This window comes from Streptomyces misionensis, from assembly GCF_900104815.1.
Classification (GTDB): Bacteria; Actinomycetota; Actinomycetes; order Streptomycetales; family Streptomycetaceae; genus Streptomyces; species Streptomyces misionensis.
In genome coordinates this window covers 1-453261 of sequence record NZ_FNTD01000004.1, presented here as the reverse complement: position 1 = coordinate 453261, position 453261 = coordinate 1, and the positions used below count along the sequence as shown (strand labels likewise).

Genomic DNA, 453261 nt, shown 5'->3' with positions numbered 1-453261 from the left:
GTCGTGGCCGCGCACCCGGACGACATCGAATTCTGCGTCAGCGGCACGGTGATGCGCTGGATCGCCGACGGCACCCGCGTGACCTACTGCATCGTCACCGACGGCGACGCCGGCGGCTACGACGAACGGCTGCCCCGCCAGGCGATGGCCGATCTGCGCCGAGCCGAACAGGTCCACTCGGCCAAGCTCAGCGGCGTGCACGACGTGCGCTTCCTCGGCTACCCGGACAGCTTCGTGGAGCCGACCGCCGAGCTGCGCCGCGACCTGTGCCGGGTCATCCGCCAGGTCCGGCCGCGCCGCGCGATCATCCCGAGCCCCGAGATCAACTGGAAGCGCGTCGCGGACCTGCACCCGGACCACCGGGCGGTCGGCGACGCGGCCCTGCGGGCGATCTACCCGGAGGCGCGCAACCCCTTCGCGCACCCGGAACTCCTCAAGAGCGAGGGGCTCGAACCCTGGATCGTCCCCGAGCTGTGGCTGATGACCGGGCCGACGCCCAACCAGTACGTCGACGTCACCACCGTCTTCGCCCGCAAGGTGGAGGCGCTGCGCATCCACACCTCGCAGACGGCCCACTTCGAGGACCTCGCCGGGCTGCTGCGCGACTGGCTCGCCGAGCACGCCCGGGCGGGCGGACTGCCCCCGGGCCGGCTCGCCGAGGCGTTCCAGATCGTCAGCACCGAGTGAGCCGCCCCGCTCACCGGTAGATGCACAGCTCCTTCTCCGTGGCGCCCGACAGGTGGTAGCGGGTGCCGACGAGCGGACGGCCGGTGTAGATCCGGATCAGCGTCGGCAGGTCCCCGCGGAACTGCGCGAGGGGACGCTCCGCGCAGGGGTTCCCCAGCGGCAACGGCGCGTCGGCGCCGGGGAGATGGGCGTGCAGGCCGGGGGTGCCGCGCTGCCGGCTGGTCGCCGTCAGCAGGGGGAGGGCGTGCTCCGCGCTCTCCCCGGCGTACGCCCCCCGCTCGCCGAACGCCTCGCGCACGTCACCGGCGTGCACCCACTCGCCCAGCGCCACCGCGTCCAGCCGGTCGTCGCAGCGCCGGGCGATGACCTCACCGGCCTCCGTGAGCCCCTGCTCCAGCTCGTCCAGCACGCGCTCCAGCGGCCAGTCCGCGCGCTCCGCCACATCCGCGGCGTTCGCCTCCGGCAGGAACGCGCCCTCCTCCAGCCGGCCCTCGACGATGCGGATCAGCGCCGCCCCACAGTGGGCGAGGACCTGGCGCACCGTCCATCCGGGACAGGCGGTGCGCAGTTCGAACAGCTCCCGGGGAGCGGCACGCAGCAACGGCATCAGCGCGTCTCGCTCGGTGCGGAGCAGGCGGCCGGGAAGGCCGGGGTCCCGGCCCGCCGCCGCGTACGGGTTGTGCTCGGACATCTCTGTCTGCTCCGCGCTCTCAGTAGCGGTAGTGGTCCGGCTTGTACGGGCCGTCGACCTCGACGCCGATGTACGCGGCCTGCTCCGGGCGCAGCCTGGTCAGCTTGACGCCGAGCGCGTCCAGGTGGAGCCGGGCGACCTTCTCGTCCAGGTGCTTGGGCAGCACGTACACACCGGTCGGGTACGCGTCCGGCTTGGTGAACAGCTCGATCTGCGCCAGCGTCTGGTCCGCGAACGAGTTCGACATCACGAACGACGGGTGACCGGTGGCGTTGCCCAGGTTCAGCAGCCGCCCCTCGGACAGCACGATGATCACCTTGCCGTCCGGGAAGGTCCACGTGTGGACCTGCGGCTTCACCTCGTCCTTGACGATGCCCGGGATCTTCGCCAGACCGGCCATGTCGATCTCGTTGTCGAAGTGACCGATGTTCCCGACGATCGCCTGGTGCTTCATCCGGGCCATGTCCGAGGCCATGATGATGTCCTTGTTGCCCGTCGTCGTCACGAAGATGTCGGCCTTGTCCACGACCTCGTCCAGCGTCGTGACCTGGTACCCGTCCATCGCCGCCTGCAGCGCGCAGATCGGGTCGATCTCCGTCACGATCACCCGCGCACCCTGACCGCGCAGCGACTCCGCACAGCCCTTGCCGACATCGCCGTAACCGCACACCACCGCGGTCTTCCCGCCGATCAGCACATCGGTGGCCCGGTTGATACCGTCCACCAGCGAGTGCCGGCAACCGTACTTGTTGTCGAACTTCGACTTCGTGACCGCGTCGTTCACATTGATCGCCGGGAACAGCAGCACACCGTCCCGCTGCATCTCGTACAACCGGTGCACACCCGTCGTGGTCTCCTCCGTCACACCACGGATGCCGGCGGCGACGGCCGTCCAGTCGAGGTCGCTGCGTTCCAAAAGCGCCCTGAGCACGGCGAGTTCCTCGTTGTCGGCGGGCGGGAGGTCGCCGGTCTTCTGGAAGGCCACGCCCTGGTGGACGAGGAGGGTGGCGTCACCGCCGTCGTCCAGGATCATGTTCGGGCCGCCGGTGGGGCTGTCCGGCCAGGTCAGCGCCCGCTCGGTACACCACCAGTACTCCTCCAGGGTCTCACCCTTCCAGGCGAACACCGGTATCCCGGCCGCGGCGACGGCGGCGGCCGCGTGGTCCTGGGTGGAGAAGATGTTGCAGGACGCCCAGCGGACCTCGGCGCCGAGGGCGACCAGGGTCTCGATCAGCACGGCGGTCTGCACGGTCATGTGCAGCGAGCCGGTGATGCGGGCGCCGGCCAGCGGCCGGGCCTCGGCGTACTCCTTGCGGATCGCCATCAGGCCGGGCATCTCGTGCTCGGCGAGGGTGATCTCCTTGCGGCCGAACTCGGCCAGCGAGAGGTCGGCGACCTTGAAGTCGGGGGTGTCAGCGGACACTGAGGCTCCTCGATGCTTGGATGGTGCGATGGATGTCCAGGGCCGCCGTCGAGCGGTTCAGGGTGATGTAGTGCAGACCGGGCGCCCCCTCGGCGAGGAGCCGGTCGGCCATGGCGACGGCGTGGTCGACGCCGATGCGGTGCGCGACGGCGGGATCGTGCCGGGCCGCCTCCAGCCGGTGCGCCAGGTCCTTCGGGAAGGTCGCCGCGCTGAGCTCGGCGAACCGGCGGATCTGGCGGACGTCGGTGGCGGGCATGATCTCCGGGATGATCGGGGTCTCGCAGCCGGCCGCGGCGACCCGGTCCCGCAGCCGCAGATAGTCCTCCGCGCGGAAGAACATCTGCGTGATGGCGTAGTCCGCGCCGGCCTTGCACTTGGCCACGAAGTGGCGCAGATCGGACCGGGCGTCGGGCGAGCGCGGATGCCCCTCCGGGAAGGCCGCCACGCCGATGGTGAAGTCGCCCAGCGAGCGCAGCAGTTCGACCAGCTGGTAGGCGTGCGTGAACCCGTCGGGATGCGGGACCCACGGGCCCCGCGGGTCGCCGGGCGGGTCGCCGCGCAGCGCGAGGACGTCGCGGATGCCCGCGTCCGCGTAGCTGCCGATGATGCGGCGCAGCTCGGCCACCGAGTGCCCGACGGCGGTCAGATGGGCGGCCGGACGCAGGGTCGTCTCGGCGGCGATGCGCCGGGTGAGCGCCACCGTACGGTCGCGGGAGGAACCCCCCGCCCCATAGGTGACCGACACGAAGTCGGGCCGCAGCGCCTCCACTTTGCGCACCGCGCTCCACAGGGCGCGCTCGCCCGCGGCGGTGGCGGGTGGGAAGAACTCGAACGAGAAGGTGGTCATGAGCGCCGCCCGGCGTTGAAGTATCCCGCCTCGGGGTGGTGGACGACGATCGCGTCCGTGGACTGCTCGGGGTGGAGCTGGAACTCCTCGGACAGCCGGACCCCGATCCGCTCGGGTTCCAGCAGGGTGGCGATCTTGGCGCGGTCCGCCAGATCGGGGCACGCCGGGTAGCCGAGGGAGTAGCGGCACCCCTGGTAGTCGGTGCGGAACATGCCGGCCAGCGAGTCCGGATCGGCGCCGGCGATACCGAGTTCGGCGCGGACGCGGGCGTGCCAGTACTCGGCGAGGGCTTCGGCCAACTGGACGGACAGGCCGTGCAGTTCGAGGTAGTCGCGGTAGGCGTTGGCCGCGAAGAGCCGCGCGGTCTCCTCGCCGATGCGGGAGCCGACGGTGACGACCTGGAAGCCGACGACGTCCCTCTCGCCGGACTCCTCCGGGCGGAAGAAGTCGGCCAGGCACAGCCGCCGGCCGCGGTCCTGCCGGGGGAAGGTGAACCGGGTGAGTTCCGTGCCGTGCTCGTCGAGGACGATCAGGTCGTCGTCCTTGGACACACAGGGGAAGTAGCCGTGGACGACGGACGCTTCCAGCAGGTTGCGGGTGCGCAGCAGATCGAGCCAGCCGCGCAGCCTGGGCCTTCCCTCGGTCTCGAACAGGTCCTTGGTCAGGCCCCATTGGCCCTTGAAGAGGGCGTCTTCGTCGAGCCAGGAGGCGTATTCCTTGAGCTGGATGCCCTTGCTGACGCGGGTGCCCCAGAACGGCGGGGTGGGCACGGGGTTGTCGGTGGCGACGTCGGAACGGCCTGCCTCCGCGGGCTCCTCCGGGACCGCCTTCCGCGCGGGTACCCGGCGTTGCTTCAGTTCGGGGAGTTTCGCGCCGGGCACGCCGCGTTTGACGCCGATGAGGGCGTCCATCAGGCGCAGGCCCTCGAAGGCGTCGCGGGCGTAGCGGACCTCGCCCTGGTAGATCTCGTGGAGGTCCTGTTCGACGTAGGCGCGGGTGAGAGCGGCGCCGCCGAGGATGACCGGGTATTTCGACGCCAGGGCGCGCTGGTTGAGCTCCTCCAGGTTCTCCTTCATGATCACGGTGGACTTCACCAGCAGCCCGGACATGCCGATCACGTCCGCGCGGTGCTCCTCGGCGGCCTCCAGGATCGCGGAGACGGGCTGCTTGATCCCCAGGTTGACCACGTTGTAGCCGTTGTTGGACAGGATGATGTCGACGAGGTTCTTGCCGATGTCGTGCACGTCACCGCGGACCGTGGCCAGCACGATGGTGCCCTTGCCCTCGGCGTCCGACTTCTCCATGTGCGGTTCGAGATAGGCGACCGCGGCCTTCATCACCTCGGCGGACTGCAGCACGAACGGCAGCTGCATCTGCCCCGAGCCGAACAGCTCACCGACGACCTTCATGCCGTCCAGCAGCGTCTCGTTGACGATGTCCAGCGCCGGCCGCTCGGCCAGCGCCGCATCCAGATCCGCTTCCAGACCGTTGCGTTCCCCGTCGATGATCCGCCGCTTGAGCCGCTCCTCCAGCGGCAGCGCGGCCAGCTCCTCGGCCTTGCCCGCCTTCAGCGACTTCGCCGTCGCCCCCTCGAACAGCCGCATCAGCTTCTGCAACGGGTCGTAGCCCGGCGCACGCCGGTCGTAGATCAGGTCCAGCGCCGTGGTGACCTCCTCCTCGCTGAACCGGGCGATCGGCAGGATCTTCGAGGCGTGCACGATCGCCGAGTCCAGCCCCGCCTTCACACACTCGTCCAGGAAGACGCTGTTGAGCAGGATCCGGGCGGCCGGGTTCAGCCCGAAGGAGATGTTCGACAGCCCCAGCGTGGTCTGCACCGCGGGATGACGCCGCTTCAGCTCCCGGATCGCCTCGATCGTCGCCACACCGTCCTTGCGGGACTCCTCCTGACCCGTGCAGATCGTGAACGTGAGGGTGTCGATGAGGACGTCCTCCTCACGGATCCCCCAGTTCCCCGTCAGATCCGCGATCAGCCGCTCGGCGATCTCCACCTTCTTCTGCGGCGTGCGGGCCTGGCCCTCCTCGTCGATCGTCAGCGCGATCAGCGCCGCACCGTGCTCACGCGCCAGCGCCGTCACCCGGGCGAACCGCGACTCGGGACCGTCCCCGTCCTCGTAGTTCACCGAGTTGATCACCGCACGCCCGCCCAGCTTCTCCAGACCGGCCCGGATCACCTCCACCTCGGTGGAGTCCAGCACGATCGGCAGCGTCGACGCCGTCGCCAGCCTGCCGGCCAGCTCCTCCATGTCCGCGACACCGTCCCGGCCGACATAGTCCACACACAGATCGAGCATGTGCGCGCCCTCGCGGATCTGCTCCCGGGCGATCTCCACACAGTCGTCCCAGCGGCCCTCCAGCATCGCCTCACGGAACTTCTTCGACCCGTTCGCGTTCGTCCGCTCACCGATCGCCAGATACGACGTGTCCTGCCGGAACGGCACCGACTGGTACAGCGACGCCGCACCCGGCTCCGGCCGCGGGTCACGCCCGGGCGGGGTCAGACCCCGCACCCGCTCCACCACCTGCCGCAGATGCTCCGGCGTCGTACCACAGCACCCGCCCACCAGCGACAGACCGTACTCACGCACGAACGTCTCCTGCGCGTCCGCCAGTTGATCCGGACCGAGCGGGAAGTACGCGCCGTCGTTGGTCAGCACCGGCAGGCCGGCGTTCGGCATGCACAGCAGGGGGATGCGGGCGTTGCGGGCGAGATGGCGCAGGTGTTCGCCCATCTCGGCCGGTCCGGTCGAGCAGTTGAGTCCGATGAGATCGATGCCCAGCGGCTCCAGGGCGGTGAGGGCAGCGCCGATCTCGGAGCCCAGCAGCATGGTGCCCGTGGTCTCGAAGGCCATCGACACCAGCAACGGCACGTCCAGGCCGAGGGCGTCCAGGGCGCGCCGGGCGCCGAGCACGGCGGCCTTCGTCTGGAGCAGGTCCTGGGTGGTCTCCACGAGCAGCGCGTCCGCGCCGCCCGCCAGCAGGCCCTCCGCGTTCGCCTGGAAGCCGTCGCGGATCGTGCCGTAGCCGATGTGCCCGAGGGTGGGCAGCTTGGTGCCGGGGCCCATGGAGCCCAGCACCCAGCGCTGCCGGCCCTCCCGGGCGGTGAACTCGTCCGCCACCTCGCGGGCGATCCGGGCGCCCGCCTCGGACAGCTCGTACACCCGGCCGGCGATGTCGTACTCCGCCATCGCCGCGTGGTTGGCCCCGAAGGTGTTGGTCTCCACGCAGTCCACGCCCACCGCGAAGTACGCCTCGTGGACCGAGCGGACGATGTCCGGGCGGGTCAGGTTGAGGATCTCGTTGCAGCCTTCGAGCTGCTGGAAGTCGTCCAGGGTGGGTTCCTGGGCCTGGAGCATGGTGCCCATCGCCCCGTCGGCCACCACCACCCGGGTGGCGAGCGCCGTCCGCAGGGCGCCGATCCGGGCGGCCGTCATGTCAGCCCCCTCAGGTTCGCCGCGAGATGCGTGGCCAGCTGGGCCGCGCAGCCCACGCCGTAGGTCGTGCGCAGCCGCCCGAGCACGATGTCCCGGTACAGCCGGTACTCCTGGGTGCCCACGTAGTCCAGCGCGGTGGCGGCCACGACACAGCCGAGCTGCGCCGCGCAGCGCTCCGGGACACCCCACGCCGTGCCGGCGAGGAAGCCCGCGCGGAACGCGTCGCCGACACCGGTCGGGTCCACCACACCGGAGACCTCGACCGCGGGCACGGCGAGGTCCGGCCGGCCGTCGCGGCGGATGCGGACGCCCGCGGCGCCCTCCGTGGTGACCCAGCGGCCGACGCGGCGCAGCACGTCCGGCACACCGAGCCCGGTACGCTCCTGGAGCAGCGCGGTCTCGTACTCGTTGGTGAACAACCAGCGTGACCCGTCGATGAGTTCGAGCACCTCCTTGCCGCTGAGCCGCGCCAGCTGCTGGGACGGATCGGCGGCGAACGGGATGCCGAGGTCCCGGCAGGCCCGGGTGTGCCGCAGCATGGCCTCCGGGTCGTCCGGCGAGATCATCACCAGCCCGAGCCGGCCCGTGCGCTCGGCGATCGCCCGCAGGTCGATCCGGCGGGCCTCCGTCATCGCGCCGGCGTAGAAGGTGGCGATCTGGTTCTGCGCGCGGTCCGTCGTACAGACGAAACGGGCGGTGTGGTGCTCCTCGCTGACCAGCACGGAGTCGGTGTCGACCCCGTGCTGCTTCAGCCAGACGCGGTAGGGCTCGAAATCGTCGCCGACCGCCCCGACCAGCACCGGCCGCAGGCCGAGCAGCCCGAGGCCGAACGAGATGTTCGCTGCCACGCCGCCACGGCGGATCTCCAGCCGGTCGGCGAGGAAGGACAGGGAGACGCGGTCCAGTCGGTCGGCCAGGAGCTGGTCGGTGAAGCTCCCCGGGAAGGACATCAGATGGTCGGTGGCGATGGAACCCGTGACAGCGATACGCATCTCAGCCCTCCACGTGGGCGCGCAGCGCGCCGGCCCGGTCGGTCGACTCCCAGGTGAACTCCGGCAGTTCGCGGCCGAAGTGGCCGTACGCGGAGGTCCGCGCGTAGACGGGCCGCAGCAGGTCCAGGTCGCGCACGATCGCCGCCGGACGCAGGTCGAAGACCTCCGTGATCGCGGCCTGGATGCGGTCCACCGGGACGGACTCGGTGCCGAACGTCTCCACGAACAGGCCGACCGGGTCCGCCTTGCCGATGGCGTAGGCGACCTGTACCTCGCAGCGGCGGGCGAGACCCGCGGCGACCACGTTCTTCGCGACCCAGCGCATCGCGTACGCCGCGCTGCGGTCCACCTTGGAGGGGTCCTTGCCGGAGAAGGCGCCGCCGCCGTGCCGGGCCATCCCGCCGTAGGTGTCGATGATGATCTTGCGGCCGGTCAGGCCCGCGTCGCCCATCGGGCCGCCGATCTCGAAGCGGCCCGTGGGGTTCACCAGCAGCCGGTAGCCGTCGCTCTCCAGGCTCACCCCCTGCTCGGCGAGCGCCTTGAGCGTCGGCTCCACCACCGACTCCCGGATGTCCGGGGCGAGCAGGCCCTCCAGGCTGATGTCCCCGGCGTGCTGGGAGGAGACGACGACGGTGTCCAGGCGCGCCGGGCGGTCGCCGTCGTACTCGATGGTGACCTGCGTCTTGCCGTCCGGCCGCAGATAGGGACAGCCGCCGTTCTTGCGGACCTCGGTCAGCCGCTCGGCCAGCCGGTGCGCGAGATGGATCGGCAGCGGCATCAGCTCGGGGGTGTCGTCGCAGGCGTAGCCGAACATCAGGCCCTGGTCGCCGGCGCCCTGCCGGGACAGCTCGTCGCTGTTGCCCTCGGCGCGCGCCTCCCAGGCGGCGTCCACGCCCTGCGCGATGTCCGGCGACTGGGCGCCGATCGACACGGAGACCCCGCAGGAGGCGCCGTCGAAGCCCTTGGCGGAGGAGTCGTAGCCGATGTCGAGGATCGTGTCGCGCACCAGCTGGGCGATGGGCGCGTACGCGTGGGTGGTGACCTCACCGGCGATGTGCACCTGACCGGTGGTGATCAGGGTCTCCACCGCCACCCGGGCGGCCGGGTCCTGGCCGAGCAGCGCGTCCAGGACGGTGTCGCTGATCCGGTCGGCGATCTTGTCGGGATGGCCTTCGGTGACGGACTCGGAGGTGAAGAGCCGCCGGCTCATCTCACTTCACCTCCGCGAGGAAGAAGGCGGCCTCGATGGCGTCGAGGGTGCGCAGGGAGTCGACCTCCAGGGTCTCCATCTCGATGGCGCGGCCGCTGTGCTGCTCCAGGAGGAAGACGAACTCCACGAAGGACAGCGAGTCGATGAGCCGGTTCTCGATCAGGTCGAGGTCGTTCGGGATGTCCTCGCGCTCCGGGTGGCGCTTGAGGATCCAGTCCTTCACCTGCTGCAGGCCGTCGGTCATGGCGGTACTCCTAACGGTGATCGAGGAAGAGTTGTGGGCGGAGCGGGCGTCTCACGGCCGGTGCCGGGGATCGCCGAGGACGGGAGCGGCCACGGCCACCGCGTAGTCCACGTCGTGGCTGATGCTCACCGTGATGTCCTGGATGCCGGACTCGGCCGCCATCTCGGCGGCGGTGCGGCGCAGTTCGACCAGTGGCCAGCCGCCGTCGGAGCGGCGCACCACGATGTCGCGCCAGGGCAGGAACCGGCCCCGGACCCGCAGGGTCTTGAACGCCGCTTCCTTGGCCGCGATCCGTCCGCACAGGCTGAGCAGATCGAGGCCGCTGGACGTACGGCAGTCGTCGAGTTCGCCGGGGTTCAGCATCCGCTGGAAGAAATCCTCGCCGTGGTCGTCGAGGAGCCGGCGGACGCGCTTGACGGACACGATGTCCATGCCGAGGTTCGCCCAGCCCGGGCCGCCGCCATGGGCGGTGGGGTGGGCAGGCACCTCACACCCCCGGGCCGACCGGCTGGAGTCGGTCGCCTGCCGCGAGCACGGCGTCGGTGGCGGCGGCCCAGGTGCCGTACCGCCGGGTGAGGGCCGACAGCCAGCGTTCGAGCCCGAAGGCGACACAGCTGGTGGAGGCCGGCTCGCCGGTGCCGGCGAGGGTGATGGAGCAGCGGTCGCCGAAGAAGTTGCGGTGGGTGTTGACGGAGGCGATCGCGAGGTCCTCGAAGAGGAACTCGTGCTTGACCGGGGACAGCCGCTGCAACAGCGCCTTGGAACCGCCCTTGTCGTAGAAGGGGTCGGTGGCGGCCTCCCTGCGCAACGGCAGGTCGAGCGCCCGGGCGAAGGCGGTGATGCGGTCGGTGAAGTCCAGCAGGTGGGCGTCCGCGTGTTCGCGGCTGCCGAGGGCGACGATCTCCCGCATGTGGAAACCGAGTTGGCGGCGCAGCCCCTCGTAGCGCTCCTCCTTGCGGAAGCACCAGCCGACCACGGTCACCAGGGTGTCCGCCTCGACCTCGCGGCCCTCGTGGTCGAGGTAGACGGCGTAACAGGAGGCGGAGGGCAGGCCGAGTTCGGCGGGCTGGAGCGAGCTGCACGGGAAGCAGCCCGTCTCGGAACAGTACTCGCCGCGGCGGTCGACGTCGATCGCGGTGGCGACGACGGCCTGGTGGGGGAAGTTCTCGTAGTAGTCCAGCCGCTTGAGGTCGGCGGCGGGCAGCAGCGGGGGCATGGTCATCGGACGGGCCCCGGCGCTCACGCCCCACTTCTCGAAGGTGTCGTCGAGGAGCCGGAGCAGCGCCGTCTCCTCCGCTCCGAGGGAGGGCAGGCCGCGGCTCACGGCCGGTGAGCGCGGGGGCGCGGTGGATATGGTGTCGGGCACGGTGGTGGACCACCTCTCGGTTCGCTGGACGGGCCGTCCCGCTCCTCGGCGGGCATGGCCGGAAGGACCGGCCGGTCCGGGTCAGAGGACCGGCAGAGTGTCGTCGGAGAAGATCCCGGTCTTGAGGAAGAAGGCGAGCGGCTTGCGGATGGCCTTGCGCTCGTGGGCGCGCCTGCGCTCGTCGGCGAGGAGGGCGTTGCGCAGCCCCAGCGGGTCGGCGATGCCGGCGTCGCGGTAGACGTGCGGGTTGTAGAGGGAGTTGACGCTGAAGACGACGTAGCGCTTCAGGTAGCTCTCCACCTCGCGCAGCCGTTCGGCGCTCACCGCCTCGCGCATGCGGGTGAAGAGCAGCGAGACCAGCTCCCGGCCGAAGGCGATGTGCCGGGACTCGTCCTGGTGGTGCAGGCGGTTGACCTGGCGGATGGTCTCGCACAGCGAATCGTCCTGCGCCATCCGGGTGTTGTAGTGGTCGACCAGCTCCTCGAAGAACAGGATGCGGGCGAAGACGAGGAAGTTCTCGACCTCGCTCTCCCAGGCGGAGTCGGCGCTCATGGTCATCGACGAGTAGATCTTGCCGCCGTAGCGCCGGCAGAACTCGGAGAAGAACCACATGTGTTCGTTCTCCTCGCCGATGAAGTGGTGGAAGAAGTCGGAGGGCACCTCGAAGCCCGGCGTGTGGATGCGTCCCACGACCTCGATGAGCAGTTCGCGGATGCCGTGCACGTTCAGGCTGTAGAAGTTGACGGACTCCCACTTGGACAGCCGCCTGAGGGTGTCCTCGTCCAGCCGGTCGTAGTGCTCGGTGCCGTAGACGGTGAGCAGGTCGGGGCTCGTCCACATGCGGTTCTCGTCCAGCGTCTGCGGCCAGGCGAACCGCTGGTACGGGTTGTAGTAGTCCTCGATGGACTTCTCACTGAGCCGTTCGAGGATCTCCAGGAAGCGGTCGTTGACGGGAAGGGCCGTGGCGGCCATGGTTTCTCCTGTCCGAGTGCGGGAGCCGGGTCAGGGACGGACCTCGTAGACGGCGTTCACCGGGGTCTGGGTCGCCCGCCGCCAGCGGGTGAAGCCCGCCTGCTCGGCGATGGCGCGGAACGCCTTCTCGCCGGAGTGGTTGCCGAGCGCGTGCGGGCCGCGCTGGGCGAGGGCGACCGGCAGGCACATCACGGCGGACAGCGCCATGAACATGCGCGCCGGCGGAGTGCGGGTGTCGATGTCGGAGGGGGAGACGTTGGACTCGACCAGCATCCATGTGCCGTCCGCGTCCAGCGACTTGTGGACGTGCTGGGCCGCGGCCACCGGGTCGCCCATGTCGTGCAGGCAGTTGAAGAAGGTGACCAGGTCGTAGCCGCCGCCGGGGTAGTCGTCGGCGGACGCGGTCTCGAAGACGACACGGTCGCTCAGGCCCTCGTCCTCGGCGAGCTGCCGGGCGATGGCGATCGCCTCCTCCGAGTAGTCGAAGCCGTACACCCGGGCCTCGGGGAAGGCACGGGCGATCAGCCGGGTGGTGTGGCCCACGCCGCAGCCGACGTCCGCCGCCGTGCCGCCGGCCGCCAGCTTGTCGCTCACCTCGTGCAGCGCCGGGATCCAGTCGGTCAGCAGCCGGTGCTGGTAGGTGGGCTGGAAGAAGCTGCCCATGCCGGTGTCGAGCGCCGGGTCGTGCTCGGCCCAGCCGACGCCCTCGCCGCTGCGGTAGGCGTCGAGGAGCAGGTCCTCGGTGGCGTACAGCGCCTTGAGCGCGGTGAAGAAGCCCGCCGCGTAGGTGGGCGACGCGGGCTGCGCGAGGACGGCGGCGTGCTCCGCGGGCAGGGTGTACTTGTCGGAGGACGGGTGGCGCTCCACATAGCCGGCGCTGAGCTGCGCGTGCAGCCACTCCTCGGCGTAGCGCGGGGCGATGCCGGCGCGCTCGGCCAGTTCGGCGGGGGTGAGCGGGCCCTGTTCGGCGAGCACGCGGTACAGACCGAGCCGCTGGCCGAGGGAGACGGTCAGACCGCGTACGGCGGCCGCCGCGTCGTCGATGACGCGCTGGTGGAAGGCGGCCGCGGGCTCGGTGGCCCCGGGGCCGGTCGGCTGGGTCATGACGTGATCTCGTCTCGGGTCGCCGTGAACAGGAAGGAACGGGGCACGCGGGGGGTCTCGCGGGGCGGCACCGGGTACGGCCAGCGGCCGAAGTCGGCGCCCTCTTCGCCCGGTTGGCGCACCTCCTGGACGGTCCAGCCGCAGGAGACGAGCAGTTGCTCCGGCTCCTCGGTGCCGAACAGCCAGGGGTTGCCGTCCTCTTCGAGGGCCTTCATGAAGGGCCGGGACAGCGGATTGCGCAGGGCGGCCTCGCTGATGACGTCGCCGAGCAGCACGGAGGACGGCGCGCTGTGCTGCCACAGGGTGGCGAGCAGGGTGCGTACGGCGGTCTCCGGCAGGAAGAACAGCAGTCCCTCGACCACCCACAGCGTGGGCCGCTCCGCCTGCCAGCCCGCCTCCTTGAGGGCGCCGGTCCAGTCCTCGCGCAGATCGACGGCGACGGTACGGCGCTCGCGGCCGGCCGGTTCGGGCTCGTCGGCGAGCAGCGCGGCCTTGGCCTCCAGCAGCGCGGGCCGGTCGAGTTCGTACAGGGTGATGCCGTCGGGCCAGTCGAGGCGGTAGTAGCGGGTGTCCATGCCGGCCGCGAGGAACACGACCTGGCGCAGCCCGCGTTCGCGCACCGCGCGCTCGATGGCGCGGTCCAGGTAGGTGGTGCGGATGGCGAGGAACGGTACGGTGCCCGCGCCCGCGTAGCGTTCCAGCAGCTCGAAGCCGGTGGTGCCGGCGACGGTTCGGGCGTGGGGATCGGCGAACAGCCGGTCCTCGCGGTCGGTCTCCAGGGCCCGCGCGGCGGCGGTCCACTGGGCGGTGCGGGATACGGCCTCCACGGGAGGTCTCCCTTCGGGGCGGCGCTTCGTCGGTTGAAGCGGTGGGTGTGCGGACGGCCGTGCTCAGCGCTGTCGGGCACAGCAGGCGACCGGGTCCTGCGCCGCGGACATCGACGACGGGGTCGCGGCGCGGGAGTCGGCGGGACGCCGCCGGAAGATGCTGTGCAGGATCATGCTGAACACGACCGTCCCGTCGGCGGCCACCAGCTCGCAGCGGGGCTGGACGATGCCGGTGGCGGGGTTGCCCAGCGAGGGGCGCGATCCGAGGATCTCGATCCGTGCGGTGAGGACGTCGCCCGGCCGGACCGGCCGGTGGTAGCGGACCTCGTCGATGCCGGGGGAGCCGGCGCAGGCGCTGTAGGCGAGCAGGCCGTCGACGTAGCGCCGCATGAAGAGCGCCGAGGTGTGGAATCCGCTGGCGATCAGCCCCCCGAACGGCGACTGCTTCGCCCGCTCGGGATCGATGTGGAAGGGCTGCGGGTCGTACCGCCGGGCGAACTCGAGCACCTCCTCCTCGGTGACGGTGACCGTACCGAGCTCGTGGATGTCACCGGTGCGGAAGTCCTCGAAGTAGCGCATGAAGCCCCCCTCTGGGCCGAAGAGCCGGTTCTCTGGGCTTCACTCAATCTACGAATCGGCCGTTTATTTTGTCAACCAAAATCTACGACTCGATCAAGGCGTTGGCGATGTCCGCCCACAGGTCCTCCGGGTGCTCGATGCCGACCGACATCCGCACGGTGCCCGCGCCGATGCCGGCGGCCGCCAGCGCCGCGTCGTCCAGCTCCCGGTGCGAGGTGGACGCCGGGTGCGTGACCAGCGTCTCCACGCCGCCCAGCGACAGCGCCAGCCGGGCGATCCGCACCCGTTCGATGAACGCCTGCCCCGCCTCCCGCCCGCCGGTGAGCTCGAACGAGACCATGCCGCCGCCCCCGTCCAGGAGCGCCCGCGCGCGGTCGTGGGAGGGGTGGTCCGGCAGGAACGGCCAGTGCACGGCGGCGACTCGGTCGTGCCCGGCGAGGCGGTGGGCCAGCAGCTCCGCGCCGGCGCAGTGCTGGCGCATGCGCAACGGCAGCGTCGGCAGGCCGCGCAGGGTCAGCCAGGCCGCGAACGGGTCGGCGCACGCGCCCAGTTCCACGGTCCTGGGCCACACCCGGTCCCGCAGCGCCTCGTCGGCGAAGACGGCCACCCCGCCCAGCACGTCGGAGTGCCCGGCCAGGTACTTGGTCGTGGAGTGCACCACCACGTCGGCGCCGTGCTCGATCGGGCGGCACAGCACCGGCGAGGCCAGCGAGTTGTCCACCATGCTGGGCACCCCGTGCCGCCGCGCCTCGGCGAGCAGACCTCCGAGGTCGGGCACCCGGCCCGTGGGGTTGGCGATGGTCTCCAGGTGCAGCAGCCGGGTGGTGGGGCGGACCAGGCCGGCGAAGTCGGCCGGGTCGTCGCCGCTGATGTGGTCCACCTCGACGCCGAAGCGCCGGGCGAGATCCGTGAGCACGGAGTAGGTGCCGCCGTACAGGCACTGCCCGGCGATCACATGGTCACCGGGTCGCAGCAGCGCCAGCAGGACGCCGCTGATCGCGCCCATCCCGGAGGCGAACGCGATCGCGGCGGCCCCGCCCTCCAGTGCGGCGAGCGTCCGCTCCAGGGCCCGCACGGTGGGGTTGCCCCGCCGGGAGTAGACGTACGCCCCGTCCGGCCCGCCCATGGCCTGCGCCAGCTCGGCGGCGGACTCGAAGGCGAAGGCCGAGGACTGCACGATCGGCACGCTGAGCGGCCGGCCGCCGGTCGCCGGGGAATCCTGGTGCACCTGTACGGCGCGGGTCTGTATGTCCATCGCGGTGCTCCTCCGTACACGGGACAGGGCCGTCCGTTCCGGTTGCCCGAAACCGAACGGCCCGTCGAGGGGTTCGTTGTCCAGATGGCTCGTCGTCCAGGTGGACGGCGGTGCCGGCGGCCTGTGCCGTGCCGGTTCGCCGGGTGAATGCCCGTCAGACACCGGCCCGTTCGCCGGTCGCCTCCTGTGCGGCGCCGGCCTGTGCCGCGGCCGCCTTCTCGCTGCGCATGGACAGCAGGGTGATCAGTCCGCCCACGGCGGCGATCGCCGCGGCCCACACGAAGGCCGCGCTGAAACCGTCGGTGAGGGCCGGGAGGTCGCCCAGCTTGCCGGCGCCCGCGGAGGTGGCCACGGCGGTCAGCGCCGCGAGCCCGAGCGCGGAGCCCACCTGGTAGGTGGTGTTGACGATGCCGGAGGCCAGACCCGCCTGCTCCTGCGGAGCCCCGGACATCGCTGCCATCATCGCCGGGATGTAGGCGAGCGACATGCCGAGGGCCGCGACCAGCGACGCGGGCAGGACGTCGACCACGAAGGTGCCCGTCGGCTGGACCTGGGACAGCCACACCAGACCCGCCGCGAGGACCAGCAGACCGCCGCCGATCAACGGCTTGGCCCCGAACTTGGCCATCAGCCGCGCGGTGATGGCTGTCATGAAGATCATCAGCAGCACGGTCATCGGCAGCAGCGCGGCACCGGAGGCGAACGCCCCGTAGCCCAGGACCTGCTGGAGGTACAGGTTGAGGAAGTACCACATCGGGATCCACGCGGCGCCGAGCAGCGCCATCGCCAGGTTCGCCGAACCCAGGCGCGGCACCCGCCAGATGCCGAGCGGCATCAGCGGCTCGTTCACCGTCTTCTGGATCACGAAGAACAGGGCGAGCAGGGCGACGGCGCCGACCAGCTCCAGCACCGTGCCGGTCGAGGACCAGCCGACCTCCGGGGCGCGGACGACGGCGAACACGGCGAGCGCCAGACCGGCCGTGACGGACACGGCGCCGAGCACGTCCACCCCGCCGCGCCGGCCGCCGACGGCGGGCAGCAGCTTGGCGGCCGCGAGCGTGGCCAGGCCGATCGGGATGTAGATGATGAACACCCACGGCCAGCTCAGCCACTGGGTGAACACACCGCCCATGAAGACGCCGGCGGTGCCGCCCGCGGGGGCCGCGGCGCCGTAGAGCGCCATGGCCTTGCCCAGCTCCTTGGGGTCGTGGGCGAACAGCATCATCAGCAGGGTCATGGCCGAGGGCGCGATCAGCGCGCCGCCCACGCCCTGGACGGCGCGGCCGACGACCTCGACGGACGCGCTCTGCGCGGCGGCGGCCACGATCGAGCCCGCGACCAGCACCGTCCAGCCGGTGACGAACACCTTGCGGGCCCCGAGCAGGTCGGACAGGCGGCCGCCGAGCAGCAGCAGACCGCCGAAGGCGATGACGTAGGCGTTGAAGACCCACTGCAGCTCGCCCTGCGAGAAGCCGAGGTCCTTCTGCATCTCGGGAAGCGCCACCCCGATGATCGACGTGTCCATGATGACCATGAACTGCGCGGCGGCGAGCACGACCAGTGCCCACCAGCGCCTGGGATTGACGGCTGACATGACTCCACCCTTCTTACGTATACCCCTGGGGGGTACCTGTGCGGTGCACCGTAGCATACCCACCGGGGGTATGTAAGGGAGTGAACTCACGGATTCCGAAAGGCGGTTGGAGGGCCCAGGAAAGGCGAAAACCCCTCCGTCCCCGAGGGGGTGGAGGGGTTTTCGCCCGGAGCGCGGCGCCCGGCGCCGCGCGGACTCAGATGGTGCCGACCAGCTCGTAGCCGGCCTCGTCCACGGCGGCGCGGACGGCTTCCTCGTCGAGCGGGGCGGCGGAGGTGACCGTCACCTCGCCCTTGTCGGCGACGGCCGTGACCGCGGTGACGCCGTCCAGAACGGAGATCTCCTTGGAGATGGCGGACTCGCAGTGGCCGCAGGTCATGCCGGAGACCTTGTACACGGTGGTGACGCCGCTGCCGTGGACCTGGACGTCGGTCGCCGTCCCGGTACCGCAGGAGCCGCAGCAGGAGCCGGAGTTCTGTTCGGTCATGGCTACTTCCTCGGGTGAGAGCATGGTTCGGTCCGCGGGAGGGGCGGTGCACCGGCCCTCCCGACACCTGAACGATATACCCCCCAGGGGTACTTAGTCATCTGACCGTCCGCGCCTGGGGGCCGTGTGGGCGCCGTACCCCATGGGGGTATAGTGAGGGCCCTGGCGGACCCAGCGCAGCGGGAAGGAGACGACGGCCGTGACCTGTCGGCGGACCATCACCGGGGGCGGCGTACGGCGCCGTGCCTGGGCCGCCGTGCTGACGCTGCTCGCCGCGCTCGCCGTCCTGGTCCACCACGACATGAGCGGCGCGCCGGCCATGTCCGCCACGGCCGTCATGGGCACGATGCCCGGAATGACCCACACCGCGCCGCACGGCGGCACCGCGGAAGCGGCCGACGGGTCCGGACGCACCGCGACCGGGAAAGCCGCGGCCGGACACACCATGGCCGACCACGCCATGGCCGGGCACGGCGCGACCGCCCAGGCCGTGACCTCCGGTCTGGAGCACGACGCCGACGGTGCCTGTTCCGGCCCCGGAATGCAGCACTGCACCTCCGGCGCCGTCGGCTCGCCGCAGCTGCTCGCGCCCCCGGCCCTCGCGCCCCACGCCGTCCCGGGCGCCCCCGTGCGGGGCGTGCTCGCCGGACTCGGCCTGCCGGGCCATCCGCACCGCGCGCCGCCCGACCTCTCCGTCCTCTCCCGGTTGTTGATCTAGGCCTCTCCGGGCGGCCCGCTCCCGCCCGGGAGCGGATGCCGCACGCGCCAGACCAACGGCAGACCGAGACGAGGCATCCACATGAACAGCATCAACCGTCGCTCCGCCCTGCTGGCCGGGCTCGCCGTCGCGGGAGGCGGCGCGCTCGCCGCGTGCGGCAGCGGCTCCGGCGGCACCCCGGCCCTGGTGAGGCCCGACAGCAAGGTGGTCGCCGCCACCGAACGCGGGCGCAGGGCCAGCGGCACGGTCCGCAACGTCACCCTGACCGCCGCACCGGCCGTGCTCGACCTCGGCGGCAAGGTGACGGCGAAGAGCTGGGCCTACGGCGGCCGCGCCCCCGGCAAGGAGATCCGGCTCACGGCCGGCGACACCCTCGCCGCCGAACTGTCCAACCAGCTGCCGGGCGGCACCACCACCTCCGTCCACTGGCACGGACTCGCCCTGCGCGCCGACATGGACGGCGTGCCCCCGGTCACCCAGTCCGCCGTCCGGGCCGGCCGCAACTTCACCTACCGCTTCGTCGCCGACACCCCCGGCACCTACTTCTTCCACCCGCACGTCGGCGTCCAGCTCGACCGCGGACTGCACGCCCCGCTGATCGTGGAGGACCCGAGGGAACCGCTGTCGTACGACGACGAGTGGGTGGTCGTCCTGGACGACTGGGTCGACGGTGTCACCGGCACGCCCGACGAGGTCCTCGCCGAACTGAGCCGGGGCATGGGCGGCATGGGCGCGGGCTCCTCCGGCCACGGCGGCTCCTCCGGCCACGACATGGGCGACATGGGTGACATGGGCGGGATGGACATGGGCGACATGACCATGATCGGAGGCTCGGACGACGGGGGCGGCTCCGGCGGCATGTCGATGAAGTTCATGCTCATGGGCGCGCGCAGCGATCTGCTCGGCGGCGACGCCGGGGACGTCAAGTACCCGTACCACCTGGTCAACGGCCGGGTGCCGACCGACCCCGACGTCTACACCGGCAAGCCCGGCCAGCGGGTGCGGCTGCGCATCGTCAACGCGGGCGGCGACACGGCGTACCGCGTCGCGCTCGGCGGGCACAAGCTGACCATCACCCACACCGACGGTTACCCGGTCGCCCACCAGCAGGTGGACGCCCTGCTGGTGGGCATGGGGGAGCGCTACGACGTCCTGGTCACGCTCGCCGACGGAGTCTTCCCGCTGGTCGCCCTCGCCGAGGGCAAGAAGGCGAGCGGCATGGCGCTGGTGCGCACCGGTTCCGGGACCGCGCCGAAGCCCGCCGTCCGCCCGGCGGAGCTGACCGGCATGATCATGAACGCCGCCCGGCTGACGGCGGCCGACGAGGTCCGCCTGGACACGAAGAAGACCGACCGCGTCCACCGCGTCGAACTCACCGGCGGCATGGCCGCGTACGACTGGGGCATCAACGGCAGGCGGTACGACATGAAGCACCCGACCGCCCACCCGCTCACGGTCGAGCAGGGCCAGCGGGTCCGGCTGGACTTCGTCAACAAGACGGACATGTGGCACCCGATGCACCTGCACGGCCACACCTACCAGCTCGGCACCGGCGGCCCCCGCAAGGACACCACCATCGTGCTGCCCGGGCGCACGGTGTCGGTGTACTTCGACGCGGACAACCCCGGCCGCTGGATGCTGCACTGCCACAACGCCTACCACGGCGAGGCGGGCATGATGACGCTGCTGGCCTACGAGGCCTGACAGCGCGAAGGGGGGAGCGGGCCGGCCCGCTCCCCCCTTCACCGTCCGGCGTCAGACGTTGCGCCGGTACTGGCCGCCCACCTCGAAGAACGCCTCGGTGATCTGCTGGAGCGTGCAGACGCGCGCCGCGTCCATCAGCACGGCGAAGACGTTGTCGCCGTCGACCGCCGCCGCCTTGAGCGCGGCCAGGGCGGCGTGCGCCTCCTGCCGGTGGTGGCCCTGGAAGTCGCGCACCCGGGTCAGCTGGGAGCGCTTCTCCTCCTCGGTGGCGCGGGCCAGCTCGATGGCGCCGGGCTCGGCCTCGTCCGCGTGCGGGTTGCGGAAGGTGTTGACGCCGATGATGGGCAGCGTGCCGTCGTGCTTGCGCTGCTCGTAGAGCATCGACTCGTCCTGGATGCGGCCGCGCTGGTAGCCGGTCTCCATGGCGCCGAGCACGCCCCCGCGCTCGCTGATCCGCTCGAACTCCCGCAGCACCGCCTCCTCGACCAGGTCGGTCAGCTCGTCGATGATGAACGACCCCTGGAGCGGGTTCTCGTTCATCGCCAGGCCCCACTCCCGGTTGATGATCAGCTGGATGGCCAGCGCCCGGCGCACGGACTCCTCGGTGGGGGTGGTGACCGCCTCGTCGTAGGCGTTGGTGTGCAGGCTGTTGCAGTTGTCGTAGATGGCGATGAGCGCCTGCAGCGTGGTGCGGATGTCGTTGAAGTCCATCTCCTGGGCGTGCAGCGAGCGGCCCGAGGTCTGGACGTGGTACTTCAGCTTCTGGGAACGCTCGTTGGCGCCGTACTTCTCCTTCATCGCGACCGCCCAGATGCGGCGGGCGACCCGGCCGAGCACCGAGTACTCGGGGTCCATGCCGTTGGAGAAGAAGAACGACAGGTTCGGCGCGAAGTCGTCCACGTCCATGCCGCGCGCCAGATACGCCTCGACGTAGGTGAAGCCGTTGGCCAGGGTGAAGGCCAGCTGGCTGATCGGGTTCGCGCCCGCTTCGGCGATGTGGTAGCCGGAGATGGACACCGAGTAGAAGTTGCGGACCTTGTTGGCGATGAACCACTCCTGGATGTCGGCCATCATCCGCAGCGAGAACTCGGTGGAGAACAGGCAGGTGTTCTGGCCCTGGTCCTCCTTGAGGATGTCGGCCTGCACCGTGCCGCGCACGTTCGCCAGCGCGTGCGCGCGCAGCTCGGCCGCCTCCTGCGCCGACGGCTCGCGGCCCTCGGCCGCGCGGAACCGCTCGATCTGCTGGTCGATCGCGGTGTTCAGGAAGAACGCCAGCACGGTGGGGGCCGGGCCGTTGATCGTCATGGAGACGGAGGTCGTCGGGGCGATCAGGTCGAAGCCGTCGTACAGCGCCTTCATGTCGTCCAGGTGGGCGACCGAGACGCCCGAGGTGCCGACCTTGCCGTAGATGTCGGGGCGCTCGTCGGGGTCGCGGCCGTAGAGGGTGACCGAGTCGAAGGCGGTGGACAGCCGGGTGGCCGGCTGGCCCTCCGAGAGCAGCTTGAAGCGCCGGTTGGTGCGGAACGGGTCGCCCTCGCCGGCGAACATCCGTGCCGGGTCCTCGCCGTCCCGCTTGAAGGGGAACACCCCGGCGGTGAACGGGAAGTGGCCGGGCAGGTTCTCCCGCCGCCAGAACCGCACCAGCTCGCCGTGGTCGGTGAAGCGGGGCAGCGCCACCCGGGGGATCTTGTTGCCCGAGAGGGACTCGCGGGTCAGCTTGGTGTGGATCTCCCGGTCGCGGATCTTCACGACCTGCTCGTCGCCGGAGTACGACGCCACGACGGCGGGCCAGTTCTCGATCTGCTCGGTGACCTCGTGCGGGAGCCGCTTCAGCGCGTCCTCCAGCAGCGCCTCCACATTGCCGGCGTCCGACCCGGCCGCGGCGAGTTCGCCCTTGACCGCGTCCAGCCGCTGCACCCGGCGGGCCGCCTCGGCGAGCTGTTCGGTCCGGGCGTGGTAGGCGCGGACCGTCTCGGTGATCTCGGCGAGGTAGCGCACCCGGTCGGCGGGCACCACCTGGCGGATGCCGGAGGAGTGCCGCACGGTGACGGGCGCGAGGGTGCCCTCGTCCAGGGACAGGCCCTTCTCGCCCAGGGACGTCTTCAGATGCTGGAAGAGCGCGGTGACCCCGTCGTCGTTGAAGGTCGCGGCCGAGGTGCCGTACACCGGCATGTCCTCGGGCTTCTTGTCGAACGCCTCGCGGTTGCGCACCAGTTGGCGGCTCACGTCGCGCAGCGCGTCCTTGGCGCCGCGCCGCTCGAACTTGTTGACCGCGACCACGTCGGCGAAGTCGAGCATGTCGATCTTCTCCAGCTGGGAGGCGGCTCCGAACTCCGGCGTCATCACGTACAGCGAGGTGTCGACGAACGGCACGATCGCCGCGTCGCCTTGGCCGATGCCCGGCGTCTCCACGATCACCAGGTCGAATCCGGCGGCCTTGACCACGTCGATCACCTCGGAGAGGTGCTCCGGCAGTTCATGGCTGCCGCGCGTGGCCAGGCTGCGGAAGAACACCCGGTTGCCGTCCAGGGAGTTCATCCGGATCCGGTCGCCCAGCAGCGCGCCGCCGCCGCGCCGGCGGGTCGGGTCGACCGCGATCACCGCGATGCGCAGCTTGTCCTGCTGGTCCACCCGGAAGCGGCGCACCAGCTCGTCGGTCAGCGAGGACTTGCCGGAGCCGCCGGTGCCGGTGATGCCGAGCACCGGCACTACCCGGGACGCCGCCGCGGCCCGCAGCCGCTCCAGGAACTCGGGGGGCAGCGCGCCGAGTTCCGCGCCCGTGATGGCACGGGCGATCGCGAACCGGTCACCGGCCAGCACGGCCGCGGCATCGGCCGGCTTGCCCTCCCACAGGTCGAAGTCGCAGTCCCGCACCACCGAGTTGATCATCCCGGCGAGGCCCATCCGCTGCCCGTCCTCGGGGGAGAAGATGGTCACCCCGCTGCCGCGCAGCCGGGCGATCTCCTCGGGCACGATCACGCCGCCCCCGCCGCCCACCACGCGGATGTGCTCCGCGCCCCGCTCGCGCAGCGACTCGACCAGGTACTCGAAGTACTCGACGTGGCCGCCCTGGTAGGAGGAGACCGCCACGCCGTGCGCGTCCTCCTCCAGCGCCGCGTTCACGACCTCCTGCACCGAGCGGTTGTGCCCGAGGTGGATCACTTCGGCGCCCTGGGCCTGGAAGATCCGCCGCATGATGTTGATCGACGCGTCGTGCCCGTCGAACAGAGCCGATGCGGTGACGAGGCGGACGGGGTGCACGGGCCGGTGCAGATCGCTCATCGGGGGCCTTCCCAGACAGGTCGACGGGACGCGTATCAGAGAAATACTAGGACGTCCTAGTAAAGCGCAGAAGGCGCGGGGGGTGTGACCAGGGGCACAGCGGGCGACGGCTTCTTGTGAATCGCGATCAGTGTGCGGCCGAGTGTACGGAGCCCGTCAATCACGCCTCACCCGCCGTCACTTCACCACTTCCCCGACAAGTGAATCCCGAGTAGTCTCCGCTGTCGCATTCAGCCGTACGGCGGCAGTGCCCCGGATCTCGACGACTCTGAGAAAGCCGATCATGAAGCGAACCCTTTTCGAAGCCGAGCACGAGGACTACCGGGAGAGCGTGCGGGCCTTCATTGCCAAGCACGTCGTGCCGCACTACGCGGACTGGGACAAGGCGGGCATCGTGCCCCGTGAGCTGTTCACCGGTCTCGGCGCCCTCGGCGCGCTGGGCATCGCCGTGCCCGAGGAGTTCGGTGGCGCGGGGATCCACGACTTCCGCTACAACACGATCCTGCACGAGGAGGGCGCCAGGGCGGCGGCCATCCCGGCGATCCTCGGACCCACCCTGCACGCGGACGTGTGCCTGCCCTACTTCCTCGACCAGACCGACGACGAGCAGAAGGCCCGCTGGCTGCCCGGCATCGCCTCCGGCGAGCTGATCACGGCGGTCGCCATGACCGAGCCCGGCACCGGCTCCGACCTGTCCGGCATCCGCACCAAGGCCGTCCGCGACGGCGACCACTACGTCCTCGACGGCGCGAAGACGTTCATCACCAACGGCATCAACGCCGACCTGGTGGTCGTCGCCGTCCGCACCGGCGAGCACCCGCACCGCGGGCTCAGCCTGATCGTGGTCGAGCGCGGCACCCCGGGGTTCGAGCGCGGCCGCAAGCTGGAGAAGGTCGGTCTGCACGCCCAGGACACCGCCGAACTCGTCTTCGACGGCGCCCGGGTGCCGGCGGCCAACCTGCTCGGCGCGGAGGGCGAGGGCTTCTTCGCGCTGACCCGGAACCTCGCGCAGGAGCGGATGTCGGTCGCCATCGCCGGTCTGGCGCAGGCGTCGGCGGCCTTCGACTGGACCGTGGAGTACGTCCGCGAGCGCAAGGCCTTCGGCAAGCCGATCGGCTCCCTCCAGGTGATCCGGCACCGGCTCGCCGAGCTGTCCACCGAGATCGAGGTGGCCCAGCACTACCTCGACCGCTGCGTACTGGCCCTCAACTCGGGCGAGTTGACGGTGGTCGACGCGGCCAAGGCCAAGTGGTGGTGCACCGAGCTCCAGGGCAGGGTCATGGACGCCTGCGTCCAGCTGCACGGAGGATACGGTTACATGCTGGAGTACCCGATCGCCCGTGCCTGGCAGGACAGCCGGGTGAGCCGGATCTACGCGGGCACGACCGAGATCATGAAGGAGATCATCGGGCGTTCGCTCGAACTCGGATGAGGGGACCGGCCGGGGCGGAGACGAGGCGCGGATTCGGGAGGACACGGTGAGGACCGGGACGGAGACGGCGGCGGCGCGGGTCGCACCGAGGACCGCGGCCGTCCCGCTCGCGCGCGGGACGCGTCCGCGCAACCGCCGCGAGCTGATCGTCACCGCGGCGCGCGAGCTGTTCTCCCGCCACGGCTACGCCCATGTGGCGATGAGCGACATCGCGGCGGCCGTGGGCATCGGCCCCTCCGCCCTGTACCGGCACTTCCGCGGCAAACAGGAGCTGCTGCACGCCGTCGTCGCCGAGGCGCTCGACTCCTGCCTGGCCGGTCTGTACACCGCGGAACCGGGCCGACTCGACGTACTGGCGAGGGAGTTCGCCGGCACCGCGCTGGCCCGGCGCGAGCTGGGCGTGCTGTGGCAGCGCGAGGCCCGGCACCTGCCCGCCGAGCAGTACGCCCAGCTCGCCCGCCGGCTGCACGCGGCCCGGCGCGCGCTCGACGACCGGCTGACCGCGGGCCGGCCGGGACTGGACCCGGGCCACGCGGAGCTGCTGTCGTGGAGCACCCTGGGCGTGGCGGCCAGCCTCGCCTACCAGCACGTGGAACTCCCGGCCCCTGAGGGCCCGGAACTCGTCGGGCACCTCATGCACCGCGTCGCCACGGCGCATCTGCCCGGCCTCGGGGAGCCCCGGCCGCGCTCGCCGCGCCCGCTGCTGACGCATCGTTCGCGTCGTGAGGCACTGCTCGCCGCGGCGACCGAACTGTTCGCCGAGCGCGGCTACGCCTCGGTCAGCCTGGAGGAGACCGGCGCGGCCGTCGGGATCGCCGGGCAGAGCATCTACCACCACTTCGCCAGCAAGCACGAGATCCTGGCCACGGCCGTGCACCGCTGCGTCGAACGCCTCTGGCTCGATCTCGCGGAGGTGCTCGCCGCGGCCGAGGACCACGCGCAGGCGCTGCGCCGGCTGGTGTGGCGCTACACGCGCAACGCGCTCGCCTCCCGGCACCTGGTGACGCTGATCGCCACCGAGACCGAGCACCTCCAGGAGGCGGACCGGCGGCGCACCCACCAGTTCCAGCGCGACTACATCGCGGAGTGGCTGGCGCTGCTGGGCGCGGTCCACCCGGCCATGGCGCCGGCCGAGGCCCGGGTGCGGGTGCAGGCGGTCCTGAGCGTCGTCAACGACGCGGCCCGCACCCCCCGGCTCGGCACCCGGCCGGGGATCGCGCGCGCCCTGCACCGACTCGGCTGCGAGCTGCTGGAACTCAGGCCGGAGTGACCTCCACCGGCAGCTTCTTGATGCCGTTGACGAAGTTGGAACGCACCCGCGGCACGTCCCCGGCCAGCTTGATGTCCGCGAGGCGCGGGATCAGCTCCTCGAACATGATGCGGATCTCGGTGCGGGCCAGCAGATTGCCCAGGCACAGGTGCGGGCTGCCCTTGCCGAAGGTGACGTGGTCGTTGTTCCGCCGGGCGACGTCGAAGTCGTAGGGGTTGCCGAAGACCTCCTCGTCGCGGTTGCCGGAGGCGAACCACATCACGACCTTGTCGCCCTCCTTGATCCGCTTGCCGCCGAGTTCGACGTCGCGGGTGGCGGTGCGGCGGAAGTGGTAGACGGGGGAGGCCCAGCGCAGGAACTCCTCCACGGCCACCGGGATCAGGGAAGGGTCCTCCTTCAGGCGCGCGAGCTGCTCGGGGTGCTGGAGCAGGGCCAGCATGGAGTGGCTGATGGTGTGCCGGGTGGTCTCGTTGCCGGCGACGACCAGCAGCAGGAAGTAGTTGTCGAAGTCCTGCGCGGACAGCGGTACTCCGTCCCGCGGCACCTCGTTGACCAGCCGGGAGATCAGATCGGTGCCGTTGCCGCCGCGCCGCTGCCGGGCCAGTTCGCGTCCGTAGGCGAAGACCTCGAGCGAGGCGGGGGAGCGGAAGGGCAGGTCGCGGTACTTCTCGCTCTCCTCGCTGTGCAGCAGCACGTCCGCGTAGTCGGGGTCGGTGTGCCCGATGATGCGGTTGCCCCACGCGATGAGCTGCTGGTTGTCCTCCGGCGGCACGTCGAGGAGGCGGGCGAGGACGTTGATGGGGAAGTCGGCGGAGACGTCCGCGACGAAGTCGAAGGTGCCCTTGGCCAGGGCCGCGTCGAGGGTGGTGGCGGTCAGACCGCGCAGGAAGTCGGCGTAGCCGTTGATGACGCTCGCGCCGAACTGCCGTTGCAGCAGGCTGCGCAGGGCGCGGTGGCGGACGCCGTCCAGTTCCAGGATGGAGGCGCGCTTCTTGATCTGGTCCTCGTCCACCTCTTCGAGGTTGACGAACTTCGTCGAGGTGAAGGTCTCCGCGTCCCGGTCGACGCGGGCGATGTCCGCGTGCCGGGTGAGGGCCCAGAAACCGGAGTTGGGCGCCTCCTCGGGCTGCCAGTGGACCGGGTCCTCGTGGCGCAGGGTGTGGAACATGCGCCAAGGGGTCACGCCGTCGGTGAAGTTGTCCAGGTTCGCGAGGTCGACGTCGGCCAGCGGCAGCGGTTCGCGCACGGCCTCGGTCACGGACGGGGCGGTGGTGGTCATGGGCGGTGGGCTCCTCGGCGTCAGAGGTGGTAGGCGTACTCGGTGAACTCCCAGTCGGTGACGTGCCGGTGGAAGCGCGCGACCTCGTCGCGCTTGTACGTGAGGTAGGAGGCGGTGAAGTCCTTGCCGAGCACCTCGGCCAGCGCCGCGTCCGCCTCCAGGGCGTCGAGGGCGGCGGGCAGGTTGGTGGGCAGCACGGGGGACTTGGTGACGTCGTAGCCGTAGCCCTCCAGCGGTGCGGGCGGCTCCTCGCCGGCCAGCACCCCGAGCAGGGCGGCGGCGAGGGTGCCCGCGATCAGCAGATAGGGGTTGGCGCTCGCGTCGCCCAGCCGCAGTTCGAGCCGGGCTCCGGGGCCCCGCTCGGGCGGGACGCGGACCATGGCGCTGCGGTTGTCCAGGCCCCAGTCGATCAGCCAGGGCGCGAGGGTGTCGGGGCCGAATCGCTTGTACGAGTTGATCGTCGGGTTGGCCAGGGCCGCGAGGGCGGGGGCGTGGGCGAGGACACCGGCCAGGGCGTGGCGCGCGGTGGCGGACAGGCCGTAGGGGCCGGCCGGGTCGTGGAAGGCGTTCTCGTCCCGCTCGTCCAGGCAGGACAGATGGAGGTGGAAGCCGGAGCCGCCCGCGTCGTTGAACGGTTTGGCCATGAAGGTGGCCAGGCGGCTCTCCTTGCGGGCCAGCTCCTTGACGGCCGCCTTGAAGCGGAAGGCGCGGTCGGCGGCGGTCACGGCGTCGCCGTGGGTCAGGTTGATCTCGAACTGCGAGCCGTCGAACTCGTGGTTGCCACTGCTGACGCCGATGTCCATGCCGCGCAGCAGCCGCAGCGTGCGCAGCAGGTGGTTGTCGCCGTCGGCGCGCAGGCCCGCCGTGTAGACGACGCCCCGGGCGTCGCTGTAGCGGCGCCAGCCGGCCGGGGTGTCCGGGGCGGCCTCGCACAGGAAGTACTCCAGTTCCGGCCCCACCACCGGCCGCAGCCCGTGTTCCCGGCAGCGGTCGACGACGGCGCGCAGCAGATCGCGGGGCGACTCGGGCGCGGGCCGGCCGGTGGCCGGGTCGGTGACGTCGCCGAGGCAGGCGGCGACCCCGGGCTCCCAGGGCAGGGCGGTCAGGGTGTCGAGGTCGGGGCGCACACAGATGTCGGGCAGGCCCGCGTCGAGCCCTCCGACGACCGGTACCACGTCGCCCTGGGGGCTGGTGTGGTAGACGGCGCGGCAGAAGGCGAGGCCGTGGTCGCAGACGGACGGCAGCTGGTCCAGCAGGACGTCCCGGGCCCGTTCGGTGCCGATGAGGTCGGGATAGGTCACCCGGACCACGTCGATGCCCTCGGCGGCCAGCCGCTCCACATGGCGGCGGACGGGTGGGGTGTCGGATGCGCTCACCGGTGTCTCCTCTAGGGGAAGGGGGCGCCTCCCAGGGCTCAGCGCGCTGGGGGAGAGGGGGAGTGAGCGGCGGCACCTCGCGGGAGGCGCGGGCGGCGCGTCGCTCGTTTGGTGCCAAACGGTAAGGACGGCCCGCACCTTCCCGCAAGGCTTGCGTCGCAAAAATTTATCCACCTGGATAGCTATTGACCACCGCCCTGCTCGTTCCTATGTTGTTTGACGCCAAACGAGTTGGGGGTGCGGTTCTCCGCACCGCGGCCGTCCGCACCCCTTTGGCCGGGGCCCGGACCCTCTCGTCCGGGCCCCTCTCTCCCCTTTCCCGACGCCCCCTCAGCACCAGGAGGACCGGCCATGAAGGTCGTCGTCGACATGAACCAGTGCCAGGACCACGGTCAGTGCGTCTTCGCCGCACCCGACGTCTTCCGCTTCGACGACGCCGGACACCTGGCCTACGTCCCCGACCCCGACGAGGCCCTGCGCGAGCAGGTCGAGGAGGCCGCCGACGTCTGCCCGCTCCAGGCCATCCGGATCGAGGACTGAGCCGATGAGCGCGACCGTCGTCGTGGCCGGCGCCGCCATGGCCGGCCTGCGCGCCGCCGAACAGCTGCGCGCCGCCGGCTGGACGGGGCCCATCACCCTGATCGGGGACGAGCCCCACATGCCCTACAACCGGCCGCCGCTGTCCAAGGAGGTGCTGGCCGGCAAGGCCCCGTTCGAGTCGCTCGCCTTCCGGCCCCGCGCCAGCGTCGCGGACGTGCGGTGGCGCCTGGGCAGCACCGTCGTCGCCGCCGACCTCGACCGGCGCACCGTACGGCTCGACGACGGCGAGACCCTCGCGTACGCCGGGCTCGTCGTGGCCACCGGCATGCGCCCCCGGCGGCTGCGCTGCCCCGGACCGCTCACCGGGCGGCACACCGTGCGCACCCTGGACGACGCCCAGGGGCTGCGCGCGGCGCTGACCAGGCCCGGCGCCAAGGTGGTCGTGGTGGGTGCCGGATTCATCGGCTGCGAGGTGGCGGCCACCGCCGCGGCCCTCGGCGCCGCCGAGGTCACCGTGGTCGATCCGCAGCCGCTGCCGATGGTCGGCCCCCTGGGCGACCTGCTGGCCGGCGCGCTGCTCGGACGCCATGAGCGGCGCGGTGTCCGGTTCGCCCTCGGCCGCGGGGTCGCCGCCTTCGAGGGCGAGGACCATGTCACCGGGGTCGTCCTCGACGACGGCACGGTGCTCCCCGCGGACGTCGTCGTGGAGTCGGTCGGCTCCGTCGCCAACACCGAGTGGCTCGACGGCAACGGCCTGGACCTGTCCGACGGCGTCCTGACCGACGAGCACCTGCGCGCCGGCGGACGCCCCGAGGTGGTCGCCGTCGGCGACGTCGCCCGCTTCCCCAACGCCCGCTACGACGGCGTACCCCGGCGCGTCGAACACTGGTCGATCCCCACGGACACCGCCAAGCACGCCGCCCGGGTGCTCGCCGCCCACCTTGCGGGCGACGACCCCGGCCTCGCGCCGTTCGCGCCGCTGCCCACCTTCTGGAGCGACCAGCACGACTTCCGGCTCCAGTCCTTCGGCGCCCCCGCCCTCGGCAAGGACGACGTGCGCGTCCTCGACGGCGACCCGGACGGCGACGTCCTGGCCGGCTACCACACGGGCGGCCGTCTGGTCGGCGTCGTCGCCCTCGGCGGACCGGCCGCCGCCGCGGCCGCGGCCCGCCACCGCGCCGCCCTTCTCCAGCAGCCCGCCCTCACCGCATAAGGAACGTCCGTGACCAGTGTCCGTGGATTCCTCCACCCCAAGACGGCGACCGGCGCCTCCTCGCTGATCCCCTCCCCGCCCTGGCGCTACTCCGGCGACCTGCTCACCGTCGAGTACCGCACCGACCCCGCCCGGGTGCGCGAACTGCTCCCGGAACCCCTGGAACCGGCCGACGAGGACCCCGGCGCGGTCGCCCTGATCTGGGCCGACTGGCAGTCCTGCGCGGCGTCCGGGGACGAACTGCTCGACCCGGTGCGCGCCCAGTACAAGGAGGCGTTCGCGGTCGTGCGCTGCCAGTACCGGGGCCGCACCTACACCCGCTGCGTGTACATCTGGGTGGACAAGGACTTCGCGATCGCCCGCGGACTGCACCAGGGCTACCCGAAGAAGTTCGGCTCCATCCACCAGACCCGCCCGCACCCCTACGGGCCCGCCCCGCGCATCGAGGCCGGGGCCCGCTTCGGCGCCACCCTCGCCGCCGCCGACCGGCGCCTCGCCCAGGCCGTCGTCACCCTGCGGGAGCCCTCGGAGACCAACGGCTTCGTCAACGCCCACCCCATGGCGCACCACCGCTGGCTGCCCTCGATCGAGAAGGGCAACGGGCTCGCCCTGGACGAGCTGATCGAGGCCGGTGCCGCCTCCTTCGAGGGCGGACAGCCCTGGGTGGGGGACGCGGACCTGGAACTCTTCGAGTCGCCCACCGAGGAACTGGCCCGCCTGGAGGTGCGGGAGCCGATCGCCGCGTACTACCGGCAGGTCGGAGTGGTCTGGGACGGCGGACGGCTGCTGGAGTCCGGCACGTCCGGGGCCTCGGCCGAGTAGCCCGGCGGGCGGCCGGCGCTTCGTCGCCGCGCGCGCCGTCTTCCGCGCCCCTGACGGGCGCCCACCGTCCCGTGTCCGCACCAGGCGCGAGCGTCCCGCCCCCCCCCGCGACAGCGCCCGACCGCCCGCGCCCCCGACGGCGCCCCGCCCCCGCCCCCAAGGGGCCCTCCCTTCTTCCTTTGGAGCCCTTCCCATGACCGACGCGATCACTGTCGCCGGAGTCACCGTCGACACCCGGCACTGGATCGGCGGCGAACGTGTCGCCTCCGCCGGGACCTTCACCGACCACTCGCCCATCGACGGCGCCGCCCTCGGCGAGATCGCCCGCGGCACCGCCACCGAGGCCGCCGCCGCCGTCGCCGCCGCCAAGGCCGCGTTTCCCGGCTGGGCCGCCACCCCGCGCGCCGAGCGCGCCCGCGTCCTGCACGCCATCGCCGACGGCGTCGAGAAGCGGCTGGAAGACCTGGCCATGGTGGAGACCACCGACAACGGCGCCCTGCTCCGCTCCCACCGGCGCGGTGTCATGCCCCGGGTCGCCCACAACTTCCGCTTCTTCGCCGACTGGCTGCTGACGCTCGACCACGAGGACTTCGACACCCGGGGCCACACCAACCACGTCAGCTGGGACCCGGCCGGGCCCTGCGTGCTGATCACGCCGTGGAACGCGCCCCTCATGCTGGCCACCTGGAAGGTCGCCCCGGCGCTCGCGGCCGGCAACACCGTCGTGCTCAAGCCCGCCGAGTGGTCCCCGCTGACCGCCTCCCTGCTCGCCGACATCGCCGCCGAGGCGGGGCTGCCGGCCGGTGTCCTCAACGTCGTGCAGGGCCTGGGCTCCGAGATCGGCGACGCCCTCACGGCCCACCCGGACGTGCGCCGCATCAGCTTCACCGGCTCGGTGCCGACCGCCCGCCGCATCGCCGCGTCGGCCGCCGCCCGGCTCACCCCGCTCAGCCTGGAGCTGGGCGGCAAGTCCCCGCTGCTGGTGTTCGCCGACGCCGACCTGGACCTCGCCGTGGACCTCGCGGTCGAGCAGTACGACAACGCCGGGCAGGTCTGCCTCGCGGGCACCCGGCTGCTGGTCGAGGAGACGGTGGCCGAGGAGTTCACCCGGCGCTTCGTCGAGCGGGCGGGCGCGCTGAAGCAGGGCGACCCGCGCGACGAGTCGACCGACATCGGGCCGAACATCCACCCGCGCCAGCTGGACAAGATCGACGGCTTCGTGCGGCGCGCGCTCGCCGACGGCGCCCGCGCGGTCATCGGCGGACACCGCGGGGAGGGCCAGTACTACGCGCCCACCCTGCTCACCGATGTCGCCCAGGACTCGGAGATCGTGCAGGAGGAGGTCTTCGGCCCGGTCCTGACCCTCCAGACCTTCGCTGCCGAGGACGAGGCGGTCCGGCTCGCCAACGACACCCGCTTCGGCCTCGCGGCCACCGTCGTCACCGGCGACCCGGCGCGCGCCGACCGCGTCACCGCGCGGCTGGTCGCGGGCACCGTCTGGGTCAACTGCTTCTTCGTCCGCGACCTCCAGGCGCCGTTCGGCGGCTCCCGCCAGTCCGGCGTCGGCCGCGAGGGCGGCACCTGGAGCTTCGACTTCTACTGCGACATCAAGAACACCGTCACCGCGCCGAAGGGATGGCGGGACCATGGGTGAGATCGTCGGCGCGGGCCTGCTGGCCCACGTCCCCACCATCGTGCTCCCCGAGCGGACCCGGCTGGAGCTGAACGAGGGCAAGGAGATCACCCTCGTCACCGGGCTGCGGCAGCTGCGCGCGGACGTCTTCGAGCGCGACGACTACGACACCGTCGTCGTCCTCGACTCGCACTGGGCCACCACCGTCGAGTTCGTGGTCACCGCGCAGGACCGCCGGGCCGGCCTGTTCACCTCCGAGGAACTGCCGCGCGGCATGAGCAGGATGCCGTTCGACTACCCCGGCGACCCCGAACTCGCCCACAACGTCGCCTCGTTCGCCGAGAAGCACGGCACCTGGATCACCGCGATCGACGACGCCTACCTGCCGGTCTACTACGCCACCATCAACCTCTGGAAGTTCCTCGGCGAGGGACTGCCCGACAAGCGGTGGGTGACCATCGGCGTCTGCCAGACCGGCGACATGGAGGACCATCTGCGCCTCGGCCGCGCGCTGGCCGACGGCATCGCCGCCACGCCCGGCCGCCGGGTGCTGCTGATCGCCTCCGGCGCCCTCTCGCACACCTTCTGGCCGCTGCGCGAACTGCGCGACCACGAGGCGAGCGACCCGGCGCACATCTTCACCCCCGAGGCCCGCGAGGCCGACTACGAGCGGATCGCCTGGTTCAAGGAGGGCCGTCACGACAAGGTCCTCGACACCATGGACGAGTTCTGGCGGTACAAGCCCGAGGCGCGCTTCTTCCACTACCTGATGATGGCCGGCGCCCTCGGCGAGGGGGCCTGCGTCGCCAAGGGCCGCCAGTACGGCGCGTACGAGAACTCGATCGGCACCGGCCAGGTGCACCTCTGGTTCGACCGCCCGCAGGGCGGCTGGACCGGCACCGCCCCCACCACCCCGCACAGCCCCTGAGGAGCCACCGACATGCCCGAGTACCGCCGCATCCTCCTGGACGGTGCCACCGTCCAGGTCACCGTCGACGGGGACGAGCTCGTCGCCGGTGACGGCCGCCGCGTCAAGACCGAGGAGGCGCGGCACCTGCCCCCGGTCGTCCCCTCGAAGATCATCGCCGTCCACCTCAACCACCGCAGCCGGGTCGAGGAGTTCCGGATCGACCTGCCCGACACCCCCACCTACTTCCACAAGCCGACCTCGGCCCTCAACGCCCACAAGGGCGCCGTCGTACGGCCCGAGGGCTGCAACTGGCTGAACTACGAGGGCGAGGTCGCCATCGTCATCGGCCGGACGGCACGCAACATCTCCCCGGCGCGGGCGGGGGAGTACATCGCCGGCTACACCGTCGCCAACGACTACGGTCTGCACGACTTCCGCGACACCGACGCCGGCTCCATGCTCCGGGTCAAGGGCTCCGACACCCTCTGCCCGCTCGGCCCCGGCCTGGTCACCGACTGGGACTTCCACGGCAAGAGCCTGCGCACGTACGTCAACGGCCAGGTGGTGCAGGACGGTTCGACCGACGAGATGAAGTGGGACATGCACTACCTCGTCGCCGACATCGCCCGCACCATCACGCTCCACCCGGGCGACGTCCTGCTCTCCGGCACCCCGGCGAACTCCCGCCCGGTACGGCCCGGCGACGTGGTCGAGGTCGAGGTCGAGGGCCTCGGCAGGCTCACCAACCACATCGTCACCGGCCCCACCCCGATCCGCACCGATGTCGGCGCGCAGCCCACCGAGTCCGAGGAGGTGCTGTCCACCGCGCTCGGCGGCGACTGGGAGTTCCGTGGCATCCGGGCGCCGAAGCGCTGAACGCGGCGCCGCCGGTAGGGTCGTGACCATGACCGACTCCGTCCCGTCCCTCGGCGAGCGCCGTACCCGCAAGCGCGTGAACCACTACGGAACGGGCCGGGTCGCCCTCCTGGACGCCGCCGTCCGCGTGGTCGCCCGCGGCGGGCTGCGCAGGCTCACCTACCGGGCCGTGGCGGAGGAGGCCGGGGTCACCCACGGGCTCGTCGTGCACCACTTCGGTTCGCGCGACGCGCTGATCGAGGAGGCCGTCACCCACGCCATCCGCGCCTCGCTGCGCGGCAGCGCGCTCGACAACGGCTCCGGCCGGGCCGCCGACTTCGCCGACGGCCTTCCCGGCATGGTGGAGTCCGGGCCCGAGCTCCAGGCCTTCCAGTACGAGCTGCTGCTGGAGGCCCGCCGCCGGCCGGAGCTGCTGCCGCACCTGCGCGCCCTGTACGAGGAGTACTTCGAGGCCACCGGCCGGCAGCTGGCCCGGATCCTGCCGGCTGAGCCGAGCCGGGGCCTGTCCCGGCTGGTGTTCGCCGCGCTGGAGGGACTGGTGCTGCACCAGCTCGTCTTCGGCGAGCGGGAGGTCACCGAGGAGGCCCTCGCGGAGCTGCGGGCGCTGCTGGAGCGGTCGGCGACCGAGGACTGACGGCCGCCTGCCGGGGGCCGTCGCCCTTCGGTCACGGCGCCACAAGGATTCGCCGCGCGGCGGGATTCCCTGCTCCCACCCCCTTGTCAAACGGATAGTTCGGCCCCACGATAAGGCAACTCGTTTGGCCTGAAACGATCCTCCCCCTTTTCTGGCAGGTGATCCGAGTGGACAGTCAGACGGCCTCCGCCCCGCGGACCGTGCAGGACGCCTCCACTGCAGCCACGCTCAAGCCCAACGCCCTGGGCGTCCTGGGCATCCTCTTCTTCGTCCTGTCCGGACAGGCCCCGCTGACGGGTATCGCCGGCGCGGCCCCCATCTCGGTCGCCATCGGCAACGGCTCCGGCACCCCGGCCGCCTATGTGCTGGCCGGCGCCGTGATCCTCCTCTTCTCGGTCGGCTTCGTCGCGATGGGCCGGCACGTCGTGGACGCGGGCGCCTTCTACACCTACATCGGCACCGGCCTCGGCCGGACGGCCGGCGCCGGCAGCGCGAGCGTCGCCCTCTTCGCGTACTGCGTGATCCAGGCGGCCATGTACGGCCTGTACGGCTCCATCGTCAGCGGGCTGGTCGCCGACCACACCGGGATCCATCTGTCCTGGTGGGTCTACACGCTGCTCACCATGGCCGTGGTGCAGGCCCTGGGCGCCGCCGGCATCGAGATGGGCGCCCGCGTCCTCGCCGTGTTCGTGCTCGCCGAGTTCGGCATCCTGCTGGTGTTCAGCCTCGTCACGCTGGCCAAGGGCGGCGGACCCGAGGGACTGGGCGTGGCGCACAGCTTCGCCCCGTCGGCGGCCCTGAAGGGCGCACCCGGGGTCGCCGTGATGTTCGCCGTGGCGTCGATGTTCGGCTTCGAGGCGACCGCCATCTACGGCGAGGAGGCCCGGGAGCCGAAGAAGACGGTGCCGCGGGCCACCTATCTGTCGGTCGTCGTCGTCACCGGCTTCTTCGCCCTGGTCTCCTGGATGCTGATCTCCGCCTACGGCGCCTCCCGCGCACCGGACGCCGCCGCCCGGGCGCTCGCCCACGGCGACTCCGCCGGTTTCGTCTTCGCGCCCATCGCCGCCCAGTTCGGCGGCTGGGTCGGCGCAGTCCTGCCCGTCCTCCTCGCCACCTCCCTGTTCGCCGGCATCCTGACCTTCCACAACTCCGCCAACCGCTATCTGTTCTCCCTGGGCCGGGACCGGCAGCTGCCCGCCGCCCTGTGCCGGCTCAACGACCGCCACGCCCCCTGGGCCGCGGGCTGCGTCCAGACCGTGATCGCGGTCCTGCTCGTCCTCCCGTTCGCCCTGGCCGGCAAGGACCCGGTGCTCACCCTCTTCTCCTGGTTCAGCGGGCTCGCCGTCCTCGCGATGATGCTGCTCTACCTGCTGACCTCGGTGTCGGTCGTCGTGTTCTTCCGCCGCCGGCGCGTGGACACCCGCCTGTGGCACACCCTGATCGCCCCCGTGCTGGGCGCGCTCGGCCTGGCCGGCGCGATCTGGCTCATCCTGGCCAACTTCACCACCCTCATCGGCGGCGCCATGAGCACCGCGGTATGGCTCGTGCTCGCCGTGCCCGCCGTGCTGGCCCTCGGCGTGGCCAACGAACGCCTGCGGAGCCGCCGTACGACGGCCGACCCGCGCTGAACCCACCACCCGCCCGCCCGCCGCGCGGCCCCCGCGACGCGCGGCGGGCGGCCCCTCCGCACACCGGAGGACCGTACGACCCATGGACCGGAGGACCGCATGACCGCACCCACCCACGACGACTGGCTCCGCCGGGCCAAGGAGTTCCGGCCGCCCCGGCTCCACCTCATCGACGGCGCCGAGGAGGCCGGGGGCGGCAGCGCGTTTCCCGTCGTCTCGCCCCGCGACGGCCAGGTGCTGACCGAGGTGGCCGACGCGGGTACGGCCGAGATCGACGCGGCTGTCGCGGCCGCGCGCCGGGCCTTCGACAACGGCCCCTGGCCGCGCCTGGCCCCCGCCGAGCGCGGCCGGGTCCTGGTGCGCCTCGCCGACCTCCTCGACGCCCACCGCGCGGAGCTGGCCCTCACCGTCAGCCTGGAGACGGGCAAGCCCATCGGCGAGGCCCACGACATCGAACTGCGCGCCGTCACCCAGACGTTCCGCTGGTACGGCCAGCTCGCCGACAAGCTCACCGACGAGTCCCCGCACACCGCGCCCGACGCGCTCGCCCTCGTCACCCGCGAGCCCGCCGGGGTCGTCGGCGCCGTCGTCCCCTGGAACTTCCCGCTGACCCTGGCCGGCTGGAAGGTCGCCCCGGCGCTGGCCGCCGGCTGCACGGTGGTCCTCAAGCCCTCGGAGAACTCGCCCCTGTCCGCACTGCTGCTCGGCCGGCTCGCGCTGGAGGCGGGGCTGCCGCCGGGCGTCCTCAACGTCGTCAACGGCGACGGGCCCGTGGCCGGCCGCGCCCTCGGCGTGCACCCGGACGTCGACGTCCTCGCCTTCACCGGCTCCACCGCCGTCGGCCGCCACTACCTGCGCTACGCCGCCGACTCCAACCTCAAGCGGGTCTGGCTGGAACTGGGCGGCAAGTCCCCCAACATCGTCCTGCCGGACGCCCCCGACCTGGACAAGGCCGCCGCGACCGCCGCCTGGGGCATCTTCTTCAACCAGGGCGAGATGTGCACCGCGCCCTCCCGGCTGCTCGTCCACTCCTCGATCGCCGAACAGGTCACCGAGGCGGTGGTGGCCCGGGCCCGCGCCCTGCGGGTCGGCGACCCGCTCGACCCCGAGACCGAGATGGGCGCCCTGGTCGGCGAGGACCATCTGACCCGGGTCCTCGGCCATGTGCGCACCGCCACCGAGGACGGCGCCCGCCTGCGCACCGGCGGCTCGCGCACCCTCACCGGGACCGGTGGCGTCTACCTCGAACCGACCGTCTTCGACCGGGTCGCCCCGGACAGCCGGCTGGCCCGCGAGGAGGTCTTCGGGCCCGTGCTGGCCGTCCTCGCCTTCGACGACCTGGACGAGGCCGTCGCCCTCGCCAACGCCACCGAGTACGGCCTCGCGGCCGGCCTGTGGACCTCCGACCTGTCCACCGCGCACCGCGTCTCCCGCGCCCTGAAGGCCGGGACGGTGTGGGTCAACTGCTACGAGGAGGGCGACCTGACCGTGCCGTTCGGCGGCGTCAAGCGGTCCGGCAACGGACGGGACAAGTCCGTGCACGCCCTGGAGAAGTACACCGAACTGAAGACCACCTGGATCCAGCTGTGACCCACCGCCCGCTGATCGCCGTACCCGCCCGCTTCTCCGCCACCGCCTCCGCGCTGCGGCACGCCGCCGAGGTCAACGCGCGCGCCCTCGTCGAGGCCGTGTGGCGGGCGGGCGGCGAGCCCGTCACCCTGCACCCGCACGCCCCCGGCGGCACGGCCGACCCCGCCGAGGTCGCCGTCCGCCTCGCCCGGTTCGACGGCCTGCTGCTGCCCGGCGGCGGCGACCTCGCCCCCCACCGCTACGGCGCCGCGCACACCCACGACACCGTCTACGACGTGGACGACGAGCAGGACGCCTTCGACCTGGAACTCGCCCGTCAGGCCCTCGCGACCGGGCTGCCGCTGCTGGCCGTGTGCCGGGGCCTCCAGGTGGTGAACACCGTCCTGGGCGGCACCCTGCACCAGGACATGGGCGGACCCGACCGCGACCACCGCCACCTCAGGCACCCCGTCGCCCTCGCCCCCGGTTCGGCGGTGGCCCGGATCACCGGCACCGACAAGGCCGAGGCGTCCTGCTACCACCACCAGCGCCTGGACCGGCTCGGCGAGGGGCTCACGGTCACCGCGCGGGCCGCCGACGGAACCGTGGAGGCGGTCGAACTCCCTTCGCACGACGGCCTGTTGCTCGCCGTGCAGTGGCATCCGGAGGACACCGCGCACGAGGACCCGGCGCAGCAGCGGCTCTTCGACGCGCTGGTGGAACGGGCCCGGTAACGGGACGGGGGGGGTCCCGGCAAGCAGCCACCGGGGCTGCTTGCGGGGGCCCGCCGTTGTGGCGTGGGGCTGCTTCCGGGCCCGCCGCCGTCGTGGCGCGGGAGCTACTTCCGGGCCCGCCGCCCGCTGCGGCGCGGAGTCGGTTCCTCGCCGTTCAGCAGCGACCTGCGCCGCTCCTCGCCCTCCTCCTCGACCTGGAGCACCACACGGCGCAGAACGCTGGCGAGGTCACGGCACTCCTCGTCGCTGAGGCGGGCGGTGACGAAGGCCTCCTCCTCGTTGAACGCGGGGAAGACCCGGCGCATGAAGTCCTCGCCCGCCTCGGTGAGGGCCAGCAGGACGAGCCGGCCGTCCGTGGGGTGGCCGGTGCGCCGCAGCAGGCCCCGCGACTCCAGCGTCCGGGACACCCCGGTCAGGGTGCCCTTGGAGATCCCCGCCTCCTCGGCCACGTGCCGGGTCTCCGACTCGCCCCACACCCACACGACCCACAGCACCACGAAGGCGGTCCAGGTCAGGTCGGAGCCGCGCAGCACCGAGTTCTCCAGGTGCTGGCGGACGGCCGACGCGGCACGGTAGATGTTGGCCACGGCGGCCATCTGCTCCCGGCGCAGGGAGATGCCGCCGAGCTTCGCCTCCGCGAGCTTCTCCGCCTCGCCGATGGACCGCTGGCTGGGCACGGGCGCCCCCTCACCTCGTCGTCTGGACCGCGGCCCGTACGGCCCGCGATCGTCCGGGATCGAATTGTACGGGCGGGTAGCCCGGGCGGCGGCGCGTCGGTCCGGCCGCCGGGTCAGTCCGGCCGGCCGCCCGCGCGGGCCGCCGGGGCGCCCGCCGGAGCCGACCGCGGACCGGCTTCGATGACGGTGTCCAGCATGCCGCGCGACGCCTGGAGGTCGTCGATGGCACGGGTGATCCGCTCACGCTCCCGGCGCAGCTCCGCGACCAGGTCGGCGCAGACCGGCACCAGCCGCTCGCCCTCGTCGCGGACGCACGGCAGCACCCGCGCGATGGTGTCCGTGGTGAGCCCGGCGGCGAGCAGCGTACGGATCCGGCGGACCGTCTCGACGTCCTGCTCGTCGTAGACGCGGTAACCGCTGGGCAGGCGCTCCGGTGCCAGCAGGCCCTGCTCCTCGTAGTAGCGCAGCAGCCGCTCGGCGACCCCGGTGCGCCGCACCATCTCACCGATGCGCATGACGGCCTCCACGGCTTGACTCTCACACCGGTGTCAGACTTTAGCGTGAACTCCGAGCCGTGGCCGAACGGTCACCGCGGCCGGTGATCCGGCCTGGAACACGAGGAGTTGTCGTCATGCGCGCGGTACAGATCGATGTCCACGGTGGTCCCGAGGTGCTCACCGTGCGGGAGGTGGCCGACCCGGCGCCGGACGCGGGCGAGGTGCTGGTGCGGACGGTCGCGAGCAGCCTGAACCCGGTGGACTGGAAGACCCGGGCCTGGGACGTGGGCCCCGCCCTGCCCGCGACCCTGGGCTGGGACCTGGCCGGCATCGTCGTCGCGAGCGACTCGGCGCGGTTCGCGGTCGGCGACCGGGTGATCGCCATGTCCGCGCAGCTGGCCACCGGCCTGGGCACCTGGGCCGAGCTGGTCCGGCTGCCGGAGCGGCTGCTGGCCCACGCCCCCGCGACGCTCACCCTGCCCGAGGCCGCGACGCTGCCGCTCGCCGGGACCACGGCGGTGCAGGCGCTCGCCGCGCTGCGCCTGGAAGACCGCGCCCGCCTGCTGGTGACCGGGGCCGCGGGCGCGGTGGGCGGCCTTTCGGTCCAGCTGGCCCGGCGGACCGGCGTGACGGTCGACGCACTGGTATCCCGCCCCGAACACATCGAAATCGTAAGGGAGTTCGGCGCCTCGGAGGTGACGTGCTCGGCCGCGGAACTGCCCCGGGGGGCGTACGACGCGGTGCTCGACACCGCGGGTGTCGACGTGTCCGCCGCGCTCGCGGACGGCGGCCGGTACGTCTCGATCGCCGACGAGCCGCTGCCGGACGTGCCCGGTGCCGCCAAGAGCTACGTCCAGGAGAGCGGGAAGGACCTGGCGGAACTGGCCGCTCTGGTCGACGCCGGGCGGCTGCGGGTACGGGTGGCCGCGCACTACCCGGTCACCGAGGTGCGCGCGGCCCACGAGCACTTCGAGGCGGGCGGCCTGGCGGGCAAGGTGGTCCTGCTGTTCTGAGCCGGGCGGGCGGCCGGATGGAACCACTGTGCCGCCCGAGGCGCGCGTGGCAGGATCTCGCGCCATGGAATTCTCCGAGGTGGTCCGCCGCAGGCGCATGGTCCGGCACTATTCCGACAAACCGCTGGCCCCCGAGGTGGTCGAGCGCGTCCTCGCCTCCGCCCTGCGCGCTCCCTCGGCCGGCTTCTCGCAGGGCTGGGCCTTCCTCGCCCTGACCGACCCCGCCGACCGGGCCCGCTTCTGGCCGTTCGTCCCCACCCGGGTCGAGAAGACGCCGACCATGCAGGACGCCCCGCTGGTCGTGGTCCCCCTGGCCCACAAGGCGGCCTACCTCGACCGCTACGCCGAACCCGGCAAGGGCTGGGTGGACCGCGACGAGGCCCGCTGGCCCGCGCCGTACTGGTACATCGACACCGGGATGGCCTCCCTGCTGATGCTGCTGACGGCCGTCGACGAGGGCCTGGGAGCCTGCTTCTTCGGCATCATGCCCGAGCATCTCCCACCGTTCCGCACCGAGTTCGGCATCCCCGACGAGTACGACCCCATCGGCGCCATCACGGTCGGCTACCGGGCCGACGAACTGCCCCCGCAGAGCCCCGGCATCGAAGAACGCCGACGCGACGCGGCGGAGGTCGTCCACCGGGGGCGGTGGGGACGGCATGCCTGAGTGACGTGGGGTCGCCCCGCCCTGCACGCGGACCATAAACACCGGAATCCGCCACCACGAATGTGAGCGAAGTCGAATTCCGGACGCTCGTAGGTGATCCAAAATGTGCCGGAATTGAACCGTCACATTCCCTCGGCATTTCCTGTGAAGATCCTTCGGGCCTGTTGTCGGTGACATGCGTGCGGGATGCGATAATACCTGGCATTTACCTTCACGAAACCTTCCTTTGGGGTGGCCGGAACGCGGCTTGCTGGCCCAACTCCCCATGCCTCAAGGTGGGTTCGTCTACGAGCATCAGGAGTCACAAGCGTTGCTTGCCCCGGCCGGCCGACCGCCGACCGGGAACTGGCGGGGGAATCTGATGCGGGTGCACGTCCAGCGTTGACCGGCCGGTTGCGTGGGGTCGTCCGCCGCGCCGAACCGGAACCTGTCTCTTTGCCGCCTGCCTCTTGGTGCCATTGTCCGGTGCCCGAGACAGGGACAGGAGGGGGAAAGCCGATGAGCTCGGTGAGCGCCGCCAAGCCGACGTATCCCGGCGTCTACGTCGAAGAGCTTCCCAGCAGCACCCGCACCATCTCGACCCTGACCACGTCGGTGACCGCTTTCGTCGGCCACACCCGGCGCGGTCCGCTCAACGAGCCGGTGCGCGTCACCAGCTTCGCGGAGTTCGAACGCCGATTCGGCGGCCTCGGCGCGCGCAGCGCGGTCGGCTACGCGGTCCACCAGTTCTTCGGCAACGGCGGCACCGTCGCCGTCGTCGTCCGGGTCACCAAGGCCGGCAGCGGCAAGGCCGCCCGCGTCACCCTGAAGTCCACCGAGGGGCACAGCGACAGCGACGTCCTGGAGGTGCGCGCCAAGGAGCCCGGCGTGTGGGGCAACGGCCTGCGCGTGGCCGTCGACCACGACACCCCCTGCCCCGACGACACCTTCAACCTGCGCGTCCACGACGCCCGGGGCGCGGCCCGCGAGAGCTTCACCGGCCTGTCCATGGACCCGGCCAGCGACCGCCACGCCCCCACCGTCGTCAACGCCGGCTCCCGGCTGATCCGCGTCGACGCGGTCGGCGAGGGCCGCCCCGACCCGTCCGGCACCGTCTCCAAACCGTTCGGCCACCGGCTGCCCGACCTCGCCGTCGACCTCACCGTCAAGATCGGCGACGTGGAGCGCGAGTGCACCCTCTACGACCCCGAGAGCGACGGCGAGGCACCGTGCTCGGTCGCCGAGCTGGCGCTGCTGCTCGAACGCAAGCTGCGCGCCCTGCCCGACGCACCCGGCAAGCACGCCTTCGCCGGCACCGAGGTCACCGCGTTCGGCCGCCGCCTCCAGGTCGTCGCAGGCTCCACCGACCCCGAGGACGTCGTCCGCTTCGTCGGCGAGTGCGCCAACGACCTCGGCCTGGAAGCCTCGGTCAACCCGCCCGTCTTCCCGCTGGCCGGCGGCGAGGACGGCGAGGCACCCGGACCCCGCGACCTGATCGGCTCCGAGGCCGCCAAGACCGGCATCCAGGCGCTGCGCCAGGCAGCCGACGTCAACCTCCTCGCGCTGCCCGAACTCGCCGCGTACGAGAAGACCGAGGACGCCGTCACGGTCGTCTCCGCCGCGCAGCGGCTGTGCGAGGAGCGGCGGATCTTCCTGCTCGTCGACGCCCCGTCCACCTGGGTCAGCGTCGACACGGCCCGCGCCGGCGTCGCCGCCTTCGACGCGGTGCGCGGCAACCACGCCGGCCTGTACTTCCCGCACCTCCAACTGACCGACCCGCTCACCGGACGGCTGCGCGCCTTCCCGGCCTGCGGCGCGGTCGCCGGCGTCATCGCGCGCACCGACGCCGAGCGCGGCGTGTGGAAGGCGCCCGCCGGCACCGAGGCCCGGCTCGCCGGCGTGCACTCCCTCACCGTTGACCTGACCGACCGGGAGACCGGACTGCTCAACCCGCTCGGCGTCAACTGCCTGCGCACGTTCCCGCTGACCGGTCCGACCGTCTGGGGCGCCCGCACCCTGGAGGGCACCGACGCGCTGGACGGCGAGTGGAAGTACGTGCCCGTACGACGGCTCGCCCTGCACGTCGAGGAGAGCCTCCAACGCGGCCTGCAATGGGTGGTGTTCGAACCCAACGACGAGAACCTGTGGCAGCAGATCAGGCTGGCCGCCTCCTCGTACCTGCACACCCTCTTCCGGCAGGGCGCCTTCAAGGGCGGCACCCCGCGCGAGGCCTACTTCGTCAAGTGCGACAGCGACACCACCACCGACGAGGACATCGCGAACGGCATCGTGAACGTCCTGGTCGGCATCGCACCGGTGCGGCCCGCCGAGTTCGTGATCGTGAAGATCCAGCAGACGTCCGGCCAGTTCGAGCTGTAGTCCCGCGGGAATCCTGGAGAGCCGAAGGAATCCGATGGCAGAGTTCACCGTCAACGCCCATCGTTTCGACCCCTACAAGAACTTCAAGTTCCTGGTCCTGTGGGACGGTCGTACGGTCGCCGGCATCAGCAAGATCAGCCCGCTCAAGCGCACCACCGAGGTCGTCAAGCACCGCCACGGCGGCGACCCCAGTTCCCCGCGCAAGTCGCCGGGGCGCTCCGAGTTCGACGGCATCACGCTGGAACGGGGCGTCACCCACGACCCCGAGTTCGACCGCTGGGCCAACAAGGTCTGGCAGGTCGGCGCGGGCCTCGGCGCCGAGGTCTCCCTCGCCGACTTCCGCAAGGACATCGTCATCCAGGTCCTCAACGAGGCCGGCCAGGTCGCCGTCTCGCACAAGCTGTACCGGACCTGGCCCAGCGAGTACCAGGTCCTCGGCGAACTCGACGCCAACGCCAACGCCGTGGCCATCCAGTCGCTGAAGCTCGAATGCGAGGGCTGGGAACGGGACTACGAAGTACCCGAGCCCGAGGAACCCTCCTTCCTCAACCCGGCCTGAGCGACGCGCGGTGAGGTGAGAGGAACCGGGGGGAACACATGGCGAACACCGGGGCGGCCGTGCTGCTGGCCACCTGGGAGGCGGGCCTCGCCGAGGCGCCCGCCGGGCGCGCCCTGCTGCTGCACGGCACGGCGCGCCCGGACCTCGACGCCACGGCGCTGCCCGCCGTACCGCTCGGTGAGCGCGAGGGCGACCTGCTCGCCCTGCGCCGCGCCCTGTTCGGGGAGCGGATGCAGGTGCGGCTGGACTGCCACGCGTGCGGCGCGGACATGGAGTTCGAACTGGACGCGGGGGAGTTCGCCCGGTCCCTCGACCGGCCCGCACGGCACGTCGTGCGGCTGACGGAGGGCGGCTGGGACATCGCCTTCCGGCTGCCCGCCGCGGCCGACCTCACGGCCGCGGCCCGTGCCGCCGACCCGCGCGCCGCGCTGCTCGCCCGCTGCCTGGTCTCGGCGACCCACGACGGGACGCCCCGCACCGCCGACGCCCTCCCCGCACCGGTACAGCGGCGGATCGCCGAGGCCGCGCAGGCCGCCGACCCCGGCGCCGACGTGACGCTCAACGTCGGCTGCCCCGAGTGCGGCACCGCCACCCGCGCCGAGCTGGACATCGCCTCCTACCTGTGGACCGAACTCGACGCCTGGGCCCGGGACATGCTCCTCGACGTCCATCTGCTCGCCACCGCCTACGGCTGGAGCGAGCCGGAGATCCTGGCGCTGAGCCCGCTGCGCCGCCGTTACTACCTGGAGCTGTGTGCGGATGTCTGACTCCTCCGTGACCGACCCCTCCCGGGCCCCCGACTTCCTCGACCGGCTGATCGCCCGGCACACCGCCACCGCACCGGACACGGTCCGGGTACGGCCGCGGCTGCCCGGCCCTTTCGAACGCGTCGAGGCGGTCAGGGCGCGCGGTGCGGTGCCGGAAACCGACGAGGCCGCGGCCCGGCCGCCCGCCGCCCGCGAGGCCGCCGCCGACCGGGACGACCCGCGGCGGCCCGTCACCGAGGTCCACCACCACACGTCGCGCGAGCGGACCGTCGTCCGCACCGCCCCGCCCTCCGCCGAGGCGGAACCGGCGAGGACCGCCCCGCCCGCCCTGCCCGAAGCACAACTGCTGCGCCCCGCCGCACCGTTGACGGCCGCACCGCCCCCGGCGCCCCGCGGCCCCGCACGCGGCACCGGGCGACCGGACCCGAGCACGGCCGCCGACCCGGCCGCGGCGTCCGCCCCCACCCCCCTGGGGACGGGCACCGCTCCCGCCGCCGTCGCGCCCGCGGCAGCGCGCCCCGGCGCCGCGGACACCACGGCGGCCCGGACCGCCGTGGCGCAGTCCGCCGGGCGCCGGGCCGGCCGGGCGCCCGAGCAGGTGGTGCAGGTGCGGATCGGCCGGCTCGAAGTGACGGCCGCCCAGCCGCCCGCACCGGGGACACGGCAGGGTGCCCGCCCCGCCGAGCGCGCGGGGACGACCCTCAGCCTGGCGGACTACCTGGCACGGGGGCGCGAGTGAGCCGCACGACGACGCAGGGGACGGGGAACTGAGGCCATGAGCAACGCACTCGCCATCGCCCACGTCAGCCAGGCCCTCGCCCTGCTGATCGAATCCCACCTCCAGCCGGAGATCGACATGGCGGTGAAGGTGGAGCCGCGCAAGCCGCCCGCCGAACCGCCCGCCGAACCCACCATCTCCGTCTTCCTCTACCAGGTGACCCCGAACTCCTCGCGGCGCAACGACGACCTGCCCACCCGCGCCCCCGACGGCACGCTGGTGCGCCGGGCGAGCGCGGCGCTCGACCTCAACTACGTGATCAGCGCGTACGGCGACGAGACCGAACTGGTCGGGCAGCGCCTCCTCGGCTCGGTCGTGCGCACCCTGCACGAGATCCCGGTCCTGCCCAAGGACGTCATCGAACTCGCGGGCGAGAAGCCCTACTTGGCGGGCAGCAACCTCGCGGAGTCGGCCCAGCGGGTGCGGTTCACACCGAACGTGATGGACATCGACGAGACGTCGAAGCTGTGGGGGATGCTCTACCAGACCCCCTACGCCCTCTCCGTCGTCTACCAGGCCTCCCTGGTCCTCATCGACGGCCGCCAGACGCCGACACCGGCCAGGCCGGTCGAGCGGCCGGAGGTACGTGTGCTGCCGTTCGGCGCGCCGGTCCCCCCGGGGCCGGGGACGGAAGGGGCCCCCAGGCGGGACGGGGCCGGAGCGGCGGACCCCGCGCCGGCGCAGCAGACCAAGGCGTCTGCCGAGTCCGCTGCCGAGCGCCCGGCGAAGGCCCCGGCCAAGGCCCCCGCGAAAGCCCTCGCCAAGGCACCGGCGCGCGCCCGCAAGAGCACGTCCCGAGCGGCCAAGGCGGCGCAGCCACCCGCGCGCAGGACGAACCGCGACGCGGACGGCACCGAGCACACCGACGACGACAACTGACACGCCGATGGGCGACACGACGGGGGCGGGTGAACACATGGAGAAGGACGAGCAGCCGGGGACCGGGGGCGACGACTCCGCACTGACCGCCGGAATCCGGCGCGTCCTCGCCCGCGTCGACGCGCACGCCGCCCGCACCGGCCAGGGCCGGCCCACCGCGGCGCGGAACGGCCCCGCCACCGCCCTCACCCCCGCACCGGCCCGCACCACCCCGCTCGACGCCCTCGTCGCCCTCTTCGGACTCACCCCCTTCGAACGCGACCTCGTCCTGCTCACCGCCGCCGACGAACTCGACCCCACCACGGCCGCCCGGTGCGCCGCGGCCGCGGGCGACCCCCGGCGCGCGTACCCCACCTTCTCCCTCGCCCTGGCCGCCCTCGGCGAACCGCACTGGAGCGCCCTCACCCCCGTGGCCCCGCTGCGCCGCTGGCGGATCGTGGAACTGGAGGACGAGACCCGGCTGACCGTCTCCCGGCTCCGGCTGGACGAACGCGTCCTGCACTTCCTGCTCGACTCGCCCTATCTCGACGCCCGGCTGCACGGCCGCCTGCGCCGCACCACCCCACCGGACACGCTCCCGCCCTCGTACGACCTGGCCGCGAACCGGCTCGCCGAAGGCTGGCGGGAGGACGGCCGGGGCCCCGGCGCGCCACCCGTGGTCGAGGTGACCGGCGGCGACCAGCGCAGCCGCGCCGAGCTCGCGGCCACCGCGGCCGCCCGCTGCGGACTGCGGCTGTACACCATGAGCGCCGAGGACCTGCCGACCGACCCCGCCGAGCGCGACCGCCTGGCCCGGCTGTGGCAGCGGGAGGCGATCCTGCTGCCCGCCGCGCTGCTGGTGGAGGCCGGCGACCTGGACCGCGACCAGCGCGCCGCCACCGAGGCGTTCCTCGCCGGGGCCGCCGTCCCCGTCGTCGTCTCCAGCGAGGACCCGCTGCCCACCGGGCGCCCGCACGGCACCCGGGTGGCCGTACCGCGCCTGGACGACGACGAACAACTGGCCGTCTGGGCCGACGCGTTCACGGACGTCGCCGATCTCGCCGACGGTGAACTGCGCTCCCTCGTCGCCCAGTTCCGGCTGCCGCCGCACGTCGTCCGCTCCGCCGCGGCCGCCGTGAGCCGCCGACTGCCCCACGAGGACGAGGCCGACGCCGCCGAACTCGCCTGGCGGGCCGGGCTGGAGGAGGCCCGTGTCGGCATGGACGAACTGGGCCGCCGGATAGAACCCCGGGCCGGCTGGCACGACCTCGTGCTGCACGACCGGCAGACCGCCGTGCTCCGCGAGATCGTCGCGCATGTGCGGCAGCGGCCGACTGTCCACCAGGAATGGGGATTCGCCGCGACCCTGCGCCGGGGGCTCGGCGTCACCGCGCTGTTCGCCGGCGGCTCCGGCACGGGCAAGACCCTCGCCGCCGAGGTGATGGCCGACGAACTCGGCCTGGACCTGTTCGTCGTGGACCTCTCCCAGGTGGTCAGCAAGTACATCGGCGAGACCGAGAAGAACCTGCGCCGCGTCTTCGACACCGCCGAACGCGGCGGCGCGCTCCTGCTGTTCGACGAGGCCGACGCCCTGTTCGGCAAGCGCAGCGAGGTCAAGGACAGCCACGACCGGTACGCCAACCTGGAGGTCAGCTACCTGCTGATGCGGATGGAGGCCTACCGGGGCCTCGCCATCCTCACCACCAACATGAAGCAGGCCCTCGACACGGCCTTCCTTCGCCGCATCCGCTTCGTGGTCGACTTCCCCTTCCCGGCCGAGCACGAACGCGCCGAGATCTGGCGCCGGGTGCTGCCACCGCAGGCCCCGCTCAAGGACATCGACCCGGACCTGCTGGCCCGGCTCACCGTCGCCGGCGGCTCCATCCGCAACATCGCCCTGTCCGGGGCGTTCCTCGCCGCCGAGGAGGGCGACCGGCTGCAGATGCGGCACATGCTCGCCGCCGCCCGCACCGAATACCTCAAGCTGGAGCGCTCACTGACCCCCGCGGAGGTGCGCGGATGGGTGTGAACAGGCGGCCCCCGGCGATCCGTGTGGAGATCGGCGAACTGGTCCTCGACGGCTTCCACGCCGACCCGGCCCGCGTCTCGGCCGCGTTCGAACACGAACTCGCCCGTCTGGTACGGCAGCACGGCGTGCCGCTGGCGGAGAACGGCGCCCTGACCCTGGAAGCGCTCACTGGCCTGCCGCCGCTGCGTGCCGGACTGTCGGCCCGCCGCCTCGGCCAGGAACTGGCCCGCGCGGTCCACGAAGGGCTCAGCGGACACGGGGAGGTGACCCCATGACCGCCAGGGCCCAGGACGCGGCCGACCGGCAGACGGCCGAACAGCGCCGCCGCAAGCGCAGGGAACGCGCCGCCGCATCCCGCACCCCCGAACCGAAGAACATCGTCAGCGGCGCCGGACAGCCCCTCGACCTGGCCGTCCGCCGCGAGTTGGAGGACCAGCTCGGTCACGACCTGAGCCGCGTCCGCCTGCACACCGACCGCGACGCCGACCGCCTCACCGAACTGCTCGGCGCCGACGCCGTGGCCGTCGGCCAGGACATCCTCTTCCGCTCGGGCGCCTTCCGGCCCGGCACCGACGAGGGCCGCCGCCTGCTCGCCCACGAACTGCTGCACACCGTCCAGAACCCGCACGGCCTCGGCACCCTGCGAGCGGGCCGCGAACCGGGCGCGGTCAGCCTCCCTCAGCAATCCATCGAACGCGAGGCCGAATCCGCCGCTCAGGATCTGGTCCGCCCCTCGACCGACGCACCGGCGCCCGAGGTGACGGAGAACCGGTCCACGCCGGGGTGGCTGCGGTATGCGACGGTGGACGCGGAGCGCAGCCGTGCGGAGGCGGTGGACCCGGCGACCCTGCTCGACCGGCTCGTCAACTCGGTCGTACGGTCCCTGCGGGGCGACCCGGAGGACCTTTCCGGCCGCACTCGCAAGCAACTCGCCCGGTTGCCGGAGGAGTTGCTCGACGGCGTTCTGGTCCGCCTGGAGAACCGGCTGCTCGCCCCGGAGCACGACCGGGTGCTCGACCTCGTCGAGGAGGCCGGGGCGTACGACGAGCACGCCCAGGACCTGGAAGTCAACGCGCATGACGCGCCCGAGATCGAGCCGGACGCGGCCGAACAGGTGCGCACCGAGCGCGAGCAGGCGCTGCGGTCACAGGAACAGCGGCGGGCCGAGGCGGCACGGCCGGGCATCGCGCCGGGACCCGAGAAGGAAGGGGCCGCCGACCAGGGCGCGGCCGGCAGCACCCCGCCGAACGGCGGCACGGCCGGGCACGGGAGCACCCCGCAGGGCGGAGGCGCGCCGCACGGGGCGCGGGAGAAGACGCCGGGGGCACCGGGACCCGCGCGGGGCCCGGCACCGACGGCGGGCACGGCGACGGCCCCCGCCGGCCAGGAACAGTCCGCGCCGTCCGCCCCCGCCGGGGCGGCGCCGGCCGGCGCACGGCGAAGCGACACGGAGACGACGGCGGCGGGGCAGGAACAGGGCGCGGACGCGGGCAAGGGCGGCCGGGCGCAGAGCGGGGAGGCGGGTGAGGGCGGCCGGGAGCGGACCGAGGAGACGCGGACCCCGGCACCGAGCGAGGAGGAGTCCGCGGCGCGGCACCGGCCGGGCGCGGCCGAGGCCGCCGTCGCCGGACAGCAGCTGCGGCAGCAGGACAAGGGCGGCCAGGAGAAGCCCTCCGGCTCGCCGACGGCCGCCGGCCCGGACACCCGGCTCCCGGGACCGTTCAGCACTCTGGAGGGCAGGCGCAACCAGGACGTCGACGGCCCCGAGGAGACGACGGACGAGGACCTCTTCGGCTCCGGCGGCGAGTCGGAGGTCGACGTCGGGGGCGGGGAGCAGAGCGCCTGGGACGTCAAACTCCGGCCCGAGGACTTCTTGCCGACGCAGGACCCCGACGTGTCCGCCGTACCGACCGCGGACACGTTCGACCCCGGGGCGTCGGCGTCGTCGGTCCCGTCCTTCCCCGCCCCACCGCCGACCAGGGCGGACCAAGTACAGGCCGAGCGGGACGCGGAGGACGCGGAGGACGCGGCGGCCGGCCCGGAGGAGGACACGGCCGGGGCCGACGCGGCGGAGGAGCCGGGCGCGTCCGTGCCGGAGACCGGGGGCGGCCCGGACGGCGGCGCGGGGCCGGTCGGACCCGAGCCGGAACAGGCGGCAACGGTCCCGCCCGCCCCCGGCACCCGTGACCCCAAGAGCGGGGACGACCCCAAGGCGGGCCCGGTCGCCGCGCAGACCACAGTGCAGCAGGCGCCGGGCCGGGCCGAGGGGACCGCCGAGGGCGGCGGCGCGGCGGGGGAGACGGCCGCGAAGGAGGAGAAGGGCACCGCCGCCGCGGGCGACAAGGGCCCTGGTGGCCAGGAGAAGGAGTCTCCGAAGGCGACCGGCGGTCAGTCGGCGCAGAGGGACACCGAAGCCCGGGATGCGGCCGCCGGCCCGTCGGTGACCGCCGGACCCCAGTCGGCGGGCGCGCAGGGCGCCGGAACCCCGGAGCCGGTGCCGGACGCGTCCGCCGCGGCCGGTCCCACGGCACCGGGCACGTCCGCCGTGCCGCATGAATCCGGGGCTGACGGGGCGCCGGCCCGCGAGACGCGTACGACACCGCAGCCCCGCACCGCGACGGCGGCGCGGGAGCCGCAGCCCGCGCCCGCCACCGCGAAGCCCGCACCGGCTCCCGCGAGGACGGCCGCGGAATCGCCCGCCGCGCCGGAGACCGCGCCGCGGTCCGCGCCGGCCACGAAGGCGGCTGTCGGGGGAGCCACCCCGGGCGGCGGAGGCGGCGGGGGAGCCACCCCGGCGCGGCCCAGGGGCAAGAAGGACAGCGCCCCGGCCCCCGACCTCTCCGGGGTGTCCCCGGAGGCGGGCCTGGCGACGGCCTCGAAGCTCAAGCCGCACAAGGCACTTCAGGCCATGGGTGGCGTCGGTGGCGCGGTGGACCGCTCCGTCGGTGACGAGCACAAGGCCCTCGCCGCCGCGCCGCCCTCGATGCAGCGCCCGGCAGGCGCCCCGCAGACGCTGCGGGGCAAGCCGAGGACGGACGCCCCGGCGGAGTACTCCCAGGACAAGCCCCAGGAAGCCCAGGCGCCCGAGCAGCAGGACGCCGAGGTGACCGGCGCCAAGAAGCCCGAGGGCCGGATCGAGGCGGAGAAGGCCGAGGAGCCCGGCGGCTGGGACACCTTCAAGATGGCCCTCGGCTTCATCGGCGGCAAGATCGTGAACGGCGTCGCGAGCCTCTTCGGCGCCGACAAGCCGGTGGTGGACCCTCAGGCGCTGGCCGCGAAGTTCGCGGGGCTGCCGACGAAGGACGACGCCCTCAAGCAGGCCCGGGCGGGCGACGCGCCGGGCGTCGACATGAAGGGCGCGGCGGAGCGGACGGCCGGCGAGCAGGACGGCCATGTCGACGCCAAGGGCCAGGAGACGATCGGCACCGCCCGGGACGACGCCGGACGGCGGATGGGCGAGGACCAGGTCTATCCGGACGCGCCCAAGGAGAAGATGACCGCCAAGGTGCCCGGCGCACAGGGCGGTCGAAGTACGGCGACCGACGGCGGCGGGGCGACCGGTGCCGTCCCCCCGGAGGCGGCCTCCGAGGTGGCGGAGCACGACCGGGGCCCGCAGTTCCAGACGGCGTTCACCGACGGCGCGAAGAGCATGTCCGAAGGCCGGCGGGCCAAGGACCGCGACACCCGCGACGCGCAGGACCGGCATCGGCGGCAGGTCGACGCCGAGATCGCTGCGAACACCAAGGCGCAGGCCGGGGAGCGCGAGAAGGCGATGGGCGAGGTCACCGCCCAGCGCGAGGGCTGGCGCAAGGACCAGGACGAGCAGCTCGACTCCCTGGGCGACAAGAAGAGCGAGCGGCACGACAAGGTACGCAAGGACGTCGAGGAGAAGGAGAAGAAGACCGACGACGACGTCGGCAAGGAGAAGGAGGGCAGCGACAAGAAGATCCAGGACGAGAGCGACAAGGCCGAACGCGACGCGGCCCGGAAGCGTGACGGCGCCGTCCAGGAATCGGGCAACTGGGTCAGCAAGGCCTTCGACTGGATCAAGCAGAAGGTCATCGAGATCAAGAACGCGATCGTCCGGGTCATCCGGGCGGCCCGCGACGCGGTCGTCGGCTTCATCAAGAACTTCAAGGACACGGTCGAGCGCTGGATCAACGAGGCCCGCAAGAACATCGTCGATGCGATCAAGAACCTCATCAAGGACCTGATCGAGTTCGCGGTGGCGATGGTGCGCGCGGTGATCGAACTCGCCGCGAAGATCCGCAGGTTCGTCACCAACCTGATCGCGGCGGCGATCGCCCTGGTCAACCGCCTCGCCCAGGCGCTGAAGCAGGCCGTCTCCGACCTCCTCGACGCCATCGGCAAGCTGCTCGGCGGCCTCCTCGACATCCTGAAGAAGGCACTCCAGGCGGCGGTCAAGGCGGTCGTCGAGGCGGTGAAGTCGGTCCTGGAGTTCGCCTCGAAGCTCCTGGGCGCGCTGGGCGCCTGGATGATGATCGCGGTCGACTTCCTCTCCGACCCGGGTGGCTGGCTCGGCGGTGCGAAGAACTCCGCGGTGGACGGCGCGAAGAACCACCTCTTCCGTGAGGTGTCCACGGCCGTCAAGGCATGGTTCCAGGAGAAGATCCAGGAGATCATCGGCGTCCCGAAGGCGATCATCGACAAGCTGATCAAGGGCGGTTTCTCCCTGGCTCAGATCGTCAAGGAGGCCTGGGACGCGGTCGTCCCTCAACTGCCGCTCATCATCGGCGAGTTGGTGATCACGAAGGTCGTCGCGAAACTCATCCCCGGCGCGGGCTGGGTGATGGCGGTCATCGACGCGATCCGCACGGCCTGGGGCGCCCTGAGCGCCATCCTCAGTTCCCTCGACGCGGTCCTCACCTGGCTCAGGGCCGTGCGCATGGGCGGCGCCGGCATCCTCTTCGCCAAGGCCGTCGCCGCGGGTGTCGTCGCCCTCCTGGAGGTCCTGTACCAGGCCCTCCTCAACCAGATCGGCAAGTACGTCGCCAAGGTCGGCCGCCGCCTGCGAGGCGTCGCGGCCAAACTCACCAAGGACAAGTTCGGCAAGCCGGGGGGACGTCGGCGTACGGGCGGCGAGGACACGGAGGGCCGGGGCCCGAAGAAGCCCAAGGACGAGGAGGCCACCGACCGGAAGCCCGACGCGGACCCGAAGACGCCCCGGACCGACGAGGGCAAGCCGAAGAAGCCCACCGGCGCCGAGTCGACGCCCAAGGACAGGAACGGCCGCCCGAAGGACCCGACCGAAAAACCGGACACCAAGCCCACCCCGCCCGCCAAACCGAAACCGAAGCCGGAACCGCGGCCGAAGCCGAAGACCGAGCCTGAGCAGGCGGGCAAGCCGAAGGCCGACAAGGATGCCGCCGCCCCGAAGGACGGGGACAGGGACTCCAGGCCCAAAGACGACGGCAGTGGTCCGAAGAAGCCCAAGGGCGAAGACACGGAGCCGAACAGGACCAAGGACGACGATCCGAAGAAGCCCAAGCACAAGGACGACGACAAGGACGCCCCGTCGAGGCCCAAGGAGGCCAAGGACGGTGACCGGGCCGGCCGCCCGACCGAGCGAGACGGTAGCGACAGGAAACCGAAGGACAAGCACAGCAAGGACCGCGACCGCGACACGGCGAAGCCCAGGCACGAGAAGAAGAACCCGCATGAGGGTTCCGGGAAGGACCGCCGCAGCCCGAAGGACAAGGACCCGCACAAGGAGAAGCAGGAGAAGAAGGACCGCCGCAAGAAGGACGAGGGTTCTTCGGAGTCTAAGGAGAAGCGGCTTTCTGAGATTGTCGCGCGTATGCGTCCTGCACTGTCGCGGCTGCTTTCGAGGGGTGTAGGCCGTGTCGTGCACCGGTCCACCTTGGCGGGAATGCGGATCTGGTATCGGCTGACAGAACTCGCGGTCGAGGGGGCTTCCTCCTTCGATGATCTCGCTGTCCTGAACCCACGCAAGATCGTCATCAGCGGCAGGGAGCTGAATTCGGAGCCCATCCTCCTTTACCTCCGAATTCTTGAGGAAGACATCCTGAGCCAGGCACAACAGTTGCAGGCGACTGGAATGGGCGGACAGCAGATCGGCACCAGGCGCGAACAACTTCCGGGTCGCAATCCTCGATTGCGCGCGAGCATCCCGCAACAAGTGGATATTGCGTCGGCTTATGTGCAGCTGAAGAACGCGGGTCTGGTCACGCAGATCATGGACTGGGGTGGGGCCGAGACCTGGCGGACTCGTCTGCCGAGCGGTCCTTACCTGCAAAAGTTCCGCAACGGGCAGACCTATCAGGAGAGAGATCGCAACCCGAATTCTTCGACCAAGTACAGTGAGATCCTTAAACGCCTGCAGCGCTCCCAGAACGTCGGCGGGATCGCTGATGCCCTTGCTCGATGGCATTCTGATCGACGAAACCAGCTGCCATACGAGGAAACGGAGGACATCTCACTTGTCGGCACCCTCGCCTACCTCGCCGAGAGGGACCGCAATCCGGGAAACATGGTCACCAGCGTCCTCCTGGCCGATCTGTACAACCAGGTTCCGCACCCCGACCGGCGACGCGAGATCCTCCGACTCCAGCGCACCTTCTCCTTGCAGCCCATGATTCCGGCGGGATCGCCGGCCGGAGCGAAGATACTTCCGGACTTCCTCGAAGGTGACCCGGGTTCCCTGGATCGGGCGATCGAGCAGATGCAGGACGAACTGCGCATGGCCGACAGTCATCCCGATGCGGCCCTCAATGATGCTCGCGGGTACCTTGAGAGATTCACCGAAGAAAAGGACGGACCGAAGAACCGGAGTCGGGTGCAGCGAAAGCGCCCAGGTTTGACAGAGCTGAGGAAACTGCAGGACGCGAACAATCTTGCGAATAGGGAAGTGCAGTTGATCGAGAAGTGGTTCGAGGCTGTGTACAGGAACACCGACTTCGGGTCGGGCCTGAGCGAGGAACAGCTGTACCAGGAGATTCGTGAGAAGATCAAGAGCAGGTTGCAAGGTGTCTTCCCGTGGTGGAAGCCGCAGGTTTGACAGGGAGTGATTATGAATTTTTCGGCGGCTGGCGTTTCGCGATCAAGAAGGTATGTATTGCGGCAGTTCCAGGCCGAGGAAACGGTCGCGGCACTGGCGGCGAGCAGGGGGTGGCCGACGGTAGCGGACTTGCCCGGTGACGAGAGCAGGGGTGTGCCACGGCGTGTTGCCTGGCAGATCTCTCCCGGTGCCACGCTCAACTTTTTCCGGGACGATTCCCTGGGCATCTCGTACGTATCGGTGATGAGTGGCCTGGGCAAGGATTTCGCGGAGCAGCTGACCTCCATGGTGCACACCGAGATCGACGTGTACGGCGATGCCGAACTCCTGTCGGGCATGAGCGGTGCCGACGATGATCAAGAGCGGGCGCTCGCTGTGCTGAAGGCTGGGCTTGGTGCGCCTCTTGAATTCAGCGAGAAATTTTATGCCGGTTTCGTCGCCGCGTCGGAGCACACTGCTTCGACGGTGCGGAACGCGGCGGTTCGCGCGATGTACTACACGAAGTGGCAAGAATTCACGAACGTGCTTGCAGAACTCGCCTCGTCCGACCCTGACAGTGCCGTTCGAGACTTCGCCGGTCGTGTGCTGACAGCCGTCGGCGGCACAGGGAGCTGATCGCCGTGACCCGCTACGCCGACATCCCCAAACCCATCCGCTCCGGCCTCGTCGTCGTCGACCCCGACCACGGCACCCCCCAGCGCGTCATCGTCCTCCAGTTCAACCCCGACACCCTGGAACGCAGCATCGCGCCCCAGTCCGCCGGGGACAGCGGGGACGCCGGGGGTGGGGGGACCGGCAGTGGGGATCGGAACGAGGCGTTGAGGCTCAAGGGGCCCGCGCAGGAGACGTGGAAGTTCACCGCCGAGATCGACGCGACCGATCAGCTGGAGATCGCCGCGCCCGACGGGATTCACCCCCAGCTCGCCGTTCTGGAGATGCTCGTGCAGCCGACCACCGCGCAACTGCGCGCCGCGACCCGGCTGACGCAGAAGGGCAGCATCGAGATCAGTCCGATCGAGATGCCGCTGACCCTGTTCACCTGGGGGAGCAAGCGGGTCATGCCGGTGCGGCTCACCGAACTGTCCGTCAACGAGTCGGCGTTCGACGTGAACCTCAACCCGATCCGGGCCTCGCTCGGCATCGGGATGAAGATCCTGACCGTCAGCGATCTGCCGGCGGGCCACCGGGGCGCGGATCTGTACATGGCGCACCTGGCGCAGAAGGAACGGCTCGCGGCCGCCGCGCGCGGTGGCGGCCTCGGCGCGCTGGGTCTCGGCGGCGCCGACCTCGTGACCGGAAGGGGCTGAGGAGCAGATGGCGGAGATCGAGCCGTACGAGAGCGCCCTGGACTCGATACCGGGCGCCCATCCCTACCCGCGCACCAGCCGGTACCACGACGCCGAGATCGGTGTGCACAAGTGCGCCGACGGAACCGAAGTGCGCTACACCAAGCGCCGGTTGCTGCCGCCGCTGGACGAGGAGACCGAGCCGCACGTGGTCGGGGCGGGGGAGCGTCCCGACCTGCTCGGCCAGCGCTTCCTCGGTGACCCCGGCCAGTGGTGGCGGATCGCCGACGCCAACCCGGTCCTGGACCCGAGGGAGCTGACGGACGAGCCCGGGCGGGTCATCGGCATCCCGCCGGCCGGCGGGTTCCCCCGCGGGGAGCGCCGTGTCTGAACAGCCCGTGGGGCAGGGCCCCGTACACATGCAGCTCCTCATGGGGCCCAGACTGGCCCGCCCGGTCCCGCTGGAGGTCGCCGAGGCGCTGCTGTCCGCGCAGATCACGGCCACGGCGGGGGAGCGCAGCGGCTTCCAGTTCGCCTTCGACCTCACGAAGAACGGGCTGCTCAACCAACGGCTGCTCCCCGAGGGCTTCTTCGACCCGAAGACCCGCGTCATCCTCACCGTCAGCGTCCGCGGCACCCCCGAGGTCCTCTTCGACGGGCTGATCGTGCGCCAGGAGGTCGGCGCCAGCAACCTCCCCGGCCACTCCACCCTCACCGTCACCGGCGAGGACCTGACACTCCTCATGGACCTGGAGGAACGCACCGCCCCCTACCCCAACCTGCCGCCCTCCCAGCGCGTCCTTTCGATCCTGCGCCGGTACTCCGACTACGGCATCCGCCCCGACGTCTACCAGGAGAAGATCCCCCAGCCCCCGCACCAGGACCTGCGTGTCCACTACCAGACCGGCACCGACCTCCAGTACGTCACCGAACTGGCCCGCGCCAACGGCTACACCTTCTATCTGGAGCCCGGGCCCGACCCTGGCCAGTCCTCGGCGCGTTGGGGCCCGGAGGTACGGCTCGGGCTGCGCCAGCACGCCCTCAACGTCAACATGGACGCCCTGTCCACCGTGGACCAGCTGACCTTCGCCTACGACGGCACCGCCCGCGAGGAGCCGCAGGCACGCTGGCAGGACCCCGGCACCCGCCAGTCCACCCTGCTGCCCCAGCCGCCGATCAGCCCCCTGCGCCCGCCGCTCGGCCGCCGGGCCACCCCCGCGCTGAAACGCAAGACCCTCTCCGGCACCGCCAAGCAGCAGCGCGAGCAGGCCGAGGCCGAACTCCTCGCTCGCGCCGCCGTCTCCGCCGACGTCATCTCCGGCTCCGGCTCGCTCGACGTCAACCGGCACGGCTACCTCCTCCAGCCACGCCGGCTCGTCGGCGTCCGCGGCGCCGGACGGGCCTACGACGGCGACTACTACGTCAAGTCCGTCACCCACAACCTCCGTCCGGGCTCCTTCCAGCAGAACTTCACCCTCTCCCGGGAGGGCCTCGAAGCACGCGGCGACACCGTCCGGCCGTGACACACCCCACCCAGCGACCAGGAGAGCACCCCGACCATGGCGGCACCCAGCAATCGCCACCTCGGCAAGTTCCGCGGCCGGGTGGTCAGCAACGACGACCCGTTGCGGCTCGGCCGGATCACGGCCGAGGTGCCGGACGTCCTCGGCGACGAGCCGTCCACCTGGGCGCTGCCCTGTCTGCCGTTCACCGGGCCCGAGTCCGGGCAGTTCGTGGTGCCGCCGCCCGGGGCCGGCGTCTGGGTGGAGTTCGAGCAGGGCGACCCCAGCTTCCCGGTGTGGACCGGGTGCTGGTACGGCGACGCGGGCGAACTGCCGCCCGACGCCCGCCGCGAACTCCAGGCCGGCGCGCCGAGCAAACCCGTGGTCGTACAGACTCCGGGCGCCCACAAGATCGTCCTCAACGACACCGCCGGTGCCGAGCAGGGGATCCTCCTGCAGGCCAAGGGCGGCGCCTACATCCGCATCACCCGGGAAGCGGTGGTCATCGCCACCGGCGCCGGTGCCGAGATCACCCTGCGCGGCAGCGAAGTGACCATCAACCAAGGCCAGTTGACCGTTAAGTCCAAGCGATAGACAAACGGGGGAAGAGAGTTGTCCGGGAGTCTGCTCCACGCGGGCGCCGTGATCGGCTGCCCGCACGGCGGCCGCGCCGCACCTGTCACCACACCCTCCGGCGGCGTCCGCGTCGACGGTGCCGCCGTGGCCACCGCCGACCACGCCTACGTCGTCGCCGGCTGCCAGCACACCGTCGACGACGTGCCCTCGCCGTGCGTGTCCGTCCGCTGGAGCGTCGCCGACACCGGCGTCACGGCCGACGGCGCGCCCGTGCTGCTCGACACCTGTGCCGCCCAGTGCTTCAGCGCGGCCCTGGTTCCGCAAGGGCCCCCCGTCGTCCAGGCCGCGCAGCGAAAGGTCACCGTCCGATGAGGCCGCCGAGTCACCGAGCCCGTCCGCGCAGCGACATCGCGTTCCCGTTCCACGCCGACCGCCGCGGCCGCACCGCGCACGCCCGCCCCGCCGAGCACGTCCACGACCTCGTCGAACAGCTGCTGTTCACCAGCCCCGGCGAACGCGTCATGCGCCCCGACTTCGGCTGCGGACTGCTCGACCTGGTCTTCGCGCCGGCCGCCCCCGAACTGGTCAGCACCCTCGAACTCTCCGTCCAGGCCGCCCTCCAGCGCTGGCTGGGCGACCTGATCGAGGTGGTGTCCCTGGACATCGCCTGCGACGACGACACCGTACGCGTCCGGCTGTCCTACCTGGTCCGTGCCACGGGCGCCGTCCGGGAGGACCTCTTCGAGGGGAGGGCGGCATGAGCGCGGGGGCCACCCGGCGGGCCAAGGTGCGCGCCGCCCACCTCAACGGGGTCGACGCCGTCGAGGTGAGCGACGACGGGCTGCTGCTCACCGTCACCTTCCTCGGCAAGGCACCCGGCGGCCTCGGCCCCGAGAACGTCCGCATCGACGGCGGCCGCCGCGTCACCGGCCTCACCGCCGTGGACGTCAGCGTGGAACGCGAGGAGGACCCCGAGCTGGACGACCGGCTCCACGTCACCCTCGACCGGGCCGGCGACACCTCCCGCTACCGGCTGTCCCTGGTGGAGGCCGACCCCTACGGCAGGCCGGGCACCGAGCCGTACCACGGCTTCGACCAGCGGTACGCCGGTGCGGAGTTCCGTTTCCGGCCCGACTGCCCCAGCCCCTTCGACTGCGTGGACGAGGACACGCGCGACGCCGTCCTCCCGGCCGCGCCCGTGATCGACTACACGGCCCGCGACTACGACACCATCCGCAAGCTCCTGCTCGACCGGCTCGCGCTGACCACCCCCGACTGGGCCGAGCGCAACCCCGCCGACCTGGGCACCACCCTGGTGGAACTGCTCGCCTACACCGGCGACCAGATCAGTTACCAGCAGGACGCCGTCGCCACCGAGGCGTACCTCGACACCGCGCGCCGGCGCGTCTCCGTGCGCCGGCACGTCCGGCTCATCGACTACGCGATGCACGACGGCTGCAACGCCCGCGCCTTCGTGACCGTCCAGACCGCCGCCGACCGCACGCTGGCGCCCGGCACCTACCGCTTCGCCTCGGTCGACGTACGCACCCTCGACCCGCACGACCGCCCGGAACCCGGCACGGTCATCGACGAGAGAGACCTCGGCGACCTCGACGAGCGCGGCTCCGTGGAGGTCTTCGAACCCGTCGTCGCCGAGCCGCTGGAACTGCGGGTCGCGCACAACACGATCCGGCTGTGGACCTGGGACGGCGAGGTGCGGGCGCTGCCCGTCGGCGCCACCGCCGCCACCCTGCGCGACGAGTGGGCGGACCCCGAGGCCCGCCGGGGCCGCAGGCTCGCCCTGAAACCGGGCGACGTGCTGATCCTGGAGGAGGTCAAGGGTCCGCGCACCGGCATCCCGGGCGACGCCGACCCCGCCCACCGGCAGGCCGTCCGCCTCACCTCCGTCACCCCCGGCCTCGACCGCGTCGAGGACCAGCCCGTGCTGGAGGTCACCTGGGCCGCCGAGGACGCCCTGCGCTTCCCGCTCCGCCTGACCACCCGGGGCGGACGCGACTGCCTGCCCGTCGAGGACGTCACCGTGGCCCGCGGCAACGCCGTCCTCGTGGACCACGGCCGCTCCGGCACCGTCGAGACGGTCACCGTGCCCCCGGTCCCGGCCGTCGTGGCGCCCTGCGGCCCGCCCGGCGCCGGCTGCGAGGAACCTACGCGGGGCAACGCCCCCGCACGGCTCGTCGCCGCGCTGACGGACCGTGCCGAAAGCGGCCGGGCACTGCGCCCCGACGACGTCCGCGAGCTGTTCGACGTCCTGGGGGAGCCGGCCGTCCTGCGCGCCGGGATCGGACTGGAGCGGGCCGGGCAACGCCACGAGCACGTGGTGCCCGGCACCGCGTACGCACAGGCCGCGGCCCTGCGGACGCTGCTCGCCCAGAGCGTCTACCCGGGGATCGCGCCGCGCCCGCGCCCCGTCCTCGGCCGGGCTCCCGTCACCCAGGCCGTGCCGTTCCCCGACCCGGCCGCGGTCGCGACCGCACAGGCCGAACGGATCGCCGCGATCCCGGACCGGGTCCGGCAGCGGCTGGTCGGGCTGTGGCGCAGCGCCCGCGACCGCGACGGGCTCGCCGAGGACGAGATCACCGAACTCGGCGTGCTCTTCGGCCTGAAACTGCTGGAACGGCTGGAACTGCGCCGCCACCCCGTCCGCGCCCTGCGCGAACTGCTGCACCGGAGCGACGAGTTGCTCGACGCCAAGCTGCGGCGCATCGCCGTCCTCACCGCCCGGGCCCGCGCCGGCACCGTCCTCGACGCCCACATCGCCTGGGAGATCGCGCACAGTTGGGGACCGGCCTACGCCGTCGGACTGCACCCCGCGGAGCCGGTGCTGCGCGGCCCGGCGAGCGCCGCGCTCGCCCAGGACCCGCGCCGTGCCCTGCCCGCCGTACGCCTCACGGACGGCGAGGCGGTGTGGGAGCCGCGCCGCGACCTGCTCGACAGCGCACCCCGCGACCGGCACTTCGTCGGCGAGCCGGCGGACGACGGGCGGCTCGCCCTGCGCTTCGGCGACGGACGGCACGGCGCCGTGCCGGCTCCCGGGGCACGCCTCGCGGCGCGCTACCGCCTCGGCGGCGGCAGCGCGGGCAACGTGGGCGCGGAGGCCATCAACCACCTCGTCGTGGCGGTGGGCGAGCCCGGCGAGCCGGTACCGGCCGCCACCGTGCGCAACCCGCTGCCGGCCACCGGCGGCACCGAACCCGAACCCATCGAGCAGGTACGTCAGTTGGCACCTCTCGACCTGCGCCGCACCCGGCTGCGCGCCGTCACCGCCGCCGACTACGCGGCGCTCGCCTCCGCCCTGCCCGGTGTGCAGCGGGCCGCCGCCGACCTCCGCTGGACCGGCAGCACGCAGGAAGCCCACATCGCCGTCGACGCGTACGGCGGCCCCCCGTCGCCGCGGCTGCTCGACGCGGTGGCCCAGGCCCTGGAGACGTACCGGCGCATCGGCCACGACCTGGCGGTCGGCCCCGCCCGGCCGGTGCCGCTGGACATCGCGCTGCGGGTGTGCGCCCGGCCCGGACACCAGCACGGGCAGATCCTGGCCGATCTGTACCGCGTCCTCGGCAGCGGCCGGCTGCCCGGCGGACGGCTCGGCTTCTTCCACCCGGACGCCCTGACCTTCGGCGAACCCGTACGGCTCAGCCGCCTGGTCGCCGTCGCCGCGGCCGTCCCCGGCGTGGAGAGTGTCGAAGTGACGCGGCTTCGGCGGCTGTTCGGACCGGACCGAGGAGAGAGGGAGGACGGCGTGCTGCGGATCGGCCCGTTGGAGATCGCCACCTGTGACAACGACCCCGACCGGCCCGAACAGGGGCGGCTGGAGATCACCCTGGGAGGCAGCCGATGAGCCGGTCCTGCTGCTGCGGCGGTGCGTGCGGCGGCCACGACGAGCGCCTCGCCCCCGCCCCCCTGCACAACCCGCCCGGCCGCACCGCCCTCGACTACCGCGTCGGCGAGTACGGCACCTTCCTCGCCGCCCTCCTCGACCGGCTCGCCTCACCCGCGTACCCGGCGCTCGCCGGGCTCACCGTACGCACCCCCGACGACCCGGCCGTGGGACTCCTCGACGCCGCCGCCGTCCTCGGCGACCTGCTCACCTTCCACTCCGAGCGGATCGCCGACGAGGCCTACCTGCGCACCGCCTCCGAGCACCGCTCCCTGGTCCTGCTGGGCCGGCTCGTCGGACACCGGCCGCGCCCCGGAGTCGCCGCCACCACCCATCTGGCGTACACCCTGGAACGCGACCCGCGCGCCGAGACCCTGGCGGTGCCGATCCCGCGCGGCGCCCGCAGCCACAGCGTGCCCGCCTCCGCCGACGAGCAGTCGCTGACCTTCGAGACCTCCCGGGACCTCACCGCCCGCTGGGACTGGAACGAACTGACGGTACGGCGCCGCCGGCCCTCCCTCGTCACCCCCGACGACCTCGCCCGCCGCCCCGAACTGTTCGTGGAGGGCACGGCCGACTCCCTGCGCACAGGTGACCGGCTCCTCTTCGTCTTCGGTGAACAGGCGGGCGGTGTGCGCACGTTGCTGTCGATCGCGGGCGTCCGCGTCGACCGCGCGGAAGGGGTCACCGCGCTCACCCTGCCCCAGTCGGCCCCGCCCACGCTCAAGGAGCTGGTGGACGAGGTACGACGCTGGACCGCCGAGCCCGCGGCCCCCGGCGAACCCGGCGACGAGCCGCCGACCCCGGAGGTCCCCAACCCGCGGCCGGTCAGCCGTCTGATCGAGGACTTCGACGACCAGGTCCTCGCCCCGCTGCGCACCGACCTCGACACCGTCGACACCCCGGAGAAGCTCGCCGGCCGGCTCGGCGAGCCGGTGGCCCGCCTGCGCGAGGCCGAGGTCCTGGCGGAGCCGTACGAGGACGTCGCGGCCTGGTTCGAGCAACTGGAGGCGGTACTGACGGAACTGGCCGGACGCGCCCTGGCACTGGCTCCCGCCCAGCCCGTCCCCGCCGCGGACGGCCCTGCCGCGCGGGACGGCGGCGCCCCGCGGGCGCGGGCGAGCGCCCCCGCCCAGCCCCGGCCCGGCGGCCATCCGGCCCGGCCCGACCCCCGCGAAGCCGCCCTCCGCGCCCTGGACACCGTCCTGCCCGCCCTGCGCACCGCGGCCCCCGCGCCCCGGCAGGGGCCCCGCACCCGCCGCCCCGGCACCGACCCCGCCCGGCTGCTGACCGCGCTCGATCCGGGCCTGGCCGGCCTCTACCCGGCCTGGCGCACCGCCACCGGCGCGGCCCCCGGCCCGCTGCTGCGCGCCCTGCTCGCGATGCGTGTCACCGCCGCCCCGTTCGGCGCGAACGCCCCCCTCAAGCCGGTCCAGGACGCCCGCGGCCGCGTCATCCGCACCGCCGACTGGCCGCTGGCCGGCGCCGCGCTGGCGAGCATGCGCGTGGTGTACGACCCCGCGGGCAGGACGCCCGTCCGCGCCGAGTTCCAGTACGTCGAGGGCAGCAGCTCCGACCAGCGCGCCGAGAACCTGCCCGCCACCCAGCCGGTCACCTTCACCCTGGGACCCGGCCAGGTGGACCTGTCCACCCGCGCCGCCCGCGACCACGAGCCGAGCTGGCTGACCCGCCGCCCGGCCGCCGCCGAGGAACCCGGCGTCACCGCCCGCCTGCACCCCGGCCTGCCCGAGGGCAGCCTGTTCGTCTCCCGGCCCGAGGACGACGGCACCGTGCACATCGCCCTGACCGACGGCACCGCCGAGCAGTTCTCCCTGAAGCCCGGTGGCAACCGGCAGTTCACCCACGGCGAGTACCAGGTGAGCGCCGCCTACACGGTCGGCAGCACCGAACCGAACGTCGAGATCGTCATCGCGAGCAAGCCCGCGCCCCTCAACCGCCGCATCCTGCAACTGGACAGCGTCCAGGACGGCATCACCGTCGGCGGCTGGGTGGCGATCGAGCGCCCGGCCAAGGGCACGGGCGTCCCCGGCGACGCCGCGCTCGCCCTCGTCACCACCCAGGTGACGGCGGTCCGGACGGCGGCGTACAGCAACTACGGCATCACCGGCCGCGGCACCGAACTCACCCTGGCCGACCCCTGGCTGGACGAGTTCGACGTGCTGCTCTCCCACATCCGCGACACCACCGTGCACGCGGCGGGCGAACCGCTGCGCCCGGCCGACGAGCCGCTCGGCGAGGACGTGCACGGCAACGAGATCGAACTCGCCGAGCTGTACGACGGACTGCGCCCCGGCCGCACCCTCGTCGTGAGCGGCGAACGCACCGACGTACCCGGCGCGAGCGGGGTCACCGCGAGCGAGGTGGTCACCATCGCCGCCGCCGACCCGGCCGTCGACCCCGCCCTCCCCGGCGACCACGTGCACACCCGCCTCACCCTCACCGCGAACCTGGTCCACCGCTACCGCCGGTCGAGCGTGCGCGTCCTCGGCAACGTCGTCGAGGCCACCCACGGCGAGAGCCGCGAAGAGGCCATCGGCAGCGGCGACTCCGACCGCGTCAACCAGACCTTCGCCCTGTGGCAGTCCCCGCTGACCTGGCTCGCCGCCGACAACCCCCTCGGCGCCAGCCCGGTCCTGGAGATCCGCGTGGACGGTGTGCTCTGGCACGAGGTCGACAGCCTCGCCGGACGCGGCCCCACCGAGCGCGTCTACATCACCGGCACGAACTCCGACGGCCGCACCACCGTGACCTTCGGCGACGGCGTGCACGGCGCCCGGCTGCCCGGCGGGCACGAGAACGTCCGCGCCCGCTACCGCTTCGGCACCGGCAAGGCCGCCGACGTCCCCGCCGAGCGGATCACCCAGCCGCTCACCCGCCCCCTCGGCGTCACCGCGGTCACCAACCCGCGCCCCGCGACCGGCGGTTCGGACGCGGACGGACCGGGCCTGACCCGCCGTACGATCCCGCTCGCCGTCTCCGCCCTGGACCGGCTGGTCTCCCCGGCCGACTACGAGGACTTCGCCCGCTCCCGCGCCGGCATCGGCCGGGCCGCCGCCCGGGAACTCTTCGACGGACGGCGGCGCGTGCTCCATGTGACGGTCGCCGGCACCGACGACGTGCCGCTCGCCGACGACAACCTCCGGCCGCTGCGCGGCGCACTGACCGCGTACGGCGATCCCGGCCTGCCGGTCCGGGTGGACGCGCGCGAACTCGTCCTGCTGCTGATCGCGGCCAGGGTGAAACTCGCCCCGGACCACGCCTGGGAGACCGTCGAACCCCGGCTGCGCAAGGCGCTGTTGCTCCGCCTCGGCTACGAGGGGCGGGAGCTGGGCCGGCCCGCCCGGCTCTCGGAGGTGCTCGCCACCGCCCACTCCGTGCCCGGTGTCGAGTACGTGGACGTCGACGTCTTCACGGGCGTGCCCGCCTCCGCCACCCCGGACCGGCTCGCCGCGCTGCTCGCCGGCCCCGGCACCCCGCGGACATCGGTCCCCGCGCACCCGGCGGCCTACGACGAGCAGACCTACACGGTCCGCGACGCGGGCGGCGAGACCCTGTCGTCGGTCTGCGCCCGCCACGGCATCCCGCTCGACCGGCTGCTGCGCCTCAACCCGGACATCACCGACACCCGGCGCCTGGCCAGGGGCCGGACGGTGGTCGTCTTCCGAGGCATCCGCCCGGCCCAGCTCGCCATGCTGTCGGCGCGGGCCGCGGACACCCTGACTCTCACGGAGGTCAAGTGATGTCCCCCGACGCCGAAGCGCGCACGCCGGCCGACCGGCACCCCGACGGGCTCGCCGAACTGCTGCCCCGCGTCCACCGGTTGCGCGACACCGAGGAGGGCGAACCGCTGCGCGCCCTGCTCGCGGTGGTCGGCGAGCAACTGGACCGGGTCCGCGACGGCGTGCACCAGGGTTACGAGGACCTGTTCGTGGAGACCGCCGCACCCTGGGTGCTGCCCTACCTCGGCGACCTCGTCGGCTACCGCACCCTCCCCGGCTACGAGCGCGTCCTCACCACCGGCCTGCACGACGGCGGCCGGGCGGCGCTGGCCGAGGCCGTCGCCCCCCGCCGGGACGTGGCCGCCACGGTCGCCCAGCGGCGCCGCAAGGGCACCCTGCACCTGCTGGAGGAACTCTCCGAGCGGGTCGCCGACTGGCCCGCCCGCGCCGTCGAACTGTCCCGGCACGTGGCCCACACCCAGCCGGTCAGGCTGGGCGTCTCCGGCCGGCGCGGCGAGCGCGGCCGACTGCTCGACCTGAGGGACGGCTCGGCGCTCGCCCTCGCGGGCGGCCCCTTCGACACCACCTCCCGCACCGCCGACGTACGCCGCGCCGACTCGGCGAGGAGGCAGGGCGGGCGCACGCCGGCCGGGGTCGGTCTCTTCGTCTGGCGGCTCAAGCCGTACGCGCTCACCGCGTCCCCGGCCTACTGCGTCGACCGCGCCCGCAACCTCTACACCTTCTCCATCCTCGGCAACGACACCCCGCTGCTGACCCGCCCGGTGCCCGAACCCTCGCCCGCCCATCTCGCCGCCGTGGACAACGTGCCCGCGTTCATCACCCGCCGGCTGCTGCACGACCGGCTCGCCGACTACTACGGACCCGGCAAGAGCCTGTGCATCCGGCGCGACGGCGAGGACCGGCCCGTACCGCCCGGCGACATCGTCGTCGCCGACCTGTCGGACTGGCGCTACCGGCCCGGGCGCGGGCAGATCGCCGTCGACCCGGAGCTGGGCCGGATCGCGTTCGGCGCGCGCCGCGCGCCGCGCCAGGGCGTCTGGGTCGACTACCACCACGCCTTCGCCGCCGACATGGGCGGCGGCGAGTACGAGCGTCCCGACCGCGGGCCCCGCCCCGACGCCGACCTCTACCGGGTCGGACCCGGCGGGCCGTACCGGCGGATCATGGACGCCTACCGGGCCTGGCAGGACGACCGCAGTCCCGGACGGACCGGCATCATCGAGATCACCCACAGCGGCGCCTACCAGGAGCAGCTGGACTTCGACCTCGACCCCGGCGACCGCCTCGAACTGCGTGCCGCCGAAGGCACCCGGCCGGTGATCCGGCTCCTCGACTGGTACAGCAACCGCCCCGACGCCCTCAACATCCGCGCCGTGCACGCCGATTGCGCCGCGCACGAACGGCCGCGCGTCGTCCTGGACGGCCTCCTCGTCGCCGGGCGCGGCATCAACGTCACCGGGCCCGTCGGGTCCGTCGTCGTCCGGCACTCCACGCTGGTGCCCGGCTGGTCGCTGGAGCCCGAGTGCGCGCCGCACTCGCCCGACGAACCCAGCATCGTCCTCGAACGCACCACCGCCTGCCTGCGGATCGAGCACAGCATCCTCGGCACCATCGAGGTCATCGGCGACGAGGTGAGCGAGGACCCCCTCGACATCCGTCTGCGCGACAGCATCCTGGACGCCACCGGCGACGACCGCGCGGCCCTGTCCGCCCCCGACTGCCGCCACGCGCACGCCGTACTCCACCTGCGCCGCACCACCGTCATCGGTGAAGTCCACACGCACGCCGTCGAATTCGCCGAGAACTCCGTGTTCACCGGCCGGCTGCGCGTGGCCCGGCGCGGCATCGGCTGCCTGCGCCACTGCCATGTGCCGCCCGGCTCGCGCACCCCGCGCCGCCACCGCTGCCAGCCCGACCTCGCCGGCCTCGAGAACGCGCAACGCGTACGGCCGTTGTTCGCAGCAAAACGCTACGGCACTCCCTGGTACGGCCAGTTGGCCGACCGGGGACCCGAGGAGATCCGGCGCGGCGCCGACGACGGCGGTGAACTCGGCGCGTTCCACGACCTGTACCGCCCCCAGCGGGAGGACGGACTCAGGGCGCGGCTCGCCGAGTACACACCCGCGATCGCGGACGCCGGGATCTTCTTCGTGACGTGAGCGGTGCCGCCGTACGACCCACCCGCAGACTTCCGAACCAGGGGGACCCCCTTCATGCACGCCGACCTCTCCCGCGCCACCTTCCGCCCGGAGCGGCACTACTCCGCGGTCCTCGCCCAGCAGGGCCGTGTCCAGATGGACGCCGACCTCAACGAACAGACCGCGATCCAGCTCCACCACGCCCGCACCCTCGCCGCCGACCTCGTCGGCCGGCACGGCGGACCCGCGAGCGACTGCGGCTTCCGCATCGAGTACGTGGGCGGCAAGCACGACACCGACACCCTGTACATCCACGGCGGCCGCTACTACGTGGACGGCATCCTGTGCGACGCGGACCGCCCCTCACCCGGCGTCCCCGTACCGGACGAGGACACCGAGGAGCAGCAGCCCGCCGGGGCGGACGCCTTCTGGGACTACTGGAACCAGCCGGACGGGTTCCGCGACCCCGAGCGGCCCGGCGACCGGCTGCCCTCGCCCGCCCGGTCGCCCTTCCTCGTCTACCTCCTGGTGTGGGAGCGGGCGGTCTCGGCGGCCGAGGACCCGGCGCTGCGCGAGGTCGCCCTCGGCGCGGCGCTGCCCGACACCGCGGCCCGCGCCAAGGTCGTCTGGCAGGTGCTGCCGCTGCCTCTGTCCGCGCTGGACATCGAGGACGCCGAACCGTCCCCGGGAGCCGTCCGCGACGCCTTCGAGAAGTGGGCCGAGGCCCAGGCGGCGCCCTCCGCCCGGCTCGCCGCCCGCAGCGAGCGGCCCGAGCACGCCGACGAGGACCCCTGCCTGGTCCGCCCCGACGCCCGCTACCGGGGCCCGGAGAACCAGCTGTACCGGGTGGAGATCCACGCGGGCGGCGAGGCGGCCGACGCCACCTTCAAGTGGTCCCGGGAGAACGGCTCGGTCGTCTTCCCGGTGGACGAACTCGAGGGCACCTGGGTCCGGTTGGCGACGCTGGGCCTGGACTCCAAGCTCGATCTGGAGGTCGGTGACCACGTCGAGTTCACCGACACCGCGTACGCCTCCCGGCTGGAGGCGCTGCCCCTGCTGCGGGTCGAGGAACTGGACCTGCCCGGCTGCCGCGTCCGGCTCTCCGCCGAGCCCGACCCGCGCGTCGGGCGCCTGCCGCACCTGCACCCGTTCCTGCGCCGCTGGGACCACCGCGAAGGGCCCCGGCGCAAGGGCCGTACGAACGCTCTGAAGGGCGGCGCCGTGCCGCTCGCCGAGGGGGAGTGGCTGCCGCTGGAGGACGGCGTCGAGGTCTACTTCGCCAAGAACGGCTCCTACCGCACCGGCGACCACTGGCTGATCCCCGCCCGCACCGCCACCGGAGGCGTCGAGTGGGACACGGACGCCGCCCGCCGCCCGCTGCTGAAGCCCCCGGCGGGCATCGTGCGGCACGTCGCCCCGCTGGCGCTGGTCACCGGCGAGGGCAGCACCGCCGACCTGCGCCGGGCCTTCGGCGCGCTCGCCGCGGACATCCCCCCGGCCGACCGGGCGGCCCTGGACGCCGAGGCCCGGGCCGCGCAGGAGGAGCGGGCCGCCGAGGCCGGCCCCGCCGAGAGTCGTTCCCAGACCACGGCGGCGGCGGAGGCCGCCGCGGAAGGAGACGAGTGATGGCGCAGCCGATGAGCGCGGCCAAGCTGCTGGAGGTCCTGCGCGCGGAAGGCCTGACGGTCCACGAGGTGCGCGACTGGCGCCACCACAACCGCAACACCAAGGGGCCCTGGGGCCCGGTGAACGGCGTGATGATCCACCACACCGTCACCTCGGGCACCGAGAACTCCGTGAACATCTGCTACGACGGCTACTCCGGCCTGCCGGGCCCGCTCTGCCACGGGGTCATCGACAAGGAGGGCCACGTCCACCTCGTCGGCAACGGCCGCGCCAACCACGCCGGGCTCGGTGACGGCGACGTGCTGCGGGCGGTCGTCAACGAGTCGAAGCTGCCGCAGGACAACCAGGCCGACGTCGACGGCAACCGGCACTTCTACGGCTTCGAGTGCGTCAACCTCGGGGACGGCAAGGACCCTTGGCCCGAGGCGCAGAAGGAGGCCATCGAGAAGGTGGCCGCCGCGATCTGCCGGCACCACGGGTGGTCGGAGCGCTCGGTCATCGGCCACAAGGAGTGGCAGCCCGGCAAGCAGGACCCGCGGGGCTTCACCATGGACGGCATGCGGGCGCGCATCGCCGGCCGGCTCGCGAGTAAGGGCGGCAAGGGGCCGGGCGACCCCAAGCCCGGGCCCAAGCCCAAGTACGCGCCCTTCCCGGGCTCCGGCTTCTTCCACATCGGGCAAAAGTCCCCCCTGATCACCGCCATGGGCCGCCGCCTGGTCGCCGAGGGCTGCGGCCGCTACGAGAAGGGCCCGAACCCCGAGTGGACCGAAGCCGACCGCAAGTCCTACGCGGCCTGGCAGCAGAAACTCGGCTACCGGGGCAAGGACGCGGACGGCATCCCGGGCCGGACCAGCTGGGACCGGCTGAAGGTACCGTCGGACTGACCGACCCACCGGCGGGGCGGGACCGCCGTCCCGCCCCGCCCCGGAGCGCGGCCCCGCGCGCCGACTACCCTGTGCCCATGGCCGGTCCGCGTGAGTTGCGTTCCCTCGATGACGTCCGGGCCGCGGCGAACGGTGACCCGCTCCTGCTGTGGGCGGCAGGCGACCTGCTCGGCGGCGCGCGGGCCTTCTTCCTCGGTGAGGCCGCGGCGGTGGCGGCCCCCGGCCTGTCCGGTCGTGACCGGCTCGCCGTCACCGGACCCGCCGACGCCGCCGCGGCCCTGATCCGCGCGCTCCTGCCCCGGCTCGGCCCCACCTTCCGGCCCCTCGGCGACGAGAGCCTCGTCCGCGACCTCGTGACCCGACTTCCGGGACTGGAGTTCGTCGACGCCTTCGGCTGGATGCAGACGGACACCGCCACCGGCCACGGGGACGCGGCCTCGTGGCTGACCCCGTCGGATGATCAGGACGTCGCCCGGCTGCTGGACGAGGCGTTCCCGAACTCCCATGCCCGGCCCGGCCGCCCCGGCGTGCGCCGCTGGGCCGGGGTGCGCGAGGCCTCCGGGGCGCTGTCGGCGTGCGCCGCCGACGCCTGGAGCGCGCCCGGCGTCGGGTTCCTCGCCGGAGTCGCCGCCGCCGAGCGGGCGCGCGGACGCGGCGCCGGCACGGCCGTGTGCGGCCTCGTCCTGGACCGCCTGGTCGCCGACCACGGCATGGCCGCCCTGATGGTCGACGGCTGGAACACCGCCGCCGTCCGTCTCTACCGCCGCCTCGGACTGTCCTGGCGGCCGCTCGCCGCCGCCCGGGTCGCGGACCCCGTCCACCACCCCTGAGGGACCGCCCCACCGCCGGGCGATTGGTCTGCTCTTCACCTGGATCGGTCCAAGAGATGTTCAACGAACGGCTGGATCCCGGTCAAGGTGGTACTGCCGGGGCCCTCGGCTCGGACACGCTGCCTGCGGTGATCCCACTGCGTGTCCGGATGATCACCGCACGATGTCGATCTTGATGGCCGGAAGCGGGCGTAGTGTTCAACAGACCGTTGAAGCGACCCCATCTTCGCCGTTCCTCAAGGGCGTTGATGGCTCCTTCAGGTTTTTCACACAGGGAGAACACCCATGCCTACGGCGTCTCAGGCGGTGCGGCCCACGAGCTGGAGCCCCGTCGCCGTCGGGCGGACACAGGCGCGCGGTATCGCGCAGGTCGCGCTGAGCGCCAGCCCGTGGACGGGACTGCTGTTCCTCGTCGCGCTGTTCGCCGACGACTGGCGGATCGGCGTCTTCGGACTGCTCGGCACGGTGGCGTCCACCGGGACCGCCGCGGTGCTGCGCAGCGACCGGGACGGCCGCCTCGGACAGGGCCTCGAAGGATACTGCGGCTGCCTCGTCGGCATCGCGCTCCTCGTCCAGCTCGGCGCCTCGTGGCGGACCGCGCTGCTCGCCGTCCTCGCGGCGGCGGTCTGCTCGGTGCTCGGCGCGGCGGCCGTCCGCTTCCTGGACCGCGCCGGACTGCCGGTGCTGACCGCCCCGTACTGCCTCGTCGCCGGTGTCATGGCGATCGCGCTGCCCGCGGCCTCGGCGGCCCACGCCGCTCCGGCCGCGCGGACCGCCGGCCCGTCCCCGGCGGACCTCGGCCACGCCTTCTGCGACAACATCGGTCAGGTCTTCTTCCTCGACAAGTGGTACGCGGGCCTGATCGTGCTGGCCGGACTGCTCGTCACCTCCTGGCGGGTGGCCGTCGCCGCCGCCTGCGGCAGCGCCGTGGCGATCGTGACCGCCTGGGTCATGGGCCTGCCGGCCGACCGGCTGGCCGAGGGCCTCTACGGCTACAACGGAGTGCTCGTCGCCATCGCGCTGGCGGCGACCTTCCTCACCCCGACGCCCTGGACCGCCGGCTACGCCGTACTCGCCGTCGTGGCCTCGGTTCCCTTCACCACCGCCTGGACCGCCTTTGCCCAGCCGTCCGGCGGATCACCTTTCACCTGGCCGTTCGTAGTGACGACCTGGCTCTTCCTGGGGGCCGCGCCGGCGATGGACCGGCCCGGCATGTCGTACGAGAAAGCGAAGTGACGCCATGAACCTCTCACCGCGCGAAATCGACAAGCTCCACGTCTACGTGGTGGCGGACCTGGCCCGGCGCCGCAGGGACCGGGGCACCAAGCTCAACTACAGCGAAGCGGCCGCGCTGATCACCGAGGCCGTGCTCGAAGCAGCCCGCGACGGACACACCGTGGCCGAGTGCATGGAACTGGGCCGCAAGGTCGTCTCCGCCGACGACGTGATGCCCGGGGTGCGCGAGATGCTCACCGTCCTCCAGGTCGAGACGGCGTTCGTGGACGGAACGAAGCTGGTCACCTGCCACGACCCGATCAGCGCCTGACCCACCGCCTGAACCACCGAGGAGACCAACGATGTCGGGTGGAGCCCACTACCTCTACGGGGACGACCCCGTGGAGATCAACTCCGGCCGGGCCAAGGTCAGTCTCACCGTCGCCAACACCGGCGACCGTGCTGTCCAGATCGGCTCGCACTACCACTTCTTCGAGGCCAACCGCGCGCTGCGGTTCGACCGCGAGGCCGCGTACGGCATGCACCTGGACATCCCGTCCGGCACCGCCGTGCGCTTCGAACCCGGCGACACCCGCGAGGTCGAGCTGTGCGCCTTCGGCGGCACCCGACGGCTCGTCGGCTTCGCCGGACTCGTCAACGGCGGCCTGAACGCCGACGACACCCGGCGGGCCGCGCTGCACCGCGCGACGCACCGGGGATTCGCCACCACGAGCGGCAGCACCGACACCGAGAACGAGGGAGCCGACCACTGATGGCGATCATCCCGCGCCGGCAGTACACCGACCTGTTCGGCCCCACCGTGGGCGACCGGTTCCACCTGGCCGACACCAATCTGGTCGTCGAGGTCGAGTACGACCACAACGCCGGCTCCTACGGCGACGAGGCCGTCTACGGCGGCGGCAAGGCCATCCGCGACGGCATGGCCCAGGACCCCGCCGCGCTCAACCGCGAGGGCGCCCTCGACCTGGTGATCACCAACGTCGTGGTCCTCGACCCGGTCCTGGGCGTCGTCAAGGGCGACATCGGCGTCCGCGACGGCCTGATCGTCGGGGTCGGCAAGGCCGGCAACCCCCATGTGCAGAACGGCGTGGACCCCAAGCTGGTGATCGGGCCCGGCACCGAGGTGATCTCCGGCGAGCACTTGATCGCCACCGCCGGCGGCATCGACAGCCACATCCACTTCATCTCGCCCCAGCAGGCCCAGGAGGGCCTGTCCAACGGCATCACCACCTTCTTCGGCGGCGGCACCGGACCCACCGACGGCAGCAACGGCACCACCTGTACCCCCGGCCCGTGGAACATCCACCGGATGCTGGAGGCCGCCGAGGACCTGCCGGTCAACGTCGGCCTGCTCGGCAAGGGCAACGGCAGCCTGCCCGGGGCGCTGCGCGAGCAGGTCGACGCGGGTGCGGCCGGCCTGAAGGTGCACGAGGACTGGGGCGCCACCCCCGCCACCATCGACAACGCGCTGCGGATCGCCGACGAGTACGACGTACAACTCGCCATCCACACCGACACCCTCAACGAGGGCGGCTTCTTCGAGGACACCCTGTCCGCGATCGATGGCCGGACCATCCACACCTTCCACACCGAGGGCGCGGGCGGCGGTCACGCCCCCGACATCATGCGGGTCTCCGGCGAGCCCAACGTGCTGCCGGCCTCGACCAACCCCACCCTGCCGTACACCATCAACTCGGTGGACGAACTGCTGGACATGGTGATGGTCTGCCACCACCTGTCCCGCAACATCCCCGAGGACGTGTCGTTCGCCGACAGCCGGGTGCGGGCCGAGACCATCGCGGCCGAGACGGTGCTGCACGACCTCGGCGTGATCAGCATCTTCTCCTCCGACTCCCAGGCCATGGGGCGGGTCGGCGAGTCCTTCGCCCGCGCCTTCCAGACCGCGCACCACTGCAAGGAGATGCGCGGCACGCTGGCCGAGGACAGCTCCCGCAACGACAACGCGCGCGTCCTGCGCTACCTCGCGAAGCTCACCATCAACCCCGCGATCGCGGTGGGCGCCTCCGATGTGATCGGCTCGCTGGAGCCCGGCAAGCTCGCCGACATCGTGCTCTGGCCGATCCACTCCTTCGCCGCCAAGCCCAAACTGATCATCAAGGGCGGCATGGTGAACTGGGCGCTGATGGGCGACCCCAACGCCTCCCTGCCGACGCCCCAACCGGTCTACTACCGGCCCATGTTCGGCTCCTACGGCCGGGCCCGGCAGCGCACCTCGGTCACCTTCATGTCCCAGGCGTCCATCGCCGCCGGCGTCCCCGGCGAGCTGGGCCTGCACCGCCGGATCGAGCCGGTGCGGCGCTGCCGGACCGTCGGCAAGCAGCACATGGTCCGCAACGACGCGCTGCCGCGGATCGAGGTCGACCCGGAGACCTACAAGGTCACCGTGGACGGCGAGCCCGCCACCATCGAGCCCGCCGAACGCCTCCCGCTCAACCAGCTCTTCTACATCGTCTGACCCGCCCGGCACCGGCCCCGGGGCGCCTTTCGCGCCCCGCGGCCGGACCGCGGCGGGCGCCCATCCGGCAGGAACGGAGACCCGGTGTGAACGACCCGATGCCGACCCAGGCGCTGCTGACCGGGCTCCAGCTCACGGACTCGGCCTTCCCCAGCGGCTACTACACCCTCTCGCACGGCCTGGAGGGCTTCCAGCAGGCCCGCGCGGTCACCCCGCGGAGCCTGCCCGCCCTCCTGCACGACCTGCTCCGGCACAGCGCGGGACCGGCCGACGCGACCGCCCTCGCCCTCGCCCACCGCGCGGTCGGCACCGAGGACTGGGACCAAGTGGTGGCCGTGGAACGGCGGTTGTACGCCACCAAGCTGGGCCGGGAGGCCCGCCAGGCCGTCGTCCGCACCGGCCGGCAACTGCTCGACCTGGCCGGCGAGGTCTACGGCACGCCACCGATCGAGCAGTACCGGACCCTGTACCGCGCGGGCACGGTGCGCGGCTGCCAGCCGGTCGTCGCGGGCGTCGTCCACGCGGCGGCCGGGCTCACCACCCGGCAGGCGGTCACCTGCGAGCTGTTCGCCTTCGCGGCCAGCTTCGTGGGGGCCGCCCTGCGCCTGCGGCTGACCGACCACCGCCGGGCCCAGGTCGTGCTGCACGGCGCCGCCCCGGTGATCGAGGAGACCGTCGAGGCGGCCCTGTGCCGGGAGTTGCCCGATCTGGGCGGCTGCGTGCCCGTCGCGGACGTGATGGCGGGCCGGCACGAACGCGCGGAAGCACGGCTCTTCGCGAGCTAGGCCTTCAGGGATTTCCACCGGAGCGGCAGCCGGAACCGCACCCGACAAGACACACCATCGAGGACAAGGAACCCTCCATGCACGACCCCACCCAGGTACGAGGCTCCGCACACCACCACGACCACGACGAGTTCGTGAAGCGCCCCGCGGACGGCGTGCTGCGCGTCGGCGTCGCCGGACCGGTCGGCTCGGGCAAGACCGCGCTGATCGAGGCGCTCGTCCCGGTGCTCATCCAGCGCGGCCGCACGCCCGCGGTGATCACCAACGACATCTACACCTCCGAGGACGCGGCCCACGTGCGGCGCACCCTCGCCGGGGTCCTCGACGCGGACCGCATCGTCGGCGTCGAGACCGGAGCCTGCCCGCACACGGCGGTCCGCGACGACCCGACCATGAACCAGGCCGCCGCCGACGAGATCCTGGAGCGCTTCCCCGAGGTGGACACACTGCTCTTCGAGAGCGGCGGCGACAACCTCACCCTCACCTTCAGCCCGGCGCTCGTCGACCTCTTCCTGTTCGTGCTGGACACCGCGGAGGGCGACAAGATGCCGCGCAAGCGGGGCCCCGGCATCACCGAGTGCGAGCTGCTCGTCATCAACAAGATCGACATCGCCCAGTACGTGCGCTGCGACCTGTCGCAGATGGAGTCGGACGCCCATCACGTCCGCCAGGGACGGCCGGTGGTGCTCACCAACTCCCTGACCGGCGAGGGACTGGAGACCATCGCCGACTTCCTGCTGTCCCACGAGGCCGCCCACCCGGCCGGCCGGGAGACGGCCACCGCATGACCACGGCGCCCGCGCGGCTGGACCCCGCACACTACGAACCCCGCCGGACACCGGCCCGGATGCTCGACCTCACCGGCCCGGCGGACACCCTGGCCGCCGGGCGCCCCGGCAAGGTCGGCCTGCTCGAACTGCGCTACGCGCGCGTCGGCGACCGCACCGAACTCGTGGACCGCTACCAGAAGTCGCCCCTGCAGATCATGCGCCCGCTGTACGTCGACCCCCTGCGGCCCGACATGCCGGTGACCTATCTGATGTCCACGGGCGGCGGCATCGTCCAGGCCGACCGCAACCGCCTCGACATCGACTGCGGGCCCGGCACGGCGGTGCACCTGACCACACAGGCCGCCACCAAACTGCACCGGATGGAGTTCGACCACGCCACCCAGGTCGTCAACCTCCATGTGCAGAAGGACAGTTACGTCGAGTACCTGCCGGACCCGCTGATCCCGTACCGGGACGCGCGCTTCTACCAGCACACCCAGGTGACCGTCGACCCCACCGCCACCGTGCTGCTGGGCGAGACCATCGCCGCCGGCCGGCTGGCCCGGGGCGAACGGCACGCCTACCGCATGCTCTTCAGCGACCTGGAGATCACCCGCGGGGACGGCGATCTCCTGGCCGTGGACACCGTACGCCTGGACCCGGGCGAGCCCGGCTCGGTGACCGGCCCGGCGGTGTTCGCCGGACACGACCTGATGGCCACGCTCTACGTCGTCTCCCCGCTCGCGCCCGCGGCGCGGATCGCCGACGCGCTGCACGAGGCGCTGGCGGACACCGGCGCGGTCTTCGGGGTGAGCGTGCTGCCCGACGACTGCGGGGCCTGGGTGCGCGTCCTGGGCAGCGACTCGCCCGCGATGACCCGCGCCCTGCACACCGCCTGGGACGCCGTACGCCGGCTGCTCATCGGCGTGTCCGCCCCGGACCTCCGCAAGACCTGACGGCGGGTCGCCCCGCGCATCCGTCCGGGGGCGACGCGAGGGCGACGGAGGGACGCCACAGTGGGACGCCACGACGGAGGGACGCCGCGACGACGCGCGGCGTCCCCGAGAGGTCAGCGCTTGGTGCAGACCTTGTGCGCCTTGACCCACACCCGCTTGCCGTTGTGGTTGGCGTAGTGCCCCTTGACCTTGTGGCAGTGGTGCGCCGTGGGATACGAACCCGGGGCGGCCTGCGGCGCCGCGGAGGCGGTTCCGACCGAGGCTACGGCCGCGCCGCTCGCCAGGATGCCCGCAGTGAGGCCGGCGGCCAGCGTGCGTGTGATGCGACCTCGCATAACTGCACTCTCCTTCTGCTTCGGCATGTTCTTGCCCTCAACCCATCGTCTGGGGCGCTTCTCCCGCACGCACGTCGATCAGGGGCCCGTGCGGTGCGCCGTCGTGGGCGTGGCCCGGCGGGGCCGCACGTCCACCGGGAGTCCGCTCATGGCCCGTCATCAGCGGGAGGTCCCCGCCCGTGACGAGCCGGTCACCCCGCGTCAGCCGGGTTCGCCCGAGCCCAGGCGGATGCGGCACAGCCACCACGCGTTCAGGGCGCCGAACGTGTCGAAGGGGTCGATGCCGGTGACGTCGGTGAAGCGCTGGACGCGGTTGCGCACCGTGTTGGGATGGACGAACAGGCGCTCGGCCGCCGAGGCCACGTCCCGGCCGGCCTCCAGCCAGGCGCGCACGGCGAGCGCCACCGGCTCGGCCTGGACTCCGAGCGCGGCCCACGCCGCGCGGTGACGGTCCGTCAGGACCGCCGCGAGATCGGCGCGTTCGGCCGCGGCCGCGAGGACGGCGACATCGGCGATGTGCACCACCCCGCGCCGCCCGGTCGACTCGGCGGCGGTCAGCGCGGCGAGCGCCAGCCGCCGCACGGTGCCCAGTTCCTCCGGCTCGGCCGGACCGGCCAGCCCCGCCACGGCACCGGCGCGGGCGGCGCGCGCCCCCGGTGCCTGGGCGCACACGCCGACCAGCAGGCCGTCGAAGTGCCCGGTGAGCGCCTGCGGCTGCTCGCGCAGCGAGCGCTCCAGACCGCCGTCCGGTCGGGCGACCAGCACCCACAGCCCGCCGGTGACGGGCAGTCCGGCCTCCGCGGCGGCCAGTGCGGCCGCCGAACCCCCTTCGAGCAGGCGCCGCAGGATCGTCGGGTCCCGGTCGCCCGCCCCCGCGGCCCGCCCGGTGCCGGCGGCGCGGTGAGCCAGGATCAGCCGGGCCCGCACCGCCTCGGCCCAGTCGTCGTACAGCTCGCGCACGTCGAGCAGCAGCCGGGCCTCGATCCCGGCCGCGGCCGCCGCCTCCCGGGCGCGGGACCAGATCGCGCGCTCGGCGACATGGATGGCGCCGAGCACCGCCTCGATGGGCACCCCCTGCCGGGCGCGGGTGTGCCCCAGCTCCGCCACGAAGGACAGCTCCGTCTCGGTCGGGCCCCGTCTGGCGGCCAGCGCCCGTGTCGCCGCGGCCAGCAGCGCGCGGGTGTGCCCGGCGATGTCGGCGGGTGCAAGCCCCGCGACCTCCCGCACCGCGGTGCGGACGCCGAAGACCACGGACGGCAGCAGATCGTCCTCACCGACGACCCGCTCCATCAGGTCCACCACGCTGTCCCAGTCCTCGTGCCGCATGCGCGGCATCCTCGCCCCCGGTTGTGGCACGGCACAAGGGAACGGCCGAATCGGGTGCCGCGTGACATGTTCCCGCACGGTGCGCGGACCCTACGGTTGGGCGCGGCCACAACCTGGATGGCCGGCCCCCTCTTGTCCCCGTCCCTCCCGAGGAGATGCGCATGCCCCCTGCCCACCGGGTCGCCGTGATCGGCGCCGGAGCGGCCGGTCTCGCCGCCGTCAAGGCCCTGCTCGACGCGGGCGTCGAGGCCGTCGCCTACGAGAAGGGCGACCGCCCCGGCGGGCTGTGGGCGCGCGACAACGCGAGCGGGCTGTCCCCGGCGTACCGCTCCCTGCACCTCAACACCAGCAAGCGCCGCACCGAGTTCGCCGACCACCCGATGCCCCGGCACTGGCCGGACTATCCGTCGGCCGACCTGGTGGCCGGCTATCTCGCCGACTACAGCACCCGGTTCGGGCTCACCGGACACATCCGCCTCGGCACCACGGTGACGTCCGTCGAACGCGCGGGGGAGGGCGGGTGGACGGTGACGACCGACTCCGGCGACACGGACCGCTACGCCGGGGTGGTGGTGGCCAACGGCCACAACTGGCTGCCCCGCCGGCCCGATCCCGCCTACCCGGGGCACTTCGCCGGCGTCGAGATGCACGCCCACGACTACCGCACCCCCGAGGTCTTCCGGGACCGGCGGGTCCTCGTCGTCGGCATGGGCAACTCCGCGATGGACATCGCCGTCGACGCCTCCCACGTCGCGCGCGGCCCCGTGCTGCTGTCCGCGCGCAGGGGCGTCCACATCGTCCCCAAGTACCTCTTCGGGCGGCCCTCCGACGCGACCGGCGGAGCGCTGGCGGTGCTGCCCTGGCGGGTGCGCCAACGCGTCGCCGGGACCCTGCTGCGGCTGGCCGTCGGCACCCCGCAGCGCTACGGCCTGCCCGCGCCCGAAGGCGGGCTGTTCCAGAACCACCCCACGATCAGCGACACCATCCTGCACCGCCTCACCCACGGCGAGGTGGCCGCCCGCCCCGGCATCGACCGCCTCGCCGGGGACACGGTCGTCTTCGCCGACGGCACCTCGGCACCGGTCGACGTGATCGTCTGGGCCACCGGATACCAGGTCCACATCCCTTTCCTGGCCGCCCGCTGGGTGGGCGACGACCCGGAGCAACTACCGCTCTACCAGAGGGTGTTCCACCTCGACGACCCCAGCCTGACCTTCGTCGGGCTGATGCAGTCCACCGGAGCCGCGCTGCCCGTGGTGGAGGTCCAGGCCAAGCTGGCCGCCGCCTGGTTCTCCGGCGGCTACGCCCTGCCCCCGGCCGCGGAACAGCGGCGCGCCGTCGACCGCGCCCTGCGCGCCGCGGTCGCCCGCTGGGGCGACCGGCGCCCGCGGATGCGCATCGACTTCGACCAGTACCTCGCCGCCGTACCGCGCGAGATCGCGGCCGGCCGTGCCCGGCTGCGGCGCGGCGCCCGCCCGTTCACCGCCACCACCCGTGAGGGGAGCCCCGCATGAAGGCCACACCCGCTCGCCGCCGGGGCCCGCGCGACGCCCGCGGACTGCGCGTGCTCGTCACCGGCGCGTCCGGCACCTTCGGCCGGGCGATCTGCGCCCGGCTCACCGGACTCGGCGCCCACGTGGTCGGGTTGGACCTCACACCGCGCCCGGACGACCCGGTCGAGGTGCTCGCCTGCGACATCACCGACGACGACGGCGCGGCCACCGCCGTGGCCACCGCGATCGACCGGCTCGGCGGGCTCGACCTGCTCGTCAACAACGCCGGTGTCGGCGGGCCCGCCCCGGCCGAACTGCCGCCCGGGGCCGAGGTGCGGCGCCAGCTCGACATCAATCTGCTCGGCGCCTGGCGGGTGACCGCCGCGAGCGTGCCCGCCCTGGTGGCGTCCCGGGGCCGGATCGTCATGGTCTCCTCGCGGATGGCCGCCATGCAGCTGCCCCTGGCCGCGGCGTACGGCGCCTCGAAGCGGGCCCTGGTGGCCTACGCGGACGCACTGCGCCTCGAACTCGGCACCCACGTCGGCGTGACCTGCGTGTACCCGTCGGCGGTGCGCAGCCCGATCCACGACTCGACCGCCGCCGCCGGGCTCTCCCTGGAGGGCATGAGCAGCTACGAGCCGCTGGAGGGCGTCGTCGACACGGTGCTGCGCGCCGCACTCGGCCGCCGGGTGCGGCGCGACCTGCCGACCACCCGGCGCGGCGCCGTCGAGTTCTTCCTGGCCCGCCATCTGCCCTCCGTCACCGACGGGATCATCGCCAGGACGCTCGCCGCCCGGGCCCGCTCCGGCGCGTTCGAAGGAGCCGAACTGGCCGCCGGCGTGGTCGGCCGCCACTCGGAGACCCGGTGAGCGCGGCCACCCCCACGACGGCGCGGGACGGCACCTGCGCCCGCCCCCGGGCCGCCGACCTCACCCGGTACGCCGCCGGATCGGTCGGGATGGGCGTGTGGGTCACCGTACCGGGCCTCCTCCTGCTCTACTTCCTCACCCGCACGCTCGGCGTCCCCGCCTTCTGGGCCGGCGTCACCCTGTTGCTGCCGAAGATCGTCGACGTCGTCGTCCATCCCCTCCTCGGTTCGCTGACGGACCGCCAGGCCCGCCGTACGGGTCACCGGCGGGGCATGCTCCGGACGGGTCTCGGGCTGACGGCCGCGTGGATCGCGCTGTTCTCCGTCCCCGCGGGTCTGTCCGGGGCGTCGGCCGCGCTGTGGGTCGGCTGCTGGTGCGTCGCCGGCAACCTGCTGTTCGCCTGCTTCCAGGTGCCGTATCTGACGACGCCGTCCGACCTGCGGATCGGCTACCACGAACGCACCCGCGTGTTCACGTTCCGGATGGTCGGCCTCACCCTGGGACTGCTCCTGTCCGGCGTCGCCGCACCGGCCCTGGTGGCCTCGGGCGGCCAGAGGGCCTACGCGTGGATGGCCCTGCTGCTGGCCGGACCGATCCTCGTGTCCCAGCTGGTCGCCCTGGCCGGCGTCCGGGGACTCACCGGCCGCTGCGGGTTCCGGCCCCCGGACGCCCGCGCCCACCCCGCCCGCGACGACATCCGGGCAGCCTGGCGGGACCGCGACTTCCGGGCGCTCGCGCTGTCCTACCTGTGCACCGGGACCACCACCCACCTGTTCCTCGCGGGCGTGCCCTTCTACACCGAGTACGTCCTCGGCGACCGGGCCCTGACCGCCCTGCTGATGGGCGCGTTCCTGGTCCCGGCGACCGTCGCGGGCCCCGGCTGGCTGCGGGTGTCGGGACGCATCGGCAAGCAGAACGGGCTGCTCCTCTCCCAGGGCGTCTTCGTCGCGGGCTGCCTCGCCCTGCCGGCCGGGGCACGGCTCGGCGCCGCCGGTGCCGCCGCCCTGGTCGCCGTCATGGGCGCCGCGTTCGCCGGACTCCAGCTGTTCGCCTTCTCCATGCTGCCGGACGCGGTGGCCGCGGCCGGGACCCGCGCAGGCGTCCGCGCGGGCGCCTACACCGGGGTGTGGACCGCGACCGAGGCGGCCGGCACCGCGCTCGGCCCCTACCTGTACTCCGCGGTCCTCGCCCTCGGCGGCTTCGTGTCCACCACCGAGGGCCGGTCCGTGCCGCAGTCACCCACCGCGCACACCGCGCTGCTGCTGGGCTTCACCGCGGTGCCGGCCGCGCTCATGGCGGTCGCGATGGTCTTCCAGCGCCGCTGCGGCCTCGACGGCGGCCCGCGTCAGCGGTGAACCAGCGGCATCCCCGCCGGTATCCGCTCCAGCACCCCGCCCGCGAACACGTCGTACAGCGGCAGCGTCTCCAGATGGACGTAGCCGATGTGGCAGTCGCACACCGCGAGCGGACAGGCGCGCGGACGCAGGGCCCGCCGGTAGGAGCCGTCGTAGAGGTTGCCCAGCTGCGCGCGGACGAAATGGCAGCGGCGCACCGTGCCCTCCCCGTCCACCGACACGACGGACTCCCCGGTGCGGCACGGCAGACCCGCGCTGCGATGCGGATGGCGGCTGTACGGGAACAGCGGGTCGAGCGCCGTCCACCGGTCCGCCTCGGCGTCGGTGTAGGTGTGCCCCTCGGCGGCGTTGACCCACAGGTACACCTGCTCGGGCAGGTCCGCGCGCAGGCGGCGGGCCTGCTCCAGGTGCTCGGGCAGGCCCACCACGCCCACGCTGTACCGCATTCCGCGGTCGGCCAGGTCGCGGCACTTGCCGAGGAAGCGGTCGTACGGTGTCTGCCCCGGGTGGTAGGTGCACCACAGCGCGAGCGTGTCCGCGTCGGCCGCGTCCAGCCAGTCGGTGCGGCAGCTCAGGTTGGTCTGGATCGCCACCCGGCGGATGTGCGGCAGCCGGCTCAGCTCCACGAGCGCACGCCGGTACCAGGAGCGCACCAGCCCCTCGCCCCACGGGGTGAACAGCAGCGAGAGCCGGTCGCCCTCCTGTGCGGCCGCCCAGCCGGCGAACCGCTCCAACGCGGCCCGGTCGGCCGCCAGTTGGGCATGGCTGTCCCGGCGCTTGGCGAACGGGCAGTACGGGCAGTCGTAGTCGCACGACGCCAGCGGGCCCCGGTAGAGAATCGTCAGATCCACGCTCGCCCGCTCACTTCGGCTCGTAGGCGGCCATCCGCGCGCGCACCGCGGCGGAGAACAGCTCGGGGCCCAGCGCGTCCGAATGGGCCAGGCCCTCCGGGGACAGACGCAGCAGCCCCGGCCCGGCGTCCTCGTCCAGCCACCCCCGGTCGCGGAACCGGTCCAGCTCGGCGGGGAAGTCGTCACCGGGCGCGGTGCCGAACCGGGCCCGGTAACCGGAGGTCTCCATCCCCTCGGCCTGGAGCAGCGACTGGAGCAGATGGCGGCGACGGGCCTCGTCCCCGTCCATCTCCCAGCCGAAGTCCGCGTGCCGGAAACCGTCGGTGGTGCGCGCGGTGTACACGTCGACGATCGAGCGTATGCGGTGCATGTCCACGGCGTAGTCGAAGGAGTAGTGCAGCCGGGAGGTGTACGAGCGGGCGCCGCAGCCGAGGCCGACCATGCCGTCGGTCTGGCACGCGTAGTCCTCCCCGCCGGTGACCGGGGCGTCCGCGTGGCGGAACATCCGCATCGAGACCTGCTCGTAGCCGTGCGCGAGCAGATGGTCCCGGCCGTGGCGGTACAGCCGCAGCCGCTGCTCGTCCCAGTCGGCGTCGCCGGACACCCGCTCGGGCCGCCTGCCCAGACCGGTGAGCGGGCGCACATAGAGGGGGTAGAGGTACAGCTCCTCGGGCCGCCAGGCGAGGGCGGCGTCCAGGGAAGAGGTGAACGACCTCTCGGTCTGGCCGTCGATGCCGTAGATCAGGTCGATGTTGAGCACCGGGATGGCGGCGTCACGGATCCGGCCGAGCGCCGCCTCCACGTCCGCCCGCCGCTGGGGGCGTACGGCCGTGCGCGCCTCGGCGTCGTCGAAGCTCTGCACGCCCAGGCTCAGCCGGGTGGTGCCGCGCGCGGCCAGCACGGCCAGCCGGTCGGCGGTCGCCGTGGCCGGTGACGCCTCCACCGACAGCGGGACGGCGGCCAGATCGGCGCCCAGTCCCTGTTCGGCCAGGTCGCACAGCCGCTCCAGCTCCGCCGCCTCCAGGAACGTCGGAGTGCCGCCGCCGAAGGCCGCGTTGGCGAACCGGGCCCCGTCGCCCAGGGCCTCGCGCACCGCCGACGCCTGGCGCTCCAGCGCGTCCAGGTAGGCGGTGGTCAGCCCGTCCGGCGCGCCGATCCGCGTGAAGAGGTTGCAGAATCCGCAGCGCACCTCGCAGAACGGGATGTGGAAGTAGAGCGAGAGGGCGTCCTTCGGCTCGTCCGCCCACAGGGCGCGCAGCGACGCGCGCTCCGGGGGCAGCGGACGGTACGCGGTCTTGTGCGGATAGGCGTAGACGTACTGCTGGTACGGGCGGACGGCAGCCGCCGTGGTGATGGTCATCGTGCCTCGTCGACGAAGAAGTGGGCATAGGGGACGGTCCAGACGACCTCGTGGCCGATGCGGTGACCGGTGTGGCCGTCCTCGCCGTACGCGGTGCCGTGGTCGGAACAGACGATCGCGAAGCACGGGCGGCGGCTGCCGGCCGCCGCCAGCAGCCGGCCGATGTGCCGGTCCACGTATTCGAGGGCCGCCGCGTGGGACTCCCGGGTGTCGCCCGCCTCGCGGGTGGCTCCGGGACGGTGGAACCAGTTGGGCTGGTGCAGGGCCGCCACATTGACGAAGAGGAACAGGCGCCGCTCCTCGGGAAGACCGGCGACGACCTTCTCGGCGCACGCCACCTGGGCCTCGAACGAGGTGGGGGAGGCCACCCCGAACTCCGGCTCCCAGTGGCTCTCCTGGAACATCCCCGGCAGCACCGAGCCCAGCGGCCCCTGCTTGTTGAAGAAGCCCACCCCGCCGATGCACACCGTGTGGTAGCCCACGGCGGCCAGACCCGAGACCAGGTCCGGTGTGTCGTACACGAAGGTGCCGTCCGCCGTGCTCTCACTGCCCGCGAAGCGCGCCGCGAACAGCCGCGGGTGCGGGCCCGGCGTGGCCGGTGTCGGCAGGAAACCGGCGAACATCGCCTGGTGGGAGGCGTAGGTGAAGCTGCCGGGCGCGTGCCGGCGCTCCCAGCCGCCGCCGGGCAGATGCCGGGCCAGGTTCGGGATGCGTCCGGCCGCCGCCAGCTCCTGTGCCACGTCGTAGCGGAGGGTGTCGAGCGTGACCAGCAGCAGATCGTGGCTGCCCACGATCTCGTTCATGTCAAGCGGGGGTGTCATGGTGGTGCTCCTCGCGTTCCGTCCGCCGCGCGGCGGACGGCGCCGCGGCGACCTGCGCGGCATAGGTGTCCAGGTTCTCGGCGCCGCTGCCGGGCAGTCCGGTCAGCCGGGGCAGCAGGTCCCCGAAGGCGTTCACCTCGCCGACGGCGAAGCGGCGCCATCCGACGGCCGGCAGGATGTCCACGCCGACGCACAGCGTGCCCGGGAAGCACGCGGCCGCCCGCTCGGCCACCTCCAGCACCGAGGCGAAGTCGCCGCCCGCGGCCCGGATCGCCTCGCGGGCCGCGTCCAGATCGCCCCGGGCGCCGCCGAGATGCAGATTGGTCATGGGGTGCCGGCTGGTCCGCACGACGGCGTGGGTGGCGCGGCCCGCGACCACCACGACCCGCAGATCGGCCGCCCGGCCGCCCTGCGCGGCCTTGGGCAGCCACCGCTCCACATGGATCCCGTCCGGGGCCAGGGCGTCGACGAGCGCGGCGACCTCGCCCTCCGCGGTGTAGTCGCGCACCCGCAGGGAGTTGTACAGCCGGCCGTCCGGGGTCCGTTCCACGGACGTCGTCGCCTTGATCCGGCCGGGGCCGGCCAGTGACAGGGCCACGACACCGGAGGCCGAGGAGCCGTGGGCGGGCTTCACGAACGCCCGCCGGATCCGGGCCTGCCCGAGTCCCCGCTTGAGCGCGTCCCAGCCGTCGATGCCGCCGGTCAGGGCCGGGGGGACCGGGACGTCCGCGGCGGCGAGCCGGGCATGGCAGCGCCGCTTGTCGAACAGCACGGCGATCTCCTCCGGGTCCGCGCTGGTCACCGCGCCCGCGCGGTGCGCCGCTCGCGTCAGCTCCCGCACGGCGGCGGTGAAACGGCGGTGCCACAGTGCCGTGCCCTCGACCCGGGTGGGCTCGTCGGTGCCCCGCAGCAGCCGGTCGACCTCCGCGTTCTCCCCGGGCGAGTCGATCCGCACCCACTCGCCCGGTGCGAAGGCGTACCGGCCGCGCAGCACGTCCCGCCAGGCGAGCACCCGCGGCGCGGCGTGTCCCGCCGCGCGGACGGCGTCGGCGAACATCGTCGACCGCCGGTTCTCGGGGTTGCCGACGACGGCGAACCGGGGGCCCGCACCGGGGGCCGGACTACTCGGAGACGGCCACATAGCGCCCCTCCTCGTTCCGCCACTGGTGCGGGACCTGCCGGTCGGACAGGTCCACCTCGGTCCCGGCGGAGCCGAGGGCCGCGCGGAGCCGGTCGGCCATGGCCTCGCCGACGAAGTGGTGGTGCAGGTCGAGCCGCCGCAGACGGGTCAGCGGCTGGCCGTTCAGCAGGGCCTCGGCACCGGTGTCGGTCAGGGTGCCCATCGACAGGCTCAGCGACTCCAGCTGGGCCACGACCGGCGCCGAGGCGACCGCCGTCGCGATCTCGTCCTGCAACTCGCTGTCCTGGAGGCCGAGATGACGCAGCGCCGGGAAGGCACCGCCGGCCAGGATCGGCGCGAGGTCGGCGACCGTCGCGTCACCGCCGTACGCCGCAACGCCCAGCCACAGCTCCAGCCGCTCCAGAGCGGGCAGTTCACAGGCGCCGACCGCCCGCACCACCTGCCCGGGCAGACCGCCCGACTCGAACCGGAGGGCGCGCAGGGCCGCATGGCGCACCGGACGCAGCGCGAGCGACTCCTCGCCGAGCCCGGTGCCGCCGCGCACGCCCAGCTCCTCCAGCAGCGGGAAGCGCTCCAGGACCGGGGTGACATCGGTGAGCTGGAGCCAGGAGATCTCGCACTCCTCGCCGACGACGTCGGCGAGGAACAGGGCACGCAGCGCGGGGAAGCGCTCGGCGTCGGCCAGGAGCAGCTCCAGCACCGGGCGCAGTTCGCCGTACTCGTCCTGCCACCAGGGCCCGATGACCAGGGCCCGTACGTCCGCGCTGGGCACGCGCTCCCTGAAGCTCTGCCAAACCTCCGGGAACGGCAGGTCCCCGGCCGCGAAGCAGTCCAGCCGCCAGGCCACGTCGCCGGTGGCCGGCAGCGGCTCCTCGCCCGGTTCGGGCAGGGTGAAGACGGGCAGTCCGTGGAAGGTGTCGAGGTGTTCGGCGAAGGTCATGGCAGCCCTCCTCACTCCGCGACGGCGGTGTAGCGGTGGACGACGCCGTCGTGTTCCCAGGTGTCACCGGGCTCGGACAGGTCGACCTCGACACCGGAGGGTTCCAGCGCCGCCCGGACCCGCTCCGCCACCGGCTCGGTCACGTAGTTGTGGCGCAGGTCGAGCCGGTTCAGGTGGGTGAGCGGCTGGCCGTCGAGCAGCGCCGTCACTCCCTCGTCGGTGAGCACGCCGAGGGAGAGGTCGAGCGAGGTGAGCTGGGCGACGACCGGGGCCCCCGCGACGGCGGCGGCGATCTCGTCCTGGATCTCGCTGTTGCGCAGGCCGAGGTGGCGCAGTGCCGGGAAGGCGCCCCCGGCCAGCAGCGGCGCGAGGTCGGCGACGGTGGCGTCCCCGCCGTACTCCTCCACACCGAGCCATATGTCCAGGCGCTCCAGCGCGGGAAGTTCACTGGCGGCGACGCCGCGCACGACGTCGCCGGGCAGGCCGCCGGCCTCGAAGCGGAGGGTGCGCAGGTGCCGGTGCCGGACCACGGGGAAGCGCAGCTCGCTGCCGCCGCGGCTCCCGAACTCGGCCAGCAGCGGATAGGCGTCGAGGACCGGGGTGACGTCGGACTGCTGGATCCAGGAGATCTCCGCCTCCTCCATCTCCAGGTCGCCGATGAACACGGCCCGCAGCCCGGTCAGCCGGTCCCGCGCCCGCACGAGAAGATCCACCACCTCGCCCGAGTCGCCGTCGTACACCTCGCCCCACGGGCCCACGACGATCGCGCGCACCCCGGCGGGGTCCACGGAGCCGAGGAAACGCTCCCACAGTTCCTCGAACGTCTCGTCCGAGTCCCCGTAGGGGTCGACGGCCAGCCGCCACGCCACCTCGCCCGCGCCCGGCAGCTCCCGCTTCTCCTCGGGGGCGGGGAAGTCGAAGGCCGGGAGGCCGTGCAGTTCCTTCAGGTGCTCGACGTACGACATGACGCGCTGGCCTCCTGGACCGTGATCGTGCGGTGGTTGCCAAGAGTTGTACCAACCCGCACTGACAACGCGGTTGACGGGCCGTGGGAAGGCCGGGGCGGGGGCCGTTGTCAGACCCTCCGCGTAGCGTCGTGGACATCGGTCGGCGCCAGGTGCCGACGGGGAAGGGAGACACGCATGTACCGGCAGGGAGACGTCCTGATCGTGCCCGTGGCCGAGGACGCGGTGCCCCCGGGCACCGAGCGGCTGCCGCGCAGGCCGCGGGACGCGCGGGGCCGGCTGGTGCTGGCGCTCGGGGAGGTCACCGGACACGCGCACGCGGTGGTCGGGCCGGGGACCCTGGTCCAGGAGGCCGGTCCGTTCGGTGCCGCCTACCTCCATCTCCCGGACGGCGGACGGGTGGTGCACGAGGAGCACGCGGCGATACCGCTGCCCAAGGGCTGGTACCGCGTGGTGCGGCAGCGGGAGTACGTGCCGGGCGCCGTCCGGGGCGTGGCGGACTGAGCCGGCGGGGCGCGACGGAGACTTCGGTGAGCGGGGAAGCGATGGAGACGGTGAGCGGGAAGACGATGACGACGGGGAACGCGACGGTGCCGACGCCGGTCGGTACCGAGCCGATGGGCACGCGGACGGCCGGCACGGCACCGAGCGGATCGGAGCCGCTGGACGCGGTGCGCGAATGGCGGGAGGTGGCGGCGGCGACCGGTGCCGCGGACCGCCCCGCCGCCGAGGAGGGCGTGCGCCTGGCCTACCGGCTGGCGGGCCTGCCCGAGCCGGAGACCATCCTCTGGGCGGACTCGCCCCGCGCGGGCGCGGCGCTGGCCGCCCGGCTCACGGCGCGGGGCACGTCCGGCCGCAGCGTCCGCGACGCGGTGCGCGACCGGCCGTGGGCCACGGCGCGGGGGCGCCTCCTCGACCGGCTCGGACCGGCCGGCTGGGCCGGGCACTGGGCCCTGACCGGCGCCCGGCTCTGGGACGGCATGGTCATGTTGACGGACCGCATACGGACCGGGGTGACGGACGAGTCCGGTGGCGCGCAGGGAGCGGAACAGGCCGTCCGGCTGGTGCTCCTGGACGCGGTGCTGGGCCAGCACGACGCGGCCTGGCTGGCGGCCTTCGCCGGCCAGGAGGGCGCGGACGCGCTCGACGGCATCGCCGCGGTGGCCCGCGCCGCGGGCTGGTGGTGGCCGTACGAGAAGACCGCGATCGTCTGCGAACGGCCCGTGGCGCTGCACCGGGACGAGGCGGGCCGGCTCGACCGAGGCGACGGCCCCGCGCTCGCCTTCCCCGACGGCTTCGCGCTGTACGCCTGGCGCGGGATGCCGGTGCCCGCCGCGTTCCTCGACGAACTCGACGGGCTGACACCCCGCCGGATACGCGAGGAGGAGAACGCCGAACTGCGCCGCGTGATGCTGGAGCACTACGGCTACGACCGCTATCTGAAGGAGTCCGGCGCCAAGCCGGTGCAGCGGGACGAGACGGGCGTGCTCTGGCGCGTGGAACTGCCGGGCGACGAGCCGCAGGTGATGGTCGAGGTGGTCAACTCCACCCCGGAGCCGGACGGCACGCACCGCACGTACTGGCTGCGCGTCCCGCCGCGCACCCGCACCGCTCGGGAGGGGGTCGCCTGGACGTTCGGCCTGGAGGAGGCGGAGTACGCGCCGCAGCGGCAGACCTGAACCACGGCCGCCCCGCCCCCTCAGCGGGGCAGGCGGGCCTGTGCCGCCTCACGGGCGTCGAGCACCTCGTCCAGGTGCGCCTCCGCCCAGTCCCGCGCTGCGTCCAGCAGCCCCAGCAGACTGCGGCCGAGCGGGGTGAGCCGGTACGCGACGTGCCGGGGAGCCCCGGCGGACTCGGTGCGGACGACGAAGCCGTCACGTTCCAGCGCGCGGAGCGACTTGGTGAGCACCTTCGGGGTGATGTTCCGCAGCGGCACCCGGAGTTCGGAGAACCGCCGGGGGCCCTCCGCGAGACATTGGATGATCATTCCGGCCCATTTGTCGCCCGCGCGGAACGGCATCAGGCCGGAGGGGCACACGGGGTCGAACATCTCCGGGTCCAGCGGTGTGGTCACCGGGCCACCGTAGTGCGGTATCCGGGCGGAAACCACGGGGTCGGCTACCTTTCCGGGCATCTCGGCGAACAGGCGAAGGCACGGAGAGGCGGGGTGGCTCATGGGCGCGATCATCGTGTTCGGCGCGGGCGGACGGGTGGGGCGGGCGGCCGTCGAGGAGGCCCGGCGTCGCGGCCACCACGTGACCGCGGTCGTCCGGACACCGGCCGGGCACCGTGGTCTCGAAGCGGCGGGGGTCCGTCTGCTGGCCGGCGACGTCACCGACGCGGATGCCGTCGCCGCCTTCGCGGCCGGCCGGGACGCCGCCGTCATGGCCGCCTACGATCCGGGCGCCCGGCCCGAGGTCTTCTTCCCGGCCGCCGCCCGCGCGCTCCTCGACGGGCTGGGGCGGGCGCGGGTGGGCCGGCTGGTGGCCGTCGGCCTGTCGGCCGCGCTGGAGACCTCCGACGGGACACCCCTGATGGACACCCCGGGCTTTCCCCGGGAGTACCGAGCCTTCGCCGCCGGGCACGCGGCCGGCACCGATGTGTGGCGTGCCTGCGCCGGCGGGCCGGACTGGGTGGTCGTCAGTCCGGCCGGCGACTTCGACCCCACCGGGGCGCGCACCGGCGGCTACGGCCTGTCCGGCGCCGACACGGCCGCCCGCGTCTCGCACGGCGACTTCGCGATCGCCCTGCTCGACGAGATCGACGCGCCGCGCCACCACCGCACGCACGTGGGCGTCGTCGGGGCGTGACCGCGGCGGACGGGCGGGGCGTGCTCAGGCGGCGGCGCCGAGGGCGCGTCCCCACGCCTCGACCGTGGTGACCTCGCCGCGCCGGGCGAGGACGCGGTCGACGAGCGTGTCGTGCAGGTCGGGGTCGGGATCGGCGCAGGCGTCGGACAGCACGGTGACCCGGTAGTCGAGATCGGCGGCCTGGAGGGCGGTGGACAGCACGATCCCGCCGGTCGCGATGCCGGCCAGGACGAGATGGCCGATGCCCTGGGCGGCCAGGATCTGCCGGAGGTTGTTCCCGGCGAAGGCGCTGACGCGGTTCTTGTGGACGACGATCTCACCGTCCGCGGGCGCGACATCGGGGTGGATGGCGGTGCCGGGGTCGTCGGGGGTGAACAGGTGCGGCGGCAGGGCACCGAAGGTCTTGTTGCGCGGGTGGGCGTCGATGTGTCCGGGCCGCAGCTGAAGCGCCACATGGATGACCGGGACACCGGCGGCGCGGGCGGTGTGCAGGGCGCGCACCGCGCGGGGCAGGTAGTCGTCGGGCACGTGCGAGAGGTGGCCGGCCTGGAGATCCATGAGCAGCAGGGCGGTGCGGGACATGGTGGTGCCTTTCGGGTGAAGTCGGGGGAGGGGCGGGCTACTTGTCCGCCGGTGTGGGTGCCGTGCGCCCGAGGGTGCGGTCGAGGACGGTCACGAGGAGGTAGAGCACACCGGCGCCGAGCATGATCCAGGCGAGCTGGTGCATGCCGCCGGTGTCGGCGCGCCGCCCGAAGGACGCTGCGGTCGCCGAGGAGGCGATCATCGAGCCGATGTAGGCGAAGGTGCGCAGCAGCCCCGCCGAGGAGGCGACCCGCTCGGGATCGGCCTGGAAGTAGACGGAGTTCTGCAGGGCCAGGCTGTTCAGCCCCTGCGGGACGCCGAACACCAGGGCGACCAGGAGGAGCGCCCACAGGGCGCTGCCCGCGCCGAGCGTCAGCATCACCAGGCAGGCGACGATCTGCCCGGCCGCGCCGACCAGCAGCTTCCCGCGCACGCCGGAGCGCCGCCCGGAGACGAGCGAGACGCCGATCGCCACCAGGAACATGGGGATCTGCACCAGACCGGCCCGGAACGGGCTCAGCCCGTAGCCCTCCTCGGTCCACTGGCTGAAGCCGTAGAGGAAGGAGTAGGAGACGACGTAGGCGACGACCGCGCGGCCGTAGGTGGCCAGCAGCGGAGTGTTGCCGCCGAACACCCTGAGGTCGATGAACGGGGTGGCGGCGCGCAGCTCGCGCAGCGCGAACCCGGCCGCGAAGGCGGCGGCGACCACCAGCAGGTACCAGGTGCGCGGGTGCGGGTTCATCAGGAACAGCAGCAGCGAGGTGAGCGTCGCCGCGAACAGCGCCATGCCGGGCAGGTCGAGCTGTGCGACCAGCCGGCCGTGCCCCGCGGGCCCGGCGGCGGCCGGCTTGGGCAGCCAGAGCAGGCCCAGCACCACGGACACGGCGGACAGCGGCACGTTCAGCGCGAAGGTGGTGCGCCAGCCGCCGGCCGCGATCAGCAGACCGCCCAGCAGCGGGCCGATGACGGCGATGGTCTGGTTGGCGACCGCCAGCGCGGTCAGCACCCCGCCGGGACTGTCCCGCCCGGTGCGCTTGGCCTCGCTGCGCAGCAGCGCCATCGCGGCGGGGTAGCCCGAACAGGTGCCGAAGCCGAGCAGGACGCGCGCGACGATCAGCACCGCCATGTTCGGTGCCAGGGTGCCGACGACGCCCGCGACGCCGACGAGGCTGGTGCTGAGCAGGAAGAGCCGGCGCGGCCCGAACAGGTCGATGAGCCGGCCCACGACCGGCTGCCCGAGCGAGGTGGCGAGGTAGAGGGCGGAGACCAGCCACGCGGTCTGCGACGCCGGCGCGCCCAGGGCCTTGCCGATGGGGACGAGCGCGACCGAGATGATCGTGGAGTTGATCGGGTTCAGGATCGAGCCCAGCATCATCGGCGGCAGCAGCCGCCGGTCGAAGGCGGCCCCGTCCGTCTTCGTCATGGCCCCGGGTCGCGTCTCAGTCATGGATCAGCCGTTCCAGCACGGCCATGGCGGCGATCACGGTCCTGCGTTCCTCCTCCGTGCACCGGTCCAGCCGCTCCGCGAGCCATTCGGTGCGGATCTGCCGCCCCTGCTCCACCCGGCGGCGGCCCTCCGGCGTCAGTGCGATCAGCAGACGCCGCCCGTCGTCCGGGTCCGGGGTCCGCTTCACCAGGCCCAGCGCGGCGAGCCCGGCGACCATCGAGGTCATCGACTGGTGCCGCATCCCCTCGGCGGCGGCCAGCTCGCTCGCCGTGACGTTCCCCTTGTCGGACAGCCGGGCCAGCACGGATGCCTGGCCCAGGGTGATGTCCTCCGCCTCGGAGGCCTTCAGGATGCGCCGCCGCAGCCGGCTGATCACCGCGCGCACATCACGCGACGCCTGCACCGCCGACGGCGACGGACTCGGGTTCTCACTCATGACCCGCAGCCTAATCTGTACAGCCTGGGCTGTACAGTTTGCCTGTGTGACCCGGCGGGCTCGTCGGATGCGCCGTCGCCTCCAAACCATCGAAGGGAGCGTGGAGTTCGACGATCGGTCCGCGTTCGCGAGGCCGCGCCCGAGCGCGGACGGTCCGGCGGCGGACCGGTCCACCCCTGGCCGGGGCCGGGCGGAGCCCGCCGTATCGTTGCCTCGCATGTGGCCAGAACAGCCACCGGGGGGCGGACGGGATCCGCAGTGGCCCCCGGTCGAACAGCCGAACCCGTACCAGCAGCCGGGGTACCACCAGCCGAACCCCCATCAACCGCCGCAGCCGCGGCAGGCACCCACGCCGCCCGCCGGGGCGCCCGCGGGGCCGCCGCCGGGCGGTGGCCGACCGGACCGCACCCGGCTGGTCGCCGTGGTCGCCGCCGCGGCCGTCGTCGCCGCCGCGGGGATCACCGGTTTCCTGCTCCTCGGCGGCAGACACGACGAGGCCGGCCCGGGTCCCACCCCGACCGGCCCGCCGCAGCCGAGCACGGCCGACCCCCGCGCGGCCGACGGCCGCACCGCCACGGTCAAGGGCTGGAAGGTCGTCACCAACCCGGCCCAGGGCATCGCCTTCGACGTCCCGCCGCAGTGGAAGCTCCAGACCCCCGACTGGGTCACCTACGTCTCCGAGAACGGCGACCCGGACGACAAGCCGCTCATCGCGATGCGGGCGCCCGCCGCCCTGCGGCCGGCGTGGTGCTCCGCGGACGGGAACAAGGACGGCACCCCGGAGGACACCCCGCTGGCCACCGCGGGCAGCAGGCGCAACAACGGCGCCCGCAGCACCGCTCAGATCGCCGGCGCCGACCCGAGGACCTGGGTGTACGGCATGTACACCCAGCCCGACAAGACCGAGGTGAAGTCCGGCACCGTCGAGCCGTTCACCACGGACTCCGGGATCAGGGGCGAACTGGGCAGCGCCTGGTCCGTGGGCGTGCGGAAGCCGGCCGAGTGCGCCACGAACGGCAAGGCGTGGACCTTCGCCTTCGAGAACGGCCAAGGGGACCTGGTCTCCTGGTCGTTCGTCGGTGTCAAAGGCGTGGACGGCGAGGTGGCGGACGCGACGGTACGGAAGATCGCCGCCACGGTGCGGATCTACAAGTCCCCGTCGGACTCCTGACGTTGCCGCGCACCGGCCCCCGGAGCCGCCGCTCACAGCAGGCGGTTCCGGGGGCCGGTGCGGCTCAGCCCAGCATCTCCTCGACCAGGTCCGCGGCCCGCCCGGTGCCGCCCTCGCCCCGCGCCTCGGCGCGCAGCCGTGCCGAGCGGCGGGCGACCTCCGCGTCCCGCGTCAGCTCCTCCAGGGCGGTCCGCAGGGCGTCGGCGGTGGCGTCCGCGGTGTCGATGCGCCGGGCCACGCCCAGTTCCACCAGCCGGTCGGCGTTCATGAACTGATCGGCGGCCTGCGGTACCGCGATCATCGGGACGCCCGCCGTCAGCCCCTCACCGCAGCCGCCCATCCCGGCATGGGTGACGAAGGCGTCCGCCTGCTGGAGGATCGCCCGCTGCGGCACCCACGAGTGCACCTCGACATTGGCCGGGATGTCCCCGAGCTCCTGCGGATCGACGTACTTGCCGATCTGCAGCACGACATGCCAGCCGGGCAGGTCGCCGTAGGCCGCCAGGCACCGGCGGTAGAACTCGGGCCGCCGGGTGAACGCCGAGCCGAGCGAGATCAGCAGCACCTTCTCCGCGTCCGCCGGGCGGGCCCAGTCCTGCGCGGCCTTCCCCTGGTCGAAGCAGGGTCCGACGAAGGTGACGACGCCGGTGTCGACCCGGTCGGCATGCGGCTGCATCGCCCGGGGGATGAGCGCCAGGGACCGCGCGGGCGGGCCGCAGAAGGCGTCCACGTCGGTGGTCGTCGCCCCGCAGCCGGCGAGCCACTCGGTGAACCTCGCCCGGTAGGCGTCGGCGCCCGGCAACCGCCGGATGTGGGCCGCGACTTCCTGGTCGTATCCGTCCCAGGCCACGAAGGTCGGGGACAACTGCATCAGGGGGCGGCGCTGCGACTCGGCGAGGGCGCGGGCGGCGTAGGCGCCGATGTCGTACAGGTACAGGTCCGCGGGATCGTCGTCGTAGGCGGCGCGCAGCACGGGGAGCGCCCGGACGGCGTCGTCGAAGAAGACGCTCATCACCTCGACGGGGTCCTCCGGCCAGGCGTTGTCGGCGACCGGTAACCCGGAGGGGACGGGGACGAGTTCGGCGCCCGCTCCCGTGACCAGGTCGGCGACCGACGGGTCGTTGGCGTACGTCACCCGGTGACCGCGGGCCACCAGCTCACGGATGACCGCCAGACTGGGCAGCACATGGCTGACGGCGGGAATGCCGACCATGGCGATATGGGCACGGCGGCGGGACGGGGAGGACGACGGGCTGGGCAGGGAAGCCATGGGGTCTCATTTCAGGTCTACGGCGGAAACGGGCACGCCGGACCGGCGCGGCCACGGCACCGAGGGGACTCGGGCGCCGAGGGCCGCGCGGCGGCGGGCGGAGGCGGAACCGGGGCGTCGCCCCGACGCGATCAGCCGTAGATCTGAAGGAAGTTCATGCCCCCGACCCTAGCGGCGCCCGCGCGCCGGGGCACCGTATTTTCGGCGCCCCGGGCCGCGCCCTCGCCGCGTCACCTGCCCCGGGCGTCCGAGGCCGCCGCTTCCAGGTCGGCGACGGAGCCGGACATGATGGCGCGGATGTGCTCGGTGATGCGCTCGGCCGGCCAGTCCCACCACGCGACCGCCAGCAGCCGGGCGACGTCCTCGGCGTCGTAGCGGGTGCGGATCAGGCGGGCCGGGTTGCCGCCGACGATGCCGTAGTCGGGCACGTCGCCGGTGACCACGGCGCCGGCGGCGATGATCGCGCCGTGGCCGATCCGCACGCCGGGCAGCACCGTCGCGCCGTACCCGAACCAGACGTCGTTGCCGACGACGGTGTCACCCCGGTTCGGCAGGCCGGTGAGCAGGTCGAAGTGCTCGGCCCAGGAGCCGCCCATGGTGGGGAAGGGGAAGGTGGACGGTCCGTCCATGCGGTGGTTGGCGCCGTTCATGATGAACCGCACGCCCGTGCCGAGCGCGCAGAACCTGCCGATGATCAGTTTCTCCGGCCCGTAGTGGTAGAGCACGTTGCGCGTCTCGAACGCGGTCGGGTCGTCCGGGTCGTCGTAGTACGAGTACTCCCCGACCTCGATCAGCGGGGACTTCACCAGCGGCTTGAGCAGGACGACCCGCGGCTGCTCGGGCATCGGGTGGAGGATCGTCGGGTCGGCCGGTACGGGCATGTCGGTCGTTTCCTCGGTGGTCGGGGATCGGTGGACGATTCATGATCGCGCCCACGAGCCGCACGGCACACTGGTTTTCGCCGTGCGGCACCGCGTCGCCCGGCGGCCGGCGCCGCCTCGCCGAAGTGCAGTGCAATGCACTTCGAGGTCATTTGGTTGACACCGGCTGGCCGGACTGCTGTACGGTCCCCGCATGCTCATCCACCCCTGGGACGCGAGTCTGGACGACGCCGAATGGCAGACCTGGATCGCCGACGGCCACGACTTCGGGCACCTCTGCGTCAACGGCCTGCCCGGTGAGGCGCCGGCCGTGGTCCCCACCCACTTCGCCGCCGACGGCAAGGACCTGCTCGTCCACCTGGCCCGGCCCAACCCGGTGTGGAAGGCGATCGAGCACGACCCGAACGTCACCTTCGCCGTCACCGGCGACTACGCCTTCATCCCGGGCACCTGGCGCGCCAATCCGGACGTCCCGCCCACCGACGGCGTGCCGACCAGCTACTACGCGGCCGTCCAGTTCACCTGCCGCGCCCACGTCCTGGACGACCCCGAGGACAAGGCCGACCTGCTGCGCCGCCAGCTGGCCCACTTCCAGCCCGACGGCGACCACGCCCCCGTGGAAGCCGACCGGCCGCCCTACGGCCGCATGCTCTCCGGCATCCGCGGCCTGAGGCTCCAAGTGCTCGAGGTGCGCGCCAAGTTCAAGTACGACAACCAGAAGCCCACCGAACTGCGCACCACCGTGGCCGGGCGCCTCACCGAGCGCGCCCGGGGCCTCGACGCCCCGACGGCCCGCCAGCAGCTGCGCCGCCTGGACCGCATGGGCACGTGGAAGGCGTGAACGGGGAGGCGAGGACGGGCTCCGGTCTCACCTGACGGCGGCGCCGGGCGGGGCCGCCGTCACGAGCACGGCCAGCCGGCGCAGGTGGCGGAAGTACCGCGGTCCGTCGGCCCCGGGGATCTCCGGGAGCACCCGGTCGAGGTCCGTGACGGCGTCCCGCAGGATGCGGCCGCGCTCCGCGTCGAGGCTGCCGCCGCCGTCCAGCCAGCCGGAGACACAGCCGGCGACGGTCGCGTCGAGCAGCACCAGGTCGACACCGGCCGGCTCCGCGCCCCGCACATCGGCCGGGAACGCCGCGCGGCGGTGTTCCTCCCACAGCCGGGACACGTCTCGCAGCCGCTCCGCTTCGTCCACCCGCTCATGATGCCGCACGCGACGGCGGCCGGGCGACGCCGCCTCGAGCCCGCGGCAGGGAAGGGTCCCTGCGGCGCCCCCTGCCGGGGGCGCCGACCGGCCCGGTCGAGTTCGCATGATCGCCCCGGGCTCCGCAGAATGGTGCTGTTATCCGACCCGCCCCGGGCCGCGCCGCGCACGGGCCCCAGTCCGGGGTCCCGCCGGGCGGGCGCCCGTATCCGGGAGGCGACATGCACCACCGTACGGTCGAAGAGCTCATGACCCGGGACGTCGTCCGGGCACGGCAGGACACATCGTTCAAGGAACTCGCGAGGCTGCTGGAGGAGAACGACATCACCGCCGTGCCCGTGGTGGACGAGCTGGACCGTCCGGTGGGCGTGGTGTCCGAGGCCGACCTGCTGCGCAAGAGCGCCGACCAGGCGGACCCCGCGGGGCTGACCCTCGCACCGCACCTGGAGGCCGAGGAGCGGGCCAGGGCCGAGGGCGCCCGGGCGGAGGAGGTGATGTCCGCTCCCGCGGTGTGCGCGCGGCCCGGGTGGACCGTCGTCGAGGCCGCCCGGCTCATGGAGCAGCGGCACGTCAAACGGCTGCCCGTGGTGGACGAGGCGGACCGGCTGGTGGGCGTCGTCAGCCGCGCCGATCTGCTGCGGGTGTTCCTGCGCCGCGACGAGGCCATCCGCGAGGAGATCAACCGGGACCTGCTGCGGGGCACCCTCCTGCTCGATCCACGGGACGTCACGGCGGAGGTGCGCGACGGGCGGGTCACCCTCACCGGCATCGTGGAGTTCCGGACCCAGATCCGCGTGATCGAGCAGTTGTGCCGGGGCGTCGACGGCGTGGTGTCGGTCTCCGGGAGCCTCACCTTCCGGACCGACGACACCCGGGACACGCCCTCGGGAACATGAGCGCCGCTGGATGAGCGAGCCGCCCCGGGCCTGGCTGGAGGGCCCCGGCCGTCCGTCGCCCCCGACCGAGACCGACGGCACCCGAGCACGCCCGTTCGGCACCGACGCGCACCCGCACCGGTCAGACGACCTCCAGCAGGTCGGACACCGGCCGTCGGGGGCTCGCGGGACCCTTCGGACCGTGACCGATGCGGAGGACCATGTGCACATGGGCCATGGCGGAGAGCGGATCGCGGACGGCCCAGCGGGTTTCCGGCTGCTCCAGGGGCTGGGAGGTGAGGGAGGCGACCAGGCCGTCCGTGGTGGCGCGCAGCAGGACCCGCTCCAGGGCCTGACCGGCGCGGAGCCAGTCCGCGGGCGCGTCGTGGGCCGTGCCGAGCAGGGCGAGGTTGGGGTTCTGTTCGAAGGCGGCCCACGCGCGCCCTGGCATCGGACGGCCGGCGGCGAAGTCACGGACGGTGGAGGAACCGCTCGGGAGGGGGCCGAACGCCTCGGCGGGGATGCCGTCGGCGGGGGCCGGGGACCCGGGCTGCTCCGTGTGCGCCCAGCGTGCCGTCTCCGCACGCCGCTGCGGGTCCTGCGCCTCCCGGCCCTCGGCGTCCCGCGCCAGCTCCAGAATCGACCGCACGTGCCATGCCCCCGGGAACAGCAGCTGGGCGCCCTCCGCGCGGGCCGCGTCGTACAGCCGCTCCTTGACGGCCGCGGGGATGTCCTCGTCACGGTAGGGAAAGCGGCTGGAGTGCCGCTCGCGGACCGCAGGGTGCAGCCGGGCCAGAGCACCGTCCGGTGCCCCGGTGCCGTGCGGCCGCACCTCGGCGAGGAGGTCCGGACGTCCCGGGTCGGGCAGCAGGCGGACGTCCGGCGCGAGCCCCGCCGCGGCGGCGGACACCCGCAGGTTCAGCAGCGCGGCCCCACAGCCCAGGTGCAGGCCCCGGTTCTCCGGGTCGGCGTGCGGGAGCGTGCGCTCCAGATCGGCGTACAGCTCCAGGACGCCCGTGTCCCGCAGGTACCGGAACCTCCAGGGCTGCGCGTTGTCCAGCGAGGGCGCCAGGGCGGCGTCCTCGACGAGTGCCGCGACCGTGCTCACGGCTACGGGTTCCGCGGTCACGGTGACCTCCCTTCGTACCGGCTCACCGACGGGTCGGGACGGCGATGACCGGACACTCGGCGTGGTGCAGCACACCCTGGCTCACCGAGCCCAGCAGCATGCCGGTGAAGCCCCCGCGGCCCCGGGTTCCCACCACCAGGCCCAGTGCGTGGGCCGACGCCTCGGTGAGCACCTGGACCGGGTGCCCGACGACCAGTTCGTGGTGCAGCTCCACCTCGGGGTAGCGCGCCCCGCGCCCCGCCACGATCTCGGAGAGCAGCCGGCGGCTCTCGTCCTGCGGCCCGTGTTCGTCGAAGACCCGCAGCGGCCCGTGCTCCCACACGAGCAGGGCCCGCAGGCCGGCGCCCCGCAGGGCCGCCTCCTCGAACGCCAGGTCGACCGCCGCCGCCGAGTCCTCGCTTCCGTCCACGCCCACCACGTAGTACGGCCGCTCCTGCGTGAGGTGCTCCGGCTCGGGCACGACGACCAGGGGGCCGTGCGTACGGGCCATGACCGGCAGGGCGATCGACGCCGATCCGAACACCTCCTGCCGTCGGCTCGGATGCCGCGAACCCAGCACCGTGAAGGTGGCTCCACGGCTCTGCTCGGACAGCGTCCACACCGGATCGCCCTCCGCGAGCAGCGTGTCCGTGACCAGTTCCGGGTGCCGGGCCGTGACGAACTCGGCCGCCTCCTCCAGGACTTGTCTCCCCGCCTCGTGCAGCGCCTCGTTCCAGCCCTCCCAGGAGGGCGGCACCGCCGTTCTCCGGTCGCCGAGGGTCGGCACGCCCTCGACGTGGACCAGGCGCAGCGGCAGCCGGCGGCGGGCGGCCTCGTCCGCCGCCCAGGCCAGTGCCGTCCGGTGGGCGGGGTCGGGATCCACACCCACCACGATCCGGGGCGTGTCCTCCCTGGCAGCCGGTGCGGGAGCGGACATCGTCCTCGTCTCCTCCCTGCGGCGGGTGCCGCCGCGGAATTCCATGAAAGACCGGGTGGCGCGCGCCTGCCAGGGGCCATTGGTCCCTCCGGTCGCATGAAGACGCAAGGGGGCGGGGTGAGGGCTGTACGGCCGCAGCGCCGCTCGCCCTCGAAGGCGCCGGACTGCTGGTCCTCGGCTCGCGGGGCCTCGGCGGCCTCGGTGGTGGCACACGGCTGATTCCTCGGTCATAGCAGACAGCGGTTGTCCGGTTTGCCGCATAGCGTCGAGCCGTCGGCCACCGAAAGGAACCAGACCATGCGGATCGCGGTCACCACCCCCACCGGGAACGTCGGACGCCACGTCGTCGCCATGCTCGTCCGGGCCGGGCTGCGGCCCCGGGTCCTCGTCCGTGACCCCGGGCGGCTCGACCCCGGGGTGCGCCGTGAGGCCGACGCCGTCGCGGTGGACCAGCGCGACGCGGAGGCGGTCGTCGCCGCCACCGCCGGGGCCGACGCGCTCTTCTGGGTCGACCCCCCGTCGACGGGCGAGGACCCGCTCGGGGACTACGCGCTGGCCACGGCGAGCGTGGTGAGCGCCGTCGGGGCCAACGGCATCGGGCGGACCGTCTTCCTGAGCAGCGTCGGCGCCGAACTGCGCCACGGCGCCGGGGAGATCGACGGCCTCGCGGGCACCGAGACCGCCCTCGACGCGCTCGGCGCCACGGTCACCCATCTGCGCTGCGGCTTCTTCTTCAGCAACCTGGAGTCCTACCGCGACGCCATCCGGGCCGGCACGATCCCGGTGATCCTGCCGCTGGACCAGCCCATGCCCTGGGTCGCCCCGCGCGACATCGCCGAGGTCGCGGTGGGCCGCCTGCTGACGACCCACTGGTCCGGCCGCCACGTACAGGCGGTCCACGGCCCGGCCGATCTCACCTGGCCGCAGGCCGCCGAGATCGTGTCCGCCGCCATCGGCCGCCCGCTGCGCGTCGAACGCGTCGAGGACGACGCGATGCGCAAGCTGCTGCGCGCCTCCGGCATGACCGACGGACTGGTCGAAGCGGTCATCGGCATGTCGACCGGGCTGCGGGACGGCTTCGTGCCGCAGCAGCCGCGCACCGTGCGCAGCACCACCCCGACCACGCTCGCGTCCTGGGCCTACGACGTGCTCCGGCCCCTGATGTGAGCGGCCGCGCCGACGCCCCGGTGCCGAAGCGCAGCGTCTCGTTCCTGGGCCTCGCCTCACCGAGGCCCGACCAGCTCCCACTCCTGGTCCCAGTGGGCCATCCTGCGCCGGTCGAGCCGTGCGCGCGCGAGGGCGCCCGCGCCGAAGACCGGTGCGGAGGCGGCGAGGGCCGCGACGGTGGCGAGGAGGCCGGCCTCGATGTGCCCTTCGACCGGCTTCGCGGGTGCCGAGGCGGTCAGCCGGCCCTGGTCGTCCTGCCAGAGCGGCACCCCCGCCCCCGCGCGCAGCGTCGGGTCCACCAGGGCGTGCCCGTCGTGGCGCGTGCCGTCGGGCGCCGTCCAGCGCACCGAGCCCTGGACCCGGCCGTCCGCCGACCACCGCGCCGTGACGTCGTGCGGCGCGTCGGCCGTCAGGACCGCCCGGACGGGATGCCGTTGCGCGCGCTGCTGCGCGAACCGCTGCTCCGCGCCGTGGCAGACCACCAGCCCGGCGACGGCGCCGCCGATCACCACGAACACCCAGACGGCGAGCACGATCCAGGCCTCGACGATGTCCTCTGGCCGCCGCAGCGGATTGCTCCGCCACCGCCACAGCCACTGCCTGCCGCTCATAACGGAGACCTCCGCCTCGTGGTGACTCCCCACGACGATGACGCCGCCGGGGCCCGCGCCGACAGGGGCCGACGGACCTCCAAAGCGGGCCGCCCGGACCCGCTCCGGCGGGGGCCGTACGTCCCGCCCGACGTTCCCGCCGTGCGCATCGAGGGAAGGTCGAGGGGAGGGCGGCGAGGCGGAGAGGCCACGAGCACATGAGCGCGGAAGCGGACCGGTCACCGGCACGGATGAGCCCGTGGCGGTTCGTGGTCTGGTTCGGCACGGTCAGCCTGCTCGCGGACGTCGTGTACGAGGGCGCCCGCTCGATCACCGGGCCGCTGCTGGCCTCGCTGGGCGCGTCCGCGCTGCTCGTCGGCGTGGTCACCGGTGCCGGTGAGGCCGCCGCGCTGGGGCTGCGGCTGGTCTCCGGGCCGCTGGCCGACCGGACCGGCCGCTTCTGGGGGCTGGCGATCGGCGGCTACGCCCTGACGGTCGTCTCGGTGCCGCTGCTGGGCGTCGCCGGGGTGCTGTGGGCGGCCTGCGTCCTGGTGATCGCCGAGCGGGTGGGCAAGGCGGTGCGGTCGCCCGCGAAGGACACCCTGCTCTCGCACGCCGCCGCGGCGACCGGCCGGGGCCGCGGCTTCGCCGTCCACGAGGCACTGGACCAGATCGGCGCGCTCGTCGGGCCGCTGCTGGTGGCCGGCGTGCTCGCGCTGACCGGCGACGACTACGGGCCGGCCCTCGGGGTGCTCGCCCTCCCGGGCATCGCCGTACTGCTGGTGCTGTTCCGGCTGCGGGCCCGGGTCCCGTCCCCGCAGGACTACGAGCGCGAGACACCGGCCGCGGCACCGGAGCCGGGCAACGGCCGGCTGCCGAGGGCCTTTTGGACCTACGCCGCCTTCACCGCGGTCACCACGAGCGGCTTCGCCCCCTTCGGCGTGCTCTCCTACCACCTGGTCGAACGGCATCTGCTGACCGCCGCGTGGGTGCCGGTGCTGTACGCGGCGGCGATGGCGGTGGACGCGGTCGCGGCACTGGCCACGGGCTGGCTCTACGACCGGATCGGTCCCCGGGTGCTGGTCGCCCTGCCGGTGCTGACCGCCGCGGTGGCGGCCCTGGCCTTCACCGGCACGGTGGCGGTCGCGGCCGCCGGATCGCTGGTGTGGGGCGCCGCCATGGGCATCCAGGAGTCCACCCTGCGCGCCACCGTCGCCGACCTGGTGCCCACCGGGCGCCGAGCGACCGCGTACGGCCTGTTCGCCGGCGCCGTCGGGGCGGGCAGCCTGGTCGGCGGCGCCCTGACGGGCGGACTGTACGGCTACTCGATCCCCCTGCTGGTCACGGTGGTCGTCGCCGTCCAGGTCCTCGCCGTCGCGCTGCTGGCCGCCCTGCGGACCACCCGGCACTGAGACACCGGCGGCCCACCCCGCCCCCGGCCGTCACCGCACGCCGGCCGGAGGCACCGATCCCCTCGAATGCCGCTTCCGCCCCCGCCCACCGACGCTAGCCGGGCAGGTCCGTCGACCGGTGTTCGTCCAGGACCCGGTAGCCGGCGCTCGTGTAGAGGTTCATGGCCACCTCGTTGCCGCCCCACACGGTGAACATCAGCGCCGAGTCGCCCGCGGCGAGGGTGGTCCGCTCGCCCGCCGCCATCGCGGCCCGCCCGTACCCCTTGCCACGGTGCGCCTCGTACACGTGCAGCGAGTAGCCGTAGGTGACCCCCGGCAGGTGCCCGTGCCGGAGCCAGCCGGTGCCGATCGGCTCGCCCGCCGCCTCCAGCACCAGCAGGGTGTTGTCGGGCGTCGCCAGGCCATCGGGAAGCAGCTTGCCGAAGTCGTCGTCCGACTTGCGCCCGGCCTCCTCGCGGCTCATCGAGCCCGACCGCACGATGCCGTCGATGTACGACGCCTTCTCGGCGGTGAGCCACCCGGAGTACTCGGCCTCGGTCATCGGCCGCGCCGTGACGCCGTCCACCGTTTCCGGTGGCGAACCGAGGGGCCGCACCCGCACCTGGCCCCGCACGGCGTATCCGGCGAACGACTCGCCCGCGGCCCCGGCGAGCCGGACGTTCACCCGGCGCGCTCCCCGCTCCGCGCACCACGTCTGCGCCCACTCCAGTGCGGCCCGCTCGTGCTCCGCGTCGACATGGAGGTCGCCGATCCGCCCCGCGAGGATGCCGTCGGTCTCGGACACGGCCACGGCCACGTACCCCACCCGGGTCCCGGCGGACGTCACCTCGACGACCGTCCAGTCGTCGAAGCCCTCGCGTTCCTTGCGGAGCAGCTCCGCCGCCGCGGCCTCGCCGAGCCCGGACGCCAGGTACCAGTCGCGCCGCCGCCGTTCGAAGTCCTGCCGCCATGCCGTGGTGTCGCCGAGGACGCTGAACTCAGTCATCGGGCCAGCCTAGCCAGGTTGTCATGGACCTGTGCGCGCGACGGTCGGCCCCCGGCCGCCCGCATAGGATCGAAGCGACTGATCACCGACTCGACTCGCTTCACCCAGGGGGACCTTCATGCGCGGCCTGCGGACGCCCGTCCTTGTCGCAGCGGCCTCGGCCGTACTCACCGCCGGTGGGCTCACCGCCTGCACGGCCCTCGGCGGGAAGACCTTCGAGGACGACGCCGAGGTGGCGGGGAACGTCACCGCCATCCGTCTCGACACCGGTGACGGCTCGGTGACGGTCGAACCCTCGGCCGGCGCCTCCGCGATCCTCGTGCACCGCAAGGTCGACTACCGCGGCGACAGGCCGACCGGCACGTCCTTCCGCGTGACCGACGGCGTTCTGGTGCTCTCCGGCTGCGGCAGGAAATGCGGCGTCGACTACGTCGTCAAAGCGCCCGCCGGTCTGCCGGTCGCGGGCGGCACCTCCAACGGCAGCCTGTCGCTGACCGACGTCGCCGCGGTCGACGTGCACACCAGCAACGGCGAGATCGCGGTGCGCGACGCGACGGGCTCGGTCAGATTGCGCACCTCCAACGGGGACGTCACCGTCAAGAACGCCAGGGGCGGCGACATCGACACCCAGACCTCGAACGGCGAGGTGACCATCCAGACGGCCACCCCGCAGAACATCAAGGCCCGCACCACCAGCGGCGGTCTCACGGTCACCGTCCCGCGCGCCGCGTACCGGATCTCCGCCGACGACTTCAACGGCGACAAGAAAATGGCGTTCCAGGACGACCCCACGGGCCGATACCGCCTGGACCTGTCGACGAGGAACGGCGATCTGACGGTGAAGTCGGCGGGCTGAAGCCGGACCGGGGCCGGCGAGGGCCTACCGGTCGTCGCACAGACCGGTCCGGCAGCACACCGGCAGCCAGCCGGCCGCGATCTCCCGGACCCGCTCCAGACGGGCCCTGTCGGGCTCCAGCACCGTGATGATCTCGAACGCGCTGCCGACCGCACCGAGGGACCGGTTCGACATCACCTCCGCGTAGAGCAGCCACAGACCTTGCACGGCCAGGTCCCGGCAGCGTTCCGGCAGATCGATCCCCCGCCGCGCGGACGAGGGATCGGTCCCCTCGCCGGTCACCAGGTACTGCAACTGCCGCAGGAACCACTCCCGGACCACCGGCGCGACGTCGTCCGCGAGGGCGGCCAGGGCGACGGACACCACCGCGGGCGCCGGCTCCCACAAAGTGACCGGGGACCAGACGTGCCCTTCGAGGCCGACGTCCGGTTCCGGGCCGGGCCCGGCCGCCGCGACGGCCGTCAGATCCCCGGCGAGGTGACCGGCAAAGCCACCGCACCCGCACCGCATGCCCGCCCAGTCGTGCCGCGCCGCCTCCATCGCGATCAGGCGCACCGCCGCACCCCCCGATCCCTCACAGCAACCTCGGCCTTCCCTCCGAGCCGTTCGAGCAGGATACGGAGCCGCGCGGGGTCCGGCTCGGGCAGGGGGCAGGACGATCGTGCGGGTGTGCCCCGCACGCTCCCTCGAACGCCGCGCAGTCCGCGGTCACGGTCGCGGGTCCGTCGGATATCCCCGGCGAGCCGCCCGGTATAGGCTTTTGAACATGGTCTGGGAAATGCTGGGCCTGGGTTTCGTTCTCAGTCTCGACAATTTCCGGGTATCGATCGCGCTCGGCACCGTCCCCTTCGGTCTGCGGCGCGCGGTGCAGGTCGCGCTGACCTTCGGCCTGTGGGACGCGGTGATGCCCCTGGTCGGGCTGCTGGTCGGTCACGAGATCGGGGAGACCGTCGGCGGTGTCGCCGACGTGGTGGGCGCGGCCGCGCTCGGCGGCTACGGCCTCTACCTGGTCATCTCGTCCCTGCGCCACCCCGAGCCGGACGAACTGGACCACCCCTGGGCGCTGTTCGGCATCCCGCTGTCCCTGAGCCTGGACAATCTGATCGCCGGGGCGAGTCTCGGCATCCTCGGGCTCTCCCCATGGCTGTCGGCCGCCACCTTCGGCGTCATCACCGCGGGAATGTCCCTGCTCGGCCTGCGCCTCGGCCGCGCCGCCGCCCGCCTCATCCGCATCCGCTCGGACCTGCTCAGCGGCATCACCCTGATCCTCGCCGCGGTGGCACTGCCGCTGGTGTACGGAGGGTAGGCCCCGGTTCCCGGCCCGGTGTACGTGAGCGACGGAGTTGCCGCGGTGGTGCCGGGACGGGAATGCTGGGGCGGTGCCAGGGCAGCGGAAGAGGAAGCGGCGGCAGCAGGCCGCGGGTGGCGGATCGGGTGCGGGGCACTGGCAGGTGGTCTTCGAGACCCAGGACCGGGCCGAGTGGCAGGCGTACCTGCGCCGGCTGCGTGCCGGGCCGGAGCCGACCGACTGGTCGACGACCCGCGTCGACACCCTGTGCGGACGCCTGGCGCACCCGACGACCTACCGGCTCAGCCTGTTCGTGCCCGCCCGCCCCTCCCGGTGACCCCGGGGGCTCAGCGGCGGACCGGTCGCCGGGCCTGGTGCGGGCGCGGGACCAGCGCCGGATCCGCCGCCCGCCGACCGGAGTTGGCGGCGGCCACCGCCCGTTCGACCAGCTCGTGGTCCGGCGACAGATGGCACACCGGGTCGGTGCGGGCCGGGTCGCCGGTGAGGAGGAAGGCCTGGCAGCGGCAGCCGCCGAAGTCCACCTCCCGGCGGGGGCAACCGCGGCAGGGCTCCGGCATCCAGTCGGTGCCCCGGAACGCGTTCATCACCGGCGCCTCGGCCCAGATCCGCCCCAGCGACTCCTCCCGCACACTGGCCCGCGGCAGCGGCAGGGACTGCGCGGCCGGGCAGGGCAGGACGTCGCCGTTCGGTGTCACGGTCAGCTGCCGGGACGCCCACCCGCCCATGCAGGGCTTGGGATAGCGGCTGTAGTAGTCGGGGAGGACGTAGACGATCTCCATGCGGTCCCGCAGCCGTTCGAGCGCGGCCCGTACGACCTCCTCGGCCGCCGCGAGCTGGGCCCGGCTCGGCAGCAGCGCGGCGCGGTTGCGCCACGCCCAGCCGTAGTACTGGGTGTTGGCCAGCTCCACCCGGTCCGCGCCCACCTCCTCGGCAAGGGCGAGCACCTCGGCGACATGGCCGATGTTGTACCGGTGCAGCACCACGTTCATGGTGAGCGGCCAGCCCAGCTCCTTGACCAGGCCCATCGCCTCGACCTTGCGCCGGAAGGACGGCACCCCGGCGATCCGGTCGGACCGGGCCGGCTCGTCGGCCTGGATGCTGACCTGCACATGGTCCAGGCCCGCGGTCCGCAGCAGCTCCGCCCGGGGCCGGGAGAACCCGACCGCGCTGGTGATCAGATTGGTGTAGAGGCCCAGCAGATGGGCGTGCGCCACGATCTCCGGCAGGTCCCGCCGCAGCAGCGGTTCCCCGCCCGACAGATGGCACTGCAGCACGCCGAGATCGGCCGCCTCGGTCAGTACCCGCATCCAGTCGGGCGTCGTCAACTCGTCCCGGTAGTCGGCCAGGTTCAGCGGGTTGGAGCAGTACGGGCAGGCCAGCGGGCAGCGGTAGGTCAGCTCGGCGAGCAGTCCGAACGGGCTATCCATCGGTCAGCTCCAGCCAGTGCCGGGCGACGAGCCGGCCCACGAACCGCGCTACCTCCTCCTCGGGCACGCTCCGGTAGCGCGTGCCCAGCTCGCTCACGATCTCGGCCACGGTGTGCCGCCCGTCGCACAGTTCGAGGACGGCGGCGCCGGTGCCGTTGAGCACCACCACCGCCTCCGGGTGCAGCAGGATCCGGCACTGCCTGGTGCGGGAGTAGTCCAGCCGTACGTGGCGCGCCGGCCGCGGCCGGTCCGTGCCGGACACCTCGACGGTGCTCGGCCGGGTCCTGGTGACAGGGGTCGGGTCCATGATCGTCACTCCGGGTAGGCCTGGTCCACGGCGTCCATCAGGGACCACAGGACGTCGCACTTGAACGACAGCGCGTCGACGGCGCGCGCCCGGGACTCGGCGGAGACGCAGTGCGTGGTGACCACCTCCAGGGCGTGCTCGCAGTCCCGGGGAGCCTGCTCCAGCCGGGCCCGGAAGTAGGCCAGGCCCTCCGGGGCGATCCACGGGTACCACCGCTCGAACCCGGCGAGCCGCGCCGCCATCAGATCCGGCGCGAACATCTCCGTGAGCGAGGAGGCGACCGCCTCCACCCACGGCCGGGTCCGGGCGAAGTTCACGTACGCGTCGACCGCGAACCGCACCCCGGGCACCAGATGCCGGTGGTCCAGCATCTCCGCCCGGGTCAGCCCGGCGGCCTCGCCCAGCCGCAGCCACGCCTCGATGCCGCCCTCGCCCGCGGCGGTGCCGTCATGGTCCAGGATCCGCCGGACCCAGCGGCGGCGGACCTCCGGGTCGGGGCAGTTGGACAGGATCGCGGCGTCCTTGCGGGGGATGTTCTCCTGGTAGTAGAAGCGGTTGGCCACCCAGCCCCGGATCTGCCGGCGGCTCAGCTCACCGGCGTTCATCCGGACGTGGAACGGATGCTGGTCGTGGTAGCGCCGCGAATGGGCCCGCAACGCCTCGACGAACCCGTCCTCGCCCGTCACCGTGGTCGCTGTCGCCGTCACGGCACTACACCCGGACCTCAAGGCCGTCCATGGCAACCTCCATGCCGTACTCCTCCACGGTACGCCGCTCGGGCGTGCCGTCGAGGAGGACCGGATTGGTGTTGTTCATGTGCACGAACACCACCCGGCCCACGCCCAGCGAGGACAGCAGCGCCAGGCTGCCGTCCGGGCCGTCCATGGGCAGATGGCCCATCTCGCGGGACGTCTTGCCGGCCAGTCCGAGCCGTACGAGGTCGTCGTCGCGCCAGCAGGTCCCGTCGACCAGCAGGCAACCGCAGCCCTCGATCTCCCTGCGCAGCGCCCGGGTCAGCGCCTGCACCCCCGGCAGGTACACCAGCGTCCCGCCGTCGCGCTCGTCGGTCAGCCGGTAGCCCACCACCCGCCCGTGGTCGGCCCTGGCCCCGAACCGGGCGCGCTTGGTGGTGGGGACGTCGAACGCGCGGCAGGACAGCCCGTCCGCCAGGGCCAGGTCGGCGCCGGGCAGCACCGCACGCCACTCCACCGGGCAGTAGCGCTCCAGGGTCCGCAGGACCCCGGTGCCGTCCCACAGGACCTTGTGCACGGCGGGCGTGGCGTACAGCCGCAGGGCGCGGGCCTCGCGCAGCAGCAACAGGCCGAGCGTGTGGTCCAGCTCGGCATCGGTGACCAGCACCGCCTCCAGGGGCGTCGTGCGGCCGTCGTGCGGACGCAGCCCGGGGAAGTCCTCGATCTGGGCACGCACGTCCGGCGAGGCGTTGAGCAGGAACCACCGGCGGCCGTCGGCGCTGACCGCGGCCGACGACTGGGTGCGCGGGGGTCCCGCTCCGGAGCGCACCGCGGCGCACACCGGGCAGCCGCAGTTCCACTGCGGGGAGCCGCCCCCCGCCGCCGACCCCAGGACACGCAGCAACACGTCGGCACCTCCCTCGGTCAGGGCCGTTCGGACACCGGGCGGCGCCGGACCGGCTCCGGCGCCGCCGCATGTCCGCTGGTCCTCCCGTTCGCTAGTCCTCCAGCCGGGCGAGGTACATGGTCACCTCGGCCGCGACCACGATCTCGTCGAAGTCGGGTGTCTCCCACACAGCGAGCTCGCACTCCATGGATCCACCTCCTCTCCGCCTGAAGCGGCACTCTCGGGCGGTGCTAGACCGGTTCCGGAAGGGCGAAGACCATCAGGGCGCTGCCGTGTCCCGCGCCGAGCATGCCGGGGAGGAACCCCTCGGCCCAGCCGCCCCAGCCGACCGGTACGGCGATGTACTGCCTGCCGTCGACCATGTAGGTGGTCGGGCTGCTGTGGTGGCCGCTCCCGCACTGGAACTGCCACAGCAGCTCCCCGGTGCGGGCGTCGAACGCGTCGAACTCGCCGGAGGGCTCACCGGCGAACACCAGGTCGCCGCCGGTGGCCAGCACCGAGGCGCACATGGGCAGTTCGTTGCGCCAGCGCCACTTCTCCTCGCCGTTCGCGTCGAACGCGCTCACGGATCCCGCCATGTCCTCGATGTCCACCTGGACGCCGGCGCCCCAGTACGGGATGGACTCCTTGAACTCCCGGCGGCGCCGGGTCGCCGTGGCGCCCGTGTCCTGGACCGGGACGTAGAACAACCCGGTCCTGGGGCTGTAGGCCGCGTGCGTCCACTCCTTGGCGCCGGCCGGACCCGGGTAGAAGTGGACCGGCTCGCCCTCCTTGTCGGGGTACAGCTTGGCCGTCACCTGGCCGTCCCGGGTGATCGCGCCCCAGGTGATGCGGTCCACGAAGGGGGTGATCCCGACCCGCTCGCCGTTGGTGCGGTCGAGGACGAAGAAGTAGCCGTTCTTGTCGAAGTGGCCCAGCAGTTTGCGCCCGTCCTGCTCGAACAGGATGCACTCGCCGATGCTGTCGTAGTCCCACAGGTCGTGCGGGGTGCACTGGTAGTGCCAGCGGATCCGGCCGCTGTCCACGTCGACGGCGATGATGCAGTCCGTGAACAGGTTGTCGCCCTCGCGGACGGCACCGTCGAAGTCGGGCGCCGGGTTGCCGGTGCCGACGTACAGCAGGTTCGTCTCCGGGTCGAAGGTGCCGGTGAGCCAGCAGTTGGCCCCGCCGCGCGCCCACGCCTCGCCGTCGGCCGGCCAGGTCTCGGCGCCCGGCTCCCCGGGCTTCGGCACGGTGTAGCAGCGCCACTGGTGCTCGCCGGTCTCGAGGTCGAACGCGTCGAGGTGCCCACGCACGCCGAACTCGCCGCCCGAACTCCCCACGATCACCAGGTTCTTCACGATCAGCGGGGCGACGGTCGCGCTCTCCCCGGCCCGGACGTCGCCGTAGGTGCGGTCCCACACCCGTTTCCCGGTGCGGGCGTCGAGCGCGAGCAGCCGCGCGTTCGCCGTGACGAAGAAGACCTTGCCCTGCGCCACCGCGACTCCCCGGTTGACGTTTCCGCAGCACAGGGACACGTCGAAGGGGACGGCATGCTTGTACCGCCAGATCTCCACGCCGGTCTTCGCGTCGAGGGCCCACACCCAGCCGTCCCAGCCGGACAGGAACATGACCCCGTCCACGACGATCGGGGCGGCCTCGAACGAGTACGTCGACGCGCCCGCGATCAGCCCGGTCGTACCGGCCTGGAAGACCCACGCGGGGCCGATGCGCCTGACGTTCTCCGTGTTGATCTGGTCCAGCGGGCTGTAGCGCTGGCCGTTGTAGGCGCCGTAGTAGGTGAGCCAGTTCTGGGGTTCCTCACGGGCGTGGAGGATGCGTTCGTAGTCGATGCCGGCCGTCACCGGCGGTGCGACCTCGCCGCCCGCCACCTTGCCGCTCAGGTTTCCCTGGTCGACGGCCTCGCCCGCGTCCACGTAGTCGACGGTCATCGTGCTCCGCCTCCTTCCTCTTACGGTCGCGGCTGTGCGGGACGGTCGAGGCGGGCCTCCGGCGGGGCGTCCCCCATGACGACGATGGCCCCGGTCAGTCCCCGGCCCTCGTCATTGCCCGTGGGGGAACCGAACCAGTAATAGCCCGGCCCGTCGAGATTCAGGTGTGCCCGCCCGCGCGAATGGTTCACCAGCCAGATGAACTTCCGGTCCCCATTGCTGGGCAGCAGCGCACAGTGGGTGTTCCGATCGTCGTTGACGAGTTCCAGCTCGATATCGCCTCCGTGTGGCATGACCAGAATGGAGGGGTCCCAGGAAAGCTCGTCCGGGTGGATGCGGATGGTGGCCCGCATGCGGCCGTCCGGCTCCTCGGTGGCCCGGCCGATGGTCCCGGTGCCCAGCACCTGGCCCAGCCCCGCCTTGTTCTGTGCGTTCAACCCGATCTGGTCCAGCAGGTCGGTGCGTTCCCGCGTGGTCGTCATCGGGGTTTCACTCTCCTCGTCCGGAACCGCTGGTCGAATGGACCTCACTTCTTCTTGCGTGTCGTTTTTTCGTTTCAATGGGGCGGCACAATGAAAAGCGCCGGTTTATCGCGTCGGGGAAATCAAGAGGAAAAGGGATAAATGGATGGTCCGTAAACAACGCTACGCCGCATGAATCACGCCGACAAGGGCGGACCGGAGCGGGGCCGGGGAATGCCGTTCACCCGCGATCGGCCGCCGTTCGCCCCCGATGAGGCACCGCTCGGACGCGTCAGCCCCGGGTCGGCGCGAGGTCGTACCGGTCGAGGTTCATGACCTTGTCCCACGCGGCGACGAAGTCCCGCACGAACCTCTCCTGGGCGTCGTCGCTCGCGTAGACCTCCGCGACGGCGCGCAACTCGGAGTGCGAGCCGAAGACGAGGTCGACGCGACTGCCCGTCCACCGGACCTCCCCGGTGACGCGGTCGCGGCCCTCGAAGACGTCCGCGGCCGGGGAGCACGGCCGCCATCGCGTGCCGTTGTCGAGCAGGTGCACGAAGAAGTCGTTGGTCAGGGCGCCGGGCGCCGAGGTGAACACGCCCAGCGGCGACCGGTGGTGATTGGCGCCCAGCACCCGCAGCCCGCCCACGAGCACCGTCGTCTCGGGCACGGTGAGGTCCAGCAGATCCGCCCGGTCGACCAGCAGGTGCTCCGCGGGCCGCCGCGCGCCCTCGCCGAGGTAGTTGCGGAACCCGTCCGCGACCGGCTCCAGCGCGGCGAAGGACTCCACATCGGTCCACTCCTGCGTGGCGTCCGTGCGTCCGGGCGCGAACGGCACGCGGACGGGCAGGCCCGCGGCCTCGGCGGCCCGCTCGACGGCGGCGGCACCGCCGAGCACGATGAGATCGGCCAGCGAGATCCGCTTCCCATCGGTCCGCGCCTCGTTGAAGGACTCCTGGATGCCCTCCAGCGTGCGCAGCACCGGCGCCAGCGCCTCGGGCTCGTTGACCGCCCAGCCGCGCTGCGGCTCCAGCCGGATGCGCGCGCCGTTCGCCCCGCCCCGCCTGTCGCTGACGCGGAACGTCGAGGCCGACGCCCACGCGGTCGACACCAGCTGGGCGACCGACAGCCCGGAGCCCAGGATCCGGCCCTTGAGCACGGCGATGTCCGCCGCCTCGACGAGCGGGTGGTCCACGGCGGGCACCGGGTCCTGCCAGAGCAGCCGCTCCCGGGGCACCAGCGGTCCCAGCCAGCGCTGAACCGGCCCCATGTCGAGATGCGTCAGCTTGAACCAGACCCGCGCGAAGGCGTCCGCGAGCTGCTCGGGGTGGCCCAGGAAGCGCCGCGCGATCGGCTCGTAGACCGGGTCTAGGCGCAGCGCCAGGTCGGTCGTGAGCATCCTCGGGGCGTGCCTCACCGACGGGTCGTGGGCGTCCGGTACCGCGCCGGCCCCGCCGCCGTCCGCCGGGATCCACTGCCACAGACCGCCGGGGCTCAGCTCCAGCTCCCACTCGTAGCCGAACAGCGTCTCGAAGTACCCGTTGTCCCACACTGTCGGCGTGGGCGTCCAGGTGCCTTCGAGGCCACTGGAGATGGCGTCCCCGCCCTTGCCGGTGCCGTGGTCGCTGCGCCAGCCCAGCCCTTGCTCCGCCAGCGACGCGCCCTCGGGCCCGGGACCCAGGTGGACCTCCGGGTCGGCCGCGCCGTGGGTCTTGCCGAAGGTGTGGCCGCCCGCGATCAGCGCGACGGTCTCCTCGTCGTCCATCCCCATCCGCCGGAACGTCTCGCGGATGTCCCGGGCCGAGGTCAGCGGGTCCGGCACGGTGTTCGGCCCCTCGGGATTGACGTAGATCAGGCCCATCTGGTCGGCGGCCAGCGGCTGGTCCAGCTCCCGTACCCCGCCGTGCCGTTCGTCGCCGAGCCACGCGTGCTCGGGGCCCCAGTAGGTGTCGGCGTCGGACTCCCACGCGTCCCGCCGGCCGCCGGCGAAGCCGAACGTCCTCAGCCCCATCGTCTCCAGGGCGCGGTTGCCCGCGAAGACCAGCAGATCGGCCCAGGAGATCGCGCTGCCGTACTTCCGCTTCACCGGCCACAGCAGTCGGCGCGCCTTGTCGAGGTTGCGGTTGTCCGGCCAGCTGTTCAGCGGCGCGAAACGCTGAAGGCCGGCGCCCGCGCCCCCGCGGCCGTCGGCCACGCGGTACGTCCCGGCGCCGTGCCACACCATCCGGACGACGAGCGGCCCGTAGTGCCCGAAGTCGGCCGGCCACCACTCCCGCGACGTCGTCAGCGCCCGGTCGACGTCCCGTGCCAGGGCGTCGAGGTCGAGGGCGCGGAACCGGGCGGCGTAGTCGAAGTCCTCGCCCAGCGGGTCGGCCAGGGCCGCGTGCTTGCGCAGGGCCGTCAGGTCGAGCCGGTCCGGCCACCAGTCGCGGTTGCCCATGACCGGTGCCGGACGGGCGCCGGAGCCGGCCCGGGGCCCGGCCGGAGCCTCGACCGGTGCGGAGAGACCGAGCCCGCCCGCGCGCCCCGCCCTCCGCTGCTCACGCCCGTGGACGCCGGCGTCCACTGTGTCGGACACGGGGACCTCCTTCCCGTCCGCGCGGACGACGGCGCCGGACGTCCCGCCCGTCGCGGGCGAGGACGTCAGACGCCCAGTGCGCGGCGCACGGCCGCCGCGTTCCGCCGGGAGACCGGCAGGGTCTCCCGCGCTCGGTCCATGACCAGGGACAGTTCTCCCTTGTGGCCGCGTTCGATCTCCCGGACCCGGCCGAGGTTGGCGACGTACCGGCGGTGCACCCTCAGGAACCCGGAACCCGCCAGCTCGCCGTCGAGCTTGTCCAGACTCGTGGCGGCGGCCCGCAGCCACCCCTGATCCGTGCGGAGCCACACGTCGTTGCCCCGCGACTCGGCGAAGGAGACCTCCGCGGGATCCAGCAGCACCATCCGGTTGCCGCGCACCGCGACCAGGCGGCGCGGCGGCTCCACGGGACGCGCCGGCCCCTCCGTGCGGGGCACCGGCTCCCCGTCGAGGGCGCCGAACGACACCAGGCTCCCGATCAGGTGTCCGCAGGAGAAGACGGGCCGGATGCTGATCGACGTCGGCTCCGCGCGGGGATGGCCGACGATCTGCGTCGAACCGACCCAGCCGGGGTCGTGGGCCGCCTGCCCGGTCGCGTACCGGGAGGCCGCGATGAACTCCGGCAGCCCCGGGTTCCAGCGCAGCGTCGGATCGATCGCCGGGGTGGACGCCGGGACGCCCAGGAGCGCGCTCGCCAACTCGTCGGCGATCACCACCTTGCCCGCCGTGTCCACCGCGGCGAGCGGCGCGCCGGAGCGGGCCCTCGCCCGGGAGTAGGCCGCGACCAGCTCGGCGCCGCTGGCCCGGGCGCGCCGGCGCAGCGGGTACCGGGCCATGGTGGCCGCGTGTGCCAGCCAGCTCTCCGCGGACGCGGGCAGCCGGCCGCGCCAGCAGCACAGGCCCATGACCGCGATCGGTTCGCCGTTCACCACGTCACGCACCGCGATGCCCGCGCAGCACCAGTCGTGGAACGCCCGGCACCAGTGCTCCGGGCCGCGGATCGGCACCGGCCCGTGCGCCTCCAGCGCGGTGCCCATGCCGTTCGTGCCGGCCGCTGACTCCGACCAGCAGAACCAGGGGGCCAGCCGGGAGTCGTACGCCCTGGCGAGAGTGGCCTGGTCACCCCACTCGGCCAGGATCCGGCCGGCGGCGTCGGTGACGGTGACGACGCCGCCGAGGCCGCCCACCTCGTGCGCCACCGTGGCGGCGCGGAAACCCAGCTCGGTGAAGACGACGTCGTGCTCGGGCGGATGACCGCTCTCCGCGACGGCCACCGGGGCCTCGGTGAGGTGCGGATCGACCCGGTACTGCTCCCGGCAGCGGTGCCAGGAGATCGCCACCAGGGGCCGGACCCCCAGAACCTGGTCGTCGCCCTGGACGAACCGCTCCCAGGCCGCCAGCACGTCTCCGTTGCCCGGGTCCGCCGACACCGGCTCGACGAGCCGCGTTACATCCCTCATGGTTCAGAACCACCCTCGGTCCATCCCCAACGCCCGACGGCAGGCGCGCGGTCCGCACCGCCCGCCGCTCCTCGCGGCCGGGCCTCCAGCGGGCCGGGCACTGTCGCGCGCGTCTTCGTGCTTCGCCACAAACCTGCCTTCCCCACCCTAATTACCCCCGCCGAACGGCGCACGCCCCCCTACGGCACGGGGACCGGACGTATCCGGTGCGGACGGCCGCCTCCCGGCCCCGCCGGGCCGCGGCGACCGGCCGAGGGGGACCTCGCGCCCGTGGCCCGACCGCCTCCGCGCCGCGCGTACGATCATCGGGATCGCCGTCCCGGAGGAGCCCAGCCCAGTGACCGTCGTCCCGCCGCCCCGCGCCGCCTGCGGTGTGCTCCCGGTGCGCCTGCTGACCCGCGTCGAGTACGGCGAGGAGCTGCCGGCCCTGGCCTGGCGGGCGGGCGCCGGCTGGCGGATGATCAGCAGCGCCGTGCTGGGCGGCGGCATCGGCGAGCGGGCCTGGGTCCTCAACGCCCAGGTCTCGCACGGCTACCGCAGGACCGACCCCGAGGCCCACCTCGCCGGCCTCGCCCACGACGCCGGGCTGCGCGGGCCGGGCGTCGGCCTGATGACCGCCGCCGACGTGCGCCGGTACGGCCACGCGCACGACGGGGGAGTCGAAGCCGTGGCCACCGCGGGGCTCGGGGTACGCGGCTGGGCCGCCACCCCCGCGCCGGGCAGCGCCGCGCCGCCCGACCCGGGCACGATCAACATCGTCGTCGCGGTCCCCGCCCCGCTGACCGACGCCGCGCTGGTCAACGCCGTGAGCACCGCCACCGAGGCCAAGGTCCAGGCACTCCTCGACTCCGGTTACGACTGCTCCGGCACTCCCACCGACGCGATCTGCGTCGCCGCGCGCACCCCCCGCCCCGGCGAACACCCCGACTCCTTCGCCGGCCCCCGCTCCCTCTGGGGCGCCCGCCTGGCCCGCGCGGTCCACTCCGCGGTGAGGGCAGCGGCGGGGTGAGGCGTGCGCCCGGCGAGCAGGCCCGAGGCCGCGCCCGCCGGAGGCCACCGGCACCCGGGCCGATCCGAAGACACGTACGGAAACAGCCTCCGGAAACACCGAGCGGAGCGTCCGTGCTGGATTAGAGTCGAACGGGCAGTATCCGCGGGCCAGGGGGGCCAGGTTGGACATGGACAACGAGCGGGTCCGGGTGAACGTGTTCACTCCCGGTGATCCCGCGTCACGGGCGGCCGCCGAGGCCGCCTTCGAGGCGGCCGAGAGCGCCGGCAAGGGCGTGGACGCGCGGGGGACCGTGCCTCTGGCCGACGTACTGATGATCGGCTCGGTGGCGACGCACGCCCTCGCCTACCTGATCAACACGCTGCGCAAGGCGTGGAGCAAAGGCGTCGTGGTCGACGCGATGGGCGGCCGCCTGACCATCCGCCAGGACCCGGCCCTGCCGCGCGGCACGGTCGTCGTCCGCTCCATGTCCGGAGAGGTGACCGTCCGGGACGGTGCCGGGCTGGCCGACGCCATCACCGGAGCGCTCCCGAAGCGTGCCGGCAGCGGCGACTCCGAGGAGCAGGAGAATGCCTGACCCCGGACGCAGCATTCTCTTCCGGGACCAGCAGAACCTCGAACTCGCCGAAGAGGCACGGGAGATGAGCCTGGCGTTCGCCGACTCCGCCTACCTGCGGTGGATCAGCGGCGAGGCGGATGCGCACCGGGCCTGGGAGATGTACTTCGACCGCACCCAGCGCCAGGTCCGGACGCTGCTGGACGGACTGCTCGCCACCTTCCCGCCCGAGGACCGGGACAAGGCGCTCCAACTGGCCGGTACCGTCGAGGCGTTCTGCCTTCCGTCGGACGCCGTGGAGTCGCGCGTCTTCGAGAACCCCGGCTCGGCCACCGGCTTCCTCATCGGCATCTCCCCCCTCGCGGTCCAGCTCAGCGCGGAGATCGCCTGGGGCATGAACCTCGCCCATCCATACCTCCCGGAGGACCTCCCGGACGGCTGGGAAGCCGCCACCATGCACGCGCAGGAGTCTCTCGCCCTCGTCCTCAGCCGCTATGTGCGAGCGGCGGAACGGCTCGGCGAGGCACCGGTGCCCATGAGCATGGTGGTCATGGCGATGCAGAAGTCCACCGGCCCCGACGGCGGGCCCCGGGACTGCTACGACGCGGCGCTCGCGTTCGCCCTCACACACGAACTGGCCCACATCCGCAACGGAGACCTGCTGCCCACGCGGCACCGGCAGGCGGCGTCGCTGATCCCGGAACACATGGCGTCCGCGCTGGACATATCCGCCGAGGAGAACGAGGAACTCACCGCCGACGCCGCCACCTTCACCGCGTGCTTCAACTTCCTGCTCACCGTGGCGACTTTGGCCCCGGACAACCCCCTTCGCGACGCACGCAGCCCGCGCGAACTCCTGCATCGCCAGGCGCAGTTCATGATCACCGCGTGGCACAGCGCACGCCGTGCGACGGAAGCGTGCGAGGCCTACTACACCGCCGTGTCCATCCTGTCGGACATCGCGTTCCGCCGCGGTGACGACGACGCATCGAGCCGACTGCTCACCACCGCGATGCGGCTGCCCTACATCCAGAGCTACGTCCAGCGGGTGCGCGAGCAGGTCCTGAACAAAACGTACGGACCGTACGTGTGGACGGAGTACGACGTCGCGTACCGCAAGGGCTACGGAAGCTGGCGCGCGTTCTTCGTCGGGAACCTCCTGCCCGCGGTGAGCCGCGACCAGCGCGCGGAAGAGCCCGACTGGTTGTCCGACTGGAAGACCCCCGCCGACCTGGCCAGGGAACCCCGGTACCTGACCGCCGTCATCGACGAGGGGCAGCGGCAGGTCGACGCGATGGTGCGCGAGTCGGGACCCGACGCCGGAGAGACCCTCGCCGCCCGGGCCAACCTCGCCTTCCTGCGGTCACAGGCCGGGGACACCGCCGGGGCGATCAACGCCCTGGTGAACCTGATCCCGGACATGGAACGGGTCTGGGGAGCCGACGACCCGAACATCTTCCCCGTCCGGCACAACCTGGCCTGGCTGCTCGGCGAGACGGGGGACACGGCCGGAGCCGTGGCGGCCTTCACCGAACTCCTCGCCGTGCAGGAGCGCGTCCTCGGCCCCGACGACCCGGACACCCTCGACACCCGGTACGAACTCGCGCATCTGCGCGGCACCGGCGGGGACGTGGCGGGCGCGGTGGCCGACTTCGTCCGGTTGCGCGCCGACCACGAACGGGTCCTGGGGCCGGAGCACGCCGCCACCCTCGCCACCCGCAAGAGCCTCGCCCACTGGCAGGAGCGTCTGGGGGAGGCGGCACACGCGGCGGCCACCCGCGCCGAACTCCGCTCCGACGAGGTGACGGTGTTCAACCCGGACCACCCCGGCACCCGCGCCGCCTACGAGGCACGACTGGAGGAGCACACGCGCAAGCTGGGCCGCGGCCACCCGGACACCCTGACCACGCTGTGGTTCCTCGCCGTCCTGCGCGGCAAGGACGGCGACGCCACCGGTGCCGCCGCCGCGTACACCGAACTGCTCGAACACGACCTGGAGCCACTCGGTTTCGACGAGGTGGACCTCCGGATCACCCGCGACAACGCCGCCCACTGGCGGCGCGTCGCCGATGAGCGGCACCACGCCGGCTGAGGCCCGCGGGCGGCGGCCGGCCGAGCCCGGTGCGACCGGCGCCGGCTCCTGCCGCCCCGCCCGGCGGGCGTCAGCCGCGGGGCAGGAAGAGGCGGGAGAGCGCGGTCGTGGCGAGCAGGAGGGCGGCGACGGTGAGGAGACCGAGCCGCATGCCCGGGAGGGAGAAGGTGCCGTCGGAGGCCGACAGCAGGCTGCCGAAGAGGGCCACCGCCAGCGCACCGCCCAGTTGCCGCAGGGAGTTGAGCAGCCCCGACACCGTTCCCGCGCGCTCCGCCGGCACCGCGTCGATCAGCAGGGCGGTGAGCGCGGGCACCGCGAGCGCCCCGCCCACGCTCAGCGGCACCAGCAGCACCAGCACCAGCCACACCGGGGTGTGCGCCGCCAGCGGCAGCATGGCCAGCATGGCGACCGCGAAGACCAGTTGTCCGGCGACGATCACCGGCCGCCGCCCGATCCGCTCCGCGAGCCGCGGCGAGACGAGGTTGGTGGCCGTCACCACCGCCGACAGCGGCACGAACATCAGCCCCGCCGCCACCGCCGACATCCCCCGCAACTGCTGGTAGTACAGCCCGAGCAGGAAGATCCCGCCGTAGAAGGCGGCGTTGACGGCGAACCCGACCGCGAGCGGGACCGACACCCGGCGGTTGGCCAGCACGGCCGGCGGGATCATCGGCTGACGGTGCCGTTTCTCGACGACGCCGAAGAGGACCCCGGAGACGACGGCGAGCGCCGCGGCGGCCGGCACCAGGGGGCTGGTCCAGCCCAGGTGGCCGCCCTCGATCACCGCGACCGCCAGCCCGGCGAGCGCCAGTACGGCGGTGAGCTGGCCCATGGCGTCCAGCGCGGCGGGCCGTCGCGGTGAACGCGGCACGCGCGCCAGCAGGGCCAGGATCACCGCGCCCACCGGGAGGTTGAGCAGGAAGACCGCCCGCCACCCGGCCCACTCGGTGAGCAGCCCGCCCAGCACCGGGCCCGCGGCCATCGCCACCGAGCCGCCGACCGTCCACAGCGCGATCGCCCGGGCACGCTCCCTGCTGTCCTCATGGGTCTGCCGGACCAGCGCCAGCGAGGCCGGCATCACGACCGCGGCGGCACCGCCCTGCGCCACCCGCGCGGCGACCAGCACACCGATGCCGGGCGCCAGCGCGCAGCCGAGGGACGCCAGGGTGAACAGGGCCACGCCCCAGGCGTAGGCGCGCCGGGCACCCGCCCGGTCGGCGATGGCGCCGGCGGAGAGCATCAGCGCGGCGAACATCAGGGTGTACGCGTCCACCACCCACTGGAGCCCGGCCATCCCGCCGCTGAGCGACTCACGGATCGCGGGCAGCGCGATGTTCACCGCCGACACGTCGATGGTGATCACGGTGAACCCGAGGAGCGAGGCGACCAGCGCGACACCCGCCCGCCGGGCCGTGACGGCGGTCGGGACGGGCGGCGTGGCTGGTCGGGCCCCCTGCGGCACTTGCGGCCCTGGCCTCGGCACCGGGCTTTCGGGCTCGCAGCCGGGGGCGGCGGTCGGCGGTGCGGAAGAGGTGCCGGGCATGATGGCCTCCTGGACCGGTCAGTCGTGGTCGGCGGTGTCCCTCGGGACGGTCGGGCGGGCGGCCGCAGTGGTCCGGGACCGCGGCCCGGTGTCGTGCACCCCCTGGGTCCCGGTGGCCGGGCCGCCCGCTTGGCACCAACTGTGCGCCCGCGCGGATCCGCCCGGCAGACCGCGCCGTACCGGGGTGCGGCGTTCCTGGCCCTGACACGGCCCCCCAACCCCCTTGCGCTGCTGACACAATTGACCGAATGGGAGCAGCAACGGACGCGCGCGGAACCGAACTCGGCAGGTACCTGAAGGCACGCAGGGCGCAGGTGCGCCCGGAGGACGTGGGCCTCCCGGCCGGTGCGGGCCTGCGCCGCACCCCGGGACTGCGCCGTGAGGAACTCGCCGCGGTCGCCGGGGTGAGCGTGGACTACTACATCCGCCTCGAACGCGGCCGCGAGACCAACCCCTCGCCCGCCGTCGTGGACGCCCTCGGCCGCGCCCTGCGCCTGCGCGGGGACGCCTACGAACGCCTGCACGAACTCGCGGAGTTGGCGTCCGGCCGGGTGGCCGAACTGCCCGCCAGCTCGGACCACACCGTCCGCGACTCCGTGCTGCGGATGCTGGAATCGGTACGGCCGCTGCCCGCCTACGTGGTGAGCCGCTACAACCGGTTACTCGCGGCGAACCCGCCGGGCCGGCGGCTGCTGCCCGGACTCTGGGACTGGCCGGAGCACCAGCGCAACCTGACCCGTTACCTCTTCCTGCACCCGGTGGGGCGGACGCTCTACGAGCCCTGGGAGGAGACGGTCGCGCTCTCGGTGGCGCATCTGCGGGCGGTCGCCGGCGCCGGCCCCGACGACCCCGAACTCACCACACTCGTCGGTGAACTGGTCCTGAAGTCACCGGAGTTCGCCCGGCTGTGGGAGCGGTACGACGTGTGCGAGCGCGGCGGCGGCCAGAAGTGCTTCCGGCACCCGCAGGTCGGGGCGATGACTTTGACGTACGAGGTGATGCGACTGGCCCGCACCGGCGGCCAGCGCATGGTGGTCTACCAGGCGGCTCCGGGCACCGCCGACGAGGAGGCCATGCTCCGCCTGGAGGCCGAGGACGCCCGGGGTGAACGCGAATCCGCCCCGCTGCTGAGCATGAACGGCTGACCGACCGGTGGTGCGCCAGGGCGCGGCGGGCACGGCGTCCGGCCCCGCACAGGGCGCGGCGCCGGGACGGTCGTCCCGGCGCCCGGCAAGGCTGCTACCGGTTACTTCTTGCTCTTCTTGCAGCTCCACTTGCCGTTGACCTTCTTGAGGTGCTCGCCCTTGGGGCACTTCTTGTGGGTCGGCATCGGGTGGGGGGTCGATGCGTGCTTGGCGACGGTCGTGTGGGTGGTCACCGGCATCGCGAGGGCGGTCCCTGTCGAGGCCACCGCTGCTCCGCTGGCGAGCGTGCCCGCGGCGACGCTGGCGACCAGAGCCCGTACGATCTTGCTCTGCATGATCGGCACCTTTCCGTAGTCGGCGTCAGTACCTCCTCCCGATTCTTGGGGGCGGTTCCCGCGGCCCGCATCTCGATCACCGGCCCGAAGGAAGGTTCGAATGATGAACTGTCATGTACTTCCCGGGCAGTGCCCACCTGCGTGAACCGGGCAAGCAGTTCCGGAAACCGGGGCCGGTGCCGTCCCCCGAGGCGGGGGGAGCGGGACTCGGCCCGCAGCCCGGCGCGTCTCAGTCCCCGCCGCGGTGCATCCAGTGCGCCCAGCGCTGGTGGCGGCGGGACGGCGGACGCTCCTCGGGAACCGGCTCGGCGTCCGGCTCCGGTGCGGCGGGCGACGGCGAGGCCGGTGGCGGGCCGTCCTCGGGTGGACGCAGGCCCTCGGTGGAGTACTCGGTGGCCGCGATGGTGTCGATGATCTGCTGGTCGGTGAAGTTCTCCGAACCGGGGACGTGGGGCACGAAGCCGATGAGCACACCGTCGCTGACCACCTCCGCGTCCAGCCCCGACACCCCGTCGGTGTCCCACAGCGCCTCGATGTCGTAGTCCAGGACGACCCTGATCCCGAACTCGTACACCCCGGCCTCGACGAGATGGGCCATGACCCCCCGGTCCCGCAACGCCGCCACCACGCGCCGGGCACGATCCCCGTCCATGTCAGCCGCCTCCCTCCGGGTCCGCGGTGCCGGGCCCGTGCGCTGCCCGACACCACCATTAACCCCTCTCCCGCGCCGGAACGGGAGGCCCTCCGACGGTCCGGCCGAGCGGACCCGCGCCTACTCGGTCCGCATCCCCTCGGCGCGCACCAGCCGCAGCAGTGCCGGGACACCGAGGGCGCTCACCAGGGGGCCGAGCGACGCGCCGATGCCGTCCAGCGCGCACAGGGCCGACCAGTCGGCACGCACCGGACCACCGCTCATGCGCTGGAGCACCGCGCCGAGGGCGAGCCCGGTCGCCGCGGCAGGCAGCAGGCCGACGGCCACCGGCAGCGCGGTCTGCCAGAGCAGCGACAGGCCGGGAGTGCGCCGCGATGTGCCCAGGGCACCGAGGAACGCGAGGAGGCGCCCGCGGTCCTGCAACCGTTCCAGCCGGGAGACGAGCAGCCCGGCCCCGATCAGCGCGGACACCAGGGCGGCGCCGACGAACAGCCCGGTGCGGATGGAGGCGTAACGCGCCGACTCACGGGTGGCGACCATGGTGACCGCGTCCGTCGGCGGGCCGAGGGGCCCTGGGCGGGCCTTCCTTGTCCGTAGCGAGCCTGAGACATTCCCGGCGGCGGATCGGGGGCAGGATCCCGCTCGACCATGGTCCCGGTGGCGGACACCCACCGGGAGCATCAGCAAGGCAAGGAGTGTTCGCATGGGAACGAAGCACACGTTCGCGGCCGTCTTCGCCGCGGCCGCGCTGGCGGCCACCACCGCCACGGGGATCGCGCAGGCCGCGCCCGCGACGGCCGAGGGCACCGCCCCCTCGGCCTGCCGCCCGGCCAACCACCTGGCGAGGATCACCGAGGGGCCCGCCAGCGCGGGACACCGCCACTATCGCGTCACCTTGACCGCTCCGCGCGGATACGACGCGTGCAGGCTCGCCGGTTCGCCCACCGACGTGCGGTTCTGGAACCACGACTCCCGCACCGGCGCCGCCGCCGGGCACTGCGGGGATCAGAAGGCCACGGTGACCTTCGGCCCGGGACACCCGGTGCATTTCGACATCCAGGTCCCGAACAACGGGCACGGCACCCGCTCCGACGAGGCGTCCTTCACGCTGCGGGCCCCGGACGGTGAGATCCCCGGCACCTCCTACGCCGAGGGCGCGTTCGACGCCGCCCCCGGCACCCTCATCGGCCCGGTCCAGCCCGGCGCCTGACGACCCGTCGCGACCCCGGCGCGTCCCGCGGTGGGACACCCCGGGGTCGCATCGGCCCGGTCGCCGGACGGACCCGCACGAGCAGCCGCGCGGCAGGGGGTGCCGGTTCAGGCGTTGTAGCCACCGTGGGCGTCCAGCACCGCGCCCGTGACGTACGACGCGGCGGGGCTCGCCAGAAAGGCGATCGCCGCGGCGATCTCGTCGGGGTGGCCCACGCGTTGCAGGGAGAGCGAGCCGATCAGGGCCTTGAGGGTCTCGGGGTCCGGCCCTTCCATGCCGCCCTCCATCAGTCCCGCCTCCACGACATTGGCGGTGATGTTCCGGGGCCCGAGGTCCCGTGCGACCCCCATGGTGTAGCGCTCGATCCCCGACTTGGTCGCCGAGTAGTCGGCGAGGCCCGGGGCGCCGACCCGGGAGCCCAGTCCGGAACTCACCGTGATGATGCGGCCGCCCGAGCGCAGCACTCGGGAGGCGGCCCGGATGACGGCGATCACCCCGAGGTAGTTGGTGGCGTGCATCCGGTCCAGCGCGTCGGTGTCCGCGTCCGGGTCGTCCACCCTGCGGCCCTGCTCCACCGAGATCGCCGCGTTGTTGACGAGGATGTCCAGGCCGCCGAAGTGCGCGACCACGTCGTCGATCAGTGCCGGCGCCCGGCTCGTGTCCGCCTGGTCGGACCGGAAGGCGACGGCCTTCCCTCCCTTGCCCCGCACCTCGTCGACGACGGCCTGCGCCTGCTTCTCCGAGCTGACATAGCTGAAGGCCACGTCGGCGCCCTGCTCGGCCAGCAGCCGTACCGTCGCGGCTCCCAGTCCGCGCGACCCCCCGGTGACCAGGGCGACCTTGCCCGTGAGTGGCTTGCTCATTCTTCCCACCTCGTTGATCGGTCCTTCCCGACAGTCGTAACAGTAATTGTTACGACCCGCTGTTGCAACCTTCATTGTTACGACTGCTTGGTCGTAACATGAAGCGTTGCGGCCGACAGGAGGGGTCCATGAGCGCCAACAGCAGGCTGACCATCGCCGCCCACGCGCTGGCCTGGATCGGCCTGTACCAGCGCCAGGGCCACGAGGTCGCCACCTCCGAGCAGATCGCGGCCAGCGCGAACACCAACCCCGTGGTGATCAGGCGGCTCCTCGGCGAGCTGCGCGGGGCCGGGCTCGTGGAGTCCCGCCGGGGCGTCGGCGCGGGCTGGTCACTGGCGCGCGAGCTGGAGTCGATGACCCTGCTCGACGTGTACGACGCGGTGGAATCCGGCCCGCTGTTCGCGATGCACCGCACCACCCCGGACCAGGGATGCGTGGTGGGTCACGGCATCCAGCCGGCGATGCGGGGCATCTACGCGGGCATCGAGGAGACCTTGCGGAAGGAGCTGGCCCGCGTCACGCTCGCGGACGTCCTGCGGGACGTCCTCGCGGCCCCCCGGTAGGCGGGAAACCCGTTGCGCGTGGGCCGCACCGGATGTCTGATGGACCGGCCGCCGATCAAGGGAGGGAACATGAGTGGGTCGCTGCCCACCCCCTCGTTGCACACCGCTCGCCTTCGACTGCGTGCCTTCGAGGACGCGGACGCGCACGACCTCTTCGCCCTGCACAGCAGCGCCTACGTGCTGCGCTACTGGGACGCGCCACCGTGGAGCGAACGCGTGCGCGCCGAGAGGTTCATCGCGGCTGGCCGGCGGATGGCGCAGGAGGGAACCGGGGCACGGCCGGCCGTGGAGCGCCTTTCCGACGGTGCGTTCATCGGCTGGTGCGGACTGAGCGGGTGGAACCCGGAGTACCGCAGCGCGTCGCTCGGCTACTGCTTCGGCGACGCGGCGTGGGGCCAGGGCTACGCGACCGAGGCCGCCCGTGCCCTGCTGCGGTGGGCGTTCGACACGCTGGACCTCAATCGCGTCCAGGCCGAGACCGACACACGCAACCTGGCCTCCGCCCGCGTACTGGAGAAGCTCGGCTTCGTGCGTGAAGGGACGCTGCGGGAGAACTGCGTCGTGGGCGACGACGTCTCCGACTCATGGGTCTACGGGCTGCTCAGACGGGATTGGCAGCCGTCCGCCGAACCGGTTCCCGGTCGCTGAGCCGTGTCCTCGCCACCCGGTACCGCATGCCCCCGGGCAACCGGGGGCAGGGCCGCCGAACGGGCAGGAGGCGAGGCCATCACCGAGCATGGGGGTCGGTGGCCGGCACCTGGCCGGGCGGATGACGGGCGGCCGGTGGCGGACCGGCCGGCCCCGTCAGCTCACTGTCCCACTCGTCCGTCGATACGCTCGCGCAGCAGATCGGCGTGGCCGCAGTGCCGGGCGTACTCCTCGATCCGGTGCACCAGCAGTTCCCTGACGGAGATCCGGTCCTTCCCCAGCCGCTCCCCGAGGTCCGGGTGCGCGTTCAACGCGGCGTCCGTGGCGGCCTGTTCACGCGCAAGGTCGGCGAACGCGGCGTCGACCGCCGCCCGTTCGGCGACGGCGCCGTCGAAGTCCGCGTCGCGCCGACCGTACAGCTTCGGGAGCGGTTCGTCGTCGCCGATCCAGTTCCGCCAGTTCCTCTCCACCTCGGCGAGGTGCCGGACCAGGCCGAGCAGCGACATCGTCGACGGCGGAACCGACCGCCGCGCCAGCTGCTCCGGGTCCAGGCCCTCGCACTTCATCCGCAGGGTGGTGCGGTAGTCGGCCAGATACCGGTCCAGGGTCGCGAGTTCGCCCTCCGGGGCCGGCCCCGAGCCGTCGCGAGGGTCGTCATCCGGGTCGACCCACATATCGGGAAAGACGGTTGCCTGGCTCCAGCGCGCGGGTTCGTCTGTCATGCCGCTCATGCTCGCCCGCGAGGGCACGAGCCCGCCAGCCGATTTCCCGGGCCGAGTGGGGCGTCCGGGGCGGCCACCGCGGTCCTCGGTCGCTCGCGCGCCCGTCACCCGTGCCCCGCCGTCGGAGGGCGTGTCGTCGGGGCAGGGCAGGCGGGCGTTGGAAGGGTCGGCGTGACGACCGACCGTACGGACTTCGACCCCGCGGCGGCCCTGGCGCGGATCGCCGCCGCGACCGGCCAACTCCTCGGGACGGCTGCCAAGTTCACCGACGCCGACGTACGCGCGCCGTCACTGCTGCCGGACTGGTCGCGCGGGCACGTGCTGACACACCTGGCCCGCAACGCCGACGGCGGCCGGCACCTGCTGACCTGGGCCCGGACCGGCACGGAGACACCGGAGTACCCGAGCCTCGCCGCACGGGCCGAGCAGATCGAGAGCGGAGCGGGCCGCGGCGCCGCCGAGCTCCTGGCCGATCTGAGGGACAGCGCCGCCGCGTTCGAGGCCGAGTACCGCAGGATGCCGCCCGAGGGCTGGCACCGGATCGTTCGCTGGACCCGCGGACACGCCCCCGCCGTGCGGCTGCACGCCACGGACACCGGCACCGGCCACGTCATCGGCGGCGACCCGTCGGCGCCCGTCGTCCGCGGGTCGCAAGGCTCCCTGCCGGCCTGGCTGATGGGCCGCTCGCCGGGCACCGACCTGGTCGTGGACGACGCTCGGGACCTGTCCCGGCCGCCCTTCCTCTACTGATCCCCGCCCCGGCCCGACGGCCCCGGCGTACCGGACCGGGTGTCGCGCAACCGGCGGAGCAGTTCCCGGGCGGGAGCGCTGTCCGCGTCGAAGGCGTGGAAGCCCTCCTGGCCGGCCGGCACGGCGGGGCCCCACAGCCGTACTCCGTGGCACTCGAAACAGAAGGCCAGCCGAAACAGCGGCCCGGTGGCGCCGTGCACCCGGATGCCCCAGCCGGGGTTGAAGCAGCGGCGCATGTCGCCGTCCGGCAGAGCACCGATCAGGGTCAGCGCCCGAACGGCCTCCGTCCCCTCCCAGACGCCGGTCTCCTCGCCGCTGACGTCCTCGGCGCTGTAGTGCCGCAGCGGATCGAGGATGCGGACGACCTCGACCAGTTCGGCGTTCTCGTGGGTGATCGGGAGGGGCAAGGCAGGCTCCGTCGGTCGTGTCAGATGGGGTGCGCGCCGGTCGCGGCGTACGCCGTGCGCCAGATCGTAGGAGGTGTGCCGGTCTGACGGCGGAAGAAGGTGGTGAAGTTGGCCAGGTCCCGGAAACCCAGGCGCCGGGCGCAGGTGCCGACGGGGAGGTCGGTGTGGGCGAGGAGTCTGCGGGCTTCCAGCAGGATGCGCTGGTCGAGGAACGTCTTGGCGCCCGTACCGGCGGCGGCACGGGTCGCCCGGGTCAGGGTGCGGGCGTCGTAGCCCAGCGCCCGCGCGTAGTCGCCCACCTGGTGCCAGTGGGTGAAGTGCTCCTCGACGGCCGCCCGGTAGGCGCGGAACACCTCGGTGTGACGGCCGCCGGCGGGAGCCGAGCGCAGTGGCGCGGGGGCGTCGGGGAGCGTGCACAGGAGCAGCGCCGCCAGCAGGTGGGAGAGCAGCGCGGGGGACGCCGGCCGCGGTGTCCGGGCGGCCGCGCCGTGCTCACGACCGAGGTGTTCGGCCGCGAGGAGGGCGAGCGACAGGCGTTCCCCGTCCAGTTCCCAGCACGCGGGCGCGGTGGCCTCCGCGGAGGTGAAGCCGGGCAGGAAACCGGGCCGGAAGAGGATCAGGGGGCCGTCGCAGGCGTCGATGTCGCTCCAGCGGTGCACCATGCCGGGCCGGATCCACACGACGCTGCCCGCCGCCAGCGCAGAGGTGCGGAAGTCGGCCTCGTGCGCACCGGTTCCGGAGCCGACCAGAGCGAGGACGTGGAAGTCGGGACGCTGCGGCCGTACGCGTCGCCGGTGCGGGTCCATGGCACGGAGCCCGGCGAAGTCGAGGACCTCCACCCCGTACGAGGACCCCACCGCGGGCAGGTAGCGCAGCTGCCGTACCGCATCGTGTCCGTTTTCCACAATGACCGGGTCCCTTTCGACGACCACGCGGGCGGTTCGCTGCCTACTGTCGACGACGGGCCTGACAGCCAGGCCAGACTACCGGTGCACGGCAGCGAGGAGACGGCGGCAGCCGCGCTCCACGGCTGCCGGGAGAGGCATGACGATGACGGAAACCACAAGGATGGTCGCCGTGGCGGGCGGCAAGCTGGAGGTGCGGACGGCGGGCCATGCCGGACCGGCCCTGGTGTTCGTCCACTACTGGGGTGGCTCCGCGGACACCTGGGACCGCGTGCTGGACCAGCTGCCGCCCGCGCAGGCGACGGTGCGCTTCGACCAGCGCGGCTGGGGACGCTCACGGGAGCTGCCCGGGCCCTTTCACCTCGACCGGCTCGCCGACGACCTCGCCCGTGTGACCGAGACCTGTGCGGCCGGGCAGTTCGTCCTCGTCGGCCACTCCATGGGCGGCAAGGTGAGCCAGCTCCTCGCCGCGCGCCGGCCGGCCGGACTCGCGGGCCTGCTGCTCGTCGCACCCGGGCCGCCGCAACCGCCCGCCACGGTGACCGAGGAGTACCGGCAGGGCCTCTCCCACGCCTACGACTCGCCGGAGACGGTGCGGCACGCCCTCGACCACGTCCTCACCGCCGTACCGCTGACCGAGCCGGCACGGACCACCGCGGTGCGCGACAGCCTCTCCGCCGCCCCCGGTGCCCGGAGCGAGTGGCCCCTCCAGGGCATCGCACGGGACATCACGGCGGCCGCACGGCGGATCGACGTACCGGTGGCGGTGCTGGCCGGCGAGCACGACGTGGTGGAACCCCCGGGGGTCCTGCGCGAGCACCTTCTTCCCCACATCCCGCACGCATCCCTGACCACCGTCCCCGGCAGCGGCCACTTGCTCCCCCTCGAAGCCCCCGCCGCCGTCGCGCAGGCCGCCGGAGACCTCCTGGCGTCCCTCGGCGAGGCGGGCGGGTAGGAAGCTCGCGATCCGGGCGAGGAGCCGACCGGACAACGACCGCCAGGGGACCGGCGGGTACGCTGTGACCTGCGGCGACCGAAGGATCTTCAGGTGTCCGCACCACTCTTCGACAGTCCGCGGCGGCCGTTCGGTTCCACCCGGACCGGCGGCACCGCTCCGCGTCGAGAGTCATGTGCGGGCGCTGCTCGCCGAGCGCCAGTGCCTCGTGGTGCTGGACAACGCCCGCGACGAGGGACAGCAGTCCTCCTGGCCGGGCCTGGTCCCTCTGGACACCACCGAGCAGGCCCGGGCCTGGCTGGAGAGCGAGGCCTCCGCCTGGCTCGCCACGCTGCGCGGCGCGGCCGCTCGGGGTGAGCACGCCCGGGTCGCGGCGACCGCCGAGGCCATGGAGGGCTTCGCCAACGTGTGCGCCTTCTCGGGCTACTGGACCGAGGTCTACCACCTGTCCAGCGAAGCCGCCGCGGCGCTCGACGATCCCCGACTGCGGGCCGCCCAGCTCAGCATGTACTGCTGGGCGCTGGCCAACGAGTACCGGGCGGAGGAGGCCGTCGCACGGGCCGACGAGGCGTTGGAACACGCCCGCCGCGCGGGGGATGTCTCCCAGCAGGCCCGGGCGATGTACTACGCGTCGTGGCCCTGCGGCCAGCTCGGCCGGGACGAGCAGCGCATGGAGAAACTCCGCGCCGCCGCCGACCTGTTCGAAGCCGCCGGCGACCACGAGGGCTGGACCTTCTCCATGCTCTCCTACCGGACGAGCCGCGCGAGCTCGGCCGCGCCGAGGAGTCCCTGGCCCTGCACGAGCGTGTCCTCGCCTTCCTGGACGCGCCCGACTGCCGGTTGACCGGGCACGTCGCCGACCTCGTGCGTCTCACGGCGGATACCGCGCTCGGCCGCGACCTGGCCGCTCTGGGGCGGTGGCGGGAGGCCGCCGACCACCTGCGCGGCGACCTGCGCCGGATCCAGCAGCTCGGAGTCCCCTCCTTGGAGGCCGACGTGCGGATGGAGCTGGGCAGGGTGCTGGCCGAACTGGGGGAGATCGAGGAGGCCCGCTCCTGCCTCCGCCGGGCGCTCGCTTTCGGCGACGCGGCGGACAGCGGGAACCTGAAGATCGTACAGAGCCTCCTGGAATCGCTCCCCGCCGAGTGAGACCACTCGCGGCGCGCCCTGGGCCGGGGCTCACGGACCGCTGCCGGCCAGCGGTCCGCCTCCCTTGCGCCCGTCAACGGGCCCCGCTCGCGCGCGCCTTGCGGAGAGGGCAGGATTCGAACCTGCGTGGACCCTTGCGGATCCGACCCCGAGGCATGCTCGTCGGTCCCCGATCAACCACTCCGGGCACCTCTCCTCGCTCCCGGCTCCGGGTCGGTGCCCGGTGCCGTTCACAGGGAAGAGACTGCCAGGCGCCGCTGACACGGCGCTGACGGACCCGGCACCGTGACCCGCCCAGGCTTCTGCGCCCGCTCGGTCGCGGCTGGTCGGCAGGTGTCTCGCAACGCCTTGTCACAGGAATGTCTCAGCGTCGATCGCCACGCAACCGGGGTCGCGGCGGCTCTGTCTGGATAGACGCAAAGCCCGCTCACCAGGAGCGGGACCCGACCCAAGGGGGAATCCGATGCGTGTTCGCAAGGTCTCGATGCTCGCTGTCGCCGGTGTGGCCGTCGGTCTGTCGCTCACGGCCTGTAGCGGCAGTGGCTCGGACAGCGCCTCGCCCTCCTCCAGCCCTTCCGTCACGGCCAGTTCGTCGGCCGGTTCCGCGAGCAGCGCCCAGCCCGGCGCCTCGGCCGGCAAGTCCGGCGCGGGCTCGGCCGCGACCACGGGCTCGGGCAGCGCGAAGAAGTCCGGCGTGAGCTGCACCAACCAGATCGACTACGCCGGTGACCCGCGGTCCAACGCGGAGATCAACAGCATTGGTGAGCAGACGGGTCACTGCCCGGCGCCGGAGAAGGGCAGCAAGCCGGCGGGCACGCCGAAGAAGTCCGGCGTGAGCTGCACCAACCAGATCGACTACGCGGGCGACCCGCGGTCCAACGCGGAGATCAACAGCATTGGTGAGCAGACGGGTCACTGCCCGGCGCCGGAGAAGGGCAGCAAGCCGGCGGGCACGCCCAAGAAGCCGGGCGTCAGCTGCACGAACCAGGTCGACTATGCCGGTGACCCGCGCTCCAACGCGGAGATCAACAGCATCGGCGAGCAGACCGGCTACTGCCCGCCGGTCCGGCACTGAGGCACCGGCCGACGGCCGCCGGACCGCGACCCGGACGGAGGCCCGGCCCTCGCCGTCAGCTCACGCAGCGCCCTCGCCGAGGAGGACCCGGGATCGGCCGTGATCAGGACGACCTCCTGGTCGTCCTCGGGGACCAGGAGAACATCGCAGTTCAGCCGCAGCTCGCCGGCCGTCGGGTGGGCGAGCGTCTTGGCACGGTGCCCGGGGGCGTGGACCGGGCGGGTCTCCCAGAGCAGCCGGAACTCCTCGCTCCCGGCGCGCAGTTCGGCCAACAGGGCGGCGAGCCGGACATCGTGCGGGTAGCGGTCGGCGGCCCGGCGCAGCCGCGCCACCACGATGTGCCCGAACTCCTCGGCGCCGGAGCTCTCGTACATCCGCCCCTCGCCGAGGAACCGGCGCCGCGCCAGGTTCGTCGTCCCCCGTCCGAGATCACCGCCCAGCAGGGCCTGGGCCAGCGGGTTCCAGGCGACGATGCCGTAGGCGGCGTCGGTGACGATCGCGCCGGTCTCCGGCAGGCGCCGCAGCATCCGGGCCACATGCGGGCGCACCCGCCGGACGGCCCCGGTGGCGGGCGGCGGCGCACTCGTGCCGGCCAGGCGGAACAGATGGCTGCGCTCGGCCGGGGCCAGGCGCAGTGCCTGCGCCAGCGCGTCCAGGACGCGGGGCGACGGGCGGGGGCCACGGGCCTGTTCCAGGCGCACGTAGTAGTCGACGGAGATGTGGGCCAGCTCCGCCACCTCTTCGCGGCGCAGGCCCGGGGTGCGGCGCGGGACGCTCGTGGGCATCCCCAGCTCGTGCGGCCGCAGGGCCGCGCGGCGCTCCCGCAGGAAGCGGGCCAGTTCCTGCCGGGCCATGCCGCCTCGCCTCTTCCCGTTGCCTGGTACAGGTGGTCCCTGGCAGGGTCGTCGGCGCCAGGGGACCGTGGCTGTCATGAACGATCGCACAGCACTGGTCACCGGTGCCAACAAGGGAATTGGCCTGCACATCGCCCGCCTGCTCCTGGCGGAGGGGTTCGTCGTGCACGTGGGCTCCCGCGACGCCGGGCGCGGGCGGCGGGCCGTCGAGGAGATCGGCGGCGACGCGCGCCCGCTCGTCCTCGACGTGACGGATCCCGACAGCATCACCACGGCCGCGGCACGACTGGACCGCCTCGACGTACTGGTCAACAACGCGGGCGTCCTGCCCTCGCTCGCCCCGCCCACCGAAACCACCCTGGACGACTTCCGGAGCGCGTACGAGACCAACGTGTTCGGAGTCGCCGCCGTCACCAACGCCTTCCTGCCCGCCCTGCGCCGCTCCCCGCACCCCCGGATCGTCAACATCTCCAGCGGCACCGGATCACTGACCTGGAGCACGAGCCCCAACCCCCAGTTCACCCCCGGCAGCGGCGCCTCGGCCGCGTACCGGTCGTCGAAGGCCGCGCTCAACGCCCTCACCGTCCTGTACGCCCAGACGCTGGCCGAGGACGGCTTCAAGGTCAACGCGCTCGCCCCCGGCCGGCGCGCCACCGACCTCAGCCACCGGGCGGCCACGGGCGGCGACCCGGCCGAGGCGGCCCGGGGAGCCGTACGACTGGCTCTCCTGCCGGACGACGGGCCGACCGGCGCGTTCTTCTCCTGGGACGGAACCCCCGTGCCGTGGTGACCACGGGCGACGGTCCCCGAGCGGTTCCGTGGGACCCGGGGCGGCACACGGACCCGGGCCACCGCCTCACGGCCTGCCGCGGCGTGTGACGAGGTCGCGCAGCCGGTCCCACGGGCCCCACACCTGCGCGGTGGCCCTCGTCAACGGAGCCGAGCCGGGTGCGCCGGGCCGGGGACGGGTCGGCGCCGACGCCCGCGCCCTGCGGGCCTTGCCCCCGAGATCCCGCAGGACATCGGCGGGACACAGCGCCTGGAGGCGCGGCAGCAGGAGCTGTTCCTCTTCGACGACGTGCTCCGTGACACGGTCCAGCACGGACAGCAGAAGACGCCCGAACCTCTCGCTGCCCGCCTCCTCGGCTTCCAGGGACGTCAGCAACTCCTCGATCCGGCGTTGCCCGTCGAGTCGCCGTTCGACGCGGGCGCCCCCGTCGGGCAGGTACCGGCGCAGGACCGGATGCAGGTGTTCCCGCTCCACCGTGAAATGGCGGACCAGGTTTATGCTCACCTGCTCCACCAGAGTCTTCCGCTCGTCGCCGCGGGGCGACGAGGAGCGGATACGGTCGAACAGGCGCTGGATCTCGCGGTGGTCCGCCGTCAGTTCCTCGATGATGCCGCTCCCACTGTCCACTGCCGCTCCCTCGACCGCCGTCGAAATGCGTGTGCCCTCGGCAAGCCTGCGCAACAGGCCGGTGGATCTTGCCCAAGATTGAATCACGCGGCACTCGGCACTTCCGCTGTGCCGCGCGGCCGATCGAGCCGCGCGGCACAGCGGCGCCGGGCGGGACGTGGAGGAGCGTGGTGCGGGCATGCCGACGGGACGGCGCAGGGCGGTACTCGAGGCGAAGGCGCGACAGGCCGCATTCCAGGCCTATGTGGTGACGGACCGGCGCGCACCGGTGTCGGAACTGGCCCGGCAGCTGATGCGCAAGGCGTTCCCCGACCACTGGTCCTTCCTGCTCGGCGAGATCGCCCTCTACAGCTTCGTCGTGCTCGTCCTCACCGGCAGCTATCTGACGCTCTACTTCGACCCCAGCCTGGTCCAGGTGCCCTACACCGGTTCGTACGCGCCGCTTCGGGGACTGCTGGTGTCGAAGGCGTTCGCGTCGACGCTGCACGTGAGTTTCGAGGTGCGCGGCGGTCTGCTGATCCGCCAGATGCACCACTGGGCGGCACTCGTCTTCGTCGCCGCCATCGGCGTCCACATGCTCAGGATCTTCTTCACCGGCGCGTTCCGCAGGCCCAGGGAACTGAACTGGGCCATCGGCGTGACCCTGTTCATGCTCGCCCTGCTGGAGGGCTTCTGCGGCTACTCGCTCCCGGACGACCTGCTGTCCGGCACGGGGCTGCGCACCGCCAACACCATCGTGATGTCGATCCCCGTCGTCGGGACGTCCCTGGCCTACTTCGTCTGGGGCGGCGCCTACCCCGGCACGCTGCTCGGCCAGCGGCTCTACATCCTGCACGTGCTCTTCGTCCCCGGCCTGCTGATCGCCCTGATCGCGGTGCACCTGGTCCTGGTCGTCTATCTGAAGCACACCCAGTGGGCGGGCCGGGGCAAGACCAACCGGAACGTGGTGGGCCAGCCGATGTACCCCTCGTTCACCGCGCGGTCCACCGGACTGTTCCTGATCGCCTTCGGCGTCACCGCGGTGCTGGCCGCGGTCGCCCAGATCAACCCCGTGTGGAACTACGGCCCCTACATCACCGACCAGGTCTCCACCGACGCCCAGCCCGACTGGTACGTCGGCTTCCTGGAGGGGGCGCTGCGGCTGATGCCGGCCGCGGAGACCACCGTCGCCGGGCACACCTTCATGTGGAACGTCTTCCTGCCCGCGATCGTGCTGCCCGCGCTGCTGTTCGCCGTGCTGTACGCCTACCCCGTCTTCGAGCGGTGGGTGACCGGGGACCTGGTGGAGCACCATCTGTGCGACCGTCCCCGAGACCGGCCGGTGCGCACGGGGCTCGGGGTGGCGGGCATCGTCGGCTACGCCGTGCTGCTCATGGCCGGCGGCAACGACGTGATGGCCTACGAGTTCGGCTTTTCCGTCAACGCCCTCACCTGGCTCTTCCGCATCGCGCTTGTCGTCGGTCCGGTCGTCGCGTACCTGCTCACCCGGCGCCTGTGCCTCGCGCTGCAACTGCACGAGCGGCAGCTGTACCGGGAGGGGGAGGAGACCGGGGTGGTGCACCAGGACCTCGCCGGCGGCATGGGGGAGAGCCACACGGGACTCGACCGGGAGCGGCGCTACCGGCTGCTGGTGCGGGAGCGCCCGCTGCCCCTGCCGGCGCCCGGGCGCCAGGCCCCGCTACGTCGCCGCGTCAGGGCGGCGCTGAGTTCCTGGTACTACCGCGACCGGGTCGAACTGCCCACGACGGCGGAGGAGCGCCTCCAGGTCACGGGCCGTACGGCGGACCCGGTGTCGGGCGGGGCCGGCGGCGAGCAGTGAGCGGGACCGGCCCGCCGGGGACGGGCTGCCCGCGCCGTGCACCGGGCCGTGCGCGGCCGTCCCCGCCTCATCGGATCTCCCGGTTCCCGAACTGGAAGACCAGGCCGAACACCCCCGGCCACAGCAGGCCGAAACCGAGGAGGACGACCCACACCCCGTAGACGATGCCGACGGCGATCACGGCCGCACCCAGCGCGGTGACGACCGGGTAGCCGCTGGAGGGCGGGAAGAAGTCGACGACGCCGCTGCGCTCACGGATGTCGGAGTCCTGCCGGTCCTCGGGGCGCGTGCCCTTGCGCCGGTAGTTGATCAGGAAGAAGAACGAGATCACCGACGACATGCAGAAGGCGACGGTCAGCGCGGCCGTGCCCGCCGGTTCGCGCGCGAACCAGATGTAGGCGGCGTCGGTGAGGAGGAAGAAGACGGCCACACCGGCGAACATGTACGCCTCGTGTTTCATTCGCTCTGCTCTCCCAGCGTGTCGGGGGTCGGCTCCACCGTTCCGCGGGCCTGCTCCGGCAGCTCCTGCCGCACCTCGGGATGGTGCAGATCGAACGCGGGGGAGTCGGAGCGTACGCGGGGGAGCGAGGTGAAGTTGTGCCGGGGCGGCGGGCACGACGTCGCCCATTCGAGGGAGCGGCCCCAGCCCCAGGGGTCGTCCACGTCGATCTTGGGCGCGTAGTACGCGGTCTTCCAGATGTTGTAGAGGAACGGCAGGTTGGACAGCCCGATCAGGAAGGACCCGATGGTCGAGATGGTGTTCAGAGTGGTGAAGCCGTCGGCCGGCAGGTAGTCGGCGTACCGGCGGGGCATTCCGATCTCGCCCAGCCAGTGCTGGACGAGGAAGGTGGTCTGGAAGCCGACGAACAGGGACCAGAACTGGATCTTGCCCAGGCGCTCGTCGAGCATCCGGCCCGTCATCTTGGGCCACCAGAAGTAGAAGCCGCCGAACATGGCGAAGACGATCGTGCCGAACAGCACGTAGTGCAGGTGCGCGACGATGAAGTACGTGTCGGTCAGATGGAAGTCCAGGGCGGGCGAGGCGATGACGACGCCGCTGAGCCCGCCGAGCAGGAAGGTCACCATGAAGCCGGCCGACCACAGCATCGGCGTCTCGAAGGAGACGCTGCCCTGCCACATCGTGCCGATCCAGTTGAAGAACTTGACGCCGGTCGGGACGGCGATCAGGAAGGACATCAGGGAGAAGAAGGGCAGCAGCACCGCGCCGGTGGCGAACATGTGGTGGGCCCACACGGCGGCCGACAGCATCGTGATCGCGATCGTGGCGCCCACCATGCCGACGTATCCGAAGACCGGTTTGCGGCTGAACACGGGGATGATCTCGGTGACGACGCCGAAGAACGGCAGCGCCACGATGTAGACCTCCGGATGGCCGAAGAACCAGAAGAGGTGCTGCCACAGCAGCGCCCCTCCGGAGGCCGAGTCGAAGATGTGGGCGCCGTAGGCGCGATCGGCCACCAGCGCCAGCAGGATCGCGGTGAACACCGGGAAGGCCAGCAGCACCAGGATCGAGGTGAACAGGATGTTCCAGGTGAAGATCGGCATCCGGAACATCGTCATCCCCGGCACCCGCAGACACACGATCGTCGCGATGAAGTTGACGGCGCCGAGCGTGGTGCTCACCCCGGCGACCGCCAGCCCCATGGCCCACAGGTCGCCGCCGTGGCCGGGGGAGTGCACCGCGTTGTTCAGCGGCGCGTAGGCGAACCAGCCGAACGGCGCCGCACCCTGGTCGACGAGGAAACCGGAGAGGACGATCAGCCCTCCGAAGAGGAAGAGCCAGTACGACAACGCGTTCAACCGCGGGAAGGCGACGTCGGGGGCCCCGATCTGCAACGGCATCACGGCGTTCGCGAACCCGGCGAAGGTGGGGGTGGCGAACAGCAGCATCATGATCGTGCCGTGGATCGTGAACAGCTCGTTGTACTGCTGGTTGGTGACGAACTGGAGCCCCGGCCGGGCCAGTTCCGCACGCATGATCATCGCGAGCACGCCGGCGAACAGGAAGAACGCGAACGAGGTGACGAAGTACAGATGGGCGATCTTCTTGTGGTCGGTGGTCGTCAGATAGTCCCGGACCCGCTGTCCCGACGGCACCCGGGGTTCACGGGTGGTGACGTCCGGGCCGCCCGGCCCTGAACGTGTCTGTGTCATGAACGCCCTCCACGCGCTGGACCGACCGTGGGCATCCGGGGGCGTTGGCACCCCGGCTCTGGTGGCAGCGTGCCGGGCGCCCGCGAAGGTGCTCCGCCCTGCCCGGATGACACCGCGTCAGAATGCCAGAGACGACCGCTCGTCGCGTACGACGCGACGGTGCCATCCGGGTGGACGCCGAGGTCAGGCGGTCTTAACGACGGTCAGCAGCACCGCGGAACCGTCCAGGGCCGCCAGGCCGTGCCGCGCCGGGGGCACGACGAGCAGGTCACCGGCCATGCCCTGCCCTCCCGGTCGTGGCGCCACCGCTCCCGGTGGAACTCCTCCGCGTTCCGGCCGCCCTCGCGGTACAGCACCCGCCGGTCGGCCGACCGGCTCCCGGGGAAGAAGTACTGCGCCGTGCCCATCAGCCGTTCCGCCGCGGCATCGACCCGGTCGGTGCTCACCACCGTTCGCCTCCTCGGATGCCGCGCTCACCCACTCGTGCCCCGCGCCCCCGGTTGCCCCGCGCGGCCGGCCGCGCGGGGCGGTGTCCACCATGCACCGCCGACGCCCGCCGCGAGCGGGTACGACACTCCGCGGGTCCGCAGACGGGCGGCGCGGATACTCGAAGGGCCGAAGCCCGGCGGCCGGTGCGCGCGCCGAGCAGGTCTTTCGCCGGCCCGGCCGCACCGCCCGCCACGGGACTTCCGGGAAGCCGCCGAGCGGTTCGCCACCGAGCGGCCGATGGGTCGTTGGCACTGGCGGAGGCCGCCGCCGAGGCGGCCGGAAGGGGAGGTCCGCACGTGCACCGCAGTGAAGGGGAATTCGGGGTCGCACCGGAGTTACGCGAGGCGTACGAGGTGTGCGAGGCCGAGGTGCGGCGGCATCTCGGCCGGCTGTGGACGGCGATCGGGGTGCTCCTGCCCGAAGCGGTCCGCCCGTTCGTGTACGCGATCGCCGGCTGGGTGGTGTGCACGGACCGGATCGCCGACGAGGGCCCGCCCGGGGACCGGGTGGAGCGGTTCGCCCGCTGGCGGGCCGACACCATGGCCGACCTGCGCTCCGGGCACAGCGCGCATCCGGTGCGGCGCGCGTTCGTGGACACGGTGCGCGGATGGGACCTCGACCGCGCGTTGGTCGAGGAGTACCTGGAGACGATCGCCGCGGACTGCGCGGCGGTGCCGGACTTCGAGTCCTTCGCCGATCTGCGACGCTATCTGCGGGGGTGCTCGGGGGCCACGGCCGAGCTGTGGGCCGCCCTGGCGGAGCCGCGGGGGCCGGAGGCCCTGCGACTGGTGTCGGTGCTCGCCGAAGCCTGTCAGATGGCGGACCTGTTCGAGGACCTGCCGGCCGATCTGGCGGCGGGCCGCTGCTACCTGCCCAAGGGCGATCTGCGCCGGCTCGGGCTGGACATGGACGACCTGCGGCGCGGCGCGCCCCGCGAGACGCTGGACGCGTTCGTGGACGTACAGCTCGCCCACTGGCGCACGTTGCTGGACGAGGCGGTGCCGGTGACCGGGATGGTGGGGAAGGAGTACCAGCCGTTCGTGCACTCCCTGCTGCTCGGCGCGCAGACGCACTACGACGAGGTGACCCTGCTGCGGTCCGAGGTGCTGACGGCCGGCATCGAACCGGTGCGACTCGACGGCGAACCGGTCCGGCGCCCGGCCCGGCCCGTGCCGGGAGCGGTGCCGGGCCATATCGCGGTGATCATGGACGGCAACCGGCGCTGGGCCCAGGCCCGCGGTCTGCCGACGCCGCAGGGCCACCGAGCGGGCGAACGCGCGACCCTGCGGCTGGTCAACGCGGCACTGCGGCTGGGCATCCGGCACCTGAGCGTGTACGCGTTCTCCACGGAGAACTGGGAACGCTCACAGGACGAGCTGACCGCGCTGTTCGAGGCTCTCGCCGACGGGATCGCCCGGAACGCGCGGTGGCTGCACGGCCTCGGGGTGCAGGTGCGCTGGTGCGGGCGGCGCGACCGGATCGACACCTCGCTCGCGTCCTCGATCGCGCTGGTGGAGAGCATGACCTGCAACAACGACGTGCTGATGCTCACCGTCTGCGTGGACTACGGCGGCCGGGAGGAACTGACCGCCGCCGCCCGCGCGCTGGCCGCGGAGGCGGTGTCCGGCGCGATCCGGCCCGAGGACATCGGCCCCGCGGACCTCGCTCGGCACCTGTACGTGCCGGAACTGCCCGACGTCGATCTTTTGGTGCGCACCTCAGGCGAACAGCGGATCAGCAACTTCCTGCCCTGGCACCTCGCCTACGCGGAACTGTTCTTCGACCCCGTTCCATGGCCGGACTACGACCTGGCCCGGCTGCGTGACGCCGTCACCGCCTACGCGGCACGTGCGCGCCGCTTCGGCGGCGACGGCGCCCTGCCCGCGCAGACCGGACACGGGAAGCCGGCCCGCACCGGCTGACCGGCCCGGGCCGGCGGTCACCGACGCCGTCGTCCGGTCCTCACGGCCGTCCGGTCCTACCGGTGGTCACGCCTTTGGCGGGGTGTACACGCCCTCGGCCGTCACATGCCCCAGCACCGTGGCGGTCGTGAAGCCGGCCTCGCCGAAGGCGGTGCCGAACGTCTCCACCATCTCCGGCGTGGGCCGCAGCGGCACATCGGCGATCCGGACCCGCATCGGCCTGCCCAGCGGCACGCTCTCCGTCCTCAGCACCCCCTCGTGCCACTCCGGCCGGGCCACCGCGCGGTGCGCGACCTCGAACCCGTTGACGACGCCCTTGCCGGACGCCAGCCCGTCCCGCAGCGCACCCTCCAGGTCGCTCACCTGCACGGTGCCGTCCGGTGTGCGGAACCGGACCCCACCGTCGAGCCGTCCGTTGCCGTGGGCCTGCGCCGGGTCGGTCAGCGCCGGGTCGCCCTGTCCGGAACGCACCGGGAAGCGGATGGCCTTGCCCTTGGCGTCCTGCACCAGCCGGGCCGGGGCCACCGGCTCCACCACCGCCTGGAAACGGTCGAGCAGCGCCTGCGCCTGCTCGGTCCAGCGGACCTCGATCCAGCCGTCGGACACCGTGCCCAGCGCGCCCGGCTCGGCGGTGTCGGCGGACGCCGTACCCGTGAACTGGGCCAGTAACGGCGCGGCCATGGCCGCGCCCAGCACCGAACGTCGCGATGCGCTCATCGATGTGTCTCCCTCGCTCCTGGGACCGCGGGCCGCGGTCCGCAGGGAGCATGGGGCACCGCGCCGCAGCGGGGAGAGCGATGAAGGTCAAACCGCCCGAAAGCATGACGGGCGGGATCGATCACGCCGGTCCGGGCGCTGCCGGTTCAGGGAAGCGGGGGTAACGGGGGACGCGGCGCGGCTTCCGGCAGCGCGGTGGTGGCCCCGCCCGGGTCCTCCTCGGGCACCGGGAGCGGCTGCCGGCAGGGCGTGGACAGATCGAGGCCCGGTGCGGCCCGGACGAGTGCGCGGGCCGTGGCCCTGGCCTGCGCGAGGGTCGGCGCGCCGACGGAGAGGAGGCGGAAGGGCGCGGGCGGCCGGAGTTCGACGCACACGACGGGTTCGCCGAGCCGTACGACCACGAAGTCCGTCCCCGCCTGGTGGCGGCGGGTGCCGATGCTCCGGGCGCCGGGAATCGAGACGCCGTGCCGGGGGACCCCGCGCAGGGCACGCCACCAGTCGGCCTCGACCGTAACCCGGCGCACCGCGGCCAGCGGCACCCGCACATCGCGCCGGCGGACGGCCGCCCGCTCCCGCAGTGTCAGGCGTACGACCACGTCGTCACCGTCGACCAGCATCCGTGCCATGACTCGACCCTTCCGTCCCCCATCCTCGTCCGGAAGGCGGCCGGATGTCCTGTGGGGAAAGACGTCGGGGACGGGCGACCGGGTCCGTGGGCGCGGTCGTACCGGACGTCCTGGAACAGCCGATCAAGGGGTATGCCGCGCCCCGGGCCGCGCTCTCGGGCCCGCCCGTGGACGATCACCGCGAGGGCGTGGAACCGGGCCCCGGGGTGGCCCTTGCCCCGAGAAGGACGAGCATGCTTCGGGTCCGCGCGTCGCCTGCGTCGGCGGCCGCCCGGGGGCGCGTCGGCCGCTCCCTGGTGCGCGGCCAGGATCGCAGGGCGTGCCGGGTTTCCTCCTGCTCGGCGACGAGGCCACCGCGAAGGCCCTGGTCACCGCCTCCGCCACGGCACGGAGGGGCCCGCCGACGGCGGCGCCGGGCCCTCTCGACGGCCTTGCGGCCGCCGACGATCGCACCGGGCCGTCGTCGCGAGCCCGACGGAAGCTCGCCGTACGGCCGTGGGCCTCCGCCTCAGCGGCGGGATTCGATCTTCAGGCCGCCCGTGGTCACCTCGCGGATGTGGGCACTGGCGAGCATGTCGTGCGGGTAGCCGAGTCCGATGGCGCCGGCCTCGTCGAGGCGGGCCAGCTGGGAGTCGGTGAGGTCGACCTCCAACGCGCCCAGGTTGTCCTCCAGTTGCGCCGGGGTGCGCGCACCGATGACCGGTGCGGTCACGCCCGGATTCCGCAGGGTCCAGGCCAGCCCGACCTGGGCGGGTGTGCGGCCCAGCTCCGCGGCGACCGCCTTCACGACGTCGGCGATGGCGAGGCTGCGTTCGGTGAGCGTGCCCAGGGCGAGGTTGAGGCTCTTGCGGGTGCCGGCGCCGGACACGGCGTCCGCCCCGGTCAGGTCGGCGCGGCCGTACTTTCCGGTGAGCACCCCGCCGGCCAGGGGCGAATAGGGGATCACGCCGAGCCCCATCTCGCGGGCCATGGGGATCAGATCACGTTCCCCGCCGCGCTCGACCAGGTTGTACTCGATCTGCAGCGCGACCAGGGGCGACCAGCCGCGCAGCTCGGCGATGGTCTGCATGCGCGACACCTGCCAGGCCGGCGCGTTGGAGATCGCGACGTACAAGACCTTGCCCTGCCGGACCAGATCGTCCATGCCGCGCAGGATCTCCTCGACCGGTGTCGCGACGTCCCACACGTGCAGATAGAGCAGATCGATGTAGTCCGTGCCGAGCTGCCGCAGGCTCGCGTGCACCGAGGCGAACAGGTTCTTGCGGTGCGCGCCACCGGAATTCGGGTCGCCGGGCCGGCGCAGCGTCGTGTACTTCGTCGCCAGCACCAGCTGTTCGCGCCTGCCGCGGGAGAACGCGCCCAGCAGACGCTCGGAGGTGCCGTCGGTGTAGGTGCCGGCGGTGTCGAAGAAGTTGCCGCCCCGCTCGACGTAGAGGTCGAACAGCCTGCGTGCCTCGTCCTCTTCGGCACCCCAGCCCCAGTCGGTGCCGAAGGTCGCCGCGCCCAGCGCCAGCGGTGAGACCCGCAGCCCCGAGCGGCCCAGCAGTCGGTAGGTGTCGAGGGTGAGTGACATCGTGTGCTCCCACGGTGGTGATCCGTTTGCCGAGAACAAGGCTGTGACGGCGGTCCGCCCGGGGTAAGGGAGGGCGGTTCCTGGGAACGCCGGTACCACCCTGGCTGTTGGAACCGGCATGACGACCCGCACCGTGGACACCACACAGGAACTCGCCGCGTTCCTGCGGACCCGCCGCGAACGGCTGGACCCGCGCGAACTCGGTCTGCCCTCGCCCCGGCGGGCCCGGCGCACCCCCGGACTGCGCCGCGAAGAGGTCGCCGAACTCGCGGGTATCAGCGTCGACTACATCGTGCGGCTCGAACAGGGGCGCGGCATGCGGCCGTCGGCGGACGTGGTGGAGGCGCTGGCCCGTGCGCTGCGTCTGGCGCCCGCCGAACGCGCCTACCTCTTCGGCCTGGCCGGGCAGCGCCCCCGCACCCCCGAGAAGCCCGCCACCAGCGCGGCACCGACGCTTGCCCGGCTGGTCGCCGACCTGTCGCCGCTGCCGGCCATGCTGATGAACCACCGCTACGACATCCTGGCCTGGAACCACGAGATGACCAGGCTGCTCCTGGACTTCGACACCCTGCCCCCGTCACGGCGCAACTCGATGTGGGTCTGCCTGATGCACCCCCGGATGCGCGAGCTCTACGCCGACAGGGAACGCGTGGTGAGGGAGGGCATCGCCCACCTGCGCGCCGCGTGGGCCGCGCACCCGGACGATCCGGCGCTGACCGATCTCATCGCCGAATTCCTCGAGCGCGACGAGGAGTTCGCGCGGCTGTGGGCCGAGCGGGACATCGCGGTCAACGGCCGCGGGCGCAAGGCGCTGCGGCACCCGGAGGCCGGTGAACTGGCGGTGCGCTTCGAGGTACTGACGCCGCTTCAGGACCCGGATCAGCGCTTGGTGATCTTCCGGGCCGCGGATGACGCGAGCCAGGCGGCACTGGACCGGTTGTGCGCGCGCTGATCCGCCGCGGACGCTGCGTCGGACCCGCCGGACAGCGGTGGAATTCGCCCGTGCCTGACGGGAATTCCTCCGCTGTCACCGGAAAGTGAAAGGTTTCTTCGGCCGAACGGCGCCGACGGGCCGTGCCATGGTGAAGGCGCTGTACGGCCAAGAAGCCGTCAGCGCCCGTCGCCACCCTTTTCCGTCAACCTTGCTTGACCATGTCGCCGGTTCAGGTGCTTGCCCGTGGTCCCGTGCTTATCCGGTGCCTCACCAGAAAATAATCAACTCAACGACGCCACCGAAATGGAGTAATAGATGCGCCGTACCCGGATCGCCCTGCTCGCCGCGGCCAGTGCCCTGTTCGCGGTATGCGCCACCGCCGGTTCCGCCGGCGCGGCGGAGGAGGGCGACGTCGTGGTGTTCAGGACGGAACTGACGCCGCTGACCGTCTATCACGACCCGCAGGGGTGCCACAAACTCCCGCTGGACGCCCATGTGCTGACGAACCGCACCGACCGGCTGGTCACGGTGTACGGGGACCCCTTCTGCCTGACCCCCGGCCTCGTCGTCCGCCCCGGATACGGCGCCCACGTGGCGCCCGGCAGTGGCAGCTTCTCCGCCTGAGCCCCGCACCGCCCGTTCGTCACACACCCGCTTCCACACCCTGGAGAACCTGCGCAGATGGCCGCCGAACTCGTCGTCATGGGACTGGGGCACGTCGGACTGCCGCTCTCCCGAGCCGCCGTCTCGGCCGGCGTGGCCACCGCGGGGTACGACGTGTCCGGAACGGTGGTGAAGGGCCTGTCGGAGGGCCGCTCCCATGTGGGCGGGGTCTGTGACGCCGAGGTAGCGGCCATGCTCGACGTGGGCTTCCGCGCCACCGACGACCCCGCCGTCCTGGAGGGCGCACAGACCGTGGTGATCTGCGTGCCCACCGGACTCACCGCGGAGGGCCTGCCCGATCTGTCCGCCGTCGAGGCCGCGGCCGAGGCCGTCGCCGCCTGGCTGCACCCCGGGATGCTCGTCGTCCTGGAGTCCACCAGCTATCCGGGCACCACCGAGGACGTCGTACGGCCCCTTCTGGAGCGCGGCAGCGGACTGCGGGCGGGCGAGGACTTCCACCTGGCGTTCTCCCCGCAGCGCATCGACCCCGGCAACACGACCTGGAACATCCACAACACCCCGAAGATCGTGAGCGGTTGCACCGCGCTGTGCGCCAAATACGCCGTCGCGTTCTACTCCCGGTTCGTGGACCAGATCGTCGTCGCCCGGGGCACCCGCGAGGCCGAGATGGCCAAGCTCCTGGAGAACACCTACCGCTACGTCAACATCGCCCTGGTCGACGAGGTGGCCCTGTTCTGCCACGAGACCGGCATCGACATCTGGGACGTGCTCCACTGCGCCGCGTCGAAACCCTTCGGCTTCGCACCGTTCAGTCCCGGACCCGGCATCGGCGGACACTGCATCCCCGTCGACCCCCGCTACCTGGCCGCCCGGGCCGAATCCCAGGGCTTCCCCTTCCGCATGCTGGCAGCCGCCCAGGACGTACTGAGCCGCATGCCGGGCCATGTCGTCGACCGCGCGCTGACCCTGCTCACCGAAGCGCACGGCCGCCCCGAGGGCGCCCGGGTGCTGCTGCTCGGCGTCACCTACAAACCCGATGTGGCCGACGTCCGCGAGACACCGGCACGCCGGATCGCCGCCGGACTCCTCGCCGCGGGCGCGGACGTGCGGTACCACGACCCCTACGTCGCCGAGTTCACCGTCGACGGCCGGACCCTGCCACGCGCCGTGGACCTCCAGGACGCCATGGACCACGCCGATGTGGCCATCCTGCTCCAGGACCACGCCTGCTACGCCAGTCAAGCGCTCGGCCGGGCCCGCTGCGCCCTGCTGGACACCCGCGGCAAGGCCGTGGGCAGCAGAGTCACCCTTCTCTGATCCTCCCTTGCCCGCCGGCCCCTGTCCGGCACCCTCCCGGCCGGCCCGTCGCCGGCCCCCAGAGCCCGCGCACGGGCACCGCCCTGCGCGGTTGCGGCCCTGCCCAGGTGCCGCAGCACGTATCGCCGTGCATCCATCCAGAACAAGGAGAAACACATGAGCACTTCTGTCGCCAACGAGCGCCTGGCGAAGCGCTTCGACAAGTGGGACACCGACGGCAACGGTGTCCTCGACGCCGGCGACTTCCAGAGCGAGGCCGAGCGGATCGCCCAGAACCTGGGCAAGAACGCCGACTCGCCCGAAGTGCAGGAGCTTCACGACGCGTTCAAGGGCCTCTACGAGTACCTCGCCCAGAAGGCCGGCGTCGAGGCCGGCGGCGCCATCAGCCGGCAGCAGTTCCTCGACGCCACCGGGGACATGCTGTTCAAGGAGGGCGAGGCCAGCTTCAACCGCGCCCTGTCGCCCATCGTGAAGGCGCTCATCCGCCTGTGCGACGACGACCACGACGGTCAGATCAACGCCCGCGAGTTCCAGGCCTGGCTGTCCGCCGTCGGCGTCCCGGTCTCCCAGGCCGGCGAGTCGTTCCAGAAGGTCGACAAGAACGACGACGGCCAGCTGTCCGAGGACGAACTCCTCCAGGTGGTACGGGAGTTCCACTTCGGCCAGCTGGAAGTCGAACTGCTCGGCTGATACCCGCCGGACCCGTACGGGACCGGCCGCACACGGGCCCATGGACCCCGCCAGGTCCATGGGCCCTCCATCGCTGTCCGGGATCAGTGAGCCGTACGCTCCCGACCGGCCCGCCCCTGGGTGAAGGAGACGGCATCCTCCGGCAGCAGCTCCAAGTCCAGCCCGCTGACGGCGCGTTCGGCGTGGATCAGGATGTTGTAGTGGTTCGGCAGATGGCAGGCGTCGAAGCCGAGCACGGTGCCGACCACCGCGTCCCCGATCCGCACCAGGTCCCCCCGGTCGATGACGCCGCCACACTCCAGCTCGACGAAGCCGAGAAAGCCCACCCGGTCGATGCGGGCGCCGGGGCGGGGCTCCCACTGGTCGGTGGTGACCAACTCGTGCACCTCACCCCGGCGGACGCAACGCGCCGCGTGTTCCTCCAGCCGCATTCCCCGGTCCGTGCGCCGGTGCACCAGCACCTTGACCAGCGCACCGCGCACCACGCGCTTGGCGCCGTCCTCCGCCGGATTCACCGGCCCGCCACCGTCGTCGCCGTACCGGCCGCGGGCAGGGCGCGGCGATAGGCCGCCTCCACCAGTTCCAGCGCCTGAAGACCGCCGTGCGCCCCCGGACCGGCCGCCGCCCCGGCTTCCGCGAGCACGGCGAACTCCCGCAGGATCGCCTCGTACTCGTGCCACAGCGACCCCTTGAAGGCGGTGTGCCCGGCCAGCATGTCGGCGACCAGCACCTCCCCGTCGCCCAACTCCACCTCGACGTCCTTGCGTTCACCCGGATACGACCAGTCGAGCTCGACCGAGGCCGACGCCCCGGTGCGGCCGCGCAGACGCAGCACCGCCCGGCGGTCGAGGCCGAGGCCGTCGCGCCGGAGCTCGCAGCCGGTCAGAGTGAGGTCGCCGAGCAGCAGCCGGACCACGTCGAGGGCGTTGGGGCCGTTGTCGGCCACACAGCCGCCACCGCAGCGCGCCGGGTCCAGATACCAGTCCTCGCCGCCGAGGTGGTCCTCGATGCGCTCCAGGTAGCGCACCTTCACCGAGCGGATCTCCCGGCCCGCCGTCCGGCGCGCGAGGTCGCGGACGGCGGTGTTGTAGCGGCGGTGGAACGCCGTCATCAACGGGACCTCGTGGCGCCGCGCCAGTTCCACCAGCAGCCGTCCCTCGGCGGCGGTCAGGGCGAGGGGCTTCTCGACGCACACCGGGACGCCGGCCGCCAGGGCGTCCCGGCACACCGGCAGATGCACGTCGTTGGGCACCGCCACCACCAGGGCGTCCGGCCGGGCGTCGGCCAGCAGCGTCCGATGGTCGCGAAAGCGTGCCGCCGTGCCGCCGAACGCGTCGAGGGTCTCGGCGCGGGCGTCGCACACGGCGGTCAGCTCCCACTCGGGGAGCCGTTCGGCGGCGGCCAGGTAGTAGGGGGAGATGGCGCCGAGACCGACGACTCCCAGGCGCAGGGGGCGGGTCACCGGCCGCCCCCTGCGCCGTCGAGGAGACCGAGGGCGGTCAGCTCCTCGTACAGGTGCGGCGGCAGGGGGATGCCGTCGCGGCGGCGCTCGGCCGCGAGTTCCGCCTCCCACCAGCCCGGGTAGCGCACCGGTTCGCCCTCGCGCAGCGGCGGGCAGTCGACGAGCGTGCCGAACAGGGACCGGGTCGTGCCGGCCACGTCCGCGCCGGGACGCAGCACCTCGGGGGCGATGGCGAGCAGGAAGAAGCCGATGTCGTCGTCGCTGCCGTGCGGGCGGCCGTCGCCCTCCAGCGCCGCGGGCGCGGGCCCCAGCGCGGCGCCGGAGACCACGGCGGCCAGCAGTTCCACGGCGATGCCGAGCCCGTAGCCCTTGTGCACACCGGTTTCGGCGCTGCCGCCCAGCCAGCGCAGGAAGGCCTCGCCGCGGTCGAAGGCGGACGGGTCGGTCACCGGTTTCCCCGCCGTGTCCTCCAGCCAGCCCGCGGGCACCGGGGCGCCGCGGCGGGCGGCGACGCGGACCTTGCCGGTGGGTGCGACGGTGGTGCTCATGTCCAGCAGGAACGGGTGCCCGTCGAGGGCGGGTGCCGCGACGCTGAGCGGGTTGGTGCCGAGCATCGCCAGCGCCCCGCCCGGCGGCCGGGCGATGCGCTGCCCGCCGCAGTTGCTCGCGACCACGCCGATCATCCCGGCCTCGGCGGCACGGGCGGCGTGGAAGCCGGCGCACCCGAAGTGGGTCGCCCCGCGCACCGAGACCAGGCCGACGCCGTGCCGTCCGGCGCGTGCCACGGCGTCGTCCATGGCCTCGGCGGCTGCCCACAGCCCGAGCGCGCGGCGGGCGTCGACGACCGCGCAGGCGCCCAGGTCGGTGAGGGTGCGCGGCTCCGCACGCGGGTCGCAGCGGCCCGAGGCGAGCAGCGGCAGGTAGAGCCGGCCGAGGTTGAACAGACCGTGGGAGTCGAGGCCGGTCAGATCGCCGTGGCAGAGGGCGTCCGCGGCGAGCCGGGCCCGCGCGGCCGGGATGCCGTGGCCGGCGAACAGATCGGTGAGCGCGGTGCGCAGTTTCGCGTGGTCGACGAGGACGGGGGAGTGCTCGACCGCCGTACGGGGGGCGGTGGGTGCGGTCATCCGGGTTCCTTACGGGTGGGGGGTCCGGTTCTCTTCGGGCCGGGGCGTTCGGGGTGGCGGAGCGTGAGAGCGGGTCGGTGCGCTGGGCGCTTCGGGGCGGGGCCCTTCCGCGAAGGAGGTGACGAGGCGCCGTACGACGCCCGCGAAGTCCTCCAGATCGGCGAGGTCGATGAACTCACCGGGCGCATGGGCGCGGTTGGCGGCGAGCGAGCCGGGTCCCAGCACGGCGGTGAAGGCGCCGTCGAGTCCCGCCGCCCAGACGGCGTCGCAGGTGAAGCCGGGGTCGTCGGCCGGTGGCCGGGCGCCCGACCGGGCCAGCAGCGCCTGCGCCCACGGGTCGCGGTTGTCCAGGGCGGGCAGCCCCCGCTTGTCCCAGCCGAGCCGGGTGATGCGGGCCGCGTCCCGGGCGGTGCGGGCGAACTCCCGGGTGGTGCCGAAGAGTTCGGTGAAGCGGCGCAGGCCGTCGGCGAGTCGCCGGCCGACCGCGGTCTCCAGCGCCGCGCCGTCGCGGGTGCGCCGGTACGACAGGTTCAGCAGCAGCGTGCCGGTGCCGTGGACGCGGTTGTGGACGCGGCCGGTGTGCAGTCCGGCGACGCACACCCGGGTGCCGGGCACGGCGCCGTCCAGCCGGGCGGCGAGGTGCTGGGCGAGGAAGCCCAGCAGCACGGTGGCGTTGTGCCCGGCGTCCGGGCGGTCGTCCACCGCGTCCTCGCCCTCGACGGTGATCCGCGCGGTCATGGCGGCCGTGGCCCGGGGCAGCGCGCGCAGGCCGGTCGGCTCGCAGAACACGTTGAGCCGCCCGTGGTGCCCGGCCTCCAGCAGCGGGCGGGTGCCGTAGGTGCCCAAGGCCCCGCCCTCCTCCCCGGCGACGGCCTGGAGCAGCACGGTGACGTCCCGTCCGACGGCGGGGTGGGACGCGGCGGCCTCCAGCCCGGCGAGCAGCGCGACGGCGGGCCCCTTGGCGTCGACCGCGCCCCGGCCGGTGAACCGCGCGCCGTCGAAGACCGGCGGGGTGTGCCCGGCGACGGTGTCCAGGTGCACGTTGAACACCACCGTGTCCGCGCGGGGGCGGTCGGGTCCCAGCCGCAGCAGCAGACTGGGCTGCCCGGCGAGGAACCGCGGATCGCGGGCGGCGGCGCGGACCGTGGCCGGCACGTCCGGGCGGTCCAGGCAGGAGGCGTGCGGCGGGGCGAGGCGGACCGTGCGGAACCCGGCCAGGGCGGCGGCCGCCGCATAGCGGGCCAGGGCGTCCGGCAGCCGGGACGGCGGATCCTCCGGTCCGGCCTCCAGCGGGTTGACGCTCGGCAGGCGCAGCAGGTCCAGCAGCAGTTCGCGGTGCCGGTCGGTGAACGCGGTGCTCACGCCGGGCCGTCCGGTGCGGCGTGGTCCAGCAGCGCGGCCAGCGCACGGCCGGCCCGTACGAACAGGTCGGCGGCGTCCGCGCCGGCCCGGGCCGGCCCCTCGTGGGGGCGCACGGCGAGGTGCGGTTCGAGGGAGAGGGCCCCGGTGTAGCCGTGGTCGGCCAGGATGCGCAGGCACCGCGCCACCCCGGCCTCGCCCTCGCCGGGCAGCGTGTAGGCGGTGGAGCCGTCCGGCAGCCGCACGGCGTCCTTGATGTGCACGTGGGCGACGTGGGGGGCGAGTTCACGGAGCATCTCCGGGGCGTCGTAGCCGTAGGGGACGCCGTTGCCGGTGTCGAACAGCAGACGCAGCGCCGGGCTGTCGACGGCGCGCAGCAGCCGGAGCGCGCGGTCGGCCCGGTCCCCGGCCCAGCCCGCGCAGTTCTCGTGCACCAGCACCAGCCCCGCCCGCTCGGCGCGGTCCGCGAGGACTGCGGTGCGGGCCAGTACGCGGTCGGCCCAATCCGCCTCCGCTAGGCCGTCGTTGGGATACGACATGATCCGCACCAGTCGGCAGCCGAGGGCGGCGCACCGCTCGGCGAGCACATCGAGTTCGGCGAGGTCCCGGCCGAAGTCGCCGGTGACGGGACGCGACCAGTTGCCGATCCGGGACGCCACGGCGGTGACGGTGACGCCCGCGTCCGCCAGGCGCCGGGTGAGCGAGCCGAAGGCGGCGGGGGAGAGGTCGGCCAGTGCCGTGCCGTCGATGTTGCGCAGTTCCACGGTGGACCAGCCCAGTCGGCGCAGGGCGGCCAGCTGGCCGTCGGCGCCCGGCGCGGCCTCGTCCCCGATGCCGGTCAGCGGCCCGAACGCGCCGCGCCCCGCGATGTTCCGTCCGGGCATGTCAGCGGCTCCCCGCGGGGGCGTGCGGTACGACGGCACAGCGCTCGCGGGCCGCGCACAGCAGCCGGGTGGCCGCACAGGCGAGCGGGAAGTTCGCGGCCCCCGCAGTCCCGGAGGCGAAGCCCCGGTAGGCGCACTCGAAGAAGTCGGTCAGGGCGTCGTCACGGAAGACGTGGTGCCCGGCCTCGGACTCGCCGTCCGGCGCGGGTGCCGTGCCGTGGCCGGACGGGGAGACGACGAGCTGGGCGTGGTCGTCGTCCTCGCTCAGCGGGAAGTGGGCGGTGGCCGTGCCGCCCTCGAACTCGCAGACCACGCTGCGCTGCCTGACCGGTGCGCCGAGGTCGGAGCGGAGCAGGGTGCGCACCCCCGACCGGTGCTCCAACTCCACGTGCGCGCCGCCGAGTCCGGGCAGCGCGCGGTCCGTCAGACGCAGGTCCCAGCAGCGGGCGGCGCGCAGTTCGGCGGGACCGGCCAGATCGAGCACCAGCCCCAGGGAGTGGGGGATCTCCACGTCGAGGGCGGTCGGGTGCCCGTCGGTGGTCAGCGACCGCAGGAAACGGGGCTTGTGCTGGTCCACGGTGATCCGGCGGAGGGCGCCCAGCCGTCCGCCGCGGATCAGGCGGCGCAGCCGGCCGGCGAGCCGGGAGCTGGTCCAGTGCGCCACGACCGCCAGCTCGAGGCCCTCCCGTTCGCGCAGCCGTACCAGGGCGTCGAGTTCCGCCGCGGAGGCGGCGAGAGGTTTCTCCACGATGATCCGGCGCACGCCGTGCCCGGCCAGTCGCGCGACCACCTCGTGGCGCAGCCGGGGCGGGGTGCACACATGGGCCACCGCGGTGGCCGGGTCCACCTGGGCCAGGGCCTGGTCGAGCGTGCCGACGACCGTGGCCTCGCCGGGCTCGGCCGCGGCCCGCAGCGTGCCGGCGCGCGGGTCGCAGCCGACCGCGGGCAGGGCGACCAGCGGAGCGCCGGCGGCCGCGGTGCGCCGGGACAGCCGGACGAGCGTCCTCAGGTGCAGTCCGGATCCGGAGCGGCCGAGCCCGATCACGAGGGGCTGCAGCACAGGGCCTCCTGGAAGGGGAGTGGGGAAGGAGAACACCGGGCGCGGAACACGCGGTTCGCGTCGCGTCGCGCACAACTCCGGTGCGCCGCAAGACTATTGCGGCCGGTTTGGGAAAGGGTCAAGCGATCCGGAACCTCGTTACCCACAAAGTGTGAAGATGATCCTTTCCTTTCTCCGCCGCCGGGAAGGTACGACTAGCGTTGCCGGTCAATCCACAGAAACGACGGGGCGGGTGAGAATTGCCTTCCAGTGGACAGCTCCGGGCGCGGGCCGGGAGTGCGTCTCCGGTCACTCCGGGGACGGCCGAACCGATTCCCTTCTTCTCCCAGGTCGCCACTTTCGAACAATTGTGGCCGACCATCGAAAAAGCGTTGGAGGACGTTTTCCGCAGTGGCAAATTCAGCCACGGACAACAGGTCGGACAGTTCGAGGCGGCGCTCGCGCACTACACCGGCGCCCGGCACGTGATCGGCGTCAACAGCGGCACCGACGCGCTCGTGCTCCTGCTGCGCGCCTGCGGACTGCGCCCCGGTGACGGGGTCCTGGTACCGGCGTACTCCTTCTTCGCCACCGCCTCCGCCGTCGTACTCGCGGGCGGACGGCCGGAGTTCGTCGACATCGACCCGGACACCCACGCGATGGACCCCGCGGCGCTCGACGCCGCCGTCACCCCGCGCAGCCGGTTCGTGATGCCGGTGCACCTCTTCCACACCATGGCCGACATGGCGGCCGTCGACGCCGTCGCCCGGCGGCACGGACTGACGGTCGTCGAGGACAGCGCCGAGGCGATCGGCATGCGCCGGCGCGGGCTCCACGCGGGTCTGCACGGCGCGGGCGGCGTGCTCTCCTTCTTCCCCTCCAAGACGCTCGGCGCGCTCGGCGACGCCGGGGCCGTCCTCACCGACGACCCGCAGGTGGCGGACACCGTCGCCGCCCTGCGCCACCACGGCAGGACCGGCCGTACGCTCAACGACTTCCCGGCCATCTCCACCGAGAGCGCACTGCCGGGCATGAACAGCAAGATGGACGACATCCAGGCGGCCGTCCTGCTCGCCAAACTGACCGTCCTGGAGGAGCAGATCGCGCGCCGCGCCGAACTGGCCGCCGCCTACACCGCCCGGCTGCGGGACGTGCCCGGGATCGTCCGGCTGCCGCGGACCACCGCCGAGGGACCGGACGACCGGGACGTGTACTACGTCTACCTGATCGAGACGGAGCACCGGGACGCCCTGGTCGACCACCTCGACGAGCGGGGCATCGGCACCGAGGTCTACTACCCCCTGCCACTGCCCCACCAGCCCGCCTTCGCCCACCTGGGCCACCGGCCCGGCGACTTCCCGCAGGCGGAGGCGGCGGCCCGGCGTGCCGTGGCCCTGCCCTTCCACCCCGATCTCGACCCCGGCGACCTGGACCGCGTCTGCGACACCATCGGCTCCTTCCTCGCCACGACGAGGACCACCGCATGACCGCAGCGCCGCCCGTCACCGTCCCCTTCTTCCCGCCCGCCCTCTTCGAAGCCGACCGCCCCGCGCTGATCGCCCTGGTCCGCGAGGTGGGCCTCGACCCGGAGCAACGTTTCATCCTGGGCGCGCGCACCGCCGCCTTCGAAGAACTGATGCGCGCGGACCTCGGCGCCGCCGACGTGGTCGCCTGCTCCAGCGGCACCTCCGCCCTCACCCTGGTGCTGCGGGCCATGGACGTCGGCCCCGGCGACGAGGTGATCGTGCCCGCCTTCGGCTGCGCGCCCCTGGCCTCCTCGGTCGTCACCGCCGGAGCCACCCCCGTCTTCGCCGACATCCGGCCCGACACCATGACCATGGACCCCGACGCGGCCGAACGGCTCGTCACCCGGCGGACCAAGGCCGTGATGCCCGCCCACATGTTCTCCGTGATGGCCGACATGCCCCGCTTCACCGAACTGGCCCGGCGGCACGGACTGCGCCTCCTGGAGGACTCCGCGGTCGCCCAGGGCGGCGTGCTGCGCGGCGTCCCCGCCGGACTGTGGGGCGAGGCGGGCGTCTACTCCTTCGTCCAGGTCAAGACGTGCGGCATGCCCGGCGAGGGCGGCGTGGTCGTCACCCGCGACCCGGCGCTCGGCGAGCGGGTGCGGACCCTGCGCAACCACGGCCAGCACCCCGGGCGCCGCTTCGTCCACCACACCATCGGCGTCAACAGCCGCTTCGACGAGATCCAGGCGGCCTTCCAGATCCACCGCCACGCCGGATTCCCGGCCCGCCTCGCCCGGCGCGCCGAGATCGCCGCCTACTACACCGAGCGCTTCACCCCGCTCGCCGGCCTCGGCGTGACCCCGCCGCCGCCCGACCCGGACGGCCGGTGCTTCTACGTCTACACCGTCCTCGCCGACGCCCGCGAAGCGCTCGCCGCCCACCTGACCGCCCACGGGGTGGCCAGCCACGTCTACTACCCCCAGCCCCTGCCCACGCACGCCGCGTTCGCTCCCTACGCGCCCCCCGGCGCCCGCTGGCCGGCCGCGGAACGGGCCGCCCGCCGCCATCTGGCGCTGCCGGTGCACCACCTGCTGACGGACGACCAGGTCCAGCAGGTCGCCGACCTCGTGTGCGCCTTCGCCACCGAGCACCGCTGAACCGCGGCGTCCCCCCCCGAAGCGCGGCCCCGGCCGGGCGCCACGCCGTCCGCGCCGCGGAGCGCCGGACCCGAACACCCGTACGCAGACACCATTCGAAAAGGTCCCCATGACCGACAGCATCACGGCCGCCCGTCCCGCGGCCACCGCCCACGGCCGCGGCCGGCTGCGCGCCTACGCGCGGCTCGGCAAGCTCGACGTGTACGACTACTACCTCGGCATCTTCCTCGCCCTCGCCGCCACCCTGTTCCCGCTCGGCGCCTTCACCGCCGGCCGGGCACTGGTCCTCGCGCTCTTCCTGGTCGGCGAGATCGCCGTCCTGATGGCGATGGTCGCCCTGGACGACGTCACCGGCTTCCGCGACGGCAGCGACCTCGCCAACTACGGACCCGACAACCCCCTGCGCAGCAAGGCGCGCAAGCCCCTGGTCGCCGGCGCGCTGACGGTGCCCCAGGCGCTGCGCTTCGCCTGGACCAGCGCGGCGGCCGGCGCGGTGCTGTGGGCGGCCGCCGTCGCCGTCGCCCCGCACCGCCCGCCGTGGGCGCTCGTCGCGGCGGCCGCGCTGTTCGTGGTGTCGCTCCAGTACTCGTACGGTCTGAAGATCAGCTACCACGGCTTCCAGGAGGTGTTCCTGGTCGCCCTCGGCGCCGTGCTGGTCATCGTCCCGTACGGGCTGCTGACGGGGGAGTACTCCGGGTTCCTGATGGTGCAGGCGGTGCTGTTCGGGTTCGGGCCGCTCATGTTCGGTGTCTACTCCAACACCAACGACGTCGCCGGCGACCGGGCCGTGGGCCGGCCCACCGTGGCCGCCCTGGTCTCCGAGCGGGGCAACGCCGTCTTCATCGCGGCGCTGTCGGCCACCGAGTTCCTCATCGGCGCCCTCGCCTCGCTCACCGGCACCGCGCCCTGGTGGTTCGTGCCGCTGATGCTCCCCGCGACCGCGCTGCGCACCCGCCAGTACCTGACCGGGTTCGTCCGCGGCGACATCATGACCGCCCGCCGCACCGGGTTCGCGGTGCACCGGCTCAGCGTGGTCCTGATGACCGTCGCCAACCTGCTCGCCGGATGGGGGGCCACCCGATGACGCCCGAACTCGACGTCGCCGTCGTCGGCGCGGGCATCGCGGGACTGACCGCCGCCCACGAACTGCGCCGGGCAGGGCTCACCGTCCGGGTCTACGAGCGGCTCCCCGAGGTCGGCGGGCGGATGCGCAGCCTGCGCCACCAGGGCTGGACGATCGACACCGGCGCGGAACAGGTCGCCTCCCGCGGCTACCGCGCCACCTGGCAACTGCTGCGCCGGCTCGGCGTCGGCGTGGAGGACGTGCCCCGGGTCGGCGGCGGCGTGGCCGTCTGGCGCGGCGGGCGCGCCCATCCCGGCGTCGGCGAGGGTACGGCCGTGCTCACCGGCGCCGGTCTGTCCGCCCGCGCCCGGCTCGACCTGGCCGCCTTCTCCGCCTGGGCCGGCCGCCGCCGTGCCGGGTTCGACGGCGACCGGCCCGAGCGCGGCCCGCTGGGCGCCGCCACCGTCCGGGAGGCGACCGCGCGCTACCACCGCGACCTGCACGACTACCTCTTCCAGCCGGTCGCCGGCTGCTTCTTCGGCTGGGACACCGCGCGCTCCGCCGCCGCCCCGCTGATCAGCCTGCTGCTGGAGGCCGGAGCACCGTCCGCCTGGCGCACCTACCGCGACGGCATGGACTTCCTCGCCCGCCGGCTCGCCGCCGACACCGAGGTCGTCACCGGCCACGACGTGCGCGAGGTCGTCGACGAGGGCGGGCACGCCGTGCTGCGGTTCGACGACGGCGAGGTCACCGCGCGGGCCGCGGTGCTCGCCGTGCCCGCCCCCGTCGCGGCGGCCCTGCGCCCCGAAGCCCCCGCCGACGAACGGCCGTTCCTCACCGCCTGCACCTTCACCCCCATGATGAAGGTCGGTTGCCTGCTGGACCGCCCGCTCGTCCCGCCCGCCCGGCGCCCCGTACACATCCTGCTCACCCCGGCCGCCGAGGAACAGACCCTCTCCGGCGTCGTCGTGGACCACGCCAAGGACCCCGGCCGGGCCCCCGCCGGACGCGGCCTGATCACCCTCGTGGCCGGTCCGCGCCGCGTCCCCGAACTGCTGGACGCCGACCCGGACGAGGCCGCGGAACTGCTCGTCCAGGCCGCCGAGCGCTACGTCCCCGGCATCGGCGGCGCCCGCCGCCACCACTTCACCCACACCTTCCGCCACGGCCTGCCCGAAGCCACCCCGCAGGCCCTCGGGGAACGCGCCGCGTTCCTGGCCCGGCCGGTGCGCGCGGTGGAGTACGCCGGCGACTGGGTGATGCTCCGGCCCGCCTCCGAAGGCGCCGTGCGCGCGGGCGCGCTCGCCGCGTCCCGCGTCCTGAGCAGGCTCGGACGACACCGCCCGGCCGGCCCCCACCGAGAGGAGGACACCGTTGCGACCGCATGACATGGGCACCCTGTTCGACGAGGCGGCGGCGACCGGCGCCCCGACCGTCGTCCACCTGGACCGGCCCTTCGACATCGCCCCGCACGACGGAACCCGCTGGACCCTCCCGGAACTCGCCCACCTGGTCCGCGCCACCGCCGCCCGGCTCGCCGACGCCGGAGTGCGGCCCGGCGACCGCGTGGCCATCGTGAAGGACAACCACTGGGACCACGACCTGCTCGGCTGCGCCGTGGTCCGGCTCGGCGCCGTCCCCGCGCTGCTGTCCGCCCGGCTGGAGACCCCGGACCTGCTCACCCTGCTGGACCGGCTCCGGCCCGCCGCGCTCGTCACCACCGCCGCCCTGCTGGCCCGCTGCCGGGACGCGGCGTCACACGCGCCGGCGCCACTCCTCGTCACCCTCGACTCCGCCGTACCCGGCGCCCTCCACCTCGCCGGCCTCGACGCCACCCGGCCCTGCCCCCCGGTACGGCGCTCCCCCGACGAACCCCTCGTCATCCACCACACGTCGGGCACCACCGGACTGCCCAAACTGGTGACCCACTCCACGCGCACCCTCGTGGACAAGCTCGCCCGCTTCGAGGCGGTGCGCTACCCGGGCATCGGCATCCGCCCGGACGACGTCCTCCTCAACGCCGGCGCCTACGCCCACGGGCGCGCCTTCTGCTGGACGGCGGTCGTCCTCTCGGTCCCGCCCGCCGAGATCGTGCTGCTCAGCGGGGACGACCCGGACACCGCCGATCCACTGCTGCGGACCCACCCGCCCACCGTCGTCGAGGCCACGCCCGCCACCTACGTCCGGCTGCGGCCGCTCACCACCCGGCTCGACAACCCCTTCCGCCGGGTCCGCCTCTACATCAGCACCTACGACGCGGTGCACCCGCCGACCCTGCGCGCCTACCTGACCGCGAGCCGGCACCGCCGCCCGCTGTGGATGCAGGGCTGGGGCCAGACCGAGACCGGACCGCTCACCTTCCGCTTCCACACCCGGCGCTCCGCCCTCGCGGCGGACGCCGAGTCCACGGCACGCCGGCTGGGCCGCCCGGTGCCGGGCCGCACCCGGCTGCGCGCCGTGGACCCGGACACCCTGCGGCCGGTGAAGCGCGGCCGTCCCGGACTGCTCCTGGTGCGCACCGCCGCCCTCGCCCAGGGCTACGTCGGCGAGGACGAACGCTGGGCCGCCAAACGCGTCGGCGACTGGTGGTCCACGGGCGACATGGGCGTGCTCCACCGCGACGGCAGCGTCAGCGTCCTGGACCGCGAGGTCGACAGCCTGCCCGGCATGAGCTGCCTGCGGACCGAGGACGCGCTGGAGCAGCGGCTGCCCCAGGCCCTGGAGTGCGTGGTCCTCGGCCTGCCCGACGGCGATCCGCTGCCCGTCGTGGTCACCGCCGACGGCCGGCTGGACCCGGACGCCTGGAAACAAGCCACGTACGGGCTACCGGCGTTGCGTGACCCGGCCGTCCTCACCTGGGACGATGTGCCCCGCACCGGCACCGGCAAGGTCCGCCGCGCCGCCCTGTCACGACGGCTCACGGGGTCAGCGCCGGCCGGCACCGGCCGCTGGACCTGACAGCCCGACCCGCTTCGACTGGCCGGTCACCGGCCAGCGTCGACGAAAGGAAACCCCTTCATGACACCGCCGGCTCCCGCCCGAGCGGTCTTCGACAACGGCACCGCGCACAGCCGCGACCAGCACCGCTGCCTGGAGGCCGCCTACGACCCGGTGACCCTGCCCCGGCTGGCCGCCGCCGGGGTCGGCCCGGGCTGGCACTGTCTGGAGATCGGTGCGGGCGGCGGCAGCATCGCGCGCTGGCTCGCCGACCGGGTCGCCCCGGACGGCTCGGTGCTCGCCACCGACCGCGACCCCCGCGACCTGGTGCCCGGCCCGCGCCTCCAGGTCGCCGCGCTCGACGTGGCCCGCGACCCGCTGCCGGAGGAGACCTACGACCTGGTGGTGGCACGTCTGGTCCTCCAGCACGTACCGGACCGCGACACGGTGCTGCGGCGGCTCGTCCGCGCACTGCGGCCCGGCGGCCTCCTCCAGATCGACGAGATCGACGCCTCCTACGAGCCGCCGCTGCTGACCCCGGACGCGGCCACCGAGGAGCTGTACGTCCGGTTCCTGCGCGCCAAGGCGGCCGCGCTGCGCGCCGCGGGCGGCGACCCGCACTGGGGACGCCGGGTGCCGGCCGCCCTGCGCGCGGCCGGCCTGACCGGCATCGACGTCCACCTGCACATCGACGTGCGCCACGCCCAGGACCCCGGCCTCGGGCTCCAGTTGAACCACACCCGCAACCTCCGGGACCGGCTGCTGGCCCAGGGCATGACCGACGACGAGCTGGACCGCGTGGGGCGGTTGATGCGCGACCCGTCGTTCCGTGCCGCCTCCAGCGTCTTCTACTCGGTGCAGGGCCGCCGGCCCGGCGAGGGGCGCGGGTGACGACGCCTCTTCGCACCGCCGCACACCCGGCGGTCGCCACCGCCGTCGCCGACCGGCTGCTGCGGCGCACGGCGCGCCCGGTGGAGGTACGGCACACCCTCGACTGGGCGGGCCCGGTCGGCATGGACCTGCCCGACGAGCGCGCCGTGCAGGCGGCCTGCGGTCTCATGCACGTCCACGGCCGGGCCACGGGCGGCCCCGTTCCGCTGGCCGTCGACTACGCCTCGGTGGTGGCGGGCGTCCTCGCGGCCCAGGGGGCCACCGCGGCCGGGATCGGGCGGGCCCGGGGGCTGGACCTGCGCGAGGCGCACACCTCGGTGGCCCAGGGGGCGCTGCTGGCGCTCGGCCAGTACCTGGCCGCCGCCACGGCCGACGGTCTGGAACAGCCGGAGGCGTCCGAGCCCGGACTGGCGACGCTGGACACCTCCGACGGTGCCCGCGTGGAGGTGGAGACCCTCGACCCGTCGGCCTGGCGGGAGTTCTGGGCCCGGCTCGGGGTGCCCGCCCCGCTCGCCGGCCGTGGCTGGCTGCCCTTCCAGCAGCGGTTCGCCACCGCCGTCTGCCCGTTGCCCGACGAGCTGCGGCAGGCCGCCCTCGGCCGGACCCTGGCGGACCTGCGGGCCGCCGCCCACCACAGCGGCGTCAGCCTCCTCACCGTCGGCTCCGACCCCGCCCCGCCCGTCCACCCGGCCCCCTGGCGGCTCACCCCCGCACCGGCGCGCCCCGACGGGGGCGTGCCCGCGCCGCGCCCCGCGGTCCACGCGCCGGGCGCCGCCCTCCCCCTGACCGGGCTGCGGGTGGTGGAGTCCACCCGCAGGGTGCAGGGCCCGCTCGCCGGGCACGTCCTGCGGATGCTGGGCGCCGAGGTGATCCGGATCGAACCCCCCGGTGGCGACCCGATGCGCTGGCTCGCCCCGCTCGCGGGCGGCATCTCGGCCCGGTTCACCGCACTCAACGCGGGCAAACGGGTGGTCGAGGCCGACCTCACCACCGCGCCGGGCCGGGACACCGTGCGCGCGCTGACCGCCGAAGCCGACGTCTTCCTGCACAACTGGGCCCCCGGCAAGGCCGGCCGGCTCGGCCTGGACGACTCCGACCTGCTGCCCGCCCGCCCCGCCCTGGTGTACGCCTGGGCCTCCGGCTTCGGCGACACCCTCGGCGACCGGCCGCCCCTGGGCACCGACTACCTGGCCCAAGTGCACAGCGGGCTCGCCGCCGCCGTACGGCCGTACGGCGAACCGCCGGCCCCCTCCCTGATGACCCTCACCGACGTGCTCGGCGGACTGGTCTGCGCGCAGGGCGTGCTGGCCGCGCTGGCGGCCCGGGAGCGGACCGGGCGCGGCTGCCGGGTCGACTCCAGCCTGGTCTCCGCCGCCGCCCTGATCCCGCGTCCCGCGCGCCGGACCCGCTGGACGCCGCTGGACCGGCCGCTGCCCACCGCCGACGGCCACCTGTACCTCGGCCCGGAGGCCCGCGCCCACCCCGAGGCGCTGCGTGGACTGCTCGACCGCGGCCGCACCACCGAGGAGTGCGCGCTCCGGCTGGCCGCGCACGGCCTGACCGCCACCCCCGTCCGCACCGACCTGGCGGCCCTGGCCCGGGACCCGGCCTTCCGCACGGCGGTCGCCCCACCGGACCGGGTCACCGGACACGCCCGCCCGCACGCGCCCTGGGAGTTCGCATGACGACCGTGGTCCCCGCCGTCCTCCCCGCGGGCCGGGACGGACACCGGGTATGGACCTCACGCGCCGGGGTGCCCTTCCCCGACCTCGTGCCCCGCGCCCGGCGGCAGGCCTGGGTGCGGGCGGGCCTGTGCCCGGACAGCGATCTGTACACGCTGTTCACCGCCCGGGTACGGCAACACCCGGACCGCACCGCCCTGGTGGACGACGCCGGGACGCTGTCCTACGCGGCCCTGGACGCCGAAGTCCGCCGGATCGGCGCCCTGTTCACCGAGGCGGGCCTCGGCGGCGGCGACGTGGTGGCGCTGCGGCTGCCCGACGGACGCGACGCCGTGGCCGCGGAACTCGCCGTGTACGCCATCGGCGCGGTGGCCCTGCCGCTGCCCCCGGGCACCGACGACCGCGACACCCGGGCCCTGCTCGCCCGCGCCCGCGCCCGCGGCGCCGTCCTCGCCCCGGCCCACCGGACCCGGGCCGTCGCCGAACTCCCGGACCTGCGCACGGTGTTCGTCCCCGGCCCGGGCCACGACCACGTGCCGGGCCTGCACGCACCAGGGCCCCGGGGCCCCTGGACACCCCGGCGGCCCGACCCGTACGGACCCGCCCGCATCCTGGTGTCCTCCGGCTCCGAGACCGAGCCGAAGATGGTCGCCTACAGCCATCACGCGCTGGCCGGCGGCCGGGCCCGTTACGTACGGTCGCTGCACCCCGACCCCGCGGTGCCGCCCCGCCACCTCGTCCTCGTCCCGCTGGCCTCCTCCTTCGGCTCGCTCGGCACACCGGTCACCCTCGCGGTGCTCGGCGGCACCCTGATCGTGCCGTCGGCGTTCGACCCGGCGGGCACGCTGCGGCTGATCGCGGAGCACCGTGCGACGCATCTGTTCGCGGTGCCCACCATGCTGCGCCGGATCGCCGAACTCCCGGTGCGACCGGGCGAGGACACCTCGTCGTTGCGGTCCGTCGTCTCCAGCGGCGCCGCCCTGCCCCCGGCCGTCGCGGAGGCGTGCCGGCGGCGCTTCGGCCGCCCGGTGGTGACGGTCTACGGCTCCTCGGACGGCGTGAACTGCCATACGGCGGGGGAGAGCCACCCGCCGGGCGACAGCGTCGGCACCCCCGATCCCGCCGTCGCCCGCATCCGGATCACCGGCCCCGACGGCGCACCGCTGCCCTCCGGGCACAGCGGGCAGATCGAGGCCCTGGGACCCATGACCCCCATGTGTTACGTCAACGCGCCCGATCTGGACGCGCGTTACCGCACCCCCGACGGCTGGGTCCGCACCGGCGACCTGGGCCGGCTGGACGAGCACGGCCGACTGCACGTGCTGGGGCGGCTCAAGCGCATCGTCGTACGCGGCGGCCTCAACATCAGCCTCGCCGAGGTCGAACACGAACTGGGCGGTCATCCCGCCGTCGCGGAGGCGGTGTGCGTCCCGGTGCCCGACCCGGACCTCGGCGAGCGCCTGTGCGCCTGCGTCCGCCCGGCCCCCGGCGCCCCCACCCCCACCCTGGCGGACCTCACGGCCCACCTGGGAGCCCGCGGCCTGTCGCGGCGCAAGCACCCCGAACTGCTGCTGACGGTCGACGAGATGCCGCTCGGCCCGACGGGCAAGATCTCCTACCAGACGCTCATGGCCCGCGCGGCCCGGCACGCGGGCCGGCTCGACGCGCCTAACCCCGCGCGACGTCCCCGGCCAAGACGTCCTTGACGAACACGAGGCCGTCGCTGTCCGCGAGGTGGGCGGGGTCGAACGGGGCGTACCCGAACCACGGCGACGCGCGGTGCGCCGGACGCCCGTCGCCGAGGACGGTGGCCAGCCGCGCGGTGTCGACCACGCAGCGGTCCTCCGGGAGCGCGTACAGGAGACCTTCGAGGGTGTCCGGGGCCGGGGTGTCCACGCCCCGGTGCCGGATGGTGCCGAGGGCGGTGGGGACGAAGGCGTAGGCGTCGCCGAGCCGCGCACTCACCAGCGCGCCCGCGCTCCACCACTCCACCGGCCCCTGCCACATCCGCATCGAGCTCTTCTCCCGCTGGAGGTGGGAGTTGTGGGCGTGGACGAGCACCGGGCCCCGCTCGGCGAGGGCGCACAGGTTGCGGGCCATCATCAAATCCCGCAGGGCGCACAGCCGCGTCATGCGGGCGGGTGAGGTGTCGGCCGTCCCGTGGTGGAAGCGCAGCAGCCCGGTCGCGGTGCGCGCGTACAGCCGCGCCCGGTCCCACTCCTCCCGCGTGGACACGGCGCGCAGGTGCGGTGCGTGCGCGTCGAGCAGGGCCACCAGGTCGTCGGCGAGCAGCCGCAGTTCCCCGGCCTCGGCCGACCGCCCCACGGACCGGGCCGGATCCGTCATCGCGGCGGGCTCGGTCCACCGGTCGTCGGCGCCGAGGAGGTGGTCGAGCGTCTGCGCGGTGCAGGGGAGCAGCCGTGCGTCGACCCGCTCCGCGAGGTAACCGTGGAGGGCGGTCAGGGCGCCTCGGGGGCTCGCGCCGCCGGTCGTCTCCAGCGGACCGTCGAATCCGGCGAAGCGCACCTGCTCGGACGGGGACCGGCCGTCGTTGTACGCCCGCATCCAGCGCACCAGTTCACGGTTGGCCGGGAAGGCGCCCCAGCCGTGACCGAATCCGTGCTCCATGACGTGGTCGAGCGTGCCCGTGCCCGAGGTGACGTGACCGTCCACGACCAGTCCTCTCAGGCAGTCGCTCTCGATCGCGATGGTCCGGTACCCCTCCTCCTCGACGAGCTGCCGGAAGAGTTCGTTGCGCAGCCGGAGCAAGGTGTCCTCGCCGTGGGTGGGCTCGCCCAGGGCGAGCAGCCGGGGCCGGCCCGGGAGCAGCCGCATGACGGAGGCGGCGTCGACGGCATGGATGGTGTTCTCGATGTCGGCAATCACGGCTTCAACGCTATCGTTGAAGCTTCGGTGTAAACTTTTCCGCGCTACTGTCGGCCGCATGGCGCAAAACCCTCAAAACGGCAAGCGGCTCAGGCCGGTCGACCTGGCCCGCGCGCACGGTCTGTCCACCCAGGCCGTCAGGAACTACGAGGCGGACGGCATCCTCCCGGCCGCCGATCGCACCCCGCACGGCTACCGCACCTACACCCCGCTGCACGCGGCCGCCCTGCGCACCTTCCTCGCCCTGGTGCCCGGCCACGGACACCGGACGGCGACGTCGATCATGCGAGCCGTCAACCAGGGCGCGACCGACGAGGCGCTCCGCCTCGTCGACGAGAGCCACGCCCAACTCCTCGACGACCGCCAGACCCTGCGGGCCGTGGAACGCGCCCTGCGGGACCTGGCGCCCACCCCGCCGCCCGAGCCCGGTGCCGACGCCACGCCGCGGTCCGGCCCGGCCGGCACCTTCATCGGTCCCCTGGCGGGACGCCTCGGCATCCGGCCCGCCACGCTGCGCACCTGGGAGCGCGCGGGGCTCGTCAGCCCGCGCCGCGACCCGCGCACCGGCTACCGCGTCTACGACGAGGCCGACGTGCGCGACGCCCACATGGCCCACCAACTCAGGCGCGGCGGCTACCTGTTGGAGCAGATCGCCCCGCTGATCGCCCAGGTGCGGGCGGCCGGCGGGCCGGAGCCGCTGGCGACCGCGCTGCGCGACTGGCACGCCCGGCTGTCCGCCCGGGGCCGAGCGCTGCTGACCGGAGCAGCGGAACTGGACGCGTACCTCCGGCTCCGTGGCTGAGCCGGCCGCCCGGCGGATAACCGGAGGACGCCGGGTGGGGCGGCCGTACACAAGGTGGCAATGGCTGATCACCAGCGGAACGCGCCGCGCCCCGACTTCCTCGACAAGCCCACGCTCACGGGCGAGCGGGTGCTGCTCCGGCCCGTCACGGTGGACGACGTACCCGCGCTGCTGCCGATGTTCCGGGACGCCGGGACGTCCCGGCTGACCGGCAGCCACGACGGCGGGGAGACCGACGAGGCGCGGATACGCGGCTGGTACGACACCCGCCGGGACCAGGACGACCGGCTGGACCTCGCCGTCGTCGAGCGGGCGACGGGCCAGGTCGTCGGTGAGGCCGTCCTCAACGAGTGGGACCCGTCCAACGAAAGCTGCGGTTTCCGCATCTGCCTCGTGCCCGGCACCCGTGGACGGGGTCTCGGCACGGAGGCCACCCGGCTGATCGTCGGCCACGGCTTCGAGCGACTGGGCCTGCACCGCGTCTCGCTGGAGGTGTACGCCGTCAACCCGCGCGCCCGCCGCGTCTACGAGAAGGCGGGGTTCGTCGCCGAGGGCGTACTGCGGGACGCCCTGCTCTGGGAGGGCGAGCGAGTGGACGCGACGGTCATGTCGATCCTGGCACCGGAACGGTTCCGCCACCGTGGCCGGCCGGAGTCGGCCGGGCACCCGCGCATCTGACCGCGGCGGGTCCTCCGCGCCGGGCCCGACGCCCGGACGAGTGAGACCGGGCCGGGCCTACCACGCTGAGCGCTGCTTCCGTCACACTCGGTACGTGCCGTGACGGGGGCGAAAGCCGTCGAGGTCCGCGTGTGGTCGACCGTGTCGCCCGGCACGCCACCCGGACCGCCACGAGTGCCGTCCCGGCCGAAGGAGCGCTGATGACCGCTGCCGCCCGCCCCGCGCCCCCACCGGTCGCGCGGGGCCGCCTGCCCCTGATCGGCCACGGCCTGCACATGTGGCGCAGGCCCCTGGAGTTCCTGGACACCCTCACCGCCTACGACCCGATCGTGGCGGTCCATCTGGGCCCGAAGCCGACCTACGTCCTCACCAGCCCCGACCTCGTCCACCGCGTCATGGTGAGCGACGCCGCCGACTACGCCAAGGGCCGCTCGTTCGACAAGCTCCGCGACTACCTCGGCAACGGCCTCGCCACCTCCGAGGGCTCCTTCCACCTGCGTCAACGGCGCCTGATGCAGCCGGCGTTCCATCACACCCACATCGCCCGCTACGCCCGGACGATGGCGGAGACGGCCACCGCCCGTGCCGCGTCCTGGCGGCTGGGCCAGGCCATCGACGTCACCCGGGAGATGTACGACCTGTCCCTGGCCGTCCTCACCTCGACGCTGTTCTCCACCACGCTGGACGAACGGCTCGCGGCCGAGATCCGCCGCACGGTGCCCCTCGTCCTGCGGGGCATGTACACCCGTGTCCTGGACCCCACCAACCTCTGGCAGCGGCTGCCCACCCCCGGCAACCGCCGCCTCGCCGACGCGCACCGCCGCCTGCGGAACGTCATCGACCACCTCATCGACGCCCGCCGCGGCAGCCCGCCGGACGGGGAGCCCGACCTGCTGACGCTGCTCCTGAGGGCCGAGGACGCGTCCACCGCGGACACCATGACCTCCCAGCAGGTGTACGACGAGGTCGTCACCCTGCTGGTCGCCGGCACCGAGACCGTCGCCGGCGGACTGGCCTGGCTCTTCCACGAACTCGGCCTGCACCCGGACGCCGACCGCGAGCTCTACGAGGAGGTCCGGCAGCAGTCCGGAGCGCCCTTCGACCTCGACCGGCTCGGTCGACTGCCCTACACCAGGCGGACGGTGGACGAGGCACTGCGCGTCCGCAACCCCGGAGGCATCACGATCCGGCGGGCCGTCACCGATGTCGAACTCGGCGGCCACCACTTCGAGCGGGGCACCGAGTTCATCTTCAGCGCCCTGGTGCTGCACCGGAACCCGCGCTGCTTCACCGACCCCACCCGCTTCGACCCCGACCGCTGGCTGCCCGACCGGCCGGCCGCCCCGCGGGGAGCCTTCATCCCCTTCGGCGCGGGAAGCCACCAGTGCATCGGCGAGTCGTTCGCCCGCGCGGAGATGACGGCGACGGTCGTGGCCGTGGTGGACCAGTGGCGCCTCGAACCCGTCCCGGGCAAGCGGGTCCGGGGAGTCATGACCTCCACCAACCACCCGCGCGACCTCGTCATGACCCCGCGGCCGCGCACGACGGCGGCACGTCCCTAGCCGCCGCCCTCGCCCCCTCCCCGAGGAGAGGGGGCGGGTCGGGCCGTCGCGGCGGTGCGCCGCCCGTCGTCGTCCGGGTGCCGAGCCGCCTGACGCCGGTCCAGGAGCGTCAGCACGGGAGCCGTCATCACCGTGGTCACCAGGGCGACGATGACCAGGACGCCGAAGAGGGCGGGTGAGGCGATGCCCGCGCTGAGGCCGACGTTGATGGCGATGAGCTGCATCAGCCCGCGCGCGTTCATCAGCGCGCCCACCCGCAGGGCGATCTCCGGCGGCTCGCCGAGCATCCGCGCGGCCGCCCAGCAGGCACCGAACTTGCCGATGATCGCCACCGCCACACAGGCGACGGTGAACAGGAGCAGACCACTGCCGGACAGCAGCGTGAAGTCCGTGTTGAGCCCCGAGTAGGTGAAGAACAGGGGCAGGAACACGATGCGGCTGATCGGTGCGATGGCCGCCACGGCGCGGGTCACCACCGGGTCGCGGGGGAAGGCCACGCCGAGGCTGAAGGCGCCGAACACGGCGTACAGGCCGATGCGGTCGGTGTACCAGGCGGCGAGGAACAGCAGGAGCACGGTGACCAGCAGCATGTGCTCCTCGGTGAGCCGTCGCGCCCGCTCCAGGGCCCTGGCCCGGACGCGGAGGAAGACACCGAGGAACACGGCGAGTCCGACCGCGCCGGCCACGGCCAGCAGGAACGTGTCCGCGTTGCCGCCCGCCATGCTCAGCACCATCGCCAGCAGCACCCATGCCACGGCGTCGTCGAGCGCGCCGGAGGCCAGCGCGACCGAGCCGAAACGGGTGTCGGTCAGGCCGCGTTCGGTGATGATCCGGGCCAGCATCGGGAACGCGGTGATGGCCACGGTGACCCCGACGAACAGCGCGCCCACCGCGGGCGAGACACCGTCCGGGTAGAGGTCCACCGCACCGTGCGCCGCCCAGGCCAGCCCGGAGCCGAACAGCAGGGGCACGACGATGCCGGCCGCGGAGACGGGCACCGCCGTGCGGCCCACCGACCGCAGCCGGTCGGTCCGGAACTCGTAGCCGGACAGGAACATGAAGACGACGAGACCGACCTGCCCGGCCACGTACAGCACGGGTCGCATCTCGTCCGGGAACAGGGATTTCTCCAGGCCGGGGGAGAGGAGGCCGAGAACGGACGGCCCGAGGGCCACCCCGGCGACCATCTCCCCGACCACGGGCGGCTGGCCGAGGCGACGCAGGAGCAGACTGACGAGACGGCAGACGGTGAGGATGACGGCCACGGCCAGGAAGAACGCCGGGCCCATCTCGGTGGTCGACAACGATGACTCCTGGGGGAGGAGACCTATGGAGAGACCTTCGGAGGCCCATGGAGACCCATGGAGGCCCGTGCGGACCCGGGGAGGTCCACGAGGGCCTGCGGGGATGACGCCTTCACGCCCCGTGGCCCGGGTACGGGCAGGCCGTCGCGCCGTGCGCCCGACCCGCCCCGGCACCGGGCGCGGCGTCGCCGGCGCTCAGCGGACGGCCCTCGGTGTCGTACCGGGCGAAGTACGTCGTGGCGGGCCTGGTGCGGCGGGCGTCCAGCACCATCCAGGTGCCGAGGACCAGTTGCAGCAGGCTGCGTCCGACGTCCTCGGCCCGGTCGCGAACGGCCAGCGCCGTGCGCAGCACGAGCCTGGTGGTCCGGGAGGCGGGCCGCTCGCGGGGCAGCAGCAGACAGGGAGCGCGGTGGGGGATGGAACGGGTGTGCCCGACCGGTGAGTCGAGCACGTGGCGGGCCAGCACCTCCCGGGTCGCGGCGCGCATCACGACCGGCGCGAGACGCCAGGCGGGACAGGGCCGGTTGGCGGCGACGCCGAACGGGATGTGGTGGGCGTTCTTCGCGGACAGCGTCGCCCAGCGCTCCGGGTCGAAGCGCTCGGGATCGGTGTGGCCGGTGGCGTGGTAGTCGGGGTAGCTGAAGGTGAGGACGGAGCCCGCCGGGATCGTGGGCAGGCCGTCGAGCGCGATGTCGGCGGTGGTGATGCGATGCGCCACCCCGAACAGCGGGAACAGCCGGAACGTCTCGTTCATGACGTGCGACAGGTAGCGGTCGTCGTCGGGCGTGCCCGCCACCTTCCGCTGTACGTCCGGGTGCTGGGCCAGGGCCAGCAGGAGATGGGCCATCGCCTCGGACATCTGGACCACGGCGGTGTTGAAGAAGGTGCCTTGCAGATAGAACGCCTGCTGGCGGCGGGTCAGGCAGCCGGGCAGTTCGTGGGGCACGTCACCGGCGGCCAGCCGGCGCAGCAGATAGCGGGTCAGCCGGTTCCTGCGGCGCATATGGCGCGGCCGGGTGCACTTGAGGGCGTCGACCACGTCGGTGGCGTTGGCGACGATCAGCCGCCGGGCCTCGGCCGGGCAGGGCTCCCGGAAGACCAGTTCGTAGAAGAACTCGGCCCACACCGGCATCATCAGGTCGCGCAGCCGCACGGACCGGATCCGACCGGTGTCCGCGCTCTCCAGGACGCGCCGGGTGGCGCTCGCCGCGGCGGCGTACAGCTCGGCCGACGGGCCGGAGAGGATGGCGAGGGTGCGCCGGGCCACCTCGTCGTAGCGGGGACCGGCCTCCAGATGCTCCTGGTGGACGTCGGCGCCGGGCGCGAGCCAGTACCAGAACAGGTCGGACAGTGCGGCGCCCTTGCTGCGGCCCCCCGCGGCGGGGTGGCCGTAGACCTCCTGGAAGCGGTCGGCGCCGAAGACGGCGCTGGGCAGCGGTATGCCCTCGTCGCCGTTGACGCGGGCGAAGACCTTCATCCGCAGGGCGACGACCCGGCCGGGCAGCCAGGCGGGCAGGGACAGCAGCAGCGCGCCGCCCAGGGCCGTCGCCGCCGTCGTCCTCCGGCTCACCATGCTGGTTCTCCTTTCGGCCGGTGGTACGGGAACCCGCGCGCGACCACCTGGTCGGCCGTGAGGTCCCCGGGCCGGTGCCCGCCGCACAGGGCGAGCACCTGGGCGAAGTCCGCGCGCAGCGCGCTCAGCAGCTCCGTCACCCCGTCCTCGCCGCCCGTCGCCAGCGCCCACAGCACCGGCCGCCCCACGCCGGCGGCGACCGCTCCCAGGGCCAGGGCGAGCGCGATGTCGGTGCCGCGGCGTACCCCGCCGTCCACGAGGACCGGTACCCGTCCCGCGACGGCCCCGGCGACGGCCGGGAGCGCCTCGACCGCCGCCGGAGCGGCGTCGAGCTGCCGTCCCCCGTGGTTGGACACGAGCAGCGCGTCCACACCCTGCTCGACCGCCGTCCGCGCGTCCGCCGGATGCAGCACGCCCTTGAGGACGAGGGGCAGGTCGGTCAGGTCGCGCAGCCGCCGCAGATCGTCCCAGCCCGCCGGCCACATGGCGATGTCGCGGGTGCCGCCGGGCGCGGCACCGGGCAGGTCCCGCATGTTCTCGGCCGCGAGACCGGGCGGCAGGTCGTGGAAGCCGTTGCGCAGGTCCCGGGTGCGGCTCCCGAACACGGGGGAGTCGACGGTGACCACGAGGGCGGAGCAGCCCGCCCGCTCGGCCCGGCGCACGAGTTCGGCGGTGACCTCGTGTTCCGGCTGGAGGTACAGCTGGAACCAGACGACGGCCTCCGGGTCCCTCGCGCGGGCCGCGGCGACGACGTCCGCGACGGCGGTGGTGGCGGCCATGCCGGTGACCAGCGGAGTCCCGGTCGCGGCGGCGGCACGCGCGGTGGCCAGTTCGCCGTCGGGATGCGCGAGCCGGTGGAAGGCGGTCGGGGAGACGAAGAGCGGAGCCGGCCACTCCCGGCCCAGCACGCCCACGCGGGTGCCGGTGCCGGGGCCGGGGCCGCGCAGCACCCGGGGGAGCAGCGCCAGCCGGGCGAAGGCGTCCTCGTTCTCCCGCAGTGCCGTCTCCTCGCCCGCTCCGCCGGCGATGAAGTCGTAGTGCTCAGGCCGCAGTTCCGCGAGGGCCCGGCGTGCCAGTGCGGCCGGATCGTACGCCGGGCCCGTCCGCGGGCCGGTCACGGCCTGGGCGCGGCGGATGCTCCGCCGGCCGGGAGGCCGTTGCCGGCGGGCAGCCGGGAGGCGAGGAAGGAGCCGAGCGGGCCGACGTGGACGTCGGGGTCGTCCCACTCGTTCTCCAGGTTCTCCGTGAGGTGGTGTTCCGCGACCGGCTTTCCGGTGCCGTCCGGCAGGAACTGACGTACCACGGGGTGGAGATAGCGCGCGTCGAGGCCACCGGTGTCCCGCTGGGGCGTCCGTGCGACGGTGACGTCGAAGGGGTCGACCTGGTCGTGGTCGGCGCCGTACTCCAGGGTGACGGCGAAATAGCCGGCCAGGTCCCCGAACTCGCCCCGGGCGGCGGCCTCGTGCAGATGGGCCACCGGGACCTCCTCGCAGTACCGGGCCCCGCCGTCGGCGCCGAGCAGCACCGCGTCGCCGAGGAACCCGAACATCTGCCACAGGGCCGAGGTGCGGTTGACCCGCGCGACGATCGCTTCGCTCACCGCGTCCGCGGTGGCGGGCAGGTCGGTGTGCGGCCAGTCCCGGTCGTGGTAACGGCGTTCGAGTATGCGGGCGAGCGCCTTCACTCCGTACCGGAAACCGTGGATGAAACCACTGGTGGACTTTCTGAAGTCGAGGGACTGGGTGATGGTCCCGGCGAAATACAGATCGGGTATGTTCGCGGATTCCCATGCGCTGGTGAGCCGCGGGAACCGGTCCTTGACGACGAGGTCGGGCCGGCAGTCGTCGTCGAATATCGAGGCGTCGAAACGGAATCCGGTGGCCAGGATCACCCGGTCGTACCGGATGTCCTTCACCACTTCCTCGACGCGCGCGAACCTGACGCTCACCAGATAAGAGCCGTCCGGCTGCCGTGCTATGCGCAGGATGTCGCCGTCCAGTACGGCGTTCTGCGACTTGAGCTGATAGGTGTCGAGGAAGTTGTTGTTGACCGCGCGGAGATGTCCGACGAAGTGCGTCCGCCACGCGAGTTTGAGGGAGCCGGGTCCGGCGACGTGGATGACGGCGGCGGTCTCGATGAGATTGTCCGCGGTCTCGAAGGCGGAATTGCCGCGCCCGATGACGAGGACGCGCTGGTCGGTGAAGTCCGCGGGGTCGACGGTCACCGTGTCGTAGCGTTCGGCCTCCTCGACGCCCTCGATGGCCGGCACGTACGGCCGGGAGACGCCCGTGGCGACGATGATCCGGCGGGCCCGGATAACGTTGCCATTCTGGTCCGTCGCCGTGAAGAGGCCGTCCGCGGGCCGGGTGACGCGGGTGATCCGGGTGTCGAGGCGGATGCGCAGCCCCTGGGTCCGCGCGAAGTCCGCCAGGTAGCGGACCATGTCGTCGGCCGGTGGGAAGTAGCGTGGGGAGTAGGCGGTGAAGAGTGGTCCGTCGTCCGAGAGGAGGGAATTCCAGTCGACGCGAAGGCGCATTTCCGGATCGCTCCAGCCGGTGTGCACCTTGTTGGACGATATAAGCGTTCTATGCCGGGGAAAACGCGTGAAGAAGGCGCCTGGAGTGTCGCTCTCCTCCACGATGAGGTAATCCCGGCCGTTCTTTTCAAGGAAGTACCCGGCTTGGAGGCCCGCGGGGCCGCCGCCGATGACGAGATAGTCAACCTGCGTTAAAGCAGACATGGATTCGTCCTGCCTTCCGTGGAGGCGGAATGGACCTTACTTGATGGTTAAAGCACTGATCCAGACCGCCTCTGCGTGACGTAGGTCACTCGCCACTCGGGTTGGTGAATTCCTTCCGTCGGTTAACGTGAGGCGTGTTTGGCGGTCCGAGTGAGCCCATTCGCCGTTCGGCATGGTCGCTTTCCAGACATTCACGCCGTCTTCGTGTCGGCTGCTTCCGGTCCAGGATGGAGACGAAGTGGACGAAAAGCCCGGGGGTCTCTTTCCGCAGGCGTTCGTCGACGCCTTCCGCGGCGCCCCCGACCTGCCCGCCTTCGAGCACGGGGCACGCACGGTCACCCGGGGAGAGGTGCTCGACCTGACCGCCGGCTTCGTCCGGGGGCTGCGCACCGCGGGCCTGGCTCCGGGAGCCCGCGTGGCCCTGGACACCGGCGTCACGCCGGAGGCGTTCGCGGTGCGCGTCGCGGCCCACGTCGTCGGCTGCCAGGTGGTCGGACTGCGTCCCGGACTGACCCGTGCACACCTGCGCGACATCCTCGCCCGGGACGTCGACGCCGTGGTGACGGACGACGCCGCGAGCCGCCCCGAACTCGCCGCCGCGGCAGCCGGGTCACGACTCCTGGAGACCGGCGCGCTGCGGCCCCCGGAGGGCTTCACCGCCGCGCCCGGCGACCTCACCCCCCGCGGCGACCGCGACGGCGTCGGCGTCATCCACCTCACCAGCGGCAGCACCGGCCGGCCCAAGGGCACGATGGTGACCTACGGGGCGCTGTCGGAGCACTGGGCCCTTCAGCCCGCACGCTGGACCGACCGTGTCCGGCGCCTCGCGGCGCGCTACGAACGGTTCCTGCTCTTCGGCACCCTCACCAGCGCCGTCATGTTCGAGCACCTGGGCCTCGCCCTGCTGGCCGGGGGCACCGCGGTGATACCGCAGCAGCCCCCGGTCTTCCCCGGCGTCTTCGCCGAGCTGCGCGTCACCGCCTGCATGACCACGGTGCCGCGCCTGTACGGCATTCTCGACGCCGTGCGCAATGGGGGCGCGGACACCAGCGGTCTGCGCGCCCTCGTCGTGGCCGGATCCCCTCTTGCCCCGCACCGGCTGACCGAGGCGGCCGAACTGCTCGGACCCGTGGCCCACCACGCCTACGGCCAGACCGAGACGGGCATGCTCACCCTCCTCGAACCCGAGGAACTCGCCGCCGACCCCGGCCTCGCCGACACGGTGGGACGCCCGCTCGACACGGTCGAGATGACCGTGCGCGACGAGGACGGCCGCGACCTGTCGGCGGGCGGCACGGGCGAGGTGTGGGTGCGGGCGGCGGACGCGTTCTGCGGCTACTGGGAGGACCCGCGGGAGACCGCGGACGTCCTGCGCGACGGCTGGGTCCGGACCCGGGACCTCGGGCGGCTCGACGCGGGCGGATACCTGCGGCTGACCGGACGCACGCGCGACGTCGTCATCGTCAACGCCATCGTGCACTACGCGGGCCCCATCGAACGCGTCCTCGCCTCCCACCCCGACGTGGACCAGGCATACGTCGTCGGGGTCCCGGACGAGCGGACGGGCGAGGCCATCCACGCCTTCGTCGTCCCGCAGCCGGGCCGCGCGCCCGAGGAGGCGGCGCTGCGCGAACTGGTGGCACGGGCCCTGGGGGAGGCCGGCGCCCCGGCAGGCGTCAGCATCCTCACCGACGTCCCCGTCGCGGCGAGCGGCAAGCCCGACAAGGCCGCCCTGCGCGCCCTGCTGACACGCCCCTGAACGGACCCGCGCGGCAAGGGCGGTCGGAACCGCCGACGGTGACGCCGGCCCGGCCGGTGTCGAGGTGGCCGGTGAACCGCTGCGACGACACGCGGTCGCGGTCCACCGTGACGGTCGAACCGACCCTGACCCGTCAGGTCCCGTGTGCCGGGTCGGGGCCGCCCAGGCAGTCCCGGGCCGCCGTCCGGAACGCCGCCACCAGCCGGCTGTGGTCCGCGGCCCGGGTCGCCACCACGACGTGACCCGGTTCGACGCCGCGCAGCGGCACCGTGGTGAGGTCGGGGCGTATCCCGGCCGCGTGCAGGGCGGCCGGGACGATGGCCACGGCCTGCCCGGCGGCGATGCATTCGAGCTTGTCCTCGATGGTCTCGACCGGGGGCCCGTCGGGCGCGGGACGGCCGCCCGGACGCGGGTCGATGCGCCAGTAGGCGTCCCACTCCGGGTCCGGGAAGCGGGGGATCGGCTCGCCGTCGATGTCGTCGAGAGTGGCCCACTCCTTGCCGGCCAGCCGGTGTCCGAGCGGGACGAGCAGCAGTTTCGGCTCGTCGTGGAGGATCGTCACCCGCAGGCCGTCGGTCCGCAGCGGCAGCCGGGTGACCGCCGCGTCGACCCGCCGGTCGAGCAGGGCCGCGCGCGGCTCGTTCCACTCCAGGTGCAGCGTGCGCACCTCGGCGTCGGGATGCCTGTGCCGCAGGTTTTGCACCGCCGGGGTGACGATCAGGCCCGCGGTGTAGCCGACGGTGATCCGGGTGGGCCGCGCGGCGGCTCGGGCGGCGGCCCCGGCCTGCTCGGACGAACGCAGCAGGGCCTGCGCGTGCGGGAGGAACGCCTCTCCCGCCTCGGTGAGCCGCGTGCCCTGCCGCGTGCGGTCCAGGAGCCGGGCGCCCACCTGGGCTTCGAGCCGGCCGATCTGCCGGCTCAACGACGGCTGGGCGATGTGCAGTTCGGCCGCGGCACGGCCGTAGTGCAGATGCGAGGCGACGGCGATGAAGTAGCGCACCAGCCGCAGATCGAGATCCGTCATGCCGAAACCGTATGACGTGGTGCGGAACAGGTCTTTGATCACTCAGGGTTCGCGTCCCTAGCGTGAGAGCCATGTCCACTGACAATGAGATCGCCGTCCAGCGCTTCTACGAGGCCCTCGCCACGGGGGACACCTCGTTGGTCGACGAGGCCCTCGCGCCCGACTGGGAAGCCGTGCCGGCCCTGCGCACCGGGCCCGGCGCGGACGGCTGGAAGAAGAGCATCGAGCACCTGCGCGGCGCCTTCTCCGGGCTGACCGTCACGATCGCCGATGTCGTCGAGTCCGGTGAGATGGTGGCGGTGCGTTCGGTCGGCCGCGGAATACACGTCGGGGAGCTGCTTGGCGTCGAGGGCACCGGCCGTGAGGTCGAGTTCCGGGCCTCGGACTTCCACCAGGTGGTCGACGGCCGGATCGTGCGCACCTGGCACCTGGAGGACTACTTCGGGATCGCCACCCAGATCGGGCTGGAGTTCACCCGTGGCGCTTGACGGCAGGACGGCGGTGGTGACCGGGGCGGCGCGCGGCATCGGGTACGCCTACTGCCGGCGGCTCGCCTCGGACGGCGCCAACGTGGTCGCCGTCGACATCGACGACCCGGCCGACGCCGTGCGCGAACTCCCGGGCAGCGGCGACAAGTTGGGGCTGGTGTGCGACATCGCCGAGCCGTCCCAGGTCGACACCGCGATCGGCACGGTCCTCGACCGGTACGGGCGCTGCGACATCCTCGTCAACAACGCCGGCGTCTTCCCCTTCACCGATCTCGACCACGTGACGATCGAGCTGTGGCGCAGGGTCCAGGCGGTCAACGTCGAGGCGATCCTGCTCTTCGCCCGGGGGTTCGCCCCGGGGATGCGGGCCGCCGGCTGGGGACGCATCGTCAACACCGGCTCGGGCATCACCCTGACCCAGAACCGCGATCTGGCCTACATGACCAGCAAGGGCACCGTGCACGCGCTGACCCGGGCACTCGCCAACGAACTCGGCGAGAGCGGCATCACCGTCAACGCGATCGCGCCCGGCCTGGTGGCCACCGACGGCTTCCTGGGCCGGGCCCGGACGAACGGCCCGAGCGCCGAGGAGGTGATCGCCCGGATGACGGCCATGCAGACCATCAAGCGCCCGTCGGTCCCGGCCGACCTCGGCAACGCCCTCGCCTTCCTGGTCTCGGACGACGCCGACTTCGTCACCGGCCAGATCCTGCACGTCGACGGCGGGGCGACCCGCACCGGAGCCTGACCCGGTTCGACGCGACGGCCGGTCGCACCCCCGTTCACCCGAACAGGTGGTTTGGCCCGCTACGACGGCCTGCCCGCGCCGGGACGCAGTGTGCTGGAGCGCGCAGGCACGTCCGGGCCGCGGAAACGCCCGGGCCGGGGACCATCCCGGCCGCCACGGCGGCGGAGCCTGGTCCGAGAACTGGGGGACGACCGGTATGACCTCTTCTCCGCCCGACGGCCGGGGACTGGACGAGCAGGCGGTCCTGCTCGTGGCGGGCCTGGCGGACCTGGCCGTCAGCACCGTGAGCTCGGCCCTCGGCACGGCACGGCAGCTGCTGCGCCGGTCCGACGGGCCCGACCTCGCACGCGACGCCCACCAGGACCTGCTGGCCCGCGGCCGTATCGCGCTGGACCGTTACGCCGCGGCACCGCCCGCCCACCTGGAGGTGCTGGCCCAGCACGCGAGGACACGCCGGACGGCGCCCGGCGGCGATGTCTGAGCGCTTCGACACCGCCGGGTTCAAGGCCCGCGTCGACACCGTCCTGCACGAGTTCCTCGCCGAGGAGGCCGAGCGGCTTTGCGCGATCGACGACGCGCTCGCGCCGGTGGCCGGGCAGCTGCGGGCGGCGGCCGGCCACGGCAAGCGGCTGCGGGCGGCGTTCTGCTACTGGGGATGGCGCGCGGCCGGCCAGCCCGACAGCGATCCCCTCGTCCGCGCGGCGGCCTCCATGGAACTGGTCCACGCCGCCGCGGTCGTCCACGACGACCTCATCGACGACAGCCCGCTGCGCCACGAACTGCCCACCGCCCACGTGGCGTTGCGCACCGCCGTCGCCGGCCGGCCACGGGCCCGGGCCGCCGCCCGCGCGCTGGCCATGCTGGTCGGCGACCATCTGATGGCGCTCGCGGGCCAGTTGTTCACCACCAGCGGTCTGCCCGCCGCCTACCTCACCCGCGCACGCCCGATGTGGGGCGACCTGGCGAGGGAGTTGATCGCCGGCGAGTGCCTGGAGATCCTCAACACCGGCACGGAACCCGACCCGCTCGTGTCGCTGAAGGTGGTGCGCTACAAGACCGCGAAGTACACGGTCGAACACCCGCTGCTCATCGGCGCGCTGCTCGCCGGTGCCGCCGCCCGGCTGCGGGCCGGTCTGTCCGCGTACGGGCTGCCGCTGGGCGAGGCGTTCCAGCTGCGCGACGACCTGCTGGGCCTGTTCGGGGACCCCGGCCGCACGGGCAAGGAGAGCCTGGACGACATCCGCGGCCGGCGGCCCACCGCGCTGCTGGCCGTGACCTGGCGGGCCGCCCGGCCGGACCAGCGCGAGCGACTCGCCGGCGTGCTGGGCCGCCGGGACCTCACCGCCGACGACCTGCGCGACGTGCGCGAGCTGATGACCGCCCTCAAGGCCCCCGATCAGGTGGAGGAGATGATCACCTCCCGGGTGCGGGAAGCCGTCGGCAGCCTGGACCCGCTCGACCTGCCGCACCCGGCCCGCCGGGCCCTGACCGATCTCGCCGGCTCGGCCACCGACCGTCATCACTGACCAGATCAGATCGCCCTCGCCCCCCGGTCGCCCGCACCGGCCCGACCACCCTGCTGATCCGCCCCCACGACGGCCGGCCCTCGTAGCCGAGCGGCTCACCGGAAGGACTGCCGACATGACCTGTACCGATGCCTCCATGGACGCCCTGCGCCAGTCGGGGGACGAACTCGCCGACGCGGTGGTGGCCACCTTGTTCGAACGGGGCGAGGTGGGCACGTTCAACACCCTGATGCGCTACGTCTCCACGGTCGGCGCACCGCTCCCCGACGGGCTGCCCGACGTCGCCCGCGAGTACCTGCGGGCCACCGCCGTGCCGCCGGCCTGGGTGGACTGGGAGGAGATGGAGAGGGCCCGGCTGTTCTTCATCGACAACAACGTGCACATCTCCACCGCGCTGTCGTTCGCCTCCATGCCCGCCTGCTACGTCGTTCCCCACGTCGCGAAACTGCTGTCGGCCACCCACGGGCTGGACTATCCGTCCAGGCGGATGGCGGAGACCGGCCAGTTCACCGTCTACCTCATGCGGCCCGATGCCTTCGAGGCGGGCGGCAGGTTCGTCCCGGCCGCGCAGAAGGTGCGCCTGCTGCACGCCTCCATCCGCCATCACCTCAGGCGGGAGGGCCGCTGGGACGTCGAGGCACTCGGCGCGCCGATCTGCCAGGAGGACATGATCGGCGGGCAGCTGTTCTTCTCCCTGCTCGTCCTGGACAGCCTGCACCGCCTCGGCATCCACATGAGCGTCGAAGGGGCGGAGGCCTACTACTACGCCTGGCGCGTCGTCGGCGCGATGCTCGGCGTCGACCAGGACGCCGTCCCCAAGTCCCTGGAGGAGGCCCGGCAGTTCCTCGACCTGTACATGATTCGCCACATGGGCCCTTCGCCCGAAGGCGCCCACCTGACCCGACAGCTGATCGACCTCTACGAGGAGGTCGTCCCCGGCACCTTCTTCGACCCGATCGTCTCCGCCCTGATCCGCTACCTCGTCGGCGACACCTGTGCCGACTGGCTCCAGGTCCCGCGCACCGCCTGGGACAGCGTGGTCAAGGCCGCCCCCAGCCTGCTCGGTGTGCTGGAGACCATCGAGGACCGGTCCCCGCTGGGGGCCTGGGCCCTGGACCGCCTCGGCCACCTCACCACCGTCTTCGAACTGTCCTCCCTCACCCGGGGCCGCGTCATGCACTACGCCATCCCCGAGCAGCTGAAGAAGGAGTTCGGCGTCACCGGCACCGTGCCGCGCACCCGCCGCTGGACACCGCCCGCGCCGACGGTCGCCCCCTGACGGTCCCTGGCAGACACCCGGGACACGGAACTCGGCGGGAGGGGCGACGACCGCCCATCGGGAAGCAACCGGCGTCCGCGCGTGCCCGCCGTGGGAGTGAACGGACCGGCGTCGGCGGGCACGGCGGAGCGTTCCGGGCGGGGCCGCCGTAGCCTGCGGCCATGACCGATGCACTGACGCGGAGTCCCGACGACGCCTTCGAGATGCTGATCTCCGGCAACCAGCGGTTCGTCACCGGCTTGCCCGAGCACCCCAACCAGGACGCCGCGCGCCGCGCGGAGACGGCGCCGGCCCAGAGCCCCTTCGCGGTCATGTTCGGGTGCTCGGACTCACGGCTGGCCGCCGAGATCATCTTCGACCAGGGCCTGGGCGACCTGTTCGTGGTCCGCACCGCCGGGCATGTCGTCGGCGCGGAGGTGCTGGGCAGCATCGAGTACGGGGTGAGCGTGCTGGACTGTCCGTTGGTCGTGGTCCTGGGCCACGACTCGTGCGGGGCCATCGCGGCCGCCCGCGCCGCGGCCGACGGCGGCAGGGCGCCCGCCGGTTTCGTCCGTGACGTCGTCGAGCGGGTGACCCCCAGCGTCCTGGCGGCCCGCGCCGCCGGCCGGAACCAGGAGGAGGACTTCCTCCACGAGCACATCCGGCACAGTGTCGGCCTGCTGCTGGACCGTTCCCGCGTGCTGGCCGAGCGGGTGGCCGCCGGCCGCGTCGGCGTGGCGGGCCTGTCCTACCGGCTGGCCGACGGCAGCGCCCGGCTGGTCTCCTCCCACGGCCTGAGCAGGATCACCGCCCCCGCCGGGTGAGACCCCACGTCAGCCGGATGACGCGTGCGGGACGCCGTACCGGGCCGCGCTGCCACGGCGGCCCGGCTCGCACCGGCACGGCCGGGTGAGCATCCCGCCCCGCGCGGTGGCGTGAACGGTCCGCGCCCCGAGGCCCTCGTGGTGCGGACGCCGCATTCTCTCCCCCCGAAGCGCGCGCACGGGCGTCCGGTCCGCCCCCGAGCCGCTTCCGCGTCCGCCGCCGGCCCGGCGCACAGGCCCGCACCTCGCCGCCCCGGCCCGGCATGCTCGGGGCGGGGCCGGTGCGCTTCCCGACTGTCTCGTCATGGCTCCTCGCCCACCCCTCGTGCATCATTGATGCGACTGCCACTTCATCTGCGATCGAATTCCTTCGGCCCCAACGCCCCTTATGACTGCGGAGGTTCGCGATGGCGTCGACGCGCGTCCATCTCGTGCTGGTGCACGGGCTGTTCTCCTCGGCCAAGGTGTGGCGGGCGTTCGAGACGCTCATCGCCGACGACCCCGAACTGGCCGGTCTGGTCAGCGTCCATCCCTTCGAGTACGACTCCCCGCTCGGCCGGCTCCGGCCCGACCGCCGGGTCGCCGAGACCGACGACATCGCCGACCAATTGGGCACCTTCCTGGAGACCGAACTCGCCGACGCCGAACGGATCGTGCTCGTCACGCACAGTCAAGGTGGGCTCGTCGTACAGCGGTTCCTCGCCCGCAAACTGTGGAACGGCGACGGCGCCGAGCTGGCCCGGATCAAGTACTTCACCATGTTCGCCTGTCCCAACACCGGTTCGGGTTTCTTCCTCACCATGCGCAAGTTCCTGAAACTCTGGAACAACCCGCAGGAACAGCAGTTGAGGCCCTTCGACCGGGCCGTGACCGAGGCCCAACGCACCGTTCTGGGCTCCGTGGTGCACGCCCGCGCCTACAGCGACACGGAATGCCCCATACCCGTGCGCGCCTACGGAGGATCCACCGACGACATCGTGCCCCCCGTCGTCGCCCGGGGCCTCTTCCCCAAGGGCGGCGTGATCACCGCGGACCACTTCTCCATCATCCAGCCCGCGGACCGCACGGCCGCCTCCTACCTGGCCGTGCGCGCGGCGCTCCTGGAGGTCGCCGAGGGCCCGTCGCCCACCCGGCGGCCCCTCGCCCCGGTGGCGACGGACCAGGACGCCGACGTCCCGGACAGCGACGGAACCACGCCGGACCCCGCACGTGGCGTCCCGTCGCCCGCCTCCGACGCCCCCGACCTCGCCCCCTACCCGCCCCCGCCCTACGGCCAGTTGAACGACGGCCAGTTGAAGGGCAAGGACCGGCAGGAACTCGTCGCCTACCTGCTGTCCGAGCAGGCCTGCCAGCAGGTGCACATCGTGGCGGGCCTGGGCGGCTCGGGAAAGAGCCGGATCGCGCTGGAGACCGCCGAACGCGCCCAGCGCGCCGGCCGCCGCGTGTGGTGGGTGTCCATGCCCGAACTCAGCCGCCACATGCGGATGATCGCGCGCGACCTGGGCGCCCCGTCCATCAACGTGGAACGGGCGTGGCTCGTCGGCCAGGCCATGGATCTCGTGTGGACCTTCCTCGACGCCTGCCCCGACCCCTGGTTGCTGATCTTCGACAACGCCGACGAGCCCGAACGCCTCGGGCCTCCCGACGGCCCCCTCGCGGCCGGAACCGGCTGGCTGCGCAAACCGCACAATCCGCGGGGCACCGTCCTCGTCACCAGCCAGGTGCGCCGTCGGCACGCCTGGGGCGAAATCGGCCTGATCCACCAGGTCCTGCCGCTGGACGAGCACGACGGCGCCTCCATGCTCCTCGAACGGACCGGGGGCCTCGGCGGTACGAACGAGGACGCCCGCGGACTGTCGAGGGAACTGGGCGGGCTGCCGCTCGCGCTGCGGCACGCCGCCGACGTGATCAAAGCGGTCAACGAGAGCCAGATATCCCTGGGCAGCGACATCAGGAACTTCGAGATGTTCCGCCGCACCGTGAACACCTCCGCGGGCCAGGACGGACCCCAGCTCAGCGAACTGCTGGGCCGGGAGATCGTGGAGAAGGTCTGCGGCATCGGCATGAACCTGCTCACCGAGCACGGCCTGCCCCAGGCCCCGACCCTGCTGAAGGTCTTCACCTGCCTGAGCATCGCCCCGATCCCCTACCGCTGCCTGCTGTCCGGACCCGCGCTCGCCCAGTCCCCGCTCTTCCCCGGGGCCACCGCCGAGAGCACCAACGCCGCCCTCGAAGGCCTGGAGGAACTCGGGCTGGTGGACGCCTACGAGCGCGAGGACGTCGCCCACCGCGAGCTGGCCGGAATGCTGTCCCTGCACCCCGTGGTGCACGGCGTGCTGCGCAAGGACGAGGAGGTGCGGGCCCGGCCCGCCGACTTCTACGGCGTCGCGCTGCGCATGCTCCTGTCGGCCACCGACCACCGCAATCCCGATCACCCCGCCAACTGGCCCCTGTGGGCGGCCCTCGCCCCGCACGCACTGGAGGTCTCCAAGGCATGCCTGCTCGGTGAACCGCGGCTGTCCGACCGCACGGTGCGCACCGAGGCACTCGAACTGGCCCGGCTGACCGCCCGCTATCTCATCGCCACCGGTCTGCCGGCTCCCGCCTACGACCTGGTCGTCCCGCTGATCGAACGCTGCGCCGCCTTCGGCTTCGACGAGGACGACCGCGAGATCCTCGGCCTGCGCCACGAACACGGCCGCATCCACCTCGACAGGGAACAACTGACGGAGGCCGAACGGGTGCTGAGCCGCGTGGTGCGGGCACGGGCCCGGATCCTGGGCGAGGACCACGCGGACACCCTCGCCAGCAGGCACAAGCTGGCCCGCGCGATCCACGAGCAGACGGGGCGGCAGACCGAGGCGGAGGCCATGCTGCGCTCCATCGTCGAAGCGGAGAAACAGGTGCGCGGCCACGAACACTACGACACCCTCGTCGTGCGCCACACGCTGGCCCGCACCATGCAGGCCCTCGGCGCGCACCGCGAGGCCGAGGCCGAGGCCCGCCAGATCCTCGACATCAGCCGCCGCAACCACTGGCCGCCGGCCACCCCCGAGGTCCTGCGGGTCAGGGAGACCCTGTCGCACTCGCTGCTGAGCCAGAACCGTGCGCAGGAGGCGGAACAGGTGATCCGCGAGGCGCTGCGCGACGCCTCCCAGCCCTCGGACTCCAACCTCGTGATGCGCCTGCGCTACACCTTCGTCCTCGTCCTCCTCGGAATACGCGGGCGCACACCCGAAGCGGTGAGCGAACTCCGCACGCTTGTGCTCGATCTCGACCGGGTGGTCAGTTCCAAGCACCCGCTGTCCGTCCAGGCCAGAGCCCTCCTGGAGAAGACTTTGCGGGAAATGCCGACCTGAAAGTCCTTCAATTCCAAGGAAGTTGGCGTAAATGCGCGGTCGGCGACTCCCTTGCGCGTAGCCTGACGGTGCTTCACCCTGAGTGATGCGTCCCTTACTCGAACGCGCGGAGGTCCACCTATGGCTGCTCTCCCCACCACCGACACCCACGACGATCATTCCCTGACGTGGGGCGCCCCGGGGAGCGAGCTCGAGGAGTTGCAGGCGGAGGCGGGCCGGCGCATCGCGATGGAAGCACTCGAGGCCGGACGCCAGGCACTCGAACTCGATGCGAAGACCGCGTTCCGCCCCACCACCGGAGCGCCTCCCGAGTAGGGGCGGCGGGGCGCCTTCGATTTCCGCTGTCTTTCAGAGCGTCGGGGGAGACCTACGAATGACCACAGGGACATCCGCTCGGGACATGCCGCACATCGCGCCGCACGATCCGTTCTTCCGCGTCGCCACCGGGCACGCATTCACCCACCGACTGCTCTCCGGCCTCGCCGCCGGGCGGTACGCGGCCGTGCGGGTGCCCGGCTTCTTCTCCTCGGAGCGCTGCGAGGAGATCCTCACCGCCCTGGAACGCAGGGCGTTCGACTCGTACGGCACGACGCGCGTCCAGCCGCCGGTCATGCGGTTCGGCGTGGGAATCAGCGACCACATGGCGGACGGGGGAGTCGCCGACAGCTACTGGGAGGCGCTGGAGGGGCACTCCCTGGCATGGCGGGCCCTCGACCTCTCGTTCGACCCCTTCGCCGTCTGCCGAGAGGCACTGGGCGCGCACTGGCCCGGCGGCGCGGCCGTCGGCCGGCGGGGCGGCCGCCAACTCGGCGACGGCGTGGCCAGGGAGCCCAACCAGGGCTTCCTCGTGCACTTCGACGACGCGTCGCGCGAATACGCGGAGGACCTGCTCGACGTTCCCCTGATCGGACAGTTCGCCTTCAACCTCTACCTCAGCGTGCCCCCTTCGGGCGGTGAGACGGTGCTGTGGCGGCACCGCTGGCAGCCGGAGGACGAGGCGTACCGGCTGCCCGCCTCCTACGGATACGACGAGGCCGTCGTGCGCGGTGCCGAATCCCTGGAGATCACCCCCCGCGTCGGCGAGGCGCTGCTCATCGACCCCCGCAACTTCCACGCGGTACGCCCGAGCCGGGGCGCTCGGCGCGTGGCACTGGGTTTCGCGGTGGGACTGGCCTCGTCCGGGCAACTGCTCACCTGGGCCTGACGACCCCGCCCGGCCCCGCCGCGCACCGATCGCACCGCCCGCGGCACTTTTGACTCCTCGGTGACGGAGCGACTACGTTCAGGTGATGGAGATCCTGCGCTACGTGGCCTTCAGCAGCGACCCCCGGGGCGGGAACCCGGCAGGTGTGGTGCTGGACGCCACCGGCATCGACGAAGCGACGATGGCCGCCGTGGCGGCCGAAGTCGGCTACTCGGAAACGGCGTTCGTCGTCCCGCGCCCCGACGGCGCGCTCGACATCCGGTACTTCAGCCCGCAGACCGAGGTCCCGTTCTGCGGCCACGCCACCATCGCGACGGCCGTCGCCCACGCGTCGCGGCACGGCGTCGGCCGTCTGCTGCTGCACACCCGGGCGGGAACCGTCCCCGTGACCACCTCCACCGCCCCCGACGGTTCCGTCACGGCCACCCTGGTCAGCGTCGAGCCCCGCACGACGGACCTCGCCGACGCCGATCTCGCCGAACTCCTCGCTACGCTCGGCTGGTCCGCGGCCGACCTCGACCCGGCCCTGCCGCCCCAGGTCGCCTACGCCGGCGCCTGGCACCCGGTCATCGCCGCCGCCGACCGGGCACGGCTGGCCGACCTCGACTACGACATGGCGGCGCTCAACGCCCTCATGGCGCGCCGGAACTGGACCACCATCGCCCTCGTGCACCGGGAGTCGGACACCGTCTTCCACGCCCGCAACGCCTTCCCGCCGGGCGGCGTCGTCGAGGACCCGGCCACCGGCGCGGCGGCCGCGGCGCTCGGCGGATACCTGCGTGGCAACGGGCTCGTCACGCCGCCCACCGTGCTGACCATCCACCAGGGCGTGGACATGGGCCGCCCGAGCCTGCTGACGGTGACGATCCCGGCGGATCCGGCCGGCGGCATCGAGGTGACGGGCACGGCGGTCCCCATCTCCTGAAGGGGCCGCCGGCTATCGGGCGTCGTCCTCGGACACCCGCAGGACGACCTCGATCTCCACCGGTGAACCAAGCGGCAGGATGTTCATGCCGACAGCGCTGCGGGCGTGCCGGCCCGACCTGCCGAACACCTCGACCAGCAGTTCGCTCGCCCCGTCCACCACCTCGGCCTGCCGGATGAACCCGGGCGCCGAGGACACGTACCCCACGACCTTCACCACCTGCACCACCGTCTCCAGGGGCGCCACCGAGTCGGCGGCCGCCAGCGCCGCCAGCGCGCACTGCCTGCTCAGTTCCCGGGCCCGCTCCGGCGACACCTCCGCCCCGACCCTGCCGGTCGCGGTCATCTCCCCGCCGGTCAACGGGATCTGCCCGGACACGAAGACGAACGGGCCGCTGCGCACGGCCGGCACGTACGCCCCCTTGGGCGCGCTCACCTCCGGCAACCGCAGCCCGAGCCCGGCCAGCCTTCCGCGGATGTCAGCGCTCACTGCCCCTCCCGGTACTGGACGAAGAGCACCATCGTGGCACCGCGCCCACCCCGTCGGGGGAGTATCGCCCGATTCGCCGTGTCGCCCGCCATCGGGGGCCGTCACGTCGTAGGCGCTCGGCGGCAACGCTGAAGCTACGCCCCCTGGTTGCCGCGCGCATAACGGTGCTGCACCGCACGCAACCGGGACAACTGCCTCTCGAACTCACCTATGTCGTCGGCACCGACCCAGGGCACCGGCAGCGGCACCGTGGAACCGTCGCGGAGCGTGGCCACGACACGCAGGTTCGAACTACGGACACGGGAGTCGACGGCCGCCACCCGCAGCCCCTCCATGCGGACTATCTCGTCCCACCCCAGTCGCCGCCACCGCAGCACCGCGCAAAACCGGAGCCCGTCCGGGCCCGCCTCCACCCGTCGCCTGAGCACCCCGAGCCCGCACCCGAGGACCCCCACCCCCACGACCCCGGCGAAGATCGCGAGCTTCTCCGCGCCCGGAACACCGAGACCCGCCGCGACCGCCCCCGCGACCGCGACCAACGCCAACGCCGCGGTCCACCAGCGCGCGGACGTCCCACCCCAACGCAACGACAACTCAGCTTGACCGGCCATCCGCGTGATCTTGCCATCTGCCGCGCCCGGTCGCCATATCGCGGGGGACGACCCCGTGGCCGACCGTGCCAGTGCGTCATCGCATCCGAGGCACGTGAGCCCGCGCGGGGCGCCGTCCGTCCGCCGGCTCACCGGGCGTCGGTCGCGTGCCCCGGCGCGCTCGGCGGAGCCCGGCCCGTCCGGTGATCCAAGCCGGAGACGACGGCCATGGTCACGGGGTGCCGTCGGTCGGATGTGACCGTTGGAGGCGGTGGGCGGCGCAGCGTTCGATGACGAGGAGGGCGGCGTCGTCCGCGGGTTCCTGTCCGACGTGGTCGATCAGGTCGCGGTGGATCTCACGGACCAAACCCTCGGGGGTGGACGCACGCAGCACGGCGGCGGACTCGCCGAGTGGGTAGAAGGCTCCCGAAGGCGAGCGGGCTTCGACGACACCGTCGGTGTAGAGCAGCAGCATGTCGCCGGGCTCGAAGGTGAAGGGATCGGTCCGGTGCCTGGAGTCGGGAGACTGGTCCATGCCCAAGGGGGGCGCCGGATGCCGCGCGTGCAAGGCGGTGACGTGGTGATCGTGCCGCAGCAGGGGCGGCGGGTGGCCGCAACTGATCAGTTCCGCCTGTGAGCCATGGTCGGGGATGTCGAGCAGCAGAGCGGTGACGAAGTGCTCACCGGGGTCGTGCTCGGTGTCGGCCACCTCCTCCAGATTCCGGGCCACACTCTCCTCCAGGGCCGCAGCCAGCCCGGACAAGGTGGGGTAGCGGTGCGCGCCCTCGCGGAACGCCCCCAGCACGACCGACGCCTCGCCGATGGCGGCCAGGCCCTTTCCCCGGACGTCGCCGATGATCACCCGGGTGCCGGGACGGTCGGTGCGGGCCAGGGCGAACAGATCACCACCGATCCGGGTCTCGTCCTCGGCGGCCAGATACATCCAGGCCACCCGCAGCGGCCCGATCCGGCGCGGCGGCGGCCGCAACAACGCGAGCTGTGCGGTTTCCGCCACCGATCGTGCCCGGCTCAGCTCCCGGCCGCGCCGTTCGCGCACATGGCAGACGAAGACCACCAGGACCGAGAGCACGATCAGCGCGACGACCTGCGCCATGTGGTTGGCCGTGGTCAGCCCGCCGTGGAACACGGAGATGCACAGCTGGGCGGCCACAGCCAGTGCCCCCACGAGCGCGGTCGGCCGCGGCCCGGCCAAGGACGCGGTGAGGGCCGGCGCGACCACCAGGAAGGGACCCAGATGGATGTCTTGCGGAGAACGCAGGTCCGCAACCGTGATCGCGACGATCAGCGCTAAGGGGATCACCACCGCCCCGCGGCCCGGCCGTCCTGCCAGGAAGCGGTCCACCGACGCACGCCGCACACTCATACCACCGGTGTACCCCCGTTCCCGCACACACGCCTGCGCGCCGAAGCCCCGCCGCCGGGCCGCCTGGGCGAGCGGCGCTCAGCTCGGCGAGCGCGGAGCGGCGGCACCGGCGGCCTTGCCGAGGAGCGCCCTGAGGATGTCCTCGGCGTGCGTCCACAGCAGCGCCCCGCCGATCTCCGGCACGACATGGCGTCGCGCACCGGGCACACGCGCGGCGAGCAGTGCGCCGTTGTCGGGCGAGTGGCCGGTGTCCCGCTCGCCGTACCAGATGTCGACCGGGACCGTGATCGCGTCGAGCGCGAACGGCCACCGCCCCATCGCCAGGACGGTGTCACGGGCGTAACCGGCGCCACCCTGAGCAAACGCTTCGCTCAAGGCCCTGCGGTAGCCGGCCGCGAACTCGGGATCCTGGTACACGGCGAGGTCGCACTCCGCACTCCCCGCCATGACCATGTCCCACATCGCCTCCGCGGTGAAGCCCGCGAAGAACTCCTCGGCTCCGGCCGGATCGCGCGCGGTGCGCTCGACGAGACCGCGCAGGCCCGCGTCCAGGGCAGGGGCGAACTGCGGCGCGGCGACCTCGTCCGCGCCGGAGACGACGGCCAGCGCGGAGGCGACCCCCGCCACGGCACAGGCGAGGGCGAACGGCGCGCCTTGGGAGTTCCCGACCACGGCCGGGCGGCCGAGCCCCCGCAGCGCGCAGAGCTGCCGCACGTCCCCGGCGAAGTCGCGGAAGGTCCGCCCGGGGGCGGGCGTGGAGGCTCCGAGCCCCGGCCGGTCCACGGAGACGAGACGCACCCCGAGCGCCTCGACGACACCTGCCCCGAACCCGAGCCACCGGCTGGTCGCCGCCCCAGGACACAGCAGGACGGGCACTCCGTCCGACGGCCCCCACTCGGCCCATCCGAACGACCGCCCATCCGACAGCGTGCTCTCGCCCAGTCTCGCAGGGGGCCGGACGGCTACGGACGCCATGCGCGGCGGTAGTCGGGGTGCTCGGCGTACGACTGGGCAAGGACGCGAATCGCGTACGCGAGGCCCGCTGAACGGGGGTCCCCGGAGCCCATCTCCTTGTGCTCGCGCGCCAGTTGCCCGGTCAGATCGAGCATGGGCAGATGGCTGTCGAGAAGGGCCTCGCCGCCGATGGTGTCGGCCACGTAGGCATAGGCGTGGTTGTCGTCCATGACGCGAGCGAGGAGGAACTCCAGAAGATCCCCGATGTCCTCGGGTTCGTCTGCCGGCCCGGTGTGCGCGAGGCCCAGGGGAGCGCGGCGCGGCCACACCTTGCGGTGGCTGATCCGCCAGCCGTCGGCGGTGCGTACGACGGTGTCGTCGTAGGAGACCGAACCGCAGGAGCCGTCCGCCTTGATGCCCAGCCCCTTGGACCGGACCCGCACCTCGCCGTCCGGCGACGGCGATACGACGACATTGGTGACGTGATGCGCGACGGGGTTCGCGGCCCCCAGCGCCCAGGCCGCCTCCCGGACGGCCGCCACCCCGCGCAGCGGGTCCTGGCCGAACTCGGTGACGTCGTAGACGACATCGGAGGTGAACAACTCCTCCAACCGGTCAAGGCATCCGTCGTCGACGAGGTGGCCGTGCGACGAGATCAGCTCGGTGATGGCCAAGCGATCGGCAAGAGCGAGTGACACACGCGTCCTCTCCGGCCCGGCAGGCGAAGGCCGCACCGGGCATCGTTCCATCCTCCACGGCGCCGTGCGCGACGGCCGGCAGGCACCCGATGCGTACGATCGGGTCCTGCGCCAGCCGCCGGGAAGCCGCGGCAGCCGGGTGGCCAACGCCCGGATCCGAACCGGGGTTTCCGCATCGGGGCGAACCCGAGTGTGGTGTCCTGGGCCGCCGGACGACGTATGGCCACAGGGAATGTATCCACCGGCACGGCGCGCGTCGACTCATTTCCCCGTCCGCGCCGCAGCCCCCCCCCTCACCGGCTGCCGTGCGGCGCGAACAGGCCGCCTTCTATCCTGATCGGATGATGGATGCGGGGGAGTTCCGGGTCGGTGACGTGCTGTCGGTCGCCTGTCCCTTCACACCGACGCGGGTCGTGCGAGGGGTGACCTGGGGCTGGATTTCGGTGCGATGGCCGTGGTGGGACATCGACACCGACAGCGATTTCGTGCACTGGAACGGGGATGTCGCCCTGGGCGTGCACACCGGCGGCCGCGCCGACCCCGAAGCGGAGGCGGAGCTGTTCCATACCGACCCGCCGCCCGAGCAGCTGAAGGCGGGCGACATCTGCCGGATCGGGGTACCACCGACCGTCGTGCACGTGACGTCCGTCGACCACCACGATCCACCGCTCGAAACGGGCTGGCTGCCCCGGCCCCATATGACCGTGACCGTGCTGCCTCGCGGCCTGTCCTACCGGGAGTTCCCGGACGGCAGCCATCTCGACGGCACGGGATACTCCATCCAGCCTGGTGACGGCATCCCCTTCACCTTCGAACTGCTGATGCGGCCGTACGCCTTCCTGCACCGGGGCGACGAGGTCGCCGACGCCGCCGGCCGGGCATGGCGGTTCGACGGCCCCTGGGACTGGACGGCCTTCGACGGGGAACCCCCGGGCGCGGGCCCCGAGTGGCCGCTCGTCCTGCTGACCCGCGCGGGAACACCATGCTCCGCGAAGGACGCGGAAGCGGTCGGAGCGGGCACGGCCACCGGTTCGCACCAGGAGACGGTCCGGAACTGGATGTCGCTCACCGAGGCGTCGCCCACACCGTGACGCAGCACCGGCCCGGCGCAGACGTACGGACCGCGATGGGGAGCCGCGGTCCGTACGCGTGTGGTGGGGTCACGGCCGGGGGCCGGTCCGCCGGGTGGGTCGGTCAGCGCGCCGCGGCGACCTTGGACAGCGCCTTGGCCAGGCCGTTCGCCCAGAGCTGGTTGACTCGGGAGCGCTCGGTCGCGTTCGGGTAGCGGTTGGTGCAGGACGGGCCGGGGCCGCCACCCGACATGAGTTCACTGCACGGGCCGCTGTAGTGGTCGGGCAGGCCCAGGACGTGGCCCGTCTCGTGCGCGGCGACGCGGATCGAGTCGTACTGCTGGTTCTGCGTGTAGTCCAGGAAGATGTAGCCGCTGCCGTGGCCGTCGGTGGACGCGTACGACCCGCGCGAGTCGTTGCCCTCGTAGTACGCGAAGTCGGCGCTGCCCGTCGTCGACTGGAGTTTCACGTTGGACACGGAGCTGTTCCAGATCGAGGCGGCGCTCGATATCTGCGAACGGAAGCTGGGTGCCTGGGAGGCGTTGTAGTAGACGGTCACCGCCTTGAGGGAGGGGTGCTCGGCCTGCCGCTGGGCGACGGACCTCAACACCGCGTCGAAGAAGGCCTTGTTGCCGCTGCTCTCGGCGGAGCCGACGTATCCGGCGGCACTACGGGCCGGGGCCCGGTCGGCGCCCTGGGTCTGGGCGCCCGCCGGGGCCGCGGTGCCCAGGGCCGCCGCGGCCAGTCCGAGGCCGAGCGCGAGGGCCGCCAGTCTCCTGGAGTTCTTCTGCCCGGTCCTGGTACGGAACGACGTCATGTGGGGGGCTCCTACTCGTTCTGTGGGGTGGAACGATCGGTTGCCAGGAAGTCTCGGACAGTTGAACGGGTCGGGGGATGATGGCAATCGGGGATAGCACCGACCTATCACGCGCCAACTCGTCCATATTCATTACAACTTGAACACCTGGTGTCCCACGGTGCCCCGCTCTACCCTCCCCCTCATGGAGCTGGAGGTCAGGCATCTGCGCGTGCTCTGTGCCATCGCCGACGCCGGCAGTCTGCACAGAGCGGCCCGGGAACTCGGCATGGCGCAGCCCTCGTTGAGCACCCAGCTGCGGCGCATCGAGAACACCCTCGGCGCCCAGCTGTTCGTGCGCACCCGCACCGGCTGCCGCCCCACCCCGTTGGGCCTGGCGGTGCTCAGCCGGGCCCGGCCGCTGGTGACGGAGTTCGCGGCGATCGTGACGGAGACCCGGGCCGCGGCCGCCCGCGCCGCCGGCGGCTTCCAGCTGCGCATCGGCGCCACGGCGAGCCGCGCCATCCCCGGCTGGTTGTACCGGCTGCGGACCGGGGAGCCGCGGATCGAGCCGACGCTCCAGATGAACGTGTCCGCCAACACGCTGCTGGCCATGGTCGCCGACGGCCGGCTCGACATGGCGTTCGTGCACGAGGTCGAGGGCAGCCCGCTGCGGATGCCGCCGGGACTCCGCGTCCGCGTCCTCGTCGAACGCGAGCCGCAGTTCGTCACCCTCGCCGCCCACCACCCGGCGGCCTCGCGAAGACAGGTGCGGATGGCCGACCTGGCCGGTGACCGCTGGATGATCGACGCCACCGTCGACGGCGAGTGGGACGCGCTGTGCCGGGCCCTGCGGTCGGCTGGGCTGCGCTCGGAGATGCTGCACGGCGACTACCTCACCGCGTATTCGCTGGCCGCGATCGGCGAGGTGGTCACCGTCAGCCAGCCGACCGCCCATCCCCGTCCCGATCTGGCCATCCGCCCGCTGGAAGGCGACCCCATCGGCGTGCGGCTGCTGCTGGCCGCCCGTACCGAGGCCGAACTGGACGACGTCTACCCGTACTTGGAGGAGTCGTACTGGGCCGTGGCCCGTGAGGCACCGGCCTACATGGAGTGGCTGGAAAACGCCCGCACCCCGGCCACCGGGCCACCCGACGAGACCCCCGCCCCACCGGACGACCGCCACCGCCCGGCGCCGGCCCGGCTCCGCGAGCGGCCCGACATCGACGCCCACCTGCCCTCACCGGCGATCGAATCGCACACCGGTTCGTTCCAGGCCGCCACCCAGGACATCCGGTGAACCCATTCCATGGCCAGTTCTAGTACTCCAGCAGCGGTTCGCGTCCTGAGCTGCGATTGCGGTCAGGACGGCGTTGGCGCGCATGGCCAGACACCTCAGGCGCCTAAGAAGTCATCTCAATTGGTGGTCGAGCTGCACAGGTAAGTCCGGTCAGCGCAGGCTCGGTGGCCTGAGCGCGTGTGAGACTTGCAGCATGGACACGGGGCGTGAGTCGCGATGGGAAAAGGACGCAATGACGGTGGAGATCGTTTTTGCCCTGGTGACTGCCGCCGCGCTGGCTGGGTTGATCTTTGCCGTCTCCTGGGCTCTCGCCCTGACCCTTGACCTCTCTGGTTCGGCAGAAAGACGCGTGTTGACTGGGGGCGCACTGCTCGGAGCGTTGGCCGGCGCGTGGCGCCTTGTAGGGGTGCTGCTTCGCTTCGACAAGCAGCGCCGCTTGAGCCGCTGACCACGGGCCTTTCTTGCACGGTCGGTAGCCTCTCAGCGCGGCGATCATTGAGCGGCTGGTGCCGGATGAGTTGCGGGGTCTGTTCCAACGGGTGGTGCCATAGGCACCGTCGCGGCCGCAGGGTGGCGGCCAGCGTCGCCGCGGCGACCGTGAGGTGCTGGCCGCGATCGTGTTCCTGGCGGCCTCGGGCTGCACGTGGCAACAACTGCCGACGGCTTCTTCCGGCCCGTCCGGCGCGACGGCCCGCCGCCGGTTCGCCGAACGGACCGCAGGCCCGGGCGTGGGTCAAACTCCACCGTCCTTGACGAACTCGACAGCGCCGCTGCACCCGGCCACCCCGGTGTTCTGCTCGGGCTGGCGGCTGCCGGGAGTACGCCTCGCTCGTCTCCCCGATGAACACGACCGCGCCCGACCTGCTGTCGATCCAGGTGGTCGCGGCGTGACCGGGTGCGCCGACCGCCAACCCGCGGCACCGTCCGGAAAGGAAAGGAGTCGTGCCCCAGCCGACCGCTCGTCAAGAGCGCGACGGGCACTGCTCGTTCCGTGTCACCCGTCGAATCGGGCACCACGACTGCCCAGCGGTTTCCTGGTACCGCCTGGGTCCGCCTGCTATCAGGGAATACCGACCTTTTGCACGAGAGGCGATCCATGCACTCCCGCGACAACGAACGGGCCAAAGAGGCCGAGAACAGCCGTCCACCGGCCCGAACACCCACGGTCCCCGCCGCGCCGCCGCCCCCGCTCCTGGCGTTCCAGCGCAGCGCCGGGAACGCCGCCGTCGTCCAGATGCTCCGCCTGGCCGGCCACCCCGGGGCACGGGACGAACAGGCCGGTCAGCCGGCCGTGCAGCGCTCCGCCGTGCACGACGTGCTGCGCGGCCCCGGCCGTCCCCTCGACAACGACACGCGCGCCGAAATGGAGGCCCGGCTCGGCGCGGACTTCTCGGACGTCCGCATCCACACCGGCAGCGCCGCCAGGGCTTCGGCCGCCGAGATCGGGGCGCGGGCGTACACCTCCCGGGAGCATGTCGTCCTGGGCGACGGGGGCGGCGACAAGCACACCCTCGCGCATGAACTCACCCACGTCATCCAGCAGCGCCAGGGGCCCGTGGCCGGTGCCGACAACGGGACGGGGCTCAAGGTGTCCGACCCCGGCGACCGCTTCGAGCGCGAGGCCGAGGCGAACGCCTCGCGGGTGATGTCGGCGCCCGTCGCGCGGGCCGCCGAGGCACCGGTGCGCACACCGGAGCCCGGGCGCGCCCACGCAGGGACGACGGACCGGCCCGACGTCCAGCGCGCCGGCGACCGGAGCAAGAACCCGCACGCCGACAGCGGTGGGGAACACAACGACTGGGAGCTCACCGCCCACCACATCGTCCCGCACACCGCCCTGAAGAACGCCCTGGAGCAGTTGAGCGAAGAGGACAGGACGGACGTCCTCCTAGAGGCGGTCCCGTCGAAGATCAGCAAGGACATGCTGCGGCGCCTCGGCCTCTCCGAGGAGCAGTGCAAGAGGATCAACCCCAGGAACATCCAGCAGGCTCTTCTGGACCGCCGGAAGGGCAAGGAGGAAATCGTCCCGGGAACCACGTACGACGAGATGCGTCTCGCCTTCTTCGAATGGCAGGGAGGGAACCAGTTCCTCGGCCCGAACACCAGCATCCGGGCGGAGCCGAGCGACGCCAAGGACGGCATCGACGTCGACGGCAAGTACTTCCTGCCGCCCGGCGCGGGTGACCTGAAGCAGCAGTTCAGCCGGGTCGTCAGCCTGGGGGACGGCCTGAAGAAGTCCCTGCGCAGCGGCGCGGAGTCGAAGGAGATCGCCGACATCCTCAAGGATCTCCTCTCCCTGACCAAGGACGTCGTTCCGGCGGCGTTCGACCCGAAGGGCTGGGTGGAGATCACGGACCCGAAGCGGGTCCAGGAGCTGGCGGGCAGCAAGGACCTGGGGCGGAGCCACCTGGCCAAGTACTCCTTCTTCAAGTTCGGCACGGCCACCATCGAGCAGGAGTGCCCGATGCTCGTGAAGAAGGAGGACGGCTTCCACGTGCAGGGGGTCACCGACAAGGGCGGCTCGGGCTGGCGTCCCTACTACGAGGGCGCCCCGACGAAGAAGATCGACCAGAAGTACCTCCAGATCAAGGGGCAGTCCACATACATCAACATGGACAAGATCAGCAAAGACTTCCCCGACCTCTACGACTTCTGCGTCGGGAACTCGCTCCCGACCTCCACCTACCTCCCGCGATCCCTGTGCGCCCAGTTGGGGATCGAGTGACCTGAGCACGGCGAGACGCTTGTGAACGTCTCGGCCTGGGTACTCGGAGCCGCGCCATTCACCGGCAGGACGCGTACGCGACGGCCCAGTGATCGCCCAGGCAAGGGGAGAACGTGACGTGACGTTGCGCATCGGGGCAGAAGAAGAGTTTCACGTGCTGGACGTGGAGAGCGGCCGGCTGGTGCCACGTGCCCGCGCGGTGCTGGACCGGCTGCACAGGCCCGGATTCACCACCGAACTCCAGCGGTCGGCCGTGGAGAGCAACAGCGCGGTGCACGACACCCTCGACGCCCTCTTCGCGGACCTCGCCCGGTCACGGCGGCTGCTGGACGCCTCCGCCTCCTCGCTCGGCCTGGTCACGGTGGCCGCGGGCACCGTGCCGCTGGCCCGGTTGAGCCCCGGTGACGTCACCGCGGGGCGCCGTTACCGGCACATGGCCGACGAGTACCGCAGGGTCGCCGACGAGCAGCTGATCTGCAGCGCGCAGGTGCACGTCGACATACCCGACCGGGACACCGCCGTACGCGCCATGTGCCTGGTGGCACCGTGGCTGCCGCCGTTGCTCGCGCTGTCCGCCAGCTCGCCGTTCTGGCTCGGCGAGGACACCGGCTACGCCAGCTGGCGGACCATGCTGTGGCAGCGCTGGCCCACCGCCGGGCCGCCGGGCTGCTACGCCGACGCCGCCGCGTACGACCGGGCGCTGGAGGAGCTGACCGGCTCGGGTGCCATCAGCGACGCCGGCATGGCGTACCAGGACGTACGGCCCTCCGCGCACCAGCGCACGCTGGAGCTGCGGATCTGCGACGCCTGTCCGCGGGTGGAGACGGTCGTGCTTGTCGCGGGCCTCTTCCGGGCGCTGGTCCGGGACGCCTGCGAGCGGCTGACCCGCGGGGACGCCGGGCGGTGCGACGGCCACCACGAGTGGCTCCGGGCCGCGAGCTGGCGAGCCGCCCGCTCCGGCCTGGAAGGCGTACTGGTCGACCCGGTCACCCGGCGCGCCGCGCCCGCCCACGGGGTGCTGCGCGACATGACGGCCCGGCTGCGCCCCGCGCTGGAGGCGTCCGGCGACTGGGAGAACGTGCACGAGCTGCTCGGTCGGGCCCTGGCCGACGGCAGTGCCGCGCACCGGCTGCGGCAGGCCGCCGGGCGCGACGACCTGCTCGCCAGTGTCGACCTGCTGATCGCCGAGACCCGCGGCGCAGCCGGTCCGCGCGGGGGCGTGGCGGCCCGGCCCGCCCGCGCCCCCCACCTCAGCCCGGTCGCCGGAGGCGCCGGATCCTGACGGGTCGATCTCATGTCCGCCTGCCCCATGCCTCGTCCGGCACCGGCGGTGCCCGACGACCGCCCCAGGAGAGTGGTCAGCACCATGTCCCACGTCCCCGCCCGCACGATCACCGACGACCACCCGCGCCCGGCCGCCCGGTCCCCCCGCGCGTCCGTCCCGCCCGGCGGACACCCCGCGGCGCCCGGCGCGGCCGCCCTGAAGGGGGTGACCGCCTGATGTGCGGGCTCAGCGGCGAGATCCGGTTCGACGGTCGGCAGCCGGACCTCGCCGCCGTCGAACGCATGACGGACCGGCTCGCGCCCCGTGGGCCCGACGGCCGCGGGCTGTGGTCACAGGGGCCCGCCGCACTCGGCCACCGGCGACTGAAGATCATCGACCTGACGGACAGCGGCGCGCAGCCGATGGCCGACCCCCGGGCGCGGCTCGTCGGCGTGTTCAACGGGTGCGTCTACAACTACCGTGAACTGCGCTCCGAACTCGTCTCCCGGGGCCATCAGTTCTACTCCGAGTCCGACACCGAGGTGGTGCTGAAGGCGTACCTGGAGTGGGGCGCCTCCTGCGTCGAACACTTCGTGGGCATGTTCGCGTTCGTCATCGTCGAGCAGGCCGGCGGCCGGGTGGTCCTCGCCCGCGACCGGCTGGGCATCAAGCCGCTCTACCTGGCGGAGTCGCCCGGACGGCTGCGGTTCGCCTCCTCGCTGCCCGCGCTGCTGACGGCCGGCGGGGTGGACACCTCCCTCGACCCCGCCGCACTGCACCACTACTTCAGCTGGCACGCGACCGTGCCCGCGCCCCGCACCGTCCTCAACGGCGTGCGCAAGCTGCCGCCGGCCACCGTGCGGGTCATCGAGGCGGACGGCACGTACCGCGACCACTGCTACTGGCAACCGCTCTACACGCGCCGCCCCGAGCACGCCGGCCTGACCGCACAGGACTGGACGGACGCGGTCCTGGAGGCGCTGCGCACGGCCGTGCGGCGCCGGATGGTCGCCGACGTGCCGGTGGGCGTGCTGCTGTCGGGCGGTCTGGACTCCAGCCTCATCGTGGCGCTGCTGGCCGACGAGGGGCAGCGCGACCTGGCCACCTTCAGCGTCGGCTTCGAGGCCGAGGGAGGCGAGGAGGGGGACGAGTTCCACTACTCCGACCTGATGGCACGGCACTTCGACACCGACCACCACCAGCTGATGGTCCCCTCCGACCGGGTCTCACAGGCCCTGGAAGGGGCCGTCCAGGCCATGAGCGAGCCCATGACCAGCCACGACGTGGTCGCCTTCCATCTCCTGTCGGAGCAGGTGGCCAAGGAGGTCAAGGTCGTGCAGAGCGGTCAGGGCGCCGACGAGGTCTTCGCCGGCTACCACTGGTACCCGCAGATGGCCCACGTGCCCCGGCACCGGGCACCCGACGCGTACGCCGAGACGTACTTCGACCGTCCGCACGCCGACCTCGCACGTCTGCTGGACCCCTCGGTGCTGCCCGCCGACGACGTCTCCGGCGACTTCGTACGGGCCCACATGGCCACGCCGGGCGCCGAGACCGCCCTGGACGCCGAACTGCGGCTGGACACCCACGTGATGATGGTCGACGACCCGGTCAAACGGGTCGACAACATGACCATGGACTGGGGGCTGGAGGCACGCGTGCCGTTCCTCGACCACGAACTGGTCGAACTGGCCGCCGCCTGCCCGCCCGAACTCAAACTGGCGGACGGCGGGAAAGGCGTCCTGAAGGCGGCGGGCCGCAAGGTCCTGCCGCGGGAGGTCGTCGACCGGCCCAAGGGCTACTTCCCCGTCCCGGCGATCAAGCACATGGCCGCGCCGGTGCTGCAACGCGTCCGTGAGGCCCTCTGCGCCCCCGAGGCGCGGGCCCGCGGGCTGTACCGCCAAAGTCACGTCGACGAACTGCTCGCCGCGCCCGACGTCCACCGCACCAAGCGCGGGGCGAACGCGCTGTGGCAGGCCGCTTTGCTGGAAATATGGCTGCAGACCCACGGAATCCGCTGACCGGCGCCCGCTCCTTCCCACCGCGCCCGGCCGGGGACGTGGGGGAGGGCGTGCGGGCCGGCCCGCCGAGCGACGCGCCCGCGCGCCCCGCCTCAGATCGGCCCGGGAGCGCGGCGGATGCCCCACGGGCGGACCCCCGGGACGCGTCGGACCCGGCGGGCCGCTCCGAGCCCGGTCGGCCGGAGGACGCGACCGATGCCGAGCACCGGCCCCGGACGGGAGCCGGAGGACCCGACCGGGCCCGGACCGCGGCGGACCGCTCGCGGCCCGGCCGCGCCCGTGGCACGGACACGGCTCGTGGCACGGACACCGCCCGCGACGTGCGGCCCCCCGACGGCGAGGCCGGCTTCGCGGCGAGCGACCGCGCAGGTGACGGCCCGGCCCTCGCCTGGAGCGGTCCGACCGTGCCCCCGGCCGACCGCCGGGGACCGGTGCGGGCGGAGCGAGCAGCGGACCGTACGGAGACCCGGTCGCCCCGGCGGAACCCGCCGCACCCCCACGACGTACCGGCGGACCCGTCACGGCCCGGCACGGAGCGCGCGGTGTCCGCCGACGAGCTGTCCGGGCACGGGGGGAGCGGCGAGACACAGGCCGCGCCGGAGACCCTGGTCGTTCCGGATGCCGCCGTGTCGCTCGACGACGTTCCGCGGGTGCTCGTCTCGCACGGCTGCTGGTACCCCTCGGCGGATCCCGGCGGGCGGCACGTCGCGTTCATCTGCGACCGCGGCGGGGTGCCGCAACTGTGGGAGGGACCGGTCGACAGTGACGACGTGCACCTGCTGGACGCCGAACCGGACCCGGTGACCGAGGTCGCCTGGTCGCCGGACGGACGGTGGATCGCCTACACGACCGCACCGGGGGGCAGCGAGCACACGCGTGTGCTGTGCGTGCGCCCCGACGGCACGGGACGGCGGGTCCTCGCGGGCGGCGAGCCGGGGAGTTCCGCGTACCTCGGCTGCTGGGCGCGCGACGGCTCCGCGCTCGCCGTGACGGTCGCCGAGGCCCCCGCGCGCCTGGCACCCGCCGGGGTGGAGGTCTCGGGCGCCGCAGGCACCGAGCACAGTGGTGCGGCCGCTCCCGGCGCGGGCGTCCCCACCCCCGTGCCGCCCGTCTCCGGAGCCGCCGAGACGGTCCATCCGGAGGGCTGGACCGTGCGGGACGGACGCGCCACCCTCCTGGGCGCGCCGTCCGTCCCCGCACCGCCGACCGGCCACGCCGCAACCGTCTCCGCGGCCGCCGACCACGACGCGGCCGGGGCCGAAACCGGTCCCAGGACGCTGTCGGCCTACCTCGTCGACCCCGACGGATCGGCCGCCCCCGTACTGGTGGCCAGTGAACGGGAGGCCGCCACCCTGCGCGTGTGCGACATCAGCAGGGACGGGCGGCTGGCGCTGGTGCGCCGCGGCCCGCGGGCCCGGCGGGAGGCGCTGGTCGTGCGCATCCGGGACCAGTGGGTGACCTGCGCGGTGCCGGTCGCCGACGGCGACCCGTGGATCGGCGCGTTCGCGCCGGACGCCCGGACGCTCTGGCTGCGCAGCGACCACGAACGCGAGCACGCCGCCCTGTACGCCGTCGCCCTCGACCCGTGGGGCGGCCGAACCGGTCTGACGGTGGCCGCCCAACGTGACGGCAGCGGACTGGAGTTGCTGACCCTGGACCGCGACGGCCGCGGCGCGGTGCTGTCCTGGAATGTGCGCGGTGTCAGCGAGCTGGAGGTGACCCCGCTGGTGCCCGGGACGGCCCTCGACCGCTCCCGCGCCGTGCCGCTCCCGCACGAGGTGGTCACTAGGGTGGCCGTCACCGCGGACCCGGACGCGCCCGTGGTGGCGCTGTCGGGATCGCTGCGCCGGCCCGGTGTGTGGTGGCTGCCCCAGGGCGCCGCGCTGCGCACCCCGTGGTCCTCGCGGGACGAGGACGTGGTGGCCCCCGGTGTCCACCGCCCCGTACGGCCGGTACCGATGCGCCCCCGGGCCCGGGACGGACTGGGCCTCGGCGGCTGGTACTACCGGGCGCAGGGCCGTTCCCCGAGGGAGCCCGCGCCCTGCGTCCTACATCTGCACGGCGGCCCGGAGGAACAGGAGCGCCCGGTGTTCGACCCGCTCTACCACGAGTTGCTGGGCCGGGGACTGGACGTCTTCGCCCCCGATGTGCGCGGTTCCTCCGGCTACGGCCGCTCCTTCGTCGACGCGGATCTGGGCCGGGGCCGGTTCGCCGCGATCGAGGACGTCGCCGACTGCGCCGCGCACGTCGTCGTGAAGGGCCTGGCCGACCCGCTCCGGCTGGCCGTGATGGGCCACTCCTACGGCGGCTACCTGGTGATGGCCTCCCTCGTCTGGCACCCGGAGCTGTTCCGCACCGGCGTCCCGGTGTGCGGCATGTCGAACTTCGCCACGTTCTTCGCGGGCACCGAGCCATGGCTCGCCCAGTCGGCCGCCCACAAGTACGGGCACCCGGAACGGGACCGTGAACTGCTGCACGCGCTGTCGCCGATGAGCCGCGTCGACGCGCTGCGCGTGCCGGTGCTGGCCGTGCACGGCGAGCACGACACCAATGTGCCGCCCGGCGAGTCCGAGCAGTTCGTACGGGCGGCCCGGGAGCGCGGCGTGGACGCGGAACTCCTCGTCCTGCGCGACGAGGGCCACGACTTCCGGCGGGCGGACAACCGCCGGGCCTTCCGCAGGGCCGCCGCCGACTGGATCCAGCGTCATCTGACCGGCTGACGTCGGGGCCACCCGCTTCCCGGCCGCGCGGCCTACCCCTCGCGGGGAGGCGGTGCACCGCTCACTCGGCCCTGGACGGGGTCGTGCCGCCGCGCTCCCGCGCGGGGGTGCGCAGGGCGAGCAGGGCGACGTCGTCGAGACCCGGCGGCTGGACGCGGCGCAGGAGCTGGTCGGTGAAGGACGGCAGCGGGCGGTGGGCGAGGGCGGCGGCGTGCCGGCGCAGCTGGTTCAGGCCGTCGTCGAGGGTGTGGCCCGGCTTCTCGACGAGCCCGTCGGTGTAGAGCACGAGGGTGGAGCCCGGCGGCAGGAGGACGGTGGCGTCGGGACGCGGGATGCGCACTCCGGTCCCCAGCAGGATCCCGTGGCCGTCGGTGAGGTACTCGGCCAGACCGTCCCGCGTGATGAGCAGGGGCGGGGGGTGACCGGCGTTGGTCCAGGACAGCTGCCAGTGGCCGTCGTCGGTCCGGGTCACCCGGGCGAGGACGAGGGTGGCCATGGTGACGTCGGTGATCGGCATGATCGCCTCGTCCAGGCGGTCGACGACCCGGCTGGGCGGCCCCTCCTGGGCCCAGGCGTAGGCGCGCAGCATGTTGCGCAGCTGGGCCATGCCCGCGGCGGCTTCCAGGTCGTGGCCGACGACGTCTCCGACGGCGAGCGCGGTGGCGCCGTCGGGCAGGGTGAAGGCGTCGTACCAGTCGCCGCCGACCTGCGAGGCGTCGGGGGCGGGCAGGTAGCGCACGGCCATCTGGAGCCCGGGCACGCGCGGCATCTGGGGCAGCAGATGGTTCTGCATGGTCTCGGCGACCTTGCGCTGGCGTTGGTAGAGGCGGGCGTTGTCCAGCGCCAGGCCGGCCCGGCGCGCGATGTCCTCCAGCAGGGGGAGGTCGGAGACGGTGAAGCTGCCCGGCATGCCGGCACGGCCGAGGGTGAGGGCTCCCAGGACGTCCCGGGTGCTGCGCAGGGGCACCATGGCGGCGGAGTGCACGCCGGCGCTGTCGAAGAGACGACGCTGCTCGGCCGTGATGCCGGAGTCCGGCGCGCCCTGGTAGGTGTCGGGGCCGGCCAGGGCGGAGGAGACGCCCCGCAACGCCTTCGACAGGGGCATCAGGGACTCCTCCGGGACCGGCGGCATCGGCCCTTCGAGGTCCTCGTGGCGGATCACGGTGTCGCCGTCGGCCTGGGCCACGACGGTGCGCCACACCTCGTCGTGCTCGGTGATCAGATCGATGACGGCCCAGTCCGCGAGGCGCGGCAGGACCAGCCCCACCAGCCGGCGCAGCGCCTCGTCGATGTCGAACGTGCTCGTCAGCTGCGTCGTGGTCTCGGCGAGCAGGGCCAGCCGCTCGAAGTCGGACAGCGTTCCGGCGGACTGCTCCCGGGGCGCCCCGGTGTCGGCGGCCGGCCGGCGGAGGTAGAAGACGACCAGTGTGCCGGCGCCACCGTCGCCGGCGTCGTACGGCGTGAGCGTCCAGGAGACCGGGAGCAGGGAGCCGTCGGCGTGCTCGAAGTACTCTTCGCCGCCCTGGGCCGGGCATCCGGCCAGGAACGCCCGCCGCATGCCGCACTGTGTCGCGGGCAGCTGCTGGCCCTGCGGCCCGCGGTGCAGCAGGTCGTGCGCGTCCCGCCCCATGAGTTCGTCGGCGGTATGGCCCAGCAGCTCCTCGGCGCGGCTGTTGGCGGCGATGACGCAGCCCTGATCGTCCACGACGTAGGCTCCCGCCCCGATGGCGTCCAGCGCCGGGGCGAAGTGAGCAGAGGGCACCACCGCGGACTCCTTCCGCCCGGCCTGCGCGCTCTCCGGTCCCACCATGGTCCTGTTCTCCCTCTTCGATCCCCGTGTGCGCGGCCGCCCGCCCGGACGGCCCCGGAATGACTGTTCCCGCACCCGCGGCCCGCCCTACCGGCCGGGCGACGAGTCCCTGGAGATCCACCCCAAGGGCTGCGGCGCGCCCACGCGGCCGGGCGGCGGCGTCATCGACGTCGTCGTCATCGGGATCGGCGCGGACCACGTGCGTACGTTCATCCCGCCCGACTTCCCCCTGCCCGTCCGGACAACCCATCCGGCGGTTCCGCCGCGGTCGCGCCCGCCGCGTGTGCGAGAGGAAGACGGTGCCGTGTCAGCCCCCCGGCGTGCCCGCGCAGGCGCCCCGGCCTTCGAGCGGGAGGGGGCGGCCGAAGACGACCATCGCCCGGCCGGGGCCGTTGTAGTCGTCGACGGTCCTCGCCTCGAACCCGAGGCGGCGGTGGAACGCGATCGAGCCGGTGTTCCCGGGCGATGTGATCGCCTTCAGACGCACGGCGCCGTCGCGCTGCGCGGCCTCGGCGAACGCCGTGTACAGGCGGCGCCCGAGACCGGTGCCGCGGGCGTCGTCCCGTGTGGCGATCAGGTGCACGTACCCGGTGCGGGCCGGCGTGACGAACCCGATGACGTACCCGTGGATGCCGTCCTCGGCGCGGGCCACCAGACAGGTCTCGCCGAACTCCTGCACCAGCGCCGTCAGGTGCAGGGACCGCAGGTCGCGTTCTCCCCAGTACCGGTGGTGATCGGCGAGAACCTGGTGCAGGTCGGCCGTTCCGGCCGGGGTGATCCGTGTGCGCATGACGGGATCATGGCAGGCGCTCCGCCCTACGGGGAGCGTGATGCGCGCCCGTGACACGGCGACGACCGCGCCGGGCAGCGCGGGCGGAGCCCCGCACAAGCGGGTCGCGACGTCCGGGCGGGTGCGGTCCCGTCCCCTCCCCGCGGCCTGGGCCCCGCAGACGGACGACGCGGACCGCTCCACCGTTGCGGGAGCGATCCGCGCCGTTCGGACTACGCGCCGCCGGGACGGCGGACGCCGGGCCGACCCGTCACTCGGCGCGCCACAGCGCCGGAACCTTCGGCGGTTCCCAGCCCGGCTGGGCCGTGTGCGGCTGGAGGCAGACGTAGGCGCGGCCGGCGTACGTGACCCGGTCCCCGGCCCGGTAGCCGACGCCCACGGCCCAGGTCCCGTCCGGCGGAGTGGGGCCGGGACCCGGGTCCTGCGGGACGTCGAGGACGAAGTCGAACGCCGCCTCCCGGCCGCCGCCCGCGTCGCGCACGGTCATCAGCAGCCGCGGATCGAAGATCGTGTCGGTGTTGTTGCGCGGCTCGTTCGGGAAGTACAGCTGGGTCGTCAGGACCGGCCGCCCCGGCGCCTGGAGCTTGACGTGCAGGTGGCGGGTGCGTCCCGGGTAGAGGCCCGGCACGATGGTGGTGAGCGTGAACGCGCCGCGGGAGTCGGTGAACTGGTGCCCGCGCAGCCGGAACCCGGTGTTGTCGTAGGCGCCGTTGTCGTCGGCCTGCCAGAAGTCCAGCAGGACACCGCTCAGCGGGAGGCAGGCGCGGCCGAAGACATAGCCGGTCACGGTGAGCGGGGTGCCGGGCAGACCGGGCTCCGACAGGCTGGTGCGCTGCGGCGAGTTCGGCTTGAAGTAGGGGCCTTCGATCTGCTCCGGGGTCGGGTCGTCGCCGTCGTCGCAGGACGGGGTGAGTTGCGGAGCACTGCCGCCGGCCGCCGCGGCGCGGGCGAGGGCCGGTCCGCCGGCCAGGGCGACGGGTATCGCGGCGGCGGCCGCGAGCGCCGCGCGCAGCACCGTCTTGCGGTGGACGAGCCGGGGAGATCCCGGTTCGCGGTCGGCGCCGGGTTCGTTCGTGCCCGCGCCGTGCGTGGCTGATCCGTCCATGTCTCCTCCTTGTGGGGGGTGGCGGGCAATGAAACTAGGCGGACGCGGGCGGGGCTTCGAGGGACGGATGGTGGCGGCTGTGGTGTTTTCGGAAGGCCCCGGGACTGACACCGGTCTCGCGCCGGAAGAACCGGCCGAAGTAGGCGGGGTCGGCGAATCCGGTGCGGGCGGCTACCTGCCGCACCGACAGCTGGGTGTGGGCGAGCAGTTGCTGGGCCAGGTACACGCGTGCCTCGATGAGCAGCCGTCCGGGCGGGCGGCCGGTCGCGGCCCGCACCGCCTGGGTGAGGTACCCGGGCGTGACGCCCAGCCGGTCGGCGCACTCCTGCACCGTCCAGCCCGCCGCCTCCGAGTGGCCGATCAGCCGCGCGAACGCCTCGGCCACGGCGGCCGTACGGCCCCGGGCGCCCGGCCCGGTCCGGTGGCCGTCGTGGACCGGGAGCCGGGCGGCGCGCACGACGAGCACATGGAGCAGGGACCGCAGGACGCTCTCGTGCCCCGGGGCCCGCTGCCGGTACTCCGCGGCCAGTTCGCCGATCAGGGACCGGACCGACCGGTCGTGCTCGGTGTCCAGCGCGAACCACCGGGAGCCGAGTTCCCGCAGCACCGCGCGGTCGCCGGGATGGTCCACCAGGAAGTCGTCGGTGAACAGCACGAGCGACCCCTCGGGGCCCCGGCCGCCCTCCCAGTGGTGCACCTGGCCGGGCAGGATCACGGTCAGCTGCGGGGGGCACACCGGCCACCGGGCGAGATCGACCACATGGGTGCCCGAACCGGCGCGGACGTGGACGATCTCGTAGAAGGTGTGCCGGTGCGGCCGGTCCCACCGGGACAGCGGACCCACCTCCTCGAAGGAGCCCGCCGCGAAGGGCGGGGCGCCGGGCCCGGCCACCTCCAGCCGGTGCAGCGGCACATCCCCCGGGCAGGAGGGCAGGCTGGGAACTCCCGGTAGGACCGTGGTGCTGCGCATCGGTCGCACTCCTTTCTCGGGCACCGGTCGGGTCGGCACATCCGTTCCCGCTCTGGTCTGGACCAACCTCTTGCCCCTCGCCCTCCCGCACCGCAAGCTCCCTTCATGGAGCTGGAGTTGCGGCATCTGAAGACCATTCGGGCCATCGCGGACGCGGGCAGCCTGACCAGGGCGGCCACGGCGCTCGGGCTCGCACAGCCCGCCCTCAGCGCCCAGCTGAGACGCATCGAACGGGCGCTGGGCGGCGCCCTGTTCGAGCGCGGCCGGCACGGCGTACGGACCACGGCCCTCGGCGAACTGGTCCTGGAACGCACCCGCATCGTGCTGCCCGCGGTGAGCGAACTCCAGCGGGAGGCCGCCCGGTTCGCCCGGACCCGGGGGGAGGAGGGGGAGCGGCTGCGGCTCGGCGGGACGCACGGGCCGCTACTGGGCGCGCTGGTGGACCGGCTGGCCGACGCCGCGCCCGGCACCACCGTGACCACCTGTGCCTCCTGGTCCGAGCGCGAGCTCGCGGAGATGCTGACCGAGGGGCGCCTGGACTTCGCGCTGGCCGGCACCTGCGGCTCGACCCCGCCGCCCGAATCCCCCCACCTCGTCTGGGAGGAGATCGCCGTCGACCCGGTCTTCGTGATGCTCGCCGACGGCCACCGGCTGGCCCGCGGACGGGAGATCGGCCTGGCCGCGCTCGCGGACGAGGAGTGGGCCTGCGTTCCCGGCGACGGCTGTTTCGCGGACTGCTTCACCGCGGCCTGCGCCCGGGCCGGCTTCGCTCCCCGGCGCATGTACGAGACGGACACCGCGTCCTGTGTGCACCTGGTGCAGGTGGGCCGGGCGGTGGGCCTGTGCCGGGCCACCTTTCCGCCGACGCCCGGACTCGCCATCCGTCCGCTCGCCGGCACGCCCCTGATGTGGCGGCACCTGCTGGGCTGGCACCCGGCCGGACAGCGACCGGACACCGCGGCCACGGTGCTCGCCCAGGCCCGCGAGGCGCACGCGGGCGCCGCGGCGCGCAGCGACAGCTACGCGCGCTGGCTCGCGCAGCAGCGCCCGGCACCCGAGGCCGCACCCCGGCCCGCGCACGCGACGGCACCCGGTACGGGTTCCATATCGCGCGGGCAGGGGGTCGGTTGACGTCTTACGGGCCGGGGCGGCTCGTCCCTACGGTTTCGGCACCCCACCGAATCCGAGGAGATCTCCCCATGCTCCAACGACACCTCAGGGCCGCGTGCGCCGCCGTCGCGGCGGCGGGTGCCCTGCTCGCGGCCGGGCTCAGCGGCTCCGCGAGCGCCCAGCCCTCCCTTCCCGCCGCCCCGCCGACGGCGGCCGACAGCCTCCGCACCGCGGCGGCGCCGCCCGGCCTCCTCGCCGCGCTGCGACGCGATCTCGGCCTGAACCAGCGGCAGGCGGACCGCCGGCTGGCCAACGAGGCCGAGGCGGGCGCCACCGCGGGCCGGCTGCGCGCCGCCGTGGGCGCGCACTTCGCGGGCGCCTGGGTGAGCGGCACCCTCTCGGACACCCTGACCGTCGCCACGACGGATGCGGCCGACGCGCGAGCCATCCGGGCGCGGGGCGCCGACGCGGTCGTGGTGCACCACTCCCTGGCCGCGCTGGACGCGGCCAAGGCACGCGTGGACCGGGCCGCCGCGCACCACGGCACCACCGGCACTCCGGTCTGGTACGTCGACGTACGCACCAACGCGCTGGTGGTGGAGGCGATACGGCCGGCCGCCGCCCGCTCCCTGCTCGCCGCGGCCGGCGTCGACGCCTCCCTCGCCCGGATCGTGAAGTCCGCCGAACGGCCCCGCCCGCTCGCCGACCTGCGGGGCGGCGACGCCTACTACATCGACAACAGCGCCCGCTGCTCGATCGGCTTCCCGGTGACCCGGGGCACCCAGCAGGGCTTCGCCACGGCCGGCCACTGCGGGCACGCCGGCAGCACCACCACCGGTTCCGACCGGACCGCGCAGGGCACGTTCCAGGCGTCGGTCTTCCCCGGCAACGACATGGCCTGGGTGGCCACCAACGCCAACTGGACGGCGACGCCGTACGTCAACGGCTCCAGCCAGCAGGTCGCCGGGTCCGTACAGGCCACGGTGGGCTCCTCCGTGTGCCGTTCCGGATCCACTTCCGGCTGGCACTGCGGCACGGTGCAGCAGCTCAACACCAGCGTGACGTACCAGGAGGGCACCGTCGCCGGCGTCACCCGCACCTCGGTGTGCGCGGAACCCGGCGACTCGGGCGGCTCGTTCATCTCCGGCAGCCAGGCGCAGGGCGTCACCTCGGGCGGTTCGGGCGACTGCACGAGCGGCGGCACGACCTACTTCCAGCCCATCAACCCGATCCTCCAGAACTACGGCCTCACCCTGAAGACCGCCGCGTCCGGCCCCGGAGACCCGGGCGGCCCCGGCAATCCCGGCGGCACCTGGTCCGCGGGCACCGTCTACCAGGCGGGCGACACGGTGACGTACGGCGGTGCCACCTACCGCTGCCTCCAGACCCACCAGGCCCAGCCGGGCTGGGAGCCGCCGAACACACCGGCGCTGTGGCAGCGGGTGTGAGCGGCTGACCCCTCCCGCCCACCGTCCGCCGGGACGTCCCACCGGGCGTCTGCGCCGGCGCCGGCGCCGGTGCCCACCGAGGGGGGAAGTTCCGGGGCACCGGCGTCGGCCGACGAACCGGCCGGGGCCGTCGGCGCCGGGACCCGACCGGGGCGGGCGTCAGCCGTTGAGCCAGTCGCCCGGGATCAGGTCGCGCACGCGGTCGAGATCGTCCGCCGTCCGGCCACGGGCCAGCAGGGCGGCGCCGCCGTCGACCCGCAGCAGGACGTCCCGGGCCAGGAACCACCGGGTCCCGTCCTCATCGCCGGTGGGGTATTCCGGGAACGGCAGCCGGACGGAGTTCGCCTCCAGCGCCTCGGCCTCGTCGCCGTACAGGTCGAGGAAATCGCAGAGTTCTTCGTCGGCGTGCAGGGACTCGGACAGGACGATCTCGACGAAGCACAGGGAAAGACGCTCCAGCCAGTCCACCCACCGCTCGGCGCTCTTGTCGGCGAGGTCGAGCCGGATGAACACCGCGGGATCGTCGTCCTGAAGGCTGTCGAGAAGGATGCCCCAGGACGCGGCCCCCTGGTTCTCGTGCCGGACGACCAGGGCCTCCTTCGCCTCGTCGACGTACAACTCCGCCGGATCGAGCAGCCTGTCGTGGTTGCTGGTGAGTTCCCGTCGGCGCCCGAACAGCAGGTACGCCTCGCGCAACGCCACGGGGAGCCTGAGACCCAGCCGCTCCTCCGCGGCGTCGAGGTCGGCTTCCGTCCACCCGGCGTCACCCCCGAGCGCCGTGCCGGTCCAGTGAGCGGCGAAGCCCCGGATGAAGGCCCACGCACCACTGCGGCCCTCGACGCCTTCGGCGAGCGATGCCGCGAGATCGAACGCTTGTGTAATGCCAGGACGATATCCGTGCCGGAGACCGGGAGACGGCATCGGCGGGACCGCCTTTCCGTACCGGCACGGCGCGCTTCCGTTCAAACCGGATCATTGGAGTGGGAAAGTGGCATAACACACCGATCATGAAGGGGCCACCATGCCGCAGCCCGCCCACTCCGTGCAGACACCGGACACCGTGCAAGGTCTGGACGCGGTGATCCGCGACGTCGTCGAACCGCTGGCCGAACAAGTCGACCAGGCGGGAGCCTTCCCCCGGGACGGCGTACGAGCCCTGGCCGCCGCGGGCGCCCTGGGCCTGCTCAGCGACCCGGAGTTCGGAGGGTCCGGTGCGGATCTGCGGCAGGCGGCCGGCGTCGTCGAGCGGCTGGCCGGCGTCTGCGGCTCGACCGCCATGGTGCTGCTCATGCACTACGCCGCCGTGTCCGTCATCGAGGCCCACGGCCCGGAAACCGTACGGCGGGCGATCGCCGAGGGGCGGCATCTGAGCACCCTGGCCTTCTCCGAGAAGGGCTCACGCAGTCACTTCTGGGCGCCGGTGGGCACCGCCGCGCAGGACGGCAGCGGCGACGTGCTCCTGAACGCCCGCAAATCCTGGGTCACTTCGGCCGGAGAGGCCGACAGCTACGTCTGGTCGAGCCGGCCGCTCCGGGCCGCGGGCCCCATGACCCTCTGGCTCGTGCCCAGCGACAGCGCGGGCCTGGAGGTGCACGGCGACTACGACGGATTCGGGCTGCGCGGCAACGCCTCCAGCCCGGTCGGCGCCAAGGACGTACGGGTCCCGGAGACGGCCCGACTGGCCGCGGACGGCCAAGGCCTGGCGACCGCACTGGAGTTGGCGCTGCCCCGCTTCCTCGTGCTGAGCGCCGCCTTCTGCACCGGCGTGAGCGAGGCGCTGCTGACCCTGGCCGCCGAACACCTGCGCACCACACGCCTGGAACACCTCCGGCAGACTCTGGCCGAGCAGCCGCTCGCCCGCCGCGACTACGCCCTGCTGCGGCTGCGCGCCGACGCCGCCCGCACCTTCCTCGACGACACCCTCGCCGCGCTCGACACCGGCCGCCCCGACGCGACATCGCGGGTGTTGCAGGTCAAGGCCCTGGCGGCCGAGACCACCGCCGAGGTGGCGGACGGTGTCATGCGGCTGTGCGGAGGCAGTGCCTTCCGCCGCGAACTGGGCGTGGAACGCCGCTTCCGTGACGCGCTGGCGGCACGCGTGATGGCACCGACCACCGAGGCGTTGTACGACTTCTGCGGACGGGCCGGCCTCGGCCTGCCGCTGTTCGAGGAGGCCCGGTGAACCCGCTGGTGCTGGGGGCCGTCGCCTACGACGCCAAAGTGGTGACCATCTGGTCCGGCTTCCGTACCTGGCTGCGGCGGCAGGGGCTCCCCTTCGACTTCGTGCTCTACGCGCACTACGAGCGGCAGACCGAGGACCTGGTACGCGGCCGCATCGACGTGGCCTGGCAATCGCCGCTGGCCTGGCTGCGCACCCGCCGACTGGCCCGGGCGGCCGGCGCCGACGTCCGGCCGCTGGTCATGCGCGACACCGACCAGGACCTCACCTCGGTCGTCGTGGTCAGGGCCGACGCACCCATCGAGACCGTCGCCGACCTCAAGGGCCGGAACATCGCGGTGGGCGCCCTCGACTCACCCCAGGCCACCCTCATCCCCCTGCACCACCTCGGCGAACTGGGACTCGGCGCCGACACCGGACTGCGGGTCGAACGCCATGACACCGGCGTCGGACTGCACGGCGACCACATCGGCGGCGAACGGGACGCCGCCCACGCCCTGGTGGCCGGCCGGGCCACGGCAGCCTGCATGATCGACGCCAACCATCTGGCCTTCACCCAGGACGGAACCCTGCCGCCGGACGGCACACGAGTGCTCACCCGCACGGACCCCTACGACCACTGCGTGCTCGCGGCCGGGCCCGCGCTCGCCGGCGGCCCCGCCGAACTCCTGACCACACTCCTGCTGTCGATGTCCTACGCCGACCCGGACGTCCGCCACCTGCTGGACCTGGAAGGGCTCACCCGCTGGGTCCCCGCACGCGAGACCGGCTTCACGCAACTGGAGGCCGCCGTCGACGCGACGGGCTTCTACGATCCGGACGGGCGGGTCACGGCCACCGGCTACCGGCCATGACCGGTGGCGCCCCGCGGCCCGACACCGTGCCGCTGGACCTCGCCGGACTCGGCTTCGACCGGGGAGCGCACCTGCTGCTGCGCCGGGCGCTGCGTGAGGTGGCCCCCGGCCGGCAGGTCGCCGTGGCGGGCACGCACCCGGAACTCCTGTCCCACCTGGCCGTCTGGTGCCGCCGCGAAGGCCACACCGTCACCGCCGCACCCGCCGACGAAGCCCCCGTGCGCGCCCACGTCCGCCGGGGCACGGCCGCGGCGGACCGCTGGGACGGTGCCGAACGCGCCGGGCGCCCCGGAGCGGACGGTGTCGCCGAGCACGCTCCGGCGCACTGGGGACTGGCCGCGCGCGGTGCGCTCGTCGAGGCCGGCGGACCCGAACTGCACTTCGCCGTCGCCGACCGCGACACCGCCTGGACGGACCTGGCACCACGCCTGTACCGCCAGGCGACCGCCGCCCAATGGGACCCGCACACCGCGATCCCCTGGGACACGCCCTTCGTCCTGCCCGACGACATCGAGACGGCCGTCGTGCAGGTGATGACCTACCTGGTGGAGAACGAACAGGCCGCCCTGGTCATCCCCGGGCGGCTGCTGACCCAGGTGCACCCGCACTTCCGGGAGGTGCTGCAACTGCTCGCCGTACAGGCCGCCGACGAAGCCCGGCACGTCGAGGTCTTCACCCGGCGGGCACTGCTCAAGGGCGGCCGGCTGGGCACCTCGTCGGTCGGCGGCCGGGCCTCCCTGGCGACCCTGATGAGGGAGCCGGACTTCTCCATCGCCTCCTTCCTGCTGTCCGTGCTCGGCGAAGGCAGCTTCCTCAACCTGCTGGCCTTCCTCGAACGGCACGCACCCGACCCCCTCACGCACCGCATCAGCCAACTGGTCCGCCAGGACGAGGCACGCCACGTCGCCTTCGGCCTGGGCCACCTCGAACACCGCAGCACCGTCGACCCCCGCCTGCGCGGCAGGCTGCGCGCCGCCGTGGAACGCCGCCACGAGGCCCTGGTGCACACCGCCGGCCTGAACGCGGAGGTGTTCGACGCCCTGGTGCTGCTCGCGGCGGGCTCCTGGAACCCGGACGCGATCGAACGCGGCTGGCGCGCGGTGCGGCGGCTGCGCGCCGACATGGACGAAGGCCGACGCCACCGGCTGTCCCGACTGGGCTTCCCGGAGGACGAGGCGGCGGCCCTCTCGGCCCTGCACACCCGCAATTTCATGTGAACGACTCACCGCCCGTACTCGGAGGGTGGAGTGGGCGGAGATGCGTGACTGCCGCTTCGGCGTCGACCGGGTTCCGGAGCTTTTGCGGCGGGTGGAGCACCAGGACGACGCCGAGGCGTGGAAGGAGCTGGGATGGCGACTCGTCCTGGAACACGACCTGGTGTCCCCGGCTGGTTCCGCCTGCCGCACCTGGTGCGCCTCGCTCCCCGCAGTGCCGGGGCACGCGCCCTTGCCGGGAAGATCCTGGAGCGCGACGCCGGGCGACACGGCTGTGACGACCTGCTGGCGGACCGCGCTGACGCGGTCAGGGAGTTCCGCGATGTCCTGGACCGGCACCTGCGCTCGCGGCCGGCCGACTGTCCGGTGTGCTTCCGCGCCCTGCTCGCGGCCGAGGAGGAGTACCACTGGGCGAACGCCCTGGAGGGTTTCACCGACGACGTCCACCACGTGGACTGCCCCCACTGCGGCACGGGCGTGATGATCGTCATCGGTGGATTCGGACGCTGCTCGCAGGCGCGGGACGGGAACGAGGAGATCCGGCGGGACCTGCGGCCGGCCACCGCCGACGAACTCACCGGAACCGGCCGCTGGATGCACCGGATCACCGTCCGCGACGGGCAGGAGACGCTCGCCGACGGAATCGCCCACCTTTTCGGCAAGGCGGAATGCCCGTGCTGTGCCGGCGTCTTCGGCATCGCGGACGAGTACACGGCCGCCAACCGCCCGGTGACGCGGTAGAACACGCGAGGCCGCAGGCGGACCGACGGACCGTGTCGGGGCCAACGCCGCGAACCGGGCGAACGGAGCACGGCGGCACGCCAACGACGCGCAATGATTGGACAAAGCCTCAAGCGCGATCTGTTGCCGCGCCACCCACAGAGACAAGATCACCTCCGTGTACGAAGACATAGGCCCTGGCTGCCCGCGATGTCACGCGGCCCTGCCGGACTCGGATCCCCGGTTCAGCGCCTGGTGCCCGGCCTGCGACTGGAATCTCGACCCGCAGGGCGGCGATGTCTCTTGGAAGGGCGGACCGAGGTCCTTGGCCCGTCAGCAGCGCGCGCTCGAACGCGTATTGGCGGACGGCCGTAGGACCGCGCCGTGGAATGCCGCCCTCGTCGGCGCGCTGGCGCTCGCGACCGTCGTCAACCTGGTCACCGTCGCGCTCGCGGGTACCGGCGTGTGGTTGCTCGTCGTCGGCACCTGGCCGGAGCGGGTACTGGGCGCGGCGGAATGCGTCATCGCACTGGTGCTCCGTCCACGATTCGGCAGGATGCCCCGGCACACCCTGGACGCCGCCGCCGCGCCGGTGCTGCATGCGGTGACGAAGCGGATCGCCGCCGAACTCGGCACCAAGCCGATGGACGCGATCGCCGTCGACGCGCGGTACGGCTCGGGCTGCACGGTGGTGGGACCGCGCCGGCGGCGTGTCCTCGTCATCGGTCTGCCGCTCTGGGAGACCCTCACCGCCGACCAGCGGCTCGCACTGCTCGGCCATGACCTCGGTCGTGCCTCGACCCGGGGCGGTCCGAGCGGCGCCTGGATCCGGACGGCCCTGGACGCGCTCGCCACCTGGGCGGACATGATCAGCCCCACGACCGAACTGGAGGCCGCACGGCAGGGCGTGGCGGACGCGAACGCGTTCCGCCCGGACTCGCTGCGGCAGAACACCAACATCAGCCTGGGCCATGCCCTTGCCCAACCCCTGCAGAACCTGTTGGCCCACGGCATGCTCGCGCTCCACCGGCTGCTCGGCCGGCTCGACGACCTCTCCGGCAGGCAGTCGCAGTACCGGGCCGACGAGATGTCCGTCCGGGTCTCTTCCACCGCCTCGGCGGACGGGCTGCTCCGGGCGCTGCTGCTGGACGAGACCGCCCGCTTCGCCGTCGAACGAGCGGCCCGGAGCGGGGGCGACGTCTGGGCACGGGTGCGCGCATCCCTGGCGTCGGTTCCGGACACGGAACGCGAGCGGCTCCTGCGCCTCGCCCGGTTGCGCGGCACCTCGACCGACGGCAGCTCCCCGCCCACGTACTTCCGCATCCAGTTCGTGAACCGGATTCCCGGCCCCAGGACCGCGGCGCCGCCGAGTGGAGAGGAAGCGCAGGCGATCGACGAAGAACTCCGGCCGCTGCGGACCGCGATCGCGGACGAGCTGCGGAGCAGGGCCGGTTAGGCAGGCCGTCGGCGCGGGACGGTCGTCATGCCAGCCACGCCCCGTCGCGCATGACGACTCTCCCGCGCAGTTCCGGCACGCCGCGCCAGGCGCGCACGGTCCGCGGCACCACGCGTACGTACACCTGGGGAGCCTCTTCCGCACGCGGATCCCAGCCGAACTTGCCGGCGAACGCCTCCGCTGCGGCCGCGGGCACCTCATCGTCCGGGAAGCACGTGGCCTCACCCTGGAGGAGCACCACGTCGAAGGTGTCCGGCAGCGCGAGGCGCACGCGCGGCTCCGCGCGGACGTTCCGCGCGGTCACGGAGGTGGCGCCGGTGCACATCCACAAGGCCCGGCCGTCCCAGAAGAACCACAGCGGAACCTGGTGCGGTCCGTGATCGGGGTGAGCCGTCGACAGCCACACGTCCCGCTCGGTGACGAGTCGTTCGAGAGTGTCGCGTACGCGCTCCGCTGTCCGGCGGGGAACGGTTCCCGTGGTGTCCATGAAGAGCGACCCTAGCCAGGCGAGCACGGGTCGCGCCTGGGGCGCAGGACCTACTCCCCGCGACCGAGGAGCGCGTAGGCCGTCCGCCCGGGGCTACGAGCCGGAAGGCAACAGCGCGGCGGTGTCAGCCAGGACCTGGGCCGCCGGCGCCGGGTCGACCAGCCACTTCAGGTGGCTGCTGGTGAGCGTGCGGACGTCGTAGGGGTTCTCCGGCGTCAGCGCGTCGCCCTCGCGGATCATCCGGTCCTGCATGGCGAGCGGCACGCTGGTGTCGTCGGTCAGCCGGACGTACGTCCTGGGGATGCGGCCCCACGTGTCGGCCTGTGCGCGGTCGTCCGGCGTGCCGGCGTCGAGGTTCTCGTCGGGCTGGAAGGTGTTGAGGAAGACCATGAACTCGTCGTCCGTTCCGTCGGCGAGGAACGCCGCCTTGAAGGCCGCGAGGACGCCGGGGTCGGCGGTGCGGAAGTTGGAGCGCAGCAGTCCGAGTTCGGCGGGGTCGCCGACCATCGCCGAGGCCAGCCCCGTGGCGTCGACCGCGGCCATCTCGGGCTCGGCGTAGTAGGCGCTGACGTCGAGGTCGACGGGACACCAGGCGGAGACGTAGACGATGCGGTCGATCAGGTCGGGCCTCCGATTGGCCGCGACGGTGGCCGTCATGCCCCCTCGGCTGTGGGAGACGAGGATGACGGGCCCGTTCCGCTTGGCCCGCTCCAGGATCCCGATGAGGTGCGTGGCGTTGTCGGCGAGCGTCACGCCCTTGATGGCCCCGGGCGCGGTGGCGAGTGCTTCGAGGTCCTGCGGCGCCTGGTAGGAGCGCGGGTACGTCGCCGCGAACCCGTGCCCCGGCAGGTCGACGGCGACCGAGCGGTGTCCGAGGAGGCCGAGTTCGGCTTGGAGCGGCGCGAAGGAGAAGGAGTTGGCGAAGGCTCCGTGGACCAGTACGAACGTCGGTTGCATCTGTCTGCTCACTTTCCGGCCCCTGTCGGCGGTACGCGCGTCGCCCTGCCGGCGCCGTGGACGATCGGATGCCGCACACTACTCAGTGAAAGATCATCCGCACTACTCGGACGAAGCCTTCCGCTTGTGCGCGTCGCCACCGGCCCGCCGGCGCGACGTCCGGCGGCTTCACCGCGTACGGCACGCCCGCCCCGCCGCTCGCGTCAGTCGCTCCTGCGGCGATCGTGCACCCGCCCCAGCCTGCGGCCCATCAGCAGGTAACCGACCAGCGCGCCGGTCGTGTTGAGGATGACGTCGTCCACGTCGAAGGCCCGCCCGGTGACCAGTGCGCCCTGCGCCATCTCCACCAGCAGCATCACGGTCGCGGTCAGCAGCAGGACCCGCCAGATCCCCCGGGCCCCCGGCGCGAGCACCGGCACCAGGACCCCGAACGGTACGCCCAGCAGGATGTTGCCGCCGATCTGCTTGGCGGCGTCGCGCAGTTCGGGCTGGTCCAGATAGGCCCTGATGGAGCGGCCGGGATGCAGGTTGCTGTGCGCGAGGGAGACGGACGCCGGGGACGGCGCCAGAGTGATCTTGGCCAGTACAACGGCGAAGGCCACCATGAAGACGAAGGCGCCCAGCATCGCCAGCATGCGGACGGGCAGCGGAAGCACGTGCCGACGGCGCGGGGGAGCCGGCGTCGTCTTCCCGGCGGCACGCTTCACCGCGGCGGCCCCACGGGCGCCGCCCGCCGCGCCCGCCCTCGCGCTCCGGAAGGGGCCGCCGCGCCGGCGCGAGCGCGCCTTCGCCAGACGACCCCCGCCCCCCGCCTCCGCCGCCGGGGCCTTCTCGCTGTCCTCCCGGGACCGCGCCCCTGCCCGGCCCCGGCGGCCGAACCAGGCGAGGCGACTCGACCGGGGCGCGCGACCGGGAGCGGCTGCGCGTGAGTACGGAGCGGTGCGGGCCATTCGGTCCTCCAGTCGTCAACGACCCTGTGTGGTGGAGCGGTCAACCGTGAGGCCGGCGCGATGCCGGGCGCCGCGCGCGGATCACGACCCGTAGGAGACGTGCACTTCCTTGAAGCCGAGCGAGTGCAGCAGGCCCTCCAGCATTGCCGTGGTGTTGGTCTCGGCCCGTGCGGTCAGTCCGCTGTTCCTGGCCGCCTCTCCGATGTGGGACACGGCGAGCTTCTGCACGGCGTGCTCGCTGTTGGGGTTGTCCGAGAACAGGTCGCCCAGGCGGTCGAGGAGTCCGCGCTGCTTGGAGACGGCGTAGGAGTGGTCGGCGTCCAGGGCCGGTTCACCCAGCCGCGCGTGCGGGAGCCGCAGCGTGGCCGACGTACGGTCCTTGTTCACCGTCACGTCCTTGTCGCCGACCTTGCCGAGGTCCACATAGGCGTCCACGGTGCCCGCGCCGACATACAGGGTGCGGGTGCCGCGAACGGCGTCCGGCAGGTACTTCGCGTCCTTCTCCAGGTCGACGACGACCTGGAAGTTGCCCGAGGCCGCGTCGTAACGGCTCATGTCCCTGACGGATTTGAGGAGCGCGGGCCCCGAGCGGTCGTGCGTCTGCGTGCCGAACAGATCCTTGACGCCCGGAAGCACCGCCAGCTTGATACCGGCGAACAGCAGCACGAGCACCAGCGCGAAGGTGGTCACCACCTTCGCCCAGCCGGGCATGCGCCTGTGCGGGCGTGTGGCGGGAGTCGTCATCCGGCAGCCTCCTTCCTGCTGTCCGGATGCCCCGCGAACTCCGTGCCAGACACGGCAGTTGGCGTAAGCGCGTATCCGGCGGCAGAGACGAGGACGGCCCGGGAGCGAGTCGGGCGGTGCCGGGCCCCGGTACGCGCCGCGATGAACTGCGAGGGAGCCCGGGTGGCGGCCCGGGAAGGGAAGTCACCGTTCCCAGAGACGGCTTCGCGACAGAGCCCGGCCAGGCCGCCGCGGAGCCGCCGGCCTGGCCGGGCCTACCGGAGAACGGTGTGAGCGGCGCCGCTCAGACGAAGAACGCGTTCATGCCGGGGACATCGGACAGGTAGGTCTCGATGTTCGCGATCTTGCCGTCGCGGAGGCGGCAGACGGTGGAGAGGTACTCGTCCAGCCGGACCTCGCCCCGGCGGGCGGTGTTGTGCAGGGACAGGGCCATGTTCTCGCGGCTCACCAGGATGTGCAGCAGCTCGAAGTCGAGACCGTAGGAGGCGATCTTCTTCGCCCGCTCCACGACGGCCTCCGCGCCCACCGCCGTACCGGAGATGGTGTTGTCACCGGGGAGCGTCCAGGTGGCGTCGTCGGTGAGCAGGCCGCGGATGCCCTCCCAGTCACCCGCGGTGAGACAGGCGTGGAACTTCTTGCCGAGCTGGTGCTGGACTTCGTACGGGGTCATCGGATCTCCCTTGGGACGATGCTTAAAGCGGCGATCTCCGCTTTAAAAACCTTAGGCACCTCGCTCGCTAAAGCGCAACCCAATGCTTTAAGGTGGGGGCATGCCCGCCAAAAGCAAAGACAGCCGTCCCGGCGGCCGGAGCGCCCGCGTGCGCGCCGCCGTGCACCGGGCGACCGTGGACCTGGTGCAGGAAGTCGGAGCCGAGAAGGTCACCATCCCCGTGGTGGCGCGCCGAGCGGGCGTCAACCCCAGCTCGCTGTACCGCCGTTGGGGGACGATCTCCGCCCTTCTGGCGGACGTGGCGGCCCAGCGCCAGGACGAGGGGGCGCCGGAGCTGCTCGGAGATCTGCGCAAGGACCTGGAACGGGCCGCCGTGTGGACGCTCACCGACCTGTCCCAGCCGGGCGGCGTCGCCTTCTTCCGGGCCGAAGTGGCCCCGGACGTGGACGAGCGGCGAGCGGGGTTGCGCGAGTGCCTGGAGCGGGTCAGCACCCGGTTCCACGCCGCTCTGGAGGCCGCGGAGCGGCGGGGCGAGAGCGCACCCCCACTGGAGCGGGTGCTGGATCACGTGGTCGCACCCCTCTACTTCCGGGTGGTGTTCTCGATCCCGGAAACGAACGAGGAGTACGCACGCGGCCTCGTCGCCGAACTGTGCGACTCCGGGTACGGCGCCGCTTCCCGGCCGGGACGGGACTGAGCTGCACTACACCGGCCCGGCCGTCCTCCGGTGGGCCCATGTCGCCTGGAGCGGTGGTGTCAACAGCACCCCCGATCCGGGGCCTGGGCCGACTGCTTCACCGGCCGCCGGGGAGGAGGGTTGCTCCCGTCACCGAAGTCCGGCCGACAGCGCCGGCATCGACACGGGAACGGGGAAACATGATGGCCAGTCACACACGGCGCAGGCTCCTCAAGGGCGCCGCGGTCGCGGCAGCGGGCAGCGTGGCCGGCAGCGGTCTCGGCCCCGGCTTCTTCACGGCCGCGGCACAGGCGGGTCCCACGGCCGGGACGGGGGGCACGACCGGGGCGACACCGTTCCTGGAAGGTGCCTTCGCGCCGGTCACCGAGGAGTTGACCGCCTTCGACCTCGAGGTGACCGGCCGCATCCCGCACGACCTGGACGGCCGCTACCTGCGCAACGGCCCGAACCCACTGCACCTTGAGGACGTCCGTCGTGCTCACCACTGGATGCTCGGCGACGGCATGGTGCACGGGGTCCGGCTCCGCGGCGGGCGCGCGGAGTGGTACCGCAACCGCTGGGTGCGGTCCTCCCAGGTCGCGGCGGAACTGGGGGAGACCTACCCCGGCCAGGCACCCCCCGACGACTTCGCGTGCAACACGCACGTGATCCCGTACAAGGGCCGCATCCTGGCCTTGCAGGAGAGCGGGCCGCTGCCCTACGAACTGGACGGCGACCTCAACACCGTACGCCCCTACGACTTCCACTCCACGCTCACGGGCGCGTTCACCGCGCACACCAAGTACGACGCGGTGGCCGACGAACTGCACGCGATCGCGTACTACCCCACCTGGGACCATGTCAGGCACATCATGATCGACCGGACCGGCCGGGCGGTGCGCACCACTCGCATCGCCGTCGCGGACGCGCCGATGATGCACGACTTCGCGCTCACCGAGAAGTACGTGGTGATCGTGGACGTGCCGATCACCTTCGACGGCGCCGCCGCGGAGGCGGGCGCGATCGTGCCGTACGTGTGGAACGACCGGCACCCCATGCGCGTCGGGCTGTTGCCGCGTACCGGCGGCACCACGCGCTGGTTCGAGATCGACCCGGTGTACTACTCGCACACCCTCAACGCCTACGACGAGGGCGACACGGTCGTGGTGGAGTACATAGGGTTCCCCGCGCCGTTCTACGCGGCCGGTCGCGGCATGGACGGTCCCTCCGCGACCGGTTCGCCGGCGCTCGACCGCTGGACGATCGACGTGCGCGCGGGCCGGCTTCGCGGCAGCAGGCTGGACGACCGCCCGCAGGAGTTCCCCCGCATCAACGAAGCCCTGGTCTCCCGTCGGCACCGGTACGCCTACACCGCGAGCGCGGCCGAGATGTGGCGCGCGTACGAGACGGTCGACGGCGTGCCGCCGGACGAGAAGTTCGCCGACTACCTGGTGAAGCACGACATGCTGCGCGGCAACGGGCAGCTCCACCGCTTCCCCCGGGGCGCGGCGGTCGGCGAGCCGGTGTTCGTGCCGCGGCGCGGGGCGCGGGACGAGGACGACGGCTACGTGCTGTCGTACGTGAACGACCCCGACCGCGGCGCGACCGACCTGGTGATCCTCTCGGCTCAGGACTTCGCCGGCCACCCGCTGGCCCGGATCCACCTGCCCGGCCGGGTACCGCTCGGCTTCCACGGCAGCTGGATCGCGGACGCCTGACACCGGTCGCCGGTGCGGGGTTCCGGCCGACTGGCCACGGCAGCCCGCGCACCGGGCCACAGCCATCTCGGAACGCCTTTCGTACGCGATTCGTACGCCGAATGTGCGCGCTTCGTGCTCCCGTCGGCATAGGATGCCGTCGGGAGGTGTTCCATGTCCGAGTTGTTCGACGCGGTCGATGCGCTGGTCGCGTCCCGGTCCCCGCTGCCGCCGGCGGAGGAGCGCAAGCGGTTGCGCACCGCGCACGGCCTGACGCTGGACGAAGTCGCCGCCGCGCTGAAGGTGCGCCGGGCGACGGTGTCGGGCTGGGAGTCGGTCAAGAAGACGACCGAGCCGCGCGGGCCGGAACGGGAAGCGTACGCGCGGCTGCTGAACAAGCTCGCGGAGCTGTACCCCGCCCCCGCCGCGCCCCCGGAGCCGGCACCCGCCGCACAGACGGGCCGGTCCGCCCCCTCTCAGCAGGCCCCGGCCACGGCTCCGACCGCCACCCCGGCCTCGGACACTCCCGACGGGCCGGTATCCGAGACCCCTCGGACCGCCCCCGCCGCCGTCGGACACGCCGAGCCGCGTCCGACGCGCGCCGCCAGGCCGTCGCCGCCGTCCGCCCCGCGTCGTCCAGACGTACGCAAGGCGGCCCCGGCCGACACCCCGGCGGGTGTCACCGGCTCCCGATTCGAGAACGGCCCACTCGCGGTCGTCGACGTCGACGCGGACGGCCAGGTCCTCGCCTACTGCACGGGCGGCCTGGTCCTGGACGTGCCCGCCAAGAGCGTTCCGGCCCTGGTGGAGTGGACGCTGCGCGAGGCGAGGCTCGGGCAGCCGAAACTGTCCGGGCCGGGCAAGGACGCCGACCCGCTGCTCGTCCTCACCGAGGCCGCGCTGGAACGCTACGGCCTGCCCGCCGCCCTCACGGACGCGGAGCGGCGGGCCGGGCGCCTGCCGGAGGGGCACAAGGTCGTCAAGCAGCTGACCCGTGCGGAGTGGAAGCTGACCAAGCGCGGGTTCGGCCCGTGGGCCCGGATCTACCGCCCCGCCAAGGGCTCCGAACGGGCCTGCGTCCAGCTGTGCATTCCGTCCTGGCACGCGCTCGACTCCCGCCACTGGGGCGACGTCGCGCAGCTCCCGCCGGCCGAACTCGCCCGCGTCCTGGGGGTGTACGCGTCCCGCGTCATGACCCCGCGCGGCTCCACCGCCGTCACCGGCCTGGAGCTCATGACCGCGCTGCACCCGCCGACCCGCGCCTCCGAGCCCGACGCCGACGGCAGGCGGCACGCCGAGCACAACCCCGGCTCGCTGGGCAAGGACCCGGTGGACTGCGCGCCGTGCGAGGCCCCCGACGGCCACCCGCTCCTCAAGGACCTGCCGCGCTTCCACGTCCGCGGCCCGCAGGAGAAGCTGTTCGAGGAGGCGTACGACTGGGCGCGCCCGATGACGGACGCGGAATGCACCCTGCGGCACCTGGTCGGCATCGACGTGAACATGGCGTTCGCCGCCGGCGCCAACGGCCTGATCGTCGGCCTCGGCGCCCCCACCCATGTCAGGAAGCCGGAGTTCGACCCGAAGCTGCCCGGCTCCTGGCTCGTCGACCTCTCCCATGTGGACCTGTCCCGGGTGAAGACGGGCAAGGACACCTGGGCCGACCTGGAGGCCGACCTGCTGCCCAGCCCCTTCACCCCGAAGGGCGACCGCCCGCAGGGCCCCGCGTGGTACGCGACGCCCACCGTCGCCTACGCGGTGGAACTCGGCTACGAGGTCCGGCCGATCGAGGCGTACGTCCGCCAGGAGAACGGGCGCTACCTGGACGGCTGGTACCAGCGGCTGCGCGACGCCTACCTCGCCACGATGGCCGACCTCGGCGTGCACACGGACATGACGCCCGAGGACTTCCTCGCGGCGATGGACGGCTACCGGGACCGCGACCCGGAACTGGCGACCGTCGTCTCCGCGATCAAGGCCACGGTCAAGGGCGGCCTGGGCAAGCTGCGCGAGCGCCCGCGCGGTGAGGGCTGGCGGCCCGGCGAGCCGTGGCGCGCCCTGGCCCGGCCCACCTGGCGGCCGGACATCCGCGCGGCCGTCATCTCCCGCACCCGGATCAACCTGCACCGCAAGATCGTCAAGCACGCGGCGTACACCGGGCAGTACCCCGTCGCGATCCTCTCCGACTGCGTCGTCTACGCCTCGAACGGGCCGAGCCCGCTGGACTTCCTGCCCTACCGGGAGGGCAAGCCGCTGCCCGGCGGCTTCAAGCTCGGCATCAACCCGGGCCTGGTCAAGCACGAGGGCACCCAAACCGTCCTGTGGGGCGAGGAGGTCCGCGAGCGGTTCGACGCCCCGGAGCTCAACCTCGCCCGCTACATCAAGGACGGCACCGTCACCGACGCCGACAACGGAGAGTAGGGGAGACGACGATGACCCTGTTCGGCGACGGCCTGGAAGCCGCCGTGCAGAAGGCGTTCACCCGGCCCGCCCCCAAGAGCGCGCCCGCACAGATGCGTTACCTGGTCAGGCAGCTCAAGGGCACCAGGCAGGTCGCCCAGTTGCTGCGCGTCTCCCAGCGCACCGTCGAACGGTACGTCAAAGGCCAGATCAGGAAGCCCCGCCCGGACCTCGCCGCGCGCCTGGAACGCGAGGTGAAGAAGCGCTGGCAGCCGCAGATCCGCGCGAAGGCACGGCAGACGGCGGCGACGACCGGCGGCATCGTCATCGACACCCGTGCCCGGATCGGCTACACCGCGCCCGTCGGATCCACCGACGACGCCCGCGTCCGGCACCTGACCGTCGCCCTCCCACCGCAGTACGCCGCCCGCCTCTTCGACGCCCAGCAGTCCGGCGCCGGCGACCAGCAGCTCCAGCAGATCGCCGCCGAAGGGCTCAAGGAGGTCTACTTCCAGGACGGCGGCCGCCGCGCCGGCAGCCTGGAAGAGGTCCGCTTCACGGATGTCGAGCACGTCGAGTTCGACCTGTAGGTAGAGAGCCTGGGCGTGGGGTCCTGCTCCGTGCACGGTTCGCTGTGCGGCATCCGTCGCGGGCACCCCTCAGGCGGCATCCGGTTCGGTGTCGGGGTATGGGCTGAGCATGGTGTCGAAGTAGCCCTGTAGGGTTGTGAGGCGCACCACATGAAGATCGGCGAACTCGCCGCCGCGACCGACACCTCGGTCCGACTGCTGCGCTACTACGAGGAGCGGAACCTCCTGGAGTCCTACCGCCTCGACAGCGGTCACCGCCGCTACGACGACAGCGCCCCAGCCGTGGTCCGCCGTATTCGCGCGCTGTTGGACGCCGGCCTGCCGACGCGGGTCATCCGCGACCTGCTGCCGTGCGTACGCCGGGACGGCACGGTCGCCGCATGCAAGCTGGCGACCCTCGAAGATCACCTCCAAGGCCTGGACGACCGGATCCGCGCCCTGTCGGAGACCCGCACATCCCTGGCCCAGCTCATCTCCGCCACCCACGCCGCAAGCCGACCCTCGGCGGAGACCGCTACCACGCATCCGCGATGAAGCCGATCCCCTCGTCCCCACACCACCAAGGCGCGTACAGTCCCGCAGACCAGATCCTTGGTCCTGGCGCCCGGAAGGCAACAGGGCGGCGGCGCCGCGACGGCGGCCGACTCCCGGATCCCTGCGCATGAGCGGAGACCACACGGCGCTCCAGCTCCCCGAGGGGTCTTGGTGGGACTGGGACGTGGTGGAGTGGAACGCGGGCCGGTTGCGTCTGGGCTCGGGGCACGACCTTGCGTACGCCCATCACCTGGAGTTGGTCTTCGCCGACCCGGTCCTGGTCAGGTGCCCGTCAAGCTTCCACGATCCGGTCTTCCGCGCGCCGACGCAGCAGGAGGTGCGACTGGTCGCCGACCAGGTGGGAGAGACGCCGTCCGTCGTCGTTGCCTTCGAGGCGGACGCGGGCGGCCCGGAGCCGGCTTCCTGCCTGATCGCCGCCGGGAAACTCGACATCGTCGAAGGCACTGTCTTCCGTTACTGGCGCGAGCCGGCCACCGGCGAACGCCTCGCGCCTTGGGTGCGGCCGCCCGGGAAGCGCTGAGCGGCAACCCAGTTCCTGCCGCGGTGATGACACGGTCGCTGGGCGGGAGCAGGCGGTGTTGATCGCCGCGTTGACGCAGTCGTCTTCGTGAGGGCGCCGTCGACGGCCGTGCGCCAGAGGGTTGGCTGGCCGCCGATGACCTGCGACGATGCCTCTGTTTCCCAGTGGAGGTCATTTGTTCGTTTTCGTTTGTGCGGGATGCGGTGCCGAGTTGACCATTCCGCTGTCCCAGGTCTCACTGCCCGTGCACGCCCGTCAGAAGTACGGGAACGGGGCCCAGCTTCCGGTGCTCATGGAGTCCGGGACGTTTGCCGTGGATCCGGACCCGTGGGGAGAGCCCCGGCGGATGTGGGACGAGGTCGATCCGGGCGGGGCACGCGCCGGCCACGCGCCCGTCCGTGCCGTGTCCGACAGCACGTCCGGGGCGAGCGTCATCGCGCCCGGTGACATCCGTGGAACCCGGCTGATACCCGAGAAGCGCGGCGGTGCCTGCTGCGGCCTCGACGGAGCCGACGGGCCCAACATGGCCTGCGGGACCTGCGACCTCCCGGTGGCGACCAGGGTCGACGACTGCTCGCTCTGGCAGGCGGTGTGGCTCAGCGCGGACGCCGTGCACCGCGTCCCCGTCGACGGTCTCCACGCCGCACCTCTCCTCTCCTGGGCGGAATTGGCGGCAAAGGGGGAGAGGACATCGCCGTTCGAGCCCATTGCCACGTGGGGAGGACGGCTGGGGTCGAACCACTACTGGTCGTGGAGCCCGCAGTGGGAGGCGGCAGCCGGGCATGCGCTCGCCCACCTGCTGGTCGCTTCCCAGGGGCAGCCGGTGGTAGTCCCGGGCGGGCCGGCCACGGACGTGTTCCAACGCGCGCTCGACGCCCTGTTGCCGACAGGCACCCCGAAGCGGCGCGCCGTCCTGGTCGGCCCCGGACAGCCCTCCCCGGACGCGGGCGCGGACATCCTCCTCGTACCGGTCCATCCCCAGACAGGACGGCTCTGGACCCCCGAGACCCCGACTGCGTCGGCATACCTGGTGCCCCTGCCGCTGGGGGTGTGGCGGTGGCTGGCCTCTCCGCAGCAGGACTTGCCGGTTCCCGCGTCAGGCCGCCTGCCCCAGGACGTACTCCGCGACGACCCGCCCTCGCTGCTCCCCAACCGTCTGTTCCGGGCCGACTGGGGCACGTTCCAGCACACTTTGGCCCGATTGCCGGCCGTGCGCAGCAGCCCATGGCTGCGCGCCATCCTCGAAGACCGCACGCAGAACACCTTGGCCGCCTTCTTCTAGCCGTCCGAGCACATTCGGTCGTCGGTGACCATCTAGGACAGCACAAGGCCTAGTGGCTACCTATCGTCGCTGTCGACAGCCACCAGCGACGGAAGGATCACGATGCCCGGACAGACCAGCGCCGCTCCGGAGGGCTACACCACCGTTGCGCCCTGGGTCGTCACCGATGACACCGGGGCGTTTCTCGACTTCGTCACCCAGGCGTTCGGCGGTGAAGAACTGGGGCGGGTGCTGACCGAGGACGGCCTGATCGGGCACGGCGAGATCCGGGTCGGCGACACGGTCGTGCTGGCCTTCGACCGGCACGCCGACTGGCCTCCCACACCGAGCCTGCTGCGTGTGTTCGTCGCCGACGCGGACGAGGCGTTCGCACGCGCCGTCGCGGCCGGCGGCCAGATCGTCACTCCCCTGGCGGACGACGCCTTCGGACAGCGCGGAGGGCGCGTCAAGGACCCCTTCGGCAACATCTGGTGGGTGGTCAGCCACGTCGAGGACGTCGCGGAGGAAGAGATGTGGCGGCGTCTGCAGGATCCTGTTTACGCCGACAGGATGCGCGTGGCCCAGGAGACGCTCGACGCCGAGCTCGGCGGTCGGCGCCACGGGCGGAGCAGCGCGCCGGTCAGGAGGGCCGGTTGACCGACGCGTGCTCGGGGGGCGGCAACCGGCCTGAAGAAGTCCTGCCGTCCAGTGTGCTGGTCGACGCCCCGCCGTCATTCCGTGAAGACGAGGCTGACGTTGTGTCCGCCGAACCCGAACGCGTTGGCCAGCGCAGCGGACCACCGGCCGGTGCGCGGCTCGCCGCGCACCACGTCCAGTTCGACACGAGGGTCGAGTGCGTCGAGGTTGCGAGTCGCCGGCACCGTGCCGTGTTCGAGGGCGAGCACGGCGGCCATGGCGCCGACTGTTCCGGACGCGCCCATCATGTGCCCGGTCATCGACTTCGTCGCTGTCACAGCGGCGTGGCCGCCGACCACTCGACCGATCGCCTCCGCCTCCGCCAGGTCACCGGACTCCGTCGAGGTGGCGTGTGCGTGCACGACCCCGATGTCCGCCGGGGTCAAGTCGGCGTCGCGCAGGGCCAGTTCCATGGCGAAGGCCTGGCCTTCCGCGTCGGAGGCCGTGATGTGGTTCGCGCTCGACGTCACGGCACTGCCGGCCAGCGTGCCGTACGCGCGTGCTCCCCGGGCCCGGGCGAACTCCGCGCGTTCGAGCACCATCATCCCCGCGCCCTCGCCCATGACGAACCCGGACCGGTCGACGTCGAAGGGGCGGGACACGGCCTCCGGGTCCACGGACCGCGTCGAGAGGGCCTTCATCTGGGCGAACGCCGCGATGGTGAAGGGATGCAGGCATGCCTCCACCCCGCCCGCGACGACCACGTCCGCCCGCCCGCCGCGGATCAGATCCTGCCCCAGGGCGAGGGCCTCCGCCCCGGACGCACAAGCGCTCACCGGGGTCCTGGCGCCGCCCTTCGCACCCAGGTCCATGCTCACCCAGGCGGCAGGCCCGTTGGCCATCAGCATGGGAACGGCGAACGGCGACAGCCGACGAATCCCGGCACGTTCGAAGACGTCGTCCTGGCCCAGCGTGGTGAGGACGCCCCCGGTCCCCGTGCCGATGACGACGGCACATCGTTCCGGTTCGACCTGTGGCGCCCCGGCGTCCTGCCAGGCTTCGCGCGCACTGAGGACGGCGATCTGCTCGCCGCGGTCCAGCTTCCTGGCCTCGGTCCTCGGGAGCAGCGAGGCGGGGTCCACCGTGAGGCCGGCCGCGACGTGCACGGGCAGGTCCGCGGCCCATTCCTCCGTCAGGAGCCGTACCCCCGACTTGCCGTCCAGCAGCCCCGCCCACGACGACGGCGCATCGGCTCCCAGCGGCGTCATCGCACCGACACCCGTCACCAGCACCCGACCGTTATGGGTCACGCCAGCCTCCTTGAGTTGTTCGGACATCACATAGCGTCTGAGGTGTGCTCACAGCAGCATTCCAGTGTTCAGAGGGGAGATCAGGGATGGCGTCCACCGATTCGACGCCTGGGGATTGTGCTGTTCCTACAAGTCGTGCGGCAGCGCATCGCGCGCCGCCCAAGATGCCCCCGCGACCCGGTAGCGGGCCCTCCGGGCCGCCGTCTCAGCTCTTCGGCAGGGTTCGGGCGAGAAGGGGCAGCAGACGGTCCCAGTGCAGCCCCAGTGCGGTCGGGTCGAACGCGTCGGTGTCGGCCATGGTGAAGCCGTGGACGGTGCCCGGGTAGATCTCGGAGGTGTAGCGGACACCCGCCGCCTCCAGGGACGCGTTGAGCTCGCCGAGGGACTTCGGCGTCACGTCCCCTTCGGCGTGGCCGAAGTGGACCTCGGCGGTGAGCCTGGAGAGGCTGTCCGGTCCGGCGGCCCCCACCGGGGCGTGGAACGCGGCGAGGGCCGCCACCCGGCCGGGCTGGGCCGCGGCGGTACGCGTCGCGAGGAGGCCACCGATGCAGTAGTCGGTCACCGCGACCGGTCCGGCGGCGACCTCGGGCTGAGCGGAGAGGAACGTGAGATAGGCGTCTGCGTCGCTCAGGACGCGTTCCGTGGTGTGCGCCTGGATCATGGGCATCACCTGGGCGACGAGCGAGGGCCGGACCTCTTCGCCGATGTACTCGGGAAGCTCGATCAGCGGGGCCGGACCGTGCCGGTGGAAGAGGTTGGGGACGACCACGTAGTAGCCGTGTCCGGCCAGTTCACGGGCCATCTCCCGAAGCACGGGCCGGATGCCGAAGCCGTCGGCGTACATCAGCACCCCCGGGTGCCGCCCGCCGCCGTCGGGGAAGGCGGCGAACGCGTCGGCCTGGCCGTCCGCGGTGGGTATCTGCAAGGTCTTGCCGGGCATGGATTCTCCTGTCGTGGTTGATTGTCGAGCTTGTGATCAACACGACGGAGGCGGAGCCCGCGCGGCGGCGCGAGATCCTCGACGCACGAGAGGGCCGACAACGGCCCGTACGGCGCTCAGGAGGGCACCGGGTCACCGATCCGTGTGTGGCGCGAAGCCGTCCCGGTCGTCATGGCCGCACAACGTAGCCCATCGGACGGGACCGCTGCCAGCCCTCGGGCGCGGGACGCGCTGGAGAGTCCTGACGTGTCGGTGGTGCTGGGAGGCGGGGTGACCGACCGCTCGCGGGCCTGGGAGTTCGTGCGCTGGTTCGCCGATCAGTGGACCGGGCGCCCTATGCGGCCCGAAGGCGGTTGCCCCGTGGAGGAGTTGACGGCCGCGGAAGGTGATCTCGGCTTCGAACTCCCCGCCGCCTTGCGGGAGGGGTATGCCCTCGTGGGCCGTCGTGACGACCTGATTCGGCAGCAGGACCCCTTGGTCCCGCCGTCCGGGCTCTACGTCGACGACGCCCTGGGCGGCGTCCTGGTCTTCCGTCGCGAGAACCAGGACTGCGCTTCCTGGGGGATTCCCCTCGCCCGGATCGAGCAGGACGATCCTCCCGTGGTGGTCGAGTCCCACCAGGGCTGGGTTCCGTTCCTCGACCGGATGTCCCTGGTCTGGGTCGAGTTGGTCCTGAGCGAGTCGCTCTTCGAGGCCGGCAGCCTGCACGACGCCTGCGAGCTGCCGGACGCGCTCGCGCCGCGCCTCCAGGCCCGCTACTTCCGCGTCGAGCTGCCCGACCACCCGATGTGGGCGAGCGCGGACGACTCACCCGTGCGCTGGTACGCGGCCGGTGGCCGATTGCTGCGCCGGGACGGTCCGCAGGACCACTGCTGGATCCACGCACGCGGTCACACGCCCGCCGATCCGGAGACGATCCGCGCGGATCTGCCCGGCCGTTGGGTCGGCTGACCCGGGAAGTGGCACGGGCGGCAAGCCCCGCACACGGCGGTCCTCCAAGGCCGTGCGTCAGCGGTAGCCGTACGCCTCCCGGCCGGCGAAACGCTGCGCCGCGGTTCCACCCGGCGCCTCGGTGCGACCTGCGCGCCCCGACCCCCGGCCGGACAACGATCGCGCCAACCTCTAGGCGTCCGGCCGGATTTGGCCGTACGGCTTTCCCGGGGCGATGTGGCGCATGACACCATGGCGGTCGCGGGGGCGCACGGTACCGCCCTCGGCGTTGGGTGCCCGTCGAGTGGCCCGGAGGGGAAGTGGACGTCAAGGTCGCGGTCGACGGCGGGCGAGCCGCCGACGAACTGCGCTCCCTGCGCGAGTGGTTGGTCGCCGATCCGTCCCTGCGGGGCCGGGTGCGGCTGGAGGCGGCCCCGCCCGCCCCGGGGACGCTCGGCTCGGCGCTGGAGACGCTTTCCGTGGCGCTCGGACCCGGAGGTGTCGCCACGGCGCTGGCGAGCGTGCTGATCACCTGGATCCGTCGCCGCTCGGGGGGTGTCACCCTCACGGTACGGCGCGGTGACGGGGCGTCGTTCGAGTTGAAGGCCCCGTCCGTGCGTGAGCTGTCGCCGCAGGACGTGACCGAGCTGACCCGTCGGCTGTCGGAATCGCTCGACGGGCCGGGAACCCACGACTCCGCGCGGGAGAGCTGAGCGATGACGCTTCGGCCCACCGCGCTCGCCTCACCCGGCTCGCGGGCCCTGGTGGTGGGCTCGGGCCGGCACGTGCCCGGGTCCGCGCTCCCCGATGTGCCCGCCGTCGCCGAGACCGTCGAGGACCTGTCCCGACTGCTGATCGAGCGGTGCGGCCTGGCGCCGGAGAACCTGTGGGGCGGCGGGCCGCTGCTCCACCCCCGCGACCCGATCGTGCTCGGTGACGCGCTGACCGAGGTGGCGGAGCAGGCCACCGACGTCCTGCTGCTCTACTACGTGGGCCACGGCCTCGTCAGCCCCGGCAACGAGCTGTACCTGGCCACGCAGGCCACGGAGGACCTGGTGGGCGGGCTGGCGTTCAAGGCGCTGCCGTACCAGGCGTTGCGGGAGGCGCTGAGCGGCTGCCGGGCGCGGTCCGTGATCGTGGTGCTGGACTGCTGCTTCGCCGGCCGGGCCCACGGTGCGCTCGGCACGGCGGCGGCGCACGCCTTCGAACTCGCCTCGCTCGGCGGCACGTACGTCCTGGCGTCGTCGTCGGCCGACGAGCAGTCGCTCGCCCCGGAGGGCGACCGGTACACCGCGTTCACCGGAGCGCTCATCGAGCTGTTGCGCGACGGCGATCCCGCGGGGTTGCCGCAGCTGACGACCGAGGACGTCTACCGCCGGCTGTGCCGGGTCCTGCCGAGGCGTGGTCTGCCCGCGCCGCACCGGCACCTCAGCGATCGGGCGGGAGACCTGGTCCTCGCGCCCAACCCGGCGGCCGCCGCCCCGTCGGCAGCGGCGGTCACCGGCGCGTCCGACGACGGCGACCAAGGCGGGCAGCCCCCGGCGCCCTGCCCGTACCGGGGGCTGCACCCGTTCACCGCCGAGGACTCGCGGTACTTCTTCGGCCGGGAGCGACTCGTCGCCGAACTGTTGCGGACGATGTCGCAGGCGTCGGACACCGGCGGGCCGATCGCCGTCGTCGGGCCGTCCGGGGTGGGCAAGTCCTCGCTGCTGCACGCAGGGCTGCTGCCCGCGGTGCAGCACGGCAGATTACGGATCCCCGGGTCGCAGACCTGGCCGCGGCTGTCCCTCACGCCCGGTGCGGAACCCCTCGCCTCCCTCGCCCGGCGGCTCGCCCCGAGTGCGGAGACGACGCCGGACGAGTGCGCCGCGCGACTGCGCGAACACCCGGACCGCCTACCCGAGTTGGTGCGTCGCGCGCTGCGCGTCGCGACCGGCGGCAGGGATGTGCCGGGCGGGCGGTTGCTGCTGCTCGTCGACCAGTTCGAGGAGCTGTTCACCCTCTGCCCGGACGAGGACGAGCGACGCGCGTTCATCAAGGCGCTGGGCGCCGCCTGTCGTTCGCCCGACGCCGCCCAGCCCCCGCCCGCCATGGTCGTCATCGGCGTCCGCGCCGACTTCTACGGGCGCTGCCTGACCTATCCGGAACTGGCCGCCGCCTTGCGCGAACACCAGTTGCCCGTCGTTCCGATGACCCCCGGCGAACTGCGCGACGCCATCGAGAAACCCGCCGAGGCAGCCGGACTGCGGCTGGAAGCGGGACTGTCGGACACCGTCCTGCGCGACATCGGGTCCCGGCGGGAACCGGGCGACGCCACCGCGTTCGGCACCGGCTCCCTGCCCCTGCTGTCCTACGCGTTGCAGCGGACCTGGGCCGTCTGCGGCGGCCGCACCCTGACCCTCGCCGGTTACGCCGCCACCGGCGGGGTGTGGAACGCGGTCACCAAGCAGGCGGACACCGTCTACGAGAGTCTGTCCCCGGACGCACGCCGCGCCGCGCGCACACTCCTGCTGCGCATGGTGCACGTCGGCAAGGGCACCGAGGACACCCGTCGCCGCATCTCCCTCGCCGAGCTGCTGGCCAGCCGGCCGTCCGAGGAGGCCGCAGCCCTCGTCGCGGCGCGCGACGCACTGGCGGAAGCCCGCCTGATCACGCTCGACGGCGACCGTGCGGAGATCGCGCACGAGGCACTGCTCCGGGTCTGGCCCCGGCTTCGTCGCTGGATCGACGAGGACCACACCGGCCTGCTGGTGCACCAGCAGCTCGCCGACGCGGCGGACGACTGGGAGGCCGCCGGCCGCGACCGGACACTGCTGTACGGCGGAACGCGGCTGGTCACGGCCCGCCAGTGGTTCGCCGCTCCGCAGCACGAGGCGGCGCTCACTCCGCACGAACGTCGTTTCCTCGCCGCGAGCCTCGCCGCGCAGCGCCGCCGCAGGTGGGGCCTCGCCGGGATCGCCCTGGTGGTGGTGGCCGCGCTGCTGGGCGGACTGGTCGCGGTCACGCAGTACCGCGCGGCCGCGCACCGCCAGAACCTCATCACCTCCCGCCAGCTGGCACAGCTCGCGGACCAGTTGCGAGACGGCGATCCGGGCACCGCCCGGCAGCTCGCCCTGTCGGCGTACGGACTCGCCCCCACGAAAGAGGCCCGCAGCAGCCTGCTGGCCTCCTACGTCACCCGCTATCCCGTCACGCTCGCGGGCCACACCGACCGGGTGCTCAACACGGTGTTCCGTCACGACGGCCGCCTCCTGGCCACCGCCTCCAAGGACCGGACCATCCGCCTGTGGGACGTCGCCGATCCCGACCGGCCCGCCCCGCGCGCGGTGCTGCACACGGACGGCACCGCGGCCATCGCCTTCAGCCCCGACGGAAGCCTCCTCGCCGCCCGTACATGGCGGTCCTTCTCCGTGTGGGACGTGCGCGATCCCGGCCATCCCGTCGTGCGCGCCGTGCGTGGGAGCCCCGCCGACACGGACGCCGTACCCAGTGTGGCGTTCAGCGCCGACGGCCGCACGGTCGCCGCGCCCGGTGCGACCGGCACCGTCCAACTGTGGGACGTGCGGGATCCGGCGCACCCCGGCGAGACCTCGTTGGCGGTCGGCGGGAACGAGGTCACCGCCGTCGCGTTCAGCCCCGACGGCAAGGTGCTCGCCACGGCGAACGGAGCGACGAGGCGGAGCCGCGGCTCGGCCGCCGTCCGGCTGTGGAACGTCACCGCTGCGCACAAGCCCGCGCTGCTGGCGACGCGCGATGCCGACTCGGCCTTGAGCCTGGCCTTCAGCCGGCGGGGCGACCTGCTCGCCGCCGGTGGTGTGCTGGGCTCCGTCGCGGTGTGGGACGTGCACGATCCCCGCCACCCGGCGACCAGGGACGTGGAAACCTTCAGCGGAAACGACGACGCGGTCATCATGTCGCTGAGTTTCGCCGCGGACGGCTCCGGGTTCGCGGCGGCGAACTCGACCGGCACGGTGGACTACTGGGAGATCACCGGCTCCGGCTCCGGCAGCCGGATCGACCTGTTCGACAGCCTGCCGGGCAAAGTGCCGGTGTACGCGGTCGCGGTCGGCCCGGACCGCGCCGTCATCGCGAGCGGTGGCGACAAGGGCATGGTCAGCCTGTGGTCGGAAACGGTGGCGCAGCCGCTGCCCGGCACCATCAGCAGCCCGGGGTCCGGCGTACCCGGCAAGGCGTTCAGCGAGGACGGCCACCTGATCGCGGTCAGCGCGGACTACGACTCTGCGGTCTCCGGAAAGACGGCCGGCATCTGGCAGACCTCCGATCCGCACCATCCCACACTCGCCGCCGCCCTGCCCCGGCCGTGGACACGGGCGGTGTTCCTGCCGCACGGGCGACTGCTGATCAGCCAGACGCAGGACGCCTCGTCCCTGGCACTGTGGGATCTCACCGAGCCGCGCCACCCCGTGCACCTGTCGACTTTCCGGGCCGAGGGCGGGGCGACCGTGACCGGCGACGGACGAACACTCGTGGCCGGGAACGCCACGGACTCGCAGGCCACCGTCTGGGACATCACCAACCCCCGACGTCCGAGTCGTTCGGCCACCATCCCGCTGCACGCCACACACAAGGGCTCCGAGGTCGAGCTCCAGTTCCTCGACCCGACCACCCTGCTGATATACGACGACGGGGGCCCCCGGCTCTGGGATCTGCACGACGTGCGACGGCCGTCCCGGGCCGCGCCCCCTCTCCCGCATCTCGACCAGGGCATCGCCGGAGTGGCATTCGACCCGCGCACCCGCATGCTGGCCCTGTGGTCCTTCGAGGGACCGCTGTGGCTGGTGAGCATCAGCGACATCAGACGGCCCGGGACAGCCGTACAGATCGACGGCCAGACGAACAGCGCGGGATTCCTCGACGACACCACGCTCGCGGTCGCCACCAAGAACGACAAGAGCGTCTCCCTGTGGGACGTCGGCAGCCGCGCACGGCCGCAGAAGACCAGCGTGCTTCCGGCTAAGGACCGCATCACGGAACTGGTCGTCAGCCCCGACGGCCGCTTCGTCGCGGGACACGCCGGCATGGTCGACGAGATCCAGCTCTGGGACGTAGGGAACAAGCACGACCCGAATGATCTGGGGACGCTCGCGGGGGTCTCCGCCATGGACGTGCAGTTCAGCCCGGACGCTCGCACGCTGGCCATGACGGAGACCGTCCTGCCGGGAAACCGGCCGGGCATCCTGCTCATGAGCGACCGAGCCGACGAGGTCTACGACCGCATGTGCGCGGCCAACCACCAGGTCATCACCAAGCGGCAGTGGCTGCGCACCGTCGGCAGGATCGCCCCGTACCGACGTCCTTGCGCCCACTGACGGAGCCGGTTGCCGGGCGCGGCTCTCCTCAGAGGGTGACGACGAGTTTCTGCGCGGAGACGCCGGCACGCAGCCGGCGCAGCGCGTCGGGGATGTGCGCGAGCCCGTGGCCGACGACGGTCGCGTCCGGTGCGGCCCGGTAGGTGCCGGTGGCGAGGGCGGTCGGCAGGAAGTCGGCGTAGATCGCCGGTCCGACCTCGTTGTCCTTCAGGGTGCCGCCCCAGATGCTGCTCACCCGCACACCCTGGCGCGGCGCCCGTCGCCCGGCGACGCGGGTGAACAGCGCGGGCTGTGCCGAGGCGATCCGTCTGCCGCCTGCGGTGCGGGCCGCGATCGCGATCGTCTTGGCGAGCGACTTGGACCCGATGGCGAGTGTGCCCGCGAGCGGTCTGTCGCCGATGCGTTCCACGATCTCCTCGACGGCGGTGGGGCTGGAGCGGTCGACGGTCTCGGCCGCTCCCAGCGACCGGAGGTAGTCGAAGTTGTGCGGTGACGCGGTGGCCACGACCTGGTAACCCGCGTTGCGGGCGAGCTGGATCGCGTTGCTGCCGACACTCGTCGAGCCGCCCCAGACGAGCACCGTCTCCGCCCGCTCGGCGGGGGCGGCACAGGGCAGCGCCAGTCCGAGGTGGTCCTGCTGGAACATGCCGGTCGCGGCGGTCGAGACGGCCAGCGGGACGACGGCGGCCTGCGCGAACGACAGGGAGTCGGGGATGGGGCAGACCATGTGCCGCATGAGTACGACGTAGTGCTGGAAGGCGCCCTCGGCCGCGCGGTTCTGCGACTTCTCGACGCCGAAGGCGTGCCCGAGGACGCGATCGCCCGGCCGCAGCCTCGTCACGCCCGGGCCGGTCTCGACGACCTCGCCCGCGACGTCCGAGCCCACGACGGCCGGGAAGGTCAGCCAGGGCAGGGCGAACCGGTAAAGGAAGCCCGGTATGCCGTCGACGGGATTCACGGCGACCGCCCGCACACGGACGACGACCTCGTTCGTCGCCGGGGGCGTGTAGGGGGCGGGCCCCACCTCGAAGCGCGCGCCTCGCTTCGGCAACCACAGCGCGGTGTTCTGACGGGTCATCTCCGGGCCCCTCTCCGTTGTCCGACCGCCGGGTCGCGGCCTCATGCCACGCGCCACCCCTGCGCGACCGAGACTAGGCAGTGTCTAGAATCTAGTCAATGACTATTTCCGGGTAGGATGACGGCATGTCTCATCGGCCCTTCCACCACGGCAATCTCCGCACCGTGCTGCTCGAACAGGCAGAGGTGGTGCTTCGGGAGCGGGGGATCGATGCGCTGTCGCTCCGTGAGCTGGCACGCGAGGCGGGCGTCAGCCATGGAGCCCCCCGAAGTCACTTCATCGATCGGGGCGCCCTCCTCGACGCATTGGCCGAGCGAGGCTTCATCCGACTCGCCGACCAGATCCGCGAGGCCGCTTCGCGCGTGCCCGAAGACCATGCACGGGTCCTTCACGCGGCGGCCTCCGCGTACCTGGCGTTCGCCGAGCGGGATCCCGCACTGCTCGACCTCATGTTCGCGACGAAGGTCGGCGAACCCTCGGAGGCCGTCCGCGGGGCGGCGGAGCGCCTGTTCGGCACCATGGCCGACATCATGAACGCGGGTGTGGAAGCGGGCGCGTACGACGCGGACGACGTCGGCCGGCTGACCCTGCTGCTGTCCGCGACCGTTCAGGGCATCGCGGCGCTCGTCACGTCACGACGCATCACGGCGTCTCAGGGCGAGGCGCTCGTCGACGACGCGATCAGGCTCTTCCTCAAAGGCGCGTCGGCCGGGTAGCGCCACCACGGGTGCCGGTCCGCTCAGCGGGAACGGAGGGCGCCGGCCAGGGCCGGTCCGCGCCGCCGTGCCCGGTCCCAAGGACCCGGCCGCGTTCCGGCGGCCTCCGGGGCGCACGCGCTTGTCGTCCCCGGAGGCGGAGGTCCTCCGGTCCGACGGCCCGTCACGCCGACGGCGGACACGCTCACGGTGAACACCCCTGCCCGGCACGGTCGTCGGGTACCACTGTGGGCGGATGATCGAAGAGACGATTGCCGAGGTGTTCGCGGCCGGCGGCTGCCGGGGAAGCCTGTGCGCGCTGGAGGTGGACGGTCCGGGGCGGGTGTCGGTGGCCGGGGGAGAGCCCGCGGTGGCGGCCTCCACGTTCAAAATCGCCGTCGGCCTGGAGTTCTTCTGCCAGGCGGCGCAGGGGGAACTGGACCCCGCCGAACGAGTGGTGGTCTCGCCGGCCGGGGCGACGCCGGGCGGCCAGGGACTCTGCATCACCGAGGACCCGGTGGAGATCTCCCTGCGGGACGTGGCCCGGCTGATGCTGACCATCAGTGACAACACCGCGGCCGACGTGCTGATCCGCCGGGTCGGCATCGAACGGATCAGGGCGCGCCTCACCGGGCTCGGGCTCACCGGCTTCCACCTGCCGGGCACCATCCAGCACGAGCTCGACACCGCCGCCCGCGGCGCCGGGTTCGCCGGCTGGGGCGCGATGGCCGGCATGATCCGGGACGCCGCGTCGCCGGAGGAGGGCGAGGCGATGTGGCGGCGGGTGCTCGCGTCGCCGGGGATGCGGCCGGGACGGATCAGCAGTGCGACCGCCGATGACCTGGCCGCCCTGCTCCGCGTCGTCTGGCGGGACGAGGCCGGACCCGCCCAGGCGTGCGCCCAGCTCCGCCGGACGATGGGACAGCAGCGGCTCACCCGGAAGATCGCCGCCGGTTTTGGGCCGGAGGTGCTGGTCGCGTCCAAGTCGGGGACCGTGCCGGGCGGGGTCAGCAACGACGTCGGCGTGGTCGCCTTTCCCGACGGACGGCGGTACGCGGTCGCCGTCCTCACCCGGTCGCTGACGCCCGGGGCACCCACTCGCGAAGACGTCCTCGGCACAGCGGCCCGGGTGGCCCTGGACCACCTGCGTACGGGCCGGGTTCCTCGATCCGAGTGAGGATCGCGGTGCCGTGTCCGGGGCGGTGTGTGTTCGGCGGGAGCGTCCTCGTGGCTCCGAGCGCCGACGGCGCCGACCTGGCCGGGGCAACTGTCGTCCGGTCTCGGCGCGTTGGCCGCCCTCGCGCTTCGTACCGGGGCGGCCGCTTGTTACTGTCTCCGATCATGCGAGCCCTCTTCCCAGGATCCTTCGACCCGGTCACTCAGGGGCACGAGGACATACTCCGGCGCGCGGCCCTCCTGTTCGACGAGGTCGTCGTGTGCGTGATGTCCAACCCGAACAAGACCGGCCGCCACCCGGTCACGGAACGTCTGGACCGACTCCGCGCGGCGGCACAGGACTTGGCCAACGTCACGGTCGACTCCCACACCGGCGGCCTGCTGATCGACTACTGCCGCCGAGCCGGCATCGACGTCGTCGTCCGCGGAGTCCGGGGCGTCGCCGACCTGGACTACGAAATGCCGATGGCGCGTATGAACCACGAACTGGCCGGAGTGGAAACGTTCTTCATCGCCGCGGACCCCGCCCTGGCCCACGTCTCCTCCACCCTCGTCACCGCGATGGGCCAACGGTAGAGCGGCCCGCGGCCGGGGTTCGGTCGCGCCGTCGACGCCCGCGAACGGCGCCGAAACCGTGGCCCCGGACAGCGGCGACGGGCCGGTGCCACGAAACCTTCACACCATGATCCACATGGCTCGGGCAACCCCCGCCGCCGAACCCGCGTCTTGATCGACAACAGACCGACATGCCCCGGTCCTCTCGGCCGGGGCATATTCACAGCGCGCTATACACGATGTGTATACACAGCGTTTATAGAAAGGCATGCATGTACGGCAAGGCTTTCGCTCCCGAGTACCAGGGCGCCCTGACCACCCTGTCCGTGAACTCCTCGCTGACGGACGTGCTGGCGGAAGGCATCGAGAAGCTGCGCGAGGCCGAGCGGTCGGGGCAGCCGGCCGAGGCCGCCCGCTGCGGGCTCGCCGTCGCCGAGGCGTACCGGCGGCTCGGAAACGTGGAGGAGGCCGACCGGGCCTGGAAGGCGAGCTACCGCACCGCTCGGGAGGCCGGGGACGCCGCGGCGATGGCCTGGGCGCTGTGGAGCGGCGGCACCCTCGCCCGCCAGCGCGGCGCGTTCCCGCTGGCCTGGCGGCTGCTCGGACTCGCGGCCGAACTCGGCGAGCGGGCCGGAGACGTCGTCTGCCGGGGCTATTCGCTTGCCGGACTCGCGGAGACCGGCCGCATCCAGGGCGACTACGAGGCGGTCGGCCGGCTGCACGAGCAACTGCTGGCCGAGGCCCGCAGGCGCGGCGAGGCCCGGCACACGGTGTGGGCCCTGGAAGGCATCGCCCAGATGCACCGCAACACCGGGGACTTCGACCGGGCGTACACGCTGTTCGAGGAGGCGGCGGAGATAGCCGAGCGCGCCGAGGACCGGCGCGGGCACGCGTGGGCGCTGCGCGGCCTCGCGGACATCCTCTCGGTGCGCGACAAGGACACCGAACGCGCGCTGGAACTGCTGTCGCGGGCGGAGGCCGGCTGCCGCGCGATGAACCTGTCCAGCGCGCTGGCCTACAACCACAAGATGCGCGGCAACGTCCTGTACCGGGCCGAACGCCACGAGGAGGCGCGCCGGATGTACGAACTGGCGCTGTCGGAGTTCCGCGCGATGAACGAGCCGCGGGGCGAGGCGCTCGCCCGGCTGGGCCTCGCGAAGTCGCTGGCACGGCTCGGCAGGAGCCGCGACGAGACGGCGGCCGAACTCGCCGACCTGGCGGCCTCGTTGGAAGGCGGCGGCCTCAAGCACGTGCAACGGCTGGTGAGCCGCGCCCAGGAAGAGTTCGGGCTCGACGCGGAGGTCGTACGGTGACCGCCCTTCAGGCCCCGCCCGCCGCACCCGAACTCCTCGCCCACTGCGCCGGTTTGGTGCGGCCGGCACTGCGCCGGGCGGTGGGTCGGCTGCACCCGTGGCTGGGTGAGATGGCCGCGTACTCCTTCGGCTGGTGCGAGGTGGGCGGCGCGCCCGCCACCGCACCCGGTGGCAAGGGCGTACGGCAGACGCTGGCGGTGCTCGGCGCGCGAGCGGCGGGTGCCGACGAGCGAGCCGGGATTCCGGCGGCCGTCGCGGTCGAACTGGTCCACACCTTCTCGCTGCTGCACGACGACATCATGGACGGCGACGCGACCCGGCGCCGCCGCCCGGCCGTGTGGAAGGCATACGGCACGGGCCCGGCGGTGCTGGCCGGCGACGCCCTGTTCGCGCTGGCCGTGGAGACCCTCGCCGCCGTGCCGCAGGGTGCCGGTGCCGTACGGCTGCTCTCGGCGGCCCTCGCCGACCTGATGCGCGGGCAGGCCGACGACCTGCTGTTCACCGGCCGGCCGTGCACCGGCCCGGACAGGGTGACGGTCGAGGAGTACCGGTCGATGGCGGAAGCCAAGACCGGTGCCCTGCTGGGCTGTGCCGCCGCCCTGGGCGCCGTGCTCGGCGGCGCGGACGAGGACACCACCAGCGCACTGGACCGGGCCGGACGGCACCTCGGCATCGCCTTCCAACTGGTCGACGACGTACTCGGAATCTGGGGCGACCCCGCCGTCACGGGCAAGCCCACGGGCGGTGATCTACGGGAGCGCAAGAAGACCTACCCCGTGCTGGCCGCCCTGGACACCCCGGCGGGCCGCGCCCTGCCCGAACTGCTGGACACGCCGGGGCGCGCCGAGGAGGCCGCCGAACTGATCGAGGCGGCCGGCGGCCGTACGGCGGCACTGGCCGAGGCCCGGGCGCACACGTCCACCGCCCGTGCCCTCCTGTCAGGCGCCCCACTGGCCGCCGGGGCCGCGGGGGATCTGCTCACGGTGCTGGACTTCCTGGTGGGTCGCGAGCTGTAACGCGTCGGCGCGGGTGCCGGACGGCGCATACGCCGGAGGATTGCCGCACCTGCGCTCGGGGCCGCCCCGGCTCTCGCGCTCGATTCCTGAAGCCCGCGCCGGAAGCCGCCGGCCATGAGGTCGTGAGGGGTGCGCGGATGAACCACGCGCGGTGTCGGGGCATCGCCCTGCAATCCCGGTGACGGCGCGTCCACCCGGCACCGGTCGTCGGGCGGTGCGCGCCGACCGCTCGACTGTGCGCGGGACAGGCCGAGTTGGGGCGCACGTAGGCGGCTTCACGTCCCTTGACGCCCTTACCTGTGAGCGCTAACAATGATGCCCATCACGGATCGGAGCCTCATGTCGCAGACCGTTGGCAGCACCGGCCCCCGCAGGGCACCCACCATGGCGGACGTCGCGCAACTCGCGGGTGTGTCGCACCAGACGGTGTCGCGGGTGCTGAGCAACCATCCCAATGTGCGCGAGTCGACCCGGGCGGATGTGCTCAGGGCGATCGGGCAGCTGGGGTACCGGCGGAACTCCTCGGCTCGGGCGCTGGTCACCCGGCGCACGCTCACCCTGGGCGTGGTGGCCTGCAATCCGACGCTCTTCGGCCCGTCCAGCACACTGTTCGGTCTGGAGGAGGCCGCCCGCGACGAGGGGTACATGGTTTCGGCGGTCACCTTGCGCCGCTACTCGGCCGCCGCCCTCAGGGAGGCGATCGACCACCTCAGCGACTGGGGGGTGGAGGGCATCGTGGTGATAGTCCCGCACCGCGAGGCGGTCACCGCGCTGGCCGAACTGCGGCTGCCCTTCCCGGTGGTGACGGTGGAGGGCGGGCACAGCCTGCCGATCCCGGTGGTCTCCGTGGACCAGGGGCTCGGGGCGCGGATGGCCACCAGCCATCTGCTGGCCGCCGGCCACCGCACGGTCTGGCACGTCGCGGGGCCGCCGAGCTGGCTGGAGGCGGAGGAACGGGCCAAGGGCTGGCGCTCGGTGCTGGAGGAGGCCGGCGCCGTCGTACCGCCGCCGATCCAGGGCGACTGGACCCCGTTGTCGGGCTACCGGGCCGGGCAGGAGCTGGCCGGCCGGGTGACCGCGGGAGCGGCCGGCCGCGGCTCCCCGGAGGTGACCGCCGTCTTCGTCGCCAACGACCAGATGGCACTGGGGGTGCTGCGCGCCCTGCGCGAGGCCGGTCTGTCGGTCCCCGGCCAGGTCGCCATCGCGGGGTTCGACGACATCCCCGAGGCCGAGTTCTTCACCCCGCCGCTCACCACCGTCCGGCAGGACTTCGCCGCGCTCGGCAAGGCGAGCATCCGGCTGCTGGTCAGCCGGCTGGAGTCCGGCACCACCCAGGGCGACGCCGAACGCGTGGTGATCGAGCCGCGGCTGATCGTCCGCGGCAGCAGCACCCACTCCTGACGGCGCTCCACGACCCTTCGACACCCTGCGACCCGCCCGGTGGACGCACCGCACCCGCGGGGCGGAAAGCGGGCGTCCGGCGCGGTCACCCGGCCGCGCCGGCCACGATTGGAGGAGACCTTGACCACCGATCCGCCCGCGGTCACCCTCGGCATCGACTTCGGCACGCTCTCCGGGCGCGCCCTGGTCGTGGCCGTCGAGGACGGCGCGGAACTGGGCAGCGCGGTGCACGAGTACACCCATGGCGTGGTCGACCGGGAACTGCCCCGAGGCGTCCCGCTGCCGCCCGACTGGGCGCTCCAGATGCCCCAGGACTGGCGTGACGTGCTGCGTCTCGCCGTACCGCGAGCGCTCGCCGACGCCGGGGTGACACCCGATCAGGTCGTCGGCATCGCCACCGACTTCACCGCCTGCACGGTGCTTCCCGCCACCTGGGACGGCACCCCGCTGTGCGAGCTGCCGGAGTACGAACGCCGCCCCCACGCGTACCCCAAGCTGTGGCGCCACCACGCCGCCCAGCCGGAGGCCGACCTCATCGTCGAACACGCGCAGCGGACCGGGCAGCCGTGGCTGGCCCGCTACGGCGGCAAGATCTCCAGCGAGTGGCAGTACGCCAAGGCGCTGCAAGTGCTGCGCGAGGACCCGGACGTCTACGCCGCCGCCGACCGCTGGATCGAGGCGGCCGACTGGATCGTGTGGCAGCTCACCGGCGCCGAGAGCCGCAACCCGTGCACCGCCGGCTACAAGGGCGTCCGCCAGGACGGCCACTACCCGGACGAGGCGTTCCTGGCCGGGCTGCACCCCGGTTTCACCGGCTTCACCGCCAAGCTGGAACACCCGCTGACCCCGCTCGGCGCTCCCGCCGGCAGGCTCACCGCCCGGGCCGCCGAACTCACCGGACTGCGCGAGGGCACGGTCGTGGCCGCGGGGAACGTGGACGCACACGTCACCAGCGCCGCCGCCCAGGCCCTCGACCCGGGCCGGATGCTCGCCATCATGGGCACCTCCACCTGTCACATCCTCAACTCCGACGTCCTCGCCGAGGTCCCGGGCATGTGCGGGGTGGTGCGGGACGGGGTGGTGCCGGGGCTGTGGGGGTACGAGGCCGGGCAGAGCGGCGTCGGCGACATCCTGGCCTGGGCCGTGCGCAGCGCCGTGCCGGAGGAGTACGCGGTCGAGGCCCGTCGGCGGGGGATCGGCGTGCACGAGCTGCTGACGGAGCGCGCCGCCGCCCAACCGGTGGGCGGACACGGTCTGCTGGCGCTGGACTGGCACAGCGGGAACCGCTCGGTGCTGGTCGACCACCACCTGTCCGGGTTGATCCTGGGCCTGACCCTCGACACCCGGCCCGAGGACGTCTACCGGGCGCTGGTCGAGGCCACGGCCTTCGGTACCCGCACCATCGTCGACGCGTTCGAGGCGGCGGGCGTCCCGGTGAGCGACTTCACGGCGGCCGGCGGGCTGCTGAAGAACCACTTCCTCATGCAGGTCTACAGCGATGTGCTCAACCGCCCCGTCCATGTGCTCGCCTCGGCGCAGGGACCGGCGCTGGGCGCCGCGATCCACGCCGCCGTAGCCGCCGGCGCCCACCCCGACATCCGCACCGCCTCCGCCGCGATGGGCCGCCGCCAGGAGAACGCCTACACCCCGGACCCGACCCGGGCCGCCGCCTACGACCGCCTGTACGGCGAATACCGGGTGATCCACGACCACTTCGGGCGCGGCGGCAACGACGTGATGCACCGGCTGCGAGCGCTGCGCGCGGCCGCCCTGTCCTCCTCCCCGAAATTGTGAGCGCTCACAGAGCAGGTTGTGAGCGCTCACCCGCATCCTCCGACCCTCCTTCCCCGAGAACGCCGAGGTCGCCATGGTCATGAACGCAGAGCCCCTGTCCCCGGACGCCGCCACGGCGGTCGCCGCGCTGCGCGAGGAGCTCAGCGAGCTCCATCAGGAACTGGTCCGCTACAACCTCGTGGTGTGGACCGGCGGGAACGTGTCCGGGCGCGTGCCCGGACAGGACCTGTTCGTCATCAAGCCCAGCGGCGTCCCGTACGAGCGGCTGACCCCGCAGTCCATGGTCGTCTGCGACCTGGACGGGCGAGCGGTCGACGGCGGAGGACTCCAGCCGTCCTCCGACACCGCCGCGCACGCCTACGTCTACCGGCACATGCCCGAGGTCAACGGTGTCGTCCACACCCACTCCACGTACGCCTGCGCGTGGGCGGCCCGCGGCGAACCGGTGCCGTGCGTACTGACCGCCATGGCCGACGAGTTCGGCGCGGAGATCCCCGTGGGCCCCTTCGCGATGATCGGCGACGACTCGATCGGCCGCGGCATCGTGGAGACGCTGACCGGGCACCGCTCGCCCGCCGTACTGATGCGCAACCACGGTCCGTTCACCATCGGCGCGAGCCCGCGCGCCGCCGTGAAGGCCGCCGTGATGTGCGAGGACGTCGCCCGCAGCGTGCACATCTCCCATCAGCTCGGCCGGCCGCTGCCGATCGACCCCGAAGCCGTCGACCGGCTCCACGACCGGTACCGCAACGTCTACGGCCAGCCCGGCACATCCGCGCAGTGAGGAGCCATCAGAGCATGACACCGCCCGCCGCCCCCGAGGTCTGGTTCGTCACCGGCAGTCAGGGGCTCTACGGGGAGGACACCCTCCGCCAGGTCGCCGAGCAGTCCCGGTCCGTCAGCGACCGGCTCGCCGCCCTACCCGGCGCCCCCGTCCGCGTCGTCTGGAAGCCCGTGCTCACCGACTCCGCGGCCATCCTCTCCTTCGTCATGGAAGCCAACGCCGACCCGGCCTGCGTCGGCCTCATCGCCTGGATGCACACCTTCTCGCCGGCCAAGATGTGGATCTCCGGCCTCGACATGCTCCGCAAGCCGCTGCTCCACCTGCACACCCAGGCCGACGCCGAACTCCCGTGGGCCACCATCGACATGGACTTCATGAACCTCAACCAGGCCGCCCACGGCGACCGGGAGTTCGGGTACGTCCAGTCGCGGCTGGGCGTGGCCCGCAAGACCGTCGCGGGCCACGTCTCCGACCCGGCGACCGCCCCCCGCGTGCACGCCTGGATGCGCGCCGCCCTCGGGTACGACGCGCTGCGCCGGCTGCGGCTGGCCCGGTTCGGGGACAACATGCGCGACGTCGCCGTCACCGAGGGCGACAAGGTCGAGGCGCAGCTGAGGTTCGGCGTCTCGGTCAACACCTACGGCGTCGCCGATCTGGCCGACGCCGTCGACTCGGTGACGGACGCGGCCGTCGACGCCCTGGTCGGGGAGTACGCCGACAGCTACCGGATGGCCCCCGAACTGGCCGACGGCGGCGGGCGGCACGACGCCCTGCGGTACGCCGCCCGCATCGAGCTGGGCCTGCGCGACTTCCTCACCGACGGCGGCTTCGGGGCCTTCACCACCAACTTCGAGGACCTGGGCCGCCTTCGGCAGCTGCCGGGCATCGCGGTGCAGCGGCTGATGGCCGACGGGTACGGGTTCGGTGCCGAGGGCGACTGGAAGACCTCCGCGCTGCTGGCGGCCCTCAAGACGGCCGGTGCCGGCCGCCCCGGGGGCACCTCGTTCATGGAGGACTACACCTACAACCTGGTCCCCGGGGAGCAGCTCATCCTCGGCGCCCACATGCTGGAGGTGTGCCCCAGCATCGCCGCGGGACGGCCCAGCTGCGAGATCCACCCCCTCGGCATCGGCGGGCGCGAGGACCCCGTCCGGCTCGTCTTCGATGCCGAGCCCGGCCCGGCCGCGGTGGTCGGTCTGGTCGACGTCGGCGACCGGTTCCGGCTGGTGGCCAACCGGATCGACGTCGTGCCGCCGCCGGAGCCGCTGCCCCGCCTCCCGGTGGCGAGGGCCGTCTGGCGCCCGGTGCCCGACTTCGGGACCGCGACCGAGGCCTGGCTGACCGCGGGCGGCCCGCACCACACCGTGCTGACCTCGGCGGTGGGCACGGAGGAACTGGCCGACCTCGCGGACATGCTCCGCACGGAGCTGCTGCTCATAGACGAGACCACCCGCATACGGCAGTTCGCCAAGGAGATCCGCTGGAACCAGGCGTACTACCGGCTCGCCGGGGGCCTGTGAGCGGGTACCGGCCCCTCGCCCGAAGGCCGGTCGCGCGACCGCGTCACCGGGCGACGAACGTGCCCCGGGTGACCGCCTGATCGAACGGGGGACCGGTCGGCGTGGGCCGTGCGCGGCTTTCCGGTGCCGCCCGGCGCACGGTCCACGGGGCGGCACCGCGTCCCGGCCCACACACCGCGGTGCCGGACGGACGCACGGTGTCCGCATGCGACAGCCAGGCCGTGCCGCCCGCTCGTACGCCTGGTCCGCGCACCTTCCGGAGCGGCGCCGGCCGCTGCTCTGGCGCACCCGGCCGGGCACCTCCGGGGGTCCGGCCCTGGGACATGCGGCCCGTTGCCGGCGCCCATCGACAAGGGAGTGAACGGCGCTGGTACGGGCGCCGGCGGGGGGAGCGGAGGGCACCTGAGTACTGCCTGACTTGGCATCAGGTGCCCTTCGATTCGTCTGACCTGACGCCGAGTCAACTGGCGTCCAGGTGGATCAACATGCCTACGTTCAGGGCGAGTCGGCGGTCTTCGTGACGGCCTGCCAGGCGGACCGGGACGGGGGCGTTTTTCTTCTGTGCAACACCTTGACGCCGTACCGGTGAGCGCTAACAATCTCTGGCAAGCAAGGGAGCACGGACAGGACCGCAACGCCGATGGCGGCGTCCGGCGGACGGTGTGGAGAGGTCTGCCGCCCGCTCCGGCCGTGGCTGCGCGGCTTGTTGGGAGAGAACCGTCCGGTCCGGCCTGCGGCCGGGAAGGGCGTGCTCCGGTGGTGCCCGTACGTCGGCGGCAGATTCTGGCGGCCGGGGCGGGGGTCGGCGCGGGCATGTTCCGGTCGGCCGAATGTGAGCGCTAACAGGCCGCGAGGCCTCTTCTGCAGAGGATGTCGAACATGCGTGGTGTGCGGTCCGCCCGGCGGTCGGGCACGAGACGAGGCGCGGGCCTGGCGACGCGGCCGGTGCGCCGGGGAGTTGTCGGGGTCGCCGCCGTGGCGTTGCTGGCGGTCGGAGGATGCAGCAAGAACGGTGCCGGCGACGGCTCCTCTTCGGGATCGGGGGCGGGCACCGGGCCGGGCGCGTCGACTTCCTCGGCCGGAACGGCCATCAAGGGCGACATCACGTTCAACGACGCGAAACTCGCGCAGCTGGACGCCGCGCTCAAGGCCGCCCTCGCCGGCAAGGACCTCTCCAAGCAGGACCTGGCGATGGTGGTGAACGTCGCGACGGACTACTGGAACGCCGGCAAGGTGGGGTTCAACAAGGGGCTGTCCTCCCTCGGAGTCAAGGGCACGTACCAGGCACCGGCCAACGGCCGGCTGGACCAGCAGCTGTCGATCATCCAGACGCTCAGGGGCCAGGGGATCACCGGACTGAGCGTGTCCGCGATCGACCCGACCGCCATCAAGGCGCCGATCAGCTCGGCGAACAAGGCCGGCATCCCGGTGCTGGCGATCGACTCGCCGCTGCCCAAGGACGACGGCGCTGCCCTCTACCTGGGCACGCCCAACTACCAGGCCGGGCAGAAGGCCGGCGAGGCCATGAAGCAGGCGCTCGGCGGCAAGGGCCAAGTGGTCGTGCTGGTCGGCTCGTTGACCACGTCCAACGCGGTGGAGCGGATCGCCGGATTCGAGGACGCCCTCAAGGGGTCCGGCGTGAAGGTGGTGCAGAAGCTCAGCGACGGAATGGACGCCTCCAAGGCCCTGTCCAACGCGCAGACCGCCATCCAGACCAACCCGAACGTCAACGGGCTGTACGGCGTGTACTCCTACGACGGCCCGTCCGCCGGACAGGCGGTGAAGGCGGCCGGGAAGACCGGCAAGGTGAAGATCATCTCCGACGACAGCGACCCGCAGACGCTCAAGTTCATCCAGTCCGGCGTCATCCAGGCGACCGTGCTGCAGCAGCCGTACCAGCAGGGGTACACCGGTGCCTACCTGCTCGCCGCCCTGAAGGTGCTGGGCAAGGACGCCACGATGAAGATCGTCCAGCCCTACCTGGAGTCGGACGGGACGACGCTCAGCTCCGGGGTGGGCCTGGTGACGCAGGCCAACCTCGCGGACTACCAGGCCAAACTGAAGCAGCTGGGCATCGACTGATGGCCGCCGGCAGCGAGACCGCCGCCTCCCTGCGCGGGGTCACCAAGGTGTACGGGCCGGTGAAGGTGCTGGACATCCCCCGCCTTGACCTGGCGCGCGGGCAGATCGTCGCCGTCGTGGGGGAGAACGGGGCCGGCAAGTCCACGCTGATGGGCGTGCTGTCCGGGACCGTCACCCCCAGCAGCGGGACCATCGAGGTGGCCGGTCGGCCGCTGGCCCCGGGCCGGCCCGACCACGCCCGCGAACTCGGGGTGGCGCTGGTCGCCCAGGAGTTCCCGCTCGTGGGCCGGCTGAGCGTCGCGGAGAACCTGCTGCTCGGCCGCCGTCCGGCGCGAGCGGCCGGGGGACCGCTCGGCCGGATCGTCGTCGACCGCTCCGCGACCCGGGCGGAGGCCCGGGCACTGCTGGCCGAAGTCGGCATCGAGCAGGTGGACGTGGACCGCCCGGTGGAGCGGTACCCGGTGCCGGTGCGGCAGATGATCGAGATCGCCAAGGCGTGGGGCCACCACCCGGTGGTGCTCATCCTCGACGAGCCCACCTCCTCGCTCGGTCCGGTCGAGGCAGAGCGCGTGCTGGACCTGGCCCGGCGGCACGCCGCCGCCGGGGGAGCGGTGCTGTTCATCGGCCACCGCCTGGACGAGGTACGGGCCGTCGCCGACCGCATCGTGGTGCTGCGCGGCGGCCGGCTGGTGGCCGACCTCACCCCGGACGAGGCGACCGAGGAGAGGATGATCCGGGAGATGGTCGGCAGCGAGCTGGCCCGGGCCGACCTCGCACCACCCTCCTCCGCCGAGCGGGCCCGTGTCCTCTCCGTGCGCGGCCTGACGGCGGACGGACTGGGTCCGGTCGACCTCGACGTGCGGGCCGGCGAGATCGTGGGCGTGGCCGGACTCATGGGATCCGGCCGCAGCCGGCTGCTGCACACCGTCATGGGCGCCCAGCCGCGGACCGCGGGTGAGGTCGTCCTCGACGGCGCGGACTTCAGCCCCGGCCACCCGGCAGACGCCGTCGCGGCGGGCATCGGCTTGGTACCCGAGGACCGCAAGGTGCAGTCGCTGCTGCCGGCCCACTCGGTGCGGTGGAACGTCACCCTGGCCACGCTGCGCCGGATCAGCCGGCGCGGAGTGCTGCGGCCGCGCACGGACAAGGAGCACGCGGCGCGCATCATCGAGGACCTGGGAGTGCGGCTGCACAGCCACGAGCAGCCGATCTCCGACCTGTCCGGCGGCAACCAGCAGAAGGCGGTCTTCGGGCGCTGGCTGGCCGCCCGGCCCAAGCTGCTGCTGCTCGACGAACCCACCCGCGGCGTGGACGTGGGCGCCAAGGCGGAGATCTACGCCCTGATCGACGAGGCCGCACAGGACGGCCTGGCCGTCCTCGTCGCCTCCTCGGAACTCGAGGAACTGCTGTGGATCTGCCACCGGATCGTGGTGATGGCCCACGGCAGGATCGTCGCCGACCTGCCGCGCGACCGGTTCGGCAAGGAAGTGATCATGACGGCGGCGGCCGGGACGCCCGGCGCGGCCACCCAGGGGAAGGCAAGCACATGAATACCAGTACGGCCGCGGTGCCGGCCTCGGAGGTGGCCGACGACAAGAGGCGCCGGCCGCTCGTCCGGCTGCTGCTGGAGACACCCGAGGTCGGGGTGGTGGCCGCCTGCGTCGTCGTCTTCGTCGCGCTGGCGCTGGACAAGTCGTCCTTCGCGGGCGCGGTCAACCTCCAGGGCATGGGCTTCGACCTGGCGCAGTACGGGCTGATCGCGATCGGCGAGTCGCTGGTGATCCTCACCGGCGGGATCGACCTGTCCGTGGGCGCGCTGCTCGGCACCAGCGTCATCCTGATGTCCTGGTTCAACGTCCGGGCCGGGCTCCCCCCGGTGGTGGCGATCCTGCTGACGCTGCTGATCGCCGGGGTCGTCGGCCTGATCCACGGACTCGCCGTCACCCGGCTGAAGATGGCCCCGTTCGTGGTGACACTGGTGACCTACACCGTCGCGCAGGGCGTCACCCTCGCCATCACCTCGGGCACGTCGATCACCGGCATCGGCGGCACGTTCAGCGACCTGGGCCAGATGTACGTGGCGCAGGTGCCGCTGCCGCTCATCCTGTTCGTGGTCGTCGCGGTGATCGCCTGGTTCTTCCTGGAACGCACCTACGCCGGCCGGCAGGTCTACGCCGTCGGCGGCAACCCGGAGGCGGCCCGGCTGGCCGGCATCCGCGGCGACCGGCGCATCGTGTCCATGTACGTGACCAGCTCCCTGCTGTCGGCGTTCGCCGGGATCCTCGTGCTCGGCCGGATGGGGGTCGGCTCCGCCAGCGGAGTCGGCGTCGGCTGGGAGCTGTCGGCGATCGCCGCCGCGGTGATCGGCGGCGTCAGCCTGGTCGGCGGCCAGGGCCGGATCATCGGCATCGTCGCGGGCACCATCCTGCTGGAACTCATCAACAACGGGCTGACGACCCTTCAGATCAACCCCAACTACACCAACATCGTCCTGGGTTGTGTGCTCGGTCTGGCCATCACCGCCGACCGCCTGCGCGCCCGCAGCATCGCCCGCCGCGGCTGAGCCGCCGCCCCGGATCCTGCCCCGGGGCGGCACCACCGCCGGCACCCCTCTGCCCGCACCGCGCCCGGTCCGCCCCGGCCGAGACGCATCCGGCTGCGCCCCGGGCGGCGTCCGGCAGATTGCGCGACCGCTCCTCCCTCACCCCCAGAACGTGCCCTCCGGCGGCCCCTGACGCCCGCCGGGACGGCACCCCATGCCCGAGCACCGGCCCGGGCCCCCCACATCCCCCCTCTGAAGGAGGACACCCGTGTCCGCACCCGCACCGCGCCTGCTGCGCAGGCTCAGAAAGTGGGCGCTGTCCGCTGCCGCCGCCGGAGCGCTCGTCGCCGGCGTACTCGTCGGCGGCGCCCAGACCTCCCAAGCCGCCGGATCGCTGCCCTGCGACCTCTACGCCTCCGGCGGCACCCCCTGCGTGGCCGCCCACAGCACCACCCGCGCGCTGTACTCCTCGTACAACGGGGCGCTGTACCAGGTCCGGCGCGCTTCCGACAACGCCACCAAGGACATCGGAGTGCTGAGCGCCGGCGGATACGCCAACGCCGCCGCGCAGGACTCCTTCTGCTCCGGCACCACCTGCGTCATCACCGTCATCTACGACCAGTCCGGCAAGGGGAACAACCTCACCCAGGCCCCCGGCGGCGGCGCGGCCGGCGGTCCGGACAACCTCGCCAACGCCACCGCGGCCCCGACCACGGTCGCCGGCCACGAGGCGTACGGCGTCTTCGTGGCCCCCGGCACCGGCTACCGCAACGACCACACCTCCGGGATCGCCACCGGTGACCAGGCCGAGGGGATGTACGCCGTCCTGGACGGCACCCACTACAACGGCGGCTGCTGCTTCGACTACGGCAACGCCGAGACCAGCAACAACGACACCGGCAACGGCCACATGGAGGCCATCTACTTCGGCAACATCAAGGTCTGGGGCTACGGCTCGGGCAACGGGCCGTGGGTGATGGCCGACCTGGAGAACGGCCTGTTCTCCGGCGTCAACGCCGGTTACAACGCCAACGATCCCAGCGTCAGCAACAGGTACCAGACCGCCATCGTCAAGGGCGGGCCGAACCAGTGGGCCATCCGGGGCGGCAACGCGGTGTCCGGAGGCCTGTCGACCTACTACAGCGGCGCACGCCCCAACGTCTCGGGCTACAACCCGATGCACAAGGAGGGGGCGATCATCCTGGGCATCGGCGGCGACAACAGCAAGGGCGCGGCGGGAACGTTCTACGAGGGCGTGATGACCTCGGGCTACCCCTCCGACGCCACGGAGAACGCCGTACAGGCCAACATCACATCGGTCGGCTACGGCAACGGCTCGTCCACCGGTCCGGGTTCGCTGACCCCCGGCTCGAAGATCTCGCTGCGGGCCACCACCTCGTGCTGCACCAGCGACTACGTCCAGCACGACGCGGCGGACAGCAACGTGGTGATCGCCCCGATCACCTCCTCCAGCTCCGCCACCGACAGGGGAGACGCGACCTGGGTGGTGCGGGCCGGCCTGTCCAACTCCGCCTGCGTCTCCTTCGAGTCCGCCAACGCCTCGGGCCAGTACCTGCGCCACTCCAACTTCAAACTCCAGCTCAACGCCAACGACGGCACCTCGCAGTTCGCGCAGGACGCCACCTTCTGCCCGCAGACCGGGCACAACGGGCAGGGATACTCGTTCCAGTCCGTCAACTACACCGACAAGTACCTGCGCCACTACAACTACACCGTCTACCTCGCGAGCAACGGCGGCTCCAACGCCTGGGACAGCACCACCTCCTGGAACGACGACACCAGCTGGCTGGTGGGCTCGCCGTGGGCCTGACCGGCACCGCCTGACATCCGACGTCCGCAGCACGGGCGCCGCCCACTCGGGGCGGCGCCCGTGCCGCGCCGGGAACGGATCGTGGCTGTGCCGCACGGGCCCGTGACTTCTCCGTCACCGCCGGTCAGGCGCTGCTCTTCCGTCCCCGAGGAGGCGCTTGCGGAGCGCGTGCTTCATCGTGCCGGGACGGGTACCCGAGCCTGGCCGGACCCACTACCGCTCGCCGGACTCGGTACGCGCAGGAGGCTCCCATGACCGCTCCATCCCCCTCGGCCACGGCCGCACGCCGCTCGGGCTCCCGTGCCGCGGACTCCAAACTGCTCGGTATCTATCTCAACGACCATCTGGCCGGTGCCACCGCGGGCGCGCTGCGGGCCGGTCACCTGGCACGGACCAGCCGCGGTTCCGCGCTCGGCCGGGCCGTCGGTCCCGTGGCCATGGAGATCGCCGAGGACCGGGCGGCGCTGCTGGGCATCATGCGGGACCTGGGCGTCCCCGTCCGCCGCTACAAGGTCTGCGCGGGCTGGGCGGGCGAGAGACTGGGACGGCTGAAGGGCAACGGCCGCCTGATCAGGCGCTCGCCGCTCAGCACGGTGCTGGAGCTGGAGGCGCTGCGCCTCGGCGTGGAGGGCAAGGCGGCCGGGTGGCAGACCCTGCGCCGGCTCTCCGCCGTCGACCAGCGTCTTGATCCGGCCCGGCTCGACACGCTGCTGGAGCGGGCCCGGCGCCAGCAGAACACACTGGAGGAGTGGCGCATCCGCGAGGCCGAGACGGTCTTTGGCGCCGCGAAGAACCAGGCAGGCGGGGCGTAGGGCGGCGTCGGCCGCCCCGGTGACGCCGCAGTCTTCGCGGCCTGCGGGCGGGGGATCAGACGGTGGTCTCGGGCGCCTCGGGGCCGAGGTAGTGCACCTGGGTCTGATCGCTGTGCGGGGCGAGGAGGTCCTGGAGCTGACCGGCGGCGGCGTTGACGAGATGTCCGTCGCGGGAGGCGCGGAGGGTTTCGAGGACGAAGGCGACGCGGGTGGAGTCTTCGGTGACGCGGGTGCGGTGGGCGTCGCGGTGGTTCCAGTGGCGGGTCAGTACGTCGGTGGCGTCGGTGTAGACGATCTCGCCGGCGCTCGGGTGCTCGGTGGTACCGGGTTCGCCGAGCGGGGTGAAGGTCTCGGTGCCGTCGGCGTGGCGGATGTGGACGTCACCGGCGACGCGGTCGAGGTCGAAGGCGCCGGCGGGCAGTCCGTGGCGGACGGAGACGGCGTTGTAGGAGTCGACGGCCGGGTTGATCCGGGGCAGCGTGCCCTTCTTGGCGAGGCGGCGCCCGAGGGCGTCGACGCTGGGCCGGACACGGCGGGGATTGGTGCCGAAGGAGCGGTAGGCGGTGTGCCACGCCTCGATGCGGGGGTCGCTCTCGTCGGCGGGCTGCCAGGCGCCGTCGGCGAGTTGCCGCTCCAGCTGGTCTAGGACGGCGCTGGTGGCGGGCCAGGGCTCGTGGCCGCGCAGCCCGGTGGCGGTGACGACGGCGATCAGGGTGTCGGGGAAGGAGTCGGCGACGGCGGGGCTGATGCGGAAGGTGGTCATCGGGAGGGGTCCGTTCGAAAAGGGCCAGAGGGGTGGGTTGGGGACGTGTCTTCTTCGCAGCGGGCGATGCGGATGCGTCGAGGCCGGTGCCGCACCGGGGCGCCGCCGCGGCGGGCGTGCCGCGACTCTCAGGTGAGGGCCAGCAGGCTGACGGCGACGGCGGCGGTGCCCAGGCCGACGAGCCGGCCGCGGTGGATGTGCTCGGAGAGAACGCTGCGGGCGAGCAGGACGGTGCCGGCCGGGTACAGCGCGGTGATCACGGCGACGACGGCGAGGTCGCCGCTACGGGCGGCGAGCAGGAACAGCAGGTTGGCGAGCGAGTCCAGCACGCCGGCCGTCGCCGATGCCGCGTACGCGGGCTTCTCGGACCCCAGCCTGCGGAACATCAGGCCGGCCGCGGCCAGGGTGACGGCGGAGGAGACGGCGCGGCCGGTGATCAGCGGTGCGACGCCGCTGCCGGAGGGTGCCTGGTGCAGGAAGACCAGTTGCAGGGCGATGGCGGCTCCGGCGCCGATGGCCAGCAGCAGCGCGGTGCGCAAAGGCCGTGCGCCGTCGGCTCCGTGTCCGGCGCTGACCAGCACGACCGCCGCCAGCGCCAGCGGCAGGCCGATCAGCCTGGCCGGGCCCAGGTGCTCGCCCTGCAACAGGCCCACACCGACGGGCAGCATGGCCGAGATCACCGCGGTGACGGGCGACAGGACGTTCATCGGGCCGATCGCGAGCGTGCGGTAGAGGAGGGCGAACGCGGCCGCAGACGCGACACCGGACGCCGCGCCCCAGGCGAGCGTGGCGGGGTCGAAGGACGCGCCGAGGAAGGGCCACAGCAGCAGCTCGACGGTGAGCGAGGCCGGGGCGGCGATCATCACGGTGCGCAGCACGTGGGCCTTGCGGGCGCCCAGGCCGCCCAGGAAGTCGGCGCATCCGTAGGCCAGGGAACTGCCCAGGGCCAGCAGCAGAGCGATCACTCGGTCATCCCTTACTATCAATGGAACGACTACACCGTACAACGCACCGACCGCAGGTAGTCAACCGAACGACTGCCCGGTGCAATGGTATGACCACCTGCTTGGAGGGGCTGACAGCGATGGCCGAGACCGAAGCGGCGCTGCGGACGCTCGCACACAACGTCAGGGCCGCCCGCACCCGGGCGGGGCTGTCCCTGGACGAACTCGGCCGCCGCGCCAAGGTCAGCAAGGGCGCCCTGGTGGGCCTGGAGAAGGCCCAGGGCAACCCGAACTTCGCGACCCTGGTCCGGCTCGCCGACACCCTGGGCATCTCGGTGTCCGCGCTGATGGAAGGGCCGGCCGAGGGCCGTGTGCGGGTGGTGTCCGCCGATGCCGTCATGCCCCTGTGGGCCGGGGAGAAGGGCGGCGAGGCCCGGCTGATGCTGACCACCTCGGGACCGTCCCCGGTCGAGGTCTGGCGCTGGAAACTGGAACCGGGCGAGGAGTACCCCAGCCACCCGCACCAGAGCGGCGTCGTGGAGACCGTCAGCGTCACCGCCGGCGAGATGGTGCTCGTCGTCGACGGCATCGAGCATGCCCTCCGGGCCGGGCAGACGGCCACCTTCGACGGCGACGCCCCCCACACCTACCGCGGCTCCGGCGCGGAGACCTGCCACTTGATCATGACCGTCCACATCCCGCCCGGCCCCGGCTCCGCCAAGTGAACCGCGCGGTCGCTCGCCGCGAACCCCGTTGTCAGTGGCACGTGTGAGCATGGACAGCGGCCGGGTGGATCGGGCGGGCACCGCTAAAGCGAAGGGGCGTGGGACGGCGGGAGCGGGCGAGGCGCGGGGGAGCGGTTGTGAGGACGCCGTCTCGACTCGCTGTCGTCGCCGCAGTTGCGGACGCCGGCGGCGTTGCGGGAGCGCGGTCCCGTCAAGTTGGCGGGTCTGGCCGAGGTGTTGGGGCGAACTCGACCACACCAACGCCGACGAGCCGCGTGAGCGGATCGCCACGATCACCCTGCGGCCGGCCCGCCGTCTCGTCCTGGACCTGGCCGGCATGGAGTTCCGCGACTCCAGCGGCATCACCGCCCTGATCGTCGCCCGCAACCACGCCCTCGCCGCCCAGGCGCACATCGCCCTGGCCGCCGTACCGGACCACACGACGCGCATCCTGCGCATCGTCGGCCTCGACCAGATCTTCACCGTCCTGCCCGACAGCCCGGCCACCGACCGGCCCTGACCACCACAGGACACCGACGGCCGTACCCGCAGGGGGACTTGTGCGTGCCCCCTCGCAGGCATGACCCGGCGGTGACGGGCAACCAGTAGGAAACCGAAGGGTAAAGACAAAGCCACACGACGGTTTGGGAGACACCAATGGCGTCCTACAGCCGAACAGGCACGCACAAGACGAGCCGGACGAGCGGACTGGCGATCGCGGGACTGGTCTGCGGCATCGTCGGCATCTTCCTCCTGCCGATCGTCCTGGGGCCGCTGGCCATCGTCTTCGGCGCCGTGGCGCTGCGTCAGACCGGTTCCCTGATGGCGAAGTGGGCCATCGGCCTCGGAGTGCTCGACATCGTCCTTATGATCCTGATGCTCGCCGTCGCCGCCGGCAACGGCGGCGGCTTCTCCTGGCACATCGGCTGATCCGCGCCCGTCTTGACCGCGCAAGGCGTCCACGGCGCCGGTCCGCAGAGGGTACGGACGGCCGGGTCACCGCCGTGGCGCGCCGTCCTCGGTGAGGATGTCCAGCAGCCGGCCGTGCAGGTGCGCGGACGCGACGAGGATGCCGTCCGCGCCGGGGGACCAGGGCTCGCCGTCCAGGTCGGTGACGACGGCGCCCGCCTCCCGGGCGATCAGGACGCCCGCCAGCAGATTGGTGTCGTCGCGGCCGTACTGCCAGAACGCGTCGAGGCGGCCGGCCGCGGTGTCGGCGATCTGCCAGGAGGTGGGCCCCAGGTTGCGCACGGCGCCCACGTGGGGGAGTACGGCGGTGAGGGAGCGGCCCGCCTCGTGTGCCGCTTCGGGCTGCCGGGCGATGAGCGGGGGCTGGCTGGTGGCGACGATCGCGGCGGCCGCGTCGGTCTTGACCGAAGGGCTAACGGGGCGGCCGTCACGCGTGGCGCCGAGGCCGTGGGCGGCCAGGTAGGTCTCGCCGAACAGCGGTGCGTGCAGTACGGCCGCCACCGGCCTCCCGTCCCGGACGAGCGTCAGGCTGACGCAGAACTGCGGCAGCCCCTGTATGAACTGCACCGCCCCGTCGACCACGTCGACGCACCACACCTCGCCGTCGGCGGGCAGCGCGGCCAGGCTGTCCAGTTCCTCCGTCCAGCCCACGCGCGGGCGGAGGGCCGCCAGCCGGTCGCGCAGCACCGCCACGACCGGCGCCTCCAGTTCCCGCCAGGCCCGGGCGTAGCCGTCGAAGGTGGCCGCCGTCACGGGGCGCGGCAGCCCCCCGAGCAATTCGCCGGCCTCGCGCGCGGCGGCCTCCATACCGGTCAGCAGCTTGTCGTACGTCGTCATGGCGAACTCCACGGGCGGAACGAACGGGAACGCTTCGATCCTCGCCCCGGGCCCTCGGCCACCCGCCCTCCGTGCCGCGAACGTGAGCGATACTGCCACTCGTGACCGGTGAAGTGGCGGATCGGGTCCTCGATGAGCGGGACCAACGGCTTGTCGCGGCGCTGCAGTGTGACGGGCGGCTGTCCGCGCACCGGGCCGGCGCGGTGCTGGGCATGAGCCCGCGCACGGTGCACCGGCGGTGGCAGGCGCTGACGGCCGAGGGCGTCTGCCGGGTCGTCGCGCTGCCCGAACGTCCCGACGCCGTAGGCGCGTTGTTGCTGCGGATCCGTGCCCTCGGCGGCAGGCTCGACGCCCTCACCGCCGCGCTGGTGGCCCGACCGGACATCCCGTTCGTCGACCTGTCGGCCTCGGGCGACGAGATCCTCGCCGTCTCCTGGACCCGGCCCGGCACCCGGGACCACCTGGTCTTCCGCGAACTGCCGGCGACCCGGGCCGTCACCTCGGTCACCGCCGACACCATCCTGCACGCGTTCGCCGAAGCCTCGGACTGGCGTCACGGCGTGCTCACCGAGGCCGAACGCACCGTCCTGACGCCGGTCACGACAGCCGGTCACGGAACATCGGACGACATCGACCGGGACATCATGGCCGTGCTGGAATCCGACGCGAGAACACCGGCCGCCGCCGTGGCCGCGCACACCGGGCACCCCGAGTCCACCGTGCGGCGTCGCATCGCCCGCCTCGCCGCCACGAGACGGCTGCGCACGCACGTCGTGGTCGATCCCGGGCGACTGGGACTGACCATCGACGCCAACGTGATGATGCGGGTGGCGCCTGACCGGCTGGATGCGGCCGGACGGGCGCTGGGCAGACACCCGGCGGTGCACGGGGCCTTCGCCACCACAGGCGTCGCCAACCTGCACGCCGCCGTCTGGGTGCGCGACCTGGCGCACCTCTACCAGTTCATCACCCGCGACCTGGGCAGCCTCGGTGTCGACGCCGTCGAGACCGTCATCATCGGGCAGGCGGTCAAGCGACCGGGCAATCCCGTCGCGGCCCGAACACCCGGGAGATGAGAACCGCCACGTCGCACGCCAGGCACCCGCCTGGGAGGTCACCGGCCTCGCCGACGTCCGGGACGAAGACATGCCTGCCGTGGCCGACGCACTGCTCGCCGCCCGCACGCACGGCGCAGGCCCGGGTCGGGGTTCCGATGAGGAGACGCGGTCGAACCGCTGTTCAGTACCATGCCCGCATGGACAGCGCGGACGAGGAGCGGGACCTTCTCGGGGAACGGGATCTTCCCGACTGGCGGGTGCTCGTCGTCGGGGGCGCGTCGGGGATGGGGAAGACCGGTGTCGGCCGGGCACTGGCGCGGCGGTACGGCGTTCCCGTCGTGGAGGCCGACGACATCGTGGAGGCCCTTCTCGCGGTGACCCTGCCCGAGCATCTGCCGGAGGTCCACTTCTGGCGTACTCACCCCGAAGCCGCCCGCCAGGCGCCCGAGTCGGTGGTCGAGCGGCAGATCGCGATCGCCCGGGCACTGGCACCGGCGATCGACGCGGTGGTCGCCAACCACGTGGACACCGACACCCCGGTGATCCTGGAAGGCGACTACATCCTGCCCGCACCGGCGACGCCGGGAGACCGGGTCCGCGCCGTCTTCCTGCACGAGGACGACGAGGCGCAGGTGACGGCCAACTACCTGCGACGGGAACCGGAGGCCGGACCGCAGCGCCATCGCGCACGGGTCAGCGTGCTGTACGGCCGGTGGCTCGCCGCGCAGGCACGGGCGGCCGGCGTGCCGGTCGTCGCTCCGCGTCCGTGGGACGACCTGGCCGGCCGTGTCGCCGAGGCGGCGGCGCTCCCGCGCCCGTCTTCGGCGCTCGACGCCTGCACGAACTGAAGCGCGACGCCATCGGCACGCCGCTCGCCGGGAGTTACGCGGCGAGCGGCGTGCCGGATGAGGCGGAGAGGGCAGGATTTGAACCTGCGTGGACCCTTGCGGATCCGACCTCGAGGCGTGCTCGCCGGTCCCCGATCAGCCACTCCGGGCACCTCTCCTCGCTCCCGACCCCGGTGGTTCCCGGGGCCGTTCACGTGAAAGAGAGTGACACGGATCCCTGACACGGGGCTGACGTGACGAAGACCGGGGCGAGGGCGCCGGCGGCCCGAACCGTCGGTGCGGTCACTTGCCGGTGCCGGTGTGGTAGCCGACGGGGTCGACGTAGACGTCGGGGGCGTTGCCGGCGGTCGCGGGGACGGTGATGTTCAGGCCGTCGAGGTCCATGACGTCGAAGACGGTCTCGTTGGGCGGGGTGACGGCGAGCTTGGTGTAGGTCTTGCCGGAGCCGCTGGTGTCGGGGATGTAGTGGAGGAGGAAGCGGGTCTCCTCGCCCGGGGCGATGGTGACGGCGGGGCCGGTGGTGTCGGTGCGGGCGGCGTCGGGGCCTTTGTCGCCCAGGCCGTCGGCACCGAGGAGCTGGACGCCGGGGAAGCCGTGCATGCTGCAGGTGGCGGAGCCGGTGTTCTTCAGGTTGACGACGATCTCGTTCTCGACTCCCGCGGAGGCGGCGCTGAAGCCGAGGTGCGCGGTCTTGCACGGGGCGCCCGACGTGGCGGTCCCGGTGCGGGCGGCGGCCTTCTTCCCGGTGCCGCCGCTGGTGCCGGCTCCCGTGCCGGTGCTGCCGCCGGTGCCGGTCCCGGTGCCGCCGCTGGTGCCGCCGGAGGTGCCGGGGGAGGACGCGCCGGCCGCGCCCTGGCCACCCGTGGAGCTGCTCGCGGAAGCCGACGTGCTGCCCTGTGCCGCCGTGCTCGAACCGTCGCTGCCGCCGCACGCGGTCAACGACAGGCCCGCCGCGGCGACGATCACGGCGAGGGCGGAGATCTTCTTGACACGCATGTGCACTCCTGCGAAGTGGTCTTGTCCGGCCCACTCGAACTGGCGAGCCGCTGTCGTTCGTCTCTGCAGATGCCTGCTTGGAGGCGGGCCGTTGCGTTGCCGGTCGCATCAAGATGCCGCTGTGACAGGCGAGTTGATGATCTGTGACAACTGCTTGCGCGAACCGGGACGAACCCGGTGAACGGGCGTGCACGACGGGACTCGACGGAGGCGGCCGTGCCGGGTCATGCCGTGATCCGCCCCGTTCCGTCACGCACTCGGTGACCGCGGCCGGACAGCGCTGGCGTGCCCGTGCGAGGATCGCCACTCCGTCTCGCTCGCCGTCCGATCGAGTGGAACCACTGGCCTTCCCGGGTGAACCGACGACGGCCACCACCTGCACCGCCCCACGACGCCGTCGGCGCAGGCCCGCCGGTGGCACGGTCGCCGCGTCGGGCAGCCCACCGCGCGCGGACCGTAGACGCTGGACGCGTGCCCGCCGCGTCGGACGGCTGCCGCAAGCGTGCCCCGCGGTCGCGGATCGGCGTGCGCCCCGTGAAAGGGCATCCATCTGATGGCCCCAATGAGAGGGCCCGGGCGTTTCGTCTCGCGGTCTTCCGTCAACACACTGGCCATGACTGGCAACCTGCCTCCCCGGCCGAGCGGTCCGGCCTGCCGGGTCGCGCGGGCGCACACGGTGGTGGCGGAGCCACGGCTCGGCGCCGGTCCGGAAGCCGTGGCGGTGGACACCGCGGCGCGCCGCGCCTATGTGGCCTGTTCCCGCGACAACGCGGTCGTCGCCGTGGACCTCGACCGCTGCGTTCCGGTGTGGCGGGCCGACGTGGGACGAGAACCGATCCCCGTCGTGCTGGATCTGCCGAGCCGGCGGCTGTTCACGGCCGACGCCCGCTCCGACACCGTCACCGTCCTCGACGCCGACACCGCCGTACGTGTCGCACGTATCCCCGTCGGGAAGGACGCCTACCCGGCGGGGCTGGGACACGACCCGGAACGCCGGCGGATCTTCTGCGGCAACACCGCGGCCGGCACGATCACGGCCATCGACGCCGACCGCCTGGAGGTGATCGGTACGATTCCCGCCGAGCTGGGGGCGGGAAGCATCGCCGTGGACGGCCGTCGGGGGCGCGGGTACTGCGCCAACTTCATGTCCGCCTCAGTGACCGTGTTCGACACGCAGACCCTGCGCCCCCTGGAGCGGATCGCCGTCGGCGAGGGGCCGTGCAAGGTCGTCGTCAACCCCGTGGTCGACCAGCTCTACGTGGCCGGTTCCCTGCATGGCACGGTGCTGAGGCTGTCCCTCGCGACGGGACGCCCCCTGGACGAGGTGAGGGTGGAGCGGGCCCCCGTCGGCATGTGCGTGGCACCGGACGGAAGCCGGTTGTACGTCTGCAACCGGGGCGCGGGGACCGTCAGCGTCATCGATGCCGTCGGCGGGACGGAGACGCACCGCATCACCGTCGGCAACGGCCCAGGCGACTGCCAGATCGACGCCTCCTCCGGGCGGCTGCTGGTCTCGAACGCCGGAAGCGGCACGCTCACCGTGGTGGACCGGCCGTGGCTGCCCGGTGCCGAGCGGCCGCCCACCCACGCCGCGGTCGGCAGGAGGCTCCCCGAGTTCGCTCTGCCGGACGCCCGCACCGGCGAGGTGCGTACGACGAGGGAATGGGCGGAGAAGAGATACCTGATCAACTTCTTCGCCAGCTGGTGAGGCCCCTGCAACGCGGAGGCGCCGGTCATCGAGGAACTGCGCCTGCGTACCGCCCGGTCCGGGCTGGACTTCATCCATATCAACGTGTGGGAGTCGCGCCACGCGCGCGCCGAGGCGCTCGCCTTCGCCGACGTGTGGAACGTCGCGGGACCGATCCTGTTGGACGAGACCGGCGACTACGCCGCCGCGCTCGGCATCACCGGAGTCCCCACCAACGTCCTGGTCGACGCGCGGGGAATCGTGCGGGCGGTCGGTGCGGTGACCCCCGCCGAACTGGAACAGGCCGTTCGCGCGTTGCTGTCGGAGTGACACCACGCCTCAGGTGCCGCCAAGGCCGGGGCTGGGGAGCGGTGAGGAGGTCTGCGATGCCCCGACCGGCCAGACGTGGCGCCACTGCGGCGGCCCGCGCCGACCGGCGTAGGAGCCCTGTGCGGCCCCGGACGGCTCGGCGGCGATCCGGGCTGCCGCGTCACCCTGCCTGGGGGATGGCGGTCGGTGCCCTGTGCGTGTCCGCGTCCGCGGTGCTGCTGGGACTCGCCCGGACCGACCCGGGGACGGCCTCGTTCTACCGCTGTGTCCTGGCGCTGCCCGCGCTGGTGGTGCTGGCGCTGCCGGAGCGTCGCCGGCAGGGGCCGCCGTCCCGCGGACAGTACGGCCTCGCGCTGCTCGCGGGCGCCGCGTTCGCCTGGGACATGCTGCTGTGGACCCAGGCGATCGCCGAGGTCGGCGCGGGCCTGTCCACCGTGCTGGTCAACGTGCAGGTGGTGCTGGTTCCCTTGCTGGCCCGGGCGATCGACCGGGAGCCGGTGCCGCGTTCCTTTCTGCTCTGGGTGCCGGTGATCCTCTTGGGTGTCGTGCTGACCGGAGGGGTGGTAGAGGGCGGCGCGTCCGGCAGCGACCCGCGGGCGGGCACGCTCCACGCGGTGCTGGCGGCCGTGTGCTATTCGGTGTTCCTGTTCCTGCTGCGACGCGGTGGCCACGGCGGGTTCGTCCGGCAGCGGTACGTCCTGGTGATCGCCTGCGCCGCGGTGGTGTCGCTGGTGGCCGGCCGGTTCTCCTACGGGCTGGATCTCACACCCGGCTGGAAGGTCATGGGCTGGCTGCTGGCGGTGGCGGTCTCCAGCCAGGTGGTGGGGTGGCTGCTGGTCGCCTCGACCTCACCGATGCTGAGCAGCCACGTCGGGGCCGTGCTGTTGCTCCTGACGCCGGTGGGAGCGGTCGCGCTGGGCGCGGTCGTACTGGGCGAACGGCCCACCGCGCTGCAACTGGCCGGCTGTGTCCTGATCCTGGTCAGCGCCTACTGCGCAGCCGCCCGGGAGATCCGCCCGCACCGCCGGCCGGATCGTCCGGCGATCCGACGGGGGAGATCCGGCGAACGATGAGTGGCGCGACCGGCGACGTGTCCGCCGACAGCGATGCGTGGCGGCGGTGCTGGTCGCGGCCGTGAACGAGTGGCCGTGACCAGCACCGTCGCAACGGTCCTCAGACGACGTCGAATTCGTTGCCCTCGGGGTCCTGCATGGTGGCGGCGTACAGCCCCGTGTCCGGGTCGTCGTTGATCCGCAGCACGGTGGCACCGGCTTTCACCAGCCGTTCCACCGTGGCCTCGACCCGCCGTGCGCGGACGTCCAGTGGGATGTCACGGCTCCCGCCGACCTTCAGGTCGAAGTGCCACCGGTTCTTGGCGACCTTCGGCTCCGGAACCTGCTGGAACCACACCCTCGGTCCACGTCCCGCGGGATCGATGATCGACTCCGGGACGTCCCCGGCACCGGTCGGCAACTCTGCCTCGGGCACCCCCGTCGCCGCCCAGTAAGCACGCCACGTGGCGTAGCCGGCCGGCGGAGGCTCAGGCACGTAGCCCAGGGCCTCGGCCCAGAAAGTCACCATTCTCCGCGGATCGGAACAGTCGATCGTCAGCTGCACTGTCATCTCCATGCTCGGAGCATCCCAGGCAGGTCTGACGGACGTTACACTCGCGCGACAGGCGTTGGGCGTACTCGACCCAGGGCCGTCACGCCCGGTGCGGCCCGGCCGCCGGTTCGCCGGCCCGTGGGTGTCACATCACGGCGTCGGTGCGCAGTGGGCCGGCGGTGATGTGGATCGTGCGGATCGTCCCGCTGTCGTCGAGGCGGTACAGGTGCATGAACGGGGCCCGTACGGTGGTGTCCGGGGCGGTCTTCTTCGCCATGGTGGCCTCCCCGCGCAGGAACAGGACCCCGTCGGGGGCCTCCCAGCACTCCAGGACGGTGTGCTCGATGTGCAGGGGCTCGTCGATCTTCACGAAGAACGCTTTTATGGCCTCGGCACCCACCACGTGGGCGGTGCCGAAGAACATCTCGGTGTCGTCGGTCGTCCGGGCGAAACCCTCGCCGAAATCGAGGGTGTCGATCTCGCGCATGAGCTGTCGGACCCATGTCGGCACGGGAGCGGGAGCGGCATGCTGCGTCATCGTTGTTCTCCTCGCTGTGTTCCTGTGTTCCTGTGTTCCTGTGTTCCGCTGCCGCCCTCGTCGTCGGGTCAGGCGGCAAGACGGGCTCCGAGGAAGGCGTCGATGGTCGCGTTGACCTCTTCGGGGTTCTCCCGCGCGGCCAGGTGGGCGGTGTGCGGCAGCACGCGGAAGGTGCTGCCTTCGATGGCGTCGGCCATCCTCCGCACCGCGTGCACGGGGAACTGGCTGTCTTCCTCCCCGGCGACGATCAGGACAGGGATGCCGACCGGAATGGTCGCCAGCAGCCGGTGCTCGTCCCTGCGCCCGATGAGGACACTGCGGAGCGCCCACGCGACGGACTTGGGGTCGTTGTCCAGCACGACGTCGATGTACTCCAGGAACTCGGGGTTCTCGGCCTCGGCGGTCGGGCCGGCGAACGCCGAGCGCGCGGCCCTGGCGGCCAGTTGCGGCATGCGGGCGTGCACCGCGAGGTAGGCGGCCAGTCCGGTCGCCCAGACGCTCTCGAACGTCGTGGGCAGCGACGCGGTGCAGTTGATGCCGACGGCAGCGGCGGTGCGTCCGGGGTGGTACGCCGGGAAGACCCCTGCCAGCATGCCGCCCCAACTGTTGCCCACCAGGACGCACGTGTCGATGCCGAGCGCGTCCAGGACCTCGACCAGCGCGTCGGCGCATTCCTTGAGGTCGATGATCCGCCGCAGCGCGTCGGACCTGCCGTGTCCGGGACTGTCGACGAGCACCACGCGGTGCGTGGGCGCGAAGTGCTCGTACTGGAACCGCCACATGGTGCCGTCCATCATCAGGCTCGGCCAGAAAACCATGGCCGGGCCGTCGATCCGACCGCCCACCCGCACGTTCAGCAGGCCGAGGGATGTCGGTATCAGCTTCTCGGTGACGTCGTTGAGCCAGTCCGTTCGTGACATGGTCACTCCTCACCCCGAGGTTCGAGTAGAGCCGTTACTCGTAGCGTACTGCAAGTAGTAGCAAATGCTGACTACTTGAGATCGGCTTCCGTGGTCGCTCTCTCTGTGCTCGCTGCCTCCTCTGCCGGGAGTGGGTGCAAATCGGCGGCTTCGATGGGTTGGTGACAGTGGCTGCAGGAGAGATAGGGCTCCGTCTCGTATCCGCAGGAGGTGTGCAGCAGGGCCCGTGCCGGCGCCGCCTCGCCGTCGGCGCGGGTCTCGGCCCAGCGGGTGACCGCCACGACGGCCGGCACGACCAACTCCCGCGCGCCCTCGGTCAGTCGGTACTCGTACCAGGGCTTGTCCGCCCGATAGGCGTGCTTCTCCAGCAGGCCCAGCTCGGTGAGGTGGTTCAGCCGCGCCGTGAGCATCGTCGCCGAAATGCCCAGCTCGCGCTTGAGTTCGCCGAACCGGTGGACTCCGAAGAAGACCTCGCGCAGGATCTGGTAGTTCCAGCGCTCGGAGATCGCCGCCAGGAACGCTTGCCCGTGCTGGAAGACGACCGGCCGTGCCTTGTCCGTCACAGGGACTCCTCGTTGGTATGCATGCAAAACTAGTAGCAATACGATACCGATGGGTCCTCTTGTTCGCGGCGGTGGCCGACCGGTGTGGTCAGGTGACGGGCGTCTCCACTTTGTGCCGGACCCATACATTGGGCTCGACGTACACGGCTCGGTCGTGTGCGGTGTCGCAGTGCACCGGGACGAGGGCGCCTGGTACGTCGATTTCGCCGTCGCTGACGAAGGGCAGGCCGGTCCACTGGCGCCACTGGGACAGCGAGCCGCTGATCGTCATCGATGCCGGGGCGATCTTCTGGATGCTGCCACCGGCCCTGACGTGCACTCGGAGCCAGGGGTCGGTCGGAAGCCCGTCGTCGCGCCGCCGCCGGACGTAGTCGGCCATGGTGACGCGCGGTTCGCGGTGCTTGGCCGTGGGGCGCACCGGGGCCAACAGCACGTTGTGGCCCTGCCGGCCGACGGCGTCCCGCAGCGCGGCCAGCATGCGGTAGGACAGGCCACGGTCGAGATATGCGGTGTCCACCGTGATCTCCAGAGCGCTGACCGTCGTCGGCGAGTGCCCATGGCGCTGGTCGCGGAACGCCCAGACGAGTACCTGGTCCCAGCCCTTGTCCGGCATGTCCTCACGGCCGTCGAGGTCTTTGTCGAACGGCACGCTCAGCCCACGGGCGACGACGCGGTCGCCGTCCGTCGCCACCACGCAGTAGTGGGGGAAGTCCTCGGCCACCCGGCTCAGCAGGGCTTCGGCAACCGGATCGTGGGGGATGAAGGCCGGCCACGTCTCGGTGATCTCGTAGATCCGGGAGATCAACGAGGGACGCTCGACAAGCGGGGTGATCACGATGCTGTCCATCTCAGTCACGGCGGGACCCTGCCACGGGAACGTCCCTCCTGGCCAACGGTTTGTCCTGCCCGGTCCGAAGCCATCAGCCAAGGGCCGAACGGGGGTTGGGGGGCCATCCGTCGTCCACACGGCCGCCCGCCGCCGGCATGAGCCCCCGACGGCGAACATCCTCGGGAAGTTCTGTGCGGGGCCTCGCGAGCGCGGTTCGTTCGTGCGATGGTGACGACTGAGACGCGGGCGCGGCGTTGCGGCTCTCACGGCTCGACGTGCTTTCCGGGGGGCGAGGTGGCGGGGTTACCGACGCCGGAGACGGCGGCGTTCGCACAGTGGCTGCGGAGACTGGTGGACGGACGACCGCGTCGGGAGTTGCAGGACGCCTGCCGTGTCGGTGACGTGGTGTGGGAGCAGTACCTCAGCGGTCGGCTGCTGCCCGGACCGAGCGAGGGCGACGAGCTCGTCCGAACACTGGTGGACCGTTGTGTCACCGACCCACGACAACGGGAGCAGGCGTACGGCGAGGGTGCCGCCTGGCTGCGCCGAGCGTGGGAGGCCGAACACGGCCGACCGCCGGTGACGATGCCGAAACCTCCGCCCTTTCCGCCCCTCCCGGCAGCGCCGCCCCGGCCACCCGGCCTCCCACCGCGGCCGGGACTGCGACGCCGGCAGCGCCGCCTGCTGTACGTCGGCTACCTCGCCGCTCCCCTCGGCTACTGCGCCTACGTGATCGAAACGCGTGCCGGGCAGTGGGAGTACCTCCCTGCCCTGGGCATACTCTGGTGGGCCTTGACGCTCGGTGGTCTGGCGGCCGGCATCCGGCTGGTCTCCTCCGCGCCGCCCGCGACCGGTGCTCGCCGGCGGGCCGTCGCCTGCACCGTCTGGTGCGGCGCCTGGTTGCTCTATTGCTGGCTGTTCTACCGAGACCAGGTGTCCTGGCTGCCGGGGTTCGGACCCTGAGTGTAGGGCGGACCGACACGTGCGGCGGCCGCGCACCGCCGCTCGTACGGCCGGCCGGCCAGGTAGCCGTTCAGACCCGGTTGCCTCGCCTTCTCGTCATGGGCCTCCTGCCCGTCTCACGGCTCCTCCTCACACCGCGGTCCGGGTGTCGGCCCGGGATGTCGTCATGGCCGGGACTGCCGGGCGCCGAGCGATCACGAGGACTCGTGTACCCGCTCCCTCGCTCGATTCGATCGACTTGACGCTTGAATCGCGCGCGCTGATCCGGCATGGTGCTTGAAACAAGTGCGATGCCTGCGGTTCGCGTAGGCGGGAGAGGTGCTTCATGGACGAGATCGACCGGGCCATCCTGCGGGAGCTACAGGTCGACGGCCGGATCCCGTACGCCGACCTGGGGCCGAAGGTCGGGTTGTCACCCTCGGCCGCGAGGCTCCGGCTCCAGCGGCTGATCGACGCCAAGGCGGTCCAGGTCGTCGGAGTGACCGATCCGATGACCATGGGCCAGCAGGCGATGGCGCTCCTCGGCCTGCGCGTCGACGGCGATCCCCGGGCGGTCGCCGACGAGCTGTCCCGGCACGACGAAGTCGTGTACACGGTCCTGACGGCCGGCGGCTTCGATCTGTTCGTGGAGGTGGTGTGCGGTCAGCCCCGGGAGCTGCTGGACTTCATCAACGACGTCGTGCGGCCCGTCGAGGGGGTCACGACGGTAGAGAACTTCCCCTACTTCGGGATCCACACGCACCGTTTCCTGTGGCACGTCGACTGAGACGTCCGAGCATCCCCGCCCTGTCTGCCCGCACCAGCCGAGGAACCCCGCATGCTGCACGACGAGTACCGCACGATGGACTTCTTCACCGAGGACGCCCTTCCGGTGCCCCGCGTGACACCGGCCGAGGCGGAGCGCATCGCATCCGAACACCTCGGCAGCACGGCGCGCGCACAAGCGCTGGGCAGCCAGCAGGACGCCAACTTCCTGCTCCACGACGACGGGACGCCCACGGCGGTTCTGAAGATCGCCAACCCCGCCTTCGGCGCCACGGAGATCGACGCCCAGGACGCGGCGGCCGACCTGGTCGCCTCCGCCTGCCCGGAACTGCGCGTCGCCACCGTACTGCGCCGCCCCGACGGCTCCCCGCGCCGTACGACCGTGGACACCGGGAACGGTCCGGCCGTCGCGCGCTTGCTGCGCTACCTGCCCGGCGGCACGCTCTCCGGACCTCGGCACCTGTCAGCGACCACGGTGGCGGCCATGGGCACGATCGCCGCAGAGGTCAGCACCGCCCTGCGCGGCTTCCGGCACCCGGGCCTCGACCGCGTGCTCCAGTGGGACCCGCAGCACGCGGACCGCGTCGTCGCCAAGCTCGCCGGGCACATCGACGAGCCCGACCGGCGTGCCGCCGTCCAGGACGCGACCGCCGAGGCCTGGGGGCGCGTCCAGGAGGTCGCCGCCGCACTGCCGTCGCAGGCCGTGCACCTGGACCTCACCGACGACAATCTGATCCGCCGTCCCGGCACCCACCCGCCCATGCCGGACGGGGTCATCGACTTCGGTGACGTGACCGAGAGCTGGGCGGTCGGCGAACTCGCCGTGACACTGTCCTCGCTGCTGCACCATGACGGCATCGAGCCTCACCACGTGCTGCCGGCCGTCCGCGCCTTCCACACCGTTCGGCCACTCTCCCCTCAGGAGGCGGAGGCGTTGTGGCCGCTGGTGATCCTGCGCGCCGCCGTCCTGGTGGTCAGCGGGCGGCAGCAGGCCGCCGTCGACGAGGACAACGCCTACGCCGAGGCCGCGCTCGACCGCGAGTGGCGCATATTCGAACAGGCCACCCGGCTGCCCCTGCCGGTGATGACCGGCCTCGTCAGGGACGCGACCGGCACGGCCGCCGCGCCCGCCGCGACCACGCAGGCCGACACCCCGGTGCGCCCTCTCCTGCGCGGCCTCGCCGCCGCCGACATCTTCCTCCTCGACCTGTCCACCGACGCCGATTGCATGGACCACGGAGCGTGGACGGACGCCGGCCCCGAGGACCGGCTGGCGGCCTCCGCGCTCGCGGACGGCGCGGCCGCGGTCGCCACGCGGTACGCCCGTGCGCGGCTCACCCGGGCGCAGGTGCTGTCGGTGGCGTCGACCGCCACGGTGCCCACCGGGATCGATCTCTGGCTCGGCCGGGACGCCGTGCTCCAGGCGCCCGCCGCGGGCAGGGTCCTCGCCGCGGCACCGGACCGGTTGGAACTCACCTACGGCACACGGGTGTTGTCGCTGTCCTTCGCCCGGCAGGGCCGTCCCCTGGTGGGCGCCGGTGCGACGGTGGGGGCGGGCGAGGACATCGCCCGCCTCGGCTCCGGCGCCATGGTCCACGTCGCGCTGCGCGAGGCCGACGGCCCCGTCGTCCCGCGCCTGGTCCGGCCCGAGTACGCCGCCGGCTGGCTCGCCCTCACCGCCGACCCCGCGCCCCTCCTCGGCCTCCCGGCCGACTCCGGCCGTGCGCGCGACGGGGACCTGCTCGACCGGCGCGCCGCCGCGTTCGCCACGGTACAGGGGCACTACTACGCCGACCCGCCCCGCATCGAGCGGGGTTGGCGCCACCATCTGCTGTCCACCGAGGGCCGCGCGTACCTCGACATCGTCAACAACGTCACCCCGCTGGGCCACGCCCACCCCCGCGTCGAGCAGGCGGTCTCCCGGCAGTTGCGACGGCTCAACACCAACTCGCGTTTCCACTACTCCTCCGTGGTGGAGTTCACCGAACGCCTCGCCCGACTGCTTCCCGATCCCCTGGACACGGTGTTCCTCGTCAACTCCGGCTCCGAGGCGGTGGACCTGGGCCTCCGGCTGGCCATCGGCGCCTCCGGCCTGCACGACGTCGTCGCACTGCGCGAGGCGTACCACGGCTGGACGTACGCCTCCGACGCCGTCTCCACGTCGCTCCAGGACAACCCCAACGCCCTGGCCACCCGCCCGAGTTGGGTGCACACCGTGGACTCGCCCAACTCCTACCGGGGCCGGCACCGCGGGACGGACGCCGTGCGCTACGCACCCGAGGCCGTCGCGGTGATCGACGAACTGGCCGCTTCCGGCCGCCCGGCAGGGGCGTTCATCGGCGAGACCTTCTACGGCAACGCCGGCGGCGTCGCCCTCCCCGACGGATACCTCGCCGAGGTGTACGCGGCGGTGCGCCGCCACGGCGGCCTTGCCGTCGCCGACGAGGTGCAGGTCGGCTACGGCCGCCTGGGGCACTGGTTCTGGGGCTTCGAGCAGCAGGGTGTCGTGCCCGACATCGTCTGCGTCGCCAAGGCCATGGGCAACGGCCACCCCCTCGGAGCCGTCATCACCTCCAAGGAGGTCGCCGACCGCTACCGCGAGCAGGGCTATTTCTTCTCCTCCACCGGCGGCAGCCCGGTCTCCAGCATCGTCGGCCTCACGGTCCTGGACACCCTGCGCGACGAGGACCTCCAGGGCAACGCGGTCCGGGTGGGCAGTCATCTGAAACGACGACTGGAGGCGCTGGCCGAGCGCTACGGCATCGTCGGCGCCGTCCACGGCTCCGGCCTCTACCTGGGCCTCGAACTCGTCCGGGACCGCACCACCCTGGAGCCCGCCACCGAGGAGACCGCCGAACTCTGCGACCGCATGCTGGAACTCGGCGTCATCGTCCAGCCCACCGGCGACCATCTCAACATCCTGAAGATCAAGCCGCCGCTGTGCATCGACTCCGCCGCCGCGGATTTCTTCGCCGACATGCTCGACCTGGCCCTCGCCCAACTCGGCCACGGTCACACCGGGTGACACCCGGTGCGGGCGAGGGGCTGCCGCCGGGACCGGGACGCCGTGTCAGCTCCGCTGCGCCTCCCACTGCTCCCTGGTGATCTCGTACCGTACGCCGCCGTGCTCGGAGCCCTCGACCATCTCCATGTCGGAGGGAGTGGGGATGGTGCCCGCGAGGGACATGTCGAGCTTCTGCATGACGTTGCGCGAACCGCGGTTCACGGACATCGTCTCGGCCCAGACCATGCGCACGCCCAGTTCCGTGAACGCCTTGGCCAGCAAGGCCCGTGAGCCCTCGGTGGCATAGCCCCTGCCCCAAGCCGCCCGCCGCAGCCGGTAGCCGAGTTCGACCTCGTCCAGCGGGGCCTGCGGCTCGGGACGCAGGACGAACCAGCCTATGAACGCGCCCCCGTCCTTCTCGTGCGCGGCGAACAGTCCGAGGTCGCCGCCCCACTTGTCGTAGCCGGCGAGGATGTTCGGCAGATGGAGCTCGCGGACGGTTTCCGGCGGGGTGGGACTGCCGCCGCTCAGATAGCGCATCACCGCCGGGTCGCTGTCCAGCTCGATCAGCAGGTCCGCGTCATCGGCAGTGAAGCGGCGCAGGGTGAGACGCTCGGTCTCCAGATAGGTGTCCACGAGCAGATCATGCCGGGAGCAAGCCGAGCGGCCCAACGATTTTCCCGCGGCTCTGGGCGCCTCGACGCGCCCTACGACGTCGACCGGATCGCGGAGATGTCGAACTGCAGCCGGACCTTCTCGCTCACCATGGTGCCGCCTGCCTTGAGGCGCTGGTTGTAGACCAGACCCCACTCGGTGCGGTCGATGGTGGTGGTGCCGTCGAAGCCGGCTCGCTCGAAGCCGAACGGGTCCAGGACGGAGCCGAGGTAGTCGAGTTGCAGGTCGACGGGCCGGGTGACGTCGCGGATGGTGAGGTCCCCGGTCATGCGGAAGGTCTCTCCGCCCTCGTGGACGGTGGAGGTGCTGCGGAAGGTCATCTCCGGGTACCGGCGTGCGTCGAAGAAGTCGGCGCCGACGATGTGCGCGTCCCTCTGCTCCACGCCCGTGTCGACGCTGGCCACCCGGATGACGAGTTCGGCCCGGGACTCGGAGGGCCGGGCTCCGTCGAAGTACAACGCGCTGTCGTAATCGGCGAAGGCGCCACGGACCGTCGTGACCATGGCGTGCCGTACGGAGAACCCGATGCGGCTGTGCGGGCGGTCGATGGTCCATCGCCCGGTCAGGGCTCGAAGCGCAGGGTCGAGCGCGACATCCCGGGACGTGGCCTCCGCGACGGAGGCCCCGGTGCCGGCAGCCGGGGCCGGCTCGCTGACGGCGGTCTGGCGTCGGCCGAAGATACCCATGATCGTGAGCCCTTTCCCATCTGATTGCTCTGTGCTGTCGAGATGCCGCCGGGGCGCTGCCCCGATCGGTGACCCGGCCTGAGGTGAACGGGGTCGACGGTGGAGCCGCCACGCGAGGCGGAGGTGCGCTGCCGGACGGGCTCGACGGCACCCGCGTACGAACGGAACGCGCCTGCCGTTCCGCACCCGCGTCGGGCGACCCCCGGTGAGGGGTTACTGCGGTGGCGTGGGCGTGTCGTGGGTGCGGTACATCGCCTGTACGTCCAGCTCCAGTTGGACGGTCGGTCCGACGACCGCGATACCGCGGGCGAGCATGGAGCGCCAGTTGAGGGTGAAGTCCTCCCGGTGGAGTTCGGCCTTCGCGAGGGCCGCGCAGCGCAGTTCCTGCTCGTAGCCTCCGTTGATCGATCCGAGGTAGGTGGTGTCGAGGCCGACGGAACGGCTGGTGCCGTGCATGGTGAGGGTGCCGTGCAGGGTCCACTTGGAGCCGCCGCGGTGGGCGAACCGGGTGCTGGTGAAGTCGATGTACGGGTAGCGTTCGACGTCCAGGAAGTCGGCGGAACGCAGGTGGTTGTCGCGTGTGTTGTTGCCCGTGGTGACGCTGGAGGCGTCGATGCGCACCGCCACCTGGGAGTCGGCCATGTTCGGGGCGACGCGGATGCTGCCCTGGAAACGGGTGAACCGTCCGTGGACATGGGCCATGCCCACGTGTTTGGCGATGAACCGGATCGCGGTGTGCGGGGGGTCGAACAGCCAGGTACCGGCTGTCGGGAGTTCCATCTGGCGGGCGGGCTGGAGCGTGATGCGCGCGGTCGGCAGAGCCACCCCGGCCGCGATGTCGAGGTTCTCGCGGGCGGGGGAGAGGCCCTCGGCCGCGATCATCACGCTGTAGGAGCCGGGTGGCAGCGTCGCTATGAAGTAGCCGTGGGGGTCGGTGGTGCCACGCGTGGCGACCCGGTGGCTGTCCAGCGCGGTCACGGTGACCTCGGCTCCGCCCATGGGCTGTCCCATGGGATCGAGCACCTCGAAGCCGAACGCACCGGCACCGGGCGGCAGGGGGACCGAGATGCTCGACACGGCACCGGAGGCACCACGGGAACGCCGACGACGGAGCAGCCCGAGAGCCATGGAGTTCACCCTTCTTCCTCTGCGTCTCGGTCACGCGACTCGCTCGGAGTTCTTGCATTCGCGGTCGCCGAGAAACGTCGACGACAGGAGGACGGACGCAAAGCCAGTAGTTCGCCGACGATCATAAAGCCCTCCGCGAGCAGGCCACTCGAGTCCGTGTCGAAGCTGCTCAAGCTGCTTGGGGGCGGGTGCGGGGCCACATATCGGTACATCGGCCGGCCATATCGCCACACCTCGATTGGTTGCTTTACGGCAATGCTGTGGTGAAGGACACGGATAAGGGACCGGATATTCACAACCGGTCTGCGGTTTCCTCACGGACCCGACACAGAACTCGCCACGCCGATCACAAGGAGGAGGGCGGGGAGGGTCCCCGCAATTCACCCTGCTCATCATGTCGTGGAGCCCCGGCACACAGTCGCGATTTTCTTCTGCCTCGGCCAGTGCGGGCCGCCTCGACGCGCAAGTCCGACTCCCGCCCGTATCCGGTTTTCATACTCCGAATTCCACCGTGCCGCCCCGCCGATGACACCTCATCAGGAGCAGCCGTCGATCTGCTCCGCGAAACGACGGCGTCTGGGAGTACGGCCGGCCGGCGCAGCGGACGGCTTCGCCGTGACCGCGGCGGTGTGAACGGGCCCGCGCCGGCGCGCGAGGCCGGCCGTATCTGACGCGGGGGCGCGCCCGTTCCAGGTTCCATCCCCCGTCTCAGGGGAGGGGCGCGCCGCGCGCGGCGACCCACAGCTCGTACCACTCCTCGTGGGTGAGGTCCGGCTCGCGCAGGGCCGCGTCCCGGCAGGCCGCGATGCGTTCGGGTCGGGCCGTGCCGATGACCGGGGCGATGCCCGCCCGGGTGGCGTTGCGGCCACCACAGCAGGACGGTCTGCGGTGTGGTCCCCTTGCGCCGGGCGAGATTGGTGACGAGTCGGCACACCGCCGAGTCCGGGTCGGCGATGAGGCTGCCCCGGGCGAGCGGTCCCCAGGCCTGGAGCCGGATGCCCTGGGCCGCGCAGTGTTCCAGCGTGCCGGCCGCGAAGCCGTGCCCGGCGCCGGCCGGCGTGTTGAACAGGACGCCCGCCTCCACCCAGTCCCGGCGGGCCAGGCTCATCTCCAGCTGGTCGACGACCAGCGGAACGTCCAGGTGGGCCTGGAGGAGCGCGATCTGCGGGCCGCTCATGTTGGAGACGCCGAACTGCCGGACCAGCCCCTGGGCGTGCAGGGACGTCAGGGCCTCGGCGATGTCCTCGGGGTCGGCGAGAGGGTCCGGCCGGTGCAGCAGGAGGACGTCCAGGGCGTCCGTGCGCAGCCGGACGAGACTCTCCTCGACCCGCCGCCGGATGCTCGCCCCCCGCAGGTCGTAGTGTCCGGGCCGCTCGCCGTCGGGCAGCCGGATGCCGCACTTTCCCTGGATGACGATGCGCCGGCGCAGCCCGGGCGTCCGGGCGAGGACCTCGCCGAAGACGGCCTCCGACTTGCCGTACCGGTAGATGTCGGCGTGGTCGAACGCCGTGATCCCGGCGGCCAGGGCCGCCTCGATCGCGGTTTCGGCGTGCCGGATGTCCTCGGACGTGTACGGCCGGCTGTCCCAGCCGCCGCCCAGGCCCATGCAGCCGTACACCAGCCGGTGCGCGCGTATGTCGGTCCGTGCTGCCATCAGAAGTCTCCGCGGAGGTGGGGTGGGGGCGGTCAGGCGGGAAGGGCGTCGGCCAGCATCCCGGCCCGACGGCCAGGACCGGCAGCTGGGTGTTGGCGGCGGGGACGGTCGGCAGGACGGAGGCGTCGGCGATCCGGAGGTTCGGCACGCCGTGGACCGCTCCCTGCCCGTCGACCACCGCCCGCGGGTCGTCCGCCGGGCCCGCGGCGCAGGTCCCGACGGGGTGCCAGTAGGTGCCCACCCGTCCGCGCAGGTCCGCGTCGGACAGGGTGTGGGCCGGTGTCGCGTCCGTCGGAGCCGCAAGCGGCCGCAGCGCCGCCGCCAGGTCCGCCACCTTCCTGAGCCCCGAGCGCAGCACCGCCACGTCGCGGCCTTCGGGGTCCGTCAGGAACCTGGGATCGATGACGGGGGATTCGAGCGGATCGGCCGAGCGCAGCCGGACCTGTCCACGGGAGACCGGCTTCATCAGGAAGGCGGAGGTCCCGGCCTCGTACCGCCCCGGCGGCAGCTTGCCGAACAGCGGCGGGCCGGCCGTGGGCAGCAGGTGCAGGTCCCACGCCCCGTCCGGGCAGTACTCGCTGGCGGCCCGGACCAGCATCCGGCTGACGTACAGCTCCCCGCGCGCTTCCTTGGCCGCCAGGCGCGCGTTCAGCTCGGGCGTGGGGGACAGCGGCACGAAGACACCCGGCTGGTCGGACAGGTTGGCGCCGACGCCCGGCAGGTCCGTCTCGCACCGGACGTCGATCTCCTTCAGGTGCGCGGCCGGACCGATGCCGCTGCGCAGGAGCACGGCGGGGGAGCCGTAGGTGCCGCAGGCCAGTACGTAGGTGCGGGCCACCAGGGTGGTCCGCTCGCCCTCCACGACGACCTGCGCGCCGCGGACCCGGCCCCGGCGCACCACCAGCCGGTCCACCAGGGCGTGGTCGAGGATCGTCAGGTTGGGCCGTGCCCGGGTCGCCGGGTCCAGGTAGGCGAAGGCGGCGTTGAAACGCAGCCCGTTCCACCGTGTTGAGCAGGGGTCGCCCGTGGCCGGGCGGACCGGGGGTGCCCATGTCCACTTCCGGGTAACCGAGTTCGCCCGCCGCCGTCAGAGCGGCCGAGGCCCACGCGGAGAGTTCCTCGTCGGGCCCGGTGTGCAGGCCCATCCGGTCCACGGCTTCGCGCCGGTACGGCTCCAGTGCCCGGGCCGACCACCGGTCACCGAGCGCTGCTTCAACAAGCTCAAGCACCACAAGGCCCTGGCCACGCGTTACGACAAACGCGCCCGCCACTACCAAGCCATGGTCACCATCGCCTGCCTACTGCTCTGGTTGCCCTGACTTTGCGGACACGACCTAGGAGTCCAGGAGCCGGTAGCGCCCCACGTGCAGGGCGAACGCCGACAGGGCGATACCCGGCGCGTACTGCCGTATCTCGCCGATGGTGACCGCGAACGCGGGGAGGCCGGCGCGAGCCGGTGCGGGGCGGCGGGCGTCGTCGTCACTTGACGGAACCACCGGTGATGCCGGCGGCGATGTACTTCTGGGCGAGGACGAGCAGGACCGCCGCGGGGATCGCGGCGAGGACGGAGGCGGCCATGACCGAGCCCCAGTCGCCGACGTGCGCGCCGATGTACTGGTAGATGCCGAGGGTGACCGGCTTGACGTGGTCGGTGGTGTTGAGGGTGAGCGCGAACATGAAGTCGCTCCATGCGTACAGGAACGAGAACAGCCCGGCGGTGATCAGCGAGTTGCGGCTCATCGGCAGCACGACCCGGACGAAGGTGCGCATCCGGCCGGCTCCGTCCACCTCGGCCGCCTCGATGACCTCGCGCGGGATGGCCATCATGAAGGACCGCATCAGCACGATCGCGAAGGGGATGCCCAGGGAGGCGTCGGCCAGCATCAGACCGAAGTAGGAGTTGACCAGGCCGAGGTCCACGTACGTGCTGTACAGCGCGTTGGCGATGACGATGCCCGGCACCATCTGTGTGATCAGGGTGCCGAACACCACGGTCCGCGCGCCGCGCAGCCTGAACTGCGCGAGGCCGTAGGCGGCCGGCGCGGAGAACGCCAGACAGATCACGACGGCGCCGAGCGCGACGACGAGCGAGGTCAGCAGATGGCCGCCCTGCTCGGTCAGCGCCGAGGAGAAGCCGGACAGGTCCAGACCGTGCGGAACCGGGTCCACCTCCAGCAGCCCGGAGTCGGGTTGCAGCGCGGTGTTGACCATCCAGTACAGCGGGAACAGCATCACGCACAGGATGAGGAGGCCGACGGCCGTCGTGCCCCAGCGGCGCTTCGGCCTGCCGACGGCCCCGGTGGCGTGAGGGGTGGTCGCCATGCCCGTCACTTCCCTTCGTTGCGGTTGGCCCGCAGGTAGAACACCGCGAACACGGCGGAGATCAGGACCAGGACGTTGCCGACCACCGCGCCGGCCCCGAAGTCCAGTCGGACGAAGGAGTCCTGGTAGGTCAGCGTGCCCAGGGTCTGCGTGGAGTCGGCGGGACCGCCGTCGGTGAGCGCCAGTACCAGGTCGAGGATCTTGACCGTGGACATGAAGCCCAGCACGAGCACGACGGTGATGACGGGTTTCAGCAGCGGCAGCGTGACCGAGCGGAAGGTGCGCCAGGCCGAGGCGCCGTCGAGGGCGGCGGCCTCGTGGACCTCACGCGGAAGTTCCTGGAGGCCGCCGTAGAGGATCACCGTGTTGAACGGGATGCCGATCCAGATGTTCACCAGGATCACGGCGAGCAGCGCCATGTGCGTACTGGTCAGCCAGGGCGTGTGGCCGATGCCGAACAGCCCGAGGAAGGAGTTCAGCACACCGGTGTCCTGGTCCAGGATGCGCCGCCAGACGATGCCGGAGACGACCATGGGCACCAGCCAGGGCAGCAGCATCAGCGCGCGCAGCACACCGCCCAGCGGGAACCTGCGGTTGAAGAACACCGCCAGGCCCAGGCCGATGCAGAACTGCCCGACCAGCGAGCCGATCGTGAAGACGATCGTCTGCCACAGGGCCTTGCCGAACAGGTCGTCGCCGAAGACGGTGCGCCAGTTGTCCAGGCCGTTGAAGGGGGCCTTGCCGGTGAAGAAGGTCGAGGGCGTGTAGTGCTGGAAGCTCATCACGATGTTGCGGACGAGCGGGTAGCCGAAGAACAGCAGCATGAACAGCACGGCGGGGGCCACGAAGCCCCACTGCGCGAGTGTGCGCCGCCGGCGGGCGCGGGCCGGGTCGGGGGCGGCTTCGGCGGTGCTGCCGACGGCCGCGGGGCCCGCGACGGTGGTGGTGGACACGGTGGTTGCCTCACTTCCCGCTCTCGACGCGCGCCTGCGCGTGCTTCAGTGCCGCCGCGGAGGACTGGCCGGTGAGCGCCGACTGGAACGCGCTCTGCAGGGCGAGGGAGATCGTGGTCCAGCCGGAGCCGGCCTTGGCGGTGCGCGAGCGCGCCACCGCGACCTGGTCGGCCAGTGAGCTGAGGGAAGGGACCTTCTTGCGCCAGACGGCGGCGGCCTTCCGGTTGGCCGGGATCATCCAGCTGTTGAGCGCGTAGGTCACTTCCTCCTGCTCGCTCGTCAAGCAGTTGACGATCTTCGCGGATGTCTTCTCGCGCGCGGTGTCACCGATGTCCGGGATGGTCAGCTCACCGCCGCCCAGCGGGCCGACGGAGTCGTCCCCCGCCCGGGGGACGGGAATCCGCGCGATGCCCCAGTGCAGGTTCTTCTTGGTGTTGAGGGTCTCGACCTGCCATGGGCCATTGATCATCATGGCGGCGTTCCCGGCCATGAACTGGTCGTTGACGTCGGCCTGGGTCCAGTTGATCGTCGACTTCGACAGCGAGCCGTCGGAGAGCAGCGACTTCCAGTAGTCGAGCGCCTGGACGACCTGCGGGCTGTCGAGGCGGGTCTCGTCACCGCCGTTGGACCACATGAACGGCGTGAACTGGTAGACGCCGTCCTCCGCCCCGCCCGCGCTCAGGGCGATGCCGTACCGGTGGCCCCGGGTGAGCTTCCTGGCCGTCTCGCGCATCTCGTCCCACGTGGTCGGCACCTTGGCACCGGCCTTTTCGAGGACGTCCTTGTTGTAGAAGAGCGCCAGCGTGTTCACCGTGCGTGCCGCGCCGTAGTACGTGCCCTTGTAGGAGCCGTAGTCGACGATGCCCTGCGGCACGTCGGTGGTGTCGACGCCCAGTTTCCTCAGGTCCATCAGACCGCCGGTCTCCGCGAAGGCCGGCATCTCGGAGCCGTCGAACTGGATGATGTCCGGCAGTGACTTGGAGGACGCCATCCGCAGCGACTTGGTCATGACCTGGTCGGCCGGGACGGACTGCTGCCGGACGGTGACGCCGAGCCGTTTGCCGCAGCGTTCGAGGGCCGCCGCGTCCCAGCTGTGGTACGAGTCGTCCGTCGACGAGTTCAGGACGGTGTACACGCCGGGGTCGCGGGACTGGCCGCAGCCGGCCAGCGCGGCGCCGGCCACGACCGCCGAGACGACGGTGAGCGCGACGAGGACGGGCCGGCGGACCCGCCGGCGACGGGGCCACGGTCCGTTCGGTGGGTGTGCTGTCACGATGCTGCCCTTGGGTGGGAGGGGTGCCGGATCCGGTGCACGCCGTGCCCTTCGGGGCGGCGCAGTGCGAGCGGGCCAGGGGCCCTGGACGCGGTTCCGGCGGGCGCGCGTCCGTGGGGGTGGCTCGGCTCCGTGCCCGGCGCGGGTGGCGCGGAACACGGAACGGTCGGTGCGGACGGCAGTCGCCGAGGAGGCGGTCCGCGGTGAACCGGTCGAGGTGCTCAGAGGTGGTCCCGCGCGTGGCGGCGTCGACGGGGGAGTGCCTCGAAGGCGGAAGCGTCCCCGAACAGCGCCTGCACGCCGTCCACGGCCTGCCGGCCGACGCTCGACAGGCCGTATGGGGGCCGGTCCTCCGGGATGGTGTTGAAGCGCTTCGACAAACTCGACATGTGCGGCTCTTGCTTTCGCGCAGTCCGGAGACGTCGCCGGACGGTTTGTTTGGTGGGATGACTAATACGCCACCAGGTCGCCCGCGCGCTAGACCTCTGCGGTCGCCTCTTGCTTCGCGGCTCGCCGTGCAGCAAGGTGTCGCCTGCACAATCAAGCCTCTTCAGAGCCTTCGTGGCGATGCCTGTGTCCCGGCTCGACAGCCTCCGCACCCCCTGAGGAAGATCATGAAGTTCACCGACGGCTTCTGGCGTGTTCGCGATGGCGTACACATCGACTACGCCATCGACATGCGTGACGTCCGCGTGGAATCGAAGCGCATCACCGCCCATGCCGCAGTGCAACGCGTGACGCGGCGGGGTGACACGCTCAACGCGCCGCTCATCTCCGTCGACTGCTTCTCGCCCGCCGAGGGCGTCATCGGCGTCCGCCTCACCCACCACTCCGGCAAGCGGCGCACCGGCCCCGACTTCACCCTCGGCGGCGACGAGGGCGGTGCGGGGGAGGTGCGCGCCGAAGGCGATGTCACCGAGCTGGTCAGCGGCCCGCTCAGCCTGCGCCTGGACCGCTCCGCCCCGTTCGCGCTGAGCTTTCGCGACGCCGACGGCCGCGAACTGACCCGGGCGGGCGCCAAGGGTGCCGCCTTCGCCACCACCGACCGGGGCGAGCACCACATGGTGGCCAAGCTCGCGCTCGGCGTCGGCGAGCAGGTCTACGGCCTCGGCGAGCGCTTCACCCCGTTCGTCAAGAACGGACAGGTCGTCGACATGTGGCAGGCCGACGGCGGCACCAGCAGCGAGCAGGCGTACAAGAACATCCCGTTCTACCTCTCCTCACGCGGGTACGGCGTCTTCGTCAACCACCCCGGCAGGGTCTCCTTCGAGGTCGGCTCGGAATCCGTCGGCCAGGTCCAGTTCAGCGTCGAGGACCAGAGCCTGGAGTACTACGTCGTCGCCGGCCCCACCCCCAAGGAGGTCCTCAGCCGCTACACCGGGCTCACCGGGCGCCCGGCCCTGCCACCGGCCTGGTCCTTCGGCCTGTGGCTGACCACCTCCTTCACCACCTCCTACGACGAGGCGACGGTGATGTCGTTCGTCGACGGCATGGCCGAGCGCGGCATCCCCCTGTCCGTGTTCCATTTCGACTGCTTCTGGATGCGCGAGTACCAGTGGTGCGACTTCCGGTGGGACCCGGACGTCTTCCCCGACCCCGAGGGCATGCTGGCCCGGCTGAAGGCCAAGGGCCTGCGGATCAGCGTCTGGATCAACCCGTACATCGCCCAGAAGTCCCCGCTGTTCGACGAGGCCGCCGAACTGGGGCACCTGGTGCGCCGCGCCGACGGCGACGTGTGGCAGTGGGACCTGTGGCAGGCGGGCATGGCTCTGGTGGACTTCACCAGTCCCGAGGCCCGCGCCTGGTTCCAGTCGAAGCTCAAGCCGCTGCTGGACCAGGGCGTCGACTGCTTCAAGACCGACTTCGGCGAGCGCGTCCCCACCGATGTCGTCTGGCACGACGGCTCGGATACCGAGCGGATGCACAACTACTACACCGAGCTGTACAACAAGACCGTCTTCGACCTCCTGGAGAAGGAACGCGGGCAGGGCGAGGCAGTGCTGTTCGCCCGCTCCGCGACCGCGGGCGGCCAGCAGTACCCCGTGCACTGGGGCGGCGACTGCTGGTCCTCCTTCGAGGCCATGGCCGAGTCACTGCGCGGCGGACTGTCGCTGTCGCTGAGCGGCTTCGGCTTCTGGAGCCACGACATCGGCGGCTTCGAAGGCACCCCCGACGCCTCGGTGTTCAAGCGCTGGCTGGCCTTCGGCCTGCTCTCCTCGCACAGCCGTCTGCACGGCTCCTCCTCCTACCGCGTGCCGTGGGAGTTCGGCGAGGAGGCCGTCGACGTCGCCCGCCGCTTCACCCTGCTCAAGCACCGTCTGATGCCGTACCTGTACGGTGCCGCCGTCGAGGCCCACCGCACGGGCGTGCCGTCGATGCGCCCGATGGTGCTGGAGTTCCCCGGCGACCCGGCCTGCCGCCCGCTGGACCGTCAGTACATGCTCGGCGCCGACCTGCTGGTCGCCCCGGTCTTCACCGAAGACGGCGAGGTCGAGGTCTACCTGCCCGAGGGCGTCTGGACACAGCTGCTCACCGGCGAGACGGTCACCGGCCCGGCCTGGCGCACCGAGCGCCACGGTTACGACAGCCTCCCGCTGTACGTCCGCGAGGGAGCCGTCCTGCCGCTGGCCGCCGACGGCCGGCGACCCGACGGCGACTGGCTGGACGGCATCACCCTGCTGGTTCACCCGACGACCGAGCACGGTGGCGAGCGAACCGTGACCGTCCCGGACCAGGCCGGCGCCACCAGCGCCACCTTCCGCCTCCGGTGGCAGGGGGACGCCCTGCGCGTCACCGCGGAGGGCACCGACAAGCCCTTCACCGTCCAGGTCGTCGGCGGCCCGAGCGCCACCGGAACCGGTCAGGTCACGGTGTCGCCGGCCTGACGTGACCAGCTGCTGAGTAGTCGAAGCGCTTCGACAGTCATGGACACACGCATCTACCTGGTATTAGAGTGGAACCATCCTCTCTGTTTCCCCGTCAGATCACGTGTCCCGTCGAAGCGTTTCGTAGAGCCTGGAGAGCCGGTTGGTCACTCTCGCAGAGGTCGCCCAGCACGCCGGGGTTTCGGCGAGCACGGTGAGCTATGTCCTCAGCGGCAAGCGGTCCATCTCCGCGGGGACCCGGGAGAGGGTCGAGCGGAGCATCCGGGCCCTGGGCTACCACCCGAACGCGGGCGCCCGCGCGTTGGCCAGCAACCGGTCGAACATCATCGCCCTCATGATCCCCCTGCGTACGGACATGTACGTCCCGGTGATGATGGAGATCGCCACCGCCGTGGCGACCACCGCCCGGACCCATGGCTACGACATCCTGCTGCTCACCGGCGAGGAGGGCGCCGACGCGGTGCGCCGGGTCACCGGCAGCGGTCTCGCCGACGCGATGATCCTCATGGACGTCGAACTCGACGACGACCGGCTGCCCTTGCTGCGGGCGACCGAGCAGCCCTCCGTGCTGATCGGCCTGCCCGCCGACACCGCCGGTGTGACCTGTGTCGATCTCGACTGGAGTGCGACGGGCGCGCTCTGCGTGGAGCACCTGGCGACGCTCGGCCACCGGGACGTCGCCGTCATCGGTGAGGCCCCCGCCGTCTACGAGCGGCACACCGGCTTCGCCGAACGCACCCTCGACGGCCTCCGCTCGCGGGCACGCGAACTCGGCCTGAAAGTACTGCACCGCCCCTGGGAAGGCGGTTACGACGCCATGGCGGTGACCCTGTCCCGGATCTTCGACGAGCGCCCGCGCACCACGGGCTTCGTCGTGCAGAACGAGTCCGCGGTGGAGCCCCTGCTCGCCGTGCTGCGCCGCCAGGGGCGGGCCGTGCCCGAGGACGTGTCGGTGGTCGCCGTCTGCCCCGAGCAGGTCGCCGTCCAGGCCTCGGTACGGCTCACCTCGGTCGCCGTCCCCGCCCAGGAGATGGGCCGGCACGCGGTCGAGCTCCTGGTGGGCAAACTCGACGGGCGCGAGACGGACGACGCGGTGCTCATCGCACCCGAGCTGACCGTCCGGGCCAGCTCGGGACCGGCGCCGACCGCGCCCTGATCCTCTCCGAAGGCCGCGAGCCCCGGCCTGGGGCACACCGACGTCGAAGCCGTGCCGCGCAGGACGGCCGGCCGGTCCAAAACCGCGTCAGCCCCAGAACTCCCGCAGGGCGGCGTTGACGGCGGCGGGCTCCTGGGTGTGCGGATAGTACCCGGGCACCCACAGGATGCGGCCCCCGAGGGAGTCCGTGAGGGACTCGGCCACGGCCATGAGGGGCAGCCCCACGTGCTCGCGGTAGAGGGCAGGCGCGCGCTCCCAGGTTCCGCAGACCACCAGAATCGGCAGGGCGGCGTCCCGGATCGCCTCCAGCGGGATCTCCGCCTCCCAGACGGGCCGCTCCCTCATGGACGTGGCGACGGCACGGAGCCGGCGCGACGTGGGCTCGGGCATGGCCATCCCCAACCCCTCGGTGGACGCACGCAGATACTGCTCCGGCGTCACGCCGTCCGGGATGCCCGGAGCGCCGTCGCGCACCCGGGCGAGGAGGTCGGCGACGACGGGGTGGTGCGCGGCGGCGGTGAAGGCGGAAGGCTGGATGAGGGCGAGGGAGCGGACGAGGTCGGGCCGGCGCGCGGCGGCGAGGAGCGCGGAGACGGCACCGTTCCCGTGCCCCACGAGGTGGACCCCGCCGACCCCGCTGCCTCCGACCTCGTCGCCGAGGACCTCCGCGATGTCCTCGGCGTCGACGGCGAAGTCGCTGCGCGCGGTGTCCGGGCTGTCGCCGTATCCCCGGCGGTCCACCAGGAGCAGCCGCCGGCGGTCCGCGAGGGGCCGCTGCCCGGCGAACCCGTACACGGGGTCGCTGCCCCACGTGAAGATGTTGTGGACGAAGAGGGCGGGGGCGGCATCGGCGCCCGAAGCTGTCGCGGCCCGGCCTCCTCCGCTCCGCTCGCGGTCGTCCCACACGGTCACGTGCACGGCTGTCATGGGCCGTCCTTCCGAAGCCGAGGGTATCGACACCCATGAGACCAGACATCGGTGGGGAGGCTTCGCGAAACGGCCGGCTCGGTCCTGTTTCCGGACGACAGCGAGCGGGCCACGGGCGCCGGCGCACTCCTTCACGGAGGCCCGGCCGACCTGCGGGCCACCTGTGCGGCGGCGAATACACCGAAGGACCGCACCGGTTGGGGCGCGGCCCTTCGACGTGCCCCGCCTCAGCTCAGACAGGGCTCACCCACGTCATGCCAGTGAGAACTTCTGGGCCGCGGAGCCGTTGCAGTCCCAGATCTGGAGGCGGGTGCCGTTGGCGGTGGCACCCGACGGGGAGTCGATGCACCGGCCGGTGGTCGGATTGGACATCGAGCCGTCGGCGTTGGCGACCCAGTTCTGGTAGCCGCCGCCGTTGCAGTTGGCCAACTGGAGCTTCGTACCGGCCGCGTTCACACCGCCCGCGATGTCCAGGCACTTGCCCAGCGTCCGCAGGGTCTGGCCGTTCCAGGTCCACTTCTGGTCGAGCGACGTGGCCTGCTGGCAGTCCCAGAGCTGGACCGCGGTGCCGTCGCCGCCGGTGTCGTCACCCGCCACGTCCACGCACTTGCCGCCCGGTCCGTAGATCGGGGTGCCGATGGCGAACTGCTGGGCGGCGGAGCCGTTGCAGTCCCAGATCTGGAGGCGGGTGCCGTTGGCGGTGGCACCCGACGGCGAGTCGACGCACCGGCCGCTGGTCGGGTTCCGCAGCGAACCGTCCGGTTGCCGCACCCAGTTCTGGTAGCCGCCGCCGTTGCAGTTGGCGAGCTGGAGCTTCGTACCGGCGGCGCTGTTGCCGCCCGCGATGTCCAGGCACTTGCCGAGGGTCTGCAGGGTCTGGCCGCTCCAGGTCCAGTGCTGGTCCTTGGCCGCCGACTGGCAGTCCCAGAGCTGGACCGCGGTGCCGTCGCCACCGGTGTCGTCGCCGGCCACGTCCACGCACTTGCCGCCGGGTCCGGTGATCGTCTGACCGCTCACCGAACCGCCGCCACCGCCACCGCCTCCGGAGCCGGGCGCCTTGTTGTAGACGGCCACCGAGTCGATGACCAGCTTGCCGCCGGACACCGTGGACGCGTTCGGGCCCCCGCCGAAGGCGTCCGGGAAGCCGCCGCCGATCGCCAGGTCGTAGATGATGAAGAACGGGTGGTCGACCGCGTCGGACCAGGTCGTGGCGTCCACCTGGTTGGCGTTGATCGTGTAGAAGTTGTTCCCGTCGAGGTAGAACCTGATCTGCTCCGGCGACACCGAGCGGTCGATCTCCACCGCGTAGTCGTGGAAGCCGGTCTGGCAGCCCGAACAGGCGCGTTCACCCGAGCCGATGCCGGTCGACTCGTTGCACGGCCCACCCGGGTTCACCCCGCAGTGCAGGGTGCTGAAGACGGAGCTGCGGCCGTTGATGTCCTCCATGACGTCGATCTCGCCGGACTTCGGCCAGGTCACACCGGAGCGCAGCGGCGCGCCGAGCATCCAGAACGCCGGCCAGTAACCCGCGCCGTTGGCGGTGGTGACGTTGGGCTGCTGGAGGACGGACTCCATGCGTACGACACCGCCCGCCGGGGCGCCGAAGCTAGCCGACTGGGTCTCCACGCGCCCGGAGGTCCATCCGCTGCGCGGGTCGGAACCCGAGTGCAGGGCCTGGAGCACCAGATGACCCTGACCGTCGTAGTAGACGTTCGAGGTGCTGTTGGTCATCGTCTCGATCTCACCGGTGCCGAAGTTGCTGCCCGGCCCGGTGTCGTACTTCCACAGGTTCTGGTCGATGCCGGTGCCGGACGCACCGTTGAAGTCGTCGCTCCAGGTGAGCGTGAAGCCCGACGGTGCCGGGGGCACGGCGGCCTGGGCGTCCAGTGTCGTGCTGACGGTGGCCGCCACCGTCAGCACGACGACGGGAAGCAGAGAGAGCGCTCTCTTCCACCTGCGGCGCGGTGCCCTTCCAGGGGGTGATTGCATAGGTCTGGCCTCCGAGGAATCACATGATCGCGTTCTGTTCGCTGTGTCACCCCTGGTGATCTCCATCAACGGTGAGCAGCGCACGCGCCCTTGCGGATCCGGATGACGGCGAACGGGGCGACGGTCGGTGCTTGGGCTGCCGTCGACAGGCAGAACCACAGCGGACGGCCGGGCTGTCGTCTCCAACCGGCGGATGCATCACCAACTCGGGTGACTTTTCACGGTGTTGAGCCATGTGGAGTTCTGTGCGAAGCAGACGGTATTGGCCCAGACCAACACCGTCAAGGCTGCGCAACGGACTGGGAACGGCTTGGGTGCTTAAGTCCGTGGTTCGCCAAGCGGAGGGCGTTCGGTCTGTGCGGGCGGTGCGGCCGGGAAGGGGGCGACCGCGCCGTGAGTCCCGGGAACCGCGGCGTTGGTGGCCGCTCGCTCGGCGGGCGGTCAGTGTCCGGTGAGGCGGGCCGTCAGGCGGGACAGCAGCGCGACGGCCTCGCCGAGCCGCTGCTTCTCGTCGGCGTCGAAGGTCTCGCGGATGGCGGCGCCCAAGGCGCCCGCCCGGGCGGCGCGTTCGCGCTGGAGGCGGGAGCGGCCGGCGTCGGTGACGTGCAGCAGGAGCTTCCGGCCGTCCTCGGGGTGCTGTTCGCCGTGGATCAGACCGTCGGCGGTGAGGTCCTTGACCGACTTGGCGGCCGACTGGTGCGTGACGCCGCGCAGGCGGGCGAGTTCGGCCGTGGTCAAGGGGCCGCCGCGGTCGAGGAATCCGAGAATGGCGGCCTCGCCGGGCGGCATGGTGTCCACGGCCCGCACTGCCCGGACCAGATCGCCGAGTGACCTTCGAAGCTCCTCGGCCAGCGCGTCTTCGTCCATGGGGCCATCGTAGCCGCCTATGTCGTACCTAGTTGTACAGTTAAGTTGTACAACTAGGTTCAATACTGAGAGAAGGGGATGCCAGTCATGGAGCTCACCAAGTTCGGTCACGCGTGTGTGCGGCTCGAGAAGGACGGCCGCCGCCTGGTCGTCGACCCGGGAGGCCTGACCGATCCGAGGGCGCTGGAAGGTGCCGATGCCGTGCTCGTGACGCACGAGCACTTCGACCACTTCTCGGAGGAGGTGCTGCGCCGGGCCGCCGCGGCGCGTCCGGGTCTGCGCATCTGGACCAACTCGTCCGTCGCGAAGCGGTTGGACGGCCTGGGCGCGCGGGTCACCGCCACCGGCGAGGGGGACGCCTTCAGCGCGGCGGGCTTCGACATCACGGTCCACGGGGCCTGGCACGCGGTCATCCACCCGGATGTCCCGCGCATCCCGAACGTGGGCTTCCTCGTGGACGGGGCCCTCTTCCACCCCGGCGACGCCCTCACCGTCCCCGAAACCCCGGTCGACACGCTGCTGCTGCCGGTGCACGCCCCCTGGTCCACTGTCGGCGATCTGATCGACTACCTGCGCGAGGTCGCTCCCCGCGACGCCTACGCCGTTCACGACGGTGCCCTCAACGACATCGGCACCACCATGGTCGAGGGCTTCCTCGGTGAGCGGGGCCCCGGGGTCCCGGCCCGCTACCACCGTCTGGCCCCGGACACGAGCGTCCGCATCGGCTGAGGGCCGCCGACCGCCACCGGCGACGGCGGCACGGCACCTGCCCGCGTCGACGTCCCGCGACCCGCCGTCGAGGCCGCCCGGCTCTGACCGACGACCCACTCGCGTGGGTGCTTGCGGACGCGGGCATTTTCGGTGTGCGGAAGGATTGGACCGGGGGTTCGGCGCGGTGTTCTCCTCGCGAAGCACCGCCCTTGAGGAATCGACCCTGGAGTACGCCATGATCGCCGCTCGTCTGCACACCTGGGACGCCGCACCCGACCTGGAGGAGACCGAACTTCCGGGGCCGCCGGGGGAGGGCGAGGTGATCGTGGAAGTCGAGGCCGCCGCCGTCACCCACCTGGACCTCACCGTCATGACCGGCACCTTCACGCACCGGCCCGCGCTGCCGTTCACCCCCGGCACCGCGGGCGTCGGAACCGTCGTCGAGGGCGACGCCGCGCTGCTCGGCCGGCGGGTGCTCGTGCGAGGCGGCGGCATCGGCCTGGAGCGTGACGGTACCTGGGCCGAGCGTGTCGGCGTCCCGGTCGGCGCGCTCCGCGAGGTCCCCCGGGAGGCCGACGCCGCGCTCGCCGCCACCTGTTACTCGCCGATGACCACCGCGTGGGCCGCCGTGGAGGAGGTGGGCCGGATCGGTGGCGGAGAGCGGGTCGTGGTCACCGGCGCGGCCGGCGCCGTCGGTTCGCTCTGCGTGCAGTTGGCCGCCCGGGCCGGGGCGTACGTCGTAGCCGTGGTCCGGGACGAGGACGCGGCCGGCGCCGTACCCGACACGGCGCACGAGGTACTGGTCCGCCCGGCCGGGGCAGAGGTCACGGTCGAAGGGGAGGCCGACGTCCTGCTCGACACCGTCGGCGGGGACACCGTCTCGAGCTTCCTGGGAGCCATGCGGCCCGGCGGGCGGGCGGTTCTGATCGGCTACGTGGCCGGTACCACGCTCCGTGTCGACCTGCCCACGCTGATGTCCCGGGACGTCGCCCTGCTGCCGATGAACATGGTGCGCCGCCACGTGCCCGCCGAGGTGTTCGACCGGCTGCTGGGGGACCTGACCGACGGCCGGCTCGCCCTGCGCACCACCGCCCTGCCCTTCGCGCGGATGGCGGATGCGGTGGAGACCCGTCGGAAGGGGGGAGGCCGGGGCACCATCGCGGTGCTGATGTGACGTCGTCAGGTGGCCGCCGGCAAGGGGCGGTCGCCGGGGCGGCGGGCCGGGACGAACGGCGGCCCGGACACCTGCGCGTGTCCGGGCCGTTCTGTCTGCGCGGCACTCGTGCCGAGGCCGTCGTGTCAGGCGGAGGGGGTCGGTGATGCGGTGGGGGCGGGGCCGCCGCCGGGTGCGCCCTGGCCGTCGTTCGTGGCGCTCGGGTCGACCGCCATGGTGATGTAGCCGATGACGCCGCGCTCGATGTGCTTCTTGTCGTAGACGAGTTCCAGCAGACCGCCCCGCGTGCCGGTTCTCGGGTAGATCGAGTCCTGGTCGAGGGTGACGCGCGTGACGGTGTTCGCCGAGTAGGGGGCGGTGTCCGCGGTGGCTTTCACCGCGTCCTCGGAGAAGTAGAACTGCCCGGTGTGGCAGGTGCGTCCGCCGGTGTAGCCGTCGGAGGTCCGGGAGCCGCCGGTGTGGACCTTGGTGTGGATGTGGACGGCGCGGCCGGTGTACCAGCCGGGGAAGACGGTCCGGAAGGTGACGAAACCCTGGTGGTCGGTCATCTGGATGCCGCGCAGCCAGGTGAGGTCGTCGGTCGGGGTCGCGTGTCCGCCCCCGCCGCCGCCCGGACCGCCGGGACCGCCCGGGCCGTCCGGAGGCGCCGTCGGCGTGCCGGAGGGCGGCACACCAGGAGGCGTACCGCCGCCGCCGTTGCCGGTCTGGGTGTAGCCGGAGTAGACGCCGGACGCGTCGCAGTGCCAGATCTCGACGGCCGAGTTGCGGATGGGCTTGCAGGTCGCGCTGTCCACGGCGCGCAGCACGAGGAGGAGCGGGATTCCGGTGCGGTCCTCGACCACGTTCTTCCGGAAGAGTTCGTAGTCGATGTAGTAGGGGCCCTCGATCTGCTCCGTGGTCAGCGACATGCAGGCGCCGGCCGCGGAAGCGGCCGCCTTCACCGAGCCGAGGGTGTCGGCGCCGGCGGCGCCGCGGTCGGCGGCGCTCGCGACGGCCCCCACCCCGCTGAGGGCGACGGCGCCGGCCACACCGCCCAGGACCAGCATGCGGCGACGGGACACGAACCGGGAGACGAGGGCGTTGTCAGGCTCTTCACCAGAGGATCTCGACATGCGCATGACGGTAGGAACGCTGTCTGTGAGCCCCATGGGGAACGGTCTGTGAGCCTCATGTGAACCATGCGCCGTAACCGGCCAACCCCTGGCCGGATCGCTGGTACGCCGGTACCGGCCCGGCCGGGGCCCGCGACGGCCGGAACGGTCAGGCGCGTTCCGCCCCGGTCGTCTCCCCGGCGTCCGTCGCCCGGGAGCGACGGCGGTTCAGCAGGGCGCTTCCCCCGATCACCAGACCGATGGCGACGACCTTGGCGGCCCCGTAGTACCCGGTCGCCAACTCCTCCGGCGTGCCGGGCAGTCGCAACCAGACCCATACCGCCGCGAGAGCGCCGAAGACCATCAGCGCGACGGCTCCCCACGCCCCGAGGTCCGCCCACCACGGCACGGGACCATGACCCTGTTCGTCGCTCCGCTCGACGTCCCTGGCAGTCACGTACGCACTCCCCTTCTCGTATGGTGACGATCACCAGGGAAGACGTGCGGCCGGTGCGGGAGGTTCACCGGGGACGGCGCCTGCCGGCCGCCCCGGCGAACACCACCGGCGGCCGTCTCGGCACCAATCCCGGCGGGGGGAGCGCCTGTTCCGCCCTCGTCCGGTCACGTCAAAGGAACCGTCGGAGCGGGGTGACCGCGGCTTCCTTCGCGCGTTGCAGCACTGCCCGCTGTCTCCATCGCGTCACGTCGATCTCCACGCTCTGCTCCACGTCCGCCTCGTAGTCCCGGTCGAGAGCGGCGGTGAACGTCTCGTCCAGGACCGCGAGCATGACCTCTTCGTCGTGGTCCATGGACCGGCGGTTGAAGTTGGTGGACCCGACGAGCGAGGCGACCGAGTCCACGGTGATGATCTTGGCGTGCATCATGGTCGGCTGGTACTGGCGGATGTGCACACCGGCCCGCAACAGCCGTGTGTAGTGGTGTTGGCCCGCGAGCTGGCAGGCACGCTGGTCGGTGTGGGGCCCGGGCAGCAGGATCTCGACCCGCACCCCGCGCCGAGCGGTTTCGCACAGCAGGTCGACGAAATAGGTGTCGGGGGCGAAGTAGGCGGTGGCCAGCCGGAAGCGTTCCTCGGCGGAAGTGAGCATGACGCGGATGAGGGTCTGCATGTCCTGCCAGCCGATGCTCGCGGAGCCGCGCACGACCTGCACCACCGACGAGCCGGTCTGCGGGTGTTCCGTGAAACGGTCACGCTCGTCGAAGAGTTCGTCGTGGCACTCCGCCCAGTTCTGTGCGAACGCCGCCGCGATGCCGTCCACGGCCGGACCGCTCACCTGGACATGGGTGTCGCGCCATTCGGCGGGGTTGCGGGCGTCGCCGCACCATTCCTCCGCGATGCCGACCCCGCCGGTGAAGGCGGTCTGCTCGTCGACCACGAGGGCCTTGCGGTGGCAGCGGTGGTTCTGCTTGAACGGTGACAGCCACAGGGGCTTGCGGAACCAGGCCACCTGCACGCCCGCGCTACTCATGAGATCGAGCAGCCGTCGCTCGATCTCCTTGGCGCCGAAGCCGTCGAGCAGCAGTCGCACGCGCACCCCCGCGCGGGCACGGTCGGCCAGAGCGGCGGCGAAGTCGTGGGCGATCTGACCCCGCCAGTACACGAACGTCATCATGTCGATGGTGTGCCGGGCCGCGCGGATCGCCCCGAGCATCGCGGGGAAGATCTCGTCTCCGTTGCGCAGGGGTGTCAGGGCGTTGCCTTCGGTGGCGGCCACGCCGATCAGCCGTTCCAGCCGGCGGCGCAGTCGCTGCTTGCGCGCCGCCGCGTCGGGTAGGGCACAGCGAGCAGAGGGTGCTGCTACATCGTCGACCATCACGCCGGATCCCCTACCAGGCCGTAGAACAGGACGTCACGGGCTGCCGGACGGAGCCCGACAAGCGGATGCCCGGCCGGCATCGCCTTACTCCAGCGCGAGTTCCCGGGCAGGTCAGCCCTGCTTGGGGGCCGTGACGGGCGTCAGACGCAGGGTGAAGGAGTGACCGGCCGGGTCGGCGTATCCGCGTTCCTCGTACGGCCCCGCCGGGTCCTTCGTGTCGATCGGTCGGCCCCCGAGTCCCACCACCCGCCGCTCGGCCTCGTCCATGTCCTCGACCAGGAAGACCAGATGGGCCTGGAGGGAGTTCTCCGGGCGCGGCCAGCTGGGCGAAGTGGCGTTCATGTCACGGCGGAAGGCCAGCCGTACCCCGTCGGCACCACGGATCTCCACGAGGTTGGCGGAGACACCCGTCTGCTCGCCTTCCAGCAACTCCTTGTAGAACACCGCGAGTTTCTCGGGCTCGGCGCAGTCGAGGACCACGAAGCCCGCCTTCACCAAAGTCATGCTTCCTCCCGTGGGATGGCCTGCCTCTGCGGATATCCCCGGTTGCCGGATTCAGTCGGCGGCGGTGAGGCCCGGGTGCCCTCACGGGTGCCGGATCGTCCCCTGCGCCGAGATCCGCGCGGCGTGCGGGCCGAAGTCCTCTTCCGACATGGCGGAGACGAGGTCGATCGCCTCGCCCCCCGGCTCAGGAGTGCCGGGTGCCACGATCCGGGTCGGGCGCAGCTGCCCGGATACGTAGCCGCCGTCGGCGCGGAGGGTCACCTGGAGCACGCCACTGGTCGACAGTGTGCCGCCGAGCCCGAGCACCCCGTATCCGGTGAAGTTGCCGAGGCTGTAGGCGATCAGCCTGCCCTTGTAGAACTCCATGCCCCGCATCACGTGCGGGCCGCTGCCCACGACGAGGTCGGCCCCGGCGTCGATCACCGCGTGGCTGAAGCGGTAGCCGTCGCCCCGGTTCTCGCCGAGGAAGTACTCGGTGCCGGGTTCCACGTGGGTGCGGTCCGAGCCCTCCGCGCCGGCGTGCATGGTGACGATCACGATGTCCGCCATCTTCGCGGCGCGCGCGGTGAGTTGCCGGGCGGCGGGGATGTCCGTGATGTCGTTCGCCCCGTGGTCGGGGGCGAACCCGATGAGCGCGACCCTGATCCCGTGCACCCGCTGCACGGTGATCTGGCCCAGGCGGCCGGTGTACAGCAGGTTCGCCGAGCGCAACGCGGCGAACGTCTCGCGCCGACCCTCCGCGCCGAAGTCGTCGATGTGATTGTTCGCCGTGTTCATGGCCGTGAACCCGGCCTTCTCGAGCAGGCGGCCGTAGGACGGCGGGACACGGAACGCGAAGCAGTTCGGGCCCTCGATGGAGTCGCACTTGCTGGAGCCGCCGGTGGTGAGCGTGCCCTCCAGGTTTCCGAGCACCACGTCCCCGGTGAGCAGTTCCTCCACGGGGTCGAAGAACGAGGCGCCGTCGTCCGGCGGCAGGTCGTCCGGCAGCGAACCCATCACGACGTCCCCCACGGCGGCGATCCGCACGTCGCCCGCGGGGCGCGGCGGGGCCGGTGCGCCGAGCGACGTGGTCGCCCGCGTGGGGGCCTGGGGAGAGCGGACGGATGCCGGGTGCTTGGCGCCGCCACGGGACACCAGGGCCGCAAGGACCACCACCGCGGCGGCCCCGGCCAGGAAGAGGGTGAACGGGCGGCGGCGTCCCGGCCGCCGCCGTTCGCGCCGCCGTCGAGGGCACTGACCGCCGGACGTGATCACCGGCTCATGCTACGGAGCGACCACCCGCTCCTGGCGCAGTGTCACCCACCGGCGTGTTCCCGGCGTCGTCGGCGCCCGCCTGCCGGGGCCGCCGTCAACAGTGTGCGCGCGGACGGACGATGAGCCGAGAAGGCGTGTCGCCTTCGAGGTGGCCTCCTCGGCCGTGGCATCAGGCGACGGACGCTGCCCTTGGCGATATGTCCCAGTGAGACAAGTGTCCCACCGGGAAATGTGTCCCACTGGGACACGAGGGGTTATCGTGACGGCATGAAGGCAACGGAGCCCCCCACCGCCACCACCGAGGACCGGCGACAGCGCAAGGCCCGGAAGACGCGTGAGGCGCTGGCCACCGCTGCGGTCGATCTGATCCTCGAACGCGGTCTCGCCGCCACCACGGTGGAGGCCGTGGCCGAGCGGGCCGATGTGACCCGCCGGACCTTCAGCCGGTACTTCGCCGGCAAGGAGGACGCGGCCCTCGACTTCGTCCGCGGTGACGGCGACCGCATCAACGCCCTCCTGCGGAAGCGCCCCGCCGCCGAACCTCCCCTGCTGGCCTACCGCTCAGCCGTACGCGACTGGCTCGCCGACCGCGAGAACCCGGCCTGGCACGTCCGGCCCCGGATGCGCCGGCTGCTGGCCCTCGTGGACAGCGAACCCGCCCTTTTCGCCGCGTACGAACGCATCCGGGTCGACGCCCAGGAGGAGTCGATCCGCATCATCGCCGAACGGCTCGACACCGATGACGAACGGGACGTACGCCCCGCCGTCGTGGTCGACGCCGCCGCCGGAGTCCTCACCGCCGCGCTGCGCCTGTGGGCGCGGGGCGCGCCGGGCGACGACTCCGCCGCCGCAGACCTCGCCGCCCTGGTGGAGCGGGCCTACGACGCCCTGACCTCGGAGGCCGCCCAAGCGGCCGCCGACCGCAACAGCGAAGAGTGAAGGCACCATGAGCACTGTCTCGAACACCGAATACCCGACCGAGTTCGCCGGGCGCCGCGCCCTGGTGACCGGTTCCGCCTCCGGCATCGGCCTGGCCACCGCCCGCCGGCTGGGCGCCGGCGGCGCCGCGGTCGTCATCGCCGACCACAACGAGGAAGGCGCCGCGAAGGCCGCCGCCGAACTGAAGGCCGAGGGCATCAAGGCCGCCGCCGTCCGGCTGGACGTCACCTCGCCCGAGTCGGTCGCCGCCGCCGTCGCCTTCACCGTCGACACCTTCGGCGGCCTCGACCTGGCCGTGAACAACGCCGGTATCGGCGGCCCGAGCGCGCCCACCGGCGAGTACGACATCGAGGCCTACGACCGCGTCGTACGCACCAACCTCGACGGCGTCTTCTACTCCCTGCGCCACGAACTGCCCGCCATCGAGGCCACCGGCAACGGCGGCGCGATCGTCAACGTCGCCTCCATCCTCGGCTCGGTCGGCTTCGCCGGCTCCGCCGCCTACGTCGCCGCCAAGCACGGCGTGGTCGGTCTGACCAAGACCGCCGCCGCCGAGTACGCGGCCAAGAACATCCGCGTCAACGCCGTGGGCCCCGGCTTCATAGAGACCCCGCTGCTCCAGGGCATGGACCGGACGGCGTACGACGGCCTGGTCGCCCTGCACCCCGCCGGCCGCCTCGGCCGCCCCGAGGAGGTCGCGGAACTCGTCGCCTTCCTGCTGTCCGACCGCGCCTCGTTCGTGGCCGGCAGCTACCACCTCGTCGACGGCGCCTACACCGCCCTCTGAGCCCCGGAAAGGAGCCATACGCCATGAAGGCACTGCAGTACCGCACCGTCGGCGCCGCCCCCGAGGTCGTGACCGTCCCCGACCCCGAGCCCGGACCCGGCCAGGTCCTCCTGAAGGTCACCGCGGCCGGCGTCTGCCACTCCGACATCGCGGTGATGAGCTGGCCCGCCGAGAACTTCCCCTACCCGCTGCCGCTGACCCTCGGGCACGAGGGCGTGGGCACCGTCGCCGCACTGGGCGCCGGCGTCACCGGGCTCGGCGAGGGCGACGCCGTTGCCGTCTACGGCCCCTGGGGCTGCGGCAACTGCGCCAAGTGCGCGGAGGGCAAGGAGAACTACTGCCTGCGCGCCGCCGAGTTGGGCATCATGCCGCCCGGCCTCGGCTCCCCGGGCTCGATGGCCGAGTACATGATCGTCGACGATCCCCGGCACCTGGTGCCGCTGGAGGGCCTGGACCCGGTGGCGGCCGTACCGCTCACCGACGCGGGCCTCACGCCCTACCACGCGATCAAGCGTTCGCTGCCCAAGCTGGTCGCCGGCTCCACCGCCGTCGTCATCGGCACCGGCGGGCTCGGCCACGTCGCCATCCAGCTGCTGCGCGCCATGACCCCGGCCCGGGTCATCGCCCTGGACGTCACCGAGGACAAGCTCGAACTGGCCCGCTCCGTCGGCGCCCACGAGGCCGTGCTCTCCGACGCCGAGGCCGCAGGCAAGGTCCGCGACCTGACCTCCGGCACCGGCGCGCAGGCCGTCTTCGACTTCGTCGGCGTGGAGCCGACCGTCCGCACCGCCGCCGCCGTCGCCGGTGTCGAGGCCGACGTCACCATCGTCGGCATCGGCGGTGCCGCGCTGCCCGTCGGCTTCGGCCTGCTGCCCTTCGAGGTCTCGGTCACCGCTCCCTACTGGGGCACCCGCGCCGAACTCATCGAGGTGCTCGCGCTGGCCCGTTCCGGCGCCGTGTCGGTGCACACCGAGACGTTCTCGCTCGACGACGCCCCGATCGCCTACGAGCGGCTGCACGCCGGCACGATCAACGGTCGTGCGGTGATCCTCCCCAACGGCTGACCACCGCGTCCCGGCCCGGCCACCGCATCCATCCTCACCCGCGGTGGCCGGGCCGGTGTGCGCGTGGTGCGCGTTGTGCGAGTGCGTTGCCGAGGATGTCCCGCAGCGCGGGGGAGGGGCAGGGCGGCGGCGGTGACGGCGGACCGCCCGTCCCGGTTCGGGGCGATGCGGCGGAAGACGACGCGCCGGTCGGCAGAGGGTGTCATGTAGGTTCGGGTCGGTGCCGCGCTGATCCGCGCACGGTGCTCTCCGGCCGCTGCGGTGCCGGTGTCCGGATGCGAGGGAGGTGCGGCGGTGGCCGAGCAGAAGCAGAACGGTGGCGGGACCGTCGGGGCCGCCGCCGAGCGAACCATCCGCGTACGCAACCCGCGCGGGCAGGGAGAACGGCTGCGCGAGGAGATCCTGCGGGCCGCAGGGGGACTGCTGGAGCAGGTGGGCAGCGAGGACGCCCTGTCGCTGCGCGCCGTGGCCCGGGAGGTCGGCATCGCCACCCCGAGCATCTACCGCCACTTCTCCGACAAGACGGAGCTGGTGTGGGCGGTGCTGGCGGAGCACTACGAGCGGCTGGCCGGCATCATGTCCGAGGCCGACGGCTCGGCGCCCGCGGACGACCAGCTCGCACGGCTGCGCTCCCAGCTGATCGCGTACTGTCGATTCGCGATCGCGAATCCGGCGAAGTACCGCCTGATGTGCGAGACCTGGCAGACCCCGGTGGACGAGGAGCGCCTGCACGGCCACCCCGCTGGGCTGCTCCTGCGCGGCCTGAGCCGGGCGCTCACCGCGTGCGAGGAGGCCGGCTGGCGGGTGCGGGGCACCCGCGCGGACGCCCCGTACCTGCTGTGGTGCGCGCTGCACGGCCGGATCACCCTGTGGCAGGTGATGCCGCGCCGCAAGGACCCCGCCCGGCTCGACCGCTTCGTCGACGAACTGCTCGACCTTCTGCTGGAGCGCTGACCGGCACCGCCCCGCACGCCCCTGACGGGCGTGTGTCCGAGCAGCCGCGTTCCTGGCCGACGCCTGTCCGAGCGGTCGCGTCCCCTGGCCGGAGCCCCTCGCATCCGGCGCTCCCTTGTCGGGCGCCCCTCTGAGGCTGAGCGCACTTCCCTGACCAGTGCTTTCTCCGGCGGTGTATCCGAGGCGGGGCGGTCCCGGCGGCGCCGTCCACCCGTCCGCCGGATTTTCTTCACTTTTTCTGACGTCCGGACGGCGTCATGTCCTAGGGATACAGCTGTAAGCTAACAAGTGTTATCCAACGTGTTCTCCCCCCAAGGAGCGGCATGACCACCGCAGCACTTCCCGCGCTTCCCACTCAGCCGCCCTCCGGTTGCCCCTTCGACCCCCCGGAGGGACTGGCCCGGCTGCGGATCGAGGAGCCCCTGTCGAAGGTCGCCCTGGACGACGGCGGCTGGGCCTGGCTGGCCACGCGTTACGCGGACGTCCGGGCGATCCTCGGCGACGCGCGCTTCAGCTCCGACACCTCCACCCCCGGCTATCCGATCAGCGGCATGACCGGCGGCAGGCCGCGCCCCGGCGCCACCCGCGGCTTCATCCGCATGGACCCGCCGGAGCACACCAGGCTGCGCCGCATGGTCACCCGCGACTTCATGGTCAAGCGGGTCGAGGCCCTGCGCCCGACCCTGCAGAAGCTCACCGACGAGCTGTGCGACGCCATGGAGCGCACCGACCGCTCCGAGCACCCCGTCGACCTGGTCAAGGCCCTGGCACTGCCGTTGCCCTCGCTCGCCATCAGCCTGCTGCTGGGCGTGCCCTACGAGGACCACGACACCTTCCAGCGGCTGACCGGCGCCCTGCTCGCCCGGGAGATCCCCGAGGAGGAGCGCGGCGCGGCCCGCACCGAGCTGCTCGCCTACATCGACGACCTGGTCGAGACGAAGAAGGCCGAGCCGGGCGACGACATCCTCAGCCGCCTGGTCACCGAGCAGTACGACAAGGGAGAGCTGACCCACGACGACCTCGTCGCGTTCGCCGTGCTGCTGCTGGTCGCCGGACACGAGACGACGGCCAACATGATCGGCCTGAGCGCCCTGACCCTGATGCTCGACCAGGAGACCGCCGACCGGCTGCGCGAGGACCCCTCCCTCATCCGCGGCGCCGTGGAGGAGCTGCTGCGCTTCCACAGCATCATCCGCAACGGCCCGCGCCGCGCGGCCCTTGAGGACGTCGAGGTCGGCGGGCAGCTCATCCGCAAGGGCGAGGGCGTCATCGTCGCCGTGCCGTCCGCCAACCGCGACGAGGACACCTTCCCCGACGCCGGTCGGCTCGACATCCGCCGCCCCAACGCCCAGCACCACGTGGCCTTCGGCTACGGCATCCACCAGTGCCTGGGCCAGGCCCTGGCCCGCGCCGAGTTGCAGGTGGTCATCACCACCCTGCTGCGCCGCTTCCCCGGGATGCGCCCCGCCGTGCCGGTCGAGGAGATCCCCTTCCGCACGGACATGGTCATCTACGGCTGCCACGCGCTGCCGGTCACCTGGTGACCAAATCCCCGAACCCCCAGGGATCACGACTCCCCCCACACAGAAGGAATCACCGATGAAGATCACCGTCGACGAAGCGAAGTGCTGCGGCGCCGGCCAGTGCGTGCTGGTCGCCCCCGAGGTCTTCGACCAGCGTGACGAGGACGGCATCGTCGTCCTGCTGAACGCATCTCCGGACGCCGCGCAGCACGCCGCGGTCCGCGAGGCCGCCACCATCTGCCCGGCCGCGGCCATCCAGGTGCGCGAATGAGCACCGCCCGCCCCCGCATCGCCGTCGTCGGCGCCGCCGCGGCCGGACTGGCCGCGGCGGAGGGGCTGCGACGCCTGGGCTGGGACGGGGAGATCACCCTCGTCGGCGACGAGCCCCACCTGCCCTACGACCGCCCGCCGCTGTCCAAGCAGGTCCTCTCCGGCGCCTGGGAGCCCGAGCGCACCGCGCTGCGGGACACCACGCAGATCACCGACCTGGAACTCGACCTGAGACTGGGCACCCGTGCCCGTGCCTACGACCCGGGACAGCGCACGCTCACCCTGGACGGCGACGGGCAGGCGGTCCTGCGGTGTGCCGGTGTCATCGCCGCCACCGGTGTGACACCCCGCGCCCTGCCCGGCACCGCGGGGGTCCGCGGTGTGCACGTCCTGCGCACCCTGGACGACGCGCTCCGCCTGCGCGAACGCCTGGCCACGCCCGGCCGGCGGCTCGCCGTCGTCGGCAGTGGCGTGCTCGGCGCCGAGGCCGCCGCCGTGGCGCGCACCCTCGGCCACGACGTGGCCCTCGTCGGCACCCAGGACACCCCCATGCGGCGGGTGCTGGGCGCGGAGGTCGGAGAACTCCTCGCCGAGGCCCACCGCGCCCACGGTGTCACCCTGCACACAGGGCGGGCGGTCACCGGCGTCACCGAGCGGTCCGGACGGGCGAGCGGCGTCGTCCTCGCCGACGGCACCGTCGTGGAGGCCGACGACGTCCTCCTCGCCATCGGCTCCGTTCCCGCCGTCGACTGGCTGCGCGGGCCCGGCGCCGACGCGGCGGGCCTGGACCTGTCCGACGGTCTCGGCTGCGACGAGTTCTGCGCCGCGGCCCCGGGGCTGTACGGCGCGGGCGACGTGGCCCGCTGGTACCACCCCGTGCTGCGACGGCACCTGCGGATCGAGCACCGCATGAACGCCAGCGAGCAGGGTCTGGCCGCCGCCCGCAATCTGCTGGCCGAGCTGGACCCGGAACGCTTCGGCGAACGCCGCCCGTTCGCTCCGGTGCCCTACTTCTGGTCCGACCAGTACAGCCTGAAGCTCCAGGCGTACGGCGTCCTGGCCGACGCGGAGCGCATCCAGGTGCTGTGTCTCGACAAGGACCCGCTGCGGCTGGCCGCGCTGTACGGCACGCCCGACCACGCCACCGGAGCCCTGGCCATCGGCCTGCCGCCACGCCAGGCCAGGTCCCTGCGCGCACTGGTCGCCACGCCGTCGCTCTGGCCGGAGGCCACCGCACGGCTGGCCGAGGCGGTGGAGGGATGAGCCGGTTGCCGCCCTGCGCCTGAACGGGGCAACCGGCTCGTCTGCCGGGCGGACGCCGGACCCTGCGGACCGGCCGGTTCTGTCAGCGGTTGCCGTCGGATCGCGGTCCGCTCGCCGGAAACTCGCGGGCAGCTACGACGACCATGCCGCGGCGGTCACCTGGACGTCCGCCGAACTGGCGTTCGGTGTTAGCAGAGCGTGAAGAGTCCGAGCGCGGTGGGGCGTTGACGCTGCGGCACGCCGTCTCCGGCCACCACCGAGAGGGTGGCCTGGCCGGAGGCGGCCACGAAGACTGCGGTCTTTGGGCACTGGGTGCGGCCATGGCCGTCTGCAACATCACCGGCGCCGCCCTCGGAGCCCGCACCGCCATCAAGCGGGGCTCCGGGTTCATCCGCGGCGTCCTGCTCGTGGTCGTCATGGCTCTGGTGGTCAAGCTCGCCGTCGACCAGTTCGGATGAGGCCGCTAGACGATCAGCGTTGTGCTGTCGGCGGTGGAGAGCCCACGGCCATGACGCCTCGGGCGGTCAGCGTCCGCGCCGGTGCATGGATCTGGGGCGCGTATCGAGTCGTGATCACCTTGCGGGGTGCGGTGGGCTGCGGAGATGAGTCGGCAGATCCCGACCCAGCTGTCCGCGCTGCGGGTCAGTCGCTTCAGCTTCGGCCGTCCAGAGGGAGAGCGGTGTCAGACCGCACCGATACGGTCGTTCCATGAGAGCTACAGGAACGTTCACTGTCGAAGCGTTCGTCCCGGCTGAGTTGAAACCGGACCCGGCTGTGTCGACCGGGCTTCCAGTGGGCGCCGCAACCATGGAGAAGCACTTCGAGGGTGAGGTTGCCGGTCGCTCGGCGACCCTGTTTACCGCGGCGTTCGACCAGGCGACCGGCGTAGGCACCTACGTGGCCATGGAGTCGTTCGAAGGCTCGCTGTGCGGCCGGGCCGGCGCCTTCAACTTCGCCCACTCGGCGACGACGTCCGGCAGCGATCGCACAGCTGAGTTCTTCACCATCGTGCCGGCGAGCGGTACGGGAGAGCTGACCGGGGTCTCCGGTGGTGGAGGAACGGCCGTCGACGCCGATGGAACGCATCGGATCTGGTTCGACTACGAATTGGAAGCGGGTCGATGACAGACGAAGCGCACGAAGCAAGGGCCGTCGGCATGCTCATGTACGAGGCCTTCAATGGCCGGAACCTGGCTGCCCTGGAGACGATCCTCGCACCGGACTTCGTGAGCCACCCGTTGGGAACGGCCGGTATCGGGGCCGTCGCCGATGCCTGGTCCAAGATGTTCGCAGCCCATCCCGACATACATGTCTCCGTCGAGGACATGCTCGTGGACCGCGACCGGGTCGCCGTCCGCTCCGTGCTGCACGGGCTTTCGAACTCCGCGCCGACCGGTGCGGAGCCTGCACCCACCATGATGGAGATCTTCCGAGTTCAGCACGGCCTGATCGCCGAGCTATGGGGCCTGTCCAGTCTCGGCCGACAGGCCAGTTAAGGCGCGCATCGAGTCACAGTCAATCTGCGGGATGCGCTCTCATGGCAGGGCCCAGGGCCGGTAGATCAACCTACATGACACGCATGCAACTGACGGACAAAGAGGGGGAGTTCGTCGGGCCGTACCTGCCCATCGGCAGGTACGGCCCGTAACCGAAGCGGTTGCGGCAGCAGTCCGAAGGCGTGACCTGACGGTTCAAGGCCGGCGGCCAGCGGCGGGAGATGCCGCAGGAGTTGGGCGCTTGGGCGACCGTGCACAGCGACTTCCGGCAGTGGCACGACGCCGGCGTCTCCGAGGGCCTGTTGGAGGGCCTGATCGCGGCAGCAGCACGGCGGGGCATCGTGGACCTGACCTTGGTCAGTGTCGACTCCACCACCATGCGCGCCCACCACGACGCTGCCGGGATGCACCTGGACCAAGACCTCCTCACCGTCCTGGAGAAGGTCGCCACCGAGGACGAGAAGGCCAGGTCAAAGGGGGCGGCTTCGACAAACAAGGCGGGCACGACACCGCGACCGATGCCAACCGGGGAGGAGCGACGACACATCCGGCGTTGCCGCAGGCTGCGGCTGACGGCCGCTCTCTCGATCGCTTAGTCCTGACTGCGGGTCAGGTAGCCGACAGCCCGGCATTTCATCCCGATGCTGAAGAAGATACGGGTCCGTGGGCCTGTCGGCCGCCTTCGCACGCGGCCGAACGCGGTCGCCGGGGACAAGGCCTACTCGTCGTTCGGCAACCGCGCCTACCCGCGTAGACGCCCGACCACCCCTTGATAACGACTCAATACGCGCCCTAGCGGGGCGGCCGTGGAACCGGTCAGGCGCTGAGCAGGGAGTCGTCCTGCGGGCGGGCGCCGGGCAGACGGTGGCGGGCGGCGATGAGCGCGGCGTCGACATCACGGGTTCCGGTCGCCACACACAGGGTGTAGGCGACGTCGTCCATGCGCTGGCGCACCTCGGGGCTGCCGTCTTCGGCGTGCAGAATCCGCAGCGTCTCGTACTGCTCGACCAGGTTCTTCAGTACGGCGGGGTGTGCCATGAGCATCTGGGGTCTCCCTCATCACCACGAACCACTTGGTAACTACAGCGACCCTTGTGCCCCGGTTCCCGGCCGCCATACCCGTGGATTTCGCAAGGGCGGCCGGGGCCGATGGTGACGGCCTCGCCCTGGGCGGGGTCCCCGGCCGCGCAGGTCGTGCGGCCGGACGGGGCACCGGCCGGGGCGTCGTGGCCGGGGAAAGCGGAAGCCATCAACGCGGACGGCCAGGGTAAGCGGTAGTGACCCAACCGTTCGCACGAAAGTGGTGCCCTGCCATGGCCGAGACACGTGACGTCGTCGAGCTCATCCTTCAAGACCACCGGCGCATGGAGGATCTGTTCCGCCTGATGCGCAGCGTCGAGGCCGACCGGGCCGCCGCGCTGCGGGAGTTCGCGGACCTGCTGATCGCCCACGCGCTGGCCGAGGAGGCCAAGGTCTATCCCGCCCTGAAGCGCTACAAGGACATCGACGACGAAGAGGTCGAACACGGCGAGCACGAGCACGACGAGGGCAACAAGGCACTGCTGGACCTCCTGGAGGTGGAGGAGGTCGGCTCCGAGGAGTGGGACTCCAAGCTGGAGGCGCTGGTGGAAGCCGTCACCCACCACGCCGACGAGGAGGAACGCACCATCCTCAACGGCGCGCGCGAGAACGTGGCGATGGAGCGGCGTGAGGAACTGGGAGCGGCGTTCACGCAGGAGCGCGAGCGCCGGCTGAAGGCCGGCTGCGGCTCGCTCGACAACGTGCGCGACATCGTCGGTTCCTGATCACGCCCGGGCCCGGCCGCGGGGTGCGGTGCGCGAGGACGTGTCCGGGCCGGGCCCGGAGCGGGCCGCCGCCGCTACCCGCCCGGCGCCGGCCGGGTCCTCGCACCGGTCGGGCACTGCTCACGAGTTGAGATGGACCCCGATCCGGACGAACGCCTGCACCAGCGGCACCGGGGGCACCGCGGGCGACATGACCTGAGAACCGAAGTGGACGACCACGAGGTCCAGGCCCGGTGACACGAACAGCCGCTGGCCGTGGATGCCGCTGGCCATGTAGGAACCGTAGGAGTCGTTCAGGACCCACCACAGGTCGTGGTAGGAGAGCGTGGCCGGTGAGCCGGGGGGCGCGGCCGGGAAGCGGACGCGGCGGGGGTAGCCGTCGGGGACGCCGCCGGCGATCGTGCCGGCCACTTCCTCCGGGACCACCTGCCTGCCCCCCACCGCCCCGCCGCAGCGCAGCATCTCGCCGAGTCGCGCCACATCGCGCGCTGTGGCGCTGAAGCCTCCGCAGGCGGCTTCGACACCATCGCCGTCCAGGATGTAGTAGGCGTCCTCCTGCGCCCCCATCCTGGCCCACAGGACATCGCTGAGCAGGGCGGACGTGGTCAGGCCCGTGACCCGGCGGAGCACTTCGGCCAGCGTCTCCACGTTGCCGTTCTCGTAGCGGAACTCCTCTCCCGGGGCCCCGGTGGCGCGGGCCGTCAGGAGATGCTCGCGGATGGTCGTGGGACCGCTGTAGCCGAAGGGCCGCAGCTGGGGGGCGATCACCGCGTGGTACCGCTGGGCCTCGGTCGCCTTGTCGAAGGGACGGCCCGCATAGCTCACCCGCGTGCCCATGTGCAGCAGGTCCTGCACCCGGGCGTCCCCGAACGCCGTCCCGGCGAGTTCCGGCACGTAGGCGGAGGCCGTCGCCGTACGGTCCAGGACCCCCTGATGAGCCAGCGTCGCCGCGACCAGCCCGAGGTAGGACTTGGCCGCCGAGGCGTTGAAGTGAGGGGTGTGCGCGTCGGCGCCGTGCGGATAACGCTCGTAGCGGACCCGGCCTCGGTGCAGCACGAGGAACGCGTCCGTCTGGGCCGCGGCGAACAGGTCCGGGAGCTTGAGCGCCCCGGCGTCGGTGCTCACCACGTCGAGCGCGTCGAGATCGGCCTCGGCGCTCGGCAGGGGGCGCGCGGGCTCCTCGCCCCGCCACACCCGTCGGCTGGGTGACAGTTCGCGCCCCTGGAGCATGAAGCGGCGGATCCAGCCGGGGTCCGTGTAGCCGCGGGTCCACCGCAGATCGCTCAGCGGGGCTGTCTCGGTCATGGCTCACTCCTGTGTCGATCGGATTTTCCGAGGGCGCTGCTCTCGAGGCGTTGACCTCGCGGCTGTCCGGCGCCTAGGTTGCCAAATCGCTTCGTTCGTTACAAGACAAGTTGTTCGGGAACGTACTTCTCTTTCAATGCGCCGGAGCCCGCAGGAGTGCCCATGGCCAAGCAGCAACCCCGACCCGCCCCCCGCACGGACGCCGCCGGCCCTCCACCGGATCCGCGGACCGGTAGCCGACGCGCCTGGCTGATCACCGCGCTGATCGTGGCGTTCATGCTGGTCAACTACGCGGACAAGTGCGTCCTGGGCCTCGCGGCCGTGCCGATCATGGACGAGCTGCACATCGGCAACAGCACCTACGGTCTTGTCTCCAGCTCCTTCGCCCTGCTGTTCAGCCTCTCCGGCCTGGTCGTCGGGTTCGTGTCCGCGCGGGTGTCGAGCCGGGTCCTCCTGGTCGCCATGGCGGCCCTGTGGGCGGTGGCGCAGCTGCCCGTGCTCTTCGTGGCGACGGCACCGGCGCTCGCGGCGGGCCGCATCCTGCTGGGTGCGGCCGAGGGGCCGGCCGCACCCATGTCCATGCACGCGCTGTACAAGTGGTTCCCGGAGGGCCGGCGGGGCCTGCCGTCGGCGTTGCAGATCAGTGGCGCCGCGCTCGGTACGCTGATCGCCGCACCGGTCGTCACCTGGCTGATCACCGCGTTCGGCTGGCGCTCGGCCTTCGCCGCGCTCGCGGTGACGAGCGCCGTGTGGAGCCTGGTGTGGTGGCGGACGGGGCACGACGGGCCGTACGGCAACCATCCCGCGCCCGCAGCCGCGTCCGGGCCCGGGACCGCATGCCGGCTGCCGTACCGCAGGCTGCTGCTGAACGGCACCGTGCTGGGGAGCATCGCGGGGGCCTTCGGCGCCTCCTGGGCCCTGACGCTGAGCCAGGCGTGGCTGCCCGCCTACCTGCGCACGCAGCTCGGCATGTCACCGGGCGGCGCGGCCACACTCATCAGCGCCGTCTCGGCGTTCAGCTTCGTCCTGCTGCTGGCCGTGTCACCGCTGGTCGACGCACTGAACCGGCGAGGAGTGCCCAGCCGTTGGTCGTGCGGCGCGCCGCAGGGCGTCGCCGTCGCCGTCGCCGCGCTGGCCATGGCGGCCCTGCCCTTCACCGAGGCGCGGCCGCTGCTCCTGGCGCTGATCACGGTGGCGTTCGGCGCGCACGCCATCACCTTTCCGCTGCACTACATGACGACGGCCGCCGTCGTGCCGCCGCCACAACGGGGCGCGGTGTTCGGCATCGTCGCCGCCACCGGAACCCTGCCCGGGCTGGTCGCGCCGTACCTGACCGGACGCCTGCTGGACTCGGCGCCCTCGCAGGGCGCCGGATACCACCATGCCTTCCTGGTGTCGGCCGCGGTGATGATGGTCTGCGGTCTGGTCGCGCTGACCGCGATCCGGCCCGAGCGCGACGCGCGCAGGTTGCTCCCGGCGGGCCGGACCGCCGGGGAACGCGCGGATCAGGCCTGCGGCTCGAAGCCGCTGGCCCAGTAACGGCCGTGCAGCGCCAGGTCGAGCAGCATCCGGACCACCTCGGCGGCCGGCAACGACGGCGTGTCCTGCTCGACCCACCAGCGCAGCACCGCGATCTGCTCGCCGACCCACACCCGGGCCAGTAGTTCGGGGTCGATGCGCGGTTTCACGGCGTTGCGTTCCGCGCGGGCCCGGAACTCCTCGGTGGTGGCGCGGGCGCAGGCGTCCACGAACATCTGCAGTGGTTTGCCGTCGCCCTCGCCGCGCAGCACGATCCGGTACAGATCACGCTCCTCGCGCGCGTGCCGCAGCATCTCCAGGACCGGCTTGCCGGTGAACCCGACCGCGCTCTCGGCGACCGCGGGCGCCAGGCGCTCGGACAGCTCGGCCAGCAGATCGGCGGTCACGCGCGCGAACAGATCCTCCTTGTCGCGGAAGTGGGCGTAGAAGGTCGCGCGTGCCACGTCCGCGCGCTCGGTGATGTCCTCCACGGTCAGCGCGGTGAAACCCCGCTCCAGGACCAGCTCCACCAAGGCCGTCCCCAGAGCCCGGCGTGAGCGTCTGGTCCGCCTGTCCTCCGCCATGCGCCTCTCCTCCTCGATCTCCACGCACGGTCGCGGTGACGCATGCGGGGCCAGTCTAGAGACTCTTGACACGACAGTCGGTTACTAAACAGAGTGTCTGTTACTGATTGGCTTGTAAATCAGCGAACGCCAACTACTGAGTAGGCCCTCATGAACCTCGGCAGCTACCTCTCGCGCAGCGCCCGCTACTGGCCCCAGGCCCCCGCCCTCGTCTGCGAGGACCGCCTCTGGAGCTTCACCGACCTGGACCGGGCGGCCAACCGCCTGGCCTCCGCCCTGACCGCCCGGGGGCTGGGCCCCGGCGACGCCGTGGCCTCCCTCGCCTGGAACCGCGGGGAGCTGGTCGAGGTGGAATTCGCGCTGTACAAGGCCGGGTTGACGCGCGCACCGATCAACGCCCGGCTCGGCGCCGGGGAGATCGAGCACATCCTGCGCTACGCCCCCGTCCGCGTCCTCGTCTACGACGCCGCCCACCGCGAGGATGCCCTCGCGGCCATCGCCTCGGCGGGTACCGGATGCCTGCCGGTCTGCCTCGACGACGTGCGCCCCGGCGAGGTGTCCTACGGCGATCTGCTGGCCGAGGGCGACGAGGCGCCGGTGCGCGTCGAGGTCGAGGAGGACGCCCCCTGCGTCCTGAACTTCACCTCAGGCTCCACCGGCGCGCTCAAGGCGGCGGTACAGACGGTCGGCAACCGTCTCGCCAACATGCGCAAGCTGCTGATGGCCGACGAGTCCCGCCCCCGCCCCGGTACCCGTTACCTCGCCTGCGGGCCCATCACCCACGCCACCGGCATGGGCCTGCTCGCCGGCGTGTTCGGCGGTTCCACCACCTACGTCCTGCCGAGCTGGAGCCCGCGCAACTTCCTGGAGACGGTCGAGAAGGAACGCATCACCGCCACCTTCCTGGTGCCGGCCATGCTGAACACGGTGCTCGCCCATCCCGGCGCCGCCGACCACGACCTGCGCTCGCTGACGAGTGTGCGCATCGGCGGCGCGCCCATCTCCCCGCAGCGCCTGCGGGACGCGGTGGAGTTCTTCGGCCCGGTCGTCGCCCAGGGCTACGGGCTGGGCGAGACCACCAGTGTCGTCGCGGGCCTGAGCAGCGCGGAGATCGCCCATGCCGTGAAGGAGGACCCGGAGCTGCTCCAGTCGTGCGGCCGTGCGACCTACGACACCGAGATACGGGTCGTCGACGAGACGGGCCGGGAACTGGGCCCTCGGGAGATCGGCGAGGTGATCGTGCGCGGACCGGACTGCGTGCGGGAGTACTGGCGGGAGCCGGAGCTGTCGGCGCAGACCTTCCGCGACGGCTGGGTGCACACCGGGGACCTGGCGTGGATGCGGGAGGACGGCTACCTCTTCCTGGTGGACCGCAAGAAGGACATGATCATCTCGGGCGGCTTCAACATCTACTGCACCGAGGTGGAGGCCGCCCTGTACGAGCACCCCGCCGTGCGGGAAGCCTGTGTGGTCGGCGTGCCCGACGAGCAGTGGGGTGAGGCCGTCAAGGCCGTCGTCGTCATCCAGCCCGGTACGACGGTCACCGCCGAGGAGCTGATCGCCTTCTGCGCCGACCGGCTGGACCGCTTCAAGAAGCCGCGCTCGGTCGACTTCGTGCCCGGACTTCCCCACAACCGCAACGGCAAGCTCGACCGCAAAGCCGTACGCGAACCCTTCTGGGCGCACGCCACCCGCCGCGTCAACTGACCGCATCCTGTTCGGAGTCCTGCCGTGACCTTCTCCCTCCGCCCCTCCTACGACGACCCGCGCACCGCCGAACTCGTCGACCGCCTGCGCGACTACCTCGACGGCGAACTCGCCGACTACGAAAGCGCCCGCGGCCTGACCCACGCCGGCCGCCTCACCCGCGCCGACCTCGAACCCGTCTGGCGCCGCAGCCGCGAACTCGGCTTCTACGGCATCCACCTGCCCGCGGAGTACGGCGGCCAGGACCTCACCCACACCCAGCTGGCCGCCCTGAAGGAGGAGATCGGCGCCAGCGGGCGGGTCCTCGCCCACAGCGTGCTCGGTGACATGGGCGGCCCCCTACGCGCGGGCGACATCCTCAAACACGCCACCGAGTACCAGCTGGACACCTACCTGCTGCCGCTGATCCGCGGCGAGCGGGCTTGCTGCTTCTCCCTCACCGAGACCGACGCCGGCTCCGACGTCCGCTCCATGCGCACGGTCGCCGTACGCGACGCCGACGGCGGCGGCTACCGGCTGACCGGGCACAAGGTCTTCTCCTCCGCCGGCCCCTTCGCCGACTTCGCGATCGTCGTCGCCCGCATGGCCGGCACCGGCGAGCAGGAGGGTGACAAACCACGGTTCTCCGCGTTCCTCGTCGACCTGGACAGCCCCGGCTGCCGTGTCGAGGACGGGGCGACCCCCATGTCGGGCGAACACATCGAGAGCGACATCGTCCTGGACGACTGCCACGTCCCCGCCGCCAACCTCCTCGGTGAGGAAGGCAAAGGCATGCGCATCGCGCTCGGCCGGGTCACCACCAACCGCCTCCTGCACTGCCCCACCGTCCTCGGCGCCACCCGCCGCGCCCTCACCCTGACCCTCGACCGCGCCCGGACCCGCCAAGTGGCGGGCGGCCAACCCCTCTTGATGCTCCAGGCCATCCAGCACAAGCTCGCCGACATGGCCACGGAGTTCTACGCCGCCCGCTCCATGACCTATGCCGCGCTGGCGGCCCTGGACGCGGGCCGCGACGCGCAGACGGAAGCCTTCATGTGCAAACTGTTCGTCGCCGAGTCCGCCTTCCGCATCCTCGACGAGGCCGTGCAGATCCACGGCAAGGAAGGGCTCACCCAGGGCAACGAGATCGAGTACCTCTTCCGCAAGATCCGCATGTTCCGCGTCCTCACCGGCACGTCCGAGATCCAGCGCAACGGCATCGCCAAGCTCCTGGCCTTCAACCACTAGTGAGAGGCCCTAGGTGACCGTGGCCAGCAGCAGGTCCTCGCCGCTCGACGGGCGCAGTCCGTCGGCGCGGCCGGCGAAGTAGCGGTCGCCGAGCGAGGTCCCCGAGACGTGCCGGGCGTCCGAGAGGCCGGATGCGCCGGCCAGGACCAGCATCTCCTGGGGCGTGTAGAAGCTGATGAACGGCGTCCCGGACGTGCGTGCGCCGTTCTGGCTCGCGCGAAGGCCGGGGCGGTCCGCGGCGTCGAGCAGGTCGGCCGGCAGCAGGAAGCTCATGGCGAGCGTGGAGCCGGGCGCGAGCGCGGCGGTCTGGCGCAGGGTGGCCGCGGTGGCGTCCTTGGTGAGGTACATGCTGACGCCGGTGGAGACCACGACCGCCGGCCGGCCGGCGTCGAACCCGGCGTCGACCAACCGCTCCCGCCAGGACGCGTCCGCCTCGAAGTCGACCGGTACGAGGTGCAGCCAGTCGGGGATGCCGTAACCGAGCTCCACCAGGCGGCGGGCTTTCCACGCCTGCGGGCCGGGCCGGTCGATCTCGAAGATCTGCAACCGGGAGGCGAGTTCCGGCCTGCGCTGGGCGAAGGTGTCCAGGCCGGCGCCCAGGATCACGTACTGGGTGACGCCCAGTCCGGCCTGCTCGGTGACCAGGTCCTCGATGAAACGGGCCCGGCAGACCATGGCCGCGCGGAACGCCCTGGTGCCGTCGGGGTCCATGTCCGGTCGCTCGCGCCAGGCATCGCCGGGCGCGGCGAGTCGCAGGCCGATCTCGTCCTCGAGCACGTGCGGCGGCGGGTCGACCTGGAGGTGCATCGCCCGCCAGAGGGCGGTGCGCACCGCGGTGCTGTCCGGTGTGCCGGTCCGGTCGTCCGTCATGCCCGCTCCTCCGTGGCTACTCACCGGCCGGAGCCTGAAGGCTCCACAGCCGCCCGTCGGGGTCGCGGACGGTCATCTCCCTGGTCCCGAAATGGGTTTCCTCGAACGGCGTGACCACTTCGACGGCGGGGTCCGCGCGAAACGCGTCCGCGTCCGGCACCTTCATCACGATCCGGGTCCGGGGCTCCTGGTCGGCGGGGACCTCGGCGATGAAGACGTAGGGTCCGTCGCCGTTGCTCAGCCGGCCGGAGTCGTGGTCGGTCGCGAAGTCCAGCTCGTAACCGAGCCCCTGGAAGAACTTCGCCGCCTTGCCCCAGTTGTGCGTCGTGAGGAACACGGCCTCGATTCCCTCGGTCGCCATGTCAGCTCTCCTCCTCGCTCGATTGCCCGGCGCCCTCATGGGCGTCGTCCAGGTAGGCGCGCAGCGCCTCGGCGACCAGCGCGGACAACGACATGCCCGAGTCGATCGCGCGGTACTTGACCTGCTTGATCAAGCTGATCGGCAGGTACACGTTGAACTGTTTGACTTCCTCGTCACCCACAGCAGCGATGCTAGCATCCTAGCAAGCTAATCTGATTCAGACTGTGAGCGTGATTGGCGTCGCCGGGCCGGGGCACCCTCCGTCCATGGAGGACAGCCGGCCGACCCACCCGCCGACCCGCGCCTTCGTACTGGGCGGCGGCGGTGCCCTCGGCGCCTACGAGATCGGCATGCTGAAGGCACTGTTCGCCGCCGCCGTGCACCCCGACCTCGTCGTCGGCACCTCCGTCGGCGCGATCAACGGTGCCGCCGTCGCCGCCGATCCGTCACAGGATTCGGTGGCCCGGCTCGCCGACCTGTGGACCGGCCTGGGGCGGGCCGGTGTGTTCTCCGGATCGCTGCTCGGGCGGCTGGGCACGGCCGTACGCAGCGGCACCCACCTCTACCAGCCCACGCCGCTGCGCGACCTGCTCGCCTCGCACCTGCCGGTGAGCCGGATCGAGGATCTGGCCCTGCCGTACCAGTGCGCGGCGGCGAGCATCGAACGGGCCGCCGAGCACTGGTTCACCGCCGGCCCGCTGGTGGACGCCGTGCTCGCCTCGTGCGCGGTGCCCGGTCTGCTGCCGCCCGTCCGGCTCGACGGCGAGCACTTCGTCGACGGCGGCCTGGTCAACAGCATCCCCGTCGGGCGCGCGGTGGCCCTCGGCGCGACCGAGGTCTACGTCCTTCAGGTCGGCCGCGTCGAGCGGGCCCTCTCTCCGCCGCGGGCTCCCTGGCAGGTGGCACTGGTGGCGTTCGAGATCGCTCGCAGGCACCGGTTCGCCCGCGACATGGCGGACCTGCCGCCCGGCGTCACGGTACGTGTGCTGCCGTCGGGCTCGGGTCCCGACGAGGGCACCGCCGGCCTGCGGCAACTGCGGTACCGCACCTTCGGCCGGACCGCCGAGCGCATCGAGCGTGCCTACGCGGCCTCCTCCCGGTACCTGGAGACAGTGCTCGGCGCGCCCGACGGCGCGTCATGACCGGCATCCGGCCGCGCCGTCGTCTCCCGGCGCGGCCGGCGGGTGCGGTGGTCACCGGACTGCGCCGCACGACCACCGTCGTGCTGCTGCTCGCCCTGGTGCCCGTGGTGGCCGCGATCCTCGTCGCCGCGAGCGTGCTGTGCGTGCCGTTCTCCCTCCCCGCGCGCGGCGCCTGGCGGCCCGTGCGGATCACCGCCTTCGCCCTGCTGTACCTCCTGGTGGACGTGGCGGCGCTGGTGGCCGCCGCCGGTCTGTGGGTGAGACGGCTGCCCAGACGGGAGCGCGCGGAGCGGCGCCTCGTGGCCGCCGAGGACGCGTACGCCACCCTGGAGCGGCTGCTGCGACTGCTGCGGCGCGCGGGCACACGGATCTTCGGGCTCCGGTTGGAGGTGACGCCCCCGCTGCCGGGCGCCGTGCGGCACCCCGCGCCCGTCCTGGTCTTCGTGCGGCACGCGGGCGTCGGCGACTCCTTCCTCCTGCTGCAGACCCTGCTGAGCCAGGCCGGGCTGCGGCCGCACACCGTTCTGAAGCGGGCTCTGCGCGCCGACCCCGCGCTCGACGTCCTCATCGGACGGGTCCCCCACTGCTTCCTTCCACCCCTCGACGGACGGGCCGAGGACCAGATAGGGCGGCTGGCGGCCGGGCTCGGCCCGGGCGACGCGCTCGTGCTGTTCCCGGAGGGCGGCAACTTCACACCGCGCCGCCACCGGCGCGCCATCGCCTCCCTGCGCCGCCGGGGGCTGCCGCGCCGGGCCTCCCGCGCGGAACGCATGCACCATGTCCTGCCGCCCCGGGACGGCGGTGCCCTCGCCGCGATCGCCGCCGCGCCAACGGCCGACGTGGTCTTCGTCGCACACACGGGGCTCGACGTCCTCCACTCGGCACGCACCGTCTGGAGCCGGCTGCCGCTGCGCGACGCGGTGCGGGCACGCTGGTGGCGCGTACCCGCGGGCCGGATTCCCGAGGGCGAGGACGCCCGCAGCAAGTGGCTGCTCGCGCAGTGGGCCCGTGTGGACCGCTGGATCGCCGATCACGCGGCCCCGGAGGCGACGCACGCGTGACCGGCCGCCCCGCCGGCCGCGGTGCGAACGGCTTCCGCCACGGCGGCTAGGGCGGGTCCTCGGCAGCCGGCCCGGCCCGGCGGCCGCAGCCACCGGGCCGGGGCGGTGCCCGGGGTGCGGGCGTCGTCGAGGAGGGGAGCGGGCCGGTGAGAGAATTCGGAGTGTGATGACAAGTACCAGTGACATCGAGAAGGCGGCCGGTGTGCTGCGCGCCGGCGGTCTGGTGGCCCTCCCGACGGAAACCGTCTACGGACTGGGCGCCAACGCCGAGGACCCCGCCGCCGTCTCACGCATCTTCCAGGTCAAGGGACGTCCGCCCTCCCATCCGCTGATCGTCCACATCGGTGGCGCGCAGCACCTGGACGACTGGGTACAGGACGTGCCCGCGACGGCGCGCCTGCTGGCCGAGCACTTCTGGCCCGGGCCGCTCACGCTGGTCCTGCGGCGCGGTCGGCGGGTGCCCCTGGAAGCCACGGGCGGCCTGGAGACGGTGGCCGTGCGGGTCCCCGACCACCCGGTCGCCCTCGCGCTGCTGTCGGCCTTCGGCGGCGGTGTCACCGCCCCGTCCGCCAATCGCTTCGGCTCGGTGAGCCCCACCACGGCCGGTCACGTCCGGGCGGAGCTGGGGGAGGCCGTCGACTTCGTGCTGGACGGCGGTCCCTGCGGGGTCGGCGTCGAGTCGACCATCGTGGACGTCACCGGTGAGGCCCCGGCCATCCTCCGGCCCGGGGGAGTGACCCGCGAGGACCTCGAAGCGGTGCTGGGGCATCCGGTCGAGGTCCCGTCCACGAGCCAGGTCCGGGTGCCGGGTCAGCACCCGTCGCACTACGCGCCGTCCGCACGGGTCGTCCTGGTCGAGCCGGAGAAGGTCGCCGTCGAGGCGAGGCTCGCGCAGGAGCAGGGGCACCAGGTCGGCGTCCTCCTTCCCCCCTCCCTCGTCGGCACCCCGGTGAAGGCGCACGCCGTGGTGGACGTCCCGGCGTCCCCGGCCGACTACGCGCGCGAGCTGTACGGGTTCCTGCGCGAACTCGACCAGCAGGGGTGCGACCTCATTGTCGCCTCCTTGCCGGCGGAGGAGGGGCTGGGACTGGCGATCGCCAACCGGCTGCGCCGCGCCGCGGGGCCCCGTACCCTCGCGTGACCGGTACGGGGGACCCCTCGGGTCCTCCCGTCTCCTGAGAGCCGTGTGCGGCGGCTCACGCCGAGGGCCGCGCCGCGGCGGTCAGGACGCCGTGGGCACACCCGCGTCGAGGCCGTGAGCGGCGACGAGGTGGGCACTGCCGTCGGCCAGGCGGTAGCGCAGGCCCACCACGGCGGTCTGGCCGGCGGCGACCTTGTCGGCGAGGACCCGGGAGCGGTCCAGCAGCAGGTCGGCGCTGTGCTTTATGTGCTCGGCGAGGATCTCCTCCGGCTCGACCCGTCCGGCGGCCCGGGCGGCCAGCACGCTGGGGGTCACCCGTTCGACGACGTCCCGGACGTACCCGCCCGGCGTCACGCCGTCCTCCAGCGCGGCGCACGCCGCGCCGACCGCGCCGCACGAGTCGTGCCCGAGGACCACGACCAGCGGGCAGCCCAGCACCTCCACGCCGAACTCGATGCTGCCCAGCACCTCCGGGCCCATGACGTGGCCGGCGGTGCGCACCACGAACAGGTCGCCCAGACCTCGGTCGAAGATGATCTCGGCGGCCAGCCGGGAGTCGGAACAGCCGAACAGCACGGCGAAGGGCTGCTGGGACGGTGCGGTCTCGGCGCGGCGGGCGGCGTCCTGGTTCGGGTGCTCCGGGGTGCCCGCGACGAAGCGCTGGTTGCCGGCCATCAGCAGCTCGAAGGCGTCGCGGGGCGTCGGGGTCTTGGTCTCGTTCATGGCGGCAGCCTACGAGGCGGCGGCCGCCGTCGCACCGCCTGGTCTCCTCGTACCGCGCCCAGGGAGAAGGAGGAAGCCGTTCGAACCGCACATTCCGTGACCGGTCGGGGTACGGCTCCTCAGTCTGCCGTCTGCTGCGGCGGGAAGTCGGCGCCGGCAGTCACCTCCCGCCAGTCGTCGAAGGCGGCCTTGAGGGAGTCGAGTTTGGCGGTGGCGATGTCGTACGCGGCCCTGCCCAGGAGCAGGCGCAGCGGGGGCTTCTCGGCTGTGACGGCGTCGATGACGGCCCGGGCCGCGCGTGCGGGGTCTCCGGGCTGGTGGCCGTAGGTGGCCAGGGTGTGGGCGCGTCGGGTGCCCGCGGTGAGGGCGTAGTCGTCGATGGTCGCGGCGGACTGGCGCATGGAAGGGCCGGACCAGTTGGTGCGGAACGCGGCGGGCTCGACGATCGTCACGTTGATGCCCAGGGGGGCGACCTCGGCGGCCAGGGATTCGGAGAGTCCTTCGACGGCGAATTTGGTGGCGTGGTAGTAACCGGTGGCACCGAAGCCGACGAGTCCGCCGAGGGAGGACATGTTCACGATGTGGCCGCGGCGACGGGCTCGCATGCCGGGCAAGACGGCCTTGGTGGTGTCGACCAGACCGAAGACATTGGTGTCGAACAGGGCACGGACCTCGTCGTCCTCACCCTCTTCGATGGCGGCGAGGTACCCGTAACCGGCATTGTTGACCAGGACGTCGATCCGTCCGAACGCCGTCTGTGCCCGGGCGACCGCCCTCGTGATCTGCTCGGCGTCGGTGACGTCCAGCGCCAGGGCGAGGGCGCGTTCCTCGTGCCCGGCGACCACGTCGGCGACCTGGTTGGCGTCCCGGGCGGTGACCACCGCCCGCCACCCCTGTTCCAGCACGGTGCGGGCGAGTGCCCGGCCCAGGCCGGAGGAGCAGCCGGTGATGAACCACACGGGGGAGTCAGGGGAGTTCATGCGGGATGTGTCCTTCGTCTTGAACGTCGTGGATCTCGGTGAGGGCGAGGCTGTCCAGCAGGCTCAGTGACTGGGCCGCGGAGCTGCCGGGTTCGGCCCGGTAGACCACCAGGTGCTGGCCGGGGGCGCTGTGGACGGAGAAGGTCTCGAAGTCCAGGGTGAGGTCACCGACCAGTGGATGCCGGAACCGCTTGGCCGAGGCCGTCTTGGCCCGTACCTCGTGGCGCGCCCACATGCGTGCGAAATCGGTGCTGCGCACCGACAGTTCGCCGACGAGTTCCTGGAGCCGCTGGTCGTCGGGGGCGGGGTTGGCGGCCCGCAGCGCGGCCACGCACCCCTGCGCCACGACGGCCCAGTCGCGGTAGAAGTCCCGGGCCGCCGGGTCGAGGAACATGGCCGTGATGAGACTGCTCCGGCTGCCGAGCCAGGAGAACAGGGCCTCGCCGAGGGAGTTGACGGCCAGCAGGTCGAGGTACCGGCCGTAGACCAGAGCCGGGGTGTCCGCCCAGGCGTCCAGCAAGGACACCAGTTGCGGGCCGGCGTACTCCCGGGCGGGCCGGGACCGCGAGCGCTGAGGCGGATCGACCGCCGCGCGCAGGTAGGCGGCTTCCTCGTCCGTCAGCAGGAGTGCGGCCGCCAGGGCCCGCAGGACCTGGGGGGAGGGGTTGCGTTCCCGTCCCTGTTCCAACCGTACGTAGTAGTCGGTGCTCACCCCGGCGAGGACGGCGACCTCCTCCCGGCGCAGGCCAGGAGTACGGCGGGCCCCGGCGGGCATTCCGTGGTCCTCGGGGCGCACCAGTGCGCGGCGGGCCCGCAGGAACTCACTCAGCCGGTTGTTGTCCATGCCGCCAACGTATCGGCGGGCAAGGTCGGGTTGGTGGTCCTGTCACACCCACCCAGGATGTGCCGGCGGCCGGCGGGGCCGAAGCCGGGGCAGTCCCACGTCATCGCGGCCGGGCCCGCAGAAGGCCGTTGGCGGTATCCCGTTGAAACCTGTCATTGGTGCCACTGGGCGATCACCGTCGCAGCCGGTTGACTTCGGGGCGTTCATGGAAATCGGTCCCGAAGGAACATCGATGCACACCCAGACCGCCCTGTTCGAATGGCAGCGGGTCGACTCGCCACGCTCACTGGCCTCTTCGACCTGCCGTGGGCCGCGGTGACCGCACTGCCGGTCATCCGTCCCGGCTCCACCACGGGGCTGTGACCATGTACCTCCGTCCTCCGCGCCACGTGCGCGTCGCCGCTCACGCCGAGCTGATCTCGCTGATCGTCATGCTGGCCAACCTGTTCACCGTCCATCTCAAGCCCGTCTCGTCGCTGATGGGCCCCACCCACGGCTGTGCCTACCTGTTCGTCGTGATCGCGACCTGGCGACTGGAGGCGGCGACGACCGCCGCCAGGTTCCTGGCCGTCGTGCCGGGGGCCGGTGGGCTGCTCGCACTGCGACTGCTCGGCACCGCCGATCCGGGCCGGGCCCAGCCGAAGGAAGTCATTCCGTCATGATCTACGTCTCGCCGATCCTCGTCGGCATCGCCTACTGCCTGCTGATGTCCCTGATCAAGGAGCCGCACCGGCGCCGCTTCAACGCGATCATGCTGGCGGGGGCCGGAGCCGCCTATCTGAGCGGGGGCGGCTTCGGCCCGTGGGAGGTGCCGTTCACCGCGCTCATGGCCTACGTCGCCTACCGAGGGCTGGAGTCCTGGACCTTCATCGGCATCGGCTGGCTGCTGCACACCGCCTGGGACGTGGCCCACTGGCTCAAGGGCCAGCCGATCCTGCACTTCGCACACGACTCGTCCATGGGCTGCGCCATCTGCGACCCCGTCATCGCCCTGTGGTGCCTGCGCGGAGGACCTTCGCTGATCGAGGTCGTCCGCCGATGGTCCGGGGCCGGCCGGACAGCAGATCGCGATCACGTCTCCGCCTCCTCCTGACCGACCGCTCCGGCATCCGCGGTCTCATGAGTGGCCGCGCTCGTCGACACCACGGGGGAGCCGGTCGTCTCCGTCGGCGGCGGGCCGGGTGGGCGGAGCGGAGGGCGCGCCGGTCCCGTGGCTGACGATGGCCACAGCCGCGAGACCGGCGGCCAGCCCGAGGGCGGTCTGTACGCCGAAGGGCTCGCCGAACGCCAGGGCGCCCCACAGGGCTGTGACCGGGGCCATGAGGAACATGAGGGTGTTGACCTGAGTGATGCCGCTGCGGCGCAGGATCAGCCAGTACAGTCCGTACCCGCCGAAGGTGGGGAGCACGACGAGCCAGGCGGTCGCCGCCCAGAACGAGAAGTTGGCCGGCGGGACGGCCGCACCCGTGCCGACCGCCAGCCCGGAGAAGAGGACCGCGCTGGTCGCGCAGTGGATCGTCAGCGCCGCCCGGGGTGCGACCGGTACGCGCGAGCGGCCCTCCAGAAGGGTGGCCGCCACCAGCGACAGCATGCCCAGGAAGGGCACGAGGTACGCCCACCAGGCGACCGCGGAGCCTGACGCCGCCGCGTCGGCGGAGGTGACCGTGGCGACCCCGGCGAGCCCCAGCCACAGTCCGGCCCATTGCCGGCGTGAGACGTACTGGCGCAGCAGGGGCCCGGCCAACGCACCGGCGACAAGCGGCTGGACGCCGTCGATCAGGGCGGTGGTGCCGGTGGAGACGCCGAGTTGGATGGCGGCGTAGACGCTGAGCAGGTATCCGCTCTGCGACAACGCGCCGACGGCGATCTGCCGGCCGAGGTCGCGCGGTCCCAGCCCGCGCCACGCTGCCCGGGAGAAGGGCGCTGCGGCGACGAGAACCAGCGCGAGCGGCAGGAACCGCCACATCAGGAGCGTGGTCACGGTCGATGTGCCCGCGCCGAGCTTCGCTCCGATGAAGCCGGAGCTCCAGCACAGGACGAAGACGACCGACAGCAGGGCGTTCACTCGACCACATCCCGCGGACACTCGCGATGGCACGGACGACGGACCTCCGGCGGGTGCCCACTATACAGATCGGTATACTCGGGGTTCATGGAGTCCGAGGCGGTACCGCACCGCATCCGCATGACGCCCGGCGCGCGACGCGTGGTGGACGCGGCCGAGCGGTTGTTCTACGAGCGCGGCATCCACGCCGTGGGCGTGGACCTCATCGCCGCCGAGGCGGGAGTGACCAAGAAGACGCTGTACGACCGGTTCGGCTCGAAGGAGCAGCTCGTCGTGGAGTACTTGGCCCGACGTGACGAACGCTGGCGGGAACTGCTCGGCTCGCACCTGGAGGCGGCCGCGGGGCAGACGCCGGTGGCCCTGGTCCTGGCCGTCTTCCAGGCCGCGCGCGCATGGGCGGGGGAGTACGGCTCCAGAGGGTGCGGCATGATCAACGCGCATGTGGAGATCGGGGACCCGACGCATCCGGCGTACCCGGTCATCACGGGGCAGAAGCAGTGGATGCTCGCGCTGTTCACCCGGCTCGCGGGGGACGTCGACCCGGCGGACGCGGACCGGCTGGCTCAAGCGCTGATGCTGCTGCACGAGGGCGCGGTGGTCGCACACGGGCTGGGCGTCTTCCCCGACCCGTTCGGACAGGCCCTCGACCGGGCCCGCGAGCTGCTGGAACACGCGGCCTGCGCGGGCCCGGACACGCCGTCGCGGTAAGCCCGCCCACCACGGTCGTTCGGCACGGAAACCCGGCCGGGTCTCGTCGCACATCCTGGACCGCTACGGCCGCCGGTTCCCGCGCAGCGCCCGGACGCTGTCGCCGACGAGCGCGCGCGACGGCCATCGACCGGCTCCGCCTCCGTCACCCCTCAGGTACCGCACCGCCGTCCGCGGCACGGCGACGTGCCGCGGTGGGAGACGGGTCGGCGGGCGTCTGTCCGCCGCCGGAGTTCATCCGCTGCCGTGCGGCGGCAGGACCGTCCGGATCGCCCTGTAGTTGGAGGCATGGGCGACGGCCATCTGCTGCCCCAGCATCGGGCAGACGTTCATCGCCGCTTCCCAGTGAGCGGCGGACTCCCATTCCGCCACGTTGACGAGAGGGAACCTGCTCCCCGGAACGGTCGTGCGGAACATGTACGTCCGGATGAAACCGGGCTGCGCCGCCATCAGCTCCGCGGCGCCCTGCCAAGCGTCGAGATAGGAGCTTTCCTTCTCCGCGTCGATCTCGATCGGAATGATCACGACATGGCGATCTTCCATCTGCCGCCTCCATTGCCTGTAAGGGGACCGCGACTCCCGACGCCCCGGGAGTCACGACCCGGTCGGTCATGTGCTCCGGGTGCCGGCTCCACGGGGTGAGCCGGCACCGTCTGAACCCAGCCTGCGCGCACTTGCTGTTAACCAGCAATCGAACTTGCGGAACTGGCAAACAGAACCGACCCGTTGACCAGGCCGTCGGCCCCGAACGCGCCAAGGCGCCAGGGGGACCGCCGACTGGCTACTCCTCGGGCTCCCAGGCGATCAGCTGCTCGAACACCCGCTGGTCGCCCTCCGCCTTCAGGTCGCTCAGCGTGAGGCGGCCCCAGACGAAGAGGAGCAGTTGCTCGGCCGTGCCCGTGGCCGAAGCGGAGGCGGGCGCGGCGTCGTCCGTGAGGGGCGCGGGCCAGGCGCCGGTGTCGTCCAGCGTGAGGAGCCAGGAGCGGCCCTCGGTGGCGTGGTAGTGGATGGTGGCGGCCTCGTGCGGCCAGGCCGCCGGGGTCGAGTTGCAGGTGTCGAGGAACTCGGCCACGCCGTCGATCGCGACGTCCGCCGGCATCGGCTGCACGGCGCCTGCGGCGAGCTGGGCGTCGTACGTGTGCACCAGCACCTCGTGCACCCGGCGCCGGGCAACGCCCCAGGCATTCGCCGGCGACACGCCGGCGCTCCACCAGGTCCAGCACGCGCGGTCCGGTCCGGCCTCGCGCAGCGTACTCAGCAGCAGCTCGTTCGACTCGGCGTACCAGGCCAGCAGCGCCTCGAGTTCGCGCGGCGGCTCCGCGGCATCCTTGGCCGGCGGAGCCTCGGCCGGGCCCGCGGCGACGATCGCGGCCCACCAGCGCTGGCCCGTACCCAGGTGCCGCACCAGGTCGAACAGCGTCCACTCGGGGCAGGACGGCACCGGCGCGTCGAGGCCGGGCGCGGCGGCAACCGCACTGCGGAAAGCGGCCGACCGCTCATCGAGCAGGTGCAGCAGGGCGGAAAACTCAAGACTCTCTGTCACGGCGCCACCCAACACTCCGGCTCAGCCTCCCGCACCCCATTTTCCCGGTCGTCAGCTGCGGGATTCAGAGCACCTGGGAGATGGCCTGGTCGTAGCCAAGTCCCCTTCGTGGCCAGCTCGTTGGAGGAGCGATGGGGAACGGGAACGCCGTGCCGGGAACCCGGCTCACTCGGTGAGCGACGTGCCGCATGGTGCGGAGAGGGCAGGATTCGAACCTGCGTGGATCCCTGAAGGGATCCGACCTCGAGGCGTGCTCGCTGGTCCCCGATCAGCCACTCCGGGCACCTCTCCCTGCTCCCGACCCCTTTTTGTCTCCGTGTCTCCGGGGTCGTTCACGTGAAAGAGAATGGCACGGGGTCCTGACACGCAACTGACACCGGACTGACCGTCACGCGGCGTGCGCGCGCCGCTCGGGCGCCTCCACGGTCGCCGGCCGGGAGGGGGAGTCGCTCACTTCGCCGGGGACCAGCCTCAGATGGCGGCGTCCACGTGTGTGCCGGGGGCCGGAGGACGCCGCGGGCAGCCAATCCTCGACACGGTCCATCACCACCAACAACAGCGCCAGAGCCGGCAGGAGCAGCATCGCTATCACGATCAGCACGTCGCGTCCCTTCCTCCGTGGCAGTACCGTCCGGGTGCCCACCCCGCGGAGTCTCAACGCGGTCGGGCGAGGGCTAGCGGAGGTCGCAGCGAGGTGTCGGCCGTCATGCCGGCTTGAGCGGGTGCCGTGCGGTTACCCGCCCGGTATGGCGAATCTGCATCTTCCAGGGCGAGGGGACCAGCACAGCGGTGAGGGGGCGCCGGCCTTCCGGGCGCCGTCGCCGCAGGAGGCGGGGCCCGGTCCGCACGTCGAGCAGTCGGCACCGGACGCGCCCACGGAACTGCCGAAACGGGCTTGGCGCGCCGTGCTCAAGGGCACCCTGAAGGAGTTCAAGGACGATGAGCTGACCGACCGGGCGGCGGCGCTCACCTACTACGGCGTGCTGTCCTTGTTCCCGGCCCTGCTGGTGCTGGTCTCCTTGCTGGGCATCACCGGCAGGTCGACGACCGACAAGGTGCTGGCCAACCTCAACCGGCTGGCACCCGGCTCCGCACGGGACGTCATCACCCGGGCCGTGGAGCAGTTGCAGGGCAACGCCGGCACCGGATCGGTGATGGCGCTGGTGGGCATCGTGGTGGCGGTGTGGTCGGCATCGGGGTATGTGGCCGCCTTCATCCGCGCCGCGAACGCCGTCTACGACATACCCGAGGGCCGTCCGGTGTGGAAGATCCTGCCGGTACGCCTCGGCGTCACGGTCGTGCTGATGGTGCTCGCCGTGGCCAGCGCGTTGATCGTCGTCTTCACCGGCACCCTGGCCGGCAAAGCCGGGCAGGCGCTCGGGATCGGCGACACGGCGCTGACCGTGTGGTCGGTCGCGAAATGGCCGGTCCTCCTCCTGCTGGTCACGGCGATGATCGCCCTCTTGTACTGGGCGAGCCCCAACGCGAAGGTGAAAGGGTTCCGCTGGGTGACACCGGGCAGTTTCCTCGCGCTGATGATCTGGATGGCCGCCTCCGCCGGGTTCGCCGTCTACGTCGCCGACTTCGCCTCCTACAGCAAGACGTACGGCACGATGGCCGGCGTCATCGTCTTCCTCGTCTGGCTGTGGATCACCAACCTCGCCGTACTGCTGGGCCTGGAGTTCGACGCCGAGACCGTGCGCCAGCGCGCCGTCGCCGGCGGACACCCGCCCGAGGCCGAGCCCTACACCCAGCCGCGCGACACCAGGACGTGGGACGAGGAGGACGTACGCCGGCTGGATGACGCCTGACCAGTCGTGACCTCCAGGCGCGGCGACCACAGGGCGGGCATCGTGCGCCGGTCAGAGGGAGGGTGCGGGCTGCAGGCGCATGTCGGCGGGGCCGGTTCCCGGGGTGTTGGTGCAGGAGTAACGGCCGGGGGCCTGGTCGAGCTGGAGGCCGAGGCAGACGCCCAGGGCACGCTGGCCGTAGTAGTCGGGGTGCAGCGATTCCTGGCGCTGGCCTTGCCCGAGGCCGCTGGTCACGAAGCGGACCCATTCACTGGTGCGGCCGGAGGGCTGCCGGCCGGGGCCGGCCTGAACGGTGGTGGTGGAGCAGACCTCCCGGCCGTCGAAGGCACGGGACAGGTCGAGGAATTCAGCACCGGCCGTCCGGGCGGCCGAGGCGAGGGCGGTGCTGATCTCGGGGACGAGTTCGTCGTGGGCCCAGGTGAGGTCCTTGTCGAAGAAGGGGCAGCCGCCTTGTGCCAGGCGGTCGTACTTCTCTCCCGGGTAGCGGACCCGGCCGCCGTCGGGCAGCGGGGAGGGGTAGGACTGGAGGATCAGGCGATAGCTGCCCTTCGGGTGGCCCGCCCGGTCCATGGCGGTGGTGATGTCGCCCAGCGCGTTGACGGCCGCGGCACGCATCGCGGGCAGCCGGTCCCGCACCCGCGGCCCTTCGGACGGAGCACAGGGGCTCGCGCCGATCGGGGCGAGGAAGCTCTTCGCGCAGGAGGTGATGACGCTCTCGAAGCCGAGGTCGTTGCCCCCGACGGAAACGACGACCGCGCGCACGGCGTGGCCGGTGACGGCGTCCTGGAGCTGCTTCGCCTGGGACGGCTCCGTCTTGAAGGGGCTCCCGCCGTGCTCGGGCAGCAGGATCGCGGTGGACGTGGCGCCTGAGCAGGCCAGGTTGAGGCGATGGTTCTGGACGGGTGCGGAGTCGACTTCGGCGCTGTCGGACCGGTTGCAGCGGTCGTCGTAGGAAGTGCCGTACACCCGATGCGGATCGCTCGTGTACGTCGCGGCGTCGAAGGCACGATCAGTGTGCGCGTGGCCGTCGGCGCTGCTGTCGCTGTTGCCCGCCCACCGGCCCGCCTCGCCCGAGATGAAGCTGTCTCCCAGCGACACCACCCACGGCGCCTCGGCCCTGTTCCGCGCCGGCACCGCTGCCGTGCCCGACGCGCTTGGTCAAGATCCATCGGGTCACGAGTCTGTCCCAGCGGCGTCGGCCTCGGACAGGCGGTGAGGGGCGGCGCGGCCAGTGCCGGTACGTGTTCTGCCACGGCGTGTGTAACAGGCCTGTCCCCAGCGGGAGTTCGGGGGAACGGCGCGCCGGGGCCGAGCAGTCCTGTTGATCAGAAACGCAGCCGGTACCGATTCCCACCGACTCACGTGGACGCGTGCAGGACGGTACCGAGCGGCCGATGCCCGCAACCGATCCGAGGAAAACGATGCGCGTTCACAAGCTCACCTTCGCCGCTCTGGCCGTCGCCGCGAGCCTCTCGCTCACCGCCTGTCAGAACGACGACGGCGGTACGACGGGACAGGGTGACCCGTCGGCCGCGTCCACCGCCTCCTCCCAGGACGGCGGCACGGGAGGAGGCAACGGCTCCGGTCAAGGCGGCGGCGCGCAGGCCTCCGACGGCGCGGGCTCGGCCGGGAACGGTTCGGCGGGCAAGGGGTCCTCCGCGCAGGGCACGGCCGCGGGCAGCGGATCCGGCGCGGCAGGCGGGACCGGCAAGGCAGCCTGGTGCCGTACCGACGAGCTGGAGATCACGGCGGTGGACAACACCATCGACGGCGACCCCGATCGCACCGTCGCGGTGACGATGAAGAACCACGGTGGCCGGGACTGCACGATCTCGGGCTACGCCGGCGTCGACCTCAAGCTCAGGGAAGGAACGCTGTCCGCGAAGCGCACGGGTGAGAAGGCCGTCTCGTCCATCCTGAAGAACGGGCAGTCGATCGCCTTCGGCATCCACTACCCGTCCAACGACACGGGCGGCTCCGGCGTCCGCATCACCGGGCTGCTGGTGACGCCGCCGAACGAGACCAACACGGTTGCCCTCAAGTGGCCCGGCGCCGCCACGCTGCCCGTCACGGACGAAACCACCTCCCAGGTGACGGTCGGCCCGGTGGGCAGCGCCGGCCAGGGCGGCTGACCGCCGAGGGTCAGGATCCAGGGGGGACGGCGCGGTTCAGGGGTTCCAGGTCGTCGTAGAGGGCAGCGTGGAGTGCGGCGGCGAGTTCGCGAGCTCGTTCTTCGTCCCGCACGCCGTGCATCATGAAGTAGACGGGTCCCGTGTAGGCGCCGAAATCGACCTCGTGGTTGTCGACCAGGCGGAGGATCGCGGCCCGGATGGCTTCGTTGACGGCGTCGGAGACCCCGCGGCCGGAGCCGGCGGTGAGGGTGTCCGCCTTCACGGTCCAGCGCGGACCCTCGGCCTCGATGGCGACGAATACGGCGTTGTGCGCCATGGCATTGCGGTAGGCGTCGTGGAAGGCGTTGGTACCGGTGGCATCCGGGACGAGGTGAGCGGGGCAGGGAACCGGTAGTGGCTGCACCTGTGCATTCTGCCAAGAGGAGCCGTCCATACCGGCTCGCAACGCGAGGGCGAACCGCGGCCTTCGCGCCTTCTCGGAACCTTGCCGCCCCGCCGGGAGCAGTGACTGATCGTCAAGCCGTGGTGGATCACGTGTTCTAGGATCTCGGGATGAGCGACGAGCTTCTTCACCTCACGGTCCTGGGCTGCGCGACGCCCTACCCGAGCGTGGACAACCCGTGCTCCGGCTACCTGGTGTCGAGCGGGGACACCCGGATCTGGGTGGACGCGGGCAGCGGGACGCTCGGCCCGCTCCAGCGTCATGTGCGGCTGGACGACCTCGATGCGATCTGGATCTCGCACCTGCACGCCGATCACAGTGCGGACCTGCTCACCGCGTACTACGGCGCCCTGTACGCGGACATTCGCCTCGCAGCGCCGATCCCTCTCTACGGTCCGCCTGGTATCGCCGACCGGCTGGCCGATTTCCTCACCAACACCCCGGCGCGCAGTCCGATCGAATCCGCCTTCGCGATCACCGAGTTGCACGACGGGCATCAGGCGGTCGTTGGCTCGCTCCGGCTGACCAGCCGGGCGGTGGCGCACGGCATTCCGGCCTTCGCCGTGCGCATCGAGGCGGCGGGCAAGTCGCTGGTGTACTCCGGGGACACGGCGCCGTGCCCGAGCCTCACGGAGCTGGCCGCAGGATGCGACGTGCTGTTGTGCGAAGCCGAGAGCGCACAGGCACCAGTCGAGGGCGAACAGGTGCACCACACCCCCGAGGAGACCGGCGACACAGCCGGCGCGGCCGGGGCAGGCCGACTGATCGTCACCCACGTCGGCCGCTTCCTCACGCCGCGGCAAGCGGTGGCACGCGCTTCGACGCGGTTCGATGGTCCGGTGGACTACGCCGCCCCCGGCGCCACCTTCTCCATCGGCTAGGGGATTCCGTTTGGATCAGGCCGGATGAGGGAGCGGGGCCCGGTGCGTGCAGGTTGCGGTTCGAAAGTTTCGAGGATGGTGGCCCTCGGCGGTCTGCGGGGTGCGCAACTCCTGGGCCAGGGTAGCGAGAACACCTCGGGCGACTCCTTGTAACCGGTCCATGACCAGGGGATCTGTCCTCGCGGGCGAATTGTGCCGAGCAGAAAGCTTTCGAAACTTCTACCGAAACTGTTGACACCCGTCGGTCGCCGTCCAGACTGTTCGCCAGGCCGGTGCTCGTCACCGGCGGTCCGGGCCGCACGTCGACCCGGCATTCGGTCGCGGCTCCCATCGCGGCCAAATGTGTCATGCCCATGCCCCATTCGGTCGTCCCCGGCCGGTGACGGCCCGGGGCCTGGCGCACAGCAGGCCCTCCACACCCGCACAGGGAGGAAACACCCCCATGAGTACGCTGATCCACGGGATGCGCCGCAGACGCGGCCTCGTGGCTGTCGTCCGAGGGCTCGTCGCCGCCGCGGCGGCGGCCGTGCTCGCCTTCGCGCTGCCCGGCGCCGCGCAGGCCGGCACGACGATCACCTCGAACAGCACCGGCACCAACAACGGCTACTTCTACTCGTTCTGGGAGCAGTCCAGCGGGGCCACGATGACCCTGGGATCGGGCAGCAACTACAGCCTGACCTGGAACTCGGCCGCGCAGAACGTCGTCGCCGGCACCGGCTGGAACCCGGGCAACAACAACACCGTCTCGTACTCGGGCACGTGGAACTGCAACGGCAACTGCTACCTGTCGCTGTACGGCTGGACCACCAACCCGCTGATCGAGTGGTACATCGTCGACAACTACGGCAACTACAACCCGAGTTCGGGTGCCACCAAGCTGGGCTCGGTCAGCAGTGACGGCAGCACGTACGACCTGTACAAGACGACCCGCGTCAACGCGCCGTCCATCGAGGGCACCGCGACGTTCGACCAGTACTGGGCGGTCCGCCAGGCCAAGCGCACCGGCGGCACCATCACCGTGTCGAACATCTTCAACGCCTGGAAGAACCTCGGCCTGAACCTCGGCACCCCGAACTACGAGATCCTGGCCACCGAGGGCTACCAGAGCAGCGGCAGCTCCAACATCACCGTCACCAGCGGCGGCGGCAGCAGCGGTGGCGGCGGCACCACCCCGCCTCCCAGCGGCGGTGGCGGCGGCAGCGGCGGCTGCACCGCGACGCTGTCGGCCGGCCAGCAGTGGAGCGACCGCTACAACCTGAACGTCTCGGTCACCGGCTCCAACAACTGGAAGGTGACGGTCAACGTCCCGACGCCGGAGAAGATCAGCTCCACCTGGAACGCCAACGCCAGCTATCCGAGCAGTCAGGTCCTGGAGGCCACACCCAACGGGAGCGGCAACAACTGGGGTATGACGATCATGACGAACGGCACCTGGACATGGCCCACCGTGTCCTGCGCGGTCACCTCCTGATCCGCGTTCTCTGAGCACCACTCGCCGAGTACCACGTCGCGGCGCGGCGGCTTCCGGGCCTCCGCGCCGCTTCGCGTTCTCGCGGCGCGTACTACGGCGCCACGTCCTCCAGTTGCCGTCCGCTCGTTTCCTCCGCGGCCGCCCCCGCCGTGAGCGAGCCGATCAGGGCCACCACCGCGAGGGTCACGAACACGGTGCCGAGCGCGCCGTCCGCGTAGACCGCGCCGACCACGATCGGGCCGAGGATGACGCCGAGGCGGTTCATGGCGCCGCCGATGCTGGAGCCCAGGGCGCGTATGCGGGTGGGGAAGAGTTCGGGGGTGTACAGGTACAGGCAGATGTTGGAGCCGAAGAGGAAGACGCTCGCCAGCGAGGTCCACACCAGTACGCCCATGGCCGAACCGCCGGAGAAGACGCCGAGCAGCAGCAGGGCGACGGCGGCGGCGCCCAGGCACCGGGTGACCGTGCGGCGGCGCCCGGCGCGGTCCACGGTCAGGGCCACGAGCAGGCAGCCGACGAGTCCCGCGCAGGAGGTCACCGTCGAGTACCCGAGCGCTTCCGAGAGGCTCAGGCCGAAGCGGGTGCCGTAGATGGTGGGCAGCCAGGACGTGATGCCGTAGTTGACGAAGTAGCCGGTGAACCACAGGACACCGACGACCAGCGTGCGCCTGCGGTAACGGCCGCGGAGCAGTTCCCGCAGGCCGCTTCGGCCCTCGGGCACCCGTGTCGCGGGCGCCGCGGGTGCGGGCTCGGGCAGGGGTGCGCCGGTGGCCTTCTCGACCTTCCGCTCGATCGCCGCCATCGTCTCCAGGGCCTGCTCGTGGCGTCCGCGGTCGGCGAGCCAGCGCGGCGACTCGGGTACGCAGCGGGTGATGAGCAGGCACAGCGCTCCGGGGACCGCCGCGAGGGCGAACATCCAGCGCCAGCCGAGCAGCGGCACCAGCCACGAGGCGAGCAGGGCGCCGGCGGTCAGGCCCGCCGGGAAGACCAGCTCGTACAGGAGGACGAAGCGGCCCCGCTGGTGGGTGCGGGTGATCTCGGCGATGAAGGTGGCCGCGACCGGCACCTCGCCGCCGATGGCCAGGCCCTGGACGAAGCGGGCGGCCATGAACGGCGCGGGTGAAGTGCACAGGGTGAGCGCCAGGTTGCACAGACTGGACAGCGCGATGCAGGCCGCGATGACCTTCACCCGGCCGAGGCGGTCGGCCAGGCGGCCCGACAGCAGCGCCCCGGCGAGCATGCCCACCGAGCCGACGGTCATCAGCGCGGTGGTCTGCCCGGTGCCCAGCTGCCATTCGGCCCGTAGCTGGGGCAGCGCGTAGGCGATGAGCAACTGGTCGAAGGCCTCGAAGAAGGTCACCGCGCCGATGACGAGGCGGACGGTGACGTGCCAACGGCACAGAGGCAGGCGTTCGAAGCGGGCGCCGATGGCGGCGGCGAGGGCGGCGGCGTCGGGGTGGCGGCCCGCGCTGGGAGCGTCGATGGTCATGGAGGGGGCCTCCGGCTTCCGCGCGGGATGTCGGGACGCGCGGCAGTGGTAGGGCCGGGCGGGACGGGCCTGAGCGGCCCCGCGTACGCGCGGCGGTGAGAGACGGGAGGGCTCGGCGGGTCGGGGGGCAGTGCCTGAGGGTGCGCCGGCGGATCTCCCCGCCGACCAGTTGCATAAGGGCTGAATGTTTCAGCGCTTAGGTTGTACCCCTTGTGCGACGGGGGCCGTCAAGGGTTCGCCGCCGGGTAAAAAACATCGGGCCGCCCCCCTTGCGGTCGGAATATTTAAGCCCTTAGATTTCAAGCGCTTTGCCGATCGGCTTCGGCTCCGTGAGTGGGCCGCCCACGAAGCTCCCCCTGCCACTCCTGTCCGGAGGTTCTGCCATGCCGCGCATCCCACCCGACGAGATCCTCATCGCGGGAGTGTTCCGGCGCGGCGCGGGCGCACCGATCGAGACGGCGGACCCGGCCGACGGGACCCTGATCACCACGATCCACGCCGCCTCGCCCGCCGACGTCGACGAGGCGGCCGGCGCCGCCGCGGCGGCGGCCGCCACGCCCGCCTGGCGCGACCTGCTGCCGCACCGGCGCGCCCGCCTCCTGTACCGGATCGGCGACCTGATCGAGGAGCACGCCGCCGAACTGTCCGCGCTCCAGACCGCCGACACCGGCAAGACCCTCACCGAGACCCTCGCCCTGGCCATGAGCGCCGCAGGCACCTTCCGCTACACCGCCGCCGCGCTCGAGACCGCCGAGGACTCGCTCACTCCCGCCCGCGGCCCCTACGTCACGATGAGCGTGTACGAGCCGATCGGAGTGGTCGGCGCCGTCAACCCGTGGAACTCGCCGATCGCCTCCGACGCGCAGAAGGTGGCCCCGGCCCTCGCCGGCGGGAACGCCGTCCTGCTCAAGCCCGCCGAGTGGACGCCGCTCGTCTCACTCGCCTTCGGCCGTCTGGTCCACCGGGCGCTCACCGAGGCCGGGATGCCGACCGCGCTGCTCTCCGTCCTGCCGGGCAAGGGCAGCGTCGTGGGGAACGCGATCGTCACCCATCCGCTCGTGCGCCGGATCGGCTTCACCGGCGGCACCGCTACCGGCCGCACCGTCGCGCGCGCCGCCGCCGACAAACTCGTCCCGGCCTCCCTGGAACTGGGCGGCAAGTCACCGACGATCGTCCGCGAGGACGCCGACGTCGAACAGGCCCTCGCCGGTGTGCTGTTCGGGATCTTCTCCTCCAGCGGGCAGTCCTGCATCGCCGGGTCGCGGCTCTTCGTGCACCGCTCGCTCTACGACTCCTTCCTCGGCGAACTCGTCGAGCGGGTACGGAAACTGCGGGTCGGACCGGGCACCGATCCCGGCACCCAGGTCGCCCCGCTCGTCCACCACCGCCATCGCGACGCCGTCGCCGCGTACGTGGACCTCGCGCGCGCCGAGGGCGGGCGCATCCTGTGCGGCGGAGCCGCCCCGGACGGCGCGGCCCACGCGGACGGCGCCTACTACCTGCCGACCGTCATCGACGGGCTGCCCAACTCCGCCCGGGTGTGCCAGGAGGAGATCTTCGGTCCGGTCCTCGTCGCACTGCCCTACGAGGACGAGGACGACCTCGTCCGGCAGGCCAACGCCAGCGTGTACGGCCTCGCCTGCGGCATCTGGACCCGCGACGCCCGTGCGGCCTGGCGGCTGGCCCGGCGCATCGAGGCGGGAACCGTCTGGATCAACACCTACAAACAGTTCTCCATCTCCACCCCTTTCGGCGGGATGAAGGACAGCGGCCTCGGCACGGAGAAGGGCCGCGACCTCATCCGCGCCTACCAGCGGCAGAAGTCCCTGTACTGGGGCACCGACGCCACCCCCCTGCCCTGGGCCGGCTGACCCACACCCCGGAGACCCTCACCATGACGCACCCCCCGATCGCCCGGCTGCGCGCCCTGCGCTCCGTGGAACTGCTCACCCCGCACTTCGCCGAGGCCACCGACTTCTACGAGCAGGCCTGGGGACTGGAGGTCGTCGAGGCCGAGCACAGCACGAGCTGGCTGCGCGGCACCGGCGAGGAACACCACGCCCTCCAGCTCACCCGTGCCGACCGGATCGGCCTGGGGAAGCTCGCCTTCGCCGTGGGCACCCCCGCCGAGATCGACGAGGCGGCACGCGGACTCGAGGCACGCGGCATCACCCCGGTCAGCGGTCCTGGACCGCTCGACCAGGTGGGCGGCGGCTACGGCCTGCGGTTCCGGGACAACGACGGACGGCTGATCGAACTGTCCGCCGACACCTGGGCGGTGGCGGCCCGCGGACGGGACGCCGCGGTGCCGGTCGGCGTCACGCACGCGGTGCTCAACACCCCCGACATCGACGCGTCGGTGGCCTTCTACCAGGACGTCCTGGGCATGCGCGTGTCGGACTGGTCCGAGCACCAGATGGCGTTCCTGCGCTGCAACAGCGACCACCACTGCGTCGCCTTCAACCAGGCGGCCTGGGTGTCCCTGAACCACGTGGCGTACGAGATGAACTCGGTCGACCACTTCATGCGCGGCCTCGGGCGGCTGCGGCACCAGGGCGTCACCCCCGAGTGGGGGCCGGGCCGGCACGGGCCCGGAAACAACACCTTCTCCTACTTCACCGACCCCACCGGCCTCGTCTGCGAGTACACCTCGGAGGTCGCCCAGGTCGTCGAGGACGCCTGGATCTGCAAGGTGTGGCGGCGCACCCCCGAACTGTCCGACGTGTGGGGCACCGCCGGACCGCCGTCCCGGCTGATCCGCGCCCACATGGCGGGCACGCCCGACGGCAGCCCCGTCGTCCCGCCCGTCGACGCCGAAGGAGTCCCCGCATGAGCACCCCCACCCCGCGCCGCGTCGGCCTGATCGGCTGGGGCGCCATCGGCCGAGTCGTCGGCGGCGCGCTCGCCGCGGGCGACATCCCGGGCGCCGAACTCGTGTGCGTGGCCGACAACCGGCCCGTCGGGGACTCCGCCCCGGTCCCGCAGTACACCGTCGAACAGGCCCTCGACCACTGCGACCTGATCGTCGAGGCCGCCGGACAGGCCGTGGTGCGCGAGTGGGGCGAGGCGATCCTCGCCTCCGGCACCGACCTGCTCGTCGCCTCGACCGGCGCCCTCACCGACGACGAACTGGCCAAGCGGCTGCTGCACACCGGGCCCGGCCGCGTGTACTTCACCGGCGGCGCGGTCGGCGGACTCGACCTGTTGCAGGCCGTCCGCGCCATGGGCCCCCTCGACGAGGTCCGGCTGACCACCACCAAACTGCCGTCCACCCTCGAACAGCCCTGGATGGACGAGGAGTTGCTCGCCCGCATGCGGTCGGCCACCGGGCCGGTCGAGGTCATGACGGGGACCGCGCGGGACGTTCCGGTGAAGTTCCCCAAGTCGACCAACGTCGCGGCCTCCGTCGCCCTCGCCGTCGGAGACCCGGAGACGGTGCGCGTCAGCGTCGTCGCCGACCCGGCGGCCCGGCACACCTCCCATGTGATCGAGGCGTCCGGCGCCCACGGGGACTACCGCTTCGAGGTACGGCACCTGCCGGACGCCACCAACCCGGCCACCAGCCAGGTCGTCCCGTACGCGGTGCTCCGTTCGCTCGCCGCGCTCGCCGGACGGACGGGGCAGATCCTGTGACCGCCTACGACATCCGGGGCCTGCACCTGGAAGAGGCCGGCGACGGCGGACCGCTGCTGCTGTGCCTGCACGGCATCGGCTCCTCCTCGGCGGCCTTCGCCCCCCAACTCGCGGCACTGGCGGACGGCTTCCGGGTCGTCGCCTGGGACGCGCCCGGATACGCGCGGTCGGCCGACCCCGAACACCCGCTCACCATGGACGACTTCGCCGACACCGCCGCCGAGGTGATCCGCGCCCGGGGCGGCGCCGCCCACGTCCTCGGCGTCTCCTGGGGCGGCGTGATCGCACTGCGGCTGGCCGTGCGCCACCCCGGCCTGGTCGAGTCGCTGATGATCTGCGACTCCTCACCCGGCTCCGGCACCGACCCCGAGAAGGCTGCCGGGATGCGGGCCCGCGCCGAAGAACTCGCCCGGACCGGCCCGGAGGCCTTCGCCGCCGCCCGCGCCCCGCGCCTGGTGTCCCCCGACGCTCCCACCGACCTGGTGCGGCGCGTGACCGCCACCATGGCCGCCGCCGTCCGCCTGCCGGGCTACGCACACGCGGCCGAGGCCATGGCCTCCACCGACCTGCGCGGCGAACTGCACCGCATCACCGCGCCCACCCTCGTCCTGTGCGGCGACAAGGACCGGATCACCGGTCCCGACGGCTCACAGGTCCTGGCCGGCGGTCTGCACAAGACCGCCTACGTGATCGTCAAGGACGCCGGTCACCTGGCCAACCAGGAGCAGCCCGAGCGCGTCAACGCCTGGCTCGCCTCCCACCTGCACATCGTCACCGACCACCACGCTCACGCCACGAAGGGCTGATCACCATGCCTTTGACCACCACCGAGTACGACAACGGCGGCGACCTCGCCAAGTACACCGACTCCCTGATCGCCACCAAGGACTCCCGCGAGCCCGACTGGGGCACCCTGTCCTTCCAGGAGAAGGCGGGCCCGCAGTACAAGCGCGCACAGATCCGCTACGTCGGCTCCGGAGCCACCGGCAACCACGAGGACGACAACCGGATCATCCCCTCCGGCGGCTTCACCTTCTCGAACATGCTGCTGCCGCCCGGCGCGGAGGGCCCGGCCCACACCCACCACGACGTCGAGGAGGCCTTCTTCGTCCTGGAGGGCAAGGTCCGCGTCGGCATCCACCGCGGTCCCGACGAGGTCGAGTACCGGACCCTCGGTTACCGCGACATGATCGTGGTGCCGGCCGGCGTCACCCGCTCGCTGAAGAACGAGGGCGACACCGAAGCGCTGTTCTGCGTCATCATCGGCACGCGGAAGCCCCAGGTGCCGACGTACCCCGAGTACTCCCCGCTGTACGGCATCACCCGTGACTGAGCCGGCCGCCCGGCGCACCGTCGTCGTGACGGGCGCGGGCCGTGGCCTCGGCGAGGCCATGGCCCGCCGCGCGGCGGCGGACGGGTTCCGGGTGGTGGTCGCCGAGCTGAACACCGCCTGGGGCGAGCGGACCGCCCAGGCGATCCGCTCGGCGGGCGGCGAGGCGGAATCCGTGCCGCTGGACGTCGCGGACCCCGCGTCGGTCGCCGCGCTCGCCGACCGCCTGGCCGGCTCCGGTCCCGTCTACGGGCTGGTCAACAACGCCGCGCTGGCCAACGGCGTCGGCGGCAAGGAGTTCCAGGACATCGACATCGAGGTCTGGGACCGGCTGATGGCGGTCAACGCGCGCGGCCCCTGGCTGGTGGCCAAGCACCTGCTGCCCCTGATGAGCCGGCCCGGCCGCATCGTCAACGTCGCCTCCGACGCCGCCCTGTACGGCTCGCCCCGGCTCGCCCACTACCTCGCCTCCAAGGGCGCGGTCATCTCCCTCACCCGGGGCATGGCCCGCGAGTTGGGCGAGCAGGGCATCACCGTCAACGCGGTCGCCCCGGGCCTCACCGAGGTCGAAGCCACCGAGACCGTCCCGCCCGAGCGCCACGCGCTCTACGCCACCCACCGCGCGATCACCCGCCCGCAGCGGCCCGAGGACCTCACCGGCCTCGTCGCCTATCTGCTCGGCGAGGAGTCCCGCTACGTCACCGGACAGGTGATCGCCGTCAACGGCGGCTTCACCATGCACTGACATCCACCACTCGACCCCCTGCAAGGAGTACGTCATGGATCTCGGCCTCGCCGACCGCACGGTACTCGTCACCGGAGGCAGCTCCGGCGTCGGCCTGGCCACGGTCCGCGCCCTGCTCGACGAAGGTGCCCGCGTCGCCATCTGCGGGCGGGACGGTGAACGCCTCGCCAAGGCCGCCGCCCGGGTCGGCGCCGGCCCCGACCGCCTGTTCACCGCCACCTGCGACGTCCGCGACGGCGACGCCGTACGCCGCTTCACCGACGCCGCCGCCGCCCACTTCGGCGGACACATCGACGGCCTGGTCAACAACGCCGGCCAGTCCCGCATGAAACGCCTGGACGACACCACGGCCGAGGACTGGCGCGACGAACTGGAGCTGAAGTTCGCGGGCGTCCTCAACCCCCTTGCCGCCGCGCGCCAATACCTGCGCGCCTCGGACGCGGCTTCGGTGGTGAACGTCAACGCCGTGCTGGCGAAGCAGCCCGAGACCCGCCTGATCACCACCAGCGCCGCCCGCGCCGGCATCCTCAACCTCTCCAAGTCTCTCGCGCACGAACTCGCCGCCGAGGGCATCCGGGTCAACTCCGTCTGCCTCGGCCTGATCGACACCGGGCAGTGGACCCGCCGGCACGCGGCTGCCGACAGCGGCCTCACCTACGACGACTGGCAGGCCGAACTGGCCGCCGACCGCGGCATCGCGCTCGGCCGGCTCGGCCGCGCCGACGAAGTGGCGTACGCCGTCGTCGCGCTGCTCGCCCCGCGCGCCTCCTACATCACCGGAACCAGCATCGACGTCTGCGGCGGAGTCGGCCGCGGCATCCTGTGAGGAGCCTCTCCATGCAGTACGACAACGGAGGCGACCTCCTCGTCGCCCATCTGAAGTCCCTCGGCATCGACACCGTCTTCGGCATCGTGTCCGTGCACAACCTGCCGCTCGTCGAAGCGGTCGACCGTGAGCTGCGCTTCGTACCGGTGCGCCACGAGGCCACCGCCGTCAACGCCGCCGACGGATACGGGCGGGCCCGCGGCTCCATCGGCTGCGCGCTGACCTCCACCGGAACCGGGGCGGGCAACGCGGCCGGCTCGTTGATCGAGGCCCTGGCGGCCGGCACGTCGGTCCTGCACGTCACCGGGCAGATCGAGTCCGCCCACCTGGGCGGCGGGCGCGGATTCATCCACGAGACGAAGGACCAGCTCGGCATGCTGACGGCCGTGTCCGCGTACGCGGCCACCGTCGGCTCCGCACGCGACGCCGGACGGCTGCTGCGCGAGGCATCCGCCGCCGCCCTCAGCACGCCCGGCGGACCCGCCAGCATCGAGTGGCCCATCGACCTGCAGTACGCGCCCCAGCAGGACACGGGCGAGACGGCCACCGCCGCCCCTGACCCGGTGCCCACCCCCGCCGCCCTCGCCGCCGCGCGGGAACTGCTGGCCGCCGCCCGCCGCCCGCTGATCTGGGCGGGCGGCGGCGCCACCACCGCGCGCGACGAACTGCTCGCCCTGCTGGAGGCCACCGGCGCCGGCCTGCTCACCTCCAACTCCGGCCGCGGCAGCGTCCCCGAGGACCATCCGCTGGTCATCGGCAACTTCGCCACCACCCCGCCCTGCCGGGCCCTCCTCGCCGAAGCCGACGTACTCCTCACCATCGGCACCCACTTCCGCTCCAACGAGACCGCCGACTACGGACTGGAGCTGCCCGCCGCACACCTCCAGATCGACGTCGACCGGGCCGCCCTCGGCCGGGTGTATCCGGCGCCCCACGCCCTGCACGGCACCGCCGCCGTCCTGCCCGCGCTCACCGCGGCCGCCCGCCGCGCGGACGCCGACTGGACGGCCCGCGTGAAAACCGTCCGCGAGGACGTACGCGCCACCCTGCACGACAACATCGGCCCCCAGGCCGCCGTCTGCGACGCCCTCGCCGCCGCCCTGCCGCGCGGCGCCGTCGTCGCCCGGGACGTCACCATCCCCTCGTCCTCCTGGGGCAACCGGCTGCTGCCGATCCACGATCCGCGCGCCAACGTCTTCCCCCGCGGCGGTGGCATCGGCCAGGGCCTCGGCATGGGCATCGGCGCCGCGCTCGCCCGGCCGGAGCAGCCGACCGTCGTCATCGCCGGCGACGGCGGCCTCGCCGTCCATCTCGGCGAACTCCTCACCGTCGCACAGGAACGCCCCCGCCTGACCCTGATCATCTTCAACGACGGCGGATACGGGGTGCTGCGCAACATGCAGGACACGTACGGCGAACGCCGCTCCGGCGTCGACCTGTTCACCCCGGACTTCGCCGCGCTCGCCGCCGCCTGCGCCCTTCCCTACGCACGCATCGCGTCGCAGACGGACGCCGCACCCGTCCTGCGGGCGGCCCTCGCCTCCGACGGCCCGACCCTCGTCGAGGTCGACCTCGACGCGCTCGGCCCGATGAAGAACCCGTTCACCCCACCCGTCACGATCCCCGCCGCGTAGGGAGGCCACCGCCATGACCGCTGACCGCGAGTACGAACTCGACCTCCTCGTCCGCCGGATGACCTGGGAGGCGGAAGGCGTCCTCTCCGTCGACCTGGTCCACCCCGACGGCAAACCGCTGCCCGCCTGGACCCCGGGCGCCCACCTCGACCTGCACGTCGGCGGCCACGTCCGCCAGTACAGCCTGTGCGGCGACCCCGCCGACCTCACGGCCTACCGCCTGGGCGTCCTCGACGAACCGTCCTCGCGCGGCGGTTCACGGCACGTGCACAGCAAGCTGCGCCCGGGCCAGAGCGTGCGGGTGGCCGGCCCGCGCAACCACTTCGCCCTGGAACCCGCCGCGTTCTACGTCTTCCTCGCCGGCGGCATCGGCATCACCCCGATCCTGGCGATGGCCCGCCAGGCCGGGCGGAACGGGGTGCCCTACCGGCTCGTGCACGGCGGCAGGACCCGCGCCACCATGGCCTTCAGCGCCGAACTGACCGCGCTGACCGGCGGCGAGGTGACCCTCGTACCGCAGGACGAGCAGGGCCACATCGACCTCGCGGCCGCCCTGCGGGACCTGCCGGACGACGCCCTCGTGTACTGCTGCGGACCCGAACCGCTGCTGAAGGCGGCCGAAGAGACCTGCCCCGCGGGCCGGCTGCGCATCGAACGGTTCGCCGCGCCCGCCACCGCGGCACCCGACGGCGACGACACCGCCTTCGAGGTCGAATGCCGCACCTCGGGGGTGACCCTGACCGTCGACGCCACCACCTCCGTCCTCGAAGCCGCCGAGAACGCGGGCCTGACCGTCACCTCCTCCTGCCGCGACGGCATCTGCGGCTCCTGCGAGACCCGCGTCCTCGCAGGCACCCCCGACCACCGCGACCACCTGCTCAGCGAGGCCGAACGCGCCGCCGGCGAGACGATGATGATCTGCGTCTCCCGCTGCGCCTCCGACCGCCTCGTCCTGGACCTGTGACCCGTACGGAGAGCGAGACATCCATGACCACCGACACCTGGCCGTACCTGGACCCGCACCAGAGCCGACACCACGAGCCCACCCCGTACGAGCTGAAGCTCGCCCGCACCCTGGAGGAGATCTTCACCCGCGACGGCCACGATCTGGCCGACGTCGTGGCCGGGCTCAACGCCCGCCAGGTCCACACCCCCGCCGGTGAACCGTGGACCGAGGAGACCTTCCGCACCGAGATGCACCGCCTGGGAGCCTGACATGACCCTCTCCACGCACGACACCGCGACGCACATCCACGCCCACGGCCTGCGCAACCAGTGGCACCCGGTGGTCCCCTCCCACTTCGTGCGGCCCGGCGGACTGCGCAAGGTCACCGCGCTCGGCGAGAACTGGCTGCTGTTCCGCAAGGCCGACGGCACCCTGTCGATGCTCGCCGACCGCTGCCCGCACCGCGGCGCCCCGCTCTCCCTCGGCAAACACCTGGGCGACCGCGTCGCCTGCTGGTACCACGGCGTCGAAGTCGACGGCTCCGGCACGGTCACCTCCGTGCCCGGACTGCCCGGCTGCAACCTGGAGGGCAAGACGCTCGTCACCTCCCTGCCCGTGCGCGAGGTCGGCGGCGCCATCCTCGCCTACTTCGGCGACGAGGAGCACCCCGAGCCGGTGGACCTCACCCTCCCCGAACCGCTCACCAACCCCGGTGTCTCCTCCTTCCTCTGCTACGCCGAGTGGAACGTCCCGTGGCGCTTCGCCATGGAGAACCTCCTCGACCCGATGCACGGCGCGTTCCTGCACCACGAGTCGCACACCATGTACGACGGCGACACCACGGCCAAGTTCCGCATCCGCGAGACCGAGCGGGGCTACTTCTTCGAGAAGACCGACCAGCGCGGCGTCAACTTCGACTGGGTGGAGCTGTGCCGCACCGGCGTCGACTGGGTCGACCTGTCCATCCCTTACCCGCCGTCCGCCGGCCCCGGCGGCCCCTTCGGCATCGTCGGCATGGCGTGCCCGGTGGACGCGGGGCGCACCGGCGTCTTCTTCTGGCGCTACCGCGAGGTCTCCGGCTGGCAGCGCGACACCTGGCGCTTCCTCTACCGGACCCTCATCGAGGAACGCCACTGGCAGGTGCTGGAGCAGGACCGCGTCATGCTGGAGGCCATGCCCGCCGACGCGGACCAGCGGGAGAACCTCTACCAGCACGATCTCGGGGTGGTCCGGCTGCGCCGCATCTACCGGACGCAGGCCGAACAGCAGTCGAAGGCGCCCGCGGCGGCTCCGGCCCGATGACCGGGAGGCCGCCGGGCTCCGGGGCCCGGCGTGCGGACGGGGGAGGCGGGGCAGCCCCCGGGCTCGCGCGGCACGCGCTCCCTCCGGTGCCGGCGGACGGTCAGTTCGCCGGCTCCTCCTCCGGTCCGGCCCCGTCCGAGTCGACGATGGAGCATTCCAGCTTGGAGAGCAGGCGGGCCAGCTGACGCCGCTCGGCGGGGGAGACGCCGCCGAGCATCCTCCGTTCGTTCTCCAGGTGCTCGGCGAACACCTCGTCCACCTTGCGCAGTCCGGAGTCGGTGAGCCGTGAGTAGACGACACGCCGGTCGTCGGCGTCCCGCTCCCGGACCAGCAGGCCGTCCTTCTCGAGCCGGTCGAGGCGGAGCGTGACCCCCGCCGAGGAGATCAGCCCGGAGGCCGCCAACTGCCCGGCGGTGAGCCGGTACGGGGCGCCGGAGCGGCGCAGCGCCGTGAGCACGTCGAAGCCGGCGACGGACAGGCCGTGCCGCTCGATCTGGGAGGTGAGCCGCGCGTGGTACTGGAGGTAGGCGCGGTGCAGCCGGGCCAGCACCTCCAGCGGCGACGTGTCCAGGCCGGGGCGTTCGCGCGCCCAGTCCTCGACGATCCCCGCCACGGCGTCCGGTCGTCTCGCCGTTCTGCGCTGAGCCATGCCACACCCCTCGCGGCTCGTCCTCTCGCGAGACGCGCGCTCCACCGTCGCGCGCCCCGGAGAAATCTTAGCCCTAAGACGTTGCCGCTGTGACGTATGCCTGTTCGAGGTCAGGGGTCCGGGTGTTGTGCGGGCATGCGGAGGGGGGACCGGCAGGACGCGACGGGGGCGTGAGGGCGGCTGCGAGATCGGCTCGCTCGCCAGTGAACTGGCCGACGGCGATCCATCGGCGCCCGTTGGTCCGGCCGCGGCCTTCGACCGGTGGGGTACCCCGCTCGGATCGGGATGGAACGCAGAGTGGTTTTCAGAGGCGCGGTGCACCAACTCGACGGGCCGTGGTCACGAGGCCGGAGGTGCCTTGATGATGGCGCGGTGTTCGTCGAGGGTGTGCGTCTGCCAGTAGCGGTCCCATTTGTCGTCCACGTGCTTCGGGGTCTTGTCCTTCGGGTAGCGGAAGGTGCCCTTCGGGACTTCGTGGCCGTTGTCGACGCAATCGCCGCCGGTCGCGCCGACGTACTGCACGGGGTACTGGCCGCTTTGGCAGATCGCGTCGGCGGTCGTGCAGCCGGTCAGCAGTGCGGCGAGGGTGGCGGTGGAACAGGCTATGAGGGACACGGCGGTTCCGGGAGCCCGCCGGGTGTGGCGCGTGGCCATGTTTCTCCTTGAACGCGATCAGTCGTCAGCGGTTCAAGCCTCGGCGCGGGCAGGCGGCGTGTATATCGGCTCGCGTACTCATTCGCGGTGACCACGGCGTGAGTACCTGCGCAGGAGCAGCGGAGGGGGGCCGGGGGGCTATGCGTGGACCGGCCCGGCGTGGGCTCGGAGGAGTCCTTCGACGCCATGCAGGAAGGTCTCGCACACGAGTTCCGGGTCGGAGAGGCAGCCCTCGGCCATGGCGCCGTCGCGCAACATCACGAAGTGGCGGGCGGCGGATTCCGCGGACTGCTCCCGGACCTCGGCCAGGAGTTCGGTGACGGTGTCGAGGAACCACTGGCGGTGCGCCAGGACGGCCTGGTGCACCGGGTGTTCGGGGTCGGGATACTCGGCGACGGCGTTGAGGAAGGCGCACCCGCGGAAGCCGGCGGACCGGATGTGCTGGGCGATGGAGGTGCTGACGGCCCGGATGGTGTCGGCGGCCGGGAGCCCGGCGGCGACGGCCGCGTCGGCCTGGCCGCGTATGGCGAGGTCGGCCTCGTTCAGGTAGGCGAGGACGAGGCTTTCCTTGCTCGGGAAGTGGCGGTAGAAGGTGGCTCGTGTCACCTGAGCCTCCGCGACGAGGCGGTCGACGCCGACGGAGTGGATCCCTTCCGCGTAGAACACCTGGCCGGCCGTCCTGAGCAGCCGGGACCGGGCTTCGGACGGCCGTCCTTCGGTTTCGGTGCGCACCATGACGTCAGGCTAACAGGTAGAACGTTCGGTCTTGACAGGTTGCGACGGCCACTGCCAGGCTCACGAGATAGAACGTTCGGTCTTGCGGGAAGGTCGGCGCAGGAAGCCCTGACCTGCCTTCGTCTTCGTATGCCCAACCGAAAGGATCGCCGTGACCACCATCGCCGAACCGTCCCGGACCACCGGGACGGCCTTTGCCCTGCGGCGGCTGTACTTCGTCCGGTTCGCGTTCGCCATCGTCTGGGCCCTCGTGATGTTCACGACGGCCAAGGCGATCACCCCGGTCGCGGCCACGCTGCTGGTGCTGTATCCGCTGTTCGACGTGGGAGCGGCCGTCGTCGACGCGAAGGCGTCACGCGGCACCCAGCCTCCGACGCTCCTGTACGTCAACATGGCTGTCAGTCTGGCCGCGGCCGTCGGCGTGGGCATCGCCTCCACGTCCGGTATCCCCTCCGTCCTGCGCGTCTGGGGCGCCTGGGCCGTCGTGTCCGGCCTGGTCCAGCTGATCGTCGCCGTTCCCCGCCGCACGATGGGCGGACAATGGCCGATGATCCTCAGCGGCGGCATCTCCGTCCTGGCCGGAGCCTCGTTCGTCGCGACCGCGGGCGCAGACGACCCCGCACTCACCAACGCCATCGGCTACGCCATCCCCGGCGGGATCTTCTTCCTCATCTCCGCCCTGCGCCTCGGCCGCACCGCCCGGAAGCACTGAAACGGACAACTCCCGTACGGCGTCGTCGTGATCGGCGCGGGCCCGGTCGGGGAGAACGTCGCCGACGTACCTGCCGGGAACGCGCCGGGCTCCTGTGAAGAGGGTGGGTGATCGTGGCCCCGGCTCCGCGGCCGCCGACCCGGATCAGGCGAAGTGGGTGGGAGGTGACGGCGTACCGGCGGCGAGGGCGTCGAGGGCCGCGCGGGCATCGTCCAGCATGGGGGAGGGGAGTAGGTCCGCCATGGCGAGCACGGCGCGGTACTCCGTCTCCGCCTCGGCGAGCCGACCGAGGTGGGCGAGTGCGTGAGCCGTGTGCAGACGGGCGGTGCCCGCCCGTTCGTGCCAGCCGTGGGCCTCGAGCCGCCCCCGCGCCATACGCAGGGCGTCGACGGCCTCCTGCCAGCGCCCCTGGTTGAGATGGGCAAACGACACGTAGAACGTGGCGAACGTGATCGTGGTGTCCCGCACGTTGGGCGGAATGCGGTCGCGGTCCTCGGAAGCGGCGAGGAGGCCCATCACCTCGTCGTAGGCGGCGACGGCTTGCTGCGGGCGACCGGCCTTCTCCGCCACCCTGATGGACATGTTCGACGCCGCCAGGTACCCGTTGACCTCGTCGGCCTGCGCGAACAGCTCCTTGGCGCACTGATAGTGGTCGGCGGCGGGCGGCAGGTCGTCGACCAGGGCGTGCAGCCCGCCGAGATGGTGGTGGGCCCACGCCTGCTGAGTCACGTCCCCGCACTTCTCGGCGATGGCGAGCGCGTGCCTGGCTTCGCCGACCGCCTTGTCGTGACTGCGTTCGCCGACCCAGTAGGCCCCCGCCAGGCTGTTGCGGTGGCTGGCCTCCCGTACCGGGTCGCCCAGGGCCGCCGCGGCCTCGGCGGCGCGTTTGTACACCTCGATCCAGTGCCCCCAGGACACCCAGTGGTCGGAGAACCAGATCGTCGCGTCCGCGACCGCGACGACCTTGGCGTGTTCACCGGCCTCCGCGGCCTCGCGGAAGGCGGCGAGCCAGTTGTCGCCTTCCGTCTTCATCCACCGCATCGCCTGCTCGCGGTCGTCGAGGTCGACCAGCCTGCCGGGGGCCGGCGGCGGCGCACCGTGGTCCGGCTCGTACCAGCGGCCCGCGAGGACGGCCGTGTCCAGCAGCCAGGCCCGCAGGCGGGCCTTCGCGGCGACCGACGCCTCCTCGCCGTCCTCGGCACGCCGCCGGGTCCCCGCGTACAGCCGCAGCAGATCGTGAAAGCGGTAGCGGTCCCCGCGGGAGGCCGTCAGCAGGCCCGCGTCGAGGAGTTCCTCCAGCAGGTCCTCGGCCGCAGGCAGGGACGTGTCCGTGAGCACGGCCGCCGACGGAGCGCCGAATTCCACCCCGGGCAGCAGTGACAGCGACCGGAACATGCGGGCGGTGTCAGAGGTCAGACGCGAGTAGGAGAGGGCGAAGGCGGTGTTGACACGGAGGTCCCCGGCGCTCAGGGCGTCGAGCCTGCGCTCCTCGTCGGTGAGCCGGTCGGCGAGCCGTTGCAGGCTCCAGTTGGTGCGGGTGGCCGCCCAGTTCGCGGCCACCCGCAGGGCCAGGGGAAGGTGCCCGCACAACTCGGTCACCGCGAGGACCGCCGCGGGTTCCGCGTCCGTGCGGTCGGCGCCGACCACGGCCCGGAGCAGCGAGGCGGAGTCCTCCCGGGTCAGTGCGCCGAGTTCCACACGGTGCACTCCCTCCAGGCCGGCGAGCGTGCGCCGGCCTGTCATCACGAGGAAGAGCCCGTCCGCGTGCGGCAGCAACGGTCTGACCTGTGCCTCGCTGCCGACGTTGTCGAGGACGACGACCGCGCGGAGAGTGGCTGCGGTCGCGTGGTACCGGGCGAGGCGCTCCTCGGCGGTCTGCCGGCCCAGCTCGGCGTCGGCCACGCCCCAGGCGCCCAGCAGGCGCAGCACGGCCTGGTCCGCCGAGAGCGGCTGTACGTCGAGGCCCCGCATGTCGATCAGGAACGTGCCATCCGGAAAGGAGGGAGCGGACTCCTCGGCCAGCCGGACCGCCAAGGTGGTCTTGCCGCTGCCGGGCGGCCCGCTCACCACCGCCACCGGCGCCGGTGAGCGCACCGCCCCGCTCTCCGTCCGGGACTTTGTGACGGTCTCCTGTACGAGGGCGCGCAACGCGGTCAGCTCCGCATGCCGGCCCACGAAGTCCCGAACGCCTCTGGGCAGCGTGTAGGGCGACGCCGGAGGGGCGGAAGGCTTCGCCGCGGGACGTCCGGCGCGCAGGGTCGCCAGCAGTTCGGAGTGCGCCGTCTCGTCCAGTTCCAGACCCTGGGCCAGCGCGGTGACCGTGCCGCGCTGAGGACGAAGGCTCCGGCCCCGTTCCATGTCACCGATCGCGCGCACCGAAACACCGGACGCCTCGGCGAGTTCCTCGATCGTCCAGCTGCGGCCCAGCCGCAGTGCTCGCAACAGTCGGCCGAACGGTGTCCCTATGACGCTTGCCCCACCCGCACTCACGGCGCCGATTCTACGCAGGACGCACGACCCGGCCCCCGGCGGAGGCCGGGGGCCACACCCCTGCCTCGCCCGCCGTGTCAGGTCCAGGCGAGCGCCCGCCGTGATGACGTGTCTCCTCACTGCCGCCCAGGCCACTGTCCGGCGGGCCTCTGCTCATCTGTAGATTGACCGGCCTGGAACGCAGGGCCGGGGGACGGGGATATGGCATGGCGGCGAGGGGCGGAGTCCACACTCTGGGCGGCAGGCGGCTCGCCGCGCTGGTGACCCAGGTCGCCGGGGAGCGGCCCGGCTACCGGGCGCTCGCGCAGGGCGTACGCACCCTGCTGCTCGACGGCCGGATCGCGCTGCACGCCCGGCTGCCCGCCGAGCGCGAGTTCGCGGTGGCGCTCGGCATCAGCAGAGCCACCGTGACCGCCGCGTACGACCTGCTCAGGGAGAGCGGTTACGCGGTCAGCCGGCGCGGTGCGGGAACGTGGACGGAACTGCCGGAGGGCGCGCGGCCGACCAGTGTGCGCACCCCGCTCGCCGGGGAGGACGTGATCGACCTGGCCATCGCGGCGCCCGGCGCCCTGGCCGACGAGCTGTCCGCCGCGTACGCGGCGGCCGCCGACGACCTGGCCCGGCACGCGACGACGCCGGGCTACCACCCTTACGGTCTGCCGGAGCTGCGCGCGGCGATCGCCGAGCGGTACACGGGGCGCGGGCTGCCGACGCTGCCCGAGCAGATCCTCGTCACATCGGGCGCGCAGCAGGCGATGGCGCTCACGCTCACCCTGCTCGGGCGGCCCGGCGACCGCATCGCCGTGGAGAACCCGTCGTACGCCAACGCCCTCGCAGTCATAAGGCAGTTGGGGCTTCGCGCGGCGCCGGTGCCGGTGACGGAGGACGGCTGGGACGCGGAGCTGTTCGGGGCGACGCTGCGGCAGTCGGCGCCCCGGCTCGCGTATCTGATCCCGGACTTCCAGAACCCGACGGGCCGGCTCATGCCGCGCGAGCAGCGGCAGCGGATCATCGCGGACGCGCGGGCGACCGGCACATGGCTGGTCGTCGACGAGACGATCGCGGACATCGCGCTCGACGTGGCCACGCCCCCGCCGTTCGCGTCGCTGGTCGCGGGGCGCGGCGCCGAACAGATCGTCACCGTCGGCTCGCTCAGCAAGGGGCACTGGTCGGGTCTGCGGGTGGGCTGGGTGCGGGCGGGCACACGGCTGATCACGGAGCTGACGGCGCAGCGGGTCACGGCGGACATGTCGGGATCGGTCCTCGACCAGCTGGTGGCGCTGCGGCTGATCGCCCGGGAGCCACAGATCCTGCGGCGGCGGCTGCCGCTCCTGCGCGCGCAGCGCGACCACCTGGCCGCGCAGCTGCGCCGCGAGTTCCCCGACTGGCGCTGGCAGACGCCGCAGGGCGGCATGTGCCTGTGGATCGACCTGGGCCGCCCGATCGCCGGTCCGCTGACGCGGGCCGCGCTGCGGCACGGGGTGCGGATCGAGGGCGGGTCCCGGTTCGGCGCGGACCCCGGCACGTTCGAGCACCGGCTGCGCTGGCCCTACACGCAGACCACCGAGGTCGCCGACGAGGCGGTACGCCGGATCGCCGCGGCCCTCGACGCGGGCCTCGACGGCGCGGACGAGGAACCGGGGCGGCCGTACTGGGTGGCCTAGGTTCTGTCGCCACAGCTCATTCCCACGTCGGCAGGGCTGCGCGACCTAGCCCCTGACCTCCTGGTACTGGCCCAGGAAGAGCGGCGTCCCGTGCTCCACCCGCCACAGGAACAGCCCGGGTTCCTGGTCCACCTCCGCAGTGCCGTCCCGGAAGGCGAAGGTCCGGGTGATGCCCCGGTACGACACGGCCCGCAGCCGGTGGGCGAGGTCGCCACGGTCCACGGGGCCCGTTCCCATGGCGGCGAGGACGTGCGCGACGAGACCGAGGGCGTCGTAGGCCTCGGCCGCGCCCCGGCCGACGCTCCGGACGCCGTACCGCTTCTTGAACGACCGTACGAAAGCGGCGGCGGACGTCAGCCGGGACGGGTCCACGAACGTCGCCGAGAAGACCCACCCCTCGGCCGCCGGTCCGGCCGCGCGCAGGAACTCGGGAGTGAGGACGGCTTCGGTCGCCGCGGGGGTGCCGGTGAACCCCGCCGCCCGTAGCGCCCTGGCGCAGGAGGCGGCGCGTGGCGAGGAGTCACCGCAGTAGACGACGGCCTGTGCGCGCCCCGCGAGGGCGGCGGCGACCGCGGGGCCGAAGTCACCGGCGTCGGCGGCGACCTGGTGGCGGACGACCGTGCCGTTGGACGGAGGGTTCCCGACCAGGTTCTGGGCGATCCGCCAGCTGTAGTCCCGGGCCGCCAGGTCCTCGACGAGGAAGGTGCGGCGGGCCGGGCGCACGCTGGTGAGATAGCGGACCAGCGGCGCGTCGATCGCGGTGTCGGAGGGCCGCAGCTGGAACACGGACGACGTGGGGTTCTTCATGTCCACCGCGGCGTACAGGGAGTCCGAGCCCGCCCACGCCGTCACCATCGGCAGGAACGCCTTCTTGTACCGGTCCGCGGCCGCGAGGGCCGTGGCGTCGGACGTCGGCCCGATCACCGCGCACACCCGGCCGTCGCCGGCGAGGCGTCGGGCCGCCTCCTCGGCCCGGTCCGCGTCTCCCGCGTCGTCGAGGACCGTGAGGGCCAGGTCGAAGGGACGGTCCGCGCGCGCGTTGTGCTGTTCCACCGCCAGCCGGACGCCGTGCTCGACCGAGGTGCCGAGCGCCTTGCCGGGACCGGAGAGGTCGGCCTGCACCGCGACGGTACGGCGTAGGCGGGAGACGGAGGTGGACGGCGGATCGCCGCGGCCGGTCAGCCAGGCGGCCGCGGAGCCGCCGGCGGCCAGCACGACGGCCGCTGTACCGCCCAGCAGCAGCCGCCGCCGGCTCGGCGCGGGCGGCTCGTCCACCGGCGTCCCGGGTGCCGTGGGCCGCTCCGGCTCGGGCAGGTTCAGCACCTGGGCCGAGCGTTCGGCGATCACCGCGGGCAGGCCGGGCGGCAGCCAGTCGTCGGTGCCGAAGTCGCCGAGTGCGGCACGCAGTTCCGGCACGGTCGGGCGGGCGGCCGGGTCCTTGGCGAGACAGCGGGCGACCAGGATCCGCAGCCCGTCCTCCGTGATGCCGTCGAGGCGGGGCTCCTCGTGCACCGTCCGGAAGATGACGGCCGGCACCGTGCCACCACCGAAGGGCGGCCGGCCGGTCGCCGCGTAGGCGAGGACGCAGCCCAGGGAGAAGACGTCGCTGGGCGGGCCGACTTCCTCCTCGCGGGCGCGGGCCTGTTCCGGCGAGAGGTAACCGGGCGTGCCGATCACCACGTCGGTCGCGGTCAGGGCGGTGGCACCGCCGACGCGGGCGATGCCGAAGTCGATGAGGCGGGGCCCGTCGAGAGCGAGCAGCACATTGCCCGGCTTGATGTCGCGGTGCACCAGCCCGGCCGCGTGGACGGCGGCGAGCGCCTCGGCGAGCCGCGCCCCCAGCGCCCGTACGGTGTCCGGGGGCAGCGGCCCGTGCCCGGCGACGGTCTCGGCGAGCGAGGGCCCGGGGACGAAGGCGGTGGCGATCCAGGGTTCGGCCGCCTCCGGGTCGGCGGCGGTGACGGGCGCGGTCCAGCGGCCGTCGACCCGCGCGGCGGCCCGCGCCTCACGGCGGAAACGGGCCCGGAACCCCGGATCGGCGGCGTGCTCGGCGCGGATCACCTTCAGGGCGGCCAGCGCGCCGCCCTCGGACCGGGCGAGATAGACGACGCCCATGCCGCCCGCGCCGATCCGCGCGAGCAGGCGGTGCCCGCCGACCGACTCCGGGTCCTGAGCGGTGAGCGGACGCACCGTCACGACCCCTTCGGCTGCGGTGCCTTGTCCGGGGCGGGCCCGAGGTACCGGAAGGCCCCGTCGCGCACCTGGTGGACGAAGCTCGCGGGGGTGCTGAGCTGGAGCATCTTCGGGTCGAAGGCGAAGTCCCGGGTGATACCCCGGTACGTGGCCGCCCGTAGCGGGGCGACCAGTGCCTTGCGCGCCGGACGCACCCCCCGGGTGGCGGTGAGCCGGCTTATCAGCAGGTTCGCCGCATCGTAGCCCTCGGCGGCCCAGAACCCGGGCGCGTGGCCGTACCGCCCGCGGAACGCCTGGGCGAAGGAGCGGACCGGGGCCGCGTCGGGCCCGATCGCCGTGGCCACGACCGTCCAGCCCGCCGCGCTCTCCTCGGCGGCGAACCGGGGATCGAGCGCGGGTTCGGCCGCGTACTTCGGCCCCTCGAAGCCGGCCAGCCCCCTGGCCGCCCGGATCGCCCCCTCCAGCGGTCCGGCGTAGACGAACGCCTTGATGCCGGCGCCGCGCATGTCCTTCAGGACGGGCCCGAAGTCGGTCGTGCCGGCCGGGACGACGCGGGGGTGGGTGGCGTCGCCGTACTTGCGGACGATGAAGTTGACCATCTGGACGGTCTGCCAGGACACGTCGCCCGCGGTGCGGTCCAGCAGGACGCCGACCGGGGTGGCCGCGCTGGTCGCCTCCAGGTGGAAGGCCAGTTTCATGGCGACCGTGCCGTGCAGGGGGCGGCCGCGTACGAAGGAGCGGATGTTCTGGTACAGGTTCTGCCCGGCGGACATGCTGATCACGGGCAGCAGGGCCGCGTCGTAGACGGGCAGCGCGGCCTGGGTCGTCTCGTCGGTACTCGAACCGAGCACGGCCAGCACGTCCGGGTCGTCGGCGAGCCGCTGGGCCGCGGCGGCGGCACGGTCGGCCCGGCCCGCGTCGTCGGAGGTCTTCAGCTCCAGCGTGAACGGCTTGTCGCGGCGGGCGTTGAACTCCTCCACCGCGAGCCGTGCCCCCTGCTCCTGGGCCTGCCCGGCCTCCCGGCCGGCGCCGCTGAGGTCGGCCTGCACACCGAGCGCCCAACCGGGCGCGGCCGCCTGCTTCTTGCCGCTGCCGCCGTTGTGGCGCCGCGCCGCCCAGGCGGCCACGCCGCCGCCCGCGGCGAGCACGGCGGCACCGCCCGAGGCGACGGCGAGGAACCTGCGGCGCGACGGTGCCGGCTCGGGCGGCGCCTCGGCGAGCGTGGCCTGGATCTCGGGCAGGGCCAGCATCGCGGCCGACCGTTCGGCGACCATGCGGACGACGTCGGCGGGCAGCCACTCGGCGGTGCCCGGGGACACGTCCTCCACCAGCGCGGCGTCCAACTCGGCCGCGGAGGGCCGGTCGGCGGGGTCCTTGGCCAGACAGCGCAGCAGGACGGCGGCCGTCTCCTCGGCCACGCCGTCGAGGTCGGGGCTGTCGTGGACGGCGCGGTAGAGCAGGGCGTCGACGGCGCCGCTGCCGAAGGGCGGCCGGCCGGTCGCCGCGTAGGCCAGCACGCAGCCCAGCGAGAACACGTCGCTCGCAGGACCGAGGCGCTCGCCGCCGGCCGTGGCCTGCTCCGGGGAGAGGAAGCCGGGGCTGCCGACGACGAGGTCCGCGGAAGTGATCGCGGTGTCGTCCAGGGAGCGGGCGATCCCGAAGTCGATGAGGCGGGGGCCGTCGGCGGCGAGCAGGATGTTGCCCGGCTTGACGTCCCGGTGCACCAGACCGGCCTCGTGCACGGCCGCGAGCGCGCGGGCCAGCATCTTGCCGAGCAGCCGTACCGTCCGCAGGGGCAGCGGGCCGTGCCGGCCGACCGCGTCGGCGAGGGACGGGCCGGGCTCGAACGCCGTGGCCAGCCACGGCTGTTCGGCGTCCGGGTCGGCGCCGGTGACCTTGACCACCCACGGGCTGTCCACGCGTCGCGCCGCGTCCGCCTCGCGGCGGAAACGGGCCCGGAAGGCGTCGTCGTGCGCGAATTCGGCCTGGATCACCTTGACGGCGGCCAGCGCACCCGACTCTGTACGGCCGAGGTAGACGACGCCCATGCCGCCCTCGCCGAGCCGGGCGAGCAAGCGGTGGCCGCCGATGAACGACGGGTCACAGGGGCCGAGGGAGCGGTCGGTCACTTCTGAGCCCCCAGTTCGCTGCGCACCTTGGTCTCCATCCCGGCCACCGCCCGTGCCTGGACGGTCAGCAGGTCGCTCTGGTCGAAGCCCTTGCCGCCCTCGACGACGACGGCGATCGTCACCGGGCCGAGCCGGACCTGGTTCCAGATGTAGTACGTCGACCCTTTGCCGAGGGCCGGGTTGTCGTACGTGCCCATTTCGATGAGGTAGTCGTCGGCGGAGGTGTTGCCGTTCGTGCCGTAGCCGGAACCCATCGAGTTCAGGCCGATGATCCGCTCGGTGGTACGCAGTTGCTGGTCGGGGCAGCGCAGCGCCTCCTCCAGCGTCTCGGCCATCTCCCAGTCCGCCTGCGCGACGGTGCGGTGCAGGGTGACCGTGGCGGCGGTGCGGACCTCACCCTTCGCGCCGGCCGCGGGCAGCCGGCTGTAGCGGGTGAAGGTGGCGAGGACGTCGTCGGGCAGCGACTCCTGCCGCCAGACGCAGTCGGCGCCCAGGACGGGCCAGTCGGCCGGGTCGCTCTGGTACGGGGGACGCTTGACGTAGCCCGGGCCGTAGCCGTCCGGGCCCGCGGTGACGGCGCGGACCAGGTCGAGGGCGGCGGCCGGTGTGGTGGGGACGCGCGCGGGGTCGACCGTCAGGCGCGCGGTGGCGGCACCCGTCTCGCGCTGTGCGGCCGGTGAGGACGCGGCGGCGGAGGAGGCGCTCGGACCGGCCCGGTGCCCGCCGTCGCCCACGCCGGAACAGCCCGCGAGCAGCAGGCCGCACACGGCCAGCACCGCGTGCCCCCGCCTCGTACGTCGTTGCCTTGCGGCGCACGCCATGAAGCCCCCGATCACCATGCGTCTGTGCCAGTGCGTGACCGGAGCGAGTGTAGAGGACGTCGATCAACTCGCTGTGTCCGCAGCCCTGTTGGTGCGACTGGACGCGGGGCGCGAAGTCCGTGCGCTCCGGTTGCGGGGCTGGGCGCGCGGCCTGTCCCCCGTGAGAGCTACGCGCAGGTGTCCACCGTGAGGTGACGATTCCCGATCGCCGTTTGCCTAGCGTTCGGTTCAGCCGCGGCGCCCCGGCCGTGGACCGGACAGGGAACCGGAAGCGGAACCGAAGAAGGAGCTCGACGTGAAGCTGGTGTGGCAGATCCTGGCCGTGGTCGCGGTCGGTGCGGTCGGCGGTCAGAGCGTCACCGCGGTGCAGGGCAATCCGTGGCTGTCGCTCCTCCTGGCCGCCCTGACGGTCGTGCTCTCTGTGCTCGTCTACCGGTGGGTCGTGGGGCGCACCGAGCGGCGACCGGTCACGGAGCTGGCCCGGGAGGGAGCGCGGGGGGCACTCCTGCGGGGCCTGGCCATCGGCGTCGCGATGTTCGGGTGCGTCATCGCGAACATCTACCTCCTCGGGGACTACAAGGTCCACGGCTTCGGCTCACTGACCGGAGCGGTCGCGCTGTTCGGCTTCATGGCCGGCGCCGCCGTCACGGAGGAACTGATGTTCCGCGGCCTGCTCTTCCGGCTCGTGGAGCGAGGTCTCGGCACCTACATCGCGCTGGCGCTCTCCGGTGCGGTGTTCGGCGCGGTCCATCTGCTCAACCAGGACGCCACCCTGGTGGGCGGCGTCGCCATCGCGATCGAGGCCGGCGGCATGCTCGCCGCCGCGTATGCCGCCACCCGCTCCCTGTGGCTCCCGATCGGCCTGCACTTCGGCTGGAACTTCGCCGAGTCCGGCATCTTCGGCACCGAGGTCTCGGGCAACGGCGACACGCACGGGCTCCTGGACGCCTCGACGTCCGGCACCAAGCTGATCACGGGCGGCGAGTTCGGCCCGGAGGCCAGTGTGTACTCGGTGCTGTTCGGTGCGTTGCTGACGGTCGCCTTCCTGTGGCTGGCCCACCGGCGCGGCCACATCGTGCCCCGGCAGCGCGCCGAGCGGGTGAACGCCCTCGCTACACTCGCCCGGTGATGAGCCTTCAGGGGGCCGGACGGATGTGGCGTCGGCTCGACGTCACCGTCCGCGACCTTCCGCTCGCGGTGCTGTTCCTGGTCGCTTCGTTCCTGCCGGGACTGCGCGGCCACGGGACGGAGGTCGGGGATCTGCCGACCCGCCCGTTCGACGTGCTCGCCGTCGTCGCCCTGGGGCTCGAATGCCTTCCGCTGATGGTGCGCCGACGGTGGCCCGCCGTCTGTCTCGCCCTGGTGACGTGCGGCTTCGCACTCGACCAGCTGCGCGGCTATCACTCGACCGCCGGCACCACCCTGCCCGTCGTGCTGATCAGCGCGGGATCCCGTCTGGAACGCCGTCGGCGCGCCACCGCCCTCCTTCTCTCCGCGGCGTACGTGCCGCTCGCCATAGCGCTTTCCCGGCTCGGTTCGGGCGGCGAGACGCCGACGGAGTTCGTGACGTTCTACCTGGTGCTCGCCCTGGCCTGGGGCGCCGGGGCATGGCTGCGGTCCACTCGGGCCGCGGAGGCCGAACGCCGCGAGCGGGCAGCGGCACAGGCCCGTACCGCCGAACGCACCAGGATCGCCCGCGAGCTGCACGACGTGGTGACCCATCACGTGACCGCGATGGTCGTCCAGGCCGAGGCCGCCCGCTACCTGACCGCCGCACCCGAGCGGCTGGAGCAGTCCCTGACCGCTGTCAGCGACACCGGCCGTCGCGCCATCACCGACCTGCGCCACCTGCTCGAACTGCTCAACCCCGACCACGGCACCGGCACCGGTACGACGGAGCCCAAGGAGCCCAGGACACCGGCCGTCGGCAGGGTCCTCACCCTTGTCGAGCAGACCCGCCGGGCCGGACAGCCGGTGGATTTCACCGAGCAGGGCACACCACCGGCATCGACCGGCAGCGCCGACCTCGTCGCCTACCGGGTGGTGCAGGAAGCACTGACCAATGCCCTCAAGTACGCGCACGGCAGCCGGACTTCCGTACAGGTGCGGCACAGCGACAGGGAGATCAGCGTGGAGGTCAGCACGGACGGAGCCGGTTCGACCAGCGCGGCGGCCGTCGGCGGCGGACGGGGCCTGGCCGGTCTGCGCGAACGCGTCGACGTCCTGGGCGGCGACTTCCATGCCGGCAGCAGCACGGACGGCGGCTTCACCGTACGGGCACGCATCCCCGCCGGCGGCACCTCGTGAGCGCACCGATCCGGGTCCTGGTCTGCGACGACCAGATGCTGATCCGCACCGGCCTGGTCACCATCATCGACGCCCAGCCCGACATGGAGGTGGCGGGCGAGTGCGGAGACGGGCGAACCGGAGTCGAACTCGCCCGCAAGGTACGGCCGGACGTCGTCCTGATGGACATCCGCATGCCGGTCCTCGACGGCCTGGAGGCCACCCGTCTGCTGGCCGGCGCCGGAGTGCCCCACCCCGTGAAGGTCCTCGTGGTGACCACGTTCAACCTGGACGAATACGTCTACGAGGCACTGCGCGCCGGCGCGAGCGGCTTCCTCCTCAAGGACGCGCCCCCGGACCGGCTGCTCCACGGCATCCGGACCGTGGCCACCGGCGCGGCCCTGCTGGACCCCGACGTGACACGCCGGCTCGTCGGCCGCTATGCCGCCCGTATCCGCCCCATGGAGAACGCCTCCCGCGACATTCCGCTCACCCCCCGGGAGCTGGAAGTCCTCCGCCTCATCGCGGACGGCCTCTCCAACAGCGAGATCGCCGCGGTCCTCGTCATCAGCCAGGAGACCGTCAAGACCTTCGTCTCCCGCATCCTCGGCAAACTCCAGCTCCGCGACCGCGTCCAGGCCGTCGTCTACGCCTACCGCCACGGCCTGGCGACCTGACACCGCCGTACGGCGGCGGCCCAGGGACACGGCCAACGGACACCGTGGGCCTGGTCCGCCCGCGGCCGGACATGCCGAACCGGCCCGCTCATGGCGCCGTTTCGTGGCGGCCGGCCGTGTCCGGCGCGAAGCCCGCGGACGGGACCCGACGCAGTGCCCGGGCCTCACCCGGCAGCAGGCGTGGCCCGGGCACGGTCAGCACGGCGCAGCCCGCCGTGGCCAGGACGTACCGGCGCACCGGGGCGCGGTGGATCCGTGCCCGAATGCCGTTGGGGCGCGCCGCTCCGACGAGCAGGAGGTCGTCGGAGCGGCACGCGACGGCGCACAGGGCCGGGCCGGGGGAGTTCCTGATGACCAGACAGGTGACAGGAAGATCCGCCGGGAGCCCGCCGAGGGCCTCGTCGAAGGCGCGGTACAGCCGCAGCCGGGCCTGGTCCTCCCACATCCCGGTCCAGGCGCGGTCGGGCCATCTGGCGTGGAGGGTCTCGCCCTCCGGCGGCTCCCACGCCACCACCGCCACGAGCGTCCTGCCATCGCGGCGAGCCTCCCGGACCCCGCGCCGCAGCGCGGCGAGGCTGGCCAGCGAGCCGCTGACCCCGACGACGACTCGTCCGGTCCCCGCCGTCATGCGGGCCTGCCGCCCCGCCGCGGCGCGTGGTGCCGCGCCCTTTGCGGATGCCGTCGGCGGAGGTGCCGCCATGTGGCCGCGAGCGGGCTCCGGAGCCACGCGCCTACGGGCAGGGGATCCACGATGCGTTGTTCGTGGCGTCGCTGTATCTCGCGCTCCTCGCGATCGGTCATACCTTGAGCCATGCCAATCCCTCCGCCTCTCCCGGGGATACCTCCCAGGCCAGTGCCCTTTGACGCGGATTCTTCAGGCTCAGTGGCCGGTGGAGCAGGGCCAATGGGGAGGGATTGGCATGGCAGACGCGCGAACGGTCCACGCTGTGGACCGCTCCCTGGGCCGGTCAGGTCAGACGGTGCAGACGGGGCGGGACGTGGCGAGGGGGAGGTAGCGGGCGCGTTCCCGGGGCGTGAGGTCCCGGTGCAGGGAGTGGCAGATCTTGGTGACGGCCGCAGCCCGGTCGGGGGAGGCGACGGGCCAGAGCCACACCGTGCTCCCGTCGTCGGTGGCCAGTGTGTGCCCGTCGGTACTGAAGAAGACCAACGGGGACCGGCCGGGACCGGTGAAGCTCCGCTGTACCTGGCCGGTGGCGGTGTCCCACAGGCGTACGGTGCCGTCGTCGTCGGCGGCGGCGACGAGGCTGCCGCGGGGGCGGAAGGCGAGGGACACGATTTTCCTGGTACCGCTCAGCGTGGTCCGCGGTGCGCCGGTGGCCGTGTCCCACAGATGCACGGCGCCGTCGTCGCCGCCGCCGGCCAGGGTGTGTCCGTCCGGGCTGAAGCTCATCGACTCGGTGCCGGGTGGCGCGGTGACGGCGGCGGCCAAGCGGCCGGTGGCCGTGTCCCACACGCGTACGCCGCCGTGGTCCGTGGCCAGCAGGCGCGCGTCGGCGCTGAGGACCGTCATGCCGTCGAGGGCTGTCCGGTCTTCCCACAGCCTGCGGGGTGTGCCGGTGGCGATGTCCCACAGCCGGACCGGCTGCGTCAGGGGCTGCGTCAGGTCGTCGATGTCCTCGGGTTCACCGACCGTGACCATCAGGCGCCCGTCGCGGCTGAAGGCCGTGGCCCAGTTGCCGGGCACGGTGAAGGCGGCGCGTGGCCGGCCGGTGGTGGTGTCCCATCGGCGTACGGTTCCTTTCTCATCGCCCATGAGCAGTGTGCGTCCGTGGTCGACGAACGCCAGTGCCGTCACGGCCCCGTGGAAACGAGCAGGGGTGGCGCGCAGGCGGCCGGTGACGGTGTCCCTCACGCGTACGGTGCCGTCCTCGCCGCCGGTGGCCAGCAGACTCCCGTCCGGGCTGAAGGCCGGGGGGCAGGTCCCGCCGGGGTCGGGCAGCGCCAGCCGGGGCCGTACGGCAGTCATGTCCCACAGGCGTACGGTGCCGTCGTTGCTTCCGGTGGCCAGCAGACGCCCGTCCGGACCGAAGGTGGCGGACGTGGTCCAGTCGATGCGGCCGGGAAGGGCGGTGCTCCACCCGGTCGGCGTGTCCACCACGCGGGCGGTGTGGTCGTCCCGCACGACGGCCATGGTGCGCCGGTCCGGGCTGATGGCCAGGGCCGTGACCGTCGTGTCCGGGCCGGGCGCGGCCGGGAGCGCGGCCCTCGGGCGCCCGGCGGCGTTGTTCCGCAGGTCCACGGCTCCGTCGGCGTGCCCGGTGGCGAGAGTGCCGCCGTCCGCGCTGAGCGCGATGGCATCGATGCCGCCACCGGACAGGACGGGCCCGGGGACGGGGCGCCCGGCGGCGATGTCCCATCGCCGTAGTGTGCCGTTCAGCCGGTCCAGGACATCGGCGGTGCGGCCGTCGGCGCTGAACACCACTTTCACACCGCCGGATGCCGCCGGGCCGCCGTCGGACGGCGCCAAGGAAGCGGCGGGCAGGTTGAAGGTGGCGCGGGTGCGGCCGGTGGCGGTGTCCCGCAGCTGTACGGTGCCGTCGGCGTCGGCGGTGACCAGGGTGCGGTGGTCGGGGCTGAAGACGACCGGCACCGAGCTTTCCTCGTGGTCGTTGACGCCGTTGCCCGTGAGCACTTCGCCGATGGCCCAGGTCCGCAGGCCGCGGCCGGTGGCGGCGTTCCACAGGCGGACCGTGCGGTCGGCTCCGCCGGTGGCCAGCAGCCGCCCGTCGGGACTGAAGGCCACCGAGAGCACGGCACCGTGGTGTCCGGTCAGCGTCGCGCGGGTGCGGCCGGTGGCGGTGTCCCACAAGCGTACGGTCCGGTCGTCGCTCGCGGTGGCCAGGGTGCGTCCGTCGGGACTGAAGGCCAGCGCCTCGACCACACCCGTGTGGCCGGCCAGTCGCAGCGCGAGCGGGGAGGAGGCCGCCGCGTAGAGACCGGCTGTCGCCTCGGCCGTGGGGCTGGTGCGGTAGGCGTGCACGGCGAGCAGCGCCGCCAGGTCCGGATCCGTGGCGGACAGGGCGGCCGACTGCGCAGCGAGCTGGCGGGACAGCGCGGTCCGCCGGGCCGCTTCGGCCGCGCGCTGCTGCTCCCGGCTGGTTCGGCTCTGCTGCCAGGCGATCAGGCCGGCCGTGGTGGCCAGAACCAGGAGCACGGCCAGCGTCGCGGTCAGCAGCCGCTGCCGGCGGGCGGTGCGCGCCGCGGCACGAAGCTCCTCGTCGCGTACGGCGAGGGAGGCGTCGAGGAACGACCGTTCCACGGGGCTGAGGTCGGCCTGCCGCTCGGGGCCGGCGAAGGCTTCCTCGGCCGTGGCCAGGCGGATGCCGCGGTAGAGGGCACCGGGGTCACGGCCCAGGTCGTGCCAGCCGCGGGCGGCCTCGGTCAGCCGGCGGTGCGTGCGCAGCCGTTCACGGCTCTCGTCGATCCAGGCGCGGTAGCGGGGCCACGCGGTGACGAGTACCTCGTGCGCGAGGTCGACGACGTCGCCGTCCAAGGTGAGCAGACGGGCCCCGGCCAGGAGTTCGCGTACCCGGCGGTCCGCCGGCCGGCCGGTGTCGAGTTCGGCCCGGGGTACCGGGCGGCGGGTGTCGGGCGTGCCGTCGCCGGGGGCCACCAGGCGCAGCAGGACGCGTCGGGCGGCCGCGGCCTCGTCCGGTGTGAGACGGCGGTACAGCTCCTCGGCGCTCCGGGTGACGGCCTGCTCGACGCCGCCCGCGGCCTCGTACATCTCCAGGGTCAGCGTGCGGCTGCGGCGGCGCCGCCAGGTCTCCAGCAGGGCGTGCGAGACCAGCGGGAGGCTGCCGGGCCGGCCCTCGGCCTCGGCGACGATCCTGGCGGTCAGCTCCCGCTCGACCACCAGCCCGGCCGCCGACGCGGGCCTGACGACGGCCTCGCGCAGCTCCGCGGGTGACATCGGGCCCACCAGCAGTGTGGCTTCACGCAGTGCGTGCGCCAGCGCGGGATGTTCGGCGCAGCGGCCGAAGAAGTCCGCCCGCACCGCGATCACCGCCCGCAGCCGGCCGCCGGGCGCGCAGGCCCCCACCAACCGGTCCAGGAACGCGCTCCGCTCACCGTGCTCGGCGCCGAGGGTGAACAACTCCTCGAACTGGTCGACCACGACCAGGGTTTCGCCGTCTCCGGCGGCCGGTTCGAGCAAGTCGGCGCGCTCGGCAGGGCGGTGGCCCGGAGTGAGGATACGGATCGCCGCGGGGCGCGGCCCGGACGGCCCCGCATCCCGGAGGGCGGGGACGAGGCCGGCGCGCAACAGCGAGGACTTGCCGCTGCCCGACGCGCCCACCACGGCGACCAGCCGGTGCTCGCGGACCTTCGCCGCGAGCTGCGCGGTCAGCGCACCCCTGCCGAAGAACACGGCGGCGTCCTCGGGCTCGAACCGACGCAACCCCCGGTAGGGCGCGTCGATGTCGTCCTGGCTCGGACGGGGTTCCTCCACCACCTCACGGGCCGCCTGCCGCCAGCGCCGCTCCCACTCGGCCGGGTCCCCGCCGCACGCCTGCGCGTAGGCCAGCACCGTGGCAAGCGTGGGCAGCCGCTCGCCGGCGGCCGCCTGCGACAGGGTGCTGGCCCCGGCTCCGGTACGGGCGGCCATCCGCCGGTACGTCGGGCTCCCCGCGTCCGTACGGAGCTTGCGCAGGTCGAACGCAAGGCGCTGTAACGGGCCCTCGGCGGGATCCAGCGGCCTTTCGGGTCGTCCCGCCACGTGCCCCGCCTCCCGTTGACGTCCCGTGAACTCGGCTGCCCCCGTGCGGCGGCCCCAGGTATGGGACGGCAACCGCGGGTCCCCGGTTCCGCCGCGCGAGGGCATTGATCCGGCTGGTGAAACGGGCCTGCCATTCAATGCCGCCGGGGGTGGACTCGGTGCCGAGGCCGTACCCCGGCGGCACCGCGGGGGACCCGGCCGGACATCCGCCACCCGTACGGAAGGAAACCGTCACCATGAACACCACCAAGCGCGCCGCGCTCGCCCTCGGCTCCGCGCTGTGCGCAATCGCGGCCATCAGCGGACCGGCCGCCCAGGCCCTCGACAACCCGGCACCCGCGCACGCCTCAACCGCCCCGAAGACCGCCGAGACCTTCAAGTCCGCCAAGGCCGTCAAGTCCGTCAAGACCGTCAACAAGTACAAGTCGTTCAGCTGCGGCGGCGGACGTGTGAAGGTGTGGTACCGCGACTACGACAACAACCGCACCATGCTCCGTGAGACGTACCTCAAGGACGAGATCGGCCTGAAGTTCATGACCGCCTCCGCTATCTGGCGGGCCGACGGCGGCCGGACCACCATCCAGAAGCTCTGGATGGAGGAGCGCGGCTTCCCCACGGTTCACGACTCGCAGACCAAGGACGTCGCCGTCGCCAAGCGCCGGCACCCCTACGTGAAGGTCACCATCCACACCCCCTTCGACACCTGCCACGGCTACATCCACCTGTACTGACCGCGGCGCACCACCACCGCGGCCCAACGGCCGGGCCCGGGCGGCAATCCGTCCGGGCCCGGCGGGGCGAGCAGTGCGCCGATCGACGTGCGCCGGACCTCAGGTCTCTCAGGATCCTCGTTCGGCGTCGACGGCTCACAAGTCGCCCCCGTCACGGTGTACGTGCCGCCGGCGGTGGATCCTGGTACAGGTTGTGCCTGTATCCGGCAGGCGGCCGACAGGATGCTGTGTGCCATGACGAACCACACGAACACCACTGACAACGCACCCGTCGGCCTGCTGACCGGAAAGGTCGTGTTCATCACCGGCGCCAGCCGGGGCATCGGGGCCGCCGCGGCTCGGCTCTTCGCCTCCGAGGGTGCCGCCGTCGTGCTCGCCGCCCGCAGTGTCGACGCCCTGGAGGCGATCGTGCGCGAGATCCGAGTCGACGGCGGCGTCGCCGACGCCGTCGCCATGGACCTCGCCGAGCGGGTGAGCATCCACGCGGCGGTCGACCACGTCGAAAAGCTGCATGGACGGCTGGACGGTGCCTTCAACAACGGTGCTGTTCCACAGCGACGGTTCGGCCCGGTCGAGACCACCAGCGACGAGGACATCGACGAGCAGTTCGCCGTCAACTTCCGTGCTCACTGGACCGCGATGACCGCCGAGGCCGCGCTCATGCGGCAGGGCGGCGGCGGGGCGATCGTCAACACCTCGAGCATCGGCAGCCGGCGCGCGAACCCCGCGCTGCCCGCCTATGGCGCCATGAAGCGCGCGCTCAACAGCCTCACCGAGACCGCCGCGGTGAACTGGGCCGGTGACCGTATCCGGGTCAACGGCATCACCCCGGGTGGCACTTCCACGGACATGATCGACTCCTGGGAGGCGGCGACTCCCGGGATCATCGAGCAGATGACCGCGACGATTCCGCTCGGTCACATGGCCGAGCCCCGGCAGATCGCCGAGGCGGCCGCGTGGCTGCTCAGTGACCGCGCCTCCTACGTGACCGGCGCGATCCTGCCGGTCGACGGCGGTGCCGGGGCCTGACGAGAGCGGCCCGTTCCTCGATCCACGCCCCATGGGTCTGCTGGAGGGCTAGCCCCCGCCCGCGTGGAAGTGGACGGGCGGGCGTCGGCGTTGCGGGCCGTCGCTGCTCCCCGCCTCGCGGGGAAAGCCCCTTCTTGTCCGGTGCCCGGTCGGGGCTGCCCGACTGCTCCCTGGGCCCGGCGGCCTGATCAACGGCGGATGTCATCGCTGCCCTCGTCGCCGACCGCGTCGTCGGCCGGCATCACGGTCGCCGTGATCCGCTTGCCCACCGGCTCCCGGTGCATCTCGAAACTGCGGCAGACCGCCACGACGATCTCCAGTCCGTGCTGGCCCACCCGGCCCGGGTCGGTCGTCCGGGCGACGGGCAGACTCGGCTCGCTGTCCCATACGGACACCTGGACCGCCCCATCCCGGATCTCCAGGGACAGCAGGCACGGGCCCGGCGCGTACTTGCGGGCGTTGGTCACCAGCTCGCTCACGACCAGCTGCACCATGCCCTCCGCACTGGCGGACACAGTCATTCCGTGCCGGGTCCGGAGGTCTGCCAGAAACGACCGAGCCAGAGCACGAGCCGCCGCGATGCCCTCGTCGCCCTCGAACTCGGCAGACACCGATATCGCCCGTTCCGCCAGCGGCTGGGGCCCGTCATTCTGCCCATGCGGATCCATGGGGTTCGCCTCACTTCCGAAGCGCCGTCCTTGCCCCGCCCGCATACCCCGCAACCGCACTCTCAGCACCGGTTGATCAACGTGTTTCGACCGGCGCGCCCGCAATGCCCGGTTTGCCGCCCGTGTGCCAGGCTCGGATAGTGGCAGGGAGGCCGAAGTCGCAGGCGCTCGCGGACGCCGTCGTGTGCCCTCGCCGGCCGGCGACGCGTGGCACTGGCCGGCCCGCGCCTCCTTCGGGGGCGTCCCCGAATCCATCGCCGAGAGGACCTGATCATGCCGGTGTGCGCCACCCGCGACGGAGTCGAGATCTTCTACAAGGACTGGGGCAGCGGACGCCCGGTCGTGTTCATCCACGGCTGGCCGCTCAACGGCGACGCCTGGCAGGACCAGCTCAAAGCGGTCACCGACGCCGGCTTTAGGGGTATCGCCCACGACCGTCGCGGCCACGGACGCTCCACCCCCGTCTGGGACGGCTACGACTTCGACACCTTCGCCGACGACCTCAACGACCTGATCAACGACCTCGATCTCACCGACGTCACCCTTGTCGCCCACTCCATGGGCGGCGGCGAACTCGCCCGCTACATCGGCCGTCACGGCACCAGGCGCCTGCACTCGGCCGTGCTGCTGTCCGCGGTCCCGCCCATCATGGCGAAGTCCAAGAACAACCCCGAAGGCGTACCGGCCGAGGTGTTCGACTCGATCAAGAACGGCATCCTCAACGAGCGCTCACAGTTCTGGAAGGACACCGCGGAGGGCTTCTTCTCCGCCAACCGTCCCGGCAGCAAGGCCACGCAGGGCAACAAGGACGCCTTCTGGTACATGGCCATGGCGCAGACCATCGAGGGCGGCGTGCGCTGCGTGGACGCCTTCGCCTACACCGACTTCACCGACGACCTGAAGAAGTTCGACATCCCCACCCTCGTCGTCCACGGCGACGACGACCAGGTCGTCCCCATCGACGCCACCGGCCGCAAGTCCGCCGAGATCATCACCGACGCCGAACTCAAGGTGTACGAGGGCGGCTCCCACGGCATCGCCATGGTCCCCGGCGACAAGGACCGCTTCAACAAGGATTTGATCGAGTTCCTCCGCCGCTGACCGGCACGATCCGAGCAGTGTGTCCGGTGCTCGTCCCCGGTGCGCCGGACACACTCGCCACCTCGCACCCGCCCCGTTCCACCGTTGCCGTCCGTCTCGGTCGGCCTGGCCCCAGGTCACCCGTCCGCAGCAGTTCGACGGGCGGCGTGACGGCCCGAGGCGTAGAGGTGGGTCCATGAGCGAAAGCGCGGTTCCGTCCTCGGCCGACCCTGTGCGACAGGAAGCAGGGGCCGGCTGGCCGGCCAGGTGGGCGGGAGCGCTGCTGTGCCTGGTGGTGGCCGGTATCCATGTCATCGACCAAGGCGGCTTCACCGTCACCAGGGACCCCTACTACATCGGCATCGCCTACCACGTCCTCGAGATCGCCGGTGTGGTCGCTGCGGTGCTGCTCCTGGCCGGACGTGTCCGTGCGGGATGGCTGCTGGCAGCGGGGGTCGCCGCCGGACCCCTGCTGGGCTACGTCCTTTCCCGGGGACCGGGCCTGCCCCACTACAGGGACGACGTCGGCAACTGGACCGAGCCGCTTGGACTGGTCAGTCTGGCCGTGGAAGGAGCGTTGTTCCTCCTGGCCGTTCCGCTTCTCGTCCGTGGCCCGCGCCGCAGGCCCCGGTGACACGCTTCTCGTCACGAGTCGGTGACGGCCGCTTCTGCGGCCTTCCGGTGACAGCTAGTCGGCGTTGACGCCGACCACCAGAGCTCTTCCCGCGCGGCCGCCGAGCCACTCGCGCAGGCACGCGAATACGACGCCCATCGGCGCGAGCACCAGGGGCAGCAGCACGAGCGCCACCGCGGTCGGGGTGATGATGACGAGGACGCCGGTGACCCACACGTTGCCCCCGGTGGTGGCCAGCATGAGCAGCCCCGCCCAGTGCGCCACGTACGTCCCGAGCCATCTCAGCACCGTGAAGGCGCCGGCGACCGCGGCCGTGCTCAGCAGATGGATCGCGGCGGTGTGGAGACGCGCCGTGCGGGTCAGCGTCCAGGAACGGCGCATCGCGGCCGTCGCCGACGAGTTGTCCGTCACCCGTATCGCGGTGGCCGGTGCGAAACGGGAGAGGAGGACGAGCCCGAGCGCCCAGATCACGACGGGCAGCATCCGGCCCACCAGGATGAACTGCAAGGTCGCGGGATCGTGGTAGGTGGGCCACACGACCCCGGGCACCATCCCCATGTCGACGACGGCCAGGACGAGCAGGCCCGTCAGCCCCGGAAGGAGGGCGCACACCAGGGTGAGCAACTGGACGCGGAAGGCGGCGCCCAAGTGCGGACGGCAGCGGCGCCACAGGGCGCGGAGGGTGAGCGCGCCGGGCGCACCGCGCGAGTCCGTGCCCGCCGCCGTGCGTTCCCGCGCGTGGCCGACGATCACGGCCTGGGCGGTGAGCAGCCAGGCGGTCAAGACCATCGCGAGAAGGAGCAGGAGCGGGTACACGCAGAACGCGACCTTGACGAGGCCGTCCCATTGGTCGCTGTACGCGACGTAGGACTCCTCGTAGTCGATGGAGCCCTCTGCGGCTCTTCCGGCTTCCAGGAAAAGGCCCCACGACGCGGCGAAGGCGCCTGCCACGATTCCGCCGCCGACGAGCAGCGCCGCCGCGCCGGCCAGGAAAGCGGAGCCGAACACGGGACGCCGGTGGCGGCTTGTGATCCGCAGGCCCTCGGCCACGACGGAAGTGCCGGCCCGGCGATTGTCCGAACCGATCACCGGACTGCTGCCCGTCATGCCGCCCCTTCCCGCTCCGCGCGCCCGTGGACGGCGGAGGCCCCGGCGACGCGAAGACGCTCCGCCACGCCCACTGCCGCGCGGGCCCAGTCACTGTGTGGACCGCGGCCACAACTGTCTGCGCGGTCCTTGAACGGAACCGCGGTGATCCACGGATCGCTCACGAGGTCGATGCCGCCCGGGTGACTCTTCATGGTGGCCTCGACGTCCGCGTCCGCCCGCTCGGTTCCGTCTCCCGATCGGGTCGGAGGCTCCGTCGGCAGTGAGCAATGACGGCACTGCCGTGTCCGCGAAGCGGGATGTCGGCATAGAGGACCGACGGCGCCTCGTGGCACGACAGCGCGTTCGCCCGTGAAATGGTTGCTGTCATGACAGTTGGCGCCCCGGACAGCGAGGTTGTACTCGAGACGAGTCGCCTGCTGCTCAGACCTTGACGGGTAGCCGAGGCCGTCGTCTGGGCACGAACGTCTGTGGGCCACGGTCTGGGACTGGAACACCGCTTCTCGCCGAGTGCTCGCCAACTCGGCCGGTGGCCCGTCGGGTCAGACGCGGACGCCGAACATGAACGGGCCGCCGATGGTGTCCATCGACTCGTACCGCACGACCGTGCCGGTGCGCGGTGCGTGCAGGATCTGACCGTTGCCCGCGTACAGGCCCACGTGGTGCAGGTCGTTGAAGAAGAAGACCAGGTCGCCGACCTGGAGTTGGCTTCGTGTCAGGCGGGTCCCGATGCCCGACTGGGCCTCGGAGGTGCGCGGTATGGAGACGTCGGCCTGGGCGTAGGCCCAGGAGGTCAGGCCCGAGCAGTCGTACGAGGAGGGGCCGGTGGCGCCACGGACGTAGGGCTTCCCGATCTGGCTCCGGGCGGCGGAGAAGGCGGCGGCGGCCCGGCCGGACGCGGGGGTCTGGCGGCCGATGCCAACCCGTTCGGCGGAAGAGCGGTCGGCGCGCCGCTGCTCGGCGGCGAGGGCCGACCTCTCCTTCGCGGTCAGGGTGTTGAGCAGCTTCTGTGCCTCGGCGAGCTTGCCCTGGACCTCCCTCTTCCTGTTGCCCAGTTCGGTGCGGGTGGTGGCGAGGGCCTTGAGCTTCTCGGTGGCCTCGGCGCGCTCCTGGGCGAGTTGCCGCTGTCTGCCCTGGATCTTCCTCAGGGCGTCGGCCTGCCGGCTGCCCAACTGGTCGAGTGTGGACGCCCTGGCGAGGAAATGGTCCGGGTCCGACGAGAGGAGGAGCTGTACCGAGGGGTCGATGCCTCCTGAGCGGTACTGGGTGGTGGCCAGTGCGCCCAGGGCGTCGCGCAGCGTGTTCAGTTCCTGCTGGCCGCGGGCGACGCTGTCCTGGACGGCGGAGATCTCCTTCTGCAGCTTCTGCTGTTTCTCGTTGGCCCCGTTGTACTTCTCCGTGGCCTGCTCCGCCTGCTCGTAGAGCTTGGCGACCTTCGCTTCGACCTCGTCCTTGCCGAGCCTCTGACGGGGCGTGGCGTCGGCGGCGTTCGCGCTCAGGGCGACGGCAGCGGCGGCTGCCGTGGTCAACACGGTCACACGTGTGCGGTTCGGCTGCTTGGGGCGTCGATGCGACGTCATGGCTCGGACTCCTGTTGGTGCGCACCGGTCAATGCGTCGGGGGCCTGGGCGGGGTGGGGGAAGAACCGGCGTCCCCCTGCCACTGGAGAGTGGATCACGGGCGCGGGGGCGTGGACCATGCAGAACTACCGGCAGAAGTAGCCCACTTCGCCAGGGACGCGGCCGTCTGGCGGACGGTGAGGGCCCTGATGTCCTGGCTCGGACACCAGCCGCAAAGTCGGTCGTGGGTAGCGGGACGAGTCCGGTTTCCCGGTCTGGGGCGCCGTCGTTGGTCTGATCGAGTGATCGAGGCCGCAGGGGCGGGCGTGCGGCAAGAGGGTCGCGGAGTTGCTGTTGGCGAACTGGACGCCGGTGGACGGCGACTGGAACCTGGTAGCGAACAAGAGCGGGGCGACCCGGCTCGGTTTCAGCCTGTTGCTGAAGTTCATCGAGCTGGAAGGCTGGTTCCCCCTTCTCGGCCCGGGCCCGGCCCGGCGGTCCGTGGTGGCCGAAGACAACGAGGCAGGCACCTCCCGACTGACCGCGCTCAAGTGCGACCCCGGCGCGGTGGGCCTGCATTTCAGAACGTGGGCGACAGCGTTCGCCAGGACATCAGGGCGGCGATGGCCGAGGCCGCGCCGGCCAGCGTGACGACCAGCGCCGGGGCCGCGACTTCGCCCAGCGCGCCCCCGGTTGCAGCGGCCAGGCCCTGCAGCGTCATCGTTCCGGTCAGCAGCAGGCCGAACGCCTGACCACGCTGCGTCTCGGGCACCGCGTCGAGGAACCTGCGGGCCAGGGCGAGCTGGTAGGCGACGCCGAAACCGGACACCGTCAGCAGGACGGAGGCGTATCCCGGTGCGGGGCGCAGCACGAACCCCAGCAGCGGCAACCCGAGCGCAAGCGCCAGGGGGCGGGCCAGCCGCTCCCGGCCCGCAGGGCGCACCAGGCGGCCGACGACCAGGTTGCCGGCGAACATCCCTGCGGCAACCGCTGCGAACAGCAGACCGGCCGCGTCAGGCGCGCCGACCTGCGCCGCGTACGGGACCAGCACGCCCTCGGCGCCGACCATCAGCGCCGGTGCCAGCCAGTGCGCCAGCAGCAGCACCCGGACCGCAGGCCGGCCCAGCAGCGCCCGGTTCACCTGCCAGGTCTCCCTGATGCCGACCGAGGCGCCGGTGCGGCGGCGTGGGTGGTCGGCCAGGCGCAGTCGCAGCAGGCCTGCCGAGGTGAGGCAGGTTGCGGCGGTGATCCAGAGCGCACCTGGCGCGCCGACAGCGGCGATCAGCATGCCGCCGGCGGCGAAGCCGAGCACCTGCGTGCCGCCGGCCGCCATGGAGAAGACGGCACGGCCGAGCACGTAGCGGTCGCCGTCCAGCAGGTCGGGCAGAAGGGCGGTGCGCGAAGCGGAGGCGACGGCGCTGGGCAAGCCGGTGACGAACACGAGGACCAGCATGGCCGGTACCGGAAGCAGACCGGCGGCGAGCACGACGCTGACCGCGGTGCGCAGCACCTCGTAGCCGATCATGACGGTGCGCGGGGGCCAGCGGTCGGCGAAAGCCAGCAGCAGCGTGCCGCCCAGGGCATAGGGCAGGAAGCCTGCCGCATACGCCAGCGCCGACATCAGCGGCGACCCGGTTGCCGCGTAGACGATCACTGACAGTGCGAGCATCCGCACCGTCTCGCCGATCAGGTAGAGCGTGTAGCTGCCGAACAGCACGCGGAACTGGCCCACAGCGAATACCTCGCGGTAGGTGGCCGGGCGTGCCGCGACGGGCGTGGTGGTCATGGCCGACAGCATCACGGCAGCCCGGCCACGGTGACTATGCTTTCGTGTGGAGGCAAAACATGCTGGCCATCGAGGTGGGACCCGTCGACGTGGCGCGTACCCGCTACGCGATCTCGCCGCTGGGCGAGGCGATGCAGGCGCTCCGCGTCGCAGCCGGCGCGCAGGCCGCAGGCCCGCTCCGGCCGTGGGCCGAGCGCATCGCACCCCGGTACGAGCGGCTGCGCCGGCAGGTGCCCGCAGTCAGGGCGCTGACGACGCTGTTCCGCCGCGGCGCCTACAACGCCGACTTCATCCATCCGCCGCCGTCGGGCCCCGGTGGCGATTTCGCCGCCGAGCTGGCCGCCGTGCGCGCCACGCCGCTGCGCCGTGCCCGCCTCGAACTGGCTCGCAACCTGGCGGGAATGCGGACCCCGCCACGCTACGTGCAGCGCATCCTCGACGGGCCGGACGTGGTCACCCGGCTCGCCGACGCACTCGAAGCGAGCTGGCAGGCGCTGGTCGAGCCGGACTGGCCGCGGCTGCGGGCTGTACTGGAGCGCGACCTCGTCCGCCGCGCCGGGCACCTCGCGATGTACGGCTGGGCAGCAGCGCTGTCCGATCTCGACCCCCGGGTGAGCTGGCGCTCCGAGGGGCAGGCCGGGACCATCGAGGTGCGCACGGGCTCGCGTACCCAAGGGGACCGGCACCGGCTGGCCGGCAAGGGCCTGCTGCTGATGCCGACGGTGTTCGGCACTCTGATCAGCTACGTCGAGCCGCCGTGGCCCTACGCCCTGGTCTATCCCGCCCGGGGCATCGCGGACCTGCTCGGCCCAGTGCCGCGTACACCGGGCGGCGAGTCCCTGGACCGACTGGTCGGCCCGCGGCGCGCGGACGTGCTGCGCGCGCTGGACGTGCCCGCAACGACGACGCAGCTGGTCGCCCAACTCGGCCTCAGCCTCGGTACCGTCGGCAGCCACCTGGCGGTGCTGCGCGACGCCGGCCTCGTCACCCGCACTCGCACCGGCCGGACGGTCTGCTACGAGCACACGCCGCTGGGCGCAGCCCTGGTGGCCAGATGAACGCCTCGGGTGGCCCACCTGGCCGCCCGAGGGCGGGGTGCCATCGAGCGTGATGCTCCGGGGATTGGAACGCGGCGGACCGCGAGCAGAGCCGCTGTCGGTGTTTCATAGGTGCCGGCCCGTGAGGGCCGGCGCCGAATCGGTCGGGCATGTCTTCCTCGGGTACGCCCGCGCCTCGACTCGACTCCCTCGCCGAGGCCGGAGCTGACGCGGGTCTTCTCGGAGAAGGTCTTCAACCGCGCCACGAAGAGCCCGCAGCTGAGGGCTTCGCCTTCGACGTGGCGCGAGAACTGACGGTGGACTACGAACCCACCGAGGCCCTGCCACGCTTCTTCGCGGCTGCCGCCGCGGGGATCGAGGAGCAACTGAGCCTGCCCGAGCACGGAATTGTGATCGCCACTCGGGTGGTGCTGCGGCGCGCCCGCGCCGATGCGTTCGGCTCCCACGAACGGGCGTTCAAGATCGCAGGCTACCTCGCTGCCCGCAAGGCGCTGGAACGAGCGAGGTGACGGTGACCCGGGGGCCGTTGAGTGTGCGGAGCACTGTCAGGGTGCCGCTCACGCCGGTGACGGGGCCGCTCGCGCCGTTCACATAGACGCGGATCACGGTCGTCTTGCCGGCGATCAGGGTGACGCTTTGCTGGAGGTCCTGTATGGCCTGGGTTACCTCCATGGCGTCCAGTGCGGCGAGCGCTTGAGCAGTCATGGCTGACCCCTTGGGCGAGCGTTCCGGCCCTCTTCAGGCTATGCCGGACAGAGGTGTTCCGCCTGGCCGGCGACGGCGCCAGAAGGGGCTCCGGGGCCAACGTCGCTCCTGGTCGTACGCGTTCGCGTGATTCCGCTGGTACGCCGCCGCGATCCCGTCCAGGAACCCTGTGTAGTCGGCGAGCGCGGCGGTGGTGCACCCCTCGTCGGCGAGGCAGCTGGTCACCGCCTGCCCGGCGCGGGCGCCGGTGTGCAGCGCCATGAGGATGCCCTGCGAGGAGAGCGGGTCGAAGGCGAGGGCGGCGTCGCCGGCCGCCACCCAGCCGGGCCCGGCTGCCGGGGCGAGCCGCAGGCCGTGGGCGGGGGCCCAGCGGGGTACGGGCGTCGCGGCCGGACCGTGCCCGGCCAGGCGCCGGCGGACGTGGACGGTTCGGCTGAGTGCGTGCCAGAAACCGTGCGGGGTGCGCAGGGACGGGTCGGCGATGTCGGCGTCGGTCAGGTGGGCGACCAGGCGCCCGGCCGGGATCCGGGTGGTGTACCACCAGCCGTGCGCCGCGGCCTCCACGACGGTGCGGGCCTCGGCGTCCGCCGGATCGCCCGTGGGACGGGAGGGAAATACGACGTACGCGGCGACTAGCCGGTCCTGCCGCCGGCGGTGGCCGTGGCGGCGGCCGATCATGCAGCTCCGGCCCGTCGCGTCGACCGTCCAGCGGGCGGACAGTTCGGTCACGGCGCCGGTGGTTTGCTCACGGACGATCAGGCGGTCGCCGCGCTGGTCCAGTACGGTGGCCCGCCGCAGACGGGCGCCCGCCGCGATGGCGGCCTCGCGCAGGAAGGCGTCGAAGCGCAGCCGGTCGAGGTGCCAGCCGTGCCCGTACGGGTCGAACAGGTGGCTGCGGCCGAACAGCGCCGTCGATCCCCAAGCGGCGTAGGTGCCGGTGGAGATCGGGTGGCCGGCGGCCAGGAAACCGTCCAGCAGTCCGAGTTCGCCGAGCAGTGGCCGGGCGGCGGGCGGCAGGAACTCCCCGATCTTGACCTCCCCGGTCCCGGTCCCGGCCGCGAGCCCGCTCGCGGCCGCGCCACGGTGCCCCCGGCCCCGACCGCCGTCGTCCAGGAGCTCGACGCGGCGACCGGCCCGGGCCACGACGAGCGCGGCCACGGCGCCCGCCGGACCGCCTCCCGCCACGAGGACATCGACGGGTCCGGACGGGCCCTCGGACACCGGGCGGTGAGCCGTCACCGGCCCGACCGGAAGCGCTTGACCTTGTCGATGAACCCAGCCGAGACCTCCTCGTCCGGAGCGTTCGCCATGGTGACCGCGGTGGCCAGGGCAGCCGCGCCCAGAACCGGGTCGGCGCCGCGGTCCACGTGCACGGTGACCAGGTTGCGCCCGGCCGGAGGGGCGGGCGCAGGCGGAAAACCGACCTCGGACTCCACCAGCAGTTCCCTCGGGAAACGGGGATCGTCGGGGGGACCGGGGCGGCGCTCCACCACGCCGAGCTTGCCGAAGTCCTGCACCATCGCGTTGATGGCGGCGATGTAGTCGCGGGGCAGCCAGCGCAACCAGGTCCGCCGGTTCTCGAACGCGGCCAGGCGGTCGGCGATCGGCCGGTCGGTGTCGACCACGACGGCGTAGTCCTCCTCGGCGAGCACGTGGTTGGGTACCCGGGCCGGCCAGAAGGTCGGCAGGTACGGGTCGTACGGGCCGAGGCCGAGGGAGAAGCTGTACTCGTAGCCCGATCGGCAGCTCGCCGTGTCGGTCTGCCAGGGCACGGCCATCCACCGGGTCAGGTCGCCCGGGCCTTGGGCGTGCAGCGGCCCGTCGGGGGACAGCGCGGTTTGCGGGGTCAGCGTCTGGCCGTAGTACGGCGGGGGAGGCGCGTCTTCGGCGCGGTGCCGGATCCGGAACGGGCTGCTGTACAGCGTGGTGTGGCGCATGGGCCAGGTCAGCTCGCAGCCGGGGTGGAAGGCGTCGGCGAGGCAGAAGGACAGAGCAGCCCGGTCGAGGGTCGCGGGCCGCTCGGCGAACGGGACGTCGTGGAGGGTGGCGGGCGGTACGGCGTGCGGGTCGTAGTCCGCGTCGAAGTCCCCATTGGCCCAGCGCTGGAGGAGGCGGGACTGCAGTGGGGAGAGCGTCATGTGCTGCCGTACGGACTGCGGCGGCAGGTTCATCGCGTCGCCGTAGACGGCCGGCCAAGGCACCGGCGACATGCCGTCGCGGTCGTAGTCACGGACGGAAAGCCAGACCTGCCTGCGCAGTTCCCGGTGGACGGGCGAGGGGTCGGCGAGTGCGGTGAGCCGGTCGGGGTCGAGGAGGTACTCGCGTCCGCCGAACCCGAACTGGGTGGCCAGGCCTTTGTTGACCCACTGGAGGCCGGACAGCCGGCGCAGTACGGGCAGCACGTCGCGGGTGAAGGAGACGTGCCGTGGTTCTTCGAGCAGCCCGGCGCTGAAGAAGGAGCCGCGCACCAGGTCGTACATCGTGCGTACCGAGCTGAGTTCGGGCGCGTAATTGGGCGGCGCGGTGACCACCCAGCCCGGGTCGACCGGGATCGGCCGCCCGTCGATGCTCACCTCGGCGGTGACCGGGCCGTCGGAGGTGTCGTCGTACCAGCCGTCGTTGTTGGCGAAGGTGCCGGCAGGGTCGCCGGTCGCCGAGGCGGAGACTCCGTGGCCGCCGAGGAAGATCAGCCGGCCGCTGTCGTCGGTGCGCAGCTCCCCGAGGTAGACGGGCTTGTCCATGAAGGTGCCGGTGTCGAAGCGGTACTCGGGCCCGCCGGAGCGGTTGCGGCCGCGGATCGAGCGGCGGCCGGGATCGATGACCAGGAGGCTGCGCTGGTCGGCCGGAATCTTGGGATTGCGCAGGTTGCTGGCGTCGGCCTTCTCCGCTTCGGGGATGTCGAGGGCGATCTGGAACTGGTACCAGGCCGCCTTCGAGTTGGCGACGTGCACGGTCCAGCGCAAGTCGGCGTTGTCGGCGGTCAGTTCGGCGACCGGTTCGCCGGCGGCGTTGTAGCCGTAGACCCGGAACCGGACGCCTTGGCGCTTCAGGGCGCCGGTGACGTCCTTGTAGCTCCCTGCGGGCAGCGGGGCCGGGTCGTCGACCTCGGGGGCGAGGACGAAGTCGTCCATCGTGCTGTCGCCGACCCGGGCCACGCCGATGGCCGGGTGTACGGCGGCCCGGACGATCCGGGTGTCGCGAGCGGGCGGCGGGGTGAGGTACGGCCGGGCCGGGCCGGGCTCTGCCGCCGGGACGCCGTTCACATCGCGGCGCTGCTCGGCGGAGGCTTGATACACCGTCCGGCGCACCTCGGCGATGCTGCCCACCGGGCGGTGCTCGGCGAGGCTGTGCCAAGGGTTGAGGGCGAGGTTCTCGCCGTACGCGGCCTGGCCCCGGGCGGTGACGTCCTGCTGCTGGAGGGTCAGCCGGGCCACCTTCACGGGGGAGCTCTCGGACTCCTCCCAGCGCACGGTCGCCCGGTCCAGCGGCATCCGCTCGTCATCGGTGCGGAACTGGAGCAGCAGGTCGAAGGCCGCCGGACCGGCCGCCAGCCGGTAGGACAGGTCGGTGCCGAGGTAGGCCGGGTCCTCGTCGGGCGGCGTCGCCTTCGGATCGCCGGGCTCACAACCGGCGGGCACCAGCTTGTACTTGACGTAGCGGTCCGGTCCGAAGGCGTAGGGGAGCACGCCCCAGTAGTCGGCGGTGAGCGTGCTCTCCTCGAACTTCGCCATCGCGTCGAGGATCTCCCGGGCGACCGGGTGGGCCTCCAGGTACGGATCGTAACTGCCGTCCACGACACCGGCCTTGGTGAACTCGCACATGTCCTGGGCGGTGTCCACGAAGAAGACGTCGTGGTTCTGCAGCAGCAGGTCCTGGGTGTCGGCCTCGGTGTCGGCCTCCAGAAGCTTCGGGCCGGGGACGCCGAACAGCTTGATGCCGACGCCGAGCGTGGTCTTCAGGTCGGAGCTGCCGGGCACGGTGTCGCTGGAGAACCGCACCCAGGCGGTCAGGCCGCCGGGCCGCGTGCGGGCGGCTTCCAGGAAGCCGACGCGCAACTCCGCCGGCAGGTCGTCGGCGACCGTGAGCGTGCCGCGGGCGACGCCGTGCGGTTTGAGGAACACCGGCCGTTTGACGGGGTCCTGGCCACGTGCCATCCGGGCGCCCTGGGTGAGGTCCACGAACATCCGCTTCAGCGCGGCGGCTGCGTCCTCGGCGCAGCCCGGCAGGGGTGGCAGCCCCGCGGTGTCGTCGGAGGGGCGGGGGGTGCCGGTCATGCTGTGCTCCCGTCGGTGCGGCGGTCAATGCGGCGGTCGGTCGGGGTCCGGACCGGTCCGGACGGAGGAGCCGGCGGCTGCCCGGCCCAGGCTCAGCTTGCGCGAACCTCCGGCGAGCGGCGCGCCGAAGTACGCCCGAAACGACCAGCGGCCCCTCCCGGTGCGGGCCGCGATCACTCCGATCGGCCGGCAGCGCTCGCTCGTCCGCCACACCGGTGGCAGCATCGGCGGTGATCGGCCGCGCGGCCGGTCGGCTGTCCTGAGGAGAGGAAGGACCATGCGACCTGTCGCCTGAGGCGCGCCCGGTGCGGCCCGCGCCGAGACGACATGCCCGAGCAGCTTCTGCGCGCCGGGCCACCTGTTGCTGGGCATCGTCCGGCCGGCCGGGACCGTCGCCGCGCTGTGCCCCCCGCTGACGGTTCGACGCCGAGTTCGCAGCCGGGGCCTCCGCCCCTGGCCTGCCCTCTGGAGGCCCGTTTCCGCTTCTGCGGGCCCTGCGTCGGGGCGGCCGGGCGCGAGGTGAGCGCGGACGGCCTGGGCGTGCCGCTCCCGCCGTGCGCTGTACGTTCCACCTGCCGGTGGTGGCTGCAGCAGGGCGGTGCCGCCGTGCTGGCGCAGACGGGCGCAGACCAGAACTCGGCAGTGGTGCACGACGTCGTCGTGGCGGCCAACGACGCCGGAGTCTCCGTACCTTCCGAATTCGCGGTCGCCTGAAGGCGGGCGATACAGGGCTACTACCGCTCGGTAGTAGCCCTCGCCACAAGCACTCGTCGCAGCGGCGACAAGCCGGATCGTCCGGTGTGCGACGCGCTCGCCGATCGCCCCGGTTTCCCCTCTTCCGGACCGGGCTCCGGGAGCGAGAGCTCTCCTACGTGCTGGCATTGACGGGGAACGAGGTCGCCCATCCGGAGGATGCCGAGCCGCACGGGCCGGCTACGGCGGGCCCGGTTTGCCACGCTGCCCCGCTACCGCACCCCGCCGCGAGCCGTCTTCGTCCTCGCGGCCGAGGCCGGTGCCGCCCTGTGCGAGCCGACGCCCTTGTAGGCGAGGCTCTTCCCCGTCGGAAACAGGCCACCTTCGTAGTCGCCGATCTGGCGCGGGGTGTCTTCTGCGTCCGCCTGGCTGTCCTCGCCCGGCTACCGAGCAGATGCGCGTTGGCCCGGCACATCCCGATGACCTGTACCGCGCCCAGAAGCACCTCCGGGTGATGTGGTTGCTGATGATCCCGCCCGCACTCCCGGGTGCGCTCACCCTGCGCGGCTGGTGGCGGACAGAACGCCGGATGACAGGCGGCTGACACTCCAGCCGGCGGGCCGTTACCGGAGGCGGCCCGGAGCGAGCTGCATGAGGCGCGGTCGTGGAAGGGGCAGCTGGGGGCGCAGCACGCGCACGGTGGCGCCCCCACGGGGACACATCGACAGTGCACGCCCCGTAGACGGCTCGGTCGAGGGGAGGCCCACGTCATCCGCCACTGGGTGGTTGCCGGTTGGCGTAGTAGTAGAGGGCGAGGTCGTCCGGGTGGTGGACGCGCTCCTCGGTGCCGCCGATCTCCTTGAGGATGACGTGGGTCTTGTCGAGCGGGTGGCGGGTGATGAGCCAGGGGTTGTTGTCGCTCTCCTGCCAGACTCGGGCCCACACCTGGTCTCCGACGCGGACTTCGCCGCCGTCTTTCGTGCGGAATTTCGATGCCATGGACCGTGCATACCCGTGTTCCGTGCCCTGGACCCCCGGCCCGTTGCCGTGCAGGGCTGGGGGCGTGGATCGTATAAGCGACTCGCGCTCCTACGGGACGTTCAGCTGTTTGCCGGGGCGGCGCCGAGCAGGTCCGCGATGCCCGGGCGGGTGGTCCAGGGCGTAGGGCCATGGCGGTTCGACGTAGCTGAGCCGGGTGCCGGACTCGTGGTGCGGGAAGTGCCCGGCCGGCGTCTTGCAGCCGACCGGGCACCGTCACGCGGAGGGGTCAGTAGTACGTGATGTCCCAGTGGTTGGCCCAGTACTCGTCGGCGTAGTCGATGACGGTCTTGCCACCGGAGGTGACGCGCCAGACCCAGGCCCCGTCACCGCGCTTGTGGTGCTTCTTGGAGTGCTTGTGGATGTAGTTGGTGACGCACGAGTTGCGTGCCACGTCGACCTTGTAGCCGTTCCAGTGGCTGTACGTGCCCCCTGCGTGGCCGACTTCCGTGCCGCCGGTGATGACGATGGAGCAGTGGCTGTTCTTCTTCAGGGCGATGACGCCGTCGATGGTGCGGGTCCGGATGTCCTGGAGGCTGGTGCACTTCTTGTTGTTGCGGTTGGTGCAGTTGCCGGAGGAGGTGCGGGTGATGCCCGCCGCCTTCAGCTTGGCCGCGGCCTGGGAGTCGCTGAGCTTCCCGCTGCTGGGCTTGCCGCCGCCCCGGACCAGAGCGGCCCAAGTCGGCGCGTCCACCGTGCCGTTGGCGGTGAGGTGCTTCGCCTTCTGGAAGGCCTTGACCTTGGCCGCGGTGCCCGAGCCGAAGACCCCGTCCACCGTGACGGTGTAGCCGTTGTCGGTGAGCTGGCGCTGCAGGGCCTTGACGCCCGCGCCCTTGGAGCCGGACTTGAGCGTCATGACCAGCTTGTTCCAGGTGTTGGCGCCGACGATCCCGTCGGCGGTGAGGTGCTTCGCCTTCTGGAAGGCCTTGACCTTCGCCGCGGTGCCCGAGCCGAAGATCCCGTCGGCGGTGACCTTGTAGCCCCGGGCAGTCAGCAACAGCTGGACGGTCGCCACGTCCACGCCCCGCTGGCCGGACTTGACCGTCGGCCAGGACACCTGCACGGTGGCGGCGGTGCCCGCCTGCACGGCGGCAGGAGCGGGGATCGCAGCGGCGGCCGTGGCGCCGGCCGCCGTGACGCCGGCCGCGAGGGTCGTGGCGAGCAGGACCACGGACGCCGCTCGGCTCCGGCGGGACTTCTGGGTCGGAGTGCGCATTTGAGTTATTCCTTCCGTTGATGAATCGTTCGGTGCTTGGCTTCTGGCCGGCTCTCGCAGCGGGTCCGGGCGCCTCGGAAGAACATGTCGAAAGGAGGGTGTTCGGCCTTGGCGCCCCAGCGGTATGACAACCCCGCCCTGCCGCCGTCCCAGGGAATTCGCCCGGGCCCCACTTCGTGGGCGTCTTGGCGGGAATTCACCGCTGACCGCTTCTTGGCCGTGCGGCCCTACCTCTTTCTTCGGCAGTCCAGCACCGTGCTGGAAGCCGTGTTCCCGAGGTTCGCGTCGACTCTTGACGTGGCCGGAGCGCAGGCGGCGTTCGCCGTCCCGGCGGCTGCGACCGCGGCGCCACTGGGCGCGGCCGTCACCGCGGAGATCACGGCAGCTTCGCGCAGGGCGTCGGTTCCCGCATGGATCAGGTCCCTTCAAGGCGGTGACGGTGCGGCATCTGTGGTGTTGTGCACCGAAAACGAGCATGCCGTCGGCGAGGTCCGAACCGCCAGCACATGATGCGTTCGGAGACGTCTCGGGATTTCCCAGCCCGGTGACCTGCGAACTCGTCTGTTTGCGGGAGCTCCCGGGACGGCCTTCTCTCTCGCTCGGGCCCGCGAGGCGGCCGGGCGATCACCTGGCCGCACCGGCTCGGCCGCTGACCGGTTCTGGTCCCCCGATAGAGGGGTTGCCACGGAACTTCCTGCTCCGGCGTCGGCGCTGGCGATACTCAGCCGGGGCGGCACCGCGGAGAGGAGCACGGTGAGATGGAAAGCACTGCCCCCGTCACTGGACATGAACGGGCGGCGGTTCGTGAGCACGCTGCGGCAGTTGAAGGATCACAGCGGACTGACACTGAAAGCCCTCCAGGCAAAGACGTGTTTCAGCGCTTCGTCATGGGACCGGTATCTCAACGGCACGGTCCTCCCGCCCGCGGCTGCGGTCGAGGCCCTGGCCCGGATCGCCGACGCGGACACCGGAACCGTGCTGGCCCTGCGAGAGGCCGCGGAAAAAACCTGGAACACGGCTGCGGAGCAAAATCCTCCCGACGGAAATGAACCGGAAGAGGCCAAGGGTCCGGGAACCGACGGCCCGCAGATTCGCGTCGCGGCGTTGTCCCTGACCGCGGGGACCGTTCTGTTCTCCGCCGTGCTGTCCGTGGCCCTGGTCGTCGACACCCACCAGCCGGCGCCGGGTTCCGCGCGCGGATCCGGCTCCGCCGTCGGGAAGTACGACTGCGTCTACACGCGGCGCGGCGATCTGCTGTTCAGCGGAAACAGCACCACGTCGACGCGTCGGGTGATGCTCAACAGCACCGGGCCCGACACAGCCGAGGTGCAGTGCCTGCTGCTGCGCCACAAGTTGTCCCCGGGCGACATCGACGGGTACTTCGGGCCACACACCGAGGCCCAGGTCAAGCGGCTGCAAGAGCGGGACCACGTACCCGCGGACGGCGTCGTCGGAGAGGAGACGTGGCGCCTGCTGCGGCATGTGCAGTGACCGTCGACCACAACACCGAGAGAGGTGCGAGCTGACATGGTGAAGGAGCCGAAGGCGACGCGCTGGCGGGCGCTGCCCCCTGCCCTGCCGGAAGCCTGCGCGAGCCTCGTCGTCGGGTTGCGCGAGCTGAAGGACCGCAGCGGTCTGACGCTGGCGGAGCTGGCCGATCTGACGGCCCTCAGTAAATCGTCCTGGGAGCGCTATCTCAACGGCAAGCAGTTCCCGCCCCGGCACGCCGTCGAAGCCCTCTGCCTGGTGGTGCGCTCGCCCGACGCCGGCCTTGTGGACCGGTGGACGCGTGCGGAGGCCGTCTGGAGCGAACGTGAGCAGGACGTCGCCCTGCCGAGAGGCGTCTTGCCCGCCTCCACCGGGCACACACCGGACGAGCCCCAGGCCCCCGGCCCGGCACCGCGACGGTGGGTCCGGCCCGTACGCGGGTTCTTGCTGACCGCCTCGGAACGGATCGCCAAGCGGCCCTTCGTGACGGCGCTGGGGGTGTCACTCGCATCGGCCGCGATGATCGTTCCAGCCGCGCTCTACCACGTCTCCCACCAAACCGTTCCGGAGCCCCACGCCTTGCCACCGATCTGCCGGCTGAAGTCCTGTGCCGGTCGTGACCCCAGGACCACCGCGTGCGAGGACCCGGAGACCCTGGCCTCGCACACGGCGGCCGACGGAACCCGCCTCGACCTGCGCCTCAGCCCGGGGTGCCAGGCGGGCTGGCTCCGTACCCGGCCCACTCACACGGGCTTCCGCATCGAGATCAGCGCTCCGGGGGAGCGCCCCCGCAGCACCACGGCAAATCGCAGCTCCTCCGCCGAGTCCCTGGTCACCACGCCTATGATCGCCGCGCCGCACCCCTCCCGCCTGCGCGCCTGTTACTACCCGTCCGCGGACCAGCCCGGCAGGGAGTGCTTCGGCCCGTAGCGCCGGCCGGTCACCGCGCGGATCGGCCAGGACGTCGTCGAAGTCACCGACCGGCACGTCAAGTCCCGCTCCGGTACGGGGATGTTCACACCTTGGTGGCCGCCGGGATCAGGAGCAGCCGGGCGGCGAAACACCCCACGTCAGCGGGAAGGACGGGCCCGGTGGCGGGGGCACCTGAGCCTCGCCCCAGGTCCCGGCACCACCACGCCGACCGCCCCCACCGCGAACTTCGCTTGCAGAAACTGCTGTTGGCCTCGTTGACACGCCGTGAGCCCAGGCGTTTCACTCGACACCTGTGAATGGCAACGTTGTCAGGTCGCCGGTCGAAGCGTCCGGCACCGAGGCCCTCACCTACGCCCTGCCCTTCGGCACATCAGCACCTGTGCGAAGCACGAAACGCTGCGGAGGCAACCGATGGTCCGACCCCGACGTTCAGCTGCGCCACGTAACCGAAAGAGATTCCGCCAACGCCTGGCCGTGATCTCCGTCCTGGGACTCGCGGCATTGCCGCTCCCGGCGATCGGGGGCGCGTACGCCGCGAGTGCCGCGCCGCCGGCCCTGGTGAAAGATCCCGCGTCCCTCGTCAACCCGCTGATCGGCACCTCCGGAGAGGTGGACACCTTCCCGGGCCCCGACATGCCGGCCGGCATGGTGCAGTGGGGTCCGGACACGACGCCCGACCGGCCCTCGGGCGGTGGCTACGAGTACGACGACAAGAAGATCTCGGGCTTCAGCCTCACCCATGTCTCGGGGCCCGGCTGCGGCGTCGCGGGTGACCTGCCCGTCCTTCCGGTGACCGGCACGCTCTCCGGCAACCTCGGCAGCACGTCCGTGGGCTTCAGCCACGCCGACGAGCGGACCGGCATCGGGTCGTACGAGGTCACCGACGCGAACGGCGTCACGACCCGGCTGACCGACACCACCCGCGCCGGCCTGGGCTCCTTCACCTTTCCGGCGGGGACCGGTCGGGCGAACCTGCTGTTCAAGCTCAGCGGTGGCGCCACCCAGGTGGACGGGACCCGCGTGCAGGTGGTGAACAAGAAGGAGATCAGGGGCTCCGTCGACAGCGGCCACTTCTGCGGCGCGAAGAACCGGTACACCCTGCACTTCGACATCAAGTTCGACCAGCCGTTCACCGGCAGCGGTACCTGGGTCGGCGGCACCATCAACCCCGACGCCACTTCGCTGAAGGCGGGCGAGGTCAGGCAGAACGCGCAGCCGCACCCGTCGAAGCGGCTGAAGGAACCGCACTTCACCGTGCCCGCGGCCCCCTCCCCGACCGTGCACGGCAGCGCCGGCACGTCCTCCGGCACGCCGACCCCGGCCCCGAGTACCGGCGCCACGTCCTCGCCGTCGGCCACGGGCAAGGCCGCCCAGCCGCCCACCACGGGTGCGAACGGGATGTACCTGACCTTCGACACCTCCTCGAACCCCACGGTGAAGGCGAAGGTCGGCATCTCGTACACCAGTGACGCGGGCGCGGCGGACAACCTCACCACCGAGATCAGGAACTGGAACCTCGACGCGGTGGAGCGAGCGAACCACGACGCCTGGAACGCGGTGCTGAACAAGATCCGGATCGGCGGCGGCACCAAGGACCAGCAGGTGCAGTTCTACACGGCGCTCTACCACGCGCTCCTGCACCCCAACGTCTTCTCCGACGACAACGGCCAGTACATGGGCATGGACAACCAGGTCCACAAGCTGGCGAAGGGACAGAAGGCCCAGTACGCCAACTACTCGGGCTGGGACACCTACCGCTCCCAGACCCAGCTGATGGCGATGACCGAGCCCAAGGTCACCAGCGACGTCGTCACCTCGATGCTCAACGGTTACGACCAGACGGGCCTGCTCCCCAAGTGGGCCTCCAACAACGGCGAGAGCTACGTCATGGTCGGCGACCCGGCGGCCGGCATCATCGCCGACGCGTACGCCTTCGGCGCCCGGGGCTTCGACACGGACAAGGCGCTCGCCGCCCTCCAGCACGAGGCCACCGTCCCGAACAACGACCGCCCCGGCGAGTCGGTGCGGGACGCCAAGGGCTACCTCCCGCTGGACGAGAACGACTACGGGTGCTGCAACTTCTACGGCCCGGTCTCCACCCAGCTGGAGTACGACTCCGCCGACTACGCCCTCGCCGCCTTCGCCAAGTCGCTGGGGAAGAACGCCGTTTACCAGAAGTTCGCCACCCGCGCCCAGGACTGGATGAACGTCTTCAACCCGCAGACCGGGTACATGCAGGCGAAGGACAAGGACGGCCGGTTCGCGGGCGGGTTCACCCCGGGCACCTCCAACGGCTTCGTCGAGGGCACGTCGGCCCAGTACACGCCGATGGTCCCGTTCAACCTGAAGCAGCTCATCCAGGCGCGCGGCGGTGACCGGGCGTACTCGTCCTACCTGGACAGCCTGCTCGACAACATCACCGACCCCGGCAACACCGACGCCAACCTGAGCAACGAACCCAGTGTGGAGATCCCCTGGGAGTACGACTACACGCGTCAGCCGTGGAAGACCCAGCAGGCCGTCCGCGCCGCCCAGCGCAGCCTGTACTTCAACGCCCCCGTCGGCTCGTTCGGCAACGACGACCTCGGCGCGATGAGCTCCTGGTACGTCTGGTCCGAGCTGGGCATGTACCCGGAGACCCCGGGCACGGACACCCTCGTACTCGGCAGCCCGGCCTTCCCGGTGGCGCAGGTGAGGCCCGCCGGCGGCCGGACGGTGCGGATCAACGCGCCGCAGGCGGCGCCCGACGCGCCGTACGTGCAGTCCCTCGACGTCAAGGGCAAGGAGTGGAACACCTCCTGGCTGACGTACGGGCAGTTCAAGGGCGCGGGCACCCTGGACTTCACCCTCGGCACCCAGCCGGACAAGTCCTGGGCCTCCGACCCGTCGGCGGTGCCGCCGTCCGACACCACGGGCGGGGACCGCGTCCTGGCCGCGGCCGGTCCGGCCGGCGACGGCCTGGTGCTCCAGCCGGGCGCGTCCGGTGACGGCACGCTCGGCCTCACCAACCTCGGCGGCAAGGACGTCACCGTCGACTGGCAGGCGACGGCACCATCGGGTGTCACGCTCGCCCCGGCGTCCGGCTCGCTGAAGGTGCCCGCCTCGGGCAGCGCCGAGGCGAAGATCCACGTCACGGCGGGCACGGACGAGGGGACGTTCCCCGTCGCCTTCGCGCTGAGGGACCACGGCACCGGTACGGCACTGAACGGCGCGGCCCTCCGGGTCGCCGTGGCCAAGCCCGGGAAACTGTGGCCGTACGACACCAACGAGGGCATCTACCCCGACGGCGCGACCTTCTCGGGCGGCTTCGACAACGGCGGCTGGGCGTTCTCGCAGAACGCGCTGTCGGCGGCCGGTGTCACGAGCGGCTCCACCCTCACGGTCGACGGCGTCTCCTACACCTGGCCGGCGGTGGCGTCCGGACAGCTGGACAACGTGGAGATGGCCGGCCAGACCATCCCGATGCCGGCCGGTACGTCGGGAGCGTCACTGGGTCTGCTGGGTACGGCGACCGACGCGCCGACCGACGGCCGCGGGGTCTCGGGCACGCTGACCGTCACCTACACCGACGGCACCACCGCCAAGACGGTGGTCGGCTTCTCGGACTGGACGCTCAACGGCGGTTCCACGAAGCCGATGGCGGGCGACACCACGGCCGTCACGACCGGTTACCGGAACACCGGCAAGGGCGGCCGGGACAGCGTGAAGACCTATGTCTTCGCCACGAAGATCCCGCTCGACGCGGCCAAGCAGGTGGCCTCGATCACCCTGCCGGTGACGGGCTCGTCGGGCACCGACCACCTGTTCGCCTACGGCTTCGGCCGGTGAGACCCGGAGGGCACTGACGACGGCGGGCCGGCCCCGGCGGCACGAGCCGCGGGGGCCGGCCACCCGGCCCGTGCCGCCGCGGCGTACGCACGCGTGAAGCCCCGTCCGCCGCCATTGCCGTGCTCACCTCCACAGGTCCTGGCTCGTGCACACGCGCGCGCCCATGTTCCGCTCCATCATCCGCAGTGCGGCGCGAGCGAGGTCCTCGTGGATGTGCGCCACGGCATCCTCGGGGACGATCACGTCGAAGTGACGGATATGGGCGTCGAGAGCCGAGTAGAGCACGCACTGCTCGGTCACCTGCCCGGTGAGTACCAGCCGGTGGATGTCCTGCTGTCGCAGGAGGTACTCCAGCGGGGTCTCGAAGAAGACGGAGTGGCGGGCCTTCACGACGAAGAGGGAGTCTCTGTCGGGCTTCAAGGGCTTCACCAGATCGCTGTGCGGCCCGCTCAAGGCCTGATCGAGCAACTCTCCGTGATGTGACCGCCACTGCCCGAAGTTGTCGTTCACGTAGATCACCGGCGCCGAGCGATCCCGGGCGTGCTCCAGAAGGTCCGCCACGACCGGTACGACGGTCCGGGCCGATGGCAGCAGCAGGTCGGCGTCCTTGTGGTCATACGTGTTGATCATGTCGATGACCAGCAGTGCGGTGTTCTCCATCCCCACCGTGTTCCCACATTTTTGCGGTTGCGCATCGGTCGGCGGTGCCCCGCGGCGGTCGCCCGAAAGGCCGTGGCGCTGCTCGGGCCGGGCGCGCCGGGTGACCCGCTCCTCGGGCTCCTCCGAGAGCCGGACGGATCGAGGCCGCTGCCCGTCCGGGCGGACGTACGGTGTCCCCGCGACTACCGGCTCACACCTTGCCCGCGCGGCAAGCCGGGCCAGCCGGTCGCGTAGGCAGTCGTGCTCCGGCCCTGGCTGTGCAATGTCCGGGAGCGGTCGGCGGTCCGGTCAGCCCGCGGCGGTCGGCAACGGTACCTCGCCCTCCTGGAACCCCAGCTCGTCCAGGGCATGTTGCAGTTGTCCGACATGCCGGGGGGTGAGTCGGCCCATGTCGTCGAGGTGGACGGCGCAGGCCGTGGTGGTGTCGACGAGTCGTTCCAGGAGATCCGCGACCGCGTCCGTGCCCGAGGTGTGCCGGGCGAGGGCGGGCAGTTCGGCGGCGGCGAGCGCGATGGCGGTACGGGCCTCGGCGAGGGTGCGGTAGGCCTCCCGGCGCAGCGCCCACCGTTCGGCGCGGTCGTCGTACTCGCCGAGGACGTGCACCAGATAGGCATGCGCGGCGCTCCCGGCCGCCGCGAGCCGTGCCCGTACCCTGCCGCCGCGCTTCCCCGGCATCGGCAGATGTCCGACGACGAGCACGAGCGCGCAGGCCAGCAAGGTCTCGGCGATCCGGCTGACACAGGCCTGCGGCTCGCCGCCGGCCATGACCAGGGCGAGAACGAGGACGGTGACGACGGTGGTCTGCGCGGCGAAGTGCCGGGCGGCGACGGGAACGAGCGCGCCGCACACCGCGACCAGTGCGATCAACCCGGCGGGCCGGGGCAGCAGCGCGGCCGGCGCCGCGAACACCAGGGCGCCCAGCACGGTCCCGGCGGCCCGGCACAGCACTCGGGAAGCCAGCGGCCCGAGGTCCGGCTTGACGAGGAAGGCGACGGTGGCGGGCAGCCAGTACCAGTGCCGGCCGTCCCAGTGGGTGTGGTGCAGCGCCTGGGCGATGGCGGTGCCGGCCCCGAAGCAGACGCAGACCCGCAATCCGTACTCGCGGCCACCGGCGCCGATCGCGGCGCCCCATGCCTTCCTCGCACTCCGCCGGCGCCCCACCAGGGCCCGGTCGGCGCCGTCACCCCGGTCGAAGGCCTCGGCCGCGCGCAACAGGGCCTCGTCGAGGGCGCGCAGGGCGGCGTCCGACCGGTTCGGGGCCGGCAGCGGGCCGGGGCCGGTGTTGCCGCGGACGGCGGCGGCGAGCCGCCGGGGCCCTTCCGCGGCCCGCGCCGAGACCGGCTTGCCCGACCAGAACAGGGCGGTGGCGGCCTCGGCGAGGGGCAGCGCGGCCGCGAACTGCGCGTGCAGCCGGCGTTCGGTGGCGGAGCCGGCGTACCGGCGCAGCCGGGGCCCGGCGAGGGCGTCCTGGGCATGGTCGAGGGCGGCGGTGAGCGAGGCCCGCCGCGCGGCGGCCCGTTCACCGCCCACGGCGTCGAGGAGCGCGGCGACGGCGTCGTACACCTCGGCGACCGCCGCCCGCTCCCCGTCGAACCGGAAGTCCCCCGTGAACGAACCGGGTGTGGGCAGGGCGAGCCGCAGTACGAGCAGCCAGCCGGCCCCGGCGAGGAAGGCGAGCGCCCGCTGCCAGCCGCTCTCGGCCGCCGGCATCCCGGCGCCGATGGCGGCGCCGACGAGCAACTGCGTGCCCGCGGCCGACGCGATGGCCCCGACCGCGCTGATGCCTCCGGCGACCAGCCCGAGCAGGGTGAGCACCAGCGTCAGCGGTACGGCGGCCAGTCCCCGCCCCGCATACGTCCCCGCGAGCAGCCCGAGCGCCCCCGCGAGCGCGGGCACCCCGAGCCGCTTGACGGAGGCCCGGCGGCTGCCGGGCCGGTCGTTGGTGCCGGCGAGCATCGCGGCGATGGCGGCGAGCACACCGCGGGCGGTGTGCCCCGTGCCGACGCCGGCGAGCAGCAGCGGCCCGGCGGCGAGCGCTCCTCGGGTCACCGCACTCCAGGGCACGGGACCGCGCTGGGCGCGCAGGGCATGGACGAGCCAGAGGGGTGCGGCGGGCCGGGACACGGAGCTCCTGTCGTACGCGGGCGGGTTGCGCGTTGCCTTCGGACGACAGTGGCCGGGTGCGCTACGCGCCCACGGTAGAAGGCGTTTCCGGTGGGAACGCGGCGATCACGTTTCAGGCACGTGAAAGGTGTCCGTTGCGGCCGGTGTCCTTGAGATCGGCAAGCAGCCAGAACACGGAGCAACCGGGCATCGTGCGAATAACGGCCGGGGTCGGATCACGTTCGGGCTTAGCCGCAGGAGGCGCGGTGTGCCAGATGCGGGAACAAGGTGTTCCACTGGCTCTCGGGAACGCTCAGTGGATTGGCGCGGCACAGCGCTTTGTAGACGTGGTCGCTGTCGAGGTCCAGCAGGAACGTCCATGGGTCGCCGTCGAGTTCGGCCACGACCGCCATCTGGGAGTTCCGCCCCGGAAGAACCCGCATGTCGGACACGCCCGCCAGGCTGGTCTGAGCGGGACTGCGCCATCGTCCGTCCGGTTCGGTGTCCCAGATGCGGTACTCATCGAGCGGCCCCAGGCCGTCGCGCGTCATGCCGGTCACGACGTGCCGTTCGTCCGGGGTCACCTTGATGGAAACGACGGTGTGGTCGAGCCGGAGGGTCTCCTGGCGTTCGGGGTGTCCAACGTCGCTGATGTCCCAGAAGCGCACCGATCCGTCCGCTAGGAGGGTGGCCAGCCGACCGCCGGTGACGGGGTAGTACCCCTGCGTAGAGCCGTGCAGTGCGCCCCCCTTCACGGGCCGGTCGGGATTGCTCAAGTCCCACAGTCGCAGGGTCTTCGCATGGCTTTTCACGATCAGTGTGTGCGACTCGGGCAGGTAGGCGAATCCCGCTCCGTCGGCGCCGCCCGGCACCGTGGCGGCCTGGCGTGGGTTCGCGGGATCGGCGAGGTTCCACAGACGGAAATCGCGGGAGGACCCCTTGGCCTCCGTCGTGACGAGGATCCGGTCGTCGAGGAACCATGGCTGGAAGCGCCCCGCATCGGTTGAGGCGTTGACCACGGAACGCCGGACCGGCCTCTGCACGTCGCTCAGATCCCACAGCTCGAGGCGGTGGGTGCCCGCCGTGCCGATGGCGAACAGCTTCCCGTCAGAACTCACGGCCGTCACCACGTCGTCCGCGGTGAGCTCGATGTCCGTACCGTGGCCGGAGCGAGCGCCGGCACTGTCGATGCTCCAGAACCGGAACGCGTGCTTCTTGGTCCTGCTGTCGAACGAGTGGGCCATCAGCACGGAAGGCTTCTTCCTGTCGGGCAGGAAGTACTGCGCCCGCCACGGTTCGGGAACCGTGAGGACCGGTCGGGGCCGCGTGGCCGCGTCGACGTCCCACACCCGATTCGTGAACGTGTACTCCTCCCCGTCCTTGTCCTCCCTGCCGAGAAGGTAGCGGCCGTCGGGGCTGACCGCCTCGGTACGGAAGTCCATGGCGATGTCGGCGTCGGAGAGTTCACCGGGGAGCGCCGGCGCCGGGGGTCGCTCCGGCCACATCCGCACCGAGCCCCCGATGTCCCCTGCCGCGATGTACGCGCCGTCGGGACTGTAGGCGACAGCCTGGACGGGCTCGCCCGCGGGTCGCTCGATGCGTTCCCCCAAGCTGTCGTCGTAGAGCGAGGACTCCGCCCCCACCTTGCGTACCAGCATCCTCGGGTTGTTGTCGTCGTTGTCGGCCCCGACGAGGACGTCGCCGTCCTTACGGAAAGCGAGCGAGGGAATGCCGTGGTCCGAGCCGACCACGCCCCATTCGCCCGAAGGGGGAGACGACTCCTTCGGTTCGAGCCGACGCAGCCGTCCGCCGTCCTCGATCCGCCACCAGACGATCCTGCCACCCGCTCCCGTGGCCACGGCCAGGTCCCTGCGCGGATGCGCCGCGACGGCCATGACGGTGTCCGCCGCGGCGGTGTCGCGCAGCGCCGGGACGGCGGGATCGTGCACGTCCCACAGTTTGACCGCGGCGTGGCCCGAGTCGTTGCCGTGGCCGGTGAGCAGGTGCCGCCCGTCGCGGGTGAACGCCACCGAGAGGAGGTCCCTTCCGGCCGACATCTCGTGGCGCAGCCGGGGGCCGCCGGCTCCGGTCATGTCCCACAGTCGCAGCCGGTCGTCTGCGGAGCCGCTTGCCAGGGTCCTGCCGTCGGGGCTGAAGGCGAGGGAGCGCGCCGTTCCTCCGGCCGTGCGGCGCTCCGCGACCTTCCGGGGACTTCGGGGGTCGGTGGTGTCCCACACCAGGAGACGGTCCTGTGTCTGCACGGCGAGCAGGCGGCTGCCCGGCTGGAAGGCGAGAACGGCGGTGGTGCCCGGCGTGAGGCCGGCACCCTGGAGAGGGACGGTGGGGCGTGTGATGTCCCAGAGCTGGACCTGCCCGCCGCGTTGGCTGGTGGCCAGGACGTCACCGTCGGACCGGTAGGCGACGTCGAGTACGGGCTGCTCGACGCCGTTCTTGAGGTCGATGGGCACGATGGCGATGTACGAGGAGTAGAGGGCGGACCTGGTGACGGGGGTCCGTGCGGTGCGGTAGGCGGCCAGGCTCAGCCGCAGGGCCGTCTGCGGGTCCTGCTTCCTCATCTCGTCCGCCTGCCTCGCCACCTGCTCCGCGATCAGCCTGGTCTCCCGCGCTTCGGCGCTGCCCTGGGCCCGGCGCGCGAGCACGGCCAGGGTCGTTGCCAGCAGGGCCAGGGTGACGACGATGGCGATGCCTGTGCGGATCACCTTTTTGCGGCGGCGCTCGGCGTGCTCGCCGGCCGCGATGAAGTCCCGCTCCACCGAGCGCAGCCCGAGCGTGTGCCCCTCGTCCTCCAGCACGGACCTCGCGCCGGCGAGGTGGCTTCCCGCGTACAGGCCGCTTGCCGGCCTGCCGGCTTCGGCCCAGGCGTCGGCGGCCTGAGCGAGCCTGCGGCGCACCAGGAGGGCGTCGAGGTCGGCGTTGATCCAGTTCCGCAGCCGCGGCCAGCCGTGGAGGAGGGAGTCGTGGCAGAGCTGGGCCGCTCCGTCGCCCACGATGACGAGGCGGGCGTCGGCCAGCCGTCCGAGGAGGTCGTCGGCGCCCCGCAGTTCCTCCAGGGGCACGCGGCGCCGTACCGCTCGGCCCTCGGTGTCGACCAGGTGCACCATCCGGAGCAGGAGTTCGCGCAGGCGCTCGCGGCCGTCGTCGTCCAGGGCGTTGTGGATGTCCTCCGCGGTCTTCGCCACGGAGCTGCGGATGCCGCCGGACGCCTGGTAGCCGGAGAAGGTGAGTTCGGCGCCGCGCCGGCGGTGCCAGGTCTCCTGGAGGGCGTGGGCGAGGAAGGGCAGGGCGATGGCGTCACCGGTGCCCACGCGTTCCTGTGCCAGTTCCCGCAGCAGCAGTTCCGGCAGGCCGTCCTCCCAGCACAGACCCGCGCTCCGGGCGGGTTGTTCGATGGCGGCGCGCAGCTCGTCGTCGTTCATCACCGGTACGGCGAACTGGCCGCTGCCGACTATCCGGGCGAGCCCGGGGTCGCGTAGGCACTGGCCGAGGTAGTCGGCGCGCAGTCCCAGGACCACCCGCGGGCCCGTGCCGTCCCCCGGGCCGGTGAGGGCGCGGGTGAACAACCGGCGTTCCTCGGTGTCCCGGCAGTGGGTGAAGATCTCCTCCAACTGGTCGATCACCAGCACGCGCGGTGCCGAACGGTGGTCGGCCGGTGCGGTGAACCGTCCGGCGCCCAGGTCGCCTTCCACCTCGCCGGAAGGCCGGCCGACGGCTCGCGCCCAGGCCGCCGTGAGGGTACGGAAGGGCAGCGCTCCCGGGCCGGGCACGAGGAGCACCGGTTTGAGGTCCGTGCTGTCGAGCGCGGCACCGAGGCCGGCCCGCAGCAGCGACGACTTGCCCACACCCGAGGGGCCGACGAGCACGACGGGTTCTCCTGGGCTCGTCGTGGTGACCCGCTCGAGCAGGCGCCGGGTCAGTTCCTCCCGGCCGTGGAAGAGGTGATGCTGCTCGGGCAGGAACGGCCGCATGCCGGGGTAGGGGCAGGGACCGTCGTGCAGCGGCGGGGACAGTCCCTGGTCCGGAGGGAGGGGCAGGGTGTAGCGCGGGTTGGCGGCCAGGACCAGGTCGCCGAGTCGTCCGACGCTGCCGGCGTGCGGCCGGGCGGGCGAGTCCTCGAACCGGCGGTCGAGGTGGCGGTGGACGTCGGCCAGGGTGAACCAGCGCGGCCCGCCGCTCTCGCCCTCCCGTAACAGCCGCAGCAGTTCGCCTCCGAAGAGGGTGTACTCCTCCCCTTCGGGGGCGAAGGAGGCCGCGTAGTGGGTGGCTGAGGCGAGCAGGAAGCTGCCGTGCGGCCGTACGCACAGGTAGGGGTCCTCGCGTCGTCCGCCGCCGGCGGCTTCGGCGAGTCCCGAGAAGCAGCAGTCGAGGATCACGACCGGGCGCACCGGGGCGTCGGCGAGGCGGTTCTCGATCTCGGCGTAGGGGACGGCGTGCACGGTGTTGTCGTGGGAGGGCGTCGAGGTCGTGGCCAGGTACAGCTTGCCCCCCGGGCCCAGGAGCCCGTGGCCGACGAAGCAGAAGACGAGGACTCCGCCCTGTGCCTCGGAGATGGCCTGTTCCAGCGGGCCGAGGATGTCGGCGGCAGACGGCGGGTCGGTGATCAGACACACCTGGTCGACGGCCATCCCGCAGGCCGAGGTGAGGGTGTCCGCCAGTGCCTGGGCCGTCCGCGGCGCGCTCGGCAGGTCGGCGAGCAGCGCCTGCTCGACGTGCCGACCGGTGCCGACCACCAGGGCCCGGCAGTCGTCGCCCAACAGGCCGCGTGCGTCTCCTCGGTTCGCCGTCGCCACCGGTCAGGCTCTTTCCCCGCCGTCTCCCGCCGGCTGCACCGGCCTGTGCGTGTTCACCTCCACGGGAGCGGCGCCGGCTCCCGGCGCACCGCGCTCGGCGCCGCCGTCCGCGGTCCGTCCGGACCCGTCGATCGCCGCCGCGACGCGCTGGGCCAGGTCACCGGTGGCCTCCGCGGTCAGTCCGCGCACCTTGGTGGAGGAGACGGTGATCTGCGTCTGGTCGGGCAGGGTGATGGTGACGGTCTGGTCGCCGTGCCGGTTCTGCAGCCAGGCCACGACGGCCGCCGCCAGGGCGGCGGTGAGGCCGCCGGGTGCCAGCAGCAGCGTCAGCAGTTCTCCGGACGCGCCCATGGTCCCGGGCGTCGGCGCGGCCGCCGACTGCCGTACGAGGCGCCCGCGCAGCTCCGGTTGGCGCTGCAACCACCTGTGCAGCTCGCTCGTGGCCGCGACCCGCCCGCCGTCCGGACCAGCCGAGAAGAGAGTGACCTTCACTGGGCCTCCGTGACGACAACGACTGCGGAGCCAGCCGACCCTATCAACGGCGACGCCACGCGATAACGCGCAATTCGGCCAAGGGCCGGCGGCGGACAGGCCCGGACTGGCCGACTCCCACCACCGCAGTCACTCCGCGCAAACCCAGGCACTGCCACGCCGACTGTGCCGGCGCCACACCAACGCCCGCCTCCCCGACGTACTTTCGGCCCGAGGCAGGGGCAGCGACGGAAGGACGACTCAGGAGGTGGACGGCTCGATCTCCCCCGCGAAGACGATGACCTGGTCGATGAGGCTCCGTCGCAGATGGACGACGTCCGTTCCCGCCAGCCGGGGGCCGCCGTCCGGCGTGGTGAACACCCACTGGTACCGGGCCCATTCGTCAGGCATGTCCACCGCCGAGCAGCGCACCATCGTGCCCGTCCCCGCCGGGTGGCGCCGGATGTCCAGCACGAACCGCTCGACCGCCGCGATCCCTTCGACGCGGCCCAACGGTCCCCAGAACACCACGTCCGAGGTCAGGGCCTGGGAGAGCAGGGCAGTCACATAGCTGTCGTCCGAGGCGTTGAACGCGGAGATGAACGTGTCGATCGCGGAGCGTGCGGTCTCTTCCTGCATGCCCCAGTAATACCAGCCGTTTCGCGTGCGCTCGTCCCACGAGCCGCACGGAGTCGGTTCCGGCAGCTCCCATCGGGCATCGGTCAGGTCGCTCGGGTACGACCGCTGCGTGCGAGGCATGTCGGCCGGAGCGGCCGGTCCGGCTGGGCAGGCCGCCGCTCGGGGCGGCCTGCCGGGGTCGGCGGCGCGAAGGGCGGTGATCTGGTTCGCATGGGTGCGCGCGAATCCGGGTGTCACCGCCGGAGCGTCACGCGGCCTTCGTCATCCGCACCGGCTCCGTCCCCACCGCGCTGTGCCGCTCCGCCCAGTTCTCCAGGGACGTACGGCAGGCGTGGTCGAGGTGGTGGAGGCCGGACAGGTCCAGGCGGACCGGGCGGTCCTGAGGCAGCGACTCCAGGCTGTCCAGCAGCTTCGGCAGCCGCAGGAAGGTCGCGTTGCCCGAAAGCCGTGCGTCCACCGGACCCGCGCCGTTGTCGACGACCTTCAGCTCGACGCACGATGCCTCCCAGGCCGCCTTGACCACGGACAGGGCGAGGCCGATCAGCACACCCTCGAACATGCTGACCGCGACGATGGAGACGGCCGTCACGGAGAGGACGAGCGCCTCGCCCCGGTGCTCGCGCCACAGCACGGCCAGCGGCCGGACCGGGACGAGCTTGGCACCCGAATGGATCAGGACGCCCGCGAGCGCCGGGATCGGCAGGTGGGCGAGTACGCCGGGCAGCAGCGCCGCGAACAGCAGCAGCCACACCCCGTGCAGCACACGCGAAGCCTTCGTGCGGGCGCCGGCCTGGACGTTGGCCGCGCTGCGCACGATCACCGCGGTCATCGGCAGTGCGCCCAACAGTCCGCACACGGTGTTGCCGACCCCCTGAGCGAGCAGCTCCTGATCGTACCGCGTGCGTGGTCCCGAATGCAGCCGGTCCACGGCGGCCGCGCTGAACAGCGACTCGGCCGAGGCGATCAGCGTGAACGCGACGACCGTGCCGAGCACCCCGGCGTCCGCCAGCTCGCCGAACGTGTCGAGCGGCGGCGGCTGGACCGAACCCAGCAGGCCCCGCACCTCCACCGTGGCCACGGGCAGACCGAGCACGAACGCGGCCACCGTGGCGAGGCCGACCGCGGCCACCGGCCCGGGCACCGTCCGCACCTTGGCCGGAACGTGCTTCCACAGCAACAGCACCGCGATCGTGCCCGCGCACAACGCGAGCGAGACCAGCGCCCTGGTGTCGCCGAGGGCGTCCCAGAACGCCCCGGGCAGCCCGGCGATCTTGCCGAGACCGGAGTCGGGGGCCTTGGCGGCCAGCGCCGGATAGAGCTGACCGGCGATCAGCACCAGTCCGATCCCGGCCAGCATGCCCTCGACGACGGAGACGGAGATCGCGCGGAAGTAGCGGCCCAGCCTGAGCAGGCCCATACCCACTTGGGCCAGGCCGGCGGCGAGCACGATCAAGCCGAGCACGGGCAGTCCGAACTCCTTGACCGCCTCGTAGACGAGGACGGACATGCCGGCCGCCGGGCCCGAGACCTGGAGGCTGCTGCCACGCATCAGGCCGGTGACGAGACCGCCCACGACGCCGGTGACCAGACCGAGTTCGGCCGGGACCCCGGAGGCGACGGCCACGCCCACGCACAGCGGCAGGGCGACCAGGAAGACGACGAGAGAGGCGGCGAAGTCCTGCCGCACATGCGGGAAACGGTCTGTGATGTTCTGACGGGTCATCGGCGTGCTCGCAGTGACTCGAAGGTGTCTGTCAGCGGGCGGTGCGTCCGAACGGCGCCGGTGTGCACCTCGTAGTACCAGCCGTGCAGCGTGAGCCGGCCCCGCGCCGGGGCGCGCCCCCGGGAGTCGGAGCAGGTGATGAACAGGACTTCGGGGGACTGACCGGCGGCGAGCCGGGCGAACTCCTCGGGGCGCCGTCCGAAGTCGCGGGCGTTGTCGATGAGGGTCTGCATGGGTGTGGGTTCCTCCTGGCGCGCCTCGACGGGCGCGTCGGACGTGAACGGCGTACGTGTGGGGGAGCGCGAGCCCCTCAGCAACGGCAGACCTGGAGCACTGCCGGAGCGTGGGCTCTGCCGGTGACGGGGGCGCTCGGGAGCACGGCGCCAGGGGCCGCCGGTGCGTTGCCGTCGGCGATCCGGACGGCTGTGAGGGGGTGCTGTCGCGGGCCGCCGGCGAACGAGCGGCGCTGCCGCTCGCGCAGGAGCGGGACGCCTACGGGGTCACCCGCGCACCCCGGGACGCGCAGCGAGCCCTCACCGTCCCGCACTGGCGGGGCGGGGGAGGTGGTCCCGGGCTCGGCTCTGGCCTCTGCATGGCGCAGCGTGTGCGCGGGTGCGAAGCCTGCCGTCGGTGCGAAGAGCTGGAGCGCGAGCAGGGCCGCGGTGAGGAGGGTGAGCACGGCGCGCACCGTCGTACCTGGGAACATGCGCCCCCCTTCAGTCACTTCGCACTCACTGAACGTACCAAGTATTGGTCAATTAATGGTCAAGAAACACCTTAACCCTGCGGAGTGCTTTGCAGGGTCAACCGCCCGTCACCCGCCCAAGAGAGCGTGAAAAGAGCCGGTCGCGTGACGCGAACCGGCTCTTGACCACGAGCCCGGAGCCTGGCTAAGACCTCCTTCTCCAAGGTGCCCCGACCGGGGACGGTGTCAGGTGCGACCGGGGGTCAGCGCGGGTTGAGCTTCCACAGGTGGTCGGCGGTGCCGTTGTCGTTCCATTGGAGGACTTGGGCGCCGCTGGCGGTGCTCATGTTCTGGACGCCCAGGAGCAGGTTGCTGTTGTAGTTGACGATCTTGTAGTAGCCGGTGCCGTCGGACATCACCCGCCACAGATGGTCCGGGGTGCCGTTGTCACCCCAGATCAGCGCGGTGCCGCCGGCCGAGGTGCTCTCGTTGGTGATCCCCAGCAGCAGGCCACTGGCCTGGTTGCGGATCTTGTACAGGCCCGAACCCGTCGACACCAGCGTCCAGGTCTGGGTGGCCGAACCGCCCGAAGCGGCCTGGTCGACCGGAGTGCCCTGACTGGTGGCCCCGTTCTGGGTGTCGAGCGCCAGGCCGCTGTTCTTGTTGGTGATCTGGTAACTGCCGTCCAGGGTGGAGCCGCTGCCGCTCCCGGGCGTGATCACGATGTGGTAGCCGTAGGTGCTGTTCGCGGATACCGGAACCGTGATGGAGCCGTTGCTCACGGCGTAGTCGGACTCGGAGAGGGTGGTCGGCCCGGACACGGCCACCGTGCGTCCCGGGGAAGGTGTGTACTCGACCTTGACGTGGACGGTCGCCCCGAAGGCCGGCAGTGAGCCCAACCCGTTGACGGTCACGGCCGAGTCGCCGGAACTGCCGCCGAAGACGACGTCGACCTCGTTGCCCGCACTGCTGCGGGAAGCGGCTCCGTCGATGCCGGTCTGGGCGGGCGGGGTGGTGACGAGCATGCTGCCGCTCATGTCGGCGTACCACTTGTACAGCCAGTAGGCGCCGTTGGGGCTGCCGCCCTGGCCGGTGAGCAGGTCACCCAGCGCCCCGGACTGGTTCCAGAAGGCGAGTTCGGCGTCGTGGACGCCCAGACGCTCGAACTTGGCGATGTAGCCGACCAGGGCACCGGGAACACCCACTTCGGAGGGGGCGGCGTACTCCTCGATCGCGATCGGCCGCGGACTGATGCCGTACTTCTTCTCCAGAGCGGTCACCGTCGCCACGTCACCCGCGATCTTCGACGAACTGGACAGCTCGTGCCAGGCGATGATGTCCGGCACCGTGTTGGTGGCGACCGCGTTCCTCAAGAAGTTGTCCATGTCGCCGATGTTGTCCGAGAAGCTCGGGCCCTGGATCGGCGTCGTGGCGTCCTTGGACCTGATCTCGCGGTAGGTCCTGGTCCAGAAGTCCTCGAACGTGCCGTTCGCGGACAGCCAGGTGTTGTCGGACTCGTTCCAGGGCGCGTACGCGGCCAGGTTGGTGATGCCCGACGCCTTGGTCTTCGCGATCTGGTCGTCGACCACGCCCAGCCAGTCGCTCCAGCTGAACTGGTACGGCCAGCCCGCGTAGTAGTCCGACAGCCGGTTGACCACCTTCGCCCCGGCTCTGGCCGCCTTCGGCGCCACCGTCAGGATGTCGCCGGTCGGCTGCTGACGACCGCCCTGCGGTTTCTGTACGAAGGTGTTCGGCTTGATCGCCTGCACCAGGTTGTCAGCCGGCGTCGTGGCGTTCGCCAGGCCGTACAAACTGCCCGTCGCCACGTGGGTGACCGGGCGCAGGACCTGGCCGGCGTCGACGACCAGGGTGGTGGAGGAGGCGGCGGCTTGGGCGGACGTGCCCGACAGGACGACGGTGGTGGCGGCCAGCGCGGTGGCGAGGGCGGCGGCGAACATGCGGCCGAGCTTTCCTCTGCGGCGGTGACGAGGACTCAGGTCTGACATCAGCGGCTCTCCTGGGGTGGAAGGAACGTGCCGGTGGCGCGGTGCGGCGGGGGACGCGACGGCTCGGGGACCGGCTGGTCACCTGGGACGTGGGCCCTCGGTCCGGTGACGGCTCTGGAGGATTCGGGGCTGAGCGCGGCCCCACCCGGCCGGTGGGCCGCGGGCGGCGGGCGTCGTGGGATCAGTCCTTGACGGCGCCCGCGGTGACCCCGGCGGCCACGTAGCGCTGGGCGAGGACGAGGAGGATCGCCGCGGGCAGAGAGGCGACGACGGCCGTCGCCATGATCGCGTTCCACTCCTGGTTGTTGTTGCCGATGTAGTGGTAGATGCCGAGGGTGATCGGACGCCAGTCGCCGCCGCTGTCGAGCGTGTTGGCGAAGACGAAGTCGGACCAGGCCCACAGGAAGCCGAAGAGCGAGACCGTGACGATCGCGTTGCGGCTCACCGGCAGAACGACGGACAGGAAGGTGCGCAGGGTTCCGGCACCGTCGATGCGGGCCGCGGCGATGAGTTCGCCGGGAATCCCGGACATGAAGGCTGTGAAGATCATGACGCCGAAGGGCACGGCGATGGTCGAGTCGGCGATGATCAGACCCCACCAGGAGTTCAGCAGCCCGAAATCGAGGAAGATGCCGTAGAAGCCCATCGCCATGACGATGCCGGGGATCATCTGGGCGATCAGCAGGACGAGGCCGAGGAGCCCCCCACCGTAGGGCCTGAGCCGCGCCAGTGCGAAGCCGGCCGGGGCGGCGAGGAGCAGGGTGAGGACGACCGTGCCCAGGCCGATGAGCAGGCTGGTGCCGAGATAGGGCAGCTGGTCGTTCAGCACGGCTCGGTAGCCCTCGAACGTGGGGTGCAGGGGCAGCAGGTCGGGCGGGCTCTTGCGCATGTCCTGCTGCGGGGTGAGGGACACGTTGAGCATCCAGTACACCGGGAACAGCATCAGGGCGGTGAGAGCGAGCCCTGTGACGGTGTAACGGGCCGACCTGGTTCGTGCGTTCACGATTCCTGCCTCTTCTGGACACGGATGTACAGCAGCCCGAAGACGAGGGCGATGAGGATGAGCATGTTTCCGACGGCGGCCCCGAGGCCGAACTTCGGCAGCAGAGTGCCGAATCCGAGCTGGTAGGACCAGGTCGCCAGGGTGGAGGAGGCGTCACCCGGACCGCCCTTGGTCATGATCCAGATCAGGTCGAACACCTTGAGGGTGTAGACGAGGCCGAGCAGCAGGGTGATGGCCGACACCGGCCGCAGCAACGGGAAGGTGATGCAGCGGAACTGCTGCCAGGTGCTCGCCCCGTCCAGGGCCGCCGCCTCGTACAGCTCGCCGGGGATGTTCTGCAGGCCGCTGTAGAGGATGACCAGATTGAACGGGATGCCGATCCAGACGTTGGCGATGATCACTGAGGTGAGCGCCCAGCCCGGGGAGTCGAGCCAGTCGACCGGGGAGACGCCCACCAGATGGAGGGCGTAGTTCACGACGCCGGACTCGCTGTTGAGCATCCACGACCAGGTCGACGCCGACACGATCAGCGGGAGCAGCCACGGGACCAGGAAGAGGGCCCGGAGCGTGCCTGCCAGCCGGAAGTGCCGGTTGAAGAAGACCGCGAGGGCGAGCCCGGCCACGTACTGGAACACGATCGACACGAAGGTGAAGATCATGGTGTGGCGCATCGCCGGACCGAACGTGGGGTCGTCGAGGACGCGCCTGAAGTTGTCCAGCCCCGAGAAGGGCGCGTCGCCCGCCACGAACGAGCGGACCGTGTAGTCACGCAGGCTCAGATCGAGATTGCGGTAGAGGGGATAGACGTAGAAGGCGGCGAGGTAGAGGGCCAGCGGGGCGAGGAAGGCCAGCGCGGTGAGCCGGCTCCTGCGGCGCTGCCGGCGCCGGAACGCGGAGGCGTCCGTTCGGTCATCGGTGCCGGTCACCGCGAACCTGACCGGTGACCGCGGTGAGCGGTGGTCGACGCGGGCGGTGGTCATGCGAACTCCTGGATGCGGGTGGCCTGCCCGGAGCCGTGGTGGCGTCGGGGCGGTTGCGGGTGCCGTGCGGCTCGGAGGAAGGGCCCCGGGGCCGTGCCACGGGGCACCGAGCGTCAGTTGCCCTTGCCGGCGGCCGTCTGCGCCGCGTCGAGAGCGGCCTTGGGGCTCTTGCCGCCGGACAGCGTGGCCTGGACGGCGGTCCACATCGGCTGCGAGATGGACGGGTACTTGGTGCCCAGACCGCCACTGGTGCGACCGCGTGCCGCGGCCACCGCCCTGACCCACGGCTCGAGCCTGGCGTCCGACTTGACCTGCTCGGCCTGGACCGCCGCGGTGGGGGCGACGTACATCAGGGTGTTGTCCGTGGTCAGCAGGTTGGCGGAGTTGGTCAGGCAGGTGACGATCTTCGTGCTGACGCCGTAGCGCGAGGTGTCCTTCTGCACGGGGACCGTGACGAACTCACCGCCGGTCGGCACGGGCGCCGAGCCGCCGTTCCGGCCGGGGATGCCGATGACGCCGTAGCCGAAACCGGCCTTGTCCGCGTTGCCGAGCTGCCAGGTGCCGTTCTCGCCGAAGGCGTAGTCCCCGGTGGCGAACTGCTGCCAGCTGGTGGTCTGCGTGTTCTGGAGGACGTCCTTGGGCGCGTACCCGGACCCGATCCACTGCTTCCACAGGGACAGCGCGGCCACGCCCGCGTCCGAGTTCAGCTCGGTGAGGTCGCCGCCGGCGCCCCAGAACCAGGGCAGGAACTGGAAGCTGCCCTCTTCGGTGTTGATCGCGGAGAAGGTGATGCCCTTCTTCCCGGCCGCCGTGACCTTCTTCAGGGCTGCCGTCAGCGAGGCCCAGTCCTTGACGGAGGCGGGGTCGACGTGCGCGGCGGACAGGACCTTCTTGTTGTAGTAGAGGGCCAGCGTGTTCGCGCCGATCGGCACACCGTAGGACGCGCCGTCGATCTCTCCCGCGCCGAGGATGTTCTTCTGGATCGGCTTCGTGTCCAGGCCGAGGTCGCTGGTCTTGTTGAGGATTCCCGCCTCCACCAGCGTGGACACGACCGGATTGTCGACGAGCATGACGTCGGGGGCGTTGCCCTGCTGGGCGGCGAGCAGCGCCTTGTTGCCCAGGTCCGTGGTGTCCATGCCGGTGCGCTTGACCTCGACCCCGGCGTCGCCGCCGCACTTGGCGACGAGCTTGCCCCAGGCGGAGGAGGCGTCGAACTGCGGGTACGGGTCCCAGAAGGTGTACGTCCCGCCGGCCCCGGACGCGGAGGAGTGGGCACCACCACCGCAGGCGGCCACGGAGGTGAGTGCGCCGAGGGCGGCGACGGCGGCGATCAGGCTACGGCGGCTGTTTCTCACGGTGACCTCGTTGTCTCGGCGTGTCTGACGGGGGAGCAGGGCGGGGTGGAGCCGGGGACCGTCGTCGGGTTCAGGAGGTGGGGAGCCAGACGCGCATGCCGCCGTCCTGACGGTTCGCCCACGCGTAGTAGGGGATCGCGGTCAGTTCGAGGGGCTCGGCTGCCCGCGGCCCGTCGGCGGCCCGCGCGCTCCGGTACGGCCACCAGCCGGCATCGGGGACGTGCCGACGGCGCCCCGCGGCCACGACCGTGGTGACTCCGCCGAGCAGGTCCGGACGGTGCCGCACCTTGAGTGCGCGTGTGGTGTCGAGGACGATGTCGTCGAGGCCGCCGCCGGGTTGGTCGACCTGCTCCAGGCAGTACACGAGCGGCCCGCGTTCGATCGCCACGCAGCCGCGTACGGCGTCCACCCGCGGATCGGCGGCCGTGAGCCGGGGTTCCAGGCCCAGTTCGAGGACGACCACGTCGCCGGGAGCCCAGGCGCGCTCCAGCCGCAGCCAGCCGTCGTCGACCGGCGCGTCGTTCTGGTCGTACACCGCCTCCCCGAACCGGACACGGAACTCGCCGCACCACTGCGGGACGCGCAGTGAGAGGACGCGGGGCCGGTCCGCGGGCGCCTCCTCCACGGTCAGCCCGATCACGCCCTGCCAGGGGTAGTCGGTCTCGCAGCGGACGGTGACACCGTGGGCGGTGTAACGGCCGGTGACGTACTGGTGGATCTGGAGGCCGTCCGCGTCTTCGCTGGCGAGGTAGTGCTCCAGGGAGGCCAGCAGGCGCATCACGTTCGGCGGACAGCAGGCACAGCGGAACCAGCGGGTGCGGCGGGCCGACTGGTCCCCGCCGGTGTCGGTGTGCCCGTCGCGGACCTGGAGCGGGTTGACGTACAGCCACCGCTCGCCGTCCAGTGAGACGCCGGCGAGGAACGCGTTGTAGAGGGTGCGCTCGACCAGGTCGGAGTAGCGGGCCTCGCCGGTGAGCAGGGCCATGCGCCAGCTCCACTGGACGGAGGCGACGGCGGCGCAGGTCTCGCAGTAGGCGCGCTCGTTGGGCAGCTCGAACGGGTCGCCGAAGTCCTCCTCGTCGTGATGGGCGCCCAGTCCGCCGGTCACGTACGTCTTGGTGGCGGTCATCGCCGACCACAGCCGTTCGGTGGCGGCGCGCAGTTCCGCGTCCCCGGTCTCGGTCGCCAGGTCGGTGGCGGCGGCCAGCAGGTACAGCTGACGTACGGCGTGCCCTTCCACGTCGGTCGCCTCGCGCAGCGGGACGCGGTCCTGGCAGTACGCCTCGCCGCCGAGCAGGCCGTGGCCGAAGCGGTCGACGAAGTAGCCGGCCAGCTCCAGGTAGCGGCGCTCACCGGTCTCCCGGTACAGCTCCACCAGGGCGGTCTCCACCTCGGGGTGACCGTCGACGCCGTCGAGGGGCTTCCCGCTGTCCGCGGGGCCGAAGACGCTGTCGATGTGGTCGGCGAACCTCACGGCGACATCGAGCAGCCGACGGCGTCCGGTGGCCCGGTGGTGGGCCACCGCGGCCTGGATCAGATGGCCGGCGCAGTACAGCTCGTGGCCCCAGCGCAGGTCCCTGTACCGCTCGCCGCCTTTGAGCAGCTGGAACCACGTGTTCAGGTAACCGTCGGGCTGCTGCGCGTCCGCGACGAGGGAGACGATCCGCTCCACGTCCGCCGCGAGTGAGCCGTCACCCCCGGGCGTCCCCTGGGCGAGTTGCCAGGCCGCGGCCTCCAGCCACTTGTAGACGTCCGAGTCCACGAACGGGTACGCGCCCTGGAACTCGCCCTTGGCGGTGCCCGCCGCCACCCGCAGATTGTTCAAGTTCCCCGCCGACTCCAGCAGATCGGGGCCCAGCGGGATGGAGGTGTGGGAGTTCACCTCCCTCCGGGTGCCCCAGAAGCCGGCGCCCACCTCGACGGTGGCGGGGACCAGCGCGGCCCTGGCACCCGGACCGAGGCGAACCGGGCCCGTGGGGGAGCGCCCCGCTGAGGGTGGAGCCGGGCACGTGGGGGAGGGCACGGCGAAGCGTGGACGGGGCATGGCTCTCCGAGAAGGTAGGCGGGGGAACGGGGTGAGTCCGGCGCACGTGGGATGTCGTGCGCCCTGGGAACGGCCCGGCGGTGCTCCGCTCCTCGAACCCGTTTGGGAAAACGATTTTCTGCCGGAAACGTAGGGAGCCCGAGAGGGTGAGTCAAGAGGGGGTGCGGCAAGTTTCTCCGGCCGCTGCCGGAAACTGGCCAGGGCGCGGGATGGGTGCCAGGATGAGCATGACTGACGTCGTCTAGGAAAAGGATTGCGCGTGACCGCTGTGTCAGGGCCTCCCCAAGGCGGGCGGGCGAAGCTCGCCGATGTCGCCAAGCTGGCCGGCGTCAGTGTGGGGACGGCCTCGAAAGCGCTGAACGGCAACGGCAGGATGCGGCCCGAGACGCGGCAGCGGGTCCTGGCCGCCGTCGAAGCGCTCGACTTCCGGCCCAACCAGCATGCGCAGAGCCTGCACACGGGGCGCAGCTGGACTGTCGGGCTGATGACGACCGACGGCATCGGCCGCTTCAGCACCCCGGTACTGCTGGGCGCCGAGGACGCGCTCGGCGCGGGGAAGATCTCCGTGCTGCTGTGCGACACCCGGGGCGACGCCATCCGCGAGCAGCATCATCTGCGCAACCTGGTGGACCGCCGGGTGGACGGCATCATCGTGACCGGCCGGCGCACCGACCCGCGTCCTCCTCTGACGGGCATCGAGCCGATCCCCACGGTCTACGCCCTCTCGCCGTCCACCGACCCGAACGACATGTCCGTCGTGTCCGACGACCGCAGCGGAGCGCGGCTGGCGGTCGAGCACCTGATGGCGACGGGCCGCACTCGCATCGCGCACGTGACCGGCCCGGCACATCATGCTGCCGCTCGTGACCGTGCCCAGCACACCGTCGAGCTGCTCGAGCACTCCTCGCTGGCGCTCTCCACCGGCCGGGTCCACTTCGGCGAGTGGAGCGAGGCGTGGGGCCGCCGCGCCGCCGAGGCGGTCCTGCGTGCCGCGCCGGACACGGACGCCTTCTTCTGCGGCAACGACCAGATCGCCAGGGGCGTCGCCGACAGGCTGCGCGAGAACGGCATGGACGTCCCCGAAAGGGTGGCGGTCGTGGGCTATGACAACTGGGACGTCATGGCCCTGGCCTGCCGCCCGCCCCTGACCACGATCGACACGAATCTCGCGGAGATCGGCCGGCAGGCCGCCCTGCGGCTGCTCGACGCCATCGGCGGCAAGCCGGAGCCAGGCGTGTGCACCGTCCCCTGCCGCCTCGTCGTCCGCGAGTCGAGCTGAGTCGCCGCGTGTGCCGTGCGGCTGCGCGCGGAGCGCCGTCAAGCGGCCTTGCGCTTGGAGATGCGCTCAGCACGTCAACGTGTGCTCGTCTCCTCGGCGGGTGGCCATGATGATCCGGCTCGGCGCAGCCGGTGACACGAATTCCGCGACGGTCAGTTCGTGCGGTCGGACCAGCCGGCCGGGAGGTCGCCGGGAGCGACGGCGATGACGGAATCGTCGTCGGCGCCGACGTACTCGAAGAGGGTGATCTTCGCGAACTCGGGGACGACGTAGATCGGGTACGTGGGGCCCTGGTCGCGATAGCGGCGCATGTCGTCCAGGTGATCGTTCTGGAAGCACACGGTGCGCTCACCGTGCTCCTCGACCCAGTGCGGGAAGAAGATCACACCGTGCAGGCGCCGCTTGCGGGGCATGACGTTGACCGCGACGGAAGTGCCGGTGGGCTCGTTCCAGGAGACCTTGAAATGGTCGTCGTCCAGCTGGACGAGATCGACCTGCTGGTCCTTGACCCAGCGGCCACCGACCATTCCGGAGTGGATCCGGTAGTCGATCGTGTGGTCGTTCTTCACGTACATCTCGTACTGCCAGCCATTGGCGTAGGTGTATATGAAGCGGTGGCCGACGATCTTGGACAAGTCCTGTGGGGGCTCGGGCTGCTCGACGGTGGTCTGGAAGGCCCCGTCGCTGGTGGTGACGGTGCTTGTCATGGGTGACCTCCTTGGGTGGTGCTTGCCGGCTCGACGCGTCCGACCACTTCAGTTTGTCACAAAACTATTTTGCGACAAAATCACCTGTGCGAGAGAATCGGCTTCATGGACACTGCCACCGAGTTCGGCCGCCTGATCGGCCCGCTGCGCCGGGCCATACTGCGCACCCGACGCGTCGCCGACCTCCCCGACCTGCCCGAAGCTCAGATCGAGCTGCTGCGGGCACTCGCCGAAGCGGGACCGCTGTCACCGCGCCAGGCCGCCGACCGGCTGCGTCTGGCCCCCTCCACGATCAGCAACCTCGTGCGGACCATGACCGCCGCCGGTCTGGTCGAGCGTGAACCCTCCGTGACCGACCTGCGCGCCGTCCACCTCACCGCCTCACCCACCGCACTGGAGATGCTCGACACCTACGACCGCACCAGTACGGCCGCCCTGCACAGCGCGCTGGCCAATCTCAACCCGAACAGCCGGGAAGCCATCGAACGCGCCCTGCCTGCCCTCGCCGAGCTGCTCATCGCCCTTGAGGACGACTGAGGCTTCCTCGGCCGCCGTCGTGCGAGGGTCGCGGCCACGCCGGGCAGCGGCCGGGTCGGTGCGAGACGTCTCGCCGGTGCGCCGTCAGCGAGGTCCGTACCCTTCGATCCCGGGGATCCGTTTCTGCGCCCCCTCGCCGCGGCCGAGCGGAACGCGACCGCCGACCGCCTCGTTCCGGCGGGAATGGACCGCAGCCCGGTGGTGTTGACCTGGCTGCGTGACATGACCGCATCAAGAGAAGCGGGAGAGGTCGGCTGGTCCTGCGCACGTACGACCCGGTGGTCGGCGCACACGTCCTGTTCCGCGAAGAACGCTGACCCCTCACCTCCGTCGATCCCGGCGAGGACCCCGCAAGGAGGCACCACTCATGAGGTCCGACATCCACCCCGTCACCCGTCCCGTCGTCTTCCGAGACCGCGCGGCCGGCTTCAGCCTGCTCACCCGTTCCACCCTCGACGCCCGCGAGACGGTCGAGTGGGAGGACGGGAACACCTACCCGGTCGTCGACGTGGACGTCTCGTCGGCGAGCCACCCGTTCTACACCGGCACCTCGCGGGTCATGGACACCGCGGGCCGCGTGGAACGCTTCCGGCGGCGCTACGGCCCCGACGCCGTTCGGCGCTGACGCCCGGACACCCGCCGATCCGCCGTAAGGGGACTGTCATGAAGGTACGCAGGTCATTGCGTTCGTTGAAGGCCAAGCCTGGCGCTCAGGTAGTGCGTCGCAGAGGCGTGACCTTCGTGATCAACAAGAAGCACCCCCGGTTCAAGGCCCGCCAGAGCTGACGACCGGCCGCTCTGCGGAGCAGGGGCCCGGCGCCGCGGCACGCGGCGCCGGGCCGTCGTCTTCGTGCTGTCGGCGCTGGAGGAGTCCGCGGAGAGCTCAAAACTGTGGTGCGGTACGGCGGCCGCGATCGCGTGGTGGGGCGGGTGGCGGGGCCGCAAGGCGGCGGCCGCCGGGCTCGGTGCCCTGGCGGTGGCGCAGCTGACGTCGAACGGTCTGTGCAAGCGGCTCGCCGACCGCCCCAGGCCGCCTGCGGAGTGGATCCCGCACGTCGGGGTCAAGCCCCGCTGCCCGAGTCACCCACCAACCTGCTCACCCGCGGCCGCCGCGCCGAAGCCGAGCTGCTCGCCGCCGGCTGCGGCACCGAATTGGCCGAGCCGGAGGGGAACCGCGGGGACAAGCCGGACGCGCTGAAGCGGGCGTGGGCACCCCCGGCCGAAGGAACTCGGCTACGGCCGGCCGCCCTGGTCTCCCAGGGCGTTCAGCGCTTCGCCCGTGAGCCGGTACACCGACCACTCGTCCTGGGGGCGGGCGCCCAGTGCCTCGTAGAAGTCGATCGCGGGGCGGTTCCAGTTCAGGACCGACCATTCCAGGCGCTCGTAGCCGCGTGCGACGCAGATGCGGGCGAGCTCCGTCAGCAGGGCCTTGCCGTGGCCGCCGCCGCGGGCCTCGGGACGGACGTACAGGTCCTCCAGATAGATGCCGTGCACGCCCCGCCAGGTGGAGAAGTTGAGGAACCACAGCGCGAAGCCCACGACCTCGCCGCCGACGTCCTCGGCCACGTGTGCGTACGCGGCCGGGCGCTCGCCGAACAGCGCCTCGGTGAGCTGTTCCTTCGTCGCCCTGGCCTCGTCGAGTGCCTTTTCGTACTCGGCCAGTTCGCGAATCAAGGTGTGGATGACGGGAATGTCGGCGGGGGTCGCGGCACGAATCATGCCCTGAGTCTCACACGTGGTGCCTGCCGGACGCCGGTATGGGGGGCGGTGCGGGCCGGCGCGCCCTCGGCCTGGCTGGTGTCGGCTGCGGCAGGGCGCTCGCGCCGCGGGCGGGCGTCCCGGCAGTGGTCGTCGACCCGGCCGGGGGTGGGGCGAAGGCGCGATGACCCCGGTCCCGCGGTTTGACACCTCCCGAGGCAGTCACTACTTTCCCTAATCAATTAGGGAAAGGGTTACCTGATGAAGTACCAGCTGCGCAGATCCAGCGGCACCCCCGCCTATCAGCAGATCGTCGAGCAGACCGAACAGGCCTTGCGGCTGGGCATCCTGAAGCCCGGGGACAAGCTGCCCACCGCCCGCGAGGTGGTGGAGAGCGCCGTGGTGAACGGCAACACCGTGCTGAGGGCGTATCAGGAGCTCCAGCGACGGGGGCTGGTGGAGTCCAGGACCGGGCTGGGCACGTTCGTGGTGGGCACGCTCGGCAGCGCCGACCGGGTCGACGGCTCCGGTCTGCGGCAGGAGCTGGAGCAGTGGATGACCCGCGCCAGGGAGCACGGCCTGGAGCGGGAGGACGTCATGGCCCTGGTCATCTCCGTCGGGGACACCTGCTTCGCGGACCGGGCGCCCGAGGGGCGGGCGCGGTGACGACGCTCGCTGCGACCGCCGTTCAGGCGGAGGGGGTCGGGCTGCGCGCAGGGCGCGGCGGGCGGCGCGCGCAGCTCCTCACCGACTGCACCTTCCGCGTCCCGCGCGGCGCCGTGTGCGGAATCGTCGGCCCGAACGGCGCGGGCAAGAGCCTGCTGCTGTCGGCCGCGGCCGGGCTCATCCGGCCGGACGCGGGCCGGCTCACCGTGCTCGGACAGCGCGCCGGTGAGGACGCGTTGCTCGGCGAGGTCGCCTTCGTCGACCAGCACCGCCCCCTGTACCCGCGGATGCGGGTCGCCGACCTGCTGGCCATGGGCCGCGACCTCAACCCCCGCTGGGACCCCGAACGAGCCGAGGATCTATTGGAGTTGGGGCGGATCGCGCTCGGCAGCAGGGCCGGGTCGCTCTCCGGCGGCCAGCGCTCCCTGCTGGCGCTCGCCCTCGCGCGCGGCAAGCGGCCCCGGCTGCTGCTGCTCGACGAGCCGCTGAGCGATCTGGACCCGCTCGCGCGCCGAGCCGCCCTGGGCCTGTTGCTCGGCGACGTAGCGGAGGGCGGCGGCACGGTCCTGCTCTCCTCCCATGTGCTGGGTGACCTCGAAGAGGCCATCGACCACCTGCTCCTGATCGACGGCGGCCGGATCCGGCTGGCCGGCGAGCTGTCAGAGCTGCTCGCCGCGCACCGGCTCCTCGACCGGCTCGGCCTGCTGGAGTGCCAGGCGGGGCCGGCGCCGTGGCGGGTGCACCCCGTGGACCCGGTGGACGCCGAGCCGCGGCACCTCACGCTCGTACGCGTGGACCAGCGGACGCACACCGCGGCGGCCGACGCCGAGCTCCCCGGTCTGGAGGAGCTGGTGGTCTCCTACCTGCGCTCCCCCTCCGTGACGGGCTGGCTGGCCCCCGGCATGCGGCCCGGGCGCTACGGCGACGGGGGCGACAGCGGGACGGTGGCGGCATGACCGTGTCGTCCTTCCCGCAGGTCGTCCCGGTCCGGTTGCACCGGCCGGCCCTGCGCCCGAAGCCCGTGCGGTACCGGGCCCTGGTCCGGCTGAGCCTGCGGCGCCATCGCGGCGCCCTCGCCGCCCTGACCGTGTCGTCGGCGCTGCTGGCGGTGTGGGTGCTGCGCACAGCGCAGGACGTGGTGCGGGTCCGAGCCGAGCGCGCCGCGAACTCGTGCGCCGAAGCCCCCTATCTCCAGCGGTGCGACCTTACGGTCCAGCACGTCTCCGACACGCTCCAGGCCGTCCAGCACGCGCAGTTCGCCCTCGTGGTCGTACCCGCGCTCGCCGCGGCACTGCTCGGTGCGCCGCTGCTGGCCCAGGAGTACGAGCGCCGCACGCACCGGCTCCTGTGGACACAGTCGGTGCCCCGGCAGCGCTGGCTCACCGGCGAACTCCTCGTGCTGGGCGGCGCGTCCGCCGCGGTGGGCCTCGTCGCAGCCGCCCTCGGCACCCGTCTGCGAACGGTCACCTCGCCGGCGCTCACACACGACTCCTCGGCGTTCGCGGCTCTGCCGTACAACTCCTTCGGACCCGTTCTCGCGACGGCGACCGTACTGGCCTTCGCGATCGGGGTGCTGGCCGGGGAGCTGACCCGGCGCACGGTCCCGGCCGTGGTCTGCGCCCTGCTCGGCCACGCGGTCGTGCTGTCCCTGCTGACCTGGCTGCGCCGCTTCCTCCAGCCGACCCTCACCCGGTTCCCGCCGCACGGCTACGACCTTGCCCCCGACGACTGGCTGCTGCGGGACGGAGTGGTCACCGCCGACGGCCGTCGGCTGTCGTACGCCCAGTGCGGGTCCACGGGCTGCCCCGACGGCTCACGGGTCTTCGACGTCTACCACAGCGCGAGCCAGCTGTGGCCCATGCAGTGGACCCAGGCGGCGCTGACGGTGCCGTTGACCGCCCTGGCCCTCCTGCTCGTGTACCGGTCCATCCGGCGTCGCCGGCCGTGATCCGGCAGTCCCTCTTCCCCGTGCAGCAGACCCTCCGACGAAGGACGCCTCCACCATGTCCGTCTCCGCCGTACCGGCCCCGCCGACGGCCGCACCCAGAACGAGCAGGGCGGGCGGCGGCCGGCTCGCCGCCGTGGACGCGCTGCGGCTGCTCGCGGCGGCCGGGGTGGCCGCCTACCACTACCTCGGCACCCCCACCCCGCACTTCTGGGGCACGTACGACCTGACGCGCACCGCCCCCGTACTGCACCTGCTGAGCCGCTACGGATGGCTCGGGGTGGAGGCGTTCTTCCTGATCAGCGGGTTCGCCATCTGCATGAGCTGCTGGGGGCGCACCCCGGCGCAGTTCGCCGTGTCGCGGATCGCCCGGCTCTTCCCGCTCTACTGGACGGTCGTCCTCGCCATCGTCGTCGTCGCCTGGATCGCCCGGCTCGCCGGACAGCGGCCCGGAGCACCCGTCGACCTGCGCACCACCCTGGGCAACCTGACCATGCTGCCCGGGCCGCTCGGGCTGCGGACCACCGACGGGGTCGCCTGGACGCTGTGGGTCGAGGCCCGGTTCTATCTGCTGGTGGCCGTGCTGCTGCTGATCGGTCTCACCTACCGCCGCACGATCGCGTTCTGCCTGCTCTGGCTGACCTTCGCCGCCATCGGCCGCGAGCTGCACTCCAGCGTGATGGACGAGTTCCTGCTCACCCAGTACGCCGGGCTCTTCGTCGCGGGCATGGCGCTCTACCTGATGCACCGCTTCGGACCGAACCTGCTGCTGTGGCTGCTCACCGGATTCGCCTGGTGCTACACGCTGACCCTGCTGGGCGACCGGGTCGCCGAGCACACGGAACCGGCGGCCCGGGGCGGGACGCCCGGCTGGGGGATCTGCGCCGCCATCCTCACGGGGTTCCTGCTGCTGCTCGCCCTGTCCGGGCCCGGCCCGCTCGGCCGGCTGCGCTGGCGCGCGCTGGTCTACGCGGGCGCCCTGACCTACCCCTTCTACCTGGTCCACCAGAGCCTGGGCATACCGGTCGTGCGCGGTCTGCTCAAGGCGGTGCCCGCCCTGGGCCTGGTCCCGGCCATCGCCCTCGGACTGTGCTTCTCGCTCGCCCTGTCGGCCGCGCTCAACCACCTGGTGGACCGCAGACTCGGCGCGTGGCTGCGCCGCCGGCTCGCGTCCGACATCGGCATGACGGAGGACGACCCGCCGGAGCGCCCGGCCACCCCACCGGACCCGTCGGTACGTCAGCCGCCCGGTCGTACCGGGACGGTCTGCCGGCCGTAGGTGGTGTCGGTGCCCGGCCGGGACACGCGCCCCGCCTGCCCACGCTTCGGCACGATCTCCACCGGCCCGCCGCCCGGCCCGGACGGCAGGCGGACCGCGGCCGTTTGCTCCATGGCCCGCGGAGGGGTGCGCGGACCGTACGTCCTTGAGGTCCTTACCCGCCGCGGAGCGCTCGTCAGCCGGTGGTGAGGTGGGTGGTGTAGAAGTCGGTGAGCTTGTCGATGGCGGGGTCGACGTATTCCTTCCTGTCGTAGAGGTCGACGTGGCTGGCGCCCTTGATCCAGTGGATCTCCTTGGGACCGGTGGCGCGCTGGTGGGCCTCGACGGCCATCCAGGCGGTGACGGCGCGCTCGCCGATGATCTGGAGGATCGGGCGGGGGCCGATCAGCGGGATGGCGAAGAACGCGTCGTGGCAGGCCATCTTGTCGATGCTCTCCCAGGCGAGGGTCTTCGCGGAGCGTTCGTGCCGGCCGCGCGGGGTGCAGTAGTACTCGAAGCCTTCGACGCCGTGCCGGCCGCCGAGCGCGCGGGCCTGCTCGGCGGTCTCCGGGAACACGGTCATCGCGCCGGGGTCCTCGCCGCGTGCGGCGGAGCTTCGGGCCGCGGCGGCAGCGTCCAGCAGGGCCTGGAAGACCGCCGGGTCCTGGGTGCCGTCGGCGCCGAGACGGAACTGGCGGGCGGGTTCGGCGGTGGACACGGTGGCCACGGCCTTGACGCGGCGGTCGCCGCCGGTGGCGGCCAGCGAGTACCCTCCGGAGGCACAGATGCCCAGCAGCCCGATGCGGTCGGCGTCGACGTCGGTGCGGGTGGTGAGGTGGGAGACGGCGGCTTTGAAGTCCTCCACCCGCTGCGCGGGGTCCTCCAGACCACGGGGCAGGCCGCCGGACTCGCCCTGGTACGCGGCGTCGAAGGCGAGAGTGACGAAGCCACGCTCGGCCATCCGCCGCGCGTACGTACCGGCGGCCTGTTCCTTCACGCCGGTGCCGGGGTGACCGACCACGAGCGCCGGCCGCGGGCCCGACGCCGGCGCGTCGGGGGTGTAGAGGTGGCCGGCGAGCGGGATGCCGGCGCTGTCGAAGCTGACGGTGGTCCGGGCCATGGGGCACTCTCCCTGAGAGGTGACGACGTCTCGTGACGCACCGGCGCGGCGGCCTCGGGGCCCGCACCCTGCCGGGCACACATCCACGGTGCGCCGGCCTCCGCACGAGCGGGAGAGCCAGGTTTCTGCCCGGGAAAGAACTTGCCCCCCTCGCACAGGTGCGGTGGCCGTCGCGGTGCGATGACACTGAGGGGCATGACTGCAGACTCCGACTCCCGGGCGCTGGGCGCCTTCCTCAAGGCCCGAAGGGCCCAGTTGACACCGGGGGAGTGCGGCCTTCCCGAGACGGACTCCGCCCGCAAGGTCGCCGGACTGCGCCGGGAGGAGGCAGCCCGGATCGCCGCGATCAGCGTCGACTACTACACACGACTGGAACAGGGCCGCGTCCGGGCATCGGTACCGGTGCTGACCACTCTGGCCCGCGCCCTGCGCCTCGACGAGGACCAGCAGCGATACCTCTACGAACTCGCCGGCCGGAGCGACGCCCACCCGCGTCGCCGCCGGCCCGCCCAACGCCTGCGTCCGGCCATGCGCCGTCTGCTCGACCAGCTCACCGAGACCCCTGCGCTCGTCCTCGGCAAACGCCTGGACATCCTGGCCTGGAACCCCGCGGCCGTAGCCCTCTACACCGACTTCGCCGCCCTCCCCGCGAACCGGCGCAACTACATGCGGCTGCTGTTCACGAACCCGGTGGTCAGGCAACTGCACCGGGAATGGGCCCATGACGCCCGGGAAGCCGTCGCCGCGCTGCGCATGGAGGCCGCGGCCGACCCCGACGATCCCGACCTCGCCCAGCTCGTCGGCGAACTGTCCGTCCAGGACCCCGACTTCCGCGCCTGGTGGGCCGAACACCGTGTCAGCAGCGCCAGTTACGGCACCAAGCACTACCGCCACCACCTGGTGGGCGACCTCACCCTCGACTGCGACACCTGGACCAGCCCCGACGGCTCCGGACAGCGCCTGATGATCCTGACCGCCGAACCCGGCAGCCCCTCCCACGACGCCCTCGGCATCCTCATCCCGACGCGTCCGGTGGCGTCGTAGCTGCCGGGCTCGAGGCGGAATTCACCGAGGGCGGCCCGTCGCCGCAGGGCCGAAACCGAGCGAACAGCTCCCCCCAGGGCCTGGTACCCGCCGGGCCCTGGAGGGCTGTGAGGGATGCCCGGGAATGGTCCGCACCAAGCCCGACAAGTCGCCGAATCGAGCCCCGGGCCAACAGAACACAACAGTTTCGGACGCGTTACCGGCAGTTGAGGAAAGTGAAGCAACAAATATTGACGCGTTCGATCGGTGCGCGTAACTTCCCGCGAAGGTGCCGAGCGGCGCGAATTCGGCCCTCGCATCGGCAGGTTGAGCTCCATTCCCCTCCCCACAGCCACGGGAGCACACCATGCGCAGAGCACACACCACCGCCGCGCGGGGAATCCCGCGCCTCGTCACGAGATCAGCGGTCCTTCCTCTCCGGCACGTGCTGTCCGCCGTGGCCGCCCTCGGCCTCGTCCTCGGCGTGCTGATCGCCTTCCCCGCCGTCTCCCAGGCGGCCGGATCGCTGCCGTGCGACATCTACGGCGCGGCCGGCACCCCCTGCGTCGCCGCGCACAGCACCACACGCGCCCTGCTGTCCTCCTACAACGGCCCCCTCTACCAGGTCACACGTGCCTCCGACGGAGCCCGCGCCGACATCGGACTGCTGGCCCCCGGCGGCTACGCCAACGCCGCCCAGCAGGACGTGTTCTGTCAGAACACCACCTGCCGCATCACCAAGGTCTACGACCAGACCTCCCGCCACAACGACCTCACCCCCGGCCCGGCCGGCACCTCCGGCATGGGCGCCGACCGCGGCGCCGACGCCGGCGAGATCGCGGTGACCGCCGGCGGCCACAAGGTCTACGGCATCTGGATCTCGCCGGGCGTCGGCTACCGCTACACCGGCGTGGCCTCCGGTGTCGCCGTCAACGGCCAGCCCGAGGGCGCCTACATGGTGGCCTCCGGCACCCACGTCGGCTCCGACTGCTGCTTCGACTACGGCAACGCCGAGAGCACCCCGGCCGACACCGGAAACGGCCACATGGACGCCGTCTCCATCGCCACCACGTGCTACTTCGCACCGTGCACCGGCTCCGGACCATGGGTCGAGGCCGACCTGGAGAACGGCATGTTCCAGGGCGACAACGGCTCCAACACCGCCAACCGAGGCAACAACAGCCCGTTCGTCACGGCCGTGCTGAAGAACGACGGACAGACGAAGTACGCCCTCAAGGGCGGCAACTCCCAGACCGGCGCACTGACAACCTGGTGGGACGGCGGACTGCCCACCCGCGGCGGCTACAAGCCCATGCACCAGGAGGGCGGCATCATCCTGGGCACCGGCGGTGACAACAGCAACTGGAACCGGGGCACCTTCTTCGAGGGCGTCATGGTCTCCGGCTACCCGAGCGACGCCGCCGAGAACGCCGTCCAGGCCGACATCGTCTCCGTCGGCTACGCGGGCGAAACCGACGTGCCCAACGGCCCCCAGGGCACCGTCACCGGACCGGGCGGCAAGTGCGTGGACGCCGCCGCCGACGACACCGGCGTCAACGGCACCGCCGTGCAGCTGTGGGACTGCCAGACCTGGGCCGAGGACCAGCACTGGCAGCACAACGCCGACGGCTCCCTGAGCACCATCGGCCGCTGCCTGGACATCGAGGGCAACGGCACCGCCAACGGCGCCAAGGTCGAGCTGTGGGACTGCAACGGCGTCGGCGGTCAGAAGTGGGTGCAGCAGGCCGACGGCTCGCTGCGCAACCCCCAGTCGGGCCGCTGCCTGGACTCGCCGAGCGGCGCGACCGCCAACGGCACCCGGCTGCAGATCTGGGACTGCAACGGCTCGACGGCACAGAAGTTCTCCGTCAACGGCGGCGCCCCGGTCGCCGCGCCCGGCGGCAAGTGCCTCGACGTGGCCGCCGACGACAGCGGCTCCAACGGCAGCGCCGTACAGCTGTGGGACTGCCAGTCCTACGCCGTCGACCAGCACTGGTACCACAACGCGAACGGCTCGCTGCGCTCGCTCGGCCGCTGCCTGGACGTCAACGGCAACGGCACCGCCAACGGCACCGAGGTCGAGCTGTGGGACTGCAACGGCGTCGGCGGCCAGAACTGGCAGCAACGCTCGGACGGTTCCCTGTTCAACCCCCAGTCGGGCCGGTGCCTGGACTCGCCCGACGGCGCGACCGCCAACGGCACCCGGCTGCGCATCTGGGACTGCAACGGCTCGGCAGCACAGCGGTTCACGCTGACCTGACCCGACGTCAGTAAAGGTGGGGGTTCGGGGCCGGGCCGAGTCCGTACGTCCGTCGCCCGCAACATGACCGGGCAGCCGCGCACCCCCGCCACCAGGCCGTTGCAGCCACGGGTCCGCCCCCACGGCTGATGCCTCGTTGTGCTACGCGATCAACGTTCCCGCCGGCCGTCGAGGGCGCGTGGCCGTGAGACAGGACTGAGCCCCCAACTGGGGTCCGGCACGTCGAGCGCCAGCACGGCGAAGGTCGCCAGCCAGTGGTCGGTGGTGAAGTCGCCGCGTTCCACGGCGGGCAGTCCCGCGGCGAGGTGCGCGCTCGCCGCCTCGGCCAGGCGGCTGCGGACCGGGCCGGCCGGCAGCGCCCCGGCGATCGACCGCAGCGCGGCGGCCCTGCTCAGGGTGAGACCCAGCAGGTGACCGATCTGCGGATCGGCGTGGTCGGAGACGACAGGCACGTCCAGGAGCGGGCAGGGCGCGCCGGAACGCAGCGCGGGCAGGAAACGGTCGAGCCACTGCGCGAACCGCTCCCCGTCGAGCACCCGGCGCATCGCGTCGGCCTCGCTCAGCGCGGGCGACAGGAAGTCCTGGCCCGACGGCTCCCAGTGCACGGGAGCGTCGTGGTCGTCGGCGAACCAGGCCATCAGGCGCTCCCGCACGGCCTCGGTCGTCGTGGCGGACAGTTCCCCGGCGTCCAGGAGGAGACCGAGCGCGAAGGCGCTGTTGGGGTGGTTTCCGTGGCGCACCGGATAGGTGGCCTTCGGCAGCCAGACGGCCAGCAGCCGGTCGACGGCGGCGACGGCAGGTGCCAGCGCCTCGCTCCAGCGTGCGCCGGCGGCGCCCCCGTACGCCCGGCACTCGGCGGCGAGTGCGACCAGCCACGCCCAGCCGTACGGCCGCTCGAAGGAGGGCCGCTCCAGGAGGTAGGCGGCTTCGACGGCGAGGGCGTCCGGGGTGAGGTGCCGGTCGAGCACCTCGGTGAACGCCGCCGTCCCGGCGAGCGCGGGCGTCGCCCCGTGGCGGCGCAGCATGCGCACGAGCAGCCAGTGCATGTGGACCGAGGAGTGCCAGTCGTAGGCACCGTAGAAGGCCGGGTGCAGGGTGCTCGGCCGCACGTCCTCTCCGGCCGAGGTGACCAGGTGGGCGGGGAAGTTGGGGTACTCGCGGGTGATGTTGGCGAGGGCGAGCCGGGCGAAGGGTGTCGCGTAGGAGGCGAGCGGCATCAGTGGGTGGCCCCCTCGGTGGTCTTGAGGTCCTGGCCCGCCGGAGTGGTGGCGGCGGCGACGAGCAGGGCGCGCAGGCCGCGGGCGACGGTGGCGGGCTCCAGGGCCGGGGCGGTGCCGTCGGTGACCTGCTCCGGTGCCCAGGGAACGTGTACAAAACCGCCGCGGACGTGCGGGAACTCGGTGGCGATCAGGTGGCCGAGGCCGTAGGCCACGTGGTTGCAGACGAAGGTCCCGGCGGTGTGGGATACGGCGGCTGGGACCCCGGCCGCGCGCACGGCGGCGACGCAGGCCTTGACGGGCAGCGAGGAGAAGTAGGCGGCGGGGCCGCCGGGCACGACCGGTTCGTCCACCGGCTGGGCGCCGTCGTTGTCGGGGATGCGGGCGTCGTCGAGGTTGATGCCGACGCGTTCGACGGTGACGGCCGGCCGGCCGCCCGCCTGGCCCAGGCAGAGGACCAGGTCGGGGGCGCAGGCGCGGACGGCGTCCCGCAGCGCGCCGAGGGAAGTGGCGAAGACGCAGGGGAGTTCGGCGGCGGTGACCGTGAGCCCGGCGGGCGGCTCGCCGGCCAGGAGGGAGGCCGCCTGCCAGGAGGGGTTCACTGTCTCGCCGCCGAAGGGGGCGAAGCCGGTGACGAGCACACGGGTCATGGGACTTCCTTCACGGGAATCGACGGTGGAACGGGCTGGGCACGGGCGGCGCGCGGGGTCGGCCGGGCGGCTCAGAAGGCGAAGACCGCCATGATCACGGTGCAGCAGGCCAGGAGCGGCAGTGCCGTCGGGATCTGCGCCTTGATCGGCCCGTACTGGTCCTTCAGTTCGAGCAGGGTGGCCGGGACGATGTTGAAGTTGGCGGCCATCGGCGTGCACAGCGTGCCGGCGAAACCGGCCAGCATGCCGATGGCGAGGACGGCGGCCTCGTTGCCGTGCATCTGCTCGATCAGGACGGGCCAGCCGATCGCCGCGGTCATCACGGGGAAGGCGGCGAACGCGTTGCCCATGATCACTGTGAACAGGAACATGCCGACGCAGTACGCGATGACCGCGAGGTACTTCGAGTTGTCCGGCAGCACCTCGTCGACGATCTTGCCGACCTGGGTGCCGACCCCGGCCAGCGCGAAGATCGACCCGAGGACGGCGAGGAGTTGGGGCAGCAGCAGCGCGGAGCCCATCGCCTCCAGCATGGAGCGGCCGGAGTGCAGCGGCACGGAGAGCTTCTTCTCACCCGTGACGAGCATGCCGACGACGAGGGCGACGACGCATCCGACGCCGAGGCCGATCAGCGTGGCCTTGCCCGTCTCGAACAGCCCGGAGTCGTCGAGCACGGAGGCGCACACGATCGCGACCAGCGGGATCGTCAGGGCCGGGATGAATATCCGGCTGCCCAGCCGGGCCGCGGAGGCCTCGCGCTGCTCGGCGGTGGTGGTCACCGGGACGCCCTTGCCGAGGAAGTTGAACCCGGCGAGCACGATCAGCACGAGGACCGCCACACCGAGCGGTTCGGCGGGCAGGGTCCAGCCGCCGTTGTGCGCCTCACCGTTGGCGACGCCGGTACCGTAGGGGAAGGTGAGGCCGAGCAGCCCCCAGAACGCCGCGGACGTCCACCGCTTCGGATTGCTGCGGTCGGCCGCCATCTGCACGGCCATGACCACGAAGACGAGGCCCACCAGCCAGTAGAGCCATTCGACCTTGATCACTTGGCGGTTCCCTTCGGCAGCGGCAGGTCGTGCTCCGCGGCGGCGAGCGCCATCTCGCGCTCCAGTTTCCGGTCCAGGAGCAGCAGACGTGCGCCGTGGATGAGGAAGGCGCAGACGGCGAGCGGAATCGCCCACAGCGCCAGCTGGGTCGGTTCGAGTTCCTGGTGGTACGTCGAGTTGACGAAACCGGTGATCAGGAGGATCGAGCCGATCGCGATGAAGCAGTCCTCACCGAAGAAGACACCGACGGTGTCCGCCGAGGCCGCGTAGGAGCGCACCTTCTCACGCAGACGCTCGGGCAGCGCCGCGCCCGTGGTCCGTTCGGCCGCCGCCTCGGCCATGGGCGCGACGAGCGGCCGCACGGTCTGCGCGGGACCGCCGATGCTGTTGAGGCCGAAGGCCGCCGTGACCTGCCGGACCATCAGGTAGACGGTGAGGAAGCGGCCGGCGCTGAGGCTGCCGAGACGGCCTATGAGGTTGCGGGCCTGCTCACGCAGGCCGTAGCGCTCCAAGAGGCCGATCACGGGGAGCACGATGGCGAAGACGGTGACCGAGCGGCTGTCGGCGAAGGACCGGCCGAAGGCCGCGAGGACCTCCTGCGGGTTCAACCTGCCGAGCAGTCCGGTGACGATCCCGGCGACGCCCACGACCAGGACGGGATTGCGGCGTGTGACGAAGCCGAGGATCACCACGACCACACCGAGGAGAACGATCATGCGCGGCCTTCTTCAGGCGTTGGGGACAGGGCGCCCCGCGGGAGCGGAGCCGGGCTTCCGGTTCCAGGGGGATGCAGGGACCCTAGGTGATCGTTGAACGATTGAACAAGGGGTGAATTCAGGTCGCCGCCCCCGGACTTCACGGGGCCCCTTGTCGGATCATTCAACAACCACCTACTTTCGAGGCGTGATCGATCTCGACGCGGACCCTTCGGTGAAGGCTTCGGACGCTGGGCCCTCAACGACGACGACGCCCTCCTGCCGGTCGTCACCAGCGCCAACGTCGCCTTCGGATTCCACGTCGGCGGCTGACGCCGACTCAGGCGACACCATCAGGAGTCTTGACGCCAACAGCCCTGCCGCCGCCATGGTGGCCGCAGCTCGCCGGCGAGTCTCAGGTGTCTCCAGAGGAGCGACTATGGCGCTCGGGACCGAAGTCACCGAACGGGATGATTGTGGTCGAGGCGGCCGAGATGATCGGCCAGTCGGAGGTCAGCGAGTGTGCCCGGCACCACGCGATCTGGAGAGCGACGCGATCGCCCACGCCGAGGCAAGGGACGTGTGCTTTCGACTCGATGCCCTCCGAGGAGTACCACGTTGACGGGCAGCCAACGGCCTGATCTCGGGTGACTCATGACTTGGGGCGGAGGACGCACGTTCCGGGAGGCCGTGGACACCTCACGGCAGGGGCGGAACCGGCCGCTCGGCTGGGGGAGGCCGTAGGGTTCTGGCTCGTGGACCAGCTTGAGATTTCCGACCTGATCACCGCCGTGGATCCACGCGGCGGTCACCGGCTCCCGGTCCGGCGTGCCGACGTGATCCGCCAGCTTCGCGAGAGCGGGGACAAGCGCGCGGCCCGCATCGTCGCCGGGCTGCCCGTGGACCAGGACGGCGTCCTCGACCCGCACGCCGTGGACCGCCTGCTCATCGGCGTGCACACCGAACTCCAGCGTCTGAGCGAGGAACTGAGGGTCGGTGAACGGCTGGTCCACCTGCTCGGCCCGCTCCTCACCGCGATCCGGGAGACCACCAGGCAGTCCGGGCCGTGCCGCCTGGTCGACGTCGGTTGCGGCCTGGGCTACCTGATCCGCCATTTGGTGTCCACCCACGCCCTCGGCGCGGACGTGGAACTGGTCGGGGTCGATCTCGACGCCACGCTGGTCGGCGAGGCGAACCGCCTTGCCCGGGCCGAGGGGCTCGACTGCCGTTTCATCCACGGAAACGCCTTCGACCTGCCGGAGGCCGCGACCGTCTACGTCTCCACCGGCGTGCTGCACCATTTCCGTGGTCCCGCCCTGGCCGAGTTCTTCCACGCCCAGGCCGCCTCACCGGCATACGCCTTCTGCCACTTCGACATCGTCGCGACCCCTCTCGCACCCATCGGCGCCTGGGTGTTCCACCGTGCCCGGATGCGCAACCGGCTCGGCCGCCACGACGGCGTCGTCTCGGCACGGCGCGCGCAGAGCGACGAGACACTGCTGCGCGCCGCCGCGGTACCCGGCATCCGCGCGCTGCTCTACGAGCCGCGCGGTGCGGTGAACCCGTTCTGCACCACACTGCGCCCGATCATCGGGGTCCGCCCGCACCTGGAGGCGCCGCTTCGCCGAGCCCTCGGCCGGGAAGAACGCCGCATGGTCGGCCCGGAGCACCTCGCCGGGGCCACCCGGTGACGCCCGCCATACCGTTGGCGCTCCTCGGCCTCACCGACGCGGCGTTCAGCGGCTTCCGCGCCTATGCCGGCACCGACGCCCGGATCCGCAAACAGCGGGCCGCCGCCCGAGCCGCCCTGCGCGGGCTGGCCGCCGGAGCCGTCCTGCTCCTCACCCCCACGCTGACCGCCGTCCTTCTGCTGCTGACCACATGCGACCGGGCACGGACCTACGACACGCTGAGCGCCGGCGGGCGCGGCTACCTGCTCCCGCTCGCCGTCTACGCCGCCGCCGTACTGCTGTCGCTCGCCGCCTACTTCGCCCTGCCGTTCCGCGGCAGCACCCTCGCGATGGTTGTCGGCCTCGGCCCCTTGACCCTGCTGCGCCCGCTCGCCGTCGTCGCCGCCTGCCTCGGCTCGGTCCTCAACGGCGGCGGTGGGCCGGGCCTGCTGGTCGGAACGACCGCGGGGGCGGCCGTGCTGTGCGCCGAACCCGCGGTGCACCGACGCTGGTACCACCACGTGCAGTAGGAGGTCCTCGATGCCGTTGTGCGGTCGCCGCGAGCATCGCGGCGATGGACGACAACCGGTGCCGGCCACCGGTGTCACCGGACGGGAGGCGCTGGGGTGGCACGGGTGACCGAAGGCCGGCGTGCTCGGCGACCAGGCGGAGCGTTCGGTTGCCCCAGCCTCCGAGCGGCAGGGGCGGGCCCGGCCCGCCGCAGCGGTCGACTTCCCCGTCACTCCGCTCGACGCGCAGCCCGACGGCGGTCACCGGGCCCGTGAGGCTTCCGCTCGGTAGGCGCCCGGGGTGGTGCCGATGCTCTGGGCGAAGGTGTGGACAAAGGCGCTGGTGGTCGCCCAGCCGCAGGCGTGGGCGGTGTCGGTGACGGCAGCGCCTTCGGCGAGCATGACGAGCGCGTTGAAGAGGCGCACGCGGGTGCGCCACTGCGGGTAGCTCAGGCCGAACTCGTCGCGGAACAAGCGTGAGAGCGTGCGTTCGCTGGTGTGGATGCGGGTGGCGAGCTGAGCGAGGGTGTAGGGCCGGCGCAGGTCGTTCTCGACGACGCGGCAGGCATCGGCGAGGCGGCGGTCGTGGGCGGCGGGCAGGGCCACGGGCTGAGCGGTGATGCGTCGCAGCCGGTCGCGGAGCACCGCTTCGATGTGCCGGGTCTCCGTCGCTGCCAGCGGGGTGCCGGTCAGCGCGATGAGAAGTTCCCGGACCAGGGGGTCCACGGCGATCACCGTCGGGCGCTCGCTGTCGAGCAGGGGTGCCCTACCGCGGGCGGGGAAGCCGACGGTGTGGAAGCGGCTTCGTCCGTAGAAGCGGTGTTCGTGCCAGGTGTTCGCGGGGATCCACAGGGCGCGGTCGTCGGAGGCGATCCACGATCCGTGTTCGGTGGTGATCGCGAGGACGCCGGAGCTGACGTAGATGAGCTGGTGGTCGTCATGTCGGTGCCGGTCGATGGTGTCGCCCCCACCACGGCACTGTGTGCTGGTCGGTGCGATCGGCTGGTGGCGGATCTGCGACATACCTCGGCAGAATACGGGAAGCACGCACGGGGTGCTCGCCGCCATGGTGGACCGGTGACATCGATCCAGGAGACAAGCGATCCCCGTGAGGCCGAGACCCCGTCGGGGCACTGGCGCCGGATGCGGGTCTGGGCCAGTGCCCACGCCGTCGACGACTTCTACCAGGGCCTGGTGCCCGCCGCGGTTCCGTACTTCGTGCTGGAACGTGACTTCAGCTACGTGCAGGCGTCCGGGCTCGCGCTGGCCGCGACGCTGGGCAGTGCGTTGCCGCAGGTGCCGATCGGGCTGCTGGCCGACCGGTACCGGATGCGGTGGATGTCGCCGCTGGGCGTCAGCCTGGCGGGGATCGGGGCGGGCCTGTCCGGGCTCGTGTCCTCCTACCCGGTGGTGTTCGCGCTTCTGCTGCTGGCGGGTGCGGGTGTGGCGATGTTCCATCCGCCGGCGGGGCGCGATGCGCGCCGTGCGGCCGGGGGGAGCGCCACCGCGATGAGCTACTTCGCCGCGGGCGGGAGCGTCGGCTTCTTCGTCGCCCCGGCGCTGGTCACACCCGCGCTCGACAACTTCGGGATGGGCGCGACGGCGCTGTTCGTCCCGCCGGCCGTCCTCATGGGTTTCATCCTGCTGCGCCACCATCACCGGAGCGCCGCCCCGGTGGCGCGGAAGGTGCAGCACCAGGGCGTGGACCGGCCTGGCCTCTTCGCGGCACTGACGGCTGTCGAGGTGGTGCGCTCCACCGTCTCGACCGGGCTGAACACGTTCATCTCGCTGTACTGGATCCGGCATCTGGAGGCCGGCAGCGGGCTCGGCGGTACCGCCTTGACCCTCGAACTCGGCGGTGGCGTGCTCGGCACCCTGCTCGGGGGCCGGCTCGCCGACCGCATGGGCATGGTCCGCACCGTGCAGATCGGGAACGCGGCCATGTTGCCCGCCCTGTGGCTCATGCTGATCTGCGACGACAGGTACTACGCGCTGCCGCTGGCGCTGCTGGTCGGCCTGATCTCGAACATCCCCTTCGCGGTACTGATCAAGCTCGGCCAGGACTACCTGCCCAGCCGCCCCGGCACGGCGGCCGGCGTGACGCTCGGCCTCGCCGTGAGTGCCGGCGGGCTGTTCATGCCGCTGCTGGGCAGCGTCGCCACCCACCACGGCCCCCGCGGCGCGCTCATGGTACTGGCCACCGTGCCGGTCCTCGCCGTCCTGCTCTCCACCGCGTTGCGCGAGCCCGCCCACCACGGAACCGAACCCGTCGAGCACGCCCGGTCCTCGCCTGAGTCCGTCGAGGACGCCCCTCCCGCGACCACATGATCCCGGCACCCCCTGCTGTGGACGGGACCGGTTCCGGCGTCCCGCGTGGTGAGCTTCAGCGGGCTCATTCGTCGTTTCTCGTCGTGGGGGAGGAAGCGAGATGGGCGGGGGCGCCGAGGGCGAGCAGGGCGGTGTCGTCGAGGCCGTCGCCGAAACTGTCCAGCAGGCCGGTAAGGGCGACGATCTGGACGGCTACCCGCTCGGTTGCGGGGTCGGCGACCGTTCATGACGGCGGGGACGGTGACCCTCCGTGGCTCTGTCACCAAAAAGTGATCCAGAACCAGCATTTCGTCTTCAGGAGACGCCGACGTGATCCTCACGTGGTTGCCGTGCAACACGGGGCGGCTGCCTCACCGTTCCCCCCAGCCGGCTCTGGCCACCGCCAACGGTGTCCGTCGGCAAAGTGACTCCGAGGATGGCCTGCGTGCCGTCCGAAGCCCGAGCGGGCAGCCGCGCGTCGACTCGCCCCGACCCCGTGGCAGCAGAGCAGCGCGTCCCCTCAGACTCCGCCGCTGGACAGAACAGCGAATGCCTCGTGCAGGAGGTGGGTGAAGTCCTCGACCGAGGGGGGCGGCCCGGTCGGTGCGTTGTCGCGGGTGGTGAAGTCGATCAGGGCGCTGCGTACGGCGGCGACCGAGGCGCGGGCCAGGACGGAGATGTGCAGGGCGGGGGTGCGGGCCGGTTCGTCCGGTGACCGGTGTGCGAGACGGTCGGCGAGTGCTTCGGCGATGCCGTCCTCGAAGCCGGCGAGCACGCTGGTGCGCCGCGCGCCGGTGGACAGGGCGCGGGGCGGTGCGCCGACGAAGAGGATGCCCAAGCCGCCGTCGAGGCCCTCGGCCGCGGCGAGCAGGCCGTTGAGGACGGCGGTGTAGGGCGGCTCGCTCGCCGGGCGGCCGGCGATCTCCTTCACGAGCAGCGGAATGAAGTCGAGGATCTCGGCGAAGACCAGGTCCTCTTTCGAGGGGAAGTAACGGAAGAAGGTGCGTTCGGTCACGCCGGCCGCCGCCGCGATGTCCTTGACCGTCGTCTCCTGGTAGCCGCGCTCCGCGAACATCTGGGTGGCCGCACGCAGCAAGCTGCCGCGCGTGGCGGCCTTTTTCCGGTCCCGCCTGCCCATCTCCTGCATGCTCTGCTCCTCCACGCGTTCATCCTGGCACGTCCGGCAGCCGGGCTCGGCAGCCCCACCCAGGAAAAGTGTCAGCACTGACAATATGTGTATCGTGTCAGTCATGACAGTTTTTGGTGGGCGGGTCCCCAGGCCCCGCTTGCGTCGCCGCACGGCAGTCGCTGCGGCCGCCGTTCCGGCCTGGCCACGTGCGCCCGTGCGGCAGGGACGGTGGTCCGGCACCGCATCGCCGATCGGATCGCGGCCCTGGCCGGAAGACGCCTCGGCGCGAAGGCCGGTGGTCGGGCTGGGCGCCACACCTGCGCTGGGGCAGTTGGCACGGGGCACCTTCCCGGATGTCGAGCTGACGGCGCCCGGGGTGCCCGCCCGTCACATGACCGGCCTCGGTGTCGAGGCCCGCCTGCCGTGAGGTGCACCGGAGCGGGGAGGCAGGTGTGATCGGTTCGTCCACCGTGTCCGTCTCGACTCCGGCTCCCTGGCCGGCGCGGACGCGAGTCGCCTGAACAGCGTGGTGGTCCTCGATCCCGCAGATGGGCAGCTGCTCGTCCGCTCCGGCCGCGTCGGTGCCCTGACCGTCCCCCTCACCCCCCGTCCTGGCCGGCCGGGCGATCCGCGTCACACCCGGCCCGCGTTCGCCGGCAAGCCTCTCCCCGATGCTGCGGCGCCGCAGGGCACGGCCAGGGTCACCCGCACCGTCGCCCTGACCGACCTCTCGCTGAAGCCGGCACCGCGCCGGTTCGAGGTCACCGACGACGGCCTCCGGCCCATCCCGAGCGGCGGCCACGCCGCCTTCCACGCCTGCCCCGCACCCACCCGGCCCCGTACGCGGATTCCTCCCCGAACGTGCCGCTCATCCCGTAAATCCCCCTCAAGGAGCACGTTTTCCATGGCTTCCCTCCTCTACCGGCTCGGCCGCGGTGCCTTCCGGCACCGCCGGGCGGTGCTGGCCGCCTGGCTGCTGATCCTGACCGCGGTGGTCACCTGTGTGGTCGCGTTCGGCGGCTCGACCGACGACGAGTTCAGCGTCCCGGGCTCATCGGCCCAGACCGCGATGGACTCCCTCAAGAAGGAGCTGCCCTCGGCGGCCGGGACCAGCGCGCAGATCGTCTTCGTCGCCCCCGAGGGGCATAAGATCACCGAGCCGCGGTACTCCAAGGCGGTCAACACCACCATGGCGAAGGCCGACAAGGCTCCGCAGGTCGTCGGCGTGACCGACCCCATGCAGAGCAAGGTCATATCGCCGGACCGCACCGCTGCCCTCGGCCAGGTCCGCTACCAGGTCAGCCGAGCCGGCCTCCACGACGACAGCCTCACCTCGCTGGAACGGACCACCCGGCCCGCGAAGGACGCCGGACTGACCGTCCAGGTCGGCGGATCCGCCTACGGCAGCAGCAAGAGCACGGGCCACACCAAGGAACTGATGGGCGTGGCCGTCGCCCTCGTCGTCCTCACGATCACGTTCGGCTCGCTGTTCGCCGCCGGTATGCCGCTGCTGACGGCGATCACGGGTGTGGCCGTGACCCTGCTCGGCCTCTCGGCGCTCACCGGCGTGCTGACCATCTCCAGCACCGCCCCGTCCCTGGCCTCGATGCTGGGCCTCGCGGTCGGTATCGACTACGCCCTGTTCATCCTCTCCCGCCACCGCTCCCAACTCGCCACCGGCATGGACAGCGAGGAGTCCGCCGCCCGCGCCACCGCCACCGCGGGCAGCGCGGTCGTCTTCGCCGGCCTGACCGTGATCATCGCGCTGTGCGGGCTCGCCGTCGTCCGCATCCCGTTCCTGACAGTGATGGGTCTGGGGGGCGCCGGTGCCGTCCTCATCGCGGTGGGCGTCTCCACCACGCTCCTGCCGGCCCTGATGGGCTTCGCCGGTGAACGGCTGCGGCCCAGGCCGGGTTCACGCGCCGCCCGCCGCGAGCAGGCCGCGCACAGCAACGGGCAGCACGGCGGGCACGGCGGGCGCCGCACGATGGGCGAACGCTGGGGCAGGATCGCCATCCGCCGGCCGCTGCTCACCCTGCTGGCCGTCCTCATCGGTCTGCTCGCCGTCGCGGCCCCCGCAAGGGATCTCCAACTGGCCCTGCCCGACAACGGATCCGCACCAGCCGGCAGCAGCCAGCGGCAGGCATACGACACCGTCTCCGAGAAGTTCGGCCCCGGATTCAACGGCCCGCTGGTCGTCCACGCCGACATCTCCCGGGCCGCGGACCCGCAAGCGGCCGCCGCCGCCCTCGTCAAGGACCTGAAGGCCGCCGACGGCGTCGCCGCGGTCGGCAAGCCCCAGGTCGTCGACCACCATGACGCGGCCGTCATTCAGGTGATACCGAAGACCGGCCCCTCGGACCAGAAGACGAAGGACCTCGTCCAGCACATCCGCGACGAAGCCCCCACCTGGCAACAGCAGACACAGGCCGAGGTCTCGGTAACCGGTACGACCGCCGTCAACATCGACGTCTCGGACCGGCTGGCGAGCTCTCTGATTCCCTTCGCGCTCGTCGTCGTCGGTCTGTCCCTGCTGCTGTTGATGCTCGTCTTCCGCTCGGTGATCGTTCCGTTGAAGGCCAGCCTGGGTTTCCTGCTGTCGGTGGCCGCCACCTTCGGCGCGGTCGTGACCGTGTTCCAGTGGGGCTGGCTCGCGAACGCGCTCGGCGTCGCCGAGACCGGTCCGGTCGTCAGCATCCTGCCCATCCTGGTGATGGCGGTGCTGTTCGGACTCGCCATGGACTACGAGGTGTTCATGGTCAGCCGCATGCGCGAGGCACACGTCCACGGCGCTGCTCCGCGCGAGGCCGTGCTCGCCGGCTCACGCCACGTCTCCCGTGTGGTCACCGCAGCCGCCCTCATCATGTTCGCGGTGTTCGCGAGCTTCATCCCCGGCGGCAGCACCATGCTCAAGCCGATTGCCTTCGCCCTCGCTGTCGGCGTCTTCATAGACGCCTTCCTCGTCCGGATGACCCTGGTCCCCGCGGTCCTCGCGCTTGTGGGCCGGTCGGGCTGGTGGCTGCCGAGGTGGCTGGACCGACTGCTGCCCGACCTCGACATCGAGGGCGAACGGCTGGCGGCGGACCGGCAGAAGGGTGACGCGGACGGGCACGGTCCTGGTCTGCCCGTCGCGGTCGGCGCGGCCTCCCGGGAGGACCCCCACTGACCGAGCGGCCGGCGGCGGGCCGACCGGAGTCCGTGACCGTCAGTCGGTCACGGACCCCGCCGCGTCGGCGTCACGGGCAAGCGCACCACGGCCTACACCTACGGCCCCTACGGCGAGACGCGCACCGGCACCGTCACCCAACAGCCTCGACCCCTGCGGGTCGTACAAGGTGGGCACCCGCTACTACGACCCGGGCCTCGGCCGCTTCACCCAGCCCGACCCAGCGGCAAGGAGGACAACCCCTACCTCCACACCGCAGGCGATCATCGGGTCCATCCCGGGCGCCGAGTCCGCCGCCGGTGGGTCGGCGGTCCTGGGGGTGTCCGGCGAACGCCGCGCCGTACAGGAGCACAGGCGGGTGCCGGGCTGTTCCGCGACGCCCAGCGCCCGCTCCGGGGGCAGCAGAGGCGCGTTCTCCGGGGCCTCGGTGCGGTCGGCGGCGTGGAGCACGGCGCCGCCAGGCCCGCGGCCGTCGGCTGCAGCACCCACCCCAAGGGGCGGCGCGGTCCCAGTGCCTCGCGCACCGCCGACGGCGGCGGCAGCCGCTCGGTGGGCACCACGTCGTAGGAGACGCCGTCGACCGGCCGGACGTACTCGCGGGCGCGCGCTCACACCCGGTACTCAGCCACCTGGACGTCGCCGTTCTCTGTGTTGCGGTACGCGGGCAGCCCCACCTCGTACAGCCAGCCGTACGGCGTCTGGCGCCGGGCCCACAGGCGGGCGGTGAGATCCTGGCCGTCAGGCAGGACCACCTGTTAGCGGCACCGGCGGGCCGTCCGCAGGAGTCGTCGTCATGCCGACCACGGCAGGCAGGCCGTTCGCGCTGTGGCGGAGCAGGCTTGTCGGCAAGGCCAGCAGCAGGATGGCGCTGGTCCGGAAGATGTGGCGTGCCGTCCCGCCCAAAGGCAGTCCGGGCGGTCCCGCGACGGCTGCGGAACAGGGCTGGACCTCCACCCCTGTGGTCGGGGTGAAGGCCCAGCACTCACGAGCAGCGCCAGAGGTCAGCGCTTGAACATGTCCTTGATCTTTTCCTTGGCCTGGCGTGCGTCACCCTTGGACTTCTCCGCCTGGCCCTCTGCGACCATCGGGTCATCGACGGCGGCTCGTCCCATGGCCCTCTTGAGCTTTCCCTTGGCCTGCTCGGCCTTGGCCTTGGCCTTCTCACCAGCCGACATGGCAGACGCGCCTCCTGCCGTGGTTGACGATTTATCCGCCTTTCGCGGTGAGTCCCGTATGCCCCGCCCAGTCCATCGCAAACAGGGTGATACGACTACGATCGGGCGGTACTGCAAATAAGCGGTACATCGTCCACTGCAAGATCGCTGCGGACGCGGGCGGTACCGGACAGGGTGGCGCCACCGGCCGGCGTCGGTGGCCGTGCTCGGCGAGCAGTCCTTCGCCCTCCTCCACCAGTTCAAACGCCGTGCCAGCCGGCGGGAACGACGCCTCGAACTCCACGACGCCTTCGTCTCCCTGGCATGGCCACCCATGACCTCTCACGAGTTCCAAGAGCCCGAAGATGGAGGCGGCTCCGGTCGGCTTCTTCCCCCGGTGAGACGATCCCCAAGGTCGCTGCGGAGTCGTTCCCGTCTATCGCGGTCCCGACGGTTCGGCCGGTCGATCCGGCACAGCCTGGCCATTCTTGGCGGCGGCTGCGGCGACGGTTGCCAGGTCTTCGCCCGAGAAGCCGGCACGGCTCAGCACCGCCAGAGATTTGTTCGTCGCCAGCGTGCACAACGCCAGCTCGGCCGCCTCCTGCTCGCCGGCCCCCGCCGCCAGCAACGCCTGCTCCAGCCTCGCCCGCAAACCGTCAATCATGGCGCGGACCACCGCCCGGCCCTCCGCGTCAAGCGCCGGGAACTGTGTTGCCGACACCGTGAGCAGGCAGCCATCCGGGACCGTCGGGTCGGCGATGCGGTTCAGGGAGACTTGCAGGAAGGCGGCCACAACGGCGCTCGGGCTCGGGTGGGGGCCGGACAAGGCCTGGTCGTACAGCGGCTGGTAGGTCTGCGCGTACCGTTGGAGGCTTTTCCGGAAAAGGGTGCTCTTGTCGCCGAAGGTGCCGTAGAGCGAGCCCCGGCCCAGGCCCGTGCCCTCGGCCAGGCGATCGACCGAGGCCTCCGAATAACCCCAGCGCCAGAAGACGAGCATCGCGCGTCGTAGCGCCTCGTCCACGTCGAATTGCTTGCGGCCTGCCATGGTCCATCAGCCTACACATCTTGTACCGATCGTTCAAAGATGGATATGGTCGCCGCATGACGAACTTGAGTTCGCTGCGCCTGCCTGACGGATTCCTTGACGTTTTCACCAGCCAGCTCGTAGAGGTGAACGGGCTGCGGCTGCACGCGGTCACCGGCGGGGACGGCCCGGCGCTGCTCCTGATCGGCGGGTGGCCCCAGACCTGGTACGCCTGGCGGGAAGTGATGCCCGCGCTCGCCCGCCGGCACACCGTCGTCGCCGTCGACTCGCGCGGAGCCGGACTCTCCGACAAGCCCGACGACGGGTACGACGCCGGCACGTTGGCCGCCGATCTGGTCGCGTTGATGGCCGCGCTCGGGCACGACCGGTTCGACGTGGTAGGCCACGACATCGGTACGTGGACCGCATACGCCCTCGCCGCCGATCACCCCGAGCTGGTGGGCCGGCTCGCCATCCTCGAAGCACTGATCCCCGGACTCACGCCGTCCCCGCCGTTCTTCGGCCCGGCTGCGGTCAACCTGAAGCTCTGGCAGTTCGGCTTCAACCGGCTCCCCGACCTCAACGAGGAACTGGTCCGGGGACGGGAGCGGCTCTTCTTCGGCTGGCAGTTCGCCACGAAGGCCGCCACGCGGACCGCGATCCCTGAGTACGCCGTCGACGTCTATGTCGACGCGATCACCAGGGATCCTCGCGCGCTGCACGCGAGCTTCGCCTACTACCGGGCGCTGGACGAGACGATCACGCAGAACGAGCAGCGCAGCAAGACCCGGCTGACGCTGCCGGTACTCGCCGTGGGCGGCGCGCTATGGAGCGGCGCCGGTGCCGCTCAGACGATGAGGCTGGCTGCCGACGACGTCACGGAAGTAGTCCTCGACGACTGCGGCCATTACCCGGCCGAGGAGCAGCCGGCGCGGTTCGTCGAGATCCTGGAGGACTTCCTCGTGGCCAACCGGTAGGGGAACGACACCTCGAACTCCACGAGGCCTTCGTCTCCCTGGCATGCAGCCTCATCTGCTGGCGACGCCTCAAGAAAGCAGCGGCGGATGCCGCGCTTGGCAGTATGCGTCCAGCCGATGTGCGCGAAGAACTGGCCGGGGCTCAGGCGGCGTTCCAGAGACGGCTGGCAGCCCTCGCACAATGGGACGGAGCAAGAAGGGCAGCAGTCCGTCCACAGGTGGGGAACTGCACCTGATGGTCCATCGGTCGCACCGCCGCGGTCAGTTGTGTCGACGGGCGTGCACGAGGCGTGGGTGCGACTGCGGTCGCGGCCCGCCCGGAAGGAATGAAGGCCGTTGCGCCTACGGCGTCCCGGTGGCCGTGGGGCCCGCACGGGACAGGGGCGCGAGGTCGGACACCACTCCCAGACTGATTACGGGCGGGCGTCCCTGAGCTGCGTCTGCGTGAGCCGGACCGGTTGTCCGCCCGGGGTGTACAGGCGCTTGATGAAGATCTGGAAGCCGAGTTCCCGCAGCCGGACTTCAGCCTCATTGGTGTTGTGCGGTTCGGCGCCAAGGGCGGCGCGCACCAACGGGATCACCGGGATGAGACGGCCCCCGATGTCGGCGACGACCCAGACGTCATTGGGGGCGTAGGCGGTGTAGTCCGGTTCCGTGCGGGATGCGTCCAGGACGGCGGCGCGACTCAGGGTGGCGGTCTCGCCTGCCTTCATCCTGACGGTCGTAGTGCTGGCTGCTGCGTTCATGGGTCGGGCCTTCCGAGTTGACAGTTGCTGTAGGAGCGGCCCGCGCTGCGATGCGTCTCCGAACCGGCGCCGGTCGGGCGCACTCGCGGAGCACCTGGCCCGGCACGCGGGAAACATTATGACCTGGCCGCTGACGCTGCGGATGGCGACGACGGCACCCCACCCCGCGTACGGCTCGAGAGCGGATACCTCACCGGAGTTGCTCACACTCGTGCGCGCAGCATGGAAACGCCCACGCAGCGAGTAGAACGTCTTCGCTGCCTCAAGCGGGCTCGGAAGCGGGCCTCCTCGACCCACGGCGCAGACTGGGGTACCGCGCGGGCCATCCACCGGTTCCCGCCCGCCTGAGCGGGCAGCATGACGGGCACGGGGTGGGGCTGCTCCAACTCCTCGACCCGCTCGTCCCGCGTGTCAGCCTGCACGGAGCAGCCTGGCCGCGCCGTACGGGCGTCCCCGGTGGAGCACGGCGCGCTCGGCGGGCTCCAGGTCGGTGGTGCGGAGGGAGTCGGCGACCTTGCCCGGCATGTCGAGGGTGACCGGCAGCTTTGGGGGTGGGCGCGTCTTCTTCGCCGGCGGTGTGGTAGGTCGGCGACGGCGGCCACAGCCGGGAGATGATCCAGGCCGCCATTACCTCACTCATGGACGCTTGCACGGCCGCCGGGGCGATCCGCACTGATATCCAGCCCACCGACATCGCCGCCGCCCTGGAAGGCATCGCCCTCACCTCGGCGGGTGCTGAACACCGACAGCAGGCGGAGCGCCTGCTCGACCTCACCCTGGACGGCCTCACGGTCCGCCCGTGAGGACTCGTGCGCGGGTCCGCTCCACCACCGCAGGGCCTCGGGCGGTCATTCCTCGCCGCCGTCGTCCTCGTCCAGTTCGGGCCCGCCGGGGTCGCGTAGCGGACGCAGGGCGCCGGCGGCCGGGACGCCGGCGGTGAAGCCGTCTCGGCCGAGCAGGTTCAGGTTGCGGTGCTTGAGCGGGGACAGGCGGGCGATGTCCTCGTCCCGGGCTCGTTGCAGCCGGCGCGGAGTTGGGCGATGGCGGCGTCGATGTACGTCGTCGTCCAGAGGCCAATGGCGTTGAGGACCAGGCCGAGCTCGCCGAGCTGCCGGTTCATCTGCCGCCGGTAGGTGCCATCTACCGGCTCGACCACCCGCAGCAGATGCTCGGTCTCCGGTCAGTGCGTGAACGGGTCGAACGCCATGTCGGTGGGAGTCGCACGGGGTTCCTGGGTCGACCATCTGCCCGATGCCCGCGACCTGGTCGTTGACGGCGTCGAGCCAGGTGATGCCCCGCTTGAACCCGAAGTACTTCGGCGATGGCGCCGCTTTCACCAGCAGGTCCGGCAGGTCGATCTTCGGGAGCATCTTCTCGACCCGCTTGCGCAGCCAGGTCAGGGACTTCGGCTCGCCGAGCGCGCCGAGCTTGTCGACGGTCAGCTTCGTCCGCCCGTCGTCCTGAACCTCGATGGAGACCGAGACCTTTGCCGCCGGCCCTGCCTCCTGAAGGCGTTCGGCGATCCGCTTCCATCCCGCGTCCAGGCCGCACACCAGCTCCGCCAGGTGCTCCTCCACGGGCGTGTCCGGGCTCAGGGCCGCCAGGACGTGCTCCTCGCCGGGAGGGGCCGGTTCGCAGGTTATTCACTCGTTCAAGTGAATAGGTAGAACTTATGACCGCGAGGTCTTCTTTGCTGGGTAACGTGCGTGCCCGACCGGTCCGGCAGGGCCGGTTCGGAGCGCGGGCCAAGGGGTGCGGGGATGACGGACGGTCCTTCGAACCAGGGCGGCGGGTTGTCGCGGCGCAGGCTGCTCGCGTCGTCGGCCGCCGCGGGCGGCGCGGTCTGGTTGCTGCGCGGGCTGGTCCGGCCGGGCAGCGCCTACGCGGCCTCGGCACCGCCGCCGGGCTTCCCGGCCGGGATCGACGTCTATCAGCGCGCCTACGAGAACTGGGCTGGTGAGATCCGTACCGATCAGCTGTGGACGTGCGCGCCGCGCAGCCCGCAGGAGGTGCTCGACGTCGTCAACTGGGCCTACGGCGCAGGCTGGACCGTCCGCGCGCAAGGGCAGCGGCACGGCTGGGCCCCCCTCACGGTGGCCGACGGCACGCCCGCCGCGGCCCGGGTCGTCCTGCTGGACACCACCGCACACCTCACCGCGATGTCGCTGGAGCAGCAGGCCGCCGACGGGTCGGCCCGGGTCCGGGCCCAGGCCGGCGCCTCGCTGGAGAGGCTGCTCGCGTTCGCCGGCGAGGGCGGATACGGGGTCGCCTCCGCGCCGGCACCCGGCGATCTGTCGGTCGGTGGCGCGCTTGCCATCGGCGCGCATGGCACGGCCGTCCCCGCCGTCGGCGAGAGCCCGTCGTCAGGCCACGGCTACGGCTCGCTGAGCAACCTGGTCACCGAGCTGACCGTGGTCGTCTGGGACGCTGCCGCCGGCCGCTACGTCCTGCGGACCGTCGGCCGAGCCGAGCCCGACTGTGATGCGCTCCTCACTCACCTCGGCCGCTCGCTCGTCACTGAGGCCGTCGTGCGGGTGGGCACGGACCACCACCTGCGCTGCCAGTCCATTCTGGACATCCCCGCCACCGAGCTGTTCGCCGCCCCCGGTGCTCCGGCCGGCGCGCGGACCCTGGCCGGCTTCGTGGACCGCACCGGCCGGGTCGAGGCGATTTGGTTCGCCTTCACCGACTGCCCCTGGCTGAAGGTCTGGAGTGTCGCCCCGAAGCGGCCGCTCACCGCCCGCGCGGTCGACGAACCGTACAACTACCCGTTCTCCGACTCCCTCCCCGAGCCGGTGGCCCGGCTGGCCGGGGACCTGGTCTCCGGGGCGTGGGCGAGTGCGCCGCTCTTCGGACAGGTCCAGTACCTACTGGCCAAGGTCGCGTTGACCGGCGACATCACCGACGTCCTGCTCTCCGGGACCCTCGTGCGGGACGTGCTGACCGGCGACCTGCTCACCCACCTGCTGGCCGGCGGTCTGCGCTCTGACCTGTGGGGGGCCTCCCGCAACCTGCTGCAGTACGTGCGGCCCACCACGCTGCGCGAGACCGCCAACGGCTACGCCGTCCTCACCCGCCGTGCCGATCTGCAGTGGGTGGTCAGCCAGTTCACCGGCTTCTACCGCACGCTGCTCACCCAGTACGCGGCGCGCGGCGAGTACCCGGTCAACGGCCAGGTGGAGATCCGGGTGACCGGTCTGGAGGACCCGTCCGTGTGCGGCGTCCCCGGCGCGCGGCCCCCGCTGCTGTCCGCCCTACGGCCGCGTCCCGACCGGCCGGACGTCGACACCGCCGTGTGGATCGACGTCCTTTCCCTGCCGACGACACCCGCCCTGCACCGCTTCTACCGCGACATCGAACAGTTCCTCCTGGCCCTCGACGGAGACCGGGCGACGGTTCGCGTGGAGTGGTCCAAGGGCTGGGCCTACAGCGACACCGCCGCGTGGTCCGACCCGGACGTCCTCACCCGGGCCATCCCCGCCAGCCAGCGCGCCGGAGGCGGCCCGGGCTGGGACCAGGCGGTCGCGATCCTCGACCGACTCGACCCCCACCGCGTGTTGTCCAGCCCGTTCCTTGACGCGCTGCTGCGCTGAGCGGGCGGGCAGAGCCGGACTTCCGGCGCACCGCCAAAGCGAAGACATAGGGCTGATCGAATCGGCTCTGGCCCGTTCCGGGTCGGGTGACGGGGGAGCGTTCCGGGCGCTCGCCGAGCCCTACCGGCGTGAGGTCCAGGCGCACCGCTACCGAATGCTCTGATCCGCGCAGGACTGCCGCGGCGCGTGACGGCTCTCGCGGTCCTTGCGGGTCCTGCGGCACCCGTGACGGACGTGATCACGTCCAAGCCGGTCTACGGCCGCCTATCAGAAGGTGCTGCTGAACTCCCGGACCGGCGAGTTGAGTCACGAGAACCCGCATGCGTCGCGGACGCTGTTGCGAAGCGTCCTGAGTTTGCTGACTCCGCCCGCGACTCCGCTATGGTCCGGCCATCACCGCGCCCCTTTCGACCACGGCCGCTACCGGCCGCCACCAGACCGCGGACAAGAGGGCCGGCTGCACGCTGCTTCCTCGATACCGCCCGCTTCATCCTCGTCCCCGCGCTCCGCGAGGAACTCGACGTCCTCGTGCCCGAGGAGCAGGGCGGCCCCGGAGTCCGGGCCCGCCCGTCGAGGCGCTGCCGGCCGTCGGGGCGGGCAAGCCGATCAGGGTCGGGCATGCCCGCTGCCCTACAGCCCAGCAGGAACTTCCAGTCCCAGCTCGACGCGCTCGAACCGGTCACACCTCGGCAAGGTTTCTTGGTGGGCTTGCACAGCCATGCGTCGTGGTCCGGTTTCGTCACCCGGTCAGCTGGGCCCACCGTGCGGCTGCGGGCGTGGGACGCCTGTGTCAGGCGTTTGCCGCGTAGTGCCAGAAATCTCTGATCACCGGTGCCGGCACGGGACCCATCGCTGCCACCTGAGTCAGCAGGATGGTGACCGCACCCGTGGCCGGGATGACGTGCGCTGCTGTGCCCGTGCCGCCGACCCAGCCGTAACGGCCGGGCGTATTCCACGGGTTGGTCCGGTCGATGTCTACCGAGCCGCCGAAGCCCCAGCCCTGGCCGTCCAGGAACAGTCGGCCGATGGCGCGCTGTGCCGGATTCGTATGGTCGGTGGTCATCATGCGCACGGAATCGGCCGACAGCACCCGCCGGCCGTCGGCCGCCGTCCCGCCGGCCAGCAACATCCGGCAGAAGGCCAGCCAGTCGTCGGCGGTCGAGGCCAGCCCCCCGTTGCCGAGCGGTAGCGCGGGCAGGCTGCTCCATTCGCCGTCCGGGCCGTCGGCGAGCTCCAGGCCGCCGTCGTCATCTGGCCTGTAGAAGCTGGTGAACCGGCCCCGTTTGGCGGCCGGCACCTCGAAACCGGTGTCCACCATGCCCAGCGGCCCGAAGATCCGCTCCGTCAGGAACACAGGCAGCGGCTGTCCGGTGACCCGTGAAATCAGTACCCCCTGCAGGACGGAGCAGGTGTCGTACAGCCAGGCAGCGCCCGGTTGGTACAGCAGCGGGATGCGGCCGAGCGCTGCCAACCACTCGTCGGCCGGCGGAAAGTTGCTCGGAACCCGGCCGTCCTTTTGTACCGTGAACAACTCCTGCACCGCCGGCAGTGTGAAGTCGGAGGGGAATCCGTACCCGGCCTGGGAGGCCAGCACGTCGAATACGGTGATGGGCCGGTCGGCCGGCACCACGTCGTCCACCGGGCTCGCCGGCGTGCGTACGACCACCGGCTTCCCCAGCTCCGGCAGCCACATCCCGATCGGGTCGTCCAGTGCGACCCTGCCCTCCTCCACGAGGATCAGCAGTGCGGCGGCAGTGACGGACTTGGTGATCGAGGCGACCCGGAAGATGGAGTCCCTCGCCATCGGGGCGCCGTCGCCGGTGTCCTGCGAGCCGACGGCCACCACCTCGACCTCGTCACCCCGGGCCACGAGGCCAACCGCTCCCGGCAGCGCACCGGCACCAACGTGGGCTTCTAGCAAGTCGTGCAGGGTCGTCATGAGGCCGCCTTCCAGAAGATTGTCGAAAGACAGACTTCCGCACGGGCCGGGAATCATCGGCGTCCCGAGACCCGGTAGCCGCCCCGGCGGAATGCCGGCTTCCTGCACCTGGCTCGGTGCGTAAGCACATCACGCAGCTGCTCGCCACCACCGGCGGCGTCTACGACCCGGAGACCGACGCCGTTGTCCAAGACGAGCTCGCTGCCGACCGGCGAGCCGCGGAAGCCAAGCAACACCGCATCCAGGAGCAGCAGATCGCTGAGGATGCCGACGAACTTGCCGCGCTCGCCCGAGCCGGCCGACTCGACCGGAGCGTGGAGACCCGGCCGGGAGACGAGGCCGCCCGCGACATCCTGGTCCACCGCGACGACTACCACCAGGTGGTCGATGGCTGGCAGGTGCAGGCCTACGCCAGCCGCCCGGGCCACTGCGCCGACCCGGCCGTGCGTACGACGGCCGCCGGTTCGCTGCCCGTGGCGGTGCGGGCCCACGTCTCCCTGCTCGGCGCGTTGGCCGATCTTTGCGGGCGCCGCCGTGCGCAGCGAGCGCACTTTACTTGGTGCGTGGTCCGGGACGGCGGCGGTCGGCCGGCTGGCTGCCTGGTGGACGAGTGGGTCGTCCCGCTGCACGAAGCCCTCCGCCAGCCGTTCGGGACGGCCGAGCAGACCGGCCCGTGCCGTTACTTCCACATCCCGAAGAACTTGTCCGACGACGTTGTTGCCGCAGATGATCCGGAGGCCCGGTTCAGCGACGGCGAGCGGTGATCAAAGCCGATGTCAACGCTCTGTCCAGCGGTCTACCAGTGCCATGACCTCTTCCTCGGCGGTGCCGAAGTGGCCGAGGGGAGCGGTCGGTCCGGGGCATCACTTGAGCCGTTACGTCACCGAACAGCCCAGCTACTCAATCCCGCAGCGCGGCATCGAGACCCATTTGCTGCCCGTGACCGAGCAGTACGGGCTCGGCGTCCTGGTATGGAGCCCGCTGGCCTCGGTCTGGCTGTCGGGCGCGATCCGCGAGGGCAGGGAGATCACCACCAGTCGCTCAACGTTCATGCCGCAACGCTTCGACACCAGCATCTCCTCCAACCGGGCCAGGCTCGACGCCGTCGAACGGCTGGCCGGAGTCGCCGACGAGGCCGGCCTGACGATGATCCAGCTCGCGCTCGGCCTCGTGACCGCGCACCCCGGCGTGACCAGCGCGCTCGTCGGCCCTCGCACGCTGGACCACCTGCACTCGCAGCTCGCCGCCGCAGACACCAAGCTCTCCGCCGATGTACTCGATGCGATCGACGCCATCGTCGCCCCCTTCTGCGGGCGGGCCGCGGCAAGTTCAGGACCGGGTCGTTCCCCAGCAGCACACTGCAACCATCGGCGCCTGATGACCTAGCAGACGCCACGTCTGCACCAGCAGCTCCAAGGCCGGGACGGTGACGAGGATCCGGCCGTTGGGAAGCAGTCTCGTGCTGCCCATGCGGCGGTGATGGTCTTGCCCGACCCGGTCGCCGAGACAAGGGTGCCGCGGGCGCCGCGGTGGGGGGAACGGGGAGCGCGTTCAGCGCGGTCGGCCCAGGCACGGATCGCGGCGACCGCGGTGACCTGGTGCTCGCGCAGGTGGATCATCCGAGCCGCTCCTCTGCTGCGGGGCCGCACACCACCAGGCGCCAGTCGTAGCGCGGCGGTCGGAAGCAACTTGAGGCGGCCGTGGGCTTCCCGGCGGCGTACGACCCGCCGTATGGCGTTGCGCTGGGCGTTGCTGGGCTGCGCGGTGCCGTAGGCGGCGCGCGAGGCCGGTGACGGGGGTGGTCAGCGGGGTGCTGTCGATGCTGCTGCGGCCGCCGGGCTCACGGAGCACGTACGCCAGCACGGCCCGCTGCACTCGCCCGAGTCCCGTGACACGACTTCAGGGTGCCGCCCGCGTCCGGGAAACGAGCGTTTATGGCCGGAGGCCGACTGGGGGTGTGTCGGGCAGGAGTCGAGAGAGGTCGAAGGCGGTGGGGTGCACGTCGGCTGCCATGAGCAGCAGGGAGAGCGGTTGTGTGTGCAGTCCGGTCACGGTCGCGCGGCGCTTGCGGCCGCTGCTGGTGGTGGGGGTGAAGAGGAGGTGGAGGCCGGCGACGTCCATGAAGGGCGTGAGGGTCAGGTCCCACTGCAGGTCGGTCACCTGTGGCGGCAGCGCGTCGACGGCGGCGCGCAGCGGGGGCAGGGTGGCGAAGTCGATCTCTCCGCAGGGGGAGAGGCGTGCGAAGGTGCCGTCGATCCTGGTGGTGATGTTCATGCGGGCGTGCCCCCCTTCCGGGGGTTGGTGAGCCCAAAGGCGAAACACCCCTGTGAGGGGTGCACGCGACGATGGCGGGGGCCGGGTGCCCGGGGTGGGGGCAACGCCCGACTCCCCAAAGACCGGCACCCCGGTGATGCCGGCCCGTCTCGTTGTCTCTCCCACCGTCACACAGATCCACCCGCCACCACGACTGCCTGCACGCAGATGTTCTGTGAGACCCGCCACCAGGAGGCGCGGAGTGCACGACGAGCCCGCGAACTCGCGGCCGCGCTGCCATCACCCTGCGCAGAGACCTGGGACCCTTTCCCGGCGCTGAGGGCAGATCTACCCGCGAGTCGAGTCGGTACGAGCGGGCCAGGGACGCCAGCCTTGCCGTGCTGAACGCGGTCCGCGTCACCCGCAACCCGCCCGCCGCTGCGGGACGATGCCCCGGCCGCCGGGCACATGGTCGCGCCCCGGTAGCCGATGCCCGGGGGAGCGGCGGAAGAGTGCTCCGCTCCGGCCGTGGCCGCAGCGTCCGGTGCCCCGCCCGCTGACGACCCTGTTGGTGGGCTCACCTCGGGCGTCGACGGCGCCGTTGCCGCGGCTTGGGCTGCGGACGCCGCAGCGGGCCGTGCCGAGGATCTCACCGGCCTGCCGGCTGCCGTCATCGCGATCGCCGAGCACGTCCCCTTGCGCGACCGGGGTGACTACTACGGCCGGCGCCTGACGGAGGCGGAGGTGTCGGTGGAATACCTGCCGGTCCGGGGCGCCGTCCACGGTTTCCTGTCGTTCACCGGCTTGGTGCAGCCGGCCCGCGACGTCCTCGACCGGCTGGCCGATGCCGTGGGCCGGGCCCTTTACGCCGGGCCGTACTTCCTGGGTGGGTGCAGCGCACCCACGCCCCGAGGCCCGCAGCACTTCTAGTGTGGCGGGCATGGAGAGCGAGAACGAACTCGGTGACTACCTGCGAGCCCGCCGCGCGGCCCTTTCGCCGGCCGTTGCCGGCCTGTCCGACGACGGCTCCCGGCGAGTGCCGGGGCTGCGTCGCGATGAGGTGGCGCTGTTGGCGGGGATGAGCACGGACTACTACATCCGTCTGGAGCAGGGCCGCGAGCGGCGCCCGTCCGAGCAGGTGCTGCGGGCCATCGCCGGGGCGTTGCGGCTCGACGACGCGGCGACCGCCCATCTCTTCCGGCTCGGTCTGTCGGTCTTCGGGACGGCGACGGCCGCGCCGACCGTCGCCCCGGAGCTGCTGCGGCTGATGGACGGCATGCGCGAGGTACCGGCGTTCGTGGTCGGGACTGGGCAGGACGTGCTGGCGGCCAACGCGATGGCGCGTGAGCTGTACCGCGGCTTCGCCCGCTACGACAACCTCCTGCGCATGATATTCCTTGACCCCTTCGCCCGCCGGTTCTACGCCGACTGGGACCACGCGGCCCGCATCGCGGTCGGCAACCTGCGGGCCTCGTCCTCTCAGTTCCCGCGGGACGAACGGATCGAGCGGATCGTCGGCGAACTCGGCGTGCGCAGCCCCGCGTTCGCGAACCTGTGGGCGCGCTACGAGGTCCGCCCCCGTACCCGCGAGGACAAGCACTTCCGGCACCCACGGGTGGGGGAGTTGCGCCTGCACTTCGAGGCGCTCGCCGTCACCAGCGCCCCCGGACAGCACCTGTCCGTGTACAGCGCGGAGCCCGGCAGCGCGGACAGCGACGCCCTGATCCGGCTGCGCCGGCTGTCCGAGCAGGCCACCGAGGACGCTAACGGCCCGGACTGTGTCGATGACCCAGATGGCCCGAGCGACTCGGACAACCCGGACGACGCGGACGACCCGGCCGGTTGGGAGAGGCCGAGGCGTCGAGAAGACGTCGCACGGGCGGACGGGGACAACTGAACATGACCACCACCCTCTCCGACACCGCCGGTACCTTCGAGATAGCCGGAAAGAAGATCGCCCGGCTCGGCTTCGGCGCCATGCGCCTGACCGGTCTCGGCGTGTGGGGCGAACCCGACGACCGCCCGGAGTGCGTCCGTGTGGTGCGCCGCGCCGTCGAACTCGGCGTGCAACTGATCGACACCGCGGACTCCTACGGCCCGTACGTGAGCGAGGAGATCATCCGGGAAGCGATCCACCCCTACCCCGGCGACGTGCTGATCGCGACCAAGGCTGGACTGACCCGCAACGGACCCGACATGCTCCGTACCGACGAGGGACTGGTGCGCCTGGGCCCGGCGGCCTGGCCACCGGTCGGACGCCCGGAGTACCTGCGCCAGCAGGCTTTGATGAGTCTGCGCCGACTCGGCCTCGACCACATCGACCTGTTGCAACTGCACCGTGTCGACCCCAAGGTTCCGCTGGAGGACCAGGTCGGCGAGCTGAAGCGGCTCCAGGACGAGGGAAAGGTTCTCGCCATCGGCCTGTCGCAAGTCACCGTCGGCCAGATCGAGCGGGCCCGCGCGATCGCCGAGATCTCCACCGTGCAGAACCGCTACAACCTTACCGACCGCAGCTCCGCCGACGTCCTGGAGTACTGCACCCGGCACGGCATCGGCTTCATCCCTTGGGCTCCGGTCGCCGCAGGGGAGTTGGCCCGCCCCGGCGGCCCGGTCGACCGGATCGCGGCCGCCCACGACGCCCGCCCGTCCCACGTGGCGCTCTCCTGGCTCCTGGCCCGCTCCAAGGTCGTCCTGCCGATCCCCGGCACTTCCAAGGTCACGCACCTGGAGGACAACCTGGCGGCGGCAACGTTGCGGTTGAGCGATGCCGAGACGGACGAACTGACCGCAGCGGCGTGAGACCCGCATCGGGACCGCCCCCTGCCTGCACTCCTCACTGTTGAAACCGAAGAAAAGAGCTTGCCATGCTGCTTCCCTCCGACGAGGCGGGCCGAGGACGACCCGTCGTCCTGCTGCACGCCCGGCCCACCGACCGCACCATGTGGCGCGCCCACCTTCCCCTGCTCGCCGAGGCGGGCATGCGGGCCATCGCCCTGGATCTGCCGGGACACGGCGGCGCAGCCGTACCCGGCGGCGATGAAATCGCTCCCTGGGCGGACGTACTCGACACCCTCGACCACCTCCGGGTCGACCGCTTTGTCATGGCCGGGAACTCGCTGGGTGCCTTGGTCGCGCTCCAGACGGCCGTCACGGCACCCGAGCGAGTCGAGGGCCTGGTGCTGGTCGGGTACCGGCCCCACGACCAGCCGGCCTCCCCGCGTCTTCAGGCCGCCTGGGACGCTGAACGGACAGCGCTGGACGCCGGCGACCTCGACGCCGCGGTCGCAGCCGGCGTCGAGGCATGGACCTCGGCCGACGCAGCCGCCGATGTACGGGCTCACGCGGCCCATATGCTCCGCGGCCGGCTGACCGCACAACGCGCCCACGGCGAGCCGACGCAGGCGCCGGACCCGCTCGGCGACGGCACGGAAGCACTTCACACGCTCGCCGTTTCCGCTCTCATCGGCGTCGGTGAACACGACATGCCCGACTTCTTCGAGGGAGGCAAGGGATTGGCCCACCACCTCGACGCGCCGGAGCCCGTGGTCATCCCCGGAGCAGGCCACCTTGCGCCCCTGGAACAGCCCAAGGCCTTCTGCACCCTGCTGCTGGACTTCGTACGCCGCCTGCCGTAGAGGTGACACGCGCTGCCGAAAGGGGCATCCCGCCATCGCGGGACCGCCAGTCCACCGTGGTGTGCCTCGCCGGGTCCGAGGACGGTGCGGGGCTGGCACGCCTGGTCGCAGGGCGACCCGCAGCCGTCCGAAGGTGCGCTCGTCTCCCGGGACCTGCTGCGCTCCATCCGCGACGGCATCACTGTGGTCGAGCCGCAGAAGAGCGCCGTGTCGATCGACCCCAGTCGTCGCGGCCGGGACACCGCGGACGTCATCGGCGGCTTCCTCGGCGCTGACGACCGGGTGTGGATCACCACGAGTGATCGACGCCGTCAGCGCCAAGCAAGGCAGACTCTTGAGGGCCGAGCCGATCGCCCAGCAGATGGTCGAGGACCGCATCCGGCTGCGCGGCGCGTTCGTGGACCTGGAGAACGAGTGGGCGACGTGGCAACCCACCGACTCCGACGGCCCCGGCCGGGGCGACGCCGAGGGGTTCCCGTGTCGCGTCGCTTTGTCTTAGAAACGCTGGATGGCGAGGATTTGTCCGTTGGTGGCGTATACGGTCACTTGGGCATAGCCTGTGCCGGTCTGCCAGTTTCGGTAGGCGGAGGCGATTTGCTGGGCTTGTGCGGTGTATCTGCTCGCGATGCGGCCGTCCCAGTCGGTGTGTATCTCTACTTTGTGATTGCCGGTGTGGGCGCTGAGTTGGGTGACGTGTCTGGTCGCGGTTTTCTCGGGTGGGGTGCCTTCCTGGGCGACCCATAGTTTGAAAGTGCTGGCCTCCGATGTTGGTGCGGCTCCAGTCTTGGGTGGTGCTTCGTCGAAGGTGTCACTGCCTTGGGTGGATGCGGTTTGCGTCGTGTGTGGGCTTTGTTCGGCGCTTGCGACGACGCCGACGACGGCCATGGCGATGATGCCGCCAGTGATCAGCTTTCCCTTGCGCATGGTGAAACCTCGTGTTCGAGTGAATGGGTGTGCTCCGGCCGCGGGAGCGGGAAGCGGGCGGGGGTTTGCCTGCCTGACCCCGTCCGGAGGCGTGAGATCACGGGTGCCGGCAGCGCGGCTGTCCTGTATTGGCGCCGCTGGGGGACATCGGCCGGCCGGGTTCCCGGTGGGCCTCGCTTGGAAGGCGCGGGCGGGGGAGTGGACGGCCGGGTGCTGTTGCTGGTTCCGCGGAGAGGTCATGCCGCATGCGGCTGTGACTTCCGTGCCGGTGGGCGGCGCCTGAAGAGTGGTCCCCGCCGCGTTCTGCGGGAGCGGCGGGGACCGGGTGGTGTGGCGGGGTCAGTTGAGTGCGCTGACCTCGGTCGCTGACAGCGTCCGCGGGTAGACGTGGACGTCAGCGACGGAGCCGGGGAAGGCCATGTAGGGGGTGGTGGCCGAGGCGCTGTTGACGCAGCCGCCGATGGTCAGGGGCATGGAGGAGTCGTATTGCGGGCTGAGGTTGGTGGCCGTTCCCATGAGGGTGCCGTTTTGGTAGAGGGCCATGGAGCCCGCGTTGGTTTGTCCGGGGACGGGCGCCCGGTAGGCGGCGACGAGGTGTGTCCAGGTGCCGGTGGGCGCGGAGTTGGGATCACCTTCGGCGGTGGGGAAGTCGGTGTTCTCGTCGTTGGTGGTTGTGGTCTGGAACATCCAGGCGGCGCTGGGTTTGTCGTAGGAGAGGTAGAAGGCCTGGTGTTGTGTGGTGCCCTGGCAGATGGCGGTGGTGCCGAGTGCTGAGTTGATTTTCACCCAGGCGGAGACGGTGTAGTCGCCGAGTGTGTTGACCCCGCTCTGCTTGCTCTTGAGGAATCCGGTGCTGCCGTCGAACGCGGTGCTGCCGGACAGTTTGCTGGGGGCGTCGGAGTTGAAGGAGACGCTGCCGGACGGGGTGAGCGCGTTGAGGGAGGCGGTGTCGGTGCCGTCCGAGGCGAGTCTCCACTCGTCCTCGGGCATGCCGTTGTCCCACCCGGAGGGGACGACCACGCTGTCCGCGCTCGCTTCGCTTGCCGCCATGGCGTACGGGTAGACCTGGACGTCGGAGACGGAGCCGGGGAAGGCGTTGTAGGGGGAGGTCGCGTCGGGTGTGTTGACGCAGCCGCCGATGGTCAGGGGCATGGAGGAGTCGTACTGCGGGGTGGGGTTGGTGGCGGTGCCCATCAGGGTGCCGTTTTGGTAGATGGACATCACGCCGGTGGTGTCGTCTCCGTCGACGGGGGCGGTGTAGGTGACCAGGAGATGTGTCCAGGTGCCCAGGGCCCCGGTGCCGGCGTCTCCCTCTGCGGTGGGGAAGTCGGCGCTGTCGTCGTTGGTGGTTGTGGTCTGGAACATCCAGCCCTGGTTGCTCCTGTCGTAGCCGAGGTAGAAGGCCTGGTGCTGGCTGGTTCCCTCGCAGAGGGCGGTGGCGGGGCCGGTTGCCGAGTCGAGTTTGACCCAGGCGGAGATGGTGTAGTCGGCGAGGGTGTTGACGGCGGTGTGGTCGCTTTCCAGGAATCCGGTGCTGCCGTCGAAGGAGGTGGCGGCGGCGGGGGCGTTGACGGCGTCGGGTCCGGCCGTGTTGAAGGTCGCGCCTCCGACCGCGGTGAGGGGGTTGTCGCCGCGTGCGTCGGTGCCGTCGGCGGCCAGGTCCCACGTGTTGTCGGGGGTGTCGCTGCCGGTGGCTTCAGGGACGATGAGGTTCGGCGCGATGACGACATCGGTGTTGGTGTCGTACAGGTACAGGCCGGCGAGGTCGGCGTAGTACGTGTCGGAGGGGTTGCCGCCGGCGAGGTCGGCCGCCTTGACGGTTGATGAGGTGGACGTGCCGTCCGTGGAGACCGCCGCTGCGAAGTCGATGACCTGCATCGGGTAGTTGTCGAGCAGGTAGCCGTTGACCTGTTCGCGGGCGGTTTCCTGGGCGGCGGTGCCGGGGTGGGCGGCGGTGAACGGCGGGATGGTGGTGAGGTAGACGGTGAGGTTGGAGCTTTGGGTCACCCGCGCCCCGTTGAGGAAAGTCTGCCCGTCGTCGGTGTAGTACGAGGTGAGTTCGCTGTTGAGGGCTGCCAGTCCGTTCTCGACCTTCGTCGCGCAGGTGTTGGCGTCGCTGGTGCAGTTGAGCAGGTCGGTGGCGCCGGTGGAGACGAGGACGGTGCGTACGTTGCCCTG

General features: G+C 72.3%; 415 protein-coding genes and 14 pseudogenes (1 of these 429 only partly in view). 236 read left to right on the top strand and 193 right to left on the bottom strand.

Features of this window, described 5'->3' with window-relative positions:
• Nucleotides 1-687 carry the 3' portion of a PIG-L deacetylase family protein gene (locus BLW85_RS03380; protein ID WP_070025060.1) on the top strand. Its footprint begins 54 nt before the window's first position, so the window shows 687 of its 741 coding nt (coding positions 55-741); the start codon falls outside the window, past its left edge; it ends in the stop codon at nt 685-687.
• A gap of 10 nt (nt 688-697) precedes the next feature.
• Here the strand turns inward: BLW85_RS03380 and BLW85_RS03375 are convergent, their stop codons facing one another.
• From BLW85_RS03375 to BLW85_RS03300, 16 genes are all read right to left on the bottom strand, one after another.
• The gene (locus tag BLW85_RS03375; protein WP_074990532.1) at nt 698-1378 is read right to left on the bottom strand and encodes a maleylpyruvate isomerase family mycothiol-dependent enzyme; all 681 of its coding nucleotides are present in this window, start codon (nt 1376-1378) and stop codon (nt 698-700) included.
• Nucleotides 1379-1397: 19 nt separating this feature from the next.
• Nucleotides 1398-2801 carry an adenosylhomocysteinase gene (gene ahcY, locus BLW85_RS03370; protein ID WP_074990530.1) on the bottom strand — a complete coding sequence of 468 codons (1404 nt, stop codon included), beginning with the start codon at nt 2799-2801 and terminating at the stop codon, nt 1398-1400.
• Nucleotides 2791-3648 (bottom strand): methylenetetrahydrofolate reductase [NAD(P)H], encoded by an 858-nt coding sequence (metF, locus tag BLW85_RS03365; protein WP_070028979.1) that lies wholly within the window; start codon nt 3646-3648, stop codon nt 2791-2793. The genes ahcY and metF overlap by 11 nt, the downstream gene beginning before the upstream one ends.
• On the bottom strand, nt 3645-7100 hold the full coding sequence (metH, locus tag BLW85_RS03360; protein WP_074990528.1) for a methionine synthase: 3456 nt from the start codon (nt 7098-7100) through the stop codon (nt 3645-3647). The genes metF and metH overlap by 4 nt, the downstream gene beginning before the upstream one ends.
• Nucleotides 7097-8092 carry a carbohydrate kinase family protein gene (locus BLW85_RS03355; RefSeq protein ID WP_074990526.1) on the bottom strand — a complete coding sequence of 332 codons (996 nt, stop codon included), beginning with the start codon at nt 8090-8092 and terminating at the stop codon, nt 7097-7099. Before BLW85_RS03355 ends, metH begins: the two co-directional genes overlap by 4 nt.
• A gap of 1 nt (nt 8093) precedes the next feature.
• The gene (gene metK / locus BLW85_RS03350) at nt 8094-9302 is read right to left on the bottom strand and encodes a methionine adenosyltransferase (RefSeq protein WP_070021860.1); all 1209 of its coding nucleotides are present in this window, start codon (nt 9300-9302) and stop codon (nt 8094-8096) included.
• Between the two features lies 1 nt (nt 9303).
• Nucleotides 9304-9546 carry an acyl carrier protein gene (locus tag BLW85_RS03345; protein WP_070021861.1) on the bottom strand — a complete coding sequence of 81 codons (243 nt, stop codon included), beginning with the start codon at nt 9544-9546 and terminating at the stop codon, nt 9304-9306.
• Between the two features lie 51 nt (nt 9547-9597).
• Nucleotides 9598-10032 carry a holo-ACP synthase gene (acpS, locus tag BLW85_RS03340; RefSeq protein ID WP_143060407.1) on the bottom strand — a complete coding sequence of 145 codons (435 nt, stop codon included), beginning with the start codon at nt 10030-10032 and terminating at the stop codon, nt 9598-9600.
• A 1-nt stretch (nt 10033) separates the two neighbouring features.
• Nucleotides 10034-10912: a class-II aminoacyl-tRNA synthetase family protein gene (locus BLW85_RS03335; RefSeq protein ID WP_244174798.1), complete on the bottom strand. Its 879-nt coding sequence runs from the start codon at nt 10910-10912 to the stop codon at nt 10034-10036.
• An 81-nt stretch (nt 10913-10993) separates the two neighbouring features.
• Nucleotides 10994-11884, bottom strand: coding sequence for a diiron oxygenase (locus BLW85_RS03330; RefSeq protein WP_074990522.1), 891 nt, complete (start codon nt 11882-11884; stop codon nt 10994-10996).
• Between the two features lie 30 nt (nt 11885-11914).
• Entirely contained in the window at nt 11915-12988 is a 1074-nt protein-coding gene (locus BLW85_RS03325; protein ID WP_070021864.1) for a methyltransferase, read from the bottom strand.
• Complete coding sequence (locus tag BLW85_RS03320; protein WP_070021865.1) at nt 12985-13815, bottom strand: class I SAM-dependent methyltransferase; 831 nt, start codon at nt 13813-13815, stop codon at nt 12985-12987. The genes BLW85_RS03325 and BLW85_RS03320 overlap by 4 nt, the downstream gene beginning before the upstream one ends.
• A 63-nt stretch (nt 13816-13878) precedes the next feature.
• Nucleotides 13879-14394, bottom strand: coding sequence for a MaoC family dehydratase (locus tag BLW85_RS03315; protein WP_070021866.1), 516 nt, complete (start codon nt 14392-14394; stop codon nt 13879-13881).
• 82 nt (nt 14395-14476) lie between these two features.
• Nucleotides 14477-15649 (bottom strand): trans-sulfuration enzyme family protein, encoded by a 1173-nt coding sequence (locus BLW85_RS03310; protein WP_074990519.1) that lies wholly within the window; start codon nt 15647-15649, stop codon nt 14477-14479.
• Nucleotides 15650-15803: 154 nt separating this feature from the next.
• The gene (locus BLW85_RS03305; protein WP_070021868.1) at nt 15804-17243 is read right to left on the bottom strand and encodes an MFS transporter; all 1440 of its coding nucleotides are present in this window, start codon (nt 17241-17243) and stop codon (nt 15804-15806) included.
• Between the two features lie 196 nt (nt 17244-17439).
• Nucleotides 17440-17730 (bottom strand): heavy-metal-associated domain-containing protein, encoded by a 291-nt coding sequence (locus tag BLW85_RS03300; RefSeq protein WP_107409060.1) that lies wholly within the window; start codon nt 17728-17730, stop codon nt 17440-17442.
• Nucleotides 17731-17929: 199 nt separating this feature from the next.
• Between BLW85_RS03300 and BLW85_RS03295 the strand changes: the two genes are divergently transcribed.
• Entirely contained in the window at nt 17930-18448 is a 519-nt protein-coding gene (locus tag BLW85_RS03295; RefSeq protein WP_079172245.1) for a hypothetical protein, read from the top strand.
• A gap of 81 nt (nt 18449-18529) precedes the next feature.
• Nucleotides 18530-20152 carry a multicopper oxidase family protein gene (locus BLW85_RS03290; RefSeq protein WP_074990517.1) on the top strand — a complete coding sequence of 541 codons (1623 nt, stop codon included), beginning with the start codon at nt 18530-18532 and terminating at the stop codon, nt 20150-20152.
• Between the two features lie 51 nt (nt 20153-20203).
• Here the strand turns inward: BLW85_RS03290 and icmF are convergent, their stop codons facing one another.
• Nucleotides 20204-23434, bottom strand: coding sequence for a fused isobutyryl-CoA mutase/GTPase IcmF (gene icmF, locus BLW85_RS03285; RefSeq protein ID WP_070021872.1), 3231 nt, complete (start codon nt 23432-23434; stop codon nt 20204-20206).
• Nucleotides 23435-23717: 283 nt separating this feature from the next.
• Here icmF and BLW85_RS03280 point away from each other — a divergent pair, with 283 nt between their 5' ends.
• Nucleotides 23718-24866: an acyl-CoA dehydrogenase family protein gene (locus BLW85_RS03280; protein ID WP_070021873.1), complete on the top strand. Its 1149-nt coding sequence runs from the start codon at nt 23718-23720 to the stop codon at nt 24864-24866.
• Nucleotides 24867-24912: 46 nt separating this feature from the next.
• Nucleotides 24913-26136: a TetR/AcrR family transcriptional regulator gene (locus BLW85_RS03275; RefSeq protein ID WP_070021874.1), complete on the top strand. Its 1224-nt coding sequence runs from the start codon at nt 24913-24915 to the stop codon at nt 26134-26136.
• Here the strand turns inward: BLW85_RS03275 and BLW85_RS03270 are convergent.
• Nucleotides 26123-27415: a cytochrome P450 gene (locus BLW85_RS03270; protein ID WP_070021875.1), complete on the bottom strand. Its 1293-nt coding sequence runs from the start codon at nt 27413-27415 to the stop codon at nt 26123-26125. The two genes, BLW85_RS03275 and BLW85_RS03270, sit on opposite strands and share 14 nt — an antisense overlap.
• A gap of 20 nt (nt 27416-27435) precedes the next feature.
• The gene (locus tag BLW85_RS03265; protein WP_074990515.1) at nt 27436-28791 is read right to left on the bottom strand and encodes a glutamine synthetase family protein; all 1356 of its coding nucleotides are present in this window, start codon (nt 28789-28791) and stop codon (nt 27436-27438) included.
• 351 nt (nt 28792-29142) lie between these two features.
• Between BLW85_RS03265 and BLW85_RS03260 the strand changes: the two genes are divergently transcribed.
• The 10 genes from BLW85_RS03260 (at nt 29143) to BLW85_RS03215 (ending at nt 39350) form a co-directional block, all read left to right on the top strand.
• Nucleotides 29143-29331 carry a ferredoxin gene (locus BLW85_RS03260; protein ID WP_070021877.1) on the top strand — a complete coding sequence of 63 codons (189 nt, stop codon included), beginning with the start codon at nt 29143-29145 and terminating at the stop codon, nt 29329-29331.
• Nucleotides 29332-29335: 4 nt separating this feature from the next.
• On the top strand, nt 29336-30544 hold the full coding sequence (locus BLW85_RS03255) for an NAD(P)/FAD-dependent oxidoreductase (protein WP_074990513.1): 1209 nt from the start codon (nt 29336-29338) through the stop codon (nt 30542-30544).
• Nucleotides 30545-30553: 9 nt separating this feature from the next.
• A complete protein-coding gene (locus BLW85_RS03250; protein ID WP_070021879.1) occupies nt 30554-31366 on the top strand; it encodes an acetoacetate decarboxylase family protein in 813 nt (270 codons plus the stop codon).
• Nucleotides 31367-31559: 193 nt separating this feature from the next.
• The gene (locus BLW85_RS03245) at nt 31560-33020 is read left to right on the top strand and encodes an aldehyde dehydrogenase (protein WP_074990511.1); all 1461 of its coding nucleotides are present in this window, start codon (nt 31560-31562) and stop codon (nt 33018-33020) included.
• Nucleotides 33013-33927 (top strand): 3,4-dihydroxyphenylacetate 2,3-dioxygenase, encoded by a 915-nt coding sequence (locus BLW85_RS03240; protein ID WP_074990509.1) that lies wholly within the window; start codon nt 33013-33015, stop codon nt 33925-33927. Before BLW85_RS03245 ends, BLW85_RS03240 begins: the two co-directional genes overlap by 8 nt.
• Before the next feature lie 12 nt (nt 33928-33939).
• Nucleotides 33940-34785 carry a fumarylacetoacetate hydrolase family protein gene (locus BLW85_RS03235; RefSeq protein ID WP_074990507.1) on the top strand — a complete coding sequence of 282 codons (846 nt, stop codon included), beginning with the start codon at nt 33940-33942 and terminating at the stop codon, nt 34783-34785.
• A gap of 28 nt (nt 34786-34813) precedes the next feature.
• Complete coding sequence (locus BLW85_RS03230; protein WP_074990505.1) at nt 34814-35419, top strand: TetR/AcrR family transcriptional regulator; 606 nt, start codon at nt 34814-34816, stop codon at nt 35417-35419.
• Between the two features lie 167 nt (nt 35420-35586).
• On the top strand, nt 35587-37047 hold the full coding sequence (locus BLW85_RS03225; protein WP_074990503.1) for an APC family permease: 1461 nt from the start codon (nt 35587-35589) through the stop codon (nt 37045-37047).
• A 99-nt stretch (nt 37048-37146) separates the two neighbouring features.
• A complete protein-coding gene (locus BLW85_RS03220; RefSeq protein WP_074990501.1) occupies nt 37147-38637 on the top strand; it encodes an aldehyde dehydrogenase in 1491 nt (496 codons plus the stop codon).
• Complete coding sequence (locus BLW85_RS03215; RefSeq protein WP_070029426.1) at nt 38634-39350, top strand: gamma-glutamyl-gamma-aminobutyrate hydrolase family protein; 717 nt, start codon at nt 38634-38636, stop codon at nt 39348-39350. The genes BLW85_RS03220 and BLW85_RS03215 overlap by 4 nt, the downstream gene beginning before the upstream one ends.
• Before the next feature lie 104 nt (nt 39351-39454).
• On the opposite strand, the gene BLW85_RS03210 is transcribed toward BLW85_RS03215, so the two are convergent.
• Complete coding sequence (locus tag BLW85_RS03210; protein ID WP_070029425.1) at nt 39455-40027, bottom strand: MarR family winged helix-turn-helix transcriptional regulator; 573 nt, start codon at nt 40025-40027, stop codon at nt 39455-39457.
• A 113-nt stretch (nt 40028-40140) separates the two neighbouring features.
• Nucleotides 40141-40542, bottom strand: a complete 402-nt coding sequence (locus tag BLW85_RS03205; protein WP_074990499.1) for a MerR family transcriptional regulator — start codon at nt 40540-40542, stop codon at nt 40141-40143.
• 116 nt (nt 40543-40658) lie between these two features.
• On the opposite strand from BLW85_RS03205, the gene BLW85_RS03200 reads away from it, so the two are divergent.
• The 30 genes from BLW85_RS03200 (at nt 40659) to BLW85_RS03055 (ending at nt 79316) form a co-directional block, all read left to right on the top strand.
• Nucleotides 40659-41537: an NADP-dependent oxidoreductase gene (locus tag BLW85_RS03200; RefSeq protein WP_074990497.1), complete on the top strand. Its 879-nt coding sequence runs from the start codon at nt 40659-40661 to the stop codon at nt 41535-41537.
• Between the two features lie 64 nt (nt 41538-41601).
• Complete coding sequence (locus tag BLW85_RS03195) at nt 41602-42204, top strand: nitroreductase family protein (protein WP_070029423.1); 603 nt, start codon at nt 41602-41604, stop codon at nt 42202-42204.
• A gap of 498 nt (nt 42205-42702) precedes the next feature.
• Nucleotides 42703-44562 (top strand): phage tail sheath subtilisin-like domain-containing protein, encoded by a 1860-nt coding sequence (locus BLW85_RS03190; RefSeq protein WP_074990495.1) that lies wholly within the window; start codon nt 42703-42705, stop codon nt 44560-44562.
• Between the two features lie 34 nt (nt 44563-44596).
• A complete protein-coding gene (locus BLW85_RS03185) occupies nt 44597-45121 on the top strand; it encodes a phage tail protein (RefSeq protein ID WP_070029421.1) in 525 nt (174 codons plus the stop codon).
• A gap of 38 nt (nt 45122-45159) precedes the next feature.
• Nucleotides 45160-45888: a T4 family baseplate hub assembly chaperone gene (locus BLW85_RS03180; RefSeq protein WP_074990493.1), complete on the top strand. Its 729-nt coding sequence runs from the start codon at nt 45160-45162 to the stop codon at nt 45886-45888.
• The gene (locus tag BLW85_RS03175) at nt 45881-46627 is read left to right on the top strand and encodes a hypothetical protein (RefSeq protein ID WP_074990491.1); all 747 of its coding nucleotides are present in this window, start codon (nt 45881-45883) and stop codon (nt 46625-46627) included. The genes BLW85_RS03180 and BLW85_RS03175 overlap by 8 nt, the downstream gene beginning before the upstream one ends.
• A 36-nt stretch (nt 46628-46663) precedes the next feature.
• A complete protein-coding gene (locus BLW85_RS03170; RefSeq protein ID WP_074990489.1) occupies nt 46664-47545 on the top strand; it encodes a Pvc16 family protein in 882 nt (293 codons plus the stop codon).
• A gap of 37 nt (nt 47546-47582) precedes the next feature.
• Nucleotides 47583-49553, top strand: coding sequence for an ATP-binding protein (locus BLW85_RS03165; RefSeq protein WP_074995950.1), 1971 nt, complete (start codon nt 47583-47585; stop codon nt 49551-49553).
• Nucleotides 49544-49828, top strand: a complete 285-nt coding sequence (locus BLW85_RS03160) for a hypothetical protein (protein ID WP_074990487.1) — start codon at nt 49544-49546, stop codon at nt 49826-49828. Before BLW85_RS03165 ends, BLW85_RS03160 begins: the two co-directional genes overlap by 10 nt.
• On the top strand, nt 49825-56592 hold the full coding sequence (locus tag BLW85_RS03155; protein WP_074990485.1) for an eCIS core domain-containing protein: 6768 nt from the start codon (nt 49825-49827) through the stop codon (nt 56590-56592). Before BLW85_RS03160 ends, BLW85_RS03155 begins: the two co-directional genes overlap by 4 nt.
• A 57-nt stretch (nt 56593-56649) precedes the next feature.
• A complete protein-coding gene (locus tag BLW85_RS03150; protein ID WP_074990483.1) occupies nt 56650-57207 on the top strand; it encodes a hypothetical protein in 558 nt (185 codons plus the stop codon).
• Between the two features lie 5 nt (nt 57208-57212).
• Nucleotides 57213-57899: a hypothetical protein gene (locus tag BLW85_RS03145; protein ID WP_070029414.1), complete on the top strand. Its 687-nt coding sequence runs from the start codon at nt 57213-57215 to the stop codon at nt 57897-57899.
• A 7-nt stretch (nt 57900-57906) separates the two neighbouring features.
• The gene (locus BLW85_RS03140; protein ID WP_074990481.1) at nt 57907-58269 is read left to right on the top strand and encodes a LysM peptidoglycan-binding domain-containing protein; all 363 of its coding nucleotides are present in this window, start codon (nt 57907-57909) and stop codon (nt 58267-58269) included.
• A complete protein-coding gene (locus BLW85_RS03135) occupies nt 58262-59401 on the top strand; it encodes a hypothetical protein (RefSeq protein WP_070029412.1) in 1140 nt (379 codons plus the stop codon). The genes BLW85_RS03140 and BLW85_RS03135 overlap by 8 nt, the downstream gene beginning before the upstream one ends.
• 36 nt (nt 59402-59437) lie before the next feature.
• Nucleotides 59438-59974 (top strand): phage baseplate assembly protein V, encoded by a 537-nt coding sequence (locus BLW85_RS03130; protein ID WP_074990478.1) that lies wholly within the window; start codon nt 59438-59440, stop codon nt 59972-59974.
• An 18-nt stretch (nt 59975-59992) separates the two neighbouring features.
• Nucleotides 59993-60328: a hypothetical protein gene (locus BLW85_RS03125; protein WP_074990476.1), complete on the top strand. Its 336-nt coding sequence runs from the start codon at nt 59993-59995 to the stop codon at nt 60326-60328.
• Nucleotides 60325-60717, top strand: coding sequence for a GPW/gp25 family protein (locus BLW85_RS03120; RefSeq protein WP_074990475.1), 393 nt, complete (start codon nt 60325-60327; stop codon nt 60715-60717). The genes BLW85_RS03125 and BLW85_RS03120 overlap by 4 nt, the downstream gene beginning before the upstream one ends.
• A complete protein-coding gene (locus BLW85_RS03115; RefSeq protein WP_074990473.1) occupies nt 60714-63815 on the top strand; it encodes a putative baseplate assembly protein in 3102 nt (1033 codons plus the stop codon). Before BLW85_RS03120 ends, BLW85_RS03115 begins: the two co-directional genes overlap by 4 nt.
• On the top strand, nt 63812-67615 hold the full coding sequence (locus tag BLW85_RS03110; protein WP_074990472.1) for a putative baseplate assembly protein: 3804 nt from the start codon (nt 63812-63814) through the stop codon (nt 67613-67615). The genes BLW85_RS03115 and BLW85_RS03110 overlap by 4 nt, the downstream gene beginning before the upstream one ends.
• Nucleotides 67615-69774, top strand: coding sequence for a hypothetical protein (locus tag BLW85_RS03105; protein ID WP_074990470.1), 2160 nt, complete (start codon nt 67615-67617; stop codon nt 69772-69774). Before BLW85_RS03110 ends, BLW85_RS03105 begins: the two co-directional genes overlap by 1 nt.
• 54 nt (nt 69775-69828) lie before the next feature.
• Complete coding sequence (locus BLW85_RS03100; protein ID WP_074990467.1) at nt 69829-71379, top strand: DUF6519 domain-containing protein; 1551 nt, start codon at nt 69829-69831, stop codon at nt 71377-71379.
• The gene (locus tag BLW85_RS03095) at nt 71379-72263 is read left to right on the top strand and encodes a peptidoglycan-binding protein (protein ID WP_074990464.1); all 885 of its coding nucleotides are present in this window, start codon (nt 71379-71381) and stop codon (nt 72261-72263) included. Before BLW85_RS03100 ends, BLW85_RS03095 begins: the two co-directional genes overlap by 1 nt.
• Before the next feature lie 77 nt (nt 72264-72340).
• Nucleotides 72341-73093: a GNAT family N-acetyltransferase gene (locus BLW85_RS03090; RefSeq protein WP_074990461.1), complete on the top strand. Its 753-nt coding sequence runs from the start codon at nt 72341-72343 to the stop codon at nt 73091-73093.
• A gap of 285 nt (nt 73094-73378) precedes the next feature.
• Nucleotides 73379-74329, top strand: coding sequence for an urea transporter (locus BLW85_RS03085; protein ID WP_079172243.1), 951 nt, complete (start codon nt 73379-73381; stop codon nt 74327-74329).
• Between the two features lie 4 nt (nt 74330-74333).
• Complete coding sequence (locus BLW85_RS03080) at nt 74334-74639, top strand: urease subunit gamma (RefSeq protein WP_070029403.1); 306 nt, start codon at nt 74334-74336, stop codon at nt 74637-74639.
• 31 nt (nt 74640-74670) lie between these two features.
• Complete coding sequence (locus BLW85_RS03075) at nt 74671-75081, top strand: urease subunit beta (protein ID WP_074990458.1); 411 nt, start codon at nt 74671-74673, stop codon at nt 75079-75081.
• Entirely contained in the window at nt 75081-76805 is a 1725-nt protein-coding gene (gene ureC / locus BLW85_RS03070) for an urease subunit alpha (RefSeq protein WP_070029401.1), read from the top strand. Before BLW85_RS03075 ends, ureC begins: the two co-directional genes overlap by 1 nt.
• Before the next feature lie 98 nt (nt 76806-76903).
• Nucleotides 76904-77590 carry an urease accessory protein UreF gene (locus BLW85_RS03065; protein ID WP_070029465.1) on the top strand — a complete coding sequence of 229 codons (687 nt, stop codon included), beginning with the start codon at nt 76904-76906 and terminating at the stop codon, nt 77588-77590.
• A gap of 77 nt (nt 77591-77667) precedes the next feature.
• Nucleotides 77668-78378: an urease accessory protein UreG gene (gene ureG / locus BLW85_RS03060; RefSeq protein ID WP_079172242.1), complete on the top strand. Its 711-nt coding sequence runs from the start codon at nt 77668-77670 to the stop codon at nt 78376-78378.
• Entirely contained in the window at nt 78375-79316 is a 942-nt protein-coding gene (locus BLW85_RS03055) for an urease accessory protein UreD (RefSeq protein ID WP_074990455.1), read from the top strand. Before ureG ends, BLW85_RS03055 begins: the two co-directional genes overlap by 4 nt.
• Before the next feature lie 113 nt (nt 79317-79429).
• On the opposite strand, the gene BLW85_RS03050 is transcribed toward BLW85_RS03055, so the two are convergent.
• A complete protein-coding gene (locus BLW85_RS03050) occupies nt 79430-79651 on the bottom strand; it encodes a hypothetical protein (protein WP_070029399.1) in 222 nt (73 codons plus the stop codon).
• A 201-nt stretch (nt 79652-79852) separates the two neighbouring features.
• A complete protein-coding gene (locus BLW85_RS03045; protein WP_074990453.1) occupies nt 79853-80977 on the bottom strand; it encodes a helix-turn-helix domain-containing protein in 1125 nt (374 codons plus the stop codon).
• A 161-nt stretch (nt 80978-81138) separates the two neighbouring features.
• Between BLW85_RS03045 and BLW85_RS39950 the strand changes: the two genes are divergently transcribed.
• From BLW85_RS39950 to BLW85_RS03030, 3 genes are read left to right on the top strand one after another with little or no spacing between them, the layout of a single operon-like run.
• Nucleotides 81139-82491 carry a flavin-containing monooxygenase gene (locus BLW85_RS39950; RefSeq protein WP_107409059.1) on the top strand — a complete coding sequence of 451 codons (1353 nt, stop codon included), beginning with the start codon at nt 81139-81141 and terminating at the stop codon, nt 82489-82491.
• The gene (locus BLW85_RS39945; protein ID WP_074990448.1) at nt 82488-83339 is read left to right on the top strand and encodes an SDR family NAD(P)-dependent oxidoreductase; all 852 of its coding nucleotides are present in this window, start codon (nt 82488-82490) and stop codon (nt 83337-83339) included. Before BLW85_RS39950 ends, BLW85_RS39945 begins: the two co-directional genes overlap by 4 nt.
• The gene (locus BLW85_RS03030) at nt 83336-84694 is read left to right on the top strand and encodes an MFS transporter (RefSeq protein ID WP_074990446.1); all 1359 of its coding nucleotides are present in this window, start codon (nt 83336-83338) and stop codon (nt 84692-84694) included. Before BLW85_RS39945 ends, BLW85_RS03030 begins: the two co-directional genes overlap by 4 nt.
• Here BLW85_RS03030 and BLW85_RS03025 read toward each other — a convergent pair.
• Genes BLW85_RS03025 through BLW85_RS03000 form a run of 6 tightly spaced genes read right to left on the bottom strand, consistent with a single transcriptional unit; the run spans nt 84685 to nt 90772 of the window.
• On the bottom strand, nt 84685-85545 hold the full coding sequence (locus BLW85_RS03025; protein ID WP_074990444.1) for an STM4011 family radical SAM protein: 861 nt from the start codon (nt 85543-85545) through the stop codon (nt 84685-84687). The two genes, BLW85_RS03030 and BLW85_RS03025, sit on opposite strands and share 10 nt — an antisense overlap.
• 10 nt (nt 85546-85555) lie before the next feature.
• Nucleotides 85556-86905: an STM4012 family radical SAM protein gene (locus BLW85_RS03020; RefSeq protein WP_074990442.1), complete on the bottom strand. Its 1350-nt coding sequence runs from the start codon at nt 86903-86905 to the stop codon at nt 85556-85558.
• Entirely contained in the window at nt 86902-87708 is an 807-nt protein-coding gene (locus BLW85_RS03015) for an STM4013/SEN3800 family hydrolase (RefSeq protein WP_070029392.1), read from the bottom strand. The genes BLW85_RS03020 and BLW85_RS03015 overlap by 4 nt, the downstream gene beginning before the upstream one ends.
• A gap of 1 nt (nt 87709) precedes the next feature.
• The gene (locus BLW85_RS03010; RefSeq protein WP_074990440.1) at nt 87710-88867 is read right to left on the bottom strand and encodes an STM4014 family protein; all 1158 of its coding nucleotides are present in this window, start codon (nt 88865-88867) and stop codon (nt 87710-87712) included.
• The gene (locus BLW85_RS03005; RefSeq protein WP_074990438.1) at nt 88848-89807 is read right to left on the bottom strand and encodes an STM4015 family protein; all 960 of its coding nucleotides are present in this window, start codon (nt 89805-89807) and stop codon (nt 88848-88850) included. The genes BLW85_RS03010 and BLW85_RS03005 overlap by 20 nt, the downstream gene beginning before the upstream one ends.
• 11 nt (nt 89808-89818) lie before the next feature.
• Nucleotides 89819-90772, bottom strand: a complete 954-nt coding sequence (locus BLW85_RS03000; protein WP_074990437.1) for an STM4015 family protein — start codon at nt 90770-90772, stop codon at nt 89819-89821.
• Nucleotides 90773-90949: 177 nt separating this feature from the next.
• On the opposite strand from BLW85_RS03000, the gene BLW85_RS02995 reads away from it, so the two are divergent.
• Nucleotides 90950-91276: a hypothetical protein gene (locus BLW85_RS02995; protein ID WP_074990435.1), complete on the top strand. Its 327-nt coding sequence runs from the start codon at nt 90950-90952 to the stop codon at nt 91274-91276.
• A 158-nt stretch (nt 91277-91434) separates the two neighbouring features.
• Nucleotides 91435-92451 carry a DUF6745 domain-containing protein gene (locus BLW85_RS02990; RefSeq protein ID WP_074995949.1) on the top strand — a complete coding sequence of 339 codons (1017 nt, stop codon included), beginning with the start codon at nt 91435-91437 and terminating at the stop codon, nt 92449-92451.
• A gap of 20 nt (nt 92452-92471) precedes the next feature.
• On the opposite strand, the gene BLW85_RS02985 is transcribed toward BLW85_RS02990, so the two are convergent.
• Nucleotides 92472-92846, bottom strand: a complete 375-nt coding sequence (locus tag BLW85_RS02985) for a winged helix-turn-helix transcriptional regulator (protein WP_074995948.1) — start codon at nt 92844-92846, stop codon at nt 92472-92474.
• A 100-nt stretch (nt 92847-92946) separates the two neighbouring features.
• Between BLW85_RS02985 and BLW85_RS02980 the strand changes: the two genes are divergently transcribed.
• Entirely contained in the window at nt 92947-93582 is a 636-nt protein-coding gene (locus BLW85_RS02980; protein WP_074990433.1) for an NAD(P)-dependent oxidoreductase, read from the top strand.
• Between the two features lie 24 nt (nt 93583-93606).
• Here the strand turns inward: BLW85_RS02980 and BLW85_RS02975 are convergent, their stop codons facing one another.
• Genes BLW85_RS02975 through BLW85_RS02965 form a run of 3 tightly spaced genes read right to left on the bottom strand, consistent with a single transcriptional unit; the run spans nt 93607 to nt 96047 of the window.
• Nucleotides 93607-94164, bottom strand: coding sequence for a cysteine hydrolase family protein (locus BLW85_RS02975; RefSeq protein WP_074990431.1), 558 nt, complete (start codon nt 94162-94164; stop codon nt 93607-93609).
• Nucleotides 94165-94201: 37 nt separating this feature from the next.
• On the bottom strand, nt 94202-95611 hold the full coding sequence (locus BLW85_RS02970; protein ID WP_074990429.1) for an MFS transporter: 1410 nt from the start codon (nt 95609-95611) through the stop codon (nt 94202-94204).
• The gene (locus tag BLW85_RS02965; RefSeq protein ID WP_074990427.1) at nt 95604-96047 is read right to left on the bottom strand and encodes a MarR family winged helix-turn-helix transcriptional regulator; all 444 of its coding nucleotides are present in this window, start codon (nt 96045-96047) and stop codon (nt 95604-95606) included. Before BLW85_RS02965 ends, BLW85_RS02970 begins: the two co-directional genes overlap by 8 nt.
• 217 nt (nt 96048-96264) lie before the next feature.
• Between BLW85_RS02965 and BLW85_RS02960 the strand changes: the two genes are divergently transcribed.
• A complete protein-coding gene (locus tag BLW85_RS02960) occupies nt 96265-97218 on the top strand; it encodes a DUF8017 domain-containing protein (protein ID WP_074990425.1) in 954 nt (317 codons plus the stop codon).
• 64 nt (nt 97219-97282) lie between these two features.
• Here BLW85_RS02960 and BLW85_RS02955 read toward each other — a convergent pair whose 3' ends face one another.
• Together BLW85_RS02955 and BLW85_RS02950 are read right to left on the bottom strand one after the other, a co-directional pair.
• Nucleotides 97283-98488 carry a macrolide family glycosyltransferase gene (locus BLW85_RS02955; RefSeq protein WP_074990423.1) on the bottom strand — a complete coding sequence of 402 codons (1206 nt, stop codon included), beginning with the start codon at nt 98486-98488 and terminating at the stop codon, nt 97283-97285.
• Nucleotides 98489-98718: 230 nt separating this feature from the next.
• Nucleotides 98719-99369 carry a CatB-related O-acetyltransferase gene (locus BLW85_RS02950; protein WP_070029381.1) on the bottom strand — a complete coding sequence of 217 codons (651 nt, stop codon included), beginning with the start codon at nt 99367-99369 and terminating at the stop codon, nt 98719-98721.
• A 193-nt stretch (nt 99370-99562) separates the two neighbouring features.
• On the opposite strand from BLW85_RS02950, the gene BLW85_RS02945 reads away from it, so the two are divergent.
• Entirely contained in the window at nt 99563-100210 is a 648-nt protein-coding gene (locus tag BLW85_RS02945; RefSeq protein WP_074990422.1) for an FMN-binding negative transcriptional regulator, read from the top strand.
• A gap of 27 nt (nt 100211-100237) precedes the next feature.
• On the opposite strand, the gene BLW85_RS02940 is transcribed toward BLW85_RS02945, so the two are convergent.
• Nucleotides 100238-100564 carry a hypothetical protein gene (locus tag BLW85_RS02940; RefSeq protein WP_074990420.1) on the bottom strand — a complete coding sequence of 109 codons (327 nt, stop codon included), beginning with the start codon at nt 100562-100564 and terminating at the stop codon, nt 100238-100240.
• Between the two features lie 230 nt (nt 100565-100794).
• Between BLW85_RS02940 and BLW85_RS02935 the strand changes: the two genes are divergently transcribed.
• Nucleotides 100795-101469 carry a CBS domain-containing protein gene (locus tag BLW85_RS02935; protein WP_070029378.1) on the top strand — a complete coding sequence of 225 codons (675 nt, stop codon included), beginning with the start codon at nt 100795-100797 and terminating at the stop codon, nt 101467-101469.
• 121 nt (nt 101470-101590) lie between these two features.
• Here BLW85_RS02935 and BLW85_RS02930 read toward each other — a convergent pair whose 3' ends face one another.
• Together BLW85_RS02930 and BLW85_RS02925 are read right to left on the bottom strand one after the other, a co-directional pair.
• Nucleotides 101591-102577, bottom strand: coding sequence for an Acg family FMN-binding oxidoreductase (locus tag BLW85_RS02930; RefSeq protein WP_074990418.1), 987 nt, complete (start codon nt 102575-102577; stop codon nt 101591-101593).
• Between the two features lie 22 nt (nt 102578-102599).
• Entirely contained in the window at nt 102600-103493 is an 894-nt protein-coding gene (locus BLW85_RS02925; RefSeq protein ID WP_074990416.1) for a universal stress protein, read from the bottom strand.
• Between the two features lie 297 nt (nt 103494-103790).
• On the opposite strand from BLW85_RS02925, the gene BLW85_RS02920 reads away from it, so the two are divergent.
• Nucleotides 103791-104660, top strand: a complete 870-nt coding sequence (locus tag BLW85_RS02920) for an NmrA family NAD(P)-binding protein (protein WP_074990414.1) — start codon at nt 103791-103793, stop codon at nt 104658-104660.
• A 56-nt stretch (nt 104661-104716) separates the two neighbouring features.
• Here the strand turns inward: BLW85_RS02920 and BLW85_RS02915 are convergent, their stop codons facing one another.
• On the bottom strand, nt 104717-105271 hold the full coding sequence (locus BLW85_RS02915; RefSeq protein WP_074990411.1) for an Rv1733c family protein: 555 nt from the start codon (nt 105269-105271) through the stop codon (nt 104717-104719).
• A gap of 197 nt (nt 105272-105468) precedes the next feature.
• Here BLW85_RS02915 and BLW85_RS02910 point away from each other — a divergent pair, with 197 nt between their 5' ends.
• Nucleotides 105469-106662, top strand: a complete 1194-nt coding sequence (locus tag BLW85_RS02910) for an MFS transporter (protein ID WP_074990408.1) — start codon at nt 105469-105471, stop codon at nt 106660-106662.
• A 94-nt stretch (nt 106663-106756) separates the two neighbouring features.
• Here BLW85_RS02910 and BLW85_RS02905 read toward each other — a convergent pair whose 3' ends face one another.
• Nucleotides 106757-107647, bottom strand: coding sequence for a GNAT family N-acetyltransferase (locus tag BLW85_RS02905; RefSeq protein ID WP_074990407.1), 891 nt, complete (start codon nt 107645-107647; stop codon nt 106757-106759).
• Between the two features lie 118 nt (nt 107648-107765).
• Between BLW85_RS02905 and BLW85_RS02900 the strand changes: the two genes are divergently transcribed.
• The gene (locus BLW85_RS02900; protein WP_074990405.1) at nt 107766-108503 is read left to right on the top strand and encodes a DUF4097 family beta strand repeat-containing protein; all 738 of its coding nucleotides are present in this window, start codon (nt 107766-107768) and stop codon (nt 108501-108503) included.
• Nucleotides 108504-108527: 24 nt separating this feature from the next.
• Here BLW85_RS02900 and BLW85_RS02895 read toward each other — a convergent pair whose 3' ends face one another.
• Entirely contained in the window at nt 108528-109058 is a 531-nt protein-coding gene (locus tag BLW85_RS02895; RefSeq protein WP_074990403.1) for a hypothetical protein, read from the bottom strand.
• A 211-nt stretch (nt 109059-109269) separates the two neighbouring features.
• Between BLW85_RS02895 and BLW85_RS02890 the strand changes: the two genes are divergently transcribed.
• On the top strand, nt 109270-109809 hold the full coding sequence (locus BLW85_RS02890; protein WP_074990401.1) for a manganese efflux pump MntP: 540 nt from the start codon (nt 109270-109272) through the stop codon (nt 109807-109809).
• Between the two features lie 73 nt (nt 109810-109882).
• Nucleotides 109883-110128, top strand: coding sequence for a hypothetical protein (locus tag BLW85_RS02885; protein WP_070029369.1), 246 nt, complete (start codon nt 109883-109885; stop codon nt 110126-110128).
• Between the two features lie 10 nt (nt 110129-110138).
• Here BLW85_RS02885 and pqqE read toward each other — a convergent pair whose 3' ends face one another.
• From pqqE to BLW85_RS02840, 9 genes are all read right to left on the bottom strand, one after another.
• Nucleotides 110139-111239 carry a pyrroloquinoline quinone biosynthesis protein PqqE gene (gene pqqE, locus BLW85_RS02880; protein ID WP_070029368.1) on the bottom strand — a complete coding sequence of 367 codons (1101 nt, stop codon included), beginning with the start codon at nt 111237-111239 and terminating at the stop codon, nt 110139-110141.
• Nucleotides 111232-111546: a pyrroloquinoline quinone biosynthesis peptide chaperone PqqD gene (gene pqqD / locus BLW85_RS02875; RefSeq protein ID WP_074995947.1), complete on the bottom strand. Its 315-nt coding sequence runs from the start codon at nt 111544-111546 to the stop codon at nt 111232-111234. The genes pqqE and pqqD overlap by 8 nt, the downstream gene beginning before the upstream one ends.
• 5 nt (nt 111547-111551) lie before the next feature.
• The gene (gene pqqC / locus BLW85_RS02870; protein WP_074990399.1) at nt 111552-112253 is read right to left on the bottom strand and encodes a pyrroloquinoline-quinone synthase PqqC; all 702 of its coding nucleotides are present in this window, start codon (nt 112251-112253) and stop codon (nt 111552-111554) included.
• Nucleotides 112254-112257: 4 nt separating this feature from the next.
• Nucleotides 112258-113145 (bottom strand): pyrroloquinoline quinone biosynthesis protein PqqB, encoded by an 888-nt coding sequence (gene pqqB / locus BLW85_RS02865; RefSeq protein ID WP_074990397.1) that lies wholly within the window; start codon nt 113143-113145, stop codon nt 112258-112260.
• Between the two features lie 91 nt (nt 113146-113236).
• Nucleotides 113237-113332: a pyrroloquinoline quinone precursor peptide PqqA gene (gene pqqA, locus BLW85_RS02860; RefSeq protein ID WP_070029365.1), complete on the bottom strand. Its 96-nt coding sequence runs from the start codon at nt 113330-113332 to the stop codon at nt 113237-113239.
• 43 nt (nt 113333-113375) lie between these two features.
• Complete coding sequence (locus BLW85_RS02855) at nt 113376-115076, bottom strand: PQQ-dependent dehydrogenase, methanol/ethanol family (RefSeq protein ID WP_070029364.1); 1701 nt, start codon at nt 115074-115076, stop codon at nt 113376-113378.
• A gap of 20 nt (nt 115077-115096) precedes the next feature.
• Nucleotides 115097-115558, bottom strand: a complete 462-nt coding sequence (locus BLW85_RS02850) for an MSMEG_3727 family PQQ-associated protein (RefSeq protein WP_070029363.1) — start codon at nt 115556-115558, stop codon at nt 115097-115099.
• 271 nt (nt 115559-115829) lie between these two features.
• Nucleotides 115830-117977, bottom strand: coding sequence for a catalase/peroxidase HPI (gene katG / locus BLW85_RS02845; RefSeq protein WP_074995946.1), 2148 nt, complete (start codon nt 117975-117977; stop codon nt 115830-115832).
• 203 nt (nt 117978-118180) lie between these two features.
• On the bottom strand, nt 118181-119575 hold the full coding sequence (locus BLW85_RS02840) for a DNA-binding protein (protein WP_079172240.1): 1395 nt from the start codon (nt 119573-119575) through the stop codon (nt 118181-118183).
• A 337-nt stretch (nt 119576-119912) separates the two neighbouring features.
• On the opposite strand from BLW85_RS02840, the gene BLW85_RS02835 reads away from it, so the two are divergent.
• The 3 genes from BLW85_RS02835 (at nt 119913) to BLW85_RS02825 (ending at nt 123232) form a co-directional block, all read left to right on the top strand.
• Nucleotides 119913-120584: an adenosylcobinamide amidohydrolase gene (locus tag BLW85_RS02835; RefSeq protein ID WP_074990395.1), complete on the top strand. Its 672-nt coding sequence runs from the start codon at nt 119913-119915 to the stop codon at nt 120582-120584.
• A gap of 169 nt (nt 120585-120753) precedes the next feature.
• The gene (locus tag BLW85_RS02830; RefSeq protein ID WP_074990394.1) at nt 120754-121161 is read left to right on the top strand and encodes a hypothetical protein; all 408 of its coding nucleotides are present in this window, start codon (nt 120754-120756) and stop codon (nt 121159-121161) included.
• The gene (locus tag BLW85_RS02825; RefSeq protein ID WP_074990392.1) at nt 121154-123232 is read left to right on the top strand and encodes a tetratricopeptide repeat protein; all 2079 of its coding nucleotides are present in this window, start codon (nt 121154-121156) and stop codon (nt 123230-123232) included. Before BLW85_RS02830 ends, BLW85_RS02825 begins: the two co-directional genes overlap by 8 nt.
• Nucleotides 123233-123302: 70 nt before the next feature.
• Here BLW85_RS02825 and BLW85_RS02820 read toward each other — a convergent pair whose 3' ends face one another.
• A complete protein-coding gene (locus tag BLW85_RS02820; protein WP_074990391.1) occupies nt 123303-124775 on the bottom strand; it encodes an MFS transporter in 1473 nt (490 codons plus the stop codon).
• A gap of 248 nt (nt 124776-125023) precedes the next feature.
• Between BLW85_RS02820 and BLW85_RS02815 the strand changes: the two genes are divergently transcribed.
• On the top strand, nt 125024-125920 hold the full coding sequence (locus BLW85_RS02815; RefSeq protein ID WP_074990389.1) for a helix-turn-helix domain-containing protein: 897 nt from the start codon (nt 125024-125026) through the stop codon (nt 125918-125920).
• 101 nt (nt 125921-126021) lie between these two features.
• Here the strand turns inward: BLW85_RS02815 and BLW85_RS02810 are convergent, their stop codons facing one another.
• From BLW85_RS02810 to BLW85_RS38245, 3 genes are all read right to left on the bottom strand, one after another.
• Nucleotides 126022-126255 carry a hypothetical protein gene (locus BLW85_RS02810; RefSeq protein WP_143060406.1) on the bottom strand — a complete coding sequence of 78 codons (234 nt, stop codon included), beginning with the start codon at nt 126253-126255 and terminating at the stop codon, nt 126022-126024.
• Between the two features lie 229 nt (nt 126256-126484).
• Entirely contained in the window at nt 126485-126907 is a 423-nt protein-coding gene (locus tag BLW85_RS02805; protein WP_070029355.1) for a hypothetical protein, read from the bottom strand.
• 120 nt (nt 126908-127027) lie between these two features.
• Nucleotides 127028-127447, bottom strand: a complete 420-nt coding sequence (locus BLW85_RS38245) for an FtsX-like permease family protein (protein ID WP_074990387.1) — start codon at nt 127445-127447, stop codon at nt 127028-127030.
• 163 nt (nt 127448-127610) lie between these two features.
• Between BLW85_RS38245 and BLW85_RS02795 the strand changes: the two genes are divergently transcribed.
• Nucleotides 127611-128117 carry a DUF4232 domain-containing protein gene (locus BLW85_RS02795; protein ID WP_074990385.1) on the top strand — a complete coding sequence of 169 codons (507 nt, stop codon included), beginning with the start codon at nt 127611-127613 and terminating at the stop codon, nt 128115-128117.
• Between the two features lie 107 nt (nt 128118-128224).
• On the opposite strand, the gene BLW85_RS02790 is transcribed toward BLW85_RS02795, so the two are convergent.
• Entirely contained in the window at nt 128225-128980 is a 756-nt protein-coding gene (locus BLW85_RS02790; RefSeq protein ID WP_074990383.1) for an SDR family NAD(P)-dependent oxidoreductase, read from the bottom strand.
• Nucleotides 128981-129108: 128 nt separating this feature from the next.
• Between BLW85_RS02790 and BLW85_RS02785 the strand changes: the two genes are divergently transcribed.
• Complete coding sequence (locus BLW85_RS02785; RefSeq protein ID WP_070029351.1) at nt 129109-129543, top strand: Rrf2 family transcriptional regulator; 435 nt, start codon at nt 129109-129111, stop codon at nt 129541-129543.
• Between the two features lie 69 nt (nt 129544-129612).
• Nucleotides 129613-130191 carry a GNAT family N-acetyltransferase gene (locus BLW85_RS02780; protein ID WP_074995945.1) on the top strand — a complete coding sequence of 193 codons (579 nt, stop codon included), beginning with the start codon at nt 129613-129615 and terminating at the stop codon, nt 130189-130191.
• Nucleotides 130192-130352: 161 nt separating this feature from the next.
• Here the strand turns inward: BLW85_RS02780 and BLW85_RS02775 are convergent, their stop codons facing one another.
• Nucleotides 130353-130913, bottom strand: coding sequence for a DinB family protein (locus tag BLW85_RS02775; protein WP_074990380.1), 561 nt, complete (start codon nt 130911-130913; stop codon nt 130353-130355).
• A 171-nt stretch (nt 130914-131084) separates the two neighbouring features.
• Between BLW85_RS02775 and BLW85_RS02770 the strand changes: the two genes are divergently transcribed.
• The gene (locus BLW85_RS02770; RefSeq protein ID WP_074990379.1) at nt 131085-131663 is read left to right on the top strand and encodes a maleylpyruvate isomerase N-terminal domain-containing protein; all 579 of its coding nucleotides are present in this window, start codon (nt 131085-131087) and stop codon (nt 131661-131663) included.
• Here the strand turns inward: BLW85_RS02770 and BLW85_RS02765 are convergent.
• A complete protein-coding gene (locus tag BLW85_RS02765; protein ID WP_074990377.1) occupies nt 131657-132070 on the bottom strand; it encodes a hypothetical protein in 414 nt (137 codons plus the stop codon). The two genes, BLW85_RS02770 and BLW85_RS02765, sit on opposite strands and share 7 nt — an antisense overlap.
• A gap of 20 nt (nt 132071-132090) precedes the next feature.
• A complete protein-coding gene (locus BLW85_RS02760) occupies nt 132091-132975 on the bottom strand; it encodes an AraC family transcriptional regulator (RefSeq protein WP_074995944.1) in 885 nt (294 codons plus the stop codon).
• Nucleotides 132976-133114: 139 nt separating this feature from the next.
• Here BLW85_RS02760 and BLW85_RS02755 point away from each other — a divergent pair, with 139 nt between their 5' ends.
• From BLW85_RS02755 to BLW85_RS02745, 3 genes are all read left to right on the top strand, one after another.
• Nucleotides 133115-133930: an alpha/beta fold hydrolase gene (locus BLW85_RS02755; protein ID WP_079172239.1), complete on the top strand. Its 816-nt coding sequence runs from the start codon at nt 133115-133117 to the stop codon at nt 133928-133930.
• A 175-nt stretch (nt 133931-134105) separates the two neighbouring features.
• A complete protein-coding gene (locus tag BLW85_RS02750) occupies nt 134106-134774 on the top strand; it encodes a hypothetical protein (protein WP_074990373.1) in 669 nt (222 codons plus the stop codon).
• Complete coding sequence (locus tag BLW85_RS02745; protein WP_074990371.1) at nt 134771-135079, top strand: tetratricopeptide repeat protein; 309 nt, start codon at nt 134771-134773, stop codon at nt 135077-135079. Before BLW85_RS02750 ends, BLW85_RS02745 begins: the two co-directional genes overlap by 4 nt.
• 101 nt (nt 135080-135180) lie before the next feature.
• Here BLW85_RS02745 and BLW85_RS39175 read toward each other — a convergent pair.
• Nucleotides 135181-135275: pseudogene (locus tag BLW85_RS39175) on the bottom strand.
• A gap of 267 nt (nt 135276-135542) precedes the next feature.
• Here BLW85_RS39175 and BLW85_RS02740 point away from each other — a divergent pair.
• Nucleotides 135543-136154, top strand: a complete 612-nt coding sequence (locus BLW85_RS02740) for a hypothetical protein (protein ID WP_074990369.1) — start codon at nt 135543-135545, stop codon at nt 136152-136154.
• On the opposite strand, the gene BLW85_RS02735 is transcribed toward BLW85_RS02740, so the two are convergent.
• Nucleotides 136130-137008: a helix-turn-helix transcriptional regulator gene (locus BLW85_RS02735; protein ID WP_079172238.1), complete on the bottom strand. Its 879-nt coding sequence runs from the start codon at nt 137006-137008 to the stop codon at nt 136130-136132. The genes BLW85_RS02740 and BLW85_RS02735 overlap by 25 nt on opposite strands.
• Nucleotides 137009-137084: 76 nt before the next feature.
• Between BLW85_RS02735 and BLW85_RS02730 the strand changes: the two genes are divergently transcribed.
• A complete protein-coding gene (locus BLW85_RS02730) occupies nt 137085-137798 on the top strand; it encodes an SDR family oxidoreductase (RefSeq protein ID WP_070029342.1) in 714 nt (237 codons plus the stop codon).
• Nucleotides 137799-137864: 66 nt separating this feature from the next.
• On the opposite strand, the gene BLW85_RS02725 is transcribed toward BLW85_RS02730, so the two are convergent.
• The gene (locus BLW85_RS02725; protein WP_074990367.1) at nt 137865-138425 is read right to left on the bottom strand and encodes a hemerythrin domain-containing protein; all 561 of its coding nucleotides are present in this window, start codon (nt 138423-138425) and stop codon (nt 137865-137867) included.
• A gap of 178 nt (nt 138426-138603) precedes the next feature.
• Here BLW85_RS02725 and qcrB point away from each other — a divergent pair, with 178 nt between their 5' ends.
• Nucleotides 138604-140244, top strand: a complete 1641-nt coding sequence (gene qcrB, locus BLW85_RS02720; protein WP_074990365.1) for a cytochrome bc1 complex cytochrome b subunit — start codon at nt 138604-138606, stop codon at nt 140242-140244.
• Nucleotides 140245-140311: 67 nt separating this feature from the next.
• On the opposite strand, the gene ctaF is transcribed toward qcrB, so the two are convergent.
• From ctaF to BLW85_RS02705, 3 genes are all read right to left on the bottom strand, one after another.
• Nucleotides 140312-140704: an aa3-type cytochrome oxidase subunit IV gene (gene ctaF, locus BLW85_RS02715; RefSeq protein WP_070029339.1), complete on the bottom strand. Its 393-nt coding sequence runs from the start codon at nt 140702-140704 to the stop codon at nt 140312-140314.
• Entirely contained in the window at nt 140701-142419 is a 1719-nt protein-coding gene (ctaD, locus tag BLW85_RS02710) for an aa3-type cytochrome oxidase subunit I (RefSeq protein WP_070029338.1), read from the bottom strand. Before ctaD ends, ctaF begins: the two co-directional genes overlap by 4 nt.
• A 203-nt stretch (nt 142420-142622) precedes the next feature.
• The gene (locus BLW85_RS02705; protein ID WP_074990362.1) at nt 142623-142865 is read right to left on the bottom strand and encodes a hypothetical protein; all 243 of its coding nucleotides are present in this window, start codon (nt 142863-142865) and stop codon (nt 142623-142625) included.
• Between the two features lie 339 nt (nt 142866-143204).
• Between BLW85_RS02705 and uppS the strand changes: the two genes are divergently transcribed.
• A complete protein-coding gene (uppS, locus tag BLW85_RS02700) occupies nt 143205-144830 on the top strand; it encodes a polyprenyl diphosphate synthase (protein ID WP_074990360.1) in 1626 nt (541 codons plus the stop codon).
• A 66-nt stretch (nt 144831-144896) separates the two neighbouring features.
• Here uppS and BLW85_RS02695 read toward each other — a convergent pair whose 3' ends face one another.
• The 3 genes from BLW85_RS02695 to BLW85_RS02685 all read right to left on the bottom strand — a co-directional run bounded on the left by BLW85_RS02695 (nt 144897) and on the right by BLW85_RS02685 (nt 147746).
• The gene (locus BLW85_RS02695) at nt 144897-145547 is read right to left on the bottom strand and encodes a hypothetical protein (RefSeq protein ID WP_070029336.1); all 651 of its coding nucleotides are present in this window, start codon (nt 145545-145547) and stop codon (nt 144897-144899) included.
• A 146-nt stretch (nt 145548-145693) separates the two neighbouring features.
• Nucleotides 145694-146173 carry a hypothetical protein gene (locus BLW85_RS02690; protein ID WP_074990358.1) on the bottom strand — a complete coding sequence of 160 codons (480 nt, stop codon included), beginning with the start codon at nt 146171-146173 and terminating at the stop codon, nt 145694-145696.
• A 508-nt stretch (nt 146174-146681) separates the two neighbouring features.
• Entirely contained in the window at nt 146682-147746 is a 1065-nt protein-coding gene (locus tag BLW85_RS02685; protein WP_074990356.1) for an aldo/keto reductase, read from the bottom strand.
• Nucleotides 147747-147864: 118 nt separating this feature from the next.
• Here BLW85_RS02685 and BLW85_RS02680 point away from each other — a divergent pair, with 118 nt between their 5' ends.
• From BLW85_RS02680 to BLW85_RS02665, 4 genes are all read left to right on the top strand, one after another.
• Nucleotides 147865-148698, top strand: a complete 834-nt coding sequence (locus BLW85_RS02680) for a helix-turn-helix transcriptional regulator (protein ID WP_074990354.1) — start codon at nt 147865-147867, stop codon at nt 148696-148698.
• A gap of 297 nt (nt 148699-148995) precedes the next feature.
• Complete coding sequence (locus BLW85_RS02675) at nt 148996-149304, top strand: hypothetical protein (RefSeq protein WP_074990352.1); 309 nt, start codon at nt 148996-148998, stop codon at nt 149302-149304.
• Nucleotides 149305-149361: 57 nt separating this feature from the next.
• Nucleotides 149362-150621: a nucleotide sugar dehydrogenase gene (locus BLW85_RS02670; RefSeq protein ID WP_074990350.1), complete on the top strand. Its 1260-nt coding sequence runs from the start codon at nt 149362-149364 to the stop codon at nt 150619-150621.
• 156 nt (nt 150622-150777) lie between these two features.
• Nucleotides 150778-151311 (top strand): EF-hand domain-containing protein, encoded by a 534-nt coding sequence (locus BLW85_RS02665; protein WP_070029330.1) that lies wholly within the window; start codon nt 150778-150780, stop codon nt 151309-151311.
• 83 nt (nt 151312-151394) lie between these two features.
• Here BLW85_RS02665 and BLW85_RS02660 read toward each other — a convergent pair whose 3' ends face one another.
• The 6 genes from BLW85_RS02660 to BLW85_RS02635 are packed head-to-tail and all read right to left on the bottom strand — an operon-like array spanning nt 151395 to nt 157200.
• On the bottom strand, nt 151395-151826 hold the full coding sequence (locus tag BLW85_RS02660) for a DUF6917 domain-containing protein (RefSeq protein WP_074990348.1): 432 nt from the start codon (nt 151824-151826) through the stop codon (nt 151395-151397).
• Complete coding sequence (locus BLW85_RS02655) at nt 151823-152773, bottom strand: Gfo/Idh/MocA family protein (protein ID WP_208624810.1); 951 nt, start codon at nt 152771-152773, stop codon at nt 151823-151825. The genes BLW85_RS02660 and BLW85_RS02655 overlap by 4 nt, the downstream gene beginning before the upstream one ends.
• A complete protein-coding gene (locus BLW85_RS02650) occupies nt 152770-153897 on the bottom strand; it encodes an Ldh family oxidoreductase (protein WP_074990346.1) in 1128 nt (375 codons plus the stop codon). The genes BLW85_RS02655 and BLW85_RS02650 overlap by 4 nt, the downstream gene beginning before the upstream one ends.
• Nucleotides 153898-153906: 9 nt before the next feature.
• A complete protein-coding gene (locus BLW85_RS02645) occupies nt 153907-155259 on the bottom strand; it encodes a M20/M25/M40 family metallo-hydrolase (RefSeq protein ID WP_074990344.1) in 1353 nt (450 codons plus the stop codon).
• On the bottom strand, nt 155256-156140 hold the full coding sequence (locus tag BLW85_RS02640; protein WP_070029326.1) for a sugar phosphate isomerase/epimerase family protein: 885 nt from the start codon (nt 156138-156140) through the stop codon (nt 155256-155258). Before BLW85_RS02640 ends, BLW85_RS02645 begins: the two co-directional genes overlap by 4 nt.
• Before the next feature lies 1 nt (nt 156141).
• A complete protein-coding gene (locus BLW85_RS02635; protein WP_074990342.1) occupies nt 156142-157200 on the bottom strand; it encodes a Gfo/Idh/MocA family oxidoreductase in 1059 nt (352 codons plus the stop codon).
• 371 nt (nt 157201-157571) lie between these two features.
• On the opposite strand from BLW85_RS02635, the gene BLW85_RS02630 reads away from it, so the two are divergent.
• The 8 genes from BLW85_RS02630 (at nt 157572) to BLW85_RS02595 (ending at nt 168084) form a co-directional block, all read left to right on the top strand.
• Entirely contained in the window at nt 157572-158666 is a 1095-nt protein-coding gene (locus BLW85_RS02630) for a DegT/DnrJ/EryC1/StrS family aminotransferase (RefSeq protein WP_239697728.1), read from the top strand.
• Nucleotides 158663-159805 carry a DegT/DnrJ/EryC1/StrS family aminotransferase gene (locus BLW85_RS02625; protein ID WP_074990339.1) on the top strand — a complete coding sequence of 381 codons (1143 nt, stop codon included), beginning with the start codon at nt 158663-158665 and terminating at the stop codon, nt 159803-159805. Before BLW85_RS02630 ends, BLW85_RS02625 begins: the two co-directional genes overlap by 4 nt.
• Nucleotides 159806-159914: 109 nt before the next feature.
• A complete protein-coding gene (locus tag BLW85_RS02620) occupies nt 159915-160889 on the top strand; it encodes a UbiA family prenyltransferase (protein WP_074990337.1) in 975 nt (324 codons plus the stop codon).
• On the top strand, nt 160886-162256 hold the full coding sequence (locus BLW85_RS02615; protein WP_074995942.1) for a protoporphyrinogen/coproporphyrinogen oxidase: 1371 nt from the start codon (nt 160886-160888) through the stop codon (nt 162254-162256). The genes BLW85_RS02620 and BLW85_RS02615 overlap by 4 nt, the downstream gene beginning before the upstream one ends.
• Nucleotides 162243-163826, top strand: coding sequence for a class I adenylate-forming enzyme family protein (locus BLW85_RS02610; RefSeq protein WP_244174797.1), 1584 nt, complete (start codon nt 162243-162245; stop codon nt 163824-163826). Before BLW85_RS02615 ends, BLW85_RS02610 begins: the two co-directional genes overlap by 14 nt.
• A 60-nt stretch (nt 163827-163886) precedes the next feature.
• Nucleotides 163887-164696, top strand: a complete 810-nt coding sequence (locus BLW85_RS02605; RefSeq protein ID WP_070029321.1) for a class I SAM-dependent methyltransferase — start codon at nt 163887-163889, stop codon at nt 164694-164696.
• Entirely contained in the window at nt 164693-166381 is a 1689-nt protein-coding gene (locus BLW85_RS02600; protein WP_074990332.1) for a CoA transferase, read from the top strand. The genes BLW85_RS02605 and BLW85_RS02600 overlap by 4 nt, the downstream gene beginning before the upstream one ends.
• Entirely contained in the window at nt 166378-168084 is a 1707-nt protein-coding gene (locus tag BLW85_RS02595) for a class I adenylate-forming enzyme family protein (protein ID WP_074990330.1), read from the top strand. The genes BLW85_RS02600 and BLW85_RS02595 overlap by 4 nt, the downstream gene beginning before the upstream one ends.
• On the opposite strand, the gene BLW85_RS02590 is transcribed toward BLW85_RS02595, so the two are convergent.
• Nucleotides 168047-169213, bottom strand: coding sequence for an erythromycin esterase family protein (locus tag BLW85_RS02590; RefSeq protein WP_074995941.1), 1167 nt, complete (start codon nt 169211-169213; stop codon nt 168047-168049). The genes BLW85_RS02595 and BLW85_RS02590 overlap by 38 nt on opposite strands.
• 109 nt (nt 169214-169322) lie before the next feature.
• Between BLW85_RS02590 and BLW85_RS02585 the strand changes: the two genes are divergently transcribed.
• The 3 genes from BLW85_RS02585 (at nt 169323) to BLW85_RS02575 (ending at nt 172306) form a co-directional block, all read left to right on the top strand.
• Nucleotides 169323-170066 (top strand): TioE family transcriptional regulator, encoded by a 744-nt coding sequence (locus BLW85_RS02585; RefSeq protein WP_074990328.1) that lies wholly within the window; start codon nt 169323-169325, stop codon nt 170064-170066.
• 60 nt (nt 170067-170126) lie between these two features.
• Nucleotides 170127-170744, top strand: a complete 618-nt coding sequence (locus BLW85_RS02580) for a GNAT family N-acetyltransferase (protein WP_074990326.1) — start codon at nt 170127-170129, stop codon at nt 170742-170744.
• A gap of 200 nt (nt 170745-170944) precedes the next feature.
• Nucleotides 170945-172306, top strand: a complete 1362-nt coding sequence (locus tag BLW85_RS02575) for a cytochrome P450 (protein ID WP_074995940.1) — start codon at nt 170945-170947, stop codon at nt 172304-172306.
• On the opposite strand, the gene BLW85_RS02570 is transcribed toward BLW85_RS02575, so the two are convergent.
• The 4 genes from BLW85_RS02570 to BLW85_RS02555 all read right to left on the bottom strand — a co-directional run bounded on the left by BLW85_RS02570 (nt 172303) and on the right by BLW85_RS02555 (nt 177923).
• Complete coding sequence (locus BLW85_RS02570; protein WP_079172234.1) at nt 172303-173610, bottom strand: cation:proton antiporter; 1308 nt, start codon at nt 173608-173610, stop codon at nt 172303-172305. The two genes, BLW85_RS02575 and BLW85_RS02570, sit on opposite strands and share 4 nt — an antisense overlap.
• Nucleotides 173611-173722: 112 nt before the next feature.
• Entirely contained in the window at nt 173723-175183 is a 1461-nt protein-coding gene (locus tag BLW85_RS02565; protein WP_070029315.1) for a cytochrome P450, read from the bottom strand.
• Entirely contained in the window at nt 175177-176301 is a 1125-nt protein-coding gene (locus tag BLW85_RS02560) for an alpha-hydroxy acid oxidase (RefSeq protein ID WP_074990324.1), read from the bottom strand. Before BLW85_RS02560 ends, BLW85_RS02565 begins: the two co-directional genes overlap by 7 nt.
• Nucleotides 176298-177923, bottom strand: coding sequence for an NAD(P)-binding domain-containing protein (locus BLW85_RS02555; RefSeq protein WP_074990322.1), 1626 nt, complete (start codon nt 177921-177923; stop codon nt 176298-176300). Before BLW85_RS02555 ends, BLW85_RS02560 begins: the two co-directional genes overlap by 4 nt.
• 238 nt (nt 177924-178161) lie before the next feature.
• Between BLW85_RS02555 and BLW85_RS02550 the strand changes: the two genes are divergently transcribed.
• Complete coding sequence (locus BLW85_RS02550; RefSeq protein ID WP_244174796.1) at nt 178162-179682, top strand: class I adenylate-forming enzyme family protein; 1521 nt, start codon at nt 178162-178164, stop codon at nt 179680-179682.
• A 133-nt stretch (nt 179683-179815) separates the two neighbouring features.
• Here BLW85_RS02550 and BLW85_RS02545 read toward each other — a convergent pair whose 3' ends face one another.
• On the bottom strand, nt 179816-180706 hold the full coding sequence (locus tag BLW85_RS02545) for a LysR family transcriptional regulator (RefSeq protein ID WP_074995939.1): 891 nt from the start codon (nt 180704-180706) through the stop codon (nt 179816-179818).
• Nucleotides 180707-180777: 71 nt separating this feature from the next.
• Here BLW85_RS02545 and BLW85_RS02540 point away from each other — a divergent pair, with 71 nt between their 5' ends.
• The 10 genes from BLW85_RS02540 to BLW85_RS02495 all read left to right on the top strand — a co-directional run bounded on the left by BLW85_RS02540 (nt 180778) and on the right by BLW85_RS02495 (nt 191038).
• Nucleotides 180778-181194, top strand: a complete 417-nt coding sequence (locus BLW85_RS02540; protein WP_070029311.1) for an ester cyclase — start codon at nt 180778-180780, stop codon at nt 181192-181194.
• Nucleotides 181184-181942 (top strand): SDR family NAD(P)-dependent oxidoreductase, encoded by a 759-nt coding sequence (locus tag BLW85_RS02535; protein WP_074990320.1) that lies wholly within the window; start codon nt 181184-181186, stop codon nt 181940-181942. Before BLW85_RS02540 ends, BLW85_RS02535 begins: the two co-directional genes overlap by 11 nt.
• Nucleotides 181943-182138: 196 nt before the next feature.
• Nucleotides 182139-182423, top strand: a complete 285-nt coding sequence (locus BLW85_RS02530; RefSeq protein WP_074990318.1) for a polyprenyl synthetase — start codon at nt 182139-182141, stop codon at nt 182421-182423.
• Nucleotides 182416-183468 carry a polyprenyl synthetase family protein gene (locus tag BLW85_RS02525; protein WP_074990316.1) on the top strand — a complete coding sequence of 351 codons (1053 nt, stop codon included), beginning with the start codon at nt 182416-182418 and terminating at the stop codon, nt 183466-183468. The genes BLW85_RS02530 and BLW85_RS02525 overlap by 8 nt, the downstream gene beginning before the upstream one ends.
• Before the next feature lie 115 nt (nt 183469-183583).
• Entirely contained in the window at nt 183584-184747 is a 1164-nt protein-coding gene (locus BLW85_RS02520) for an oxygenase MpaB family protein (protein WP_074990314.1), read from the top strand.
• A gap of 161 nt (nt 184748-184908) precedes the next feature.
• Entirely contained in the window at nt 184909-185550 is a 642-nt protein-coding gene (locus BLW85_RS02515) for a carbonic anhydrase (RefSeq protein ID WP_070029306.1), read from the top strand.
• Between the two features lie 407 nt (nt 185551-185957).
• Entirely contained in the window at nt 185958-188909 is a 2952-nt protein-coding gene (locus BLW85_RS02510) for an alpha/beta hydrolase (protein ID WP_074990312.1), read from the top strand.
• 120 nt (nt 188910-189029) lie between these two features.
• Entirely contained in the window at nt 189030-189224 is a 195-nt protein-coding gene (locus tag BLW85_RS02505; protein ID WP_070029305.1) for a hypothetical protein, read from the top strand.
• A gap of 85 nt (nt 189225-189309) precedes the next feature.
• Nucleotides 189310-190113 carry a 2OG-Fe(II) oxygenase family protein gene (locus tag BLW85_RS02500; protein ID WP_239697731.1) on the top strand — a complete coding sequence of 268 codons (804 nt, stop codon included), beginning with the start codon at nt 189310-189312 and terminating at the stop codon, nt 190111-190113.
• 85 nt (nt 190114-190198) lie between these two features.
• Nucleotides 190199-191038 carry a PhzF family phenazine biosynthesis protein gene (locus BLW85_RS02495; RefSeq protein ID WP_070029303.1) on the top strand — a complete coding sequence of 280 codons (840 nt, stop codon included), beginning with the start codon at nt 190199-190201 and terminating at the stop codon, nt 191036-191038.
• A 12-nt stretch (nt 191039-191050) separates the two neighbouring features.
• Here BLW85_RS02495 and BLW85_RS02490 read toward each other — a convergent pair whose 3' ends face one another.
• From BLW85_RS02490 to BLW85_RS40725, 5 genes are all read right to left on the bottom strand, one after another.
• Complete coding sequence (locus BLW85_RS02490; RefSeq protein WP_074990310.1) at nt 191051-191527, bottom strand: RidA family protein; 477 nt, start codon at nt 191525-191527, stop codon at nt 191051-191053.
• 134 nt (nt 191528-191661) lie between these two features.
• Complete coding sequence (locus tag BLW85_RS02485) at nt 191662-192138, bottom strand: PH domain-containing protein (RefSeq protein WP_074990308.1); 477 nt, start codon at nt 192136-192138, stop codon at nt 191662-191664.
• Nucleotides 192139-192349: 211 nt separating this feature from the next.
• The gene (locus BLW85_RS02480) at nt 192350-193501 is read right to left on the bottom strand and encodes a PP2C family protein-serine/threonine phosphatase (protein ID WP_070029300.1); all 1152 of its coding nucleotides are present in this window, start codon (nt 193499-193501) and stop codon (nt 192350-192352) included.
• 78 nt (nt 193502-193579) lie between these two features.
• Nucleotides 193580-194476, bottom strand: coding sequence for an alpha/beta fold hydrolase (locus BLW85_RS02475; protein ID WP_074990306.1), 897 nt, complete (start codon nt 194474-194476; stop codon nt 193580-193582).
• On the bottom strand, nt 194464-195153 hold the full coding sequence (locus tag BLW85_RS40725; RefSeq protein WP_341867932.1) for a DUF6221 family protein: 690 nt from the start codon (nt 195151-195153) through the stop codon (nt 194464-194466). Before BLW85_RS40725 ends, BLW85_RS02475 begins: the two co-directional genes overlap by 13 nt.
• Before the next feature lie 341 nt (nt 195154-195494).
• On the opposite strand from BLW85_RS40725, the gene BLW85_RS02465 reads away from it, so the two are divergent.
• On the top strand, nt 195495-196244 hold the full coding sequence (locus BLW85_RS02465) for a hypothetical protein (protein ID WP_074990305.1): 750 nt from the start codon (nt 195495-195497) through the stop codon (nt 196242-196244).
• A 103-nt stretch (nt 196245-196347) separates the two neighbouring features.
• Here BLW85_RS02465 and snpA read toward each other — a convergent pair whose 3' ends face one another.
• Nucleotides 196348-197040, bottom strand: a complete 693-nt coding sequence (snpA, locus tag BLW85_RS02460) for a snapalysin (protein WP_074990303.1) — start codon at nt 197038-197040, stop codon at nt 196348-196350.
• A gap of 184 nt (nt 197041-197224) precedes the next feature.
• Here snpA and BLW85_RS02455 point away from each other — a divergent pair, with 184 nt between their 5' ends.
• The 8 genes and pseudogenes from BLW85_RS02455 to BLW85_RS02425 all read left to right on the top strand — a co-directional run bounded on the left by BLW85_RS02455 (nt 197225) and on the right by BLW85_RS02425 (nt 207049).
• Nucleotides 197225-198319 carry a LysR family transcriptional regulator gene (locus BLW85_RS02455; RefSeq protein ID WP_079172232.1) on the top strand — a complete coding sequence of 365 codons (1095 nt, stop codon included), beginning with the start codon at nt 197225-197227 and terminating at the stop codon, nt 198317-198319.
• A 193-nt stretch (nt 198320-198512) separates the two neighbouring features.
• Nucleotides 198513-198767 carry a DUF6332 family protein gene (locus BLW85_RS02450; RefSeq protein WP_208624809.1) on the top strand — a complete coding sequence of 85 codons (255 nt, stop codon included), beginning with the start codon at nt 198513-198515 and terminating at the stop codon, nt 198765-198767.
• Nucleotides 198768-198810: 43 nt separating this feature from the next.
• Nucleotides 198811-199066 (top strand): annotated as a pseudogene (locus BLW85_RS39935) (transposase); the annotation flags it as partial.
• Nucleotides 199067-199415: 349 nt separating this feature from the next.
• On the top strand, nt 199416-201044 hold the full coding sequence (locus BLW85_RS02440; RefSeq protein ID WP_079172231.1) for an eCIS core domain-containing protein: 1629 nt from the start codon (nt 199416-199418) through the stop codon (nt 201042-201044).
• Between the two features lie 118 nt (nt 201045-201162).
• The gene (locus BLW85_RS02435; protein WP_079172230.1) at nt 201163-202326 is read left to right on the top strand and encodes a carboxylate-amine ligase; all 1164 of its coding nucleotides are present in this window, start codon (nt 201163-201165) and stop codon (nt 202324-202326) included.
• Nucleotides 202327-202410: 84 nt separating this feature from the next.
• On the top strand, nt 202411-202545 hold the full coding sequence (locus BLW85_RS40545; protein WP_279628567.1) for a hypothetical protein: 135 nt from the start codon (nt 202411-202413) through the stop codon (nt 202543-202545).
• Complete coding sequence (locus tag BLW85_RS02430) at nt 202545-204329, top strand: N-acetylglutaminylglutamine amidotransferase (RefSeq protein WP_074990299.1); 1785 nt, start codon at nt 202545-202547, stop codon at nt 204327-204329. Before BLW85_RS40545 ends, BLW85_RS02430 begins: the two co-directional genes overlap by 1 nt.
• A 557-nt stretch (nt 204330-204886) precedes the next feature.
• Nucleotides 204887-207049: a prolyl oligopeptidase family serine peptidase gene (locus BLW85_RS02425; protein WP_074995937.1), complete on the top strand. Its 2163-nt coding sequence runs from the start codon at nt 204887-204889 to the stop codon at nt 207047-207049.
• A gap of 61 nt (nt 207050-207110) precedes the next feature.
• Here the strand turns inward: BLW85_RS02425 and BLW85_RS02420 are convergent, their stop codons facing one another.
• The 4 genes from BLW85_RS02420 to BLW85_RS02405 all read right to left on the bottom strand — a co-directional run bounded on the left by BLW85_RS02420 (nt 207111) and on the right by BLW85_RS02405 (nt 211724).
• Nucleotides 207111-208859 carry a SpoIIE family protein phosphatase gene (locus BLW85_RS02420; protein ID WP_074990297.1) on the bottom strand — a complete coding sequence of 583 codons (1749 nt, stop codon included), beginning with the start codon at nt 208857-208859 and terminating at the stop codon, nt 207111-207113.
• A 307-nt stretch (nt 208860-209166) separates the two neighbouring features.
• A complete protein-coding gene (locus BLW85_RS02415) occupies nt 209167-209649 on the bottom strand; it encodes a GNAT family N-acetyltransferase (RefSeq protein WP_074990295.1) in 483 nt (160 codons plus the stop codon).
• Nucleotides 209650-209899: 250 nt separating this feature from the next.
• A complete protein-coding gene (locus BLW85_RS02410; protein ID WP_079172228.1) occupies nt 209900-210754 on the bottom strand; it encodes a dioxygenase family protein in 855 nt (284 codons plus the stop codon).
• A 34-nt stretch (nt 210755-210788) separates the two neighbouring features.
• A complete protein-coding gene (locus BLW85_RS02405) occupies nt 210789-211724 on the bottom strand; it encodes an AraC family transcriptional regulator (protein ID WP_074990294.1) in 936 nt (311 codons plus the stop codon).
• Between the two features lie 105 nt (nt 211725-211829).
• On the opposite strand from BLW85_RS02405, the gene BLW85_RS02400 reads away from it, so the two are divergent.
• Both BLW85_RS02400 and BLW85_RS02395 read left to right on the top strand, forming a co-directional pair.
• The gene (locus BLW85_RS02400) at nt 211830-212855 is read left to right on the top strand and encodes a LysR family transcriptional regulator (protein WP_074990292.1); all 1026 of its coding nucleotides are present in this window, start codon (nt 211830-211832) and stop codon (nt 212853-212855) included.
• A gap of 68 nt (nt 212856-212923) precedes the next feature.
• The gene (locus tag BLW85_RS02395) at nt 212924-214282 is read left to right on the top strand and encodes a carbohydrate-binding protein (RefSeq protein WP_074990290.1); all 1359 of its coding nucleotides are present in this window, start codon (nt 212924-212926) and stop codon (nt 214280-214282) included.
• Nucleotides 214283-214441: 159 nt separating this feature from the next.
• Here the strand turns inward: BLW85_RS02395 and BLW85_RS02390 are convergent, their stop codons facing one another.
• The gene (locus tag BLW85_RS02390; RefSeq protein WP_341867931.1) at nt 214442-215203 is read right to left on the bottom strand and encodes an SMI1/KNR4 family protein; all 762 of its coding nucleotides are present in this window, start codon (nt 215201-215203) and stop codon (nt 214442-214444) included.
• Between the two features lie 100 nt (nt 215204-215303).
• Here BLW85_RS02390 and BLW85_RS02385 point away from each other — a divergent pair, with 100 nt between their 5' ends.
• The 5 genes from BLW85_RS02385 to BLW85_RS02365 all read left to right on the top strand — a co-directional run bounded on the left by BLW85_RS02385 (nt 215304) and on the right by BLW85_RS02365 (nt 220705).
• The gene (locus BLW85_RS02385) at nt 215304-216464 is read left to right on the top strand and encodes an acyl-CoA dehydrogenase family protein (RefSeq protein ID WP_074990288.1); all 1161 of its coding nucleotides are present in this window, start codon (nt 215304-215306) and stop codon (nt 216462-216464) included.
• Complete coding sequence (locus BLW85_RS02380; RefSeq protein ID WP_074990286.1) at nt 216461-217315, top strand: phosphate/phosphite/phosphonate ABC transporter substrate-binding protein; 855 nt, start codon at nt 216461-216463, stop codon at nt 217313-217315. Before BLW85_RS02385 ends, BLW85_RS02380 begins: the two co-directional genes overlap by 4 nt.
• Nucleotides 217312-218532, top strand: a complete 1221-nt coding sequence (locus tag BLW85_RS02375) for a hypothetical protein (protein ID WP_074990283.1) — start codon at nt 217312-217314, stop codon at nt 218530-218532. Before BLW85_RS02380 ends, BLW85_RS02375 begins: the two co-directional genes overlap by 4 nt.
• A 132-nt stretch (nt 218533-218664) precedes the next feature.
• Nucleotides 218665-219270, top strand: a complete 606-nt coding sequence (locus BLW85_RS02370) for a hypothetical protein (protein WP_143060404.1) — start codon at nt 218665-218667, stop codon at nt 219268-219270.
• A 304-nt stretch (nt 219271-219574) separates the two neighbouring features.
• Entirely contained in the window at nt 219575-220705 is a 1131-nt protein-coding gene (locus BLW85_RS02365) for a M48 family metallopeptidase (protein WP_143060403.1), read from the top strand.
• Nucleotides 220706-220730: 25 nt separating this feature from the next.
• On the opposite strand, the gene BLW85_RS02360 is transcribed toward BLW85_RS02365, so the two are convergent.
• From BLW85_RS02360 to BLW85_RS02340, 5 genes are all read right to left on the bottom strand, one after another.
• Nucleotides 220731-221192: a pyridoxamine 5'-phosphate oxidase family protein gene (locus BLW85_RS02360; RefSeq protein ID WP_074990280.1), complete on the bottom strand. Its 462-nt coding sequence runs from the start codon at nt 221190-221192 to the stop codon at nt 220731-220733.
• Nucleotides 221193-221285: 93 nt separating this feature from the next.
• Nucleotides 221286-222149 carry an alpha/beta fold hydrolase gene (locus tag BLW85_RS02355; protein ID WP_244174795.1) on the bottom strand — a complete coding sequence of 288 codons (864 nt, stop codon included), beginning with the start codon at nt 222147-222149 and terminating at the stop codon, nt 221286-221288.
• Nucleotides 222150-222352: 203 nt separating this feature from the next.
• Nucleotides 222353-222856 carry a VanZ family protein gene (locus BLW85_RS02350; protein WP_074990276.1) on the bottom strand — a complete coding sequence of 168 codons (504 nt, stop codon included), beginning with the start codon at nt 222854-222856 and terminating at the stop codon, nt 222353-222355.
• Nucleotides 222857-223180: 324 nt separating this feature from the next.
• Nucleotides 223181-223843, bottom strand: a complete 663-nt coding sequence (locus BLW85_RS02345) for a DUF4230 domain-containing protein (RefSeq protein WP_074990274.1) — start codon at nt 223841-223843, stop codon at nt 223181-223183.
• Between the two features lie 283 nt (nt 223844-224126).
• Nucleotides 224127-224513 (bottom strand): nuclear transport factor 2 family protein, encoded by a 387-nt coding sequence (locus tag BLW85_RS02340; RefSeq protein ID WP_074990272.1) that lies wholly within the window; start codon nt 224511-224513, stop codon nt 224127-224129.
• Nucleotides 224514-224613: 100 nt separating this feature from the next.
• On the opposite strand from BLW85_RS02340, the gene BLW85_RS02335 reads away from it, so the two are divergent.
• From BLW85_RS02335 to BLW85_RS02300, 8 genes are all read left to right on the top strand, one after another.
• Nucleotides 224614-225210 (top strand): TetR/AcrR family transcriptional regulator, encoded by a 597-nt coding sequence (locus BLW85_RS02335; RefSeq protein ID WP_074990270.1) that lies wholly within the window; start codon nt 224614-224616, stop codon nt 225208-225210.
• 182 nt (nt 225211-225392) lie between these two features.
• Complete coding sequence (locus BLW85_RS02330; protein WP_074995935.1) at nt 225393-226907, top strand: carotenoid oxygenase family protein; 1515 nt, start codon at nt 225393-225395, stop codon at nt 226905-226907.
• Between the two features lie 153 nt (nt 226908-227060).
• Nucleotides 227061-229304 carry a telomere-associated protein Tap gene (tap, locus tag BLW85_RS02325; RefSeq protein WP_074990269.1) on the top strand — a complete coding sequence of 748 codons (2244 nt, stop codon included), beginning with the start codon at nt 227061-227063 and terminating at the stop codon, nt 229302-229304.
• A gap of 11 nt (nt 229305-229315) precedes the next feature.
• Nucleotides 229316-229873 (top strand): telomere-protecting terminal protein Tpg, encoded by a 558-nt coding sequence (gene tpg / locus BLW85_RS02320; protein WP_070029276.1) that lies wholly within the window; start codon nt 229316-229318, stop codon nt 229871-229873.
• 150 nt (nt 229874-230023) lie between these two features.
• Nucleotides 230024-230407, top strand: a complete 384-nt coding sequence (locus tag BLW85_RS02315) for a MerR family transcriptional regulator (protein WP_074990267.1) — start codon at nt 230024-230026, stop codon at nt 230405-230407.
• A 127-nt stretch (nt 230408-230534) separates the two neighbouring features.
• The gene (locus tag BLW85_RS02310) at nt 230535-230948 is read left to right on the top strand and encodes a hypothetical protein (RefSeq protein WP_074990265.1); all 414 of its coding nucleotides are present in this window, start codon (nt 230535-230537) and stop codon (nt 230946-230948) included.
• A gap of 175 nt (nt 230949-231123) precedes the next feature.
• The gene (locus BLW85_RS02305; RefSeq protein WP_074990263.1) at nt 231124-232230 is read left to right on the top strand and encodes a hypothetical protein; all 1107 of its coding nucleotides are present in this window, start codon (nt 231124-231126) and stop codon (nt 232228-232230) included.
• Nucleotides 232231-232332: 102 nt separating this feature from the next.
• On the top strand, nt 232333-232866 hold the full coding sequence (locus BLW85_RS02300) for a VOC family protein (protein WP_074990261.1): 534 nt from the start codon (nt 232333-232335) through the stop codon (nt 232864-232866).
• 74 nt (nt 232867-232940) lie between these two features.
• On the opposite strand, the gene BLW85_RS02295 is transcribed toward BLW85_RS02300, so the two are convergent.
• Nucleotides 232941-234155, bottom strand: coding sequence for a beta-ketoacyl-[acyl-carrier-protein] synthase family protein (locus BLW85_RS02295; RefSeq protein ID WP_279628566.1), 1215 nt, complete (start codon nt 234153-234155; stop codon nt 232941-232943).
• Between the two features lie 205 nt (nt 234156-234360).
• Complete coding sequence (locus BLW85_RS02290; RefSeq protein ID WP_074990257.1) at nt 234361-235095, bottom strand: dienelactone hydrolase family protein; 735 nt, start codon at nt 235093-235095, stop codon at nt 234361-234363.
• Between the two features lie 246 nt (nt 235096-235341).
• Here BLW85_RS02290 and BLW85_RS02285 point away from each other — a divergent pair, with 246 nt between their 5' ends.
• The 3 genes from BLW85_RS02285 (at nt 235342) to BLW85_RS02275 (ending at nt 241355) form a co-directional block, all read left to right on the top strand.
• A complete protein-coding gene (locus tag BLW85_RS02285) occupies nt 235342-236046 on the top strand; it encodes an SMI1/KNR4 family protein (RefSeq protein WP_244174794.1) in 705 nt (234 codons plus the stop codon).
• A 299-nt stretch (nt 236047-236345) separates the two neighbouring features.
• Nucleotides 236346-236738, top strand: a complete 393-nt coding sequence (locus BLW85_RS02280) for an effector-associated constant component EACC1 (RefSeq protein ID WP_074990255.1) — start codon at nt 236346-236348, stop codon at nt 236736-236738.
• A 3-nt stretch (nt 236739-236741) separates the two neighbouring features.
• Nucleotides 236742-241355 carry a caspase, EACC1-associated type gene (locus BLW85_RS02275; RefSeq protein WP_074990253.1) on the top strand — a complete coding sequence of 1538 codons (4614 nt, stop codon included), beginning with the start codon at nt 236742-236744 and terminating at the stop codon, nt 241353-241355.
• A 28-nt stretch (nt 241356-241383) separates the two neighbouring features.
• On the opposite strand, the gene BLW85_RS02270 is transcribed toward BLW85_RS02275, so the two are convergent.
• On the bottom strand, nt 241384-242433 hold the full coding sequence (locus tag BLW85_RS02270) for a zinc-binding alcohol dehydrogenase family protein (protein ID WP_074990251.1): 1050 nt from the start codon (nt 242431-242433) through the stop codon (nt 241384-241386).
• Nucleotides 242434-242558: 125 nt separating this feature from the next.
• On the opposite strand from BLW85_RS02270, the gene BLW85_RS02265 reads away from it, so the two are divergent.
• The 14 genes from BLW85_RS02265 to BLW85_RS02200 all read left to right on the top strand — a co-directional run bounded on the left by BLW85_RS02265 (nt 242559) and on the right by BLW85_RS02200 (nt 259954).
• Nucleotides 242559-243149 (top strand): TetR/AcrR family transcriptional regulator, encoded by a 591-nt coding sequence (locus BLW85_RS02265; RefSeq protein ID WP_070029267.1) that lies wholly within the window; start codon nt 242559-242561, stop codon nt 243147-243149.
• Between the two features lie 235 nt (nt 243150-243384).
• The gene (locus tag BLW85_RS02260; RefSeq protein ID WP_074990249.1) at nt 243385-244305 is read left to right on the top strand and encodes a serine hydrolase; all 921 of its coding nucleotides are present in this window, start codon (nt 243385-243387) and stop codon (nt 244303-244305) included.
• A 164-nt stretch (nt 244306-244469) separates the two neighbouring features.
• Complete coding sequence (gene coaD / locus BLW85_RS02255; RefSeq protein WP_074990246.1) at nt 244470-244880, top strand: pantetheine-phosphate adenylyltransferase; 411 nt, start codon at nt 244470-244472, stop codon at nt 244878-244880.
• A 251-nt stretch (nt 244881-245131) separates the two neighbouring features.
• Nucleotides 245132-246172 (top strand): tetratricopeptide repeat protein, encoded by a 1041-nt coding sequence (locus BLW85_RS02250; RefSeq protein WP_074990244.1) that lies wholly within the window; start codon nt 245132-245134, stop codon nt 246170-246172.
• Nucleotides 246169-247188, top strand: coding sequence for a polyprenyl synthetase family protein (locus tag BLW85_RS02245; protein ID WP_074990242.1), 1020 nt, complete (start codon nt 246169-246171; stop codon nt 247186-247188). Before BLW85_RS02250 ends, BLW85_RS02245 begins: the two co-directional genes overlap by 4 nt.
• 339 nt (nt 247189-247527) lie before the next feature.
• Nucleotides 247528-248589 carry a LacI family DNA-binding transcriptional regulator gene (locus tag BLW85_RS02240; RefSeq protein WP_070029262.1) on the top strand — a complete coding sequence of 354 codons (1062 nt, stop codon included), beginning with the start codon at nt 247528-247530 and terminating at the stop codon, nt 248587-248589.
• Nucleotides 248590-248709: 120 nt separating this feature from the next.
• A complete protein-coding gene (gene araB / locus BLW85_RS02235; RefSeq protein ID WP_074990241.1) occupies nt 248710-250383 on the top strand; it encodes a ribulokinase in 1674 nt (557 codons plus the stop codon).
• Between the two features lie 79 nt (nt 250384-250462).
• Complete coding sequence (locus BLW85_RS02230) at nt 250463-251167, top strand: L-ribulose-5-phosphate 4-epimerase (protein WP_074995933.1); 705 nt, start codon at nt 250463-250465, stop codon at nt 251165-251167.
• Between the two features lie 14 nt (nt 251168-251181).
• Entirely contained in the window at nt 251182-252687 is a 1506-nt protein-coding gene (gene araA / locus BLW85_RS02225) for an L-arabinose isomerase (RefSeq protein ID WP_074990240.1), read from the top strand.
• An 879-nt stretch (nt 252688-253566) separates the two neighbouring features.
• A complete protein-coding gene (locus tag BLW85_RS02220) occupies nt 253567-254769 on the top strand; it encodes a substrate-binding domain-containing protein (RefSeq protein ID WP_079172227.1) in 1203 nt (400 codons plus the stop codon).
• Nucleotides 254769-256319 (top strand): sugar ABC transporter ATP-binding protein, encoded by a 1551-nt coding sequence (locus BLW85_RS02215; RefSeq protein ID WP_074990239.1) that lies wholly within the window; start codon nt 254769-254771, stop codon nt 256317-256319. Before BLW85_RS02220 ends, BLW85_RS02215 begins: the two co-directional genes overlap by 1 nt.
• Nucleotides 256316-257332: an ABC transporter permease gene (locus BLW85_RS02210; protein WP_074990238.1), complete on the top strand. Its 1017-nt coding sequence runs from the start codon at nt 256316-256318 to the stop codon at nt 257330-257332. The genes BLW85_RS02215 and BLW85_RS02210 overlap by 4 nt, the downstream gene beginning before the upstream one ends.
• A gap of 247 nt (nt 257333-257579) precedes the next feature.
• Nucleotides 257580-259142 carry an alpha-L-arabinofuranosidase B gene (locus BLW85_RS02205; protein WP_244174793.1) on the top strand — a complete coding sequence of 521 codons (1563 nt, stop codon included), beginning with the start codon at nt 257580-257582 and terminating at the stop codon, nt 259140-259142.
• 251 nt (nt 259143-259393) lie between these two features.
• Nucleotides 259394-259954 (top strand): hypothetical protein, encoded by a 561-nt coding sequence (locus BLW85_RS02200; RefSeq protein ID WP_070029258.1) that lies wholly within the window; start codon nt 259394-259396, stop codon nt 259952-259954.
• Nucleotides 259955-260009: 55 nt separating this feature from the next.
• Here the strand turns inward: BLW85_RS02200 and BLW85_RS02195 are convergent, their stop codons facing one another.
• Nucleotides 260010-260717, bottom strand: a complete 708-nt coding sequence (locus tag BLW85_RS02195) for a B3/B4 domain-containing protein (protein WP_074990237.1) — start codon at nt 260715-260717, stop codon at nt 260010-260012.
• 128 nt (nt 260718-260845) lie between these two features.
• Complete coding sequence (locus BLW85_RS02190) at nt 260846-261682, bottom strand: EamA family transporter (protein ID WP_074990236.1); 837 nt, start codon at nt 261680-261682, stop codon at nt 260846-260848.
• A 119-nt stretch (nt 261683-261801) separates the two neighbouring features.
• Here BLW85_RS02190 and BLW85_RS02185 point away from each other — a divergent pair, with 119 nt between their 5' ends.
• The 3 genes from BLW85_RS02185 (at nt 261802) to BLW85_RS02175 (ending at nt 263316) form a co-directional block, all read left to right on the top strand.
• Entirely contained in the window at nt 261802-262386 is a 585-nt protein-coding gene (locus BLW85_RS02185) for a helix-turn-helix domain-containing protein (protein ID WP_074990235.1), read from the top strand.
• Between the two features lie 49 nt (nt 262387-262435).
• Nucleotides 262436-262906: an STAS domain-containing protein gene (locus tag BLW85_RS40720; protein ID WP_079172226.1), complete on the top strand. Its 471-nt coding sequence runs from the start codon at nt 262436-262438 to the stop codon at nt 262904-262906.
• Nucleotides 262907-263043: 137 nt separating this feature from the next.
• Nucleotides 263044-263316, top strand: a complete 273-nt coding sequence (locus tag BLW85_RS02175) for a DUF4190 domain-containing protein (protein WP_074990234.1) — start codon at nt 263044-263046, stop codon at nt 263314-263316.
• Between the two features lie 66 nt (nt 263317-263382).
• On the opposite strand, the gene BLW85_RS02170 is transcribed toward BLW85_RS02175, so the two are convergent.
• Complete coding sequence (locus BLW85_RS02170) at nt 263383-264192, bottom strand: inositol monophosphatase family protein (RefSeq protein WP_074995930.1); 810 nt, start codon at nt 264190-264192, stop codon at nt 263383-263385.
• Nucleotides 264193-264293: 101 nt separating this feature from the next.
• Between BLW85_RS02170 and BLW85_RS02165 the strand changes: the two genes are divergently transcribed.
• Together BLW85_RS02165 and BLW85_RS02160 are read left to right on the top strand one after the other, a co-directional pair.
• Entirely contained in the window at nt 264294-265268 is a 975-nt protein-coding gene (locus BLW85_RS02165; RefSeq protein ID WP_107409056.1) for an Lrp/AsnC family transcriptional regulator, read from the top strand.
• Nucleotides 265269-265447: 179 nt separating this feature from the next.
• Nucleotides 265448-266098 carry a hypothetical protein gene (locus tag BLW85_RS02160; protein WP_425275324.1) on the top strand — a complete coding sequence of 217 codons (651 nt, stop codon included), beginning with the start codon at nt 265448-265450 and terminating at the stop codon, nt 266096-266098.
• A 63-nt stretch (nt 266099-266161) separates the two neighbouring features.
• Here the strand turns inward: BLW85_RS02160 and BLW85_RS39170 are convergent.
• A pseudogene (locus BLW85_RS39170) lies at nt 266162-266256 on the bottom strand.
• Between the two features lie 124 nt (nt 266257-266380).
• The gene (locus tag BLW85_RS02155) at nt 266381-267094 is read right to left on the bottom strand and encodes a DUF4232 domain-containing protein (RefSeq protein WP_074990232.1); all 714 of its coding nucleotides are present in this window, start codon (nt 267092-267094) and stop codon (nt 266381-266383) included.
• A 613-nt stretch (nt 267095-267707) separates the two neighbouring features.
• On the opposite strand from BLW85_RS02155, the gene BLW85_RS02150 reads away from it, so the two are divergent.
• From BLW85_RS02150 to BLW85_RS02140, 3 genes and pseudogenes are all read left to right on the top strand, one after another.
• A complete protein-coding gene (locus BLW85_RS02150; RefSeq protein ID WP_167381367.1) occupies nt 267708-268802 on the top strand; it encodes a YVTN family beta-propeller repeat protein in 1095 nt (364 codons plus the stop codon).
• Between the two features lie 12 nt (nt 268803-268814).
• A pseudogene (locus tag BLW85_RS02145) lies at nt 268815-269111 on the top strand (TlpA family protein disulfide reductase); the annotation flags it as partial.
• Between the two features lie 176 nt (nt 269112-269287).
• Nucleotides 269288-270184 carry a DMT family transporter gene (locus BLW85_RS02140; protein ID WP_074990229.1) on the top strand — a complete coding sequence of 299 codons (897 nt, stop codon included), beginning with the start codon at nt 269288-269290 and terminating at the stop codon, nt 270182-270184.
• A 100-nt stretch (nt 270185-270284) separates the two neighbouring features.
• Here the strand turns inward: BLW85_RS02140 and BLW85_RS02135 are convergent, their stop codons facing one another.
• From BLW85_RS02135 to BLW85_RS02115, 5 genes are all read right to left on the bottom strand, one after another.
• Nucleotides 270285-270740 (bottom strand): VOC family protein, encoded by a 456-nt coding sequence (locus tag BLW85_RS02135; protein WP_070029247.1) that lies wholly within the window; start codon nt 270738-270740, stop codon nt 270285-270287.
• A 121-nt stretch (nt 270741-270861) separates the two neighbouring features.
• Nucleotides 270862-271254: a nuclear transport factor 2 family protein gene (locus tag BLW85_RS02130; RefSeq protein WP_070029246.1), complete on the bottom strand. Its 393-nt coding sequence runs from the start codon at nt 271252-271254 to the stop codon at nt 270862-270864.
• 68 nt (nt 271255-271322) lie between these two features.
• Nucleotides 271323-272174, bottom strand: coding sequence for an alpha/beta fold hydrolase (locus tag BLW85_RS02125; RefSeq protein ID WP_070029245.1), 852 nt, complete (start codon nt 272172-272174; stop codon nt 271323-271325).
• Nucleotides 272175-272245: 71 nt separating this feature from the next.
• Nucleotides 272246-272737, bottom strand: coding sequence for a winged helix-turn-helix transcriptional regulator (locus BLW85_RS02120; protein ID WP_070029244.1), 492 nt, complete (start codon nt 272735-272737; stop codon nt 272246-272248).
• 88 nt (nt 272738-272825) lie between these two features.
• Nucleotides 272826-273584: an N-acetyltransferase gene (locus BLW85_RS02115; protein WP_074990228.1), complete on the bottom strand. Its 759-nt coding sequence runs from the start codon at nt 273582-273584 to the stop codon at nt 272826-272828.
• 333 nt (nt 273585-273917) lie between these two features.
• On the opposite strand from BLW85_RS02115, the gene BLW85_RS02110 reads away from it, so the two are divergent.
• The 3 genes from BLW85_RS02110 (at nt 273918) to BLW85_RS02100 (ending at nt 278319) form a co-directional block, all read left to right on the top strand.
• A complete protein-coding gene (locus BLW85_RS02110; protein ID WP_143060402.1) occupies nt 273918-274529 on the top strand; it encodes a hypothetical protein in 612 nt (203 codons plus the stop codon).
• A 325-nt stretch (nt 274530-274854) separates the two neighbouring features.
• Nucleotides 274855-275295 (top strand): Lrp/AsnC family transcriptional regulator, encoded by a 441-nt coding sequence (locus BLW85_RS02105; RefSeq protein WP_070029241.1) that lies wholly within the window; start codon nt 274855-274857, stop codon nt 275293-275295.
• Between the two features lie 51 nt (nt 275296-275346).
• Complete coding sequence (locus BLW85_RS02100) at nt 275347-278319, top strand: aminotransferase (protein WP_074990226.1); 2973 nt, start codon at nt 275347-275349, stop codon at nt 278317-278319.
• A 45-nt stretch (nt 278320-278364) separates the two neighbouring features.
• Here the strand turns inward: BLW85_RS02100 and BLW85_RS02095 are convergent, their stop codons facing one another.
• The 5 genes and pseudogenes from BLW85_RS02095 to BLW85_RS40855 all read right to left on the bottom strand — a co-directional run.
• Complete coding sequence (locus BLW85_RS02095; protein WP_070029239.1) at nt 278365-278934, bottom strand: GNAT family N-acetyltransferase; 570 nt, start codon at nt 278932-278934, stop codon at nt 278365-278367.
• A 71-nt stretch (nt 278935-279005) separates the two neighbouring features.
• On the bottom strand, nt 279006-279659 hold the full coding sequence (locus BLW85_RS02090) for a YceI family protein (protein ID WP_074990225.1): 654 nt from the start codon (nt 279657-279659) through the stop codon (nt 279006-279008).
• A gap of 213 nt (nt 279660-279872) precedes the next feature.
• Nucleotides 279873-280787, bottom strand: a complete 915-nt coding sequence (locus tag BLW85_RS02085) for a YceI family protein (protein ID WP_070029439.1) — start codon at nt 280785-280787, stop codon at nt 279873-279875.
• 346 nt (nt 280788-281133) lie between these two features.
• The gene (locus BLW85_RS02080; RefSeq protein WP_244174792.1) at nt 281134-282441 is read right to left on the bottom strand and encodes an aldo/keto reductase; all 1308 of its coding nucleotides are present in this window, start codon (nt 282439-282441) and stop codon (nt 281134-281136) included.
• 76 nt (nt 282442-282517) lie between these two features.
• A pseudogene (locus BLW85_RS40855) lies at nt 282518-283435 on the bottom strand (GMC family oxidoreductase); the annotation flags it as partial.
• 193 nt (nt 283436-283628) lie between these two features.
• Between BLW85_RS40855 and BLW85_RS02065 the strand changes: the two are divergent.
• Nucleotides 283629-283760: pseudogene (locus BLW85_RS02065) on the top strand (IS5/IS1182 family transposase); the annotation flags it as partial.
• 15 nt (nt 283761-283775) lie between these two features.
• On the opposite strand, the gene BLW85_RS39165 reads toward BLW85_RS02065, so the two are convergent.
• The 5 genes from BLW85_RS39165 to BLW85_RS39160 all read right to left on the bottom strand — a co-directional run bounded on the left by BLW85_RS39165 (nt 283776) and on the right by BLW85_RS39160 (nt 287378).
• A complete protein-coding gene (locus BLW85_RS39165; RefSeq protein ID WP_167381366.1) occupies nt 283776-283937 on the bottom strand; it encodes a hypothetical protein in 162 nt (53 codons plus the stop codon).
• Nucleotides 283921-284763 (bottom strand): carbohydrate ABC transporter permease, encoded by an 843-nt coding sequence (locus BLW85_RS02060; RefSeq protein WP_070029236.1) that lies wholly within the window; start codon nt 284761-284763, stop codon nt 283921-283923. Before BLW85_RS02060 ends, BLW85_RS39165 begins: the two co-directional genes overlap by 17 nt.
• Nucleotides 284764-284768: 5 nt before the next feature.
• Entirely contained in the window at nt 284769-285716 is a 948-nt protein-coding gene (locus BLW85_RS02055; RefSeq protein WP_070029235.1) for a carbohydrate ABC transporter permease, read from the bottom strand.
• A 10-nt stretch (nt 285717-285726) separates the two neighbouring features.
• Nucleotides 285727-286989, bottom strand: a complete 1263-nt coding sequence (locus BLW85_RS02050) for an ABC transporter substrate-binding protein (protein ID WP_070029234.1) — start codon at nt 286987-286989, stop codon at nt 285727-285729.
• 221 nt (nt 286990-287210) lie between these two features.
• On the bottom strand, nt 287211-287378 hold the full coding sequence (locus tag BLW85_RS39160; protein WP_167381365.1) for a hypothetical protein: 168 nt from the start codon (nt 287376-287378) through the stop codon (nt 287211-287213).
• A gap of 225 nt (nt 287379-287603) precedes the next feature.
• Between BLW85_RS39160 and yicI the strand changes: the two genes are divergently transcribed.
• Entirely contained in the window at nt 287604-289874 is a 2271-nt protein-coding gene (gene yicI, locus BLW85_RS02045) for an alpha-xylosidase (protein WP_074990224.1), read from the top strand.
• A 142-nt stretch (nt 289875-290016) separates the two neighbouring features.
• Nucleotides 290017-291030, top strand: a complete 1014-nt coding sequence (locus BLW85_RS02040; protein ID WP_070029232.1) for a LacI family DNA-binding transcriptional regulator — start codon at nt 290017-290019, stop codon at nt 291028-291030.
• A gap of 87 nt (nt 291031-291117) precedes the next feature.
• Here the strand turns inward: BLW85_RS02040 and BLW85_RS02035 are convergent, their stop codons facing one another.
• The 3 genes from BLW85_RS02035 to BLW85_RS02025 all read right to left on the bottom strand — a co-directional run bounded on the left by BLW85_RS02035 (nt 291118) and on the right by BLW85_RS02025 (nt 294813).
• A complete protein-coding gene (locus BLW85_RS02035) occupies nt 291118-291957 on the bottom strand; it encodes an alpha/beta fold hydrolase (RefSeq protein WP_074990223.1) in 840 nt (279 codons plus the stop codon).
• A 252-nt stretch (nt 291958-292209) separates the two neighbouring features.
• Nucleotides 292210-293877: a ricin-type beta-trefoil lectin domain protein gene (locus BLW85_RS02030; protein WP_244174791.1), complete on the bottom strand. Its 1668-nt coding sequence runs from the start codon at nt 293875-293877 to the stop codon at nt 292210-292212.
• Nucleotides 293878-294387: 510 nt separating this feature from the next.
• Nucleotides 294388-294813, bottom strand: coding sequence for a MarR family winged helix-turn-helix transcriptional regulator (locus BLW85_RS02025; RefSeq protein ID WP_074990221.1), 426 nt, complete (start codon nt 294811-294813; stop codon nt 294388-294390).
• A gap of 87 nt (nt 294814-294900) precedes the next feature.
• On the opposite strand from BLW85_RS02025, the gene BLW85_RS02020 reads away from it, so the two are divergent.
• Together BLW85_RS02020 and BLW85_RS02015 are read left to right on the top strand one after the other, a co-directional pair.
• A complete protein-coding gene (locus tag BLW85_RS02020) occupies nt 294901-295542 on the top strand; it encodes an MBL fold metallo-hydrolase (protein ID WP_074990220.1) in 642 nt (213 codons plus the stop codon).
• Nucleotides 295543-295759: 217 nt separating this feature from the next.
• Nucleotides 295760-296698 carry a quinone oxidoreductase family protein gene (locus BLW85_RS02015; protein ID WP_074995928.1) on the top strand — a complete coding sequence of 313 codons (939 nt, stop codon included), beginning with the start codon at nt 295760-295762 and terminating at the stop codon, nt 296696-296698.
• Between the two features lie 125 nt (nt 296699-296823).
• Here BLW85_RS02015 and BLW85_RS39155 read toward each other — a convergent pair whose 3' ends face one another.
• The 5 genes from BLW85_RS39155 to BLW85_RS01990 form a co-directional block, all read right to left on the bottom strand.
• The gene (locus BLW85_RS39155; protein ID WP_074990219.1) at nt 296824-297816 is read right to left on the bottom strand and encodes an intradiol ring-cleavage dioxygenase; all 993 of its coding nucleotides are present in this window, start codon (nt 297814-297816) and stop codon (nt 296824-296826) included.
• A 142-nt stretch (nt 297817-297958) separates the two neighbouring features.
• Nucleotides 297959-298246, bottom strand: coding sequence for a hypothetical protein (locus BLW85_RS02005; RefSeq protein ID WP_070029226.1), 288 nt, complete (start codon nt 298244-298246; stop codon nt 297959-297961).
• A 169-nt stretch (nt 298247-298415) separates the two neighbouring features.
• Nucleotides 298416-299621, bottom strand: a complete 1206-nt coding sequence (locus BLW85_RS02000) for a phospholipase D-like domain-containing protein (protein ID WP_079172221.1) — start codon at nt 299619-299621, stop codon at nt 298416-298418.
• 114 nt (nt 299622-299735) lie between these two features.
• Nucleotides 299736-300128 (bottom strand): VOC family protein, encoded by a 393-nt coding sequence (locus tag BLW85_RS01995; RefSeq protein WP_070029225.1) that lies wholly within the window; start codon nt 300126-300128, stop codon nt 299736-299738.
• An 81-nt stretch (nt 300129-300209) separates the two neighbouring features.
• Nucleotides 300210-301382, bottom strand: coding sequence for a CapA family protein (locus BLW85_RS01990; RefSeq protein WP_079172220.1), 1173 nt, complete (start codon nt 301380-301382; stop codon nt 300210-300212).
• A gap of 267 nt (nt 301383-301649) precedes the next feature.
• Between BLW85_RS01990 and BLW85_RS01985 the strand changes: the two genes are divergently transcribed.
• The 11 genes and pseudogenes from BLW85_RS01985 to BLW85_RS01935 form a co-directional block, all read left to right on the top strand.
• Nucleotides 301650-302321, top strand: coding sequence for a TetR family transcriptional regulator (locus BLW85_RS01985; protein ID WP_074990218.1), 672 nt, complete (start codon nt 301650-301652; stop codon nt 302319-302321).
• Nucleotides 302322-302328: 7 nt separating this feature from the next.
• Nucleotides 302329-303108 (top strand): SDR family NAD(P)-dependent oxidoreductase, encoded by a 780-nt coding sequence (locus BLW85_RS01980; RefSeq protein ID WP_070029223.1) that lies wholly within the window; start codon nt 302329-302331, stop codon nt 303106-303108.
• 23 nt (nt 303109-303131) lie between these two features.
• Complete coding sequence (locus BLW85_RS01975) at nt 303132-304172, top strand: NAD(P)-dependent alcohol dehydrogenase (RefSeq protein WP_070029222.1); 1041 nt, start codon at nt 303132-303134, stop codon at nt 304170-304172.
• A gap of 294 nt (nt 304173-304466) precedes the next feature.
• Nucleotides 304467-305126, top strand: coding sequence for a TetR/AcrR family transcriptional regulator (locus tag BLW85_RS01970; protein ID WP_070029221.1), 660 nt, complete (start codon nt 304467-304469; stop codon nt 305124-305126).
• Between the two features lie 323 nt (nt 305127-305449).
• Nucleotides 305450-306670, top strand: coding sequence for a cytochrome P450 (locus tag BLW85_RS01965; protein ID WP_074990217.1), 1221 nt, complete (start codon nt 305450-305452; stop codon nt 306668-306670).
• A 55-nt stretch (nt 306671-306725) separates the two neighbouring features.
• The gene (locus tag BLW85_RS01960; RefSeq protein WP_070029219.1) at nt 306726-306920 is read left to right on the top strand and encodes a ferredoxin; all 195 of its coding nucleotides are present in this window, start codon (nt 306726-306728) and stop codon (nt 306918-306920) included.
• Entirely contained in the window at nt 306917-308182 is a 1266-nt protein-coding gene (locus tag BLW85_RS01955; protein ID WP_074990216.1) for an NAD(P)/FAD-dependent oxidoreductase, read from the top strand. Before BLW85_RS01960 ends, BLW85_RS01955 begins: the two co-directional genes overlap by 4 nt.
• A 320-nt stretch (nt 308183-308502) precedes the next feature.
• Entirely contained in the window at nt 308503-308640 is a 138-nt protein-coding gene (locus tag BLW85_RS01950) for a hypothetical protein (protein WP_208624808.1), read from the top strand.
• A 250-nt stretch (nt 308641-308890) separates the two neighbouring features.
• Nucleotides 308891-309307: a DUF3224 domain-containing protein gene (locus tag BLW85_RS01945; protein ID WP_070029217.1), complete on the top strand. Its 417-nt coding sequence runs from the start codon at nt 308891-308893 to the stop codon at nt 309305-309307.
• A complete protein-coding gene (locus BLW85_RS01940; protein ID WP_074990214.1) occupies nt 309304-309678 on the top strand; it encodes an ester cyclase in 375 nt (124 codons plus the stop codon). Before BLW85_RS01945 ends, BLW85_RS01940 begins: the two co-directional genes overlap by 4 nt.
• Before the next feature lie 74 nt (nt 309679-309752).
• Nucleotides 309753-310436: pseudogene (locus tag BLW85_RS01935) on the top strand (transposase); the annotation flags it as partial.
• Between the two features lie 58 nt (nt 310437-310494).
• Here BLW85_RS01935 and BLW85_RS01930 read toward each other — a convergent pair.
• Nucleotides 310495-310722, bottom strand: a complete 228-nt coding sequence (locus tag BLW85_RS01930) for a DUF5133 domain-containing protein (RefSeq protein WP_070029215.1) — start codon at nt 310720-310722, stop codon at nt 310495-310497.
• Nucleotides 310723-310991: 269 nt separating this feature from the next.
• Between BLW85_RS01930 and BLW85_RS01925 the strand changes: the two genes are divergently transcribed.
• Complete coding sequence (locus BLW85_RS01925; RefSeq protein WP_070029214.1) at nt 310992-311483, top strand: hemerythrin domain-containing protein; 492 nt, start codon at nt 310992-310994, stop codon at nt 311481-311483.
• 120 nt (nt 311484-311603) lie between these two features.
• Here the strand turns inward: BLW85_RS01925 and BLW85_RS01920 are convergent, their stop codons facing one another.
• The gene (locus BLW85_RS01920; RefSeq protein WP_074990213.1) at nt 311604-312788 is read right to left on the bottom strand and encodes a serine hydrolase domain-containing protein; all 1185 of its coding nucleotides are present in this window, start codon (nt 312786-312788) and stop codon (nt 311604-311606) included.
• Between the two features lie 162 nt (nt 312789-312950).
• On the opposite strand from BLW85_RS01920, the gene BLW85_RS01915 reads away from it, so the two are divergent.
• On the top strand, nt 312951-314327 hold the full coding sequence (locus tag BLW85_RS01915; protein WP_074990212.1) for an MFS transporter: 1377 nt from the start codon (nt 312951-312953) through the stop codon (nt 314325-314327).
• On the opposite strand, the gene BLW85_RS01910 is transcribed toward BLW85_RS01915, so the two are convergent.
• Complete coding sequence (locus BLW85_RS01910) at nt 314294-314890, bottom strand: TetR/AcrR family transcriptional regulator (protein WP_070029211.1); 597 nt, start codon at nt 314888-314890, stop codon at nt 314294-314296. The genes BLW85_RS01915 and BLW85_RS01910 overlap by 34 nt on opposite strands.
• Before the next feature lie 150 nt (nt 314891-315040).
• Between BLW85_RS01910 and BLW85_RS01905 the strand changes: the two genes are divergently transcribed.
• Together BLW85_RS01905 and BLW85_RS01900 are read left to right on the top strand one after the other, a co-directional pair.
• On the top strand, nt 315041-316597 hold the full coding sequence (locus BLW85_RS01905; RefSeq protein ID WP_074990211.1) for a class I adenylate-forming enzyme family protein: 1557 nt from the start codon (nt 315041-315043) through the stop codon (nt 316595-316597).
• Between the two features lie 24 nt (nt 316598-316621).
• A complete protein-coding gene (locus BLW85_RS01900) occupies nt 316622-317824 on the top strand; it encodes an acyl-CoA dehydrogenase family protein (RefSeq protein WP_070029208.1) in 1203 nt (400 codons plus the stop codon).
• A 9-nt stretch (nt 317825-317833) separates the two neighbouring features.
• On the opposite strand, the gene BLW85_RS01895 is transcribed toward BLW85_RS01900, so the two are convergent.
• From BLW85_RS01895 to BLW85_RS01885, 3 genes are read right to left on the bottom strand one after another with little or no spacing between them, the layout of a single operon-like run.
• Complete coding sequence (locus BLW85_RS01895; protein WP_074990210.1) at nt 317834-318694, bottom strand: class I SAM-dependent methyltransferase; 861 nt, start codon at nt 318692-318694, stop codon at nt 317834-317836.
• A 16-nt stretch (nt 318695-318710) separates the two neighbouring features.
• Nucleotides 318711-319055, bottom strand: coding sequence for a VOC family protein (locus tag BLW85_RS01890; RefSeq protein WP_070029204.1), 345 nt, complete (start codon nt 319053-319055; stop codon nt 318711-318713).
• 1 nt (nt 319056) lies between these two features.
• The gene (locus tag BLW85_RS01885; RefSeq protein ID WP_070029203.1) at nt 319057-319236 is read right to left on the bottom strand and encodes a ribbon-helix-helix protein, CopG family; all 180 of its coding nucleotides are present in this window, start codon (nt 319234-319236) and stop codon (nt 319057-319059) included.
• Between the two features lie 85 nt (nt 319237-319321).
• On the opposite strand from BLW85_RS01885, the gene BLW85_RS01880 reads away from it, so the two are divergent.
• From BLW85_RS01880 to BLW85_RS01870, 3 genes are all read left to right on the top strand, one after another.
• Entirely contained in the window at nt 319322-320197 is an 876-nt protein-coding gene (locus tag BLW85_RS01880) for a patatin-like phospholipase family protein (protein ID WP_070029201.1), read from the top strand.
• Nucleotides 320194-321258 (top strand): lysophospholipid acyltransferase family protein, encoded by a 1065-nt coding sequence (locus tag BLW85_RS01875; RefSeq protein WP_074990209.1) that lies wholly within the window; start codon nt 320194-320196, stop codon nt 321256-321258. Before BLW85_RS01880 ends, BLW85_RS01875 begins: the two co-directional genes overlap by 4 nt.
• A 166-nt stretch (nt 321259-321424) precedes the next feature.
• Entirely contained in the window at nt 321425-322399 is a 975-nt protein-coding gene (locus BLW85_RS01870; RefSeq protein ID WP_074990208.1) for an L-threonylcarbamoyladenylate synthase, read from the top strand.
• 81 nt (nt 322400-322480) lie between these two features.
• On the opposite strand, the gene BLW85_RS01865 is transcribed toward BLW85_RS01870, so the two are convergent.
• The 3 genes from BLW85_RS01865 to BLW85_RS01855 form a co-directional block, all read right to left on the bottom strand.
• Entirely contained in the window at nt 322481-323122 is a 642-nt protein-coding gene (locus BLW85_RS01865) for a carbonic anhydrase (RefSeq protein WP_070029195.1), read from the bottom strand.
• Nucleotides 323123-323241: 119 nt separating this feature from the next.
• Nucleotides 323242-324102, bottom strand: a complete 861-nt coding sequence (locus tag BLW85_RS01860) for an oxidoreductase (protein WP_070029194.1) — start codon at nt 324100-324102, stop codon at nt 323242-323244.
• Complete coding sequence (locus tag BLW85_RS01855; protein WP_074990207.1) at nt 324089-324946, bottom strand: helix-turn-helix domain-containing protein; 858 nt, start codon at nt 324944-324946, stop codon at nt 324089-324091. Before BLW85_RS01855 ends, BLW85_RS01860 begins: the two co-directional genes overlap by 14 nt.
• Nucleotides 324947-325311: 365 nt before the next feature.
• Here BLW85_RS01855 and BLW85_RS01850 point away from each other — a divergent pair, with 365 nt between their 5' ends.
• Both BLW85_RS01850 and BLW85_RS01845 read left to right on the top strand, forming a co-directional pair.
• Nucleotides 325312-325608 carry a DUF3817 domain-containing protein gene (locus BLW85_RS01850; protein WP_074990206.1) on the top strand — a complete coding sequence of 99 codons (297 nt, stop codon included), beginning with the start codon at nt 325312-325314 and terminating at the stop codon, nt 325606-325608.
• Nucleotides 325605-326039 carry a DUF6010 family protein gene (locus BLW85_RS01845; protein ID WP_070029190.1) on the top strand — a complete coding sequence of 145 codons (435 nt, stop codon included), beginning with the start codon at nt 325605-325607 and terminating at the stop codon, nt 326037-326039. Before BLW85_RS01850 ends, BLW85_RS01845 begins: the two co-directional genes overlap by 4 nt.
• Nucleotides 326040-326063: 24 nt before the next feature.
• On the opposite strand, the gene BLW85_RS01840 is transcribed toward BLW85_RS01845, so the two are convergent.
• Nucleotides 326064-327011, bottom strand: coding sequence for a DMT family transporter (locus BLW85_RS01840; RefSeq protein WP_079172218.1), 948 nt, complete (start codon nt 327009-327011; stop codon nt 326064-326066).
• Nucleotides 327012-327098: 87 nt separating this feature from the next.
• Between BLW85_RS01840 and BLW85_RS01835 the strand changes: the two genes are divergently transcribed.
• Nucleotides 327099-327719 carry a TetR/AcrR family transcriptional regulator gene (locus BLW85_RS01835; RefSeq protein ID WP_074990205.1) on the top strand — a complete coding sequence of 207 codons (621 nt, stop codon included), beginning with the start codon at nt 327099-327101 and terminating at the stop codon, nt 327717-327719.
• Between the two features lie 234 nt (nt 327720-327953).
• Here BLW85_RS01835 and BLW85_RS38230 read toward each other — a convergent pair whose 3' ends face one another.
• The 4 genes and pseudogenes from BLW85_RS38230 to BLW85_RS01820 form a co-directional block, all read right to left on the bottom strand.
• The gene (locus BLW85_RS38230) at nt 327954-328262 is read right to left on the bottom strand and encodes an antibiotic biosynthesis monooxygenase family protein (protein ID WP_071828608.1); all 309 of its coding nucleotides are present in this window, start codon (nt 328260-328262) and stop codon (nt 327954-327956) included.
• Between the two features lie 238 nt (nt 328263-328500).
• Nucleotides 328501-329262, bottom strand: a complete 762-nt coding sequence (locus tag BLW85_RS01825) for a maleylpyruvate isomerase family mycothiol-dependent enzyme (protein WP_074990204.1) — start codon at nt 329260-329262, stop codon at nt 328501-328503.
• 194 nt (nt 329263-329456) lie between these two features.
• Nucleotides 329457-329553, bottom strand: a pseudogene (locus BLW85_RS39150).
• Nucleotides 329554-329650: 97 nt separating this feature from the next.
• The gene (locus BLW85_RS01820) at nt 329651-329863 is read right to left on the bottom strand and encodes a hypothetical protein (protein ID WP_079172217.1); all 213 of its coding nucleotides are present in this window, start codon (nt 329861-329863) and stop codon (nt 329651-329653) included.
• Nucleotides 329864-330008: 145 nt separating this feature from the next.
• Here BLW85_RS01820 and BLW85_RS01815 point away from each other — a divergent pair, with 145 nt between their 5' ends.
• Nucleotides 330009-331073 carry a YihY/virulence factor BrkB family protein gene (locus BLW85_RS01815; protein ID WP_070029184.1) on the top strand — a complete coding sequence of 355 codons (1065 nt, stop codon included), beginning with the start codon at nt 330009-330011 and terminating at the stop codon, nt 331071-331073.
• 51 nt (nt 331074-331124) lie between these two features.
• On the opposite strand, the gene BLW85_RS01810 is transcribed toward BLW85_RS01815, so the two are convergent.
• Nucleotides 331125-332174, bottom strand: a complete 1050-nt coding sequence (locus BLW85_RS01810; RefSeq protein WP_074995924.1) for an SGNH/GDSL hydrolase family protein — start codon at nt 332172-332174, stop codon at nt 331125-331127.
• Nucleotides 332175-332494: 320 nt separating this feature from the next.
• On the opposite strand from BLW85_RS01810, the gene BLW85_RS01805 reads away from it, so the two are divergent.
• On the top strand, nt 332495-333205 hold the full coding sequence (locus BLW85_RS01805) for a DUF4232 domain-containing protein (RefSeq protein WP_074990203.1): 711 nt from the start codon (nt 332495-332497) through the stop codon (nt 333203-333205).
• A gap of 10 nt (nt 333206-333215) precedes the next feature.
• On the opposite strand, the gene BLW85_RS01800 is transcribed toward BLW85_RS01805, so the two are convergent.
• A complete protein-coding gene (locus BLW85_RS01800; RefSeq protein WP_070029180.1) occupies nt 333216-333608 on the bottom strand; it encodes a hypothetical protein in 393 nt (130 codons plus the stop codon).
• Nucleotides 333609-333757: 149 nt separating this feature from the next.
• Between BLW85_RS01800 and BLW85_RS01795 the strand changes: the two genes are divergently transcribed.
• Both BLW85_RS01795 and BLW85_RS01790 read left to right on the top strand, forming a co-directional pair.
• Nucleotides 333758-334528, top strand: a complete 771-nt coding sequence (locus BLW85_RS01795; protein WP_070029178.1) for an MBL fold metallo-hydrolase — start codon at nt 333758-333760, stop codon at nt 334526-334528.
• A 442-nt stretch (nt 334529-334970) separates the two neighbouring features.
• Entirely contained in the window at nt 334971-335999 is a 1029-nt protein-coding gene (locus BLW85_RS01790; protein WP_074990202.1) for a glycoside hydrolase family 11 protein, read from the top strand.
• 91 nt (nt 336000-336090) lie between these two features.
• On the opposite strand, the gene BLW85_RS01785 is transcribed toward BLW85_RS01790, so the two are convergent.
• On the bottom strand, nt 336091-337488 hold the full coding sequence (locus tag BLW85_RS01785; protein WP_074990201.1) for an MFS transporter: 1398 nt from the start codon (nt 337486-337488) through the stop codon (nt 336091-336093).
• Nucleotides 337489-337871: 383 nt separating this feature from the next.
• Between BLW85_RS01785 and BLW85_RS01780 the strand changes: the two genes are divergently transcribed.
• From BLW85_RS01780 to BLW85_RS01730, 11 genes are read left to right on the top strand one after another with little or no spacing between them, the layout of a single operon-like run.
• Nucleotides 337872-339359 (top strand): aldehyde dehydrogenase, encoded by a 1488-nt coding sequence (locus BLW85_RS01780; protein WP_070022744.1) that lies wholly within the window; start codon nt 337872-337874, stop codon nt 339357-339359.
• 23 nt (nt 339360-339382) lie between these two features.
• Nucleotides 339383-340321, top strand: coding sequence for a VOC family protein (locus BLW85_RS01775; RefSeq protein ID WP_074990200.1), 939 nt, complete (start codon nt 339383-339385; stop codon nt 340319-340321).
• Nucleotides 340318-341121, top strand: coding sequence for an aspartate dehydrogenase domain-containing protein (locus tag BLW85_RS01770; RefSeq protein WP_074990199.1), 804 nt, complete (start codon nt 340318-340320; stop codon nt 341119-341121). The genes BLW85_RS01775 and BLW85_RS01770 overlap by 4 nt, the downstream gene beginning before the upstream one ends.
• Entirely contained in the window at nt 341118-341927 is an 810-nt protein-coding gene (locus BLW85_RS01765; protein WP_074990198.1) for an alpha/beta fold hydrolase, read from the top strand. The genes BLW85_RS01770 and BLW85_RS01765 overlap by 4 nt, the downstream gene beginning before the upstream one ends.
• A 5-nt stretch (nt 341928-341932) precedes the next feature.
• Nucleotides 341933-342454, top strand: a complete 522-nt coding sequence (locus BLW85_RS01760) for a cupin domain-containing protein (protein ID WP_070022748.1) — start codon at nt 341933-341935, stop codon at nt 342452-342454.
• Complete coding sequence (locus BLW85_RS01755; RefSeq protein ID WP_074990197.1) at nt 342447-343196, top strand: SDR family oxidoreductase; 750 nt, start codon at nt 342447-342449, stop codon at nt 343194-343196. The genes BLW85_RS01760 and BLW85_RS01755 overlap by 8 nt, the downstream gene beginning before the upstream one ends.
• 34 nt (nt 343197-343230) lie before the next feature.
• Nucleotides 343231-344022 carry an SDR family oxidoreductase gene (locus BLW85_RS01750; protein ID WP_074990196.1) on the top strand — a complete coding sequence of 264 codons (792 nt, stop codon included), beginning with the start codon at nt 343231-343233 and terminating at the stop codon, nt 344020-344022.
• Between the two features lie 11 nt (nt 344023-344033).
• Nucleotides 344034-345656 carry a thiamine pyrophosphate-binding protein gene (locus BLW85_RS01745; protein ID WP_074990195.1) on the top strand — a complete coding sequence of 541 codons (1623 nt, stop codon included), beginning with the start codon at nt 344034-344036 and terminating at the stop codon, nt 345654-345656.
• Between the two features lie 13 nt (nt 345657-345669).
• Complete coding sequence (locus BLW85_RS01740; protein WP_074990194.1) at nt 345670-346620, top strand: PDR/VanB family oxidoreductase; 951 nt, start codon at nt 345670-345672, stop codon at nt 346618-346620.
• 23 nt (nt 346621-346643) lie between these two features.
• Nucleotides 346644-346871, top strand: coding sequence for a recombinase-like helix-turn-helix domain-containing protein (locus BLW85_RS01735; protein ID WP_070022752.1), 228 nt, complete (start codon nt 346644-346646; stop codon nt 346869-346871).
• 1 nt (nt 346872) lies between these two features.
• Entirely contained in the window at nt 346873-347904 is a 1032-nt protein-coding gene (locus tag BLW85_RS01730; RefSeq protein WP_074990193.1) for an aromatic ring-hydroxylating oxygenase subunit alpha, read from the top strand.
• Nucleotides 347905-348004: 100 nt separating this feature from the next.
• Here BLW85_RS01730 and BLW85_RS01725 read toward each other — a convergent pair whose 3' ends face one another.
• From BLW85_RS01725 to BLW85_RS01710, 3 genes are all read right to left on the bottom strand, one after another.
• A complete protein-coding gene (locus BLW85_RS01725; protein ID WP_070022754.1) occupies nt 348005-348553 on the bottom strand; it encodes a MarR family winged helix-turn-helix transcriptional regulator in 549 nt (182 codons plus the stop codon).
• A 339-nt stretch (nt 348554-348892) separates the two neighbouring features.
• Nucleotides 348893-349207: an SCO0607 family lipoprotein gene (locus BLW85_RS01715; RefSeq protein WP_074990192.1), complete on the bottom strand. Its 315-nt coding sequence runs from the start codon at nt 349205-349207 to the stop codon at nt 348893-348895.
• Between the two features lie 138 nt (nt 349208-349345).
• A complete protein-coding gene (locus BLW85_RS01710; RefSeq protein ID WP_074990191.1) occupies nt 349346-349942 on the bottom strand; it encodes a TetR/AcrR family transcriptional regulator in 597 nt (198 codons plus the stop codon).
• A 151-nt stretch (nt 349943-350093) separates the two neighbouring features.
• On the opposite strand from BLW85_RS01710, the gene BLW85_RS01705 reads away from it, so the two are divergent.
• Nucleotides 350094-350654: a hypothetical protein gene (locus BLW85_RS01705; protein WP_074990190.1), complete on the top strand. Its 561-nt coding sequence runs from the start codon at nt 350094-350096 to the stop codon at nt 350652-350654.
• A gap of 144 nt (nt 350655-350798) precedes the next feature.
• On the opposite strand, the gene BLW85_RS01700 is transcribed toward BLW85_RS01705, so the two are convergent.
• Nucleotides 350799-353144, bottom strand: a complete 2346-nt coding sequence (locus tag BLW85_RS01700; protein ID WP_167381364.1) for a helix-turn-helix domain-containing protein — start codon at nt 353142-353144, stop codon at nt 350799-350801.
• A 206-nt stretch (nt 353145-353350) separates the two neighbouring features.
• Here BLW85_RS01700 and yczR point away from each other — a divergent pair, with 206 nt between their 5' ends.
• A complete protein-coding gene (yczR, locus tag BLW85_RS01695; protein WP_074990188.1) occupies nt 353351-354808 on the top strand; it encodes a MocR-like transcription factor YczR in 1458 nt (485 codons plus the stop codon).
• A gap of 45 nt (nt 354809-354853) precedes the next feature.
• Here the strand turns inward: yczR and BLW85_RS01690 are convergent, their stop codons facing one another.
• The 3 genes from BLW85_RS01690 to BLW85_RS01680 are packed head-to-tail and all read right to left on the bottom strand — an operon-like array spanning nt 354854 to nt 359906.
• The gene (locus BLW85_RS01690) at nt 354854-356998 is read right to left on the bottom strand and encodes a bifunctional serine/threonine-protein kinase/ABC transporter substrate-binding protein (RefSeq protein ID WP_074995923.1); all 2145 of its coding nucleotides are present in this window, start codon (nt 356996-356998) and stop codon (nt 354854-354856) included.
• 2 nt (nt 356999-357000) lie between these two features.
• Complete coding sequence (locus tag BLW85_RS01685) at nt 357001-359130, bottom strand: bifunctional serine/threonine-protein kinase/ABC transporter substrate-binding protein (protein WP_074990187.1); 2130 nt, start codon at nt 359128-359130, stop codon at nt 357001-357003.
• Nucleotides 359127-359906 carry a hypothetical protein gene (locus tag BLW85_RS01680; protein ID WP_107409049.1) on the bottom strand — a complete coding sequence of 260 codons (780 nt, stop codon included), beginning with the start codon at nt 359904-359906 and terminating at the stop codon, nt 359127-359129. Before BLW85_RS01680 ends, BLW85_RS01685 begins: the two co-directional genes overlap by 4 nt.
• Nucleotides 359907-360246: 340 nt before the next feature.
• Between BLW85_RS01680 and BLW85_RS01675 the strand changes: the two genes are divergently transcribed.
• Genes BLW85_RS01675 through BLW85_RS01665 form a run of 3 tightly spaced genes read left to right on the top strand, consistent with a single transcriptional unit; the run spans nt 360247 to nt 362914 of the window.
• Complete coding sequence (locus BLW85_RS01675) at nt 360247-361080, top strand: CPBP family intramembrane glutamic endopeptidase (RefSeq protein ID WP_074990186.1); 834 nt, start codon at nt 360247-360249, stop codon at nt 361078-361080.
• Nucleotides 361080-362258, top strand: coding sequence for a sensor histidine kinase (locus tag BLW85_RS01670; protein ID WP_074990185.1), 1179 nt, complete (start codon nt 361080-361082; stop codon nt 362256-362258). Before BLW85_RS01675 ends, BLW85_RS01670 begins: the two co-directional genes overlap by 1 nt.
• A complete protein-coding gene (locus BLW85_RS01665) occupies nt 362255-362914 on the top strand; it encodes a response regulator (protein ID WP_070022763.1) in 660 nt (219 codons plus the stop codon). The genes BLW85_RS01670 and BLW85_RS01665 overlap by 4 nt, the downstream gene beginning before the upstream one ends.
• An 88-nt stretch (nt 362915-363002) precedes the next feature.
• Here the strand turns inward: BLW85_RS01665 and BLW85_RS01660 are convergent, their stop codons facing one another.
• Entirely contained in the window at nt 363003-363542 is a 540-nt protein-coding gene (locus tag BLW85_RS01660; RefSeq protein ID WP_074990184.1) for a universal stress protein, read from the bottom strand.
• Between the two features lie 345 nt (nt 363543-363887).
• Entirely contained in the window at nt 363888-367541 is a 3654-nt protein-coding gene (locus BLW85_RS01655) for a WD40 repeat domain-containing protein (protein WP_244174789.1), read from the bottom strand.
• A gap of 347 nt (nt 367542-367888) precedes the next feature.
• Between BLW85_RS01655 and BLW85_RS01650 the strand changes: the two genes are divergently transcribed.
• Together BLW85_RS01650 and BLW85_RS01645 are read left to right on the top strand one after the other, a co-directional pair.
• Nucleotides 367889-368383 carry a hypothetical protein gene (locus BLW85_RS01650; protein ID WP_074990182.1) on the top strand — a complete coding sequence of 165 codons (495 nt, stop codon included), beginning with the start codon at nt 367889-367891 and terminating at the stop codon, nt 368381-368383.
• A 234-nt stretch (nt 368384-368617) separates the two neighbouring features.
• The gene (locus tag BLW85_RS01645; RefSeq protein WP_074990181.1) at nt 368618-369412 is read left to right on the top strand and encodes an SDR family NAD(P)-dependent oxidoreductase; all 795 of its coding nucleotides are present in this window, start codon (nt 368618-368620) and stop codon (nt 369410-369412) included.
• A gap of 188 nt (nt 369413-369600) precedes the next feature.
• Here BLW85_RS01645 and BLW85_RS01640 read toward each other — a convergent pair whose 3' ends face one another.
• Complete coding sequence (locus BLW85_RS01640; RefSeq protein ID WP_425275323.1) at nt 369601-369927, bottom strand: ATP-binding protein; 327 nt, start codon at nt 369925-369927, stop codon at nt 369601-369603.
• A 426-nt stretch (nt 369928-370353) separates the two neighbouring features.
• Here BLW85_RS01640 and BLW85_RS01635 point away from each other — a divergent pair, with 426 nt between their 5' ends.
• Together BLW85_RS01635 and BLW85_RS01630 are read left to right on the top strand one after the other, a co-directional pair.
• Nucleotides 370354-371181, top strand: coding sequence for an alpha/beta fold hydrolase (locus BLW85_RS01635; RefSeq protein ID WP_070029905.1), 828 nt, complete (start codon nt 370354-370356; stop codon nt 371179-371181).
• Nucleotides 371182-371356: 175 nt separating this feature from the next.
• The gene (locus BLW85_RS01630; protein WP_074990179.1) at nt 371357-371794 is read left to right on the top strand and encodes a hypothetical protein; all 438 of its coding nucleotides are present in this window, start codon (nt 371357-371359) and stop codon (nt 371792-371794) included.
• Between the two features lie 54 nt (nt 371795-371848).
• On the opposite strand, the gene BLW85_RS01625 is transcribed toward BLW85_RS01630, so the two are convergent.
• The 3 genes from BLW85_RS01625 to BLW85_RS01610 form a co-directional block, all read right to left on the bottom strand.
• Entirely contained in the window at nt 371849-372901 is a 1053-nt protein-coding gene (locus BLW85_RS01625; protein ID WP_074990178.1) for a hypothetical protein, read from the bottom strand.
• Nucleotides 372902-373443: 542 nt separating this feature from the next.
• Entirely contained in the window at nt 373444-374481 is a 1038-nt protein-coding gene (locus BLW85_RS01620) for a C40 family peptidase (protein WP_074990177.1), read from the bottom strand.
• Nucleotides 374482-375040: 559 nt separating this feature from the next.
• On the bottom strand, nt 375041-376246 hold the full coding sequence (locus BLW85_RS01610) for an MFS transporter (protein ID WP_244174788.1): 1206 nt from the start codon (nt 376244-376246) through the stop codon (nt 375041-375043).
• 59 nt (nt 376247-376305) lie between these two features.
• Here BLW85_RS01610 and BLW85_RS01605 point away from each other — a divergent pair, with 59 nt between their 5' ends.
• The gene (locus BLW85_RS01605; RefSeq protein ID WP_244174787.1) at nt 376306-377304 is read left to right on the top strand and encodes an ArsR/SmtB family transcription factor; all 999 of its coding nucleotides are present in this window, start codon (nt 376306-376308) and stop codon (nt 377302-377304) included.
• 296 nt (nt 377305-377600) lie between these two features.
• The gene (locus BLW85_RS01600) at nt 377601-377813 is read left to right on the top strand and encodes a hypothetical protein (RefSeq protein WP_143060400.1); all 213 of its coding nucleotides are present in this window, start codon (nt 377601-377603) and stop codon (nt 377811-377813) included.
• Between the two features lie 229 nt (nt 377814-378042).
• Here BLW85_RS01600 and BLW85_RS01595 read toward each other — a convergent pair whose 3' ends face one another.
• Complete coding sequence (locus BLW85_RS01595) at nt 378043-379248, bottom strand: tryptophan 7-halogenase (protein ID WP_074990174.1); 1206 nt, start codon at nt 379246-379248, stop codon at nt 378043-378045.
• On the bottom strand, nt 379245-382283 hold the full coding sequence (locus BLW85_RS01590; protein WP_244174786.1) for a LodA/GoxA family CTQ-dependent oxidase: 3039 nt from the start codon (nt 382281-382283) through the stop codon (nt 379245-379247). The genes BLW85_RS01595 and BLW85_RS01590 overlap by 4 nt, the downstream gene beginning before the upstream one ends.
• Nucleotides 382284-383195: 912 nt before the next feature.
• Between BLW85_RS01590 and BLW85_RS40540 the strand changes: the two genes are divergently transcribed.
• Nucleotides 383196-383327, top strand: coding sequence for a hypothetical protein (locus BLW85_RS40540; RefSeq protein WP_279628563.1), 132 nt, complete (start codon nt 383196-383198; stop codon nt 383325-383327).
• 417 nt (nt 383328-383744) lie between these two features.
• Here the strand turns inward: BLW85_RS40540 and BLW85_RS38745 are convergent, their stop codons facing one another.
• A complete protein-coding gene (locus BLW85_RS38745) occupies nt 383745-383975 on the bottom strand; it encodes a PWWP domain-containing protein (RefSeq protein WP_143060399.1) in 231 nt (76 codons plus the stop codon).
• Nucleotides 383976-384243: 268 nt separating this feature from the next.
• On the bottom strand, nt 384244-385230 hold the full coding sequence (locus BLW85_RS01580) for a peptidoglycan-binding domain-containing protein (protein WP_074990172.1): 987 nt from the start codon (nt 385228-385230) through the stop codon (nt 384244-384246).
• A gap of 804 nt (nt 385231-386034) precedes the next feature.
• Between BLW85_RS01580 and BLW85_RS01570 the strand changes: the two genes are divergently transcribed.
• The 3 genes from BLW85_RS01570 (at nt 386035) to BLW85_RS01560 (ending at nt 391479) form a co-directional block, all read left to right on the top strand.
• The gene (locus BLW85_RS01570; RefSeq protein WP_167381363.1) at nt 386035-386721 is read left to right on the top strand and encodes a peptidoglycan-binding protein; all 687 of its coding nucleotides are present in this window, start codon (nt 386035-386037) and stop codon (nt 386719-386721) included.
• A 36-nt stretch (nt 386722-386757) separates the two neighbouring features.
• On the top strand, nt 386758-387648 hold the full coding sequence (locus tag BLW85_RS01565) for a helix-turn-helix domain-containing protein (RefSeq protein WP_074990169.1): 891 nt from the start codon (nt 386758-386760) through the stop codon (nt 387646-387648).
• Nucleotides 387649-388125: 477 nt separating this feature from the next.
• Nucleotides 388126-391479, top strand: a complete 3354-nt coding sequence (locus BLW85_RS01560; RefSeq protein ID WP_244174785.1) for a GH92 family glycosyl hydrolase — start codon at nt 388126-388128, stop codon at nt 391477-391479.
• A 123-nt stretch (nt 391480-391602) separates the two neighbouring features.
• Here BLW85_RS01560 and BLW85_RS01555 read toward each other — a convergent pair whose 3' ends face one another.
• The 13 genes and pseudogenes from BLW85_RS01555 to BLW85_RS01495 form a co-directional block, all read right to left on the bottom strand.
• On the bottom strand, nt 391603-392139 hold the full coding sequence (locus BLW85_RS01555) for a cysteine hydrolase family protein (RefSeq protein WP_074990167.1): 537 nt from the start codon (nt 392137-392139) through the stop codon (nt 391603-391605).
• Nucleotides 392140-392427: 288 nt separating this feature from the next.
• Nucleotides 392428-394263, bottom strand: coding sequence for an FUSC family protein (locus BLW85_RS01550; RefSeq protein ID WP_208624807.1), 1836 nt, complete (start codon nt 394261-394263; stop codon nt 392428-392430).
• 227 nt (nt 394264-394490) lie between these two features.
• A complete protein-coding gene (locus BLW85_RS01545; protein WP_079172212.1) occupies nt 394491-399050 on the bottom strand; it encodes a caspase, EACC1-associated type in 4560 nt (1519 codons plus the stop codon).
• Between the two features lie 3 nt (nt 399051-399053).
• Complete coding sequence (locus tag BLW85_RS01540) at nt 399054-399542, bottom strand: effector-associated constant component EACC1 (protein WP_074990165.1); 489 nt, start codon at nt 399540-399542, stop codon at nt 399054-399056.
• Between the two features lie 240 nt (nt 399543-399782).
• Nucleotides 399783-400160, bottom strand: a complete 378-nt coding sequence (locus BLW85_RS01535; protein ID WP_070029921.1) for a nuclear transport factor 2 family protein — start codon at nt 400158-400160, stop codon at nt 399783-399785.
• A gap of 247 nt (nt 400161-400407) precedes the next feature.
• On the bottom strand, nt 400408-401883 hold the full coding sequence (locus tag BLW85_RS01530; protein WP_070029922.1) for a SulP family inorganic anion transporter: 1476 nt from the start codon (nt 401881-401883) through the stop codon (nt 400408-400410).
• Nucleotides 401884-402002: 119 nt separating this feature from the next.
• A pseudogene (locus BLW85_RS41030) lies at nt 402003-402116 on the bottom strand (carbonic anhydrase); the annotation flags it as partial.
• A gap of 77 nt (nt 402117-402193) precedes the next feature.
• Nucleotides 402194-402589 carry a hypothetical protein gene (locus BLW85_RS01520; protein WP_074990164.1) on the bottom strand — a complete coding sequence of 132 codons (396 nt, stop codon included), beginning with the start codon at nt 402587-402589 and terminating at the stop codon, nt 402194-402196.
• Nucleotides 402590-402831: 242 nt separating this feature from the next.
• Complete coding sequence (locus BLW85_RS01515; protein WP_074990163.1) at nt 402832-404574, bottom strand: RICIN domain-containing protein; 1743 nt, start codon at nt 404572-404574, stop codon at nt 402832-402834.
• Between the two features lie 181 nt (nt 404575-404755).
• On the bottom strand, nt 404756-405517 hold the full coding sequence (locus BLW85_RS01510) for a carbohydrate ABC transporter permease (protein WP_208624945.1): 762 nt from the start codon (nt 405515-405517) through the stop codon (nt 404756-404758).
• Nucleotides 405518-405573: 56 nt separating this feature from the next.
• The gene (locus BLW85_RS01505) at nt 405574-406557 is read right to left on the bottom strand and encodes a carbohydrate ABC transporter permease (protein WP_074990161.1); all 984 of its coding nucleotides are present in this window, start codon (nt 406555-406557) and stop codon (nt 405574-405576) included.
• Between the two features lie 113 nt (nt 406558-406670).
• Nucleotides 406671-407912, bottom strand: coding sequence for a sugar ABC transporter substrate-binding protein (locus BLW85_RS01500; protein WP_074990160.1), 1242 nt, complete (start codon nt 407910-407912; stop codon nt 406671-406673).
• Nucleotides 407913-407982: 70 nt separating this feature from the next.
• Nucleotides 407983-409956 (bottom strand): glycoside hydrolase family 127 protein, encoded by a 1974-nt coding sequence (locus tag BLW85_RS01495; RefSeq protein ID WP_074990159.1) that lies wholly within the window; start codon nt 409954-409956, stop codon nt 407983-407985.
• A 259-nt stretch (nt 409957-410215) separates the two neighbouring features.
• Here BLW85_RS01495 and BLW85_RS01490 point away from each other — a divergent pair, with 259 nt between their 5' ends.
• Entirely contained in the window at nt 410216-411235 is a 1020-nt protein-coding gene (locus tag BLW85_RS01490) for a LacI family DNA-binding transcriptional regulator (protein ID WP_074990158.1), read from the top strand.
• 152 nt (nt 411236-411387) lie between these two features.
• Here the strand turns inward: BLW85_RS01490 and BLW85_RS01485 are convergent, their stop codons facing one another.
• Nucleotides 411388-411942 (bottom strand): phenolic acid decarboxylase, encoded by a 555-nt coding sequence (locus BLW85_RS01485; protein WP_070027698.1) that lies wholly within the window; start codon nt 411940-411942, stop codon nt 411388-411390.
• A 105-nt stretch (nt 411943-412047) separates the two neighbouring features.
• Between BLW85_RS01485 and BLW85_RS01480 the strand changes: the two genes are divergently transcribed.
• The 4 genes from BLW85_RS01480 (at nt 412048) to BLW85_RS01465 (ending at nt 413265) form a co-directional block, all read left to right on the top strand.
• The gene (locus BLW85_RS01480; RefSeq protein ID WP_074990157.1) at nt 412048-412479 is read left to right on the top strand and encodes a MarR family winged helix-turn-helix transcriptional regulator; all 432 of its coding nucleotides are present in this window, start codon (nt 412048-412050) and stop codon (nt 412477-412479) included.
• A gap of 230 nt (nt 412480-412709) precedes the next feature.
• Nucleotides 412710-412796 carry a 50S ribosomal protein L33 gene (rpmG, locus tag BLW85_RS01475; protein ID WP_071828790.1) on the top strand — a complete coding sequence of 29 codons (87 nt, stop codon included), beginning with the start codon at nt 412710-412712 and terminating at the stop codon, nt 412794-412796.
• Nucleotides 412797-412846: 50 nt separating this feature from the next.
• Nucleotides 412847-413104, top strand: a complete 258-nt coding sequence (locus tag BLW85_RS01470) for a type B 50S ribosomal protein L31 (protein ID WP_070027696.1) — start codon at nt 412847-412849, stop codon at nt 413102-413104.
• Between the two features lie 38 nt (nt 413105-413142).
• Nucleotides 413143-413265: a ribosomal protein bL36 gene (locus tag BLW85_RS01465; RefSeq protein ID WP_071828786.1), complete on the top strand. Its 123-nt coding sequence runs from the start codon at nt 413143-413145 to the stop codon at nt 413263-413265.
• A 447-nt stretch (nt 413266-413712) separates the two neighbouring features.
• Here BLW85_RS01465 and BLW85_RS01460 read toward each other — a convergent pair whose 3' ends face one another.
• Nucleotides 413713-414198 carry a GNAT family N-acetyltransferase gene (locus tag BLW85_RS01460; RefSeq protein WP_074990156.1) on the bottom strand — a complete coding sequence of 162 codons (486 nt, stop codon included), beginning with the start codon at nt 414196-414198 and terminating at the stop codon, nt 413713-413715.
• 240 nt (nt 414199-414438) lie between these two features.
• Here BLW85_RS01460 and BLW85_RS01455 point away from each other — a divergent pair, with 240 nt between their 5' ends.
• The 4 genes from BLW85_RS01455 to BLW85_RS01440 are packed head-to-tail and all read left to right on the top strand — an operon-like array spanning nt 414439 to nt 418067.
• Nucleotides 414439-414843 carry a GntR family transcriptional regulator gene (locus BLW85_RS01455; protein ID WP_219014041.1) on the top strand — a complete coding sequence of 135 codons (405 nt, stop codon included), beginning with the start codon at nt 414439-414441 and terminating at the stop codon, nt 414841-414843.
• Nucleotides 414840-415799 (top strand): ATP-binding cassette domain-containing protein, encoded by a 960-nt coding sequence (locus tag BLW85_RS01450; protein WP_074990155.1) that lies wholly within the window; start codon nt 414840-414842, stop codon nt 415797-415799. The genes BLW85_RS01455 and BLW85_RS01450 overlap by 4 nt, the downstream gene beginning before the upstream one ends.
• Nucleotides 415796-416791 (top strand): ABC transporter permease subunit, encoded by a 996-nt coding sequence (locus BLW85_RS01445; protein ID WP_074990154.1) that lies wholly within the window; start codon nt 415796-415798, stop codon nt 416789-416791. The genes BLW85_RS01450 and BLW85_RS01445 overlap by 4 nt, the downstream gene beginning before the upstream one ends.
• Nucleotides 416792-416846: 55 nt before the next feature.
• Nucleotides 416847-418067, top strand: coding sequence for an acyltransferase family protein (locus BLW85_RS01440; protein ID WP_074990153.1), 1221 nt, complete (start codon nt 416847-416849; stop codon nt 418065-418067).
• 175 nt (nt 418068-418242) lie between these two features.
• On the opposite strand, the gene BLW85_RS01435 is transcribed toward BLW85_RS01440, so the two are convergent.
• Nucleotides 418243-419166, bottom strand: coding sequence for an alpha/beta hydrolase (locus tag BLW85_RS01435; RefSeq protein WP_074990152.1), 924 nt, complete (start codon nt 419164-419166; stop codon nt 418243-418245).
• 195 nt (nt 419167-419361) lie between these two features.
• On the opposite strand from BLW85_RS01435, the gene BLW85_RS01430 reads away from it, so the two are divergent.
• On the top strand, nt 419362-420210 hold the full coding sequence (locus BLW85_RS01430; protein ID WP_074990151.1) for a helix-turn-helix domain-containing protein: 849 nt from the start codon (nt 419362-419364) through the stop codon (nt 420208-420210).
• A 346-nt stretch (nt 420211-420556) separates the two neighbouring features.
• A complete protein-coding gene (locus BLW85_RS01425) occupies nt 420557-422449 on the top strand; it encodes an arabinofuranosidase catalytic domain-containing protein (protein ID WP_074990150.1) in 1893 nt (630 codons plus the stop codon).
• A gap of 149 nt (nt 422450-422598) precedes the next feature.
• Here the strand turns inward: BLW85_RS01425 and BLW85_RS01420 are convergent, their stop codons facing one another.
• The 4 genes from BLW85_RS01420 to BLW85_RS01405 form a co-directional block, all read right to left on the bottom strand.
• On the bottom strand, nt 422599-423666 hold the full coding sequence (locus BLW85_RS01420) for a DUF2891 domain-containing protein (RefSeq protein ID WP_074990149.1): 1068 nt from the start codon (nt 423664-423666) through the stop codon (nt 422599-422601).
• Nucleotides 423666-424316: a pyroglutamyl-peptidase I gene (pcp, locus tag BLW85_RS01415; protein WP_074990148.1), complete on the bottom strand. Its 651-nt coding sequence runs from the start codon at nt 424314-424316 to the stop codon at nt 423666-423668. The genes BLW85_RS01420 and pcp overlap by 1 nt, the downstream gene beginning before the upstream one ends.
• Nucleotides 424317-424387: 71 nt before the next feature.
• Nucleotides 424388-425362, bottom strand: coding sequence for a DUF979 domain-containing protein (locus tag BLW85_RS01410; protein ID WP_074990147.1), 975 nt, complete (start codon nt 425360-425362; stop codon nt 424388-424390).
• A complete protein-coding gene (locus tag BLW85_RS01405) occupies nt 425359-426078 on the bottom strand; it encodes a DUF969 domain-containing protein (RefSeq protein WP_074990146.1) in 720 nt (239 codons plus the stop codon). The genes BLW85_RS01410 and BLW85_RS01405 overlap by 4 nt, the downstream gene beginning before the upstream one ends.
• Nucleotides 426079-426265: 187 nt before the next feature.
• On the opposite strand from BLW85_RS01405, the pseudogene BLW85_RS01400 reads away from it, so the two are divergent.
• From BLW85_RS01400 to BLW85_RS01390, 3 genes and pseudogenes are all read left to right on the top strand, one after another.
• Nucleotides 426266-426384, top strand: a pseudogene (locus BLW85_RS01400) (LamB/YcsF family protein); the annotation flags it as partial.
• Nucleotides 426385-426812: 428 nt separating this feature from the next.
• Nucleotides 426813-427748, top strand: coding sequence for a class I SAM-dependent methyltransferase (locus tag BLW85_RS01395; RefSeq protein WP_074990145.1), 936 nt, complete (start codon nt 426813-426815; stop codon nt 427746-427748).
• Nucleotides 427745-428257: a hypothetical protein gene (locus BLW85_RS01390; protein ID WP_074990144.1), complete on the top strand. Its 513-nt coding sequence runs from the start codon at nt 427745-427747 to the stop codon at nt 428255-428257. The genes BLW85_RS01395 and BLW85_RS01390 overlap by 4 nt, the downstream gene beginning before the upstream one ends.
• A gap of 240 nt (nt 428258-428497) precedes the next feature.
• Here the strand turns inward: BLW85_RS01390 and BLW85_RS01385 are convergent, their stop codons facing one another.
• On the bottom strand, nt 428498-429259 hold the full coding sequence (locus BLW85_RS01385; protein WP_070027683.1) for an AraC family transcriptional regulator: 762 nt from the start codon (nt 429257-429259) through the stop codon (nt 428498-428500).
• A gap of 120 nt (nt 429260-429379) precedes the next feature.
• On the opposite strand from BLW85_RS01385, the gene BLW85_RS01380 reads away from it, so the two are divergent.
• Nucleotides 429380-430564, top strand: a complete 1185-nt coding sequence (locus tag BLW85_RS01380; RefSeq protein ID WP_074990143.1) for an MFS transporter — start codon at nt 429380-429382, stop codon at nt 430562-430564.
• A 100-nt stretch (nt 430565-430664) separates the two neighbouring features.
• On the top strand, nt 430665-430793 hold the full coding sequence (locus BLW85_RS40535) for a hypothetical protein (protein WP_279628562.1): 129 nt from the start codon (nt 430665-430667) through the stop codon (nt 430791-430793).
• Between the two features lie 270 nt (nt 430794-431063).
• Here the strand turns inward: BLW85_RS40535 and BLW85_RS01375 are convergent, their stop codons facing one another.
• A complete protein-coding gene (locus BLW85_RS01375) occupies nt 431064-431705 on the bottom strand; it encodes a TetR/AcrR family transcriptional regulator (protein WP_074990142.1) in 642 nt (213 codons plus the stop codon).
• A gap of 871 nt (nt 431706-432576) precedes the next feature.
• On the opposite strand from BLW85_RS01375, the gene BLW85_RS01370 reads away from it, so the two are divergent.
• Together BLW85_RS01370 and BLW85_RS40715 are read left to right on the top strand one after the other, a co-directional pair.
• Nucleotides 432577-434838, top strand: a complete 2262-nt coding sequence (locus BLW85_RS01370; protein WP_074990141.1) for an MMPL family transporter — start codon at nt 432577-432579, stop codon at nt 434836-434838.
• Between the two features lie 441 nt (nt 434839-435279).
• A complete protein-coding gene (locus BLW85_RS40715) occupies nt 435280-435405 on the top strand; it encodes a hypothetical protein (protein ID WP_341867928.1) in 126 nt (41 codons plus the stop codon).
• A gap of 41 nt (nt 435406-435446) precedes the next feature.
• On the opposite strand, the gene BLW85_RS40710 is transcribed toward BLW85_RS40715, so the two are convergent.
• The 4 genes from BLW85_RS40710 to BLW85_RS01350 form a co-directional block, all read right to left on the bottom strand.
• A complete protein-coding gene (locus tag BLW85_RS40710; protein WP_341867927.1) occupies nt 435447-435590 on the bottom strand; it encodes a hypothetical protein in 144 nt (47 codons plus the stop codon).
• A 249-nt stretch (nt 435591-435839) separates the two neighbouring features.
• Nucleotides 435840-436013 (bottom strand): CsbD family protein, encoded by a 174-nt coding sequence (locus BLW85_RS01355; protein WP_070027679.1) that lies wholly within the window; start codon nt 436011-436013, stop codon nt 435840-435842.
• 31 nt (nt 436014-436044) lie between these two features.
• Nucleotides 436045-436296 carry a hypothetical protein gene (locus BLW85_RS38740; protein WP_143060398.1) on the bottom strand — a complete coding sequence of 84 codons (252 nt, stop codon included), beginning with the start codon at nt 436294-436296 and terminating at the stop codon, nt 436045-436047.
• A gap of 132 nt (nt 436297-436428) precedes the next feature.
• On the bottom strand, nt 436429-437037 hold the full coding sequence (locus tag BLW85_RS01350) for a TetR/AcrR family transcriptional regulator (RefSeq protein ID WP_074990139.1): 609 nt from the start codon (nt 437035-437037) through the stop codon (nt 436429-436431).
• Between the two features lie 56 nt (nt 437038-437093).
• On the opposite strand from BLW85_RS01350, the gene BLW85_RS01345 reads away from it, so the two are divergent.
• The gene (locus BLW85_RS01345) at nt 437094-437993 is read left to right on the top strand and encodes an alpha/beta fold hydrolase (protein ID WP_208624806.1); all 900 of its coding nucleotides are present in this window, start codon (nt 437094-437096) and stop codon (nt 437991-437993) included.
• Nucleotides 437994-438406: 413 nt separating this feature from the next.
• On the opposite strand, the gene BLW85_RS01340 is transcribed toward BLW85_RS01345, so the two are convergent.
• Nucleotides 438407-438739, bottom strand: a complete 333-nt coding sequence (locus BLW85_RS01340; RefSeq protein ID WP_143187830.1) for a hypothetical protein — start codon at nt 438737-438739, stop codon at nt 438407-438409.
• A 596-nt stretch (nt 438740-439335) separates the two neighbouring features.
• On the opposite strand from BLW85_RS01340, the pseudogene BLW85_RS01335 reads away from it, so the two are divergent.
• Nucleotides 439336-439542 (top strand): annotated as a pseudogene (locus BLW85_RS01335) (SbtR family transcriptional regulator); the annotation flags it as partial.
• A gap of 45 nt (nt 439543-439587) precedes the next feature.
• Here BLW85_RS01335 and BLW85_RS40705 read toward each other — a convergent pair.
• A pseudogene (locus BLW85_RS40705) lies at nt 439588-440355 on the bottom strand (Tn3 family transposase); the annotation flags it as partial.
• 144 nt (nt 440356-440499) lie between these two features.
• Between BLW85_RS40705 and BLW85_RS01325 the strand changes: the two are divergent.
• Nucleotides 440500-442332: a cholesterol oxidase substrate-binding domain-containing protein gene (locus tag BLW85_RS01325; RefSeq protein WP_070027674.1), complete on the top strand. Its 1833-nt coding sequence runs from the start codon at nt 440500-440502 to the stop codon at nt 442330-442332.
• Between the two features lie 790 nt (nt 442333-443122).
• Here the strand turns inward: BLW85_RS01325 and BLW85_RS01315 are convergent.
• Nucleotides 443123-444271, bottom strand: a complete 1149-nt coding sequence (locus BLW85_RS01315) for a serine hydrolase domain-containing protein (RefSeq protein WP_074990136.1) — start codon at nt 444269-444271, stop codon at nt 443123-443125.
• A gap of 116 nt (nt 444272-444387) precedes the next feature.
• Here BLW85_RS01315 and BLW85_RS01310 point away from each other — a divergent pair, with 116 nt between their 5' ends.
• Together BLW85_RS01310 and BLW85_RS01305 are read left to right on the top strand one after the other, a co-directional pair.
• Nucleotides 444388-445035: a hypothetical protein gene (locus BLW85_RS01310; RefSeq protein ID WP_074990135.1), complete on the top strand. Its 648-nt coding sequence runs from the start codon at nt 444388-444390 to the stop codon at nt 445033-445035.
• 97 nt (nt 445036-445132) lie between these two features.
• A pseudogene (locus tag BLW85_RS01305) lies at nt 445133-445576 on the top strand (aldo/keto reductase); the annotation flags it as partial.
• 25 nt (nt 445577-445601) lie between these two features.
• Here the strand turns inward: BLW85_RS01305 and BLW85_RS01300 are convergent.
• A pseudogene (locus tag BLW85_RS01300) lies at nt 445602-445890 on the bottom strand (DEAD/DEAH box helicase family protein); the annotation flags it as partial.
• Between the two features lie 313 nt (nt 445891-446203).
• Nucleotides 446204-446545 (bottom strand): STAS domain-containing protein, encoded by a 342-nt coding sequence (locus BLW85_RS01295; RefSeq protein ID WP_074990134.1) that lies wholly within the window; start codon nt 446543-446545, stop codon nt 446204-446206.
• 507 nt (nt 446546-447052) lie between these two features.
• Between BLW85_RS01295 and BLW85_RS01290 the strand changes: the two genes are divergently transcribed.
• From BLW85_RS01290 to BLW85_RS39710, 5 genes are all read left to right on the top strand, one after another.
• On the top strand, nt 447053-447454 hold the full coding sequence (locus BLW85_RS01290) for an alpha/beta hydrolase fold domain-containing protein (protein WP_244174783.1): 402 nt from the start codon (nt 447053-447055) through the stop codon (nt 447452-447454).
• Nucleotides 447455-447464: 10 nt separating this feature from the next.
• Complete coding sequence (locus BLW85_RS01285; protein WP_079172575.1) at nt 447465-448421, top strand: helix-turn-helix transcriptional regulator; 957 nt, start codon at nt 447465-447467, stop codon at nt 448419-448421.
• A 2-nt stretch (nt 448422-448423) separates the two neighbouring features.
• Nucleotides 448424-449323 (top strand): aldo/keto reductase, encoded by a 900-nt coding sequence (locus BLW85_RS01280; protein ID WP_074990133.1) that lies wholly within the window; start codon nt 448424-448426, stop codon nt 449321-449323.
• Nucleotides 449324-449388: 65 nt separating this feature from the next.
• Entirely contained in the window at nt 449389-450159 is a 771-nt protein-coding gene (locus BLW85_RS01275; protein ID WP_074990132.1) for an alpha/beta fold hydrolase, read from the top strand.
• A 334-nt stretch (nt 450160-450493) separates the two neighbouring features.
• Nucleotides 450494-450658, top strand: a complete 165-nt coding sequence (locus BLW85_RS39710; RefSeq protein ID WP_208624805.1) for a hypothetical protein — start codon at nt 450494-450496, stop codon at nt 450656-450658.
• Here the strand turns inward: BLW85_RS39710 and BLW85_RS38735 are convergent.
• Together BLW85_RS38735 and BLW85_RS01265 are read right to left on the bottom strand one after the other, a co-directional pair.
• Nucleotides 450655-451083, bottom strand: a complete 429-nt coding sequence (locus BLW85_RS38735; protein ID WP_143060397.1) for a hypothetical protein — start codon at nt 451081-451083, stop codon at nt 450655-450657. The two genes, BLW85_RS39710 and BLW85_RS38735, sit on opposite strands and share 4 nt — an antisense overlap.
• Before the next feature lie 339 nt (nt 451084-451422).
• Nucleotides 451423-453261, bottom strand: a 1839-nt coding sequence (locus BLW85_RS01265) for a LamG-like jellyroll fold domain-containing protein (protein ID WP_143060396.1), incomplete at its 5' end; no start/stop codon positions are given.

What these genes read in the sequence shown, in the direction of transcription:
- BLW85_RS02015 (WP_074995928.1), top strand. Translation starts at nt 295,760, where the DNA reads ATGATCGCCGCTCGTCTGCACACCTGGGACGCCGCACCCGACCTGGAG.
- BLW85_RS03240 (WP_074990509.1), top strand. Translation starts at nt 33,013, where the DNA reads ATGGGTGAGATCGTCGGCGCGGGCCTGCTGGCCCACGTCCCCACCATC.
- BLW85_RS01845 (WP_070029190.1), top strand. Translation starts at nt 325,605, where the DNA reads ATGATCTACGTCTCGCCGATCCTCGTCGGCATCGCCTACTGCCTGCTG.
- BLW85_RS01895 (WP_074990210.1), bottom strand. Translation starts at nt 318,694, where the DNA reads ATGACGGACGACCGGACCGGCACACCGGACAGCACCGCGGTGCGCACC.
- BLW85_RS02150 (WP_167381367.1), top strand. Translation starts at nt 267,708, where the DNA reads ATGACTGGCAACCTGCCTCCCCGGCCGAGCGGTCCGGCCTGCCGGGTC.
- BLW85_RS02785 (WP_070029351.1), top strand. Translation starts at nt 129,109, where the DNA reads ATGAGCGCCAACAGCAGGCTGACCATCGCCGCCCACGCGCTGGCCTGG.
- BLW85_RS03020 (WP_074990442.1), bottom strand. Translation starts at nt 86,905, where the DNA reads ATGACCATCACCACGGCGGCTGCCGTCCGCCCGTACCAGCAGTACGTC.
- BLW85_RS02290 (WP_074990257.1), bottom strand. Translation starts at nt 235,095, where the DNA reads ATGCCCGGCAAGACCTTGCAGATACCCACCGCGGACGGCCAGGCCGAC.
- BLW85_RS01725 (WP_070022754.1), bottom strand. Translation starts at nt 348,553, where the DNA reads ATGGCTCAGCGCAGAACGGCGAGACGACCGGACGCCGTGGCGGGGATC.
- BLW85_RS02780 (WP_074995945.1), top strand. Translation starts at nt 129,613, where the DNA reads ATGAGTGGGTCGCTGCCCACCCCCTCGTTGCACACCGCTCGCCTTCGA.
- BLW85_RS01495 (WP_074990159.1), bottom strand. Translation starts at nt 409,956, where the DNA reads ATGCCCCGTCCACGCTTCGCCGTGCCCTCCCCCACGTGCCCGGCTCCA.
- BLW85_RS02385 (WP_074990288.1), top strand. Translation starts at nt 215,304, where the DNA reads ATGCCGCAGCCCGCCCACTCCGTGCAGACACCGGACACCGTGCAAGGT.
- BLW85_RS01815 (WP_070029184.1), top strand. Translation starts at nt 330,009, where the DNA reads ATGGCGAATCTGCATCTTCCAGGGCGAGGGGACCAGCACAGCGGTGAG.
- BLW85_RS01580 (WP_074990172.1), bottom strand. Translation starts at nt 385,230, where the DNA reads ATGCGCACTCCGACCCAGAAGTCCCGCCGGAGCCGAGCGGCGTCCGTG.
- BLW85_RS01910 (WP_070029211.1), bottom strand. Translation starts at nt 314,890, where the DNA reads ATGGCGGAGGACAGGCGGACCAGACGCTCACGCCGGGCTCTGGGGACG.
- BLW85_RS01625 (WP_074990178.1), bottom strand. Translation starts at nt 372,901, where the DNA reads ATGACGGGCAGCAGTCCGGTGATCGGTTCGGACAATCGCCGGGCCGGC.
- BLW85_RS01340 (WP_143187830.1), bottom strand. Translation starts at nt 438,739, where the DNA reads ATGAACGCAGCAGCCAGCACTACGACCGTCAGGATGAAGGCAGGCGAG.
- BLW85_RS03160 (WP_074990487.1), top strand. Translation starts at nt 49,544, where the DNA reads ATGGGTGTGAACAGGCGGCCCCCGGCGATCCGTGTGGAGATCGGCGAA.
- BLW85_RS01350 (WP_074990139.1), bottom strand. Translation starts at nt 437,037, where the DNA reads ATGGCAGGCCGCAAGCAATTCGACGTGGACGAGGCGCTACGACGCGCG.
- BLW85_RS03000 (WP_074990437.1), bottom strand. Translation starts at nt 90,772, where the DNA reads ATGTCGTACGTCGAGCACCTGAAGGAACTGCACGGCCTCCCGGCCTTC.
- BLW85_RS01505 (WP_074990161.1), bottom strand. Translation starts at nt 406,557, where the DNA reads ATGACCACCGCCCGCGTCGACCACCGCTCACCGCGGTCACCGGTCAGG.
- BLW85_RS01905 (WP_074990211.1), top strand. Translation starts at nt 315,041, where the DNA reads ATGAACCTCGGCAGCTACCTCTCGCGCAGCGCCCGCTACTGGCCCCAG.
- BLW85_RS02335 (WP_074990270.1), top strand. Translation starts at nt 224,614, where the DNA reads ATGCCCGCCAAAAGCAAAGACAGCCGTCCCGGCGGCCGGAGCGCCCGC.
- BLW85_RS02275 (WP_074990253.1), top strand. Translation starts at nt 236,742, where the DNA reads ATGACGCTTCGGCCCACCGCGCTCGCCTCACCCGGCTCGCGGGCCCTG.
- BLW85_RS01275 (WP_074990132.1), top strand. Translation starts at nt 449,389, where the DNA reads ATGCTGCTTCCCTCCGACGAGGCGGGCCGAGGACGACCCGTCGTCCTG.
- BLW85_RS03305 (WP_070021868.1), bottom strand. Translation starts at nt 17,243, where the DNA reads ATGTCAGCCGTCAATCCCAGGCGCTGGTGGGCACTGGTCGTGCTCGCC.
- BLW85_RS01790 (WP_074990202.1), top strand. Translation starts at nt 334,971, where the DNA reads ATGAGTACGCTGATCCACGGGATGCGCCGCAGACGCGGCCTCGTGGCT.
- BLW85_RS01670 (WP_074990185.1), top strand. Translation starts at nt 361,080, where the DNA reads ATGAGCCTTCAGGGGGCCGGACGGATGTGGCGTCGGCTCGACGTCACC.
- BLW85_RS38230 (WP_071828608.1), bottom strand. Translation starts at nt 328,262, where the DNA reads ATGGAAGATCGCCATGTCGTGATCATTCCGATCGAGATCGACGCGGAG.
- BLW85_RS01315 (WP_074990136.1), bottom strand. Translation starts at nt 444,271, where the DNA reads ATGACGACCCTGCACGACTTGCTAGAAGCCCACGTTGGTGCCGGTGCG.
- BLW85_RS01610 (WP_244174788.1), bottom strand. Translation starts at nt 376,246, where the DNA reads ATGACCACCACGCCCGTCGCGGCACGCCCGGCCACCTACCGCGAGGTA.
- BLW85_RS01860 (WP_070029194.1), bottom strand. Translation starts at nt 324,102, where the DNA reads ATGAACTCCCCTGACTCCCCCGTGTGGTTCATCACCGGCTGCTCCTCC.
- BLW85_RS02735 (WP_079172238.1), bottom strand. Translation starts at nt 137,008, where the DNA reads ATGGCCCGGCAGGAACTGGCCCGCTTCCTGCGGGAGCGCCGCGCGGCC.
- BLW85_RS02905 (WP_074990407.1), bottom strand. Translation starts at nt 107,647, where the DNA reads ATGACTGAGTTCAGCGTCCTCGGCGACACCACGGCATGGCGGCAGGAC.
- BLW85_RS03230 (WP_074990505.1), top strand. Translation starts at nt 34,814, where the DNA reads ATGACCGACTCCGTCCCGTCCCTCGGCGAGCGCCGTACCCGCAAGCGC.
- BLW85_RS01460 (WP_074990156.1), bottom strand. Translation starts at nt 414,198, where the DNA reads ATGATTCGTGCCGCGACCCCCGCCGACATTCCCGTCATCCACACCTTG.
- BLW85_RS01370 (WP_074990141.1), top strand. Translation starts at nt 432,577, where the DNA reads ATGGCTTCCCTCCTCTACCGGCTCGGCCGCGGTGCCTTCCGGCACCGC.
- BLW85_RS01780 (WP_070022744.1), top strand. Translation starts at nt 337,872, where the DNA reads ATGCCGCGCATCCCACCCGACGAGATCCTCATCGCGGGAGTGTTCCGG.
- BLW85_RS02140 (WP_074990229.1), top strand. Translation starts at nt 269,288, where the DNA reads ATGGCGGTCGGTGCCCTGTGCGTGTCCGCGTCCGCGGTGCTGCTGGGA.
- BLW85_RS03325 (WP_070021864.1), bottom strand. Translation starts at nt 12,988, where the DNA reads ATGACCCAGCCGACCGGCCCCGGGGCCACCGAGCCCGCGGCCGCCTTC.
- BLW85_RS03105 (WP_074990470.1), top strand. Translation starts at nt 67,615, where the DNA reads ATGTCCCCCGACGCCGAAGCGCGCACGCCGGCCGACCGGCACCCCGAC.
- BLW85_RS02890 (WP_074990401.1), top strand. Translation starts at nt 109,270, where the DNA reads ATGGTCTGGGAAATGCTGGGCCTGGGTTTCGTTCTCAGTCTCGACAAT.
- BLW85_RS03255 (WP_074990513.1), top strand. Translation starts at nt 29,336, where the DNA reads ATGAGCGCGACCGTCGTCGTGGCCGGCGCCGCCATGGCCGGCCTGCGC.
- BLW85_RS01930 (WP_070029215.1), bottom strand. Translation starts at nt 310,722, where the DNA reads ATGCTCATGGCACACCCCGCCGTACTGAAGAACCTGGTCGAGCAGTAC.
- BLW85_RS02510 (WP_074990312.1), top strand. Translation starts at nt 185,958, where the DNA reads ATGGCGTCGACGCGCGTCCATCTCGTGCTGGTGCACGGGCTGTTCTCC.
- BLW85_RS01480 (WP_074990157.1), top strand. Translation starts at nt 412,048, where the DNA reads ATGGACACTGCCACCGAGTTCGGCCGCCTGATCGGCCCGCTGCGCCGG.
- icmF (WP_070021872.1), bottom strand. Translation starts at nt 23,434, where the DNA reads ATGAGCGATCTGCACCGGCCCGTGCACCCCGTCCGCCTCGTCACCGCA.
- BLW85_RS02465 (WP_074990305.1), top strand. Translation starts at nt 195,495, where the DNA reads ATGATGGATGCGGGGGAGTTCCGGGTCGGTGACGTGCTGTCGGTCGCC.
- BLW85_RS02840 (WP_079172240.1), bottom strand. Translation starts at nt 119,575, where the DNA reads ATGAGGGATGTAACGCGGCTCGTCGAGCCGGTGTCGGCGGACCCGGGC.
- BLW85_RS01920 (WP_074990213.1), bottom strand. Translation starts at nt 312,788, where the DNA reads ATGACCGAGACAGCCCCGCTGAGCGATCTGCGGTGGACCCGCGGCTAC.
- BLW85_RS02160 (WP_425275324.1), top strand. Translation starts at nt 265,448, where the DNA reads ATGGACAGCGCGGACGAGGAGCGGGACCTTCTCGGGGAACGGGATCTT.
- BLW85_RS03140 (WP_074990481.1), top strand. Translation starts at nt 57,907, where the DNA reads ATGGCGGAGATCGAGCCGTACGAGAGCGCCCTGGACTCGATACCGGGC.
- BLW85_RS02330 (WP_074995935.1), top strand. Translation starts at nt 225,393, where the DNA reads ATGGCCAGTCACACACGGCGCAGGCTCCTCAAGGGCGCCGCGGTCGCG.
- BLW85_RS02455 (WP_079172232.1), top strand. Translation starts at nt 197,225, where the DNA reads ATGGAGCTGGAGGTCAGGCATCTGCGCGTGCTCTGTGCCATCGCCGAC.
- BLW85_RS02265 (WP_070029267.1), top strand. Translation starts at nt 242,559, where the DNA reads ATGTCTCATCGGCCCTTCCACCACGGCAATCTCCGCACCGTGCTGCTC.
- BLW85_RS02965 (WP_074990427.1), bottom strand. Translation starts at nt 96,047, where the DNA reads ATGAGTGAGAACCCGAGTCCGTCGCCGTCGGCGGTGCAGGCGTCGCGT.
- BLW85_RS01620 (WP_074990177.1), bottom strand. Translation starts at nt 374,481, where the DNA reads ATGACGTCGCATCGACGCCCCAAGCAGCCGAACCGCACACGTGTGACC.
- BLW85_RS02155 (WP_074990232.1), bottom strand. Translation starts at nt 267,094, where the DNA reads ATGCGTGTCAAGAAGATCTCCGCCCTCGCCGTGATCGTCGCCGCGGCG.
- BLW85_RS02175 (WP_074990234.1), top strand. Translation starts at nt 263,044, where the DNA reads ATGGCGTCCTACAGCCGAACAGGCACGCACAAGACGAGCCGGACGAGC.
- BLW85_RS02420 (WP_074990297.1), bottom strand. Translation starts at nt 208,859, where the DNA reads ATGGTGGGACCGGAGAGCGCGCAGGCCGGGCGGAAGGAGTCCGCGGTG.
- BLW85_RS01915 (WP_074990212.1), top strand. Translation starts at nt 312,951, where the DNA reads ATGGCCAAGCAGCAACCCCGACCCGCCCCCCGCACGGACGCCGCCGGC.
- BLW85_RS02520 (WP_074990314.1), top strand. Translation starts at nt 183,584, where the DNA reads ATGACCTGTACCGATGCCTCCATGGACGCCCTGCGCCAGTCGGGGGAC.
- BLW85_RS03260 (WP_070021877.1), top strand. Translation starts at nt 29,143, where the DNA reads ATGAAGGTCGTCGTCGACATGAACCAGTGCCAGGACCACGGTCAGTGC.
- BLW85_RS03075 (WP_074990458.1), top strand. Translation starts at nt 74,671, where the DNA reads ATGTCGGGTGGAGCCCACTACCTCTACGGGGACGACCCCGTGGAGATC.
- pqqE (WP_070029368.1), bottom strand. Translation starts at nt 111,239, where the DNA reads ATGGATAGCCCGTTCGGACTGCTCGCCGAGCTGACCTACCGCTGCCCG.
- BLW85_RS02585 (WP_074990328.1), top strand. Translation starts at nt 169,323, where the DNA reads ATGGCGCAAAACCCTCAAAACGGCAAGCGGCTCAGGCCGGTCGACCTG.
- BLW85_RS03355 (WP_074990526.1), bottom strand. Translation starts at nt 8,092, where the DNA reads ATGCGTATCGCTGTCACGGGTTCCATCGCCACCGACCATCTGATGTCC.
- BLW85_RS02680 (WP_074990354.1), top strand. Translation starts at nt 147,865, where the DNA reads ATGACGACCCGCACCGTGGACACCACACAGGAACTCGCCGCGTTCCTG.
- snpA (WP_074990303.1), bottom strand. Translation starts at nt 197,040, where the DNA reads ATGACGTCGTTCCGTACCAGGACCGGGCAGAAGAACTCCAGGAGACTG.
- BLW85_RS02105 (WP_070029241.1), top strand. Translation starts at nt 274,855, where the DNA reads ATGGACGAGATCGACCGGGCCATCCTGCGGGAGCTACAGGTCGACGGC.
- BLW85_RS02830 (WP_074990394.1), top strand. Translation starts at nt 120,754, where the DNA reads ATGGACAACGAGCGGGTCCGGGTGAACGTGTTCACTCCCGGTGATCCC.
- BLW85_RS02450 (WP_208624809.1), top strand. Translation starts at nt 198,513, where the DNA reads ATGGACACGGGGCGTGAGTCGCGATGGGAAAAGGACGCAATGACGGTG.
- BLW85_RS02500 (WP_239697731.1), top strand. Translation starts at nt 189,310, where the DNA reads ATGCCGCACATCGCGCCGCACGATCCGTTCTTCCGCGTCGCCACCGGG.
- BLW85_RS02605 (WP_070029321.1), top strand. Translation starts at nt 163,887, where the DNA reads ATGACACCGCCGGCTCCCGCCCGAGCGGTCTTCGACAACGGCACCGCG.
- BLW85_RS03120 (WP_074990475.1), top strand. Translation starts at nt 60,325, where the DNA reads ATGAGGCCGCCGAGTCACCGAGCCCGTCCGCGCAGCGACATCGCGTTC.
- BLW85_RS03170 (WP_074990489.1), top strand. Translation starts at nt 46,664, where the DNA reads ATGAGCAACGCACTCGCCATCGCCCACGTCAGCCAGGCCCTCGCCCTG.
- BLW85_RS02315 (WP_074990267.1), top strand. Translation starts at nt 230,024, where the DNA reads ATGAAGATCGGCGAACTCGCCGCCGCGACCGACACCTCGGTCCGACTG.
- BLW85_RS02795 (WP_074990385.1), top strand. Translation starts at nt 127,611, where the DNA reads ATGGGAACGAAGCACACGTTCGCGGCCGTCTTCGCCGCGGCCGCGCTG.
- BLW85_RS02260 (WP_074990249.1), top strand. Translation starts at nt 243,385, where the DNA reads ATGATCGAAGAGACGATTGCCGAGGTGTTCGCGGCCGGCGGCTGCCGG.
- BLW85_RS03330 (WP_074990522.1), bottom strand. Translation starts at nt 11,884, where the DNA reads ATGGCCGCCACGGCCCTTCCCGTCAACGACCGCTTCCTGGAGATCCTC.
- BLW85_RS02475 (WP_074990306.1), bottom strand. Translation starts at nt 194,476, where the DNA reads ATGGCGTCCGTAGCCGTCCGGCCCCCTGCGAGACTGGGCGAGAGCACG.
- yicI (WP_074990224.1), top strand. Translation starts at nt 287,604, where the DNA reads ATGAAGTTCACCGACGGCTTCTGGCGTGTTCGCGATGGCGTACACATC.
- BLW85_RS02230 (WP_074995933.1), top strand. Translation starts at nt 250,463, where the DNA reads ATGAACGCAGAGCCCCTGTCCCCGGACGCCGCCACGGCGGTCGCCGCG.
- pcp (WP_074990148.1), bottom strand. Translation starts at nt 424,316, where the DNA reads ATGACCCGTGTGCTCGTCACCGGCTTCGCCCCCTTCGGCGGCGAGACA.
- BLW85_RS02740 (WP_074990369.1), top strand. Translation starts at nt 135,543, where the DNA reads ATGCGTGTTCGCAAGGTCTCGATGCTCGCTGTCGCCGGTGTGGCCGTC.
- qcrB (WP_074990365.1), top strand. Translation starts at nt 138,604, where the DNA reads ATGCCGACGGGACGGCGCAGGGCGGTACTCGAGGCGAAGGCGCGACAG.
- BLW85_RS02125 (WP_070029245.1), bottom strand. Translation starts at nt 272,174, where the DNA reads ATGTCACGAACGGACTGGCTCAACGACGTCACCGAGAAGCTGATACCG.
- BLW85_RS03280 (WP_070021873.1), top strand. Translation starts at nt 23,718, where the DNA reads ATGAAGCGAACCCTTTTCGAAGCCGAGCACGAGGACTACCGGGAGAGC.
- BLW85_RS01925 (WP_070029214.1), top strand. Translation starts at nt 310,992, where the DNA reads ATGGCCGAGACACGTGACGTCGTCGAGCTCATCCTTCAAGACCACCGG.
- BLW85_RS01870 (WP_074990208.1), top strand. Translation starts at nt 321,425, where the DNA reads ATGACAAGTACCAGTGACATCGAGAAGGCGGCCGGTGTGCTGCGCGCC.
- BLW85_RS02355 (WP_244174795.1), bottom strand. Translation starts at nt 222,149, where the DNA reads ATGCAACCGACGTTCGTACTGGTCCACGGAGCCTTCGCCAACTCCTTC.
- BLW85_RS38245 (WP_074990387.1), bottom strand. Translation starts at nt 127,447, where the DNA reads ATGGTCGCCACCCGTGAGTCGGCGCGTTACGCCTCCATCCGCACCGGG.
- BLW85_RS02515 (WP_070029306.1), top strand. Translation starts at nt 184,909, where the DNA reads ATGACCGATGCACTGACGCGGAGTCCCGACGACGCCTTCGAGATGCTG.
- BLW85_RS02135 (WP_070029247.1), bottom strand. Translation starts at nt 270,740, where the DNA reads ATGGAGATGACAGTGCAGCTGACGATCGACTGTTCCGATCCGCGGAGA.
- yczR (WP_074990188.1), top strand. Translation starts at nt 353,351, where the DNA reads ATGGCGGCGAGGGGCGGAGTCCACACTCTGGGCGGCAGGCGGCTCGCC.
- BLW85_RS02675 (WP_074990352.1), top strand. Translation starts at nt 148,996, where the DNA reads ATGCGCCGTACCCGGATCGCCCTGCTCGCCGCGGCCAGTGCCCTGTTC.
- BLW85_RS01985 (WP_074990218.1), top strand. Translation starts at nt 301,650, where the DNA reads ATGAAGGCAACGGAGCCCCCCACCGCCACCACCGAGGACCGGCGACAG.
- BLW85_RS40535 (WP_279628562.1), top strand. Translation starts at nt 430,665, where the DNA reads ATGGGCGGGGGCGCCGAGGGCGAGCAGGGCGGTGTCGTCGAGGCCGTC.
- BLW85_RS03200 (WP_074990497.1), top strand. Translation starts at nt 40,659, where the DNA reads ATGCGCGCGGTACAGATCGATGTCCACGGTGGTCCCGAGGTGCTCACC.
- BLW85_RS01510 (WP_208624945.1), bottom strand. Translation starts at nt 405,517, where the DNA reads ATGCTGTTCCCGGTGTACTGGATGCTCAACGTGTCCCTCACCCCGCAG.
- BLW85_RS02395 (WP_074990290.1), top strand. Translation starts at nt 212,924, where the DNA reads ATGCTCCAACGACACCTCAGGGCCGCGTGCGCCGCCGTCGCGGCGGCG.
- BLW85_RS01835 (WP_074990205.1), top strand. Translation starts at nt 327,099, where the DNA reads ATGGAGTCCGAGGCGGTACCGCACCGCATCCGCATGACGCCCGGCGCG.
- BLW85_RS02060 (WP_070029236.1), bottom strand. Translation starts at nt 284,763, where the DNA reads ATGGCGACCACCCCTCACGCCACCGGGGCCGTCGGCAGGCCGAAGCGC.
- coaD (WP_074990246.1), top strand. Translation starts at nt 244,470, where the DNA reads ATGCGAGCCCTCTTCCCAGGATCCTTCGACCCGGTCACTCAGGGGCAC.
- BLW85_RS01635 (WP_070029905.1), top strand. Translation starts at nt 370,354, where the DNA reads ATGCCGGTGTGCGCCACCCGCGACGGAGTCGAGATCTTCTACAAGGAC.
- BLW85_RS02910 (WP_074990408.1), top strand. Translation starts at nt 105,469, where the DNA reads ATGAGCGCGGAAGCGGACCGGTCACCGGCACGGATGAGCCCGTGGCGG.
- BLW85_RS01515 (WP_074990163.1), bottom strand. Translation starts at nt 404,574, where the DNA reads ATGTCAGACCTGAGTCCTCGTCACCGCCGCAGAGGAAAGCTCGGCCGC.
- BLW85_RS01470 (WP_070027696.1), top strand. Translation starts at nt 412,847, where the DNA reads ATGAGGTCCGACATCCACCCCGTCACCCGTCCCGTCGTCTTCCGAGAC.
- BLW85_RS03315 (WP_070021866.1), bottom strand. Translation starts at nt 14,394, where the DNA reads ATGCGCTACTTCGAGGACTTCCGCACCGGTGACATCCACGAGCTCGGT.
- BLW85_RS39155 (WP_074990219.1), bottom strand. Translation starts at nt 297,816, where the DNA reads ATGCGCATGTCGAGATCCTCTGGTGAAGAGCCTGACAACGCCCTCGTC.
- BLW85_RS38735 (WP_143060397.1), bottom strand. Translation starts at nt 451,083, where the DNA reads ATGCGCAAGGGAAAGCTGATCACTGGCGGCATCATCGCCATGGCCGTC.
- BLW85_RS02410 (WP_079172228.1), bottom strand. Translation starts at nt 210,754, where the DNA reads ATGGACGGATCAGCCACGCACGGCGCGGGCACGAACGAACCCGGCGCC.
- BLW85_RS01565 (WP_074990169.1), top strand. Translation starts at nt 386,758, where the DNA reads ATGGTGAAGGAGCCGAAGGCGACGCGCTGGCGGGCGCTGCCCCCTGCC.
- BLW85_RS01440 (WP_074990153.1), top strand. Translation starts at nt 416,847, where the DNA reads ATGTCCGTCTCCGCCGTACCGGCCCCGCCGACGGCCGCACCCAGAACG.
- BLW85_RS02900 (WP_074990405.1), top strand. Translation starts at nt 107,766, where the DNA reads ATGCGCGGCCTGCGGACGCCCGTCCTTGTCGCAGCGGCCTCGGCCGTA.
- BLW85_RS01455 (WP_219014041.1), top strand. Translation starts at nt 414,439, where the DNA reads ATGAAGTACCAGCTGCGCAGATCCAGCGGCACCCCCGCCTATCAGCAG.
- BLW85_RS02730 (WP_070029342.1), top strand. Translation starts at nt 137,085, where the DNA reads ATGAACGATCGCACAGCACTGGTCACCGGTGCCAACAAGGGAATTGGC.
- BLW85_RS03310 (WP_074990519.1), bottom strand. Translation starts at nt 15,649, where the DNA reads ATGGACATACAGACCCGCGCCGTACAGGTGCACCAGGATTCCCCGGCG.
- BLW85_RS03005 (WP_074990438.1), bottom strand. Translation starts at nt 89,807, where the DNA reads ATGACCTTCGCCGAACACCTCGACACCTTCCACGGACTGCCCGTCTTC.
- BLW85_RS02665 (WP_070029330.1), top strand. Translation starts at nt 150,778, where the DNA reads ATGAGCACTTCTGTCGCCAACGAGCGCCTGGCGAAGCGCTTCGACAAG.
- BLW85_RS02085 (WP_070029439.1), bottom strand. Translation starts at nt 280,787, where the DNA reads ATGGCTCTCGGGCTGCTCCGTCGTCGGCGTTCCCGTGGTGCCTCCGGT.
- BLW85_RS38745 (WP_143060399.1), bottom strand. Translation starts at nt 383,975, where the DNA reads ATGGCATCGAAATTCCGCACGAAAGACGGCGGCGAAGTCCGCGTCGGA.
- BLW85_RS02690 (WP_074990358.1), bottom strand. Translation starts at nt 146,173, where the DNA reads ATGGCACGGATGCTGGTCGACGGTGACGACGTGGTCGTACGCCTGACA.
- BLW85_RS02995 (WP_074990435.1), top strand. Translation starts at nt 90,950, where the DNA reads ATGTACCGGCAGGGAGACGTCCTGATCGTGCCCGTGGCCGAGGACGCG.
- BLW85_RS01280 (WP_074990133.1), top strand. Translation starts at nt 448,424, where the DNA reads ATGACCACCACCCTCTCCGACACCGCCGGTACCTTCGAGATAGCCGGA.
- BLW85_RS02545 (WP_074995939.1), bottom strand. Translation starts at nt 180,706, where the DNA reads ATGACGGATCTCGATCTGCGGCTGGTGCGCTACTTCATCGCCGTCGCC.
- BLW85_RS02130 (WP_070029246.1), bottom strand. Translation starts at nt 271,254, where the DNA reads ATGACGCAGCATGCCGCTCCCGCTCCCGTGCCGACATGGGTCCGACAG.
- BLW85_RS01745 (WP_074990195.1), top strand. Translation starts at nt 344,034, where the DNA reads ATGCAGTACGACAACGGAGGCGACCTCCTCGTCGCCCATCTGAAGTCC.
- BLW85_RS01980 (WP_070029223.1), top strand. Translation starts at nt 302,329, where the DNA reads ATGAGCACTGTCTCGAACACCGAATACCCGACCGAGTTCGCCGGGCGC.
- BLW85_RS01590 (WP_244174786.1), bottom strand. Translation starts at nt 382,283, where the DNA reads ATGACCGGCACCCCCCGCCCCTCCGACGACACCGCGGGGCTGCCACCC.
- BLW85_RS02525 (WP_074990316.1), top strand. Translation starts at nt 182,416, where the DNA reads ATGTCTGAGCGCTTCGACACCGCCGGGTTCAAGGCCCGCGTCGACACC.
- BLW85_RS01875 (WP_074990209.1), top strand. Translation starts at nt 320,194, where the DNA reads ATGACCGGCATCCGGCCGCGCCGTCGTCTCCCGGCGCGGCCGGCGGGT.
- BLW85_RS02115 (WP_074990228.1), bottom strand. Translation starts at nt 273,584, where the DNA reads ATGGACAGCATCGTGATCACCCCGCTTGTCGAGCGTCCCTCGTTGATC.
- BLW85_RS03155 (WP_074990485.1), top strand. Translation starts at nt 49,825, where the DNA reads ATGACCGCCAGGGCCCAGGACGCGGCCGACCGGCAGACGGCCGAACAG.
- BLW85_RS01865 (WP_070029195.1), bottom strand. Translation starts at nt 323,122, where the DNA reads ATGAACGAGACCAAGACCCCGACGCCCCGCGACGCCTTCGAGCTGCTG.
- BLW85_RS02340 (WP_074990272.1), bottom strand. Translation starts at nt 224,513, where the DNA reads ATGACCCCGTACGAAGTCCAGCACCAGCTCGGCAAGAAGTTCCACGCC.
- BLW85_RS02670 (WP_074990350.1), top strand. Translation starts at nt 149,362, where the DNA reads ATGGCCGCCGAACTCGTCGTCATGGGACTGGGGCACGTCGGACTGCCG.
- BLW85_RS02640 (WP_070029326.1), bottom strand. Translation starts at nt 156,140, where the DNA reads ATGCCCGGACGGAACATCGCGGGGCGCGGCGCGTTCGGGCCGCTGACC.
- BLW85_RS01660 (WP_074990184.1), bottom strand. Translation starts at nt 363,542, where the DNA reads ATGACGGCGGGGACCGGACGAGTCGTCGTCGGGGTCAGCGGCTCGCTG.
- BLW85_RS03085 (WP_079172243.1), top strand. Translation starts at nt 73,379, where the DNA reads ATGCCTACGGCGTCTCAGGCGGTGCGGCCCACGAGCTGGAGCCCCGTC.
- ctaF (WP_070029339.1), bottom strand. Translation starts at nt 140,704, where the DNA reads ATGAAACACGAGGCGTACATGTTCGCCGGTGTGGCCGTCTTCTTCCTC.
- BLW85_RS02440 (WP_079172231.1), top strand. Translation starts at nt 199,416, where the DNA reads ATGCACTCCCGCGACAACGAACGGGCCAAAGAGGCCGAGAACAGCCGT.
- BLW85_RS02955 (WP_074990423.1), bottom strand. Translation starts at nt 98,488, where the DNA reads ATGGCTTCCCTGCCCAGCCCGTCGTCCTCCCCGTCCCGCCGCCGTGCC.
- BLW85_RS01730 (WP_074990193.1), top strand. Translation starts at nt 346,873, where the DNA reads ATGACCCTCTCCACGCACGACACCGCGACGCACATCCACGCCCACGGC.
- BLW85_RS02590 (WP_074995941.1), bottom strand. Translation starts at nt 169,213, where the DNA reads ATGCGGCTGCTCCCGGGCCGGCCCCGGCTGCTCGCCCTGGGCGAGCCC.
- BLW85_RS02090 (WP_074990225.1), bottom strand. Translation starts at nt 279,659, where the DNA reads ATGGGTATCTTCGGCCGACGCCAGACCGCCGTCAGCGAGCCGGCCCCG.
- BLW85_RS01760 (WP_070022748.1), top strand. Translation starts at nt 341,933, where the DNA reads ATGCCTTTGACCACCACCGAGTACGACAACGGCGGCGACCTCGCCAAG.
- BLW85_RS02375 (WP_074990283.1), top strand. Translation starts at nt 217,312, where the DNA reads ATGACCGGTGGCGCCCCGCGGCCCGACACCGTGCCGCTGGACCTCGCC.
- BLW85_RS02170 (WP_074995930.1), bottom strand. Translation starts at nt 264,192, where the DNA reads ATGACGACGTACGACAAGCTGCTGACCGGTATGGAGGCCGCCGCGCGC.
- BLW85_RS03115 (WP_074990473.1), top strand. Translation starts at nt 60,714, where the DNA reads ATGAGCGCGGGGGCCACCCGGCGGGCCAAGGTGCGCGCCGCCCACCTC.
- BLW85_RS02650 (WP_074990346.1), bottom strand. Translation starts at nt 153,897, where the DNA reads ATGACCGCACCCACCGCCCCCCGTACGGCGGTCGAGCACTCCCCCGTC.
- BLW85_RS02695 (WP_070029336.1), bottom strand. Translation starts at nt 145,547, where the DNA reads ATGAGCGCATCGCGACGTTCGGTGCTGGGCGCGGCCATGGCCGCGCCG.
- BLW85_RS02855 (WP_070029364.1), bottom strand. Translation starts at nt 115,076, where the DNA reads ATGACCGTCGACTACGTGGACGCGGGCGAGGCCGTCGACCAGGGAAAC.
- BLW85_RS03045 (WP_074990453.1), bottom strand. Translation starts at nt 80,977, where the DNA reads ATGCGGCACGAGGACTGGGACAGCGTGGTGGACCTGATGGAGCGGGTC.
- BLW85_RS02390 (WP_341867931.1), bottom strand. Translation starts at nt 215,203, where the DNA reads ATGCCGTCTCCCGGTCTCCGGCACGGATATCGTCCTGGCATTACACAA.
- BLW85_RS03245 (WP_074990511.1), top strand. Translation starts at nt 31,560, where the DNA reads ATGACCGACGCGATCACTGTCGCCGGAGTCACCGTCGACACCCGGCAC.
- BLW85_RS02975 (WP_074990431.1), bottom strand. Translation starts at nt 94,164, where the DNA reads ATGTCCCGCACCGCCCTGCTGCTCATGGATCTCCAGGCCGGCCACCTC.
- BLW85_RS02685 (WP_074990356.1), bottom strand. Translation starts at nt 147,746, where the DNA reads ATGTCACTCACCCTCGACACCTACCGACTGCTGGGCCGCTCGGGGCTG.
- BLW85_RS01775 (WP_074990200.1), top strand. Translation starts at nt 339,383, where the DNA reads ATGACGCACCCCCCGATCGCCCGGCTGCGCGCCCTGCGCTCCGTGGAA.
- BLW85_RS03290 (WP_074990517.1), top strand. Translation starts at nt 18,530, where the DNA reads ATGAACAGCATCAACCGTCGCTCCGCCCTGCTGGCCGGGCTCGCCGTC.
- BLW85_RS02485 (WP_074990308.1), bottom strand. Translation starts at nt 192,138, where the DNA reads ATGGCCGGTCAAGCTGAGTTGTCGTTGCGTTGGGGTGGGACGTCCGCG.
- BLW85_RS01445 (WP_074990154.1), top strand. Translation starts at nt 415,796, where the DNA reads ATGACCGTGTCGTCCTTCCCGCAGGTCGTCCCGGTCCGGTTGCACCGG.
- BLW85_RS03165 (WP_074995950.1), top strand. Translation starts at nt 47,583, where the DNA reads ATGGAGAAGGACGAGCAGCCGGGGACCGGGGGCGACGACTCCGCACTG.
- BLW85_RS01645 (WP_074990181.1), top strand. Translation starts at nt 368,618, where the DNA reads ATGACGAACCACACGAACACCACTGACAACGCACCCGTCGGCCTGCTG.
- BLW85_RS02480 (WP_070029300.1), bottom strand. Translation starts at nt 193,501, where the DNA reads ATGAGTGTGCGGCGTGCGTCGGTGGACCGCTTCCTGGCAGGACGGCCG.
- BLW85_RS03055 (WP_074990455.1), top strand. Translation starts at nt 78,375, where the DNA reads ATGACCACGGCGCCCGCGCGGCTGGACCCCGCACACTACGAACCCCGC.
- BLW85_RS01405 (WP_074990146.1), bottom strand. Translation starts at nt 426,078, where the DNA reads ATGATCGTTCTCCTCGGTGTGGTCGTGGTGATCCTCGGCTTCGTCACA.
- BLW85_RS01880 (WP_070029201.1), top strand. Translation starts at nt 319,322, where the DNA reads ATGGAGGACAGCCGGCCGACCCACCCGCCGACCCGCGCCTTCGTACTG.
- BLW85_RS02080 (WP_244174792.1), bottom strand. Translation starts at nt 282,441, where the DNA reads ATGGCAGCACGGACCGACATACGCGCGCACCGGCTGGTGTACGGCTGC.
- BLW85_RS02270 (WP_074990251.1), bottom strand. Translation starts at nt 242,433, where the DNA reads ATGACCCGTCAGAACACCGCGCTGTGGTTGCCGAAGCGAGGCGCGCGC.
- BLW85_RS01805 (WP_074990203.1), top strand. Translation starts at nt 332,495, where the DNA reads ATGCGCGTTCACAAGCTCACCTTCGCCGCTCTGGCCGTCGCCGCGAGC.
- BLW85_RS01520 (WP_074990164.1), bottom strand. Translation starts at nt 402,589, where the DNA reads ATGTTCCCAGGTACGACGGTGCGCGCCGTGCTCACCCTCCTCACCGCG.
- BLW85_RS02555 (WP_074990322.1), bottom strand. Translation starts at nt 177,923, where the DNA reads ATGTCTGCTTTAACGCAGGTTGACTATCTCGTCATCGGCGGCGGCCCC.
- BLW85_RS01975 (WP_070029222.1), top strand. Translation starts at nt 303,132, where the DNA reads ATGAAGGCACTGCAGTACCGCACCGTCGGCGCCGCCCCCGAGGTCGTG.
- BLW85_RS02920 (WP_074990414.1), top strand. Translation starts at nt 103,791, where the DNA reads ATGCGGATCGCGGTCACCACCCCCACCGGGAACGTCGGACGCCACGTC.
- BLW85_RS02775 (WP_074990380.1), bottom strand. Translation starts at nt 130,913, where the DNA reads ATGACAGACGAACCCGCGCGCTGGAGCCAGGCAACCGTCTTTCCCGAT.
- BLW85_RS03220 (WP_074990501.1), top strand. Translation starts at nt 37,147, where the DNA reads ATGACCGCACCCACCCACGACGACTGGCTCCGCCGGGCCAAGGAGTTC.
- BLW85_RS02495 (WP_070029303.1), top strand. Translation starts at nt 190,199, where the DNA reads ATGGAGATCCTGCGCTACGTGGCCTTCAGCAGCGACCCCCGGGGCGGG.
- BLW85_RS01325 (WP_070027674.1), top strand. Translation starts at nt 440,500, where the DNA reads ATGACGGACGGTCCTTCGAACCAGGGCGGCGGGTTGTCGCGGCGCAGG.
- BLW85_RS02430 (WP_074990299.1), top strand. Translation starts at nt 202,545, where the DNA reads ATGTGCGGGCTCAGCGGCGAGATCCGGTTCGACGGTCGGCAGCCGGAC.
- BLW85_RS02300 (WP_074990261.1), top strand. Translation starts at nt 232,333, where the DNA reads ATGCCCGGACAGACCAGCGCCGCTCCGGAGGGCTACACCACCGTTGCG.
- BLW85_RS02810 (WP_143060406.1), bottom strand. Translation starts at nt 126,255, where the DNA reads ATGCAGAGCAAGATCGTACGGGCTCTGGTCGCCAGCGTCGCCGCGGGC.
- BLW85_RS01295 (WP_074990134.1), bottom strand. Translation starts at nt 446,545, where the DNA reads ATGAACATCACCACCAGGATCGACGGCACCTTCGCACGCCTCTCCCCC.
- BLW85_RS02185 (WP_074990235.1), top strand. Translation starts at nt 261,802, where the DNA reads ATGGCCGAGACCGAAGCGGCGCTGCGGACGCTCGCACACAACGTCAGG.
- BLW85_RS01710 (WP_074990191.1), bottom strand. Translation starts at nt 349,942, where the DNA reads ATGGTGCGCACCGAAACCGAAGGACGGCCGTCCGAAGCCCGGTCCCGG.
- BLW85_RS01850 (WP_074990206.1), top strand. Translation starts at nt 325,312, where the DNA reads ATGTACCTCCGTCCTCCGCGCCACGTGCGCGTCGCCGCTCACGCCGAG.
- BLW85_RS02000 (WP_079172221.1), bottom strand. Translation starts at nt 299,621, where the DNA reads ATGGTCGACGATGTAGCAGCACCCTCTGCTCGCTGTGCCCTACCCGAC.
- BLW85_RS03175 (WP_074990491.1), top strand. Translation starts at nt 45,881, where the DNA reads ATGTCTGACTCCTCCGTGACCGACCCCTCCCGGGCCCCCGACTTCCTC.
- BLW85_RS01855 (WP_074990207.1), bottom strand. Translation starts at nt 324,946, where the DNA reads ATGGACAACAACCGGCTGAGTGAGTTCCTGCGGGCCCGCCGCGCACTG.
- katG (WP_074995946.1), bottom strand. Translation starts at nt 117,977, where the DNA reads ATGGGCAACCGCGACTGGTGGCCGGACCGGCTCGACCTGACGGCCCTG.
- tap (WP_074990269.1), top strand. Translation starts at nt 227,061, where the DNA reads ATGTCCGAGTTGTTCGACGCGGTCGATGCGCTGGTCGCGTCCCGGTCC.
- BLW85_RS01380 (WP_074990143.1), top strand. Translation starts at nt 429,380, where the DNA reads ATGCGGGTCTGGGCCAGTGCCCACGCCGTCGACGACTTCTACCAGGGC.
- BLW85_RS02815 (WP_074990389.1), top strand. Translation starts at nt 125,024, where the DNA reads ATGGGAGCAGCAACGGACGCGCGCGGAACCGAACTCGGCAGGTACCTG.
- BLW85_RS02805 (WP_070029355.1), bottom strand. Translation starts at nt 126,907, where the DNA reads ATGGACGGGGATCGTGCCCGGCGCGTGGTGGCGGCGTTGCGGGACCGG.
- BLW85_RS03375 (WP_074990532.1), bottom strand. Translation starts at nt 1,378, where the DNA reads ATGTCCGAGCACAACCCGTACGCGGCGGCGGGCCGGGACCCCGGCCTT.
- tpg (WP_070029276.1), top strand. Translation starts at nt 229,316, where the DNA reads ATGACCCTGTTCGGCGACGGCCTGGAAGCCGCCGTGCAGAAGGCGTTC.
- BLW85_RS03065 (WP_070029465.1), top strand. Translation starts at nt 76,904, where the DNA reads ATGCCGACCCAGGCGCTGCTGACCGGGCTCCAGCTCACGGACTCGGCC.
- BLW85_RS01430 (WP_074990151.1), top strand. Translation starts at nt 419,362, where the DNA reads ATGACTGCAGACTCCGACTCCCGGGCGCTGGGCGCCTTCCTCAAGGCC.
- ctaD (WP_070029338.1), bottom strand. Translation starts at nt 142,419, where the DNA reads ATGACACAGACACGTTCAGGGCCGGGCGGCCCGGACGTCACCACCCGT.
- BLW85_RS01995 (WP_070029225.1), bottom strand. Translation starts at nt 300,128, where the DNA reads ATGACTTTGGTGAAGGCGGGCTTCGTGGTCCTCGACTGCGCCGAGCCC.
- BLW85_RS02925 (WP_074990416.1), bottom strand. Translation starts at nt 103,493, where the DNA reads ATGTCCGCTCCCGCACCGGCTGCCAGGGAGGACACGCCCCGGATCGTG.
- BLW85_RS03130 (WP_074990478.1), top strand. Translation starts at nt 59,438, where the DNA reads ATGGCGGCACCCAGCAATCGCCACCTCGGCAAGTTCCGCGGCCGGGTG.
- BLW85_RS01955 (WP_074990216.1), top strand. Translation starts at nt 306,917, where the DNA reads ATGAGCACCGCCCGCCCCCGCATCGCCGTCGTCGGCGCCGCCGCGGCC.
- BLW85_RS02240 (WP_070029262.1), top strand. Translation starts at nt 247,528, where the DNA reads ATGTCGCAGACCGTTGGCAGCACCGGCCCCCGCAGGGCACCCACCATG.
- BLW85_RS02625 (WP_074990339.1), top strand. Translation starts at nt 158,663, where the DNA reads ATGACCGCAGCGCCGCCCGTCACCGTCCCCTTCTTCCCGCCCGCCCTC.
- BLW85_RS03300 (WP_107409060.1), bottom strand. Translation starts at nt 17,730, where the DNA reads ATGACCGAACAGAACTCCGGCTCCTGCTGCGGCTCCTGCGGTACCGGG.
- BLW85_RS03180 (WP_074990493.1), top strand. Translation starts at nt 45,160, where the DNA reads ATGGCGAACACCGGGGCGGCCGTGCTGCTGGCCACCTGGGAGGCGGGC.
- BLW85_RS01960 (WP_070029219.1), top strand. Translation starts at nt 306,726, where the DNA reads ATGAAGATCACCGTCGACGAAGCGAAGTGCTGCGGCGCCGGCCAGTGC.
- BLW85_RS03080 (WP_070029403.1), top strand. Translation starts at nt 74,334, where the DNA reads ATGAACCTCTCACCGCGCGAAATCGACAAGCTCCACGTCTACGTGGTG.
- metF (WP_070028979.1), bottom strand. Translation starts at nt 3,648, where the DNA reads ATGACCACCTTCTCGTTCGAGTTCTTCCCACCCGCCACCGCCGCGGGC.
- BLW85_RS02215 (WP_074990239.1), top strand. Translation starts at nt 254,769, where the DNA reads ATGGCCGCCGGCAGCGAGACCGCCGCCTCCCTGCGCGGGGTCACCAAG.
- BLW85_RS02210 (WP_074990238.1), top strand. Translation starts at nt 256,316, where the DNA reads ATGAATACCAGTACGGCCGCGGTGCCGGCCTCGGAGGTGGCCGACGAC.
- BLW85_RS01535 (WP_070029921.1), bottom strand. Translation starts at nt 400,160, where the DNA reads ATGCAGGAAGAGACCGCACGCTCCGCGATCGACACGTTCATCTCCGCG.
- BLW85_RS03090 (WP_074990461.1), top strand. Translation starts at nt 72,341, where the DNA reads ATGGCCGGTCCGCGTGAGTTGCGTTCCCTCGATGACGTCCGGGCCGCG.
- BLW85_RS01950 (WP_208624808.1), top strand. Translation starts at nt 308,503, where the DNA reads ATGGCCGTCTGCAACATCACCGGCGCCGCCCTCGGAGCCCGCACCGCC.
- BLW85_RS01425 (WP_074990150.1), top strand. Translation starts at nt 420,557, where the DNA reads ATGCGCAGAGCACACACCACCGCCGCGCGGGGAATCCCGCGCCTCGTC.
- BLW85_RS03110 (WP_074990472.1), top strand. Translation starts at nt 63,812, where the DNA reads ATGAGCCGGTCCTGCTGCTGCGGCGGTGCGTGCGGCGGCCACGACGAG.
- BLW85_RS03015 (WP_070029392.1), bottom strand. Translation starts at nt 87,708, where the DNA reads ATGAACGAGATCGTGGGCAGCCACGATCTGCTGCTGGTCACGCTCGAC.
- BLW85_RS02370 (WP_143060404.1), top strand. Translation starts at nt 218,665, where the DNA reads ATGGCGACTCGTCCTGGAACACGACCTGGTGTCCCCGGCTGGTTCCGC.
- BLW85_RS02950 (WP_070029381.1), bottom strand. Translation starts at nt 99,369, where the DNA reads ATGCCCGTACCGGCCGACCCGACGATCCTCCACCCGATGCCCGAGCAG.
- BLW85_RS02755 (WP_079172239.1), top strand. Translation starts at nt 133,115, where the DNA reads ATGACGATGACGGAAACCACAAGGATGGTCGCCGTGGCGGGCGGCAAG.
- BLW85_RS01650 (WP_074990182.1), top strand. Translation starts at nt 367,889, where the DNA reads ATGAACACCACCAAGCGCGCCGCGCTCGCCCTCGGCTCCGCGCTGTGC.
- BLW85_RS02100 (WP_074990226.1), top strand. Translation starts at nt 275,347, where the DNA reads ATGCTGCACGACGAGTACCGCACGATGGACTTCTTCACCGAGGACGCC.
- BLW85_RS01385 (WP_070027683.1), bottom strand. Translation starts at nt 429,259, where the DNA reads ATGTCGCAGATCCGCCACCAGCCGATCGCACCGACCAGCACACAGTGC.
- BLW85_RS39950 (WP_107409059.1), top strand. Translation starts at nt 81,139, where the DNA reads ATGCCCCCTGCCCACCGGGTCGCCGTGATCGGCGCCGGAGCGGCCGGT.
- BLW85_RS03345 (WP_070021861.1), bottom strand. Translation starts at nt 9,546, where the DNA reads ATGACCGACGGCCTGCAGCAGGTGAAGGACTGGATCCTCAAGCGCCAC.
- BLW85_RS02250 (WP_074990244.1), top strand. Translation starts at nt 245,132, where the DNA reads ATGTACGGCAAGGCTTTCGCTCCCGAGTACCAGGGCGCCCTGACCACC.
- BLW85_RS01285 (WP_079172575.1), top strand. Translation starts at nt 447,465, where the DNA reads ATGGAGAGCGAGAACGAACTCGGTGACTACCTGCGAGCCCGCCGCGCG.
- BLW85_RS01485 (WP_070027698.1), bottom strand. Translation starts at nt 411,942, where the DNA reads ATGACAAGCACCGTCACCACCAGCGACGGGGCCTTCCAGACCACCGTC.
- BLW85_RS39160 (WP_167381365.1), bottom strand. Translation starts at nt 287,378, where the DNA reads ATGTCGAGTTTGTCGAAGCGCTTCAACACCATCCCGGAGGACCGGCCC.
- BLW85_RS01785 (WP_074990201.1), bottom strand. Translation starts at nt 337,488, where the DNA reads ATGACCATCGACGCTCCCAGCGCGGGCCGCCACCCCGACGCCGCCGCC.
- BLW85_RS03185 (WP_070029421.1), top strand. Translation starts at nt 44,597, where the DNA reads ATGGCAGAGTTCACCGTCAACGCCCATCGTTTCGACCCCTACAAGAAC.
- BLW85_RS01945 (WP_070029217.1), top strand. Translation starts at nt 308,891, where the DNA reads ATGAGAGCTACAGGAACGTTCACTGTCGAAGCGTTCGTCCCGGCTGAG.
- BLW85_RS02025 (WP_074990221.1), bottom strand. Translation starts at nt 294,813, where the DNA reads ATGGACGAAGACGCGCTGGCCGAGGAGCTTCGAAGGTCACTCGGCGAT.
- BLW85_RS03190 (WP_074990495.1), top strand. Translation starts at nt 42,703, where the DNA reads ATGAGCTCGGTGAGCGCCGCCAAGCCGACGTATCCCGGCGTCTACGTC.
- BLW85_RS02945 (WP_074990422.1), top strand. Translation starts at nt 99,563, where the DNA reads ATGCTCATCCACCCCTGGGACGCGAGTCTGGACGACGCCGAATGGCAG.
- BLW85_RS01345 (WP_208624806.1), top strand. Translation starts at nt 437,094, where the DNA reads ATGACGAACTTGAGTTCGCTGCGCCTGCCTGACGGATTCCTTGACGTT.
- BLW85_RS03050 (WP_070029399.1), bottom strand. Translation starts at nt 79,651, where the DNA reads ATGCGAGGTCGCATCACACGCACGCTGGCCGCCGGCCTCACTGCGGGC.
- BLW85_RS39945 (WP_074990448.1), top strand. Translation starts at nt 82,488, where the DNA reads ATGAAGGCCACACCCGCTCGCCGCCGGGGCCCGCGCGACGCCCGCGGA.
- BLW85_RS01740 (WP_074990194.1), top strand. Translation starts at nt 345,670, where the DNA reads ATGACCGCTGACCGCGAGTACGAACTCGACCTCCTCGTCCGCCGGATG.
- BLW85_RS40720 (WP_079172226.1), top strand. Translation starts at nt 262,436, where the DNA reads ATGGACAGCGGCCGGGTGGATCGGGCGGGCACCGCTAAAGCGAAGGGG.
- BLW85_RS01940 (WP_074990214.1), top strand. Translation starts at nt 309,304, where the DNA reads ATGACAGACGAAGCGCACGAAGCAAGGGCCGTCGGCATGCTCATGTAC.
- BLW85_RS02310 (WP_074990265.1), top strand. Translation starts at nt 230,535, where the DNA reads ATGAGCGGAGACCACACGGCGCTCCAGCTCCCCGAGGGGTCTTGGTGG.
- BLW85_RS01965 (WP_074990217.1), top strand. Translation starts at nt 305,450, where the DNA reads ATGACCACCGCAGCACTTCCCGCGCTTCCCACTCAGCCGCCCTCCGGT.
- BLW85_RS02345 (WP_074990274.1), bottom strand. Translation starts at nt 223,843, where the DNA reads ATGACGACTCCCGCCACACGCCCGCACAGGCGCATGCCCGGCTGGGCG.
- BLW85_RS40545 (WP_279628567.1), top strand. Translation starts at nt 202,411, where the DNA reads ATGTCCCACGTCCCCGCCCGCACGATCACCGACGACCACCCGCGCCCG.
- BLW85_RS01530 (WP_070029922.1), bottom strand. Translation starts at nt 401,883, where the DNA reads ATGACCCGTCAGAACATCACAGACCGTTTCCCGCATGTGCGGCAGGAC.
- BLW85_RS01435 (WP_074990152.1), bottom strand. Translation starts at nt 419,166, where the DNA reads ATGGCCCGGACCACCGTCAGCTTCGACAGCGCCGGCATCCCGCTCGCC.
- BLW85_RS02825 (WP_074990392.1), top strand. Translation starts at nt 121,154, where the DNA reads ATGCCTGACCCCGGACGCAGCATTCTCTTCCGGGACCAGCAGAACCTC.
- BLW85_RS02850 (WP_070029363.1), bottom strand. Translation starts at nt 115,558, where the DNA reads ATGACGACCACGCGGGAACGCACCGACCTGCTGGACCAGATCGGGTTG.
- ureG (WP_079172242.1), top strand. Translation starts at nt 77,668, where the DNA reads ATGCACGACCCCACCCAGGTACGAGGCTCCGCACACCACCACGACCAC.
- pqqA (WP_070029365.1), bottom strand. Translation starts at nt 113,332, where the DNA reads ATGGAGTGCGAGCTCGCTGTGTGGGAGACACCCGACTTCGACGAGATC.
- BLW85_RS02540 (WP_070029311.1), top strand. Translation starts at nt 180,778, where the DNA reads ATGTCCACTGACAATGAGATCGCCGTCCAGCGCTTCTACGAGGCCCTC.
- BLW85_RS01655 (WP_244174789.1), bottom strand. Translation starts at nt 367,541, where the DNA reads ATGGCCGCCCGTACCGGAGCCGGGGCCAGCACCCTGTCGCAGGCGGCC.
- BLW85_RS02505 (WP_070029305.1), top strand. Translation starts at nt 189,030, where the DNA reads ATGGCTGCTCTCCCCACCACCGACACCCACGACGATCATTCCCTGACG.
- BLW85_RS02360 (WP_074990280.1), bottom strand. Translation starts at nt 221,192, where the DNA reads ATGGACACCACGGGAACCGTTCCCCGCCGGACAGCGGAGCGCGTACGC.
- BLW85_RS01735 (WP_070022752.1), top strand. Translation starts at nt 346,644, where the DNA reads ATGACCACCGACACCTGGCCGTACCTGGACCCGCACCAGAGCCGACAC.
- BLW85_RS03095 (WP_074990464.1), top strand. Translation starts at nt 71,379, where the DNA reads ATGGCGCAGCCGATGAGCGCGGCCAAGCTGCTGGAGGTCCTGCGCGCG.
- BLW85_RS02970 (WP_074990429.1), bottom strand. Translation starts at nt 95,611, where the DNA reads ATGACTGAGACGCGACCCGGGGCCATGACGAAGACGGACGGGGCCGCC.
- BLW85_RS03205 (WP_074990499.1), bottom strand. Translation starts at nt 40,542, where the DNA reads ATGCGCATCGGTGAGATGGTGCGGCGCACCGGGGTCGCCGAGCGGCTG.
- BLW85_RS02935 (WP_070029378.1), top strand. Translation starts at nt 100,795, where the DNA reads ATGCACCACCGTACGGTCGAAGAGCTCATGACCCGGGACGTCGTCCGG.
- BLW85_RS02790 (WP_074990383.1), bottom strand. Translation starts at nt 128,980, where the DNA reads ATGAGCAAGCCACTCACGGGCAAGGTCGCCCTGGTCACCGGGGGGTCG.
- BLW85_RS02195 (WP_074990237.1), bottom strand. Translation starts at nt 260,717, where the DNA reads ATGACCACCTTCCGCATCAGCCCCGCCGTCGCCGACTCCTTCCCCGAC.
- BLW85_RS01770 (WP_074990199.1), top strand. Translation starts at nt 340,318, where the DNA reads ATGAGCACCCCCACCCCGCGCCGCGTCGGCCTGATCGGCTGGGGCGCC.
- BLW85_RS02020 (WP_074990220.1), top strand. Translation starts at nt 294,901, where the DNA reads ATGGAGCTCACCAAGTTCGGTCACGCGTGTGTGCGGCTCGAGAAGGAC.
- BLW85_RS02400 (WP_074990292.1), top strand. Translation starts at nt 211,830, where the DNA reads ATGGAGCTGGAGTTGCGGCATCTGAAGACCATTCGGGCCATCGCGGAC.
- BLW85_RS01555 (WP_074990167.1), bottom strand. Translation starts at nt 392,139, where the DNA reads ATGGAGAACACCGCACTGCTGGTCATCGACATGATCAACACGTATGAC.
- pqqD (WP_074995947.1), bottom strand. Translation starts at nt 111,546, where the DNA reads ATGGACCCGACCCCTGTCACCAGGACCCGGCCGAGCACCGTCGAGGTG.
- BLW85_RS01465 (WP_071828786.1), top strand. Translation starts at nt 413,143, where the DNA reads ATGAAGGTACGCAGGTCATTGCGTTCGTTGAAGGCCAAGCCTGGCGCT.
- BLW85_RS02580 (WP_074990326.1), top strand. Translation starts at nt 170,127, where the DNA reads ATGGCTGATCACCAGCGGAACGCGCCGCGCCCCGACTTCCTCGACAAG.
- BLW85_RS02415 (WP_074990295.1), bottom strand. Translation starts at nt 209,649, where the DNA reads ATGCGCACACGGATCACCCCGGCCGGAACGGCCGACCTGCACCAGGTT.
- metK (WP_070021860.1), bottom strand. Translation starts at nt 9,302, where the DNA reads ATGAGCCGGCGGCTCTTCACCTCCGAGTCCGTCACCGAAGGCCATCCC.
- BLW85_RS02960 (WP_074990425.1), top strand. Translation starts at nt 96,265, where the DNA reads ATGTGGCCAGAACAGCCACCGGGGGGCGGACGGGATCCGCAGTGGCCC.
- BLW85_RS02565 (WP_070029315.1), bottom strand. Translation starts at nt 175,183, where the DNA reads ATGGTGAGCCGGAGGACGACGGCGGCGACGGCCCTGGGCGGCGCGCTG.
- BLW85_RS01750 (WP_074990196.1), top strand. Translation starts at nt 343,231, where the DNA reads ATGGATCTCGGCCTCGCCGACCGCACGGTACTCGTCACCGGAGGCAGC.
- BLW85_RS01605 (WP_244174787.1), top strand. Translation starts at nt 376,306, where the DNA reads ATGCTGGCCATCGAGGTGGGACCCGTCGACGTGGCGCGTACCCGCTAC.
- BLW85_RS03010 (WP_074990440.1), bottom strand. Translation starts at nt 88,867, where the DNA reads ATGTGGCCGTCTCCGAGTAGTCCGGCCCCCGGTGCGGGCCCCCGGTTC.
- BLW85_RS02530 (WP_074990318.1), top strand. Translation starts at nt 182,139, where the DNA reads ATGACCTCTTCTCCGCCCGACGGCCGGGGACTGGACGAGCAGGCGGTC.
- BLW85_RS02615 (WP_074995942.1), top strand. Translation starts at nt 160,886, where the DNA reads ATGACGCCCGAACTCGACGTCGCCGTCGTCGGCGCGGGCATCGCGGGA.
- BLW85_RS02980 (WP_074990433.1), top strand. Translation starts at nt 92,947, where the DNA reads ATGGGCGCGATCATCGTGTTCGGCGCGGGCGGACGGGTGGGGCGGGCG.
- BLW85_RS02915 (WP_074990411.1), bottom strand. Translation starts at nt 105,271, where the DNA reads ATGAGCGGCAGGCAGTGGCTGTGGCGGTGGCGGAGCAATCCGCTGCGG.
- BLW85_RS03100 (WP_074990467.1), top strand. Translation starts at nt 69,829, where the DNA reads ATGCACGCCGACCTCTCCCGCGCCACCTTCCGCCCGGAGCGGCACTAC.
- BLW85_RS40540 (WP_279628563.1), top strand. Translation starts at nt 383,196, where the DNA reads ATGCCGAGCCGCACGGGCCGGCTACGGCGGGCCCGGTTTGCCACGCTG.
- BLW85_RS01715 (WP_074990192.1), bottom strand. Translation starts at nt 349,207, where the DNA reads ATGGCCACGCGCCACACCCGGCGGGCTCCCGGAACCGCCGTGTCCCTC.
- BLW85_RS01630 (WP_074990179.1), top strand. Translation starts at nt 371,357, where the DNA reads ATGAGCGAAAGCGCGGTTCCGTCCTCGGCCGACCCTGTGCGACAGGAA.
- BLW85_RS02620 (WP_074990337.1), top strand. Translation starts at nt 159,915, where the DNA reads ATGACCGACAGCATCACGGCCGCCCGTCCCGCGGCCACCGCCCACGGC.
- BLW85_RS02220 (WP_079172227.1), top strand. Translation starts at nt 253,567, where the DNA reads ATGCGTGGTGTGCGGTCCGCCCGGCGGTCGGGCACGAGACGAGGCGCG.
- BLW85_RS03270 (WP_070021875.1), bottom strand. Translation starts at nt 27,415, where the DNA reads ATGACCACCACCGCCCCGTCCGTGACCGAGGCCGTGCGCGAACCGCTG.
- BLW85_RS02200 (WP_070029258.1), top strand. Translation starts at nt 259,394, where the DNA reads ATGACCGCTCCATCCCCCTCGGCCACGGCCGCACGCCGCTCGGGCTCC.
- araA (WP_074990240.1), top strand. Translation starts at nt 251,182, where the DNA reads ATGACACCGCCCGCCGCCCCCGAGGTCTGGTTCGTCACCGGCAGTCAG.
- BLW85_RS02595 (WP_074990330.1), top strand. Translation starts at nt 166,378, where the DNA reads ATGACGACCGTGGTCCCCGCCGTCCTCCCCGCGGGCCGGGACGGACAC.
- ureC (WP_070029401.1), top strand. Translation starts at nt 75,081, where the DNA reads ATGGCGATCATCCCGCGCCGGCAGTACACCGACCTGTTCGGCCCCACC.
- BLW85_RS02575 (WP_074995940.1), top strand. Translation starts at nt 170,945, where the DNA reads ATGACCGCTGCCGCCCGCCCCGCGCCCCCACCGGTCGCGCGGGGCCGC.
- BLW85_RS01795 (WP_070029178.1), top strand. Translation starts at nt 333,758, where the DNA reads ATGAGCGACGAGCTTCTTCACCTCACGGTCCTGGGCTGCGCGACGCCC.
- BLW85_RS01355 (WP_070027679.1), bottom strand. Translation starts at nt 436,013, where the DNA reads ATGTCGGCTGGTGAGAAGGCCAAGGCCAAGGCCGAGCAGGCCAAGGGA.
- metH (WP_074990528.1), bottom strand. Translation starts at nt 7,100, where the DNA reads ATGACGGCCGCCCGGATCGGCGCCCTGCGGACGGCGCTCGCCACCCGG.
- BLW85_RS03235 (WP_074990507.1), top strand. Translation starts at nt 33,940, where the DNA reads ATGCCCGAGTACCGCCGCATCCTCCTGGACGGTGCCACCGTCCAGGTC.
- BLW85_RS01890 (WP_070029204.1), bottom strand. Translation starts at nt 319,055, where the DNA reads ATGGCGACCGAGGGAATCGAGGCCGTGTTCCTCACGACGCACAACTGG.
- BLW85_RS02035 (WP_074990223.1), bottom strand. Translation starts at nt 291,957, where the DNA reads ATGACAGCCGTGCACGTGACCGTGTGGGACGACCGCGAGCGGAGCGGA.
- BLW85_RS03195 (WP_070029423.1), top strand. Translation starts at nt 41,602, where the DNA reads ATGGAATTCTCCGAGGTGGTCCGCCGCAGGCGCATGGTCCGGCACTAT.
- BLW85_RS01420 (WP_074990149.1), bottom strand. Translation starts at nt 423,666, where the DNA reads ATGCCGCTCGCCTCCTACGCGACACCCTTCGCCCGGCTCGCCCTCGCC.
- BLW85_RS02820 (WP_074990391.1), bottom strand. Translation starts at nt 124,775, where the DNA reads ATGCCCGGCACCTCTTCCGCACCGCCGACCGCCGCCCCCGGCTGCGAG.
- BLW85_RS02405 (WP_074990294.1), bottom strand. Translation starts at nt 211,724, where the DNA reads ATGCGCAGCACCACGGTCCTACCGGGAGTTCCCAGCCTGCCCTCCTGC.